Origin of the sequence: Marinobacter nanhaiticus D15-8W (genome assembly GCF_036511935.1) — a bacterium.
Lineage (GTDB): Bacteria > Pseudomonadota > Gammaproteobacteria > Pseudomonadales > Oleiphilaceae > Marinobacter_A > Marinobacter_A nanhaiticus.
In genome coordinates this window covers 2304630-2766002 of the sequence record NZ_AP028878.1, presented here as the reverse complement: position 1 = coordinate 2766002, position 461373 = coordinate 2304630, and the positions used below count along the sequence as shown (strand labels likewise).

The following is a 461373-nucleotide window of genomic DNA, read 5'->3' as shown; positions in this document are numbered from 1 at the left end:
TGTCGGCGGCGGTGTTGGTCTGGCTTTGGGTGTCGATCCGCGCGGCGCGTGCGCGCAATTACCGCAAGCACGGGATGATTATGGGCAGTCTATTCTGCTTTGCGCTGATCGGGGCTGGGGCATTTACGCTATTGCCAGGCCGGCTCATGCACGGAGTGGTGTTCGGTGGGTGAGGCGAAGGTTGCTGCCAGGCGCGTGCCCGGCAGCGGGGATAGACCCGGACGCGTTACTCGATTTCCTCGTCCTGGCGGGAAAGTGCGGTGCGCACCTTTTGGCTCACGTGGCCCATGTCCACTCGGCCCTGAACCTGGGGTTTGAGTTTGCCCATGACGCTGCCCATATCCTGCATGTCGGTGGCATTGGCGTCTTCGATGGCCTGGCGGATCAGACCGTCGAGTTCGTCTTCTGTGAGGGCGGCGGGCATGAACTCCTGGATCACCACCATTTCGGCCTTTTCCTTATCGGCCAGGTCGTCTCGGCCGGCGTCTTCGTACTGGGCCGCGGCGTCGCGACGCTGCTTGAGCATCTTGTCGAGAACGGCGAGTACTTCATCGTCGCCGAGGTCGCGGCGTTCGTCGATCTCGATCTGCCTCACGGCTGACTGGGCCATACGTAGCGTGCCGAGCCGGAGTTTGTCCTTGCTGCGCATCGCGTCCTTGACGGAATCGCTGATGTGCTCTTTGAGCGATTTATCAGCCATATGCAACCTCCGTGATTGTCGTTGGTCCGTGATTGTCACTGGATAGGTGTCCACCTTTGCAGATCGCTTTGTCCTTGCGCAACCACATCGGTTGGTTTGGGCGGCGGCTCTGCCGGGATGAGGTAGGACGAGGAGTATAACCACAAAGCAATGCGATGCGCAGTTTGGTAACGGTCAAAATTTCTTGGTCTCCTCGAACGATCATCGATAGTTAAGTGAGGTGGACGCCCGCTCATAACCTGGTACGGAGTCTGCTTCTTCCTTGGCAGGTGCCAATTAGCTCGCAGCCCGGTTGGTATCCCCGGAGGGTGGTTTTTTGGATGGCAACGACAAGGAGGAGAGTATGAGACGTTGGGAAGACTGGCTGAATCTCACCATTGGTATCTGGTTGTTTATATCGCCTTGGGCGCTTGGGTACTCGTCAAATGTTGCTGCTGCCTGGAACGCTTTTATCACCGGTGCAGCGTTCGTGCTTTTCTCCTTGGTCGCGCTCGCCAGGCCCGCCCGCTGGCAGGAATTGATCAATAGCGGTATCGCAATATGGGCGCTTCTTTCACCGTGGGTATTGGGTTTTGGCCTGGTGCCCTCGGCCACGGCCAACATTGTTTCAGTCGGGTCCGTGGTTCTTTTTGTCGCCTTCGAAGCCGCTCGGACGGAGCGTCAATACGGCGCCGTCGCGCATTGATTCCAGGGGAGGATGGTGGCGGTACGCCCGCGCCCGACCCGGTCATATTTGCTGATTGACCGGTAACTTTTACGACTCAAGCGTGATGCAGGGCGAGCGTCCTGCGATTGGAGTCGCAATTCAGGGATCCGTGCTCGACCCGTGTACCGGTCATTACTTTTCTGATGGTCAAGGAGCAAGACTATGAAAGCTGTCGTTTTTCACGATATCGGCGACATCCGGCTCGATGATGTGGCTGAGCCTCAACTCAAGGAATCGACGGACGCGATCATTCGCATTACCACCAGCGCTATTTGCGGAACCGATCTTCATTTTGTCCGCGGTACCGTGCCTGGCATGCGCCCAGGAACCATTCTCGGTCACGAGGCCGTAGGCGTGGTCGAAGAGTTGGGCAAGGATGTTCGCAATTTCAATGTCGGTGACCGTGTGGTCGTCCCTTCCACGATTGCGTGCGGTTATTGCAGTTACTGCCGCGCCGGCTATTTCGCCCAGTGTGACAATATCAATCCGCACGGTAAGCAGGGCGGTACCTCTTTTTACGGGGGGCCTGAGCCTACTGGCGCTTTCGATGGTCTGCAGGCAGAGAAGGCGCGGATCCCGTTCGCAGCGGTTAACCTCTTCAAGCTGCCAGATCAGGTTTCGGATGATCAGGCGATCCTGCTCTCCGACATCTTTCCCACGGCCTACTTCGGTGCCGAGCTGGCGGATATCAAGCCCGGGCACAGCGTCGCTGTATTTGGCTGCGGGCCGGTAGGTATGTTTGCCATTATTTCCGCTCAGCTGATGGATGCCGGTCGCGTCTTCGCGATCGATGATCGGCCCGACCGCCTCGACGCCGCAAGGGCGCAGGGAGCGGAAGTCATCAACTTCTCCGAAGAGGACCCGGTGGAGAAGATCCGCGAACTGACCGGCGGTATTGGCGTCGACTGTGCCATTGACGCCGTGGGCGTGGACGCTGAGTGCCCCCACGGACACCACGGACAATCAGCAGACGATTTCAAGGAGGAGCGCGACCAGGTCGCCCCGGAACAGAACCCGGATGGCGAGCTCTGGCAGCCCGGCAGGGCCCCATCACAGTCTCTGAGGTGGGCAACGGAAGCCCTGGCTAAAGCCGGAACGCTTTCGATCATTGGTGTCTATCCGCCCAACGACACGACGTTTCCCATCGGTCTTGCAATGAACCGCAACCTGACCGTGCGCATGGGCAACTGCAACCACCGCAAATACATTCCCAAGCTCATCAAATACGTACAGTCCGGCGCGGTGAACACGACGCAGGTACTCAAACAGGATGAGCCCATGCATGGTGTGTTGGATGCCTATGGCGAGTTCGATACCCGTCAGCCGGGTTGGCTGAAGGTGGCGATCACTCCCTGAACATCGCCGTTGAAAAGATGTACTGCCCGAAGAGTGGGCGTCTCCTTGCCCCGGTACGGTCGTCCCCCTGCCGGGGCTTTTTTACGCCAGAGACAGGGATGCCTCTCTTGGCACAGCGAGCCCTGTATTACCTTCGAGTTCACCCTGCTGGATCAAGCCGAGGAAGACGTTGGCTTTCTTGCGAGCATCGGAAATATAGATCTGGATGAGGACTTGAAGACGCTTAAGGACCGGTTGGAATCAGACATCAATCGTTAAGGAGAAATTCGAGATATTACGGCGAGGAAACGCTGAATGTGACGGCTACCAGCGAGTTTGACGCTCTGGGCATGACGCCAGCCAAAAATTGGTTGCTCCGCTTTAACTGACAGGGGGAAGGTTTTTAGGCTACGGTGGAGAGACACACCCGCAGTACTGGCCTGCAGATCACCTACAGTCGCAGGTTCAGGTCCATTTCGCTGACGGGGGCACCCCATGAAAAACCTGAGTAGTTCTTATAATTACCATCCCTTCCTCATACCACTCCTGAACCGCCTGAACCTCTTTTCCACCGTTACTGAGTCAGACGCCCATCAACTCGACCGGCAGATTCTGGATAGAAGGCAGTTTTCCCGGGGCGAGAGCTTGCTTGAGGTCGGTGAGCATACCGACAACGTTTATGTAGTCGCTGAGGGCTGGGCTACGAATGAGATTATTACTGTGGAAGGCAACACATGCATATTGAGCTTCCTGCTGCCCGGCGACGCGACGCCTGTGAGTAGCTCCTTGGACGCCGCCTCCGACGTAACCGTAAAGTGCCTGACCGACGTTTCAGTCGTCACATTTCGCGCCAATGACTTAAAAAGGCTCCTGGCTAACCATCCGGGCCTTACTCGAGCGTTCTCGATCATGAGAATGGCCAGTGAAAGCATGAACCGCGAATTGCTCGTTAACCTGCTTGCCAAGCCGGCCGATTACAAGGTGGCCCACCTACTTTGTGAGCTCAGTGTAAGGGATGGTCAAGCCCGGGTAGGCAAGGGTATTTCCGACACGTTGCGCCTGACGCAGCTGGAGATCGGTTCAGCACTTGGGCTTAGCGCGGTGCATGTGAATCGCGTAATAAAGCGGTTGCAGCAGAGAGGGTTTCTTGAAGTGAGGCCGCGGTGGATTCACATCACCAACTGGGAAAGACTCGCCCGTGAATTTCAGTTTTCCAGCACCTACATGACCCAGTACGACGCGGGACGGAAAAAAGCACCTTCCCGAGGGGCTGGACGAGTGGTGCCACTTCGCGATCAGCCCTTTGCGTCGGGAAGCCGCTCGGCCAGAGGCTGATGCGCCACCAGGGAAAATATCGGACATTATAACCCCCGTTATATAAACGCTCGGGCGCCCGCCGTAAGCTTGAACATAAGGGGTGTGCGCTCCGCCGCGTATTATGGTGCGCCCACCCTTTAACCTATTAGAGTGGTTTGCCGCTCTGCGCCCCTACAGTCTGACGAGGGCTTTGTCGCCTCAGACGGGCACCTCGGAATGCTCGGCTTCATCCTGGTTCTTGTCGATACCGGAACCCCCTTCAAACTGCGCCATATAGGTCGCGTCGAAGTCGTAAAGTTGGGCCAGGATGTCCCACTTGATATATATCACGCCTGGTCTGACGATCAGGAGATCCTTCTTGCGCATGCGTTGTACGACGCGATTCACGTGAACAGCGCTAAGGCCCAGGGCCGCGGCGATCTCCTGTTGGGTCAGGCGCAGTCTCGGCATAACGCCTTTCAGGGGCGGTGCCTGCCCATCGCGTAGACTGAGTTCACAAAGCAGGTGGGCGAGCTTGGATTCTGCCGGTTTCGCCGTGAGGCTCACGAATTTCTCGCGATTCATGCTTTCTCGCGCCAGCCGCATCAGGCTGAACGCTTGGGTTATGTTGGGGTTGCTGGCCAGGAATGCCTTAAGCGCCGGTGCAGCGACAGTAACAACCGTCACCTCGGTGAGGCACCTGACGGATACGTCCGAAGCGATTCCCAAGCCGGCATTGATCGAAGTGGTATCACCGGGCAGCAGGAAGCCGAGAATGCAGGTGTCCCCGCCTTCCATGACCTTTTCCTCGGCAGCCCAGCCTTCGGCGAGCACGTAAATCTGTCCTGTTTGGGTGCCGGCCTCGATAAGCAAGTCGCCGCGGGAGAAGTGCTTTTCGCTGCCAGAGAGCAGGTCGTTCAGCTGTTGCGCGTCTGATTTGGATAGGTGTACGTAGCGACTGAGTAAACGAAGAAGAGGTCTTACATATACATCTTGTTCTCTGAATAAACTGGCATTCGCCATTAGATCGGGGTCCCGAATTGGAAAGCGTGAGGAGAGAGGCGGGAAAAGCCAATAGTGCTGCGCCGAAGTCGAACATTGTAGCTCATGCTCGATGGCAAAACGTCAGCACGGGTTAAACAATTGCAAATAAACCTCGAATTTTCCTAAATTTTTTAACCGGCGAGAATAAATGTATCTTTTGTGCCGAAATTCGAACGATGGAATGGATGCCGGTCCGAGGTCTGACCGGGCGGAACAGCCACGCAGTGTGGTCTGTGCCAGCACGCGGTGCTGATCTGAAAAAGATGTAGACCTTTTTCCGGATAAGTTATGCAAATGAAAGAGGCCGGAGCACAAGCTCCGGCAATTCTCACATGAGTGAGGTGAGGGGCATGATGGGATATTTTGCTAAAACCCTATCAGGCTGCTTCCAGGGTCCGCTCAATCCAGGCCTTGTGACGACGCTCGTCTTCCAGGCCTTTGTCCAGCAAGGTTTGGACATGCTCCGGAAACGCTTCCTTCGTAGCGCTCTCGTACTTGGAAACCGTTTGCTGTTCATTCATCTTCATGGCGTTGAGAATGGCCTTGTCACCGGCTATGTCGGCAATGACCACCTGGCCCTTGGTCAACATCTTCTTGGCGTCGCCGCTATCCGGTGGTGTGCCGCCCTCGCGACGGATCACTTCGCTCAATTCACGTACGTGCCGCTCGTGATCCTTGACGAACTCTTCGAGCTTGGCGGTATAGCCCGTATCGTCGATACGATCGATCGCTGCGCGGTAGGCGGCGATAGCGTCATAATCCAGCTCAACGATATTTGAAAGTTCCTTGATCACACTGTCGGCATTCAGAACGTCCGTTGCCATAATTCGATCTCCTCTCATTGCGTCTTTTATATGGCCTATATCTCGTTCTTTATTTGAACGAGTAGGTCGTTTTAATGGTGCGCGCTCAGTGGGGTGGTACTCATTATCCCAGGTTATGCTTGGGCTATTTGTGGCAGGGTTACTCGATAAAACCGCGCTAAATCAGCGGTGTCGCGGAGTTATACGATGATTTAATAATAATTTTCTATTTCTGGTGTGGTGGGATAAGTCCTTTTATACCGGGCGCTTATCAAAGAAAACGTTCAGCTTCCGAATGGGCTGGATATAACCTGTGCCAGTTGACGCCGTACCCTGCAGGCCTCACTTTGGAGTTACGCGCACCGTTGTTCTGCTCTCCCAGAATCAAATCGGTTGCGCGCGTCGTCGGGCAATGACGGCGTATGCCCGCCTATTCTTCTTCAGAGAGACCATTCAGCCGTTCCCGGAAGGAATCCGCTACTGTCGTCGGGAGGATGACACATGAACTTTCCTGCATGGAAAAGTACTGCTCCACCTTTCCACATCTTCGGTTGCAGACAAACATTGTCGGCACTGTATGCACACCCATTATTTGTCCCCTCGAGTCTATCATTGCCCCCAAAAAGAGGGGGTGGCGTCCCGGGAGGCGCGACTTGAGCGTTTCCGATTTGTTCGCAACCGTATCGGAAGCCGAGAAGCATTCGGTCCCCTCCAAGGACGATTTACCGGTCCTCTTGCTTGAGCCGCCAGGTGGCAATATCGGTCACCTTCTTATCGAGCTACGAGTGCCTCTCACGCTTACGTACGCTGTCGACCAGGCTTGCAGGTCACTACAGAGTTTCTCGCCGGCAACTGTTCTTGTGGTCTTGGACGAGAACGACTCGGGCGGCCTGACGCTGGTTCGCGATGCCGTAAAGGCGGGATCCCGGGTGATCGTTTCCGGGCCTGCCGGGCCGGATGATCTGGCCCGGAAGGCGGTCGAGTACGGCGCAAGTGAGTTTCTCGCGCGCCCGGTAGCGCGTACGAGGCTCTGGTCGGCCTTGGGGAAAGACCCGAAGGACCTGCCATCGGCGCACGAGGTGAACGCCAGGGGCCATGTTGAGGGCACGGGTGGTCAGAGTAACGCTAACTCGAATGCGCTTGAGGACTTGAAACGGGCCAGCCCGGGTTCCCTTCAGATGAAGGCGCTCCTGGAACAGGTGACTCGGGTAGCGCCCACCATGGCGTCGGTACTGATTACTGGCGAAAGCGGCACAGGGAAGGAAGTGACTGCCCGTGCCATCCACGAACAAAGCCGACGCTACGGACAGGCCTTCATACCGGTCAATTGCGGCGCTATTCCTCCGCAGCTGATCGAGAGCGAGCTATTTGGCCACGAGCGCGGCAGCTTTACCGGGGCCGTAAAAGATCGCAAAGGGCTATTCGAGCGCGCGGACGGTGGCACCCTTTTCCTCGACGAAATTACGGAGATGCCGGTTGAGTTGCAGGTCAAGCTGTTGCGGGTGCTCGAGACCTATCGTTTTTGTCGGGTAGGCAGCGAACGGGAGCTTACTACCGATGTTCGCGTGGTGGCGGCGACAAACCGCGACCCGGACAGGGAAGTGGCGGAGGGGCGCCTGCGCGCCGATCTTCTATATCGACTTCGGGTCTTTCCGATCGAGTTGCCGCCACTGCGGGAGAGGAAGAAGGATATCCGAACCCTGGCACAGTATTTCCTGCAGGAGCTCAACCGGATTGAGGGTTGTCCGCCAAAACGGTTCACGAATGAGGCATTGGCCGCCCTGGAAAAATACCGTTGGCCCGGAAACCTGCGCGAACTGAAGAACGTAGTCCGGCGCATGCATATCATGGCCACCGGTGACATCATCGATGCAGACCAGCTGCCCGACGGTTCGTTTGGGAACCATGAGCCGGTCCATCGCCAAGGCGATCAGCTCATCATGGATCTGGGGTGCTCGATTGAAGAACTGGAGCGCGTCGCCATTATCGAGACCCTGGCCCATTGCGATGGTCACAAAGAACGTGCGGCTCGCGTTCTGGGCATCAGTGACAAAACGTTATACAACCGTTTGAAGCAATACGACAGGCTTGGTTTTATGTCGAGGAAGTGCGGTCCTTAAGTGCAGGGTGCGAAGATACCGAAATCCGTGACGAACGGAGGAAAGCTGCTCAACAGGCGGGCGCCAGAGCCAGGGCGGCCGTAGCTGATTCTTCGCCGCACCTTTGAAAACACCCCGGCCTTCCGGGGTGTTTTCGTTTCAGGCTTTGTATTAAAGTTAAGAAATGTCCCAACATATGAAATTGAACTGTCCCGCTTCAGTGCTTAGTCTGCGTGGGCGTTTGAAATCACAGCGCGTCAAATACAGCGTAAGCCTGAGAAGTTCTGTAGCACTACGGACATCTGTCTACCCGATAATTCCGACGACTGCAGTATTGATGGCTCAAAGGAGCGGCAAAAAAATGGCCACTGAACAAGAGAGCTGGAGCGTCGATTTGCCAGGGCAGTCCGCCCTGCATACGTCTGGCTTCTCACTCCGGTTCAACGGAGATCCCCACAGCTCGAATTTCGAGTGCATTCCCCAGAAAACCTCAGCTGCATTGCCCGCGGCTAAGATCGTTGCCCTGATCCGCGAAGGTTGCGAAGCCTATCGCAACTGCTTTTCAAAAAGCGCCTGAGTAGCTGTCGCCTGGATAAGCGTTATTGCCTGGGCTACTTTTTGCCGTGTGCCGCTAGACTAGGTACGTTGCCTAGACCGGCGGCAGGTTGCAGGCTCCCTCCGTGTCCAACCGCATGATGCGGTCGCCTACGCCAATACCTCGTTGCCGGAAGAAGCCCTGGGGCATTTCCAGGGCCAGTTGATATTCAACGCCGGCGGGGTAGCGCGGGCATTGTGTGGCGTCTTCTGAGGCGCAGGGCTGCATCTCGCGGATAGCGCGAATTTCACCATCCCGCCCCGTATACGCAATATCCAGCGGGATAAGGGTGCGGTACATCCAGAAGTTTGCCTCGGGCGGGCGTGTCTCCTGGTAGACGAACAGCATGCCTTCATTCTCGCCGATGGATTCGCGGCCCATCAGTCCGTTCCGACGTTGCGACGAGGTCACGGCTTTTTCCGCAACAATCGGGAAGGTTTCGCTGACGGTTTTCGCGCACAGGTCGACGGTGTCGAGCCGTACCCTGTTCTCACCGGTGGCGTGACACGCGGATAGCGCGAGGAGTGCGCCGGTTAGCACCAGTCTAGAGGGGGAAACGCGAGACATCGAGGAACATGCCATGGGATCAGCTCCGCAGCCGGTAGCCAGTCTTGAATATATAGCCGACCGTTAGAACGCAGGCCAGCAGGAACAGGAAGATCATGCCGGCACTGACCACCACGTTGACGTCGGAAATGCCGTAGAACGCCCAGCGGAATCCGCTGATCAGGTAGACCACCGGATTGAACAGGGTAATGGTCTGCCAGATGGGCGGCAGCATGTCGATCGAATAGAAGGTACCGCCCAGGAACACCAGCGGTGTGACGATCATTAGCGGCACGATCTGCAGCTTCTCGAAGGAATCCGCCCAGATACCGATAATGAAGCCCAACAGGCTGAAGGTCACTGAGGTCAGGACCAGGAAGAAGAGCATCCAGAACGGGTGGTCGATGCTGTAGTCCACGAAGAGACGGGCAGTGACCAGGATGATGATGCCGAGGATGACCGACTTGGTGGCCGCCGCCCCCACATAGCCCAGGACCGCTTCCACATAGGACACCGGCGCCGACAACACCTCGTAGATGGTGCCGGAGAACTTGGGCATATAGATTCCGAACGAGGCGTTGGAGATGCTTTGCATCAGCAGCGACAGCATCACCAGGCCGGGAATGATAAACGCACCGTAGGACACGCCGTCGATATCGCCCATGCGCGAGCCGATGGCGGAGCCAAAGACCACGAAGTAGAGCGACGTGGAAATCACCGGCGACGCGATGCTCTGCATGAGGGTGCGCCACATCCGGGCCATTTCGAATTTGTAGATCGCGCGGATTCCGTGGATGTTCATTATTTCGCCCTCACCAGGTTAACGAAGATGTCTTCCAGGGAGCTTTCCCGGGTGCGCAGGTCCTTGAAGTCGATGCCCTGTTCCGATAGCCGGCGCAGTAACGTGGCAATCCCGGTATGCTCACGCTGGGCGTCGAAGGAATAGATCAGCTCGCTGCCGTCCTCGGAGAGTTCGAGGTCGAGGTCCGCCAGGCCTTCGGGCAGGGCATCCAACGGATTCTGCAGGTGCAGCCGCAGTTCCTTCTTGCCCAGCTTGCGCATCAGGGCATGCTTCTCTTCCACCAGGATCAATTCCCCCCCACTGATGACACCGATGCGATCGGCCATTTCCTCGGCCTCCTCGATGTAGTGGGTCGTGAGGATAATGGTGACGCCGCTCTCGCGCAGCTTGCGGACCATTTCCCACATGTCCCGGCGCAGTTCCACGTCGACGCCGGCGGTGGGTTCGTCGAGGAACAGGATCTGCGGCTCGTGGGAAAGCGCCTTGGCAATCATGACCCGCCGCTTCATGCCGCCGGAGAGCGCCATAATCATCGAGTCCTTCTTCTCCCACAGGGAGAGATCGCGCAGGACCTTCTCGATGTGGGCCGGCTTTGGCGGCTTGCCAAACAGGCCGCGGCTGAAGCTGACGGTGTTCCACACAGTCTCGAAGGCATCGGTGTTCAGCTCCTGGGGAACCAGGCCGATCTTCGAGCGGGCGGCGCGATATTCGGTCACGATGTTGTGACCATCCGCCAGCACGGTGCCGTCGGTGAGGTTGACGATGCCGCAGATGATGCTGATCAGCGTTGTCTTGCCGGCGCCGTTGGGGCCGAGCAGGGCAAAGATCTCGCCCCGATGGATCTCGAGGTTGATGTCCTTGAGGGCGCGGTGGCCTGAGGCGTAGGTCTTGTTGAGATTCCTGACAGAGATATCCGGATGCACGTGCGCTCCTGTCTGACAGAGGGTGGGCCAGACGCGCTGGCCCGCGGTTGGGTTAAGGAAAGCTGAAATTCGCGAATGATCCAGTTTGGTGCGAACGTCACGAGGCTTCCCAAAAGCAGGCGGGCATTTTATACGATTCTGGCGCCCGGCGGGACGTTTTCGGGAATTTCTTTTCTAATTCATAAGGATAACTGTTGAGGCAAGTCATGCCCGGAATCCCGGAGCCAAGCAGGAACGGGCAAGCTAAGGGTATGTCCATATATGTACATAGTTGCGCCAAATGTACAATTTAGTACGTAGGGTGTAGCCTGTTCCAGTGGCTACGCGGTGAAGGGTTTGCTGACCAGAGAACCCACGATTCGGAGGACGCCAGATGACTCAATCCAATGCAACGACGCCAGCGGACCTCAACAACGAGGAGCGCCGGGGGCAGGTCGCGCTCAAGGCGTTCTTCAATATTACGGCGGAGTGGGGGTGCTCCCAGGCGGATCGCCAGAAACTGCTGGGGGACATTGCCCGGTCCACCCTGAACAATTACGCAAAGCTGCCCGCCCAGCGACTGAACCGCGACTTGATGGAGCGCATTAGCTACATCATGGGTATCTACAAGGCTTTGCAGATTCTCTATCCAACGCGAGAATTGGCCGCCCGCTGGGTCCATGCACCGAACAGTGCATTGCCGTTCAACGGTGTAACCGCGCTGGAGTTCATGAAGCGAGGCAGTATCCTGCACCTGGCTGAAACCCGCCGTTACCTGGACGCCCAGCGGGGCTGGTAAATGTCGGATTATCCTGAACCGCAGGCCGTCGTACCGGAATGGGAGGCGCACCGGATCGTGCCCTCCCATTTTCCGCCCATCAACGTGTTCGAGTCGGTGCTCTCCCAGGAGGAGTTCGAGCTGGCGGCGGAAATCGAAGGGTTGACCAACGACCGCCTGCGGGACCTGACCGGCGATATCGAGCGGGTGCCTTTTGAAGACCGTGTCTTCGGCGCCGGCTCCACACCGCTAATGGCGGCTTTTACCCACCTGGGGTCGTCCAGCCGGTTCACCAGCGGTGAGTACGGTATCTATTACGCTGCCAGCACCCTCGAGACCGCCATTCGCGAGACGGTATTCCATCGGGAGCGTTTCCTGCGGGCGACGCAGGATCCGCCCATGGAGCTCACCATGCGCTGCTACATCAGCAAGGTAATGCTTCCGGTGGACGATCTGCGCCCGACAGAGTACGAGGCGTTGCACGACCCGAATCCTGATAACTATCCCCATAGCCAACGCTACGCCGCCCAGCGGCGTGAAGCGGGCAGTCACGGGCTGCTGTATCGCAGCGTGCGCCACCCTAAAGGCGAATGTGTCGCCGCGTTCCGGCCCCGCACGATGGCGCTGCCCTGGCAGGGACCTCATCTACGCTATGTCTGGAATGGCGAAGCGATCACGGACACCTTCCGTATTACCCGTCATCGTTCACTGTAGATCTCGTTTACTTGAAGTGACCTGGCGCGGCGAGGTTGCGGGGTGTTCGGGAGGCGGGTACGACGAACCCGGCAGAATCTCGTTAAATCGTCTAAATTCCAGGCGGAATGGCGTTTTTTGGTGCGAATTCGCCAAAAACCCGTCTCCCTTTTGCGTTAAATTGTGACTGGAAACCGGGTTCTGGCCCGGCATTTTGCTAAAGTCCGCTCAGTCGACCCCAAATCGATCACCCTGAACACAACGGTCCAAGAATAACAACGCCAGACATCCGCAATCGGAGCTTCACCATGCGCGAACGCCGCCGCAGAGAACGACTGCCTTTCATCCAGATGGACGCCCGGGTCAAGGTCAGGAAAGGCCTCTTCTCCAAAAAATGGCTTGAAGTGCAGGTCATGGATTTCTCCAGGCTGGGCATGGCCATCGTCAGCGATGAGGAGTTCAAGGAAGGGGACAAACTCCAGTTCAGCCTTCGGTTGAATACCGAAGTCGGCGACATCACGGTGGAGCAGGCGGAGGCGCTGGTACGTAATTCTCGCGTTGCTGACGATGGCACCATCTACGGTTTGGAGTTTGAGGAAAGCCAGAAAGCAAGCGTCGGCGATTCCCTCGGTCGTATCGAAAACGTGCTGACACGCTTCAAGGCGGTCACTGACCGCATTCGTTAGCCTGTTTTCCTGATATCGCAGAAGTCCCGAAGCATGCTTCAGGCCTGACCCTCGTAGTGTCCAAGTACTCTGGGCGTAGGGGCGTTCGTCCTCAGCGACAGTAGTCTTTGTCCGCTAATTGCCGGACAATGCGGCCCTGGCCGTGAGGCCTGTTCTGGTTGTGCGTTTTGCTTGTGATAGGGGAAGAACTGCTTGCTTCGGGGTTTGCTTGTCGTAGTCTGCATCGCCGGCCTGGTGGCTGCCATCATCTTCGGGCCGCGCTACCTGGCATCGGAAGATGCATGGGTTACCGCATCTCATGAGGCCAATGCCCCGGTCTGCGACCTTGATGCGGGAACATGCCGCTGGGGCGAAGGGGCAAATACCTGGTCGCTGGACCTGGAGCGCACCGGGCCCGCGCCTACTGATGCCCTGCAACTGGTGTTATCAGTGCCCGCCGGAGCTGCGAAAGGGCAGCGCATGGTCGCCATACTGGAAGGTCAATCCATGTATATGGGGCAGTACCCGGTTGCGTTGCAACAGGGTTCGCCGGACGGCAATCGTCTTCGTCTCCATGCGGAATTCCAGGCCCCGCTGTGTACTGTCGATCCGGATATGACCTGGAAGCTGACCCTGAAGCGCGGTACGGAAGCATTGGACATGCCAATGGTTCCGACTTTCCAGACCCGCCACCCGGACGACCGTTAGTCGCTTCCGGCAGTGGCGAGATCAGGCCTTATTCGCGAGGAACGTGACTTCCATCACCGCTCCGGGGATCGCGCTTATCACTGTCATCAAACCGTCGTGATAAACTGCGGCCCAAATTTGCGTCATGGATGATTGTATGGACTACGCCGACGGTGTCCATCAGGTACTGCTGCGTAAGATCAGCAAGGCAGAGCAGGACCTGATGCAGCTCAAACTGGATTATTGCCGTTTTATATTCGGCCTTACCCACCGGAGTCTGGTTAACGCCAAGGGTCAGGTTTGGCAGGTTCAGTCTGTCGACGTCGACAGCATGGTCCGTGAGGAAAATGGCGGATTTTCTCGCCCCGGCTTGATGGGGGTCCCGCAAGGTTCTATGCCTGATGCTCGGCCGGTGCCTCTCGGTAACGATTGGATGGTCGTTGCCGAAAACAGCTTCCAGCCCGGCGGCTAGGAAAGCGGCTCGACTCGCGGGATGGTCGGTGAGTGCGCTGAATCAGATAAGCGCATTGGCTGTCAGCGATGCGTAGAGGGAGTGCTCATCCGGCACGAAGCGATGGGCACACCAATACTCTGCCCCTTCCAATCCATTCCGATAACAGTGCAGGGCGCTGCTACTTGCGGTCAGCGTTGCGAGCATCTGGTGTACTGATACTTCTCCCAAATCAAGCGCATGCTGGATTACCTTTATCGCCGCGTCCGCAATCTTTTCCCGATCGTGTCCATCGCTGAACGTCAGTCCGCATGTGGCACCGTAGAAATACGCCGCGGCCATTACCTTTAAGGGCTTGCTGGCATACTTCAGGTCCAGCCCCTGACGGCGTGTGTCCGTCATCTGCACGCTGGTGAGGATATGTAGCTGGGTGACGAGATCTGCAGTATGGGCAGTGCGGCGCGCGTGCCTCGTGGCTACGCGCTGGTAGGCGTCACGAGTGGCTGTGGCTGCGGTGAGCGAGGCATGGCTGGAACCGGATTCGCCGGCCGGGTGGGTCGTTGTCAGTAAGGGTGTTTCCTGAAACCTTGAAAGCGTGATGATGCGAAATGCCAGTATGCCCAGCAGAAGTGCCAAGCCTATTTCGACCGCGCCCACGATTAGTCCTGTCATAGTGTCCCTGGCCCCGATCCCGTGTTTTACACATCACCGATTAGGCAGCGAAATGTTACGCCAAGAGTGGGGGTGAGTTCGTGAAGAAGCGCAAATCCTGGGGAAAAGGCGGCGCAGGCGATGGGGTGCTGCTGGGGCGTTCGTGTGTCGAGGGTGTTAATGGCCTTCGCAGGTGTGATGGACTTTGAGCTTCAGCCCGGCACGCACACGGCGTGAGATCATATCGACCAGGATGTTCAGCAGGGCCGTGACCAAAATCAGCACGATCGCGCGGTCGAACTGGATGTTCTGGATTGCGCTGTCCACATAAAAGCCCAGGGTGTAGATTCCCAAAATGCCAAGTATCGCCGTTTCGCGCATGATGATTTCCCAGCGATAGAACAGGAATGCGAGGAACGGGCTGTATAGGCGGGGCACCAGTTCGTAGGTGTAGCGGTTGATACCGTGGGGCGCGTCCGGCCGCAACGCAATCTCGTTACTGCGGCGGCCGATCAGGTGGCCGATGATGCCGCCGTTGTGCAGCGCCAGGGCGACGACGGCCGGCAGCATGGATGGTCCCCAGAGTTGCAGGAGAATGTAGGCGAGCATGTATTCCGGCGTGGAGCGGCCAATCACGAGCAGGACATGGCCGAAAGTGCGCCGCACCGGACCGCCGAAGTGCTGCGAGATCAATGGAAAGGCCAGCAGCGTCACTATTCCGGTCAGCACCAGGGCGATCTGGGTCAGCACCAGCGTATTCCAGATGCCGGGAAGCGCCTCGTTCAGTGCCAGGTCCGAAAACCATGTCCAGAGTCCCGCCAGGCCTTCATCGTCGCGAATCGGCGAGGGCACGATATCCTCGGTAAAGAACCGCACCACGTTGCCCCAGACGATAGGCAAGCCGTCGCCCAGGAAGAAAGGCGCCGCCACCACATAGAAGGGAATCAACTTGGGGCGAGCCCAGAGCCGTAGCGTCGCGATCAGCACGTAGAACATCAGCAACAGGGCGCCCACTTCGGAGTAGAACCCCTGGGCGAAGGATGACTCCAGGTAGTAGCCCAACGTCGGCAGTCCCACGAAGCCAAGCACCGCGCTCGAGCGCAGGCCGCACTCGAGCCGGTAGGACGTGTAGGTGATCAGGTGTGGCAGGGCATCCGGTATGCGTGCGTAGAGGAACGCGGATAGCGTGTTTAAGCCGGTCGGCAATACCCGCTCCGGCGTGGGGTCCACCTCATCGAGAATTTCCGAATAGACCTTGGCGAAGATGCCTGCGTAGGGGATGGCGATCGCCAGCACGCCGGTCAAAGGATGGAAGCCGAAGAACTGCAGGAAGATAAGCGCCCAGAACAGCTCATGGATCGCGCGGATAAAGGCACAGAAGACGCGGACGATGCGCCAGCGGAAAGCCAGTGCCAACAGGAAGCCGGCAGCACTCCCAAGCGCCACACCGGTGAACGCGAAGGCCAGGGTGCGCAGCAGGGCGGTGCCAATACCTTCGAGGGAGAAGAAATCCGGTGTCACGATGCCAAGGAACAGGTTGGCCAGGTCTTCCCACGGATTGATCGTGGTCACTGCCAGGTCTGCTGCAAACAGGCACAGGAGGGCGATGCCGACAAAGCAGAGCGTAATGCGGATCGAGGGAGACAGGAACATACCGTCGACCAACGCCCTCAATACAGTGGCAGGATGTCGGCGGGAGAGAGCCGACGGGTGGCGTCGTCCAGGGCGATCTGGCCGTCCCGGATGCCGACGATACGGTCGCAGTAACGTAAAGCCAGGTCGATATCGTGCAGGGCGATAACGCTGGTAGCGTAGGCCTCAGAGATCAGTCCCATGACGACATGGGCCAACGGTCCATCAAGCGCGGAGACAGGTTCGTCGGCTAGCAGGATAGCGGCCTTCTGGTACAACGCACGGGCGACGGCGGTGCGTTGCTTCTGGCCGCCCGAGAGGGCTTCCACCGGTTTTCTTAACTTGTCGACGATGCCGAGACGTTCCAGTAAGGGGCTGATTTCCTCCAGCTCGCGCCGACGTGGCCATACCAGATTGAGGATGTTGTACCACCGTGGATTGGCGGAAAGCCGTCCCATATAGACGTTATGGAAGACGGACAGGGACTGGACCAGCCCCTGTTCCTGGGGCACCAGCGCTGCCCGGTCCCGCACCTGCTCGTAGAGCAGGTTCAGCAGGGTGGATTTACCCGCCCCGCTGCGCCCGACCAGGGCAATATGCTCTCCCGGCCGGATATCCAGGGAAATGGGACCGAGGACCTGCTGGCCACCGTAAGCGGCCGTGAGGTTGCGCAGGTGCACTGCATCCATCAGTCGATGATTCCGATCTTTTCAGCCGTATTCCGGATCGACTCGTAATCCTCGTTGCTGGCGGGGATAAACGCGGACCGGGGGAATTTATTCAGCAGTTCGGGATCGTCCATGTTGACCAGCGCCTGCTGGACCTTCTCCTTGAAGCCATCACCGAAACGTTCGTTGACGTCACCGCGGATGGTCCACTGGTAGTCCTGGTAGGGGGGCGTCTCCCAGATTACGCTGACGGCGTCGGTGTCGACTGTGCCTTCTTCGATTTCGCTTTCCCAGACAGCGTAATTCACTGCGCCGACTTCATAGGTGCCCGCTTCAACCAGGCGGATCGTGCGGGAATGATTGCCGCTGAAACCGACGCGGCTGAACACCTCTTCCGGCGCCGCGTCGAAGGTTTCACGGATGTAGTACTCGGGCATCAGGCGACCCGAAGTCGAGCCTTTTGAGCCAAAGGTGAAGGTCTTGCCCTCGATGGCTTCCGGAAGTTCCTCGGACGGTTCGATACCGGTGCTCTTGTGGGCAATAAAGTACGTGACGAACTGGGTGTCTTCCTCGCCCTGGGCGATGGCTTCGGAGCCGGGGACCAGCGCGCGGGCCTGGACGCCGGACAATCCGCCGAACCAGGCAAGCTGGACCTGGTTGTTGCGGAACGCGGAAACCGCAGCCGCGTAACTCTTCACCGGGATATAGCGCACGTCCACCTCGAGCTGTTCGGACAGATAATCCGCCACGCTCTGGAAACGTTCACGCAACTTGGTTTCGTCCGCATCCGGAATCGCTGTAAATACGAAGGTCTCCGCCATGACCGGCGAGACCAGCGCCAGCGAGAGCAACAGCGCGCGTTTGAATGGTTTCAGCATGTTCTTGGGCTCCTTGTTAGGCGTATCGCCGATAGTCCCTCGGCGTTATTTTTTCGTCGCGAAATCATAATCGCTCCTGGCCCACTCATGAAGGGGCGCTCCGGGTATTCAATAACATACGAAGGAAACCAGCGGATGGGAGCAACCGGAGATCGGGCGGAGGTAGAGACGTTTGGCGGGTACCCGGTGTGGCCGCCCCGAAAGACGGCCACATCAGGCTGATCAGGACAGCAGCTTCTTTGCTTCGTCCGACCAGGAGTCGAAACCTTTCATGTTGGAGAAGTCTTTCATCTTCTCCTTTTCCTCGGCGGTCGGGTCGGCGATCTGTTTGATGGAAGTGATGCCCATCGCCTTCAACTTGGTGGCTGTCGCCGGGCCAAGGCCTTTGATCTTGGTCAGGTCGCTCTCGTTGACGGTTTTGGGCTTGGCAGTTGCCGATGTTGTCTTGGCTGCAGGCGCTTTGGATGCTGAAGTTGCAGCCGAGCCTGTAGTCGTCGTAGAGGTAGACGCCTTGGCGGCTGAAGCCGGCTTACTCGTGGACGATTTAGCAGCTGAAGATGACTTGGCAGTCGATTTCTTGGCAGCCGGCTTTTTGGTCGGTGACTTTTTCGGAGCGGCCTTCTTGGCAGAGGTCTTGGCTGAATCGGCAGATTTGGCGGCCTTGTTCGCAGCCGACTTGGCTTTTGGCGGCGCGGCCTTGGAGGCGGCAGAACTCGCTTTCTGGGCCGTCTGCTTGGTCTCTTTCTCGACCTCCTTGCCGGCAAATCCCACACGCTCAAGGATGGCGTGCTGCAGGTCGTGGAACTCCTTCATCCGACGGTCCAGCTCGTCGTTGAAGCGCTTGAGTTCGCGCTCACGCAGCTTTTCCACCTCGTCAAGCAGCTTGCGGATCGGCTCCTGGACCTGACTCTGCAGGGAATCAAACTGCTTGAACGCATCGTTGATGAGCTTTTCGAGCTGGGTGGAGGTCTTTTCGAATTCCTTGTTGACCTTCTTGACCAGCTTATCGACACCTGCTTTTTCTTTCTTTGCCATGTCCATTCCCCGTTTCTTTGGTTAATACATAAATCCGATTAATTCGCAAAGTCCCGGAAATTGAGAAGGGGGGTGCAAACTGTAAAATCCCTTTTCCGTGTTCCGGCTGTTCCTTGATTGTGCTCCGTATCGCGCCACGTCAATGTGCTACAACCATCCTGGCGCCAGGGTCTGTTCAGTGTTCAGGCCATTTGTGTTGCTCTCGGACCGGGATGGCCGCGACGAGACCGCAAACTCTGCTTGCGGTTTAGCACTTCCTGGATACGGGTAAGCTTGCCTTCCAGATCCGCAGAGGGCGGCCCTGAAAAATCAATGGAATAGAAGAAATTGCTACAGTGTTTCTTTACCTCTACCACCAGCCCTTGCAGTCCTTCTGCCTGGATGTTTTCGAAGGGCATTTTCATGATGAGGTCGAACAGGAGCGTGTCGCCAGGCTCGAAGACCTTGTCGGTCTTGAGGATACAACCGTACTGATCCAGCCCGAAAACGCGGGATTCAACGGTCTCCTTCCTGAACAAACCGCGCTTGAGACGGAAGCGGGCCGTCAGGTCGGGTAGGGGCTGTGTGACTGAGAAATCCAATCGGTCCATGGGCAAAAACCGTATCAACGGCAAGCTTGTAATACACGTGGGACAGATCCGCTCTGCTTTCGATCAATGTCTGCTGTCGGTATCCGACAGCTATCTACAAAAACCGGGTGCAAAAACCGGACTGAAGCCAATAATTTTGGCGATATTGCTCAAACTGTAGACAGATTAAGGAAATATCGCAACGTGATCAGTTCTGTACATTAAACTTTTCGACACTTTGTTCAAGTTTAACCCGTGTCGGATAAGGCCAGAAGCAGCCGCATAGTAACCATTCGTGACTTTTTGTGCCACAGGGCCCGCGCTTTGTTGCGGGCCCTTGTGACGCTTCACTTATTTCTGTGAATTCATCTTCACGGCATACATGTCGGTGCGGCGATCCTTGAGGTTGGTCACCGAGCCCTCGTCGCGGACCAGTGTGAGCTTCGACAGGTCCATGTCCGAGAACATGATCATCTCCGTGTTCGGCGTCGTTTCCGCCATTACCGCGTCATGCGGGAAGGCAAAGTCCGAGGGCGAGAATACGGATGACTGGGCGTACTGGACGTCCAGGTTCTCCACTTTCGGCAGGTTGCCCACACTACCGGTGATCACCACGTAGCATTCGTTCTCGATGGCCCGGGCCTGGGCACAGTGCCGCACCCGCAGGTAACCGTTCTTGGTGTCTGTCCAGAAGGGGACGCAAATGATGTCTACGCCCTGGCTGGCGGCAATCCGGCCCAGCTCCGGGAACTCGATGTCGTAACAGATCAAGATGGCGACCCGGCCGGCGTCGGTCTCGAATACCTCGAAATGGTTGCCGCCTTCGATGACCCAGTCGCGCCGCTCGTGCGGGGTGATATGGATCTTCCGCTGCTCATCTACCCGGCCGTCCCGGTGGCAGAGGTAGGACACGTTGTAGAGCCGGTCGTTGTCCAGCAACGGCATGGAACCGGTGACGATATTGATGTTGTAACTCACCGCCATTTCCGACATCTGGTCCCGGAACTGCTTGGTGAAGCCCGCCAGGAAACGGATGGCCCGAGTCTGGTCCAACTGGTCGGTAAGGCCCATCAGCGGCGCGTTGAAAAACTCCGGGAACAGGGCGAAATCGCTCTTGTAGTCGGACAGGGCATCCACGAAGTACTCCACCTGCTTGAGCACTTCCTCGACAGAAGTGAATTCCCGCATTTGCCACTGCACGGCACCCATGCGCACGTTGGTCTTGCGTGTTTTCAGCACCGGTGCGGGCGGCGTGTAGAGGATGTTATTCCACTCGAGGAGTGTGGCGTATCCCATTGATTTCTGGTCTTCCGGAAGATACTTGTGCATCAGTCGGGTGACCTGGAAATCGTTGGATAGCTGGAACGTCAGGATCGGATCGTAGATCTCCTTGCGATCTACCCGTTCGATGTATTCCGCCGGTGTGAACTGGTCGGAGAACTTGTGGTAGTTGGGGATACGCCCGCCCGCAAGGATTGCCCGATAGTTGCGGGTACGGCACAGCTCCTTGCGTGCTTCGTATAACCGCCGGCCAAGGCGGTAACCGCGGTAGTCCGGGTGGATGAAGACGTCCAGCCCGTACATGGCGTCGCCGACCGCGTCGTGGCGAACGCGCTCGTTCTTGAGGATCAGGTCGTCGTAGGTGTGCGGGTTGCTGAAACGCTCGTAGTTCACCAGTACGGTAAGCGCCACAGCGATGAGTTCGCCGCTGTCCTCGATACAGATCTGCCCATCAGGAAACTTCTGGACCAGTTCCTTGATCGTCTCTTCTGGCCACGCCCCGCCGATATCATCGTAGATCCGATCCATCAGCTGCTTAAGCTGCGGATAGTCCTCTTCGGTCAGGTTGCGGAGATTGAGATGCAGTTCTTCATGAGCCATTCAGCGTCTCCCGAGGCCGGAAAAATCAAGGGTGATAAGCGGTAAGGATAACAGATGGAAACGGAGGTCGATTAAATCAACCCCAAGCCGGTAGATATCCGTTCTTGGGTAACGTTAACTACTCTCGGACTTGCGCGCTATAACGAGCAGGCGTTGGACCATGGGGCTCCACGATCGTTCCATTTGCGTGAGCAGCAAACTGGAGCGCGTCAAAGTCTGTTCGCAAACCGGGTTCAGTTGGGTACTGGAGGTGCCTTGTCGCCCAGCTGGATCCGTACTTTCATATGCTGCAGGACATCTTCGCTGATGCCTTTTTCGCCGCCGGGGAGCCAGGGGTTGCCCAACTGGAACACCCGGCGGTTGGAAAGTTGTAGCTCTTCCAGCGGTCGGGTGAAGTAGTGGGCCAGGTATTTCAGGAAACTGCCGTCCACGATTGCCCGTTCCAGGCCCAGCTGGATACGCATGGCCAGGGCCATGTCACTGCGGCCCACGAAGAAATAGGACGGCATGGGATAGGTGAACAGCAGGTCCGGCTCGATCACCAGGCCATCGTCCTGCCGTAGGTCCAGATCGTAGACCACTTCGCTGACGCCCCGGGCAAAACACTCGAAACGCCCGCCCGCGAGCATGTCGAACAGGCTCTCGTATCGGGTGTGGGTCACTACCTTAAGGCCGTTGGCCTCGAGGATCTGGGTGTCGGGCCAGTGGCGGCCCTGACCGAAGCGGATATTCCCCGCGCGTAAGTCGGCTAGGCGAGTAATTCCCTCGAACCTTGATAGCATTTGTGGTGTCGTCACGCAGACGCGGTAACCGAGCAGGCCGCCATCAATGGGAATGGTGACCGCCAGCAGGTTGTTTTCCCGTTCAGGCGTGGTTGCGACATTGGCAACCTGGACGGCGTGCCCGTTGTCGTTGCTCAGTTCGCGGAGCGCCCGGCCCTGGTTCATCTCCTGGCTGCGAGTGATGAGGTAGGGGCCGTACTCGGGTGTCTTGCGTAAGGCGAGATCGAGCAGGGCGCGTATGGCCGGGCTATCGTAATTGCGGTACCAGAGGGTAACTTGCTGTGCAGACTCGATGTCTGCTGCTTGACCGTCTTCCCGCGCCACAACCGCGAACGTCGGCGTACTGGTCATGGCCAGGCCGGTTATCAATGTACTGCCAGTGGCCAATGTACTAAAGAGAAGGAAAAGAAAGCTATGGCTCCAGCGACTTGGGATATGTCGACATCCGGAGACTAATCCTGATCGCAACAACACGGCGTATCCTATGCTGTACTGCAAGGAATCCCGCGAACCGCCCCTAGGTTGAGCGCCCCACGCCCTAATTCTTCTCTCCAGTGTAGCGGCTGATTTTGCGTTTACGCTCGCGTAAGCATTAAATCGTGAAAAATGTTGTAACCGACTGTCGGATCTGTAAATCTCGCCCCAAAGTGATTGATGAGGGAACGAGTGCCATGGCCATAAAAGATCGACTGATAGGCGTGACCAGCGACTGGCTCTCGAGCCTGGATCCGGATGCGGGGCTTGAAAAACCCTGGAATTGGCTGCAGCGCCAGGGCGGCTATCGGATGGTCAACCGACTCGTTGGGCAGGCCATTCCGTTCGCGCCCCGCAACCGGTTCCGGGTGGAGGATGTCAGACCGGGCTACGTGCGGGCCCGGATATCCATCAAGGGCAACCGTAACCATTTCGGCAGCCTGTACGCCGGCGCCTACTTCCTCGTGGCGGAAATCCCCGGCGGGGTGCTGACCCTGTTCGATATGGGGCCGCGCTACATCCCGATCCTCAAGGAGATGTCGCTCCAGTTCCTGCAGCCATCGGATTCCGATGTCACGATCGAATTGCAGCTTTCCGAAGAAACCCGCAGGACCATCAAAATGGATGCGGACACCACCGGCCGTGCGGCGTTTACGCTGGAAGGGGAGTTGAAGGACACGGACGGCAACATCGTCGCGCGCTCGACGGCGCATTATCGGGTGAAGAAACAGGGGTTTGAGGCAGAAAATGCGAATGTAGGTCGGGTTAGCAACGCGTAACCCGACATGGAGTTTAAGATGTTCCCGCAACCTCTCGTAATACAACGAGTTTGTCGGGTTACGCGTTGCTTTTACGCCCTTGGGTGAACCCGACCTACGTTTCCGAAGCTTCCCCAGGAGCCTTGAAAGCTTCACTCCATCGACGCAATAACCTCAAGAAACGCCTGCCCATACTTCTCAAGCTTGGCCGCGCCAATGCCATTGACCTCGCCCATCTCGTCCAGGCTTTTCGGCCGGCGTTCGAGCATTTCCAGGAGCGTGGTGTCGTGAAAGATCACGTACGGCGGCACGCCCTGTTCGTCCGCCAATTCCTTACGCTTGGCCCGTAGCGTATCCCACGCGGCCTGGTCCTCGATGACGATCGCACGTTTGGCCGAACCGCCGCCGGACTTGGTTTTGCGTTTGGTTTCGGGATCGCGCCGCAGCCAGACGGTTTCCTCTCCCTTCAGCAACGGTCGGCAAATCTCCGTGAGGCTCAGCGCGCCGTAGCCTTCGGCATCGGCCTGTAAATAGCCACCAGCCACGAGCTGGCGGAAGACGCTCTTCCACTGCTGGGTGGAGAGCTCCTGGCCAATGCCATAGGTGCTGACCTTGTCATGGCCCTGGCTCAGGACGCGTTCGTTCTCGGAGCCGCGCAAGACATCGATCAGGTAAGTGACGCCAAAGCGCTGGCCCGTGCGGAAAACGCAGGAGAGGGCTTTCTGGACGGCTACGGTACCGTCCCAGGTTTGCGGCGGCTCGATGCACGTGTCGCAGTTGCCGCAGGGTTGTTCCAGGTCGTCGCCGAAATAGCGAAGCAGCGCTTTGCGGCGGCAGGACGTTACTTCGCAAAGGCCGAGCATGGCATCCAGTTTCTGGCGTTCAACCCGTTTGAAGTGTTCGCTACCCGGCGACGATTCCAGCATCTGACGAAGCTTGATGACGTCCTGCAGGCCGTAAACCATCCAGGCGTTGGAGGGGGCACCATCACGTCCCGCGCGGCCCGTTTCCTGATAGTAGGCCTCGATGCTCTTGGGCAAGTCCAAGTGGGCGACGAAACGGACGTCAGGCTTGTCGATACCCATGCCGAAGGCGATGGTGGCCACGATGATGACGCCGTCTTCCCGCAGGAAGCGCTCCTGGTTTGCGGCTCGGGTTTCTGCCGGTAAACCGGCGTGGTAGGGCAGTGCGACGTAACCCTGTTTCGCCAGCATGTCCGCGGTGGCTTCGACCTTGTTACGTGACATGCAATAGACGATACCGGAGTCGCCTTGATGTTCCTCTTTAATAAAGGCCAACAACTGCTTGTTCGCGTTGTCTTTCTGCGTGATCCGATACTGGATATTAGGGCGGTCGAAGCTACTGATGAAGTGCCGCGCCTGCTGCAGGTGCAGGCGTTCGGCGATCTCCTTGCGTGTACGTTCGTCGGCGGTGGCGGTCAGGGCAATCCGGGGGGCCTGCGGGAACTCCCGCTCCAGCATGTCCAGCCCCAGGTAGTCTTCCCGAAAATCATGCCCCCATTGGGAAACGCAGTGGGCTTCGTCAATCGCGAAGAGGGAAATGGGCGCCTCTTGCAACAGCTGCTGCATACGTGGCTGCAGCAGTCGTTCAGGCGCGCAGTACAGTAAATCCAGTTCGCCGCGGACCAGGGCGTTCTCGATATCTCGCGCTTCCTCCGGCCACAGCGTCGAATTGAGGAAGGCTGCCCGCACACCCAGTTGGTTCAGGGCGGCCACCTGGTCCTGCATCAGTGCGATCAGCGGTGAGATGACCACGCCAACCCCGGGCCGTACGATCGCTGGCACTTGATAGCACAGTGATTTGCCCCCGCCGGTGGGCATGAGTACCAGGGCGTCGTTGCCGCTCACCAGGGCATCCACCACCTCGCCCTGTAACGGGCGGAAGTCTTCAAAACCGAATACCTGGTGCAGCACTTCCTGTGCGCGGGCTTTGAGACTGGAGAAATCAGAGGCAGGGGGTGTGGCCGTGAGGGTCATAAACCGAACCGGGAAGAGGGTGAATTCAGCGGGCAAGTCTACCAGAGACCGGGAAAGCGCTGAACAGAGTCCGGTCTCCCTCAGACTGCAAACCGACCACACCACCAACCCGTTCTTGCGTAGGCTTTTGCTTACAATTAGCGCAGGTGGTTCACCGAGGCTTCACGCAGGTAGAATGTCGCATCGTCGGCGGGCACGCTACAATCGAACGCTTGAGCGGTATACTGCGCGCCATTGGATCGGCGCTTCGATCGCCGTTCGACCACAAAACGTGCAGCGATAATAAGTACCGTCATAATAAGTACAGTCATAATAAGGACACCATGCAGGATTTTGATTCAATTCGGCCCTACCGGGACAGCGAAACCCGCGAAGTGCTGGACAGGTTGGGGAGTGATCAGGAGTTCCTTGGACTGATCGGTCGTTTCAAGGCCCCGACACTGACACGGCTGACCCCCGGCCTTACGCGGTTCTGGATTAGACGCTGGCTGCAGAAGGAGTTTGGTGACGCCGAGACGATCGATGCGTTGCAGGCCAGGCTCTATCATTTCGTGGACCAGCTGGTTCACAGCACAACCACGCGGGTGACCCATTCGGGGCTCGAACAGCTGGACCGCAACACCGCCTACCTGTTTATCTCCAACCACCGGGACATCGTGTTCGACCCCATGGTGGTGAACTACCAGTTGGTCACCAACGGTTTCCGCACCACACGGATTGCGATCGGCGACAACCTGCTGCAGAACCGTTTGTTCGCCGAATTGATGCGACTGAACAAGAGTTTCGTGGTTAAGCGCAATATGTCCAGCCCGCGGGAAATGCGTGATACCTACCAGACTCTGTCGGCCTTTATCCATCACTCTATCGAAGATAACCAAAGCATCTGGATCGCCCAACGGGAAGGGCGGGCCAAGGATGGGCTGGATATCACCGACCCGGCCATCATCAAGATGTTCCATATGAGCCAGAAAAAGACCGGCCGCAGTTTCGCCGAGTCCATGAATGGTCTCAATATCGTGCCGGTGTCCATTGCCTACGAATACGATCCCTGCGACGTACCCAAGGCCCGGGAGCTGGAAGCACGGGCGCGTACCGGCAGTTACCAGAAGCATGCCGATGAGGACACCAGTCAGATCATGCAAGGACTGACCGGCTATAAGGGCCACGTGCATGTGCATTTTGGCGCGCCAATTACCGATTCGCCGGACACGGCGAAAGAGCTGGCCGAGCGGATCGACGCGGATATGCATCGACACTACCACCTGCATGCGTCCAACCTGATTGCCCATGACATGAGCCAGGTGCACCAGCTCAGCCATCACACCGAACCGCAGGTGCCGGAGACCATCGAGACCGCCGAGGCCTACACGCCCGCGGATATGGAAGCGGCCCAGGCCGAACTGGAGCGACGGCTGTCCCACACCAGCGATGCCTTGCGTCCCTTCCTGTTGGCGATGTACGCCAATCCGGTATCCAGTATGCTGAAGGCCTCCATGTCCACACCCGGGAACAGGCCTTAACCTCGCGGGAGCGCGCCGATGAACCACCTGGCCCATCTGTTCTTCGCCCAGCCGACGGTGCAGTCCCGGGTGGGCAACCTGCTGGGTGACTTCGCCCGTGGCGTGAAGGCGGATGAGCTGCCCGAGGCCATCCGGCGGGGACTGGAGAACCACTGGGCGGTGGATAGCTACACGGACCAGCATCCTGAAGTCCGGGCTTCCAAGGCGCTGTTCTCATCGCGACGCAGGCGATTCGCCGGCATTGCACTTGATGTGCTCTATGATCATTTCCTGATCATCCATTGGGCTGATTTCGCCGACCGGCGCCGCAACGCGTTCGTTGGCGAAGTCTACACCGACCTCGAACAGGGCCAGGAATTGATGCCGCCGCAGATGGCTCGGGTGGTGGAGCGCATGATCCGCCACGACTGGTTTACCGCCTACGGTGATCTGCAACAGATTGGTTTCGCCCTCGATCGCGTGGCAGAGCGAATCCGGTTTCTTAACAATTTCGATGGTGCGGTGGAGGAAATCGAGGCCCACTATGGTGAACTGGAAGCTCATTTCCTGCGTTTCTTTCCGGACCTGATCACCCATATCCAGGACCGGGCGATCGAAACGCCGATGAACGGGCCGTCAGGTGAGTCCTGGCCTTGGATTCGTTACAATCCCGGGCAACGATGAGGGCTGATGTCCTGAAGGCCGGCCCGGCGTATTTTTCCCGGCATTAGTTTCACACGTCTTCCCAGGCGACCATTTCCATTTTATAGATTCCGACGAGGTGCGCGTGACCACACTGAGCTATATCGAACTCGAAACCCGTTCCGATCCGGACTCTGCGGTTATCTGGCTGCACGGCCTTGGCGCCAGTGGCCACGATTTCGAGCCGGTGGTCCCCGAGTTGCGGCTGCCGAAGGACGCCGGTGTACGCTTTATTTTTCCCCATGCGCCGACCCTGCCGGTCACCATCAATGGCGGTATGCACATGCCCGCTTGGTACGATATCAAGGCGATGGACATCGACCGTACCGTGGATGAGGAGCAGTTGCTGAAGTCAGCCGAGGCCATTGGCGAGCTGATCGAGCAGGAGATCGAGCGGGGCATCGACAGTAAGCGCATCATCGTGGCCGGTTTCTCCCAGGGCGGGGCGGTTGCCTACCAGGTGGGTCTGGCTTATCCCAAGCCGCTGGCTGGTATCCTGGGTCTTTCCACTTACTTCGCCACCTTCAAGTCCATTAAACCCTCCGATGCCAATCGCGAGATCCCCATCCGTATCTATCACGGTACACACGACCCGATGGTGCCTGAGAGCCTGGGGCGCCAGAGTTACCTGAACCTGGAGGAGATGGGCTACAACGTCCGTTACGGGACCTATCCGATGGATCACAGCGTGTGCCTGGAAGAGATCCTGGATATCGGCAAGTTCATCACCGAGCACCTGAAACTCGCCTGACCAAGGGGAGTTAAGTGTCATGACGCCCCGAGGGATGATCGTCCGTGTCGCGCTGATCGCCGTGTTTATTATCACGGTATCGGCGCTGGCGAAGGGCGTGCTATTCGGCACCGCCCTCGCGCCCGACGCATCCGGTCGTCAGCCTGTCGAGCACAACAAGGATGAGGGCGACGGACAGCCTTGAGCGATGAGCAGCGATAGATTCCGGATTAAGTACGCCAGAACGCAGGCGAGAACAGGATAATCACGCTCAGCAATTCAAGCCGACCCAGGATCATTCCTACACTCAAAATCCATTTGGCTTCGTCCGGCAGGAGCGCAAAGTTTCCTGCCGGGCCGATCACCGTGCCCAGCCCGGGGCCAACGTTGGTCAACGCCGTGATGGAACCTGTCAGGCTGGTGATAAGGTCCACTCCCAGCAACGAAAGCAGCAACGTCATTACCGCCATGGTCACCAGGAACACGAAAACGTAGGAGATCATCGAGGCGATGATTTCGTCGCTGACCGGACGCCCGTTGAAATTGCGGGTCAGGACCGCGCGAGGGTGGAGCAGGCGCCTGAACTGCTCCCTGAGCACCATGAACGAAAGCTGGAAACGGAAGATCTTCATCCCGCCACTGGTCGACCCCGAACAGCCGCCGACGAACGTCAGGAAGAAGAAGGCGACGCTGGTGAAAGGACCCCAGAGCAGGTAATCCTCCGAGGCGTAGCCGGTCGTGGTGACGATGGAGGTAACATTGAACAGGGCCGCGACGAAGAGCTCGAAGGGATGCTCTTCGTGATTGAGCAGCCGGTATATGGTCATGATCAGCGCGGAAAGGATCAACACGCTGATGAACGCCCGCACCTGCTGGTCGCGAATCAGCACCCCATGCTGTCCGTGGAGCTCCCGCACGAACAGGAAGAATGGCATTGCGCCTAGGGCCATGAACAGGGAGGACAATAGCAGGATGGACAGACTGTTGAACTGCCCCATGGAGCTGTCGGATGTGGAGTAGCCGCCCGTGGAAATCGTCGTAAAGGCGTGGTTTATGGCATTGAACAGATCCATGCCGGCCAGCCAGTAGCAGGCAATGCACGCCAGCGTGAAGCTGCAGTAGACCAGTAGCAGCCCGCGGCTCAGGCTTTTCATGCGGGGCAGGGCCTTTTCCGTCCATTCCGACGATTCGGTGGCGAACAGCCGCATCCCGCCGATCCCGAGGAAAGGCAGGACCGCCACGAACATCCCGATTATCCCGATGCCGCCAATCCACTGGATAATCGAGCGCCACAGGAGGATATCCGGCGCCATGGTATCCAGCCCCGTCAGCACGGTGGAGCCGGTCGTGGTGATACCGGAGAAGCTCTCGAAGATGGCGTCCGTCATCGACAGGTTGAGGTTGCTCAAGTAGAGCGGCAGGGCACAAAGCAGGGAGATGATCACCCAGCTGCTGACGGTCAGCAGGAACATGTATCGTGGTTGCAGCCGGTGGGAATTGTTCCGGGTCAGCCAAAGACCGAGCACACCGACGAGAAAGACGCCGATCGCGGTACTGCTGAAATCGGAGGCATTGGGCGCCCCGGGCAGGAAAATCGGCGGCAGCGTCAGGAACGTACTGAGCAGCACCAGCATGATGCTCACGATAAAAGTGACGGGCGCGAGATTTTTCATTCAGGACAACATAGATTCCGGGAATGGCCCACCTGGGCCAGGGTCGCGCTAGCCATAGACGCGTAGCCAGAGACGCAACAGAGAGTACTCGCGTCCCACAAAAAACGCGACCCTTCCAGTCGCGTTAACACTATTTCGGTCAAGCTTGGCCATTCCTGGCGACACTTGGCTTCGAGTCTGGCTGAACATGTTCATAGCGACCGTTGTTGCGTCTCCTCGAGCATGAGTCGGGCTTCAGCGGGTTGAACCGTGAAATCCAGCGAATCATCAACCCTTGCGGACCCGATGGTCATCGTCACCGGCTCGGGCTGTGCAGCGATGTACTTCACCATTGCCTCGTCGATACCTGCGACCCCCAACTCCGAGTAGGTGCACCCATAATCCGTGCAGGTCATGTCGGATCGGCGCCAGACAAGCGGAAGTTCGGCCGTTTCGCCTTCATAGTTGAAAGTCACCTGATCCCAGCGTTTCCAGTTGTCCTTGTTCACTGCGAGGTGCAGTTCATACAGCTTCAGGCCGCTCTGTTTGTCGACTGTGGACTGGAAGAAGTAGTCCGTAGGGGCGGGGAAGCCCATATACGGCTCGTCATAGAGTTCGGACGATATGCGAATGTGATCGTCCAGATCGTCGTCGGCGCCCTTGACCGTAATACCGTTGACGTTGGCGCAACCGGCGATGATGGCGGCAACGCCAGCAACGAGCGAGAATCCGTATAAGCGTTCCATGGTCAGTTCCCTCCCGAGTCTCCAGCAATGATCGAATTATACGCGTAATACCCCTGAGTGGACGCGCGTTATCCAGGGGGCGGTATACCGCTGTCAGGAAGTGGTAGACCATCTATTTCAGGACGGTCGTGCACCAGATCCGACTGAATGGCTACCACATCAGGCGCGTGAAGATTGCCAGCAAATTCCAAGGATATCCAGTTCGCAAGCTAATAATAATCAGGTGCTAACGACTTCCTTGCAGATCACTCGCAGGCAACCGGGCTTGCAAACGACATCGAGGGGGGTTTCGCCAACAATCTCGCCGTCAGCAGTGACTGTTTTCGTCTTACGCGTCTGGATTTTGCACCAGGGACTTTTGAGTTGAACGACGGTACTGGCCCTCTGGGGAGACTTACCTCGTATGCGGACGATCAGGAAGGCCGCAAACAATCGGATTATCGACTTGGGTCGCACCGCGATGATATCGAGCTGGCCATCATTGGCAGACGCTTCCGGGATGGTGTTGCCACCTCCAAAGAAGGCGCCGGTGGCAACGGCTATGGTTAACCATCGGCCGGCGACTGCACCGCTCTCACATTGGATGGCGGCGCGGAAACCACGTTGTCCGACGACTTTTCGCATCAACATTGCGGCGTAGGCGAAACGGCCAAATCGGCGCTTCACCTCGCTGGACGACTCGCGGACCGGCCAGGTGCCCAAGCCCACGTGAGCGACATTGAGGAAAACCTGGTCACCGAATTGGGCGACGTCCAGCCATTCGGTGGTGCCCGAGGCGATCAATTGGCAGAGCGCTTCGGGATCTTCGGGGAGCCCCAGGTTGCGGGCGAAGTCATTGGCCGTGCCGGAAGGCAGGATACCCAGCGTGGCGCCGGTCCGGAGGCACAAACGGGCTGCGCTGTTGACCGAGCCGTCCCCGCCGGCGGCCAGTACCCGGTCATTCCGGGTCACTTCGTCCATCCACGCTTGATCTCCAAGATCGCAGACACGGAAGTCCGTTACGCCGGCTTTCTCGAGGTGGTTTGTCCAGAAATCCCGATCCCTACTGTTATCGCCGGCCTTGGGGTTCGCCATCAACCAGGTTGTCATTCTGACCTGTCCTTGTCGTGCACATTGAACGAACGGGCTTGGGTGACTCCGCTCTGCTGACGATCTAAAAACTGATCTCTAGAACCGACTTATAAAATACAGCAGTACGCCGTTCCAGCGTCCTGAAAGAGATGTAATGCACTGAAAACCGCGAGAAAGGGTCTACGTGCCGGCTGTTTGGCTTTGGAAGCGCTGCCAAACGGCGTCGACCTCGCCGAGTGCATTGCGCTTGGCGTCGTCGTCGAGCCAACTGCCTTCGAAGCTGTTCCGGGCCAGGCGGTAGACCTGTTCAGCCGTAATCGGCAGGTTGTCGATTATTGCGCGAAAGTTGTCGTTGACGTAACCACCAAAATAGGCGGGATCGTCGGAGTTGACGGTCACGTGAAGGCCTTTGTCGAGCATCCTAAGCAGGGGATGCTTCTTCATGTCGTCCACCACGCAAAGGCGGTAGTTGGAGAGTGGGCAAACGGTCAGCGTCAGGCCTCTCTCAGCAATCATTGCGGTGAGATCGGCGTCTTCCAGGGCACGATTGCCATGATCGATGCGGTCGATCTGGAGACCGTCGATCGCTTGCCAGACGTATTCCGGGGGGCCTTCCTCACCGGCGTGGGCCGTTACGCGCAGACCCAGTTCGCGACAGCGCCTGAAGATGCGCTCGAACTTCTCGGGCGGGTGGCCTTTTTCCGATGAATCCAGTCCAACGCCGTCGATCCTTTCGAGATAGGGCAGCGCCAGTTCGAGTGTTTCGAACGCGCTCTCTTCGCTGAGATGTCGCAGGAACGAAAGGATTAGGCGGAAACTGATGCCCAGCTTGTTCTGCCCATCGCACAGCGCCCGGTATATACCGTTGAACTGTACCTCGAAAGGAATATTGCGTTCAACGTGAGCCTGTGGGTCGAAGAACACTTCGGTATGGGTGACGTTGTCGCGCTTGCAGTGTTCGAGATAGGCCCAGGTAAGGTCGTAGAAGTCCTGTTCGGTCAGCAGCACCGACATGCCGGCATAGTAGAGATCCAGAAATTCCTGCAGGTTGGCGAACTGGTACGCCTGACGTAGCTCCGCCTCATCCTGGTAAGGCAAGGTCACGTTGTTACGGCGGGCGAGGGCGAACATGAGCTCCGGTTCGAGACTGCCTTCCAGGTGCATGTGAAGTTCGGCCTTGGGCAACTGTTCGGCGAGCGTCTGGATGGGCGAGGTCATACTGCATCCTTGAACTGTAATGGTCGGAAAACTTTATCACATGGGCTCGTTACGGTCGCGCTGCGCCCTGGACTGTTATGTCTACAAATGCGCCATGGAAATTTTTTTACTGCGTCGTAATCCGCGTCTAATCTTTTTTGACAGCACCGAGGGACGTAGTGGTGCCAGCGCGGCAGGACAGCCCCGCTGCCTGCCAAACCAAAAAGAAACTCCGAGGATTGGAGACAAAAAATGAGAACGGCAATAACGAAAACGGCCCTGGGATTGGGGTCGCTCGTCTTCGCACTTTCAGCTCAAGCCAATTCCGACAAGTCCACCAGCGAACTGCTGAACGAGTTCTGGAGTCCTGATCGAGTTGGTTTCTTCGAATGCCGCATCGGTATTCTCAACAGCACGCCTTTCGGTCTGCCGCGGTGTATGCAGGCGGAGAATATAGGCTACCACCTGGAGATGTTCTACAGCATCGCAGAGGCCAACGACGGTAACCGAGCCGCTGGTCTGCCCGGTTACGACGCCTCGGTGGATTACGTGCAGTCGACCCTGGAAAGCGCTGGGTATGACGTTACCATCCAGCCATTTCCGTTCACCGCTTTCTATCCGGTAGCGGAAGGTATGTTGGCTGCGACGGAGCCGGCGGCCGAGTCCTACGTGTGGGAGGAAGACTTCCAGTATCTCTCCCAGACCGAGCCGGGGGATGTCACAGCGCCGGTGGTGCCTGTCGATCTGGATCTGGGCCCCGACAACATGTCCACAAGCGGTTGCGAAGCAGAAGACTTTGCGGGCTTTCCCGCCGGTTCCATCGCGCTTGTTCAACGGGGCGCCTGCAACTTTGGCGTTAAGGCCGAGAACGCGGCTGCGGCCGGCGCCGTTGGGGTCATTATCTTCAACCAGGGCAACACCGAAGATCGCACCGGATTGCTCGATGCGACCCTGGGCGAAGCCTATTCGGGCGGTGTACCCGTTTTCTTTGCAACCTACGATAACGGGGTAGCCTGGTCCCAGAGGGAAGGGCTGGTGTTGAATATGGTGTCGAACGTGGTCCGCGAACAGACCCAGACCTACAACGTATTGGCGGAAACCCGTAAGGGTGACCCGGATAACGTCGTTATGGTCGGCGCGCACCTGGATTCCGTTTTTTCAGGCGCTGGCATTAACGACAACGGCTCGGGTAGCGCGGCTATACTCGAGTTGGCGTTGCAAATGAAACGGGCCCATCCGAAGAACCAGGTGCGTTTCGCCTGGTGGGGCGCCGAAGAAGCGGGGCTGGTTGGGTCCACCTACTATGTGAACAACCTGTCTGAGGAAGAGAAGGCGAAGATCAAGGTCTATCTGAACTACGATATGGTCGCTTCACCAAACTTTGCTTATTTCATCTACGATGGCGATGGCTCCGACTTCGGGCTCGAAGGGCCTCCAGGATCTGCAGCAACAGAGCGGCTGTTCGAGAAATACTTCGAACTGCGTGACATTCCGTCTGAAGGCACTGAGATCAGCTTCCGTTCCGACTATGCGCAGTTCTTCACCGACGGCATTGCCTTCGGCGGGCTGTTCACCGGTGCAGAAGTCCTCAAAACGCCGGAGCAGGCAGAGAAGTATGGTGGCGAAGCCGGCGTCGCATTCGACCCCTGTTACCACGCCGAGTGTGACGACATCACCAACTACGACGCGGAGGCACTGGAAATAAACGCCGATGCGATGGCGTTCGTAACCAGCTGGCTGTCACTATCCACCCGGGTTATCGATGAAGAGATCGAAGCTGCCGAGGAAGAACCCGAAACCGGCACCATGATGCTCAATGCCCAGTCAGTGCAGCAATACGACATTACCCATTGGGGTAAGCATTGGATCAAGTAGTGGTTGATTGAGCAATGCCATGGCATTGCTGATGTAGAAGAGGGCTGCCTGCGGGGCAGCCCTTTTTATGGAAATGACGACTATTCAAAATAAGATTGCTCGGATATCGATTTTCGCTTTCGACGGTATTTCGTCGATCACAATATATCCGATCGAGCCGTTTTCCTCTTGTTGATCGCATGTATTCTTCGTTCTATCTCTCCCATATCCACGATCAACTCACCCTGGTTCAAGTGCCAACCCCTCAATAATTAGCATGTGTAGCAAAATAGCCGCAGGTTGCAGAACTGTAATGTTCTGCCGGGTCATACGTCTATTGCCTCTATGAAGGGCTTGTAGGCCATTACAGATTGTTGGATTGACGCGAGTCCACCTTGAATTAACTGCGATTACAAATGCTAGGGTCCACGTCGGCAAATTGAAATTCTAATAAACAACGTGCTCTTTTATTGAAGAGCACGCTCGGCAGAAAGAGCATTCAGTAAAAATTAGCAGTAAATATCAAGGATTGAGTAATGACGAAGTTAACCTATGGCCTCGCTTTTTCGCTCCCCCTGTTGCTCATTGGCTGCGGTGGTGGTGGAGGCGGCAGCAGTAGTAGCAGTGATGGTGGGAATGATGGCACCAGCACTGCAGCCTGCCGATCGATTGACGAACTTCCTGGAAATGCCAAAGCAACCGGGCGCTATGAAGGCTCGTTGACAATGAAAGGTGTCGAGTACACCAATGCCTACGCGTTCATAGGGCCGGATGGCAAATTCAGGTTAATTGCAGGCAGTGGGACGCCGGGGCAGGTCAGCTATATCTCTGGCCAGTTTGAGAACGGAGATAGCACCCTGGCAGATCCGGATGCTACCGCATACTTCGCAAACGATGGCGATGCCACGCAAGAGCCCGTTGATATTGCAGGCACTTTCGATTCGAAGAGCGAAATCAGCCTGACCAGCGATGACGCTCTCGCGGTTCAAGCCAATATGGACTACGTGGAGCCGCCTTCCGGCCACTGCATGGAAAGTGGCGGCTTTTCCGATACGTATACCGATAGCGCAACCAATACCGAAGAACCCACCTCGTTGACTTTCGGTACCGACAATACCGTGACGGGTCAGACGATCTACAACTGTCGGGTCAGCGGCAACGTGGACAGCTACACCGTAGAAGGCGGGTTGTTCTTTGCCAACCTCGAACTGTCGAATTGCGAACAGGCGGGTTTCGATGGGAATTACCAGGCTATTGGTGGTTTCGTGTTCGATCAGACCGGCACAAGCCGTCTGGTGAACATGATCATCGAAAATGACGAGTTCGCCCTATACAGCCAGCTGGAGCGATGAGCAAAAGCGGATCAGACGGTTGCCGGGCTCAGCATAGGCTGGGCCCGGCGATTCTCGACTCTCCCGTAGACGGTCTCTCCGATATACCGTCTCACCGGCACTGCCATACGAAAACCTATTGCGTGACCGAGAACGTGCCAGAGCCCAGCACCGTTCCGCTGTCTGTCACCGCCTCAACCCGCCATTCGCCTAACATCGCCTGGTTGATGTACTTGCCACTCGAAGCGCGCATTCGGTCCAGAAAGGCATCGATGTTCACGCGGGCGACCCGTTCGCCGTTCAGGTACCAGTCGTGGTAGACGGTTTGACCTTTCAGGCCCTGCAGTTCGTTGAAGAAATATACCCTGATAACTTCCCTGGAACCCAGATTGATAACCGCGGGCAGGGCGGACGTCGGTTCCCTGTCGCGCACTTCCCAAGTGAGTTGGACCCGCTGCAGATGGCCTGAGGCGATGTCGAGCTGCGCCATGCCGTTCTCGCCGGCTTCGGGGCCGACGTCGGCCGTCGTTGAGGTTGGCTCAGGGTCATCCGTGGGTGCGGGCCGATCAGCGGGATCGTCTATCACCGACTCAGGTGGGAGGGACGTGGTTTCAGGTGCAGATTCGGGTTCGGTCTCGGCGACCGGGCCGGTGTCTACCTGAGCCGCTGCGGCGGCTGTGTCTCCGTCGTCGGGCAGAGTTGATTGTCCGGAATCGACCTCACTTGCATCTACCGGGCTACTATCTGCTTGCCCGGTACCTGTTTGATCGTTAGCGGCTAATCCGTTTGAGCCCTCAGCAGGCGAGGAATCAGACAGCTGGGGTGCGTCTGCCGCAAAGGGAGATGCGTGTTCAGCAGGTTCGCCGATTCCCGTCGACTCCGTCGGCGTGGTTTCGGCTCCCGGAGCCGGTTCAGTGGCGCTGCGCTGTACCGTTCCGCTGACCGAGGTGCCCATCCCAGGATCTTCCGCTTCAGGGCTCACCGGATCATTCGAGTCTCCCACCGAGGTTCCCGGCGAAGCCGAGAAGAACCAATACACCAGGAAAGCGATCAGCAGCAGGCTTACGACGGCGCCCAGGATTCGACCCCAATGGTAGACCACCGTTTCTTCCACACGGGGCTCTCGTCGGGTACCGGCGCGCATTTTAAGGTTATGAGAGGATTTGTCGGATCTATTCATTGGAAGTCGTCCGTGAAACATGCGGATGTAATGGCGGTATGGTAGAGCGGAGCAAGGGGAAGGTATAGATCGCAGACTGCGATGGTCCCTATGAAAGGTGTATTAACGTTAAGTTGTAATAAGTAGGAGAGGGTGGAGCTACTGTTGCAACGACATTTCGGATTAGCGGATGCTTAGACTAAAATCATATGCTTAGCGCTCACTTAGTTGATTGTGTGCTTTGCATCCTATGTTAATTAGATATGCATGTTTTGTATGTGAACATGAAACTTCCGTAGCCAAGTGATCCTGCATCAAACCCAGGAGGGGTTTAGGCAGCTTGACCGCAAACGACAATGTTTGTCAGTAGCTCGTATAGCAAGGACAGTAATAATGGAAACGGAAATTTCGACCGCAATCCGCGGCCAGATATCAGAGGCAGAGGTTATCTGCTCTGAACTGAGCGTGACGGTAGGAGAGTACCATCAGGCCATCGAGGCTCTCTGGACGCACGCTATGGCCGAAACCGGCGAACGCCGACCGGCCTCCCTGGTGCTCTTGGGCGCCTATGATCCCCCAAACTGGGCGATTACTTTCAGCGATCTCGCATCGCTTGATTATAAACTCCTCAAGGCTGCATTGGTTGTGTTGCGGGGCCGTCTGGTGCTCGGCATCGAGCCCCACACCATGATGAGAAATGGTTCCAACCGTCTGCGCCAACTCATGGAAGAGGTGTTCTCATGCTACACGCAAGCCACTCAGTAAAACCGGGAAGTGTTCTTTTCAAGCAAATCCTCTCAGTCGTCTGGCTATTGCTGGTCTGGCTGGGAGCCCAGGCCGCGCTCAACGAGCTCTCCGGCACAGTTATGGAGACGGGCGTCGATTCAGGGGTACAGGTTGAGCTCGACCGCAGCCTGTCTTATTTCCAGAAACCCTGTGAATCCTGCGAGGGCCTGGTTGCCGAACAACGCGTACCTTCGGACGCGTTTCTTAGCCGCAGTCTATAGCGGCCAGGAGCGGACAAGGGGGCATTCACCCCTTTGTCTCGCTCGTATCTTTCCTTTCTCATCTTCAAAACATTCCCGCCGATTTTGTAGACCCAAATCAACGGTTTTCTATTGAGTTCAGGCGTGCCTCGATTTACCTTGTGGCGCCGCATCAATCCGAATCGGCGGACAGGGCGATATCACGCTGTGAAGTTAGCTCAGCCAATCGTCGCGTCAGCGCGTTGCTAATCGATTCATAGGCAGTGCTGCCCAAAGTGAGGCGCAACGCAGGCTTCTCACGGTCGGCGGCCGCTATCATGGCCTCCACGGTCCGGGCCGCATCACCTTTGATATCGAAGCTCCCGCTGTCGACGGCGCGTCGAACCTCCCCAGCTGGGGTGTTCTCGTATACCTCCATCAATGGGGGGCGTACCAGATTAGCGGCAAAGTTCGTCCCCGTCGGGCCGGGCTCGGCAATGATAAAGTCAATCCCGAACGGGGCGACCTCCTGCGCCACGGATTCGACGAAGCCCTCGATTCCCCATTTCGTACTGTGGTAGAGGCTGAAGTTGGGGTAGGCGATCTGCCCGCCCTCCGACGAAACCTGCACGATACGCCCGCCGCCTTGCTCTCGCAGGTAGGGAAGTACCGCACGGATCAACTGTATCGAACCGATCAGGTTGGTGGTGATCTGATGTTTGATCTGGTCATCCGTCACTTCTTCGCCCGCGCCAAAGAGCCCATAACCCGCGTTGCTGACCACAACATCAATAGAACCCATGCTAGAGAAGAGATGTTGAACCGTTGCTCTGGTGGACGCCGTGTCGGTCACGTCAAGGTGCTCAATGATCAGCGTCTCCGGATATTGCGCCTGCAACTCCGCCATTTTGTTCGTCCGGCGAGCCGTGGCTGCAACGCGGTCACCACGCGCCAACAGTTGCTCCGCCATGAGCCGGCCGAGGCCGGATGATGCGCCGGTAATGAGCCATGTCTTAGTCATCATTTCACTCCTGTATCGTGTATTTACGACTAAGTATGGGTATCCTCGCCTGGTGAGTGAATACCAATAAAATAGGATGCATAGGTGAGGATTATTCAACAATGGCAAGACCGTCCTTGGCTGACTTGAACGCTTTTACTGCTATCTGTACCTACCGTAGCTTCCGCAAGGCGGCCGACGAGCTCGGTGTTTCCAGATCGGCTTTGAGTCACACTATTCGCGGGCTGGAGCAGTCTTTAGGCGTACGATTGCTTAACCGGACGACGCGCAGTGTCGCCCCCACGGATGCGGGCGCGCATTTGCTTGAACGGTTGAACCCCGTACTTCGCGATCTTGACGCCGCGCTGGACGCGTTGACGGATGTGGGAGTGACCCCCTCGGGTCTGCTGCGTATCAATGCCAACTTTGCTGCGGCACGATGGCTGTTGGCTTATGTCGTACCGACCTTTCGATCACAGTACCCGGACGTCGAGCTTGACCTTGTATCGGAGGGCCAGCTCGTCGACATCGTTGACCATGAATTCGATGCCGGCGTTCGTCTGTTGGAGGCTGTGCCTCAAGACATGATAGCCGTGCCGTTCGGTGGCGATGTTCGCTTCGTGCCTGTTGCTTCGCCAAGCTATTTATCGGTTTGGGGGCGGCCACAAGTTCCGGATGACCTGATGAAACATCAATGTATTCGCCACCGCATGCCCAGTGGCAAACGCTACCGGTGGGAATTCTCGCGGGCTGGACAATCCCTTGCTCTCGATGTGCCGGGTATGCTGACGCTCGACGATTCGCTGCTGATGGTCGATGCGGCAACTGAAGGACTGGGTATTGCTTTTGTGGCCGAACCCTTTGCCCAGTCTGCTGTCGCCGACGGCTGCCTTGTACGGATACTCGAAGACTGGTGCCCACGTGAATCACAGCTGGCGCTGTATTATCCGGGGCATCGACATATTCCGGCAGCGCTCCAGGTATTTATTGAGGTGCTGCGTTCCGCCGAGGCTAATCGGCGAGATGCCGCAGAGCGTCTAACGCCGCAATGATGCGGATGTTTGAGGCTCTCTAAGGCAGTTAAGGCAATTAGAATTGCCAAGCATTGAACAACTCGGCTAATTTGGCTTCACTGTTTGGCTGGGGTAAACACCCGTTATGGACCGAATCGATTCGATGGCGCTCTTCGTACGTATTGTCGAGAGCCGCAGCTTTACCCGAGCAGCTAATGAACTCGGTCTTCCAAGGGCTACCGCTACGCTCGGCATCCAGCAGTTGGAGAATCGTTTGGGCACCCGGCTCCTGGAGCGCACCACGCGTCAGGTTCGGCCTACAGTGGAAGGCCAGGCGTTTTATGAACGTTGCACCAATCTACTCGCTGAGCTTGAGGAAGCTGAGGCCATACTGAGCCCAGTCGCCGGCAACCCGCGGGGTGTTCTCCGCGTGGAGCTACATGGAACCCATGCCAGCCATATCGTGATGCCGCGTATCGATGAATTCCGGGCGTTATATCCCAGGCTTGAACTGGTCGTGACCACTGGTGACCGTCGCGTGGATCTGGTCGGCGAGGGCATCGACTGTGCCGTTCGGGGTGGGGTGCCGGGTGACTCTACACTGGTTTCTCGACGGCTCGCCATGCTACCCCAAGTCATCTGCGCGAGCCCTGGTTACGTCACGCGTATGGGGCTTCCGGATGAGCCCGGCGCATTGCGTAACCATCAAGCCGTTCGTTTCATGTCTGGTTACAGCGCTGCGGATACAAAGCTGGACTTGGTGATCGATGGCGAGCTCGTTTCGTTCGAAACCAAGGGCTGGCTGACTCTTAACGATGCCGAAAACTATGTGGTCGGCGGCTTGCGCGGTTGCGGGCTGATCCAACTTCCGCGCTTTCACGTCGAGGCTGCTTTGGAGCGGGGAGAGCTCGTTGAGGTATTGGCGGGTTGGGAAAAACCCCATCTACCCATCCATGTGGTCTATCCCCACCGTAAGCAACTATCGCCTCGGGTCCGGGTCTTTGTGGACTGGCTGGTCTCGATTTACGAGGAGCGGTTTGGCGGCGGCTGATCCTTAACGGGCCATGTCGGAAATCAAAGGCTGTTGCCCACCTTCCGTTGGCGTTAGATTAAACGTTGCCTGCGATGGAATCGTTCATCAGCCGACCAATTGCCGCCACCGCGGGCGAACATATACAACGACAGCACCCCAAGAACGGCCGGGTATTCGATACCCCGATCTATCCAGGGCCAGGTCGGTCCGAGGGCAAAGCAGATACCCACCATCTCAACCAGAAATAGAAGTGCGACGGCACGAGTCGCCATGCCTGCGGCCAACATGACGGCGCCGATGGTTTCCAGCAGCATCACCCCGATCGCCAATTGCGGTGCGAAGGGAAGTCCCATCACGTTCTCGATCAGGTTAATCGAACCAGCCATCGGGTCGGTCATGGAGCCGTGCGATGTGCCTAGAGCCTTGGGCAGCCCGTGAGTGAGCAGGACAGCGCCTGTGGTTATTCGCAACAGGGCATAGGCAATGGGTTCATAAGCGGAGTAAATGCACGTTGGCTGGGTTAGGGTGGTGCTTGTTCGTGAAGTACCAGTTTCCATACATAGTCCTCGATACACGGCGCTGCAAACCGGTCGGTTGCATACCAACTTAATCAAACAGGTCGCCCGGCCATGGGTGGGGACCCGTCCGGGGCCGGGGCTGGTCTTGGAGCTCTGGTTTCAGATGGGTTTAGCCGGTAGCCCCATCTTCTCGAGGGTTAAGGTTTCGTCGGCGCGCCCCCAGCCACCGTCGGCGACGTCTTCAATCAGGACCATGGTGTAAGGACGGACCTCTTCGCCAAAGTACTCGACGAACATCTCAGTTGTCCGGTGAATAATCTCTTCCTTGCGTGCGTGGTCGAGAATGCCTTCTGGAAATTTGTAGTTTGCAAATGGCATGGTTGTCTCCTGGTGTGTTTGCTTGCATTGAATGCGGATCCGCCTGTCGACCGGTTCTATCGGTCGTGCTCAAACAAAGCCGCCGTTAACGCGGATGATCTGTGCATTGACCCAAGCGCCGTCGGTACCGGCGAGGAATGAAACCGCCGAGGCAATATCCTGTGGCTGGCCAAGTCTTTCCATGGGAGCCTGCTTGGCGATCTGCTCGATGAGCTCGTCGGATTTACCGTCAAGGAACATTTCAGTGGCAACGGGGCCGGGTGCCACCGCGTTGACGGTAATATCGCGCCCGCGCAATTCATTGGCGAGGACACGTACAAGCCCCTCAACGCCAGCTTTGCTGGCGATATAAGGGCCATAAGCGGGAAACGATTTGCCTAGCACGCTGCTTGAAAACGCGATGATCCGGCCTCCCGCGTCGAGGTGCTCTGCGGCTTGTGCGAGTACCAGGTAGGTGCCCCGTAGATTCGTGGCGATCACCTGGTCGAACGCCTCCAGGTTCTCAGTGCTGATCTTGGCCATTGGGAGCGTGCCGGCGCTGTTCACCACCACGTCGATACGCCCGAATGTCTCTTTCGCGGTTGAGAATAACCGGCTCACATCATCCTGCTTACTGACATCACCCTGTACGGCAATGGCGCGGCCCCCGTTTGATTCGATTGCTGCGACAGCGTCCCTGGCTTTGGCTTCGTTACCGGCATAGTTGACCACTACGGCGAAACCGTCCGATGCCAGCCGCTCTGCCGTCGCTCGGCCAATACCGCGTGAAGAACCGGTTACGATGGCCACTTTCTGCGATTCGCTAGTCATAGTGTTCCTCCGATTGGAGTGAGGTATGGGTCTTGAAAATTGATTCTGATCGTTTGGCTTTGTCGGATAAATGCGCCTTCACTGACATCTCTATTCAGAAATAGATAACAATAGCCACGGTTCTGGCCGTTAATAGGTTGGAGCAGGGGAGTTATTTGTAGGCAGGTAATGCTAGAAAGGCAGAAGAACGTGAGGGAACACGAACGAAGGGGAGTAATCCTAGGCGTCCCGATGAGGAGCCATTCACCTGGCTGCCGAAGACTACTTTGGCTGGGTTACCCACTTTGCAAGTATCGACAGCCGTGCCTCAAGCGCGCAAACGCGACAACAACTGGGGTGGACACCAACCGGGCCAGAGTTGCTCGCGGATATTGCCAATGCCGGGTATTTCAACGGTCGCTAGTCGATCAACCATCCATGGCCTTGATGAAATCGATAAAGGCCCGTAGGGGTGCCGGCACCAAACGGTGCCCCGGGTAGTAGAGATAAGGGCCCGAAAAACGCTGCCACCAGGGTTCGAGAATCGGCTCAAGCGCGCCGCTGTCGATATGCGGTTGCAACCACTGCTCAAACAGATGAATAACACCGAGGCCTGCTATCGCTGCATGTACCGAGAGTTCGACGGCGCTCCCGATGCTCACGGTTAGCGGTCCCTTGGGTTCTATCTCAACTTTTTCGTTGCCCCGTTCATACTCCCAGGGATAAGAAGTACCGGAACTGAAACGTCCGGTCAGGCAAGGGAATTCGAGCAGTTCGCGGGGATGCTCCGGCCGGCCGAGTCGATCCAGCAACGCCGGTGCTGCCGCAGTTGCAGAGCGCTGGGTCGGCGGTCCGATAGGGACGGCGATCATGTCCTGTTCCAGCCGCTCATCGTAACGGATGCCTGCGTCACAACCCGCGGCGATAATATCGACCACATTGCTCTCCGCTACAATCTCGAGCCGGATGCCCGGATAAGCGGCCAGGAAAGCGGGAACAATCGTCGGCAACACCAGCTTCGCGGCACTGACGGGAACATTCAGTTTTAGCGTGCCGCTGGGTTTGTCCCGAAACCGGTTCAGGGAATCCAGCGCCGTTTCGATTTCATTCATGGCCGGACCGAGGCGGGACAACAGCATGGCGCCGGCTTCAGTCGGTACAACGCTGCGTGTCGAGCGGTTAAAGAGTCGAACCCCTAAGGATGATTCCATACGCCTAACCGCGTCGCTCAGGCGAGAGGGACTGCTGCCCGTCACCCTGGCTGCCTGCCGGAAACCGCCGGCTTTTGCCACGGCGACGACCACGCCCAGATCACTCAAGTCGGTTTTCATTGTTCGGAGTTCCGTACAGCCCGTGCTGATTTCACCCGATTGTCGCACACGCTGGTGCTTCTTAGACTTTTAATAAGTTCATCAGCAGGAGAGTTCTAATGGGTTTAACTAACAGCGAAACGTTCAAACTGGGTGATCGCACGGTCAAACGGCTAGGGTATGGGGCTATGCAGTTAGCGGGACCTGGTGTGTTTGGTCCACCGGAAGATCCCGAAGTGGCTAAAACCGTACTAAAAGAAGTCATCGCCAGCGGTGTTAATCATATTGATACGTCCGATTTCTATGGGCCGCACATCACCAATCAGCTCATCCGGGAAGCGCTTCATCCTTATACAGAAGATCTGACCATCGTCACCAAGGTCGGCGCGAGGCGGGATGCCGAAGGGCAGTGGTTGCCGGCTTTTTCGCGAGAAGAGTTGATCCAGGCCGTGCATGACAACCTGAACCATCTCGGGGTGGATGTCCTGGACGTGGTCAACCTGCGAGCCATGTTCTCTGCGCATGGTCCGACCGAGGGCTCGTTGGCTGAGCCATTCGCTGTACTGGCAGAGCTTCAGCAGCAGGGCTTGATCCGCCACCTCGGCCTCAGCAACGTAACCGCCAAGCAGGTTGAGGAAGCGCGCCGGATTGCGCCGATCATATGCGTACAGAACCTCTACAACCTGGCCCGTCGGGAAGACGACGACCTCATCGACGCGCTTGCAAGGGAAAGCATTGCGTACGTGCCATTTTTCCCACTTGGCGGGTTTTCGCCCCTTCAGTCGTCCATTCTCGACGGTGTTGCGGAGCGCCTGAACGCCAAGCCGATGCAGGTAGCGCTGGCTTGGCTTCTTCGCCGCTCACCAAACATCCTGCTGATACCGGGGACATCATCGGTGGCTCATTTGCGGGAGAATCTGGCGAGCGCGGAACTTACGTTGCCGGACTCTGCGGTGGATGAGCTGGAACGGGTGGCGTCTTAAATCGTTTAATGAGCATGGAAACGCAGGTAATTCGGGCTGTGCGGTGCGCAGCCCAGGTTTCCGGCTAGCAGGGGGAAGTATCGCTCTTTATTGCCGTCAATAGAAACGAAGCTGTTGACGCTCATGCTGATCGTCGTAACAGAGCCGTTGGGCTAAAACTAGCGCGGCGCGTTATGGCTGTCTTCGAGACTGAGGGATGTCGTTTACTGATGCGGGGGCGTTGTTAGGTCGGATGGTTGGCGCGAATCTTACAGGGCGTCCAAAAAACTGTGTCGTCTCCCATACTGAATTTAACATAATATACATTATGCGCACTTTGACGTGTGGTTTGGGGCAGATACGGTTTGATGCTGAGGGTCCCCTAATAACGACGGCCATAGGCCGGCAACGCCGATCGGTCTTGGGGTGTCCCTAGCTAGGCAGAGGTTCTGCACGTGAGTGCGACGCCGAGAAGGCGGATCTCTCAGGCCTCAAGAGACAACCACCAGCGACGATCTAGTCGGTTCAGGCGAACGATCGGGAAAAGATCTCCAGGTAACGGATCAGGGTTCGGAAGCCCCTCAATGATACTGAGGTGGTCAATCGGTCTGCCGGCGAAGGCGTAGTTGTGAGTGACCTGCCCCCAAATAAAGAAACGATCGCTGGAAGTGACCTTTCCCATCCCTATCAGTCATCAAATTCACAGCGAGTTCTCAACCAGGCTCCTCTCGGTGCAGCTCTCTCGGCCTCCCAATCAGGTTGCAAATCCTTAAGCTCTAGTAAGCTATTATCCCTATCAAATAGATGGCCGATACCCACTACACGATACTGAGAGGCATCGTCGTCGTGTTCCTCTCCGCATAGAAAACACCAATCGCCATCGGGTCTACTGACCAAATTTATAGGGCGTGTATTATCGAAAACGTGAATGCACACGTATGCTTTTCTATTGGGGTCGACATTCATTAGTTTACACAAGATCGTTAATCTTCACTGGAAAAGGAGAAAACACGAATGTTAACCATCTTCAATTTTAGAAAGGCGGAGAAACTCGCTGAGGTGGTCAGAAATTTTTTCAATTTTATCGAGAGGGTAAGAGTCGCCTCCACCAGCAAAATCGTGAGGCACTCTCACTAGCGGAGGATCTTCATTAAAATCGCCGCGTAGATCTAAAAAATATGGGTCTCCAGTCCCCTCAGCACACATACCAATGGGTAGCAATCCAAGTTTCAAAACAAGTCTTCCAGGGTACGCCTTCAAAGCTTCGTCAACTGTCTGTTCTGGCGTCATCCAGATAAACTCCACCCCCATCCCTGATTGATCGTCGTCATCATCGAGAGCAAGGTTGGCACCAATGAATGGCCCTCTCTTCAGCAAAGACATGTACCAGTCAACGGCGACGACATTCTGTATTTGGGTAAGTGTCCGCATGTCATCCGATGACATCGCTCGGCCATTGAGATCCTTATTAACTGAATGTATGACGTCGTGGAGTCGCATCATTTCCTATCGCTTTGGCAGAAGCGATGATTTTCTTCTGCTCGCGGTAATCGGAACGCGTTCGTGATCGAACGATTAGCGCGGACGGCAGTGGCCTAATTGCCAAACACTGCGCCCGCTTAACATCACGCTACAGGATCACGTTTCAAAGAACACAAGTGAGGATCTTTCTCCTCCAATAAGTCTTCAAAACTCTCCCAGCCATTAGCATCAATGTAATTCGCTTCGCTTTCAAAAATGGGTAGTATCCAAACCATTACCGTAGATGGAGATGACTCTTCGTAGGTACAAAACTCGTCGTCGAAGAATACTGGCATTGTACAATAAACAGCATCAAACCCTAGCCTATCAGCTAATTCATCAGTTAAAGGGAGCACTTCACCACGAAGAGCAGCCTTGCCCCGAGCGATAATTGCTTCACAAACAGACATCAAACAGGAAACGATCAGGTTAGGTATTTCCATCGAATACACAGAAAGAACAAGTTCCTGCCTAACCTTCTTAGTTTCATTTATTTTAAGTGCCTCTCCACTCATCCCTAACGTAATAAATGTTGACACTGTTTCGCATGGACAATCTAAGAAAGAAACAACCTGTAGACCAAGGTCAGACTCATTGTCTTTCCAACCCTGTCGAATTGCCCCAAGATGCTTTTCTGCATGTTCGATGATTCTCATAGAAAGTGTTCTTACTAGTTCGTCCCCGTTAAAATATCACGTTGTAATGGGACTCATCAAAAGCTGGCTACTAAATATGTTGAGATTGTTAATTAAAAGCAGCCCAAAGTTTCCTTTGCAATTAATACCGCCAATATGTAATGCCACTCTTATTAATCGAACTCAGAATCTATGGCACATGAACAGATTGCACCTCATAGACGTAACTATGTGGGTCTTCAAATACGCGTACGACTAAAGCTAAATCGCTAGCCCCTTCTTCAATCGTATACAAGTCAACGAGGACATCCCAATACCCATCCATCCACTGACATACAGAAGTATCCCAAGACTCATCAGGCAGGTTCGTTAACGTCGCGCCATAGCGGACGATGTTGTTCTTGATCTGTTTAGCATCCTCTTCAGAAACTGAAGGTACACCAACCAAGTTTCGCGCGATCCTATAATCCCCGTCTTTGAATGCCTCCACGATCGCTGAAAGAGTACTTCTCCATACGGTTGGTATTGATGTTTGGTTATTTTGGTCTTTTGAAACAGGAATAGTCTTACTCACATCCCACCCCCTGAATGAAGATCTTTATGACAGTTACGGCAAACCTCTGCATGATTTTCAGGCACAGTTCTCCCTCCATCTGCGTGGCGTTCAATATGGTGGCCAGCCGAATTAGAGGCATCAATATCAGTTCCACATCCATTTGCACATTTGTTGCCTTGTTCTGCTCTTTTTGCTTCACGCTCGGACGGCGTGAAAAGCCGCTTCGGATCTCGCTCTGATTTAGGCACAGAGCCTGCGCCAGTTGGCGGTTTAGGTAAGTTTCCGCTTTTCGCAACCGCCCGACCAATATCATCAGCGGCCGTATACCCCCCACCAGGCGCAATCGCGCCAAGGGCAAATAGCCCTCCTGCGGCCCACTTTTCGCCAGCTGTGCGGCAGGGATCGGTGATCGTGGAGACCGTATCGTAAGCATCGTATATCGAAAGCCCAACCTCAACAGCGCCATAAAGGACAGGTATCGCGAACCAGACAATCTGCCCACTCGGGTCCACACCGTGCACGGGGTTGTTCTGTGCGTAGATGTAAAGGTTGGTATTGCCGGGGAACGTGCCCAGTGGGTCTTCACTGATGAAGCGGCGGGAAACAGAATCATAGTAACGGGCCCGGTTGTAGTACAGCCCGTCACCCTCGTACTCCCGACCGGCATAACGGAACGAATTATTGAACTCCGCTTCCGGCGAGCTCAAGTGCTGGCCAAAGGGTGAATAGCGGTATTCACCGAGAGTACTACTTCCCGAGGAGATACCGATTACCGACCCGATATGGTTGGCGTGCAGGTAGTTAGTAGAGGAGTTTCCGGTGATCGCAAATGGTTCATCGACGGCGGGACCAAAGGTGACGCGCTCGACGACGTTGCCGCTACTATTCAGCGCCGCAATTCGGTCCGATCCGTCGTAGACGTAATCGGTTCTGGTACCGTTCTCGGTTACCGCCCAGCGACGACCGAGCGGGCCGTAAAGGTAGGTCGTCGACTGCGCCGCTGTCGCAGCATCGCTTGTTTCGTAGACGTCGACCTTCGATAGTTGATCCCAGGCATTCCACTGATAGGTTGTCGTCGCACTGGAGGCCTTATCAGTTTTTGCGGTGAGGTTGCCCTGTTGATCATATTCATAGAGGAAGTCGGCATCTTCCAGCAGGCGATTGGCGGCATCGTAGACTTGTACGCCACCGATAAGGTTGCCAGCATTATCGTACTCATAGTTGTAGCTTGCCAGAGCGCTGGACGCTGAACTCAGCTGGCCGTCCGGGTCGTATCCATAGCTCCACGAGACGTCCTTGCCTGAGTAATTACTCATCAGCCCGCGCGTGTTGTAACTGTACTGCAGGTCGTTCTGATAGGGACCGGAATGGCTGATGCTGGTGGGCTGGCCAGAGATGTTGTAGCTATAGGAAACACTCTGGCCGTTCGGCATCGACAGAGAGGTACGTCGAGACAGCGCGTCATAGCCGAAGTCATATTGCCCCTCGGGCGCGACCATGGTGGTTAGAAGGCCACGCGAATCACGCTCGTAGTTACGGGTTTCGCCCAACGCCGAAACCGACACCACTTCATTTTCTGCGTTGTAGGTGTAGGTGACGACCTTTCCGTTGACCTGCTCAGTAACCAGTCGTCCGGCGTCATCGTAGCTTCGCTTGACCACGCCCACGTTGTTTGAAGCCTCGGTCAGCAGGCCTCGCGCGTTGTAATCGTAGGTGGTCGTCTCTCCGTTGCGAGACAAGGAGCGCAACTGCTTGACGTTATCGTAGGTGAACGTCACGACCGAGCCGTCAGGTTCGGTAACGGTTTTAAGCAGGTTGTCGGTACGGTAGGTGTAGTTGCGCTGGCGCCCGTCGCTCAGTGTCTCGGAAACGAGTCGGCCATATTCATCGTAGGTATAACTTGTGGTCTGTCCCTTGCCGTCCGTCAACGCCACTAAGTCGCCGGCGCCGTTGCGCTGGTAGGTTAAGGTACGCCCAGAAGGTTCAATCGTTTTGAGCGTGCGCCCCAATGCATCTCTTTCGATAACGTAAGCCGCACCAGTATTGTCGCTCACGCTGACGATGTGCCCAGCTGTGTTGTAGCTGATCTGTCCGGTTTTACCGTCAGGTTGCGTTACCGAGATTGGTAATCCCGAAGCGTCCGTCTCAAACGTCGTCTGTTGGCCTAACGCATTGCGTACTGACTGAATGAAGCCTCGCTCACTCCATGTAAATTGGGTAGTGGCTTCGGAAGGGTCTGTTAGAGAGGCTATGTTTCCATTGTCGTCGTAACTGGCATTTGTAATACGCCCCGTGGGCGACGTCGCTGTTGTCGGATAAAGCTGATCCGAGCCATAGGACCATTGCTCGGTGTTGCCAAGCGGATCCGTGAACGATAACCGCCGCCCTTGTTCATCATAGGTGGACAGCCACTCATTACCGGCTTGGTCGATATAATTGACCATATTGCCATCATCGTCGTAGACGTACTGCTCACTGGTATTATCGGCGGCAGTGACCTTGGTAATGACCGCGTCCTCATCGTAGACAAAGGTCCAGGTAGCGCCGACGCTATCGGTTTTGACTACGGTTTTCTGGCTAACGTTGTAGCTATAGGAGTAGGTATTCTCGCCCGACGTATAGCTGGCCACACGGGTGCCGTTGTAGGCCACGTCGGTAACCACGACACCGTCAGGATCGGTGATTCGGGTGAGTTGGTGGTAGGTCTGTGCGTCAGCAGGTGGGCTGTAGGGCTGGTAGGCATAGTCCCAGGAACCCCCCGTTGGATCCTGAACTTGGACCAGATTTCCATCGGTATCGTAAAAATACTGCCATTGGCGACTGGCGCTATCGGTAATAGAGCCGACGAATCCCTGCGGGTTATAGTCGAAGTCGAGGTAGGCGCCAGACGATGCAGCCATGCGGACCAGGCGGCCGGTATCATCGTATTCGTAGCTGATCGACTCGCCCGAGGGCGCGGCATCTTCCAGAAGTTGGCCGCTGGCATTGTAGATTCGATAGCTGCCGGACTGTGCGGATAGCTTGATCTCCCCGCCCGACAGAAGCTCTACCTGGTCATCACGACCGGTCGGTGCTTCGACTTGACCGTTCTCTCCGAGAGTATATGAGTAGCGCTTGCCATTGGGTTCACGAAGCAAGTAGGTGGTGGCCGACAAGGTGCCGCCCTCGCTACCTTTTTCCCAATCAACGGTCTTGATGGCAACGGAATCGCAATTGGAGCTCCAGCCATTCCCGAACATCCCAACCTTCGGATCGTTCGAATTGTAGGTACGGGAGATCGAGAGGCCTGGGCGGCCGGGTATTTGAATATCCTGTTCAGTCCAGACGAAATGTCCGGTGGGGATGTAGACTGGCGACCCCGTGCTTTTGCAGGGATCGCACTCCGGACCTTCACAGGGACCGGGGTCATTGGGGTCGTTCCAGTCGAAGGTGTCGTGTCCCTGATCCCACGGGAAGTGATAGGCCAAGGCCGGCGTAGTCACCGCCAGGGTTGTGAAGAGCACCATGAGCGCGGCGAATACACCGTACAACGTGGAGGCGCCCTTCGTTTTCTTGAAGTGTTTTTGAACGTCCATGTCTTACCTCATCGCCGCGGACAGCGAGTCGAATTCCCGCTGCAGGTCATCGTAAATTACGTTCCAGGAGGGATGGTTCTCGAGCCACTGTTCTATTTCTTCAGCATGGCGGCTGCCGTACGCCGCATGCTGGCTCGGCGTGACCCCGTGTTCGGCAAAGAGCGCAATGATCTCTTCACGGGTCGCCTCATCGATCTTCATCAGCTCGCTCTGGGTGAGCGAGGCATTGAGACCATCGTGCCGGGCTTTCATACCTTCCAGCGTGATCAGACGGGCCTGCTGGTCGAGATAGACAAATTCCTCATGCGACCCGAGACTTCCCGCATGTGCAGGCATCACTATCGAAACCGACAGTACGAGCAGTAACACGAACCTATACACTAAATTCGACATGGGGAGCTCTCCTTAGTAGTAGACCCGCTGGAGGGTGAACACTTCCATGGTTCGCGAACCACGCTCGTCGAGACCAAGAATGCCGATCCGATAGGTGCCCGGTGCGACATAGGTGCCCGCCGCGTCTTTGCCATCCCAGGGCACGGTGTTGGCCCCTTGGGCCAGGCCGGTGAACACGTTGCGAGTGACGAAGGCCCCGGTGTCGGCATCGTAGATCGTCATCTCCGCGGAACCGGCACGGCTCAGTTCGAAACTGATGGCGGAGGGCCCGTCCGTCTCGCCACTAATCCGGGTCGGATCGAAAATAGAGGGGGCGGCGGAGACGTTGCTGGCATGCACGCCACTCTTGACGAAGACGGCATTATCCGGAAGCGAGAAGGCAAAGATGCCGAACAGGAAACTGTCGTTCCCGGGCGGATGGATCAGTTCCCCGTCATTGTTCTCTCCGTGCCACGTGATGGTATGGCTGCCGCGGCCGAGAGGCTTGCGCTGGTAGAAGGTGACCAGGCGCGTGTTTACGTTGAAGCGACCGACAAACGCGGTGACCTCTGAGGCTTCACTCAACGTGAAGGTGATATCCAGCGGATCCCCATCGAAGGGAGAAAAGCGGCTGGGCAAGCGGTTGCGAGGCGGGTTGTATTCACGGCCGCCCGTGGACAGGCCGATGTCATACCGTTTCTCGACACCATCGACGCGGTAGAGCAAGACGGCACGGTACTCCCCTTCCGATACGAACGCCCCACTGGCGTCGCGTCCATCCCAGGTATCGGTGTACTCCCCGGCTGGACGCACTTGCCAGGGCACGAGCGTGCTTACCAGGCGGCCTGCCGGGTCTTCCATCACCACGCTGACTTCCGTGTCACCCCCGAGTGAGGTATTGACTTGGACGCTCTCGGCCAATTGCGTGTCGATCGTGTCGCGGGACAAGGACAAGGAGAACGATGGTGTCGCCGTGACCTTCACGAAATCCTCACTGGAGCCCCCGTCTTCAGCGGTCACCCGAATGCGGGAATAGAACGTGCCGGGCGACTGAATGGTATGGGAGACCGTGGCGCTGTCAGCTGAGGAGTAATCATCGGTCCCGTCACCATCGAAATCCCACGCCCATTCCGTAATCGGCAATCCATCCGGGTCTGTTGCCGATGCGCTGTATTGGATCGCTAACGGTGCCTTGCCGGATGATGGCGTGGCCGAGCCCGATACCGTTGGCGCGCCTTCGACCACGCGCACGGAGATGGACGGTATCGCCAGTTCGGTAGCCGCACCCAAGGTATCGGTGACCCGGATCCGGGGCTGGAACTGACCTTCTCCTGAATAGGTGAACTCGGAACTGCCTGTCGGTGTCGAGGCATCGTAGACCCCGTCACCATCGTAGTCCCACTCGTAGGTGTCGATGCCGTCGTCATCTGACGCCGTAGCTGAAAAACTGACCAGTAAAGGCGGCGCGCCGTTCGAAGGTTGCGCTTCCGCAGAGACCACCGGCGGTGCGTTATCGACCTCGATGGTGACCACGGCATCAACTGTCTCACCGGCACTGTCCGTCACCTGCAGTCTGACCGGATAGGAGCCTGGCGCATTGAAGGTGTAGGTTTGATCACGGCCGATCGGCTCACTGCGATCGAAGACGCCGTCGTTGTTAAAGTCCCACCGGTAGATCTCAATGGCGGTATTCGTTTCGATTTCCGGTGAGAAGGACACCGTCAGCGGCGCACTGCCGCTCATCGGGTCTGCGTCGATCGCGGCCGAGAGCCCAACATCCGGCTGCACTTCATAGCTCAACGTCTGCGTCGTGATATTACCCAGGGTGTCACCAAGCGTGAACTCAATGGTTTGCTCGCCCTCGGCCCACTCCCCCTCAGGACGCAGTTCAATCAGCCCTGAGGCCGCATCGTAATTGGCAACCACCGTTGGTATGGGGGCGCCCTGAACACTGAGGCTATTCCAGTCTATGTCCGAATGGAGGTCATCTAGCCCAAGTAGCAGCGTGGCGAGCGGATCCTTGATCGGCGTCCCAGGGGCCGGGGCCACACGGGCCACCGTTGGCCCTTGTGTATCGATGAGAAAGGACAGCTCCGCGCTGCCCCGGTTACCGGCTTTGTCGGCAATCGACACGATAAAGTTCTGGGGACCGTCAGCCCAGGCGTCGCCGGGATGGATCTCGACGCGGCCCTTGATCGGGATAATCCACGGAAACCATTGGCTTAAGCCGTCGGGTTCGAACTGGACATTCGTATAAGGCTGGCCATTCAACGACACCTGTATGGAGTTGCGATCAAGACGACTGGTGCGGAAACCAAAGCGCCACGGGTCGTAAACGCTGAACTCGACCGAGACCGATGAATCGCTCAGCGCGGATCCCTGCTCAGGTGTCGCACTTTCGAAAACCGGCGCGATATCGTCGCCAAAGACCCACCACCAATCGCCGTCAGTGGCCTGGGCCGAGCCTGACCACGCGACCACTCCTGCGGCCACGACAGCCGGCGCCCAGTTCGCCGTACGATTCGTCTTATTTCTTGTTCGCTGTTTCCCTACCCAACGCATAGTCGATCCCTCTACAGAAACACGACAAAGGTGCTATGAAGAACGTCTGCCCTACTCTTTAACCAGGAACTTGACAGTGCCTACACCGACTTGTCCCCATAGCCCCGAGATGTTTACGGTCATAGTGTGAAGACCAGGTTCTGCATTCCCGGCCCAGCGCCAGCTCAACGGCGTGTAACCCGTTTCTTCTTCTGAAACAAATTGGTAATCGAGAAAGAAGGCGACTTCATACAGGCTTTGCTGCATCACCCATTTGTCCCCTTGCGCCATGTCCACGCGAAACGTGATTGGCCCGCGAACGACGGGGACCCCGTTTTCCATTTCCTCGGTGTCAAACTTGAAAAGGGTTTGTGGGTTGCGCAACAGACTGATGGGGAGTTGTGACTCTCGCGCAATCCGAACGCCGTCGCGTTCCAGCCGGACGTCGCTGAAATCGGCCGTAGGTAGCGCCCAATCCTGTTGTTCGCGGTAGGCCCGGTAGGATGTTTGGTGATTGCCGTAGGTCTGAATCGCGTAATCCGGCAAGGCAAAGGCCCGTACCATCAAGGCGAGCTTTGGATGATTTAACAGGCTCTGCTCAGCCCCATCCACCCCGTCCCAGTTCTGTCGATGCCGACCGGCAGTTCGCGGCTCCCAGTTGGCCAGCGAGCGCACCAGAGCGCCACCCTTAATACCCACGCGCACCAAGACCCGCGCGGCTTCCGGTACTTGGTAGCTGATGGAGCCGTCCGGGTCGAGTTGAACGTTGCCGATTTCGACCGGGTAACCCCCGCTGGTCGCTCTGGGATCGACCGTCACCAACCCACCGTCACAGACGCATTGCAGGACGGGAATATATGCCTCGTTCGGCACGATAGCGCCCGACGCATCTTTGCCGTCCCACACCACCTTATAGCTTCCCGCCGAATCGGTTTCCGTCTCTAGCGTCCTGATCGCGTCTCCATCGCCGGTGTAGAGCGTGATCCGGACACTTCCGGCTACGTCCATCGAAAAGGGAATGGGCATCGAGTCGCCTTTCGACGGATTGAAGGCCTCGGTGCCGTTGGGTAGCAGCTCGACGGCAGCCGCGGCGCCAAGTGGCACCACGACCAGTGCTAAAAATAGTGTGAACCTCACAGCCTGGGTCCATCTCATAGGCTCACCTTCAAATCTTTGAGATCATCAAACGAAAACGGAAGCGCTACAGGTGCGGCCTGGTCATTTCCATTCTCCAAGCGCATGAGCGACGCGCCCTTCTGGGAGTGACGAATAAACAGGACATCACCGTTGCTTAACAGGTTGGGCTGACTGTCGAAGTCAGGCCCGTTGGTGACCGCTCGCACGTCGCCGGTCGGAGTCACCAACCAGATGTCGTAGGTACCGTTTTTGTTGGAGGAGAAGACGACCTTACCTTTAGGCCCTACTGTGGGCTGGCGAGAGGTGCTGTTCAGGAGCGTGACTTGTTGTGCTGTACCGGATACCAGATCACGGCGCCAAATTTCCTGGATCACATGACCACAGGCCACCGTGCAACTCACATGGCTGAAGTAGATCGAAGCCTCGGGCACCAGCGCGAACACGGGCTCGAAATGCGCGGAGCGTTGTTGATGGACCGGTCGGTAGTCGCCCTCAAGGCTGACAACGCCGATTTCGGTGTTGACGCTGGCCCCGTCAATCAGCCGCACCACAAGGAGGTTGCCCTCGTCGTCGTATGACGGGTGGGTAAGCGACAGCGTCTGTCCATCGGTTAGTTTCTGGCGATTACCGTTCGCGACCTGGACCTGCTCCAACGCGCCATCGACGTTGATGAAGGCGATTTTCTCGCCCTTCTGATCGATCGCCGGAGTTCGGGGCTCCCCCTTGATGTCCAATGCCTGCCAATCAACGAAATCGGTGCTGTGGTAAAGCACCCATTGGCCATCCACCAATGCCGTAAGGACTACCCGCTGGTCCGCTGCGCTGGCACCGGTGGCAAGGCAGAGCGAGCACCCGGCTAAAAGGAGGTAGCAGACGCGGCGTGTGAGGGACAACTTAACCATCCCCTAACACTCCAGCCTTGCGAGTAATCGCAAGTTTGCGGCGCAATCCATAGAACAGATTGTTCGCCGCCAGGAACGCCACACTGACCAGAATGAAGTAGTACACGTAGAGCATGATGCCGAGGCGGGTTTCAGTGCCGATGTTCACGCCATGCAGGAAGATCAGGCCGAAGGCTACAAACCACAGACGATGCAACCAGGTAGTTACCGCATTCCGGTACTTCGTCCGCATGATCCCGGCAACGATGGCGATGGCTAGAACGATGAGTGCAATGGCGCCTAGAGACACATAGAAGTTGTAAAAGCCCGCGTCGAACTGGGGGATCAAGACGCCGAAAGCGAGGTGGCCGCTGCGTAAGGTGACCGCCAGAAAGAACAGCAGCACGTGAATGAAGATCAATGCCAGAAGCGTGGTACCCACTAACCGGTGCGCGCGCAACGACAGGCGAAAGAAGCCGGAGATGTTGGGTGTGGTCTTGGTCAGCGCCGCGACGCACTGAAACCAGAACAGACTCAAGGCAACGAGCGCAATACCTTTGGAGATGACATACAGCCCCTGCCCTGGCGGTGCCTCTTCCACGAAGTAAAAGACCGGGTTGCCGGTGGTGTACAACCACAAACCCAGGGGGACCAGGAACATCAGTGCCGTGATCAGATACGCCGTTTTTCTGCGTTCCATCGCGTTTACCTCATCAAACAATTGCGGTCTGAGACGCAATCCTTCAGCTGGCGATCTGCCTCGTCTGAAGACAGCGCGTGGGTTCCGGCTACCGGCAGGCCTGAACTGACCCAGCCTTTTAGTCCGTAGGGATTCATAATCACGGAGTTCTGTGCTCCGGCACGGGCCAGTAGTTTGGCCATTTCGTAGCCTCGAAAATCCTTCACGCAGTAGCTGACCACGTAGTCCGCAGGACCAATCCTGCCGACCGTCGATTCATCGAGATCACGAATGGGAATGTTGAGAGCGCCCGGAATGTGCTGTTCGTGAAACTCGCTGGGTTCCCGAACGTCGACAAATACCACGCGCTTGCCTTGCTCGATAGCGGCGAGGACCGCCTCCAGCCCGACTTCACCGACATCCTTGCTGGTCGACTGCTGGGCGACCGTGCGTGGCTGGTCGGTAGATTGGACCTCACAGTCGCTGACCAGGGCCTCCAACGGGAAGGCTTCACCCTTCGGATGCGCGTCTAGCGCCGATGCCACACTGTCGAAGAACTTTAGGTAGCACTCGGGGGGTACATTCGTGCGACCGTTTTCTTCTTGCAGGCGGCGAAAACCATGCTCGACCAGGTCTGTTTGAATTGATGTGTCGGTTTGCCAGAACGCGACTTCCATCTCATAGATGATGTCCTCCATGCGACGGACGATCGGATCATCAAGATTGAAATGGCGTGCGACGCCCTGGAAAGCTGAGACTTCGCTGGTGCGCTGAAAGTCGGTATCGGCAGTTGGATCATCGAAAGGAACAGCGCCGGCCGAGAATTCGGCATCGGGGTCGATCACCTCAAGCTGGGCATCAGTATCAACGAAGCGGGAGAACAACCAAGCCGTCGCCCACTTGTCAGGACCAAGACCGTATTTGGTCGCATAGGTGTCGGCGGCGGAAACAGTTCCAACCGGCAAGGTGGTTGCGGCAAGGCATAGGAAGGCAACAACACCTCCCCGAATCGCGTCCTGCGTCATGTAGGGTCGTCCCTGAGACTTAATTTTCGTTAATAAACTAGTTTCAAAAACGACCGATGTCAACTCAGCATGTCGCTTTTTTACGCATTATCACAAAAAAATAATTATATTTGGAGTCAATGGCTTACAAATTTTTGAGACGGAAAGAGAACAGGACAGAGTCTGGCGAGGTTACTTTTTGCTAATAAAGTCATTCGGAAAGAGAACTCGCCGAACTGCTGGAGGGAGTTAGCAGCGTAAGGGTATGGAGAAGGAGAACTCGAGCAGGTGCCGATTGGCTCGTCTTTGGCGCGACAATAACATCAAACTCGTTGGCGGCAGGTCAATTCCAAGAACGTTTTGGCCAATGCCCTACCCCTCAACCTTGAATGACTTTACTGTCTCCATTCGACAACTGGATTCTTCCAGCGTGTCTGTGTTGTCGAGAACGCAATTTAAGAAAGAGATCAGTGGATGTGCATGACCGTTACAGGCGGGTTCATTAAGTCACTAAAGTGCAATTAGTGCGTACAGCTTGCTGTGACCAACTACCAAAAGTCCATAAGCTACAAAGTAACTTTCATAGCCACCTAAATTCGCAAATGTGACGCCTATTCAATCAGATAATTTATTTTTTTATAATAGCGTATTCAAAGAAATCTTCTTACTAGCATGATATCAAAATATTTGAATATTAACCTTTTAATCTGTATGTCTAGCCCTCATGAGTTAGATGTAGCATGTGCTACATCTAACTTTTAGTTAAGGGGTATCTATGAATTTTGGAAATGTTGTTAGTTATATCGGAAAAGTCACGCCCGGTGGAATTGGATTTGTGCTCCCGATAATCGGCGGTATTATGAGCATATGCTACTTACTCAGCTCTACTATTTTGGCGTTAGATATAGTAAGCGCTGAGATAGAAGAAGTGCGCCGGTGCGAAAACTTTGTCAGTATAGCCGCTGAAGCTTTGCGAACTGGCGATACCACTGCCCTTACGGATGATGCAAGGAAGGGTAATTGCCAGGGTTCAAAGTACGTATCGTCTGCCAAGAAGATAATCGTGGACGCTGAGTCAGTTCTAAACGCTTTATCAGCGCCGGACCCGACGGCAATACAAAAAATTTACGATTCCAGCCAAAGGTTTATCGAAGAAACTACTCCTCCGGTGAGAGAAGAATAGGCTCAAGTCGTTGTAATTCTGAGCTTGGTATTACACTTTTCCTTGGCTACGGTTAACGGTACCGGGCAAAGCGAAAAATGATGCCGAACTTCGAGACCGGGACGTTGTGTTACTGTGATCATGAAATAACGGATCTACTCAAAGTCAGAATGTCAGTGAATGTCGATGGCGAGTTCTACTGTGAGCTGCCATCGGCACTGTCGAAGTTTTCCAAGCCCGGAAATGATCGGGTGCCCTGCTTGCCTCTGGCTTAACCATTTTCAGCTTAGTAAGCTTTATGACTGGCCCTGATACTTATTCTGTAGTACTTAAGCGATACAATAGGGCCATCTGTTCAGGGAGAATGAAATGGCCACTTCCGTCCAGAATGGGACCTGAGTACTCGAACCAGTAAACTGTGAGTCATCATTGTTCGCTTACCTGAGGCCGCCCGGCCCGTTGAGTCTGTATAATTCAAAGCCCCTCACCCTACAGACCGATACTACCTCACCCTGTTCAATAAAATTGTTGTTCTAGACACTAATCATAGGCTAGGGATTGTCCACTGCATCGGGGAAAGTCCACAATCCCCCACCTAACTAGTTAACATAGGCGGCCACTTCTGCGCCTTCATTATTAACACTGCTATAAGGGCCCCTATTGTAAACATCCCTGTTTTAGTTGCACCGCTGATTAGAGTTTTCCGTCTGTTGGTGTCTCGCCAGATATTCCCATGGCGTCAGGTCTTCCAGTGAATCGTGGGGACGTTCGTCGTTGTATTCGGCCATCCACGACTCGGTTCGCTGCCGGACTTCGGTGAGATTCCGGAAGACATACATATTCAGGATCTCGTCCCGGTAAGTGCGGTTGAAGCGTTCCACGTAGGAGTTCTGGGTCGGCTTACCGGGCTTGATAAATTCCAACCCGATACCGTGCTTTTCTGCCCAGTCTGCCAAGGCGATGGAGATGAACTCCGGGCCGTTATCCATGCGTAGTCTGGCCGGGTAACCTCGCCAGGCGATGATGCGTTCCAGGACCCGGATGACCCTCGGGGCTGGCAGGTTCAGGTCAATCTCGATGGCAAGGACCTCCCGGTTGAAGTCATCCACCACATTGAACGTTCGGGACCGGCGACCACAGAACAGGCTGTCGCTCATGAAATCCATGGACCAGCAATGATTCGCTGTGCTGGGGACGGCCAGCGGTTCAGGATTTCGGGTTGGCAGCCGCTTTTTACCCCGTCGTCGCTTGTTCAGGTTGAGCGCGCGGTACAGTCGATAGACCCGCTTGTGATTCCAGGCATGCCCCCATCGACGCAGCACCTTGAACAGCTTGCTGAAGCCGTAGGCAGGATAGCGTTCAGTGGCGCTCTGAAGCGCTGCAATCACCGGCTCATCACGGGCGGTATCGGGCTGGTACCGATACACAGAGTCACTGATGCCAGCGATTCGGCAGGCTCTGCGAACGCTGATGCCGTGAGCCTGCTTGAGGTAATCCACCAGTTCTCGTCGAACGGCTGGCTTTACAGCTTTTTTTCGATCACATCCTTCAACAGTTTGTGATCCAGGCTCAACTCGGCGTACATCTGCTTGAGCCGGCGGTTTTCCTCTTCAAGCTCTTTGAGGCGCTTCACGTCAGACGCTTCCATGCCACCGTACTTCGATTTCCAGTTGTAGTAGGTCGCGTCGGAGATGCCGTACTCCCGACAGACTTCCTTGACCAGGCGACCGCCCTCGACCTCCTTCAGGATCTTGACGATCTGGGACTCGCTGTACCGTGATTTCTTCATGCTGCTCTCCGTTTGCCTCATTGTAGGCCGGAGAACTCTAATTACGCATGCACCGATTTTAGGGGATGTTTACACCATATACTCAAGTCATTCTCCAATTACGTGTAACGTCCGGCACATGCGCCGGTTTGGAGCCGCGAAGCGGCGGAAAAGCGGTCGCCGTGATGCCGCTTGTTATGGCTTATAGTTGAACGGGCGCGAAAACAGATGCACCCAAGTGCATATCCACTCTACTACTGAAACTCGCTGGTATTCGCTGACCAACCCGTACAATTCGGAGGCAACAGCCCTTGGCACATCTTGAACGGGGCACATGTCTACGTCATCACTCGGGGTGTACAGGACAAAATTGTAGTTTTTGTACCTAAATTCGCACTGATAGTCGTCCGTCAACAACCACGACTTCTTTGACAAGATATCGATATTCGCCCGCTTACGCAGGAAAGCCAGTATTGAGGTCGGCGAGTACTTATAGCCCTCGCCAATAGAGAGCTGAAGTCTGCCTTCGTGCTCGTAGACAGTGAAGTTGCTCAACGATGCTTACCTAATAGCCATAACGCGAAGCTAAGCGGCGGCCCGTCAGGGACGTCCGGTGGACGGCCGTCAGGCCGGGAACGTACTTAAGCGATTGGTTATGAGCTTTACGGGATTGGCACATGCTTGATCCAGTAGGGCGCAAGATAACCAAGCACGCCACCCAATAAAGCCCCGAGACCTGCTGCTTGCGGCCCCGCTCCGGATACCAACCCCAGTATTGCTCCTGCCAAGGCCCCAAACAGCAACTCATAAGCCCAGGCATGCTTGAATGCTTTCGGCTCAATCGTCGGTGCAGCAACTAAGCCAACGAATACCCCAGCCGAACCAACCAAGGCCAGTCTTTGCCAATCCCCAAAATAGAAAACGAGAGAGACGGCCGAGAAGGCTACTCCGAAAAACAGGACGGAAAAGGCAACTACTCGTAATTTGGGCATAACCACGCTTTTCCCTCATAACGCCAGCCAGCATGCGCGGCTACGGAATGGAGGCGAAGCCGCAATGTAGTAGCCGTCGCGTGCCTGGCCTTGTTATAAATCAGTGACTTTGGTGCTCATGAGAGCAGTGTTTTCAGAGAACCCAAACTGCTCGTATAGCCCTTGTGCATCTCGAGTTTGCAACACCAACTGGGTTCCTTTGATGGCCGGATGCTCTAGCAAACATTCCATAATCCACTTACCCAGGCCGGCGCCGCGAAATTCGGGCTCAACCACAATATCCGCCACCCAGGTGAACGTAGTGCTATCGGTGACGGCTCGCCCAAACCCAATCTGTTTAGAGCCATGGTAGAGACTGAAACAGATAGAACCAGCAACCATACGATCAACTATTTCTCTGGGACGGCGATCACCCCAATAGGTTGCGGCGAGCAATCGGTGGACAACCGCCAGTTGTACCTTGGATCTATCGTCAGTGATTAGGTACTCGTCCTTGCGCCATTCCATCAATGGCTACTCCCTGATTTATAACATTTGTATATGAGTCCCCAAGACCGATATCCCAGCGACCGATATCTCCGTTCCCAATTTCAATCAAAACTAGCCCGCAACGCCCGGCACGTCAACGCTAGCGACACAATTGAACAGAACGTCACAGACGGCAAAACGGTCGTCACGACCGATATCCCCGTTTTTTCGGTAGTACGCCAACCCGTTGATACAGATAAGAAATGAAGCTATTTATGCAGGCCTCCCAAAAATCACGGTCGCAACGACCGTTTTTCAAGCCAGCTCGAAGCTCAAGGGGTCAGGCGTTGAATTGCTAAGTGCCACGGCCGCTAGTCCACCATCTTTCCTTATCTTTTTATTCAACTGGTGCTCTGACAATTATCATTTCAATACCTGAACATCCCTTTTTGTTTTCTGATCGTCTTCACCAGCAGCTAAAAGAAGAGAAGGCTTTCTATGCCACGGACGTGTACTCTGGCAAGCTTCTTTGGCATCCACGGCTGTAGAGGTTTTTTATGGCGCGTTTTGAGCAGATCGGCACTGCGAGCATCCCTGGCAAGGCTACTCAGCTACGTTTGTTAAGGCGCAATGACGAGTTCTCTATCCGCATTGCTGGTAGCTCCGGTGAACTGATGAACAGCCGCCTGCACGGATCCGAGGATGCCCTGGCCACCCTGGCTTGCGAGCGCCTGGCCGACCACGCGGCTCCGCGAGTACTGATTGGCGGATTGGGTATGGGCTTTACCCTGGCGGCGGCCCTCTCCTCACTGGGGGCTGATGCGGAGGTCGTCGTGGCCGAGTTGGTGCCGGAGGTTGAAGCCTGGAATCGCGGGCCTTTGGGTGAGGCTGCGGGTTATCCATTGCGTGATCCGAGAGCAAAGATTCATATCGGTGACGTGGCTGAACTGATCCGCTCATCGCAGCAAAGCTGGGATGCGATTCTGCTGGATGTAGATAATGGGCCAGAGGGCCTGACCCGTAAGGAAAACGACTGGCTCTATACCAGCGCCGGCATTGCGGCGGCCCAGGCGGCCATGACGCCAGAGGGTGTGTTGGCCTACTGGTCTGCGGGCCAGGACCCGGCCTTTACCGAGCGACTCAGGCGGGCTGGGCTGTCGGTGGATCCGGTCACGGTCAGGGCCCACCGGCCGGGCAAGGGCGCCCGCCATGTTATCTGGCTGGCCTGGTAGCGCGGCGAACGGACTAGTCTTCGTCGTCCTGCTGACGTTCCCGGCGTTCCTGCTCTTCCTCTTTGGCCGCGTCGATGACGTCCATGATCTCGTCCACGTTGGCAGCGGTTTCGTCGTCCTGGAACATCCCCGTTAGCGGGCTGTCAGGATGCAGTTTACCGGATTCGTACAGGTCCCAGATCTCGCCGGCGTAATTGGTGTTCATCAGTTCCGGGGCAAAGCGGCCAAAATACCGACGCATGTTGTTCACGTCTCGCTGGAACATGCGCTCAGCGTTGTTGTTGCCGGCCGCATCAACCGCCTGCGGCAGGTCGATAATCACCGGCCCCTGAGGATCCACCAATACGTTGAACTCGGACAGGTCACCGTGGACCAGCCCGGCGCACAGCATGCTAACCACCTCCCCGATAATACGGCTGTGGTAATCGACCGCCTGTTCCTGACTGAGCGTGACATCATCGAGGCGAGGCGCTGCTTCCCCGGTTTCATCGGCGACCAGTTCCATTAGTAAGACACCATCCACGAACCCGAACGGCTCAGGCACGCGGACGCCGGCGGACGCCAGTCGATACAGTGCATCCACCTCGGCATTGAGCCAGGCATCTTCCTGTTCCTTCTGGCCGTACCGGGTTTTCTTGCCCATGGCCCTGGCACGCCGTGTGTTGCGGACCTTTCGGCCTTCCTGGTATTCCACGGCCTGCTTGAAGCTGCGTTTCTGCGCCTCTTTGAAGACCTTGGCGCACCGCGTCGTGTCACCGCAGCGCACGACATAGACCTGCGCTTCCTTACCACTCATCAACTGGTACAGGACGTCGTCCACCAGGCCGTCGTCGACCAGTGGTTGTAACCGTTTTGGAACTTTCATAATGCCTTATGGGTAACTATGGTTGGCTTGGCAGGGCTTGCCTCAAATCTCGTGGACGCTTGCTCAAGCTATGTTGGTTGCCGATGATCGGTCGGCAGTATAGAACTCTGTGGGGAAAATGGGCAGTTTCAGGTCGGTTGGAGATGTAATCCCGCCGTTGTTTACCGCTCTGTTGGGTAGAGTCAGGCTTCCTCGGCTGCCTGGATGGGGCGGTAGTGATTACCTGACCCTTTTAGTTCTTCTTTTCGTTGCTCAGGTTAATAAACTATTGATGTTTGGCCACCACTCCAATCACGGGCGATATCCGAACGAACGAAGCAAGCAATCGGATTCTCTGGCCCTTCAACGCTCTCAAATCAGTGACGTGTGGCCCGTCAGTTTGCGATCTGGAGCCTGCGATGCCAAACGAGCGCCCATGGCCGAACCTGACTTTATTCGTAAGCGTAGGCATATTCCCAAAGGTACGTCGTTGTAACGTTGGCGTTGCCCTGCCCCGACTCCAATTCCGCAGTGACGGATGAAGGGACCGTAGACGCTGCGACAGCCCCTAATCCTAAGGCGATCAGGTGTCGTCGGCTCATGAGTAGATCCTCATGTTCAGGCGGATCCATGAAGCCGCTCGTGTCAGTATGTTTTTCGTGTTCCATAGCGGTAACTCCAGCATCGTGAGCGCTGTTTCAGCGCGGATTCCTTTCTCGCTTAAGACTAAGTCGAGCGCAGATAGAACGTTAAATAGGATCTCGTGACTTCAAGAGTTCCGGATCAGGCACAATCGACTTGCTTGCTACATTTGCCAGCATCTGATGCGCCATATGAAAGCCGAAATCCTGTGCCAGTGCTTTTTTCCAATGTCGCGACAGGATGTTGTGGGTGGCCCACCGGGTATAGCGCGGGCGCAACATCATGAATCGCGCGAGCTCCCAGGCTTTCTCGAGCAGCTCCTCGCGTGGGAATATGTCGTTGACGATTCCGAACTCAACAGCCTTCGGTGCCGGAATCGACTTCGCACCATAAATATAATAAGCGGACCGCTTCTGCCCCATTAAAGCCTGCAAGGCCATCGCTTGGCCATCCCCGGGAGGGCTGCCCAGCCAAAAATGTGGATCCATAAAATCGGCATCGGGCGCCGCCAGTGTGACGTCGCATAGAATGCCGAATTCGGTGTGCACTCCGGGGCCGTTCACGGCAGCGATGGTTGGGATATCAATCCCGTAGATAAAGTTCTCGATATGCTTCCATCCGTCCATCAGTCTCCGGAACGTATGTTCGGGATCGAGATCGGATGCGGGTTTGGGGTTCAGCCCTTTCGGGTCACCGATCATCCACTTGTCCCCCGTCCCTGTGATGATCAGCACGTGGTTGTCAGGATCATTCCCGACGTCTTGCCAGACCCTCGACCATGCACTGTGAGCGGCGTGGGTATGCCGATATGGACCGTCGTTGGTATGGAGACGCAGTTCGATGATGCCGTCCTGACGCCTCATTTTGAAGAAGTCCTCATACTGCTTGGAATACTCTTCGAATGGCCTAGTGGGGACGTAGCCTGCCCATTCTTTAGCGGGGTCCCATGTCATGAACGCAACCTCCAAAAATCTGGTTTCATTGTATGTTAATGGCACCCCCAAACCGGCTCGCCAACTATATCGACTGCACTCCGCCAGTATCATTGGTCCCGACTCGATCTATGGCGGCTATCCTGAGCCACACCTTTAAGATTCATTATCGTATCTTAGTTAAACGAGCTGGCAGCGCTAAGTCAAGATACGAATGTGAATCTTATATTAAGTAGGTGGCCGTTAGGTAAGCGATGCCACGCCCCGCAATAGGATACGCAAACGTATCTTGACCGCTTATAGGTCTCCAATTTAGGATACTTAAACGTATCTTATATTGGAGATCTTGGTATGCCCTGCCCAAACACACTGCGCTGCTGCCCCTCCTTGGGCCCTAAAGGACCTCTACTTTTGGTTGTACTGCTGCTTTGGAAACTGCCTGCCGTGGCGAAGGAAGAAGATCACGTGGCTGTAGGTATTGGATCGGCAGCCCTTCCCCGCTTTCAGGGTTCTGAAGACTATCGTGCGGAGCCTGTTCCTTTGGTGGACATTAAACAATGGCGGTTCTTTGCGAAGACCGGAGACGGTATTGGCCTGAATCTGTATGAGGGGCGTCGGGTTACAGTTGGCGCAAGCGTGTCATGGATGCAGGGCTATGACGAAGACGATGTGCCCGAGGGTATCGGCGAACTGGATTCTGAGCTGGGCGGTCGAGTGTTCATTTCAACGGAGCTATACGGAATAACTGCAACGGTGTCCGGTACGCAGGCGCTGTCCGAAGAAGAGCGGGGTCTCATCGCCACGGCGCGCATCGCCTATCCCTATCAGCTTACCGAAAGATTCCTGATCGTCTCCAGCATTGCCGCAAACTGGGGGGACGAACAATACATGAACAGCTATTTCGGTGTCGATGGCACGCGCGCCGCAAACTCTGGACTACCGCTATATGAACCCTCAGCGGGGTTCAAGGATGTCTCGCTCCGCTTGGCGTTTCGGTATGAACTCAGTGCTGACTGGGGAGTCGGCGGTGCAATTGAGGGCAGCCAGCTTATGAACACTGCATACGATAGCCCTTTTGTTGAGACCAAAACGCAAGCGCGGGCTTTGGTAGGCGTGACTTATAGGTTCTAGTGATCCGTAACACCGCACAAAAAGGTTGATGCTCAATGATCGCCGTGTACCGATCGCGGCGCCTGTATAACTAGACAAGTATCGATCTGTCGAGAGGCCGCAGGATGTACTTAAAACCTACTGGTATGGAGAGCCGTGGGCAGCCCTCAGTGAGCACAGCCTACAAGTGGTATGTTGTCGCAATACTCATGCTCTGCCAATTGTTGGCATCGATTGACGCTCGCTTACCTTATATCCTGGTAGAGGCGCTCAAGGAGGATCTCGCTCTCAGCGATATGCAGATCGGCTTGATTACTGGTCCCGCATTTTCCTTAACTTACGCCATTTGCGCGATCCCCATTGCAAGACTATCCGATAGGAGGAGTCGCATTGGAATCATCGGCGTTGCGATCACGGTGTGGAGCGGCTTCACCGCATTCGCAGGTTTCGCCGGTAGTTTTGCGAGCTTTGCTCTCACACGTGTAGGTGTGGCAATTGGCGAATCGGCGCTTACACCTGCAGCTCACTCACTCATCGCTCACTATATTCCACGGCGGTCACACGCTAAGGGCATCGCCGTTTATTCCTTTGGGGTAGCTGCGGGGGCACTGGTTGCTTTTGCGGCGGGTGGCTACATCGGCGACCGTTTTGGCTGGCGTATGGCTTTCGTCGTTATCGGCGGCTTGGGCTTGTTTCTTTCGATCCTGCTGATCGCAACCGTACGGGAACCTGCACGTGTATTGACGGCCCGGGCACGTACGAGCGTTCGTCGAGGCGTACTTGGTTTACTTCGGTGTCCCGTCATTCGGCATGTCACTGTGGGAGGGGCCCTTGTAGGGTTCAGTTCAGGGGCAATCAACGCATGGGCTCCAGCCTATATCATGCGTACTTTTAATCTGTCCGCCACCGACGCCGGTCTGAGCTACGGCATTATTGCCGGGCTACTCGCCATGATAGGAACACTCGCGGGTGGTTTCGTCGGCAGTTGGCTCTCAAAACGCCACTCTGGATACGCGCTGCACATGCTGTCAGGCGTGCTGGGCCTTGCCATGGCGGCGCAGGTTATTTCCCTGCTGGTTAGCTCTTATTTCCTGTTCCTGTCGCTCCTCGCCATCGCGGTGTTGCTAAGCTGCTTCTATATCGGCCCGACATTCGCCACCGTCCACGCCAGAGTGGGGCCGGAAACGTACAGTTTTGCGTCTGCCGTAACCCTGTTCTGCGTTAACGGATTGGGTATCTCGATGGGCGCGTTCGTCGTCGGTCTTCTGAGCGATGTGCTGCAGAGCCGAGGCGTGGTCGAGAGCCTGAAGTGGGCGCTGGTCATGGTGTCTGCGGTTAAGGCTTGGTCGGCACTGCATTATTGGCGGGCGGGAGAAGAAATGTTTCGGCTTGGAAAAGGCAGCCAGCAAGATAGCTCCCGATGAATGTCCCGGGCCGGCACTGCCTTTTAAATTCAGCGTTTCGTCAACGATTTTTTAGCAGGCGCCCCCGTCGAGAATGCGTTTGTGCGAAAACCGGTTAAGCGAAATCAGATGCGAACCAGAGGCAGAAATATTTCATCAACCCACGATGTACGTAACTCCTTGGAAGGAGCTGACAGATTCATAATGGCGTGATGGCGAAAAAGGTCGCTCAACAGTGTCTTAATGGAAGGTGTCAATTTTTGCGAGTCAATTTCGCCACGTCCCACTGCCCTATGCAGTATGGCAGCCAGCTCATTTGTCTCGCCATCTATCAACACTTCACGAAGTTCTCGTGGCGGAGAGGATGAATCCTGAAAGTATTCGCTGGCGAGTAGAGAAAAGACAACCGCAATGACCGCAGTACGTTCGCTGACGCGCTCGAGAAACGCCAATAACTCTGATCTCACTTCCCCACGGTCAGCGACTTCCAGAGGGTACCGGGCCAATTGCTGACGAATGGCGGCAATGGTCAGCGAGAACCTGCTATCCCAACGCCGTGCGAGGACCGAACGGCTCGTGCCGGCTCTTGAGGCAACCGCTTCCATCGTCAACTTGGCGTAACCGTGCTCGACCAGTTCATTCCAGGCTTCGTCAAGGAGTGCACGCTCCAATTCTGCGCCCCGGCGTCTTGTTTTTATCGCGTTTACCGCCTTCATCGCTATCTCCGCGCGTAGTCTGTCTCAAACCCGAACTGACGAGTATAAGTCAATAGGATTCATCTGTGCATCTTAGCTTCATTGACCTGTCCCATATTAGGTCCAGTCAGGGCTGGAAAATCCGGCTTCATGACCCCGGTACGAGAGGTTTAGTCCTTCTCATGGTAGGGCACCGTTTGCACGATCAGAACGTGCTGACAAAGATGGCGCAACCCGGTGTCCGTGGACTGTTCACGACGAACAGCTAAGATGTGACGTCCCACCAAGTTCAAAGTACTCCGGTGGCTTCAGCCTGTAGTATTTCTCTTCCACCTTTTTCGATTGCTCGGCGTATGGCTGCGTCATGACATCCTGCAATTCATGCAGCAATGCATAATCTCCTGCTGCCGCTTGCTGATACGCAGGCACGACAAACCACTCCCTGAGACTGTACTTGGGATTGGCCTGCTTCATTTGGCTGGAAAGCGCTTCCCGTGACCCAGACCGAATGTGCGATTTCCATTTGATGAGCCAGTCGGACCATCGCTTCTCGAAGCTTTCTGGGTCAGCTGCACAGGCCCGGCTCTTGTAGAAGCTCTTTTTAAGCGGCTCGATGTCATCTGGTACCGAGGAGAGCTCCCGGAAGAACAGGATGTAATCGACGGGTGTCTGCGTCATCAGCGTTACCAGTTCGCTGAACAAGGCCCCGTCAAATGCCTCCAGTCCCAGTTTGGCAGCCCACATCTTCTCCATCTGCTCGTGCATGACCTTAGGGAAATCACCCTGAATCTGGTCAAGCTGTTGCAGCGCATCTGGATCCCCCGTCAACAGTGGCCGAACCGCGGAACAGAATGAATAGAAGTTACGTTCCGCCGCCATGGGCTGGTTGAGGAATGAAAAGTGTTGGCCGCCGCCGGTCCAGGGCTGATAGTACGGATCAAACACTTCGCAGAATCCAAACGGTCCATAGTCGAGGGTGAAGCCACCAGCGGCACAGTTGTCGCTGTTGAAGTTGCCCTGGCAGTAACCAACACGGATCCAGTTGGCCACGAGCGAGGTCAGCCGGCTGCGAAACGCACGCGCAAGGTAAACGACTTGATCGGCGAGGGCCAGAGAGGGATCAATCGTCTCGCTATACTCGCGATGGATCAGGTGCAATACGATCTTCTCGAGCTCCTCCAGTGCCCGCGGATTTTCCTGCTTGCGGGCGCGGCGACCGAAGAGTTCGAGCTGCCCTACCCGGATGAACGACGGGGCCACGCGCGTGGAGATGGCAACGGGCTCCGATACCATGACATCCGGATCGGTTGAACGGGAGCCCGGCGAATACCAGGGGCGGTTCACCGTCTCTGTTTTTGATACATAGAGGCTCAGGGATCGTGAGGTGGGCACGCCGAGCGCGTGCATGTGCTCCTGTGCCAGGAACTCCCGCACACTGGAGCGCAAAACCGCCCGGCCATCGGCGCCGCGGCAATAGGGTGTGCGCCCTCCCCCTTTAAGCTGCATTTCCCACCGCTTGCCGTTGATCAAGGCCTCAAGCACGGAAATGGCCCGGCCGTCGCCGTAGCCGTTGCCGGTCTGGAACGGGCATTGCTGGACGAATTCGGTGCCATAAATGGAAAGCGCGTAGCCGGTGGCCCATCCAACCGGTCTCAGCGGATCAGGAACGTGGGACAAGTCGCCTGAGAACATGCGCACGAAGTCGTCCGACTGCGCCAGGCTGTCCTCGAAGCCCAGTTCCCGAAAAAGACTTTGGCTATGGGCGACGTAACTGGGCTCTTCGATTGGCGTAGGCCGGATAGGCACATAGTGGCCCGAAAAGACCTGCCGTGGCGCGTAGTCGATGCCGCCTGCCATTGCTTCAGGATCGCGGTTAAGCGTGTCCATGAACGAATAGTCGGCCATCGGCGCGAGATCGTCGAGGCTCGCCACGAAGGGAGGCGTCGCGCTGGTTAGTCGCTTCGGCATAGAGACTCCTCATGCATGTGCTGACTCCACTTGAGCCACTGAAGCTCGAAATTCGTTGTGGCGACGTACGGTCAACGTGGAGTGTGCTGTTACCCGTCAATACCTTACTGGATCACGCTCTCCAGAGCGAAGGCGCTTATTTAACGCCACGTCACGGGGAACCTTTTCCGGTATTCCGCCGGCGTCAGCCCCCATATTGAACGTCCCTGAGTCGAAGCGCCCTAACCTGCTTTAGCATCTCGGCTTGTCTAGCTTTGGCCTCTCGTTTTCTTGCTTCTAGGGCTGGACGAGGAATTTAGTTGTTTGGTGGAAACCGGGGACGGATTAGCATCTATAATTCTCTTTACTTTCGTTTTTCAAAGTATTGAAAATGCTAGATAACGTGCTTTCGAGAACGGATCTATACCGTCCATCAGGATCGCCGGAAGCTGTAGTCACCAACTTCAGTCAACCTACATCCTGTCTTGGGGGCACATCCTCAGCGCTAAGGAAGTTGACGACATGCGCCAGAAATGCGCCCGGGACTTCCATGTGTATCGAATGAGCCGCATCGTCGAGCACCTTAATACTGACGTGCGGGATCACCTGAAAAACGTTGCTGCTTTCCTCTGAGGGAAACAGGAGGTCCTGCTTTCCGCAAATGACCATCGTCTCCTGAGTAATGTTTGGCAGTTGGTCCAGGCAATTAAAAGCTGCGATGGCATCGACCTGTTGTTCGAAGGCGGTTACGCCTTGGGGATATGGGTACTCGACCGCGAATCGAATGGCTTCAGTTACGGTTTCTTTGTTTTCGAAGAAACGATCACTGAATATCGAATAAAAAATGTTACGGAACCAGGTAGCCGCATCCATTCCTGTTTTCAGGTCAGCGACCCAATCCTGAAACAGGCTGTTATTCCTATCGGAGTTTAACGCCGACGTTCCGGCAAGGATCAGTTTCGATACGCGTGCGGGATAGCGAATAGTACAATCCAGCGCTACGAAGCCACCCATTGAATGCCCAAGCAGGCTCGCATCAGGCAATTCCAGATAATCGAGAAGCGCCATGCAGTCGTTCGCCATGTGCTGGATGCTCGTCCCACCATCCTGGGGGGTGGTGCGACCCACACCTCGGTTGTCCAGAACGATAACGAGGTAATGCTGGGATAGCTCGTCTATTACCGGCCCCCAACTCTGGGAGTCGCTAGCAAGGCCAGCGATCAGCATTAACGGAGCGCCTTTTCCATGACATTCGTAGTAGAGGTTAACGTCATTCACGTTGGCGTATGGCATGCCGGAATAGCCTCGTATTCGTTATCAATCCAAACAGGAGCATCATTATTTAGCAGGGCTTTGGGGCCGTCCAGAGCCCCAAATACTCGCTGCCGATCGACTCAGCTTTTATCCCCGATCATGAGAGTGCGCTATCCGGACCGGGGCCAGGCAAAAGGTGTTAGATCTGCGCTATACCGCCGTCGGCAAAGAGCTCGATGCCGTTAACAAAGCTGCTCTCGTCTGAAGCAAGGAACGACGCTACCTTGGCGATTTCACTCGGCTGCCCTACCCGCCCGAGGGGAACGAGATCTGCGAAGCTATCCAGCAAGCCCTGTGAGTGCTCGGTCGGAACCAGGCCGGTGAGTCCCGGAGTCTCCACAGGCCCTGGACTCAGCGTGTTGACCCGAATTCGACGCGTTTTCAGGTCGAGTATCCAGTTGCGCGCAAAGTTGCGTACCGCTGCCTTACTCGCGCTGTATACACTGAAGTTCTCTGTTCCCGAGCTGCCGGTCGTGGACCCTGTAAGGATGACTGAGCTGCCATCGCGCAAGAGAGGCAAAGCTTTCTGAACGGTGAACAACGTTCCCTTCACATTGACACTGAAAATCCGATCAAAATGTTCTTCGGTAATTTCGCCCATGGGAAGGAAGTCCCCAAGGCCGGCATTTGCAAAAACAATATCCAGATGCCCAGCTTTCTCCGCGATTTCAGTCAAAATCCGGTCCAGATCATCCATGTTTGATATGTCGCCGCGAATACCGATCGCACCTGAACCTGCCATGGCCACGGCTTCATCGAGTTCGGCCTGGCGGCGGCCGGTCACGAACACGGTTGCGCCTTGTGAGACGAATTCCTGGACTGATGCGCGGCCTATGCCTGTCGTGCCTCCAGTGACTAGCGCGACTTTACCTTCAAGTCTCTTACTCATGATGAATCTCCTTGTCCAAATATGGCCGTAAGCGGAACATCAATTGGATCTTGCGTTCTGGAGAGCCGCTAATGCCGTCGCAACGCGCTGTTCATCTCCATACCTTCTGCCCGCTTTGAACCAGGGTCGTTTGTGGGCTAACAACGACCACTATACGTCGCCCCTTTTGGACGAATTAGTCATGAATCCGTAGTATCAGTTTCAACCAAATGTCGGAGATCACATCGTGGAGCCGTGGGGAAATCTGGTTTCATTCGTTAGAGCCGCCGAGGCCCTGAACTTCTCGGAGGCGGCAAGACGGCTGGGTGTGTCATCGTCCGCGGTGAGCAAAAACGTTGCGCAATTGGAGCGTAATCTCGGAACCCGCCTGTTCCATCGAAGTACCCGGCGCCTGACGTTAACGGAGGTCGGCGAACGCTTTTATGCGGAAGTGGTTGAGCATCTGGACAGCATCGAAGCAGCGATTGCCCGAGTGGATGAGTTTCGCCAGGTCCCGGCCGGCCGTTTGCGGGTCAGCTTGTCCCCTTCGATGGGGATAGACAACGTTCTTCCGCTGTTATCAGAGTTCAACACGCTTTATCCGGCAGTGGTTCCCGATTGGCACTTTGAAAATCGACGGGTGGACTTGATTGCAGAAGGGTTCGACGCGGCGATCAGTGGCGCGGTGGAACTCATGCCGGGAGTGGTGGCGCGGGAGTTGTGCAAATTACATCTGGTAGCGGTGGCCTCGCCGACTTTCGTCAAGAATAACCCCGTCCCGAAGGAGCCAGGTGAACTCGAGGCGCTGGATGGAATCGTTGTCAGATCGACCCAAAGCGGCCGGCCGCGTAAGTGGACTATGCGCTGCACGGACGGTTCAAGCTACGATGTGAGTCTCAAACCGTCGTTCATTATGAATGATCCGGAAGCTATCTGCCGTTGCGCGGCGATGGGACTGGGCGTCACGCTGGCACCGCTGGATCGCGCCTACCCTTACCTCCAAAGGGGCGAGTTGGTGCGCCTGCTACCGGACTGGTATGTCGATCTGGGTTCCGTCGTCGTCTACTACTCGGGACAGAAACTCTTGCCGGCAAAGACGCGTGTCTTTATCGACTTTCTCGTTGACCATTTCGAAAAAAATCTGGCGCCGAATTTTCGAGCTGTTTAGGCGATACCAGACAACCTACCCCCTGAACCAAACCCCGAAACGCAGGGGATTTCTGCAAGTACACCAACGTGGCGCCCCTCCGCACGACGCATTCGGTCCAGTGGAAAATCGAGGGAGCGCCTCGAAAAGAACTTTCAGGAGATTCGCGCGTCAGCCTTCGCTTGCCAAAGTCTTCAACGCCTCCATCGCCTCATCGATTCGATCGCTCGGCACGAACATATGGTCGTGATAAAAGCCGGCAACGACATTGGTGGTAATCCCGCGTTCGGCGAGGACACTTGTAACAACGGAAGTCAGCCCCAGCGCGTCAAGACTGGAGTGCCCTTTGAGCGTGATGCGGCGGAAGACCCGGTAATAGTCCAGGCCTTCGGCTTCGGCCTGTTCCAGCGGAATAACGAGAGTAAGTCCTTCCAGTTCGGCCAGGCTGACGATGGGTTTTAGGTGTTCCAGTTCGCCGTACTTTGCTTTAGCCACCGTGCAGTAAACATAAGAATTCGGATCAAGTGTTGGCGAGAGCTGCTTGATCAAATCCTGGAGAAACTGTGTTCGCTTCATCTTTGCGTATCCTTGGCCGAATGCGGCGGGCGCCCACGAGGGAATTCATAATAACCTTCAATAGGATAGACAGTCGCGGATGATGTCACAACGAACAAATGATTGTTCGGCCAGCCGCGCCAGCTAGGCCGCTTAGACGGCTTACCCTCCTCTCCAACTTAAAGGGTCCACGCGTGAACGATGTGCTGCTTTGCGCGATCTTGTTCTTGACGGGTATCTCCTGTTTATGCACGATTATCGGGATATATTCTTGTTGATGCACGGTTGGGGTACACATGGTCGCCAATGACATACCTATGGAACGACGGGATCAAATCGCCGAGCGGTTGGCGAACGGACACTCGGTGATCGCGAGTGCCCTGGCGCTGGAATTCAACGTTTCCGAAGATGCGATACGCCGTGATTTGCGCGCGCTGGCGGCTGAGGGCCTCTGTCGGCGGGTCTATGGTGGCGCCTTGCCGTTGACGTCCGACTCGCCGCCCATGTCAGTGCGAATGAGTGAAGGCCAGGAACAAAAGGCTCACTTGGCCAAAACGGGGGTAAGGAGCATCCAGCCTGGAGAGTTCGTCTTTCTCGATAATGGCAGCACCAATCTCGCACTAGCTAAGTTATTACCCGAAGACCACGAGTTAAAGGTGGCTACTAATTCTCTGGTGATTGCTGCCGAGTTGCTGCAGAGACCAGATATCGAATTGATCGTTCTGGGTGGGTCGGCGTCCCACCAACTCGGTGGCTGCGTGGATGGCAACGCATTGCTCGCCCTCGTACAACTGAATATCGACCGCGCCTTTATCGGCGCCTGCGCCCTTTCAAGGTCACATGGCATTGGCGCCTTCAACTCCGCTGACGCTATGTTCAAGCGCCAGTTGCTAGCCAGAAGCCAGCACAAAATCGTGCTGGCAACGAATGAAAAAGTGACCCTGCGTGCGCCTCACAAGATTGGTGAGTTAAACGAACTCACGGAACTGATCGTTGAACACGACCTGCCCGACAGAGACTTCCAACAGTTGAAGAGCATGTGTCCTTCGGTCGTCAGGGCTGATCGCGGCCATTAAGTTTCTTGAGGAATTTGGAGTATACCCGGTGGAATCCAGTAACCTGCACGCACCTCGGCTAGCGACTCGGCTTGCCTTTCTTACTGCCGGATTCGGTATTTCCTGCTGGGCACCGCTGGTTCCGATCGTCAAGCTGCAACTTGAATTGGACGAAGGGGTTATCGGCCTCCTATTACTCTGTCTGGGCGTTGGGTCGATATTCGCCATGGTATCCACCGGCGTGTTTTCTTCGCGTTACGGCAGTAAGCCGATCATCATTGCCGGCGGTCTGGGACTCACCTTAATACTCCCTTTGTTGATGCTCTCCACGACACCGCAAGCCCTGGGCGTTGCCCTGTTTGGCTTTGGCGCATCGTTGGGGGCGCTGGATGTTGCAATGAACGTTCATGCCGTCGAAGTCGAAAAGGCCGCCGACAAGCCTTTGATGTCAGGCTTTCATGGATTATTCAGTGTGGGAGGATTTCTTGGCGCCGGGTTGATGACCGCCCTTCTGTCAGTCGGCGTCAGCGCAAAGGTGAGTACATTTATCTGTGCGGTACTGATGCTGCCGGCTGTTCTAATCGCCTGGCCACGCCTTTTGTCGTCCCATCCTGATGACGAGGCGCCGATGTTCGCCTTCCCGAAGGGTGTTGTGCTGATCCTGGCTATGCTGGGCGGGATCATGTTTCTTGTCGAGGGCGCAGTACTCGACTGGAGCGCCCTATTGATCACGAGCACCGGCAAGGTCGACGAACCCCAGGGTGGTCTTGGTTACATGCTATTTGCCATCACCATGACCTTGGGCCGGTTTACGGGAGACGCCATCGCGATGAGAATCGGCGATCGAGCGTTGATGTTCTGGGGTGGGATCACCGCATTGGTCGGATTTGCCGTACTCCTTGCGATACCCGTGCCGTTCATCGCACTCTGCGGCTTCTTGTTGATCGGTTTGGGAGCCTCGAATATCGTGCCCGTCCTGTTCCGTCGTGGGGGTACGCAGAAGGACATGCCCCCTGCTCTGGCAGTCGCCGCGATAGGGAGCCTGGGGTATGCTGGTATACTCCTGGGTCCCGCGGCTGTGGGCTTTTTCGCGAAGGTGTTTAGTTTACCTTTCGCGTTCTGGATGCTGACAGGATTACTCTGTCTCATCCCTCTTTTCGCAAGAAAAGCGACGCGTTGAGCTTAAAGAAGCATCGGTTCGGGTAAGCGGAATTTTTTCGATGTCCTATCAATCATCAGGTTCTCGGCTCAAAACTGAGTTTTGAAATTGTGAGATCGGGCAGGAGTGATCGTTACGATGGCCCCTGCCCCGACCTTTACGCTTTGCTATAGCCCAGCTTTCTGGCATCTCCGGAAAGACCCATATAGAGACTCACGCACATGAGTATCAGGATAACGGCGAACGGCAAACCTGCGGTCACGGCGCCGGCCTGGAGTGCCTGTAACGCCTGAGCACCTCCACCAAACAGCAAGGTAGCCGCAATCACGCCTTCCATAGTGGCCCAGAACACACGCTGGGCAACCGGCACATCCTCTTTGCCTCCGGCGGTGATTCCGTCAATCACCAGTGAACCTGAATCGGAGGACGTTACAAAGAACACCAGGACCAGGACGATGGCAAGGAAGGATAGCAACGCGGTAAAGGATATCGCCTCCATCATCTGGAACATGGCGAGCGGTACTTCAGTCAGTCCGCCACTTAAGGCGCCCACCCCAGCCTGGATCTGATCAAGCGCATTACCGCCAAAAGCGGTCACCCAGATGCCACAGACAAGGGTCGGGATGATCAGCACGGCGAGCATGAATTCCCTCACCGTACGGCCTTTGGAGACGCGGGCGATAAACATACCGACGAAAGGCGACCAGGATATCCATCAGGCCCAATAGAAAACCGTCCAACCGTGAAACCAGGTCTCGTCATCGCGTCCCACCCAGTTGCTGAGGGCCACGATATTCTGACCATAGGAACTAAACAGGTTGATCAGGTTTGAGAAGAAACCACTGACAGAGCCAAGGGCGATGACCGCAAGCAGCAGGATAAATGCGATCACCATATTGATGTTGCTCAGTAACTTGACGCCGCCCTCAAGCCCGCGAACGACAGAGAAAATCGCGATGGCCGTAATAAAGGCAATCAACCCGATCTGGGTACCCATCCCATTTTCGACAAGACCAAGGTAAGCCAGACCGCTCGCGGCCTGCTGTGCGCCCAGGCCCAGCGATGTGGCGAGGCCGAATATCGTTGCCAAAACTGCCACGATGTCTATGGCGTCCCCGATTCGGCCCCAGGTGCGATTGCCAAGTATCGGATAGAAAGCCGACCGGATCGTGAGGGGCAGGCCTTTGTTGTAGGCAAAGAAAGCAAGGGACAACCCAACAATGCCATACATGGCCCAGGGGTGGAGGCCCCAGTGGAACATTGTGGCGCCAAGGGCCAGCGACTTGCCGGCTTCCGTGTTGGCAGCCACATTGAGCGGCGTGCCATACCAGTCGGTAAAATAGGCCACTGGCTCGGCGACGCTCCAGAACATCAGACCGATACCCATACCGGCGGCAAACAGCATGGCGAACCAGGATAGCGTGGAAAATTCAGGCTTTGCATCGATACCGCCAATGCGAACCTTTCCCGCTGGCAGGAAAATCAACGCCAGACAGAAAACCACGAACAGATTCCCGCCGGCCATAAACAGCCAGTCAAAGTGATCGATAACCCAGCCTCGTGCTCCAAGCAACAAGCCATTGGCCGCTTCAGGGGTATACAGGGTGGCTGCAACGAAAAGAATGATGAGCGTGGCGCTGACGCCGAATACCGGGTTGTGGATATCGAACCCGGCGATTTTGACGTTATCTTGTCCGATCTTGTAGTCGATGCTGTCGTACGAACTGGCAACGTCGACCGCTGGTTTCACGCGTTCGGTCATGGGGCTCTCCAGAGTAATCAATGATTATCGGATTCCGTTGGGGTGCCGGAAGCCATATCGAATGAGCCCGGGATGCCGCGTGTAACTGATTGGAATTATCGTGTCTCAGCTGATTCGATGTGTTCCGGGTAACATTGATGGTATGGAATTGAGGGCTGGCGCTGATCTCTAGCTGCGACATGTAAATTAGGTTGCGTGTCTTAAAACGGCAACTTCATACAAGCCGTGGCGGCGGTTAACCCTATCGTGTAACTACCGCACGACGCCTTCAGAAACCAGTAACGCCATGATCGCCGCAGCTTTCTCGCTGTCGGTTCCCTCGCGAATAATCGTTCCGCCCTGCCCCTGAGGCTTTGCCGTCGCCGCCTTGAATCGATCGGCCGCAGACGTGGCTTTCGCAATCGGTAGGCGCTTCGGTCTTGGTCTTGCGGGAGAGCACTGCCATTGCAGTCGCGCGTCGTCCGTTGGTGCGGGTACGGTCAGGTCGACCAGTTGGCCGCGATTGGCCGGGCCGAACGCGTATTGGCGCGCATCCGGTGCTGCGTTGTCGACCGTGGCTACAAAAGGCAGAGGCACGCGCAGTAGGCGGCGCTGCCCGCGAGGAAGCGCCTGCAGCACATCTGCTTTACCGTTTTCGACCTTGTAGATATCGGCAATACGCGGGACCAGGGGCCAACCGAGACGTTCCGCCAGAAGATAGGGGGTCATGCCTGACCCTTCCCCCCGTTCAGCATGGACTCCGGTCAGCAGAATGTCCGGCATTGTCTCGGCCGGCGCGGTCTGTAGGTGATCGCCAAGTACGGGAACGGCATCCGCGTCTTCATCGGCAACCAGCCGGGTGATGCGTCCCAGGCCCATACCCAGGTATTGGCGCAGGCCTTCCTCATGACAATTGCCGACATGAATGGCCTCAAAATTGTCGCCGCTCATCTTAAGACCAAGTTCTACAGCACGCGCATCCTGGCTGGCGCGTCGGGCGCGACCGGATTTAGGGTGTTGTCCGACGGACACTAGGGCAGCAACCTTGAGATTGGTATCAGGCCACATGACGTGCTTCCTCGTCGGTTTGTACGGTTGGCGATGTTGCGCCTGAAGATGCTGATTGCCGATGCGCCCTGGTCAATTGCAGCAGTGCTTCGAGAATGGTGTAGCTGTCGCCGATAACGCTGAGGTCGGCCCGTCTAACCATGTCACAGCCCTCGTCGACATTTATGGCGACCACCTTATTGCATTGGCCAATCCCCTGGAGATGCTGAATGGCGCCGGAAATACCCACGGCTATGTATACCTGCGCCGAAACCCAGGTGCCCGAGGCGCCGACCTGCCGGTAACGGGGCATATGGCCCGCATCCACCGCGACCCGGCTGGCACCTTCGGTGGCGCCGAGAGCGGAGGCGACTTCATGGAATTGCGCCCAGTCACGTATGCCGTTACCCGCGGACAGAATGAACTCTGCCTCGTCCAGGGCGATTGTGGCTGGATCGACCTCGACTTGCCCAAGATCTTCGATAGATACCGAAACCTCCGAAATCGAGGCCAATTCGATATGCGTGGCCTCATGCCGTGTTTCATCGACAGGCCGTGCGCATTCCTCGGCCAGCAACAGCACCCGCCCGGTCGGACGAAGCCAGTCTGTCAACTGGTTGCCGCCACGGCATAGGGTCTGCTCCCTATCCACTTTCCAGGCATGGACGGCGGGACGTTCGCCGAGTCTTGCGGCGAGTCGGGCACCAAGATCCGCGCCCCCGTGAACTGAATCGGGGAACAACCAGTAACGTGGCGCCAGCTCCAACTCGATGGCCTCGAGTACCGCCATCCTGATTTCCGGACAGTAGCCGTCGAAGGCAATACCTCCAAGCTCGTTCAGGTGAATGACCCTGTCAGCGCCTGCCGTGTCAAAGCCGGTCTCACGGGACTCGCCCAATACGACAGCGACGACCGCGCCCTGCCCCTCATTGTCCCGGGCCAGTTGTTGCGCCTGGCCCAGCACATCCCTGTCATGACTGGTAAGTCGCCCGCCCACGAGATCCAGGACGGCGGCAATATAGAATTCAGGCTCAAGCACCTGATGGAGGGGAAGCGTAACCTCTGCTGGCCGGGATGGGCCTCTGGCGCCTATAGTGTTGCCTGATAGTGCAGGCGTCGAACGGCTGCTACGGTCAATGCGTTTGATCCCTTGGGGGCCGATAAAACCCACACCGTGGGGATTTTTGCGCAGGAGGCCTGTCGGTCCACGCACGGGTCCGGTTTCCGCCGCTACCAGCTCGTCATGCTGCACGTGCAGACGATTTCTCAAGATCCACTCGTTGCGCGGATTACGCCGGGGGACGTCATTCATCAGCACACCTCCTCTACCTCGGCGCGGACTACCCGGGCGCTGGGTTCGAGCACCTCGTCTACCAGGGCTTCCGCAACCAGTTCGGCGACATCGTGAATAGCCGGTCGCGGTTCAACCACACCTTCGAGCATGGCGGTGCACTGTTGGCAGGCGACGGCAATGGTATCCGCCTCTACCTCCCGGGCATCGTTCACTCGCATATCCGCGATGCGGTGTTCTCCAGGAACATCCGTTATGGGTGCTCCACCTCCCCCGCCACAGCAACGGGAGCGATAACCCGAGCGTTCCATTTCGCTGACTGTGATTCCCAGGGCTGCAAGCAATGCGCGAGGAGCCTCGTACTCGCCGTTATAGCGACCGAGATAGCAAGGATCATGATAGGTAACGGTCCCGCGCTTGATCCGGTCCAGCTTGATACGCCCCTGCGCGACGAGTTCATTGATAAACGTGCTGTGGTGCGCGACATCGTAGTGACCGCCGAAATCGCCGTACTCGTTCTTGAGAACGTGGAAGGCATGGGGATCGGTGGTCACGATCCGGCGGAACCGGTATCTGCCCAGCGTGGCGATATTGTGTTTGGCAAGCATCTGGAAGGTCGCGTCGTCGCCGAGGCGTCGGGCAACATCGCCGGAATCGCATTCCTCGTTGCCAAGAACCGCGAAATCGACGTCGGCGGCTTTGAGGATCTTGACGAACGCCCTTAGAATGCGTTGGCTACGCATATCGAAACAGCCGTCGCTGACCCAGAACAGCACCTCAGCCTCCTGCCTGTCGGCCATTAAGGGCAACGCCAGATCTGCGGCCCAGTTCATGCGACTGCCAGGCTCATAGCCCCCGGGATTGTCGGTGGCGATCAGGTTGTCCAGTACCTCAGCGCCTTTATTCGGCGTTTTCCCGCGCTCAAGCGTCAGGTGGCGACGCATATCGACGATCGCGTCGACGTGTTCGATCATCATTGGACATTCTTCGACACAGGCCCGACAGGTCGTGCAGGACCATAGGGTATCGGCGTTGACAAGTCCGTCCACGATAGGCTGGTGGGGACTGCCCTGCGCGTTACCGACGTCGATACCTGGGTAGGGGCTACCGGCATAGTTGGCGTCGCTTCCGGCGGTCAGGCCAACGACCATGTCCTGGATCAGCTTCTTCGGGTTCAGGGGCTGGCCCGCCGCAAAGGCCGGGCATACGGCTTCACAGCGACCGCATTGGACACAGGCATCGAAGCCGAGCAGTTGGTTCCATTTGAAGTCCGCCGGTTTGGCCACCCCCAACGGGCCATCGAGATCGACGGGTTTCAGGCCGGTCGATCGCCCGCCGCCAAAGCGCTCCGGGCGCCGATGGAAAGCAAGGTGCAAAGCACCGGCGAAGGCGTGCTTCATCGGCCCGCCCCACCCCATGCCGAAAAGCAGCTCTGACAAGCCGAGGATGACCCCCACCAGCAATACACTGACGATAACCCCGTGTTCCAGGTTTTCGGGGAGGACGTCGGACGCCAATAGCGTAAGTAGAAAGAACGAGCCGGAAAACGCGAGGAGATTTTTCGGCAAACGCATCCACGGGCCCTTTGACAGTCGCGCCGGCGGATGACGACGGCGACGGTATACAAACAGGGCTCCAACGAACATGGTGAGTGTCGATGCCAGAAGCGGAATCGTGATCCACCGACTTTCGAGTCCGAATACATAGACCGGAATGATGAGCAGCATGGACAACACGAAGCCGCCTGCCGTCGCGACGTGTGTATTGGACATCGGTTTGTCACGCGCTACCACGTGGTGCAGATCCACCAGGTACCGCCGCGGCATGGCCAGTAGTCCCGCTATCAGGTTGACTGGTTCGGGACGACCCGCGCGCCAGAGGCGAATACGACGGATGGCACCAATGGCAAAAAGACCAAGGGCGATCGTTATCAGCGCTGGAAGCAGCCAATCAGGGAGCATCATGTACCTCACTGGTAGAAGCTAGAGGTCCTTGCACAAGCGCAACGCATCGTAGATCGCTGCGTGGGTATTCCGCTGGGAGACGCAATCGCCGAGTCGCCACAGGATCATGCCGCTACCCGCTTCATCGAGAGCGGGCTGGGCCTTGCAGGCATACAGCGCCTCGGTGTCGATCTGCCCTTTGTTGATCGAACCCGGTTTCAACGCGTAGTACAGGGCCTCGTTGGGCCGTGTTCCATTCTCGATGACGACCTGGTCCACCACCCGCTCTTCCCTGTTGCCGGTGTACTCGTTTTCCAGGACGGCGATCTTCTTGTCGCCCTCGGCGTAAACCTTTTCCAGCACCAGGTCCGAGGTCATGATCACTTCCCGCTCGTATAAGCTGCGGTAGTAGGTCGGGAACGTCGTTCCACCGATACCGACACCGGGCTTGATATCATCGGTGACGAGCTCGACCTGGGCCCCTTTTGCCGCCAGATAATCCGCTACGGACATGCCCGAAAACTCGCAGATCGTGTCATAGACAAGGACGTTCTTTCCAGGCTCGACCCGACCGCTGAGAATGTCCCAGGACGAAACGACCAGATTGTCCTCGAAGCCCCACTCAGGATTCTGTTCAATGAAGGGCGTGCCCCCGGTCGCCAGGATGCAGAGGTCGGGCTGGAAATCGCGGATCACAGAGGCGTCGGCTTCAAGATTGAACTTGAGGTCGACCCCGAGTCGCTCCAGTTCCAATGCGTACCATCGGGTGATCCCGGCGATCTGGTCACGTTGCGGCGCCTTGGCGGCAAGCGTGATCTGGCCGCCAAGTTCACCGGCCTTTTCAATCAGCGTCACATCATGGCCGCGCTCAGCAGCAACGCGCGCAGCTTCCATCCCGCCGGGACCACCGCCAACGACCACGACCTTGCGAACAGGACCGTCGGTTTTCTCGATAATATGAGGCAACCCAAGGTGTTCCCTGGAGGTGGCGGCATTCTGGATACAGAGCACGTCCAGCCCCTGGTATTGCCGGTCGATACAGTAGTTCGCACCGACGCACTGACGGATCTGATCGACCTGGTTCATTTTGATCTTCGCGATCAGGTGCGGGTCGGCGATATGGGCCCGGGTCATGCCGACAAAGTCCACGTAGCCCGCCTCCAGGATGCGCTGGGCCTGATTGGGATCCTTGATGTTCTGTGCATGGATAACGGGGACGTCGACCACCTCCTTGATACCTGCGGCCAGATGCAGGAAGGGCTCAGGCGGAAATGACATGTTGGGAATGACGTTTGCCAGGGTGTTATGGGTGTCGCAGCCGGAGCCCACAACGCCAAAGAAGTCCAGCAAGCCGGTATCGTTGTAATACCGGGCGATCTGCTTCATGTCCTCATGGTTCAGACCATCGGGATGGAACTCATCACCGCAGATACGAAGACCCACGGCAAACTCACGACCCACTTCGGCGCGTACGGCTTTCAACACCTCGATACCGAAGCGCATTCTGTTTTCGAAGCTGCCGCCCCACTCGTCCGTACGCCTGTTGACACGTGGTGACCAGAATTGGTCGATCATGTGCTGATGAACAGCGGACAACTCGACGCCGTCCAGCCCACCCTCCCTGGCGCGCCGGGCCGCCTGGGCAAAGTCGCCGATGATGCGCCAGATGTCCTCTTCCTCGATGGTTTTACAGGTGGCCCGGTGCACGGGCTCCCGGATGCCTGACGGTGACATCAGGTTGGGCCAGTTTTCGCCATCCCACCGAGAGCGGCGTCCCATGTGGGTAATCTGTATCATGATCTTGCCGCCATGCTTGTGCACGGCATCCGCCAGATTCTGGAAGTGCGGAATGATACGGTCCGTCGACAGGTTGACCGAGCTCCACCAGCTTTGTGGGCTGTCGATGGAAACGACACTCGAGCCCCCGCAGATACAGAGGCCGCAACCGCCCTTGGCCTTTTCTTCGTAATACTTGACGTAACGATCGGTCGTCATCCCGCCATCGGTGGCATAGACCTCGGCATGCGCGGTACTGACGATACGATTACGGATGGTCAGCTGGTTGATCTGTAAAGGTCGAAAAAGTGCTTCAAACTGGGACATCGTGTCGCTCCTGCCTGCCAACCGGACGTTGCATCGACATTCGAATGCGTTATTGCTGTGATGCCGTGAGCGTCCCCAACGGCTTTACGTCGAAGAGGCCATGGTTCACGCCTTCCTCCGCAGCGCTTTGTGTCAGCTCGGCCTGCGTACGGATGTCATAACCGAGGGCGCTGGCGATCTGGTCCATCGCACCGGCGAACCAGCCGGTGAACATGTAATCGACTTTGCGCCCTACCTTTCCGTAGTGATAGACGAAAGCCGAATGATCCAGGCGGACCCTGGCAAGACCGCGTGGGACGTCCAGATATTCAACGGTGAACAAGCCCCACCCTCGTTGCGACAGGCGTTTCATGTAATGGTCGAATACATCGCTGCCGCTGAGGCCGTGTAATGTTGCTTCCTTCTCGCACCAGTGCCAGGCCGATTTGTAGCCGGCCTTATAGAGAATCACGGCGTAACGATCTGGGCCGATTTCCTCTTCGATGGCCTGGTGGTTGTTGATGAAGAAATGCCGGGGGACATAGAGCATGGGCAAGGCGTCTGTGGTCCAGATACCGGTCTCGCTGTCGACTTCGATAGGCAGTTCCGGGGCGTGTGTCGTCATGGCTAATCTCCCCATACATCGCCGAGGACGCGCAGCCAGTTTTCACCCATGATCTTGCGCGTCAGTTCTACCGAGAATCCGTTGCGTAGGAGCGCTGCGGTCAGGTTGGGAAATTCGCCGACCGTGCGGATGCCTTCGGGGTTAACGATCTTCCCGAACTGTGTGAGCTCACGGGCGTAGCCCTTGTCGTGGGTGAGCCAGTCGAAGAACGCCTTGTCCTGCCCCTGGGTAAAGTCAGTGCCTATACCCACCTGGTCTTCACCGACGATTTCCACGATGTAGGCGATCGCCTCAACGTAGTCGTCGATGGTTGCGTCTGGCCCCTTCTTCAGGAACGGCGTGAACATGGTGACGCCGACAAATCCGCCACGCTCGGCAATGAACTTGAGCTCGTGATCGGACTTGTTGCGAGGATGCTCCTTAAGACCTGAAGGTAGGCAATGGGAATAGCAGACCGGTTTGCGGGACTCGAGGATCACTTCCTCGGAGGTCTTGCTGCCCACGTGTGAAAGGTCACACATGATGCCAACGCGATTCATTTCGGCAACGACTTCGCGCCCGAATCCCGATAGCCCGCCGTCCCGTTCGTAGCACCCGGTACCGATGAGATTCTGGGTGTTGTAGCACATCTGGACGACGCCAACGCCGAGGTCCTTGAAGATCTGGATGTAGCCGAGCTGGTCCTCAAAGGCGTGGGCATTCTGGAAGCCCATGATGATGCCTGTCTTGCCCTGCTCTTTGGCTTTGCGAATGTCTTCAGTGGTCCGGACCTTGATGACCAGGTCGCTGTTCTCTTCGATGAGCTCGTTGACCTGGACGATGTTGTCGACCGTCGCCTGGAAATCCTCCCAGACAGAAACCGTGCAATTGGCCGCGGTGAGCCCGCCCCGGTGCATGTCTTCAAAGAGCTCGCGCCCCCACCTGGCGATGATGAGGCCATCGATAATGATTGAGTTCTGGTGCAATTCGGCTTCGTTCATGCGACACCCCGGTCGTTATCTGGATCTAGGTGAAGTGTATCCATGGGGTGTGACTTCAAATTCACTGGAAGCGACAGCGGGAGCACCAAAATCGGCAGCCGCTAAACCAGCCAGTCCGTTTTGGCAGTAGAGGTAGCCCAACGGGATAACGGTATAAAGTCGCCTGACCGAGCAGCAAACCGGCTTTGAGTCATCCACAAAAAAGGTTCATCGCGGATTAGCGGGAATCTTTATAACGGAAAGCATTCCGGGAATGGGCAGCCCGCCGGGCTGCTCCGAAGCTGAAGCGTCGGCTACATTTTTCAGATAACTCGGGCATGTAGCAGATGCTTCAGCTTCTGAGGCGCCGAAGGTGCCCATGGTCTTACGACTCGTGCGGGGGACTCCCGGCCTCCCCGTCGCGCTAATCCGGGATAAACCACAAAAAAGCCCGTGATCGACGGCGACTCACGGGCCTGGAAAGCGGGAGCTGTATGCGCGTCCGGCGATCAACCTGAAGCGGCGAGCTCCTGGATGGTCGATTGCTGATCGAACATGAAGTTGACCGATCCGTAGGAGGGTTCGGCCCGGGCAATCTGCAATGCCACGTTCGACGATGTAGGCAACGCCACAAGGGTACTGTCGCTGTGTGATTCCATTCGCTTGAATGACCAGACGGCTGTGCGTTCCTCCTTCGGTGAAATGCCGACGTACTTGCGATAGCACCGGCTGAAATGAGGTGCGGATACGAAACCACACATCGAGGCCACTTCGATAATCGAACAGGTGGTTTGCTTGAGGAGCTGCCGAGCCCGGTCCAGTCTGAGCTTCAGGTAATAACGGGATGGCGTGCAGTTGAGATGTTTAAGAAACAGCCGTTCCAGTTGGCGACGGGAAATACCGACGAAGCTCGCCAGTTCCTCAAGCTCTATGGGTTCCTCAAGGTTCGCCTCCATGAGCTCGGTGACTTCGGCGAGCTTGGGCTGGGAAGTGACAAGCAAACGGCGCAGCGGGGTGCGTTGTAACTCATTGTCCGGACGTACGCGATCGCAGACGAACATGTCACAAACGGCGTTGGTCAGGGCCTTGCCATGTTGGCGGGTGATCATGCTGAGCATCATGTCCATGGGAACGCTACCGCCGGTGCACGTCATGCGATCACGATCCAGGGTATAGAGGTGGTTGCTGCATTTCACCCGGGGAAATCGCTCCTGCAGCGACGCCAGGCACTCCCAGTGAACGCTGCATTGGTAACCGTCCAGCAACCCTCCGCTGGCCAGGACATAAGCACCCGTGCAAATGGCGCCCAGCAGGACCTTCCTGTGTGCCTGTGTCTGGAGCCAATGCACCTCTTTGGCGCCAAAACTCCGTGTGATGTCGACACCGCCGACGACGATAACGATATCAAATGATCCCTTGTCGTCGATCGATCCATCCGGCGAAATCGCAATGCCATCGCTGGCCTTGACCGCCTCGCCATCACGGGACAGGAGCTGCCAGGTATAAAGCTCGGAACTGGTAAGCTGGTTGGCCATCCGCAGCGGATCGATGGCCGATGCCAGGGCAACCAGGGTGAAATTGTTAATTAGCAGGAAACCAACCCGATAAGGTTCTGTACCAACCGCTCTTTCTCGAGAAACAGTACTCTCTCTCATGGACTTACCTCTCTCTGGTTTTCAGTCCTTTATAATCAGCGGAGGCTGAACTCTAGTCGGATCGAATCTGGCAACAGCTTACGTCACGTCGCTCCGAACGAGTCTGGCACCGCCCTCCGGGCCATTCCTGGTAGTACGAGAGTGTGCATTCTGAAACAGTGAGGTTGCGGTCTCGGGTGCAGAAACCACTGGTCAGCCTCAGCAAATTCCGTTCCATTGAATCGGGGCCTCGCCTGGAATAATCCGCTGCTATTCGAAGCAAGGGGGCGCCGAACTCATGCAATAGGTGTTGAAGAGACATATTAAGGCCGGTTACGGACAAGCCTATGTTCAGAAAACGTCGTATCTGCCCCAACTTCGAGTCCAAATACGACACCGATGAAAAAATAATAGGCATAACCCAAGAGTTACGCCTCATTTCGGCATACCTGCAGTTGGACGGCTTTCGCCCTGGAGACGAAGGTCGCTCAACCTTCGATGGTGATGTTGGACAGCGGGGTGCTGCAACAGGACAGTATGTACCCTTCCACAAGGTCATCCTCTGTAATGCCGCCATTGTGCTGGATGTCGACTTCACCGGATGTCTTGAGCACTTTGCAGGTACCGCATATTCCCACCCCACAGGCTTTGGGGATGTTCAGGCCCAAACGGCTGGCGGCAGCATGGACGGTTTCGCCGGGAAGGACCTGGATACTCTTGCCTGACGCCGCGAAGTCGACGGTGTACGTGTCAGCATCCTTGACTTCCTCCGCCTGCTTCTCGGCCAGCTCGGCCTGCTCCAGGACATCCTGGGTCACCGTAGCCGGTGTCGCCCCGAACGATTCCTCGTGATAGTTCGACAGATCGAACCCGTTTTCGATAAGGACGTTCCTTATCGCACGCATATAGGGTGTCGGGCCGCAACAGAAGATGCGGCGAGTCAGATAATCCGGAGCAATCATCTTCAGTTTGGCCTCGTCCAGGTAACCCCGGTAGCCGTTCCAGGCCTGCCCTATGTCGGTGCGCTCGCATATAACGCTGAGATTGAAGTTGGGGATGCGTGAGCACATGTGTTCCAGCTCGCGCTGGAAGATGACATCTCTGGGCGTGCGGGCGCTGTGTATGAACGTGATATCGATTTCGGCATTGGTATCGAAGTGCCATCGTGCCATGGACATCATCGGGGTGATGCCGACCCCGCCGGAGAGCAGCAGTACTTTCTCAGAGGTGTGGTCGATACAGTTGAAGTTGCCAACCGGTCCGTGCACCGCGAGCTCGTCCTGAACTTTCAGATTGTCATGCAACCAGTTAGATACATGTCCTCCGGGCACCCGTTTTACGGTAATCGAGAAACTGTAAGGCACAGACGGTGAGCTGGAGATCGTGTAAGAGCGCATGATCTTTTCGCCATCGATTTCAAGCTCAAGTGTTACGAATTGACCTGGCTTGAAGAAAAACATGATGGACTGTTCGGCGTTGAAGCAGAACGTCTTCACGTCCCAGGTTTCCTCGATCACACGCACGCAGCGGACCAGGTGCCGCCCGTTGGCCCAAACCCTCGTATTGAGCGCGCTGAAATGGCTTGGAGGTTCGACGGCTTCGGTGACACTGGTCATAGATTTGATCTCCATCGTGGATATGTCGACACCGGTGGAACTACGCCAGTCCATTCTGGTTAAAACCAGGCATCACGAGTTAACCATTTACGACAAAGTCTTGATCAACTTCTCCAATTACAGTGCTGTCCTGCCTCCTCGCCCTACCGCCAAGTCGAATTAATCACCACGAGTGTCGCTAACGGACAAACGATTTTCCTGCGCCCTGCGGAGAATGGCATTCAGCGAACCTGTGCCACCGGCGGAAAGAATGCACGCCGAATTCACCTCTTCAAAGGATATGCTCAAATGACCGAGTTCGACCTGCTCAATCTGAAATACAACCACATCGAGGACGCTCGACTGGACATGAGCCGCATCCTTGCCGAGCGTGCTCGTCAGTTTTCGCTGCCGCAATCGTTATATAACGACCCGTTCCTGTTCCGGATCGATATGGAAGAGGTGTTCATGAAGGAATGGTTGTTCGTGGGTATGGCGTGTGAGATTCCTTCGCCGGGGGCTTACATGACCGTGGACATTGGCCAGAACCCGGTACTGGTGGTGCGGGACAGGGACGGCGGAATTCGAGCTTTTCATAATGTATGCCGCCATCGGGGATCGAGGGTGTGTACTGGGAAGAGAGGCAAGGTTGCCAACCTCACCTGCCCCTACCACCAATGGACCTACGACCTGAAAGGCGACTTGATCTACGCCGGAACAGAGATGGGCGAGGGTTTCGATAAATCCGATTTTGGCCTGAAGCCTGCGCATTGCAAAACGGCAGGTGGCTTCATTTATGTTTGCCTTGCCGAGCACGAGCCTCCTGAAATCGACCAATACCTGGCCGCGCTCGAGGCTTATATGGAGCCCTATGACATGGAAAATGCGAAGGTCGCAGCCGAATCGACGCTTGAAGAGAATGCCAACTGGAAACTGGTCATCGAGAACAACCGTGAGTGCTATCACTGTTCGGGGTCTCATCCCGAGCTCCTGCGCACGCTGTTGGAATGGGACGACACGACAGATCCTCGTGCGACGCCGGAGTTCAAGGCGCAGTACGAGCGGCAGGCTGCCGAATGGGACCGTGAGGGGATTCCGCACAAGCATGTCGAGTTTGGGCTGAGAAATCGCATTGTGCGTATGCCGCTAAAAGATGGAACGGCCGTCATGACCATGGACGGCAAGCCTGCCTGCAAAAAACGGATGGGGCGAATCCAGAACCCTAATCTGGGATCGATGCGGCTGCTGCACTTGCCGAACTCGTGGAACCACATGCAGAGCGACCATATGATCGTCTTCCAGGTTCAGCCGGTATCGGCTCAAAAAACGCTGGTAACGACGAAATGGCTGGTCCACAAGGATGCGGTCGAGGGTGAGGATTACGATCCCGCGCAGTTGAGTTACGTTTGGGATCAAACCAACAAGCAGGATCGGGAGCTGGCAGAACAAAACCAGCGTGGCATCAATTCGTTGGCTTACCAGCCAGGGCCTTATTCCGAAACCTACGAGTTTGGCATTATCAATTTCCTGGACTGGTATGCCGATACGGTCCTCAAAAATCTCACGCATGACCGTTTGTAAGTCTAAGCCTGGAAGCGAGCCCCCTACTCCGGGGCTCGCAGTTCCGTTTACTGAGGTCTTCCTCAGGCAGCCACGGAGGCATGCGGATCGATGACGAATTTCTTGGCCGCGCCACCGTCAAAGTCGGCATACCCCTGCGGCGCCTGATCGAGACTGATCATCTGCACGTTGACCGCCCGCGCAATCTCCACCCGTCCAAACAGGATCGCCTGCATGAGCTGGCGATGGTATTTCATCACCGGACACTGACCGGTATGGAACGAATGTGACTTGGCCCAGCCAAGACCAAAGCGCATGCTCAACGACCCCTTCTGGGCAGCAGCCTCGGCGGCTCCCGGATCCTCGGTGACATAGAGCCCGGGAATGCCAATCTCACCGCCCGCCCGCGTGACCTGCATGGCAGCGTTGAGTACGGTCGCCGGCTGTTCATTGTGGTGGTCGTGCCCGCAAGCATGGGCTTCGAAACCCACGCAGTCGACGAAACAATCGACTTCCGGTTCTCCGAGGATCGATTCCAGCAGTTCAGGGAGCGGCGCATCCTGCTTCAGGTCAACCGTTTCACATCCAAAACTGCGGGCCTGGTCGAGCCGCTCGTCGATCATGTCACCGACAATCACGCAAGCCGCACCGAGCAAACGTGCGCTTGCCGCCGCCGCAAGGCCCACAGGGCCGGCGCCGGCCACGTAGACAGTGGATCCCGGCCCGACACCCGCCGTCACACAGCCATGGAAGCCGGTTGGGAAGATATCCGAGAGCAACGTCAGATCCTTGATCTTCTCCATCGCCTGGTCCGGGTCAGGGAACTTGAGCAGGTTGAAGTCGGCATAGGGCACCATGACGTACTCCGCCTGGCCACCCACCCAGCCGCCCATATCGACGTAGCCATAGGCGGCCCCTGGCCGGGCCGGATTGACGTTCAGGCAGATACCGGTCTTGCCCTCCTTGCAGTTGCGGCAGCGACCGCAGGCGATATTAAAGGGAACGGAAACGATATCCCCTTCACGCAGGAACTCCACGTCGCGACCGCATTCGATGATCTGACCGGTAATTTCATGGCCAAGGACCAGTCCTTGTGGCGCCGTTGTGCGGCCACGGACCATATGCTGGTCGGAGCCGCAGATGTTCGTCGTCAGGACTCGCAGTATGACACCATGGTCGCAACGGCGGTTGCCCAGGGCCAGTTCGGGAAAGGCGATTGATTCAACGGACACGTGACCGGGGCCTTGGTAGACCACGCCACGGTTGGATGCATTGTTGGTCATTGTGTCTTCCTTCATTGTGGACTGTTGTGGTGGAAGATTGCCTCTCCTACTCTAGCCCCCTGATAACCTGCCACATGCCTGAATACGACAGCTTTGTTCGCGTAGAAGACACGGATGATTACGCTGTCACTTCTTTGCCGGCATGAACCTGCCGGCCGGTTCCATTGACCAACGCATCGATCGTTTCCACCTCACCAGCCGCTGTCGCAAATCAATACCTCCGTGTCGTGCCAGAGCAGATTGTTCCTTCGGCTTGGGTCTACTATCCCACCAATCGCATCCATACCTGATCCGTCAGGTCGGCTTACCAGACACAGGAACCAGCAACCATGTTCGATACGACAGAAACCCTGGCTTCATACGACGACGCACTCTGGGCGGCAATGCAGGACGAAGCGGCCCGCCAGGAAGATCATCTTGAACTCATTGCCTCTGAAAACTATGCGAGTCCACTGGTTATGCAGGCGCAAGGCTCCTGCCTGACCAACAAGTATGCGGAGGGTTATCCGGCCAAGCGTTACTACGGCGGATGTGAGCACGTCGACCGGGTCGAGCAACTAGCCATCGACCGGGCTAAAGCGCTGTTCGGTGCCGACTACGCCAATGTCCAGCCGCACTCCGGGTCACAGGCCAACGCGGCTGTCTACATGGCGCTCCTGAACGCGGGCGACACAGTGCTAGGTATGAGCCTGGCGCATGGAGGTCACCTGACGCACGGTGCCCATGTGAGCTTTTCCGGCAAGCTATATAACGCCATCCAGTATGGACTCGACGAATCCACCGGCGAAATCGACTACGCACAGGTCGAAGCCCTGGCTCGGGAGCATAGGCCGAAGATGATTGTTGCGGGTTTTTCGGCGTATTCCCGCGTTGTCGACTGGGCAAAATTCCGGGAGATTGCCGACCAGGTCGGCGCCTACCTGATGGTCGACATGGCCCACGTTGCAGGTCTGGTCGCTGCAGGTGTCTACCCCGACCCGCTACCGCATGCCCACGTGGTCACCACGACCACGCACAAGACGCTTCGGGGCCCGAGGGGTGGTCTTATCCTCTCCCGGGGCCAGCCTGAACTCGACAAGAAACTGAACGCCGCGGTCTTCCCCGCGGGTCAGGGCGGTCCGCTGATGCATGTCATTGCAGCCAAGGCGGTGGCCTTCAAGGAAGCTGCCGAGCCGCAATTTCACGCCTACCAGCAACAGGTGGTGACGAATGCCCGCGCAATGGCTGACGTTTTTATCGCCCGGGGTTATGACGTGGTGTCTGGCGGCACCGACAATCACCTGTTCCTGTTGAGTCTTGTGAAGCAGGGGCTTACTGGCAAGGCCGCCGATGCTGCCCTCGGCGAGGCTCACATAACCGTTAACAAGAATGCAGTGCCCAACGATCCGGAGTCGCCCTTTGTCACGTCCGGCTTACGTATCGGTTCTCCGGTTGTAACCACTCGCGGTTTGGGTGAATCTGAATGTCAGGTGCTGGCCGGTTGGATCGCCGACGTATTGGATGCCCTACAGGCTGGAGACCCCAGTGCGACCATTGCAGGGGTCCGCGAGAAGGTGAGCCAGCTTTGCCGGGATTTCCCCGCCTACGGTTGATCCAACAATTCGGCCGCGTTCGATGCTAGAGGGGATGCGCTATGGCTATCAGTCTTTTCGATATGTTGAAGGTCGGTATCGGTCCGTCGAGCTCCCATACGGTGGGGCCGATGACAGCGGCCAGGCGTTTTGCTCGCGGCGTTCAAAAAACGGGGCGTTTGCACGAGGTCGTTCGTGTGGATATCCAGCTTTTCGGTTCCGTGGGCGCAACCGGTAAGGGCCATGGCACGGGACCTGCGGTTCTGCTCGGCCTCGAGGGGCAACGACCGGACCGTATCGATCCGGCGATTCTCATGCCCCGAATGGAAAAAATATGTAACCAGGGGACGCTTAACCTGAACGGTGAACATGCTATTCGGTTTAGCGAAAAAGACGACCTAACGTATCACCGTCAGCAAAGCTTGCCCTACCACCCTAACGGTATGCGCTTTACGGCATTTGACGCCGACGGACGCGTTCTACGCGAACGCACCTATTACTCTGTGGGTGGTGGTTTTGTCGTCGACGAAAAAGCCGCAGGTGCCGATCGGATTGTAGAGGACAAAACGCCACTGCCCTATCCGTTCAAGACCGGCGAGGAGTTGCTGAGGCAGTGCGATACCCATGCCCTCTCAATCGCAGAGGTTATGCTCGCCAATGAACAAGCCTGGCGTTCGGTGGATGAGATCCGCGACGGCATCCTTCATATCTGGGAGGTCATGCAGGAATGTGTGCGTAACGGCATCAGCAACGAAGGTATCCTTCCGGGCGGTCTCAAGGTCAAGCGACGCGCGGCATCGCTTCATGCACTGCTGATCGCCGCAGACCGCAAAGATCTCATATCGCCCTCACTGAGTGCCATGGACTGGGTCAACCTGTACGCCCTGGCCGTCAATGAGGAAAACGCAGCCGGCGGCCGCATGGTTACCGCACCGACCAACGGCGCGGCAGGCATTATCCCGGCAGTACTCCATTACTACTGGAACTGGTGCCCGGATGCCAATGAGGAAGGGGTTATACGTTTTCTCCTGACCGCAGCGGCTATCGGCATCCTGTTCAAGGAAAATGCGTCGATCTCCGGCGCCGAGGTGGGATGCCAGGGCGAAGTCGGATCGGCGTGCGCCATGGCCGCAGCGGGTCTTGCCGCTGCCACCGGTGGCACGCCCCGCCAGGTCGAGAATGCTGCGGAAATTGGAATGGAGCACCACCTGGGGCTGACCTGCGACCCCATCGGCGGGCTGGTACAGGTGCCCTGCATCGAGCGCAACGCCGTCGGCGCGGTCAAGGCGATAAATGCCGCCGTTATGGCCCTGCGCGGAAACGGCGAGCATTTTGTCTCTCTCGACAAAGTTATCCGGACCATGCGCGATACCGGGCGCGATATGCTCGACAAATACAAGGAGACGTCCCGGGGTGGGCTCGCCGTCAACGTCATTGAATGTTGATTGCCTTGGCGCTTCATGGCCACCCCATGACATGAATTTCCCCCATCCTGTCGCAAATCCTTCCCAGGGTGTCGCGGTCAAGCAGATAGGCCAGCCGACACACACATACTATCAATGCATGTCGGCGTCATGACGAGGGTTCACCTGGACTGAGGCGCTGATCTTTACATCCGCGCCGGCCCATTCCCATGGCCACCAGAAGGAGCCCGTCATGCAGAAATACTCCGGATTTGGACTGCTCAAACACGCCCTGACTTACCACGAGAACTGGCAACGTGTCTGGCGCAACCCGAAGCCCAAACGCAAGTATGACGTCATCATCGTGGGTGGTGGTGGCCATGGCCTGGCAACGGCCTATTACCTGGCCAAGGAACATGGCATCACGAACGTGGCCGTGGTGGAAAAAGGTTACCTGGGCGGTGGCAATACCGCACGTAACACCACCATCGTCCGTTCGAATTACCTGTGGGACGAAGCGGCGCTACTCTACGAACACGCCATGAAGCTATGGGAAGGGCTTGCCCAGGAACTGAACTACAACCTGATGTTCTCGCAACGGGGCGTGTTGAACCTGGGCCATACGCTACAGGACATGCGGGACATCCATCGCCGGGTTAACGCTAATCGATTGAACGGTATCGACAGCGTTGCCCTGGACACCCAAGGCGTGCAGGAAATCGTGCCGATCATGGACTGTAACGCGAACCGGCGTTACCCGGTATTGGGTGCGTCCTGGCAGCCTCGCGCCGGTGTTGCCCGGCATGACGCCGTCGCCTGGGGCTTCGCCCGCGCCGCCGACGCCATGGGTGTGGACCTGATTCAGCAGTGCGAAGTAACCGACATTCTTACCGAGGACGGCGCAGCCGTTGGCGTGGAAACGAAACAGCATGGTGTCCTCCGTGGCGACCGTATCGGCTGCGTTGTGGCCGGCAACTCCGGCGTGCTGGCCAAAATGGCAGGCTTCGAGCTGCCGGTGGAGTCACATCCCCTGCAGGCACTGGTCTCCGAACCGATTCGACCGATACTGGACACGGTGGTCATGTCGAACCACGTCCACGGCTACATTTCCCAGTCCGATAAGGGTGACCTCGTCATCGGTGCGGGTATCGACGGCTACAACGGCTACGGCCAGCGCGGCTCCTACCCGACGATCGAGCACACGCTCCAGGCGATCGTGGAAATGTTCCCGATTTTCAGCCGGGTGCGAATGAATCGCCAATGGGGCGGCATCGTCGATACCTGCCCGGATGCATGTCCAATCATTTCCGATACACCGGTCGAGAACCTCTTCTTCAACTGTGGATGGGGTACCGGCGGGTTCAAGGCAACGCCCGGCTCGGGGCACGTCTTTGCCGCCACCCTTGCCAAAGGCCAGGCCCATGAACTGGCCAGGCCCTTCTCCATGTTCCGCTTCCATAACGGGGCGCTGATCGACGAACACGGCGCTGCTGGCGTCGCCCACTAACGGAGGACATGCCATGTTCTATATCTACTGTCCCTATTGCGGCGAGCACCGGGAAGAAGAGGAATTCCATGCCAAGGGTCAGGCCCATCTGGCACGCCCGGCCGACCCGGACGCAACCAGTGACAAGGAATGGGGGAATTTCCTCTATTTCCGTTCGAATCCGCGCGGCCTGCATCACGAACTCTGGATCCACGCCATCGGATGTCGCCGGTTCTTCAATATCGCACGAGACACCCAGAGCTACGAGATCCTGGAAACATACCGGATCGGCGAAAAGCCCAGCGTGACCCTAACCAACGATACACAGCAGGCCTGAGGGGCGAACCATGAACCAACCCAACCGTATCGAGCGTGGTGGCAGAATCGATCGCAACCGGCCGCTAACGTTTACGTTCAACGGCCAGACCTACCAGGGATTCGCGGGCGATACGCTGGCCTCGGCGCTGCTGGCCAATGGCGTTGATATCGTCGGGCGCAGCTTCAAGTACAGCCGACCACGAGGCGTCGTTGCTGCAGGCGCCGAGGAGCCGAATGCGATCTTCCAGGTCGGCGCAACAGAGGCCACACAGACACCGAATGTCCGGGCAACCCAGCAGGAACTGTTCGAAGGCCTGGTCAGCGAACCCACCAGTGGTTGGCCGAATCTGAACTTCGACTTCCTTGGCGTCATCGGCGCCCTGTTCGGACGCATGCTGCCCCCCGGGTTTTACTATAAGACCTTCATGTTCCCGCAGGCCGCATGGGAAACCTACGAGAAATATATCCGCAAAGCCGCCGGTCTTGGTCGCTCACCACGGCTCCCGGATGTGGATACGTACGATCACCTTAACCACCACGCGGACGTCCTCATCGTTGGCGCGGGGCCTGCCGGGTTAGCGGCTGCCCTGTCTGCTGGTCGTTCCGGCGCCCGGGTGATTCTAGCCGATGAACAGCCCGAAATGGGCGGTTCGTTGCTGGATAGCAGTGAATCCATCGACGGCAGACCGGCAGCCGATTGGGTTAAGACGGCGCTTGATGAACTGGCGGGTAACGCCAACGTACTGCTGCTGCCCCGCTCGACCGTCAATGGGTACCACGACCATAATTTCCTGACGATCCACGAACGCCGCACCGATCACCTTGGCGACAGGGCCCCGGCCAACCAGTCACGCCAGCGCATGCATCGGGTCAGGGCTAAGTGGGTCGTGCTTGCAACCGGGGCCCATGAGCGCCCGCTGGTGTTCGGCAACAATGACCTGCCGGGCTGTATGCTGGCGTCAGCAGTATCGACCTATATCAAGCGCTATGCGGTCGTTCCCGGCCATCGGCTCGTATTGATGACGACCAACGATAATGCTTACCAGACCGCGTTTGACTGGCAGGATGCCGGTCGCGAAGTCGTGGCTATCGTGGATTCACGGCAGGGTGTGGGCGGCACCCGACAGGATGAAGCCCGCCGTCGGGGTATTAAATTACATACCGGCCACGCCGTCATTGAAGCGCGGGGTCGCAAACGGGTCCAGGGGGCCGTCCTGTGCGGACTTAGCGCTGATGGCAGTCAGGTTGCCGGAAGCGACCAGCTATTGGCTTGCGATACCCTGGCGACCTCCGGTGGCTGGAGTCCGGTGGTTCACTTGTCATGCCACACCGGTAGTCGTCCCGTCTGGGACGATGACGTTATCGGTTTCGTACCTGGCAGTACGGTACAGAAGCAGCTCGTAGCGGGAGCGGTGACCGGGCGGTTCCGATTGGATAAATGCCTCGAAAATGGCGCAGAAGTCGGCGCTCTGGCGGCAACCCGCGCAGGCTATCCCACGGAACCTCTTCCGGTGCCGTCCACCGAAATCGCAGCGGAACTGCGCCCGATGGCCCTGTTTTGCGTCCCCCACCATAAACCGAACAGCCGGGCTCCCAAGCAGTTTGTAGACTTCCAGACCGACGTCACTGCGGCGGCCATTGAGTTGGCGACGCGAGAGGGGTTTGAATCCATCGAACACGTCAAACGTTATACCGCGATGGGTTTTGGTACGGACCAGGGCAAGCTCGGCAACATCAATGGAATGGCTGTCGCGGCCAAGTCGCTGAATCAAACCATTGCCCAGACGGGCACAACCATCTTCCGGCCCAACTACACGCCAGTCACTTTTGGCGCTATCGTCGGCCGCCACTGCAATGATCTGTTCGATCCCATGCGGTATACCGCAATGCACGCGTGGCATGTCAGTCACGGCGCGCTGTTCGAAGACGTGGGTCAATGGAAGCGTCCTTGGTATTACCCCAGGCCGGGCGAAACGATGCAGCAGGCACTGGACCGTGAATGCCTGGCTACTCGCAACAGCGTGGGCATTCTCGACGCATCCACCCTTGGCAAGATCGATATCCAGGGCAAAGACGCCCGCGAGTTCCTGGGCCGGATCTATACCAATGCCTGGGCCAAGCTGGCACCCGGTAAATGCCGCTATGGGTTGATGTGCAAAGAGGACGGCATGGTGTTCGATGATGGCGTCACGTCCTGCCTGGGCGAGAACCATTTCCTGATGACAACCACAACCGGCGGAGCTGCCGGCGTTCTGGAATGGCTGGAACTCTATCACCAGACAGAGTGGCCTGAGCTGGAAGTCTACATGAACAGCGTGACCGACCACTGGGCCACGATGACTATCGCGGGGCCGAACGCACGCAAACTCCTGTCTGAACTCACTGATGACATCGATCTCGACAAGGACAACTTCAGGTTCATGGACTGGCGCCAGGGTACCGTGGCGGGTGTGCCCGCCCGGGTGTTCCGCATTTCCTTCACAGGCGAACTCTCATACGAAATCAATGTACAGGCGAATTATGGCCTGCACGTCTGGGAAGCCTTGTTTGAGCATGGCGCCAAATACGAGCTCACACCCTACGGTACCGAGACCATGCACATCCTGCGCGCGGAAAAGGGTTTCATCATTGCCGGCCAGGATACCGATGGCTCTGTGCATCCCTATGACCTCGGCATGAGCTGGGCCGTCAAGGAGGACAAGCCCTTCAGCTTCATTGGCAAGCGTGGCATGAAGCGGGAGGATTGCGTGCGCCCCGATCGCAAGCAACTGGTTGGCCTGAAAACCCGTAACCCTGCCATCGTACTGCCGGAAGGCGCCCAGGCCGTCAACGATCCGAACCAGCCCAAGCCAATGCGCATGCTGGGACATGTCACCTCGAGCTATTACAGCGCCAACCTGAAACGTTCCATCGCCATGGGATTGATCCGCAATGGCCACAATCGGGATGGCGATATCGTTTACTACCCCCTCGATAATGGCGAAGTCGTCGAAGCGGAAATCTGCAGCACGATCTTCCTGGACCCGAAAGGAGAGCGTCAAAATGTCTGATCTCAACCATGCCGCGATCACCGAGGCCACAAAGCCGGGTGTCGCCCTGATGGACCAACGACCTGCTGCCGACGTGCCTGCCCGGAGTCCGCTTTGCGAGATGCGTCCTTCCAGGCCGGAGGACACAGCAACGCGGGCTGGCGTCTTCATGTGGGAAGACGCCCTGAAAACCCACCTGATCCTGCGTGGTAATGGAGAATCAGAGGAATTTCGTAAAGGCGTCAAGGCCGCAACGGGGTTCGAGCTGCCCGGTCCGCTGCAAAGCAGCCAAAACGATGACTGGTCATTGAGCTGGATTACGCCGGACGAGTGGCTACTCATAGGACCCGGTGACCAGGCTTTCCTTATGGAGCACCAGTTGCGTACTCAGCTTCATGGGCATTATGCCGTAATCAATGTGGGCGGGGGCCAGACTGTCGTCCGGTTGTCGGGAGCCGAGGCCAGGTCGGTCATCATGAAGAGTTGCCCCTATGACGTTCACGACCGTAATTTCCCGGTCGGCAAAGTCGTAACGACCGTGCTGGCCAAATCACAGGCGACATTGCGTCGTCTCGGCGATGACGACTGGGCATTCATCGTAAGACGCAGTTTCGCCGACTACATCTGGCGATGGCTGGCCGACGCTGCCGGTGAATATGGCCTTTCTATCGGCGAGCCGCCATTGCCGGAAAGGACAAACGTCGGCGATAGGTCTGACGTTGGCACTGTGGCGGGCTGAATCCCGCCTACTGACGAAGCAACAGTTAAAGAAGACCTGACTCCGGGAAAGACAGCGCAATGGCTATCAACGAAGACCTATGGATATTCACCGCCCAATGTCCGAGCCGCCTGGGTACGGTCGACGTGGTCACCCGCGCCCTGGCGGAAACGGAAAACTATGTTGTCGCGATGAATTCCTACGACGATCGTGCGACGAAAAGTTTCAGCATCCGCGTTGAACTGCGTCCATTGAAGGGGGAGGACTCCCTCGAGCGATTCCGTTCGATATTCGGGGATCGGGCTGCCCCGTTTGACATGCAGTGGGAGCTCACATCGCCCGATCATCGCCCGAGGGTGGCTATCCTCGTGTCCAAATTTGATCACTGCCTCAACGACCTGCTCTACCGTTTCCGCAAGGGCGAACTGGCGATGGACATACCGCTTATCGTGTCAAATCACCCTGACCTGAAGCCCCTGGCGGACTGGCACGGTATCCCCTATTTCCACCTGCCCATTACGGCGGAGACCAAACCCCAACAGGAAACCGAACTCTGGCGACTGATACGGGAATACCGCTGTGAGTTGGTCGTGCTTGCGCGCTATATGCAGGTCCTGTCGCCGGAGCTGGCTGCTCGGCTGGACGGCCGCGCCATCAATATCCACCATTCACTGCTGCCGGGTTTCAAAGGCGCAAAGCCGTATCATCAGGCCTGGGAAAAGGGAGTTAAGCTGGTTGGCGCAACCGCCCACTACGTCAACGACGACCTCGACGAGGGGCCCATCATTACCCAGGGTGTACAACCGGTCGATCATGGCCACTACCCTGAGGACCTGGTGGCCAAAGGTCAGGATATAGAGAGCCAGACCCTGGCCCGGGCAGTGCGTTATCACATCGAGAAACGGGTATTTTTACACGGCAACCGGACAGTGGTGTTTCCTGATTGAGTCAGAAAAGGTAAGTGCAAGCCGGCATTACCAGAGCCGGGGTTTCGGGCGTTCAGTCTTGAATAGCACCGGACTTCAGCGCATCAAGGACGACCCGAAAGGCCGCCGTTTGCTGTCTATTGGGATAGTAGAGATGGTAACCCTCGAAGGGCTCGGACCATTCCCGCAGGACTTCAACCAGCTCACCACGGTCCAGGTAGTCCTGAACCAGGCCATTGGGCAGTTGGGCCAAGCCCACCCCTTCGATGGCCCCCTGCAGAATCTGCAATACGCTATTCATGATCAACGGGCCGTCAACGCGAACCCTGAATTCATGTTCCCCGCTTCCGAACTCCCAGGGATAGAGTCCACCTTGGGTCGGGAGGCGGAGGTTAATACAGCGGTGACCGGTCAATTCCGCTGGCGTCCGGGGCGCGGCGTGCCGGGCGAGGTAATCCGCCGAGGCGACGGTTACCAGGCGCATTCGTGGCGCGATGGGCATTGCGATCATATCATTGGCAATGACACCACCCACTCGCACCCCTGCGTCAAACCGTTCGGCAACGATGTCCGTCAGGCCATAGTCGGTGGTCAGTTCAATCGTAATTTCCGGATAGGTATCCAGTAACGGTTTGAGTTTGGGCCACAGTATAAAGCGCACGGCAAACTCATCGGCCGTTATCCTTACCGTTCCTGCCGGATGTTCCCGGTAATCGGCAACCGCCGATAGATGCTCATCGATCTGGTCCAGCAACGGCGCTATGGATCGCCAAAGCTTCTCCCCTGCTTCTGTCCGAGTCACACTGCGTGTCGTACGCGTCAATAAACGGACGCCCAGGCGTTCTTCCAGGCTCCGGACGGTCTGACTTACAGCGGACGGGGAAACTCCGAGATGAGCCGCCGCCCTGGTGAAATTGCCTTCGCGCCCAACGGCCACGAAAACCGCCAGGTCGTCCAGGTGGTGATTTACCATTATGAAGCTCCGCTTCAAGCTGAATTTATAATTCAACACTTAATCTATTCAATCGATGTTTGCTACTTTTTGTTTAGCGGTAACTTTCCCCATGACGGATCACATGTGTGACCGTCCAATTAACGGAGGCCTTTTCCATGAGTGAGTCCGATAAGTCATCCGAAGATATGCAAATCCAGCGCGCCGGTTCTACAGAGGCTATCGAGGGACCCGCTGAAACCTTTACCGGCAATGTCCGTATCGACACCATGTTCAGTGCACCCGAGCCTTCGCGCGTAGGCCTCGCCGTCGTCAACTTTGAACCCGGGGCACGCACCCATTGGCATAGTCATCCGTTGGGACAGATTCTACTGGTTACAGATGGCGTAGGCTGGACGCAGTGCGAAGGTGGTCCGAAGACGGAGATTCGTCCGGGTGACCTGATCTGGTGCAACTGTGGACGCCGTCACTGGCATGGCGCTACGGACAAGACGGCGATGCAGCACGTGGCTATCCAGGAAGCGCAGGACGGCAAACCTGTCGATTGGTTCGAAGCGGTAACCGATGATGTCTACCTCGCAGGCCCGGTCAAGAAAGATTAAGCCTTCAGTCAGACCTGCCAGGCAATCTTCCAGGATTGCCTGTTTCCAGTACCCTACATGGTTCCCGCGCGTTCTTTCTGACGACGCCCCGTCAGATCAAACGTTTCAACCAAACGATGGCCGTACTGCTTTAAGTGGCTTCTTGGTCGGCAACTTTACCCTAGTTTCATTAACAAATAGATAGAGAGGGTTCGGTGCCCATTCTCAGCTGTTACTTTATAACACCTATGCGAGGCCAGAAGACGTGCCCACTTGTACAAAAGGTCTTTTGGCTTCCGTCTTGAGAATTGGATCGAATCTGGCCTAGGTGTTCGTGTCGCCGCCCGGGATGCCCGCTCTCAGATAGCCTGTCTATATACTTACACCCTGCCGTTAAGAGGACAGGGCGAATCGCGCCCCATGCTTTTCCCACTCGGATTCGGGCACGATCACGATCTTCCCCAAGTATCCGCTGCCCCGAGTGACAAAATAGCGCTCCGCCTCGTGCAGATCGGACAGTTTGAACGCCGCGTGAAGGATGGGTTTGAGTTGGCCGCCCCGGATCCAGTCCATCAATTGTTCGGCTTCCTCGCGGGTACCGTGGGATACGCCGAATATCTGTACCTGATACAGGTAGATCCGCGTCCACATGATCTCCGATACATTGTCCGCACTGGCGCCGGCAATACTCAGCCGCGGATAGTCCTTGCGCGATTTCATGTCGAAGATCATCGCGTCGATGAACTGGTTGGTCATCTCGCCGCCGGCCAGATCCATCACCGCATCGAATGGCGCGCCGCCGGTGACGTCCTTCACCCGTTCCTCGAACTGGCCCATATCGGAACGGTCCAACACAGCCTCGGCGCCAAGCGCTTTGAGAGACTCGGCCTTACTTGGCGTGCTTAGCGCATAGGGTGTCGCGCCGACGATGCGGCAGAGCTGGATCAGGGCCGTTCCGACACCACCGCTGGCGCCGGTCACCAGGACACGCTCACCGGCTTTGACTCGCGCGGAGGTCATCATGTGGTAGGCCGTTTGGTAGGAGCACATCCCCATCGCCGCCAATTCGGCATCTGCCAGCTCCGGGTTGGGTATGTGGTGGAATTGATCGGAAGGCACCGCAATGTATTCGGCAAATCCGCCATCGGCACCGTGCCCGTAGTAGTCCGGCGTTAGGTTGATATCGCGCCGTTTATCCGGATAGATGTTGAAATCCAGCAGGCCCCGCTCGCCGATCCGTTTCTCATCGACGCCTTCGCCCACAGCGGCCACCTGCCCTGCGACATCGGCGCCCTGGATGCGAGGAAATGTCAGGGTGGGTTCTCCGCCCATGGCAAAGGAGGTGACGTCGCCCTTATCTTTCGTGGGATAGAGGCCTTCACGCGCCTTTCGGTCCGTATTGTTCTTGGCGGTCGCCGTTACCTTGACCAAAACCTCGCCGGGACCAGGTTTGGGCGTGGGCACATCCTCCCGATATACCAGCTTGTCCACGTCGCCATGGCCGGTCAGCACCATTGCTTTCATCGTTTCCGGGATTGCGGATTGGCTCATGTTGCACACCTCTAATCATTGGGATGAATGGCATAGGGTTGCGATGACAAACCGCCGACATCACGCTATTCCCAGACCATATCAAACCCACAAGCTACTCGCCTATGACCAGGTCCGGGAGGTCTGTACATATGCACCGAACCTACCAGAGCGAAATCAAAACCATGAGTCCAAAAAATAGCCCTACGATTCTGAGGATTGCCGCATCGTCCGCATTGCTTGCCGAGCGACGTGCAAGCCTTTTTAACAAGTGTCTCTTTGTCGCCTTGTAGAAACGCCTGGGGGTGTAAATATTCTTCTTGTAGTTACGCCGGTAATACTCGAGTAAAAAGGCAGGCATCGTTTCTCTATCGAATCGCCGCCAGAGTTTCAGCATCCCAAGCAGGTCTTTCTTTCGCATCCAGCGTTGCAGGTATCCGGGGAGACGTTCCAGCGAGAACGCTGATCCAAAGTCGATGATGACCGGATTGCCATTCCGTGTGACCAGTATATTGCCCGAATTACCCAGATCGAGGTGGGCTGTGCCCTGCTGGTGCAAGTCGAGGACAGCGGAATATAGCTTGGGAAAGAAGTCCTTCGGGATGGTGTCGCTTTTGCTCACAGCTTTAATCGAACGTCCGTCGATATACTGGTAAGAAATGAGATTCCCCTCGCGTCGGTCCCGTCCCACGTCCATTGGCGTGAATGGCAGCCCTTCAACCCGCTTCAACATCCTGTATTCACGGTTAGCGAGGGCGAGGAAGTAGTATCTGATGGGAAACCCTGGCGAGGGATACGCTTTGAGTATTTTTTTCTCGCCCTGCGGATCTGTGCCTACAGAGATCTTCGCCTTGTACCAGTGTGACGACCGTTGATGATTCGGAGGCAACGGCGCTTTGCAATTGAGATGGTCCCAGGAAGAGCACTCTGTAGAATTCATTCCCCAACTCCCTTTTGCGTCATTCTCGGAATGTCCGAGAAAACCATGTCGTTGGGTGATTATTTATGGTGATGTAGCGCAGGAATAATTCTGTTTCGACATTCTTATCATCACTTCTGGTGATGTATCAGGCGCTGGGCAAGACCTATTTATCGTGGTCGCACTTTGATGAATCGTTGACCGTGGCCCGATCCCCGGACGGTCGGGCATATCAACTGGCGCGCCAGCCAGGATGTCAGGTACCATCCCGACAGCGCTGCACGCCCCTACAACAAGCATAATCTGCGCAAATCAAAGCGTTTTACGCACGTTCTTTCATGCCAGGCCGTCGTTATGGTCAGTTGGTGTTCCAATCAACCCGTCAAGTCAACGCCATGAAGCAAAACAGCCAACCCGTTCTTCGCGATATCGTGCTCATCGGCGGCGGCCACAGCCATGTGGGCGTACTGCGACGTTTTGCCATGAAGCCGGTTCCAGGCGTTCGGCTTACATTGATTAGTCCCGATGCCCATACGCCCTACTCGGGCATGTTGCCTGGCTATGTGGCGGGGCATTACAGCTACGACGACATACACATCGACCTGCGGCGATTGGCGGAGTTTGCTGGCGCGCGATTTATCCATGATGAAGTGGCCGGCCTGGATCGCGACGGGCAGCAGGTTCTGTGTAAATCCCGCCCAGCCGTGGCGTACGACTACCTGTCGATAAACATCGGGGCGACGCCGCAGGTCTCGCAGGTGCCCGGCGCTGCGGAGATGACCACGCCGGTCAAACCGATCAGCCTGTTCAATGAACGATGGGTGTCGTTGCTGGACCGTATCGAGCGGGATCATGGAGACTTGCGCATAGTGGTAGTGGGCGGCGGCGCAGGAGGCGTTGAGCTGCTTCTGGCCATGCAGTATCGGCTCAAGCGAGATTTGGAGGCCATGGGGCTGGATGCACACGGTCTGGAATATCACCTGTTTACCGCCGGAAATCAGATACTCCCCACGCACGCGCCCAGCGTACAACGTCGGTTTGAGCGGGTCTTACGGGAACGCGGCGTGCAGGTGCATCAGCAGAGTCGGATTACGGCCGTTGAGGATCACGCCCTGGTCTGTGCCGACGGCCAGCGCTACCCCGCCGACGAAATTCTTTGGGTGACCAGCGCAGGAGGCGCTCCTTGGCTTGCCGAAACAGGGCTCGATCTTGATAAGGATGGCTTTATCGAGGTTGGGGATACCCTGCAGTCCCTCAGCGACGAGCGGGTCTTTGCCGCCGGGGATATTGCGACGATGATCAATCACCCCCGGGAAAAAGCCGGTGTGATGGCTGTGCGGCAGGGCCCGCCGCTGGCAACAAACCTGAGGCGGATTGTTACTGGCAAGTCGCCGAGGCCTTTCCGCCCACAAAAGCATTGGCTGGCACTGATCAGTACCGGCGACCGCCACGCCGTCGCTTCGCGGGGAGGCCTCGGTTTCGAGGGCAATTGGGTATGGCGCTGGAAAGACTGGATCGACCGACGCTTCATGAGCAAGTTCAACGACCTGCCAGCCATGGACGCGGAATCCGGAAAGACAGGGCAACCTGAAGTCGCGCTCCAGGGCGAGGAAGCTGCCCAGGCGCTTTCGGCAATCGCCATGCGATGTGGAGGCTGCGGCGCCAAGGTGGGCGCCTCTGTGCTAAGCCGGGCGATCGGACGCCTTACCACAGTCCAACGGGACGATGTGCTGGTCGGCCTGCATGATCCTGACGATGCGGCGGTCATGCGCATTCCACCTGACAAGGCCCTGGTGCACAGCGTGGATTTCTTCCGTGCCTTTATCGACGATCCTTACCTGTTTGGGCGTATTGCCGCCGTTCATAGCCTCAGCGATCTGTTCGCCATGGGTGCTGAAGCGCAGACCGCGACGGCGGTGGCTACGGTTCCCCCGGGATTGGAATCAAAGGTCGAAGATACCGTCTTCCAGATGATGTCCGGTGCTGTCGAGGCCCTGAACGAAGCCGGTTGCGCGCTGGTCGGCGGTCATACCGGAGAAGGCCAGGAACTGGCGCTTGGTTTTGCCGTCAACGGGCTGATCGATCCGGATACGGTATTGAAGAAAGGCGGGATGCAGCCGGGTAACGTGCTGATCCTGACCAAGCCATTGGGCACGGGCACCCTCTTCGCAGCCCATGCCCAGCTCAAGGCCGATGGCCGTTGGATTGATACTGCCCTTATCTCGATGGCCCAGTCCAACCAGAAAGCCGCCGAATGCCTACGTGCGCACGGTGCGACGGCTTGCACCGACATCACCGGGTTCGGCTTGGTTGGCCACCTGGTGGAAATGACCCGTCCGTCAGGTGTGGATGCCCGGATCGAGCTGGATCGTCTGCCCTTGCTGCCTGGCGCCGAGGAAACGGTTGCAGCCGGCATCCTCAGCTCGCTACAACCTGCAAATGTCCGTTTGCGTCGTGCAATCAACAATCAGGAAGACGCCATAAAGCATTCACGTTACCCGCTGGCCTTCGATCCCCAGACCTCGGGTGGCTTGCTGGCCAGTGTGCCCGCTGAGCGTGCCGACGATGCGGTGGCCGCACTGGTTGCCCTTGGTTATCGTCACACAACGATTGTTGGTGAGATCTTGCCGGAGGGTGACGCCATCGGACCGATTAGCCTGGTTTGAGACAGCGTTCGATGGCCCGCTGGAGGGAGGCTCGTTCGGCTGCCGGGGTTAACAAGGCAGCTCTTGTACGACAGTGACCACGTAGTTGGTTCCAAAAGTTGGCGTCGTCCTCCAATCGCTGCATCAGTACCTGAAGCGCGACGGAGTCACCGACCGGGAAATATCCGGCGTAGTCCTCGCCCAGTAAGCCGATATTGCCTGGTATCCTCGAGGCGAGGATGGGCAAACCCGCCACACAGGCTTCGGACACTACGTTTGCACCTCCTTCGGAAACTGAGCTGATCACCAGGGCGCTGCTGCGGGCCATGAGCGCCCATATGTCCTCACGTTCCAGATTTCCCAGCCAGCTATAGCGGGGGTTTTGCGTTTCTTCCTCTTTGGCCCGCCGGGCCCAGTCGTCGAAATAGGCCTTCCCTGCATGGGCGATGCGCACGCGCGACGCTTCCGGTAACCCGCGAGCCGCCAGTGGCGCTCGAAAAGGGTCCTTCTCTTCACGGAGGTGGGCTATCTGGCAGATTTCAAAGCCGTCGGATTTACTGGTTTCCGCATGCCCTGGCGCTACCGCCGACTGGAGCACAACCTCAACCTTTCCAGAGAACGCTGGGTCAATATCGCCAGTTACACGCTCGTGCAGGCCGATCAGCACATCGGCAAGCTGCATGGAATGGTTTGTCACTTCCGGATCGGAATGCTGGTAGCGGTAGATGTCGGTGCCGGTGAGCGCTACGATCAGCGGCGCTTTGGGATGGCGCATTCGGTAGCGCTGGATGGCCTCGGCGGACTTCCACGCATGCAAGGCGATCATCAGGTCGGCCGCTTCGTCGCCATATCGGTCGGCGATGACTATCTCATACCCCAGGGAGCGCAAGAGTTCCGCCCAGCGCTCGGCCGTTGCGTGGTTTCCGCCACCGATTTGCTGGGTGCCTGGTGGGGTTATCAAACGGATTAGCATGGGGGTGCGCTGTCTATTTGCCGTATGGTTTTATTTGCGGAGGCTGCGGTTGTGCCGGTGGCTACCGAGAGCTCGAAAGGTTTGGGCACCTGCGGCGCCTCAGAAGCTGAAGCTTCTGTTACATACTCGAGTTGACTGGGAAATGTAGCCGACGCTTCAGCTTCGGAGCAGCCCACAGGGCTGCCTGTTAAAAGGCGACTCGAGAACGAATTCGGACCCTCGCTTGCCGTCACCCTCATACAGCGCCGTCCGCCTCAGCCCGCTTCCAGACCGATGCCTCAGCCAACGTATGCTGAAACTTGCGGCTCGTTTCGCGGATCACAAACGGTAGGTCGCGTGTGGACGGCTGGAGCGAAAATTGGGGCTCAAGGTGTTGGCGCAGACCATCGATGACCCGGACGGACCTTCCGTCCTGCTCGAAGCCACCGATCCAGTTTGACCTTGGCGTGTACTCCGTTAGCAACGTGTACGGCGACGTGATTAACAGTACACCACCGGGACGGACTAGATCGGGCATTTGCGCGAGAAAAGCGGCAGGATCATTCAGCCGGTCGATGAGATTGCCTGCAAACACCAGATCGAACGATCCAAGATTGGGGTCGACCTGACTGGCATCCCCCTGAGTGAATCGCACCCTATCTTTGGTTTCGGCCAGACCCAGCGCATCAAGATCCGCGTGGCGTTCGATCTTTAGCTCCCCCTCATCAGGTACCTGATAACCGAGAGCACCCTGCTCCACGAGTCTCGACGCGGTCTCGATAAACCGGTGGGACAAATCGATCCCTGTGACCTCGGCAAAACAGCGCGCCAGTTCGAAGCTGCTTCGGCCGACCGCGCATCCCAGGTCCAGTGCCTTCACGCATGGGCTATTACCGAGTGCCGCAATACCCAGTTCAGCGCAGGCGCGCGGATAATTCGGCACGCCGAAATGCTCGGGACCGTAATGGAAATCCAGGTACTGTGCGAGTAATTCGTCGGTCTCGTACGGATTCATGCATTCTCCGGACTATCGATGGCACAGGTACGGAAGCCGACGAACACATCATGCCTTTGTGGCAGATAGGCCTGCCGATACGTGCCGCGGATCAGTATGGAGGACGTGGCACAGGACCCGCCCCGCGTGGTCTTGTGGTTGCCGAACTGCAGCGTAGACATGAAGGGATAAACGTCCACTGCAAACCCGTCGTAAGGCAGGAACTGGTCGCTGGTCCACTCCCAGAGCGTGCCTACCATCTGGCGGCAGCCAAAGGGGCTCTCGCCTTCCGGTAACGCTGTTACAGGCTGGCTGGCCAGGCCGGTGCCATTCATATCCACCCGCGACGGCTCCATTTCGTTACCCGAGGGGAAGCGGCGGAACGGCGCATCCGGGCGGTTACCCAGCGCGGCCACTTCCCACTCGATTTCCGTGGGCAGGCGCCGGCCGGCCCAGCGACAGTAGGCTTCCGCTTCCCAATAGCTCACATGCTTCACGGGAAAATCCGCGCGCAGCGGGCGCCACCGATCGAAATGACGCTCCTCCCATCCCTCGACTCCGCGCCGCCAGTAGTAGGGATGTGCCGGCTTGCCATAGCGCGGTGATTCGGCGGTACCGAATGCCAGGTCCATTTCGGTGTCGAGCCATTTGCGCCCGCCCTGGCTCCAGAACTCGCGTCGTTCGTAGCCGCCGTCCTCGACAAAGGCCTGGAAGTCCCCGTTGCTGACCAGGGTGCGCGATATGCTGAAGCCAGGAACCTCCGCGGCAAAGCCGGGCTTCTCGTTATCGAAGGCGAAATCCTGGCGGGCATAGTCTGGGGACTGCCCCGGCATGCCGATCCGGTAGCGTCCAGCGGGAATTACGGCATCGCCGTGAACGTCCGGATCTGCGGCCGGAATATCGTCCGGAGTCGTCCTCGCACTGGGGGGCGGCGGATAGCCCTCGGTCTGACGGCACCAGATCATCGACTCGACGTGCATGTTCTGGTGGAAGATGGCGTACTTGGTCAGGTAATGCGCCTGGTCCGTCAGCGGCGCCTCCTGGATGCGCTCGCGCATGGCCCGGTAGATCGTGTCGAAGTAATGCAGGGTGTCCGCCTTGGCGGGAAAGAGCTCCGGGTTCCAGCGGTCCTCGTGATCCAGGTGGAACGAATCCCAGATCTCGTCCATCGACGGGTCATACGATTCCTTGCCGTCGAGAGGCTTGCGCACGAAGGTTTCGTAGAAAAACGCGCAGTGACCCGCTTCCCAGAGTGGCGGGTTGACGCCTGGATGATAGGGAACCTGCAACCGGTCGTTCCCCAAGGATTCAATTAGCGCCAGGGTGCGGTTCCGGGTCTGGTCCAACGCCTGAAGCAAACTTGCTCGGTCGTCCATGTTGCCCCCGTCGGTTGGCTTCGTTATGGAAAAATTGCACTTGATTGTACGCTTTCCGGCTTTTGAAACCGATCGCCTATTCGCTATTGCGGTAATCGAATATACGGGCCGCCAGCGAATCTGATCAGAAACCGGGGTGAAACGGGATCCAGTTCACGTTACTTAATTGTTGGCCGCTTCTAACAAGGCTTTTGTCACCCTGTACCTTGGCGAAGGTTCGGCTCGTGGACAAAGGTAAAGGTGTCGTTAATGGAAACGCCTGTCTGGCCATTTCAGGACGACGCTTGATCCCTTACAAAACGGAGCCCGAACAATGACAAGTACATATGGACGCCGAACCTACCGATTCAACGCCTCAAGTATTCAGCGAGGCCTGGCTGCGCTGCTATGTGCGACCGCACTGGGCGGGTGTAGCGATCTCGGCTACCTGCTGAGCAACGAGAAGGTCACCGACGCCGATAACGACCAGGTGGTGTTCGTCGGTGACTCGATCTTCGCCCTGTCCGGCGAAATCCAGGACCAGCTGGAGGCCAAGGCCGGCGAAACCTTCCGCCGTTATACGGTTTCCGGTGCAGAGCTTAGTGGCAGCCTGATTACGCCCTCTGTGCCTGACCAGTTCCGCGAAGCCGTAGCGGACAATCCAGACATCGACACGATGGTCGGTGATGGCGGCGGCAACGACATCCTGATCCCCGCCATTGCGCTGGATCCCAACAACTGCAAGACGCCATGGTACCGCTTTGGCCAACTCAGTCAGGACTGCAAGGACATGATCGACGATATCTACGTCGAGGGCGTCGATTTCCTTAATGAGGTGGCTCAGGCGGGCGCCAAGAACGGTATCCTGGTGGGTTACTACCACACCAAGAACGGGCTGTTCCGGCTCGATAGCATGGAGGAAGCCGTGGATTACGGTAACCAGACCCTGGCCAGGGCCTGTCGGAACTCAATCCTGGACTGCGCGTTCGTGGATCCGCGCCCGGTGATCACTGACCGCGATATCATCTTCGACGGCATCCATCCCGCCGAGAGTGGCTCGAAGAAGATCGCCGACCTGATCTGGCCGGAACTGCAGCCGTTGCTATAACTGGAGACTGGATCCCGGCAGCCGGAATTATTCTGGCTGTCGGAACCTCGAAGGAAGCCTCTATGAAACTCAAGTTTTCCCTTCCCGCCTTAGCTGCGGTTACGCTGGTCAGTCTCGCTGCCTATTCCTGGTTTGGCGACACCGATCAGGACGTTGGTCCCGTTACCGAAGATCGATCAACGACTGGACAATCCGCGCGTATCCAGCCGACTTCTACGCCTCCCGAGACATCAGCAAAGCCAAACCTGGCCATGCAGCTTGCCGTCCAATACCTGGAACGCTACGGGGAAACCATTGAGCATCCTGCCACCCAGGCCCGCCTATTCAATGAACGGCACGAGCTTCTTGAGATGCATCCTGATAACGGCGCGGAACTGTTTACCAGGGCGATCCAGCTCGCCTTCCCCGATCTAAAGGTAAAGATCCTGGCTCTGATGACCGATCTCGAACGCTACCAGGCTTGGCTCGAGGACAACGAGCTGCGACTGCAAGGCCTTCGCGTAATGGAGCGCCAGGCAGCCCTCTGGCAGCAGCGGGAAGCGATTTTCGGGGACCTTGCCAACCAGATCTGGGCCGATGAGCGGAACGCACTGGAACAGAAATCTGAAGATTTCGCCCACTCCCTTTCCCGACTCAACCAGGCCGACGAGCTGCAACTGCAGGAGCTGGCTTTCCAACTCCAGACCACCGTCGATGAGCTCTACGGAAACGATCTCACTGCGCAAATGGCCGGATCCGGCGCGCTCGGGCACACGCTCTTCAGCATGGATAGCGTCCAGTCACAGCTCAAGGCCCTGCCGGCGGACGAGCGTCAGGAAAAGATCAATGACCTACGGCGGCAACTAGGCTATTCCGACGCTGTAGTCGAAAAACTCGCGGAAGAAGACCAGGCAAGGCAGGAAAAGTGGACCAAAGGCAAAGCGTATATGGCAGAGCGCGAGGCAATCTCGCAGCGCTTGTCTGGTCAGGAGCTGGAAAGTGCCCTGCAGGCCCTGCGCCAGGAACATTTTGGTGTGACCGCGCCAACCATCGCTCGTGAGGAGGAAGAGGGGTTCTTCCGCTTTGAGCGTCGCCGCCGCTACGGGGTAAATTGATCGCAACGGAATCGACACGGGGGAGGACGTCCCGGTTCCTTTCTCGTATCCTTATCGCCACGCTGGACGGGATCAATAAACAGGCCAAGCGGACATACCAGCACCATCCTCGGCAGGCAGCAGTGAACCCTCCTCGACGACCCTGTATCCAATGCCAGTCCCCGGATTCATCAGTACTTCTCCGCCAGGCAGTATGCGTTTGGAATCTCGCTCCAAATGGGTTTACGTTTACGTAAACTTAATCTAATCTAGTTCAAAAAAGGAAGCCGCTATGGTCAAAAAAGAAACGTACAGCATTAGCGAACTCGCCAAGGAGTTCGATGTAACGACGCGGAGTATCCGGTTTTACGAGGACCAGGAGTTACTTAAGCCCTCTCGCAACGGGCAAACGCGAATCTTCAGCTCCAAGGATCGGGTCCGGCTCAAGCTCATCCTGCGGGGTAAGCGCATGGGATTTTCCCTGGCCGAGACAAAGGAGCTTTTCGATCTTTGGGACGAGACCCTCAGCGGCAACGAAAAGCAGTTACTACTGATGCTTGAAACCCTGAGCCGCAAGCGCGCAATGCTTGAGCAGCAGAAGGAGGATATCGCGCAGGCCGAGATGGAGATGGATGTCGCCGAAACACGCTGCCGCGAAGCGCTGGCTGACCTGCAAAAAAGAAAGAAAGCGCAGCAAGCGCCGGCGAAAAAGGAAAAGGCGGCAGCCAACGATCAGCCCTAGTACAGCTATGACACGACGTGTGACGACAAGGATCCGACATGAACCAGAACAAGAATGTGGTTGCCCTTGATCTCCCGATTCCTGAAATCGCGGACATGCCGGAGGACACCCAGAAATACTTCGCGATCTGCCAGGAAAAACTGGGGATGATCCCGAACGTACTCACCGCCTACAGCCAGAACCTGAAGCAGTTGGAGGGGTTCACCCACCTCTACAACGAGCTGATGCTGGGCGAAGGCGAGCTCAGTAAGCTGGAGCGGGAAATGGTTGCGGTGGTGGTTTCCTCAGAGAACAAGTGTTTCTACTGCCTGGTGGCCCATGGCGCGGCGGTGCGGGTGCTCAGTGACGATCCTGTGCTGGGCGAGCATATGGTAATGAATTACCGCAGCGCCAAACTGGATAAGCGTCAGCGGGCGATGCTGGATTTCGCGTCGCACCTCACGCGCTCGCCGGCGACGGTAACCGAGGACGATATCCAGGTCCTGCGCGATGCGGGTCTTAGCGACCGTGGCATCTGGGACCTGAGTAACCTGATCGGTTTCTACAACATGTCCAATCGCGTCGCGATCGCCAGTGATATGCGACCCAACCCCGAGTACCACAGCCAAAGCCGCTAGCAGGCCCCCGCCCTGCTCGCCCCCGACTACAACAACCCGTTCTAACGACAAAAGCCGAGCCTGACTACAACAAATACGGAGGCAGAGGTAATGAACATCACCCTTCCAAGTTACACCAGCGGAACCTCAGAGACCCCGCTGCTGGGCATGACCATCGGCGCCATGCTCGACCGCACCGCCGCAACATTCCCCGATACCGAGGCCCTGGTCTGTCTGCATCAGGACATTCGCTGGACCTATCGTGAATTCGTCGACAAGGTCAACGAGGCCGCCCGCGGCTTCCTGGCGATCGGCGTCAAGCAGGGCGACAGGGTCGGCATCTGGTCCCCCAACCGCTATGAGTGGACCGTCACCCAGTTTGCCACCGCCAAGGTGGGTGCCATACTGGTCAACATCAATCCGGCTTATGGCATGCACGAGTTGGAGTTCGCCATGAACCTCGCCGGTGTCAGCGTGCTGGTCACGGCGGACAGCTTCAAGGCATCGGATTACCGCAAGACCCTGTACGAGCTGGCGCCGGAACTGAAAGCCGCCAAGCCCGGCGAGCTGAAGGCGGCTCGCCTCCCGGAATTGCGCGCTGTTATCAACCTGGATGCCGACAAACATGACGGTATGTGGACCTGGAACGAGTTCGTACAGTCCGGCAGCAAGGTTAGCCAGGACGAACTGGACAAGGTCCAGGCCCAGCTTCAGTTCGATGACCCGATCAACATCCAGTTCACCTCCGGCACCACCGGCAATCCCAAGGGCGCCACCCTCACCCACCACAACATCCTGAACAACGGGTATTTCGTTGCCGAGAGCCAGCGTTTTACCGAGAAGGATCGCCTGGTGATTCCGGTGCCTCTGTATCACTGCTTCGGCATGGTCATGGCCAATTTGGGCTGTATTACCCATGGCTCGACCATGATTTATCCGGATGAGGGCTTCGAGCCGACATCCGTGTTGCAGGCGGTCCACCAGGAAAAGGCAACGGCGCTCTACGGTGTGCCCACCATGTTTATCGCCGAACTGGCGGTTCCGGAATTCGAATCCTACGACCTGTCTAGCCTGCGCACGGGCATCATGGCCGGCTCCATCTGCCCCGCGGAGGTAATGAAGAAGGTCAACAACAAGATGAATATGAAAGAGGTCCAGATCGCCTACGGTATGACCGAGACGAGTCCGGTATCCACCCAGACCAGTTCCCTTGACCCCTTTGAGAAACAGGTCACCACCGTCGGGCGCACCCAGCCACATCTGGAAACGAAAATTGTCGATCCGGCGACGGGCAACGTCGTTCCCCGTGGTGAAATCGGTGAGCTCTGCACCCGTGGCTACAGCGTTATGCTGCGGTACTGGAACAACGAGGAAAAGACCCGGGAAGCCATCGACGACGCCGGCTGGATGCATACCGGTGACCTCGCCACCATGGACGAAGACGGCTTTATCCAGATCGTCGGCCGGATCAAGGACATGGTCATCCGCGGCGGTGAGAACATCTACCCGAAAGAGATCGAAGAGTTCCTCTACACCCATCCGTCGATCGAAGAGGTCCAGGTGACCGGCATTCCCGACGAGAAATACGGCGAAGAGCTGATTGCCTGGGTGAAATTAAGGCCGGACGCTGATCCGTTGGATGCCGACGACCTGATCGCCTTCTGCAAGGGCCAGATCGCCCACTTCAAGATTCCCAAGAACTACAAGTTCGTGGATAGCTTCCCGATGACGGTCACCGGGAAGATCCAGAAGTTCAGGATGCGGGAAATTTCGATTGAGGAGCTGCAGGGGGAAAAGTAGGTTTCAGCGCAGGGATGCGCGAGTTAACTTTCGTGGTATGGCACGCCGAAGGGAGCAAAGATAGCACCTTCGGCGCCTCAGAAGCTGAAGCTTCTGCTACATGCTCGAGTTGACTGGCCGTGTAGCCGACGCTTAGAGGGTATTGCAAAGGATTGCGGCTTGAAGCCTCTCTCCCCTGGCGGGGTGTAGGCGGAAGTGTGCAAACCGGCAACATAGGTAACACCTCAAGCCGGGAACATGGGTTACACAAGTTACGGTATGGGCAAGGAGGACGCGCCCATGCCCTGGAAAGAGACTTGTGTAATGGATCTGAAGATGCAGTTGATCGCGGCCTGGCTGCAGGGCGGGCACGGTGTAAGCGATCTGGCCCGCGGCTACGGCATTAGCCGCAAGACGGCTTACAAGTGGATCAGGCGCTACCAGGAGGAAGGTGCCGGTGGGCTGCAGGAGCGCTCCCGAGCGCCGCACTATTGCCCACATGCAGTGACGGAGGACGTGGCTGAACAGATTGTGGCGATCAAGAAAGTCCATCCCAGCTTTGGCCCCAAGAAGGTTCTGGACCGCTTGCGTGAGCTAGAACCGGCGATGGCATTGCCGGCAGACAGCACGGCCGGTGAGATACTCAAAGCGGCGGGTCTGGTCAAGAAACGGCGCTACAAGCGGCCGTACCCGGCCGACCCGCAACCGTTTGAACTGGGTGATCGCAATAATGCGCTGTGGAGTGTGGACTACAAGGGGCAGTACCGGACGGCCGGCGGGCGCTGGTGTTATCCGCTCACGGTAACCGACAATGCCAGCCGTTATGTCTTGGGCTGTCATGGCGTGAGCGCAACAGACTACGTCCAGGCGAAGCCGATTATGGAATGGGTTTTCCATGAGTACGGTCTGCCGGAGGGGATCTTGTCCGACAACGGGGCGCCCTTCGCCAGTCGCTCAGCAGGAGGTCTGACGCGACTGTCGAAATGGTGGGTCGAGCTGGGCATTGGGGTGCATCGTAGCAAGCCGGGAACGCCCACACAGAATGCCCGTCACGAGCGCATGCACGGTTCACTGAATCGAGCAGTGGGTGGACGGATGCGCGGGACAAGCTTGATGCAGCAACAGACCACGCTGCAGGCATTCCGTGAGGAGTTTAACGAACAACGCAGCCATGAGGCGCTGGGCAGGCAAACACCGGCCAGCGTGTATCAGCCCTCAAGGCGTCGGTACTCGCCCGTGCTGCGCCCGATTGAATATAACGTGGACCAGGCGGTTCGCAACGTTCGTCACAACGGCGAAATCAAGTGGCAGGGCCATCTGATCTACATCAGCGGGCTGTTAGCCAGACATCGCGTAGGCCTGCAAGAGGTGGAGAATGACCGGGTCGAGGTGCGATACAGCACCCATCTGCTCGGTCATATTAACCTCAAAACCGCGCGATTGGAGCCCGCATGCGAGTGGCATGCGGGGGAATAGGTGTAACCCATGTTGCCGGTTCAAAGTGTTACCTATGTTCCGGTTGCACAAAGTAGCGGAGCAGCGCTTCGCCCGCCGGAACGCCCAGAGCCTCTGGCGAGGGGCCGGGGCGCGGAGCGGAGGTTTGGAGAGAGGGGGGCGAGGCGAAAGCCTCGCTCGAAGTCGGCTCTGGCAACGATGAGCGCCTGACGGCGCTACCCCCTCTCCCCGGCCCTCTCCCGCGAGGGGAGAGGGAGTTTATGCCGGTACTTTTGAGATACGGCTACTTTTGCAACACTCTCTTCAGCTTCGGAGCAGCCTGAAAGGCTGCCCCAGTTAACGCCTAACTACCAGCAATGCACTCGCCAGCGAATCTAACGCAGGTTCTTATTCACGAACTTGTTGATCTCACCCACGATACCACTGCGGAACGCCAGTACGGTGAGGATAAAGATCCCGCCCAGGATCGGGTCCACCCAGTCCCGCAGCGGTCCCTGCGACAGCTGATACTCGATGTTCACCACAAAAGTGGCGCCCACCACTGGCCCCAGTAGCGTCCCCACCCCACCAAGCAGAGTCATCAGGATCACTTCCCCGGACATATGCCAGTGGGCATCGTTCAGCGAAGCCAGCTGGAACACCACGGATTTCAGCGAACCCGCCAATCCCGCCAGAGCTGCGGAGATGACGAAGGCCAACACCTTGTACTGATTAACGTTGTAGCCGAGGGAGATAGCGCGGGGCTCGTTCTGCTTGATCGACTTCAATATCTGTCCGAACGGACTGGTGACGACGCGCTGCACCAGCAGATAGCAGCCCAGGAACACGGCCAACACGAAGTAGTACATCGTCAGGTTGTTCTCGAGGTTGATCAATCCGAGCAGGTGCCCTCTGGGAATGCCGTGCATGCCATCCTCGCCACCGGTGAACTCCGCCTGGACCAGGAAGAAGAAGACCAGTTGCGCCAGCGCCAGCGTCACCATGGCGAAGTAGATCCCGTGGCGACGGGTCGACAGCACGGCGAAGCCCAGGCCCAGCACCGTGGCGACCGCGGTTCCGGCCAGGATGCCCAGCTCGGTGGTCAGGCCGGAATAGTTGCTTAGCAGGTAGCCCGTGGTGTAGCTGCCGGCGGCCAGGAACGCGGCGTGGCCGAAGGACAACAAACCAGTGAAGCCGAACAGCAGGTTGAAAGCCACGGCAAACAGCGCAAAGCACAGGATCTTCATCAGGAAGACCGGGTAGATCGCGAAAGGCGCCGCCATGAGAAGCAGGACCAGCACGCCGTTGAGCATCATCTTCTTGCGGTCATCGGCCTTCTGCTGTTCCAGGATGGCTTTGTGGATAGTGGCCGGATCGAATGACTGGCTCATGATTACGCCTCCTTACCAAACAGACCCGAAGGCCGGAACATGATGACCAGCACCATGACCAGGAAGATCACCGCGGTCGAAGCCGGTGGATAAAAGGTCTTGGTCAGCCCTTCGATCACACCCATCAGAATTCCGGTGATAATCGCACCGCCGATGGAACCCAGGCCACCAATCACAACCACCGCGAACACCGTAATCAGGATATGCGAGCCCATCACGGGGGTAACCGAGTAGATCGGCGCTGCCAGGACCCCGGCGAATGCGGCAAGCATCACGCCAAACCCGTAGGTCAGGCTCACCAGCAGCGGCACATTGATACCGAAGCCCTGCATGAGCTGGGCGTCTTCGGCGCCGGCGCGCAGGTAGGCGCCCAGTTTGGTCTTCTCGATCATGAACCAGGTCCCGAGACAAACCACCAGGGCAACCACGATGACCCAGGCCCGGTAGTACGGCAGGAACATAAAACCGAGGTTGACGCCGCCCTTGAACAGTTCCGGTATGGCATAGCGCAGTCCCGACACGCCATAGATGTTCGTCAACACGCCCTGAAGCAGCAGCGCCACACCGAAGGTCAGCAGCAGGCTATAGATATGATCCTGACCTGCGATACGACGCAGCAGGAAATACTCGATGATGACCCCAAGGGCCCCCACAAGCAGGGGCGCGACAAAGAGCGCTACCCAATAGTTGACGCCCAGGTTGTCGAACAGAATCACGGTGGCCATCGCACCGAGCATATACATCGCCCCGTGGGCGAAGTTGATAATCTTGAGCAGGCCGAAAATAACGGCCAATCCCAGGCTCAGCAACGCGTAGAACGCGCCGTTGATAACCCCGATCAGCAGCTGACCGGACAGCACCGCAAGGGGGACACCGAAAATCATGGACATGTTGCGAACTCCAAAAAGCAGTGCGGACGGCGGACGTGCCTCCGTCGGCGTAGAGGCAGGAGACTTTCCGGGCTCACAGTCAGGGAAGCCTCCTGGATTACGCGCTTACTTGCTGCTGACCAGCGGGCACTTGCTCTCCGAAAGCGGACGGTAGGCTTCGTCGCCGGGGATGGTGCGCACGATCTTGTAGAGATCCCACTCGTTCTCGGACTCGTCCGGTGTCTTCACTTCCGCCAGGTACATGTCATGCACCATGCGACCGTCTTCGCGGATCTTGCCGTTGGTGGCGAACATATCGTTGATGGGCGTTTCCATCATCTGCTTGCGGACGGTCTGGGCGTCGTCGGAGTCAGTCGCTTCGACGGCCTCGAGATATTGCAGGGTGCTGGAGTAGATGCCGGCATGGACCATGGTTGGACGGACGCCGGTTTGCTCCATGAAGCGGTCGGACCAGGCGCGGGTCTCATCGTTCATGTCCCAATACCAGCCGGTGGTCAGTTGGATGCCCTGTGCCGCTTCTACGCCCAATGCGTGAACGTCGGTCAGAAACAGCAGCAGCGCCGCCAGGGTCTGGCCGGATTGGGTAACGCCGAATTCGCTTGCCGTGTTGATAGCGTTGGTGGTATCCGCACCGGCGTTGGCGAGCGCTACAACGTCAGCACCTGAAGCCTGCGCCTGCAGTATGAACGAGGAGAAATCCGGGGTCGGGAACGGGTGGCGGAGTGTGCCGATCACTTCCCCCCCGTTTTCCTCGACAACGCGGGTCACATCGCCCTCGAGCGCATGGCCGAATGCGTAGTCCGCCGTCAGGATAAACCAGCTCTTTCCGCCCTCCTTGACCACTGCATTGGCAGTCCCGTTGGCCAGCGGATAGGTGTCGTAGACGTAGTGGATATGGTTCGGCGTGCAGTGCTCGTTGGTGATGCTTGACGCCGCAGACCCGGAAACGATGCCCAGCTTGTCGTTTTCCTCAAGGATATCGCTGACTGCGATGGAGACCGACGAGGCCACCAGCCCGGCGACCAGGTCCACATTTTCATTCTCGATCCAGCGGCGCACGGTGCTTGAGGCAACGTCCGCACTGTTGCGGTCATCGGCACTCACCACCTCGATCTTGGCGCCCTTCACCTTGCCGCCGAAGTCGGCGATCGCCATTTCCATCGCCTTGAGGCCGTTGGGGCCTGCGAGGTCACGGTAGGTGCCGGACATATCCGCCAGGTAACCGATCTTGACGGTATCGTTGGAAATTGCGGCTTGGGCGCCACCTACCATCACGGCTGAGGCAACGGCTGAGGTCAGAAGCTTCTTCATCATTGTCATTGTTGTTTCTCCGCTACTGTGTTGCGCTGGTTCGGGTTTATCGTTGTTTGTATTGCGCCCTATCTTATTTAGGGGTCTTGCCCTGTCGCCTTTCGAGGCTCTTCTTAGTGCTGTAGGTCAGACGCCCAGATAGCTATCCAGGACCGACTGCTTGGCGCTCAGCTCGTCGGCACTGACTTCTTCCACGATCTGCCCATGCTCGACCACGTAATGGCGGTCGGCCAGAGGGGCAGCGAAGTGAAAATTCTGTTCCACCAGGACGATGGTCAGCCCTTTCTCCTTGAGCTTGACCAGGACCTCGCCGAGTTTCTCGACGATGACCGGCGCCAGGCCTTCGGTGATTTCATCCAGCAACAGCATATTGGCGCCGGTGCGCAGGATACGGGCCATGGCCAGCATCTGTTGCTCGCCGCCGGAGAGCTTGCCGCCCTGACTGAAACGGCGCTCGTAGAGGTTGGGAAACATGGAGAAGATCTCTTCCAGGCTCATGCCGCCGCTTCGCACTACCGGTGGCAGGGTGAGATTCTCCTGGACGCTGAGGCCTGAAAAAATGCCCCGATGTTCGGGGCAATAGCCTACGCCCAACCTTGCAATATGATGCGGTGCGCGCGTCATGGTCTCTTCGCCGTTGATCACGATAGAGCCCGTGCGGCGTCCGACCATGTTCATGATCGACTTGAGCGTGGTACTGCGCCCGGCGCCGTTGCGGCCCAGCAACGTAACCAGTTCGCCTCGCTTCACGACCAGGTCGATGCTATGGAGGATGTGGGACTCACCGTAGAACGCATGCAGCCCGGATACCCGCAGCTGTTCGTAGTCGCGATCCTGTTCATGACTCATTGGGCCGCCTCCGTCTTGTTTGGCGCTGAGGCGGCGCCCCGTTCACCGCTGCCATCCCGGCCCATATACACTTCGCGTACTTGGGGATCGGCCGAAACGGTGTCGTAATCGCCCTCCGTCAGAACAGCGCCCTGAGCCAGTACGGTAATGCGATCGCATAATTTGCTGACCACGCTCAGGTTATGCTCGACCATGAGAACCGTCCGGCCCTGCGCCGCCTTACGGACCAGTTCAACGACCCGGTCCACATCTTCCGCGCCCATGCCCTGGGTGGGCTCGTCCAGCAGTAGGAGTTGCGGTTCCATGGCCAGCGTGGTGGCCAGCTCCAAAGCGCGTTTGCGGCCGTAGGCGAGTTCGACGGTGGTGGTGTTGGCGTACTCGGCGAGACCGACGGCGTCCAGCAGTTCCAGGCAGCGTTCGTTGAGCCGGTTCAGGGACGCACCGGATTTCCAGAAGCTGAAGGAGGTGCCCTCGAAGCTCTGTAGGGCGATACGGATGTTCTCCAACGCGGTCATGTGCGGGAATACCGCCGAAATCTGGAACGAACGCACGACCCCTTTACGGGCTATGGCTGCAGATTTCATGGCGGTGATGTCCTGCCCCTTGAACAGGATATGGCCGCGGGTAGGCGTGAGGAACTTGGTAAGCAGGTTGAAGACGGTAGTCTTGCCTGCGCCATTGGGTCCGATCAGGGCGTGGATATGGCCTTTCTGAATCTTCAGATTCACGTCGTCGACGGCCACGAATCCCTTGAACTCCTTGACAAGGTTGCGGGTCTCAAGAACGCACGGTTCACTCATGAGCCAGTTTACCTTTGTTATTGTTGTAAGCTTGAACTAAATCCGATGTTAAAGTTACGTATACGTAAACGTCAACAAAGAACTTGGTTTTTAACCGAGGAGTCGCTTAGCAAAAAGTCGCAAACGAATTCGACCAGCGGCTCTGGTTGTTCCAGGTGTGGCGAGTGGCCCGTGCCGGGCATGAAAAGCGCTCGGGCGGACGGCCCGATACCCGCGACGATATCCGTTACCTGTTCCGGCACCCCGTATTCGTCTGCGTCGCCTTGAATGATCATAGACGGGCATTGAATCCGCGCCAGCCAGTGACTGAAGTCCATGGAGGCGTTGAAGTCTTCGTCCAGCCAGACGGTATGCCAGGCGCTGAAAAGATCGTCGGTTCGGGAGCCGTGATAGCGTTGTAGCTTTTCCCGAAGATTGGTCTCCTCGTACCGCACTTTCATGGCCTGGATGCCTTCCGTCGTCAGGTAGTCGGCATAGGTATGCGCCGCCATTGTGATGAGCCCCTTCACTCGATCGCCGAGAACGCCGGCAGCAATCAGTGCAATGGATCCACCATCGCTGTGGCCAATCAGGATTACTTCGTCCAGGTCTAGCGCGTCCAGCAGCCGCGGCAGAACGACAGCACCTTCCCTTTCCTGGTAGTCGTAGGGGCGGGGCAACGGCTCATCGGACGAGTCGCCGTAACCCAACCGGTTGTAGATCAGGGCGTCGAAGCCGGTCGCCTCGGACAGGCGCTGGGGAAACCGGCGCCAAAGATCGATGTTGCCGAGGGATTCGTGCAGGAATACCAACGTCGGTCCGTTGGACCTCGGGTATTGGATGCGGCGAGCTTCCACCGTCATCCCCTCGCCCAGCGATACCCTCAAGTCTTGCGTTTGCATGGCGCTACCTTTCCGGCGGGATCGAGTACGTCATCGTGGAATGGGCAACGGGTTCCTCGCCGCCCTCGGAGTAGACAAACACCTCCCCCACCCCCATTGTGCGGCCCACTTTCAGCATCGTAGCCCTCGCCCAAATCGGTTGATGGGCGGCGGGTTTGCGCAGGAAATTGATGTTGAGGTTGGTGGTAACGGCCAGTGGAACCAGACCGATCCGGCTCAGCAGTGCGGCGTATAGCGTGACATCGGCCAGCCCCATCATTGCGGGGCCGGAAACGGTTCCACCCGGCCGCAGGTGTTGTTCATCCACCTCCAGCTTCATTTCCGCCCAGCCGTCCCCAAGTTTTTGCAGGGCGCCATAGGCCGCGCCCTGGGGGAACTGCTCTTCAAGAAACGCCTGCAGCTCTTCGAACGTGACCCTCATGCCTCTTCTTCATCCTTGGCACGATTACGCAGGACGAAGCGCTGGATCTTGCCGCTCGGTGTCTTTGGCAGTTCATCAACGAACTCGATTTCCCGGGGAAAAGCGTGGGTCGACAGCCGTCGGCGCACGAGCTCCTGCAGCTCGTCCTTCAGGGCCTGCTCGTCCGCGGGTTCCTGATCGCTCTTGATGACCACGTAGGCCTTGATGATCGACCCCCGCTTTTCGTCGGGCTTGCCCACCACGCCGGATTCGGCGACCGCCGCATGTTCCAGGAGGGTGCTTTCAACGTCCGCAGGTCCAACGCGATAACCGGCAGTGGTAATGATGTCGTCGTCGCGCCCGCTGAACGAGAAACAACCGTCGCCGTGGTTGATCACCATGTCGCCGGTCAGGTAATAGCCGTTCACGAACGGGTCCTTCTCGCCCCAGGTATAACCATCGAAGTGGAACAGGGGCGAGGCCGCGACATCTACTGCTAACTGCCCTACTTCGCCTTGCTCAACAACCTTGTTGTTGCCGTCCAGCGCGACAACCTTGTGGCCCGGCGAGGCATAGCCCATCGAGCCCGCCCGGACCGGGTGCTTAAGCCCATGGAAGTTGCAACAGGTCATGCCGGTTTCGGTTTGCCCGTAATGATCTTTTACCGGACAGAAATGGCGTCTCTGGATCCAGTTCACCACTTCTGGATTCAACGGTTCACCGGCGCTGCTGGCGACCCGCAGCCCCAGGTTCTCGCCCTCGGGGAGCACGTGGTCGTTAGCCTTGAGCATCCGGTAAGCCGTCGGTGCCGCCGCCAGGTTGGTGATCTTGTACTTGCGGATCATGTCGTAGGTGGTTTCCGGTGTGAAACCGCCCGGATTGAAGTGGGTCGCGTGCCCCATCAATAGCGGCCCAACCACCGCATAGTAGAGACCGTAAGCCCAGCCCGGATCGGCCACGTTCCAGAACCGATCCTCATCCCGCAGGTCGATGGCGTACTTCATATAGATGTAGAACGCGAGCAGTGCGCGAGCGGGTACGGCGACACCCTTGGATTTACCGACGGTACCGGAGGTGAACATCTGCAGGAATGGATCGTCGCCGTTGATCATGACCGGTTCGAATGCGCTGGACTGCGCAGCGAGGATCTCTTCGAAGTCAGGCACGTCCGCCTCGACAGCTGCAGCATTCACGCAGGCAACCGGCGGGCATTGCTTAACGTCGTTCAGCTTGGGGAAGTTCTCCGGGTCGGTGACCACCAGCTTGGTGTCAGCCCGCTCGAACCGGTATTCGATGGCACCGGATCCAAACGCGGTGAACAGCGGCTGGTAGACGGCACCGGCACGCAGGGTTCCGGCGATAACGATCAGCAGTTCCGGGGTGCGGGGTAGCAGCGCAGCGACTCGATCACCCTTTTCAATGCCCTGGGACTTCAAGTAATTCGCGAATCGTCCGGAGGCCTCTTTGAGTTGGGAAAACGTCAGTACGCCCTCACCACCCCCGGCTTTTTCATAGTAGAGAGCTACTTTGCCAGGATCGGTCGCCCACTTGTCGCAGATCTCGTGGCACACATTGAGGCCGCTGCCCAGCCTTCCATCCAGGATCTCAGTCTCCAGAGCGGCGGCATCGAAATTGTTGTACACGGTGGCGTATTCGGGAAGGCTCATATTGGCTCCTATTGTTGTTTTATCTTTCCAGCGTTGTGCGGTCCCCAGAGCGGTTCAATGACCAACGCGGTCAGTTCAGGGTCTCAAGATGTATCACAAGCTCCACCTTACGTTAAGGTAAACTTTAGACGAAAAAAGAATAAAATCCAGACGGGCTCAAAGTAGAAGGTACGGTGAGGAATGGCATTGCACCAGAAAGGTTACCGGAAGCTTTTGCTCGCCGGGCCTCCAGTCGAACGGGACGACGCGTTGCGTCCCTGGGAGTCACGAACCCATTGTTAGATAGCGGGGCCGTATCTGGTACGGGTGCGAAATACAGTCAAACCAGTGTCGACAGCCGTGTTATCGATCGGTCAGCAGATCCATGAACAGGTCCCGCGCCCGGTTGGCCCGGCCATGGGTCCGTGTGATCGCGACAACTTCCAGCGCATAGTGTTTACTCTCCGCCACCAATGCCCGCAATTCCCCGGCCTCAACGTGCCGCTCCACATAGCTGTCCGGCATGAATCCGATATAGGCGCCGGACAGGATCATGGCCAGGCGGGCCTCGTAGAAGTAGGAAATCGCCGCCTTGTTCATGTCGGACAGTTGGGAGCCCACTTCCGGGCTGGTGTGGATACCGGCGTGAACCACCTTGCTGGTCAATACCTGGGCCAGCAAGGTGGTCGACGGTTTCGCGTCGAATAGCGGATGGGCGCGACCACAATATAAATGGCACGGGTCGAGATAGAGCGTACGGTAGTCCAGCCCGGACAACTGCCGGTGGCAGGGAATGAAGCCGATATCCGCTTCGTCGTTGAGGATCATGCGCTCGATATCGTTGAGGGCTTTTACATCGAGCAGCACGTTCACATCCGGCGCGGCTTCGGTGAACCGGGCGATGGTATCCGACAGTTTTAGCTTTGGGTCCATACAGATGGCATCGCTGGCGATAATCCTTAGCTCGCCGGTCAGCGTGACGTGCAGCGCATTGACCCCCGAGCGAAAGCTTTCCAGTGCCGAAAACAGCCCCTTCATCAGCTCGTAGACCTCGATACCTTCCTCGGTGAGCGAGAATCCGCCCCGCCCGCGCCGGCACAGCTTGAGGTCCAGCCGTTCCTCGAGGTTGGCAATATGGATACTGATGGTGGAACGACCAATACTCAGCTCGCTCTCCGCTGCCGAGAAACCGCCGCATTCCACGACCGCTTCGAAAACCTTCAGCAGGCGGATCTCATAGTCACCGACCTGGCCGAGTTTGACCTTCAGGTCTTTTTTCATCGCCTTGTTGCCCTCACTGCAAAACCATCGGTTAATGTTTTACCACGCTCAACGTATAGATAGAAACTTTCTGATTTATCAGACAGTGGACGCTGATTACCATCCTTTCCAAGTCACAAATTAGCTGGTGGCCCCACGGACACCAGTTCAGGCGGGAGAGGATGTTATGACGCTGAAACTGAACAACTCCGATTTGTTCCGGGCGCAGGCCTATGTGAATGGGCAATGGATCGATGCTGGAAAAGGCCACAGCTTCCCGGTCTTCAATCCGGCGACCGGCGAAAGAGTCGTCGACGTACCGGACCTCGGTGCCAATGAGACCACTGCGGCTATCGATGCGGCGGACGCAGCCCTCAAACCCTGGCAGGCGTTGACCTCAAAGCAACGAGCGAATCTCCTGCGCCGCTGGTTCGACCTGATCGTCGAGCACCAGGATGATCTGGCGCGCATTATGACCACGGAACAGGGCAAGCCGCTCGCTGAAGCCCGTGGCGAAGTCGTCTACGGCGCGTCCTTCGTCGAGTGGTTCGCCGAGGAAGCCAAACGGATCTACGGGGACGTGATTCCGGCCCACGGCAGCGACAAGCGGTTGGTTACCATCAAACAGCCGATAGGCGTCGTCGCCGCCATTACCCCCTGGAACTTCCCGATCGCCATGATCACTCGCAAGGTGGCCCCCGCCCTGGCGGCGGGTTGTACCGTCGTGATCAAGCCCGGCGAGGATGCGCCATTGAGCGCACTGGCCCTGGCCGAACTGAGCAGGCAGGCGGGTATTCCCAATGGTGTGATCAATGTGGTGACGACCCTGCAGTCGCCTGAAGTGGGCCGCGTGCTTTGCGAAGATTCGCGGGTACGGAAGCTGTCTTTTACAGGGTCCACCCCCGTGGGCAAGCTCCTGATGCGCCAATGCGCGGACACGGTCAAGAAAGTCTCATTGGAGCTGGGCGGCAATGCGCCTTTTATCGTTTTCGATGATGCGGACGTGGACGCGGCGGTGGCCGGCCTGATGGCCTCGAAGTTCCGTAATGCCGGCCAGACCTGTGTCTGTACCAATCGCATCCTTGTCCAGGACGGCATCCACGATACCTTCGTCGAAAAACTCAACGCCGCAGTGCGCGATTTGAAGGTTGGCGATGGCTTCGGCGAAGGCGTCACGATCGGTCCTTTGATCAATGACAAGGCGGTCACCAAGGTCCGTAATCTGGTTGAGGACGCCCTGTCCCACGGCGCACGGATCGACCAGCAGGACGAAGCTATTCCGGATTACCCCAACTTCTATCCACCGACGGTCCTCACCGGTGTGACGCCCGCTATGCGCATCGCCCAGGACGAAATCTTCGGGCCGGTAGCCACCGTATTCCGTTTTACCGAAGAGTCCGAGGCGGTGGCGCTCGCCAATGACACGCCGTTCGGTCTGGCTGCCTATTTCTACAGCCGGGATATCGGCCGCGTCTGGCGGGTGGCGGAAGCGCTCGAGTACGGCATGGTCGGCATCAACGAAGGGCTGATTTCCACGGAAGTCGCCCCGTTCGGCGGTATCAAGGAATCCGGCATCGGCCGCGAAGGCTCCCGCTACGGCATCGATGACTTCGTCGAGATCAAATACCTGTGCATGGGCGGTATTCGCTGAGTCCGCTTGCTTCCTGCCATTCACGAATAGTCGTTTGAGAACAATCATCCAAGGAGACAACCATGTCGAATCAAACCCTGCACGAACGCCGTGCCAAGGCCATGGCCCAGGGTCAGGGTGCCCTGCACCCGGTCTACGTCGATAAGGCGCGCAACGCTGAAATCTGGGATGTCGAAGGCAACCGCTACATCGATTTCGGCGCCGGCATCGCGGTGAATAACACTGGGCACAATCATCCCAGGATCCAGGCCGCCGTACAGGCGCAGGTAGAGCGATTCAGTCACACCTGCCTGATGGTCACGCCCTATGATTCGGCGGTGGAACTGGCCGAGAAGCTCAACGCCGCCGCGCCGGGCGATACCCCGAAGAAGAGCATCTTCGTTACCACCGGCGCCGAAGCGGTGGAGAACTGTGTGAAGATTGCTCGCTCCTACACCGGACGTTCGGGGCTGATTGCCTTCAAGGGCGGCTTTCATGGACGCACAAACATGACCATGGGCCTCACCGGCAAGGTCAAACCCTACAAAGCGGGTTTCGGACCCTTCCCCGGCGAGATCTACCACGCGCCCTATCCGAACGCCTATCACGGGGTGTCGGTGGCCGATTCACTGGCGGCACTCGATGACCTGTTCACCTGCGATATCGAGCCGGATCGCGTCGCGGCCATCATCATCGAGCCAGTCCAGGGCGAAGGCGGATTCTATGCCGCGCCGCCGGCCTTCATGCAGGCGCTACGGGCCTTGTGTGACCAGCACGGGATCCTGCTGATCGCCGACGAAATCCAGACCGGGTTCGCCCGCACCGGCCGCCTATTCGCAACTGAATACTCGGGCGTCGAACCGGACCTGATGACGATGGCCAAGGGTATCGCCGGTGGCTTCCCGATTTCCGCTGTGGTGGGCAAGGCAGACATCATGGACCAGCCGGGCCCCGGTGCCCTGGGCGGCACTTATGGTGGATCGCCGATTGGCTGCGCCGCTGCGTTGGCGGTGCTGGAGGTTATCGAGGAAGAGAACCTCTGCGAGCGCGCACTACAGATCGGCGAACGCATGGTGGGGCGTTTGGAACGGTTGCAAAGCCGATTCCCCCAGCGTATCGGCGAAATCCGCAACCTTGGCGCGATGATCGCGATGGAACTCGTGGTCGACGGCGAGGCCAGCAAGCCGGACGCGGAATTGACCAAAGCCCTGATCGGGGAAGCGAGCCGCCATGGTCTGATCCTGCTGTCCTGCGGCATTCGCGGTAATGTCATCCGCTTCCTTCCGGCGTTGACCATCAGCGACACGCTCATCGATGAAGGCATGGATCGTCTTGACGAGGCTTTTGCCGCCTTGAGCTGACCTCTCCGGCCAGCGCTCCGGCGCCGGCCTTTTTCCCCTCACTTATTATCTCGCACCCTTCCTCCAACCTGCCCTGAGCACCGCTTCGGGGCGGGCTTCCGGAGCTCTGCACCGTTCCGGTCCACCTGCAATGATTGATCTCCCAAAATATACCCCGAGGGGTATATCACGGGGTCGTCACTTCTCCGTAACGTTGTGGTCATGCCAATACCAAACCGGTAGCGACTAAGAAGCCGGTCAAGATTCAACGATGTTTCGGGAGCAACACCGTGCCAACAACGTCCCATACCCATTCCTATTACGCGGCATCGGCAAATGACAAAACCGCCCGCCCGACCCTCCAGGAGCATGTGACCGCGGATATCTGCATCATCGGCGCCGGTTTTACCGGCATGTCCACCGCCCTGCATATGGCCGAGAAGGGTTACAAGGTGGTTGTCCTCGAGGGCAGCCGCATCGGCTTTGGCGCCTCAGGCCGCAATGGTGGGCAGATCGTCAACAGCTATAGCCGCGATATCGACTTCATCGAGCGGCACTACGGCGAGAAAGTCGGCGCCGAGATGGGCCAGATGGCATTCGAAGGCGGCCGCATCATCCGACGCTTTGTCCAGCAGTACGGCATCCAGTGCGACCTGAAGGATGGCGGCCTGTTCGCGGCCTGCAACAGCAAACAGTTCGACGAGCTGGTGGGCAAGCAGAAACTCTGGGAATCCCACGGCCACAAGCAGCTGGAACTGCTCGACAGGCAGGCGATCCAGCAATACGTGGGCTCCGAGCGCTACACCGGTGGTCTGCTCGACCACAGCGGTGGCCATTTCCATCCACTGAACCTGGTGCTGGGCGAAGCGGCAGCTGTCGAGTCCCTGGGCGGCGTCATCTACGAGAACTCGCCGGCGCTGCGCATTCGCGAAGGTGACAAGGCGGTGGTACACACCGAGGAAGGCTGCGTGGAGGCGGATTATGTGCTGGTCGCCGGCAATGCCTATCTCAATGGCCTGCTGCCGAAGCTCGAATCCAAGGCCATGCCCTGCGGTACCCAGGTCATCACCACCGAGCCACTGCTGGAGGAGGTCCAGCGCCGGCTGCTGCCCAAGGACAACTGCGTCGAGGACTGTAACTACCTCCTCGACTATTTCCGCCTCTCCGGCGACGGCCGGCTGATCTACGGCGGCGGCGTGACCTACGGCGCCCGCGAGCCGGAAAAGGTGGAATCCCTGATCGTGCCAAAGATGCTCAAGACATTCCCGGAATTGAAAGGCGTCAAGATCGATTACGCCTGGACCGGCAACTTCCTGTTGACGCTAATGCGCCTGCCTCAGTTCGGCCGCATCGGCAGCAACGTCTATTACGCGCAAGGTTATAGCGGCCACGGCATCACCTGCACCCACCTGGCGGGGAAAGTGATCAGTGACGCTATCCAGGGCCAGGCAGAGCGATTCGATATCTTTTCGAACCTGCCTCAGTACCCGTTCCCCGGCGGCCGGATGTTCCGCATTCCACTCACCGCTATGGGGGCCTGGTACTACAACCTGCGTGATCAGCTCGGTATCTGATTTCACCCGCTTCCAACAATAACGGCGTCGCGTGCTTGCGGCCCGGCGAAATCAGAATGCCCCGTATGCCGCGGTGACGGCTCTCGCCGCGGTTCCATAACAAATCAAGAAACGGGTAAATATGATGACAGATGACACGATGCGAACAGATAGCGGGGCCACGACAGTGGGTCGTGGCCTGAAAGATGACCCCGGTCGGGGCACGTCGTTATCGATCCTGGGCTACGGAGCAATACTGGCGTGCTTCGCCTACATGTCGACCTGGCAGGGGGAGGATGGAGCCTACGGTGTATTGAGTTTGTTGCCGTCCCTCCTGATTGTCATTATCGCCATAAAGACCAAACGCCCCCTCGAATCCATTTTTGCCGGTATCATCGCCGGTTCCCTCTTGATCGACCCGACCAACCTTTTCAGCAGCCTCGGCGAACTGTCCATGAACGTGGTCCAGAACGAGACCATCGCCTGGATCGTGCTGGTCTGCGGCATGATGGGCGGACTGATCAACATGCTTGAGCGTGGCGGCAGCGTGCTGAGTTTCGGCCAGATGCTCGCCAACCGTATCAAGACCAAGCGCGGCACCATGTTGACCACGTCTTTTCTTGGTCTTGCGGTGTTTATCGATGATTACCTAAATTCGCTCGCCGTATCGGCGTCGATGAAGAACCTCACCGACCGCTTCAAGATATCCCGGGAGAAGCTGGCGTTCCTGGTCGATTCAACAGCCGCACCGGTGTGTATCCTGGTGCCGATTTCGACCTGGGCGGTGTACTTCGGGGCGTTACTCGAAGAGAACGGCGCCGTGCCCGATGGTCAGGGCATGTCCCTGTATATCGAATCGATCCCCTACATGGCTTATGGCTGGGCGGCAATCGTGGTGGTGTTCCTGGTAGCTTTTGGTCTACTGAAAGACTTTGGCCCGATGAAGAAGGCCGAGGAGCGCGCGCGTAACGGTCAGCCGGTCCCGGACGGCGTCGAGGATGTGGGGTTCGACACATCGAATGTTCGCCGCACCTCTATCCCGGTGGGCCTGATGAACTTCCTGCTGCCGATGGCCGTGCTGATCATCGCCAGTATCTACTATGAAATCGATCTATTATTGGGTGCCTTGGTGGCATCGATTTTCACCATGGTTCTCTATTTCGCGCAGCGACTGATGACCTTTGGCGAGCTGACCGATTCCATGCTCGATGGGTTCAAGGTGATGCTCCATCCGATCGCGGTGGTCTGCGCCGGTTTCATGGTGAAAGCGATCAACGATGAGCTGGGTATGACCACGTACATCATCGATACCATCAGCCCTTACCTCTCGCCGGAACTCCTGCCTGCGTTGGTGTTCGCTACGATGGCTGCCGTGGTGTTCTCCACCGGCTCCAGTTGGGGCGTGTTTGTCGTGTCCCTGCCCATTGTTATACCGATGGCCCAGGCAATGGATATGTCCATGCCGCTCACCGTCGGCGCCCTGCTCTCGGCTTCGGCATTCGGTAGCCACGCCTGTTTCTTCAGCGACTCGACGGTACTGACTTCCACCGGTTCCGGCTGTACGCCGATGCAGCATGCGTTGACGCAGATACCCTATGCCATGATTGGTGCGACGCTGGCGTTCGTGTCGTTTATTGTTATGGGGTATGCGATTGCCTAGGGCGTTTTGAATTGGAGAAGCCGGGCCGGGTTCGTACCTTGCTCGGCTTTTTTCTGTGCACTCGGGGTGGAATTACGGGAGGGATCAGGCACCTGACGGTGCCTCAGAAGCTGAAGCTTCTGCTACACACTCGAGTTATCTGCTTTAAATGTAGCCGACGCTTTAGCTTCGGAGGGCCCGCCAGGGCCCCTGGGTTCGGACCTTAAAGCGAGCGGGAACTAACGAAAGCTGCCGCTCAACCTTCTGCAAAAGAAAACGGGCCATCCAATGCGCTATCTGCAGCGAGTCGGCAGGGGGCTGACGCCTCATCCAGCCCCGCCGAGGCATGGTCTGAAGGGATTTAATCGGGCACCTACGGCGCCTCAGAAGCTGAAGCTTCTGCTACACACTCGAGTTATCTGCTTTAAATGTAGCCGACGCTTTAGCTTCGGAGGGCCCGCCAGGGCCCTTGGGTTCGGACCTTAAAGCGAGCGGGAACTAACGAAAGTTACCGCCCAGCCTTCTGCAAAAGGGTACTGGCCATACAATGCGCCACCTATAGCAAATCGGCAGGGGGCTGCCGCCTCATCCAGCCCCGCCGAGGCATGGTCTGAAGGGATTGAATCGGGCACCTACGGCGCCTCAGAAGCTGAAGCTTCTGCTACACACTTGAGTTATCTACTTAAATGTAGCCGACGCTTCAGCTTCGGAGGGCCCGCCAGGGCCCTTGGGTTCGGACCTTAACACGGGCGGGAACTAACGAGAGCTACCGCTCAACCTTCTGCAAAAGAAAATTGGCCATCCAATGCGCCACCTGCAGCGAATCGGTGTGCGCCGAAGCCTTACCCAGTCCAGCCAAGGCGTCATCCGTCACGTTTGCAGGAATAGGATCGTCCCGGCGCGCTTGGAGCAGCTCGGTTTCGAACGCCAGATTGAATTCCGGGTGCGCTTGGAGTGTAAGGATACGGTTGTCGTACTGCAGCGCCGCGAAGGGACAGAATGCCGAGTATGCAAGAACCTCCGCCTGCTTCGGCTTGGTCAGCACCTGATCCTGATGCACGGCGTTCAAGGTGAATTTGCCGCCGAGAGATGACAGCTCCGGGATATCCTTTTCCAGCTTGTAGGTATGCAGACCCACACCCCAACCCTCGAGATATTTATCGACGTCCGCGCCGAACGCTTCGGCAACGATCTGGTGGCCAAAACATATACCGACGATGGGCCGACCCAGGTCGTAGATTTCAAGGATCAGGTCTTTGAGCCGGGCCATCCAGGGCGTCTGTTCATAGACATTGGACTTGGAGCCGGTGACGATCCAGGCATCGCAGGCGTGCGCGGATTCAGGGAAAACATCATCGCGGACATCATAAACGTCGTAGTCAAAGTCGTATCCGGCCCGACCGAACAGCGCCACGAACATGTCCGCGTAGGACCCGTGGGTCTCTATCAGCTTATCCGGGGTGATACCGGTGGCGAGAATGCCTATCTTCAGACTCATCAGTTGCTCCTGACACGCGACCGCGCCGCGCGTATTGCGGGAAGGATTTCAGGCATGGATCCTGGAACGACTTAAATCAGAGCAAGCCCAGATAAGCCTCATACTCGATGTCGGAGATCCGCTCACTCAGACGACGGCGCTCCTGGCGTTTGGCTTCCGCGTAAACACGGACGAATTCCTCGCCGAGATACGCGCGCAGGATCTCGCTCTCCTCGAAGCGATCGGTCGCTTCCTGCCATTCGCAAGGCAGCGGGAATTCGGGGTTCTCCTCAGCGTAAGCGTCGCCTTCCACCGCGGCCGGCGGCTGGAGTTTGTGTTCCATGCCATACAGTGCGCCGACCAGGACGGTGGCGAGGACCAGGTATGGATTGGCATCAGCACCAGCTACCCGGTGTTCGATGCGCCGGGCCACGTTCGGGCTTTCCGGCACCCGCAGTGCGACGGTGCGATTCTCGTAACCCCAACTGGCAAACGTCGGCGCGTAGGCGCCGGGCATAAAGCGGCGATAAGAGTTCAAGTGGGGTGCAAAGGTCAGCATGCTTTCGGGCATCAGTTGCATCAGGCCCGCAACCGCATGACGCAGGAGGTCGCTGCCCTCTTCCGTGCCGTTGTCGAAAACGTTGTTGCCGTCTTTATCGATCAGGCTGAAATGCACATGGAAGCCGTTGCCGCTCTCTTCCGCATAAGGCTTGGCCATAAATGTGGCCGCATAGCCGTGGCGGCGTGATACGCCCCGAACCAGGCGCTTGAACAGGATGGCCTGGTCCGCAGCGTTCAACGGGTCGGCGACATGATTGAGGTTCACCTCAAACTGCCCCGGTCCCATCTCTGCGATAATGGTATCGGCGCCGATGCCCTGTGTTTCGCAAGCCGCGCGAACGTCGGCGAAGAAGGCATCGAAACCGTCCATCTCCTCCACCGCGAAGCCTTCCGTGTTCGCCAGGCGGCGGCCCTTGCCATCGGCCAGCGCCGGCGGTATGGGACGCTGGGTGCTTTCCGATTCCGCATCCATGAGATAGAACTCAAGCTCGGTTGCCATGACCGGCGTCAGGCCCCGCTCGGAAAACTGGTCCACGATGCGTTTGAGGACCTGGCGTGGGTCGGCCTCGAACGGTGTGCCATCCGGATTGAACATCATCGCCAGCATCTGATCCCGCGGCGATTCGGACCAGGGCACCGGTATGGGCTCCTCTGCAACGGGCATGCAGATCCCGTCGCTGTCGCCGGTTTCGAAGACAAGGCCATTCTCCAGTACGTCTGCACCCCAGAAATCGAAGCCCACCACCGAGCGTGGCATCTTGAGCCCTTCCTTCCTGGCCTTCTTCAGGCCACTGGCAGGGAGGCGCTTGCCGCGAAGGTTACCGTTAAGGTCCGTGATAAAGAGATCCAGGTCGCGGCTCTTGTCCTGTTTGTTGTTAATCGTCATACGCATCACTCTTGAATGCTTTTTACTGAAGTCAGGGGTCCAAGATATCCCATCCGGATAGACGTGTATCTATAACCCGGGGGGTATGTTTGCCCCGCCATCACGCCCTTCCCGAAGATCGGTTTTCGTCAAACGCAACCCTATACCCTCGGGGGTATATCGCCCTAAACACGACATTTTCTATGGTACCGGTGGTCGCCCATCCATTTCGCTGCGCAGTCAGTGTAATTGCAGCCACTCTTCCGCCGGGAGCCGTTATGTCACATACAACAACAATGCCAAATGCCGAAGCACAACTGGCCATGCGAGACGCCGATGCTCGGCACCACCTGCACCCGTTCACCGACACCCAGGCGCTGAACAGCAAAGGCGTTCGGACGATCAGCCACGCCCAGGGCATATACGTGTGGGATAGCGAAGGCAATCAGTTGATCGACGGTATGGCGGGTCTTTGGTGCGTAAACCTGGGGTATGGCCGCAAAGAACTGATCGATGCAGCGCACCAGCAGATGCAGGTGCTCCCCTACTACAATACGTTCTTCCAAAGCACCCACGCGCCGGTTACGGCCCTGGCGCAGGCCATCGCGGAGATTACGCCGGGCGATCTCAACCGGGTTTTCTTCGCCAATTCCGGCTCAGAGGCGATCGATACCGTCATCCGCATGGTGCGCCATTACTGGACTCTCAAGGGCAAGCCCTATCGCAAGCTGCTGATTGCACGTGAGAATGCCTATCACGGCAGCACCCTCGCCGGCGCCAGCCTGGGCGGCATGGCGCATATGCAAAGCCAGTGCGGACCGTTGCTGCCGGGTATTCACCACATTCGTCAGCCCTACTGGTACGGCGATCCGAACGGGATTTCGGAGGATGAATTCGGGTTGCAGCGCGCCCGGGAACTGGAAGAGAAGATCCTGGAAGTCGGGCCCGACAACGTTGCCGCGTTTATCGGCGAGCCGATCCAGGGTGCCGGTGGGGTGATTGTACCGCCGCGTACCTACTGGCCGGAAATCCAGCGTATTTGCCGCAAGTACGACGTACTCCTGATGGCGGACGAGGTCATCTGCGGCTTTGGCCGCACGGGACAATGGTTTGGCAGCCAGACGTATGGTTTCCAGCCGGATATCATGTCCATGGCGAAGGGCCTGTCGTCCGGCTATCTGCCGATCTCGGCCGTCGCCGTGGGGGATCGTATCGCAGATACCCTGATCGCCGCCGGCGGGGAATTCACCCACGGCTTCACCTACTCCGGACACCCGGTGGCGGCGGCCGTGGCGCTGGAGAACATCCGCATATTGCGGGACGAACGCATTATAGACGCGGTGGCCAAGGACATCGGGCCCTACTTCCAGAATCGTCTCCGGGAAGTGCTCGGCGAACACCCGTTGTGCGGGCACATCGAGGGTATCGGACTGATTGCCGGCCTGGCCCTGGTGAAAGACCGCCAGAGCCGCATCTTCTTCGATAAAGATATCGGCACCCTGTGCCGGGATGAATGCACCGCAAGCGGGCTCGTGGCACGGGCCTGTGGCAACCGGATCGTACTCTCCCCGCCGCTGGTCATTAGCCGCGCAGAGGTGGACGAGTTGGTGAATCGCCTGCGCGAGGCCCTGGATCGAACTTATGCTCGGGTTGCGGGAATGACTGGGGCATAATCTTTGCCCGGGGGACCGGACTGGCTCCGGCCCCCGCGGCTGGATTAGCGTTGAATATCGAAAAGAAGAAAACACCAGAAAAGGTTGTGCAATGCGAGATCGCGTCAATCAGATACAGACCAACGAAAGTTGGCAGAAAAACCTTGCGGTCCTTATAGAGCACCAGCGTTTGCGTAGCTTTCCCGCGATGCTGGAGGCGTTCCTGTCGACCTTGTGCTTCTTCGATACGATCCTGCTGCTGACCTACAAGAAGGCGCTGAGGCCAATTCTGGTCCATCCTTCCGATCCGGAGGAGCAAAGCGATACCCTGCGCCAGTACCTGAAACACGCGTACGTGCTCGACCCGCTGTTCCACGCGATCAAGAACGGTACGCCTCCGGGTATTGTGCGACTGGCCGAGATCATGCCGGATTCGTTCAAGAGCACCGAGTATTACCAGACCTGCTACCAGAACTTCGGCCTGGTGGACGAAATCAACCTGCTGATCCGGCTGGATGAAAAGGTGACCTGCGCCATCACGCTCGGCCGCAAGGCCTCCCTGGATAGCATCTCCCGCACCGAGCTGAATGCGCTGCAGGAGTTCTATCCGGTGATCAGCGCGCTTGTCCGCCAGTTCTGGCAAGCCCAGGCCGGGGAGTTCCTCCAGTACGGCCGTTCTGACGGACCGATGAAGCGTGCCCTGCGGACCTTTGCCAGCGGTGTACTCACCCAGCGCGAGCGGGAAATTACCGAACTGATCCTTCGCGGCTTCTCTTCCCAGGCGATCGCCGACCACCTGAAGATCAGCGTCGGCACTGTGAAAGTGCATCGCAAGAACATCCACACCCGGCTGAACACCTCCACCCAGGCGGAAATCTTTACCCAGTTCATCAACCACCTGAACCAGTTGGAGGAGCCCCAGTAAAGTGCTCAGAGACTGATCCAGACGGTTTTCAGGTCGGTGTATTTCTCCAGCGAATGCAGGGATTTGTCGCGGCCGTAGCCGGAGGCTTTCATTCCACCGAACGGCATGGTGCTGTCGCCGCCGCCCCAACCGTTGACCCACACCATGCCGCTCTGGATCTTGCGGCTAACCCGATGCGCCCGGGACAGGTTAGCCGTCCACACTGAGGCCCCAAGGCCGTAACGGTTGTCGTTGGCCAGGCGAATCGCCTCAGCCTCGTCACTGAATTCACCCACCGCCAACACCGGGCCGAAGATTTCCTCCTGGACGAAGCGCATATGGTTCTGCGCATCGCCGATGATGGTGGGTTCGACGAAGTAGCCTTTCCCCGGCGTCGAGACTGGCACGCCGCCGGTCAGTACCCGGGCGCCCTCATCGATCGCTGACTGGATATAGCCCGCCACCGTTTCAAGCTGGGTTTTGTCGACAAGGGCACCCATACGGGTTTCGGGATCGAGCGGATTCCGGGGGCGATAGACTTTCGCAGCCTCAATCAGAGCTTCGGTGAAACGTTCACGAATGGAGGACTGCACGTAGAGCCGGGAACAGGCGATACACACTTCACCCTGGTTGGAGAAGATCGCCGCCGCGGCGGTTGATGCGGCCTTCTCGATGTCCTCGCAATCCTCGAACACCAGCATGGGCGATTTGCCGCCCGCCTCGATCCAGACCCGCTTCAGGTTGGACTGGCCGGCGTATTCCATCAGCAGGCCGCCAACACGGCTGGAACCGGTGAAGGCGAGCACGTTGACGTCGTTATGCAACGCCAGCGCCTTGCCCGCAGTGTGGCCAAAGCCGGGCAGCACGTTGAACACGCCGTCGGGAATGCCCGCTTCTTTCGCCAGTTCCGCCAAGCGCAGCACGCTCAACGCGCTCTTCTCGGAAGGCTTGAGGATAACCGAGTTACCCGCCGCCAGAGCCGGCGCGATTTTCCAGGAGGCCATCATCAGCGGGTAGTTCCAGGGCGTGATGGCCGCCACGACACCAGCGGGCTCGTGACTGATCAAACCCAGGGTGTCGTTACCGGTGGGTGCGATTTCACCGTAGAGCTTGTCGATCGACTCGGCGGTCCAGCGCAGACAGTCGATGGAATCAGGCACATCCACGCTGATCATCTCGCTGATCGGCTTGCCCATATCCAGACTGTCCAGTACGGCCAGCTCATCGCCATGCTTTTCAACCAGATCGGCGAAGCGCAACAGAATACGCTTGCGGTCACCCGGAGCCAGATCGGACCAGACGCCGGAATCAAAGGCCTTGCGGGCAGCGGTGACCGCCAGATCCACATCAGCCGTGTCGCAGCTGGCAATATCAGCCAGTTTCGTTTCCGCCGCGGGGTTGATGGAGGGGAAGGTTTCGCCGGATACCGCATCCCGGAACTCGCCGGCGATAAAGGCCTGTCCGCGCAAGGTGACCGATTCGCTAAGGGCTTTCCATTCCGCGCTGGTTCTCATCGTCTTCTCCCGACTGTGATCGACGTTCTATAGAAAGAGTATGCAATTAAGCGTAACTGCCCGGACCCGCGGCGCTCTATATACCCGAGTAGGTAGAGTGCTGACTGCCTCACCCAATTTGCGCGGTTTAAAGCCAGTTCTTCTTCTTGAAGTAAAGATAAGGAGCGATCCCAGCCATGATCATCAGACCGATGGCCATCGGATAGCCCAATAGCCAGTCCAACTCCGGCATGAATTCGAAGTTCATACCATAGATGCTGGCTACCAGCGTCGGCGGCAGGAAAACCACGGCAGCGATCGAGAAGATCTTGATGATCTGGTTCTGTTCGATGTTGATGAACCCCTGGGTGGAGTCCATCAGGAAGTTGATCTTGTCGAAGAGGAACGTGGTGTGGGACATCAAGGTTTCCACATCCCGCATGATTTCCCGCAGGGTATCGGCGTGTTCCGGGTCCCGGCGAAGGTGGCGCAACAGGAACGAAATATCGCGCTGGGAATCCATCAGGCAGAGGCGGATCTTGCCGTTACTGTCCTCGAGGCGCGCCAGCTGCTCGATGGCTTCGTTGAGTTCCGCCTCTTCATCCTCCAGTACCAGATAACTGACTTCCTCCAATTGGCGATGCAGGTCCTCAAGGGTATCCGCGTGGTTTTCCAGCTTCTGCTCGAACAGAGTTACCAAGAGTTCCGCCGGTGAGCGAGCTTCGATCTGCCCGCGCCGGGCGCGCATGCGCATCAAACGGAAGTCGGCGACTTCGCCCTCACGGATGGTGATCAACCGCTTTTTCTGAAGGATGCAGGCCACGGAAATCGTGGCATGCCGCCCCTCACTCTGCGTCACGAACAGTGAATGAACGTGTATGCCAGCCTGGTCGACGAAGCAACGGGCTGACGCCTCGATTTCCTCGACTTCCTCGAACTCCGGCACATCGCCGTGGAGCAGCTTTTGTAAAAGCGAACGCTCTTGCTCGTCGGGTTCGTGAGCATCGATCCAATCCGCAGACGCCAGGTTGTCTGCAAGTCGATCCGGTGTGGTGTCGATTTCCTTGATAACACCGTTGTCGATGCCAAAAAGCCTGAGCATAGGTGACCTCACTGTCCTGGAATTGATGTCGCTCCAGGGCATTGTAGGCAACTTAACGGGGGTTCATCAGCTTACCGCTGGTTTAGACAGGATCACTCTACCCGGCGGTCCCTCGCTGGGGACCGGGATTGAGGGGCGGCAACGCGTGCTTAGCCTTGGTTTTTCTGCCCGCCGCTGACCGGGCACGGGCAACCGAACGATCGAGGGATTTCCATAACGTCCCGGTGTTCGCCGTGTCTTTTCCGCCATATCTTGCTTGGCCGAGACTTATGAGTGCAGATCGGATGTTCGGGTCATGGCGCGGATCGTGGCCAGCCTGTTTTGCGCTCCATATATCCAATGCCGGGTAGAGCCGCGCAAAATCCCGTCGGGCGATAGTTTGTTTGAGTTGGCGATAGGCATGAGCTTCGGACGTAAGGCGGCGTTGTCGGACGACGTGCCAGCGTTGGCGAACGCCCCCACCCCATCGCCGTACGCCCCAGAAAACGAACAGGATACCTATCAACGCCAGCACCGCTATGCCCAGAAACCAACGCCAATCTACGCCCTTTAACGGCGGCGCCAGGGGCGCGTCTATCTCGAAAGCAAAGCCCTCGACCGACGCCGTTTCCACCTGGCTGCTCGCTATGTTGTACCAGTCGAGTGAAATCGCCGGGACTTCAAACTGACCACCCACCTGGGCCAAAAGCGTGACACTCTCCGTGCGCGTACCAGCCATGACGCCACGGGCGGACGTTTCAGATACAACGGGTTCATCGGGGTAAATAGCAACGCCGGAAAATGACAGTTCAGGCAGCAGCTTTGGCAGGAACATCGGCGAGGTTCCCGAAACCTTGGCCGTGACTGACCAGGTCAGGCTGTCGCCAGGTTTCATCGGGCCTTCGCCGCCATCGTGGCTTTGCTCCAGCGTGAGCGCCCCGGCGGCGAAGAACGGATCCAGCGATTCGGCGCCGGGCGGGACCACACCGCGAAAACGCAACGGGTCTGTCGTGAGATCGATCTGCCGCCTATCCCCGCTCTCCGTATCGGCATAGGTCACCTGAACGGTCTGCGGAGGTATCTCAAACTCGCCGGGGACCATCGGGTAGAGCCTGTAATGCCGGGTAACACCCGCCCAGGTCTCGCCGCCAACCCGAGCACTGGTCGGGCCTGTCGACCGTTCGGGTAGTCGTACCATTACATTGGGCGCCTCGAATCCGGGCCACTCTGGGGGAGACGGCAAGTAGGTGGGGACCAGGACCGTGAGGCGCAAGCTAAGGGGCGTTCCCGGGATGGCCTCCGTTTGCTCGAATTCCGTTTTCAGTACAGGCGTCTCCTGGCCCAATGCCGGAGAAGCCAGCAGCATCAATAGCAGTGGCCAGAGTCCGTTCATGGCGCCTCCTGGTCACGGGCTTCGATCATAAAGCGTTGGCGCAGGAAATCTCCGGTGCGGGTGTCGACCGTGTTCATCCACTGCTCGGTGCTGAGCAGCGGCCCATCGCCCTGCTCCTGCGGCACCTCCATCTGGGTTTCCGCGCCCCGGTTGGATTCGTTGTCGAACACCACTTCATCCGCACCCAATTGTTCCTCTCCCGTGTCCGACTGTTCCCGGGTGCGCTCGATGTAATCGACAATCTCCCGGGCCACATCGAGGTTTGACTGGGCGTTGGGATAGTTCGGGTCCCGCTGCAGGGTGGTCTCGAATGACCGAACGGCATCCCGGTAACCCCGGGACTTGATGTGGGCCATCCCCTGGATAAAGGCGGCCTGGGCGGTTTCGATTCGGTCCAGGGTCGTAACGGCTTCCTCATACTGCCCGTTGCGATAGAGTGCGTAGCCGCGCCAGAGAGGGTCAATGAAATGCTCGGCGGCCGCCGAAAAATCCCGGTCGTGGAATGCGAGCTGACCTTGCTGGTCCGGGGTCAGGAACCAGTCGATCCAGCCGTCGGCGCGAGCTGGCTCAGCCGGTACAACCAGCGTCGCCATTACTGCCAGACCACTCCAGCGCATGGTCCAGCCCCGCCGAAACCACAGCAGCATCAACAGGGCAGCCGGCCAGGCTAGCCAATGGCCACGATCCAGCCAGGGTTGGTCGACGTTTTCGAGCAACGCCTGGCGATAGGCGGAGTTCAATGCCCTTTCGATGCGGTCCAGATCCTCGTCGTCCGGCGTTACCGTCACTACTGGCACCGACAATAAGTCGAGCCCCCGGTCCGGGCTTTCGCTCGGACGTGTCGTAAGGACTGCAATGGAGGGTGCGGAAGGCTCGTTGAACGATTCAGCATCGGCGCCCGCCAATTCGTCCAAAATAAAGAGAATACCGCCCGGCTCGGTTTCCCGTTCGAGGAGGTCCATCGCCAATTGCAACCCTGTCTCGGCCGCCTCGCCCTCCTTCGGCATGACGTCAGGTTCCAGGCCTTCAAGATAAGGCACCATGACTGCAGGATCTTCCGTCATCGGCACGACACGGTGAGCAGTGCCGGCGTAGGCGACCAGGGCGGTTCGTGCCCCTGTTCGTCGGTCCAGCAGGTCCCGGATTTTTTGCTTGCCGCGCTCCAGTCGGGACGGTGCAACATCGGTCTGCTGCATCGACGGGGTGACTTTCAGGACCACGACCACCGGCGCGGACTGTGCCACGAAAGGGTCCGGTTGCCGCGACCAGGTGGGACCGGCAGCGCCAAAAACGGCTAGAACCAGGCTCAACGCGACGCCATCGATCGCCTGCCAACGTCGCTCGCCGCTCGAGCCCACCGTCAACGCTTCGCGAAGATGCGGGGCAATCGTTTCGTCGACCGTTACCCGCGAGCGATGGATCCGGCGTGTACGCCACCACAGGAAGATGATTAGCGGCAGTAGCAACAGCCACCACGGACGGATGAAATGAAACGCGCTGAACAGGAGGCTCCAATCGATCATGTGAGCGCTCCTTGCCGAACGCTCCACTGCAACCATCCCAAGGTCAACAGACCAATCAATGCTGCGGCAAGCAACGGAAAATAAGCCAGTGACTGCCTTGGTCGGTATGACAGGGACTCCACGACGCGCGGTGCCAACTGGTCGATGCGCTGATAGACATGCTCCAGAGCGGTTTCATCTTCGGCGAAGAAATAAGCGCCCTGGGTGTTTTTGGCGATGGTTTCGAGGGTTTGCAGATCGACTTTCTCCTCACCTTTTGCTTGAGGATCGCCAACGCCGATGGTGTAGATTTCGACACCCTGATCCTGGGCGATCGCTGCTGCGTTTACCGGGCTCATCCGGCTTGCGGTATCGCTACCGTCGGATAGGAGAATAAGAAGCCGCTGCTCAATGTCGCTAGCCTCGAAGGTGCGAATTGCGAGACCGATGGCGTCGCCCAGCGCTGTGTGGGGTCCGGCCATGCCCACTTCGGTACGCTGCAGCAGTTCAGTGACCGTATTCAGATCCTCCGTCAGTGGTGCCTGCACGTAGGCTTTCGAGCCGAAGACGATCAGTGCCATACGGTCGCCGTCGCGCCGGGCGACGAAGTCTTCGACCACGTCGCGCACCGCCGCAAATCGTTGCTCAGGCTGCCCGTCAGGGTTCTGGAAATCCCGGGTGTCCATCGAACCGGAAATGTCGATCGCCAGCACGACGTCACGGGCGGAGCGGCTCATTTCCACCGGCGCGCCCACCCGCTCCGGCTGCGCCAATGCGAGAATCAGCAAACACCAGCCCAGGATCGCAGCGATCATCTGCAGACGACGTCGAACCCGCACGATGGCGCCGGGCCCCGTTTGGGCGCCGGCCGCTTCAACCACGCGCCTGAAGAAAGGAAAACGCAGTGCCGGCACCCGCTCCCGGTAGGGCGGCACGAGCCACCAGATCAGTATTGGCAGGGGCAACAGGACCAAGGCCCAGGGGGCGCCGAGGGAGATCATCGGTCTTTACCCGTTGGCGGTGCATGGTGGTGGCGAATCCACTCCGCCGCCAATGAACGGAGGTTGGCGTTGGTCTCGCGTTCGTTATCTGGTGCGTAGGGTGCGCGAACCAGGTCCCCGCCACTTTTCGAGGCGAACCGCCCTTTCCCGCCAGTCTGGTCGAGAAATCGAAGCCACGCCGTGCCGGTCAGTCCCGCCACCTCTCGCCGCGGCCAGGCCGCCAATGCGGTACGGCGCAATATCGGGGCAATCAGGGCAGGATCGTCTCCACAGCGCTTCAGCGCGGCCAAGGCTTCCCGGCGATAGGCGTTGGCACGCCAACGACGAATCGAGCGCCAAGCTACCCAGGTCAGCACAACCAGGACGATAAGCCCTAGCCAGAGCCAGCCCTGGGTTTGCGGCCACATCGAGACGGCCGGCGGTTCCGAGGGCTCGGCCAACCGCTCCATCAAGCTGATCAGATCGGGCGCAGCGGCGCCGGGCTCCTGCGCATTCATCGCGGTACTAGCCCGGTCAGGCGACGCACCTGAGGTGGCGTTTCCTCGCCGGCACTGATGGGTAGGATCGGGACGCCAAAACGGCGCTGCCAATCCAACACCTGTGCCAGACGGCCTTCCGCCATTTCGGTCAGTCGTCGGTAAATGGTGCGGTCACCGGTATCGATATCGGCCTGTAATTCACCGTTGGATACCACCAGCCGTAGTCCTTCGGGTAACTGCTTGGCAAACGGGTCGGTAACCAGAACCAGGATGAGATCGTTATGCCGCGCGATTCCGGCGATCAGACGCTCAGTCTGGTCGTCTACCACGTCGAAATCGCTCAACACGATGACGAGATGGTTCCAGGTGGCAATACGCAGCACCGATTGCAGGACCCTTGTCAACGATACGGGCGTCACCGGGGGTGCGTCTGCCCGCAGTAATTGGTTGGCATCGGTGAGCGCCTGGAGAAAACGGTCCAGTGAGGCGCGCCGGCGTTGGGGTCGTATTTCGGCCAGTTGTTCGTCCCCGAAAACGATCCCGCCAACCCGGTCCCCCTGATCGAGGATGCGAAACGCGGCCAAGGACGCAATTTCCGCTGCGGTCACCGACTTCATATTGAGCCGCGAGCCGAAGAACATCGACATACGCTGGTCGACGACGATCAGCGCCGGACGGTCACGCTCCTCGTTCATCACCCGGACGTGGGGTTCGCCGGTACGTGCGGTCACCTTCCAGTCGATGCTGCGGATATCGTCGCCCGGCAGGTAGTGACGCAGGCTGTCGAAATCGAGCCCGCGGCCACGCAGCTTCGAGGCGTGGCGGCCGTTCAGCACCGAGCGCGCTGGCTGCCTGGGCAGGAACGTGAGCCTGCGAGCTTCGAACTCCAGGGCCCGCAATTGACTCAACGAGACGTGAACATGGGGTGACTCATTCGTTGGAACACGTTTCGGCGTCAGGGTTCCGGTACGAATGCGGGCGGCTCGGTCACGCATGGAGAGGCCCTCCTCAAGGCAGGGCAACCTGGCGAAGCAGTTCGTCCACCACCTGGTCCGGTGTCACGCCCTCGCCCTGCGCCTCGTAGCTTAGGGTCAAGCGATGTCGCAACACATCTGGCGCAATGGTGCGCACGTCCTCCGGATCGACGTAATTACGCCCCTGCATCCAGGCGTGCACCCGACCGCAGCGGTCCAGCGCGAGACTTGCACGGGGGCTGGCACCGATGTCGATCCAGCGTGGCAGGTCCTCACCAAACTCCCCGGGTATCCGTGTGGCGTTCACGATATCGGCCATATACCGAACCATGGCGTCGGACACGTGAATGGCCGCAATCTCCCGGCGCGCGGCGAACACAGCCTCCTGCGGAATGGGTGCCGGTTTTTCCGCAGATAAACCGGTCTTCAGCGACTCGGCCTTTGCCTGCTCTTCACCGCGTACCAGCAGGATGACCTCCACCTCATCCTCCACCGGTGGATAGGTGATGTGAACATGCATCAGGAAACGGTCCATTTGCGCTTCCGGCAGCGGATAGGTGCCTTCCTGCTCGACCGGATTCTGGGTCGCCATGACAATAAACAGCGGCTCCATCCGGTGGGTCTTGCCGGCAATCGTCACTTGCCGTTCCTCCATCGCCTCGAGCAAGGCAGCCTGGACCTTGGCGGGTGCCCGGTTGATCTCGTCCGCCAGGACGACGTTGGCGAATATCGGACCCGGCTCGAAACGGAACTCTCCGCCCGCTTCCGTGCGGAAGTAGATCTCGGTACCGGTGACATCGGCGGGCAGCAGATCCGGCGTGAACTGGATGCGGCTGAAGGCACATTCCAGATTGCGAGCCAGCGCTTTGATAGCTCGGGTCTTGGCCAGCCCCGGCATCCCTTCCACCAACAGGTTGCCATCCGCGAGAAGCCCGATAAGCAGCCTTTCAATCACTGCGGTCTGGCCGATAATCGCCTGGCCCATTCGCTCCTGGAGAGCGGCAATCTGGCCGCGGGCGTCCGAACGTTCGATTAGGGATTCCTTGGCCATACCCGCTCCCAATCCCGGGCCATATCGATGAGCAACCAATCCCGTTCACCCGCCTCATCCAGCCCGCGTTCGAGACGGCCGACATGACTTTCCCGATCGTAGGCCCATTCCCGCTCGGCGTCGGTATGGTGCACGATGACAGCCATCCGCGGGCCTTCACCGGCGGTCGTCCACTCCAGCATCTGGAAGTCGCCATCGGAATTGCCGCCGGCAAAAATCGGGCGCTTGCCAATGTGTGCATCAATGGCAACGGGCTTGCCTTCCTTGTCGTCGATAAATGCAATGCCGGGGTCTTTCATGACCACCGGCTCACCGTCGACGACTTCGTAATGACTCTTTCCGGTGGTACCGACCACCTGATTCGCGGGAATGTTGTATGCATCCTCGGAAAAGGCCCGGATGAAATGAACGCCACCGCCCGAGACGATGTAGGTGGTAAAACCTTCATCCCGGAGATAGCGCAGCAGCTCCAGCATGGGCTGATAGATCATTTCGGTGTACAACATGCCCGTCTCCGGGTGGGTGGCCGTGGTCAGCCAATCACCGGCCTCTGCCTGGAATGCGTCGACAGGAAGGTTCGAATGGGTTGTAGCGATTATTTCCAGCAGACCCTTTTCGCCCGATTGAGCAACGGCGCCCATATCGCCCTCGGCGGCGGCTTTGAGAACATCGGATGACAATACGGATGGGTCATCCTTTGCCATGGCCTTGAGACGATCCATGGCGAACATAAACTGGAAATAGACCGGTTTTTCGGCCCAGAGGGTTCCGTCATTGTCGAAGACCGCAACCCGGTCTTCCTGAGGCACAAAGGTATCCGCCTCCGAATCGGTCACCGATTCGACAAACTCGATGATCGACGCCTTGGTTTCGGTCTCGTTCCAGGAAGGCAGTGGATCGGCCTTCGCCGCGACCGCGCCGAAAAGTAAAGCAAACAGAGCCAGGTACCTGGAGACCTGGCCTCCAGCTGTCATATTGGAGCTCATAGCGTTTTCCCCACGCTGTATTCTGAATCTTGCGGGGCGCCCGAGTCGGACGCCCCGGTCCCGCATTACTGGCGCGGCGCGGGTTGAATGTTCTCGATATCCTCCAGGCGCTTCATCAGATCTTCGTTTCTGAGGGTGTTGTAGCCCAATCCGGCCGCATTGAGGGACGATCCCATCTGGTAGGGGTAATCAGCGAGTGTGGCAAAAAATTCCTTGAGTCTTTGCTGTACGGGCACAAACGTCCACATCGTGTTTTCAGCGTACCAGCGTAGATACATTTCAGACTCCATCCACGCCTTTTCGTAGGGATCGGCCCGCAGGTGAATCACTTTGGGCCAGGCCGGTATTTCACGCACAGCGCTGGAAATATCGCCCTTGAGGACCGCGAAATGTATCTTCCAGTCCTCGACCCGCACGGCGTTCATATTCCCGCCCTGGTCGAAGTAGAAAATCTCGCGTCTGGGACTCTTTTCCTCTTCGCCGGAAAGGAACGGGAGCATGTTGTAGCCGTCCAGGTGAACTCGCCACTCCTTGCCATTCATGGTGGTCCCTTCTTTGAGGTCCTCAACAATGTTCTCGTTACCAACGGCCGCCGCAAAAGTAGGGAACCAGTCTTCCTGGCTGATAATCTCGTTGATCTTCTGACCGGGCTCGATGACGCCAGGCCATTTGACCAGTAGCGGGACTCGGAAGCCGCCTTCCCAGGTCGTACCTTTCTCCCCATGGAAAGGCGTGGTGCCACCATCTGGCCAGGTCACTGTTTCCGCACCGTTGTCCGTCGAGTAGATCACCACGGTGTTGTCGGCGATGCCCAGCTCATCCAGTTTTTCCAGTAGCTGGCCCACTTGCTTGTCATGCTCCACCATGCCGTCTGGATAGAGGCCGACGCCGGTTACCCCTTCCGATTCCTCTTTGAGGTGGGTCCACACGTGCATACGGGTCGCGTTGTACCAGACGAAAAAGGGTTTACCCTGCTGGTTCGCGCGGTCGATGAAATCCAGCGCAGCCGCCATGAATTCCTCATCGACGGTTTCCATGCGTTTGCGGGTCAACGGGCCGGTATCTTCAATTTCCCCGTCGGCGGACGCCTTGAGTACACCGCGCGGTCCAAACTTCTCGCGGAACTCGGGATTCTTCGGGTAGTAGTAACTCTCGGGCTCTTCTTCGGCGTTCAGGTGGTAAAGATTGCCGAAGAATTCGTCAAAGCCGTGATTGGTTGGCAGGTGGTTATCCTGGTCACCCAGGTGATTCTTGCCAAATTGGCCGGTGGTGTAACCATGGTCCTTCAGCATATCGGCGATGGTCGGCGCCCAGTCGGGAATACCATGGGGTGAGCCGGGCATGCCGATGGTCAACAGACCGGTCCGGAACGGGTGCTGGCCGAGGATGAAGGACGCGCGTCCGGCGGTGCAGGACTGTTGGGCGTAGGCATCGGTGAACATGGCGCCTTCCTGCGCCAGGCTATCTATGTTTGGCGTTTGGTAGCCCATGATGCCGTGGTTATAGGCGCTGACATTGTGAACGCCGATGTCGTCGCCCCAGATGACCAGGAAGTTGGGCTTCTGTCCGTTTTCCTGCCCACTTTGATTGTTCTGGCTGGCTTGGTTGGTTTGGCTGTTTTGACTACCGTCCGTCTGCTGAGCGGATGTGGGGGCCGCCAGGATGCATAGGCTCAGAATAGCCGTAAGCCGCAGACTGATGCCGCGTATCGTGTATCGCATGATGCCCTCCTCGGGTTGAGCGCTCGTCCTGAACAACAAGCCAGCAACTGCGATACCGCTCTGTGGCACTATCTAATCAGGTGTGTTTTACCTGTCGGTTGGGTGGTTAAATTACTTTAGTCGATAATCATCCGATGTATACCTTGAAGCGGTTCATTGTTCGCAAATAATTCATACTGTGTGAGCACCCTCCTGACTCAAACCAATTCAACAAAGAACTTGGTGATTGCACTCAATTGCCTGCTTAAGGGCTGACCCTGCCGTCATTTCACACCCGGCCTTTGACAAATCGCTAATAACCCCTGACTCCCACGCCATGTAGGATGTCCTACTACACTTGGATATAGCTCAACCAAATACAGCGTCCGCTTTACCCGGGAACAATTACGCATGCCTTACGCTCGAATCATCGGTACCGGTTCTTACTTGCCCGAAAAAGCTCTTACCAACAAAGACATGGAAAAGATGGTGGATACCACCGACCAGTGGATTCGTGAGCGCACGGGTATCGAGCGTCGACATATTGCTGCCGAAGGCGAAACCACGGTCGACCTGGCGGAGCAGGCCAGTCTGAAGGCGATCGAGGCTGCAGGTATCGATGTTCAGGACATTGACCTCATCGTCTTCGCCACGTCCACGCCAGACAAGATCTTTCCCAGTTGTGCCTGCATCCTCCAGGCGCGCTTGGGAATCCAGGGCTGCCCGGCGTTCGACATCCAGGCGGTCTGCAGTGGTTTCGTCTATGCCTTGTCCACAGCAGACAAGTTCATCAAGACGGGCGCCAGCAAGAAAGCCCTGGTGATCGGTTCTGAAGTCTTCTCGCGCATCGTCAACTGGGAAGACCGCGGTACTTGTGTCCTCTTCGGTGACGGCGCCGGCGCTGTGGTGCTGGAAGCCAACGAAGAAACCGGCATTCTCTCCACCCATATCCACGCCGACGGCCAGTACGAAGACCTGCTGCATGTGCCCTGTGGTATTTCCGACGATTTCGAGCGGGTAAAGGCCGGCCAGGCGTTTATCGAGATGAAGGGTAACGAGGTGTTCAAGGTCGCCGTGAACACCCTTGGCAAGATCGTCGACGAAACCCTTGAATACAACCAGATGCAGAAGTCGGATATCGACTGGCTGGTGCCCCACCAGGCCAACCTGCGAATTATTGCGGCGACGGCCAAGAAGCTGAACATGTCCATGGATCAGGTGGTGGTAACCGTCAACGAGCACGGCAATACATCTGCAGCCTCGATTCCCCTGGCCCTGGATGTGGCTGTCCGTGACGGACGGATCAAGCGGAATGAAGTGTTGCTGCTGGAAGCGTTTGGCGGTGGCTTTACCTGGGGTTCGGCATTGCTGCGTTATTGATGACGGACCTCAAGCTTCGGGTCTAGCCTAGGCAGCCCTTCGGACTGCTCCGAAGCTGAAGCGTCGGCTACATTTTTCGTCTAACTCGAGTATGTAGCAGATGCTTCAGCTTCTGAGGCGCCGAAGGTGCCCATTTTTCTGAACACTCGCCTCAGCGGCAATCCATTAATGAAGAACGTACTCCCGCCCCTCAACTCCTCATCAATATCTAAATCGCCTCCCGACTAAACGCCCCATCCACCAGCCGCAACAACGCCAGCGGATTCGCATTCTTAAGTGCATCCGGCAACGCCACATCCGGCATATTCTGGTAACACACCGGCCTCAGGTACCGCTCGATAGCAAGACTACCAACCGAGGTACCTCGCGCGTCGGTTGTCGCCGGGTACGGGCCGCCATGAACCATCGCGTCATTCACTTCCACGCCAGTGGGGTAGCCGTTGAATAGCAGGCGGCCGACTTTCTGTTCGAGTACGGCCAACAGTTCGTGGCGGTCACTGAGCTCGCTGTCGTCGCCGGAAAAGACCGTGGCCGTCAGTTGACCATTGAGGCTCCGTGCGGCGGTCAGCAGTTCATCGGCGCTATCCACTTCGACAACGACGGTTACCGGGCCAAACACCTCTTCGAGTAGCGGCGATTCGCCATTCTCACCCTGTGACAATAAAAGTTGCTTATCAGCGGTGAACAGGCGGGCCGCCGCCTGGTTGTCACCGCCCTGCCCGACGGCAACTTCCTTGGCACCGTCGAGGCCTTTGAGTCGTTCGATGCCGCGGGCGTAGTTCTCAAGTATGCCGGCATTAAGCATGGTTTGGGGTTGTTGCTCGGTAATCGCTGCCCCCAGCTTCTCGATAAACTGGCGCGACGCAGCCGAGCGCTCCAGAATTACCAGGCCCGGATTGGTGCAGAATTGGCCACAGCCCAGGGCTACTGAACCGGCCAGGCCCTTGGCAATGTCTTCGCTTTGCTGCTCTATGGCACTGCGCAGCATGAACATGGGGTTGATACTCGACATCTCGGCGAACACCGGGATCGGCTCCGGACGCGCTGCAGCCAGATCAAACAACGCGCGACCGCCTCTCTGTGAGCCGGTAAAGCCGACGGCCTTGATGGCAGGTTCCTGAACGAGCTGGGCCCCTACCTTGTCGCCGTAGATCATATTGAACACGCCCGCGGGCATACCGCTTTTCTCGACGGCGCGTTCGATAGCGCTGGCCACGCATTCGGAGGTCACCATGTGACCCGGATGCGCCTTGACCACTACCGAGCAGCCCGCTGCCAGCGCCGATGCAGTATCCCCTCCGGCAACCGAGAAGGCGAATGGGAAATTGCTGGCCCCGAAGACGGCGACCGGTCCCAGTGCGACCTTCATCTGGCGAATATCGGGTTTGGGCGGCTGCTTCTCCGGATCGCCACGGTCGACGCGCGGTCCGAGGAAGTCCCCGCGGCGGACAACGTTGGCAAACATTCGCAATTGATTGCTGGTGCGCGACCGCTCACCTTTCAGCCGCGCCTCCGGCAATGCGCTTTCCCGCTGGACTTCGGCGATCACGTCATCGCCCAGGCCATCGATTTCATCGGCAATGGCGTCCAGGAAGCCTGCGCGCGTGTTCGGATCGGTCTCCCGGTATTCGGCGAAGGCCTTGGCGGCCGCGCTGGCAGCGGCCGCGACCTCGTCAGCCGTCGCTTCCATGAAGCCGACCGGATAGGTTTCACCGGTGGTGGCGTCCAGACTTTTCAGGGTGACCTGGCCGGTGGCGACCCTTTGGCCGCCGATATACTGTTGACCGAGTATCTGGGGCATTGCGTCCTCCTGTACGTTGTCCTGTTAACTGTCCTATGGGTGAACAAGAATGCTCGGGCGTTTATAGATCAGTGACTGAGACGAGCGCTTGATCGGCTTTCTCCAGTGGGTTCCGAAGCACGGGCCCGAAGATTTCCGCTTCTATCTCAAAGATATCCCCTACCCGGGTCGTAATTTCATCCGCGCAACTGAGGGTTGCCGTGCCTAAGAAATGGACGTGGATATCACCGGGGCGCCGGAACTGGGCGTACTTGAAATGGTGAGCCTCGAGGTTGGCGATACTGTGGCACATATTGGCTTCGCCGGAGAGGAACGGCTTTTCCCACAATACCTGGCCATCCCGACGAATACGGGATATCCCGCGGATATCATCCGGCAAGTCGCCCAGCCGCAGTGCCGGCCCAAAGGAGCAGGCACGCAGCTTGGAGTGGGCCAGGTACAGGTAATTCTGCCGCTCGGTGACGTGATCGGAGAATTCGTTGCCAAGCACGAAGCCCAGGCGCCGGGGCTGCCCCTGGTTGTCGATGATGTAGACACCAGCGATTTCAGGCTCTTCCCCGCCATCCAGCGCAAAATCGGGGGACTCCAGGGCTTCGCCCGGGGCCACGACGATGCTGCCATCGCCCTTGTAGAACCATTCGGGCTGCACACCCGGCGCACCACCGGCCGGTTTGCCGCCGTCCAGTCCCAGCCGGAACATGCGCATGGAGTCGGTCAGCGAATCGGTATCTTCCAGTTGTCGGTGCATCTTGTCCCGCCCCTCGGCACTGCCGAGATGGGTCAGGCCGGTGCCGGTAATCAAGAGGTGGGCCGGGTCTGGATGATCGATGGGGGTCAGGAGTTCATCGCCATTGGCCAGCTCCTCGATATCGACTTGCCGGCTGCCCGGCCACTCGTTGACCATCGCCTGCAAACCGATGTTCCTGTCGAGGGCTTTCAGTGCCAGACCGTAGACGCCACCGACACCGTCCAGTACACGCCCGGTGGCTTCCCCATCGGCGACCGCAATAACCTGCTTGCCGCCCTCGGCGTCTAAGCATTGATAAAGTTGCATGAGCCCTGCTCCTGATTTTGCTTTGTTTTCAGTGGGAGTGGGATGGCACCTTGGCGCCACGCAGACCGACCAGGAAATCGAAATCACATCCCTCGTCGGCCTGCAGTACGTGCTCGATGTAGAGCTTGAGGTAACCACCATCGCTGGCGAGGACTCTCGATGCCGCCGTGGCGTCCTGTGCCTTCAACCGGCTGGCCAGTTCCTCGTCGCTGATATCCAGATGTAACCGGCCGGATTCACAATCCAGTTCTATCCAGTCGCCATCGCGTACCGCCCCCAAGGGCCCGCCGGCAGCCGCTTCAGGCGCCACATGCAGGACCACCGTGCCATAGGCGGTACCGCTCATCCGGGCATCGGAGATGCGCACCATGTCGGTGACGCCCTGCTCCAGCAATTTTGCAGGCAGGCCCATGTTGCCGACTTCCGCCATACCCGGATAACCCTTGGGACCGCAGTTACGCATCACCAGCACGCTGCTCGCGTCCACGTCCAGTTCCGGGTCGTTGATACGCGCCTTGTAGTGGTCGAAGTTATCGAACACCACAGCACGGCCCCGGTGTTTCATCAGTTTTGCGGTCGCGGCAGAGGGTTTCAGGACCGCACCTCGGGGCGCCAGGTTGCCACGCAGCACACAGATTCCGCCGTCCTTGCACAGTGGATTGTCAAAGGTGCGAATGACTTCATCGTTGTAGATCGGCGCCTCGGCGACGTTCTCCCAGAGACTGCGGCCGTTCACGGTCAGCGCATCCGGATATGGCAGACGATTCGCCTCGCCGAGTCGGCGCAGCACCGCGGGCAACCCGCCGGCGTAATAGAACTCTTCCATCAGGAAGCGGCCAGATGGTTGCAGGTCGACGATGGTTGGCGTGCCGCGACCAATGTTGGTCCAGTCGTCGAGTTCCAGGTCCACACCGATACGTCCCGCTATCGCCTTGAGGTGGACGACCGCGTTGGTCGACCCGCCGATGGCGGCATTGACGCGGATGGCGTTCTCGAAGGCCTCACGGGTGAGAATCTTCGAGAGCTTGAGATCCTCTTTCACCATGTCCACGATGCGGTTACCGGAGAGCTGCGCCAGCACATAGCGGCGAGAGTCGACGGCGGGAATCGCTGCATTGTGGGGCAACGAAGTTCCCAGGGCCTCGGCAATGCTCGCCATGGTCGAAGCCGTACCCATGGTGTTGCAGGTGCCTGCGGAGCGGGACATGCCCGCTTCTGCCGCCATGAAGTCATGGAGGGATATCTTGCCGGCCTTCACCTGCTCGGAAAGCTGCCAGACGGCGGTGCCGGACCCGATATCCTTGCCCTTGTGCTTACCGTTCAGCATCGGCCCGCCGCTGACTACGATGGTGGGCAGGTCGCAGCTCGCCGCTCCCATCAGCAGCGCTGGTGTGGTCTTGTCACAGCCGACAAGCAAGACGACGCCGTCCACCGGATTGCCGCGCAGGGACTCTTCCACGTCCATGCTCGCGAGGTTGCGCGTGAGCATTGCAGTCGGTCGGAGATTGGATTCGCCGTTCGAAAACACCGGGAATTCCACCGGGAAGCCGCCGGCCTCGAGAATGCCCTGGCGCACCTTGTCCGCAATACGGCGGAAGTGGGCGTTGCACGGGGTCAACTCGGACCAGGTGTTGCAGATACCGATAACGGGGCGACCATCGAAAAGATGCTCGGGAAATCCCTGGTTCTTCATCCAGCTCCGATACATGAAGCCGTTCTTGTCGGCCGTGCCGAACCACGCTGCCGAGCGCAGCGGGCGTTTCTTGTCAGACTGATCATGGTCAGACATCGAATAGTGCTCCCAAATGCGAATTCGAGACTTGTTGGACAAACGATGATGGATGCCGGGCTGTCAGGCCCGGGTTCGACGGGACTGCTTCCAGCGGTCGAAGAGCACCGCGAGCAGCAGGATCGCCCCACGCACCAGGTACTGGTAGAACGTCGGCACATTGAGCAGCCCCATGGCGTTCTGCACGCAGCCCATGATCAGCACGCCCACCAGCACCCCGGTAATTGACGCCACGCCACCGGAGAGCGACACGCCGCCCAGCACACAGGCAGAGATGACCGCCAGTTCAAGGCCCAGGGAGGTATTCGGATCGCCCAACCCCATACGGGAGGTCAGCAGCACGCCGGCGATACCCGCAACGATGCCCTGGAGGGCGAACACGGTGACCTTGAGGCGGCGCACGTTAACCCCCGCGAGGTTGGCGGCCTCGGCGTTGCCGCCGGTGGCAAGTACGTTGCGGCCGAAGGCGGTGACGTTGAGCAGGATGCCGAAGATGATGAAACAGAAGATCATGGTCCAGACAGGCACCGTAAGCCCAAGGAAAGAGGCACTGCCGAGGTCGAAGAAGGCGGGTACGGTAATCATCACCGCATCACCGCCCGAGGTGATGTAGGCCAGCCCGCGCACGAACTCCATCGCCGCAAGCGTCGCAATCAGTGAGTTCACACCGAACCGGGCAACAACGAATCCATTGAAGGCCCCGACTGCCGCCCCCGCCGCGATGCCGGCGGCAACACCGATAAAGACGCTTCCCGAACTCGAGGTGATGACGGCAGCCACGACACCGGTGAAGGCGACGATGGAGGCCACCGAGAGATCCACCTCGCCCAAGGCCAGTACCAACATCATGGTGGTGGCGATGGTACCGATCAGGGTCACCGACAGCAGCAGGCCGACGATGTTACGGCCAGTGAGGAAATCAGGCACGGCCACGGACAGGCCGATAAACAACAGGATAAAGATTGCGATGAGACCCGAGGTATCCATCAGCGTGCGAATGGCCTTGGGCAGGCCGACGCGCCCTTTCCCCGGCGCAAACTCCGCTGAGGACTGAGCCTGGGCCAGTTTTTCGGTAGCCATGATTGTTCTCTCTCTTATCAAGCGTTCAGGCTGGCAGCGCCAGGCCCAACAGACGTTCGGGTGTGGCCTGGTCACGCGGTACGATGTCGACCATCTCGCCGTCGCGCATCACGCCGATGCGGTCGCAGATCGAGCTGACCTCGGCAAGGTCGCTGGATATCACGACGACACTCTTGCCCTGCTCCGCCAGGTCGTAGAGCAGTGAATAGATGTCCCGCCGGGCGCCGACATCGATACCCCGGGTTGGCTCGTCCATGACGAACACGTCGATGTCTTCCGACAGCCAGCGCGCCAGGATCGCCTTCTGCTGGTTACCGCCGGAGAGCGTGCCGATGCGAGTCTCAGGACCCGGAGTCTTGATTCGCAGGCGGCGAATGTAGTCTTGCGCGTTGTCCTTCTCCCGCGTGGCATTGCGGAACACTTTCCAGCGTGAGAAAAAGCGCCTGCAGCTGATATTGATATTGTCTGCAACACTAGCGATGGCGAAGATCCCCTGTGACTTTCGATCTTCGGGGCACATGGCGATACCGGCGTAGATAGCTTCCCGCGGGCTGGCGAACTGACAGGCTTCGCCCTTGAAGTGCACCGCGCCCTCTTCGGCACTGACGGCGCCGCATACCAGCCGCAGCAGTTCGCTGCGGCCAGCGCCGACCAGGCCAAACAGGCCGAAGACCTCCCCCTGGCGCACCTCGAAACTGGCGGGTACCCGTACGCCAGGACCCTTGAGATCCTTGACTTCGAGCACCGCACCCCCGTGCTCGCGGCTGCGGTAGCCGTAGACATCTGCGATCTCGCGGCCGACCATCTCGCTGACCAACAGGTCATGGTCGATATGCTCAAGGGTGGGATGAGTACTGATGTGCTTGCCGTCCCGGAACACGGTGATGGCGTCGCACATCTCGAACACCTCATCCATCCGGTGGGTGACGTAAAGCACGACCTTGCCCTCGTCACGCAGACGCTGGACGATACGCTTCAGGTTACGGATTTCCTGCACCGACAGGCTGCTGGTCGGCTCGTCGAACGCGATGATCCGGGCATTGCGCAGCAGTGCACGGCCGATCTCGATCATCTGCTGCTGGCCGATGGACAGGTCCCTGACCTTAGTGGCGGGATCGATGCCCTGCTCCCCGAGATCCCGGAGCACGCTGATGGCGCTCTCACGCATGGTGCGACGATCGATAAAGCCGTTCTTCTGCGGCAACTGGCCAAGCAACAGGTTCTCCGCCACCGAGAGGTTCGGCGACAGGGTCAGCTCCTGGTAGATGATGGCGATCCCCTGGGCGAGCGCTTCGCGCTCATTGGCGAACACGTGGCGTTCACCATTGATCCAGAGTGCGCCGGCGGTCACCTTGTTGACGCCACTCAGGACCTTCAACAGCGTGGATTTGCCGGCACCGTTCTCACCCATGAGGGCATGGACCTCTCCGGCATGGGCCTCGAATGAGACGTTGTCCAGGGCTCGCACGCCGGGAAATTCCACGGAGATGCCGTCAAACCGCAGGTATGACTCAGACATGGTTGGGCTCCGATAATGGCTGGACAGGGTGGTTAGGCGCCGGAAAGGCGCCGTCCCGGATTTAGAGGTCGAGCTCTTCCCGGACCTGTTGCCAGTTATCGCGCGTCATGAGGGTACCGGCGGTCTCGGTGTTCGCCGGTGGCTTATCACCGCCGGTGATCCAGGTATAGAGATTCTCGGCGCTGTCACGGCCGTGCATGGTCGAGCTTACGGCCACGGTGCCGAAGAACCCGGTAGGATTCTCCCGGGAAAATTCCGCGAAGGCGGCGCCGGAGCCGTTGATGCCGACGCCGATGACGTCTTCAGGTGCCAACCCATACTGTTCGCTGGCACGGACACCACCCAATACGCTTTCCTCGTTCAGCGCGTAGATAACCCAATGCTTGAAGTTCCCGCGCTTGGATAGCACCGGCGATGCTGCTGCGAAGGCACTGCTGGTGTCAGTATTCTGCTGCGGCGCGTCGAAAATATTGGCTTTATTGAATCCCGCATCGAGCAGCGCATCGGTGGCGCCGTCGGTGCGCTCCTTGGCTGTTGGCAGTTCGTAGTTGGTAATGCGCAGGGCAGCGACATCTTCCATGTTCCAGCCGCGGGCTTCGATTTCCTTGGCGATGGCATTGCCCACCTGCTGGCCGATCTTGTACCCGGACATACCCAGGTGTGGCACGTCCTGCATGGGCTCGCCATCGGAATTCAGGAAGCGATCATCCACGGTGACGACCTTCATGTCGTATTGCTCGGCACGGCGCTTGATTACTGGCCCAAGACGAACATCCGGCGGGCATATGACAAAACCCTGGGCGCCCTGCGAGTGGAGGTTATCGATAGCCGAAAGAACTTCCTGGCCATCGACACCGGAAAGTTTGACGACCTCGAAACCGTTCTTTTCACCCAGTTCCGTGGCTGCCTGCTGTTCATTGATGAACCAGGCCTGTTCGGGTTTCTTGACGATAAAGCCGATGGTGACGTCGTCCTGTGCGGCTTGGACGGCCGTGATCGGCAGGCATGCGAGGCTGGCGCTGAGTGCCAGTGCTTTGAGCGTACGAAGGCGTAACATCACTGTCTCCTGTGTGCCTCTGGGGCACGGTTGTTTTTGTTTCCACAGGTATGCGTCCTTAAGACCACTCCACCTTATGTTGCGGGTCGATATACTACAAATCCCAATTTTGGCTACTACCGATATGCATTTTGTTATCGATCAATCCAGACGGACCGCATGAATCTTGGATACAAACAAAAGAACGGCAGCGTCGGCGCATCTGGCCAGGATGTGAAGAATAGCTGGGTCGCTATGGAGAGACCGGAAAGGACGCGCCAGCCCCGAAGAGCCGGCGCGGCATTACCTTAACTAGCGGGTGGAAAAAGTGTAGACCGTCCGGGTTTGGTAGGTTTCGCCCGGCTGCAGGATCGTAGACGGGAAATCCTCCTGGTTGGGCGAATCCGGATAGTGTTGGGTTTCCAGGGCAAACCCGGAGCGGTGTCCATAGGCGTTGCCCGATTTACCGGTCAGGGTGCCATCCAGGAAGTTACCGGCATAGAACTGGATGCCGGGCTCGGTCGTCGACACTTCCATGATCCGGCCACTGTCGGGTTCGGTCACCCTGGCCGCCAATACCAGCTCATCACGGCTCCCCGATTTTCGGTTGAGCACGAAATTGTGGTCGTAGCCCTGGCCAAACGCCAACTGCTGGTTTTCATTCTCGATGCGTTTGCCGATCGCCGTCGGTTCGGTGAAATCGAACGGCGTGCCTTCGACCGGGCGAATCTCGCCGGTGGGAATCAGCGTCTTGTCGACGGGCGTGAAGGCGTCGGCATTGATCATCAGCTGGTGGTCGAGGATCTTGCCGCTGCCCTCGCCTTCCAGGTTGAAATAGCTGTGCTGGGTCAGGTTCACCGGGGTAGCTTTGGTGGTCGTGGCCTCGTAGTCGATGGCCAATGCGTTGTCGTCAGTGAGCGTATAGACCACTTTTACATCGAGCTTGCCGGGATAACCTTCTTCGCCGTCAGCGCTGGTATAGGTCAGTATCAGACCGGCGCCCTCATCGTTCTCGAACGGCTCCGCTTTCCAAAGCACCCGGTTAAAACCCTTGTCGCCCCCATGAAGGTGGTTAGGACCGTTGTTGGTGGCAAGTTCGTAGGTTTTCCCGCCGAGCTCGAATGAGCCGCCGGCAATCCGGTTGCCGTAGCGTCCGATCAGGGCACCAAAATACGGGTTTGATTTCATGTACGCGTCGGAGAGATAACCGTCCAGCGAATCGAAACCCAACACGATGTCGTCGAACTGGCCCTGGGCATCCGGTGTACGCAGCGACGTGATGATCCCCCCATAGGTGGTCACCTCCATCTCGACACCGTTGGCGTTGACGATTCGGTATAGCTCAGCCTCGCGTCCATCCGGCAAGGTGCCGAAGGTGGAACGTTCCACGGACTCCAGGTCTTTCATCGTGTCTTTGTCGTCCTCGTCAGCTTGGATGGTACCGGCAGCAAAGAGGCCAAGGCTAACGGCTATAGCCGCCGATAGGAATGACGTTTTCCATTTCATGTTGTTTGCTCCTGCACTGGGGTTGTTGTTGTTTGCAGATTCGCCGTTCAACGCGGGTAGTGCGGAAAACAGCGAAGTTACGAAGGCCTGGCACGCAGGCGTCCAAAATCACGTTAGACTAGGCAGCGATAACCGACTAATACTGTTTTTACTGTTAATCGATATCTATTTCGTTATCAAAATACGTCAACAGAAAGGACGGCACGCCATGGCGAGACTCAACAACGACTGGTTCCTGCGAGCCCGCCTCAAGATGCGGCATCTCCAACTGTTTCTCGCCATCAACGAGCACCGCAACCTGCACCGTGCCGCAGAAAGTCTGTCGATGAACCAGCCCGCCGCATCAAAGCTGCTAAACGACCTGGAAGAGCAGCTGGATGTGGTGCTGTTCGACCGCCATCCCCGAGGCATGACCCCCAACTGGTACGGCGAGATCATGGTGCGCCATGCCCGCAGCATCCTGTCGCAGCTCAACCATACCGGCGAGGAAATCAATGCCATGCGCCAGGGCAATGCGGGCGTGGTTGCCGTCGGTGCCGTGATGGCCCCAGCGGTTACGATCCTCACGAGTGCGGTGGAGCGGGTTCACCGGGACCTTCCCGGCCTGAAGGTCAGGATCGATGTGGATGTCAGCAAGCGATTGGTGCCTCGTTTGATAGAGGGCGAGTTCGATTTCGTGATCAGTCGGATTCCGGAAGGATTCACCGCCGAGCGGTTTGTTTTCGAGGAGATTGGCGAGGAGGATATCTGCATCGTCTGCCGGGAAGATCACCCGGCGATGGGCGATGCGCCGGTTCAACTTGGCGACCTCACCGCCTTCCCCTGGTCACTGCAACCGCCCGGCGCCCTGCTTCGGCAAAGGGTCGACAACCTCTTCCTACACCACGGTGTGCAACCACCGAAATATATCGTCGACACGCCGGATTTCTTGGTCTCCCTGGCCCTGGTGGACAAATCCGATACCCTCACTGTAACGACCCGGCAGGTGGCGGAGATGGTTTGCGCACCCCAACGATTCAGTGTCCTCCCCTTTGGCGAACCTATCCGGGTCCAGCCATACGGCCTCGTTAGTCTGCGCGACAAGTACCTGTCGCCCGGTGCGGTTCAGCTCCTGAATACGCTTCGGCAAATTATCAGCGAGCCCACGGAGGAGCCCTGATCAGGCGCACAGATCACAGTTATTTCGACCAAAAGTAGTCTTTACCTATACCGTCTTCTCGCACTGTCTTCGATGGTCTATTTAACGCTAGCCGTCTCTTGTCACCCTGACAGAAACCTTTTGCCAACTTTCGTAGCGCTCCAATAAGCTTTCGCCTAGGCTTAAATATGTCAATTGTAGTTGCGTATTTCACTTGAGGCTTTCAAGGTATGAGTTAAGGTTCATGAGTTATAAGGGGTCAGGGATATGAGACTGCCGGATTTTATCCGTTCGAACATGGAAGAGATTCTTAGGGCCTGGGAAAAGAATGCTGCTGGGATTCTCCCGGCCCGGAACTACTCCCGTGAGGAATTGCGCGACCACATTCGCCATGTACTCGCTGGCATATGTGCAGAAATGGATAAGGACGCGGGTCTGCGCCATCCCGCCGATGGCGTCAAATCCACAGGCTCCTATACTCAAAGCCATGCGCGTTACCATGGTGCCGAACGGCATGATTTGGGTGCAGGCATAGTTCAGGTGACCAGGGAATTCAGGGCACTACGTACGACAGTCATTAAGTTCTGGCGGCAATCGGATGCTTTCGGGGCGACACCGACGGATTTCGACGAAATCGCCGGGTTCTACAAAGCAGTCGATAAAGCATTGATCGACTCGGCGGAACAATACGCCTCTAGAAAAGAGAAACAGGGCAGATTGTTCGAAACGATGCTGTCTTCACTCCCCGACCCTTGTTACGTACTGAGTCTGGAAGGCGAGTTCCTCTACGCTAACCGGGCAATCGCAAGCTTGTGCGGGCTGACCAGGACCGATCTTATTGGCCGGAAATTCGAAGAATTCGATTTACCGGAAAGTTATAACAGTATAGACCACGTGGGACGTGTGGTTGAGAGTAAGCACGAGGTTCGAGGCGAGGTCGAGATCGACGTCGGAGCAAACCAGGTACGACACTTCGAGTATGTATATGCCCCCGTATTGGATGCTGAGGATAACGTGGAGGCCGTCTCAGGCGTTGCACACGATGTCACCGAGCATAGACAGTCCGAAGCCGAAGTTTGGCACCACGCCAACTATGACTACTTGACAGGTGTGCCCAATCGGCGACTTTTTCTGGACAGACTTGATCAGCACGCAAACCATTCGAAACGCACGAACGAGCCCTTCGCCGTCATGTTTATTGATCTTGATCGATTCAAGGAAGTGAACGACCAACTCGGTCACGACGCCGGCGATATCCTTCTTCGAAACGTGGCACAGCGAATAGAGGCGAACATTAGGGAAAGCGATACTGTTGCGCGTCACGGAGGCGACGAATTCACGGTACTCTTGTTAGACGGCGGACGGACGTGGGACGTCAAAGCGCTAGCGTCCAATATTCTGCGCGATCTTTCCGAGCCCTTTACGCTAAACGATGACACCGTAGCGATTTCAGCGAGCATTGGTATAACGCTTTTCCCAGAAGACGCCAACACGGTCAAGCAACTACTCAATAATGCTGATCAGGCGATGTATCTGGCCAAAAGCTCGGGGCGCAACCAGATCTGTTTCTATCGAGACCTTCTCGTGCACTCAATGACTTCACGGCTGGAACTGTTAAGCGATTTGCGAGAAGCCCGGCAGAAAAACCAGTTTACGCTTCACTATCAACCGATCGTCGATTTAGGCACTGGCCGCGTGACCAAGGCCGAGGCGCTGTTGCGCTGGGAACATCCAAAACGCGGCCTCCTCGCTCCCGAACAATTTCTCGAGTTGGTCGAAGAAGCAGGCCTGATGCACGAGCTTGAACAGTGGATTTTTTCCGAAGTCGCTTCAACTGCCTCCCCCTGGGGAAATCTATCAAGTGAACCTCTGGAGGTGGCAATTAATGTGTCCGCTAAAGAGTTCGTGCGCAATACTCTCGATATGCCTTGGGAGGCTCACCTTGGTTTGTTTGCCGATTCGAACATGACAGTTGCGGTGGAACTGACCGAGGATGTTTTCCTTGGAGAAATGGATCGTCTTAATGATCGATTTGCCCGTCTTCAGCAGACCGGTGTCCAATTGGCTCTCGACGATTTCGGGACAGGTTATTCTTCTTTAGCATCGCTGAAGAAGTTTAACGTTAACTATCTAAAAATAGATCAGTCGTTTATCAAGGATAATGGTGGTGACATCAGTCACAAAGCGATCGCAGAGTCCATTATCGTCATGGCCCACAAGCTCGGGCTCAAGGTTATCGCCGAAGGGGTCGAGACCCTGGAGCAGCATAACTGGCTTAGAGACGCGGGCTGCGATCTTGCACAGGGTTATTTGTTTTCGCCCCCCGTACCCGCCTCATCCATGGAGTTGTTGCTCAAACGGCCCGAAGGCCTGCCTCCCACTGAAAGCTCTTTTAACTGAAAGTTCGGCAAACCGCTCCAGTGCCACTCTTATCCTCACCGTCGCCCTTATCCTTCAAAATCTTCCTGGCCATCATTCCGACGGCTCGAGATCATTCCAATAGAAAGGATCGACGCTACGACGCTCACTCAGCAGAAAGGCATCCGCCACATGCTGCAGGGGCGTTGCGTCCACCTCGCTACCGACGGACTCGACGAGCTCAGCAAAACGCTGGTAGAGGCCGGGATATTCCCGCTCTTCGGCCTCATGCTGGAGTTCGCCATCGACAAACATCTGGCTGCCACCCTTGGACAGGGTCAGGCGTCCTTCATCCGTCGTCACGTGAATATCCCAGAGTTGTGGACCGGTCTGACGGGAGTCGAATACCGCGCTGACTGGATAACCGTCTGTGCTCTCAAAATAAAGGTCTGCGGCAATCGGGGTTTGCCGGTTGGCCGGCACTTCCAGGACGCCTTTACGAAGAAAAAAAGGCTGGCCCAGGATGGCCGTTGCAATTGAAAGGCCGTTGATACCTGGATCAAAAACGCCCATGCCGCCAGGTTCCCAGATCCAGTCCTGCCCGGGATGCCATACGCGCACATCTTCCTTCCACTGGATGTCCACGCTGCGAACCTTGCGCTTGTCCAACCATGTCCGGGCCGGCTCAACCGCCGGGGCGAACCGCGAGTGCCAGGCCGCGAACAGCGTCTTACCTCCCTTCTCCGCTTGACGTTGGAGCGCGGCGACCTCATTCAACGTGGTGCCGGGCGGCTTTTCCAGCATTACATGCTTACCTCGGGCCAAAGCCTTCGCCGCCAGGACATAGCGGACGGAAGGCGGCACGCAAAGTGTCACCGCATCGATATCCGGAACGGCGTCGAGCATCGCGTCCAGCGTGTCATACCGATCGACGCCCTCCGGCCCGGCGCCATCAGGACTGGCAACGGCGGCCAGCTGGTAAGCCGGGCTATCGAAGAGGGCTGGGTAGTGTTGGTCCCGGGCGATCTTGCCGAAACCGACGATGGCTATCTTGATAACGGGCATATTCGTTGACTCGGAGATGTTCCCTGACTTGGACATAGCTTTGTTATTCCAACGAGCGAGAAAGAACAAAGAAACCCAACCATAACGATCAAACGTCTTGCAATCTAATAGCCATTTGGAGTACTTGCGATATGCATACTGGTATCGATACCTATACCCGATGTGTCGCTTCAGTATTACAAAAGCCGAAGGTTATTTGCGTATTGGTGGAGGAGCTTTCACAGTTAAGGTTGAGTCCGGCGACTTAAACGAGGCCAAGGATATGAGGCTGAAAGAATTTATACGTTCCCAAATGGAGGAGATTCTCCGCGCCTGGGAAAAAAACGCGGCAGCTATTCTTCCGGACCTGGATTTCACACAGCAAGAGCTGCGCAACCACATCCGCCACGTGCTGCTCGGTATCGCCTCCGCCATGGAGCGCCCGCAAACCAGGGAACAGCAGGTCGAGAGATCGCGAGGCCTCGCGCCACGTCCAGACGCTGAGACGTCCGCCGAAATTCACGGGGCTGAAAGGCAGGGTCTTGGCGCGCACGTCGTACAGGTCACCTCAGAGTATCGAGCGTTAAGATCGACCATTATTCATCTGTGGCGGGACGTTGATCCCTCCGCGAAGGAAGAATGGGCCGTCGCCGATATCGTGAGTTTCGATGAAGCCATAGACGAAGCCCTCGCGGAATCCGTTGAGCGGTATGCCTCGGAAAAGGAAAAGCAGTCACGGCTATTCGAGACAATGCTTGCCTCACTGCCAGACCCTTCTTACGTCCTAAGCACCGGTGGCCGGTTTCTCTACGCCAATACTGCCATGGCACAGCTTTGTGGACTGCCCCGACATCAGCTTTTGGGTAGGAACTTCAAAGAGTTCGACTTGCCGTCGCACTATAATAGTGAGGAACCGCTTGAGCGGGTTATCACATCGAAAAAGCAAGTCAGAGGCGAAGTGGAGATACATGGCCGAGGGCGTCGTACTAAATACTTCGAATATGTATACGCCCCGGTGTTTGACACGCAGGGCAACGTGGAAGCCGTATCAGGCATCGCTCACGATGTAACCGCACGAAAAACGTCAGAGGCGGAGATCTGGCGCAGCGCCAACTATGATCAGTTAACCAGCATACCCAATCGGCGTCTCTTTTTGGATCGCCTTCATCAGCACGCAAGCCACTCTGAACGTACGAGCGAAACATTCGCACTGCTGTTTATAGACCTGGACCGTTTCAAGGAGGTGAATGACGAGCTCGGCCACGATGCCGGCGATCTGCTATTGCAGCTTGTCGCCGGGCGAATTGAGACCCATATCCGCCAGAGCGACACTGTAGCGCGGCTCGGGGGCGATGAGTTTACCGTGTTGCTACTGAACGCGGGTCGTATTGAAGATATCGAGTACATCGCGGGTAATATCCTGCGAGACCTGGCCAAGCCATTCCATCTCAACAAGGACGTAGTCACGATTTCCGGCAGCATCGGGATTACCCTTTTTCCTAACGACGCGCAGACGATCAAGCAGCTCCTGAATAACGCCGATCGCGCCATGTACCTGGCCAAGAGCGCCGGCCGCAACCAGATCTGTTTCTATCAGGACATCATGGCCCATGCCATGACCGCGCGGCAGGAGCTGATCAGCGACCTAAGGTCGGCACCGGACAAGGGCGAACTACGTATTCACTACCAGCCGATTATCGAGCTCGACTCCGGCCGCATCGCTAAGGCGGAAGCGCTGCTGCGCTGGTCCCACCCGACGCGCGGGCTGCTTGGCCCGGCCGAATTTCTGGGTCTCGCCGAAGAAGCCGGTCTTATGGAAACGATTGAACAATGGGTTTTCTCGCAAGTCGCCGCCGATGCCCATCACTGGGGCACCCTTTCACCTGAACCGTTTCAAGTGACGATCAACACCTCGCCCATACAGTTCATGCATAACGGTCACGCCAGGCCCTGGGAACCGCATCTGGGCCTGTTTGCCAAATCCAGCACCCAAGTCGCCGTTGAGCTCACGGAAAATATTTTCCTGCAGGACTGCCGCGGGCTTGATGAGCGCTTTTCGACACTCCACAAAGCTGGCATTCAACTGGCGTTGGATGACTTTGGTACCGGCTACTCGTCCCTCGCCTACCTCAAGCGGTTTAACATCAACTACCTGAAGATCGACCAATCCTTTGTTAAGGACGATGGCACGGATTTCAGTAACAAAGCGATTGCGGAGACGATTATCGTCATGGCCCACAAGCTTGGGCTGCAAGTCGTGGCTGAAGGGGTGGAAACCGAGGAGCAGCGGGACTGGTTAAGGGAAGTCGGATGCGACTTTGCCCAGGGCTTCTTTTTCGCCCACCCGGTGCCGGCAGTGTCCATGGAATTGCTGATCAAGAGTGGACGTAGCTTTCATTGAACCGGAGCATGCGTATTGAACGGGAGCATGCGCTGAGCGGGATGGCGGGACTTTAGCGACAAACCGACAGTAAATTGCCGTCGTCATTCGCTTCACTATCCCGGTCGACAAACTAGGGGTATCCTTCGCCGTGGCTTGTATTAGCTGGCGGAAATAACCTTATCCGACACGCTTGTTCCAAACATTTTTCCTGGCAGATCTATCGCTTTCCATGTCCTTTTCACTTCGTTTTTCCCCCAAGGTACGCCATCTTCTTGTCCTTGTTGTCGTCTGTGTCCTGACGCTCCTGTTCTTCTGGCGTTCCGAGTCCTCAAGCGCCGTATCCATTCCGGTGGAGACTTTCCCTGACAAGCGAGTGGCCGGGAATCATGCCTCGGCCGACGAAGAAGGCCCTGTTCAGCTCCCCGTTACCGCCGAGCCTGGCGTGTCCGAAGCCGGGGAAGAGAATGCGTTTGCCGAGGCCATCGAACCTCAACCGACCTCGGTGGATTACCAGATCCAGTCCGGCGATACCCTGAGTGAGATCTTCGAGAAGCAGGCGATCCCTGCCAGGACCTTGCATCAGTTGCTGGAGGCAGATGCGGAATTCCTGGCCCTCGAAACCCTGCAGCCAGGCACGTCTCTCCGCTTCAGTTTCGACAGCAACAAACAACTCCAAAGCCTTGAACTGGAACTGGATCCGGCCCGGACGGTGACCTACTCCCGTTTGGAAGGAGGCGATTTCGAGCACGAACTGGTGACCAAGCCGCTGCACTGGCATACGGCGCTGGTGGCTGGGGATATCCAGGGCAGTTTTTACGCCTCCGGCCTGGAAGCCGGGCTCAACAAGGGCCAAGTGGCACAGGTCAGCCAGTTGCTAAAGAACAAGCTCAATTTCCGGAGAGACTTGCGGGCCGGCGATACCTTTTCGGTCGTGGTAGGCGAAGAAATGACGGCCACCGAAGCCACCGGCAACACCCGGATCGAGGCGATCGTCATGCACCGTGGTTCCAAGAACTATTACGCCTTTCTGTACTCGGACGGCAATTACTACGATGAGAGCGGCGAGAGCGTCACACCGGCCTTCCTGCGCTATCCGACCAAACGCCATTATCGGGTCAGTTCGCCGTTCAACCCCCGCCGCCTGCATCCGGTTACAGGACGGCGGTCACCCCATAACGGCGTGGATCTGGCAACGCCCTCGGGCACGCCGATTATGAGCACAGGGGACGGTATCGTCTCCCGTATCGGTAACCATCCCTACGCCGGCAAGTATGTGGAAGTCGAGCACAGCGGCGCCTTCAAGACCCGTTACCTGCATCTGAGCAAGATCCTGGTCAAGCGAGGCCAGGCGGTGAAGCGTGGGGAAAAGATCGCGTTGTCCGGTGCTACGGGCCGGGTCACCGGGCCTCACCTGCATTTCGAATTCCACGTCAAGCGCCATCCGGTGAATCCGCTCACGGCCAAGATTCCAACCTCGGCCCAAGTGCCGGAAGACGGTCTGGTCGCCTTCAAGCGGCAGATCCGCCGCCAGATGGCTCAGCTCAAACAGCCGGAGCAGGCGCCCACACAGTTGGCCCGCCGTTCCGAGGCCGATGCGCGCGGCCGGCGGGAAGACTGGACAAAGCTGTGCAAGCGTCCTGGGCAGTGTCGGTATAACACGTCATCGAAGCAATAATCGGCCGCAACAGCAACGCGCTGCTATACCGCGGTATTGCTAATGCTCATGTTGCCGATATCCGTTGCCGTCAGATCGGGTGGTTCGATAGCTTGGTGTAGAGTGTGTCCTTGAGGTGGGCACGCTCCTTCTTCATCTCCATGAAGTGCGTGTCGTCGGTGGGGACTTCGCGGTACTCGAGTCCTCGAATGGACTTGTCCAACTTGTCGTAGTGGTCAGAGAGCTCCTTGAACTGCACATCTGAGCCGCGTAACTCACGAATCAGGTCCTTGTACTCAGGAAAATCTTTATCCAACGCGTGATCACTGATCGACATAATCCCCTCCTATTCTCGTGGGCTTGACCATACGGTCGGCGACGCGGCGATCCCGGCCACCACCAGTCAAGCATAGCATTCATGGCCGACACCAATGCCGGGTACTAACACATGTTAATCTGACCTCCTCTGACTAGCTGTATTCCCTGGATAATTGAAAACCTGCCATAATCCGTCAGGATGAGAGCCTGGCCTGTTGGTTTCTCGGCATAAGGCAACCCGATGTCCTGGATCGACTTCCTGCTGCCCTATGATTTCTCGCCCGTTACCGTAATCGGCTTTACGGCCGTGCTGGTCATGTATCTGACCGGCGTCAGACGGTTGCCGGCTGGTCGAAGGCCTGGACCGTTACGCGTCGGCACGTTCCTACTGGGACTGGGGATGAGCTATGCGGTCATGCAAACCCGCTTCGACTACTACGCGCAGTACATGTTCTTCGTTCACCGCGGGCAACACCTGGTCCTGCACCATCTCGGTCCGTTCCTGATCGCGTTGTCCAACCCCCTACCCGTCATCGGCTACTGGCGCCACCGGATTCCGGAAGGCGTCCGGCGCCGCTTCAAACCACTAGGTTCCTTCTACCGCTTCCTGCAACACCCGCTGGTTGCATCGGTCCTCTTCGTCGGCCTGATCTATCTCTGGTTGTGGCCGTCGATCCACTTCGACGCCATGCTTAACCGTGACCTTTACTGGATCATGAACTGGAGCATGCTACTGGATGGCTTGCTGTTCTGGTGGCTGATGCTTGATCCGCGCTCCCCCGCTCGATCTTCGGCCCTGGGTTATGGCAAGCGCATCCTGGTGCTTGCCCTAGTCGCACTGCCTCAACTGGTGCTGGGCGCCTGGATCGTGTTCGCCCATGGTTCCGTCTATGACGTTTACGAAGTCTGTGGCCGCGCCTGGCCGATTGCCCCGGAGACCGACCAGTTGCTCGGCGGTCTGCTCACCTGGATCCCGCCAGCGATGATGAGCATCCTGGGTATATTGCTCATGCTTCGACGGTTGATGAACGATGGACGCAGTGATGCCAAACACCTTGACAATTCACCTTCAGAAGGTGCCCCAATATCATGATTTATAATATTTCGTCGATAACGGTGCGCTGCTTGTTCCTGGTAATGATGACCACTTTGGTGGCGGGCTGTTCCCATGAACCAGCCCCCTGGAACGGCAGGGATATCGAGGGCGTCATGCCCGACCTCGCCTTCGACCTTGAGGGCACCGGTGGCCGGCGCGTTCATGCCTCCGATACCGAGGGACAGGTGCGGTTGCTGTTCTTTGGCTTCACCTCATGCCCGGATGTGTGCCCGGCGACCCTGGCGTACCTGCAGCAGGTGTTCGAGGCGATGCCGGAAGGCCGGCGCGACGAGGTCACCGCTCTTTTCGTCAGCGTCGATCCCAAGCGCGATAACCCGGAGCGGCTGGAGAAGTAAGTCAGCTTCTTCAGCGACCGCATTGTCGGCCTGACCGGTTCCGAAGATACGCTGCGGGACCTGGCCAAACGCTACCGGACCACCTTCGGCTACGGCGAGCCGGACGCCGACGGCAATTACGAGGTCTCCCACAGCAGTGCGATCTACGTGTTCGATAAAAAGGGGCGCATCCGCCTTCTCTTGCGCCCGGACCTGCCGAAGGAAAAAGTGGCTGAAGACCTTACGAGGCTGGCCAGGGAGTCATCAGCGTAAACGATCAGGGGTCACTAAGCCTGCATCGCCCACCCATCCACGTCCATGGCGGCTTGCCTCAGGGCTTCCGAGCGTGTCGGATGCGGATGGCTGGTGAGCGCAATATCTTCTGCAGTCGCCGCAAACTCGATTGCTACCGCATATTCGGCAATCATGTCGCCTACATTCGGTCCAATCATGTGTACACCCAGGATGGTCTCGCTTCGGGCATCCGCGAGCACTTTCACGAATCCTTCGCCTTCATGGTTGATCTTTGCCCGGCTGTTGGCAGAGAACGGGAACTTGCCCACCTTGTACTCCCTTTCCTCGGATTGGAGCTGTTCCTCGGTCTTGCCCACGGTGGCCACTTCCGGGCGGGTGTAGATTACGCTGGGAATGGCGTTGTAATTGACTTCGCCAGATTTCCCCGCAATCAGCTCGATACATGCTACCGCCTCGTCTTCCGCCTTGTGGGCGAGCATCGGGCCCGACGTGACATCGCCAATAACCCAGATTCCGTCTACCGGACTGCGGTGCTTTGTGTTGCTCAGCATGCCGCGGTTATCGGTTTGCAGACCCACCGTTTCAAGACCAAGGCCCTCGGTGTAGGGTCGGCGGCCGATCGCCACCAGCACGTAGTCGGCTTCGAGCGTCTGTTTCTCGCCCCCGGCTGCGGGCTCGAGTCGCAGTTGGACGCTGTCGCCGTCGCTTCGTGCCTCGGTCACCTTGGTGGCCAGCTTGAACTTGATACCCTGCTTGCTCAGGCTGCGCTGGAAGGTTTTGGCGGTTTCGGTATCCATACCGGGGCAGATGCGGTCGAGATATTCTACTACCGTGACCTCACTGCCCAGGCGGCGCCAGACCGAGCCCAGTTCCAGACCGATTACGCCGGCGCCAATGACAACCAGCCGTTTGGGAACCTCCGATATCGACAAGGCGCCGGTGGAATCCAGGATACGGTTTCCGTCAAAAGGCACCCCAGGCAACGGTGTGGGTTCGGAGCCTGTCGCGATAACGATGTCTTTCGCGGAGAAGGTCTCGTTGGTGCCGTCTGCCGCGGTGATGTCGACCTTCCCCTCTCCCGCCAGTCTCCCCCAACCCTTTATCCAATCCACCTTATTCTTGCGGAACAGGAACTCGATGCCTTTGGTGAGGGCGTCCACGCTTTCGGTTTTTTGCTTCATCATCTGTTCGAGGTTCAGTTTTGGTTTAACCTCGATGCCAAGCGTTGCGAACTCCTTACCCACTGCCGCTTCAAAGTACTCGGAGGCATGCAGCAATGCCTTGGAGGGCATGCAACCGACGTTGAGACAGGTACCGCCGAGGGTCTCCCGACCTTCGATGCAGCCCACTTTCAAGCCAAGTTGCCCGGCCCGTATGGCCGCGTTATATCCGCCAGGACCGCCGCCGATCACCAGTACGTCGTAGTTTTTCATACGCCAATGCCCTCCTGCACGCTGCAGCATCACTTTATATGTTGGTCATAATGTAACGTGGAGTTGATGGGACAGAGTTCCAATAAGTACAAACGCAAATCCGGGGCGCGGCGATCACATATACGTGCTCAGGCCGGATTATCGACATCGGTCATGACTGGGCCGTTGGCATGTAGAGCCTGCCAGATTCTCGGACTCGTCCCCGTCACTCGGTTGAAGACCCGGGTGAGATGGGACTGGTCACAGAAGCCGCATTCAAGGGCGATCTGCGCCAGGGAGTGGCGATGGCGAAGTAATTTTTGCTGGGCCAGCGCAACCCGTTTTCTGGCGACATAGACCATCGGAGTCTCGTGAAAGGTCTGGCGGAAGGCGTGGGAAAAGTGGCTGAGGCTCAAGCCAACAACGTTCGCCAGGTCTCTGGACTGGATCCGGCCGTCGAGGTGCTGGCGGATGTGCTCGTCGATTCGCCTGATCTGCCAAGCTGCCATACCGCCGCAGGACTTCCGCTGCGCCGCTCCCTCGTCCAGAATTTCCAAGGCCTGTACCAGCAACCGTTGGGCCTGCCATAGATCCGACGGAAGCATCGCCGCGGCGTCGTTGAGTAGCTGGGGAACCTGGGTAATGGTTAGAGTGGTCGAATATATCGAAGGGACGTGCATCGGCGAGCTCCAGCATCCGGTCCAGACCTGCGGATCGTACTTGCCAGCCTCGATCCATGGAGGTCTATCTTCGACTCAACGCTATCGATCCGATACCTCACCAAGGGCCGATTCCTCCCCCCTCAAAAGGGTGGTCGATCGACGAACGCTATCCCACCAGGGATGAATCGATGATGCCCCGTTTCAGGCCTATGGCCACGGCGTGGGTCCGGTTGTTGGCTCCGAGTTTGGCGATAACGCTTTTTACATGCCCTTTTACCGTGTCCTCAGTAATCGCAAGCCGCTTTGCAATGACCTTATTGGCGTGACCGAGGGATATCAGCTGCAACACTTCGACTTCCCGCAAGCTCAGGTTTTCTACGCCGAGGTGCTCGGCAAGTTCGGCCGCGATTTCGGGCGGGAACCAGCGCTTGCCCGCAGCCAATGCGCGAATGGCATCGACCAGCTCCCGTCGCAGGGAGCTCTTGAGAAGATAGCCCACGGCACCCGCCTGGATCGCATGTAGGGCGCGCACGTCGCCCCGGTAGGTGGTGAGTACGGCAATCCGGGCTGACGGCGCACCCTGGTGAATCGCTCGAATGGCGTCGATGCCATTCATTTCCGGCATTTGCAAATCCATCAGGATCACGTCGGGCTGGTGCTGCAGGAAACCCTCCACAGCTTCGCGACCATTGTTCGCCTCTCCAACCAGGGCAATGTCGGCCTGGCTTTCAATGACCGCCGCAATGCCCTCCCGGATCAGTGGGTGGTCGTCAGCCACCATGACCTTGATTATCGAACCGGATGACGCCACAGCTTCCTCCTGCCATAGATGATGGGCCTGAGCCAGCGGGGTATCTGCCGCACGTCCGACCGGTAGGCCCGATCACCGGGAACCTGAAGACGCACCTCGGTTCCCTTGTCCTTCTCGCTCGCAATCTTGATTGAACCGCCAATCCAGTCCGCACGCTCCTGCATGCCTCGCAGGCCCCAGTGGCCAGCAGGATCCTCCTTGCCATCCCGCAGCTCCAGACCAGCGCCGTTGTCACGGACCTTGAGCTGGAATGCGGCCGTGCCGAAGGTCACAATCACCCTGATTTCACTCGCTTGGGCATGTTTACTGGCATTAATAATCGCTTCCCGGGCTATCCAGTAAATTTCGTCGTGGACAATGGGGTTCAGCGGCATCGCCGTCCCCTTGAGCACAAGCTTCAGCGGACTGGCATCCCCCGGAACCAGGCTTTGCGCCACGTCCGTTAACCTTCCCATGAGATCCTTGTTCGATCCATCGCGCAGGTTCCGCACCCGGTCCCGTCCCTCGGCAAGCGCCTCGTCTGCCCGGTCGAGCGCCCGCTCCATCTGGATGCGCAACGGCGCCGTACGATCCAGCTTTTCGGCAATGGCCTGGAACTGCAGCACCAGCCCCTGGAATCCCTGCAGCAACGTGTCGTGAAGCTCACGAGCTATTCGCTCGCGTTCGCGGTGACGTTCTTCCAGACGGGCGCGAAGGTTCGATTCGAGGTAGCGCAGACGAAGGATGTAGAGACTCCACAGCAACCCGGCCCCAATCATCACATAGAACATCTTGAAAAGCGGGCTGTTGTAGATCACCGGCGGAATACGGAAGGCCAATGAAGCCGGTTGTACGCTGGGGAGGCCCTGGCCAGTGATGGCCTCCACTTCGAAACGGTAACTCCCCGGGCCCAATCCGGTGTAGATAGCCCGCCGCTGACCGCCGACGTCCTGCCAGCGATTGTCGTAGCCCGTCAGGCGATAGCGATAACGTAGGGCTTCGGGCGCGGCGAAATGCAAGCCGGCGTAGTCTATAACAAGGTGGCCGGGTCTGGGAGGCAACACACTTTCACCTTGCCCGATTACCAATGGTTCAGTATCGACGGCCACCCGCTTTATGGCGACGGTAGGCAGGGTCTGGCTGTCGTGAAGATTGGCGGGATCAAGCCACATGACACCACTGGCAGACGCGAACCAGAGCCTGCCATCGGCACTGCTGATGGCCGTGGGCAGTGGATGGATGCGGAAAGGGTCGTCCGGCAGCCGGTCGATACGTTCGAACGATCGCAGACGCACCTTGTACCCGTTCTCTGCCAGTGCTCGCTGGAGCTCTGTCGCGGGGACCATGATCACAGCGGCAGCGGAGTGCAACCAGAGGTCGCCGTTTGCAACTTCGATCACCGCATGAATGCCACGGAGCAAGGACGGGGTTTCACTTTCGATCGGGATAAAACCTTCTCCAGACAGCAACCCCAAGCCCTCGTTACCGCCCAACCATACCCCTCTCTCGCTATGAAACAGCGCCGTCACATGGCCGACTTTGAGCCCGTCCTTGCCGTCCCAGATCCGGATCGATTCGCCCTCTCGCCTGACCAGCAGGTTGTCGCGGTAACCGAACCAGGCCCTGCCCTGTTCGTCCGTCGCGGCAACAACCGGCATTTGCTGGAGAGACGCGTCGGAAACTGGTGGCGGCTGGGTCCACGCGCCCTCTTTCCAGGTAAAGAGACCTGATCGGTTGATCGACACCCAAAGGGTCCCCGAGCGATCCATCGTCAGTGCCCGGACCGCGGCCTCGGCCGGGTCTTCGACCGGGAGGTAAGTCACGTGGAGCAGTTCCTCACCACGAGATCGCCAAATGCCGCCGGGGCCGCCCATCCACACGGTCCCCGCTTGATCCGTAGCTGCCGCCGTTACCGGTAGCGCGGGTGCGGCGGTCCTGGCCTGACCATTCAAAAGCCGCGTGACCGGCTGGTTGCTCGACCCGGCCCAAATCGCACCATCTGGTGTGGCAGCAAGCGCTACGTTGTAGGCGCCGCTCGATATGCAAGCGGGCACGGCTGAAGCATACTTGAAGCGGTCTAGGCCGGTACTGGTCCCTGCCCAGACAATGCCTTCCCGATCCTCGAAAAGCAGGCCAACCACATCGGACGAAAGCCCATCTTCCTGACGAAGGCGATCCTCCGGCTCGGTCGAGAGCTCAGTCCCGGGCGTGCTTACCCTGACTAGCCCACCCCCGTGCGTTCCGATCCAAAGCATGCCGTCGCTATCGAAAAGAAGGCCTGAGGGGGCGACATCGAGGGAAATTTCGGCTGGAGTCTTACCCGTGGCAACCTGCCGGACCGCGCCAGGGTACATTTGCGAGATCCAGATAGCCCCGTCGGGAGACTGAACGATGTCGGTAACCCATCCGATCGACTCGCCGGTATCGATGAACCTGTGTTCGCCCTTGGGCAGATAGAACAGACGATCGTCGCTGGCGGCCCAGGTCGTGCCATCGCGATCGACGAATACCGAGCGGGCGCTCTCTTCCGGAAAGTTCCAGCCCGTATCTACGATTTCCCACCGTTGACCATTAAAGCGGGCAAGACCGGCATTAGCGGCCGCCCATACGGCACCGTCGTGATCAACCGCAAGGGCGTAAACCGCGCCTTCCGGAAGATCCTGACCTGGCGGATAATCGACCAGCTGCCCGTCCCGAAGGACGCTGACGCCACCGAACCGTTTCCCGATCCACAGAGAGCCATCTGGCGAGGCCAGCAATTGGGAAACGGTCGCGACGGCGTCTCCGTCACTGGAAACGAAACGTTCGAATTCCACGCCGTCGAACCGGTACAGCGAATAATTGGCTCCGAGCCAAAGGTAGCCATCACTGGTCTGGGCAATAGCACCAATCTGCCCCGGGCCCTGCTCGCGGACAGTCCACTTGGTATGATTGAACTGCTCCAAAGAAAGCTTTGCATCCAGGGCGAGGCAGGCCGTCCAGGGAAGAAGCATAATGACAAGAACGAGAGCGCGAGCATTCATCAAACCGTTACCGTCGGAAGAGACCCTGGAAACCGGACGTGATCAAGATGCGGTGGTATGAGTATAGCGCCGCAGCATTCACCGCCGCTCGCAAAAAGATACCTGATAAAGCCCCAGAGCCCCGTATTGCACTAAAGCCCGGCACGCTGCTTCTCGATCCACTCGATGGCGCAGTCGGCCACCTCTTCCCAGCCCTCCTCGGCAATCAACCAATGGGTCCGATTGGGAAAGCTGACATAGCTCGTGTCGGCGACGGAGCGCCGGTAGCGTTTGTAAGTCGCCTTAACCATCGATGCCTGTATGGTGCGATCCGCCTCGCCTGCCATGAGTAGCAGGGGCGCCCGACGATCATTGGCGTAGTTGACCCGGGTACCCAGGCCCAGCGCAGCCTGGAAGAAGATGCGCCCCGGTGCCGGAACAATATATCGTCCGTACGCGTCGTTGGCTTCCTGCGGCGGCAGGGATTGAGCGAAATTCCGCATGAACTGAGGCTGGGTCATGGTCAGGACCCGGTTCCAGCCGTTCCAGGTGGTCAACAGCGGTAGTGCCGCCATCAACGCTGTCAGCCCCGGAGGAACGCCGCGCGGGGGAACGGCATCAATGGCGATACCCAACGCACCCAGTCCCCGATCAAGCAGCAATTGGACAAATAACCCGCCAAACGAATGCCCCACCAGGATGGGCGGATCCTCGTAAGCTGTGACCAGCTGCGCATAGTGGTCAACGATGCGTTTAACATCGAGCGTTGCCAGTGACCGTGCCGGATGCTGGCGTAACTCAGTTACCGGACATTCCATGTAGATCCATGGCGGCGCACTGCAAACGAAACCGCAGGCCCGGAAACGCCCCATAAAAGGCTGCCACGCGTCCGGGGTAAGCCAGGCACCATGAATGAAAAGGACGTGTCGGTTCATCACGATGTTTCTGCTAGCAACTTCGACAGGCGGAGAACAAGGGCCTGGCACGAGCCAGGCCCTAACCTCTCAGGCCTGCGCAAACGCCAGCAGGTCGGCATTCAGGTCATCCTTATGGGTATCCGCCAGTGCGTGGTCACCGCTCGGGTACACTTTCAGCTCCGCCTGCGGGAGCAGTTCCACCGAGAGCTTGGCCGATCCCTCGAACGGAACGATCTGGTCGTCATCTCCATGGATAATCAGCACGGGAATGTCGATCTTGCGTAGGTCCTCGGTGAAATCCGTCTCGGAAAACGCCTTGATACAGTCGTACTGGTTCTTCAGGCCACCCATCATGCCCTGCAGCCAGAACGAGTCACGCATCCCCTGGCTGACCTGGGCGCCCTCGCGATTCGCGCCAAAGAACGGCGTGGTGATGTCCTGAAAGAACTGGGAACGGTCCGTTGCCACGCCCTTTCTGATCTCGTCGAAAGCCGATATCGGTAGCCCGACGGGGTTGTTCTCGCTCTTGAGCATAATCGGCGGCACCGCGCCTACCAGCACAGCCTTGGCAACCCGGGACGTGCCGTGGCGCCCCAGGTAGCGGGTTACCTCGCCGCCACCGGTGGAATGGCCAACCAACATTGCGTCCTTGATATCAAGGTGATCCAGGAGTTCCGCCAGGTCGTCGGCATAGGTATCCATTTCGTTGCCGTGCCAGGGCTGGCTGGAACGTCCGTGCCCGCGTCGATCGTGGGCGATCGCGCGGAAGCCGTTCTCCGCCAGGAACATCATCTGACTTTCCCAGGCATCGGCGGTCAGTGGCCACCCGTGACTGAACACCACCGGTTGTCCACTACCCCAATCCTTGTAGTAGATCTCGGTACCGTCGCTGGTCGTAAAGATACTGGCTTGTTTGTCGCTCATATCCATTCCCTCTTGGTGATCATCTGTGAATTTGCCCTTGAACCTCACAGTCAAGGGAACAACTCCTTTGAACGCTATGACGTGAACCCGGCACGTCGACGAAGGAACCTAGAAAATTAAGAACCCACAAACCTAAGAGCCTAAAAACTGAAGCATGAACAACCCAATGCGCCCCAAAAGCCCCGTAGATCGGTCGCGGGCACAGTCGACTTGCGGGCCCGGTCGTGCTGGTGGCCGTGGACGCCACAGCTCCCTGCGCATAGGTGCAACGATGCTGGCGCCGCATCGGACGCCGTAGGTTTCCAGTGCCCGGGCACCATCGCCACGGGCGACCAGTCAGGCAGTACCGGAATCGAGGGAGGCCCAAGGGCGCTGAATTCCTCTGCGCCGTACACCACCTTCCCGCCGACGATGGTCAACACCGACTCGATGGTCTTGATCGCCTCTTCCTCTACCGTCATCAGGTCCGCCGACAACACCGTGAAATCAGCCAATTGACCGGATTTGATCTGCCCTTTCTTGCCTTGTTCCGACGAAAACCAGGCGCTGCCACGGGTGAAGAGTTCCAGCGCGGTCTGCCTTGGTAGCCCTTCCTGATAGAGCTGAAGGCCGCCAACGGTGCGTCCACTGATCAGCCAGTAAAGCGAGGTCCAGGGGTTGTAGCTGGACACGCGGGTCGCATCCGTACCCGCGCCAACGGGAATGTCCTCACCCAGCATGCGAGCGATGGGCGGGGTCTGCTCTGCGGCCTCATTGCCGTAGCGATCGACAAAGTATTCGCCCCGGAAGGCCATACGATCCTGGATCGCGATACCGCCGCCCAGTGCTTTCACCCGCTCGATGCTGCGCGGGCTGATGGTTTCGGCATGGTCGAAGAACCAGGGCAAGCCATCGAACGGCACGTCGGCGTTGACCTTCTCGAATACATCCAGCATCCGGGAGATCGACTCGTCGTAGGTCGCATGCAACCGGAACGGCCAGCGCTGCTCTACCAGGTGGCGGACGACCGGTTCCAGCTCGTCTTCCATGCCCGCGGGCAAATCCGGGCGAGGCTCCAGGAAGTCTTCGAAGTCCGCCGCAGAAAACACCAGCATTTCGCCAGCGCCGTTGTGCCGGAAGAAATCGTTACCCTGCTGGTACTCCACAATCTCCGACCAGTGCTGGAAATCCTGCAACTCTGCCTTGGGCTTCTGCGTGAAAAGGTTGTACGCGATACGCACGGTCAAGTCGCCGGCATCCGCCAGTTGCTGGATCACCTGGTAATCCTCCGGGTAGTTCTGGAAACCACCGCCGGCATCGATCGCGCTGGTGACACCCAACCGGTTCAGTTCGCGCATGAACTGGCGCGTCGAGTTCACCTGGTACTCCAAAGGCAGGGCCGGCCCCTTGGCCAGGGTCGAGTAGAGAATCATCGCGTTCGGTCGGGCAATCAGCATGCCTGTCGGATTGCCCTGCCCGTCCCGCTGGATCTCGCCGCCCGGCGGATTCGGGGTGTCCTTACCGTAGCCCACGACTTTCAACGCGGCTCGATTGAGCAACGCACGATCGTATAGATGTAGAACAAATACCGGAGTGTCTGGCGCAGCGGCATTGAGTTCGTCCAACGTCGGCATGCGTCTTTCGGCAAACTGAAACTCGCTCCACCCGCCCACGACCCTGACCCATTGCGGTGTGGGTGTCCGGTCCGCCTGCTGTTTAAGTAGGCGCATGGCGTCCGCTAGCGAGGGAACGCCTTCCCACCGGAGTTCGAGGTTATAGTTCAGGCCGCCGCGAATGAGGTGCAGGTGGGAGTCGTTCAGCCCGGGTATACAGGCACGGCCGTTAAGATTGATGACCCGCGTGGTGTCGGCACGTAGCTTCATGACCTGTTCATCACTGCCTACTGCCTGGATAAAGCCATCGTTGACCACAACCGCACTGGCACTCGGCTGCTCCGGGTCCACTGTATGCAGCTTGCCGTTATAGAGGATCAGGTCCGGATTCATGATATGTATCTCCTTTGACAGGGGTAAAAGGCGCTATCCCACGGGGATCCAGTCCGCACCGAGAAATCCCAGGGTCATCGCTACGACGAGCAGTGCACCTACAATCTTCGGTGGTGCCGGCAGGGGTAAATCGAACCATCGGCAGCCCAGCCCGATGAGGAAGCCGAGTAACAATCCAATCGCGCCGCTAGCCATGGTGCTGCTCCTCGGTATGTCCTGTGGGGCCTCCGCAGAGATGCCGGGTCGTCGCCTTGCGGTGCGCGGCAAAACGGTCGGCGGTCACGTAACCGAGGGTCATGGCCAGTACGAGTAAGCCACCTATCAGCACGGGGGGAGCGGGTAGCGGAACGCCCGCCTTACGACAGGTAATCCCGATGACCAGCGCGAGCAGCAGCCCAAGGGCAATTTTCATAGGAGCTCTCCTGCACTTGAGGGCGGATCGGTCGATTCCGGCGAATTCTGGTGGTGCTCCGGCGCGAGATGGTGCCTTACCCGCGGGGGCTCCGGTTCGATGTGAAAAGCGCGCACCCGCTCCTGGACCAGGCGATCGCTTTCGGACACCCGCTCGTGATGGCGTAGGTGTTCAACCCAGGATTCCTCCAGGAAGTACTCGGTGAAATGGCCGGGCACGGCGACATCCTCGAAGAGTCCCCAGGCATAGGCGCCATTGCGCTGACGTACCTGCCGAAGGTCGTTCATAGCGGCTGCAAAGGCCTCGGTATCCTTTGGTGCCACGCGATACTCGATGGTCACCATGACCGGCCCGCGATCGTATTCGACGTCGCTGCTGACCAGCGGTTGAGGCCAGTGCGCCGAGGGCGAGAGATCCAGTTCCGCGCCTTGGTGTAGCCGGAATGGGCGCGCCATCAAGGCAGCGATGATCGAACCTGCCGCCGCCAGGAGCAGTGTTATCGGAATTCCGACGGTTTCCGCCAGTTGGCCCCAGGCCAGGCTCCCCAGCGTCATCGAACCGAAGAATACGGTGATAAAGATCGACAACCCCCGGGCCCTCACCCAATCCGGCAGTGCAGTCTGTGCCGAAACATTGAGGCTCGAGAGGACAGTGATCCAGCAAGCACCGGCCAGGAAGCTTGCGATGATCGATGCCTGGGGCCAGGGGCTTGCCGCGAACACGACCAGCACCAGGGCGGTTCCCAACGTACCCAGCGAAACCAATGCGTCGGGACGCAGTTTTCTCCTGATGCGCGGCAGTACCAGCGCACCGGCCACAGCGCCAAGGCCGATGACCCCGAGCATCAGGCCATAAAGTGACGCACTACCCTGTAATTCCTGACGGACGATCAGCGGGAGCAACGCCCAGTAGGCGCTTGCAAAGATAAAGAAGGCCACGGCCCGGACAAGCGTGCTCTTAAGCGGGCCGCTGGCGCGGGCGAAACGCAGGCCGGCGCGGGTGGCGCTCCAGAAACGCTCAAGAGGTAACTGTTGAGCGGGCTTCGCCGGCGGGGACCACCACAGCAAGACCCCGATCACCACGACGAAGCTCACTGCGTTGAGCAGGTACGGCCAGGCGATGCCCAGCACCGGGATAATCACGCCGGCCAGCGCGGGGCCTATAGCGCGACTGATGTTGATGCCAACGCTGTTCAGTACGACAGCCGACTGAAGTTTGGCTTTGGGCACGAGCTGCGGCACGATCGCCTGCCAGGCTGGCGCGATAAAGGCGGCACAGGCGCCGGAGAGAAAGGTGAAGGCAAGCAATGTCCATGCATTCACCCCACCCGTCATCACCAGCGCGCCGAGAACCGCGGCACTGACACCCTGTATGGCCATTACGGCGACCAGCAGCAGCCGCCGATCCAGAATATCGGCCAGCGCTCCGGCCCCCAGGGCGAACAGGAAGATGGGTGCGGTGGTGGCAGCCTGCACCAGCGCTACCATCGACGGTGACGGCGATAACGACGTCATCAGCCAGCCGGATGCCACGTCGTGCATCCAGGTGCCGACGTTGGAGATCACCGTCGCGGTCCAGAGCAAGGTGAACGCCAGGTGCGCAAATGGCGCCCAGGCGCTGGGCGGACTTTCATCCCCTGCCAACGTACCGTTCATGGCCGAGATACCTTTTCAGTTTCTGAAAGGCAATCAGGCGGAGCAGAAGCTCCGCCCCACTATTCAAGACACCGATTCCAGCGACTCGGATTCGGCCGGAACCGGCGCCAGACGTTCGCCATGTTCAACCCTTTCGGCCGCCTTGTGGACCATGGTGTAGGCGTAGTCCACGCCCATACCGTAGGCCCCGGAATGCTCGCGCACGATGTCCATCACGGCGTCGTAAGTGTCTCGGTGGGCCCAGTCACGCTGCCACTCCAGCAGTACCTGTTGCCAGGTCATTGGGATGATGCCGACCTGCGCCATACGCTGCATCGCGTAGTCATGGGCGGCCAGCGAGGTGCCGCCGGAGGCGTCGGCGACCATATAGATTTCGTAGTCGCCCTCGAGCATGGCAGACAAAGCAAAGGTGTTGTTGCAGACCTCGGTCCAGAGACCGGAGACGACAACCTTTTTCTTGCCATTGCGGGCCAGCGCATCGCGCACTTTCTGGTCGTCCCAGGAGTTCATCGAGGTACGTTCAAGAATTGGCTGTTCCGGGAACACGGCAAGCAATTCCGGGAAGGTGTGACCGGAGAAGCTCTCGGTTTCCACGGTCGTGATGGTCGTTGGTATACCGAAAACCTTGGCGGCTTTGGCCAAGCCCACCACGTGGTTCTTGAGGACCTGTCGGTCGATCGACTGGACGCCGAAAGCCATCTGCGGTTGCTGGTCAATGAAGATAAGCTGACAGTTTTGCGGGGTCAGGACTTCTAGCTTGGTGGACATGGGACGTTCCTCTGCTTGACGGGTTGATGGCGCCTCGCAGGCGCTGGAAGCTCCAACGTCCGGCGGTCGATCGACTCAACCGGACCACCGGCGTTAGCGGTATGGCATCAACAATAAGCAAAGGGAGTGGCGAGGGATTGAACAGGAATGCGGTTAATGGGACAACCGTGCGGCTTTTTTCCGCGAATTTTCCCCGGCCACATCAGCATGCTCTCTCCGGTTGAACAGGTATTTTTCGACTTCGACGACCATGAAAACCGCGGCGGCTGCAGCGACCACCAGCAGCCAGTCCACTGGATACAGTTCACGCGTACCAAACAGCCCCTGGAAGCTGGGCAGATACGTGAAAAACGCCTGCAAACCAAGAAGAACGGCGATCCCCCACCAGAGTACCGGGTTAGAACCAAGTTTATTGCGGCTGAGGGCCGGCCGGGCAAGTACGCGTGTGTTCAGGAGATAGACAATTTCGCAGAAGACCAAGGTGTTCACGGCGATAGTCCGGGCCAGCTCCAGGCTATGACCGTTTCCCCGATACCAGAGATACAGACCAAAGCTGGCTGTGACCATCAGGCAGGCAACGAAGGCTACCCGCCAGATCAGAAAGCCGGATATCAGTGGTTGCTTCGGCGGATTTGGCCGGCGCTGCATCACATCGCTTTCCGCGGGTTCGAAGGCCAGCGTCAGCGCCAGGGTCACGGCAGTGACCATGTTGATCCAGAGGATCTGGACCGGCGTGATGGGCATCAGGACACCCATTACCACAGCCGCCAGGATGCTCAAGGCTTCGCCGCCACTGGTGGGAAGAATGAACAGAATCGCTTTTTTCAGGTTGTCGTAGACGACCCGACCTTCCTCGACCGCATGCACGATCGATGCGAAGTTGTCGTCCGCTAAAACCATGCGGGCGGCCTGTTTTGCGGCATCGGTGCCTTTTCGCCCCATGGCGATCCCGACATCCGCCCGCTTCAGCGCCGGCGCGTCATTGACGCCATCGCCGGTCATGGCGACCACTTCGCCCTCGGCCTGCAACGCCTCCACCAGACGCAGTTTGTGTTCGGGACTGGTGCGGGCAAACACATCGTGTTTATTGATCAGTTGCCGTAGACGCTCAACGCTGGCGCCGTCGACCTGCCCGCCCGTGGCAGCTCCAGTGCCTACGCCGATGTTCATGGACCGGCCGATAGCCGCAGCGGTAGCCGCGTGGTCACCGGTAATCATCTTCACGCGAATGCCCGCCGCCTGCGCCCGAGCCACCGCGTCGACGGCCTCTGGTCGAGGCGGATCGACCATACCGACCAGACCCAGCAAGGTCAGGCCATGCGCGACGTCGTCAAAATTCAGTTCGGTCTTGATGCCGTCGAGTCTCAGACATGCCAGTGCCAGCACGCGCTTACCGTCTCTCGCCAGTTCGTCCGCCGCGGTTTGCCAATAAACGTGGTCCAGGGGCTGGGATGCTTCGCAGGGGCCTTCATAGGCGCACATCTCCAGCAACTGCTCGGGAGCACCCTTGATGTATATCGTATGGCTGCCCTGATGATCGTGATGCAGTGTCGCCATAAAACGATGTTCCGATTCAAAGGGGATGGCGTCCAGGCGCGGCTGGTTGCGGATGCCAGTCTCGTGTATCAGACCGCATTTACCCGCGAAGGTCAGCAATGCACCTTCCGTCGGGTCTCCGGTGATGCGCCACTCGCCGCCTTCACGGTGCAGCAAGGCGTCATTACACAGGAGCCCGGCGGTTGCCAGTGCCAGGACAGCCGGTTGCGCCTCTATCCGCGCCGGCGAACCGCCGTCGAGCAGGTCGCCCTCAGGCTCGTACCCCACCCCGGACACCGTGAAGTGCGCTGATCGTGTGACCACATCGGTGACCGTCATCTCGTTGCGTGTCAGCGTCCCAGTCTTGTCGGTGCATATGACCGTTACCGAGCCCAGCGTTTCCACCGCTGGCAACTGGCGGATAATGGCCTTGCGTCTGGCCATGCGCTGGACGCCGATCGCCAGGGTAATCGTCAATATGGCAGGCAAGCCCTCGGGAATCGCCGCCACCGCCAGCCCGACAGCCGTCATCAGCGTTTCAGGGAGCGAATAGTGACGCCAGAACCATGCGACCAGGAACGTTATTACCGACAGGAGAACGGTCGCCAGGGCCAGTCGACGGGCAAAACGATCCACCTTTCGCAGGAGCGGAGTGGTCAGGGTTTCGACTTGTTCCAGCAGGCCGCTTATTCTCCCGACTTCGGTCGCGGTTCCGGTGGCAACGACCACGCCTGCTGCCGTGCCCGAGGTAACCAGCGTACCGGTGAAGGCCATGCTGAACCGTTCAGCCAGATCTGCAGGGCCGTTTACTGGATCAGGTGTTTTCGTTACAGGCGAGGACTCGCCTGTCAGGATGGCTTCATCGATGTGCAATTCGTGGGTATTGATCAGGCGGAGATCAGCCGGGACCCGATCACCCGATTGGAGCAACACCAGGTCGCCGGGCACCAGATCCTCTGCCGACAACTGTCTTGTTTGTCCATCCCGCCTGACTACCGCCTCATGGGACAGCAACTGCCTGATAGCCGCCAGGGCTTTTTCCGCCCGCCCCTCCTGTATGATGCCGATGAGCGCATTGACGATAACAACGCCCAGAATAACGGCGGTATCGACCCACTGCTGCAGCATTGCGGTGATGAGCGCCGAGGCCAGCAGGACGTATATCAATGCGTTGGCAAACTGCTTCAGCAGCCGGTGCAGCAAGCGTGGATGTTCCCCGGCCTCGAGCCGGTTACGACCGTATTCCGCCAGGCGGCGACTTGCCTCCTGATGGCTCAACCCCTGGTCGCTCGAGCCCAACTTCGCCATCGCTGCGTCGGCCGATTGGCTATGCCAGCGCACATTGAGATCCATACCCACACCCTCGATTCCCGTTCACCTGATTATCGGCAACTATGGCCGTAGCGGGTTGCTTCAGATCAAGGCGCCGCTGCTTGTCATCTGTTCTTAAAACAGACACTTGCCTTCCAATTGATCTGGGTCACAACCATCTGCCGCCAAGTCCTCAGAATAAGTTTCGTGCGGGTCTGTGGGAGGACGGTCATGGAACAGACATCTCAAAAGTTGAAACTTGGCGCGCTGATCGCGCTGGTTGTTGGATCGATGATTGGTGGCGGGATCTTCTCGCTACCCCAGAATATGGCTGCAAGTGCCGGGGCTGGAGCCGTGCTGATCGGCTGGCTGATCACAGCGATCGGCATGCTCACCCTGGCTTTCGTTTTCCAGTCGCTTGCAAACCGCAAACCTGACCTCGATACCGGGGTCTATGCGTACGCCAAGGCAGGGTTTGGCGACTACATGGGTTTCTCGTCCGCCTGGGGATACTGGATCAGCGCCTGGATCGGCAATGTCAGTTACTTCGTATTGCTGTTCAGTACACTGGGGATCTTCTTTCCGGTCTTTGGCGAAGGCAATACGTTCGTTGCCATCCTGTGTGCGTCGGCTGTGCTCTGGGGCATTCACTTTCTGGTGCTACAGGGTATCCGGGAGGCGGCATTCATCAACCTGGTGACGACTATCGCCAAGGTGATACCGCTTATCCTGTTCATCGTCATCACCCTGTTTGCCTTTCAGTCCGGGATCTTCGTGGAAGACTTCTGGGGGTTTGGTAACCCTGACCTGGGCAGCGTGCTGGATCAGGTGCGCAACATGATGCTCGTTACCGTCTGGGTGTTTATCGGCATCGAAGGCGCCAACGTGTACTCGGCCCGGGCCGCCAGACGCAGCGACGTCGGACGGGCGACCGTTGTCGGCTTTCTCGGGGTGCTGCTCCTGTTGGTTCTCGTCAACGTCCTGTCCATGGGGGTTATGAGCCAGGCAGAGCTTGCCAACCTGCAGAATCCGTCAATGGCCGGGGTCCTCGAGCATGTGGTGGGCCGTTGGGGTGCAGTGTTGATCAGCGTCGGTCTGGTGATTTCTCTCGCCGGCGGCCTGCTGGCCTGGACCCTGCTGTGTGCGGAGATCCTGGTCGCAGGCGCCAGCGACGGCACCATGCCGAAATTCCTCAGTAAGCAGAACAGCAAGCACGCGCCAATCAATGCCCTTTGGCTATCCAACGGACTGATCCAATTATTCCTGATCTTCACCTTCTTCAACGAGGCCACGTACCTCAACCTGCTGTACCTGGCAACGTCGATGATACTGATCCCCTACTTCTGGTCTGCCGCCTATGCGGTGATCCTCAGTTGGCGCGGCGAGACCTACGAGAACCAGCCCCAGGCTCGTCGCAAGGATCTCGTGATCGCCTTGATCGCGCTGATCTATGCCGCCTGGCTGGTCTACGCCGGGGGTATCCAGTACTTGCTGCTTTCTGCGCTGCTGTATGCGCCAGGGGCCATTTTCTTCGCCATGGCCAAGCGCGAGCGCAAGGAAAAGGTATTCAAACCCGCGGAGAAAATTATTTTTGCCGGCGTCCTGATCGTAGCCGTAATCGGCGCCATCGGCATGTACAAGGGCGTGTTGACGCTCTGAGCGAGGATTGACGATGACCAAGACCCATCAGTTCGGCGTTCATTCGGAAATTGGAAAGCTGCGAAAGGTGCTGGTGTGTTCGCCAGGACTTGCGCAGCAACGTCTCACGCCAACCAACTGCGACGATCTGTTATTCGATGATGTGATCTGGGTAAACCAGGCCAAGCGCGACCACTTCGATTTTGTTACCAAGATGCGTGAGCGCGGTGTCGAGGTACTGGAACTCCACAACCTGCTGACCGAGACCGTCAGCGATCCCGAGGCGCTGAAATGGATCCTCGACCGCAAGGTAACGGTCAGCCAGACCGGTATTTCCCTGTGCGACGAAGTCCGCAGCTGGTTCGAATCGCTGCCACCGCGACAGCTGGCGGAGTACCTGATCGGCGGTGTCTCTGCGGACGACCTCGGCGACGCGCATGGTAGCGAGGCGTTGAAGATGTTTCGGGAATATCTCGGGCACTCCAGTTTCGTACTTCCGCCCTTGCCAAACAGCCTGTTTACCCGTGACACCAGTTGCTGGATATACGGCGGAGTGAGCCTGAATCCCATGTTCTGGCCCGCCCGGCGTCAGGAAACCTTGCTTACGGCCGCCGTTTACCGCTTTCACCCCGCGTTCGCCAACGCGCAGTTCGACGTCTGGTTTGGCGATGTGGACCAGGATCATGGCCTCGCGACGCTGGAAGGCGGCGATGTGATGCCGATCGGGAACGGCGTGGTCTTGATCGGTATGGGCGAGCGCACCTCCCGTCAGGCGATCGGCCAGATCACCCAGAACCTGTTTCGCGCCGGGGCCGCCGACCGTGTGATTGTCGCGGGTTTGCCCAAATCCAGGTCGTCGATGCACCTGGATACGGTTTTCAGCTTCTGTGATCGCGACCTGGTAACCATCTACCCGGAAGTGGTGAAAAGTATCGTTCCGTTCAGCCTTCGCCCCGACGAATCCAGGCCGGGCGGAATCGACCTGCGGCGCGAAGATGCAGGATTACTGGATGTCGTCGCCGAAGCCATGGGTCTGAGGTCCTTGCGAGTGGTTGAAACCGGCGGCGACAGCTATGAGGCGGAGCGCGAGCAATGGGACGACGGCAACAACGTCATCGCGGTGGAACCCGGGGTCGTCATCGCTTACGACCGCAACACCTACACCAATACCGTCCTGCGCAAGGCTGGCGTTGAAGTGATCACCATCGATGCCAGCGAACTGGGCCGCGGCCGCGGTGGCGGCCATTGCATGACCTGCCCGCTGCTGCGTGACCCGCTCGAAAGCTGATTCGATAACCTGGGAGCTACTATGACCACCGACCTCCACAACCGCAGCCTGCTCAGCCTCATCCATCACACACCCGAAGAACTGGTGTACCTCCTGGATCTGTCCAGCGAACTTAAACAGGCCAAATACAATCGCGCCGAACAGCAGTATCTCAAGGGCAGGAATATTGCCCTGATCTTCGAAAAGACATCGACCCGCACCCGATGCGCTTTTGAAGTGGCCGCCTACGACCAGGGAGCCCACGTCACCTATATCGACCCCACGTCATCCCAGATTGGTCATAAGGAAACCATGAAGGATACCGCAAGGGTCCTGGGCAGGATGTACGACGCTATCGAGTATCGAGGCTTCAGCCAGTCCGTCGTCGAAGACCTGAACCGTTATGCCGGGGTTCCCGTTTTCAATGGTCTGACGGATGAATATCACCCCACGCAGATGATTGCCGATGTACTGACCATGCGCGAGCATGCGGGCAAACCGCTTTCTGAGATCCGCTTTGCCTACCTGGGCGATGCCCGCAACAACATGGGCAACTCCCTGCTACTGATCGGCGCCAAACTCGGCATGGATGTACGTATCGGCGCGCCCAAGGAACTCTGGCCTGCCCGGAATCGTATAGAAGCCTGCCGTAGCATCGCCCAGGAGACTGGTGCCCGGCTGACCCTGACTGAAGACCCCAGCGAAGCCGTCCACAAAGCGGACTTTATCCACACCGACGTATGGGTCTCCATGGGAGAGCCGATCGAAACCTGGGCCGAGCGTATTCGCATGCTGATCCCTTACCAGGTGAACACGAGCCTGCTCAAGGCCTCCGGCAACCCCGGCGTGAAGTTCATGCATTGCCTGCCCGCATTCCACAACGCAGAGACCCGCGTTGGGAAACAGGTAGCAGAACAGTATCCAGAGCTCGCCGGCGGTATCGAAGTAACGAACGAGGTATTCGAATCCGAGGCCTGCATTGCGTTCGACCAGGCGGAAAACCGCATGCACACCATAAAGGCCGTCCTTGTTTCGACCCTCGGCAGCCCGGAACCAGGCTCGGAGCAATAGCAACATGCGTATAGTCATCGCTTTGGGCGGCAATGCACTCTTGCGCAGGGGCGAACCCCTTAGTGCCGAAAACCAGCGAAGCAATGTGCGAGTCGCTGCCGCACAGATTGCTCTCGTATATCCCGGTAACGAATTGGTTATTGCGCACGGCAACGGCCCCCAAGTGGGGCTGCTTGCCTTGCAGACAGCGGCCGACAGCAAAAACCAACCCTATCCCCTGGATGTTCTTGGCGCTGAAACCGAAGGGATGATTGGGTACATGATCGAACAGGAACTGGGCAACCTGCTGCCCTCGGACGTTCCATTTGCGACGCTGCTAACACAGGTCGAAGTGGATCATCGAGACCCTGCGTTCCGTCACCCGACCAAGCCCATTGGTCCTGTCTACAGTCGCCCCACTGCGGAGCGGCTGGCAAAAAAATACGGCTGGCAAATTGCCTCGGACGGCGAGAAATATCGACGGGTGGTGGCCAGCCCCAGGCCTAAGCGCATCTTCGAGTTACGCCCCATCGAATGGCTGCTGGATAAAGGCACCATCGTCGTCTGCGCCGGTGGTGGCGGCATTCCGACCGCCTACGATGAGCACCATATCCTGCGTGGCGTGGAAGCGGTGATTGACAAGGATCTTTGCTCAAGCCTTCTCGCCACGTCTCTGAAAAGCGACTTGCTTGTGATTGCCACGGACGTCGATGCTGTGTATTGCGACTGGGGCACACCACGAGAACGCGCCATAGCGGCCGCCCACCCAGAAGCCCTGGAAAAGCTGTCGTTTGCTGCCGGTTCCATGGGCCCCAAGGTTCAGGCCGCCTGCGAATTCGCCCGTAAAACCGGCAACCGGGCCGTTATTGGCGCTCTGGGCGATATAGAGTCGATTGTCAGCGGCAAGGCAGGCACCCAAGTCAGTACAAACTATAAAGGAGTACAGTACCGGCGCCCCACCCTTTAAAACAGACTTAGTGCACCTCAAGCGCCTCGTGCTGTTTGCGGGCGTCATCGATCGTCCGGTTCATGACGTCGGCCACCTCGCCACTCGCGCCCAGTGCCTTAAGCGTCTCCACATAGTGCCGTTGCAGCTCATCTTCCTCTTCACGGAGGGAAATCATGATCGCCTGTTCGTTATGACCACCGACGCCGAAATGGTCGTTTGGGGAGGGCCCATCACCGGAAGCCGGTACACCGCCCAGAGCTCGCACCATCTCGCTAATCATCTCGATATGACCGTGGTGCATGCTCCGCAATTGTTCAGCCATACCCTTGAGGTCTGGCCCAGCTGCGTGCTTGTATGCCCAATCACAATGCCGGATTAACCGGTAGTTCATCTCGATCACGCGATTGAGTCCGTCAATCATGTGCTGATTACTCATTGCCTTGGTGAAGTCCACCATGGTTCGGCTCCTTATTTCGAAACGTGACCAATGGTTTCTTCCTTACTTCTTTTTCACTGCATCACTCAATACTGTTTAAAGCGCTTCCACATTGGAGACAAGCAATCTCCGCACCTAGTTCAATTCATAGGCCCAGGTGTGGATAGATAGCGCACATGGACGTTGATTTGCATAAAACAAGGCAGGACCGAGCAATAAAAGGAGGGACCGCCATGCAAGTGCGCTACAAGATGCAGAAAGTGGATCGTTTCCTGTTGACGACGGACACGGTAGAGCATGCCGCTTCGCTTTTCCGGCGTAACTCTCCCCCTGTCGTACCGGTCATCGATTCATGGTGTATCCGCGGTTTGGTTACTGCCGAGGACATGGCGGAACAGACAGATCCCGCGATTGAGACCAGGGCGTTCTCTGTAAGAGGCATCATGCAGAGCGATGTGTCCTGCTGTCGTGCGAGCGATGACTGGCAGGCTATTTGCCGCAAGTATGCGGGGCATGTCACGGGCTATCTGTTGGTTCTGGACGACGCCGGTCACCCGGTCGGAACGGTCACTGGACAGGAGTTGATGAAGGGCGAGAAGGAAGGTCCCGCCGCATGGGGGCTGGAAAATGAACTGGACGAGGCTGTCGACGAAACCTTCCCCGCCAGCGATCCGATTTCACCCGCCGGCGGGAAGCTTTGAGTCCAAGTTACCCAGACTGTTCGGTTACCTGCAACCGTATGCCTGCGGTAAATCTTGCAACGATACTGTAAATCTGACCGGACATCCTAGGAGGTGCATTGAACGTTTGAGTGGCCGACACTCAGGAACCGACGGCCTCGACAGCATCTATTCGTTCTCCGAGCACTTCGGCTGCAATCCGGAAGGATTCGAGCCGGGCCTGATGATCGAAGATCTGGCCGGTGACGATCACCTCATCCACTTCCGTACGCTCGATAAAGCGATCGACCCAGGTCGCTACAGTGGCTTTCGACCCCACGGCACTCTCAGCCAGGGCATGCGCCACCTGCTGACGCTCCAGCACCGAACCTACCTGCTCGGGATCATCCATCGGCGGCTTGAGCGGTCCAGGCGTGCCTCGCCGCAACGCCACGAATTGCTGTTCGACGGAGGTCATCAACCGGCGGCCTTCCTCATCGGTGTCGCCAGCGAAAACGTTGATTCCCGCTGCCGCGTAGGGCGCATCCAGAAACTGGGAGGGTTCGAAGCGCTCCCGATAGACGCGTAAGGCATCCCCCAGCATGTCCGGCGCGAAATGCGACGCGAAGGCAAAAGGCAGGCCCAACGCAGCCGCAAGTTGCGCACTGTAAAGGCTCGACCCGAGGAGCCATACCGGTACCCGCAAACCCGTACCCGGTACCGCCCTTACCCGTTGACCTGGGCGTTCAGGCTCGAAATAGTGCAGCAGCTCCTGCACATCCTGGGGGAACTGGTTAGCGGCGTTCACCTGATCTCGCCGCAAAGCCATCATCGTGGCGCCATCGGTTCCGGGGGCACGTCCCAACCCCAGATCGACACGATCGGGATAGAGGGACGCCAGCGTACCGAACTGCTCGGCGATAACCAGCGGTGAATGGTTGGGCAGCATGACGCCTCCGGCCGCGACGCGGATACTGCGGGTACCTTCCGCAACGAAACCGAGGGCTACGGCAGTGGCAGCGCTGGCGATGCCGGTCATATTGTGGTGCTCGGCCATCCAGAAACGCGTATATCCCCATTGCTCAGCGTGTCGGGCAAGGTCCCGTGAATTCAGCAGCGCTTGGCGGGCGTCGCTGTTCTGGGTGATGGGAGAAAGATCAAGCAGGGAAAATGCGCGCACATTGACTCCTTCGTCGTCGGACGGATCGAGGATCATCTCTTCAGAAAGGCTGAAGAAAAATTGAAAGTAAATCGCAATGAAGGCAATACAAGGAGGCTTGCCGTTCCTGGCCTTACCCTAACGGTACCCAAGCACTTGCGGTAGCCGATTCCTGCATTAGTCTTTGCGGAACCGGTTACCGATGGCTCGGGTGGCGAGCGAACCGCGGTTCTTCAAGAGCCCAGGAGCTGGCTGAAAATGCTGGTTAAAATAATCAAACCCGCTACCCAGCCGATGACGGCAGGCCAGAAGTTCGTCATTGGCGGGCGCTTGCCCTGGGACGACGACTGGGCACCGTTTCCTGCCGACGCGTTGGACCCACGGTGATTGGGATCATCGAACGGGTCGTTCGAGCGCGAGGGCTCGGCTTGCATCGAGTCTTCGAGCTCCTGCCAACCCAGCCATTGGGCAAGGAACGCGACGACAGGCTCCGGCAGCTCCCCAGCATCCAACCGCGGTTTGAGACGCGGATAGAGTTCGTCACTGATCGCTTCGCGAACGTGGTCCTGGTCCGCAGGTGGTTCGGTCAGAATCGCCCGCCAGACATGGGGATCGCTGCGACGGTATGAGTCATTGAGCATCGCCTCCACCTGGATGACGACTTCGCGGACCACCTGCCGATCCCGGGCGTTCAGCGCAGGGCTTGAGGCCTGATTGGGTTCAGGCTCGGCCGGTTGCGCGTCCTCAGGGCGACGATCCTGGGGTTCCACCGCCGAAACATCGAACCCGGCCTGGCGCAAGGCCTCGTCGCGCGCATCCTCAAGATCCTGGAGCGAGTCCCCGGACGCGAACTTACGCTGGGATTCATACGCCTGCCGGATCTGGTCAGGATTGTTGGTGGGTGTAATACCAAGGACTTCCCAGCACGTCATAAATGAAAACTCCGGAAAAATTGGCGAATTGCCGAGAGACAGCTGACGCCACCTCAACTATCATGAACGCTATGTAACATGCATGTACGACATGCTTTGCGAAGGCGTTGTGAAACAGTCAGACCAGTGTGCCCTCCCACTGTTCCCGTGTTTTGACAACGGCTTTCGAGGGCCTTTGGCCCACCAATAATAATTCGTGCCGCACCAGAGCAGCACACTTGCGCTTGGCTACAGAACGACCTTACTAATGACGACTATTCCCTCGTTTTTCAAGTATGGGGCTCTATCGATCCTCCTTACAGGGCTTCCCCTTCAGGTACACGCTCAGGATAACACGCCTTTCTCTTCCATCCCTGGCGATCAAGGCCTGCTCGACGACGCCGAATTTTCTTCCAATCTGGAGGGCGACTATGATTTCGTGCTCGAAGAGCCCATGCCCGAGGTGCTCACCACCACCAAGCTGCGGCAGCCGAAATCCCGGGTGCCGGGAACGACCACCATTATCCAGGGCGAGCTGATCCGACAACTCGGTATTCGCAGCCTGGTGGAGGTATTCCGTCTGGTGCCGGGCATGACAGTCGCCCGAGTAGGTAGCAACAAGCCGGTAACCAGCTACCACGGTACCGTAGCCTACGACCAGCGGCGCCTGCAGGTGCAGATCGACGGTCGTACCGCCTACCAGCCCAACCTCGCAGGCGTGGAATGGCAGGCGATGCCGGTGGGCCTCGAGAATATCGAGCGCATCGAGATCAGTCGTGGGCCGAACGCGGCGGCGTATGGTATCAATGCGTTCCTGGGCACCATAAACATCATTACCAAATCCCCTGCGGTAACGGATGGTGTCAATCTACGCACAAGTTTCGGAACCGGTGGCTATAAAACGGCATACGGTTCGGTAGGTAACGTGTCCGATAGCTACCAGTGGCGCCTGGCCTATAAGCGCCGCCAGGACGATGGCTTCGACAGTCAGATCGAAAACGACGAGGAAATACCTTTCCACGATGGCTACGCCTTCAATCTGGTAACCTACGATGCCATCAAACCACTTCGCGGAGGCGACAACGTTGAGATCCGCCTCGGTTATATCGAAGGCGTCGACGAAGAAGATCGCTTCAAGACCGGTGATTTTCAAACCCAGCCCGATATTGATGTCGACGACTACTATATCCAGGCTCGCTGGAATATTGTGGACTCCGAACAGCACTTCCTGCATATCCAGACCAGCTTTCAGGACTACCACCACGACCAGGACTGGCGCTGGTGTCCGGAAGATTTCGACTACTGCTTTACGACTAACCAGGATATCGAGGAATCCAGACTCGAGTTTGAACTGCAGGACACGTATATCTTCTCCCAGGACATTCGGCTCGTCTCCGGAATGGGTTACCGGGAAGATCGTGTGGAGTCGGACACCTACTTCAATGGCAAAGAGAGCAATTACCAGTTCCGCGCCTTCGGAAACCTTGAATACACGCCGATCCACTGGCTGACGTTCAACTTTGGCGGCAACTGGGAGACGACGACGAACATCGACAAGAATTTTTTCTCGCCGCGTGTGGCGGCAAATATCCAGCTTGCCGAAAACCATACCTTACGCTTCGTCTACTCCGAAGCCGTACGGATCCCCAGCACCTTCGAGCAGAATGCGGATTGGGGCTACCGGATGCACAACGTTCAGCCGGCAGACCAGTATGGGACGCTGGAAGGTCAACGCTTCCTCGAAGGCGTGGCGACCTACGAAAACCGGGACCCATTCGACGAGGAGCGGATTATTTCACGCGAGATCAGCTATTTCGGTCAGAAGCGCCTGGGCATGGGGCTACTCTCGCTTGAGGTGAAGTACTTCCACGACCACATTCGCGATGTGGTTAGCGGTCTGTTGAGCCCCGAAGATTGGAACCTGGACAACAACGTCGCGCTCGATCAACAGGGTTTCGAAGTCGAAACCTCTGTCGAATTCCGCGACACCCAGCTACGCGCAACCTACGCTTATATGGACCAGGACGGCGAATACCGGGGTGACGCGCAGACGCCACCGCTGACCTTTGATGAAAAACAGAAGTTCATCGACCTCGAAAGCCGGTTGACTGTCGAGCATTCAGGCAGTGTGGCCTGGATACAAAGCTATCCTTTGGATCTAACGTCAGCGACGGCCTTCTACTGGGCGGATAGCCTGAAACGAAACCAGTTCCAGAGGCTGGACTTCCGCCTGGCAAAAGCTTTCCACCAGCCGAGATTCAGTTACGATCTGGCGTTTATCATGCAGCATTACCTGGATGATGAACCGCCGCAGAGTGAAGACAACATCATCGATGACCGCAATCAATTCTACGTTGAGGCCGGCCTCCGATTCTGAATGATGGTAAGCAATTCGTAATAGTGCAGGAATGACAACCACGGCAGGTATGGTGCTGGATTCAGGGATGACCGCTACAGCTTCGACAATGGTTTTTTGGGACTCGGGGACATCAGCGAGGTTCGAATCGTCTGGTCTATGCGCCCCGTGCCTCAAGCTCTCGTCGATAACGTCCGTTTTCCCGGTACGCAGAGCAGTCAACCCGGTAGGCGTGGCATGTCAGAATTGACGCATTGGGTCTCAAAGGCGAAGGATGTTTCCCGTACCATCCCACTCCAGGTGATGTTCTTCGCCATTCTTGTTGCCTGCCTTGTACCCTCAATGGCCCTCAGCCAACAGAATGGGGCCGCTTTCCCGCCGACACCGCAGGGGCAGCCTGATATCCTACTCGCGGGCTCTGACAATCGTTCCTTCAACCTGGCGTTCCGTGACCGCTTAAGCGCTGCGTTCTCCCGCAGTATCCGGATAGGCCCCTACACGCCAGATGCCAGCCGTCGTCTGCCGGACACCCTGGTTGTCGCGTTGGGATCGGCGGCCGTCAACGAGGTGATGCAACAAGAGCCCCGCCCCCCGCTGCTCGCGCTGATGGTCAGCAACCATCAGGTCGAACAGTATGCCGGGTTGGGAGGTGCACCCTTTTCGGCGCTCTTCCATAACCCACCGCTCAAACGTCAGGCTCTACTCGGCCAGCAGGTCCTCCCCCATGCCGCCACTGTATCGGTGTTGGCCCGGCCGGGCGAAGAGCATTCTTATCATGAACTGGCTGATGAGCTCGATGCCTACGGTCTCGAACTCCGGGTGTTTACAGTCAAGAGCTCGGCAAACCTGGTCGCCACGCTTAACCGCGCGCTGAGTTTCGGTGATTTCCTGCTCGGTACGCCCGATCCAGAAATCTACAACCGCCAGACCATCAAGCATATCCTGCTTACAACCTATCGCCATAACCGCATATTGATCGGTCCTGAACGTGCTTTTGTCCAGGCCGGCGCACTGGCGTCCACCTTTACGCCGACCGAAATCATCATCGAAAACGCCGCAAGCATCATAGAGCAGTATCTGAAACAGGGAGACCTGCCCCAAACAGGCTATCCCGAGCAGTTTTCAGTGGCCTTCAACCAACAGGTCGCAAGATCGCTGAATATTCCCCTTCCAGATAGGGATGTCATTGTCGAGAACCTGCGAGCGTTGGACGCGCAAAAAACAGGAGTGGGAAATGATTAGGCGAAAACGCCCGCTAAATCGGCAACTGCTGTTACTGGGGACTGTGCCCGCAATCCTCATGTTTTTTGTGTTGCTTGTGTTCTTCACCTCCGTCCGGCTGGATGATGTGAGACGCGACCTGTTCCGATCGACCCAGGTGGTCGCCGACAACCTGGCACCTGCGGTGGAGTATGCGGTCGTTTCCGGCAATCGCGAGGCGCTGCAGCAGATTCTCGATCGCACCCTCAAGCGTAGCGAAGTGGCGTGGATCCGTGTGCGCGATGTTACCGACGAGTCAGTAGGTATGGCGTCCCGTAACAACGTATCGCCGGAAAGCGACAATTTTTTCGTGTTCCACGCGGAAATCCTGCAACAACCGCTGGCCCTGGAAAACGATAACCAGTTGGATTGGTTCGAACCAGGGTTGTCCAGTTACTCCGGCGCCCTGCGCATTGGCTCGGTAGAGGTTGCCGTATCGAGTTCGCGGCTGACCGCGCAACGCCAGGAAATTATATTCACCTCCTTTGCGGTGGCTGTTTCGGTATTGATCGTCACGCTTTTGATCATTAACCAAATAGCCCACCGGATCTCGCGCCCGATCCAGAACCTCACTGCCAACGTCAAGAAGCTGATTGATGGCCGCTACGAGGCGCCGGAAAAGTCGTCCCATGTCGCCGAGGAAATCAGCGAACTGGAGCACAACCTCGGCGCACTTGCCTCCCATCTTTCCCAGTTACGTGCGTCCCGCGAGCGGACACTCGAGGCCTCCGAGCAAGCGCGGGAACGGGCCGAGTCGGCCAGCCGTGCGAAGTCCGAGTTCCTTGCCATGATGAGCCACGAGCTGCGTACCCCACTTAACGGCGTGCTGGGAATGCTCGAGTTGGTCGCCGACGAACCCATGTCCGAGCGCCAGAAGGACTACATGCAGACGGCAAGGCGGGCCACAGAGGACCTGCTGACAGTGATCAGCGATATCCTTGACTATTCGCGGGTCGAACGCGGGACCCTGGTGCTCGAACATCGAAGCTTTGGCTTACGCCAGTTGATCGAGAACTGTATCGCCACGCATCGCCATGAATGCGAGGTGAAAGGCCTGGAGCTGGAAGCACGCTTTTCCCAGAACTGGCCCCGCGAAGGCCGGGTTCGGGGCGATGCCGGTCGGCTGCGCCAGGTACTCGCCGGCCTGCTCGATAATGCCATCAAGTTCACCGAGGAAGGCCATATCAGTGTCCGTTGCGAATGGCTGGAGGTGGAAGGTGAATCCATCTACCTCAGCTGCGAGGTCCGCGACTCCGGTTCCGGCATTCCCGCCGAATACATTTCGGGAATCTTCAACAGCTTTGAACAGGTGGACAGCTCATCCTCCCGGCGCTACGGCGGAACAGGCATGGGCTTGGCCCTGGTACAGCGGCTGATCGAATTGATGGGGGGGCATATCCGGGTAGATACAGATCTGGGCACCGGCTCCGCCTTCTACTTTGAGCTTCCATTCAGTGCAGCAGAAAGCGAAGGCAGTTCGGTCCCTCTGGCAACAGACGCCCCTTCCCAAGGCCTCGGGTCTGGCGAGACACTGAATCCGGCGCCCCGGACGGATTTACAGGAGACACCTCTGGCACTTGTGGTCGAGGATAATGAGGTTAACCAGCGCGTTGCATGCGCCCTACTCCGTCGATTCGGTTTCAAGACCATTAGCGCCGAAAATGGCGAGGTCGCCGTGAACCTGGTAACCGAGGGCCGCCACACCTATAACCTGATCCTGATGGACTGCCAGATGCCGGTGATGGACGGCTACGAGGCCGTCCGCTGCATCCGCGCCTGGGAATCGGCCCAGGAGAGGGAGCCATTGCCGATCATCGCATTAACCGCCGATGCGCTGCCCGGGACCGATCATGCCTGTCGCTCAGCGGGCATGAACGACTACCTGGCCAAGCCGGTACGCAAGGATAAATTAAGGAACGTCATCAATCGGTGGATGCCAATGCCGGACACCGGTATGGACGCTGAGTAGGAACGAAAACCCGGCCCGGTTTAACCGACGGTCCGTTCGGGTTCGCGCATGGTGACGAACTCTTCCGCCGAGGTGGGATGAATGCCCACCGTACTATCGAACACCGCCTTCGTGGCACCAGCCTTGATGGCAACAGCCAGCCCCTGCAGTATCTCACCCGCGTCCGGGCCCACCATGTGGGCAGCCACCACCTTGTCGCTGGCATCGTCAACGATGAGCTTCATCAGGCAACGCTCCTCACGGCCTGAAAGCGTGTGTTTCATCGGTTTGAACTCGGACCTGTAGATGCGCAGACGACCGTACTCGGCAAGGGCGACGGTTTCCGTTGGCCCCACGGTGCCGATATTCGGCTGACAGAATACAGCGGTTGGGATCGCAGCATAGTCCATGACTCCCTCGCCGTCACCGAATAGCCTCCGTGACAACACCATGGCCTGCCCCAGCGCTACCGGCGTGAGCTGCGGTGTTCCAATGACGTCCCCCAGCGCGGTGATCGATGGTACCGCCGTCTGGAAATGATCGTCGACTTCGATGTGCCCTGATGGGGTCATTTCAACACCAAGCGCGTCGAGGCCCAGGCCGTCCACCAGCGCCCGACGCCCCGTCGCTGCCATGACCAGCCCTGCTTCCAGGACCGAGCCGTCGCTAAGCTCCAGGTTGTACTGGGAACCTTCCGGTTTGATCGCCTGGATAGTCGTGCCAAAGCGTAGATCGATACCTTTCTTGCGCAACTCGCCGGCGACGAATTCGCGAATGTCATCATCGAAACCACGCAGGAAGAGATCTCCCCGGTAGACCAGGGTGGTTTTCACACCGAGTCCAGCCAGGATGCCCGCGAACTCCACGCCAATGTAGCCTCCGCCCCAGACGACAGCCTCATTGGGCAATTGCGGCAGGTAGAACATGTCGTTGGATGTGACGAGATGCTCCTTGCCGGGAATATCCGGTATGACTGGCCAACTCCCTGTGGCGACAGTGATGTGGCCTGTCGAAATCTTCCGGTCCCCAACCACGACGGTATGCGGATCGTCGATATGGGCCGTACCCTCTATAATGGTGACGCCGGTGTTCTCCAGCAGCCGCTGATAGATCCCGTTGAGCCGGTGAATCTCTGTGTTCTTGTTGGCCACCAGGGTGGGCCAGTCGAACTTTACCTGGTCGCGGGGGACACTCCAGCCGTAGCCCGCGCCGTCTTCGATGTCTTCACCGATGTGGGAACCGTAGACAAAGAGTTTCTTCGGCACGCAACCCACGTTGACGCAAGTACCCCCCAGGTAGCGTGATTCAACGACAGCGACCCGTGCGCCCCTCTGGGCGGACATCCGCGCCAGGCGTACCCCACCGGAACCGGCGCCTATAACGACCAGGTCAAATTCGAACTTATCCGACACATTCACTCCTTGATACTGCTTGTCACCACTTGGGGCTGATTTTCAGGTTCAGCGCTCTTTTTCCGGACCCACGACTGTTTACCCGGTTCAGGACTGTTTATCTCGGTTCAGGACTGCTTACCCGGTTCAAGACTGATTTACTCGTTCACGATTTCCTATCGAGGCTCGAGACCGATTACCCGGGTGCAGGGCTGCCCTGGACTCAGGATGCGCTGTCCAGACTGAAATTACTTCGTCGCTGCTTCGAGCGGCGTAGAAACATCGCGATAGAGGATGTATTCCCGCAACTCCCCCATTTCAACTTCACCGAGATTACGGAAGCCGAGGGATTCGTAGAATTGCAGGTAACGGCTGTTGCCCGTATCCAGGACCAGACCCTGGCCGCGAGGGTTATCTTCGCACAGCCGCTCCACGGCTTCGAGGAGGATCCGACCGTAGCCCCGGTTCTGGTACTTGGGGTGGACACCCATCAGCGGCAACTGGTGCGTGCCCTGCTCGGGCAACCGGGCGCGGATCTGTTCGTGATAGTCGATATAGCGGCGGGTGGCGGAGAAACCGGCGGTCAGCATCATGCGGATACGCCAGGAAAACTGTTGCGCCAGGTTCAGTCGTAGTTCGGGGTCGCCCAGGAAGGCGACCGCCACCAGGGTATCGCCGAGCATCAGGCCGATCGCGTCCTGATCCAACTCGAAGTAGAGGCTGATGAGCTCCCGTACCGTAGCCCGCACGCGCTGGTCGTACCCCGCTCGCTGGTGCTCAAAGAGATAATGGAAAGTGGGCTCGTGCCGGTAGGCTTTATAGAGGATCGACTTAGCTTCGTTGAGAGCGCTGCTATCCAGGCGAACAACAACCGGTTCAGCGTTCGCAGTATCGTTTTCGACATTGCCAGAGATCATGATTCACCTCGGATCTGTTGCCTGACGCACAAAGCCAGACAGTCGCGCCGTCTGGTCCATATCCGGTACAAGCCGCCTTCCACAAGTATGCCAAAGCGATTGGTCAAGGAGCCTCGGGGACGAGAGCGTGCGGTTCAGTCCCTGAAGCCCTTTAAATCTCTAACTTAGACCCCGAACGCTCGGGGCCATCTATCAGGCTGTTGATCACCCTGCTCACGGCCATTTGAAGCTAGTTCATTGCGGTTTGGCGGCCACGCTTTTCGAAAGAAGTTGATCCTAAAAAAGGCAGCCTTACGGGCTGCACCGAAGCTGAAGCGTCGGCTACATTACCCCGCGAACTCGAGCCTGTAGCAGACGCTTTAGCTTCTGAGGCACCGAAGGTGCCCTAACGTTTGCGCCTTCCGCCGCGCCTCCCGTTCAGGCTAATCCGCAAAGAGTCTTAAATCTCAAGGGATAGCCTCACACTCACGATCCCAGGGTCGTCCTCGCGATCAATCGACGCCTGGTCGACGACTATACCGTATTGCTGGGTGAGGTTTTCCAGCCAGCGGGCCACCTGGTTGAAGGCCGCGTCTTCGATCCAGACCCGCATACCACTCTCACCACTCGGCTCGAAACGCTGCAGGGACAGGCCTGCCTCGCTGGCGCTACTGGTCACCGTCGCCATCAGCGAGCGCGTGTCCGTAATCTGCGAAGCCACCCCGGCGTTCTCGCTTGAAGCTGCCAGGTTACGAATTTCGCCTTCGTTCTGCTGCATCCAGGCCAAGAGGTCGGCTGCGGACTGGCGCTCATCCAGGGCATCGGCATTGAAACCGGTTGCCGGCCGCCAGATCAGGAAATACAGCAGGAACAGGACTATTGCGACCGCCATCACCTGTAACGCAAGCTGGTCCCGTCTGGGCAGGTGATCGTACTGGGTGATGAGCTTCTGGACCGATGGATTCTTACGAAGCTGCTGCATCATGAGCCGGCACCTCCGCTCACCGTCAACCTTGCCCGGGCGCCACTGGCGTCATTGACCACAGAGCCGATCCGCGCTTCCAGGCCGCGATCGCCGATCGCACTCCGTAACGAGCTTAGCCGATCGTAGCTGTCCGCACGCAGTTCCACCACAAGTTCTCCACGTTGACGACTGTAGTTGACCGAATCGAACTGGACATTCTGCCCGCCGCCTAGACGGTCGTACTCCGCTCCTGCCTGGCTCAGTAGCGACAGGAAATCCGCCTGCGGCCCCTGCTGCCGCGCCAGCCGGAGTTGGCCTTCGAGCACCCGACGAACGTTCTGCGGCGTTGCCTGCCGATCGTTGGGAAAAACGCCTCGATAGATGGACATGGCCTGTTGTTCCAGTTGCCGGGCCTCCTGCAAATGATAGTAGCCCAGCCCAACTTCGACACCCACCTGCAGCAGGAACCAGATACCGGCAATGACCGCGGCCGGCCGCCATAAACGCCAAAGGCCGCCACTGCGATCCACTGCCTCGAACTGGCCCTGACACAGGTTGATCGGCGAACACAGCAGGTTGTGGTGGGAATGCGCCAGCAGCTCGAGCGGCGTCATCTCCAGCGCCTCCTTGGTGATCTTTAGGCGCTCCTGTTGTTGAAGCTCGCTAACGACGCCAGCATAGGTTTCGAAGTCGGCTTCGCTGCCATAGAGGGCGACGCTGATTTCCGCGACCACTTCGTTTTCATCCGGCGACGCCAGCGTATGCGAGAAGATGCCGAGGTTCGCGGTGTCCATGCGGAACCATTCGCCGCGAGATCCAGCGACGAGCGTGTCTTCCCCAAGCAGGCAGATGCACCAGCGACACTCATTGACCGGTAACAATGCAGCGTCGGGATACAGAGAGTCCAGATCCGCCCCCTGGACCGCATCGAACAGCTCATGCCAGATGGCCGTGCGCTGACGGTCGATCGCGGCAACCCGGAACCCCTGCTCGGAGCGTTCACCCAGCGCCAGGTGAACCGAGTCGATGTCCTGGGCGATCTGCTCCTCCACCGCAAACGGCAGCGCCTGACGCACGTAGCGCGCCTGCTTGGCCGGAATCTCGGCAAAGCAGAAAAGCGCCTCGTCGCCGGGCACCAGTCCAACCAGCCGCACATGGTCGAGATCGTTCTGCGTCAGGGTCTGTTCGACAACCTCCCGGTCGTCGCCCTGCCCGCCAGCCTGGAACACGCCGCTGGCGTCGATCAGCGTCCAGTTGAAGCGCTGACCCTCGATATCGCCGTGCAGTGCGCCGAAAGGCGGCACCGGCTGCATGTAGAGTCGATAGGACATGAATCTGGTTTCCTTGTTGTTCTGCCACGGTCACTCAGAGGGTTGACCGTCTCCAGAGAGCGTAAAGCGTTCCTTGGTGATCAGGTTCGTCTGGCTTTCGTCACGGCGCACGGTGAACATTTTCCCTTGGGGATCGCGATAGATGGTCGTGACCAGGCGATAGACCCGGTCATCAAAGGTGATCCGGGACGCGATATCGAAGAAATCGCTGCGCACCGCAAGACCGCTGGCATCCAGGCCCAGGCCCGCAAAAACAGGATGGGCCAGGAAGTCCTGTACCGTTTCGAACCGCTCCTCTTCCCGCTGCTCGATAATCGTTTCCACCTGCTGTGTCGTCAGGTTCTGATGCAGGGCCTGGAGCACCGGGGCTGGCGCCATATTAACATTGATTCCGGTACCGGATACGGGCAACGCGGTCACATAGGGCGCAAGTTTTTGGTACGACTCCTCGGTCATGCCATTAATAAGACGCAACTCTGAGATGCTGACGAAAGGCTGATTGGCCGCGCGATAAGGTGGATCGAGTCCGAGATACTCCCCGTCCTCTGCGCCATAGGCAGACACTGTCTGGTCGTTGGCGTCTACCCAGTCAATCAATGCCTCCGCGCGGATATCCGTAATATCCAGTGTCAGCATCAGGCGCTCCAGGCGATTGCGGGTGAGTTCGTTGACCGCACCGGAGGCATCCAGCAGGTTATTGAGGTTGAGCTTTCCGCTGAGGTCGTTGATCTGGACCTCAACGGTTCCCGATTCCTCGTAGGGAATCAGGGCTGAATACTGGGCCCAGGGCTCGTCCGGGCTGTCGACGAAGGTACTGTCTTCCTGGTCTTCTTCGAAATCCCGATACAGGATCTGCTGGGCAAATGCCTCGGCACCAAACGCGATCGCTTTACCCTGACTCTGGGACAGGTAGTGCGTTGCCTTGTATATACGCAGGGATTGCAGTTGCATCATGCCCGCCACCATGGTCACCACCAGGGCCATACCCAGTAAGACCATGATCAGCGCGACGCCTTCCTGATGGCGAGGCGTTTCGGGCCTCGGCCGCCTCATTGAGGCGTCTCCGAGCCCACGCCCGGGTCTTGGCCCGGGTCCGGTGTCTGCTGGTCATCAGAAGATGCCTGGTCGTCTTCATCCTCTTCGGCATCTCCCTCCCCGCCTTGCTGTGAGATGAAGCCCTGGGCGGACTCAGGATCGAAATCAGGCAGCGCGAACAGGCGCCGAACCTCGCCGAACTGCTCGTGCTCGATAACGACCTCTACGCCTTTTGGCAAAGGGACTGCCACCAGGGCACCCGGAGAATTCGACGTTTCCTGCACGCCCTCGGCCGTTGGCCACTCGTCCTGCCAATTGTTGTTCTCGTCCATGAAGCGGACCTGAACATCGGTCACACGGCTTAGCAGCAGTTGGTCTCGCCCCTCAGCATCCTGAGCCAGGTCCAATGTACCCCAGTAGCGACGATGCAGTTCATCCCCCGTGAATTCGTACGTGGACCGTTGCAGGTCACTGCGCCGACTCCCCAGTGGATTACGCCAGCCCTGGTGGGTCAGCGACACCACTATGCCCTCTTCCCGACTGGTCAATGCATAGCGCGGATCACCATAGATATCGCGTATCGGGCGGTTGACCACCTGATTGAAGTCTCGCTCGATGACCACCATCGCCCGCTGCAACTGGGCAAACTCCTCCGCTACCGCGTCGACCCGGTCACGGGCGCGAATGACTCCGTTGATCATCTGCCAGACGCCAATACCGACCAGCGCTGTAATGCCAACGGCGATCAGGACTTCCAACAGGGTGAACCCGCCCTGGCGGGAGGTATGAAATCGCGGGCGTCTGGCGAGATCAGTAATCACCAAGGAACCCCGTCATCTGAGCCAACGGTACCGGTTCATTGTCATCGACCAGCGAGGCCACGCTCACCTCAACCCGTCGGATACGAGGATCTTCGGTTGCGCTGACTACGGTTTCCAATTGCCAATTGCGATTGGCGTATTCCAGTTCGTCGGTTTCCTCGGAAATCTCTGGCAGGTTCTCGAGCAAGCGCATCTCGGTGACTTCGTTCTCAGCTATCCAGGTAGCCAGGGTGCGGTCACGTATACGCTCGTAGGTACCGATATAATTGCTCGCCACTTCGGACGCAGCGGTCGCAATGACGCCGAAGACCAGCACCGCAACCAGTACCTCGATCAGCGTGAAGCCCCGGAATCGTCGGGGAGCCATTGGGCGGACTACGGCAGACATCACAACTCGTCCTCGTCACCCGGGGTACGCCAGTCCAATCCATTGAGGCCGTCGGATTCGATGCTGTACACCAGGTCGCTGTTATCACCCGCAGTCATTTGCATTTCGAAGGGAGTAATCTCACCGGACGAGAAAAAGACCAGATCGGGCCGAGGAGCGTCTTCATCGTCCTCTACACCCGGTAGCGTCGGTAAGTTATCTTCTGTTTGGTAGGTCAGTGCCATCCATTCAGGCACTTCACGTGCACTAAAAAGCCGTTCTTCCTGCGGTTCCCACACACGCTCGAGGCTGTTGAACGCGAGGAAACGGTAGGATTCATCGTCGATCACCAGCCCCATTTCCTGGTTGTTGAGCACCGCCTGCTCCGAGGCCGTCTGCATCAACAGGAAAAGTTCGCGGGCGGCGTTCTCCAGTTCGCGCTGCTGGGCGCCGCCGCCCATATTCACCACGGCAATGACGGCCATTAGGCCCACCACGACCATGACCACCATAATCTCGATCAATGTAAACCCGCGAGAACGGCGCATAATCGTGAGTACCACCTGACTGATCGTCGATATCCGGGCCGGTAGCCGGTTTATTGGTTCGGGTCGTCCCAAACGCTGATATCAGCGGCGTCCTCGTCACCACCTTCGCGGCCATCGGCGCCGTAGGAATAGAGGTCGTAGGGGCCGTTTACGCCCGGGCTGATATACTGGTAATCATTGTCCCACGGGTCCTGCGGCACCGACTTCAGGTAGCCGTCGGGGTTCCAGTTGCGCGGTTCCGGGCTGCCACTGGGCTTGCTGACCAGTGCCTGGAGTCCCTGCTGGGTCGATGGGTAGTGGCCGTTGTCCAGGCGATAGAGATCGAGTGCGTTGGCAATATTGCTCATCTGGGTCTGCGCCACGGTGACCCGCGCCTGGTCGCTACGGCCCAGGATATTGGGCGCCACGATGGCGACCAGCAGACCGAGAATTACCATGACCACCATGATCTCAATCAGGGTGAAACCGCCACTCTTCTTCATTTGCTTCATTGTCATCCGTCTCTTTGAATCGTCGGTTTATTTTGGTCAGTCCCTGGCAGCGGCTCTGCAGCCACTTAGCCGACCAGATTACTCATATTTAGAATCGGCAGCATGATCGCCAGCACGATGATCAGTACCACCCCACCCATCACCAGCAGCATCAACGGCTCGAACAGCCCCACCAGCGTCTGGATCTTGGCCTGCAGCGTATTCTCCTGCATGTTGGCCGTCCGCTCCAGCATGTGGTCGAGCTCTCCACTGGTTTCGCCGCTGGCGATCATGTGCAGCATCATCGGCGGGAAATAGCCGGTATTGTCGAGCGACTTGTGCAGGCTGCTGCCCTCGGACACCGCTTGGGCCGCATCCTTCAGGCGCAGCCTCAGGTAGTCGTTGGACAGGACCTCCCCGGCGATGCGCATGGCCTCGACCAGGGGTACGCCGCTGGTGGTGAGGATCGACAGCGTACTGGCGTAACGTGCCGTATTCACTCCACGGGACATCCCGGAGATACCCGGCATGTGCAGCAGAGACCGGTGAAAACGCAGTCGGTTCGATTCTTTTCGTAACGCCATGCGAAAAATGATTGCAGCCACGACCAGGATTGCTGCCAGGTATATCCCGTAGTCCGCCAGGAAGTCCGAGACCGCCAGCATGCCGCGTGTCAGTGCCGGAAGTGTCTGGCCCTGCTTGACGAAGACCTCGATGATGTCAGGTACCACATAGGTCAGCAGGAACACTACGATGGCGATAGCGACCACCGTCAGGATGATGGGGTAGATCGCCGCAAGCTGGATCTTTTGCCGGGCTTCCTGCCGGGCCTCGGTGTAATCCGCCAAGCGGTTGAGTACCAGGTCGAGGTGACCGGCGTGCTCACCGGCGGCGACGGTCGAACGATAGAGTCGTGGAAAGGCGCGCGGGAATTCCCCGAGACTGTCGGCCAGGGAATATCCCTCCATGACCTTCGAGCGGATCGCGATCATCATGCTCTTGATCCGCTGTTTCTCCGACTGCTGGGCGGCTGCGCCGAGCGCTTGTTCAACCGGTATGCCAGATTGGATCAATGTAGCAATCTGGCGGGTAACCAGCGCCAGGTCGGAAACACTGAGACCACCGCCACGGCGACTCAGGGGATTGCTTCGGGCTTCCTTGTCGCGTGCGGTTTCCACCGACAACGGCGTCAGCCGGCGTTCCCGCAGTTGCTGTCTGACCGCGCGTGGACTATCGGCTTCCAGCACGCCGTGCTTCTGTTTTCCCCGTACATCCAGGGCCTTGTAGTTATAAGCGGGCATTCCTTAACCCCGGTGCGTCACACGAAGGACTTCTTCCACTGTCGTGGCGCCATTCAATACCTTGGCCACCCCGTCGGCATGGATACTCGGGCCATGACGACGGGCTTCATGCTCGAGTTCCAGTTCGCCGGCCTGCTTGTGAATCAACTGACTGAGGTTCTCGTCGACCTTGACCACTTCGTAGATCCCCATCCGTCCGCGATAGCCCAGCTGGTTGCATTCGTTGCAACCCTTTGCCCGGTAGATTTGTGGCGGGTCATTTGGATCGAGCTGGAGGAACTCGCAATGCTCTTGCGAAGGCGTATAGGCTTCCTTGCAGTGCGAGCACAACACACGCACCAGACGCTGGGCCACGATGCCCACCAGACTGGACGAGATCAGGAACGGCTCGATACCCATATCCATCAGACGCGCGATGGCGCCGACGGCGGTGTTGGTATGCAGCGTGGACAGCACCAGGTGACCGGTCAAACTGGCCTGCACCGCAATCTCGGCGGTTTCCAGGTCACGGATCTCCCCGATCATCACCACATCCGGGTCCTGACGCAGGATGGCCCGCAGGCCGCGGGCGAAGGTCATGTCCACCTTGGGGTTGACCTGGGTCTGACCGATGCCGGAGAGGTTGTATTCGATGGGGTCCTCGACCGTAAGGATGTTACGGCTGCGGTCGTTGATCTCCTGGAGAGCACCGTAAAGCGTCGTGGACTTACCGGAACCGGTCGGCCCGGTGACCAGGATGATGCCGTAAGGCCGGTGGATCAGCTTGCGAAGGATAGCGAAGTCGCGATCCGCCATACCCAGTGATTCGAGCCTCAAACGACCGGCCTGCTTGTCCAGCAGACGCAGCACGATGCGCTCGCCGTTGGATGACGGCATGGTCGAAACCCGCAAGTCGACCTCTCGGCCGGCCACACGCAGGGAGATGCGGCCATCCTGCGGGACCCGCTTCTCGGCAATGTCCAGTCGGGACATAACCTTGATCCGCGAGACCAGCAGCGGCGCCAGCGCGCGCTTCGGCTGGACCACTTCCCGCAGGATGCCATCGACCCGGAACCGCACCACCAGGCGCTTCTCATAGGTCTCGATGTGGACGTCCGAGGCGTTGGTATTGACGGCTTCGGTCAGGATAGCGTTGATCAGGCGGATAATCGGCGCGTCGTCTTCCTGTTCGAGCAAGTCTTCGGTCTCGGGAACCGAATCCGCCAGGCTCGCCAGATCCATATCCTCGCCGATACCCTCGACCATCTGCATGGCCTCGGCGGAATCGCTCTGGTAGGCCGCGTTCAACGCATCGTCGAAATCTTCCGGCGCGATCGCCTCGAACCGGGCGCGGCCCCCACTGATGCGGTTGGCCTCGGCCAACGCATTGGGAGACGCTCCCGGGCGCACCAATACCTTAGCCTCGCCGGTATCCGCGCGAGTCAGGATGACGCCGTGCCGCTTGGCGAAGGTAAACGGCAAACGGCCAACCGGAGCATCCTGCACCCGCATGTCGAGGTCGTTTTCCACGCTGATCCTCATCTGTTCCTGTCATTAACGAAGGCAAAGGCTACCATACGTATGAAGGGAGTTTGGTGCCTTTGTGGAGTTATCGGGAAAATTGCGATATCCGTCAAGTGCGCGACGCGCGTAATCGTTTATTTTTGCGCAGCTTTTGGCGGGACTGGAATCGCTCGGGCATGCAAGCCGTTGCCTTTTCCCCTTTAATCAGGATTGTGTTTTTTTGTTGCCGAGGCCGGTATTTCCGTCGCCTCGACTACAAGAGTATTTACCGCCGCTTTGTCTAAACTGTTACAGTGCGATTCGCTGGCGGGTTCGATTATAGGCTCAACGCGGGGAACTGAACGACAACAGTCGTCCCCGGGTCAGAGAAAGGACGGGTAAAACGCGGCGCCGGAACACTGAACCTGCTGACAAAGTACTTTAAAAGGCGCTCAATAAACACTGAAAATACTCGTAAAAAGAGTTTCCATACCTTTCTCAAGGATGCACCCGAAGCGTACCTGTACGGAGATCAGTCCAGCTAATGAATGGTATTTTTACCCGACTCCCATTGATTGCGGCCCTGGTGCTCGCTTTGGCCATGCTGGCATCGCTGGGTTGGCAGGGGTGGCAGTTTTACCAGGCCGAGCAGGCCCGCTCGAGCGAAGCGTCCCAGCGCCAGGTGGCGCGGCAACCGGCTTCGGTAAGACAGCAGTCGGATATCGATCTTCCCGGAATCGATCTTTTCGGCCAGCCCGGGGCCCAGGTCCAGGCTGCGCCGCAGTCGACAGAAAACCTGCCGGAAACCAATCTGAGACTCTTTTTGCGGGGCGTCATGGCCGGCGATGAAGAGAATGCCATTGCCAGCGCATTGATCGAAGGCTCCGACAGCCGGACCGAAGCCTACGCTATCGGCGACGAGCTTCCCGGCAACGCCACACTGCGCTCTGTCTACGCTAACCGCGTGATCATCGAGCGCAGCGGCAAGCTTGAAAACCTGTACTTCCCTGAAACCTCCGACAGCAGCGGCATCGATCTGACGGGAGGCGATAATGAACATGACGTCAGCCAGCCGATGCCGGCTCCTTCAAACGCCCGCGCTACGCGGCCTGCACCCTCCACTTCTCCGGTGTCCGGAGATCGTCGGGAAGAGATCCGGCGCCGGCTTGAAGAACTCAGGGAGCGGTTGCGCCAGAACAGTAACTGAGGCGAGGAATGACCCCGACGCGGATCAGGCAGGGTTTGAAAGTCGTCGGCCTGGCCCTGTCACTGACAGCGACAGCGGTCATTGGCATTGAGCTGAGTTCGCGTCTGCTCGACTATATTGGCCAGGAATATGGCCAGGACGCCCGCAGCCGGCTGGAACGCTGGGAGGATCTTCAGGATCTTGCAAGCAAAGCCCCGGTAGAACGCCAACTGCGTCTGGTGAACTCCTTTTTCAATCAGGTTCGATTCGTCAACGACATCGAACATTGGGACACCGAAGACTACTGGGCGACCCCGGTGGAACTGCTCGCCACCAACGGCGGTGACTGTGAAGACTTTTCCATCGCCAAGTACCTTACCCTCCGGGCGCTCGACGTGCCGGACGACCAGCTCCGCATTACTTACGTCAAAGCCATCGAGCTGAACCAGGCTCATATGGTCCTCGCCTGGTACCCCACGCCCGATGCCGACCCGCTGATTCTCGATAACCTGATCAATGAAATCCGACCGGCATCGAAACGGACAGACCTGGAGCCGGTCTACAGCTTCAACGGCAAAGGCCTTTGGCTGCAACGACTTGGCGACGAAGCCCAGCGTATCGGTAATGCCGACAAGCTAGAGCGCTGGACCGACTTGAATAACCGGCTGATCGACTCCCTACGTTAGCCTTCTTCGAGGCCCGTGAGCGGCTATTTAAACTCAATTTTTGCCGACTAATCGTTGACATCATTTTTCATCGTGTATTAGCTTTACGTTAACGTTAACGTGAGCAGTCAGAGAATGAGCAACCTGAACGTCAAGCGGACCTATTCGATCAGCGACCTGGCCCGCGAATTCGATATCACGACACGGACCATTCGCTTCTACGAGGAAGCCGGCATGCTCCAGCCCGAAAGAGATGGCCAGGTTCGGGTCTACACGGGCGAGGATCGCGTGAAGCTGAAGCTGATCCTGCGGGGTAAACGCCTTGGATTCAGTCTGGCGGAATCCAGGGAGCTCATCGAGATGTATGACCCGTCTTCAGATAATACCCATCAGCTCAAGGCGTTACAGCGAAAAATTAATGAACGACGTGAAGGGTTGAAGCAGCAGCTTGCAGACATCGAAATCATGCAGAACGAACTCGATGCGGCGGAGGAGCGATGTCAGGTTGCCCTGAAAGCCCTGGAGCCTTAGGTTCCGTCTTTCACCGGCAAGACCCAGAAACCCCGTGTACGGGAAATCAGCATCGACGAACTGAATCAGGGGGGCTGAACCGGTCCGGCATTGCCAGCCGACAGCCCGCCTTGAACCGACAACAACGACAACGAAGGGCCGTAACCGAGGTTATGGGCCAGGAGCCGAAACGATTATGAAAAGTCAGTACACCTCTCTGAACTTCGGGCTGGGCGAAACCATCGATATGCTTCGCGACCAGGTCAATCAATTCGCGACCGACCGCATTGCGCCGCGAGCAGCGGATGTGGATCGCGACAACCTGTTCCCCAATGACCTCTGGCCGCAGCTTGGCGAGATGGGGTTGCTGGGTATGACGGTAAGCGAGGAATACGGCGGCAGCGGCATGGGCTACCTGGCGCACACCGTTGCCATGGAGGAAATCAGTCGGGCCTCGGCCAGCATTGGCCTGAGCTACGGCGCCCATTCCAACCTCTGCGTCAACCAGATCTTCCGCAATGGTAACGATGAGCAGAAGGCCAAGTATCTGCCCAAGCTGGTCAGCGGCGAGCATATCGGCGCCTTGGCAATGAGCGAACCCAACGCCGGTTCCGATGTGGTCAGCATGAAGCTACGTGCCGAAAAGAAAGGCGACCGGTATATCCTCAACGGCAACAAAATGTGGATTACCAACGGACCCGACGCCAATACATACGTCATCTATGCCAAGACCGACACCAGCAAAGGCGCCCACGGCATCACCGCGTTTATTGTCGAGCGGGATTCCAAGGGTTTCTCCCAGGGTCAGAAGCTGGACAAGCTAGGCATGCGCGGCTCCAACACCTGCGAGCTGATCTTCGAGGACGTCGAAGTGCCAGAGGAAAACATCCTCGGCCAGGAAAACGGAGGGGCTCGCGTTCTCATGTCCGGCCTGGATTACGAGCGTGTCGTCCTGGCCGGTGGCCCCGTTGGCATCATGCAGGCGTGTCTGGACAATGTCGTGCCTTACGTCCACGAGCGCAAACAGTTCGACCAGCCCATCGGCGAATTCCAACTGATCCAGGGCAAGCTGGCCGATATGTACACCGAACTGGCCGCCTGCCGCGCCTATCTTTACAACGTGGCACAGGCCTGCGACCGGGGCGAGACCACCCGCAAGGATGCGGCCGGCGTCATCCTCTACACGTCAGAGCGGGCGACCAAGATGGCGCTGGAAGCCATCCAGATCCTCGGTGGCAACGGCTATATCAACGAATTCCCCACAGGCCGTCTGCTGCGGGACGCCAAACTCTACGAGATCGGTGCAGGCACCCAGGAAATCCGCCGCATGCTGATCGGTCGCGAACTGTTCAACGAATCACGGTAAGTCGATATGGCTATCCTTCACTCCAAGGTCCAGACCCAGTCCCCCGAATTCGCCGAGCGGTTTGAGGCCATGACCGCCCTCTGTGCGGATCGCAAGGAGCGCTTCGACGCCATCGCCCAGGGCGGCGGCGAGCATGCCCAGAAACGCCACAAGGATCGGGGCAAACTGCTGCCGCGAGAGCGCATCCATCGCTTGCTGGATCCGGGCTCGCCGTTCCTGGAAGTCGGTGCCTTTGCCGCGGACGACGTCTATGGCGAAGACGTCCCGGCAGCCGGTGTCATTGCCGGGATCGGACAGGTCCACGGCATCGAATGCATGATTGTGGCGAACGACTCCACGGTCAAAGGCGGCACCTATTACCCGCTAACGGTCAAGAAGCATATCCGCGCCCAGACCATCGCCGAGGAAAACCACCTACCCTGCATCTATCTGGTGGATTCGGGCGGTGCCAACCTGCCGCGCCAGGACGAGGTTTTCCCGGATCAGGAAGACTTCGGTCATATTTTCTACCGCCAGGCCAACATGTCCGCCAAGGGCATCGCTCAGATTGCCGTGGTCATGGGCCTCTGCACCGCCGGTGGCGCTTACGTGCCGGCTATGGCTGATGAGAGCATCATGGTGCGTGAGCAAAGCTCAATCTTCCTTGCAGGCCCCCCGCTGGTAAAGGCAGCCACCGGGGAAAGCGTCAGTGCGGAAGAACTTGGCGGCGCCGATGTGCATTGCGGTATCTCCGGTGTGGCAGACCACTATGCCAATACGGAAGCCGAAGCTCTCGAACGGGCACGGCAGTGCATCGCCAACCTGAATTACAAACGCCCGGATGCCGTACGCCGAAAGGAACCGGTGGAGCCCCTCTACCCGACTGACGAACTCTACGGCGTCGTCCCGAGTGACCTGAAGACGCCCTACGACGTACACGAGGTCATCGCCCGGCTGGTGGACGGTTCCGAATTCGATGAATTCAAGGCGCGCTACGGTTCGACACTGGTTTGCGGTTTTGCCCACCTCTATGGCATGCCGGTGGGAATCGTCGCCAACAACGGCATTCTGTTCTCGGAGTCGGCCCAGAAAGGTGCCCACTTTGTAGAGCTGTGCTGTCAACGCGGCATTCCACTGATCTTCCTGCAAAACATTACCGGCTTCATGGTGGGTAAGCAGGCCGAGCACGATGGTATCGCCAAGCACGGCGCCAAGCTGGTCACTGCGGTAGCCTGCGCCCGTGTCCCCAAGCTCACGGTGATCATCGGCGGCAGCTTTGGCGCCGGTAACTACGGCATGTGCGGTCGGGCCTACAAACCCCGCTTCCTCTGGATGTGGCCCAACGCGCGCATCGCCGTTATGGGCGGCGAACAGGCCGCCGGCGTACTCGCCGACGTCAAGCGGGCCGGCAAGGAAAGGCGTGGGGAAAGCTGGAGTGACGATGAAGAGCAGGCGTTCAAGCAGCCGATTATCGATCAGTTCGAACACCAGTCCAATCCCTACTACGCCAGCGCCCGACTCTGGGACGACGGCGTGATCGACCCGGCGGATACCCGTCGCGTACTTGGACTCAGCCTGTCGGCCGCACTCAATGCGCCACCAGAGGAAACCCGCTTCGGCCTGTTCCGGATGTAGCCTTTGCCGAGCGCTGTTTCCTTAGCCGTTGCCGCTAGCTGGTTCCAATAAACAGGAGATCACCATGACTGAATCCGCCGTACGGAGCGAAACCGACGGTCGCGGGGTTACCCGGATCACCTTGAACCGTCCGGACAAGAGTAATGCCTTCAACGACGCGGTAATGCGCGAGCTCACCGACGCTATTAATGCCGCTAGCCAGGACAACGACTGCCGTGTCGTCATTCTGCAGGGCGAAGGCAAGCACTTCTCTGCCGGCGCCGACCTCAACTACATGAAGGGCGCTGCCGAGTTGTCCCATGAAGCTAATGTTGCCGATGCCATGGCGCTCGCTGGGCTGATGCAAGCGCTCGACCAGTTGCCCAAGCCAACAATCGCCCGGGTCCAGGGCGCGGCCTTTGGCGGAGCGCTGGGACTGATCTGTGCCTGCGACGTCGCCGTCGCAGCTGACAATGCGCGATTCTGCCTGAGCGAAGCGCGCCTGGGACTGGCGCCAGCGGCGATCAGCCCCTACGTCGTCCGCGCCCTTGGCCCCCGCCAGGCTCGGCGCTATTTCCTCACTACCGAAGAAATCCCGGCGGCGAAGGCGGTTGAACTGGGGCTGGTGCACGAAGTGACGGCGCTCGAAGAGCTGGACGGCATCGTCGACGCACTGGTCGATCGTCTGCTCAAGAACGGCCCGGTGGCGCTGAACGCCTGCAAGGCACTGGTCGCCCGAACGCAGGAGGATGGCCCCAACCAGGGGTTGATCCGCTACACCGCCGAACTGATTGCGGACCTTCGTACCGGTCCGGAAGGTCAGGAAGGGCTGAACGCCTTCCTGGAAAAACGTAAACCCGGCTGGATCCAGGAGTAATCCGATGACCCAACACGCCATCCAGACCCTCCTGGTCGCAAACCGCGGCGAGATCGCCCTGCGTATCATGCGCACCGCCCAGCAGATGGGCATCCGTTGTATTGCGGTTTACTCTGACGCCGACCGCCTGGCTCCGTTCGTTAAACAGGCAGACGTTGCCGTTCACATAGGTCCGGCTGCGGCGGCGGAAAGCTATCTCAAGGTTGATCGCATACTGAAAGCTGCCCGGGATAACGGCGCCGACGCCATCCATCCAGGCTACGGCTTCCTGTCTGAGAATACGGCCCTCGCCGAGCAATGCGAGGCCGAAGGCATTCGCTTCATCGGACCGCCCGCATCAGCCATTGCTGCCATGGGTTCGAAAAGCGCAGCCAAAGCGCTGATCGCCGAGGCCGGAGTGCCGCTGGTGCCGGGCTATCACGGAGATGACCAGAGCCTGGAACGTTTTCGCGAAGAAGCCGAGAAAACCGGCTTCCCGATGCTGATCAAGGCCAGCGCCGGCGGAGGCGGTAAGGGGATGCGCGTCGTGCGCTCGGATAACGAACTTGAAGACGCCATTGCTGCAGCGCAGCGCGAAGCCAGCTCCAGTTTTGGCGATCCGCACCTGCTCATGGAGCGTTACCTGGAAAATCCGCGCCACGTTGAAGTCCAGGTCATGTTCGACAGCCACGGCAAGGGCCGCTACCTGTTCGACCGGGACTGCTCGGTCCAACGCCGTCACCAGAAGATCATTGAGGAAGCACCCGCGCCTGGCCTGCCACCAGCGGTGCGTAAGGCCATGGGCGAAGCCGCCGTGCGCTGTGGCGAGGCCATCGGCTATGTCGGTGCCGGGACGGTGGAATTTCTCTACGAGCCAGGCGGTTATTTCTACTTTATGGAGATGAACACCCGGCTGCAGGTCGAACACCCGGTCACCGAACTGATCACCGGCCTGGACCTGGTCGAATGGCAGATTCGCGTCGCCAACGGCGAGCATCTCCCCTGGGCTCAGGACGATCTGGAGTTCAACGGTCACGCGATGGAAGCACGGGTCTATGCCGAGGATCCGGACAACGACTTCCTGCCGGTGACCGGTCGTCTCCACTATCTGCACGAGCCGAGCGACCTGCCCCACGTCCGGGTCGATTCCGGGGTGGCCGAGGGTCTTGAGGTAACGCCTTGGTACGATCCCATGCTCGCCAAGGTCATCACCTGGGGCGAAGACCGTACGACAGCCCGCACCCGGTTGATTGAGGCCCTGGACCATTACGAAGTCCTGGGCGTCACATTGAACAATGCATTCGTGTCGCGCGTGCTGCGCCATCCGGATTTTGCGGCTGCGGACCTGACGACTCACTTTATCGAGAAACACCAGGATGCGTTGTCCAAACCGGATTTCGATGAGTCCGAACAGCTCGCCCTGAGCTGGCTTGCCTGGCAACAGGCTACCCTGCGGCCCCAGGCGTCCGGTCCGTGGTCGCTGGCCGACAGTTTCCGGCTCGGCGGCCCGCGCCAACAGCGTTGCGAGATCCGTATCGGCGATACGGGTTCCACCCTCATGTATGAGCTAACCAATGATCGCGAGGCTCATTTAATCCTCGCCCCCGGGACGCCGCCCTTACGCCTTTCGTGGCAGTCGGCCAGAAACGATCAGGCGCTTAACGTCCAGATCGGCGGACGCCGGGTTCGGTTGTCCTGGGCCAGCCATGGGGAGAAACTGGGGGTATTCGCTGACAGCAACCATTGGCTTGCCCTGGTCAATCATCCAGAGGAGCAGTTGGATGACGCCGAGAGCGATGGCCACTTGACCGCGCCCATGCACGGCCGGGTTATCGCCCTGAACTGTGCTGAGGGTGATCGTGTCGAAGCCGGTAAGGCGCTGGTTGTGATGGAAGCCATGAAGATGGAGCACAGCCTCAAGGCGCCTGCTGCCGGACGCATCGTCGCGGTCCATTGCGAGAACGGCGCCAGTGTATCGGCCGGCCAGGTGCTGGTGGATTTCGAAGCGGAGGACAACGCATGACTCGGGAAAAGGTAACGCTGGTCGAAGTCGGCCTACGGGACGGCCTGCAGAACGAATCCACGCCGGTTTCCGCCGACAATCGCGTCCGCTGGTTCGACGCGCTTGCAGACGCAGGAATGAAACGCATTGAGGCCGGCAGTTTCGTGTCGCCCAGATGGGTGCCGCAAATGGCCAACACCGATGAGGTCATGGCGCAGATCCAGCGTCGCCCCGACGTCTCCGCAGAAGTGCTGGTACCGAACACCAAAGGTCTCGAGGGCGCCCTCGCCTGCGACGCCGACGTGATCGCCGTATTCACCGCCGCCTCGGAGACCTTCAACCGCAAGAATATCAATTGCTCCATCGCCGAGAGCATCGAACGCTTCCAGCCGGTAGTGGCCGGTGCGCGGGCGGCGGGCAAGCGAGTGCGGGCTTACGTGTCCTGCGTGGTCGGCTGTCCATATGAAGGCCGGATCGCACCGGGTCAGGTGGCGGATGTCGTGAAGCAATTGCTCGAACTGGGCGCAGATGAGGTCTCCCTGGGCGATACAATCGGCGTTGCGCGCCCCAGGGAAGTCCATGCCCTACTGGATGCCACCTTACCCTTATTGCCGATCGAGAACCTAGCCCTGCACTGCCACGATACCCGGGGACAGGCTATCGCCAACATCTACGCCGCCCTTGATCGAGGCGTACGGACCTTCGATAGTGCCGTTGCCGGTTTGGGAGGTTGTCCTTATGCCAAGGGTGCTACGGGAAATGTTGCCACCGAAGATGTGCTTTACTTGCTGCAGGGTGAAGGCTTCGAGACGGGTGTGGATCTCGATGCGCTGGCTCGGGTTGGTCACGAGATTTGTGAGGTGTTGGGGCGTTCCAACCCGTCGCGTACGGGGAAGGCTTTGGCTGCTGAGTGCCAGGTGTAGGTATCTCGAAAGCGAGAAAGCCTCCCATGATGGAGTGGTTGGCGGGCACCTTCGGCGCCTCAGAAGCTGAAGCTTCTGCTACATGCTCGAGTTGACTGGAAAGTGTAGCCGACGCTTCAGCTTCGGAGCAGCCCACAGGGCTGCCTGTATCCTGAAGATCCCCTCGAATCACGGCCGACTAATAAAAATGTAAATCAAGACCGTACACAGCCGACAATAAACGGGAATGAAACGATGACAAAAACGCCACTATGGCAGCCCACTCCGGATCGTATCGCCCAGACACGTATGACCCAGTTCGAAGGGCGCTTGCGCCAGCAGTACCCGGACATGGCGCCGGGCTACGAAGGGCTTCACACCTGGAGTGTCGCGAACGCAGCGACATTCTGGCGTGAACTGGCCGATGAGTATGGCGTTCTGGCGGATTGGAGCGGCCCGGATATCGAGACCGGCGCCGACGTGGTGGGACAGCGGTTCTTCCCGGAAACCCGTATCAACTTCGCCGAGAACCTGTTGGCGCGGGGCAATCCGGATGCAGTCGCTATCATCGAACACCGTGAGGATGGACGCCGCCGAATCGTTACCTTTGCGGACCTACGCCATAAATCCCAAGCCCTGGCCGGCTATCTCAAAACCCAGGGCGTAGAAGCAGGTGACCGTGTTGCCGGTTTCGTTCCAAACGGGATTGAAGCGGTTGTGGGCATGCTGGCCGCCAGCCAGTTGGGCGCGGTCTGGTCGTCCTGCTCACCGGACTTTGGCCTTAACGGCGTCATCGATCGGTTCGGCCAGATCGAACCCAAAGTTCTGATTGCAATAAGCGGCTACACCTATAACGGTAAGGTGATCGATACCCGGCAGCGGGTTGCGGACATTGTCGAAAAACTCCCGGCCCTGAAGCGCCTGATCCGGATCGACAATCACAGCGAGTGCCCCTGGTCGCCGGAGGTGTCCGGCATCGACTGGGACGATGCGCTGCAAACGACCCCGGAGACGCACTACACTCGACTGCCCTTCAATTCGCCGCTGTATATCCTGTACTCGTCCGGCACCACAGGCGTCCCCAAGTGCATCGTGCACGGCATCGGCGGCACGCTGATGCAGCACATCAAGGAGTTGGCCCTGCATACGGACCTGAGGGCCGGCGACCGCATGTTCTATTACACCACCTGCGGCTGGATGATGTGGAACTGGCTGGTCAGCAGTTTGGGCCTCGGCGCCACGCTTGTGCTCTTCGATGGCTCGCCTTTCTCACCGGAACCGTCGGTGCTCTGGGACATCGCGGAGAAGGAACAGGTCCGAATCTTCGGTGCCAGTGCCAAGTACTACGCAGCCTGCGAAAAGGCCGGCCTGAAACCTGCCCAGAGCCACAATCTCGAACACCTGGATGCCCTGCTCTCCACCGGCAGCCCGCTCTCCCATGAAAGCTTCGACTACCTGTACCGGGACGTTAAGCCCGACGTCTGCGTGTCCAGTATTTCCGGCGGCACCGATATCGTCGCCTGCTTTGCGCTGGGCAATCCGAACCTGCCGGTGTACCGGGGCGAACTGCAGTGCGTCAGTTTGGCCATGGACGTCGCCTTCGTGGACGACGATGGCAATCCTCTCGATGAGGGCAAGGGCGAGCTGATCTGCCGCAACGCCTTCCCGTCCATGCCGGTCGGGTTCTGGAACGATCCGGATAACGAACGTTTCCGGGATGCCTACTTTAGCCGCTTCCCCTGCGTGTGGGCCCATGGCGACTACGGCGAACTCAGCATTCACCCGAAAACGGAGACCACGCCCGAGCAAAGGGGTGTGCTGATCCACGGCCGCTCAGACGCCACGCTCAATCCGGGCGGTGTGCGAATCGGTACCGCCGAGATATACCGCCAGGTGGAAAAGGTGGACGCTGTTCTGGAGTCACTCGCCATCGGTCAGCAATGGGAAGACGATGTACGCGTCGTCCTCTTTGTTCGCCTTCGGGAAGGCGTGACCCTGGATGACGAGCTGGCCCAGACGATTCGCCAGACCGTTCGCAGCAACACGACACCACGCCATGTGCCTGCGCGAATTATCCAGGTCCCGGATATTCCCCGCACCATCAGCGGCAAGATCGTCGAACTGGCCGTGCGTAACGTGGTGCACGGTGAACCGGTGAAGAACCAGGACGCCTTGGCCAACCCCGAGGCACTGAAACATTTCGAGAATATTCCAGAGTTGCAGCAGTAGAGACGTCCATGACCCGAGCCACCGGCTTTACCCTGAAAGACCTGAACGACCTGTCGGAAAGTCCGCTGCTGACTTTGCTCGACCACATTTGCGAAGGCAGCGTGATTGTCGATGACCACGCCCACATCCTCTGGATCAGCGACAAGTACCGCGAAGTACTCGGTATCGATCCGTTACGGGCGGTCAAGGGTATGCCGGTGGAGGAGCTCATCCCCAACAGCATGATGCGCCAGGTGGTCAGTAGCGGCCAGCCTATCCTGCTGGACCTGCTGCGGGTCAGGGAGACTTGGATGGTGGTCACCCGCATCCCCATTCGCGACCAGGAAGACCAGGTTATTGGCGGCATCGGGTTCGTGTTCTATAAGGACATGGACTACCTGAAGGCGTTTGTCGAGAAGTACGGCCGGCTCCGCGGCGTACCCAGCACTGCCGAAAAACAGCTCGCCAGCATGCGCGACACCAAGTACACCTTCGCCGACTTCATTGGCCAGAGCGAGCCCGTGGAGCAGCTCCTGCAACGAGCGCGCAGAGCAGCTGAACTGGACACCACAGTACTCCTGCTGGGTGAAACGGGCACCGGCAAGGAAGTGCTGGCCCACGCCATCCACCACGCCTCCGTCCGTGCCGAGCGCCCATTCGTGGGCATCAATATGGCTGCGGTGCCCGATAACCTGATGGAAGCGGAATTCTTCGGCGTTGCGCCTGGCGCGTACACCGGCGCCGACCGCAAAGGCCGCAAGGGTAAGATCCAACTGGCCAACAAGGGTACTCTGTTCCTGGACGAAGTGGGGGATCTGCCCCAAAGCCTCCAGAGCAAACTGCTCCGGGTATTGCAGGAGCAGGAGTTCGAGCCACTGGGCTCAAACGAAGTGATCCGGGTGGACGTGCGGGTCATCGCTGCCACCAGCAAGGACCTCAAGGCCATGGTGGATGTCGGGGAGTTCCGTGCCGACCTCTACTACCGGCTCAACGTCCTGCCGATTGTCGTGCCGCCGCTGCGGGAACGCGCGGTGGACATCGAGCTACTGGCAGGGACAATGATCGAACGTATTGCCCACAACCTCGGGATGGCCCCGAAATGGCTCAGCGAAAGTGCCCTGGCCTACCTACGTGATTACGATTGGCCCGGCAACGTGCGGGAACTGCAGAACACGTTGGAGCGAACGTTTATCTTCGCCCAGGGCTCGACTCTCCAGGCCGAGGACTTCCTACCATCGACTGAACGGCTTCCCGAGCAGCGGGAGGACACCGTAATCGAACCGCTCCAGAGTACCATCGCCCGTGCCGAACGGGATGGCATTCGCAAGGCCCTGGAAACAACCAACAATAATCGCTCCCAGGCTGCAAGGGCACTGGGTATTTCCCGCGCCAGTCTTTACGAGAAAATGGCCCGATACGGGTTATAGACTGTAAGGCCAATCAGAATCGAGAAGCGCATTGTCCGGATTCACGGACAGTGTCTGTTTTTCATGACACCGATTAAACACGCCAGCTCACCTTATCCGCGCATTCTTCGATATAAAGTGTCCGGGGTTCCGGACATTTTTCTAGTCATGATCCGCAAAAATTACGTATACCTCTGTTTTTGTTGAATATTCATTAACTGGCACAGGGTTTGTACTTATATAAGCGCAGATCTGATCCCTGCGTACACAACAACAATAGAGGTATAGATAATGACAACGACGAGCAAAACCCTCGCCTTCCTGTCTGCCTGCGGCCTGGCCGCGGCGGTTGCATCAGTACCGGCCATAGCTCAGGACAAGGTTCGCTGGAAAATGCAGGCTGCGTACGGCAGTAACCTCCCTGCCCTGGGCGATACCATTCCCGGCGTACTCGAAGACCTGAGTGAGGCGACCGACAATCGCGTCATCATCAAGCATTTCGAACCCAACAAACTGGTCCCGACCCTGAATATCACCGACGCGGTTCGTACCGGCAAGCTCGAAGCCGGCTACACCTGGATTGGCTACGACCAGGGCAAGATCCCGTCGTCAGTGCTGTTCTCCGCCGTACCGTTCGGCATGGAGCCCTGGGAGTACATGGCATGGTGGTATGACGGCGAAGGTCAGGAACTGGCCGAGTCCATCTACCACAAGAACAACGTCCACCCGGTGCTCTGTGGTCTGACCGGCCCCGAAACCGGTGGCTGGTTCAACAAGGAAATCACCAACCTGGAAGACATCAACGGCCTAAAGATCCGCTATGCCGGTATTGGTGGCCGGATCCTCCAGGAATTGGGCGCGTCAGTGACCGTGCTGCCCGGCGGTGAGATCTTCCAGGCCCTTGAGAAAGGTGCCATCGACGCGTCTGAGTTCTCCCTCCCAACAGTCGACAAGCAGCTCGGCTTCTATGAAGTGGCCAAATACAACTACTTCCCCGGTTGGCATCAGCCCTTCGCCGCATTCCACCTGATCGTCAATAAGGACAAGTGGGATTCCATCAGCGACGCGGACAAGACCCTGATCAACCTGACCTGTCAGGCCGGCGTCACCCGCAACCTGGCACGCAGCGAGGCATTCCAGGGCGAGGCTATCGAGTTCCTCGAGGAACAGGGCGCCCAGACCCGCAAGCTGCCTGAACCTATTCTCCGTGAACTCGAAGAGGTCACCGACAAGGTGCTGCAGAGCGAAGCCGATAAGGACGAAGACTTCGCCCGCGTGCTGAAGAGCCAGCAAGCCTTTCAGGACCAGTACGAGCGTTGGCAGGACCTGGGCTACTTGCCCCGGGACTTCTAAGCCTCAACCAGCGTACCCGCACGAGGTTCGGATTTGCCCATCGGGCGCTTCCGGGTCTCGCGCACTGATTGCTGGCTCCTCGAGCCAGCTGTCTGCCTGCATTTCCGGAGATTAGCATGACCGTTTCCACTGATACGGACCGACTCGAACTCGAGCCGGCGCCGCAGGGGCTTTCGGGCGAATACCTGCCCCACACTTCCCTATCCCGGGCTCTCGATAGCGTGATCCAGGGTTTTGGCCGTCTAAGTGCATGGCTCTGGCCCATCCTGATGATGATCATCATCGTCAATGTAGTGAGCCGCTATGTGTTTGCCCAAGGCTTCATCGAGCTCGAAGAACTGCAGTGGCACATCTATTCGGCGGGGTTTCTGTTCGCCCTGTCCTACGCCCTGCTCTGGGACAGCCATGTCCGCGTGGACCTGATCCGTGAACGAATCAGCTACCGGGCCCAGGCATGGATCGAACTCTTTGGCCTACTCTTCATCCTCGCACCTTTCATTGGGTTGCTGCTGTACTTCGCGGTGCCCTACGTGATCGATTCCTGGACCATGAATGAAGCCTCCAGCGCACCCGGCGGGCTGAGCCAGCGCTGGATCGTCAAGAGCACCCTGCCCATCGGTCTCGGGTTGTTGCTGATCGCGGCGTTCTCGCGTCTGGTCCGGTTGCTGGCTTTCCTGTTCGGAGCGGAGGCGCAACATGGACATCAATGAGCTCCTGGCCGTCGGCATGTTCGTAGCCTTTATCCTGCTGATCTTTACCGGCTTTCCCATTGCGTGGGTGTTGGGCGGCGTTGCAGTGGCCTTTACCGGGCTGGCGATGCTCTCGGACATGTATCTGGATACCTTTATCGCTATCGACTGGAGCTACTTCTCCCTGTCGATCGAGCGGATCTGGGGCACCATGAGCAGTTGGGTCCTGGTTGCCATACCCATGTTCGTCTTTATGGGGCAGATGCTGGACCGCTCCGGTATGGCCGAGAAACTGATGCTCAACGTATCGCGCCTGTTTGGACGCCTGAACGGCGGAACGGCCATCGCCGTGGTCATTATCGGCCTGCTGCTCGCCGCCTCCACAGGCATCGTAGGGGCCTCTGTAGCACTGCTGACGCTGCTGGCGGTGCCTGTCATGCTCAAGCGCCAGTACCAGCCAGAGCTCGCCGTAGGCACTGTGTGTGCCGTGGGGACGCTCGGCATACTCATGCCGCCGTCGATCATGCTCGTCATGATGGCTGACCAGCTCGCAATGTCGGTCGGCGACCTGTTTATGGGCGCGGTGTTCCCCAGCGCCATACTCGGTGTGGTTTTCGTGCTCTATATCGTTTTCCGTGGCTGGATTCATCCGGACGTAGCGCCGGCAGGCGACGATGCCGAGTCCATCACCCTCGGCATCATCTTCGACGCAGTGAAATCCATCCTGCCCCCGGCACTGCTCATTCTCGCGGTGCTGGGCAGTATCTTCGCCGGTATTGCAACACCAACTGAAGCCTCAGGCGTGGGCGCGTTTGGTGCCACGCTCCTGGCCCTGATCAACAAACGTCTGAACCTGCAAGTGCTGCGCGAAGTCTGCCGGGAAACCAGCCAGACGACTGCGTTTATCTTTGCGCTGCTGATCGGTGCGACGGCATTTTCATTGGTCCTGCGCGGCCTGGGTGGCGATGCGATGATCGAGGAAGCCCTGGCGAGCCTACCGTTCGGTCCGGCCGGCGTGGTGATCTGTATCCTGCTGCTGACGTTCCTGCTGGGCTTCGTGCTCGACTGGATCGAGATCACGCTGATTATCCTGCCGCTGGTCGCCCCGGTTATCGTCAGTATGGGCTACGACCTGGTGTGGTTTACGGTGCTGTTTGCGGTATGTCTGCAGACCTCCTTCCTGACACCACCCGTTGGCTTCGCGCTGTTCTACTGCAAGGGCGTCGCCCCACCCTCCGTGGGTGTGAAAACGCTTTACCGCGGCGTCATGCCCTTCATCGCGCTGCAAGTAACGGTGCTGGCCATCATCTTCATCTGGCCAACCCTGGTGACCTGGCTCCCGGAACAGGCCTACAGCGGACAATAGGAGAACAATAACAATGACACATCCCAAACTTCTCACCGCTGAAGAAGCCGCCGCCAAGGTACCCAGCGGCGCCACAATGGCGACCGGCGGTTTCGTCGGCATCGGCTTTCCCGAGGCGTTGGCGCGGGCACTTGAGGAGCGCTTCGTCGCAGCGAATGAGCCACGCGACCTCACTCTCGTCTATGCCGCCGGCCAGGGTGATGGCAAGGAACGCGGCCTCAATCACCTGGCCCATGAAGGCCTGGTGAAACGTGTGATTGGCGGCCACTGGGGTTTGGTTCCCAAACTCGGCGCCCTCGCCTGCGAAAACCGGATCGAGGCCTATAACCTGCCACAGGGGGTTATCGCACAGCTCTATCGCGATATCGCCGCAGGAAAGCCCGGAATGCTCACCCATGTGGGTCTACACTCGTTCGTCGATCCCCGTCACGGCGGCGGCCGCATCAATGAAAAGACCCAGGAAGAATTGGTAGAGCTGATGAGCGTTCGCGGCCGGGAATACCTGTTCTACCCGACTTTTCCGATCCAGGTGGCCTTCTTGCGCGGCACCACGGCCGATGCCCGGGGCAATATCACCATGGAACGGGAGGCCCTGCCGCTCGAAAGCCTGGCGATCGCCCAGGCGGTGCACAATTCCGGCGGGCAGGTATTCGTTCAGGTCGAGCGGCTTACAGAACGCCATCAGCTCCATGCCGAGCGCGTTCATATTCCGGGCATCCTGGTGGATCACATCATCCTTGCGGATCCATCGGAGCACCTGCAGACCTTCGCGGAGCCATACAACCCGGCTTACACGGGTGAAATTCGTCTCCCTGCGCTTATGGGCGGAGAACCGCTATCCATCAGGAAGCTGATCGGTCGTCGCGCTGCGGAGCACCTGAAGCCGGATTCGGTGGTTAACCTTGGCATCGGCATGCCTGAACTGGTAGCCGAGGTGGCAGCGGATAAGGGCCTGCTAGACAAAATCACGCTGACGATCGAGCCTGGTGCCATTGGCGGGCGCCCGGCCGGTGGGCTCAGCTTCGGTGCGGCGGCTAATGCCGAGGCCATTATCGATCAACCAGCCCAGTTCGATTTCTACGACGGAGGCGGGCTGGATCAGGCCTATCTCGGTATGGCCCAGGTCGACAGTGCAGGCAACGTGAACGTTAGCCGATTCGGGACGCGGCTCTCCGGCGCAGGTGGTTTTATCAACATTAGCCAGAACGCACGTGAGGTGTTCTTCATGGGGACGTTCGAAGCTGGGCCGCAGGACATTCTGATCGAAGATGCGGGTCTGCACATCAATCAGGGTGGAAAGGGACGCAAGTTCGTTAGAGAGGTGGAGCATATGACCTTCAATGGTCGCTATGCATTGGAGCGCGGCCAACGGGTGTTCTACATCACCGAACGCTGCGTGTTCCAGCTTACCGTGAACGGACTCGAGCTGATCGAGATCGCGCCAGGCCTGGATCTGGATCGGGATATCCTGGCCTACATGGATTTTCGGCCAGCGATTTCAAGTCGGCTTCACGTGACGGATCGGTCACTTTATCAATCCGTTGCTGTTGAGTGACGGGGCTTCGGAATAGATTCCGGGACAATAAAAAGGTCCATCGCACCTTAGCGGGAATCCGTATAACGGAAAGCATTCAGGGAATGGGCAGCCCGCCGGGCTGCTCCGAAGCTGAAGCGTCGGCTACATTTTCCAAATAACTCGAGCATGTAGCAGATGCTTCAGCTTCTGAGGCGCCGAAGGTGCCCATGGTCATACGACTCGTGCGGAGGCCTCCCGGCCTCCCCGTCACGCTAACCCGCGATGAACCATAAAAAAGGGCGCATCAGCGCCCTTTTTTAGTCGAATCAGCTCTTTAGAGAACTTTCTTCAACTCTTCTTCAAGCTGCGGTACCGCTTCGAACAGGTCCGCAACGAGGCCGTAGTCAGCCACCTGGAAGATCGGCGCTTCCTCGTCCTTGTTGATCGCAACGATCACCTTGGAGTCGGACATACCTGCCAGGTGCTGGATCGCACCGGAAATACCGACGGCGATGTACAGCTGCGGCGCGACGATCTTACCGGTCTGACCGACCTGCATGTCGTTGGGTACGAAGCCGGCATCAACCGCGGCACGGGACGCACCAACAGCGGCGCCCAGCACATCAGCGACTTTTTCCAGCATCTGGAAGTTTTCGCCGTTCTGCATGCCACGACCACCAGAGACAACGATGCCGGCACTGCCCAGATCCGGACGGTCGGACTCGGCCAACTGCTCGCTGACGAAAGAAGATACGCCCGCATCGTGCGCGCCATCTACAGACTCGACAGACGCAGAACCGCCCTCGCCGGCAACCGGGTCGAACGCGGTCGGACGCACGGTGACAACCTTGATGCTGTCGCTGCTCTTGACGGTCGCCAAGGCGTTACCGGCGTAGATCGGACGCACGAAGGTGTCTTCGGACTCGACGCTCATGATGTCGGACACCTGGGCGACATCCAGTAGTGCGGCAACGCGCGGCATGAAATCCTTACCAGTGGTTCCGGCAGCAGCAAAAATGTGGCCGTAGTTCTTACCCACTTCGGAGACCAGCAGCGAGAGGTTCTCCGCCAGGAAGTGACCATAAGCAGCATTGTCGGCAACCAGGACCTTGTTCACGCCCTCGATCTTGCTAGCCGCTTCACCCACGGCGCTACAGTTCTCGCCGGCAACCAGAACGTCGATGTCACCACCCACAGCCTTGGCCGCGGCCACGACGTTCAGGGTGGCCGACTTCAGGCTGCTGTTGTCATGTTCAGCAATGACTAGGATGCTCATTTAGATCACCTTCGCTTCGTTCTTCAGTTTATCGACCAGTTCTGCCACGTCAGCAACCTTGATGCCGCCCTTACGGGCCGCCGGTGCTTCAACTTTCAGGGTGGACAGACGAGGAGCCACATCAACACCCAGATCCGTCGGGCTCATGCTGTCGAGCGGCTTCTTCTTGGCCTTCATGATGTTGGGCAGCGAAGCGTAACGCGGTTCGTTCAGACGCAGATCCGTGGTAACGACGGCCGGCAGGTTGAGGGAAACCGTGACCAGGCCACCATCGACCTCACGGGTCACGTTGACCTTCTCGCCTTCAACCGCCACTTCAGAAGCGAAGGTGCCCTGACCCATGCCGGTCAGCGCAGCCAGCATCTGGCCAGTCTGGTTGTTGTCGGTGTCGATGGACTGCTTGCCGAGGATTACCAGCTTGGGCTCTTCTTTCTCGACAACCGCCTTCAGCAGCTTGGCGGCTTCCAGGGACTGGACTTCCTCGTCGGTCTCGACGTGGATACCGCGGTCGGCACCGAGGGCCAATGCGGTACGGATCTGTTCCTGAGCGGCCTTGGGACCGATGGAGACCACAACGATTTCAGTGGCAACCCCTTTCTCTTTCAGGCGAACCGCTTCTTCAACCGCGATTTCACAGAAGGGGTTCATTGCCATCTTGACGTTGGCAAGATCGACGCCGGTGTTGTCCGGCTTGACGCGAACCTTTACGTTGTAGTCGATTACTCGTTTAACAGCGACCAGAACCTTCATAGATTCCTCGTTCTTCTACGATGGGTTTAATGACTCGCAATCAACAGAGCTCGGATCCTGTGGGACCGCCAGAGCACTATGATTCCTGTCGCATCGATTCGTCCACAGACTCATCGTACGGTTTCGTCGAGGTCCTGCTTACCCGGCTTTTCCAGCTCTCTGCGTCAGACCTCAAGCCAACAGCGCCTGCGTCTCTCTCACGCCAAGCACGTTGAACTGTTGGAGCAGTATCGAAGATGCCCCTTACTTAAAAGCGCCATAATACTGACCACAAAGCCCAGGAGGGTCAATAGCTGCACAGACATTACACAGCCGTCGCCAGCAGTATTACAATGGCGCCCGTTGCCCGTTAAAAGCCCCTTCGGATTATCGGGCCGAAGCCACACAATGCCACCAGGCAGGGCCATTTTCAAACAAACGTTTGTTTGACTTTTAGAATATTGTATCCTTTGGCCCCGTGACACAAGACGTTCAGCGGCGAAATGGTCGTTTATCCGACGCGATTTCGGTATTATAACCATTCGCAGAGTGATTAATCGATACCGCTGTGCGAACCAGCTGGTTCACTTTGGTCATCTTGCTGCCCGCTGCCACGCTGAAAAATTCGCACGGACAACAGCCGTATCGAAGCGCTCGCTCTGAAACGCTTGTACTGAGAGACTGTCGCACTGAAAAATTAGAGAGAACAGGATTCTTCTTCGCCGCCTCATAGATGCGCGTCGAATCCCAATATCCACAACGAAGTTTGAGGAGACCAACGTGGAACGCGAATCGATGGAATTTGATGTTCTGATCGTCGGCGCAGGCCCTGCGGGGTTGTCCGCGGCCTGCCGTATCATGCAGATGGCGCAGGAATCCGGCGAAGAACTCACTGTCTGTGTCGTCGAGAAAGGCTCCGAGGTCGGCGCCCACATCATGGCCGGCACCGTGTTCGAGCCCACCGCCCTGAACGAACTCTTCCCGGACTGGAAAGAAAAGGGCGCCCCGCTGAATACTCCGGTTACCCGCGACGACATCTTCGTATTGCGCGGGCAGGATTCAGCCACCAAGGTGCCGAACGCCTTTGTCCCGCGCAACATGCACAACCACGGTAACTATATTATCAGCCTCGGCAATCTGTGCCGCTGGCTCGCCGAACAGGCCGAGGGTCTGGGCGTGGAAGTCTACCCCGGCTTTGCCGCCTCCGAGTCCATCGTAGAAGATGGCCAGGTCAAGGGCATCATTACCGGTGACATGGGCGTGGCCCGCGACGGTAGCGAAAAAGAAGGCTATATGCCGGGCATGGAGCTGCGTGCCAAATACACCCTGTTCACCGAAGGCTGCCGTGGCCATCTGGGCAAACGCCTGATCAACGACTTCAAGCTGGACGAAGGCAAGGATCCGCAGCACTACGGTATCGGTATCAAGGAGCTGTGGGATATCGATCCGGCCAAACACGAACCGGGTCTGGTCGTCCATACCACCGGCTGGCCGCTGAACGAGTCCGGCACCACCGGCGGTTCCTTCCTGTATCACCTGGAAAACGGCCAGGTTTACGTGGGTCTGATTTCGGACCTGTCCTACAGCAACCCGCACATGAGTCCGTTCCAGGAGTTCCAGCGCCTGAAACTGCACCCGGAAATCCGCAAGCACCTGGAAGGCGGCAAGCGCGTCTCCTATGGCGCCCGTGCGATTACCAAGGGGGGCTTCAACTCCCTGCCCAAGATGAGCTTCCCGGGCGGTCTATTGCTGGGTTGCGATGCCGGTACGCTGAACAGCTCCAAGATCAAGGGCTCACATACAGCCATGAAGTCGGGCCTGCTGGGTGCCGAAGCGGTGTTCGAAGCGCTTAAGGAAGGCAAGTCCGGTGAGGAAATCACGAGCTTCCAGGACCGCTTCAAAAACAGCTGGCTCTATAAAGAGTTGTACGACGAGCGCAACTTCGGCCCGACCATGCACAAGTACGGCAATATCGTCGGTGGCGGCATTGCCTTCTTCGAGCAGAATATCCTGCGTCGCAGCCTACCGATGACTTTCCACGACACCACGCCGGACTACGCGACGCTCAAATCCGCCGATCAGGCCAAGAAGATCGACTATCCGAAGCCGGATAACACGCTGACCTTCGACCGTCTGTCTTCGGTCTTCATTTCCAACACCAACCACGAGGAAGATCAGCCGGTTCACCTGAAGCTCACCGACCCCAATATCCCGATTGAGCATAACCTGCCGAAGTACGACGAACCGGCCCAGCGTTATTGCCCTGCAGGCGTGTACGAGGTGGTGGAAAAGGATGACGGCAGCGGCAAGCGGTTCCAGATCAACGCCCAGAACTGCGTCCACTGCAAGACCTGCGACATCAAGGACCCCGCCCAGAATATCACCTGGGTAACGCCGGAAGGCGGTGGCGGCCCCAACTATCCGAACATGTAAATCGGATCGTTTTGAAGGCGACTCTGCGGAGTCGCCTTTTTTATAGTTCATCGCACTTTAGCGGGAATCCGCGTAACGCAAAGCCTTCCGGGAATGGGCAGCCCGGCGGGCTGCTCTGAAGCGTGAGACTACATTTTCCAGATAACTCGACCATGTAGCAGATGCTTCAGCTTCTGAGGCGCCGAAGGCACCCATGGTCTTACGACTCGTGCGGGGGCTCCGGGCTCCCCGTCACGCTAATCCGCGATGAAACTTTTTATGCCTGCTGAAAATTCCAATAGAGCTGCAGATCAATCAGCCAGACATAAAAAAAGCGGCTGAATTAGCCGCTTTTCGAAGTCGATCCGAGAATCAGTGCACGTGACCGTGCTCAACCTCTTCCTCGGTCGGCTCCCGCGTTTCGATGACTTCCACATCGAAGTGCAGTGTCTCGCCGGCCAACGGGTGGTTGGCATCGATGGTTACGGTCTCTTCTTCGACCTCAACCACACGGACAACTTGCGGGCCGCCTGGAGTCTGGGCCTGGAACTGCATGCCCGGCTCGATGGTGTCTACACCTTCGAAGGCAGTGCGCGGTACCGGCTGTATCAGTTCTTCGTTCACTTCGCCGTAGCCTTCGGACGGTTCCACGGTAACCTTGACCTGTTCACCCGCGTCTTTCTCGTTGAGGGCGGACTCGAGGCCACCGATGATGTTCTGTGCGCCTTCGAGGTAAGTCAACGGATCACGACCTTCCACGCGGGAAGAGTCGAGCTGCTCACCCTGATCGTTGGTGAGCGTATAGTGAATAGTAACAACACGAGGTTGGGCCATGAGTTCTCCTTGCGTGCCGCAAATTTTAAGTGTGTGTCAGGCAATCGAAAGTAATCTTGAACAGGCGGACTGCACAGAGGGACTAACGACCACCCACCCTCGTTAGAGAGCCAAGCTCGTCAACGAGCTTGTTAACAATTGACATCCGAACAGCGTAACAAAGGTCTGTTGCCATTCGCTACCAGAGGTTGAGATTCGCAGCCGGTTTTTCAACCCTCCCGCCCCAATTCGTAGAAATTTCCATCGCTCCATACCCCCAATAGGCTTTCGTCACCGGGTTTTGGAGTCACGTACTCGGCGAGGTCATAGTAGGCGGCTGTAACCAGGCGGGCGTCGAGACCATGCATGACCGAAACTAGCGGACGCGGTTCATCGGACTCAGGATAGGTTTCCACACGCAACGGATGCTGCTTCCCCACAAGAAGCGTTTCGCCGGTGTTCAGCGTGAGCAGTAGCTGTTGCGATTGGCCCTCGCCCTGCACTTCCAAGCTATGGGCGACGAGCGGAGCATCCTCAACAGTCAGGCGCCATTTTTCCACCGGCGTGACCAGGTAGTATTCGCCATCCGCTTCCCGGCGAAGAATGGTCGAGAACAATCGCATCATGGCCTCCCTGGCCAGGGGGTTTCCCTTGAACAGCCAGGTTCCGTCCCGCTGGATATGGATGTCGATGTCACCGGAAAACTCCGGGTCCCATTTCTCGATCGGCGGCCGCCCGTCGAAGGCACTGCGTGCCGCTTTTAACTGCTCTTCAATACGTTGGGTCTCGTCATTCGCCATGCACTGCTCCTCGTGCCTGTTGTCCTGCCAATGGTGTGCGCCACAGGCCAGATACCTCACAGATGAATATTCCTGGGGACGCCGTCGAGCCAAAGGATGTGATAGTGTCTGCGAAGTATTCTATATGGGAGCCCTCGGGCGCACTTTCAATGCCCTGCTCCAAGGATGTCACGATCAGGTGTATTTAAAATCATGGACTTGGATGCCGAATTTAAACTGGATGAAGATCTTTGCTATCTCAACCACGCGGCGGTAGCGCCCTGGCCCGCGCGCAGCGCTGAGGCCGTCGAACGCTTCGCCCGGCAAAACGCGCATCGGGGTGCCGCCCACTACCCACGCTGGATGGCTGTGGAAAAGCAGCTTCGACAGAATCTCGCCCACCTAATTAACGCGCCATCGTTGAGCGATATCGCACTGGTCAAGAGCACCTCTGAAGCCCTGTCTTTCGTCGCTTACGGTCTGGACTGGCAGGCGGGCGACGAGATTGTCATTTCCGACCAGGAATTCCCCTCCAACCGTATCGTGTGGGAGTCGCTGGCCGACCAGGGTGTTCGGGTCCGGGTCGTCAGCCTGGATACGGAGGACTGTGAGGCGGCGCTGATCGACGCGTTCAACCCGAGTACCCGCATGCTTGCCATTAGCTCCGTGCAATACGGTACGGGGCTGCGCCTGGACCTGGAGCGGCTGGGTCGCGCCTGCAGGGAGGCGGATGTGCTGTTCTGCGTGGATTCAATCCAGAGTCTCGGTGCCTTTCCCCTGGACGTACAGCGGGCACATATCGACTTTACTATGGCAGACGGTCACAAGTGGCTGCTCGGGCCCGAAGGGCTTGGCGTCTTCTACGTCCGACCGAATCTGCGCGACCAGCTCAAGCTGACGGAATTCGGCTGGCACATGATCGAGAAGCGCGGCGACTTCTCCCAGGAAGGCTGGCAGGTTGCGGAAGATGCAACCCGGTTCGAATGTGGCAGCCCCAACTCTATGGGCGCACACGCACTTGAAGCCAGCACTGCCCTGTTACTCGAAATCGGCATGGACAAGGTGGCATCGCTGGTGCTCGACCGCACCGAGACACTCGAGGAGGAACTGCAAAAAATCCGGGGAATTGAAATTCTTTCTTCACGTGAAGCGCACCGTCAGTCCGGCATCCTGACCTTTCGGGTCGAGGGGTATGACTCACAAGTGCTATACCAGGACCTGATGGCGCGTAACGTTATTTGCGCCAGCCGGGGCGGCGGCGTAAGGTTCTCGCCTCACTGCTACACATCCGACGCCGTCATTGAACGAGCTGTCGAGCGTGTGGCCGAGTGTTTACGGTAGGGTCAGGATAGACCCGATATCTGATTCTGATAATGTGCCTACGATGGAGCGGCCTCAGGCCAGGAACTGGGCCTTGAGGTCGCCGCAGCCAGGACCAATAATCGGTAGGTCCAGCACCAATGCCTGACTGGTCATAAAAGGGATGCCCCGGCGATGCCCATCCACAAAAAGCGTGGACAGCGCACCCACTAGCGGCATGTGGGAGACGATCATCAGGGTTTCGGGCAACGCCTCCTGCTCCGCTAAAAGGGCATCCAGGCATTCGCCGGGATCGTCGTCGGGCGTCAGGAAGGGACGTTCGAGTATGGGGACGTTGAGGACTTCGGAAACGATCGACGCGGTCTGCTCGGCGCGAACCAGCGTGCTGCACCAGATCACGTCCGGACGCCAGCGCGACGAGGCAATTTGGCTGGCCACCCGCGCACTGCCCATCCGACCTGACTCGGTGAGTTCGCGGGCCTGATCCAGGCTATGCCAGCCTGCTTCTCCATGGCGCATGATAATCAGGTACACCGAGCCCTCCTTTCCTCCAGGCCTTCTTGAATGTTCGCCTTTCTTGCGTGATCAGCCGGTTAAGAGGATGTCGTTCGTGGCAGGATGAACTCCACGTCCGAATTCTGCACGGCCATCATCAAGCCATTGATAACGTCTCGAATCGCGGCGCCGCCGTAGAGAATCTTGTACATGCCTCCGACCAACGGCATCGGAACGCCCATGTCCTCCGCCTTCTCCTTAACCAGCAGCAACGTGCGGATACCTTCTGCCACCTGGCCCAACTCGGCCGCGGCCTCATCCAGCCCCTGCCCCTTACCGACAGCATAGCCGATGCGGAAGTTCCGGCTTTTGGACGAGCTGCAGGTCACGATCAGGTCCCCCACGCCAGCCAGCCCCATAAAGGTCATGGGATTGGCACCCAGGCTGACGGCAAAACGACTCATCTCCGCCAGGCTGCGGGTAATCAGCATGGCCTTTGCGTTTTCGCCGAGATCCAGTGCCGAGGCAAGACCGGCCACGATAGCGTAGATATTCTTCAGCGCCCCGGCCAGTTCAACGCCATAGACATCGACATTGGCATAGACACGGAAATATTCGCAGCCCAACAGCGACTGAACCACGTTACGAACGTCCGGGTCCTTGGCGGCAATCACGGTCGCCGTAAGATCACGGTTGGCGATTTCCTGAGCCAGGTTGGGCCCGCTCAACACACCGATCTTCGACCTGGGAATCTCTTCCTGAAGGATCTCGCTCATCAGGCGAAAGCCGTCCTTCTCGATACCCTTGGTCAGGCTGATCACGGCCTGTCCGGCTTCGAAAGCACCAGCGTGTTCACGGATAACGGTGCGGAAGGCTTTACTGGGAATAGCCACGAAAACCGCCACGGCACCAGCGACGGCGGCCTCGAGATCGGTTGTCGGCAGAATGTCGCCCGACAACGAGACATCCGGCATGTAACGGCTGTTGATCCCGGTCTCGCGAATTTCCTTCACCTGGTGCTCATCGCGCATCCAGAAATGTACGCGGTGGCCATTCTCTGCCAACACCTTCGTCATCGCCGTACCGAAGCTGCCGCCGCCCAATACGGCTACGTCCATGGTCTCCTCGGACGAATGCTGACGGGCTGATGAAGTTTGTTCAGACATGAAAATTCCGTGATGGTTATAGGGCCAGGTATATGAAGATGGATACTGTCGGCGCACTTTCCCTGACGTTAATGTCGGCTGCGCCAAGAGTCAGGACACGCACCCAAACGGCTGCATGGATCCAGGATTGCAGGATCGGAAACTGCCGAATCCGTAATTAAGATGGGCCGGTCAGGATTCTTCACACTCCAGTGCCCGTACCAGATTCTTGAACTCCTCCCGATTCCGACTGTTCATGCCCATAAGGATCCTGTGAGCATCGAGCACCTTATCCCGAACCTGCTGTTCGCTGGCGCGCAGCACCGGAATCTCCTCCAGCTCTTCAATACGCGAAGCGGGCTCGCGCACGATGATGAAGATCTTGTCGAAGCCCATGGAGGTGATGATGCGAGTTACATCGGGATTGGTGGAAATCAGTGTGGGGAGGAAGTGGGAACGTTTCTCCGCCGCCATGGCAATCTTGGCCAGGAGACCGAGGGTGGTGCTGTCGATGATATCGGTCTCGGTCAGGTCGATGACCACCGTACGGAATTCCGGATTACTGGTGATGGACTCGACAAGGCTATCCAGCGTCGAACACAAGTTCAGTCGGATCTCACCGATGAACTTGAGGACGTAAATACCCTGTTGTTCAGCTTGCAATATCTTGTAGCTAGACATGTCAGTTCGCTGCTACCCGGTTGTCTGCCTCACGGTCGTCAGCCACTGGTTCTTCAGCCACTGTTCCTTCAACTACGTCCGTCACTGTCACGATAGCAATATCGTCCGGTAATTCTGTGATTTCATCGAGATTGAGGGCATCGCTGAGCGATGCGATAGTGTGACGACCTCCTGAAACGAGTTCAAGTAGTCGCTGCTCCTTTTCATCAAGGTTTTTCGCCCTGATGACTTCAAGGATCCCGTCTGAAAACAGAATCAGCCGGAAAGGGCCATCCAGCGGCGTTTCGTAGAGATCCCACTGGGGATTTTCGAATAGACCGACCGGCAAGCCATTTCCTTCCAGAAAACGACAGTTGCCTTTTCCGTCAGCCAGTATCGGCATCGGGAAATGGGCGCCCACGGCATACGTCAGTTTGCGTGCCTGTTTGTCTATGATACCCGCAAACACCGTGAGGTGCTTACCCAGACCGGTATCCAGCAGTTCCGAGTTGATACGTTCCAGGAATCGGTCCGGGTGAAGGATGTCATCACTGGAGCCTCTCTTTATATTACGTTGGAGGCGATTGGTCAGATTTTTCAAGAGCACGGTTACAAAAGCAGAGCTGGCGCCGTGTCCGGACACGTCGGCGATATAGACCAGCGTGCGGTCATCGTCGAGCTTGAAATAGTCTAGAAAATCACCACTTAGATACAGTGATGGTTTGATTAAATGCTCAATGGAAAGCCATGACGATTCGTAGTGGCGATCCGGTAGCATCTTGAGCTGCACCTTCCGACCCGCGTTCTGGTCGGCCCGCAGCTCGGCGATACCCGCCCGGAGATCGCGGTTCGCATCTTCCAGTTCCTGCCGGTAGACCTGGTTGAGCCGCGACACACGCACACGGTCGAAAAGCTTTGCGAGCACATCGTCGAGTGCTTCAGTATCCCGATAGGGCTTGATGACGAAATCAGCGGCGCCAGAGCGCAGCGCCAGGACCACTTCTTCTGCCGACGTTGCCGCGCGGGAGGCAACAACAGGCACGAAAGCGTCTTCCAGGTCGAGTTGGTGGACAAGCTTGTGAATGGCTTCGGGCGGTACATCGGCGAAGATGGCGTCAGGGAGTGTATCTTCGAACAGGGCGGCGGCAGTCTCCAGATCGGCATGAATGCTGACATAGAAGCCCCGGGATTCCAGTAGGCGTTCGAGTTCCTTAGCGGCCCCGGCGTCCGGATCGATGATCAGAATGCGCTCAGTGCGCGATCCCATTGGATACTACCTCCGACAACACTCGCGAATCCTCAGGTCTGCCGACCCTAACCCCGGCGATGGGGTCGATCAAGGACTCCCAACGACGACAACGTACCGCCCTTTCCGCTATTCTGGCATGGCGGTGCGATATAACAAGCAACGCTTTGCAAAAGTCCTGGCGTTTTAGGTAACCCCGGGAATCCGGTTGAAACACGATAAACCCGATGAAACATCTCAGTCGGCTGAGTCAGGTTAAGTCGATTGATCCGGAAGCCGGTTAAAACACGGGCTACAGCCACAGGAGGCCATTGCAGTAATGCGTAATGCCATTGACGACCTGCTTGGAGCCTATGACAAGCTGATCATGGATCCGGTTCACGGCGGCATTCCCCTCTATCGCCATGAGATCCAGGTGATCGATCACCCGCTGTTCCAGCGCCTGCGCAACATCTGCCAGAACGACATCCTAAGCCTCGTATTCCCCGGTGCAACCCATTCCCGCTTCCTGCACAGCATTGGCGTGATGCACGTGGGCAGCCGCATGTTCCGCTCGATGATCAATGCCTACCTGCGGGAGCGGCAATTGAGCAGCCAGGTATCGCTGACCATGACGCAACTGGATGCTATCGACTACCTGGCGAAGATCATCCGGCTGGCCTGCCTGCTGCACGACTCGGGACACTCCAGCTTTTCACATCAGTTCACCCAGGCTCGACGCATCAAGGAGCTGATGGCCCGCCCAAACCGCTTCGAAGACCTTTGGGTAGACGTGGATATACGGGGTATATATGCCGAACCGCCGGAGGAACTGGAGCACGAACACTATTCGGTCCGTGTGGCCTATGACGTACTGAACAGCGTCGACCTGGCCAGTGCCGGGCTCCACCGGGACGACGTGCTTGGCATCATGGAAACGACCGACGTTACGCCGTCGGGAACCTTCTGCGAGCATGCCGAGACCTTCTGGTCCTTCATTGCAGGACCGGACGCCAACGCAGGTGCACTACAGGACACGTCGACACCACGGCTGGTGATGGACCTGCTGTCGTCAATCGTATCCGGCGAGATCGATGCGGATCGTGCGGACTACATGCTACGGGATGGTTTCCACTCGTCGGTCACCATCGGTGGCTTCAACCTGGATCACCTGCTCAGCAACCTGCGTTTCGGTTGGACCGTAGAGGAACCCTGGCTTGGCTTGGCCATCACCCATAAGGGCCTGGGAGCACTGGAAGACTTCGTCTATAGCCGGCACCAGATGTACCGCAAGGTATACGCGCATAAGACCGCGCTCGGCTTTGACTGGCTGTTGCGTGAAGCGATCAACGAGGTGCTCGATGATACCGAAACCTTCGAGTGGGTCGATCTCTGCCTGAGCCGGATGGATCATTTTGCCGAATTGACCGATAACTTCTTCTGGGAGGCATTCCGCCGCAAGGCCCGCCGGGAGCCGAAAAGCTATTCGAAGTGCATCGTCGACCGCGTCAAGCTAGAGCACCTGGACACCCTGGAAAACCTCGACGCCTCTGGCCAACAGGTTCACTGCCAGCAGTTGGCCGCCAGCCTCGGCACCGACAGCTCGGAGGTGGTCACCTGCACGATGCGTGCCCGCTTCTCCAACATCCAGGACAACTTCAACGGTATCAAGGTCCTGGTTCGCGAACCGGTATCGGGTAAACGCCACCTGCGGCGTATTACCGATGTCAGCGCGTTCTTCACCAAGTTCGGCGATGGCACCATTACCCATTTTTACCGCCGTCCGAAAATACTGCGGTCCCGTTGAACCGAGTATTCAGCGAATGGCGCCGCGTTGCCGTAGCTCGTCCAACAGGCTCCCGGCGCTTTCGAATGCCCCTTCCACGCGTCCACCCTGTAGCCAGTCCCCGCAAAGCCCCACCCGTAATACCGGGTACCAGCGGTGCCCTGGAGCCTTCTGGTCGCTCGCAGTCTTCGCGTAGAGCCAGCGATGGATGCGGCTTTCCTCTGCCCGGACTGGGGCATCGATCACCTCAGCGAAGCCGTTGAGCATCTGTTCACGGACCCAGTCTGCTGAGGCATGCTGATGCATTTCCGACCAGTCAGCCCTGGCATGGAGTACCCACCAATCGCCTTCGACTCCACCGTCCGCTTTGCTCGCCCGCCCAGGTTTGCTTGAATTGTTGGCCGCCCATTGCAGGATCGGATGCTCCGCACTCAACCCATCACCGTCGAACGGTACCGGCTCGGAAAACCGGGCGGCCACGGTCCAGCATGCCTGCAGAGGATAGTCATGGAATACCGGGTCCTGTAGGGAAATATCCAGCCCCGAGTCGATCATTAAATCCCGGGCCTGCGCGGGCGGCGTCGTAACGATAACCGCGTCGAAATGCCCTTCCACCTGTTCATCGGCATCGAATACCAACCACTTCTGGTTTTCGTCCCGCGCGAGATGACTGATGCGGGTTTCAAAGCGGATATCCAGGCCGGCAGACAGAGCCCGGGAAATGGCGGTCATTCGCGGTACCCCAACGTAGCGCGTGCTGGCGCGAAAAGCTGTCCAGCGCTTATCAGGCGTTTGGTAACGCAGCTTTCCGTCCCACTGAGCGTAGCAATCCTTGCCAGCGTAGGTGTCGAGGAACTCGCGAAAATCGTCGGAACGAATCGTGAAATACTGCGCGCCGATATCGATTGCGCCATCACCCACTCGCTTGGCCGCCAATCGCCCGCCAGGGCCTCGGCTCTTCTCGAAGAGGACAACGCTCACCCCGGCGTCTTTCAGGCGTGTCGCAGCAGTCAATCCACTCATCCCTGAACCGATAATCGCGACTGAACGTATGAGATTGGCAGACTCGCTTGTGTTAGCCATTTTGATTTTGTGCATCCAAATATTTGGTTTTAAACGTATAGTTTCTGTCGTTTCGGTTTATGTCGAGAGTGCTTTCATCGACAGGGAGTCCCATCGCGAAGAGCCGCCCACACGTGAAGCCAGGGATCGAGGCTTACGTTGGATTAACCGCGCTGACAGCGCTAATTGGCCGTCTGGCAGGCCACCTGTTTACCCGTGTAAAGGCGTCGACTTCAATGACTCGAGTTCAACATTGTCTTTATAGCATTCAGAGGTGGTTCGACTCTGAAGCCCATTCAGATCACCTGGACCGTGGCTCGCGGCGCTTCAACGCGGTCAGGGTGCTCCCTTTCCTAGCACTTCATGCGTTGTGTCTGCTGGCCTTCTACACCGGCGTCAGCCTGTTCGCCGTGGGCTTTGCTGCTGCCTTTTTCCTTCTACGCATGTTTGCAATCACCGCCTTCTATCACCGCTATTTTTCACACAAGACATTCAAGACGAGCCGCGGGTGGCAATTCGTCTTTGCACTTCTCGGCGCAAGCGCGGCCCAACGCGGTCCGCTCTGGTGGGCGGCCCACCACCGGCATCACCATCAGCATTCGGATGCACCGGAAGACCTGCATTCACCGCAGCATGGCGGCTTCTGGTGGTCCCACATCGGCTGGTTCACCTGCGATGCCGGGTTTGTCATGGACGAGCGCCGGGTGCGGGACTGGCTCAAGTATCCGGAACTGCGGTTCATTAATCGCTTCGATGCGCTGGTGCCGGCCGCTTGCCTGGCCCTGATCTACGGCATAGGTGAAGTACTTGCGGTCTGGGCGCCCGGCCTGCGCACCAACGGCCTGCAGCTGGTCGTCTGGGGTTTCTTTATTTCAACGGTGCTGCTGTTTCACGCTACCGTGTCCATCAATTCTCTCGCCCACGTTTGGGGACGGCGCCGTTTCGAGACGCCGGACGATAGCCGCAACAATTTCTGGCTCGCGCTGATAACCCTGGGTGAAGGCTGGCACAACAACCATCATCGCTGGCCCCTCAGTGCCCGCCAGGGTTTTCGTTGGTACGAGATCGACGTGACTTACTACTTGCTGTGGAGCATGGAAAAACTCGGCATCATCCACGATCTCAACCGTTTACCGGAAAAAATCCGGGATGAAACCGTCAAGCTGGATCGCGAACACGCCAGGAGGCTGTCATGAGTTCAACCTTTTCCCCGTGTCTGGACCGGTTTAAGGCCCTGTTCAACGAAATGTCGGCTCATCAACTGGGTGAGCTGGATGATGTCTACGCACAGGACGTGATATTTACCGATCCGTTCGTTTCGGTCCACGGCCTCAACGAACTCGGCAGGTACTTCACCAGCGCCTATGCCAACGTTATCAGTTGCAGCTTCGACTTCGACGAAGCGGTCCGCGGCGAGCAAGGCGTGTGCCTGCCCTGGACCATGACGCTACAGCACAAGCGCATCCGTCGCGGACAGCCCGTCCAGGTGGAAGGCATCAGCCGATTGCGCATCGTCGACGACAAGGTCGTCCTGCATCGCGACTACTTCGATGCGGGGCAGTTACTCTACGAAAATGTGCCGGTGCTCGGTACCGCCGTGCGCTGGCTAAGGAAATACGCAGCATGAGTGAACGGCATCACGTGCTCGATGTTCCCGCGACCATCTGGCTGACCGGCGCCACGTCGGGCATCGGCAACCATCTGGCAGAAGCCCTGCTCAGGGACGGGCATCATCTCATCGCCAGCGGGCGACGAAGGGAACCCCTGGAACAGTTGGCGTCCCGCTTCCCTCATCAGGTGACCGTTGCCCCGGCTGATACGACCGATGCCCACGACCTCACGAGGCTGAAGGAAACCTTCGAGGCCCAGGCCCCGGTACAGATGGCGATTCTCAACGCCGGCACTTGTGAATACCTGGACGTCAGGCATTTCAGTGCCGAGATTGTCGAGAAGAACATGACCACCAATTTCACCGGCTCCGTGCGTAGTGTGGAAGCGGTATTGCCCGCATTGCGCGAAGCCCGCCAGCAGGACTTGCCGGCGCATCTGGTGATCGTCAGCTCGTCTGCCTGGTGGTTTCCATTCGGACGCGCAGAGGGCTACGGTGCCTCCAAGGCAGCGCTGACCTATTTTGCCCAGTCCCTGCGCGCGGACCTCGCGCTGGAGGGCATCAAGGTCACGGTGGTCTCGCCAGGCTTCGTGAAGACCCCGCTCACCGAGAGGAACGACTTCCCCATGCCCTTCCTGATCCAACCGAACGATGCGGCGGATCGTATTCTCAAGGGGCTGAAAAAAGGTGCTACGGAAATCGACTTCCCCAAACGTTTCACGCTGACACTGAAACTGCTCGGCGCCCTGCCACAGCGACTGGTCGATGCCATGGCCGCCCGCATGACTCGCAAATCCCGGGAAGATAACCCATGAACCAACGACAACGCATCGCTGTTATTGGCAGCGGGGTGGCTGGCCTGACCAGCGCCTGGCTCCTCGCTGACCAACATGATGTCACTGTCTTCGAAGCCGAAGATTACGCCGGTGGCCATACCAATACGCGACCGGTCACGCTCGACGGAAGGGAATGGCCGGTCAACACGGGCTTTATCGTATTCAACGACTGGACCTACCCAAATTTCATCAAGCTGATGGATCGCCTGGGCGTCGAGTCGGAAGAAAGCTCCATGAGTTTCAGTGTGGCCGACGACCGATCAGGACTCGAATACAACGGTACCAGTCTCGATACCCTGTTTGCCCAGCGCCGCAATGTCGTGAATGTCCCCTTCATCCGCATGATCACGGAAATCCTGCGTTTTAACCGTCAAACCCGGGCCGACCTGCACGCCGACCGTATTTCCGACAGCGAAACGCTCGGGGACTATCTCAGCCGTAATGGCTATTCCCGCTATTTTCGCGACTTCTACATCGTGCCCATGGGGGCTGCCATCTGGTCGGCACCGGAGATCATGCTGGAACAGTTTCCGGTGCGCTTCTTCCTCCAGTTCTTCAACAATCACGGCATGCTTTCCGTTGACGATCGTCCAACCTGGCGCGTACTGACGGGAGGCTCGGTCAGCTATGTGAGGCGTATGATGGATAAGCTGGGCGGTAGCGTCCGGATCAATTCGCCGGTATCCGGCGTCAGACGATACGGGGACCGGGTTGACGTGGAATCCGGCGGGCAAATGGAGAGTTTCGACCAGGTCGTCATCGCCTGTCATAGCGACCAGGCGCTGGCCATGTTGAGAGATCCAACCGACGCCGAGCGCGACATCCTCGGCGCCATCGGGTACCAGGAGAACGACGTCGTCCTGCATACGGACAGCCGCTTACTGCCGAACAACCGAAAGGCCTGGGCGGCGTGGAACTACTTTATTCCGGAACATAGCACTGAGCCGGTTTCGGTCACCTATAACATGAACATCCTGCAGAATTTCCATGAGGCCCCGGAAACCTTCTGCGTCACACTGAATCGCAGCCAGGCCATCGATCCCCGGAAGATCATCGAGCGTTATCGTTACGCCCACCCGGTATTTACCCTCGATGCGGTGCATGCGCAGCAGCGGTATGGCGAGATCGGCAATAATAACCGGACCCACTACTGCGGCGCCTATTGGTTCAACGGGTTTCACGAAGACGGCGTGCGCAGCGCACTGCGGGTGACCGAAGCGTTCGGCGTAGGACTGTAAGGATGGATACCCGCCCCCTCAATAGCCAGTGGCTCAGCGGCCGGATCCGCCACCGCCGCTTGCGCCCGGTTCATCATGTTTTCCAGTACAACACCGGTATGTTGGCACTGGATCTGGACGAGTGGCACCGCGTGGGCGCTTTAAGCCGCTGGATGTCGGTCGAGCGGCGTAACTGGATATCCCTGCGACGGGCGGACTATTTTCGGCCCGAAGAGCCGGATCTCAAGACGGCGGTCCAGGACCAGGTCCAGCACGCAACCGGTTGGCGTCCCGACGGACGCATTGAGCTGATTACCCATCCACGGTACTTGGGGTACGTATTCAATCCCGTCAGCTTCTATTGCTGCTACGCCGCTGGGGAATCCTCCATGGAAGGCGCCGTGCCGAAAGTCATCGCGGCGCAGATCACCAATACCCCCTGGCGGGAGCGCCACATCTACGTGTTGGAAAGCGCCCCGGTGCAGCAAGGCAAGGCTGGATGGACTAGCCAGCGATTCGTATTCAGCAAGCGATTCCATGTCTCGCCCTATAACCCGATGGATCAGGAATACCAGTGGCTGTTCAGCTTCCGCGGACCTGAGTTGCGTATCCATATGAACGTAAACCGGGAAGGACAGAAGGTTTTCGATGCAACGCTTGAAGTCCAACGTACCCCTCTCGCTCGTAAAACAGTGCATAGCCACATCCGGCGCTTTCCGCTGGAAACGCTCAAGGTCACCGGTGGTATCTATTGGCACGCCCTGAAGCTAAAACTCAAGGGCGCCGTATTTCAGAACCACCCCGACAAACTCGATCACGAAGACCCGGCCTACCGCCGGGGCCGTGAAGACCAGGGTCAGCGGGTCGATACCGCAGTACCCGGCACTGGAAAGGTAAGCTCATGGAGAACCTGAATACTGCCCGTTCCTCCTCGCGCGCATCACCCCTCAGCGACTGGGCACGAGCGATCGTCTGTAAACAGCTGGAACTACTCGAAGCCGGTCGGTTGCGTGTCGTCGAGCATGGCCAGGCAGAGCGCACCTTCGGCGATGGCGATACGCGGTTCGACCTTGCGGAACTGCACATCCACGATGCTTCCGCCTGGCGTGACCTTCTCACCGGAGGCAGTATCGGTGCAGCTGAGGCCTATGTAGCTGGTGACTGGAGCACGCCGGACCTGACGGCCCTGCTGCGGTTCTTCACTCGGAACGTGGACCGGATGAACGCCTTCGAGGACCGTTTCAGTTGGGTAACCAAACCCGCTTTGAAAGGTCTGCACTGGCTCAACCGCAACAGCCGCACCGGCTCACGCAAGAACATCGAGGCCCATTACGACCTGGGAAATGCACTGTTCGAACTGTTCCTCGATCCCACCCTGATGTATTCCTCGGCCATCTATGCTGACGAGAACACCAGTCTCGACGAAGCGGCGGTGTTCAAGCTCGATCGCATCTGCCGCAAGCTCGAACTCCAACCCGGAGACCGTGTGATCGAAATCGGCACCGGCTGGGGCGGGTTCGCGATTCATGCCGCCAGGCACTATGGCTGCCACGTCACTACCACGACCATTTCCCGCGAGCAGTTCGATCTGGCAAGACAGCGTATCGAAGACGCAGGCCTGCAAGACCGCATCACCCTGCTTTTCGATGACTACCGTGACCTGACGGGACAGTACGACAAACTGGTCTCCATCGAAATGATCGAGGCGGTAGGCCCGCAGTATCTCGACAGCTATTTCCAGCAGATCAGTACCCTGCTCAAACCCGACGGCATGGCGTTGATCCAGGCCATCAACATGCCGGAGCAGCGTTACCAGCGCGCCCTGCACAATGTGGATTTCATCCAGCGATTCATCTTCCCGGGCAGCTTCATCCCCTCCTTTGGCGCCATGTTCGAATCGGTCCGGCAGCAAAGCAACCTAGTTATGACGCACGCCGAGGACTTCGGTTTCCACTACGCCCGCACGCTGAAGGATTGGCGAGAGCGCTTTATGGCAGCGCGTCAGGAAATCCGAAAGCTGGGCTATGACGAATCGTTCATTCGTCTTTGGGATTTCTATTTCTGTTATTGCGAGGCCGGCTTCTCCGAGCGTGCGATTGGCGTATCGCAGATCATGTTTGCCAAACCGGGCAACAAGCAAAATCCCATGCTGTAGCCATGATCCAACACGCGCTTGCACGTAACGTCACCAATTTCATCCTTTTCCAGGTTGGATGGCTGACATGCGTGATCTTTCCCGGGTATACGGCGGTGGCTGTCGCTGGGGGTATCGTCGTCATTCACCTTGTCCTGGTCAGCCAGCGACCGGGCCGGGAAATCCAGTTCATCCTTCTCGGTACGCTGCTGGGTTCCCTGCTGGATGGGCTTTGGTTCAAGCTGGGAGTTCTGATCGAACCGGGCGCGGGGCCACATTGGACGCCCGCATGGCTGGTGGGTTTGTGGGCGGTTTTTATGACGACGCTGGCTCACTCCCTGGCCTGGATGGGCAGGACCGTTTGGCTGCCCTTCGTGCTGGCCCCTGTTGCAGGTCCCTTCGCCTACTGGAGCGCGACACGCATCGGCCCGATCGTATTCCCGGACCTGCTGGTCAGTCTGATTGCCCTCGCCGTAGGCTGGGCCCTTCTGTTTCCCTTACTGATGCAGATGAAGCACCATTATTTCAGGGAGATCACACCGGTATGAGGCGGATTACTGCGATTCCTTCCCTGCCTGCCCTTCTGATCCTGCCATTACCGCTGATGGCGGAGACCTACCGTTTTTCAGCAACAGCCGAAACTTTCGAGGGCAAGCCGCTATACCAGGAACAACACAGTATCGGGGGCGAATGCGTAGACGGTAGATTTCGTGCCCGATCACACGCGGTCGACTACGTTGCGCTGGACAGCGAACTCGGTACGGAAGGTGAGGCATTCGCCAGCAAGTCGCTGGATTACGAGTATGGCCGCCAGCGTCCGTCCGTCGATTTCAGGCAACCGCTGTTCGACGAGCGGATGCAAATCACCAACGTCGACGACACCGAAGCCAGGATCGTCTGGAACACCCCCGGAGGTGATACGCAAAACGATACGGTGCCGCTGTCCCCGGACGTCGTGATCGACTCCGGTTTCGTCCACTTTATCCGGGACCACTGGTCGACACTCACCGACGGGCGCCAGGTCGACTTCCGCTTCCTCGCGCCCACCCGGGGCGAAGCCTACCGCTTTGTGGCCGAACCCACCGACAACCAGGAGATCGATGCCTACCTTGTGGTTTCGATGCTGCCCTCGCAGATGTTCCTGCGCTGGGTCGTCGATCCCATCCTGGTGGGTTTCGATGAGCGTGGCCGGATTACCGATTACAGGGGCCTCGGGAATATCCGCAAGGACGAAGATCGAAACTACACCGTGCATTTGCGTTACGACACCAGCGAGCCACCCTGCCCGCTATTACCTCGCTAAGAGTCACACTGAGACTTTCCTCACAGGGCGGGCACGCGGCCCCGGCCCTGAGGGATCGCTGTGTGTATCCGGCGCGGTCCCTCCTTTGCCTGAAGGGTGGCTGTGGTAGACTCTTTGGGAAATTTTGGAACCGTTTCAGCACCTTTCTGGCTTATGTCTTAACTGGCAAACGTTTCAACTGACTCACGTTCCAAACCACGTCCTTTCCGACACAAACAAGGATACCTGGCCACCCATGATCGTCGTCTCTTTCAACGTCAACAGCATCCGTACGCGCCTGCACCAGCTCAGGGCTGTGGTCGATACCTACAATCCCGACTTCATCGGCCTGCAGGAAACCAAAGTTACCGATGAGGAATTCCCGGAAGAGGAAATCCGGGCCATGGGCTACGACGTCCATTTCCATGGGCAGAAAACCCATTACGGCGTCGCCCTGCTCTCGCGCCAGACGCCCGAGGAGGTCCAGAAAGGCTACCCTTGGGATGACGGTGTCTCCCAACGGCGCCTGATCATGGGTAAGTTCAAGGTCGGCGATAGGACGCTCACCATCATCAACGGCTACTTCCCCCAGGGTGAAAACCGCGACCACCCGATCAAGTTCCCGGCCAAGCAGAAGTTTTATGCGGACTTGAACCGTTACCTCGACGACATCGCCAAGCCGGACGATCCGGTTATTGTAATGGGAGATATGAATATCTCGCCCCGGGACCTGGATATTGGCATTGGCGCCGATAACGCCAAGCGCTGGCTACGCACCGGAAAATGCAGCTTCCTGCCGGAAGAGCGCGAGTGGATGAGCACCCTGGAGAGCTGGGGACTGACCGATGTATTCCGCAAACTGAATCCGGATGAAGACAACACCTTCAGCTGGTTCGATTACCGCAGCAAAGGCTTTGAGCGGGATCCGCGTCGGGGACTGCGCATCGATCTCATCATGGCGAGCAACGGCTTGCTGCCCAAGGCCAAATCTGCAGGCGTGTCCTACGACATCCGCGGCATGGAGCGGCCTTCGGATCATTGTCCGGTGTGGGCCGAATTCGAATTGTAGTTGAGCCTGGCTCGCTCATCGCAGCAGTCCAATGGAAAGGCGCGCAAGAGCATAAAGGACGCCCATGAAGGTCAAGACCCGCGACAGGATCCTGGATACCAGCCTCACGCTGTTCAATGTGGTGGGCGAGCCCAATGTGACAACCTTGTTGATTTCCGACGAACTGGATATCAGCCCGGGCAACCTGTACTACCACTTCAAGAGCAAGGGCGACATCGTCTGCGAGCTTTTCGGCCACTATGAAGACGAGATGCTGGACTTGCTCGCCGTGCCGAAGGATGTCGACGTCAGTCTGGAACAGATCGGCATCTTCCTTCATCTCACGTTCGAGGCCATCGCGCGCTACCGGTTTCTCTACCAGGACCTCGTCAACGTGCTGTCGCGCTATGACAACCTCCAGCGGCGCTTTCGCAATATCCTCAAACTTAAACGCAAAGCGTTCGCCACCGTCTGCAATAGCCTGCGAAACCAGGGTTTAATGGGCATCAGCGATCACGAACTGGATGGACTCTGCGAGCAACTGAACCTGACGATCAGCTACTGGGTCAGCTTCGAGCTACTCTCTCACCTGGATGACAAGGACAATGTGGACCTCGGGCGAGGGGTGTTCCAGATGATCAACCTGATAACACCCTACCTGGTGGAGGACGCCAGGACGCAGGCGAGTCTTATGGCTGAAGCGTATCTTTGAGTCTGGGCTGGACCTATCGCGGGCGGAGCGCTGGCTATCTATAGGGTATCCATACCAATGCCGGTATTGACATCCAGGCAGCCACGTTGAGTCCTAACGTCAAAGGCCGCAGCGGCTAACCGGGATTAGCCCTGTTTCTTACCGCTACCTGCCTTCTGTGCAGCCTTCTTCTGCTCCTTGCGGACCGTAGCAAGTTCGGACTCCAAGGCAGCAATCCGCGATTCCAGAGCCTCTATCTCTTCCCGCCGGTGAATGCCGAGGCGTCGCAAGGCGCCCGATACGCGCTCGTCGAACAGACCTTCCAGGCGATCCCAGGTACCGGTGGCCCGTTCCTTCACCTCCTCGACCCGGCCTTCGACGTTGCGTACATGGCGTTCGACGACGCCCCGCGTCTTGCTCTCGAGTTCCTCACCCTCATGGACGAGCCGGTCGAAAAACTTGCCGGCGTCCTCCTCTGCCTTGGTATAGGCACCGAGGCCTGCCAGCCAGATTTGCCGAGCCGAATCCTTGATCTTGCCAGCAAGCTGGACATCGCGATCCTGGTCGTTCTGGTTGTCACTGCTCATAGGTCGTACTCCATGTGCCGATAGCCGGGCTGTGTTCCGCCATTGTATTACAGACGCCGCTCCGAATCAGTCACGGGCAGCCTTCCGAAAGCGAGACTACCCAGCGTTTATTTCCACCCGTTGCCGGCATATTCCCATCTCGGCGTCTGTCATAAGAGGCACTAAACAATCACTTAAATCGGTCGGTTCCGCAACGATATAAGAGCTATTTATTTAGAAGAAAATAGTTTCAACTGCGGCGGCTAAAAACTTGAGATGTCCAAAATATGATCAATACTGAGGGTTACCGGTATCCCTGCTGATGCCGGTTTGTCTGGAAGTCTTTCATGGATACTACTCGCACGCCTCTGCCCGGCCTCCCGTGCCGGGCTTTTTTTATTATCGCTTTATAGCCTTTCTCCCGTTTATTTATTTTACGACTTGCACTTTTATTTTTTCATTATATATTTTATTTAATTGTTGATAGGATGCTACGGCTCTGCCGCAACAAGAACAACAAAACGGAGAAACCCAATGACGATCGAAACAGCGCCCATCAACGTGCACGCCATGCGCAATGCCGCTGCACAGGCCAGCCATTTCCTGCGCAGTATGGCCAACGCGGACCGGTTGATGTTGCTCTGCCAGTTGAGCCAGGGCGAACTGGGCGTCAGTGATCTGGAAGAGCTGACGGGAATACGGCAGCCATCCCTGTCCCAGCAGCTGGGGATCCTGCGGCGCGAAGGCCTGATCGTTCCACGCAAGATGGGGAAGAAAGTCTTCTACAGCATCGGCGAACCCAAGGTTCTGGTGATGATACAACAGCTCTATGAACTCTTCTGCAACGAAGGACGGGGATCATGATCACTGTAGACTGGACCGCATTTACGCCTTTCAGCGCAGCCGTGGGAGGGGTATTGATCGGGCTTGCGGCCGGTGCGTTTATCCTTCTTAACGGCCGCGTTGCCGGAATCAGCGGCATACTCGGCGGCCTGCTGAAACCGGGCCGAGGCGACATAGCCTGGCGAGGCGCCTTCCTGGCGGGAATGATCGGCGCACCGGCGCTCTGGATAATCTTTAGCGCACTACCGGACATCGAGGTCAGCGCCTCGACGCCCGTTCTTGTCGCGGCAGGACTCCTGGTCGGTTATGGGACTCGCCTGGGCTCGGGTTGTACCAGCGGTCATGGCGTCTGCGGCCTGTCCCGCCTGTCGCCCAGATCCCTTGTAGCCACCCTGCTGTTTATGGGCGCCGGCTTCGCCACCGTATATGTTGCCCGCCATGTGCTTGGAGGTATGTGATGAGCTACCCGTTCAGTGCCTTCGCAACCGGACTGGTTTTCGGCATCGGCCTTCTGGTCTCCGGAATGGCCAACCCCGAAAAGGTGCTGGGATTCCTGGACCTCGCCGGCCCCTGGGACCCCTCGCTGGCTTTCGTCATGGTCGGCGCCATCCTGGTGGGACTGGTCGCGTTCACGATAGCCCGCCGCCGGGTCACAAGCTTTCTCGGGCAACCCATTCGCCTGCCGACAGCCACACAAGTGGACCGGAAACTGGTGGTCGGTGCGCTACTGTTCGGCGTGGGCTGGGGCCTGGCGGGATTCTGTCCGGGCCCGGCCCTGGTTGCGCTGGGCGCAGGTAAAGCCGAAGCCGCCATATTCGTCGTCGCGATGGTCGTCGGAATGGCGTTCCATGATCTTTTCCAGGGACGGATAGCAAAGGCAGTTTCGCCTGCCGCCGGGCAGGATATGAGATGAGTCGATCTCGCCCGGTGTTCAGGTTTACCCGCATCCAGATCGGGCTTTAAATGTTAAGCTATTGAAAATCAGAGGTTATATTCGGTGCCCGTGCCCCTCCCTGGGCTCAGGTCCTCTTCAAGGAGACGCTTTATGGAACTGCACAAGCTCGACAACGACCTTACCGTCGCGCCACAGATTACCGTCGATGATGTTGCCGAGGCGGCCAAGGCGGGGTTCAGGACCCTGGTATCGAACCGTCCGGATCATGAAGGGGAAGATCAGCCGTCAACGGATGACATTGCCGAGGCTGCGCGCCAGCACGGGATGGAATGGATTTACCTGCCGGTGCAGTCCGGCAATATCACCGACGAGGACGTACAGGCTTTCACGCCTGTCCTGCAGGATGCACCCAAACCGATCCTCGCGTTCTGCCGCACCGGCACGCGCTGCTCTACGCTTTGGGCGCTCTCCAAGGCACGCAAGGACAATATCGATAAGCTGCTACAGACCGCCCGGGCTGAAGGCTATGACCTCAGCAAGCACCGTGAGCGTATGCTGGGCCTTGCCAGTCAGATCCGCGACTGACCGTCCGGATCTATGTCGAACCGCCTACAGCGCCTGTTTCCGCCACTCGTCTGGTTGCGTGGCTATCAGCGCCATACCCTGGCGCAGGATATCCTCGCTGGCTGCATCATGACTGTCCTGGTCATCCCCCAGTCCCTGGCTTACGCCCTGCTCGCCGGGCTACCGCCGGAAACCGGACTCTATGCCAGCATACTCCCCTTACTCGGCTATACGCTCTTCGCCAGCAGCCGTACCTTGGCTATAGGCCCGGTGGCACTTATCGCCCTGATGAGCGCCACAGCCGTCGGGCATATCGTCGAACAGGGGCTTGCCGGTTACGGTGCAGCCTCCCTCGGGCTCGCCTTGATCTCCGGTATCATGCTGTTCGGAATGGGTGCCGCCCGGCTGGGCTTTATCGCCAACTTCATCAGTCATCCCGTTATTTCCGGATTTATTACCGGGTCGGCGCTGGTCATTATTGTCAGCCAGTTGGGTTCTTTGCTGGGGGTCGAAACTCACGGCGGCAACGTACTGGCACTGCTGGATTCCCTGATCTCCGGTTTCAGCGATTTCAGCGCCACCACGGCCCTGATCGGTGCCGGCGTGATTGTCTTCCTCGTCGTGTCGCGGCGCTTCGCGAAGCCCTTGCTGGAGACTTTCAAGTTTCCCAAACCCGTTGCGTCTTCGCTGGCCAGGCTGGCACCGATGGTGGCGGTGATTGCCACCAGTGCTCTGGTAGCCGGTTTTCAGCTTGGCGCGAACGGTGTAGCGGTCATTGGCGATCTGCCGCAGGGTTTACCCCCGCTGGCGATGCCCGAGCTCAACCTGGCGTTGGTCGAAGCGTTGTTGGTGCCGGCGTTCCTGATCAGCCTGGTGATCTTCGTGGAATCCACCTCGATCGCCCACCGCATGGCAGCGCGCCGTGGCGAGCGTCTCGACCCGAACCAGGAACTGATGGGGCTGGGAGCCGCCAATGTCACCTCGGCGTTTGCCGGCGGCCTGGCCGTTGCCGGTGGATTCTCGCGTTCGGTGGTGAACGACGAGGCCGGCGCCCAGACCCAGATGGCCAGTCTCTTCACCGCACTTGGCATTGGCATCGTTACGGTCTTCTTCTCCAGCCTGTTTCATTTCCTGCCGGAGGCGACTCTGGCTGCAACCATTATCGTCGCGGTCACCACCCTGGTGGACATCCGGGGGTTGCGGGAGACCTGGCGCTACTCCCGACAGGACGGCATGGCCCTGGTGGCGACCCTACTGGTTACCCTGTTGATCGGCATTACCGAGGGCATCCTTGTGGGGGTGGGCCTATCGCTGGTGCTCTACCTCTACCGGACCAGCCGCCCCCATATCGCTATCGTGGGTCGCATTCCCGGCACCGAACACTTCCGCAACGAGAAACGCTACACCGTGGAAACCGACGCACGGGTGATCATTATGCGCGTGGATGAAGCCATCTACTTCGCCAATGCCCAGTATCTCGAGGATCGCATAAGCGAGGTTTTGCGCCAGCGTCCCGGAGCGACGGACCTGATCCTGATGTGTACCGGGGTCAATACCATCGATGCCTCCGCCCTGGACATCCTGGACACCATCAATACCCGCCTCCAGTCCGCGGGATTGCGGTTCCACTTGGCCGAAGTAAAAGGACCGGTAATGGATCGGCTCCAGTCCACCCGGTTTATGGCGAACCTCTCTGGACGGGTATTCCTGAGCACGTTCGAAGGGTGGCAGACCCTCACCGCTCATCCTTCGGATCCTGGCGCCAAAACCAACTCATAGCCCAAGCTTAAACACATCAGGCAATTTATTATTTTTAGCTATAGACGTTCAGCATTGACTCGTCGCCCAAAAAAACTAATCCTTCCCGCCCAGACAAGCGTAAAGCTCGAGCTACCGCCGACACCTCTTTATCGAAGGACACGTTGAAGATGCATTATCAGGGTCCATCCGGATTCCACCACCAGCAACCTGACAGAACCGGCGTCCTTATCACCAATCTGGGAACACCTGACGCGCCAACAACCAAGGCGCTGCGCCGATATCTTAGGGAATTCCTGTCCGACCCCCGGGTAGTGGAGTTTCCCCGTATGCTTTGGTGGCTGATCCTCAATGGCGTGATCCTGCGCATACGCCCTTCCCGATCGGCGGCAGCCTACCGCAAGGTCTGGAAGCCCGAGGGCTCCCCGCTCCTCCTTCATACCGCCGATCAGTGCGAAAAACTCAGGGAACGTCTCCAGGCACGTTATGGGGACAAAGTCGTGGTGGCCTTTGCCATGCGTTATGGTTCCCCTTCGATAAATTCCGTATTGGAGGATCTCCAACGGGCCGGGGTTCGTAAGCTGGTGGTTCTGCCGCTCTATCCCCAATATTCCGGTTCCACATCGGGCTCCACCTTCGATGCAATAGCCGCAGACTTCACCCGTCGCCGTTGGCTGCCGGATTTCCGTTTTATCAGCCACTACCCGGACTACCCGTCTTATATCGAAGCCATGGCCAAACACATCGAGGCCTTCCGGAAGGAACATGGTGCAGGCGAAAAGCTGATTCTCTCCTACCACGGGGTGCCCAAGAAATACCTCCTCAGGGGCGATCCCTACCATTGCGAATGCTTTAAGACATCGCGCCTGCTGGCCGCGCGGCTGGGCCTCAACGAGGATCAGTACATGACAACGTTCCAGTCCCGCTTCGGCCGGGAGGAATGGCTGCAGCCCTATACCGACGAGACGCTCAAGGCCCTGCCGTCAGAAGGCACCAAATCGATCGACGTCTTTTGTCCGGGTTTCTCGGCGGACTGCCTGGAAACCATCGAAGAAATCAACGAGGAGAATCGAGATTACTTCATGGAAGCCGGCGGCGAGCAATTCCAGTACATCTCCGCACTCAATGCCGAAGAGCCTCATATCGACGCGCTGGAGCAGTTGATCGAAGAGAACCTTAAAGGCTGGACAGTAGGTCCTACTTCCAGCGAAGCTCTCATGGAAAGGGATCGCCGTGCGAAAGCAATGGGCGCCGAACGTTAGACCGGTGGTCGCCCTCATGTCGTGTTGCACGAATCACACGGTCACCCACTATGAAAAATTACTGCCAAAGGCTGGTAATACCCCGCGTATAACCTCTAAGTTATAGGTTGCGGGTTGTTGAATCCCAACGTGAGGCCCGTCGCCTCCAACCCGCGCATTCGGGGCCCGGTCGCAAGACCTGTCCGTCGTCCATTTCGTGACTGTCTGGCCAACCAGGAGAACGCCAATGAACAACGCTGAACTGCAAGCCCTCAAAGAAAAGTATGTTGCTTCCGGGGCTGCGAGCCCGAACAATCAATTCGCAGACCGCGCAGAGAATGCGGAAGTGTGGGATGCGGACGGTAAGCGCATGATCGATTTTGCCGGGGGTATCGGCGTGTTGAATGTCGGCCATCGCCATCCCAAGGTGGTTGCCGCGGTGAAAGCGCAGCTCGATAAGGTCATGCATACCTGCCAGACGGTGATGCCCTACGCCCCATACGTCCAACTGGCCGAGAAACTGTGCAAGATCTCCCCGGTGACCGGCGACAGCGCCAAGGCTTGCATGTTCAACGCCGGGGCCGAAGCGCTGGAGAACGCCGTCAAGATTGCACGCTGTGCGACTGGCCGTCACGGGGTAATCTGTTTCGATGGCGGCTACCACGGGCGTACCCTTATGACCCTCGCCATGACTGGTAAGGTCACCGCCTACAAATACGATTTCGGACCGATGCCTGGTGGTGTGTTCCGTGCCCAGTACCCGATTCCGTACCACGGCATCAGCGAAGAGGACAGCCTTGAAAGCCTGAAGATGCTGTTCAAGACCGACATCCCTGCCAAGGATGTTGCCGCCATCGTGATTGAGGCCGTCCAGGGCGAAGGCGGGTTCTATATCGCACCGCCCAGCTTCATGCAGGCACTGCGCAAGCTCTGTGACGAGCACGGTATCGCCCTGATCGTCGACGAGGTGCAGTCCGGCTTTGGCCGCACCGGCAAGATGTTCGCCGTCGAGCATAGCGGCGTGAAACCTGACATTATTACCATGGCCAAGAGCATGGCCGGCGGCATGCCGATCTCAGCGGTGGTGGGCAACGCCAAGATGATGGATGCGTCCGGCCCCACGAGCCTCGGCGGCACCTACAGCGGTAACCCGCTGTCCTGCGCTTCCGCACTGGCCGTGATGGATATCTTCGAGGAAGAAAAGATCCTTGAGAAGAGCGTGGCATTGGGCAAGAAGCTTGAGCAGCGGCTCACCCAATGGCAGGAAACCTTCGAACATGTGGATTTCGTGCGCAACCTGGGCCCCATGGCGGCATTCGAGCTGGTCAAGGATAAGCAGTCTCGTGATCCCGATGCCGACATGGCCGGCGCCCTGGTCAAGAAATGCAAGGAGAAAGGCCTGATCCTCCTGAATTGTGGTCTCTGGGGCAACTCGATCCGGTTCCTGATGCCCATAACCATCCAGGACGACGTGCTTGAGGAAGGTTTGAGTATCGTTGAGGAAAGCCTGAAAGAGCTGTAAAAGGCAGCATCCCCTCTAAAGGCCCGGAGCCTGACTCCGGGCCCGTCCAGCCTACTTCACGCTCCCGAACCTGGTTTCTCGCGCTCGCAGCCTTCCAATTGTTCTAGATCTGGAAACGGGCGATCAGGGCCTGGAGTGATTCGGACTGCTCTCGCAGTTGGACACTCACCGCCGTGGTGTTGCCCACATGTTGCTCGAGCCCCTGGGAGCTTTCGCCCAACGCGTCCGCGCGCCGGCCGACACGGCCAATCTCCTCTCGCTGCACGACAATGGCTTCGTCCACTTCGTTGGTAAAGTGCTTGAGATCATCGAACGTGTCCTTGAGGGCGACGAGGTGGGTCTTCAGGGTGCCAAGTGTTTCCCGGTTGCTGTCGCCCGCCGCACGCGTCTCATCCAGCAAACCGTGGGCACTGTCGACCTGTTCGACCAGTTCGCTTACCCACTGCCGAATCTGGCTGGTGGACTCTCCGGTTCGGCGGGATAGATTGCGCACCTCGTCCGCCACGACCGCAAAACCACGTCCCTGCTCACCCGCGCGGGCCGCCTCGATCGCGGCATTGAGCGCCAGCAGGTTGGTCTGTTCGGCAATATCGGCGATAACGCTGATTACCTGTTCGATCTTTTCGCTGGAGCCCCGCAGCGCTTCGATAGCCGTAGCGACCCGGCCGATCACATCAACGGCATGTTCGGCCGCGTGCTCACTCTCACGCAACTGGTTCTGCACATCGTCGTTGCCAGACACCGCATCGGTCACCTTCTGGCGCGAATCCTGCGCGGAGCGCTCGATTTGAGTAGCACTTTCGGTAATCGCAGACATGGAAGACACCACGTCCTTGATCTGGGAATGGGTGTTTGCCGATGAGCGATGCACCGCGTCGGCCTGCTCGTCAAGGGAGGCGGAACGTTCCTGCAAGGCCAGGGCTGCACCTGTGACGTCGCCGACGAACGTCTTGAATTTGTCGATCAGACCGTTGATGGCCAACGCAACGGAGGTGACTTCGTCCTGGCCTGAAATCGGGAGCGGCGTGGACAGGTCCGAAGCCGATTCCATCTTGCGAAGGCGGCTGGCGATGGCCTGCAGGCGCGTGGTTACGGTTTTGCGTAACCACCAGGTCAACAACAGAATGACGACAAGCACGACCACTGCGCCAACCACCAAATAACGTTGCTGCTGATCGAGAAAGGCCAGAAGGGCTTCGGAGCCGCTATCGGTTTGCAAACGCCCGGCAGCGCGCTGCTCGTCGATAATTGCCAGCATCGGATCGATGGCGGGATAAAGCTGGAAATCGACCACCTTGCCGACGGAGTAATAACTTTGCTCGTTGATACCCTCGCGCATTTGCGTCAGTAGTTCCAGCACCGCCGCATGCTCTGCCTCGTGGGATTCAGCCCAGGCTTTCATGCGGGGATTGTCGATTGCACGCTGCCATTGCACGTTGATGGCTTTGGAGGTCTCCTCGAAGGCCGCGTTGATCTCTTCCCAAAGCAGCAGTTGAGCCTTGATCTTATAGGCCAGGTCCTTGAGCTGGCGATGGCTCCGATCGAGATCGGTCAACAGCCAGACGTCGGCCATTTCTTCACGCACGAGTCGGTCCGTTGCCTTTTCTGCCTCATGCACGACCGACATGGACAACCATGCCAATCCGGCCAAGGCTAAAAGACAGAACCCGGAGAAAATCACAAGGCGCAGACGGACAGTCAGCTGCATAACGTGAACTACCTCTCATTAAGTTCAACGTGAGCCTATGCGCCCAATATGTCAGTTTTATTGCAGTCAGGCGGCAAGTCTTTGACCTGCCATGTAATAACTGAATTTTTACTGGATTTGACAAAACAGAGCCGTCGAAAGAATCAGGCTCTTTATTCCCGGGGGGCGGCTGTTATCCTGAAGTGTGGGCACGGGAAACTGAGGTGGTGCTGAAGTCTCAAACGCTGTGGCCGACCGTCAAAAAAATACCAACCTGTAATCGCGATTGGAAAACCGTTTATTCACTGGAATGGGATGTCCATGCAACTGGAAGACCTTCGCCTCTTTACCAACACCATCGACTCCGGAAGTTTTACGGCCGCTGCTGAGCGACTTGGCCTGTCCAAGCAGTACGTCAGCCGGCGTATGACCATGCTCGAGGACGAGTTGGGCGTACGCCTGCTCGACCGCACGACCCGACAGACGAACCCGACCGATATCGGGATGACCCTCTACGCTCGCGCGATTCGGATACTTGACGACGTCGACGAAACCAAGGAACTGGTCAGCAGCCAAAGCTACACTGCCCGGGGTACCCTGCGCATCAGTGCACCCATGACTTTCGGCACAATGTATCTGGGCGAAATCTTGCCCACATTCCTGGAACAACATCCGCTGGTCCATTTAGAGCTCGATCTGAATGATCGTCCGGTGGATATCGTTGGCGAGGGATATGATATGGCCATTCGCAGCGGGCAATTGGCCGACTCCACCCTGGTTGCACGTCGGCTGATGGACGTCGATATGGTTGCCTGTGCCAGCCCCGATTACCTGAATGAGCATCCTGCACCGGCAGCACCCCACCAACTCAAGGAATACGACTGCCTGCTGTATGGCCACGGCAGCAGTATGGACTGGGTCTTCGATGAAAACGACAGCCCCCTGCAAATCACTGTAAAAGGGCCCCTGCGCGCCAATAATGGTGAAGTGCTGCGGGACCTGGCGATTGCCGGCCGTGGTATCGCCTACCTGCCCGACTTCATCGTCAGCGGTGCCGTTAGTTCAGGACAGTTGATGCCTATACTGCGTCAATATTCCCCGTCCGCCTCCGCCGTCTATGCGGTCTATCCCAAACACCGACAATCCTCAAGGCTGGTGCAATTGTTTGTGGAGTTCCTTATCGATCACTTTGCCGCCCGCGCAAGATCGACCACGATCGACGTTTAGCCCGCCCCCTCCGAGGCCGTCGTCGCGTTCGCTCCGACGTTCCTCCGCAAGCTTCGCCTGCTACGGTCGAACCCGCGAGGGGTCTTCTACCCTCCCGATCAGCCAATAAAAAACCCGACACTACGGTCGGGTTTCTTGCATTCATGCTTCGACGACACTTTACGGGACGCTTCCCGATCGGGATTATTCGGCGCTTTGCGCCTCACCCATTCGGGGCCGTCGTCGCATTCGCTCCGACGTTCCTCCGCAGGCTTTGCCTGCTCCGGTCGAACCCGCGAGGGGTCTTCTACCCTCCCGATCAGCCAATAAAAAACCCGACACTACGGTCGGGTTTCTTGCATTCATGCTTCGACGACACTTTACGGGACGCTTCCCGATCGGGATTATTCGGCGCTTTGCGCCTCACCCCTTCGGGGCCGTCGTCGCATTCGCTCCGACGTTCCTCCGCAGGCTTTGCCTGCTCCGGTCGAACCCGCGAGGGGTCTTCTACCCTCCCGATCAGCCAATAAAAAACCCGACACTACGGTCGGGTTTTGTATTGGCGGAGAGGGAGGGATTCGAACCCTCGATACGCTATTAACGTATACACACTTTCCAGGCGTGCGCCTTCAGCCACTCGGCCACCTCTCCAATAAACTGTTCCAGATGGGCTCTGCCGATCTGAGGGCGCAAACTCTAATGGTTTTGCTCGGGTTTGGCAACTCTGATTCGTTATTTTCGTGTAAAAACAACGGAGAGTGCAGTTTTTGATCAAACTACTTCTTCTTCGCCCGATAGATAATCCCCGGCTGGCACTGCACCATCTCGTAGAGATCCGGTAACCCATTCAAGGATTCCGACGCCCCCAGGATCAAGTACCCGCCGGGGTTCAGCGTGGAGTGGATGCGCGTGAGGATATCTTTCTTAAGGTCGGCGGAGAAATAGATCAGTACGTTGCGGCAGAACACCAAGTCGAACTTCCCAAGCACGTAGCGCTCAAGCAGGTTCAGCTCCTTGAATTCGACCATGTTCTTGATCGCAGGCTTGATCTGCCAGCCACCGGAGGGCAGCGCGGAGAAGAAGTTCTTCTGGCGCTCCGGTGAGAGGCCTCGCCCGATCGCCAGCATTTCGTATTCACCTTTCCGGGCAACGTCCAGCACGCTGCGGGAGATGTCCGTCGCGACGATGCGGGCATCGCCGCGCAACTTGCCCGGTTTCTGGCGTCGAAATTCATCAATGGCCATACCAATGGAATACGGCTCCTGCCCCGTAGAGCATGCCGCAGACCAGATACGCAACTGCTGCATACCTTTGAACTCCGCCAGTTCAGGCAGGAGACGGTCTGTGAGAATACGGAACGGATGCGTGTCCCGAAACCATAACGTTTCATTGGTGGTCATCGCATCGATAACCACTTCACGCAGCGGGTTTCGTCCTGGCCTCTGCAGGTTCCTCACCAAGTCACCCAGAGAATCGTGGCCGTTCTCTTCAAGAATCTTGCGCAGTCGGCTTTTAACCAGGTATTGCTTGTTTTCGCCCAGCAAAATGCCACACGCATCCTGCAGGAATGTCTTGAACGCTTCGTATTCCTGGGGAGTTATTTCAGATTTCATGTGCTCTCAGCAGTTATGGCATTAGCCTGAATTGCGTGCAACGGAATGGCTTAAAGCTTATCCATCACTTCCATGACGCGTTCGGCAAGTTCGTCAGGGCTGAACTTCGCCATGAAGTCGTCAGCACCAACCTTTTGAACCATCGCACGATTGAATACGCCGCTGAGGGAAGTGTGGAGCATGATATACACGGATTTTAACTGGGAATTTTCCTTACAACGGGTGACGAGAGTGTACCCGTCCATCTCAGGCATCTCGACATCCGAAATCATAAGCGAGATATGATCGGACAAGTCAGAGCCGTCCGCTGTCAACTCTTTGACATATTCCAAGGCCTGCTTGCCATCGTTCTTGGTAACGACACCAAGCCCGATAGCCGTAAGACAGCGTTCTACCTGCCGTCTCGCGACAGAGGAATCGTCGACCACGAGCACCGGCCGGTTGTCAGACCTATCAGTCTCAGAACTCCTGGAAAGCAATTCCTCGCCGACGTCCTCTTTTAGCGGCGATACTTCAGCAAGCACCTTCTCGACATCGATAATTTCGATTAGCTGCTCATCGATCCTGGCAACGGCTGTGAGATAGACCTCTCTCCCAGCCCCTTTTGGCGGCGGTGAGACGTCTTCCCAGTTGAGGTTAACGATGCGTTCGACGCCTGCCACAAGAAAGCCCTGGGTACGACGATTGTACTCTGAAATCACGACAAAGCTTTCAGATAGCTTGTCCTCGGGAATACCCGGCATGCCGATGGCCAAGCCCAGATCTATCACCGGGATCGTTTCGCCCCGGATATGAGCGACCCCGCGAACGACAGAGCGACTTTTCGGAATAGACGACAGCTTCGGGCATTGAAGAACTTCTTTCACTTTGAAGACATTGATGCCGTAAATCTGACGTCCCTTTAAGCGAAAGAGCAGAAGTTCGAGACGATTCTGCCCGACCAGCTGCGTTCTCTGGTTAACGCTGTCTAATACACCTGCCATAACGATCTACCTATTAATAGAACTTTCGGGTTACCGATCTGGTCGATCCTTGGAGCCAAATTACGGCACGTTTATTGCGAAAGCTTTCCTGAAACGCCATTGAATCTTTAACTGACGACGTAAACTCGTCAACAGAAATATGTCAGGAATTGACTTAATTTTACCTTGCCCGTTGATCGATAAGCATAGGACATATACAGAGAAATGCGCATCATCATTTTGTCGCTACTGACCGCACTGGCATTCAGTCCATCGCTGCAGGCCGTCGAAAAAACGACGCCGGCCGACCTGAAGACGGCGGCGCGTACCTTCCTGAAAGACTTTGCCGAGCAGCAGAAGGATGAAGGCTACGCCGTGACATACAGCCTGGGCAACATCGATTCGCGTCTCAACCTGGCACCCTGCCCGGACGACCCATCGGTCAGGTTTTCCAGCGATCCGCTGTCGACAACCCAGCCTACCCTGGAAGTCTCCTGTTCCGGCCAGCGGCCCTGGCGCATGTTCCTGTCGGCGACGGTGGAGATCCGAGGCGAAGGGCTCGTTGCGGCGCGCCCCCTCAGCCGGGGCGACAGGGTTACGGAGAGCATGATCGACACCCAGCCGATCGTCGTCAATTCAGTGCGTCGTAGCGCGGTCACCCGTCGCGATGCCCTGATCGGCATGGAGCTTCGCCGTTCCGTCAACGCAGGCACCGTCTTCACACCGGATATCGTGATCCAGCCGGATGCCGTCGCACGGGGCGACCATGTTATTATCGTTGCACGTAGTGGTCCCATTGCGGTGGAATCGAGAGGCAAGGCCCTGGCTAACGGTCGGATCGGCGAGCAGGTCCTGGTCCAGAACTTGCGTTCCGAACGCACACTGAGAGCAATGATCACTGCTCCGGGGCGCGTCGAAGTGCCCATGTAAGCTCAGGGAGCGGCTGATTGACTCTTGGGCGCCAAAAGGAAAGGGATTGCCGCAAGGCGGCAGGAACGCGCCGCAAATTCTTTTTAAAAATCCCTAAAGTTCTATGCAGCCCGGCCGATACAAATTGAAACCGGATTGCAATGGCGCCGTTGAAAGGCGCCTTGGCAACTCATCAGCATGCGCAGGTAACGATTATGTCAGTTGACTTCAATGGAATTGGCCCCGGCCAGGTCAACACCAAAACCAGCTCTACCACAACGGACAAGGCGGCTCAGAAGAGCCCGGCCACGCCTACCGAGCAGGCCCGTACCCAGGGGGCTCGCCCGGACAACGTCAGCTTGAGCAGCCAGGCACGTGACCTCAAGAAACTCGAAGAACGCCTGGACAGCTATCCGGAAGTCGACGACAACCGGATTGAACAGATTAAATCCGCGCTGGCAGACGGTAGCTACAAGATTGACGCAGAGAAACTGGCCCAGAAAATGCTTGATATGGATAAAAGCATTTTTGGGTGAGTAAAGCATGGCTGCCATTGATGAGTTGAAATCACTGCTGCAACAGGATATCCAGCAACTGGAGCAATTAGGCGGGTTGCTGGCCTCCGAAAAGAAACATCTCAAGTCTTCGAATATGGATGGCCTACAGGTTGTCACACAAGAGAAGAACCGCATCCTGAGCGACATCCGCGAGCGCGCCAAACGCAAGATCCATGCGCTGGTGAACATGGGCTTCAATCCGCGTCAGGGCCAGCCTTCCACCTTTATCCGGGCAGCCGGCTTGGCCGACCTTACCCAACTCTGGATCGATGCTGAGAATCGCCTCAAGGCCTGCCAGCGTATGAACCAGGTCAATGGCCGTATCGTCGGCAATCTTCAGCAGCGTCTGGGTCGACTGACGGAAATCTTCCGTGGTTGCTCGGAACAGGCGAAGCTTTACGGAGCCCAAGGTCAGTCAACGGCCGTAAGCCACAAGACCGTGCTGGCCAGCGCCTGACGGAAAGTCCGCTTCAAGAGTACAAATTACGCTATCAAACAAGAGCCGGGGCTGGACCACACACTCAGTCCCGGTTTTTTCTGGATAAAGGCCTTTAGCACTAACGATTACAGGTAGCGTTAACGGGCATAGATCGTCATGTGAGAAGCAGGATCGAATCGAATATCGTGCAGGCTGACATTACCCATCGATGGCCCAGTAGATCCTGATACACGGATATCGTTCATTTCGATTAACTCGATCCGCTCTGGCAAAGCGAGCCTGAGACCACCATCCGCCAGCAACTCCAGACGGGGCCTATCCGCCCGGTAATGCACTCCGGAAATAGTCAGGTCCGAGTCCAGGAAGTTCAGGATCGGCACGAAGGTATTGGCCACCAGTTTCAGGCCCTCGACCGCATTCGCGCTTTCCTCAAGTCCGGCCTCGGCATCCGCCGGCATTTGCCCCACATGTTCGATGCGTGCCAGCAGCGAATCGGTAGCCTGGCCGGAGACATTACTCATCTCGTCTTCCGACAAGGGCGCAAAACCGAGACTCTCGGAATAGGTTTGTCCGGACTGGCTTGCAGCAGCCGCAGACCCAGGGGACGAGGAGGCCAGCGTTACCACAGGCTGCAGCGGCAGCGTCACCATTGCCATGAACGCTGCGGCATGGCGGTAGCGCTTCTGATGCTTCAGGACACGACTCAGCTCACGCTCGGTGATCCAGCCTGAGGCAATCAGCACTTCACCCAGCAATGCACCGGACGCTCGCTGCTGTTGCAGGGCGTTGTCCAGCTCGTACTCCGAAATATAACCCCGATTGATAAGCAGCCGCCCGAGACGCGACTTCTCCTGATGACCTTGAGTTGTTCTCACTCCTTTCCTCCGTGGCTGTTGCCTCACCCAGCAAAAGCATGGATCGAACCGACCAGGCTGTACAGAAACCGATCGATCTCTTGCGTTACACCGGGTTATAAAACGCAATACCTTGTTGTGTTTATTCTGGATACTGTCGTAATGCTTCAGGACTGGGCTTACTTGCCATGTTCATGTCGCAAACGGTGACACCCTGAAACAGACCGGCTGCCCCACTCCTTCGCCGGGCCAGGCCGGGAATCTGCTAGACTCACTATCCCTTTGATCAAAGCATGAGGATGCCCCCCGTGACGAGCCCGGTGCTAAAAAACAAGGTTAAATCTTCCTGTTCTGTGAACTTTTGCCGTGCCTTGCTAGTGAGCACGCTGGCGCTGACCGGTAGCGCCTGTGCGGAAACCCCAGCCAAGCAGCCCCAGGCGAACGGCGATTTCCCCACCGTCAGAATCGAGACGACCGAAGGCAACATGACGGTGAGACTGCGTCCGGATGTGGCGCCAAAGACAGTGGAAAACTTCCTGGAGTACGTCCGCAGCGACTTTTACGAGGGCACCGTCTTCCACCGAGTTATCCCCGGCTTCATGATTCAGGGCGGTGGCTACACCGCCAACCTGAGCGGCAAGCCCACGCGTACGCCGATTGAGAATGAAGCCAAGCGAACCTTCGGCAACGTGCGCGGTTCGATCGCCATGGCCCGCCGGAACGATCCGGACTCAGCCACATCCCAATTCTTTATCAACCTGGTCGACAATGAGTTTCTCGACGAAGGTGTCCGTGGCCCCGGGTATACGGTATTCGGTACGGTTACCGAGGGCATGGGCGTTGCGGACGCTATCGCCAATATTCCGACCACGCGAAAAGGTGGTATGGCCGATGTACCGGCCAAGGCTGTGGTGATCCAGTCGATCGAAATCATGGAAAACGGGGACGTTAAGCAGCCCTGATGAGCATCACCCCCATACCAGACCAAACCCTCGGGCCTGCCATCGAGACTGCAGAGATCGACTGGCAGGACGGACAGCCGGTATCCCGCGCATTCGGCGATGTCTACTTCAGTCGGGAAAACGGCCTGGAAGAAACCCGCTACGTTTTTCTGGGCCATAACCGTATCGAGCAGCGTTTCGCAGCACTGGAAGAAGGCGCCAGCTTCGTGGTCGCGGAAACCGGCTTCGGTACCGGGCTGAACTTCCTGGCGACCTGGCGGGCCTGGGAACACCATGCGCCACCGGATGCCCGCCTTCACTTCGTGTCCGTCGAACGCTATCCATTGACGCCGGCTGACCTGGAGCAGGCGCTTACCCTGTGGCCCGAGCTGGCACCGCTGGCCGAAGCGCTCATCGCACAATATCCGGCCCTGGTAACCGGGACTCATCGATTGGTATTCGATAGCGGCCGGGTAAGGCTGACGCTCTACTTCGGCGAGGCTCGGGATGCGTGGTCGAACCTGCGTTTTTCTGCCGACGCCTGGTATCTGGATGGCTTCGCGCCCGCGTTGAACCCGGATCTTTGGCTCGAGCAACTGATTGGCCAGATCGCTACCCGCAGTCGCCCTGGCGCGACGGTCGCAACCTTTACTGCCGTCGGCGCAGTTAGACGTGCGCTGCTCGCGGCAGGCTTTTCCATGCGTAAAGTGCCCGGGTTTGGCCGTAAGCGAGAGATGCTGGCCGGCGAGTTCAATGCCCCCGCCTCGGTGGTACCCCGCCAGAACCATTCTCCAGTCACTATCGTGGGGGCCGGTATTGCTGCGGCGCTGACAGCACGAAACCTCGCCGAACGCGGGCGTGACGTGCATATCTTCAGTGCCGGGGATGAACCTGCAGATGGCGCCTCCGGGAATGCCCAGGCGGCACTGTACGTAAAACTTGGGGTCGACTACGGCCCGGAAACCCAATTGGCCCTGCATGCCCTGCTCCATGCCCAGCGGACCTACCAACGCTATGATCCGGACAATACCCGTTTCTGGCACCGGACAGGGTTGCTGCAACTGGCCGGAAGCGAACGGGAAGCCGACCGCCAACGCCGATTCCTGGAACGCAACCGTTACCCCGGCAACGTCCTCCAGTCTGTAAACGTGACGGACGCACAGAGGCTTAGCGGCAGTCCGGTGCAATCCGGCGGCCTATGGTTCCCTGACAGCGGCTGGCTCGAACCGCCGCATCTGTGCCAATGGCTCCTGGAGCATCCCCGTATCCAGTGCCACTACGGACATAAAGTCGAGCAGGTAAGACATGATGGCCGGCAGTGGCAGCTAGCGTTTACCAATAGCGAGGCCCAGAGTTCCAACATTGTTATTCTGACCGGCGGGCACCAGGTCGCCAACCTCCTGCCCGACGGTCAGAATTATCGCTTCCGTGCCATCCGGGGGCAGGTTTCACAGTTGCCGGCGGAGGCCATTACCGGAACCGACGCCGTCATTTGTGGCGACAGCTACCTGAACCCGATCCATGGGGAGTATGCGGTGACGGGTGCAACCTTCGATCTGGATACGACCAATCCGGAACTCCTTACCAGCTCCCACCAGGAGAACATCGATCGACTATCGACATGGCTACCCGGTATTTGGTCCCAGGTACCTCCTCCTGCCGCAGAGGCGCTTCCAGGCAGGGTCAGCTTCCGCTGCACGACTCACGACTATCAGCCGGTCGCGGGCGCGGCTGGAGCCACCGACGAACCGCGAGGACTTTACGTGTTGACGGGACTTGGCAGCAAAGGCTTTGCCCTTGCGCCCCTATTGGCGGAATGGTTGGCTGACGTGATTTGTGGTGAGCCGGAAAGCCTTGAGCCGGTCATCTCGGATCGCCTTTCACTAGCTCGCTGCAGGCGCTCGACTGACGATAGATAATCTGTCGCCCCAGGAATTGGGTTCCAGCAAAATCAATCGGTTGCGCATTGTTACGATAAATTGATTCACTTTCTCAGCCACTCGCCGATAAGGTAATCAAGATTGGAGATTCCCAGGTTCCCGCAAACGGTGATTATTCACATCGGTGGTATACCAGAAGCCAGTGGAATTTCCATAACCTTTTGAGCGAAGGATGGCAGATGCCCATATTTGTCAGCGAGCCTGGTCGCCCCCAGCAAACACGACTTCCGGAGATATTCCGCGGACGCCAGATTGGTGTTGTCGATGAGCTGAACGAAGGGCAGTCCGCCCATGAGAGCCGCAACGAGCCGATCGATCCTAACGCCGAGCGGCACAATCGTGCTGTGGTCAGGCGAGCCATCAATGAATATGGTGAGCAGGCACAGGTAGATCCGGACGATACCGCGGCCTACCTGCCAGTCTCACGTGTAGCTTCGGCGGCCATTTACTCCCTGCCGGCATCCGCCACCTTTGATGAAGCGCTCAAGGAAATGGCCCGGCACAATATCCACCATATGGTGATAACTGCGGATAACACCGTTGCTGGCCTGGTGGACCAACGCTGGATCCTCGCATGGCTGCACCAACACGACGAAGATGAACGCCTGGTCCGTTTCTCGTCAGTTGAACTCCCTGCCTTCCTTACCGCCACGCCGGAAACCGATGCCCACCAACTGGCCCGGTTGATGTTAGCCCACCAGCTTAACGCAGCGCTGGTCATCGGAACCGGGGAACGCCCCAATGCCATCGTGACCAAGACCGACTTCCTGCGGCTGTATGCCGAAAGCAGCGTACAGGAAGGCGACGTCTAACAGGGCTTTTAGCCGTTAACAGACAGCTTTACGGCTCAGGGCCCAGACTGAGGCGCACTATTGAGCCACCGCCCATCCCCGTTGAACAGCAGAATCTCGTAAACGCGCCCCCCGGAGACCTCTCGCGAAACAAGGGCCGTGATCTCGGCATCCTCAAAACTTACAAGCGCGTCGAGACGAGCCCCAGCGCCGATATCCGGATATTGGGTACGCCACACTTCTTCCAGCAGGCCGACAGTGTGCTCGATAATTTCCTCCGGATCGTCTTCGTCCTCTTCTTCGAGAACTTCCGTCTTGCGCTCGATCCTTGCCAGGAACAACCCGCCGGCCGGACTATCCTCCTGGAACACGCCACTGGTCCGACCGCCCAGGATGGCATCGCCGTCAAAGCGGGCCAATCCGGTAAAGGATTCATCGCTGGCGTCACTGATATCATTCAGCGAAATCGCGGCATCGAACGCGCCACTCAGGTTATAGGTGAGCAGATAGCCCAGCGTGGTGGCCGCCTGGGGCTGGGCATCGAGCCGTGTAACGTATTCTTCCTCATCGATACCACGGTCGTAGCCAAACAGCCCATCACCCAGCATCCAGACGAACGAATTATCCACCAGCGCCGAATTGATCGTGTCATTCTTTTCGGTACCCAACTGGCTCACCTCGGGCGGAACCTCGATGGAGCCGGAATAGTTCGTCAGGAAAAGGTCGCGTCCGCCAAGCGCGGTATCCGTGCCGATTTGCCCCGTTGTCGTACCGATCGCATAGGCTGTGGATGTACTTACCCCGAGCCCTTGCACCGTTTCGTCCGCACCGGAACCGTTCTGTGCCGTCCAGGCGATTTCAGGTTTCTCGACGCCCTCATCGGTAATGGTATCGATCCGCTGGATATAGGGGTCGATACCGCCTCCTCGGGTTTCTTCAGGCCAGGCACCGGTCGTAGTTCCGGTCAGGAAAACGCTACCATTGGTATTCAGAGCCACCTTCACGGGGATGTCGTCTCCAGACGTGCCAAACTGGCCGTGCCAGATTTCCTTGTATTCGACATCATCCGCATCCCGCCGGAAATAGTAGATTGCGGTGTCGGTCGCGCCGGCGTGGCTATTGCCGGGAATAGCTCGATTCGTCTGGAAAGCCACCGCGAACTCACGCCGTGTCCGTGTTTCGTTGGCCACCGTATTGGTCCGCTCTTCGTAGGCAATAATGGGCCTCGCGTCGATGGTGCCGTTCGTTGGGATAGTGAAATCCTGCTCCGGCGTCGACTCCCCAAAGCGATTGAATATTTCGATATGCACGTAGCGTCGCGCCCCATCTGTGAACGAGCTAACGACGAATATCCGGCCGTTGTCACCCACCGCAACGTCATTGGGCTGCAAACCCAGGGTCGAGTCGCCGACCATGAGGGGCGCGGTCATTTCGTTGATCCAGAGCTTCAGGTTGTCACCCTCGCCGGCATAGCGCGGCCGTCCGTCGTGATAACCCTTGTCGACGGTAATCGTCAGGTACTCATCGTTGTTATCGGGCCCATTCTGGGCCGGATCTTCTTCAGCGGGCGGCGAGGCCGAATCGTCGACCGCTCTGACCTGGAAGTTGACTGTGTTGATGCCCGCCGGGAATACCAGTTCGTCACCGGCAGTGAATGCATCGGGATTGTCCTGATCGACCACAAGGAATTCATAGTCATCGGCTTCCGCGCCACCTTCACTATCCTCGTCGTTGGTCAGCCGCGCATAGTAGATCTCGTCGGCAGGCGCGTCGCCACGGTCGAGCACCGCCTTGAAGGCCTGGGCTTCCCCCTCGTTGATGGCTGAAACCGACTGGTCTTTCGCTGATCGGAAACTCACGGTCGGCGCGTTGTCGGCGATCGTGATGCCCTGCACCACTTCATCATCGCTATCGCCAAGCGATACGAGCCCCTGACGCACTTCGGTAAGCGCGATCTCGAGGAATTCGGTTGGCTCGGCAAATCGGTCGTCGACCACTTCGAGACGGATGAAACACTCCGTAACACCGCGATCGAGCGTGATCACCCCGGAGGTTTCACCCGTCACTTCGATGTAGTCCGGCTGCGGTAGCCGCTGGGATGCTCCGCTACCATTCCCGTTGCCCGCCAGTACGATATCGCTGCCTAATTGCGCACGCGTACGGTTCAGAGCGGAGAACTCACAGGCTTTATTCGGCGGTGTGGCGCTGTCATCACAGTCAGCCGGGTCATAGTCGGAGCGCAGCTCAAAGGCGATCTTCGAGGTCTGGACGGAGGGCTGGTCGAGCAATACCTTGACCAGTACCGGATAGGTTTCGAGTGTAGCGGTGTTGTTCGCGCTCTCCAGCGAGCCGTCGCCAGCATAGGAATTGAAGGTAATGGTATGCCGGCCCGTTCCTTCCATATTGGGCATGGCGCAGAGCTCCCCCTCCCCGGCGCCGGCCACGTCCTCGCTACGCCGGCCCTCGGTAAACGTCTCGGAACTCAGGCTCAATTTGTTGGTTTTCACCTGAATATCGAACGGTTGCACACCGACGCGTGAACCATCAGTCGTGGTCAGGTTGATGTCGTCGTTGTCGACCAGGTCCGCTTCGCCGCGGTTGCCCCCGGTGACGCCCGGCACACCGCGCATGATGATGCCCTGGCGTGCCTTGTTGGATGTATCCTCCAGCCCAAGCCATGGCGGTGCATTGGTCAGCGAGTAGTCGAGAATACCGTCTCCTCCATAGGCGCCGAAGTTGTAGTAGTACTCAACCCCCAGATAGGCCGTTCCAGGCGGCGTGCCGATGATGGTCGGCTGCTCCGGGGATTTTTCGCTCTTGCAACCGGTAATCGCCAACACCGCAACGAGGGCTAAGCCGAGGCGCAGCTCGACCAGGACTTCGGCGATATGGGTCAGGAACGGGAGCACAGAGGCGGATCGCAGGATCGATTCGGCACGCATTCAGAAATCCATTTACCGGAATTGTTGTTGTAATACACCGGCCTGCACACGTCCCAGCAATTAGGGCGTTCGTTTACAGGCGGTTACATATCAATGCCATGGTAATGAATTTCCAGGGGAGGCTATCTGCACGAGTTCTCAGAATCAGTGGGTGTATCGGACCGCCGACGCTAATTGTCGGCGACCCAGTCAACGGATGGGATAGCTCAGGTACCCGGATTATCGAGGAACGCGATAAAGTCGTCCTCGGTCATCACCGGTACACCGAGGGATTCTGCCTTCGTCAGCTTGGAGCCGGCGGCCTCACCGGCTACAACGTAGCTCGTCTTGCCCGAAACGCTACCGGATACCTTGGCGCCAAGGGCTTCGAGCTTTTCCTTGGCCTCGTCCCGTGTCATCTGGGAGAGTGTTCCAGTCAGCACAAACGTCTTACCGGCCAGCGGCGACGCACCTTCGGCACGCTCGTCCTTCTTCCAGTGCACGCCGGCCTCTTTCAGCGCCTCGATGATTTCCTGATTATGTGGCTGATCAAAGAACAGGTGAACGTGACCGGCAACCACCGGGCCGACATCCGGTACCGTCTGCAGCGCGTCCTCATCGGCGTCCATCAGCGGTTGGAGATCGCCGAAATGCGCGGCCAGTCCTTTGGCCGTCGCCTCGCCGACTTCTCGAATGCCCAACGCATAGATGAAACGCCAGAGTTCCGGCTCACGGGATCCGGCAATAGCATCGACAAGATTGCTCGCGGACTTCTCCCCCATCCGCTCCAGGGTCTTGAGGTCGTCTACGGTTAGCTTGTAGAGGTCGGCAACATTCTTGACCATGCCACGGTCGAACAGGATATCGATCCATTTCTCGCCCAGCCCCTCGATGTCCATGGCCCTCCGCGATCCGTAGTGCTTTATGGCTTCGCGTTGCTGGGCACCGCAGTAAAGACCGCCGCTACACCGTGCAACCACTTCACCCTCAAGCTGTACGACTTCGGAATCGCACACCGGGCAACGCTCCGGGCGTTTGACCTCCTGCGCGTCCTTGGGACGTTTCTCGGGCAAAACTTTTACGACTTGGGGAATGACGTCACCAGCGCGGCGAATGATGACCGTGTCACCCACATGTAGATCCAGCCGCTCGATCTCGTCCATATTGTGCAGGCTGGCATTGCTGACTGTGACGCCGCCAACAAATACCGGTTTGAGTCGCGCTACCGGCGTAACCGCACCCGTTCTTCCGACCTGGAAGCCGACGGCTTCAACGACTGTCATTTCCTCCTGGGCCGGAAATTTCTGGGCAATGGCCCAGCGCGGCGCGCGGGAGACAAAACCCAGTTCCCGCTGGAGCGCGAGTTCATTGACCTTGAAGACGATACCGTCAATCTCGTACGGCAGATCGTTGCGCAGTTCCAGGAGGTCTTCATAGGCCTTCAGGCATTCCTCGACGCCGGTCGCCTTGCGCATTTCCGGATTGATCCGGAACCCCCAGTCTTTGAGCTTCTGGATACAATCCCAGTGCTTATCGGGCAAATCGCTCTCGTTCTCGACGGCTACGCTGTAGGTGCACAACTCAAGCGGGCGGCGGGCAGTCACCCTCGCGTCCTTCTGGCGAAGGCTACCGGCGGCGGCATTACGCGGATTAACGAAGGTTTTCTCCCCGCGATCGGTAAGGTCCTGGTTCAGCTTCTCGAACCCCGCCTTCGGCATATAGACCTCGCCACGCACCTCGACCATGGCAGGCCAGCCTTTGCCGCGCAGGCGCAAGGGTACCGAATAAATCGTGCGGATGTTGGCGGTAATATCCTCGCCGGTATAGCCATCCCCACGCGTGGCGGCCCTAACCAGCAGGCCATCCTCGTAATGCAGGCTGACGGCCAGACCGTCGAGTTTAGGTTCGGCTACGTATTCCACCGTATCCTCTCGTTTGAGGCGATCACGCACACGACGGTCGAAGTCGGTCAACTCCTCGGCACTGAAGGCATTGTCCAAGGACAGCATGGGCACCCGATGGGTCACGGACTCGAAGGTGTTCGAAGGCATGGCACCCACCCGCTGGGTGGGCGAATCCGGCGTCACCAGATTCGGGTGCTTGGTTTCGAGATCCTGCAATTCGCGCATCAGGCGGTCGTATTCGGCATCCGGCACGGCCGGCTCGTCGAGTACGTAATAGCGATAATTGTGATCGTCGATCTCGGAACGTAACTGCTCAATACGTTGAGCCACTGAATCTGCCATGGTCTCTGCCTGTCCGGTACGAAAAATGCCCGGAGGACCGGGCATTGTTGGATATATAGCGGTGTTACTAGCCGTGCCGTCTCGATCTATGCGTCGTTAGCCTACGCGCTGTGACCGACGCTTACGCTCGAATTCACGGATACGTTGACGACAATGCTCGATGGTTTGCGGCGTCATCACGCTGCGGCGCTCGTCCTTCAGTTCGCCACCCAGGTTATGCACCACGCACTGCGCCGTTTCCAACATGAATTCGAAGGCCTTGAGCGAATCAGACGGCCCCGGCAAGCTCATGAAGAAACTGATACCCGGCGTCTTCATATCTGCCATGTCCTGGGCGCGGAACGTCCCCGGCTCGACGGCATTTGCGACACTGAACTGGACCGGCGTGCGGGTGTCGTCGCTTTCGTGGCGGTGATAGATGTCCATATCACCGAATTCCAGCCCGCAGGCCTCAAACAACTTCTTGAGCGCCATGCCGTCAAAGGCGTGTTCCTTGCGAGCCAAAACGTTGATTACGATCACTTCCTGGGCATCCGGCCGGTTAGCGCCGGCTTTGGGACGATCACTGTCCACGGCCTTCGGCGCCCGTTCGCTACCACGCTTGGCGGTATCCTGTTCCACGGCGCTGTTCCGGGGGGTCACCGGCTCTTCAGCTACAGGCGGCTCCTCAACGACCGGTTCTTCCGGCTGCGTTTCGGCCTCATCGGAAAGGACAGGCGGCGCATCTTGCGGTTCGGCATACCGTTCTTCCGGTACCTGGACGTCATCCAGGGAGCGCTCGTCTGCCGCCCGTGCCTCGCCAACCCAGTCGTCGTGGATGACATGATCATCGTAACCCTCGTCCACGGCACTCATGTGCTCGACGGGCTCATCGAATTCGTGGGCCGCGAGATCGTCGGCTTCCGACGACGCCCAGCGAGCCTCTTCAGCTTCTTTTGCGGCCTGCTTCTCTTTTGCAGAAACGATGGGACGCGTCGGTTTTTGGGGCGGCAAGCCGAAGCGGGTCTTACCGGCGGACTTGAGGTATCCACGGTCCTGAAGCGTGTCGGCCGTCACTGGCCGGGAGCCGCCATTTGGCAGTTCGGGGTTGTATTCGCCCTCCCCCGGTTCGTCATCGATGGGCGATGACTCGATGTTGTCGGCGCCCATGCCGGACGAGATGGCCTGCGCCTCTTTCCGGGAACGGTGCATCCGACGAACACCGTCGATGACAATACCCAGAATGATCAGGGCTCCAATGGCAATCAACCATTCACGCAGCGACATAGAAAAGCTGTCCTGTTAATTCTTTTAATCCGTGAGTTCCCGTTTGAACAGGGCATGGAGCGCGGGACCCCGACCGGTCAGACATCCCCTTCAACCGCCCCGCGAGCGCCTGTAGACGCCGATTGGGATACTCTAAGCAATGACCGTCAGGAATACAACGCGATGCCGGACCACATGGCGGTATTGTCATTGAATACGGCATAAAATTGACGGTGCGCGGCATCCAGCTATCAACGGACAGGCATTCAATCAAGCCTCCGCCAGTGCCGCAGCCTCTTCCACATCCACGGACACCAGTCTCGAACAGCCCGGTTCGTGCATGGTGACGCCCATCAACTGGTCGGCCATCTCCATAGCGATCTTGTTGTGAGTAATGTAGATAAACTGCACCTGGGATGCCATTTCCTTCACCATGTTGGCATATCGGCCCACGTTGGCATCGTCGAGCGGCGCATCGACCTCGTCCAGCATACAGAAAGGGGCCGGATTGAGCTGGAAGATGGAAAATACCAGCGCAATTGCAGTCAATGCCTTCTCGCCGCCGGATAGCAGGTGAATGGTGCTGTTCTTCTTGCCCGGCGGCCGCGCCATGATGGCGACACCGGTTTCCAGCAGGTCTTCACCGGTCAGCTCCAGATAGGCACTGCCGCCACCAAACACTTTGGGGAAAAGGGCCTGGAGACCGCCGTTGACCTTGTCGAAGGTTTCCTTGAAGCGCTGACGGGTTTCCCGGTCGATCTTGCGAATGGCCGTTTCCAGGGTTTCCAGCGCCTCGATCAGGTCCTGGTGCTGGGTATCCAGATAGGTCTTGCGTTCGCTCTGGACCTGATATTCATCAATGGCCGCCAGGTTGATCGCGCCCAAACGCTGGATACGGCCGGCAATTTTTTCCAGCTCCTCGGACCATGCCTGATCGGTTGCATCGTCAGGCAACGTCTCGAGAATCTCCGCCAGCTTGACGTCCAGTTCCTGGAGCTGCTCCAGATGGTTCTGGGAGCGGATTTCCAGGGCCTGCGATTCCATCTTCACTTTTTCAAGGCTGGCGCGAATGTCCTGAACCTGATGCTCGATGCGACTGCGGTTCTGCTCGAGTTCACGCACCTTGCTGTCGATTTCCTCAAGTGAATCCCGCGCGGCACCAAGCTTCTCTTCCTCCGCCAATCGTCGGTCCAACAGACCCTCAAGCTGCAGGGCCAGATCCTCGATCGGCTCTTCGGCGGTCTCGCGGTTTTCGCGCAGCACCATGATCCGCTCTTCCAGCCGCTCCTTCTGCAGTTGCATGCGATCCAGGGTCTGTTTCAGGCCGCTGTGCTGGCTCTGCAGGGATTGGATTTGCAGTTCCACCTGATGGGCATGATCCCGGTCGTGCCGGGCCTGGTGGCGCATCTGATCGAGTTTTTCACGAACCGAATCCCGACGGCTAAGCAACGACTCTTTCTCGTTGGCATGATCCTCGGTGGCATTAAGCGCCTCCTGCCAGACGGAACGGATTTCCTCCAGCTTCTCCTGCCCTTCCTCAAGCTGTTCGCGCACATCAGCTGTATCGTCGTCGATGCGTGAGAGACGGGATTCGATCTGTTCGGCGCGGGCCTCCAGGCCACTCATACGCGATCCGATATCACTCAGCTGCCGGTCTACATCGGAAAGCCGCTGCTGGGCGTCATCCCGCTGCATCTCCGCCGCCTGGGTACGTTCCTTGAGATCCGTCAGCCGCTCGTTGGCCTGTTCCCAGCGTTCTGTCAGCTCAGCGACTTCAGCCGTCAGGGCATCCACCTTTTCCTGGCGGGCGATCACGCCGACTTGCCCTTCCGCAGATTCGGGCGTCTTCAGCCAGCGGCGCCCCAGCCATACACCGTCCGGTGTAAGGATGCTCTCATGCGGAGCCAGTCCTTCACGCCGGGCCAGTGCATCCTCCAGTGAATCCGCAGTGTGGATCGACTCGAGGAAGCCATGTAGGCCGCCGGATTGGCGTACCTCGCTGGAAAGACGGCCTGGCGTTGCATTCTGTTCAGCGCCTTCCGGCATCACCAGGGAAAGGCCTCGAGGCGCACTGCCCAGCATACCTGCCAGCGAATCCACGGCGTCGACACAGACGCTCTGGGTGAAGCTACCCAAGACCTGCTCTACGGCAAAGGCCCAGCTACCGGACGCCTTGACCTGTTGGGCATAGCGCGGACGGTCAGCCAGCTGCTGTTCCTGCAACCACGCCTGCAACGTATCGTCGTTGCTACCCAACTGTTCTGCCAGCAGTGATTCCTGTGAGGTCAGATTGGCTCGGGCGGTCTGCAGCTGCTCGCGTAACTCACTGCTTTCTGTTTCTGCGTCGATCTGCTGATCGCGGGCCGTCTGCAGTTCAAGGTTAGCGGACTCGATCTGCTCCTCGGCTTCCTCCCGCTGCATGCTTAGCATTTCCCGCTGCTCGCGCAGATCGTTCAGTTCCTCACGGTTGATCTGGCCTTCGAGCACCTGGCGTTCATCGGTCAGGCGGTGAAGTCGGGTTTTCAGACTTTCGATGGAATCTTCGGTCGCACGAATACGGGACTGGGCCAATTCGGCCCGTTGCCGGGCTTCGGCAGACCGGCTACTGAAGCCTTCCCATTCATGCTGCCAGTCCCCCATGGCCTGCTCGGCATCCTGCAGGGCTTCGGCCGAGCCTTCAGAGCGTGCAGCCAGTTCTTCCCGTTCCGGCTCGAGCACCGCCAATTCCTCGGCGACGCTGTTCATCTTTTCCTCGTCGACGCCCAATTCTTCCGCCAGTTCCCGCTGGTTCGCCAGCGCCTGGTCCAGTTCGGCGGCCATCTGACGGGAGCGCTCGCGTTGATGCTCCAGACTCTGTTCGATACGGGCTATGTCGGCGCCGGCCTCGTAGTAACGGGCCTGGGCCTTGTTGAAATGCTCGGTGCGGTCCTGGTGATCTTCGCGAAGCCCTTCAAGGCGTGTCTCCAGGCTGACCCGCTCGGTCAGTAGCCGCTCCAGCTCCAACTCGGTGTCGCGGGTACGTTCGCGGGTTTTCTGCAGCTCCTTATCGAGGGACTGCCAGCGGAGGACTGTCAGCTCCGCCTTCTTTTGCCGCTCCTCGTGCTTGAGCGTTTTATACCGCTCAGCTGCCTGAGCCTGGCGTTGGAGGTGCTGCAACTGGCGTTCCAACTCGTCCCGCAGGTCGGTGAGGCGTTCAAGGTTCTCGTTGGTACGGCGGATGCGGTTCTCGGTTTCCCGGCGGCGTTCCTTGTATTTGGAGATGCCCGCCGCTTCCTCGATGTAGATTCGCAGCTCTTCGGGCTTCGCCTCGATCAGGCGGGAAATCATGCCCTGCTCGATAATCGCATAGCTGCGGGGGCCGAGGCCGGTACCGAGGAAAAGGTCCGTGATGTCCCGGCGACGGCACTTGGAACCGTTAAGGAAATATTCGGACTGGCCTTCGCGGGAGACCCGCCGCTTGACGGAGATTTCGCTGAACTGGGCGTATTCGCCGGGCGCAGAGCCATCGGCGTTATCGAAGACCAGTTCGATCGATGCTTGACCGACGGGCTTGCGCGCACTTGAGCCATTGAAGATGACGTCGGTCATGGACTCGCCCCGCAGGTACTTGGCGGAGCTTTCGCCCATAACCCACCGTACGGCGTCGATAATATTGGATTTGCCGCAACCGTTGGGACCAACGACTGCCGTCATGTTTGAGGGAAAGGGCACCGTCGTCGGATCGACGAAGGATTTAAAACCGGCAAGCTTGATTGATTTAAGACGCATGACTGCCCGTTATCCCGATCTGCCAATCTTTGCTGCTTATCCGTGGCGGGCAGCGCTTTCTTCTGTTTGCAGGGTCCTGAGAACCAATCCCCGCTGATGTTCGCCAAAATCCCGGATCGCCCGGGTCAGCCCATCCGCATCACGATCGACGGCTGCCTGGGCGAGTTTGGCAAAGAATCGACGGGTTCCCGCCAATTCACCCCGGAAATTATCCATGGCGAGGTAGTAGGTACGGCTGATTGCCGGTTTGAAGTTTTCCAGGGTTTCTTCAAGAAACGGATTGTCCACGATTCGATGGGCCAGGCGCATCACCTCGAACCCCGCCTCGATGATTTCTGCCTTGGGCTCGCTACTGGCGTCGATCTTCGTATCGAGCGCCCTCATCTGGTTCACCAGCGGCACGAGGTCCGCACCTTCGGTTGTCTCGATCAGGCGCCGAGCCAGCATACCCAACAGTTCGATGTAGATATCGTAGAGGCTGTTGACCAATGCCGGCGTGAGTTGGGAAACGACCGCTCCCTTGCGCGGGAATATTTCGATCAAATGACGCCGTTCCAGAATCAGCAGTGCCTCACGCACCGAGCCACGGCTCACATCCAGTTCACCGGCAATGCGCAGTTCCTGGATCCGGTCCCCGGGCGATAGCTGGCCGACGACGATACGCTGCCCGAGATGTTGGGCAATCTGTTCGGAGAGGCTTTCGGGCGCTTGGAACCGCATGGCTTACTTCATGGCTGTAAAATTAACGCCGGAGTGTAACACAACCTAAAGCCGCCTCGAACAAGTCCGCGACAAGTACACAATCGCTAGAGACTTACACAGTCACTGCCAATACTGAAGGAGGCTGATTCTACTGCACCTCTGCACGCCACGGCCGATCGTCGGTAAAAGCGGTATCGGCAAACGGCTCGATTTCACGCACCGGCCGAATTTCCACGGAGCCCAGTCGGGCGGGCGGGATTTTTCTGGCCAATTGCAGCGCCTCGTTCAGGTCCCGGGCGTCGAGCATGTAGAAACCGGCCAACTGTTCCTTGGTTTCGGCAAAAGGGCCGTCCGTCGTCGTCGCCTTGCCATCCCGGACCCGTATCGTGGTCGCGGACTCAACCGGCTGCAACGCCTGACCCGCGAGGAAGTGGCCCGAGTTCTGTAGGCCCTCGACACACGCCAGACATTCCCGGTTCAATGAGCCCCACTCCTCACTCGACATCGCCTTGATAATGTTCTCGTCATAGTAAACCAGAGCCAGATATTTCATGGGATCAACCTCGTGCCTTGTTGGTGTTATTGGCTAGTCGAACGAAACGCTGCCGAATCGACAGGGCCGGGAGATGACTGTCGAAAATGCATCCCTATTTAAGTTGGGCCGCCATCTCTTCCGCCCGGGCCTGCAGAAAGCGCCGTTCCGGCTCTTGTTCCGCCAGATTGAGCGCACGCTCATACGCTGCCAAAGCTTCCTCCGGGCGGCCGAGACGGCGAAGGAAATCGGCCCGTGCCGCGTGCGCGAGATGGTAGTTTCGGAGATGACGGTCCTCAATCAGCGCATCGACGCGCTCTAGCCCGACCTGGGGGCCGTCGCGCATAGCAATGGCAACAGCATAGTTAAGTTCGATCACCGGCGTATGAACCTGTTGCATCAGCGCTTCGTAGAGTCCGGCAATCTGCACCCAGTCCGTTGCCTCGGCGCTTGGGGCCTCATCGTGAACGGCGGCAATAGCTGCCTGCAGGGTATAAGGCCCGAAGGCACGTGTAGCCAGCGCACGGGTAACCAGGTCTGCGCCTTCCGCGATCTGTGCCCGGTTCCACAGCGCGCGGTCCTGTTTCTCCAGCGGAACCAGGTCGCCATCCTCATTCGTACGCGAAATGCGTCGCGCGTCGTGCAGGAGCATGAGCGCCAGCAGACCCACCACTTCCGGCTGGGGTAAAAGTTCCATTAGCAGTCGGCCCAGCCTGATGGCTTCGTCCGCCAATTGGTGACGGGTAACGGCTTCCCCGGTGGAAGCGGAGTAACCTTCGTTGAAGACCAGATAGATAACCTTCAGGACCTCGTCCAGACGTTCCTGCAATTGGTAGGGGCCTGGCACTTCGTAGGGAATGCCGGCGTCGCGAATCTTGTTCTTGGCCCGCACGATGCGTTGTGCCAGCGTGGATGGCGTAGTGAGGTAGGCCTTCGCAATCTCTTCGGTCGTCAGCCCGCAGACTTCGCGCAAAGTCATAGCCACCTGAGCTTCGGGCGCCAGACTCGGATGGCAGCAAGTGAAGATCAGACGGAGCTGATCGTCCTCAAGCATTTCATCATCGATCTCTTCATTCTTTTGCGCGGTTTCCAGGCTGATCTGGCGGGATACGTCTTCAAAGCGGGCTCTACGGCGAATCTGGTCAATGGCACGGAAACGGCCGGTCGATACCAGCCAGGCCGAAGGATTGTTGGGGATACCCTCGCGGGGCCACTGCTCAACGGCGCAGGCAAACGCATCGTGCAAGGCTTCCTCCGCCAGCTCGAAATCTCCAAGCAAGCGAATCAGGGTAGCCAGAACCCGGCGGGAATCCCGGGCGTAGATTGCCTCGATCCTGTCGCGCATCCCGCGCTCCTTGGTGTCACGGTTTTGCCTGGTGACTGCTGGTCAGACGGCTAGATGCGTCTGGCCCGGAACGAACGTCCTTTCATCTTGCCTGAAGAAAGCTTTTCAAGCGCCTGTTTTGCATGATCCCGGGTGACGGCAACAAACGCACTGTTATCCATTACGCTGATTTTTCCGACAGCCTTTCCCGGAATACCGTCTTTGCCAGTAAGCGCACCCAAAATATCGCCGGGCCTTACCTTCTGTTTTTTACCACCATCGATCTGCAAGGTCACCATCGGCGGCTTGTAGGTAGTCTGGTTGCGTTGGTTTCCCGCGGGCAGATTCGCTTCCTTGATGGGCTTCCCGGTCTTTTCGGCCAACGCCTCTATCTTGTGTTTTTCCTTCTCGGAGAAAAAGGTGAAGGCCAGTCCTGTGTTTCCGGCACGACCGGTACGGCCGACCCTGTGGACGTGGACGTCCAGGTCACGGGCCACATGGAAGTTGAATACGGCATCCATGTCGTCTATATCCAGACCGCGTGCGGCCACGTCCGTTGCAACCAGTACCGTAGCGCTCTTGTTGGCAAAGCGCACGAGTACCAGATCCCGCGCTTTCTGTTCGAGGTCCCCGTGCAATGCCAAAGCGGTGAAGCCCATACTGCGCAAGGCGTCGGCCACCGTTTCTGTCTCTCGCTTGGTATTGCAGAACACAATGGCCGAGTCAGGCCTATGCTTCATCAACAACAGGCGCAATCCATCGATGCGCTCTTCGTCGCTCTTAACCGGGTAGAAAAACTGCTGGATCGACTGATGGGCGTGGCCGGCTTCGACCTCGATACGCTCAGGCGCGTTCATGACGTGTTCGGCGATGGCTGCAATCTGCTCGGGATAGGTGGCGCTGAACAGCAGCGTCTGGCGGGACACGGGCAGTTGCGCGACGATAGCATCCAGCTCGTCCTGGAAGCCCATATCCAGCATACGATCCGCTTCATCGAGCACCAGCAAGGAAACGTCGTCCACTTGGAGCGTCCCTTTGCGCAGGTGATCCACCACCCGGCCCGGCGTACCGACGATGATATGGGCGCCATGTTCGAGGGACCCGATTTGCGGCCCGATCGGCTGGCCGCCGCACAAGGATAGAATCTTGATGTTATGGATCGCCCGCGCCAGCTTACGCAGCTCCCGGGCCACCTGGTCTGCCAGCTCTCGGGTGGGACAAAGCACCAGCGACTGCACCCGAAAGCGTTCAACCTCCAGTTTCTGCAGCAGTCCCAAACCAAACGCGGCTGTCTTTCCCGACCCCGTGCGGGCCTGAGCGATCACATCCTGCCCTTTCAGTATCAGCGGTAGACTTGCCGCCTGGATGGGCGTCATCGCCTCATAACCGAGGGATGACAGGTTGCCCAGCAAGTCGGGACGTAGGGGTAGCTGAGCGAAATCGGACATGGAAAAATACCTGCGGACACGAGCGCCTGCCGGCGCGTTGAATGAGCGCGTCATTCTATATCATAGGAGGCCGCAGGGCTTCAGCACTAATCCCTACCAGTGGATGGGACTCTTACGCAGGTTCTTTACGTAACGTTTATTGAGGGTGCGCAGGATCGGCGCAAACAGGAAAAATACGCTGCCTATAATGAAGAACCAGGTGGCCGTGGTCTGCCAGGATTCCCACAGGAACAGGATACTGCCGACAAGGAACAGGATCGCCGAGATATAGTCGTTGGCAATGTGCAGCCATTCATACTTTTCGTGAATGCGCTTTTCCGCTTCGATCAAATCGCGATCAACAACCTTCACGGATTCGTTCATGGTCCGGTGCTCCTTTTGGGAATGGTCCCCAACCATGTCGCCTGAACCGATAGGACTCAATAACATTGTTTGGCCTGGATCAATCGAAGGGGCCCGCAGAACGCGGGCCCCGGCGGGCTAGTGACTGATCATCCACGGCCGCATGGATGGAAACATCTTCTTGCCATCAGCCGTGTAGAAGAGCCTGGATTTTCTTGTGTGGTGGTGATCGCAGCATCCCTTCCTTGCTGCATGGGCGCGCCGGTCATCCTCATCCGCGCGGCGATCCGGCGTGGAATAGATGGGTTCGTGCTGGCTGCGTTCGTTTCGTTCCCGGGCCGCGTGGGAGCCATCCCGCTCCAGGCCACGAAGCTGTGGCGGAAGGACAATCACGCGGGCGGACAGCGTACCGCAGGTAGGACATGCCGCCGGCTCCGCGGCTTCCTCCAGGCGTGCCAGTTGATAGAAGTGGCCGTGTGCGCGGCATTTGTAGTCGTAGACCGGCATGACTTACTCCTTATCCGGCGACAGGGGTACGTCCATGCCGCCAGAGACCTTTTTCTGCGGCCCATCGGCAGACGGATTGATGTCGAAATCGAAGATACCGGTGGGCAACCACAACGTCGCACAGGCATTGGGGACATCCACTACGCCGCTGATATGGCCCTCGACCGGGGCGCAACCCAGCAACGCGTAACCCTGCGCGCGGGTGTAACCAAATTTGGTCAGGTATTCGATAGCGTTGAGACAGGCCTGGCGATAGGCAATATGCACGTCCAGATAGTGTTGCTTGCCCTGTTCGTCGACCGAGATACCTTCGAAGATCACGTAATCGTCGTACTTGGGTTTGATCGGGCTGGGTTTGAATATCGGGTTCTTGATGCCGTACTTGGCCATCCCGTCCTTGACCACGTTCACTCGCAGATGGATCCACCCAGCCATTTCAATGGCGCCGCAGAACGTAATCTCGCCGTCCCCCTGGCTGAAGTGCAGGTCGCCCACCGAAAGCCCCCCGCCTTTGACATAGACCGGGAAGTAGACCTTGGAGCCACGGGACAGGTCCTTGATGTCACAGTTGCCCCCATGTTCCCGTGGCGGCACGGTGCGTGCTGCTTCAGCGCCAGCCGCTTTGGCGTCATCCGCCTTCATCTGCCCCATATGGGCAGTTTCACCAAAAGGCAGGTTTGCCAGTCCCGGTACGCGCCCGGGATCGGTATCGAACAGCTCTTTTTCGCGCTTGTTCCATTCCGCGAGCATCTCTTTCGACGGCAGGCAGCCGATCAGACCGGGGTGAATCATGCCGGCAAACTCGACGTTGGGAATGTGGCGGGATTTGGTAAACATACCGTTGAAGTCCCAGATGGATTTCTGGGCCTCAGGAAAATGCTCAGTCAGGAAACCGCCGCCGTTCTTCTTGGAGAAGAAGCCGTTGAAGCCCCACTGGCTCTCCTCAAAGGCCCCAATATCGAGGATGTCGACTTCTAACAGATCGCCAGGCTCTGCACCCTCCACGCCAACCGGACCGGACAGGAAATGGACCTGGGTCAAGTCCACATCGCGAACGTCGTCGGCGCTATCGTCGTTCTTGATCTGGCCACCGGTCCAGTCGTAGCACTCGACGATGAAATCGTCACCCGGCTTGACCGTCGCCACCATGGGGATGTCGGGATGCCATCGATTATGGATCTTGTCGTTCTCGTATGCTGATTTGCTCAAATCGATTTTGATAATGGTTTCGGCCATAGCGGGACGCTCCTAGAATCGCGACTGGATCTTGTGGTTGATGGCAAGGCCGGGCCTGCCTGGTCGAAACCACTATCTGCCATCCACGACGGCGCCACTATTCGCAAAATGCCCCCGGTACCTACGTCAATCGACGTATTGACAGCGGCCCCTGAGCTGGGCGAGACGTCATTAGAGGCGTAAAAAAGGTTCATCGTTGATTGGCGTGGCGGGAGAACAGAAGTGGTTAGATCATGGGCACCTGCGGTGCCTCAGAAGCTGAAGCATCTGCTACACGCTCGAGTTACCTGGGAAATGTAGCCGACGCTTCAGCTTCGGAGCAGCCCGCCGGGCAGCCCATTCCCGCAATGGCTTCCAGTTACACAGATTCTCGCTAAAGTGCCACGAGCATAAAAAAAGCCGCCCAATCAGGAAGGCGGCTTACGGGAGAAAGCAAGGCGGTCTGAAAACAGTGGTCATCCGCCCTCGCCCGAAAACTGATGCGGTTCAACACATACGGCGCCGCCCCTTAAGTACCCGCGAAAAGCAGCAGCCTCTTCATGGGTCATCAGGGCCCGCGCAAGCGGTGGTTCGAGCAGGCTGCGCATGCCCCTGATGATATCCCTCGCCCCAAATCGCGGGTCGTAGTTGCCACAGAGGTAGTGTCGTAGCGAATCTGCAAGCGTCAGCGTGGCGCCTCGCCTGGACAATCGCTGGTTGAGTCGCGCCAGCTCGATGCTGAGCAGGTCGTCGAGGCGATCAATGCCAAGTCGATTGTAGATATGGACGCCGTCAATCCGGTTAAGGAATTCCGGGTCGAACGCGCGATGCAACGCCCGGTCCATAACGGCGGCTTCCGCCCGGGGCGCCAAACCGAACCAGTGGCGCCAACCCCTGCGAAACCGTTCGCGGTAACGTGCGGCCTCCTGCGCTCCGACATTGCTGGTCATGAAGATCAGCGTATTGCGGAAATCGACTTCCCGGTTGCCGGACGGGAAAACCAGCCGCCCCGTATCGAGTACGTTGAGCAGCGTACGTACCACCTCCGGACTGGCCTTTTCGACCTCATCGAACAGGACGATGCCAGGCTTGCTGAAACTCCCCTGCACGGCGTCGATATCGAACAGGCTGTAGCCCTCCTTGCTACCGACATAACCCGGTGGCGCGCCTGTCAGGGCAGCAGCGTAATGCTCCTGGGCCAGCGTGTTCATATCGATACGGCAGAGGCCGTCCCGTTTGCCGCGAATGGCTTCCGCCAGCAGACGTACCGACTCGGTCTTACCCACGCCCGTGGGCCCCATCAACAGGTGAACCGCAAGCGGTCGGTCATCGGGGCCGATATCCGCCTTTACCCGTAGAAGCATCGCCTCCAACGCCTGGAGTGACTCGTCCTGGCCAACGATGCGCTCCCGGATCCGGCCCATCACCACGTGAGGTTCGAACACGAACCGGGATGCGCGCCGCGGCCGTGCCCGATAGGCCGAACGCGCCGCAGCTGTCTGGTTTTCCTCGATACGCTCGTTGATGAACGGCACATCGACGCTCCTTTGCTCGTGGAATCAGCGAACTCACTAAACGCACCATCCAGGGCACTAACCGGCCGCGCCCTTCTCCTTGCCTTCGTGCGGCAATTCGCCTACAGGGCACTGCGCGACGCCGACCGTCGATCGGGTCATGGCTTCAACATTCTCCTGCGCCTTCTGCGCATCCATGACCCAGGTGCGATAGAACTCGAACGGACAGTCCGCCACACCCTTGTCCCCATCGCCTGACGCGTGGACACCGGTGTAGCCTCTATGCAGCAACTTGAACAGGTGATTCTGTGACTGGTCGTTCGCTCGCGCATCGCGGATCTGGCTGATCGAGAGCTGGGCATATTGCACGCCCATATCTTCCTCTCCGCATTCCCCCAGCGTCCTGCCATCGAAGCCGATGATCGCCGAGTGGCCGAAGTAGGAATAGACCCCGTCAAAACCGGACGCGTTGGCGACCGCCACATAGCAGTTGTTGGCCCAGGCCATACTCTTGGCCATCATGACCTGCTGCTCCTTGGCAGGGTACATATAGCCCTGGCAGCGTACGATCAGCTCCGCGCCTTTCATGGCGCAGTCGCGCCAGATTTCCGGGTAGTTGCCGTCGTCGCAGATGATAAGACTTATCTTCATGCCCTTGGGCCCTTCGGTCACATAGGTGGTATCACCGGGATACCACCCCTCGATCGGGCACCAGGGGATGCATTTACGGTACTTCTGTACGATCTCGCCTTCGTTGTTGATCAATACCAGCGTGTTGTAGGGCGCCTTGCTCGGGTGCTCCTCGTGCCGCTCCCCCGTGAGTGAGAAGACACCCCAGGTGTTGGCTTCCCGGCAGGCGGCGGCAAAGATCGCGGTTTCATCACCGGGTATGGTCGCCGCCGTCTCCATCATTTCGTCCGGGTCATACATGATGCCCATGGTGCTGTATTCCGGAAACACCACCAGGTCCATTCCCGGCAGCCCCACTTTCATCCCCTTTATCATCTCCGCAATCCTGCGGGCATTGTCGAGCACGTCGTCGCGGGTGTGCAGGCGCGGCATCTTATAGTTGACTACCGCAACCCCTACCGTGTCGTCGTTGCTGGAAATATCACCGTGTCGCATGATTTGACTCCTTCAGGTTGTCACTGGAATAGCTGCTTACACCGCGAGATAGGCGGCAATCTTGTCCTGATCCGCGCCCTGCCCCTGCTCTTCGTGAACGATGTCGCCCTTCTCGATCACGAGAATCCGGTCGGCAATATCCATCACGAAACTCAGCACCTGCTCCGAAACCACAATGGATAGCCCGCGCTCATCCCGGATGCGTTTCAGTGTCCGTGCCATCTCCTGGATGATTGAGGGCTGGATACCCTCGGTCGGCTCATCCAGCAAGAGCACCTTGGGGCGCGTAGCCAGGGCCCGGGCGATAGCCAGTTGTTGCTGTTGTCCACCTGAGAGGTTGCCTCCGCGGCGGCCCTGCATTTCCTTGAGTACCGGGAAAAGCTGGTAAAGGTCGTCCGGAACGCTCTTTTCGCCCACGGCGGCCAAACCGGTTTCGATGTTCTCCTTGACCGTTAACGTGGGAAAGACCATGCGACCCTGTGGAACAAAACCCAGACCGGCCCGCACCCTTTGATAGCTTTTCAGGGGCGATAGGTTGGTTCCGTTAAGGTTGATTTCCCCCGCCTGGCTCGGGGTCATCCCCACCAGCGAGCGCATGAGCGTGGTCTTGCCCATACCATTGCGGCCGACGACGGCGACGATTTCGTTCTCGTTAACGTCGAGGTTCAGCTGTTTGATGATGGTGCTCTGACCGTAGGCCACGGCGTGATTTCTGACACTCAGCATGATCAATGCCCCAGATAGACTTCGATGACTTTGGGATCTTTCTTGACGTGCTCGATAGAGCCCTCCGATAGCACCTTGCCCTGGTGCATTACCGTGACCCGATCCGCGATGTCTCCCACGAACTGCATGTCGTGCTCGATAACCAGCACCGTGTGGTCCTTCGTAATAACCCGCAGCAGTTCCGCCGTTTTCTTGCGCTCCGCCACGGACATCCCGGCCACCGGCTCATCCAGCATCAAGAGGTCTGGCTTCTGGATCAGCAGCATGCCGATTTCCAGCCACTGTTTCTGGCCGTGACTCAGCAATGCGGCAGGCTCGCCCAGCAGATCCTTGAGGAAGATGGTTTCCGCAACCTCCTCAATGGCCCGCATGACGGCGGCATCACGCTTAAAGGCCAGCGCCCCCATTACGCTGTGCCCCTGGGGATAGGACACCTCCAGATTCTCGAATACGGTCAGGTCCTCAAAGACCGAGGGATTCTGGAATTTCCGGCCAACCCCCGCATGGACAATCTGGTGCTCCTTCAGCTTGGTCAGTTCCTTATCCTTGAAACGAATCGAGCCCGAAGTGGCGCGCGTCTTGCCACAGATCAGATCCAGCACGGTCGTCTTGCCCGCACCGTTGGGTCCGATGATGACCCTGATCTCCTTCGGGTCCAGGTAAAACGACAGGTCATCCACCGCCTTGAACCCGTCGAAGGACACGGTCAGCCCTTCCACGGCCAGCAGGAAATCATTGCTCTTTGTCGCGTTCATCAGGACTTCTCCGCGCTGTACTGGTCCATCATCGAATCGAACTCCGGCTCGTCCCCGGCTTTGGATTGGCGAGAGACCGGCTGTGTGGGTGCGGATTTGGGTTTGCGCCGGAACAGACGGTCTTCCAACGGCATGACATAGCTTTGGTAAAGCCCGGCCAGACCGTTCGGAAACGCGAGAACGACACCAATGAACAGCGCGCCCATGGCGAAGGGCCAGAGTTCAGGGAAGGATTCGGAGAAGCCGCTCTTCGCCGCGTTAACCAACAGTGCGCCATACACGGCGCCCAGTAGCGAAAGACGGCCACCGAGGGCGCAGAAAATAACCATCTCGATGGACGCGACGATGCCGATGAACGACGGTGACATGAAGCCTACGATCAGCGTAAACATCGCCCCGCCAATACCGGCAAAAGCCGCGGCCAGACAGAACACGAAGATCTTGAAAGCGGCAACGTCATAACCGGAGAAGCGTACCCGCATTTCCTGGGCGTTCATCGCAACAAGGATTCGCCCCAGCTTGCGATTCTGAACCAGGCGCGCGATGAAAAGGCAGGCGAACAGTAGCGCAACGCACACGAAATACAGGGTGGTCTTGGCTTCATCTGTCCGAATATTCCAGCCCAGTAGCGTCTGCAGGTCGGTTATACCGTTGACCCCTCCCGTGTAGCCCTGCTGGCCAATGATCAGGATGGTCAGGATAGCGGCGATAGCCTGGGTGATAATCGCGAAGTACACGCCGCCGACCCGGCGCGTGAACATTGCAAAGCCGATGATGAAGGCCAGTAACACCGGCACGCCGATAATGGCTATCAGGGTGAAGCTGAAGCTATGGAACGGTTCCCAGAACCAGGGCAATGCGGTCAACTGGTTCCAATCCATGAAATCCGGAATGCCCGGGGTGGACTGGATGGCCGTGGCCTCTGGCGTGGACGCCTCCAGCTTGAGGAACATGGCCATGCAATAGCCGCCAAGTCCGAAGAAGACGCCCTGGCCAAGGCTGAGAATACCGGCCTTGCCCCAGCACATCACCAGACCGACAGCGACAAAGGCATACGTCAGGTACTTGCCGGCCATGTTCAGCCGGAAAGGATCCAGTACCAGCGGAAGGATGACCACCAGCAGCAGGGCCAGCGCTACGTAGTACAATCCCTCGCGCGTGGCGAACCATTTCAATGGGGAGGATGTTTTCATGACGGTCTCCTAGCGACGCACCTTGAGGGCCATCAGTCCTTCCGGACGCAGCATGAGAATGCCCACGACCACCAATAGCGTGAGAACCTTCGCCATCGACCCGCTGAGGAAGAACTCCATGGTCGATTGGGCCTGAGAGATGGAGAACGCGGATACGATGGTGCCGATGAGGCTCTGGGCACCGCCGAAGACGACAACGAGGAAGGTATCGACAATGTAGGCCTGGCCCGAAGAGGGTCCGGTCGAGCCAATCATGGTGAAGGCGCTGCCGGCGATGCCCGCGATACCGCACCCCAACGCAAAGGTGGCCCTGTCCACGGCCGCGCTATTGATGCCTACCGCTTCGGCCATGGGGCGGTTCTGGACCACGGCACGCACCTTCCGCCCCCAGCCGGACCGGAACATCAGCAGATACACCGCCAAGGCGATGGACAGCGCGATGATCATCACGAAGAGTCCGTTGATAGGGAGCTCCACCAGGTCCGTGACCTGGAACGCGCCCATCATCCACTCAGGCAGATCCACGCCCACCTCGCGAGCGCCAAAAATGGACCGGTAGGCCTGCTGCAGGATGAGGCTCAAACCCCAGGTCGCGAGTAACGTGTCCAGCGGCCGCCGATACAGGTGCCGCACCATGGCCCACTCGACAAACGCCCCTAGAGCCGCGCAGAAGACAAAGGCGAGAATCATCGCCACGAAAAAGTAACCACCGAACAAACTCGGCAGGTAGGTTTGGAAAAGATTTGAAGTCAGGTAGGTGGTGTAGGCACCGAGGATCATGAACTCCCCGTGGGCCATATTGATCACGCCCATCTGACCGAAGATGATCGCCAGTCCCAATGCCATCAGTACGAAGACCGAGAACAGGGACAGGCCGGCAAATCCCTGCATGGCAAATATCGACATCAACTCGCTGGTGGTGTAGCCGTCAAACATGACCCTTTCTCCCCGTCATTGAACACAGCGCTGCAATACCATGGTTGCCCGGCGCCCTGGGGACGCCGGACACCGGTGTTACTGATAGCCTTCCGGGAAAGGATCGGGCTCCATTAACTCCTTGGTCTCGTACACCACCTTGTACTGGCCATTGGTTTGGGCCAGGCCAATACGCGTTTTGGACCACAGGTGGTGGTTCTTGTGGACGCGTACATAACCTTCGGGCGCTTTTTTAAACTCGATTTCCGGGGAGGCCTCACGAATCTTGTCGATGTCGAAGGAACCGGCTTTCTCGACAGCCGCCTTCCACAGCCATGGCCCCAGATAGGCTGCCTGGGTGACATCGCCGATGACCATGTCGTCGCCGTAGGCGTCCTTGAAGGCCTTGACGAACTCTTCGTTGTTCGTGTTATCCAGGCTCTGGAAGTACTTCATGGAGGCGTAGATGCCTTCCACGTTCTCGCCACCGATACCACGGATCTCGTCTTCGGTGACGGAGATGGTGAGCAGGAGTGGTTCTTCCTCAGTGAAGTCGACGCCCGCAGCCTTCATCTGCTTATAGAAGGCAACGTTCGAACCGCCTACGACCGATGCGAAGATGACATCCGGCTTCTTGAGCTTGATCTTGTTGATCACGGAGTTGAACTGGGTGTGGCCCAATGGGTAGTACTCCTCACCCACCACTTTGAGGCCCTTCTTTTCGATGTGCTTGCGGGCAATCTTGTTGGAGGTGCGAGGCCAGATATAGTCGGACCCGAGCAGATAGAAGCTCTTGGCGCCTTTCTCCTTAACCGCCCAGTCGATGCCCGCCAGGATCTGCTGGGTTGCTTCCTGTCCGGTATAGATCACGTTTGGAGACTGCTCGAGCCCCTCGTAGAACGTCGGGTAGTAGAGCATGCCGTTGTATTGTTCGATCACCGGCAGTACCGCTTTACGCGAGGCCGAGGTCCAGCAACCGAAAATGGCGGCGACATCATCCTGACGCAGCAGTTTTCGTGCCTTTTCCGCGAAGGTGGGCCAATCACTGGCCCCGTCCTCCTGGACATACTCGATCTTGCGGCCCAGCACGCCGCCCTGGGCGTTGATCTGATCGATAGCCAGTTTTTCGGCCTGTACCGACCCTATCTCACTGATCGCCATGGTTCCGGTGATCGAGTGAAGAATGCCCACTTTGACTGTGTCGTCAGTCACGGCCAGGCCCGTGGTATTGACCTCATCGGTTCCTGGCGCCGCCCCAGCCGACGCCGCCAACAGCACCGACGCCGCACACGCCACCGCCTTCAGGCTTCGGCGAATGCCGCCGCCTTTCGCCCCGCTTCGCGGAGTCCCTGTTATCTGTGTCGTACCCATGGTCTTTCCTCGCATTGTTTGAAAGCCGGTACCGCGCTCCCAGCAAGAGCACAGCGCCCACGACAGCCATTCTGTCCAGCGCCTCCATGAGTGCCCATTCGACAAATACCCCAGCGCACTACGTCATTTGACGCATTCCGGGTGAATCGCCAACAGGCTAAAAACGCATGTGTATCCCTGATTAACAGATCCAGCTTCGGCGCAGTGTCCATGGCACGATAATTGTTCGGTTTGTCCGCAAAGCGGCCGGGCAGGCGTCCTGAGTTCCAGATCGGGCTCCAAGTGCCTCCTTTTGGCGCAGTAACGGACTGGAGGACGCTGGAAGATGCGGAAATGGGTCTTTGAGGGGAAGGACCGGCTGGCCCTGAAAAATTGGGAGGAGTCGGAGACCGATCAAAACACGGGCCAGGTTATGACGGCCAGACAGCACATATTCCGTGTCAGGCGGAGTTACAACCAATGGGTCGCTAACCAGACCCTTGAGGACTACGCGCTTCGTTTCACCGCAAAGACAGCCCGGCGCTGGACCGCGGCGCGGGTCAGCAACACGGCTCTGGGAGCCATATCCTTCCTTGCCATGGAAGCGATTGGCGGGGCGATCACACTCCACTATGGCTTTGATAACGCCTTTGCCGCTATCTGCGTCGTCAGCCTCGTCATCTTCCTCACCGCCATTCCGATCAGCTATTACGCCGCTCGCTACGGCGTCGATATTGATCTGCTGACCCGGGGCGCAGGATTCGGCTATATCGGCTCGACCATCACGTCGCTCATCTACGCCTCGTTCACGTTTATCTTTTTTGCCGTGGAAGCGGCCATTATGGCGATGGCGCTGGAGCTATTGTTCGGTATCCCCCTTGTACTCGGTTACCTGATTTGCGCCGTCGCGATCATTCCATTGGTCACGCACGGCATCACTGCGATCAGCGGCTTCCAGTTATGGACCCAGCCACTTTGGGTGGTCCTTCAGTTATTGCCATTCGCGTTCGTGATCTATGCGGACGTGTCCTCGGTCACCGACTGGACCAGCTTCACCGGCGTTCATGACACAGGCTCCGCCGGCCTGAGCCTGGTTCTTTTCGGGGCGGCCGCCGCCGTGGTGTTTTCCCTCATCGCCCAGATTGGCGAACAAGTAGATTTCCTGCGTTTTATTCCGGAACCGAAAAAAGGTGACGAGGTTCGTTGGTGGGCAGCTGTCATGGCAGGCGGGCCCGGCTGGATCGTGATTGGCAGTTTAAAGATTCTGGCCGGCTCGTTCCTCGCCGTACTTGCCCTTAGCCATGGCGTTCCGCCAGCCGAAGCGGCAGATCCCACACAGATGTATGTTGTCGCTTTCAATTACATGACCAACTCGCCACAGACGTCACTGGCTATGGCAGGCATCTTCGTCATTCTGTGCCAGGTCAAAATCAATGTGACCAACGCCTACGCAGGCTCCATCGCCTGGTCCAACTTCTTCAGTCGACTCACCCACAGCCATCCGGGGCGTGTGGTCTGGTTGATGTTCAATGTCGCGATCGCTTTGCTGGTCATGGAACTCGGCGTCTATCGGGCACTGGAGGAGACCCTGGGTTTCTACGGTATCGTAGCCATTGCGTGGGTTGGCGCCCTGGTCGCGGATCTGGTGATCAACAAGCCGCTGGGTTTGAGCCCGAAACACATTGAGTTCAAACGGGCCCATCTTTACGACATCAACCCCGTCGGCGTCGGTTCGATGCTGCTCGCCTCCACTGTCGGCATCACCTGCCATACCGGCACACTGGGGGATGTGGCCCAGGCCCTGTCGCACTTTATCGCGTTGGGCGTCGCACTCGTCACAGCACCCCTGATTGCCTGGAAAACCAATGGCCGTTTCTATCTGGCGCGCCCACCGGTCCACCTGGATACACACGAGGGACTTGTCAGTTGCTGTATCTGTGAACACCGTTTCGAGCCGGAGGACATGACCCACTGCCCGGCCTACGACGGCAACATCTGTTCGCTGTGCTGTTCCCTGGATGCGCGCTGCGGAGATTTCTGCAAGCCGGGGGGCGGCTATGGTGAACAGCTTCGAACCTTCTTCGGCTATTTCCTGCCCGACGCCCTGATTCCCCGCCTGACCTCAAGGATTGGCCATTTTCTTATTCTGCTGGTTGCCATTAACGGTGTATCCGGGGTTCTGCTCTCGCTCATCTATTTCAAGACGCCGGTGGATTCAGCCGCCACCGCCCTACTGCTATCCGCTACCCTTTGGAAGGTATTCTTTATCCTGATTATCGTAACCGGCGTAGTGTGCTGGCTGTTCGTATTGGCTCACGAGAGTCGTGTGGTGGCCGAAGAGGAATCCCAGCGCCAGACACGCCTGCTGATGGAGGAAATCGTCGCCCACGAGAAAACCGACAAAGCCCTCCAGGAAGCCAAGGAGCACGCCGAAGCAGCCAATGAAGCGAAAAGTCGGTACCTAACAGGCATCAGCCACGAGCTACGCTCTCCACTCAATGCCATCCTCGGCTACGCCCAACTCCTGGAAAACGACACCGCGATTCCCGAAAACCGAAAGGGGGCCCTGGACGTCATTCGGCGATCCGGCGAGTACCTCGCCGATCTGATCGAAGGCTTGCTCGATATTTCAAAGATTGAAGCCGGGCGTCTCGACCTGCATCGCGATCAGGTCCGCATCTCCATGCTGATGGATCAACTGGTACACATGTTCCGGCTACAGGCGCAGGAAAAAGGCCTTCGGTTCATTTATGAAGGCCCCAAGCACTTACCCGAGTTCGTCAGCACTGACGAGAAACGTCTACGACAGATCCTCATCAACCTGCTTTCGAACGCCATCAAGTACACCGACCATGGCGAGGTCCGGTTCAGCCTTCGCTATCGCAGTCAGGTCGCCGAATTCACGGTCAGCGATACCGGAGAAGGCATCGCGCGGGAGAACATCGAGCGTATCTTCAGACCCTTCGAGCGCGTTCGCACTGCAGGGATAAATCGTTCAGGGACCGGTCTCGGATTGACGATTACCCGTCTGCTCACTGAAATCATGGGTGGCGATATTGCCGTCGAAAGCACCTTGGGTCAGGGCAGCGTATTCAAGGTGAGCCTGATGCTCTCGAGCGTGGCGCGACCGAACCCCGAATCAATCACCGTCCCTACCCGGACCATCTTTGGCTACGAGGGGCCGACGCGCCGTATCGCCGTCATCGACGACGAATCGTCACACCGACAGCTGATCCGAGCGATGTTATCGCCCCTGGGCTTCGAGATCGTCGATATCGACAACTCACTTTCAGCAATGCAGACCGTCGAACGCGAGCAGCCGGATCTGGTATTGCTCGATATATCCATGCCTGGATTCACCGGATGGGAGATCCTCGACCAGCTCCGTGGCGCCAAACTGGATATGCCGGTTGTCATGGTATCCGCAGATGCCAGCGAAGGACGCCACCGGGTCCAATCGCCACCGCTCTACGACGGCTATGTGGTCAAGCCCGTCAGGCTCAGCCTGCTGTTGGACCGGATGGGAGAACTGCTCAAGCTGACCTGGCGTTACGAGCCCAAGCCGATACAACGACCTGAAGGAAAGGCGTCTGATAAGAGTCTCTACACACTGCCCGAGGAAACACACCTTAAAAAACTCGTCAGCCTGGCGACCATCGGCCACCGAAAGGGTCTACTGGAAGCCCTACATGGCCTCAGGGTTCACGGCAACGCCGAAGAGGCCTTGCTCAATCAACTCACCCGGCTGACGGAGAACTTCCAGTTCGAGGAAATCATTTCCCTGCTACAGGTAACCGGCGATGAATGCTGCTAACGAAAAACGCACTGTGGTCCTGGTCGTGGACGATGCTGTCGACAGCATCCGCATGATCAACGACGTGCTCGAGGACGCAGGCATGACTGTGCTGGTGGCCCTCGAAGGCTCCCAGGCGCTGACCATTACCCAGAATATCTCGCCGGATATCATCCTGCTCGATGCAATCATGCCCAATATGGACGGTTTTGAGACCTGCAGGCGATTAAAGGAACGCTCGGAACTCGCGGATGTCCCCATCGTGTTCATGACGGGGCTGACCGACACCGAGCATGTGGTCATGGGACTGAATTCCGGCGGCGTGGACTACGTAACCAAGCCCATCAATGCCGTTGAGTTGATCGCTCGCATGAACGTGCATCTGGCCAATGCGCGCATGGCACGCAGTGCGCGATCCGCTTTAGACCACGCGGGCCAGTACCTGTTCGCGGTCGATACTGACGGAAACCAATTGTGGGCCACGCCTCAGGTACAGCAACTGCAAAAGCAGGCCGGCGCCCTTCACCCCGAAACGTCCAGCCGCATCAGTCACGCCCTCCAACAGTGGTTCACACATAACCCTGAAAGCGGCCACAGTCTCGCCCTGGATTTTCTGACCGAGCCGCTCAGCGCCGAGTTTCTTGCCCTTGTAGACGGAACCGAATACCTACTTCGACTGAATACCGTTCAACAGGACCAGCATGCCACCGAGGCCCTGAGACGGCGTTTCGGTCTGACGACGCGGGAAGCGGACGTCTTATTGTGGATTGCAAACGGCAAGACCAACCGGGAAATCGGCCAAATCCTTGACATGAGTCCTCGCACGGTTAATAAACACCTTGAACAAGTCTTCAGGAAACAGGGCGTGGAAAATCGTACCTCCGCCGCTGCTGCGGCGATCAAGTGCCTTGGTCGTCTTTAACCACCCCATTTCTCGGCAAGGCCTCCCTGGCCCAAATCCGCCTGCTGTGAGAGACTAGATTCGTTTGAGCAAGTCCTGAAGCGTTCAGTTTAACCAGCGCCACAACATACGCTGGCCGGGCTGGGCCCGAAGTGCCAGTCGGGGGCGTCTATGCTCGACAAAGGGAGGAAACTCGATGGAACCGGATGGCATTCTCAGCCTGCTGAGCTCGCAGCCACTGGTGGTGGTTGGCGGCTTGCTCTGCCTGTTGGCCCTGATCTCATTTTTCCTCGTGAACCGCAAAATCCAACAGGCCCTGAACGATGTCGACCATATCGATCATCGCCTCAACACACTTTGGCATGAACTGGACACCCTGCGACTCGATCCCGCACCCGCCACCGCCAATACAGATCAGCCCTTGAAGAGCGCTACCCAGCCCGCCCCCTCTCCAGAAAAATACGCAGCTGAGCGCGAAGTCTACGAAACGCTCTGGCCGTTGATCTGGTCGCTGCACGATAAGGTTGGCACCTTCCTGCGTGCCGTCGATCACCGGGAAAGCCACAGCGAGAGTCGGCTCGCGGCACGTCATGCCGCGCTGGAGGTCCGGAGTCAGGTCAACCGGCTACGCCCCTTCTTCGACGAAAATATCGATCGGCTCATCACGCAACTACTGGATGTGGAAATCAAGGCCCACCTTACGGCGTGCCAGTACCTGGACCGCAACCAGTCACAGACCGCGGTCGGCGCAGAAGGTATCGAAACGCAGCCGGACACGCTACGCCACAAGTGGAAATTACTGTACGACAGCGAAGCGACCGAGCTGGTCAACCAACTGGTCGATGCCATCCGTCGTCGGACCTTACCGCCAGGCGCTCCCGGCCTTTAATGCCTGCTTAACAAGTCGATACGCGTTGTTCAGCGCCTTCTGGCTGCCCGTAGCGCCGCAGCATACGCCTCATTCCCCCAACGGTTCATCGCTTCAGTATCGTCGAAAACATCTTCCGGGGACTGGTAATACGACATGGTTACCGGTTTGCCCTGCCGTCCCTCCTGCGTCTTGCCGAAACGACGTCAACATATTGCCGCCTGCGGCAACGGCTTGCCTGAAAGCTTTTAGATTAACCTATATCTAGCTGTTTTGTAGACAGATTCTGATTTAGGCATGGTTGGTGCTTAAGAGGCTTCAGAACCGATTAGAGTATTGTTTATGCCGTCTACTCCATCCTATCTGACCTCCAACTCACGACAACGCGAACAGGCGCTGGCCGACCTTGAGCGCCTGAGCCGTGCCTGGCAAAGCGACAACGGGGACGTATTCGCGCGGCTGTGCCGACGCTTGCTGACATCGCTGGAGCTCAACCAGGTTATTGCCATCTTCGCGGAAGAGCTGGGGACTGTCGTTCATTTCGATCGACTGACCTACGGGCACTCGATCAGCGACTCGCCTATCGACTTGGCCGTTGGCCACGGCGGTAACCACCGCTGTGAATACCGCCTCAACCTGGCCGGCGAGAATCTGGGCATGCTCCGAATTTTCCGCCGCATGCGCTTTGCGGAGCAGGAGTTGACGGTTATCGAACAAATGCTGGGGAGCGCGATTCATGCCATTCGCAACGCCTGTCATTATGAGACCGTCCGCCGCGCGGCGTTGACGGACGTGGTCACTGGCATTCCCAACAAGCGGGCTTTCGATGACACGCTCAAGCGCGAGGCCTGCCTGGCGAACCGTCACGGCGAGCGTTGCGCGCTCATCCTGTGTGACCTGGACCATTTCAAGAAAATCAACGATACCTACGGCCACCTTACGGGTGACCAGGTGCTGCGTGCCGCTGCCCTGGCCATTCAGGATGCGACCCGCAGCAGCGACGCGGTTTTCCGGATTGGGGGTGAGGAGTTCGGCATTCTGCTTCCCCGCATTGGCGAAGCGGAATGCACGCTCGTCGCAGACCGGATCCGCGCCGCGATTTCTGCGATCAGTCTTGAATTGAATGATGCACTGGTGAAGGTATCCGCCAGCGCCGGTGTGAGTGCCCATGTCCAAGGGGAATCCGCCGATGCCTGGTTCCGCCGGACAGACGAAGCGCTCTACCGCGCCAAGCACGACGGACGAAACTGCACCCGCACCGCCCGGCCGGGCCTGCCGGCGGACGTAACATCTATCGAGAGCGCCAAACGCTAACGCAAGCCCTACTTAGAGCGGGGAGGCTTGCTGCCCCGCTTGGGATTGTGCGGCTTGGGACTGCGCGGATCGGTATTGCGCGGCCCCCGTTTCGACTTGCCCCCTTTCCCATCGCCAGTCTCCTGAGGGCGGGTGGTAATTGCCCCCTTTCGCAACCCGCCGGCCCCACGGGGCGGCCGCTTGCGTTGCTGGCGTTTCTGGGCCATCGCCTCACCGGGCGTCTTGGCCGGTAACGCCAGAGGCTCCAGCCCAACCTTCTGGCTCAGGGCATCGACGCTCTTCTGGTCCATTTCTTCCCAGCGCCCCATGCTCAGCCGGCTCGGCAGGAAAGCCGGGCCAAAACGTACTCGCTTTAACCTGCTGACCTTAACGCCCTGGGATTCCCATAGACGCCGGACTTCCCGGTTGCGGCCTTCGAACAAAGTAACGTGGAACCAGCGATTGATACCCGAACCACCGGCGGGGGAAATATCCGAGAAGTGGGCCATGCCGTCGTCGAGCAAAACGCCGTCAAGCATACGCTTGAGCATATCGTCCTCGACTTCGCCGAATACCCGAACGGCATATTCCCGGTCCACTTCGTAGGACGGATGCATCAACCGGTTGGCCAGTTCGCCGTCGGTGGTAAACAGCATCAGACCGGTGGTATTGATGTCGAGTCGGCCGATGGCAATCCAGCGCTGGTCTTTCAGGCGCGGCAAGCGGTCGAATACGGTGGGACGCCCTTCAGGATCATTGCGTGTAGTAACCTCGCCTTCCGGTTTGTTATACATCAGCACACGGCGAACCGGAGCCTGGGCGGCCTCGATGCTGACCGGCTTACCATCCAGGAGAATGGCATCGCCAACCGTGACCTTCTGGCCGGGCACTGCCACTTCCTTGTTGACCGTGATCCGGCCCTGCTCGATCCAGGCTTCCACCTCACGACGCGAGCCGACGCCCGCACGGGACAGGACCTTCTGCAAACGCTCGGGCGGCAAAGCCTTTCGAGTTGGCTGGTGTTTCGATGGCAACGGCCGCTCGGAGCGGGCCGGTCGCGAGTCGCGCTTATGCGCCATGGCGTTGTTCCTTTGCCTTTCTGGCCTGTCGCGGAACCGGCTTAATGCAGGGTTCCGGGGATGGATTCGTCGTGGTCTTCGTCGGCCGAAGAGGCGGCATCCTCCGCCTCCGGAGCCGGCGTGTCAAACTGGATTTCCGCCTGGATCTTCTGCTCTATCTCGCGACCGATTTCCTCAAGGTCACGGATCTCGGATAATGGCGGCAACTGCTCCAGCGTGGTCATATTGAAGTAATCGAGAAACTGTCGTGTCGTCGCGTACATCGCCGGACGACCCGGAACGTCCTTATGGCCCACGATACGCACCCATTCACGCTCCATGAGAGTACGAACGATGTTGCTGCTGACCGTGACACCGCGAATGTCTTCAATCTCGCCCCGGGTTATCGGTTGGCGATAGGCGATCAACGCCAGCGTCTCCAGCAGGGCCCGTGAATACCGCTGTGGCTTTTCCTCGAACAACCGGCCCACCCAGGTGGCGTAATCCTCGCGTATCTGGAAGCGATAGCCGCTGGAAACCTTGCGTAATTCGTAGCTGCGATCCGCACAAGCCTGCTCCAACTGGCTCAATGCGTGCTCGACCACCTGCCGAGCCGGGCGCTCTTCCTCGGTGAAGAGTTCGCGAATCTGGTCCAGGTTCAGTGGTTTGCCGGCTGCCAGCAGGGCTGCCTCGATAATATTCTGGATGTGGCGGATGCTCTCTTCGCTCATGATCGTTCAATCGGTCTAGTTCACGGCCCGGGCACGGACATGGATCGGGCCCAGGACTTCCGCCTGGACCACCTCAATCAATTGCTCCTTAACCAGTTCCAGCGTCGCCAGGAACGTAACGACTACCCCGAGCCGGCCCTCTTCTACAGTAAACAGGCTCTCAAAAGTAATGAACCTTTCGTCGCTCAGGCAGGAAAGGATATGGGACATACGCTCCCGCGTGGAGAGCTTCTCCCGTTCGACATGGTGGCTGGTGAAGAGGTCTGCGCGATGCAAAACATCACGCAGGGCCAGCAGCATGTCTTTAAGGTCCACGTCGGGGTGCACCTGGCTACCCGGTAACTTGGGCAACGCTGCGGAAGAACCAAAGGTGTCGCGTTCCATACGCGGCACCGCATCCAGGTCTTCAGCTGCCTTTTTGAAGCGTTCGTATTGCTGGAGGCGGCGGATCAGCTCGGCCCGGGGGTCGACTTCGTCCTCCTCTTCGCTCTCCTGCCGCGGCAGCAGCATGCGCGACTTGATCTCCGCCAGAGTAGCCGCCATCACCAAGTACTCCGCCGCCAACTCGAACCTCATGGCCTCGACGGCGTTGATGTACTCCATGTACTGGCGGGTGATCTCGCTGACATCGATGTCGAGGATGTCCATGTTCTGGCGACGGATCAGATACAGCAGGAGATCCAGCGGTCCCTCGAACGCCTCAAGGAATACGGCCAGGGCATCCGGAGGTATGTAGAGGTCCTGCGGCAGCTCCTTGAACGGCTTACCAGAGACCTTCGCAACAGCGCGCGCTTCCTCGGCCGTTTCTCCAGCAGACGCTTCGGCAATCTGCTCGCCTTGTGCTTCATCGCGGCCCGAAACCGGCTGCTCGCCGGAACCCGATTGCTGAACGCCCTGCTCTTCGGTCATCTCGTCTCCCGGATGGCCTCGCTCTAACGGTAAGCCAGCCCCATCGCCTGCCGCACCTCATCGAGGGTTTCACGGGCCGCATCCCGCGCCTGCTCACAGCCTTCCTCGATGATGGAGCGGACGAGCTCCGGGTTACCTTCGTATTCACGAGCCCGTTCGTGCAGCGGACGCTGCTCCTCGACAATGGCGTCGATTACCGGTTTCTTGCAATCCAGGCACCCGATACCGGCGCTTCGGCATCCCTGTTGCACCCACTCCTGGGTCTCGTTATCGGAATAAACCTTATGCAGGCCCCACACCGGACATTTCTCAGGCTCTCCCGGATCGGTACGGCGTACTCGCGCGGGATCGGTTTGCATGACCTTGATTTTTTGGGCCACCGCATCCGGCTCTTCGCGTAGCCCGATGGTGTTGTGATAGGACTTGGACATTTTCTGCCCGTCCAGCCCCGGCATCTTGGAGTCCGGAGTCAGCAACGGCTGGGGTTCCGGCAGGATGACTTTGCCGCCGCCTTCGATATAGCCATAGAGACGCTCGCTGTCACCCATGGAAATATTCTGCTGTTCCTTGAGTAGCGCCCGGGCACGGTCGAGAGCTTCGACGTCCCCTTCTTCCTGGTACTTTCGCTTCAGCGAACGGTAAAGTTTGGCGTTCTTCTTGCCCATCTTCGTGATGGCAGCTTCCGCCTGCTCCTCGAAACCCGGCTCACGACCATAGATGTGGTTGAAGCGACGGGCTACTTCGCGGGTAATTTCCACGTGAGACACCTGATCGGCGCCTACGGGTACGCGACCAGCTCGATACATCAGGATATCTGCGCTCTGCAGCAAGGGATAACCCAGGAATCCGTAGGTTGCGAGGTCTTTTTCACGCAGTTTCTCTTGCTGGTCCTTATAGGTGGGGACCCGCTCGAGCCAACCCAGCGGCGTGATCATGGAAAGCAGCAGATGCAATTCAGCGTGTTCGGGCACCTTTGACTGGATAAAGATGGTCGCCGAGCCCGGGTTTACCCCAGCCGCCAACCAGTCGATGACCATTTCCCAAACGCTTTCCTCGATACCCCGTGTATCGTCGTAATTGGTAGTGAGTGCGTGCCAGTCGGCAACGAAGAAGAAACACTCGAATTCATGCTGGAGTTTGACCCAGTTTTTTAGCACGCCGTGATAGTGACCCAGGTGCAGCTTACCGGTAGGACGCATTCCAGACAGCACGCGCTGCTGGGGATCTACAGAACTCAAAGCATGAACTCCTTAATGAATATTTTATCGTGCTTGAGCCACTGGCTCAGGATACGGCGAAATACGCCATTTCAGCCCGGGATTATAGACTGATGAGCCGGTCAGGTTAACGCGAAAACACTTTATCGCCTAGGAAAGGCACGAATAAACCCGCCAGAACGAAAAAACCCCTGCTCTCCCTCAGGGAAAACAGGGGTTCGGGTTCCCGGCGGGAGTAATTACCAGCCAGTCACCTCTTTCAGCGCCTGGCCAATTTCCGCCAGGCTGCGAACGGTCTTCACGCCTGCAGCTTCCAGGGCCGCAAACTTGTCGTCCGCAGTACCCTTACCGCCGGCAATGATGGCGCCAGCGTGGCCCATGCGTTTGCCAGGGGGCGCCGTGACACCGGCGATGTAGGACACTACCGGTTTGGTGACATTGTCCTTGATGAACGCTGCGGCTTCTTCCTCGGCAGTACCGCCAATCTCACCGATCATGACGATTGCTTCGGTCTCGGGATCTTCCTGCAACAGTTTCAGGATATCGATGAAGTTGGAACCCGGGATCGGGTCACCACCGATACCAATACAGGTAGACTGACCAAAGCCAAAGTCAGTAGTCTGCTTCACCGCTTCGTAAGTCAGGGTGCCGGAGCGGGAAACGATACCCACACGGCCTTTCTTGTGGATGTGGCCCGGCATAATGCCGATCTTGCACTCATCCGGGGTAATCACGCCCGGGCAGTTCGGTCCAATCATGCGAACGCCCTTGCGATCGACATACTCTTTCGCGTAGAGCATATCGATGGTCGGGATGCCTTCGGTGATACAGACGATCAGCTCAATACCGGCGTCCGCCGCTTCGATGATGGCATCCTTACAGAAGGGTGCGGGCACGTAGATAACGGTTGCAGTCGCGCCAGTCGCTTCGACCGCTTCACGCACAGTATTGAATACCGGAAGGTCGAGGTGCTTGGTGCCGCCCTTACCCGGGCTAACGCCACCCACCATCTGGGTGCCGTAGGCGATGGCCTGCTCAGAGTGGAAGGTACCCTGGGCACCGGTGAAACCCTGGCAGATCACTTTGGTGTCTTTGTTGATCAGGACGCTCATTACTTACCTCCCGCGGCTTTAACGACTTGCTGTGCAGCGTCAGTCAGACTGGTGGCCGCGATAATGTTCAGGCCGCTGTCTGCCAGCACTTTGGAACCCAGTTCGGCATTATTGCCTTCCAGGCGCACCACGACAGGCACTTTAACGCCAACTTCCTTAACGGCACCGATGATGCCTTCAGCGATCATGTCGCAACGGACGATACCGCCGAAGATGTTCACCAGGACCGCCTTCACGGCGCTGTCTGACAGGATGATCTTGAATGCTTCGGTGACGCGCTCTTTGGTCGCACCGCCGCCCACGTCGAGGAAGTTGGCCGGCTGGCCGCCGTTGAGCTTGACGATATCCATGGTCCCCATCGCCAGGCCAGCACCGTTGACCATGCAGCCGATGTTGCCTTCGAGAGCCACGTAGTTCAGTTCCCACTTGGCAGCGTCTGCTTCACGCTGGTCTTCCTGGGAAGGGTCGTGCATTTCGCGGATCTTCGGCTGGCGGTACAGGGCATTGCCATCAACATTGATCTTCGCATCCAGGCAATGCAGGTTGCCCTGTTCGGTGATGACCAACGGGTTGATTTCCAGCAGCGCCAGGTCCTTGTCTTCGAACAGCTTGGCAAGTCCCAGGAAGATCTTGGTGAACTGCTTGATCTGGTCGCCTTTCAGCCCCAGTTTGAACGCAAGTTCACGTGCCTGGTATGGCTGTGCACCTACCAGCGGATCGATTTCCGCCTTGAGGATCTTTTCCGGCGTTTCCTCGGCAACTTTCTCGATCTCAACGCCGCCTTCCGTCGACGCCATGAATACGATACGACGGGTACCACGGTCGACAACCGCGCCCAGGTAGAGCTCCTGGTCGATATCCGTCAGATCCTCAACCAGGATCTTGCTGACCGGCTGGCCCTTCTCGTCGGTCTGGTAGGTCACAAGGTTGCGGCCCAGCCAATACTCCGCGAATTCACGGATCTCGTCTTTACTGCTGACGAGCTTGACGCCACCGGCCTTACCACGGCCACCGGCATGAACCTGTGCCTTGACGACCCAGCGGTCGCCGCCGATTTCAGCAGCTGCAGCAACTGCGTCCTGCGGGGTGTCGCAGGCTACGCCCTTGGAAACCGGCAGGCCGTATTCAGCGAATAGCTGCTTGCCCTGATATTCGTGCAAATTCATAGCGTTGTCCCACTCTTATATAGAGGATAACCATTCTGGAGCAATCGAGGTCGCCTGCTGGCAACTGCGACGACTCCCCTGGGAATGTGAACCCGCATACAGCGAATTCTGGACGGGCGCATCGGTAACACCAGGATACACCCGATCGGATCAAGCGGGCCTCGCTTCACCGCATCACCATCTGCGCGATGTGCGAAGCTCTCATGGATAGACCACCCGCACCGACCGGGAGAAGGTCCTGTTGCCCCTAGGCGCCACGTTGCGCCCTCTCCGTCTGCGCGAGATGAGCCGGATCCCCTCCGGCCACCCGTTCTTATTTTTTCTTGCGCTTGTTGGCGACGTGGATCGCGCCGCTGCCTGCTGCAAGAGCTGCTTCGTGGACCGACTCGGAAAGGGTCGGATGTGCGAAGCAGGTCAGCGCCAGATCTTCGGCACTGGAACCGAATTCCATGGCAATCACGCCCTGGGCGACAATTTCAGACGCTTGGGGTCCGGTGACATGGAAACCGAGAATACGGTCGGTCTTTTCATCAGCAATGATCTTGACCAGACCCATGGCTGAATTGGCTGCCATTGCACGGCCGTTGGCCGCAAACGGGAAAGTACCTACCTTATAGGCTTCGCCTTCAGCCTTGAGCTGCTCTTCGGTCTTGCCAACCCAGGCGACTTCCGGGTGGGTATAGATCACGTTCGGGATCGCGTCGTAGTTCACCTGCGGCTTGTGACCGGCGATACGCTCCAAGACCATGATGCCTTCCTCGGACGCCTTGTGGGCAAGCATCGGGCCACGTACCACGTCACCGATCGCCCATACGCCCGGCGCGTCGGTCTGGCAATTGTCATCGACGAAGATGAAACCGCGCTCATCCAGGTTAACGCCACTGTCCGCAGCCAGGAGGTTGTCAGTGTTCGGACGACGGCCGACACAAACAATAAGCTTGTCGAACTTCTGCTCCTGCTCGCCCTTGGCGTCTTCGTAGGTCACGTTCACCAGGTTACGCTTGACGGAGGTACCGGTTACACGCGCCTTCAGCTTGATGTCCAGACCCTGTTTCTTGAATTGCTTGAGTGCTTCCTTGGCACACTGCTGGTCAACCGCTGGCAGGAAGGTGTCGAGCGCTTCCAGCATGGTCACTTCCGCACCCAGACGTGCCCAGACACTACCGAGCTCAAGACCGATGATGCCGGCGCCGATTACGCCCAGGCGCTTGGGCACCTTGTCGAACTCGAGGGCACCCTCCGAATCGACGATGTAGCCTTCAGTCAGAGGCGCTGGCGGAATCTCGATCGGGTTGGAGCCGGTGGCGATAATCACATTGTCGGCTTCGTAGGTCTTGGTCTTGCCGTCATTATCGGTGACCTCTACCTGACGATTGGCGAGCACGCGGCCACGTCCGTGGATCGGGGTGACGCCGTTGGCCTTGAACAGCTGGGCGATCCCGCCGGTCAACTGCTTAACAATGTTTTCCTTACGCTCCATCATCTTGCCGATGTTGATGGAGGCGTCTTTCACCTCGATGCCCTGCTCGGCAAAGTGATGGTTGGCTTCTTCGTATTTGTGGGAAATTTCCAGAAGGGCCTTGGACGGAATACAACCCACATTCAGACAGGTACCGCCAAGCACCTGCTGCTTACCGTCCTTGGAGGTCCAGTTTTCAACACACGCAACCTTCAAGCCCAGTTGAGCACCCTTGATGGCTGCTACGTAGCCGCCCGGGCCCGCACCGATGACGATGACGTCGTACTTATCAGACATGTTTTATCCTGTTTCTCTAATGTGTTGTTTGACCGGTAATGCGTTGATTAACCGGTTCAGACATCCAGCAGGATGCGTGTCGGGTCTTCAATCATTTCCTTGATCGCGACGAGGAACTGAACAGCTTCCTTGCCATCGATCATGCGGTGGTCGTATGACAGCGCCAGATACATCATCGGCAGGATCTCGACCTGGCCGTTGACGGCCATGGGACGTTCCTGGATCTTGTGCATGCCCAGGATCGCGGTCTGCGGCGGGTTAAGGATCGGCGTGGAGATCAGCGAGCCGAAAATACCGCCATTGGTAATCGTGAAGGTGCCACCGGTCATTTCTTCAATGCCCAGCTTACCGTTCTTGGCCTTGGTACCATACTCGACGATCTTCTTCTCGATGTCGGCCAGGCCCAGACCATCGACGTCACGCACCACGGGGACGACCAGTCCACGATCGGTCGATACGGCGACACCGATATCCTGGTAACCGTGGTACACCATGTCGTTGCCGTCGATAGAGGCGTTGACCGCCGGGAAACGCTTAAGCGCTTCGGTAGCGGCCTTGGCAAAGAAGGACATGAAGCCCAACTTGATACCGTGACGCTTCTCGAAGCTATCCTTGTACTGCTTGCGCAGCTCCATGACCGGCTTCATGTTGACTTCGTTGAAGGTCGTCAGCATGGCAGCGTTTTGTTGAGCGCTGACCAGGCGTTTGGCAATACTCGCACGCAGGCGCGTCATCGGTACGCGTTTCTCGGCACGTTCGCCAGCACTGATGTCCGCGGTCGGCACTTCAGATGTAGCTGGTGCAGAGGAGACTGAAGGGGCTTCGTCTGCCTTCTTGCCACCGGACTCGATATGCTTCTGGACGTCTTCCTTGGTCACACGGCCGTCTTTGCCGGTACCCTGAACGGCGTTTGGATCGACGTCGTTCTCATCAGCCAGCTTGCGCGCCGCCGGGCTCAGGATCGCCTCGCCACCGGAGCTCTTTTCATTGCTTGCCTCAGATTTGGACTCGCTACCTGCTGGCCCGCCCTTCTGCTCTTCCTGGGAGTCTTCAGAAGAGGTCTTGGCAGAACCACCCGATGCGGCGGCGCCTTCCTTGAACTTACCGACGACTTCACCACTTTCGACGGTGTCGCCCTCATCCTTGATGATCTCCTCAATCACCCCGTCAGCAGGAGCAACGACTTCAAGGACGACCTTGTCGGTTTCGATATCGACAATCAGTTCGTCACGCTCACAGGCCTCGCCCGGCTTTTTGTGCCAGGTCGCGACAGTACCTTCGGCGACGGATTCTGGAAATATTGGAGCTTTAATTTCAGTTGACATCTCGGATCCTTAAATTCGGTAAGTCGTCAGACATCGAACGCGTCGTTGACCAGTTTCTTCTGCTCTTCAATGTGTACCGACAAATGCCCGCACGCAGGCGCAGCGGAGGGGGCACGGCCGGCATACTGCAGATACAGCTTGGGATTGTGGCGATGGAGTGCCTGGCGCATGTGGTGCTGGCTTGAGTACCAGGCGCCCTGGTTCATCGGCTCTTCCTGACACCAAACCGCATGAGTCAGTTTGGGGTAAGGCTTGAGCACCTCGTCCAGATCATCAGCCGGGAACGGATACAGCTGTTCCAGGCGAACGATAACCACATCGTCCCGTTCGTCGGCTTTCTTTTTCTCAAGCAGATCGAAATAGACCTTGCCGCTACAGAGAATCAGGCGACGGGCTTTCTTGGGATCGGTTGGCTCCTTCTCCGGCAATACCGTCTGGAAGGTGCCATTGGTCAAGTCGTCCAGTCCGGAAGTCGCTTCCTTATGACGCAGCAGGCTCTTCGGTGTAATCGCAACCAGCGGTTTACGCAGTGGCCGCTTCACCTGACGACGCAGCATGTGGAAAACCTGGGCGGGTGTCGTGGGCACGCAAACCTGGATGTTGTGCTCTGCACACATTTGCAGGAAGCGTTCCAGGCGAGCCGAACTATGCTCCGGCCCCTGCCCTTCATAGCCGTGTGGCAGCAACAGAGTCAGTCCACACAGACGCCCCCATTTATGCTCACCACTGGTCAGGAACTGATCGATAACCACCTGGGCACCGTTGGCGAAGTCACCGAACTGGGCCTCCCAGACAATCAACGCATCCGGTGTGGTAGTTGAATAGCCGTATTCGAACGCCATGACCGCTTCTTCCGAAAGCAGTGAATCATAGATTTCGAAAAGTGGCTGCTTTTCGGAGATATCCTGGAGCGGGATATAGGTGGCTCCATCCTTCTGGTTGTGCAGCACTGCGTGACGGTGGGAGAACGTACCGCGCCCCACGTCCTGGCCCGTGATCCGGATCGGATGGCCTTCGTTGATCAACGTCGCGTACGCCATTACCTCGCCGTAGCCCCAGTTAATCGGCAGCGCCCCCTGGGTCATCTTGTTACGATCGTCGACGATTTTGGACACCTGGCGCTGAACGGCAAAGCCTTCGGGTAGTTGCCCCATCTTCTTGCCCAGGCGCTGAAGCGTTTTTAGCGCAACGCTGGTCTTGCACTTGGCGGTCCACTCATGACCGAGATATGGTTGCCAGTCAACGTAGAGTGCCTTGTTGGGCTCCTTAACCAGCGCCTTGACCACATGGTCACCCTTATCGAGCGCATCGCGATATTCCAGTTCCATGGCCTTGGCTTCGTCTTCGCCGATGACGCCGGCCTCGAGTAACTGTTGAGCATACAGATCGCGTACTGTCTTAAGCTTGCGGATCTTCTCGTACATTACCGGCTGCGTCGATGAAGGCTCGTCTGCCTCGTTATGACCACGGCGACGGTAGCAGACCAGGTCGATAACCACGTCGCGCTTGAATTCGTTACGGTAGTCCATGGCCATCTGGGTGGCGAACATAACGGCTTCAGGATCGTCACCGTTCACATGCAGGATCGGCGCCTGGACCATTTTAGCGACATCCGTGCAGTACTCTGTGGAACGCGCGTCTTCCTGCTTGCTAGTAGTAAAACCAACCTGGTTGTTGATGACGATATGGATCGTACCACCCACGCCATAGCCCCGGGTCTGGGACATCTGGAAGGTTTCCATCACTACGCCCTGGCCGGCGAAGGCTGCGTCACCATGCATGATGATCGGTACAACCTGGCTGCCATCCTTGTCTTCACGACGGGTCTGGCGCGCGCGAACGGAGCCCTCGACCACCGGTGAGACGATTTCCAGGTGAGACGGGTTGAACGCCAGTGCCAGATGCACTTCTCCACCTTCGGTCATCACGTTGGAAGAGAAGCCCTGGTGGTATTTCACGTCGCCGGAGCCAGCATCAGCCAGCTTCTTGCCTTCGAATTCGTCGAACAGCTCCCGGGGGTTTTTGCCCAGGGTGTTGACCAGAACGTTCAGGCGACCGCGGTGCGCCATGCCGATAACGATTTCCTTCGCGCCGTAGCTGCCGGCACGCTGGATCAATTCGTCGACGCATGGGATCAGGCTCTCACCACCTTCAAGACCAAAACGTTTCACACCCGGGTAACGTGAACCCAGGTATTTTTCCAGGCCTTCGGCTGCGGTGAGACGCTCGAGGATATGGCGGCGGGTCTTGGCTTCGTATTCAGGGCGCGAACGGACCGGCTCCATACGTTGCTGGAACCAGCGCTTGATGCGGGTATCAACGACGTGCATATATTCCGCGCCGATGCTGCTGCAATAGGTCTGCTTCAGACCTTCGACGATATCGCGCAGCTTCATGGTCTCGGCGCCAAAGCTGAGGGAACCGGTCTGGAATTCGAGATCCAGGTCCGCTTCGCTCAACTCGTGGAAACCAACATTCAGGTCTTCGACTTCCGGACGATTCCAGACGCCCAACGGATCCAGGCTGGCACGCTGGTGGCCACGAAACCGGTAGGCGTTGATGAGCTGGAGAACACGGATCTGCTTGCGATCCGCATCGGAAGTCGCTGATGCAGGGACACCGCCGACAGCCAGACGACGCTGGTTACGGGAAATATGCTCAAACTGTTCGCGGATTGCGGTGTGGGATACGTCCCTGCCCGAGGAACCGTCAACACGGGGCAGTTTGTCGAAATAATTCCGCCATTCCTCAGGAATAGCGTTGGGGTCGGTCAGGTAGGTTTCGAAAAGCTCTTCAACATAGGCCAGATTCCCCCCCTGCAGGTGGGATGTCTGCCATAACTGCTCCATGATGCTTTCATGCATTTTGAATAGCTCACCTCAGGCTGGAGCGGGGAGCAATCGGGATGGCAGGGCTAAACGACAGTCACCCAATAGATCAACCGATGACTGCTGCCACCACAGAGATCGCACGGATGTTTTCCGTTCCCCGGTGGTTATACTCAGCAAAGCCGTGGCATGAACTTTTTGAGCTCACGACACGGCTTCCTTAGTTTGCCTTCCCTACCCCTCTTTGGGTATTAGCCAATGGTTTAAGCACTTAATAGTCTTGACCAATTGACCAAGGAAGGCTGGATTCATCAGAACAGTATAGCTTTTGTGCCAGTCTTTGCTGATCAGGTGGCCCGCTGCAACAACAGGTTCCGAATATGGCCGATCGCCTTGGTGGGATTCAAGCCTTTCGGGCAAACGCTTACACAGTTCATGATGCCGCGGCAGCGGAAAACGCTAAATGGATCATCAAGATTGGATAGACGCTCGGCCTGGGCCTGATCCCGGCTATCAGCCAGGAAACGATAGGCCTGCAGCAATCCGGCGGGACCGACGAACTTGTCGGGATTCCACCAGAAAGACGGACAGGAAGTGGAGCAGCATGCACAGAGAATACACTCGTACAGGCCATCCAGCTTTTCCCGGTCTTCCGGAGACTGCAGGCGCTCGATCGCAGGGTCCGGATCATAGTTGATCAGGTAAGGCTGCACTTTTTCATACTGCTGATAGAACAGACTCATATCGACGACCAGGTCCCGAATTACGGGAAGGCCCGGCAGCGGACGAATGACGAGCTTGTCCTTTTTGACAACCTCAGAAAGCGGCGTAATACAGCCAAGGCCGTTTTTACCGTTCATGTTAAGGCCATCAGATCCACAAACACCTTCACGGCAGGAGCGACGATAAGCCAGGGACGGGTCCTTCTCCTTGAGAAGAGCCAGCACGTCCAGCACCATCAGATCCTTACCTTCAGGAATATCCAGATCAATATCCTGCATGTAAGGTGCATTGTCAGTTTCGGGATTGTACCGATATACGCTTACCAACATTTCTGCGTCACCCCCTTAGTACGTCCGAATCTTCGGTTCGAACTTATCCACTGTCTTCGGCGCAAAGTTGACATCACGCTTGCCCACCCGCTTTTCCAGGGGGAAGTACAGTGAGTGCTTCAGCCAGTTCTCATCATCACGTTCGGTGAAATCGTTCCGCGCATGGGCGCCGCGACTTTCCTTGCGCTCGATGGCTGATACCGCAGTGGCATAAGCGACTTCGTACAGGTTATCCAGCTCCAGGGCCTCGACACGCGCCGTGTTGAACGCATTGCTGCGATCTTCAAGCTTGGTCTTGCGGACACGCTCGCCGATCTGATCCAGCTTTTCCAGCCCCTTCTCCATGCTCTCGCCATCCCGGAACACACCGAAATAAAGCTGCATGGTGTTCTGCAGGTCCTTGCGAACCTCGGCAACGCTCTCACCCTCGGTAGTGGTGTTGAGGCGTTCTAGGCGTGCCATCGCCCGCTTGATATCTTCCTCGGAGGCCTCCATCGCTTCGGCGCCTTCGCGGAGCTGCTTTTCGATATGCAGACCCGCCGCACGACCAAAGACAACCAGGTCAAGCAACGAGTTTCCACCCAGTCGGTTAGCCCCGTGAACGGAAACACACGCCGCTTCGCCGCAGGCAAACAGCCCATCGATGAACACGTCTTTGCCGCTTTCATCCTGGGTGATGGCCTGGCCGCCGACGTTGGTCGGGATACCGCCCATCATGTAGTGACAGGTGGGAACGACCGGGATCGGTTCCTTGACCGGATCGACGTGCGCGAAGGTACGAGATAGTTCGCAGATGCCCGGCAGACGCAGGTTCAGCGTCTCTTCGCCAAGGTGATCCAGCTTGAGCAGCACGTGATCCTTGTCCGGACCAACGCCACGGCCTTCCAGGATCTCGATGACCATGGAGCGTGCAACGACGTCACGGCCGGCCAGATCCTTCGCGTTAGGCGCGTAGCGCTCCATGAAACGCTCGCCCTCGGAGTTGATCAGATAACCACCCTCACCCCGACAACCTTCGGTCACCAGCGTACCGGCACCGTGGATACCGGTGGGATGGAATTGCCACATTTCCATATCCTGCACCGGGAAACCAGCGCGCAGCGCCATACCAATGCCATCACCGGTATTGATAAGCGCATTCGTGGTAGAAGCATAAATGCGACCGGCACCACCTGTCGCCAGAACGGTGGCCTTAGCCTTGATGTAGGCAACTTCGCCAGTCTCGATTTCGATGGCGATTACGCCAACGACCTGGTTCTTGGTGTTCTTGACCAGATCAACGGCATACCACTCGTTGAGGAAGGTCGTCCCGCCTTTCAGGTTCGCCTGGTAAAGCGTGTGCAGCAGAGCGTGACCGGTACGGTCGGCCGCGGCACAGGTCCGGGCAGCCTGACCACCCTTACCATAGTCCTTGGACTGACCACCGAAGGGACGCTGGTAGATACGACCGCTTTCGGTACGTGAGAACGGCAGCCCCATGTGCTCCAGCTCGAACACCGCCTGAGGGCCTACCGAGCACATATACTCAATGGCGTCCTGGTCACCGATGTAGTCGGAACCCTTAACGGTGTCATACATATGCCAACGCCAGTCGTCATTGGGGTCGGCGCTCGCGATCGCACAGGTGATACCGCCCTGAGCGGACACAGTATGCGAACGAGTCGGGAATACCTTGGTGATACAGGCCGTGTTGACGCCGGACTCAGTGAGCTGGAGCGCAGCGCGCATACCGGAGCCGCCACCGCCGATGACGATTGCGTCGTAGGAAATGGTCTTGATGTTAGACATGGATTAAAGCCCCCAGAGAATCTGTATGCCCCAAACGGTATATACGAACATCACCGCACCACAGAACGCCTGCACGAGGAAGCGCGGCGCCGTAGCCTTGATGTAGTCCGTCGTAACAGTCCAGAGACCAACCCACGCATGAGCACCGATAGACAGGAGCGCCATCAGGCTGAAAATGCGGAACCAGGATTGGTTGAACAGACCCGCCCAGCTGGCGTAGTCAACATCTGAAAACAGGATAAAGCCCAAAAGGAACAGCGTGTAGAGAGCGAGCACATAGGCTGTGACACGCTGGATCATCCAGTCGAAGACACCGCTGCGACCAAGGTTGGTTACGCTTCTTACCATACCCAAACCCCCGCGAGAACGATCAGAATAACAGAGATGACAACGGTAGCCTTGGCTGCCAGCCGGCCGGAGTGCAGCTCTTCGCCATAGCCCATGTCCATGATCAGGTGCTTGATACCTGCGACAAGATGATAAAGCAGGGCTGAAAGGATGCCCCATACAATCAGCTTCGCCAGGAAGCTGTCCAGCAGGTTGCTTACCGCATTGAAGCCACTCTCTCCGGAAAGAGACAGCTGCAGGCCGTAAAGAAGGAAAGCAATACCCACAAAGATAATGATTCCACTGATACGGTGCAGGATCGAGGTGATCGCCGGCAATGGGAAATGGAACTTGCTGAGATCGAGATTTACTGGTCGTTTGCTATTCACAGCTCTCTCACACTCTCTTATTGCCCGGCCATGAAATGCCAAGCCGGACGGATGGTTGGTGTAGTTAGGTGTTCTTCTGTAGATCAGAACGTGGAGGGAGGACACGGTGCTGACGAAACGTCGTCATTGGCGCTCCAGCCTGATATGTCCCCGATTCCGGGCTAGGGATTATAAGGAGTGGCCTTTTGAATTACAAACCGGCAATCGACGGAAACCCTACGGCGAGCGGGGAGTTAGCGCCAATCAACCTCATAGCTTCGCTTAATACTTAGGAAACTAAAAACCTGTTTTAGACCAAGGTCTAACCCCAGAAACCGCCTCCGAAACGTCAACGTCAAACCCGGAAATCCCCCTTTTCGCCACTATACATGACTTGTAATTCCTGCTTCATCCATTGACAAAAAAAGCCAACTCCCTATATTTTGCCGCCACGCTACAAAACTGTGTGCACGCCCAATGCAGGGCGGAAATCACGTGAATCACAGTTTGGCGGAATAACAAGCAACACGCCTGGCTGCCTCCCGGAGCCGCGGAATGCCTCCCACTGGCATTCCGACCGTGACCTTACGGGGCGATATTGCAATAATATGCGTTTTCAAGAGAGTAACCGGCGGCAGGCTGAGATCCCTTATGCCCTGCCGTAACAACGCGTGCGGGCGTTCCGGGGCCCTTTCTAACGCTGGAAATGCTGACTATAGGAGAGCACCATGACCGACAAGAAAGCTACGCTTTCGGTGGGTGATAAGTCTATTGAGCTGCCCGTATATGCCGGCACGGAAGGTCCAGACGTAATCGACGTCAGAAACCTCGTTCAGGAAGGCGTCTTTACCTACGACCCAGGCTTCGTTTCCACGGCAGCCTGCGAATCCAAGATCACCTACATAGACGGCGCCAATGGTGTTCTTTTACACCGCGGCTATCCCATTGAACAACTGGCAGACAATTCCGATTACCTTGAGGTCTGCTATCTGCTCCTCAACGGCGAACTCCCCACGCCAGAGCAAGACGCCCGCTTCCGCGATACCGTCAAGCACCACACCATGATTCATGATCAGATGCGCAATTTCTTCCACGGCTTCCGTCGTGACGCGCACCCGATGGCAATCATGTGTGGCGTCGTGGGCGCGCTGTCCGCGTTTTACCACGACCAGATGGACGTCACTAACGAGGAACAACGGGAGATCACCGCGCACCGCCTGGTTGCCAAGATGCCGACCATCGCGGCATGGTGTTACAAATACGCCAACGGCCAGCCGTTTATCTACCCGCGCAATGACCTGAACTATGCGGAAAACTTCCTGCAGATGATGTTCGGTAACCCGTGCGAGGAATACAAGGTCAACCCGATCCTGGCCAAAGCCATGGACAAGATCTTTATCCTCCACGCCGACCACGAGCAGAACGCCTCTACCTCCACAGTACGCCTGGCCGGCTCCACCGGCGCCAACCCCTACGCCTGCATCGCCTCCGGCATTGCAGCGCTGTGGGGACCGGCACACGGCGGCGCGAACGAGGCCGTGCTCGACATGCTGGCCGAGATCGGCGATGAAGCGAACATCGAGAAGTTTGTCGCCAAGGCAAAGGACAAGGACGACCCGTTCCGCCTTATGGGCTTCGGTCACCGGGTTTACAAGAATTTCGACCCGCGTGCCAAAGTCATGCGCGAAACCTGTCACGAGGTGCTGTCCGAGCTGGGCCTGGAAAACGATCCTCTGCTGCGCATTGCCCAGCGTCTGGAGCAGATCGCGCTGGAAGACGAATACTTCGTCGAGCGCAAGCTCTACCCCAACGTCGACTTCTACTCCGGCATCATCCTCAAGGCCATTGGAATCCCGACTTCCATGTTCACGGTCATCTTCGCGATGTCCCGTACCATTGGCTGGTTCTCCCACTGGAACGAGATGGTCAGCGGCAACTACCGCATCGGCCGTCCGCGCCAGCTTTACACGGGTTCCAGCAAGCGCGACTATCCTTCGAAGTAAGCACTTTGTCCGGATAACGTCAGAAAGGGCTGCACGATGTGCGGCCCTTTTTCGTTCATGGTCCCTACAATTTCAGAGAATCGCCCCGGTATACGACCGGTAACGTCAATACCCGAGAACCGATTTTCCGGCGTCGAAACTCAGCAACAACAGGAGCAAGCCACTCATGTCAGTGAATGTGACGTTTATTGGTCTGGGAGTCATGGGCTATCCCATGGCAGGCCACCTGGCTCGTGCAGGCCACAAAGTGACAGTGTTCAATCGTACGGTATCGAAAGCGCGGGACTGGACACAGGAATACGACGGCAAGGCTTGCGACACTATTGCAGAGGCTGTCGCCGAGGCCGATTTCGTCATGACCTGTGTCGGCGCCGACCCGGATCTGAGAGCTGTCTACCTCAACGAAAACGGTATTATCGCCAATGCGCCGACCCACGCTATCCTGATCGATCACACCACCGTTTCGGCTGAAGTGACCGACGTTGTGGCCAAGGCCGCGCATGACCGGGGTCAAGACTTCATGGACGCGCCGGTGTCAGGCGGCCAGCAAGGCGCCGAAAACGGCAAGTTGACCATCATGTGTGGCGCTTCCCAAGAGGCGTTCGACCGTGCAAAACCGCTGCTCGACTGTTACGGCAAGGCAGTGACGCGCATGGGCGAAGCCGGCAAGGGCCAGCTCACCAAGATGGTCAACCAGATTGCTATTGCTGGTCTCGTGCAAGGGCTCTCAGAATGCCTCTACTTCGCGGAACAGTCCGGACTTGACCAGGAGCAAGTGATCGATGTCATCTCCCAGGGTGCAGCCCAATCGTGGCAGATGGAAAACCGCTCGCCGACTATGATCGAGGGCAAGTACGACCACGGCTTCGCTGTGAACTGGATGCGGAAAGATCTGGATATCTGCCTCACGGAAGCCCGGCACCGAGGCATCACCTTGCCGGTAACGGCGCTGGTAGATCAGTTCTATGCTGACGTCCAGGCCATGGGCGGCGGTCGCTGGGACACCTCAAGTCTTTTGGCGAGGCTGCGTAAGCTGGGAAACCTCGAGTAGGATGCAGCCAATAGCGTTACCAATATAAAGAAAGGGCCACTCAGGGCCCTTTCTTTATCGCTTTTTGGCATCGCAAGGTCAGCACCTGAGTTCAGGCGTTCTTGTCCTTCACTTGCCACTTTCCGTCCTTGTAGAAGGCACTCCAACCCGTCGCCTTGCCATCCTTCTCACTCATTACGTACTGTTCCTTGGTCTTGCGGCTATAGCGAATCACCGTCGGGTTACCTTCGGGATCCTGCTCAGGCGCATCCATCAGGAAGCTGTACTTGGAATCGATTTCCTTACGGTGAGGCTTTATCTCCTTAACCAGCGGCGCACGGGTCTCACGATTCTTGGGAAACTTGCTTGCCGCAAGGAACAAACCGGAGGCGCCATCGCGCAGGACGTAGGTGTCGTCCACCTTCTCGCATTGGAGCTCTGGCATCGGCACTGGATCCATCTTGGGAGGCGCCGGCTCGCCGTTACGCAGCAGCTTGCGGGTGTTCTTGCACTCGGTGTTGGTGCACCCAAAATATTTGCCGAAACGTCCGGTCTTAAGCTGCATCTCGGAGCCGCACTTGTCGCACTCCAAGGTCGGCCCGTCATAACCCTTGATACGGAACGTGCCTTCTTCCACCTCATAGCCCGAGCAGTCCGGGTTATTACCGCAGACATGTAGCTTGCGGTTTTCGTCGATCAGGTAGCTGTCCATGGCCGTACCGCATTTCGGGCAACGGCGCTTCTTGCGCAGCAAGCGGCTCTCACCCTCACCTTCAACGTCATCGTCCGCACTGACCACTTCGTCACCTGAGACCAGGTTGATCGTGGTCTTGCAGCGTTCCTTGGGAGGCAGGCTGTAGCCGGAGCAGCCCAGGAAAACACCGGTGCTGGCGACCCGAATCTGCATCGGCCGGGAACAGGTCGGGCACGGAATATCGGTTTCCGTCGGCGTATTGCCCCGCATCCCGCCATGATCGGAATCCGAACCGGCTTCTTCGAGTTGCTGTCGGAAGCGTTCGTAGAAACCGTTAAGTACACGCTTCCAGTCGATATCCCCGGCGGCAATATCGTCCAGCTCTTCCTCGAGACGTGCCGTGAAGTCGTAATCCATGAGGTTGGAGAAGGACTCTGACAGGCGATCGGTAACGATATCCCCCATCTTCTCGGCGTAGAAACGGCGATTCTGGAGCCGGACATAACCGCGATCCTGGATTGTCGAGATAATCGAGGCGTAGGTTGAAGGCCGGCCGATTCCTCGCTTCTCGAGTTCTTTTACCAGGCTTGCTTCGGTGTAACGCGGTGATGGCTTGGTGAAATGCTGGGTCGGGTCGAGCTTCGCCAGGTCCAGCACTTCGTCGACCTTGATATCCGGCAGCGCCACATCCTCATCCTTCTTGGATGACTGGGGCGCCGCCTTCAGGAAGCCGTCGAAACGGATAATGCGGCCGCGGGTACGCAGTTCATAGCCGCTTGCCTCAACGACGATGGAGGTACTCGTGAATTCGGCGTCCGCCATCTGGCAGGCAATGAACTGACGCCAGATCAGGTCGTAGAGGCGCTCAGCATCCTTCTCCAGGCCGCTAATATCCGACGGGCGTCTTTTTACATCTGTCGGGCGAATGGCCTCATGAGCCTCCTGAGCGCCCTCCTTGCTGCCGTAGACCCGTGGCTTCTCCGGCAGGTACTTGCTGCCGAACTGATTTTCGATGTAGTCACGAACGCCGGTGACCGCCTCCTGACTCAGATTGGTGGAGTCGGTACGCATGTAGGTGATAAAACCTGCCTCGTAGAGGCGCTGGGCCAACATCATGGTTTTCTTGACGCTGAAACCCATACGATTGCTGGCCGCCTGCTGAAGCGTAGAGGTAATGAAAGGCGCACTGGGACGCGAGCGGGTCGGCTTGTCCTCACGCTTGGCGACACGGAAATCGGACGCCTTGAGCTTATCGACATGCCCCTTGGTCTCAGATTCGCTAGTCGGTCGGAACGCTTTGTCACCATCACGGGTGACTTCGAAGCGAACCGGCGATTTATCCCCCTTCGGCGAGAGGTCCGCATGCACCTGCCAATATTCCTCGGGTACAAAAGTGCGGATCTCGCGTTCGCGCTCGACGATCAGCCTTACCGCGACTGATTGTACCCGCCCCGCTGACAGGCCCCGCGCCAACTTGCTCCAAAGCAGGGGAGAGACCATGTAGCCCACGACACGGTCGAGGAACCGACGCGCCTGTTGGGCGTTGACCCGATCACGATCGAGCTGACCAGGCTCCTTGAAGGCTTCCTGAATCGCACGTTTGGTGATCTCGTTGAACACGACCCTGCGGTATTTATCGGGTTCGCCGCCTATGGTTTCCTGCAAGTGCCAGGCAATCGCCTCCCCTTCGCGGTCCAAATCCGTCGCGAGATAGACATGATCGGCGGATTTGGCCAGTCGTTTCAGTTCGTTGACCACTTTCTCCTTGCCGGGAAGCACCTCGTAGCGTGCGTTCCAGTCATTTTCCGGATCCACACCCATACGGGCGACGAGCTGGTCCCGCGCTTTGCGCTTCTTGTACTCGGCCTTTTCCTCGGGATTCATCTTCCGAGTCTGGGCCGCCTGCTTCGCACGCTCTTTCGGATCGGTCTGGGAGCCACTGCCACTGACCGGCAAATCGCGGATATGCCCGACACTGGACTTCACCACATAGTCGGAGCCCAGGTACTTGTTGATGGTTTTCGCTTTTGCCGGAGACTCGACAATGACGAGATTCTTACCCATAACGGAATCAGTTTCCTCGCATGCTCCCCATCCAATACTCAGGGAGCGTCAAAATCAGGTTTAGAGAGACACTGAGCAGATGTCAAAACCGATGGTTTCGGCCCGGCAGCTCTTCAGTGAATCCCAATATTGGCTAAAAATCAGTCTGCTAGCAGATTTACGCACTCGCAGCTTTATAGGTGCTCTGTTTTACAGGGTCAAGGTGAACAGCACAACCCATCATTGGGCCGACCTTTTGATAGTCAATGGTCAACCTGAACCCGCCCGCAAAAAAAAGCCCGGCAATCGCCGGGCTTTTGTCAGTCAGGTCGTCGAGATCACACCCGCTCCCAGACTGTTGCGATGCCCTGCCCCAGGCCGATACACATGGTAGAAACACCCAGCGTACCGCCCTTAGCCTGCATCACGTTCAGCAGGGTTGTGGAGATGCGCGCACCGGAACAGCCCAGCGGATGCCCCAGGGCGATCGCGCCACCGTTCAGGTTCACTTTCTCGTCCATCACGTTCAGCAGTTTCAGGTCCTTAAGGACCGGTAGCGACTGCCCCGCGAAGGCTTCGTTGAGTTCCCAGAAGTCGATATCCTCTACGTTCAGGCCTGCACGCTTGAGCGCCTTCTTGGTGGCCGGTACCGGACCGTAACCCATGATCGCGGGATCACAGCCGGCAACCGCCATACTGCGGATACGGGCGATCGGTTTCAGACCCAGCGCTTCGGCACGCTCTGCGGACATCAGTACCATCGCCGCGGCACCGTCGGTCAGCTGGGAAGACGTACCTGCCGTGACCGTGCCGTTCTTTGGATCGAAGGCCGGACGCAGCTGGCCCAGGGACTCAGCCGTGGTCTCCGGCCGAATCGTCTCATCTTCCTCGATCAGCTTCACGAAACCATTCTCGTCGTGACCCTGGATGGGCACGATCTCGTTCTTGAAGCGACCTTCAACCGTGGCTTCGTGGGCCAGGCGGTGAGAGCGGGCACCGAACTCGTCCTGCTGCTCGCGGGTGATGCCGTGCATCTTGGCCAGCATTTCCGCGGTCAGGCCCATCATGTTGGACGCCTTGGCGGAATACTTGGAGGCTGCCGGGTTGTGGTCGAAGCCGGACGTCATCGGCACGTGACCCATGTGCTCAACACCGCCGACCATGAAGACCTCGCCGTTGTTGGTCATGATGGCCTGGGCCGCAGTATGGATCGCCGTCATGGCGGAGCCACACAGGCGATTGACGGTCTGCGCCGCGGACTCGTGCGGCAAGCGGGTCATCAGTGAAATCTGACGCGCCACGTTGAAGCCCTGCTCCTGGGTCTGGTTAACACAGCCCCAGATCACATCTTCGACTTCTTTCGGGTTCAGGTTCGGATTACGCTCGAAAATGGCTTCGATCAGCGCAGCCGACAGGTTCTCCGCACGTACATTGCGGAAACATCCGTTCTTGGCACGACCCATCGGAGTCCGCACGCAATCGACGACGACAACGTCTCTCGGATTCAAGCTCATAGATCTTTCTCCGTTCGGAAATCTCGTTCAGGGTTAGCCGAAGAACTTTTCGCCATTCTTGGCCATTTCACGCAGCTTCTCGGTCGGGTGGTACAAAGGACCCAGATCTGCATACTTGTCTGCAAGTTCAACGAACTTGTCGACGCCTATATCATCGATATAGCGCAGTGCACCACCACGGAACGGCGGGAAACCGATACCGTAGATCAGGCCCATGTCTGCGTCGGCAGGTGCTTCGACAATGTTGTCTTCCAGGCAGCGAACCGTTTCGAGGCATAGGGGAATCATCATACGAGCGATGATCTCGTCTTCCTCGAACTCCTTCTTGCCCTGAACGACCGGCTCGATCAGCTTGTAGGTTTCCTCGTCGACAACCTTCTTGGGCTTGCCCTTCTTGTCGGTTTCGTACTTGTAGAAACCCTTGTCGTTCTTCTGGCCGTAGCGGTCATTCTCGAACATTACATCGATAGCGGACTTGTTCTCGTCCTTCATGCGGTCCGGGAAGCCTTCAGCCATCACCTCATTGGCGTGCTTGGCGGTGTCCATGCCGACGACGTCGAGCAGGTACGCAGGGCCCATCGGCCAGCCGAACTTTTCCATAACCTTGTCGATCTTCTGGAAATCGGCACCATCACGCACCAGACGGGCGAAGCCGCCGAAGTACGGGAACAGGACACGGTTGACGAGGAAGCCCGGGCAGTCGTTAACGACGATGGGCGTCTTACCCATAGCCTTGGCGTAGGCAACGGTGGTCGCCACAGCCTTGTCACTGGTCTTCTCGCCGCGGATAACTTCAACGAGCGGCATCATGTGCACCGGGTTGAAGAAGTGCATACCGCAGAAGTTTTCCGGACGCTTGAGATTCTTGGCGAGCGTGTTGATGGAGATCGTCGAGGTGTTGGAAGTCAGGATTGTGTCTTCGCGGACCATCTCTTCGGTCTCTCGCAGAACAGCATCCTTCACCTTCGGATTCTCGACAACAGCTTCAACAACCAGGTCTACGCTCTTGAAATCACCGTAATTTAGGGTCGGAGTAATGCTGTTAAGTACATCAGCCATCTGGTCGGCATTCATCTTCCCCTTATCGACCCGCTTGGCCAGAAGCTTCTTGGCTTCCTTGAGACCCAGGGCGATACCGTCCTGGTTGATGTCCTTCATGAGGATCGGTGTGCCTTTCAGCGCGGACTGGTATGCCACGCCGCCACCCATAATACCGGCGCCCAGCACGGCCGCCAGTTTCACGTCGTTGGCTTCCTTTTCCCACTGCTTGGCTTTCTTCTTAAGCTCCTGATCGTTCAGGAACAAGCCAACCAGGCAGGCTGCCACGTTAGTCTTGGCCATCTTGGCGAAGCCTTTGGCTTCCACTTCGATCGCCTTGTCGCGGGTCAGGCTGGCATGCTTCTGCATGACCTTGATGGCCTCAACCGGCGCCGGGTAGTTCCTGCCGGCCTTACCGGCAACGAAAGCCTTGGAGATCTCGAACGCCATCATGCTTTCCATGGCATTCAGCTTGATCTTGCCCTGCTTCTCTTCGCGGCGGGCCATGTAGTCCAGCTTGCCATCGTTACACTGGTTGATCAGGTCAACGGCAGCATCCAGCAGCTTGGAACCTTCCAGCACCGCATCCACAGCGCCTTCTTTGAGCGCTTTGTCGGCACGGTTCTCGGTGCCGCCGGAGATCCACTCGATGGCGTAGTCGACACCGATAAGACGTGACAGACGCACGGTGCCGCCAAAGCCCGGGAAGATACCCAGCTTGACTTCCGGCAGACCCACCTTGGCCTTGCTGTCCATGACACGATAATCGGTGGCCAGGCACATCTCGAAACCACCACCCAGAGCCATACCATTGATGGCAGTCACGGTCGGGAACGGCAGGTCTTCGATGGTGTTGAAGACTTCATTGGCCTTGAGGTTATTGGCCACCAGGTCCTCTTCCGAACCGGCAAACAGTTCGGTGAACTCGGTGATATCGGCACCGACAATAAAGCTATCCTTGGCGCTGGTAACCACCAGACCCTTGATATCCTTGGATGCTTTCAGCTTGTCGGCGGCGGCACCCAGCTCTTCGATCGTCAGGCGATTGAACTTGTTGACTGACTCGCCCTGCAAGTCGAAGTTGAGCTGAGCGATCCCGCCTTCGATCTCTTTAACCGTGATGGCTTTACCTTCGTAAATCATCAACTGATCTCCAGTCTGTGTTTGGAACTGCACCAACGACCCGGTCCGTGGCGGCGGGCCATTCATGCAGAGAGATTTCGGTCACTGCCCGATCATTCGATTCAAAAATTCATACAGTCGTTTGAATCGAGTGCCGCACACGATGAGAAAAAACCGTTCATTTGTCAATTTGTTTCTCTTGGCGCAGGGCGTGGCTGCGGGCCATTCCATGCGGTGCCATCTCGACCCAAAGTTGATAAACACTTTAAAACAATATGTTGCAGCCTACTCCTGAAGCAGGACTGCAGCGACAGCTCATAATCACCCCGTTTGACGGCTCTTAACGCGCGAATACACAGTGTAAAAGGCTGTCAAAACCGCTTGATTGGCCGACCGAGTTAATTTAGCCTCAGATTCAAACAAGCGTCCATCAGCCTGCAGCACGCCCCATGCCCAGGCACGATTGGCCTTCGTCGCCCACGCATATGCCTGGCAAACGCCAGACCTCGCGAAAGTCGCTGGGATAGCATAAACGGTTTACGACAAACGCTGGCACAACAACAAGACAACATGCCTCCTGTATTGTCGCAGCAGATAAAAACAACGTACCCGACAGATACAATAAGAACGGAGATTTCGCCGATGATTCACTCCGGCCGCTGGACCCGCGCGTCATTGATGGCGCTATTCGCCTGTGCACTCATGCTCTCACCGCTAATATCCCGCGCGGCCGAGAACCCCTTACTCTCCAGCCTCTACGATTTCAGGATCAGCAATTTCGAGGCTCTGAATGCCTACTACCAATTCAGCGTCAACGGCTCGACCGAGACCCTGAACGACATCGTCGCCTCCATCAATGCCTCGAACGCAGAAATGAACAGCATCAGCGAGAAGGCTTCAGGTCTGCTGAACGATGATCAGGTCGCACGGCTGAACCAGGACTTCGACAAGTTCAAGGACCTGATGCGCCAGAATATCAACGATGTGCGTCAGAACGGTTACCCAGACCTGCGACTGGTATCAGACATGGCGAACCAGGCAGTTACCCTGAGCAGGACTTCAGCCGAAATGTACGACATCGTCCGCACCAGTGAATCGGTAACCACGGATAAACGGGTCGAAGCGGCCCGTGCTGCCGCCGTACTGATGGCACAGATGATGAGCAAATACTCGGCGCGCTCGACCTCCTCCGTATCACAGACCTTCCAGGGGGCTGACACGGAAGAGCCGTTGGACGAACAGGCCAAGCAATTCGATGCGCTGATGTCGGAGGTTACGGCAGGCCATCCAAGCGGTGAATTGCACCAGACCCTGAGCAGCGTTGCCTCGAAGTGGGGCTTCATCCGCAGCTCCTACGTCAACTACAACGAAAACAATGTCTCGTTCGTCATCGACCGTTACTCGAAGGGTATCCTCGAGGAACTGAACCAGGCGATCGAGCTCATGATCGGCAACGACCGCGCTGCGGCAACCGCCAACGCTTCGGCCGGTTAGACCCAGCGATCCTGGGTCGACTGCATGAGCGTCGACCCCTTAACGTCATGCCAGGTTCTTGGCGATCGCCATTGGCTTATCCATGTCGCTAATGGGCGCCGATTCATCCCAGACGAAGCCGATACCCCGGCTATCCGCCAGCCACCCGCGAAACGCACCGGAGAGCGGTGGTAACTGCTCAGCCCCAGGCACCGCCGGATTTACTGCGCCTGATTCAAGTATCCGGGGCTCAATCAGCGCGTTGCGGTCCGCCCCACTCTGCTCACCCCAGGGCTTCCAGTAGAGATAAAGCTCTTCTTCCTCGACCCCATCCCCCTCCAGCCTGAAGCGATCCTTCAGCTCCCCCCTCAAGGTCTGCACTTTGAACCCCTCCTCCCGGATCGCATGGTTACGTAGACGCATGCGACGACGTTCGTCCGGCGAAGGCTTGAGCCAGAATATAGAGCCGACAATGAACGCCAGGGCGAGGAAGATAACCAGGGCTGGAACCATCGTAGATTTTCCTGTCCGAAAATATGAGAGGGGAGCAGTGTGTCAAAAATTGACGCACGTCAGTGTTTGATCGCCCGAATTGGCCTAAATTCATGACTCACCTATATTTATAGGTGATTTGCCATTACAGGTGATTATCTACATATTGGTATGAGCTCGCGAGTTGTCAGTCATCTGTTGAGCACTGGAGGGTAACCCAATGTCGATATACAAGACGGTATTAGCTGCCATCGACCTGACCGAGGAAGCAGACCAGGTCATAAAAAGAGCTCAGGAGCTATGCAAGGTTCATCAGGCAGAATTGATCCTCCTGCATGTCGTGGAGCCGGTAGGCTACGCGTACGGTGGCGATATTCCCATGGATCTGACGGAGTTACAGGAGCAACTCGACAAGTCAGCCCGCGAACAGTTGGCAGGCTTCGGCACGGACTACAGCATCCCTGAGAAAAACCTGATGGTTACCGTGGGGCGCCCGGAGGCGGAAATTCATCGGGTATGTGAAGAGCGTGCCGTCGATCTTGCCGTTGTTGGTAGTCACGGACGTCACGGAATCCAGCTACTGCTGGGCTCAACAGCAAATGGCGTATTACATGGCGCCAAGTGTGACGTGCTCGCCGTCCGCATCAATACCTGATCATAGCTTTAAAGGCGGAAAGTCTCGCCAGTCAGAATCCAGAACAGCACTAAGGGCGGAGCATCAGGCTCCGCCGTTAACACCTTCTTCCGCCAGTCGCGTTTCGAGTTTCCGCAACTGTGTTTCCAGCGAAAAGGTCACGCTGGACGCCATCGAAAAGAAGTTCAGCAACGCCTTGAGATTGCTATCCCCTTTGCAGACCGTATGTATCCGCTGCCATAGGGCCTGGTTGACCAACTGAAGCCTTTGGTTACGCCCTACCAGCCCCTCGAGTTCCCAGTCCGGCTTACCGTCGTGGCGCTTGGCAAAGTACTGTTGTAGCAGGTACAGCGAGACGCTACGCATGATGAATTCTTCAGAACTGGCAAAAGGCATGTGGTGGATGGCCATGGGCCGCAACTCACCCAGAATCGGACAACGACTGGTCGCCATGATCAGACCCAGCAGTGAGCGCAGGGCCTCCTCGAGAGTCGTTTCCTTTTCATAGCGACGCCGTTCGTCATCGACCATAACGGTCACTTTCTGGTAGGCGTTCTCGTCCTGGAATTCCTCTACCACCGGCAGTATATCGACTGCCGCCGGGCAATAGGCCGTATCCGTTTTCTTCAATGGACAGTTACTGCATTGGCAATGTGAGAGGCGGGTCCAGTCGGGCTTTTCCGTCTGCGGATCGTCCGGCCGGGAATCCAAGCTGACACGGAAGATTCGGGAATCACCGCTGGCCAGGGCAAACGTATAGGTGACACTCATTCAGACGACCTTTCACTGCAAGTACTGGAAGACCGGACATCGGGGGAAAACCACCGTCCACCAAGACCTCCAAGTGTATAGGAATGCCACATCCAGAAGCGTGATATTTGGTGAGATTTTGCAATTAAAGCGAGACGATACGACGTTCCGGATCCGTTGGCCGGCACTCAGCCGGCCATCTCCTCCAACTCCATCCAGCGCTCGATCCTGGCTTCCAGGTTCTTTTCGGTTTCCGCGAGGTCTTCAAGCACACGGGAAACTTCTTCATGGGGACGACTATAGAAAGCTGGATCGGATACCTGGGCTTGCAGGGCTTCCACATCAGCTTCAAGTGAAGCAATCTGATCCGGGAGCTGTTCGAGCTCCAGCTTGAGCTTATAGCTCAGCTTACGGCTTGCCGCGGGCGCAGGCTTCCCTGAAGTCTTGCGTGATTTTTCCTCTTTCTTTTCCTTACGAACTGCAGGTTCGGCGGGCGCCTCTGCCGGGAACTGCCCGCCCTGGCGACGCCAGTCGCTGTAACCGCCGACATGGGCGGCCACCTTGCCGGAACCGTCGAGGAAAAGCGTATCGGTCACCACATTATCCAGAAACTCCCGATCATGGCTGATGACGATTACCGTGCCAGAGAATTCCACCAGTTGGGACTCCAGTAGCTCCAGGGTTTCCACGTCCAGATCGTTGGTCGGTTCGTCCAATACCAGGATGTTGGCCGGCTTACTGAACAGCTTGGCCAGCATCAGTCGTGCCCGCTCACCACCAGAGAACACGCTAACCGGAGAGCGCGCCCGCTCCGGGGAAAACAGGAAGTCCTGCAAGTATCCCAGTACGTGCTTCTGCTGACCATTGACGTCGATAAACTCCCGACCTTCCGCCATGTTGTCCAGCGCGTTCAGGTTGTCATCGAGTTCGCCGCGCAACTGATCGAAGTAGGCAACTGAGCGATTGGTGCCCAGGCGTATCTGGCCGGAAGTCGGCTCCAACTCGCCCAGCAACAATCTCACCAGCGTCGTCTTCCCCGTACCGTTTTCGCCGATCAGGCCGATCTTGTCGCCTCGCATCACCGTCAGGTTTAGGTCCTGAATGATCGGTTTATCATTACCATAACCAAAGCTGGCGTGCTTCGCTTCGACCACCAGCTTGCCCGAGCGTGCGGCGTCCTCAATAGCGAAACTGGCGTTGCCGCTACGTTCGCGCCGCTGCCTGCGCTCCTCGCGCATCGATTTCAAAGCTCGCACACGTCCCATGTTGCGGGTCCGGCGCGCCTTGATGCCTTGGCGAATCCAGGCTTCCTCCTGTTTGAGCCGTCGGTCGAACTCGGCGTTCTGGCGCTCTTCCTCCTCCAGCGCCTTTTCCTTAAGCTCCAGGTAGCGCTCATAGGTCGCCGCGAAGCTCACCAATTGCCCCCGATCCAATTCCACGACGCGTGTCGCCAGGCGTCGGATAAAGGCCCGGTCGTGACTCACGAAAAGCAGCGCTCCGGGGAATTGGCGCAGGGTGTCCTCAAGCCAGGCAATGGCGGGAACGTCCAGGTGGTTGGTTGGCTCATCCAGAAGCAGCAGGTCCGGCTCACAAACCAGCGCCTTGGCCAGCAGCACCCGACGCTGCCAGCCGCCGGAAAGTGTATCCAGGGTGCGGTCCGGATCGATCCGGAACTGCGCCAGGATGGCGTTAACCTTCTGGTCGAGACGCCACCCATCCAGGGCTTCCAGCTTGTCCTGCACCTTCATGAGTCTATCCAGACTGGCCTCGTCGGCCTTTTGCGAGAGGACGTGAAACTCCGCCAGCAACTTGCCCGTCTCCGGGAAAGCCTCGGAAACAACCTCGTAGGCCGTGCGCCTCTCGTCGGAAGGCAGCATTTGCGGAAGAACGGATAATACTGCTCCATCGTCCAGGCGAACGGTACCGCCATCCGGCACCGTTTCACCCGTCAGGATCTTGAGTAGGGTCGACTTGCCTTCGCCATTACGGCCTAGCAGGCAGACCCGCTCGCCACGCTCGATGATCAACCCGGCATTATCCAGAAGCGGATGTAAACCAAAAGCAAGCGATATGCTTTCCAGAGACAGCAATGGCATTAGTTAACGACCCTCAAGATTGGCCCTCAAGATAATCAACGTCAAAACGATCTCCTACCCGGATCTCCCCCAATGCATCGTGCACAGCGTTCACACCGAAGACCACACCGCTGTCGGTCCGGCGGAAGCGACCCAGTTCACGCAGCGGCTGGAGATCTTCCGAACGCACGCCCTGGTCCGGGTGGACAGTGGTCATCACGCAGCGGGTGCAGGGCTTGACCAGACGCAGGCGCAAGTCGCCCTGGGACAGGGTCGCCCAGCGGTCCTCCTCGAATGCCTCACCACCAGAGACAACAATGTTGGGACGAAACCGACGCATATCCACTGGCTGACCAATACGCTCAGACAGGGCATCAAGCGAAGCGACATGGGTGACGAGGAAGGGAAAACCATCGGCGAAGCTGACCCGGCGCTCGTCCATGACGTACTTGTTGTCCACGGGCCGTAGCGTGGACTCTGGCATATAGACCAGGCTCACCGGCATGCCGAGCCATTCGCTCAGTTTCTCTGAGGGCCCCGGCGCAGCAATGCGGGCCTCGACCCAATCCCGCCAGATAAGCACCCGGCGGCTTTCATCGCCGGCGAAAACAGGTTCTGGCTCGCTGCCCGGGATGCGTATTTCGAGTCCTGACGAGCTCAGAGCCGCACCCACCTGCGCCAGTCGCGCCTGCTCGCGCTGAGTGACGAAGCGCCCCTCCTCATCGATGATCATCCAACGGCGATCACCCGCAGGTCCAAAGGCATCCAGCGTCATCGCGTCGAGAGCGACACCGTGAAGCGATTTGACCGGATAGTAGTAGAGTTGCTCGACTTTCAACTGCGCCATCTATGATCCCCTCCCCGCAAAGAACGAAGGATACCAGCGGCGCCGGCCAAGTGTCAGGGAGAATCAAACGGTTATTTGCGGAGAAAACCACGCACGTCAGGTGAGAAACGAAAAAGCCCGGCACTGAGGCCGGGCTTTTTCTGGAATCTGGAGCGGGAAACGAGATTCGAACTCGCGACCCCAACCTTGGCAAGGTTGTGCTCTACCAACTGAGCTATTCCCGCTTGTTTACGAGGGGCTCCCCTCTCAACGGCTGCGTATTCTACGCATTCGACGGCGTCCGTCAACTACTAACGCCAACTTTTTCTCCCTAACGGTGGGCTGACCACCTAAAATAGTCCCGACGTTCCCAACTCCGTGGGCGCCGCTCGCTCCTGAACTTCCAAGGCAAGAGCTATTCCAGGGTGCCGCTGGATTCAAGCTCACGGTAATCGCTCTCCACGGCCGAGCGCACATCGAGCAGCAGACTCAACACTCGCTCAAGCGTCTCCCTGAAGAACTGCGGACTGAACTTGTCGCGAAACAGCAGGCCGTCATAACCCATTCCCGAAACCACGCTGATCAGCAATGCCGCGTCCCGGCGGGGATTGGCGGTTCCCAGACGTACCAGCATCTGCTCCACCCCGTTTAGCCAGGCGCGCCTATACTCTCGTGCCAGGCCCTCCAGGCTGGGCTCGCGCATGGCCTCTGCCAGAAAGACCTGTTCGGTGAGGATCGTCGATTGATAATTGCGTAGTTGCTCGCCGAAATAGCCAGCAATGTAGTCTGCCAAATTCCCGGCAATATCTGATCGGCCGGCGTCGGAATGTAGCTTGCCTTGAGCAAGAGCGACATCTATCAGGGCATTTAGGTGCCCGTAGAAGTCCTCAAGATCCTCGTTGGCTTTCTCCGCGAACAGCATGAAGGCATCACGAATCAGCTCCTCGATGTCCCTGAAGTAGTAAGTGGTGGATGCCAGTGGTACGCCGGCCGCGCGAGCCACGGGGCGATGCTTGATGCCTCTTACACCCTCCCTGGCCGCTATATCCAGCGCCGCTTCGAGTATTCTGCGTCGGCGATGCTCGCTCTTGGCACGCGAGGCCTTCCTGCCACGATACTGGATGGAATCCTGTAATGCGCCGCCGACGGCAGATGGAGCAAAGTGCTTCTTCTCCGCCATATATTTTTGTCCGTCTTGCTTCTTCGTCAGGCCTTTATTGGGAACGGATCGCCCTCCTCGATATCACGGGTGCGATTCTTGTTTTGCGTTCGCCCGCCTTGATTGGATCGAGGCATATTCATTGTGACGAAAAACCCGACAGGAAAGAGTGATGCCGATCAACTTCGAATGGCCTGTCGTTACTGGCCGAAACGATCCCCGCCCTCGGCAATATACGTCAACTCTTCAGGCGTCGAATGGCGCCCCAGAACCTTGTTACGATGCGGAAACCGCCCAAAACGGGCGACGATATCCCTATGCGCTACCGAGGACATGTAAAAGCTCTGCAGTACATCCTTCAGCCGCCCATTGGCACTGGCCACCAACTGCTCGTACAGGCCGACCCCTTTCTCCTGGTCCTTGAGTCGCTCTGAATGCTGTAATGGCATGATAAAGAAGGCGCGCTGGATCAGCGGTAAACATACATCGTCGCCTCGCTCGAGACCTTCCAGGCAGCGAAGGCGCGCAGCGCGGTCGTTATCGAAGGCCATGGCACGGCCACGATGGATGTTGCGGGTGAACTGGTCCAGCAACAGTATTTCCGTCAGCGCCCCACCAGGCTCTTCACGCCAGTTTTCCAAGCCGTCTTCCGAGGCGACGAGCACCATCGACAGAAAACGCCGCCGTATTTCCCAGTCAAATGTCCGGCTGGGCTGGAACCAGCGCTCCCGATGGAACTTATCCGGCAAACCTTCTTCATCCAGGTCGCCAAACCAGAAATGCAAAATCTCCTGCCACGCGAACATCCGCTACCCTCTCGAAATCCTTCCGTTTACTTATCGAAGCCGAAACCAAATAAACACCATCGGTAGCATTGCTCCAATCCGGCATACTATACGTAAGGTTCGAACGGAGGACGTAAGATTCAACCAAGGTGGTTTCCGCTTAGACCCGCTTTCATGCCACTACGACTATTCTACGTCGCTACCGCAGCTGATGACTTAACAACGAGGAGCATTCAATCGATGCACAGTCACCGCGTACTCTTACTCGCCCACGGGAGCAGCGACCCGAGGTGGTGCGAAACCTTCGAGAAATTGGCCAGCCCCAGTCTTGCCGCCATTCCTGACGCAGCGATAGCCTACATGGAGCTGAGCGAACCCTCCCTCGATGCCGAAGTAGCCCGGGCTGCCAGCGAAGGCGTGCACAAGGTCACGGTGCTGCCCCTCTTCCTGGCAGCCGGTCGCCACCTGCGTCAGGATGTGCCCGCCATGCTGGATAAGCTCTCCGAGGAGCATGGCCTGAGTATCGAACTCGCCACCCCGATTGGCGAGCATCCGTTGCTGGGCGATGCCATCCGGCATATCGTTGAAGAACGCCTCGGTGCGTAATCGATGGAGCGTGGGCAACGGCTCGCAGCTCGGCAACGACTACAGTAAAAGCCCTCAACCAAGACGAGGAGACGTCAATGTCTCAGCATATCCTGGTTACCGGAGGAACCGGCTTTATCGGCCAACGGCTATGCCCGGAGCTTATCGCCAAGGGCTATACGCTCACCGTCCTGAGCCGACAAGGCGAAGCTGACGTAAAGGCACGTTGCGGGCGGGTCGACGTCATTGGCCAACTCCAGCAAATCCCCCAGATTCCACGAATTGACGCCGTGATCAACCTTGCCGGGGAAGGCATTGCCGAAGCGCGCTGGACCGATAAGCGCAAACAGGAACTCAGGGACAGCCGTATCGCGCTGACGCGGGAAATGATCGACCAGATCATGACCCGTGACCAGAAACCGAACGTTTTCGTATCCGGCTCGGCGGTGGGCTATTACGGTAGCCATGGCGGTGAACCGCTCGATGAAGACGCCCCTGCTAAAGACGAGTTCACCCATCACCTTTGCGCCGATTGGGAAGCAGAGGCCTTGCGCGCCGGCCAGTGGAACGCGCGGATTGCTCTCTCGAGAACCGGTGTCGTGCTTGGCCCGGATGGTGGCGTGCTGGGGCGCATGCTACTGCCTTTCAAGCTGGGCCTGGGCGGGCGGCTCGGTGATGGCCAGCAGTACATGCCCTGGATACATCGCGAAGACGTCGTGCGCGCCCTGATCTGGATGCTGGAATCGGAAGACGCGTCGGGCGCCTACAATGTAGTCAGCCCACACCCGGTGCGGAATATAGACTTCACTCACGCGCTCGGCCGCGTACTCAGACGCCCTACACTGTTCCCGGTGCCGGCATTCGCCCTCAAGACCGCACTGGGCGAGATGTCCACACTCCTGCTCGACGGCCAGCGCGCCATGCCGGAGAAACTACAGCAAGCGGGCTTCGAGTTCAGTTATCCCGAACTTCAACACGCCCTGCGCGCTTGCGTTTAGCGCCAAGGCCTCCGCTAGGGTCGATCTTTGCGCAGTTGCTCACGGATCAGTCGCCCGGCCACTGATAGCCTGTACATCCGTACCGAATACGTACACACGCCGGGACGCCATGCTAAAAAAGGTTGCCTTTCTCTTATCGACATTTCTGGTCATATCGGTGCCGGCGGTCAGCCCTGCCGAATCATCCCCGTTGAAAACGGGAACAAAGCAGAGCTTCGAGACTTGCGGGTTGATCACCAGCGAATATGTCACTGTGCTGCAATTACTTAAACAGGGCTTCACTGAAAAACAACTACTGGCCAGTTTGCCGGGTCTGACCGATAGCGGTGCCGAACGCGTTGAAGCGCTTGTCGATGCGGTCAACAAAAAAGGGTTGACCGAAACCTTCTCCGCGGTGAACTCCGAGTACGCACGTTGTAGCCAGGGTGTCTACGATCTTCGCGGCGCGCCGGATCCCGTCAGCCGTGAAGGCCACTTCTATTTTTGTGCAGGCGAGAACAAACTGCGTTATGAGATCCTGATGGCCGCTTCACTCCAGGCCCCCGAAGACGAGGTATTGACTCAGGTTCCCAGGCAGCGCCAGAGGATCGTCCAGGCGATTTTCGATCTGTATCGCGACGATGGGTTACCTGCCGCATTCGACGCGATTGGCGACGAACTGAAGTACTGCCTGAATGGCGAAAGCTGATTTTCCTGCTCTTTTCAGGAAAAAGTTTCAGAAAAGGGTTTGACAGGCCCGGGTGCCTTACTTAATATACGCGCCACCTCGACGAGGTCAGCGTCTAACGCGCAGCGTCCCCTTCGTCTAGTGGCCTAGGACTCCGCCCTTTCACGGCGGCAACAGGGGTTCGAACCCCCTAGGGGACGCCACTTCTTTTCCTCCGTCTATACTCATCCGGATCCGAGCACTACAGCTTGGTCAACATACGATCCGGTGAGATATATTCCAGATCCTGAGCAACCGCAACTCCTTCGCAGGTCAGTTTACCCTGGGCGACATTCAGCCCCGGCAGGAAGCCCTCATCACTTTGCAAGGCCCGCCGCACCCCCTCATCCGCCAGCTTCACCACATACGGCAGGGTCGCATTGGTCAACGCGAGCGTGGATGTCCTTGCCACAGCCCCCGGCATATTGGCCACACAGTAGTGCACGACACCGTCGACCACATAGGTCGGATCATCGTGGGTCGTCGCTCGCGATGTCTCGGCACAACCGCCCTGGTCGATCGCGACATCGACCAACGCCGATCCTTCCGGCATGACCTGCAACAACTCACGGTTGATCAACTTCGGGGCTGATGCGCCGGGGATCAGGACGGCGCCGACCACAAGATCAGCTTCTTCCAATACCCGCTCCAGGGTGTCCCGGGTTGAATACAGGGTGGTGATCTGACCGCGATAGTGCTGGTCGAGCTCCCGCAACACCGGCACCGAACGGTCGAGTACGGTGACTCGCGCTCCCAAGCCCACCGCGAGTTGCGCGGCATTTCGCCCAACGACACCGCCGCCGATCACGACGACGTTACCGGGATGGACACCCGGCACGCCGGAAAGCAGGACGCCCCGACCACCGCAAACCTTTTCCAGCGCCTGGGCCCCGGCCTGGATAGCCAGGCGGCCTGCCACTTCCGACATGGGCGCCAGTAGCGGCAATTGGCCGTGGCGGTCGGTTACTGTCTCGTACGCGATGCAGGTGGCGCCGGAGTCGAGCAAATCCCGTGTCTGGTCGGGGTCCGGTGCCAGGTGGAGAAAGGTAAACAGGGTATGGTGAGGCTGGAGTTGGCTGCGCTCTTGGGCCAGAGGCTCCTTGACCTTAACCAGGAGTTCTGCCCCTTCGAACACGGCTTTCGCGTCAGGCACGATATTAGCCCCTGCACGAGTGTATAGCTCGTCCGCGAAGCCCGCGCCCTCTCCAGCACTGGTCTCAACCAGCACTTCATGCCCATGTTCAGTGAGTTCACGCGCGCCCGCAGGCGTCAGTCCGACACGATACTCATGGTTCTTGATTTCCTTGAGTACACCGACCGTCGTCATTACAACCTCCTGTCTGGGCTCGAACTACGTCTATCGACGTTTTGCCGGGCCGATCTGAATTCAGCTCATTCCAGTATAGTGTCCTTCCAGAAACTTGGTTCCGGCTGAACTGATTTTCCTGCTCCCCACATGGACAAGAACCTGGCCCCTCCCGAGAACTTGCCTGATTCTCCGCCGCAACGATGCCGTCAGGTTTTGCAAAATCGTACTTTTATTTGCGCCACCGCAAGGGCAATGTCCAAACTCTGCTGCTATAGTGCGTAAAAGGCTGAAATAAAACCCAGTTTTCGGTTAAACAATAACCAGCCCGCCAGGCAGGACCCGTCTTCGCTGTTGGAGATGGACGTTCGTGTATAGACTGTTTATATAGACTGTTCGTCTATAAACCGAAAATACAGCCTGAGCGTTACACCAGACACCAGACCCTTTCTGTCACAGGCTCTATGAAATCGACAGCATGTCTAAATTGTCGACGCGATTAAGTCAGTTTAAGGCCAGTTCGCCCCTGTCGTTTCGGCTACTGGCTTACATACTGCTGTTCAGCTCATTGTTCACGCTATTTGCATCCGCCATCCAGGTCTACACCGATTTCCGGAAGGACATCACACTGGTTGACGAACGCATGTCCGTGATCGAGACCAGCTATGCCAGCAGTCTCTCCCGCAGTCTTTGGGCACTGGATCAGAAACTGCTGCAAGTGCAGATGGAAGGCATCCTAAGCCTGCCCGACATCGTTCATCTGCGCCTCAAGATATTTCCTGATTCCGAGGTGGTCATGGGGGAAGTTCCCCGGGACACCTCCACCATGACCCGAACGTTCATCCTCAATCACGAGGGCGATGAACTCTACAAGCTGGGCGAACTGACCATCACCGCGAGCCTGGCCGATATCTACCAGGACCTCCGGCGCAAGGTGCTGGTGATTATCACCACCCAGTTCTTCAAGACGTTCTTTATCTCCGTGCTGATCATTTGGATATTCCAGTATTTCGTAACCCGGCACCTGTCCGCGATGGCCAGCTATGCTCGCCAATTCTCTTTGCGTAACCTGCAGGAACCCTTGGAACTGGATCGTCCGGACACCGACGTGAATCGGCGGGACGAATTGTCCCAGGTGGTCGACGCCTTTAACCAGATGCGCGAACGCCTGAACGATGATATCCGCCGCCAGGAAGAAGACGCATCTGAAATTCGCAAGCTGTCGATGGCCATCGAACAAAGTCCATCATCCGTCCTGATCTGTGACAGGCACTGGCATATCGAGTTTGCCAATCACAAGTTCTCCCAGCTTACCGGGTTTCCGCTCAAGGAAATCCGCGGTAAGCATCCCGGCATGTTAACGAGCGATACGTTCTCACACCGGGAAAACCAGCAGCTCTGGCAGAACATCAGGCTTCAGGTACAGCGCGTGGGCGTATGGCAGGGCGAAATCAACAGCGCCCGGCGCAGCGGCGAGCGCTTCTGGGAACAGGTCATCGTTACCCCCATCAAGGACGAGAAAGGCAATCCGACTCACTTCCTGATCCTCGGCGAAGATATCAGCATCCGCAAACGCTACGAGCAGCAGCTCCTGCGCCAGGCCAACTACGACATCCTGACCGGCCTGCCCAACCGCATGCTCGCGCTGGACCGACTCAAGCTCGCCCTGGCCCAGGCACGCCGGGAAGAGACGCTTGTTGGCGTGATGTTCCTGGACCTGGACAACTTCAAGCACATCAACGACACCATGGGTCACGAAGCCGGCGACAACCTGCTGATCGAGGCTTCCCGACGCATTTCCAGCTGTCTGCGCGGCACCAGTACCGTGGCGCGCCTGGGAGGCGACGAATTTCTGGTGATCCTGCCCGGTTTACGCGAACCCATTTCCACCGAGCAGGTGGCGGACCGTATCCTGCAAACCTTCGCACCGCCCTTCCATTTAAACGGGCAGGAAGTCTTCGTCAGTACCAGTATCGGTATCGCCATCTACCCAACTGATTCGGACAATAGCGGCAATCTCCTGCAGCATGCCGATGCCGCGATGTACCAGGCGAAGAACAAGGGCAAGAGCGCTTACGAGCGGTTCGCACCCGAGATGAAGGAAGTGTCCCACGAGCGCCTGCAGATCGAATCCAGGCTGCGCCGCGCGCTTGAGCTCGACGAGTTCGAACTCTACTTCCAGCCCATCGTCGAGACCGCTTCCGGCCGCCTTATCGGCGCCGAAGCCCTGATTCGCTGGAATAGTCCGACCATGGGGCTGGTAATGCCGGACAAGTTCATTCCCCTTGCAGAAGAAACCGGCCTGATCATTCCCATCGGCGAGTGGGTCATCCAGCAAGCCTGTGCCGCCGCCAGCCAATGGCAGGAAAGCACGGGCTTGAACCTGAGCATCGCTGTCAATGTCTCGCCCCGACAGTTCCGGGATCCCGGTTTTGTCAATGTGGTGCAGCGGGCAGTGAACGAGCAGCATCTCGACCCCACGCTGCTAGAACTCGAAATCACTGAGCGGCTAATCCTCGACAACACCATAGAGACCGCCGATATCCTGCGACGGCTGGATACCATGGGCGTACGCCTCTCGGTCGATGACTTCGGGACCGGCTATTCAGCCCTGAGTTATCTGAAGAGCTATCCGTTCGACACCCTCAAGGTGGATAAGTCCTTCGTTCGTGACGTCATCATCGAGGAAGGAGACGCGGCGCTGGTCAAGGCCATTATCAATATGGCCCACAGCCTCGGATTGCAGGTTATCGCCGAGGGTGTCGAGGAGGAGGCCCAGACCCACTTCCTCAAGGCCCAGGGCTGTGACTATGCCCAGGGCTACTTCTACAGCAGGCCGGCATCCGGTGCCGATTTTGTAGAGTGGATCCGCACCAACCACAGGGCTCACGTCTGAGGTGCGAACTGACTATAAATACCTCCGAAATAAGGTCCACCCATAGAGGAGCCTACAACCTATCTACTGGTTGAGGTCCTGACGCATCGGTAGATTCACAAGCACATACCATTAAGGAAAGGAAAAGGATGTCAGATACGCTTCTTGTGGTGAATTGCGGCAGTTCATCACTGAAACTGGCAGTATTCTCCAGAGATATGCAGCGGCAAGCCCAGATACTCGCGGAACGCTTGGGCACTTCGGACTCGTCCGCAAGCATCGAGCGCAAGGGGCAGCGGCAAACCCTGCAGTTGCCGGACAACTCAGACCACCAGCAGGCCCTGACCGCAGTCATAGAGCACTTGGAACAGGAAGCAATCCTCGAGGGGGCGCCTCTTGTCATCGGCCATAGGGTCGTTCACGGGGGGGAAACCTTCCGCGAAGCTACCCGGATCGACCAACACGTTGCGGATGCTATCCATCGCTGCGGGGAACTGGCCCCGCTGCACAACCCTGTTAACCTCAATGGCATCAGGGCCATGCAGTCGCTATACCCGGACACCCCGCAAATCGCTGTATTCGATACCGCCTTCCATCAGACGCTACCCGACCATGCCTACCTCTACGCCTTGCCTCGGCGTTGCTACCAGGATTGGGGGGTGCGTCGCTATGGATTCCACGGCACCAGCCATGCGTATATCTTGAGGGAACTGGCGAAGAAGCTGGACAAACCCCGCTCAAACGTCTCCCTCATTTCCGCTCACCTGGGGAATGGCTGCAGCGTTGCCGCTATCGAGAACGGGCAAAGCCGTGATACCAGCATGGGGCTTACCCCGCTGGAAGGCTTGGTGATGGGTACACGCAGCGGCGACGTAGACCCTGGTCTATTCGACTTCCTGCAGCGCAAGGGCCTATCCCAAGACAGTATTTCCCGCATGCTGAACCAGGAAAGCGGGCTGCTCGGTCTTTCCGGCAAGACCAACGACATGCGTTCCCTCGTACAGGCGGCGGACTCCGGTAACCGGGCCGCTCAAGAAGCCATTGATGTGTTCTGCTTTCGCCTTGCCCGTTACATCGGCGCCATGATGGCGTCGCTCAGCCACCTTGATGGCCTGGTCTTTACCGGAGGAATCGGCGAGAACAGCCCTCGGGTCAGGGCCAAAACCGTCCGCCATCTCCGCCTGTTGGGTTTCGAAGTAGATGATGCCAAAAATGAAAATCATGGGCAGGACAACAATGGCAGCATCAATGCAGCGGGGCACGGAATCTACGTTATTCCCACCGACGAGGAAGGTATGATCGCGCGGGAAGCACTAGAAGCCATTGATAGGTCATCAGACTAAGGATTGATCATGGCAAAGAACCTGTTCATCGCACCAACAGCACTCGAGTCCGGACTGACCTCAGTATGCCTTGGGCTTTTCCGGGCTTTGGACCACGTGGGTGTCCGGGTCGGTTTCTACAAACCGGTCGCTCAGTTGGCCCATAGACAGGACGACGAAGACCGTTCAGTCGCCTTCGTTCGGGCTCGCACAGATCTCGACCCGCCCTCCCCAATCAGCCTTAAGCATGCCCAGAATCAAATGAACCGCGGCAATTCCGAGATGCTGATGGAAGACATCGTCGGGAACTACCAGAAAGCTGCAAAGAACGTCGACGTCGTGATCGTTGAGGGCCTGGTGCCCGATCGCAGCGAGGCTTATACGGCGCGCTTGAATGTGGAAATCGCCCGCAACCTCGATGCCGAGGTCATCCTGGTCAGTGCACCAGGCAATTGCGACGCCAAGGAACTCGACGAAGCCCTGGATTTCTCCGCCCGGTTGTTCGCGGACCCGGATGATCCCGATGTTATTGGTGTCATCCTCAACAAGGTCGGCCAGCCCGAACGTCCCGGCCTGTTCCTGCCCGATCGCGATCCGGCACGCACTGATCTCCCGGACTATGCGAACGAGTGCGAAGTATTCACCAGGAAACGCCTGCATCTCATCGGTCTGGTACCCTGGCAGTCGGACATGCTTGCGCCTCGGGTCGCCGATATCGCAGAGGCTCTCGACGCTGAAGTCCTGCACGAAGGCCAGATGGACCAGCGCCGGGTACAGCGAGTGACGGTCTGCGCGCATACGATCCCCAATATGGTCGAGACACTGCGCCCTGGCACCCTGGTCGTCACCCCGGGAGATCGGGAGGACATCGTAGTGGCAACCGCCCTTGCGGCCATGAATGGCGTTCCGCTCGCCGGTGTCGTTCTCACCGGCAATATCACACCCGACCCTCGCACTATCGAGGCCTGTCGTGGCGCTCTAAGGACCGGTCTACCCGTATTGCAGGTCGGCACCAACACCCTCGAAACCGCCTACCACCTGTCCCGTATTCCGGGCGAAGTGCCCGTTGACGACGCCGACAGGATTGAAAAGGTGATGGAAGCGGTCGCAAGCACCATCGATACCGAGTGGCTGCAGGAACACCTGCGTATCGAGCGCGAGCGCCGCCTGTCGCCACCAGCCTTTCGCTATATGTTGTCGGAACGCGCCCGCAAGGCTCAGATGAGGGTTGTGCTGCCGGAGGGCAACGAACCCAGGACCATCCAGGCTGCTGCCATCTGCCAGGAGCGAAGACTGGCCCAATGCGTGCTGATTGGCAAGAAGGATGAAATCGAGACCGCGGCCCGCTCCCAGGGCATCACCCTGCCCGAGGACCTGGAAATCGTCGATCCGGACGAGGTGCGTGACAACTACATCAGCCCCATGGTGGAACTGCGCAAACATAAGGGTCTAGCGCGCGACATGGCTGAAGCCCAGCTAGAGGACAATGTTGTCCTTGCGACGATGATGGTCGCCCAGGGCGAAGTGGACGGGCTCGTATCTGGCGCGGTGCATACCACTGCCAACACCGTGCGGCCCGCCCTGCAGCTGATCAAGACCCATGAATCCGCCAAAGTCGTATCCTCGGTCTTCTTCATGTGTTTGCCGGAGCAGGTCCTGGTGTACGGCGATTGCGCTATCAACCCGGACCCGAATGCCGAAGAGCTTGCCGATATTGCGATCCAAAGCGCGGAATCGGCGCAAACGTTCGGCATCGAGCCGAGGGTTGCCATGATCAGCTATAGCACTGGAAAATCCGGCTCAGGAGCAGATGTCGAAAAAGTCCGCGAGGCGACGCGCATCGCAAAGGAAAGATGTCCGGATCTGATCATCGATGGTCCGCTTCAATATGACGCCGCAGCCAATGAAAGCGTAGCCAAGAGCAAAGCACCGGACAGCCCGGTTGCAGGTAAGGCGACCGTCTTTATATTCCCGGACCTGAACACCGGTAACACCACTTACAAGGCGGTTCAGCGCAGCGCCAACGTGGTGAGTATCGGGCCCATGCTGCAAGGTTTGAGGAAGCCGGTGAACGACCTCTCACGAGGCGCACTCGTCGAGGATATCGTGTTCACCATTGCATTGACCGCCGTACAGGCCCGACAAGTCGAAGATATGGAACAAGGAGGCAGCCAGGCGCAGGATGCCTCTGACGCCTAAGGTCGTAAGGGCAGCCCCATGGCTGCCCCAAAGCCGAGGGGCACTGAGAGTGCCCCGAACTATTGTCCTAACCCTAAGTTCGAATTAAATCGTCGAACCACTGGAATCAGCGCGACTTCTTAAGCTTCTCCTTCTTCTTCGTCTTTCGCACATGCTGCATCATACGGCGCTTCTTCGCCTGCTGACGCGGCGTCAGACGATTCACCTTTCCGGCATAAGGGTTCTCGCCAGACCGGAACTCGAAGCGGATAGGTGCTCCGTGGACGTCCAGCACTCGCCGGAAGGTGTTTTCGAGGTAGCGTTTGTAAGCTCCGGGCAAGGCATTGGTCTGGTTGCCATGCACCACAATGAGAGGCGGATTAGAGCCCCCCTGGTGGGCATAGCGCAGCTTTATACGGCGACCGTTCACCAGCGGCGGCTGGTGCTGGGTCAGCGCATCCTCGAGGATTGCCGTCAGGCGGTTGGTTGGCCACTTGGCCATCGCCGATTCGTAGCACACCTTCACCGAGTCATACATCACCCCGACGCCCGAGCCATGCAGCGCAGAAATAAAATGCTTGTCTGCGTAGTCGATAAACTCGAGCCGGCGTGCGAGCTGCTCCTTGACCCGGCCCCGCTGCTCACCGTCCATGCCGTCCCATTTATTCACGGCAATGACAAGCGAGCGACCCGCATCCAGGACGAAGCCGATAAGGTGTAGATCCTGATCCACCAACCCTTCTCGCGCGTCAATCACCAGGATCACCACATGGGCGTCCTCAATGGCCTGGAGGGTTTTGATGATTGAGAACTTTTCCACGGTCTCCTTGACGCTCTTGCGGCGTCTGACACCAGCGGTATCGATCAGCGTGTACTGCTCGCCGAGTCGTTCGTAGGGAATGTAGATACTGTCGCGAGTGGTTCCTGGCATATCGTAGACCACCACACGCTCTTCACCGAGCATGCGATTCACCAGGGTGGACTTGCCGACATTAGGGCGGCCAACGATGCCGATCCGGATGCCAGGATAGCGCTCGGCAATATCCTCCTCGACCTCTTCCGCTGCAGGCAGCAGGTGTTCGAGCATCGAACGGATTCCGCGGTTGTGGGACGCGGCGATCAGGTAGACCGATTCAAACCCCAATTGATAGAAGTCTGCGGCAGCCATATCCGGATCTTGCCCGTCGGTCTTGTTGACCACCAGGTGCGCCGGCTTGCCCGAACGGCGTAGTTGGTTGGCAATGAGTTCGTCACCGGATGTCAGACCGGCTCGACCGTCGACGAGGAAGAGTACGATGTCCGCCTCTTCCACCGCCATCAGGGACTGGCGTGCCATTTCTGCATCGATGCCCTGCTCTTCACCGCTCAGGCCGCCGGTATCGATCACGATAAAACGCTGGCCCTCAAAATTGCCCTCACCGTACTTACGGTCCCGGGTAAGGCCCGCGAAGTCAGCGACCAGGGCATCCCTGGATCGGGTCATCTGGTTGAACAGGGTCGACTTGCCGACATTGGGCCGTCCAACCAGAGCAATTACAGGCGTCATAGAGCGTTCGTCATCAGGAGTATTGGGCGCGGATGCGTCGGATTCACGATCCTTCGCATCCGCTATGGATTACTCGGCTTCCTGGAGGCGATAGGCATCCAATTCGCCACCGTTGCCATAAATATAGATCAGACCGTCGTTCAGCATCATGGGTACCCGAAGTCCTTCCTCGTCGATCTGCTTCTGACCCTGTAAGGAGCCATCAAGCTGGGACAGGATATGGACATAGCCTTCGAAATCGCCGGTCAGCAGATACCCTTCCACCGGCAACAGCCCCGTGGTCTGGCGCCATTGGAGGCTATCCTGTGCCCACAGTTCCTGGCGATTGAACAGGTTGTAGGCGGTAATGACGCCGTTAGAGCCCGAGATATAGACATTGCCATAGTCCAGCGCGGGCGCCTGGAAACTGCTGGCCGGGCGCCGCCAGATCTCCTGACCGCTCCTCAGGTCGACCGCAGCGACATGCCCCTGGTAACCTGTCACGTAAACCACGCCGTCACGGACCACGGGACTGGCATCCACGTCAACCAGGCGCTCCAGCTCTGTTCGGCCCGCTGGTTCGCCCACAGCATACTGCCAGAGCGGCTGGCCCGTCTCCGACAGCAGCGCAACGACCTGGCCACTGGCAAATGCCACCAAAGTGACTTCCGGCCCAACCCACGGCGTGGCGTTACCACGGAAACTCAACACCGGGATCACGCCATCGTATTGCCAACGCTTCTCGCCAGTCTTCACATCGAAGGCCATAGCCTTGCCATCGATGGTCTGGATGACGACCACTGAGCCGTTAGACTGGGGCGGCGCCAGAATTTCACTGGGCAGCTCAACGGCCCAACGATCGCCCTCGCCATCCCGTGTCAACGCCAGCAAGGCACCATCGCGGGTTCCCAGGTATAGGTTTTCACTGTCTGCGCCGACACCGGCAATGACCTGGCGATCGAGATCTCTTTCCCAGTTGTACTCGCCAGTCTCAGGGTTAAGGGACGCCAGTTCGCCATCCGCAGATACGGCGAACAACTCGCCCCCGGACAGGGCCGGCTGCAGGAACAGCAGTTGCTCGTCATGGCCGTCGCCGATGGAGGTATCCCATACTTCCTCCAGCCAGACCGTACTTTCGATTTCCGGAAGCGGATTGGGCTGTTCGAAGGTGTCGTTGGAACTACATCCGGCAAGTAGACCCGCCAGACCAGCTCCCAGAACAACATATCGAATATGGCGTGCGCCCAGGGGCATCAAGCATCCTCCCCAATTGCCATATCGGCCATCTTCAACTCTAGGATTGGATTCGGTGCCGGACCCGATGCCTCACGGGCCGCGAGGTAGGCCTCACGCGCGCCTTCCATGTCGCCCTGCGCCCGCAGGATATCGCCTTCCAGCTCGGAATAAAGCGCCTTGAATTCGCCTGGATCTTCGACCGAACGCAGGGTTTCCAACGCGGCATCAGATTCTTCTGCCGCAAACTGTGCCTGCGCCAGGCGCTGATTGATGACGGTCTTGAGCGCACCTTCCGGCGCACGGGCCAGTGCCCACTTGTAGCTGTCCACGGCAGCCTGCGGATCGCCCTTCTCGGAAAATTGGTGAGAGGCCAGTATCAACGTACCGTAGACTGCGTAAGGGCTGTCCTCGTGCTCGTCCTGCAGCTGGTTAGCGACGAAGCCGATCGTTTTTTCCTGCTCCTCGTTCTCGGGCTGGTTAACCGCAGTAAGCAGCTGTTGATACTTGGAAGCCGCGAGGCTCAGCTCTTCGGCCTGGTGGTTCTGCCAGGCCTGCCAACCGAAGACGATGGCCAGGGCTGCACCGATGCCGATCAGCAATGCGCCGCCATTCTTCTTCCACCAGTCCTTGATCGCTGCAACTTGTTCTTCTTCGGTACGCAGTTCCACGTTATGTCTCCCGTAAAAATCGATAAACGGTTAGTTCCGGACCAATCAATCAGCCCAGCAATTCAGCCACGGTCGCGGCGAGATCAGCCTGGTCGACCGACCGTTGCTCGCCTTCGCTACGCAGGGGTTTGACGCTCACCGTCCTGGACGCCACTTCATCCTCACCGATAAGCAGTCCAAAGCGCGCACCACTGCGATCGGCCTTTTTCATCTGGCTCTTGAAGCTACCCCCACCGCAATGGGTCATGATAATGCGCTCAGGCATGGCATCACGCAGCATCTCGGAAACCCGCAAGGCGTCGGCTTCTCCGGCCTCCCCCATCCCCATGACATAGAGATCCGCATCGCTGTTGACGGTTTGCGGAACGACACCGAGCGTGTCCAGCATCAACACCAGGCGCTCAATACCCATGGCAAAGCCCACTGCCGGTGTCGATTTACCGCCAAGCTGTTCCACCAGGCCATCATAACGACCGCCGGCACAGACTGTACCCTGGGCTCCAAGGCTTTCAGTGACCCACTCGAATACGGTCTTTCCGTAATAGTCGAGACCACGGACCAGGCGGGAATTGATGGTGTACGGAACATCCGCCAGGTCCAACCGCTGCTGCAAACCGACGAAATGGGCCCGGGAATCCTCATCCAGGAATTCTGCAAGATCCGGTGCGTCCTTTAGAATCGCCTGCGTTTCAGGAACCTTGGAATCGAGAATGCGCAGCGGATTGGTTTCGAGCCGACGCTTGCTATCTTCGTCCAGCTGATCTCGGAATCCGGAGAGGTAGTCGACCAAAGCCGCTCGGAAGGCCTTGCGGGACTCAGACGTGCCGATGGAGTTGATTTCCAGGCGAACATGCTCTCCCAACCCCAGTTCTTTCCAGAGTCGGGCCGTCATGATCAGGAGTTCAGCATCGATATCCGGGCCATTCATCCCGAAGCATTCGACACCGATCTGGTGGAATTGGCGGTAGCGTCCCTTCTGCGGTCGCTCGTGCCGGAACATCGGACCGGCATACCAGAGCTTTCGGGTCTGGTTAAAGAGCAGCCCATGCTCCTCACCTGCGCGGACGCAGCCGGCTGTGCCCTCCGGGCGCAGCGTGAGGCTATCGCCGTTGCGATCGTCGAAGGTGTACATTTCCTTCTCGACGATGTCGGTCACCTCGCCGATGGAACGCTTGAACAGCTCGGTCTGCTCGACGATAGGCATGCGGATCTCTTGGTAGCCGTAGCCTCGGAGTACGCGCCCTACCGTCCGCTCCAGATGCTGCCAGATCGGTGATTGATCCGGCAGGATGTCATTCATCCCTCGAATTGCTTTGATTTTTGCCAAGGTTCTTTCCAATCGAATACTTGAGGTTAAAACAGCGGGAACTTGGCCGGGCCAGACAAGCCTGGCCGGAAGTGAGCATGAATCAGGTCAGCCCGAACCCGTCTTGGTTAATCGTGTGTCCGGGCAATAACGGCAGCCTCGCGCTCTTTGCGACGTTCCACTTCTTCCCGGATGAGGCGTTCCAGACTGTCCACCAAATTCTCGTTGTCGAGCTTCTGGTTGGGCTTCCCATCGAGATAGAGCAGGTTGCGCGGGCTACCGCCGGTCAGGCCGAGATCGGCTTCCTTGGCCTCACCGGGGCCGTTGACCACACAGCCGATGATGGCCACATCCAGGGAGGTATTCACATCCTCGAGACGGGCTTCCAGGTCGTTCATGGTCTGGATCACATCAAAATTCTGGCGTGAGCAGCTTGGGCAGGCTACGAAATTGATACCTCGAGCGCGCAGGCGCAGGCTCTTGAGAATGTCGTAGCCAACCTTGATTTCCTGCACGGGGTCGGCTGCCAGCGAAACACGGATGGTGTCCCCAATGCCGTCCATCAGCAGCATACCGAGGCCAATCGACGACTTCACCGTGCCAGACCGGAAGCCCCCCGCTTCGGTAATGCCCAGATGCAGGGGCTGTTCGATTTGCGAGGCTATCTGGCGATAGGCGGCGACCGTCATGAACACCTCGGAGGCCTTCAGACTGACCTTGAAGTCCTGAAAGTCGTGGCGATCGAGGATGTCGATATGACGCATCGCCGACTCGACCAGTGCTTCGGGCGTGGGCTCGCCGTATTTCTTCTGCAGGTCCTTTTCCAGCGAGCCAGCATTGACGCCGATCCGGATAGGGATGTTGCGGTCCTTTGCCGCATCGATCACCGCCCGCACGCGATCTTCCCGGCCTATATTCCCGGGGTTGATGCGCAAACAGTCAACGCCGTATTCGGCCACCTTGAGTGCGATCTTGTAGTCGAAATGGATATCCGCTACCAAAGGTACCGAAACGCGCTGACGGATCTTCGAAAAGGCTTCCGCCGCATCCATTGTCGGTACCGACACACGTACGATATCGGCGCCTGCCTGCTGCAGGGCCTCAATCTGTGCCACTGTTGCATTCACATCGCAAGTTTCGGTGTTAGTCATGCTTTGCACCGCAATCGGCGCGTCGCCACCTACAGGCACCGAGCCAACGTGAATCTTGCGGGATTTACGTCTCTTGATCGGAGATTCGTGTTTCATAGCGTCCTGGAACCGTATTCTGGATCAGTTTCCCAATGTCAGGGCGACCCGATTATTGGGCGCGGGATAGCGCGACAGGTCGACAACCTCACCATTAAAATTCAACGTCGCCGCGTCCGCGGCGCCAAGCACAACCCGGAATGGCCCCTGCCCTTCATATCTCAGGTTATCACCGGCACGTTTCAGCGAGGCGATCACCGTCTGCCCCGCTCCATTTTCCACCGAAACCCAGCAATCGCCGGTAAAATTGGCGGAAAGGACATCCGCGTCAGCCGTGGCGTCGGGTTCTTCCGGGGGAGTGGTTACCTCGTCGGCAGTTTCGGTCTCGGATGCTGTGTCTTGGGCTTCAGCAATATCGGCGCCTTGCGCCTGCTCATTCTGTTCATCCTGCACCGGTGACGTCACCAGCGGTTCTTCCTGCGGTGTCGCAGCCTCGGATGGCTCCGCCTCGGTCGACGGCGTTTCCGGTTGCGCCGGCACTGCGGCACTCTCTTCGAATTGACCTTCCGATCGAGCTTCCGGCTGGGAGACAGCTTCGGGCTCAGGCGACATCGTGGCGCTGTCCGTCGCTGAGACGTCTTCTTCCGGACTGACGGGCGCCTCAGCACCGCTCGTAACGCCAGCCACGTCCTCGTCCGGGCCCTGGGCCGGCTCCTCGTCGGCACCAGACTCCATTGATGACGAATCGTCGGTAGCCGGCCCTTCGCTCTGTTCGTCGACGGTTTCAGGCGGATTACCGCCTACCCAATCTCCGATGGGAAGCATGTTACTGTCCAGCAGGCGAATACCCACACCAACGACTGCAACCAAAAGGAGAGAGAGCATAACCCACCGGGCGACCCTGCGTTTTCTCTGCTTGCGCCGTTCTATATTCTCGAGCGGGTTCTCATGCCGTTCTTCTTCGGCCTGCTGGCGCATGGGTTCAAGTTCCCAGTCCAGCGCCTCGATAACCTCCGCTGGATTCAGACCAACCTGCTCGGCGTAGGTTCTGACATAGCCCTTCAGAAAGAGCTCGCTGCCAATCTTCTCGTATTGACCTTCTTCAATCGCCTGGATAACGGACGGGCGCAGGTGCTGGGCATCCGCCACCTGGGCAACGGACATACCCTTGGCCTCGCGCGCCTTCCGCAGCTGATTCCCGACTTCTCCGTTCAGCGCTGGCGCTTCCGGTGGTCTCTGGGCATCATCATTATTCATTCGAAATCAGTGCTCTGTACTGTTTGAGTTGTTCTGATTCTGGATATTGGTTGCGGAGAAGTAAAGCCAGGCTGGCTTCCCGATGCTGATCACCATAGTAATGAGCGAGTTTGAGGCCCGTCAGCAAACTGTCCGGCGAATGGGTCAACTTCGAATCCCGCTGGATCATGCCCGCCAAACGGCTATAGTAACGCTGCGCATCGTCATAGTTTCCCTGCTCTATCAGGGATGTGGACAACGCTAGCAGGTAGTTGGCATTATTCCGGGTAAGTTCGACGGCGCGACGGTAGCTTTTGACAGCCGCATCATGCTGGCCCAACTGGTCCTGCGTGCGACCCAGATTGTAGAAGATCGCCCCGCGGTCTTCGAAATCGGTATCTTTCGACGCCCGGCTGAACTGCTCTCGAGCGTCTCCATAGCGTCCCTGACCATACAGGAAGGCCCCGTAGAAGAGCCGACCTCTTGTGTAGCCGCCATCGCTGTCGATCGCCTTACGAAATGACTGCTCGGCCAGCTCTTCCTCACCTTCCTGCTGATAGATCAACCCCATTGCCGAAAGCGCCCCTGGGCTGTCCGGGTCGATCTGCAGCGCACGTTGTAAATGGTCGCGGGCGCGGTCGTAATTACCCTGGCTTATATAGGCTGTCCCGAGCCGAACGTAGTTCTTGACCGCCTTCTGTTGGTCAGCCTCCCGAGCGAACGGACTATTGGTCGTGGTGACACAACCGGCCAGCGAGAGTAAGCCGAAAAGCAAAAGCAATCTGGCGACCAGAACAGTACTACTTGACGATTTCACGCTTTACGGATCCTTTCTTCGCAACAGAGACTCATGAACTACAAGGACGCCATTATGGTGCGACGTTATGCACCTGAATATACCGCGCGCTACGACGGGTGCGGTCTTCGAACTGACCAACGAGCTGACCGCAAGCCGCATCTATATCATCCCCCCGTGTCGTTCGCACAGTGGTGACATAACCTGCCTCATTCAATATCGACTGGAAGCGACGGGTCGCCATGGCCTTGGGCCGACGGAAATCGCTTTCAGGGAATGGATTAAACGGAATGAGGTTGATCTTGCACGGCAGATCTTTGAGCAGCGCCGCCAACTGATGGGCGTGTTCCAGCTTGTCGTTGACGCCCGCAATGACCGTATATTCAATGGTCACCTTACGTTTGTCGGGAAGGCGTGATTGATAGCGGCGAGTTGCCGCCAACAACTCGGCGATCGGATACTTCTTGTTGAGCGGAACCAACTCGTTACGCAGCGGATCGTTGGGCGCATGCAGCGAAATCGCGAGAGAAACGTCGGATACCTCGCCCAGACGGTCGAGGGCCGGCACCACACCTGATGTACTCAGCGTCACCCGACGTTTGGAAATACCATAAGCCAGGTCTTCCATCATCAGGTCCATGGCATCGACCACGTTGTCGAAGTTGAGGAGCGGCTCCCCCATGCCCATCATGACAACGTTGGTGATCGGCCGATCGGCAACATTGTCAAACGGCATGAACGCTCTGCGCGCCACCCAGACCTGACCGATTATTTCGGCGGCGGACAGGTTGCGATTGAAGCCCCGTTTGCCAGTAGAACAGAAGGTGCAATCCAGGCTGCAACCGATCTGCGACGATACGCACAGGGTACCGCGCTGACCGTCCGGGATCAGGACAGTCTCGACGCTATTGCCGCTATCCATCCGCATGATCCACTTACGGGTACCATCCTTCGACGTCTCATCATAAATAACATCGGGACCGCGAACTTCAGCAACTTGTTTAAGTTTGTCGCGTAACGCCTTGCTGACGTTAGTCATTTGATCGAAGTCATCCACTCCGTGCTGATGGATCCATTGCAGGATCTGCTTAGCCCGAAATTTCTTTTCGCCCATGGATTCGAAAAAAGCCTCCAGCTTGGCCTTGGGCAGACCCAGAAGGTTGGTTTTTTCGTTTGGCGATGTCATGGCAATAACCTCGATCAGATAACCCGTCGGGACGGGGAGTCAACCTCCCCGCCCCTGGCAAGATCAGCCGCGCGGGCAGATCTCGTTGTCGTTGAAGAAGTACGCGATTTCGCGCTCGGCCGACTCGGCGGAATCGGAGCCGTGAACCGCGTTCGCATCGATGGATGAAGCAAAGTCTGCACGAATGGTGCCTGCTTCGGCTTCTTTCGGGTTGGTGGCACCCATCAGGTCACGGTTCTTCTTGATGGCCCCTTCGCCTTCAAGTACCTGTACCACAACCGGGCCGGATGTCATGAACGCGACTAGGTCCGCGAAGAAGGGACGCTCCTTGTGCTCTGCGTAGAAACCTTCGGCCTGCTCCTGAGTCAGGTGCATCATCTTTGCAGCAACGATGCTCAAACCACCTTTCTCGAAGCGGGAATAGATCTCGCCAATGACGTTCTTGGCTACGGCGTCCGGCTTGACGATAGAGAGCGTGCGCTCGATAGACATGCTAAATCTCCAGTTGGTTAAGGAAATCCTGTTGGCTAAAAAACCAAGGTAGAAAAACTAGACGGCGATTATACGCGGGAAGCCGGCCACTGCCTACCTGACCCCGGAACGGGACCGATTCAGCTCCCGAAGGCGCTCCAGCACAGTGGCGATCTCGGACGCGGCGAAGTCCACTTCCTCTTCGGTGGTAAACCGGCCGAAGGAGAAACGCAGCGCACTGTGAGCCAGTTCGTCGCTGACGCCCAACGCCCTGAGCACATAAGAGGGTTCCAGAGAGGCCGATGCGCAGGCCGAGCCGGAAGATACCGCCAATTCACGCAGCCCCAGCATCAACGACTCGCCGTCCACGCCTTCAAAGCTCAAATTGACAATACCAGGTGCGGTGAGTTCCGCATGACCATTGAGGAACACACCGTCGATGGCGAGGACCGCGCCCAGAAAGCGTTCACGTAACCCAAACAGACGTTCGCGCTCTTCCTCGATTTCTTCGCCAGCGATCCGGAACGCCTCGCCCATACCGACAATCTGATGGGTGGCGAGGGTACCGGAACGCATACCACGCTCATGTCCACCTCCGTGGATCTGCGCATCAATTCGTACACTGGGATCTCGACGCACATAGAGCGCTCCAATACCCTTGGGACCATAAACCTTGTGCGCCGAGAGCGAAAGCAGATCCACCTGCACCCGAGACAGGTCGATGGGTAGCTTGCCGGCCGCCTGGGCCGCGTCTACGTGAAACAGGACACCCTTCTCACGCAACAACCCGCCTATTGCGGGGACGTCGGTGATGACACCCAGCTCATTGTTCACCCACATCAGACTGACAAGACAGGTATCTTCCTCAAGGGCAGATGCTACCTGCTCTACGGTAATCTGTCCGTGAACGTCCGGCGCAAGGTAGGTCACCCGCATGCCTTGGGTTTCGAGCCAGGCGCAGGTGTCGAGCACGGCCTTGTGCTCGATTTCAGATGTAATGACGTGCCCCCCGGGAAACCGTGAGACCACGCCCTTGATTGCCAGGTTGTCCGACTCGGTCGCGCCGGACGTCCAGACGATCTCCCGCGGGTCGCAGCCGATCAGGTCGGCCACCTGGCGCCGAGCACCCTCGACCGCCGCTTCTGCCTGCCAGCCATAACCGTGAGATCGCGAGGCCGGATTGCCGAAAACGCCGTCCAATGTCAGGTGCTCGACCAGGCGAGTTGCGACACGCGGGTCGACGGGCGTTGTTGCGGCATAATCGAGATAGACTGGTTTTTTCATAGTGTTTAGACGCTGTCGTATTAATAAACTCGGGTATCAAGGTCAGGTCAGCATTTAGGATCAGGCGAGGTTGTTGGAGCGATAACCGGCCCGGCGGGTGAGGCCCGCATGAAATCCGATCAGACGGGATCGCCGTGCAGTAGGCGCCGGGTGTTGATCGCTTCGGCCTGGCGGTGGTTCTGCCGGTGGGCGACAACCTGGATTTCCCGCTTCTGCATCAGGTCGGCCAAGCTGATTTCACTCAGGAATGCATGGATCTGGTCACTGAGATCGGACCAGAGATGGTGAGTCAGGCACTTTTCACCATTCTGGCAGTCGCCTTTGTTCTGACAGCGGGTCGTATCGAGCGACTCGTTAACAGCATCGACGACCTCCGAAATAAAGACCGAGTCGTGAGGACGCCCCAACTGATACCCCCCACCGGGGCCGCGGACACTGACAACCAGCTTGTGTCGTCGGAGCTTGGCAAATAGCTGCTCCAGGTAAGATAGGGAAATGTCCTGGCGCTGCGAAATATCGGCCAGGCTCACCGGCCCGTCTCCGGCATGCAGCGCAAGGTCGAGCATCGCAGTCACTGCGTAGCGACCCTTGGTGGTCAGTCTCATGGATCACTGCCTCGAGCGGTCGGAAGATTCACTACATCAGTCTGAAAGTATGAATTGCCCGACTATTTCAGTCAAGTATTACACTTTCGACAAAAAATAGAGTCGAAGCAATAGGTTAACAGTGAAATCGCATCAGTCCTTGTCGTCACGAACGCAATCGAAATCCTCTTCGTCAATATGGGGCATGGCGCCATTGCGGTACTCCTTATCCACCCGTTTCAGCGCCTTGCACATATTATCGATGCGATCGTCCACGACTTGCATGTGGTCGAGCAGGCTACGCACAGAGCGCGCGATCGGATCCGGCATTTCTTCGGTTACACCGTAAGCGTCGAAACCCATGCGCTTTTCCATCTTGCGGCGTTTCTCGCCCTCTGCCGAGTCGTCACGCTTGATAACACGCCCCGGGATACCAACCACCGTTGCATCTTCGGGTACGGCCTTGGTCACAACAGAATTGGAGCCGATCTTGGCTCGGGCACCGACTTCGAAAGGCCCAAGAATCTTCGCGCCGGCGCCTACAACCACGCCGTCGCCGAGTGTCGGGTGCCGCTTGCCCTTGTTCCAACTGGTTCCACCCAGTGTCACCCCCTGATAGAGAGTGACGTCATTTCCAATGACCGTCGTCTCACCGATCACAACACCCATGCCATGGTCAATGAAGAAGCGGCGACCGATAACAGCGCCTGGATGGATTTCGATCCCGGTCAGCCAGCGCGCGACAGTCGAGATCGTGCGGGCAAGCCATTTGAAGCCGCGACACCAGAGACTGTGGGCCAGACGATAAAACAGGAGGGCATGAAGGCCGGGATAGTTGGTCAGCACCTCGAACGTGTTTCGGGCAGCCGGATCCCTGTGAAATACACTCGCGATATCTTCACGCAAACGGTCAAACATAGACTATTCCTGTTCCTGCTGTGGTTCGGGACGGCCCTTACCTGCCCCGGCACTCTTCTGCACGGCTGTGAGAATGCCCCGCAGAATATTGATCTCCATCTGGTCCAGATGTGCCCGCTGGAACAGCCGGCGCAACCGGGTCATCAATTGTCTCGGGTTTTCCCTACGATGAAAATCGATATCCACCAATACCTGCTCAAGGTGGCCAAAGAAACCTTCGACATCGTTTACCGAAGCCTGCGGAATATCCCAACCCACGTCACCGGGGCGCAGCATCGGCTCCAACGATGTCTCCTCCCCCGCCACATCGAGTGCGCGTAGATGATTCATCCGCAACTCATAACAGATCACCTGGACGGCCATCGCCAGGTTGAGCGAACTGTAATCCGGGTTAGAAGGTATATGGATATGGTAGTGGCAACGCTGCAGTTCTTCATTGCTGAGGCCGTGGTTCTCACGACCGAAAACCAGCGCCACCTCACCTGCACCAGCCTGCCCTGCGGCGCGATCGGCGCAGTCAGCGGGCGATATCACCGGCCAGGGCACCTTACGGCCGCGGGCGCTGGTACCCATGACCAGCGCACAATCCGCAATCGCCTCGTCCAGGGTATCGACGACCACGGCTCGATCCAGCACATCCGATGCACCTGACGAACGGGCGTAGGAGGCCTCGTCCGGAAAAGACGCCGGATTCACCAACCACAGGTTCCCAAGCCCCATATTCTTCATCGCCCGGGCTACCGCACCGATATTCCCCGAGTGGGAAGTTTCGACCAGGACAATGCGGATATGGGCGTGGGGATCAGGAGCAGTCATGGTGGTTTTCCAGTGCCTCGCAGACTTCGGAATTACGGAGGCGGGCAATGATACCAGAAACCGCCGCGACATCGCGCGCCTACAAGGTATTACCGGGGTAATCCCCTATGCCGGGAAATCAAAAAACGTACAAGCCAGGGAACCGATTTGCTATGATACGCGCCTTTTGAACAGCCAGGTGACAGAGAGCTCCATGCAACCAGCAATCAAGATGGCCCTGCGTATCGCGCGCCAGGGTTCCGAGTACCTCAAGGCCCACTTCGAACGCCAGGATCCTGCCGCCGCGGACGATGCCGGCGCCCGCAATCAACTGGAACGCGCCGAAGCCTCTGTCTATGCCAACTTCTCGGAGCAGTTGCAGAAAGCCTACAAGGACCACTACATCGCACCGGCGGGCGATATCGATGCGGCCGGCCATGAACACAGCTGGCACATCTTCCCGCTGATCGGCGCCGACAACTTCCTGCGAAGCATTCCCGATTTCGTGCTGGCGCTGGTGCAAAAGAAACAGAATCGTGCTGAACACCTGCTGCTGGTCAACCCGATTACCGGAGAAGAGTACTCCGCCAGCAGGGGCCATGGTGCAGCGCTCAACAGTCGCCGCATCCGCATGAATGGCGCCCAGCAGATCGGCAAAGCGACGATTACCACCAACGTCCTGGAATTCACCCGGGAGACCGAAGATCCGCTGGTATGGGGCGAGCTTGTCAGCACCCTGGCACGCGAATCAGCCCAAACCCGAACCTGCGGCTGCGTCCTCCTCGACATGGCCAGGGCCAGCGCTGGCCACCTGGATAGTGTCGTCCTTTTCCGACCGACTGCAATCGAACAGTCCCTGGGCCTGCTCCTTACCCATGAATCCGGTGGACTGTCCGGGGATTTCTCCGGCAACCCGTCCAGCCAGACCAGCCGGCAACTGGTCATTGCCAACCCCAAGCTGTTCAAGGATGTACTGAAAACCCTGCACCCCTTCCGCGGGCACCTACCCCGGTAATCGTCCACTTCCCCGTGCCGGGTTACTCTTCTTCAGTACGGGACAACGGACACGAAAAAGGCCGCAAAGCGGCCTTTTTTAATGCGCGGATAACCAGCCTTGAAAGCGAACTACTTAAACCTCAAGGCCAGCCTGCAACCACTGACATCTACATACGGTTCAGCCATTCCGGCGGCCGCTCATCCTCTTCCTGCCCCGCGGCCCCTTCCTTCGGCGGAACGATCAGATCGTCACGGGTCACGCCCAGCAGGATCAGCAGGTTGGCAGAGACGTAAATAGACGAATAGGTACCCACGATGATACCGATCAGCAGGGCTACCGCGAAATTGTGAATCGCCTCCCCGCCCAGAAAATACAGCGACAACAGCACCACCAGCGTCGTACCCGAGGTGTTCAATGTCCGGCTCAGGGTCTCGGTGATGGAATGGTTGACCACTTCTTCGGTGGTCCCTGTACGTAGCTTGCGGAAGTTCTCCCGAATGCGGTCAGAGACGATAATCGTATCGTTCAGCGAGTAGCCGATAACCGCCAGCAATGCCGCCAGCACACTCAGGTCGAACGTCCACTGGAACAGAGAAAAAATACCAAGGACGACAAGAACGTCGTGCGCCAGAGGCAGCACCGAGGCCACACCGAACTTGAACTGGAAACGCATACCGACGTAGATCAGCACGACGAACAGCGCAAGCAGAAGTCCAAGACCGCTGTCTTCCTTGAGCTGGTCGCCAACCTGGGAGCCCACGAATTCAGCGCGCACCATTTCCAGATTGTCGCCCGTGGCGCGAAGATCGTCTGTCATGCGAGTCGCCAGTTCGTCATCGAAATCCTGGCGCAGGCGAACGAGAACCGACGTCTCCTCACCAAAATTCTGCACGACGAACTCTTCGTACCCTGCCTCTTCCAGCGTCTGGCGAACCTCATCCAGCGAAGGCGCCTGCTCATATGAAAACTCGACGGACGTTCCACCGGTAAAGTCCAACCCGAGATTCAATCCGTTCACAGCCAGGATCACGATCGAGAGAGCGACGGATGCCAGGGATATCACCGACGCAATGCGCCGGATGCCCATAAAGTTAATGGTTTTTTCGGTCAGTTTAGCCATTGGCAAGCTTCCCCCCGCCGATCGCGAGTTTTTCGACCTTGCGACCGCCGTATATCATATTGATGATGGCCCGGCTAACCAGCAACGCCGTAAACATGGACGTCAGGATGCCGATGCAGAGCGTGACAGCGAACCCCTTCACCGGTCCGGAACCCATCGCGAACAGGATAATCGCCACCAGCAAGGTGGTAATGTTGGCATCGAATATCGATACAAAGGCGCGGGAGAAGCCGGCATTGATAGCGCTCTGCGGCGGCACGCCCAACCTCAACTCTTCCTTTATTCGCTCGAATATGAGCACGTTGGCATCCACCGCCATCCCGACGGTCAGTACGATACCGGCGATGCCCGGCAAGGTCAGCGTAGCCGACAGGATCGACATACACGCCACCAGCAACATCAGGTTGATCGTCAACGCGATGTTCGCCACGAGACCAAAGAACCGGTAATAGGCCAGCATGTAGAGCAGAACCAGGGCGAAACCGACGGTCACCGACATTACGCCCGCATCGATGTTCTTCTGCCCCAGGCTCGGCCCGATCGTGCGCTCCTGGACAAAGTACATCGGCGCGGCGAGCGAGCCCGCCCTGAGCAGCAGCGCCAGTTCGGCAGCTTCCGCGGTGGAATCCAGTCCGGTGATACGGAAGGAGCTGCCTAACGTCGACTGGATGGTCGCGAGACTGATAATGCTGCGATCGACCTTGCGCTCTTCGACTTCCTGCATTTCACCGTCGACACGCTTCTCCACGGTCTCGGTGCGGTATTCGATAAACAGTACGGCCATGCGGCGCTTGATCGCATCACGCGTGGCGCGGGTCATCATATCGCCACCGGTGCTGTCCATGGTGATGTTGACCTGGGGCTGGCCGTTCTCGTCGAACGCCTGTTGGGCGTTGGCCACGTTTTCACCGGTAACGATGATTTCCTGCTCCAGGCGGGCCGTACGATCTCGATTGTCTCGGAACGGATAAACCTCGGTAGCGCTGGTCGGCGCGTCCTGACGCGCTTCCAGACGGAACTCCAGGTTTGCCGTTGCCCCCAGGACCCGCTTGGCCTGGGCAGTGTCCTGAACACCGGGCAGTTCAACGACGATACGGTCGCGCCCCTGCCGCTGCACCAACGGCTCGGCAACACCCAACTCGTTGACCCGGTTACGGATAGTCGTCAGGTTCTGCTGCAGCGCATAGTCTTCGATCTGTGCAATTTCCTGCTCCGAAAGCGTCAACACCAGCTGGGGCTGTCCATCTTCGCCTTCAGTCTCGTCGAGCAGGAACTGATTGTACTGGCCGCGGATCAGATCAAAGGCCTCATCCCGGGAGGATTCGTCGCGGAACGTAAGCTCAACGGTATTCCCCTCGCCCACATCGCCACCACGATAACGGATGCGCTCTTCCCGGAGCTCACGCTTCATCTCGCTGGCAAAGACTTCCAGGCGTTTCTGCACCGCGCTTTCCATATCCACTTCCAGCAGGAAGTGCACACCACCGCGCAAATCCAGACCCAATTTCATCGGACCGGCGCCGATACTGCGCAGCCATTCCGGCGTGGTCGGCGCCATATTGAGGGCAACGAGATACTCGCGGCCGAGCGCTTCCTGAACGATCGGGCGAGCCTTGAGCTGCGCCTCCGCACTGGTCACGCGAATCAGCGCGTCAGGCGGGTTCAGGGACGCATCCTTGACGGTAATGTCCTGCGCCTGCAGTGCGTCCACCGCGCGACTCAGCGTGGTTTCGTCAACAACAGTGCTACTGCGGGCACCGGTGATCTGGATGGCGTAGTCGTCGGGGTACAGATTGGGTAATGCGTAGATGAATCCGATCACGACCGCGACCAGAATCACGATATTTTTCCAGAGCGGGAATTTATTGAGCATGGAAGCCTTGTCTGCTGGACGGAGCCAGCCCTGTGTCATTCTTTGATACCTGCCGCAGCCGGGACATTGTCGACCGCGCCGTTATCAGGCCCGGGGGGCACCGGGGCCCAATGTAACGAGGGGCACGTGCGTGCCCCTCGGGAAGGTTCAGATGTCTTTCAGGGTGCCTTTCGGCAGCGCGGTGGCCACGGCGACCTTCTGGACTTTGACTTCGACGTTATCAGCCACCTCGATGACGATAAAATCGTCGGTCACCTTAGTGATGCGACCCGCAATACCGCCGGAGGTCACGACTTCATCGCCCTTGTTCAGACCAGCCATCAGGTTCTTGTGTTCCTTGGCACGCTTGGACTGCGGACGCCAGATCAGGAGGTAGAAAATCAGGATGAAGCCGGCAAAGAAGATAATCTGGCCGATAACGCCCATGCCCTGGCCTGCAGCAGGATCCTGCGCAAACGCCATCGCCGGGAGTGCTGCGAGGCCGACAACAAGCGCATTAAGCAAAGCTTTCATTCGTGTACTCCGTTATTGATTGAAATCGTTTGCCCGCCGATTTTCGGCAGGCTCGCCCATCAGGCTTCAGACCCGGCGCTCATGGCCGGCACAGGCTGTCCCCGACGTGCGTAGAACTGTTCGATAAAGTCCGACAATGTACCTGCTTCAATGGCCCCACGCAATCCAGCCATCAGGTTCTGATAATACCTCAGGTTATGGATGGTATTGAGCTGGGAACCGAGCATTTCACCGCACCGGTCCAGATGGTGCAGGTAACCCCGGGAAAAGTGCTGGCAGGTATAGCAGTCGCACTGTTCATCCAGCGGACCGGTATCGTTGCGATGCTTGGCGTTGCGGATCTTCACCACGCCTTCCGACGTGAACAGATGGCCATTACGGGCATTACGAGTCGGCATGACGCAGTCGAACATATCAACACCCCGGCGAACAGCCTCGACGATGTCTTCGGGCTTGCCAACCCCCATCAGGTAACGCGGCCGGTCAGCCGGCATGCGCGGGGGGAGATGATCGAGGATTCGGATCATATCTTCCTTGGGTTCGCCGACGGAAAGCCCGCCAATGGCATAACCGTCGAAGCCGATATCCACCAGCCCCTCAAGCGAACGGTCACGCAGGTGGGGATACATTCCGCCCTGAACGATGCCGAACAACGCCGAAGGGCTATCGCCATGGGCGTCCTTACTACGCTTTGCCCAGCGCAGCGACATTTCCATCGAATCCTTCGCCTGTCTCTCTGTAGCGGGGTAAGGCGTACACTCGTCGAAAATCATGACGATGTCGGAACCCAGATCGCGCTGGACCTGCATCGAGATCTCCGGCGACAACTCCACCGGAGAGCCATCGACCGGAGAGCGAAAGTTCACGCCCTGCTCGGTAATCTTTCGCATCTCCCCAAGACTGAAGACCTGGAAGCCACCTGAATCGGTCAGGATCGGTCCCTGCCATTGGGTAAAGTCATGCAGGTCACCGTGCTCCTTAATGACGCCTGTTCCAGGGCGCAGCATGAGATGGAAGGTGTTGCCGAGAATGATCTGTGCCCCGATCTCTTCGATGTCCCGGGGCAGCATTCCCTTGACCGTGCCGTAGGTGCCGACGGGCATGAAGGCGGGCGTCTGGACCTCGCCACGCGGAAACGTGAGTGTGCCCCGGCGGGCCTTGCCGTCGGCGGCTGTGGTCTTGAAGGACATGAAACAACGGTCGGTCATCGTTCTGACTCCTGCTGGGCTCGCTCAGCCTGTTCCGAAGCCCGCTGGCCGGTCACGAACATGGCGTCGCCATAACTGAAAAAACGGTAGCGCTCATCGACGGCCTCCCGGTAGGCCTTCATAACCGCCTCGTAACCGGCAAAGGCGCTGACCAACATGATGAGCGTGGATTCCGGGAGATGGAAATTGGTCACGAGCGCATCGATGCACTGGAAACGGTAACCGGGGTAGATAAAAATATCGGTTTCGCCCTGGTAAGGCTTGAGCTCCCCGTCCCGAGAGGCAGATTCCAGCGAGCGTACTGACGTGGTACCCACGGCCACGACGCGGCCACCACGCTCCCGGGTACGCCTGATCGCATCGACAGTGACGTGCGGCACCTCGGCGACTTCGCTGTGCATCTGGTGATCTTCGATCGAATCAACCCGTACCGGCTGGAACGTGCCGGCACCCACATGAAGTGTCACGAACGCCTGTTCAATACCCCGCTCAGCCAGTTCCGACAGTATAGATTCATCGAAATGCAGACCTGCGGTAGGCGCGGCCACCGCGCCGGGATCGCGGGCATAGACCGTTTGATAGCGTTCACGGTCGGCTGATTCGTCCGGTCGGTCCACGTAAGGCGGCAACGGCATGTGCCCTACCGCTTCCAGCAGGTCGAGAACGGAGTCAGCCCCTTTTTCCAGCGCCAACCGGAATAGCGCACCCTGGCGCTCGACCATACGGAAAGCGCCATCGCCCTCGACGTGGATCAACTGGCCAGCCTTTGGTGATTTGGACGAACGGATGTGCGCAAGCAGCTCGCGTTGGTCGAGGACGCGTTCAACAAGGATTTCCAGCTTGCCGCCGGTTTCCTTCTGTCCAAAGACTCGCGCCGGGATCACCCGGGTATTATTGAATACCAGCAGGTCGCCCGGTTCGAGCAGGCCGAGGATGTCACGAAAATGGCCATGGTTGATCGCACCCGTAGGGCCGGCCAGGTGAAGCATTCGACTGGCAGTACGGTCTTCGAGGGGGTAGCGCGCGATCAGTTCGTCCGGAAGGTCGTAATGGAAATCAGAGACTTTCATGGCGGCTCGACCCGATCTTGGCCGTTCTTGGCTCCGTTCGTGGAAAAGGACCTATCTCAAGGGCCTGTCACGAGAGAACGGGCCAAAGGCTGTTATTCAGGTCCCGGAGAATGCGCTAAACACACTGGAATATAATGGTGCCGGGGGTGGGACTTGAACCCACACGCAGTTGCCTGCACGAGATTTTGAGTCTCGCGTGTCTACCAATTTCACCACCCCGGCAATCGGAGAGTGTGGCGATTATACTGAGGCGATTTGTGAGGTCAACTAGCGCCCCGCAAAAAGCGGGACGCTAACGGAAAAATCGATCAAAGACGATCGAACAGCGACAGCTGCGATACCCGCGCAAAAGACTGCTGCGACGCTTCCAGCACAAAGCTCTGGAAACTCAGGCGGCTGATGGCCTCGGCATAATCCACATCGCGCAGTTCAGAGCGGATCTGCTCGGTGTAGACCGAGGAATCCGTGAGGAATTCACGCGTAGAATCCACTGCATTCAATCGACCGCCGATCTGGGTCTGGGTGGTCAGGATGCTCTCCTGCGCGTTGTCCAGATTGGCTAGGGAATCAGCGATCAGCTCATCGAAGGTCTGCTGGCCACTGGCGTAGCGGGTGGAAGCGGCGCTGTCCGGCTGGAGGGTACCGCCTGCAATGTCGATGTCCTGGAACTTGGCGCCGTCCGTCGTCAGGTCGCCGGCCCAACCCGAGGCGTCCATCTCGAGATCGCCGTTCACGGATTCGATCGCTATCGATCCCGGTAGGTTGGCGGTGTCGACGCGGACGCCCGCCAGCGCTTCGTCAGTGCTGGCATTAATGGCATCCGCCAGGTCCGACAGCGTATCACCTGCATCGAACGTGAAGGACACGCCGTTAACAGTCAGGGTATCGCCAGCCTGCGGTGCGAAGTTGTTGACCGTTGCCACCGCCGGTGTCTTCGGCTGGTTTTCCAGGCCGTAGATCAGCTTTTCGATGGTACCGAACATCGACTGCTTATCGGCGGTCTTGATCATGAATTTGTCGCCGTCAGCCGCACCGGTGATTTCGAACTGGATACCGGCAACCTGGATGCTCTCCCCGCTCACGTATGCGTTGTTGGTGGGCGTCAGGTCCGCACCCGTCGACCGGTTGGTCACGGTATAGGTTCCTGCAGTGGCGTCCACCTCGATGATCAGGTCATCCGGATACACGCCATTGAAGACCTCCTGGTCGAGCATCATGCCGGAACTGATCGTGGCCGGCGGATTGGAGGTATTCCCGGAACTGGCTTCGGCGAAAAATGTCGGGTTGTTAGAGGCGACATCAACGAACAGCCCCTTGCCATTGTCACTGATCGCGACGCTTACGCCCACATCGATTTCCAGCTTGCGCTGGCCTTCGTCCCCTTGGTAAACCCAATCACCGGAAACGTTCTTGGTAAAGGCTTCCGTGCTGCCCTTGAAGCCGCTGAAGATATATTCGCCTGAGGCGTCACGGGTGTTGGCCAATCCGCCGAGCTGCTCCAGGCGTTCACGCAGCTCCGAAGCGACAGAGCGCCGGTCAGAGTCGGACAACGCGCCATTCCCCGCCTGTACCGTCAATTCGCGCACGCGCTGGATAACGTCGGTTATGTCCGCCAGCGTGCTCTCCTCCTGCTGGAGGCGGTTCTGCGCCAGATCGATGCCACGCTGGAACTGATCGATCTGTGCCTTCTCCTGGTCAAGCTTGAGAATACGGGCAGCGGCCACCGGATCGTCGGACGGATTGATCACCCGCTTGCCCGTGGAGACTTGCTGTTGGGTCTTTTGTAGTTGCGTGTTCAGGTCCTGCAGCCGGTTCACGCCACCACTAAAGATTTGCTGTGAGGAAATACGCATGGTAACTCCCGCCTAAGGACGCATTAGTTAAAGGTACCCAGCAACGTGTCGAAGAGGTCCTGAGCCACGCTCATCACCTTGGCTGACGCGTTGTAGGCTGCCTGATACTGGATCAGACGGCCGGCTTCTTCATCCAGGTTCACACCCGATACCGATTCCCACTGGTTGGTGGACTGCTCCAGAAGTGCCTGGCCGGCATCCCGATCCAACTGGCTCTGACGGGTTGTTACACCGACGGTTTCCACCAGCCCGGCGTAGGCTTCGCTGAAGCTTTGGTTGCCGCCATTCATCGTGTTGACCGTACCCAGTCCACCGAGCAACGTGGCATTCCGGTTGTCGGATACACCGTCGCTGTTGTAGCTGATCATAAAGACGTCGTTGGCCTCGGGATTACCGCTGATCTCGAACTGGAAACCGCGATAATTCGGGTCGGAGGGGTCTTCGGAGAACAGCTTGTTGGAAACCCCCGGCTGGAACGTGCCGGTGACCGGCGGCGTCAGTGCGACCGGGTTGGTCGGGTCAGACGCATCGAGGATTTCGTAGGCGCTACCCGACGTAAAGCGCACCATCAGCGGCGGAGACAGTTGTCCGCGCTGGCTGAACTCATCCAGCGGCACGTTGGTCAGCGGGTTTCGGGTGCTGAGCATGGTGCCCTGGGAAATACTGCCGTTACCGGTGTTGCCCATATCGGCTTCGGCCTGGATTGGCGTCGCAAACGCGAGGTCTTCCTCGCGATTGATCTGCAGATCCATATTGGCCGCGGCGTTACGGGTCGGGCGCACCAGGAAACTGTCGCCATCCTGGAATGAACCGGACTCGATATGCACGTTGAAGCCCGGCATCTCGATTTCTGCCGGGAGCGGATCGGGTAACTGCCCCTGACGCACGATCTCACCGGTTTCAGCGTCGATCAGATCGAAATTCTCGCCATTGGCGCCGGTAAAGCGCAGATTATAAGACCTGGCCTGGAGATCGGTCGTATTGGTGATCTCCACGGAAATTACGCCATCGTTAGGAGGAACATTGTTTTCGTTCCCCGTCACACGATCCAATTGCGCCGCACGGGTATTGATATCCGTAAAGAACAGACCACCCAGGTCGCCCTCCAGGTCCATCCCGATACTGTGCTGCTTGTTGACCTTGTCGGACACAGCCAAAGCAATCCGCCCAAGCTGGTCGAAGGCCGGTTCCAGCACCTTGTTCTGGAACGTGCGCAGACCGCCCAGGGCGCCTCCGATAATTTGGTCGGTGACGCCGCTGATACGGTTGCCGGTCTTCAGCTTGAAGTCCAGCTTGGTCGGATCGGCAGCGGACGTTTCCGTCAGCAATTGGGACGCCTGGCCACCAACGACCAATGCCTGCCCGCCACTGAGACTGACGTTGACCTGGTTACCATCCACTTCGGTTACCTTGACCTGGATCAGCTTGGATAGCTCGCGAATCTTCTCGTCGCGCTTATCCATAAGGTCGTTGGGCATATTACCCTGGGCAATCCCGGGGCTCTCGGAGATTGCCAGGTTCAACTCGGCAATACTCGATAATAGAGAATTGACGTCAGACGTCGCAGCCTGCATTTGGCCGGTTACCGACTGGCGTTGCTGGATAAACTCGGAGTGCAGCGACTGGAACCGGTTGACCAGGCCTTTAGCCTCACTCAGAACCATTTGGCGCTGCGGCAAGGCCGCGGGATCTTCCGCCGCACTCTGGATACTGCTGAAGAAGTTGTTCAGGGCATTGTTAAGGCCAGTCGACTCCCCGCCCAAAAGGTTATCCAGTCGGGTCAGTTCGGTATTGAGTGTATCCTGCTCGCTGAACAACGAGGTGTCGGAACGCAGTTGGTTAACGACGAACTGGTCCGTTATGCGCCGAATCTCGCTGACGCTAACGCCAGAGCCAATGGTGCCCGCGCCGGTAGTGATCCCGGTCTGGCTTTCAAAGACCGTTTGCTGACGGCTATAGCCTGGCGTATTGGCATTGGTGATATTGTTGCCCGTCGTATTCAGGGCCGACTGGTGACCCAGAATGCCGGTCAGGCCAATGTTAATCAGACCAGCCATTTCCTCTACTCCTCACCACCCTGGTTCAGGGACAGGGACTGCCCCGTGATCGCCTCGAAGGAATCACTGTTAAGAATGCGACGGATCTTGGCGCCGTACGCCGGATCAGTCGCATAACCCGCGGCCTGCAGGCCGTCGGCAAATGCCTCCGGATCATCGGCAACCGCCAGCACATCCCGATAGCGCGGATTGCGCTCCAGGAAGCCGATATAGTCCTCAAAACTGGCCTGGTAATCCGGATAGGCCCGGAACGCGGCACGTTCGTTCATCTTGATGCCTTCACGATACTCGGAGGTCAGGATGTCGACAGAGCCGCCCTGCCAGCGACTGTCCGCCTTGATACCGAACAGGTTGAAACTGTGTTCGCCATTGCCGCCCTTGATCATGTGCTTGCCCCAACCCGTCTCGAGCGCAGCCTGGGCCACCATGACCCGAGGGTCTATGCCGGAATCGCCAGCGACGGCTTCAGCCATCGGTAGCAGGGTCTCTACGAAGTGCTCCGGTGACTCGAAGCTCTCCGGCAGTTCTTCGGTAGCGGTTTCATCCGCAACCGGTTCTTTCACGGCAACGTCTTCGGAAATGGCCTTAACTTCGTTCACCTGGGCCGGCAGTCTGGGCGACAACGGAGGCAGGCTTCGCTCGTAATCGGTAATACTCGCCCTATGGCCGGCTGCCCTCTCCCCCTCGTTGTCCATACCGGGAATCTGACGGGCAAGCTGCCGTGCCAGGACGTCTGAAAGCCCCAAACCCTGGTTCTGGCTCATCGACAGGGTAAGCTGGTTGTCGAACATCTCCTGGTAGAACTTCGACTGACTGCTGTTCAGGTAATTGCCCTCGGCAAATACATCGTTCACAGAACGCATGGACTTCAGCATCTGCGACATGAACAGACTCTCGAACTGCTTGGCCACCTGCTCCAGCGCCGCCCTTTTATCGGTGCGAGCCTGGGTCTTCAGCGCATTCAGGCCGCTGAATTCGGTATAGAACTGGGCAGTATCGACGCGAGAGTCCTGCATCACATCACCTAGATAACGATTAACTCGGCGCGCAGTGCGCCGGCTTGCTTGAGGGCTTCGAGTACGGCCATCACGTCACCTGGGGCTGCGCCCACCTGGTTTACCGCCTGGACGATCTCGTTCAGCGTTACCGCGGGACCAAACTTGAACATCCGTGCCGGCTCCTGGGTGGTGGTAATCGTGCTGTCCGGTGTGACCACGGTGTCGCCGCCCGCGAACGGATTCGGCTGGGTGACCTGCGGATTTTCCTCGATGGTGACCGTCAGGTTGCCGTGGGTAACCGCCGCAGGGCTCACCTGGACGTTCTGGCCCACCACGATGGTACCGGTACGGCTATTGATCACGACTTTCGCCGCCTCTTGCGCGGGATCCACTTCCATGTTTTCCAACACGGACAGGAAGCTCACCCGCTGGGACGGATCCCGTGGCGCCTTGACGGAGATGGAGGTCGCGTCGTGAGCGTATGCCATCTCCGGCCCCAGGGTGTTGTTGATGGTTTCGACGACACGCCGTGCCGTCGTGAAATCCGGGCGCAGCAGATCGAAGGTAATGGTGTCGCCGCGACTGAACGGGGAAATCACTTCGCGCTCCACAGAGGCACCGTTGGGGATACGCCCCACACTCGGTACGTTCACGGAAATCCGCGATCCGTCCTGGCCGGAGGCACCAAAGCCGCCGACCACCAGGCTGCCCTGGGCCATCGCATACACCTGGCCGTCTGCACCCTTGAGCGGCGTCATCAAAAGGCTACCGCCGCGCAAGCTGTCGGCATTGCCGATGGAAGACACCGTAATGTCAATGTCCTGTCCGCGCTTGGCAAAGGGCGGCAGGTTCGCATGTACGGTGACGGCTGCGACGTTATCCAGCTTGGGACTGACGCCCGGCGGCAAGGTAATGCCGAACTGATTCATCAGGTTCCTGAAGGTTTGGTCGGTAAATGGCGCCGAATCGCCGGTGCCGTCGAGACCGACCACCAGGCCATAACCCACCAACTGGTTTGAACGTACGCCCTGTACCCGCGCCATATCCTTCAGGCGGTCAGCGAGAACTGGCTGCACCAGCACCGCAAAGACAATGAACGCAATGAACGCGCGGACCGGTTTCATAGCGGGAACCACTCACTGTTGAAGAAGCGTGACAGCCAGCCCTGTCGGGTAGCCTGGTCAAAATCGCCGGTGCCGCCGTAAGCGATACGGGCATCGGCAATGCGGTTGGAGGAAATCGTATTGTCCGGGCTGATATCCTGGGGCCGCACCAGGCCTGTCAGGCGAATAAATTCGTCGCCGTTGGTCAACGACAGCCACTTCTCGCCCCGGATCCGCAAAATACCGTTCGGGTACACTTCAGTGACCGTAACCGTGATGCTGCCGTTCAGACTGTTGCTCTGATCCGCCTTCGCATCCCCCTGAAAATCCCGCTCGAGATTGGCATTGGTGGCGAGATTCAGTTTGTTCAGCCCGAGTATCGACCCATCGTTGAAGCTGAGCTCGTTATCCTTCTTGATACTGCTCTTGGCGTCCTTGGACGCCTGTGTCTGCTCTTCCAGCGATACCAACAGGATGTCGCCAACGTTGAGCGCAACGGTATCGCCATAGAAATTGAAGTTCCGGGAGGTCTGATAGATCGCGCCGGACGACGCATCACGTTGCATCATGGCCTGGGCCTTAACCGGCGCATAGGCCGGATCGTCAGGCATCGCGCGCGGACGGCTGACAGCCTGGCACCCCTCCAACAGGGCCAGCGAAACAATCAGGAGCGGTGAGAATCGGAATTTCATGTTTAACCTCCCTTACCCATTACCCGGCCTTAGCCGACATTCTGGGACAGGAACTGGAGCATCTGGTCGGTGGTGGAAACCACCTTGGAGTTCATTTCGTAGGCGCGCTGGGTGGTAATCATATTCACCAACTCTTCAACCACCTCGACGTTGGATGACTCGGTCATCCCCTGCTCGATCGTGCCAAGGCCGCCGATACCCGGTTCACCTTCCTGGGGGGCACCGCTGGAGTTGGTCTCACGGAACAGGTTATTACCCACCGCCATCAGGCCCTGTGGATTCACGAAGTTGACCAGCGTGACATTGCCCAACTGCACGGGAGCTGCCTGATTCTCGACCACGGCAGATACCGTGCCATCCGTACCCACGGTGATACTGGTCGTGTTTTCCGGAACGTTGATGTTCGGTTCGAGCGGATAGCCGTTGGCATTGACGACATCGCCGTCGGCATTGAGCTGGAACTGACCATCGCGGGTATAGGCGATTTCGCCGTCCGGCAGCAGCACCTGGAAGAAGCCACGACCATTGACCGCCATATCCAGCGGCTGCTCGGTCACCTGCAGGTTACCCTGGGTAAACTGTTTTGCGGTGCCGACGACACGCACACCCGTACCCAACTGGAGGCCGGATGGCAGTTCCGAGTTCTCGGTCGACATGCCGCCGGGTTGGCGATTGATCTGGTACAGCAGGTCCTGGAAGACCGCGCGGTCACGCTTGAAGCCTGTCGTGTTAACGTTCGCCAGGTTGTTGGAGATGGTGGACATATTGGTGTCCTGCGCACTCAAACCTGTCTTGCTGACCCAAAGAGCTGGATGCATTGTTTGTCTCCTGCGTGGAATCGATCCTCGAAACGGCGAAAACTTGCCGCTTTTCGGTCATCCTCTCCGGCTAAATCCGGCTATTAACCAAGGTTTTGCAACAGCCGTGCCGTCGCGTCTGAATTACTTTTTGCGGTCTGCATGACCTTCACCTGCATCTCATACTGACGAGCAAGTTCAAGGTTGGAGATCATCTCCTCCACCGCATTGACGTTGGACGCCTCGAGAAAACCCGATTCCACACGAACGTTGACATCGAGCGGCTCGGCGCCATCGATGGCCTGATCCGGCTTGCGACGGATGAATCCGTCGGTCCCTTTCATCAGGGCATCCTGTGGCGGATTGACGAGTTTCAGGCGGTCCACCTGGACCAGCTGATCGGGCGGACCCCCAACCGGGACGATTGATACGGTGCCGTCCTGCCCAATGACCAGGCCGTCATAGGGGGGCAGCGCCACAGGCCCACCATTGCCCAGGACCGGCTCACCCGTTGCCGTGCGCATGAGGCCGTTGACGTCGACACTCAGGCTGCCCGAGCGCGTAAACACCTCCTCGCCTGTCTCGGCCTGCACCGTCAGCCAGCCCTCGCCGCCAATAGCGACGTCCAGGCCACGACCGGTCTCCATCAATGCGCCGGCAGAAAGGTCGGTACCCGGGCGCTCGGTCATGGCATAGGCACGGGTCGGGAAGTGCTCGCCGTATACCGGCATACTCCGGGCCTGGGCAAAGTCCCGCTTGAACCCGGTGGTGTTGACGTTCGCCAGGTTATTGGCATGGGCCTGCTGTGCCAGCATGGTCTGCTTGGCACCGGACATACCGATAAAGATGGATTTATCCATGGGAAAACTCCTGCCGGATTTTTGACTCTTGATAGAGTCATTGCAGGAGTCGTGCCAGAAAGTGAAGAATCCGCAGCAGCTTTGGCCTCAGGGGCTCACGGCTGCTGCGGAAAGGAGGTTTAGCGGAGGTTGATAATCGTCTGGGTGACGGAATCCGAAGTCTCGATGGTCTTGGCGTTGGCCTGGTAGTTGCGCTGGGCAATGATGAGGTTCACCAGTTCCGCCGAAAGATCGACATTGGACTCTTCCACGGAGCTGGCCTTGATCGCGCCGAGCGTACCGCTATCCGGCGAGCCGATAATGGGCTGACCGGATTCAAAGGTCTCTACCCAAGTGGTTTCGCCCACCGGCGACAAACCTTCGGCGTTGCGGAATGTTGCGAGGGCAACCTGCCCGAGGGTCTGGGACTGACCGTTGGAGTAGCGGGCAAACAGCACCCCTTCGTTGGATACGTCCAGGCCACTCAGGCGACCGGTGGTGTAGCCGTTCTGGGACTGGTCGTTGACCGCAAACTCACTGCCGTACTGGGTCGTCTCGTTCAGCTCGATCACAAAATTGGAGCTGATAGGGGGATCCGGAATCGGCGTGGTTCCACCATTCGCCACCAGGCGCGGGCCATCGGCGCCGTTCGGATCGCCGTTTGCATCCCGAGGCGTCCAGTTGGAAATCAGGATTTCACCTTCGGGATCACCGTTGACGCTTTGCAGCTCACCTTCTTCGTTGAACAACAGGTCGAATTGCGCCATGGTCGGCTCGCCGCTGGCATTGGGGGGGTCACCCACGTTCTGGCCATCGATCTGGACATACATCGACCAGACACTCCCCTGGTTCACGCCGGTTGGCGGCTCCTTGACGAAATACTGGGTCATCACATGAGGATTGCCCAGACTGTCGTAGATCGTGGTCGACGTGGCGTGGTTGTAGGTACGCTGGTCCGTCGGATCGAACGTGTTGCTGGTGAACGCCGTTGGCGTTACGCCGTCGAGTATGGTGGTTGTGGATGGCGCCATCGGGGTCGCGGCCAGCTGGACATCGCGATCCAGCGTAATGCTTACCTGCCCGACCTGTGTGGACGGGTTGGTGCTGTCGTTGGATAACGCGCCACCGCTACTGAACGCCATGGCGCCGCCATCGCTATTCACGTCTTCATAGCTCATGCGCAGGGTATCGCCGCGACTGGAGATCAGGCGCAGCTCGCCAGTGGATGTGATCGTGGCGTTGATGCTGCTCAGGGAAGAGCCATTGATGTCGTCTGCCAGTTGCTGCAGGCGTTCGGCATTGGATAGCGGGTTACCGCTGGCATCGGTGTCCTGGAGGGTGAAATCGACGCCTTCCAGGGTAAAGATGTCGTCCGCCTGGATTGAGGTGCCATCCAGCAACACTTCGGTTCTGGCAGAGGCGCTCACGCCTTCTTCCTGGCTCAGCGTGTTGGCAATTTGCCGTGCGGAGCTGTCGGCCGCGACTGCAACGTCGCGTGTCGTGCCGTCCGGATAGGTCAACGTCAGCGTCTGTTCACCCGTGGAAGCGCCTGGCGCGTAGCTACGCGTCGAAATACGCGTGCCGCTTTCGGCGAGGACCGCTTCGCGGGAATCCAGATTCAGTTCGGAAGCAATGTTGGTGGTCCGCCGCGGCGCAAGGTTGTCGCTGTCGATAAACAGATCGCCCCGCACACCCGACAGGTTACCTTCCTCGTCTGCCTGGAAACCCTGAACCCGCATCCCCTGGTTGTTCACCACAAAACCATCTTTGTCGATACCGAACTGACCGGCGCGGGAATATCGCACCTCGCCATTGTTGTTCAGGATAAAGAAACCATCGCCATTTATGGCCAGGTCCAGGTTATTGTCGGTAAAACTGATATTACCCTGGCCGAATTTCTGCGCCACTTCCTGAACACGCACGCCATCGCCGATCGGGTTATTGCCGGCGGACATGAAGCCACTGGCATAGAGATCGCCAAACTGAACGCGGCTTCCCTTGAAACCGACCGTGCTGGCATTGGCAATGTTGTTGCCGGTGACATCCAGATCCACGGACGCGGCGCGTAGACCGCTAAGACCGATGTTGAACGCCATACTTCACCTCACCTTTAATTCTGTTAGTTAATCTGCCGCACGTCTGACAGGGCAACCGATCCCATACCTGCCAGATTAAGGGTTACACCGCCGCTGGTGCCCAATGAGACGCTGTCCACATTGGCGCTGACCATCGTGCTGAGCTGTTCGGTTCCGCCGGTATAACTGGCATTCGCCTTGATCAGATAGGTGCCCTCCGGCATATCGTTGCCGCTGGCATCCTTTCCGTCCCAGCTGAAGGCTTTCTGGCCGGACTGGGCGGAACCCAGGTCAAGCTGACGCACCAACTCGCCGGAGGAGTTCATGATGTCCACGCGCAGGCTTGATGTGGTGGCCGGTACCTCAATGGCGCCGGTTACTTCACCCGAGACCCCTAGTATGCCGGTCTGGGACGGAACCATGACGGTCCGGCCCACCATGGCGGAGGCCTGCAGCGCCTGGGTGGAACGGAACTGACCCACCACGTCCTGGACACTGCCGGACAGGCCCTGCATTTCTTCCAGCGAACTGAACTGCGCCAATTGGGCGATGAAGTCGCCGTTGTCCTGGGGTTCGAGTGGGTTCTGGTTTTTCATCTGCGCCAGCATCAGCTCCATGAACTCGTTCTTGCCGAGTTCGCTGGAGGCTGAATTCTGCTCGCTCTGTATCTGGTACTGACTCAGTACATCAGAGGCGGACGTGCCGGTAATCGCGCTCATGGTTTACTCCTTACTGAGTCGGCTTAAGACTGGCCCAGGGTGAGGATGCGCTGCATCATCGACTTGGCCGTGTTCATGACATCCACATTCATCTCGAAACTGCGTGAGGAGGACATCATGTCCGCCATTTCCTCGACGACATTGACGTTGGGGTAATACACGTAACCGTCCTCATTCGCGGCCGGGTGATTGGGCTCATAACGCATCTGCAGTTGGGCATCGCTTTCAATGACCCCTTCCACCTGTACACCGGCGGAGGCGGCACTCCCCGGTCCCCAGCCAGAACCAAATCCGTCCTGGTTCATCATGTCCTGCTGGATGGCGGCGAATACCGGCTTGCGCGCACGGTAGGTTTCATCGGTGCTTGAACTGGCGGTTTCCGCATTGGCAATGTTGGACGCTGTGGTATTCAGTCGCAGGGACTGGGCGGTCATGCCCGAGCCTGCGATATCAAAAATGTTGCCGAGTGACATGTTGCTTATCCTCTACCTGCGAAACCGTTATTCACCGGTGATAGCCTTGGACAGGCCGGTAAACTTGCTGTTGAGAAACTGGAAGCTGGCCTGGAAGTCCATGGCGTTGCGCATGAAGCGGGCCTGCTCCTGCTGGGCGTCGACAGTATTGCCATCCAGCGAAGGCTGATGCGGATTGCGGTACATCAGCGCCGCGCGTTCGGACATGGCCGCAGCGGTATCGATATGCTGATCGTCGGTCCGGGTCATGGCCAGTCCCTGGGACTGCGCCTCGGCAGCACCGAGGGCTGCGCGGAAATCGATGTCCCGCGCCTTGAACCCCGGGGTATCCGCGTTGGCCAGGTTATTGGCCAGCACTTCAGCCCGCTGAATCCTAAGATTCACTGCCTGCTCGTGCACGCCCAGGGCATTGTTGAAATTGATGGCCATACCGTCTCTCCGCGGAGTTGCCGAAATCGTCTACTTGCGAGAGCTAAAGCAACAGTGATGCCAGGTTGAAAAAAACCCGCTGATTAAAGGGCTGGAGCGGACGGAAGCGTATGGCGGGCGGGATGGAGATGGATGGAAAGCGGTAAAAGCGGCAAGGGCTTTCCCCTGCCGCGTTGCAGGGGCAAAGCGGCTCAGGCGGACGGCCAATGTGCCACGAAATCCTTCGGCTCCGCCGGACTGATGGTCGGTTTATTGACGGTGGGTGTGCCCACATAAAGGAAGCCGGTGATCGATTCGTTGTCTTCCAGCCCAAGCCCTTCCCTGACTGCCGGGTGATAGGCGACCGGCCCGGTTCGCCACATTGCTGAGAAACCACGGGCTTCAAGCGCCAGCATCAGGAAGGCCATTCCACACCCTGTGGATAGCGTTTCTTCGATGGCCGGCACTTTCGGGTGATCCTGATGGCGAGCAATTCCGATGATAATCATCGGCGCCCGATGGGGCATCTTCCGCAGCTTTTCCGCCTTGGGCGCCAACGGATCGGACGAATCCGCAGCACGTTCAAACACTCTGCCCAACGCGTCTAGCCCCTCACCTTCGATTACCAGGTATCGCCATGGACGAAGTAACGCATGATCGGGGGCCCTCGCCGCACAGGCAAAAGCCTCCTCAAGTACCGCGGCGTCCGGGGCCGGTTCAGCGAGCTTGGGCTCGGACGAGCGGTTAAGAATCGATTTAATAATCTCACTCATGTCGTATCCCGGTGTTGTTATGACGATATACAGGCTGATCGCCGCAGATCGCGCTACAATTGAGCCAGTTCGGTATTACTGCTAACCTTGACGGGTATCCGTATAATTGCCTATGCCACATTCAGGGCTGAGCGCATGTGCAATTACTCGGAGAAGCAATCCGTGCCTATGTACCCTTTTCCAAACCATCTGGGTAACAAACCCTTATCCAGGGTATGGCCCGAGCAGACGGTACGGGTTTAGGTTAGTCGATGCCCTGCACACTATAACAACAAGTTGCCGGCGGAAAGTCATGACCCAAGACACCCGTGAATTCAACAGCTTTGCCGACTTTTATCCGTATTACCTGAAGGAGCATAGCAACCCGACCTGCCGTCGCCTGCACTACGCAGGCAGCATACTGGTCATAGCGATACTGCTCTACGCTATCGTCACCACACAATGGGCTTTCCTACTCCTGCTGCCCGTGGTGGGCTACGGTTTTGCCTGGCTGGGGCATTTCCTGTTCGAGAAGAACCGTCCAGCTACGTTCAAATACCCGCTGTACAGCCTCATGGGCGACTGGGTCATGCTTAAGGACATGCTGACGGGGCGAATCCGGTTTTAGAATGATGAACGCACCACTGGTCAGTGGCAAAACACTCTCGCTGGACTCCCAGAGTAAACCGGTCGTCATTCCGCCGATGCCCGATTACAACGGGCGCGTGCTGGCCTATGTCGGCGCGGCAGCGATCATCTTCACCGGGCTCAAAACCCATACCTTTGCTGAGTGGCTGATCTGGCTGATCCCCGGGGCGCTGCTCTGGCCTCACACAGTCCATGTCCTAACCCGCCGAACCTTTTTCAGGCATTCCGCACGCATCCGTCACAAGATGCTGCTGCTCGATTGCGCGATTGGTGGCGCCTTCGTAGGTACGATCGGCCTTATCGCCATGCCTTCGCTCTCGGTAATGATGATGTTGATGTTCAGTTGCATGCTGGTTGGCGGCATGCGGCAATGGCTGTTCGGCATTCTCTGGCTGACGATCGGTGCCTCTGTCGGCGTTGCCCTCAATGGCATAGCACCTTCACTCCAGGCCCCCTTGCCGCTGAGCGTGGTCGCGCTATTGTCGACGGGGCTTTACATCTGTATCACGGCGCTCTATGCCCACCAGCAGGCCCGTGCGCTGATGACCGCAAAGTCCCAGATCCAATACCAGCGCGAACAGTCCATCGCCCTTTCCCACAAACTGTCCAAGTACTTGTCTCCGCAGGTATGGCAGTCGATCTTTACCGGCGAACGGGATGTGCGGCTCGAGACCCAGCGGAAGAAACTTTCTATCTTTTTCTCGGATATCAAGGGGTTTACCCAACTGTCCGAGGAAATGGAACCCGAGGCCCTGACCGAGCTGCTCAATCACTACTTCAACGAAATGTCCCAGGTTGCCCTCAAGTACGGCGGTACCATCGATAAGTTCGTTGGCGACTCGATCATGATCTTCTTCGGCGACCCCACCAGCCGCGGCCCACGGGAAGATGCGCTGGCTTGCGTGTCGATGGCGATCGACATGCGCAAGCACATGAAGATCATGCGCCAGAAATGGCGCAGCCAGGGTATCAAGACGCCGCTGGAAATCCGCATGGGCATCAGTGCCGGCTACACGACCGTCGGCAATTTCGGGGCAGAGAACCGGATGGATTACACCATCATCGGCAAGGAAGTGAACTTGGCCAGCCGCCTGGAATCGCTGGCCGACCCCGGCGAGATCCTGATTTCCTACGAAACCTTCTCGCTGATCAAGGACAAGATCATGTGCCGGGATAAGGGTGAGATTACGGTGAAAGGATTCGGGCGTCCGGTACCCATCTATGAAGTGGTCGACTTCCGCCGCGACCTGGGTACCGAACGCAGCTTCCTGGAGCACGAACACGCCGGTTTTGCCATGTACCTGGATTCGGACAAGATCCGTGGCAACGAACGTTCGGACATCCTCCAGGCGCTGGAAGAGGCGGCCGACCGGCTGCGCCAGGACGACGACTAGGCTCGCCCCGTCGTCTGCTTCATTGCCTCAACAGACGCGGCATCGGCGGTTCATGGAGATCGGTGCTGCGCCAGGGATTGATGTCCAACCCACCACGGCGGGTATAGTGGGCGCTAACGGTTAACGACTCCGGCTGACAATAAGTCATCAGGTCAGTGAATACCGTTTCCACGCAGTGTTCGTGAAAATCCTGTTTCTGCCGGAACCCCACCACATAATGCAGCAACGCTGCGCGATCAATTTTCTTGCCGGTGTAGCGGATCAATAGACTGCCCCAATCCGGCTGACCGGTCACCGGGCAGTTACTCTTGAGCAGATGAGAACACAGGGCTTCGCTCACCTGCTCCTCGCCCGTGTGCAGACGATCAGGACACGGCGTATAGCTTTCCACCTCTATAGGCTCGTCGTCGATGAGCTCGAAGTCATCGGGGCGCGAAACGATAGTCGCCGGCTCATCGACCGAATAAAGCTCCACAGAAACGACTGATCCAGACGCGCTCGAAAGGTCGTGTTCGATGCGCTCGCGGACCTGGTCCGCATCGGAAAATACTTCTTGGTTGAACGAGTTCAGATACAGCTTGAGCGACTTGGACTCAACGATAGACGGCGACGCGGCCGGCACACGAATCACACCCCAGGCCACCGCCGGTACGCCGTTGGGCCGCAGCCAGGACAACTCCCAGGCCTGCCAGAGATCGGCACCAAACCACGGCCAACGGCCATCATCCAGACCGATGCGCCGGCGGTTGTCCTGGCGCGGTACCGGGAAGAGCAGTTCCGGTGCGTAGCGTTCGGGGTATTCGCTACTCTTGCCCAGTGGGGCGTCGTGCAATGCCATAAACGTGTCCTGTCAGCGGCCAGTGCCGTCAGTGGCGAATGCCCTTGCCTCGGGCCAGCATTCGCAGGGAAAGAACGATCAGCAGGGTAATGAAGACCATGATCATGGTCAGCGATATGCCCACGTGAACGTCAGAGAAACCCAATATCCCATAGCGGAACGCATTTACCATGTACAGGATCGGGTTGATCATCGATACGCCCTGCCAGAAATCCGGCAATAACTGTATCGAATAGAATACCCCGCCGAGATACGTCAGCGGCGTGAGCACAAAGGTTGGGACGATGGAGATGTCGTCGAATTTCGTGGCCAGCATGGCGTTGATGAAACCACCGAGGGAAAACAGCATCGATGTCAGCGCGACGGTCAACACGGTCACCAGCGGATGGTGCAGCGACAAATCGGTGAAGCCAAGGGATAGCAAGGTCACGATCAGACCAACCCCCAACCCGCGAACCATGCCGCCCGCAACATAGCCGGCCAGGATGACATAGTTGGGTACCGGCGAAACCAGCAGCTCCTCGATGCTGCGCTGGAACTTCATGCTGAAGAACGACGACACCACGTTCGCGTAGGAACTGGTGATTACCGACATCATGATCAGCCCCGGCACGATGAAGGACATATAGTCGTAGCCTTCCATCTGCCCGATCCGAGAGCCGATCAGATTGCCAAAAATTATAAAGTAAAGCGTCATCGTCACCGCCGGCGGCAACAGCGTCTGCGGCCAGATCCGCGTGAAGCGCCGGATTTCCCGTACCACGATGGTCATGAACGCCGTCAGCTTGGCCTGGGGACTCATGACAGACCTCCTTCTTCAGCGTCCTCGTTATTTTCCTGAACCATTCTGAGGAACAGCTCTTCCAGCCTGTTGGCCTTGGTGCGCATACTTACGACACGCACCCCCTTCAGATCTAGCTGACTGAAAACACCGTTCAGGTCCTGCCCCTGGCGAACATCCACCTCGAGCTGACCATCACCATTGAGTCGGGTTTCAAAATCAGGCAACAGCGGCACCTCGTCCAACGGCTCGGCGGTATCCAGCAAGAAGGTCTCCAGGCTGAGCTGCTTGAGTAGATCCCGCTTGCTGGTGCTCTGGACGATCCGGCCATGATCGATAATGGCAATATTCCGACACAGGGCTTCAGCCTCCTCCAGGTAGTGTGTGGTGAGGATGATGGTCGTGCCCTGTCGGTTCATCTCTTCCAGGAATTCCCACATGGATCGACGCAGTTCGATGTCCACGCCGGCAGTGGGTTCATCCAGGATCAGCAGGCGCGGTTCGTGAACCAGGGCCCGGGCGATCATCAGGCGGCGTTTCATACCGCCGGAGAGCATGCGGGCCGGCGATTCGCGCTTGTCCCAAAGCCCCAGCTTGCGCAGGTAACGCTCGGCGGACGCCTTTGCCTGGCGCGGGGGGATGCCGTAGTAACCTGCCTGTGTAACGACGATATCGAACACCTTTTCGAACTGGTTGAAGTTCATTTCCTGGGGCACGACACCGAGGTTCATCTTGGCCGCCGACAGATGCGTATCGATGTCATTACCGAACACCGATACCTTGCCTCCCGTCTTGTTCACCAGGGAGCAAACAATACCCAGCGTGGTGGACTTGCCGGCGCCGTTGGGCCCCAGCAAGGCGAAGAAGTCCCCTTCCTTTACGGTGAGATCGATACCCTTGAGTGCTTCAAAACCGGAATCGTAAACCTTGCGCAGGTTCTCGATCCTGAGTGCATCCGTCATCGGCGATGGCCTGTATCCATGAAAATATTGAGAGAGCAGAACGAGTCTGGCAATTCGGCGTGATCCGCATTATCAGGTGTCCCTTCTATAGTGGCGGACCCGCCAAATTCAACCCTTTACGTCCCGAAGGTCATTCGGATCACGGTCGGCCCATGACTTTGGCAAACTGCGACAGGCGTCCAACACGGGCTCTGCTCCCGTCCCTATAATCAGAGCCAAACAACGAAAGACTGCGGCAAGCCCTGACCGCGGCGAACCATGGAAAGAACGACAAGACTATGCGACTCAAGCCCCTTGTGTTGATCTCCTCCCTGGCCCTATTGCAAGGCTGCGGTGGCGATAGCGGCGGTGGCGACGATACTTCGACCGGCCAGCTTACCCTGTCGGGCGTCGAGGGTCTCGCCTACCAGACGCAAAGCCAGACCGGGGAAACGGATGCCAACGGTCATTTCAAGTACTATCCTGGTGAAACCGTCAGCTTTTCAGTCGGAGATCTGCCGATTGCCTCGGACGTACCGGCAGACGACATCATCACGCCGTTGCAATTTCTCGCAGAGACCCGTGAGGCTCTGCGCAATGCCATCCCCGACGACCAAGGCCTCCTCAGTCACAGACCAGTCGAGCGACAGGTCATCGATAACCCGACCCTGGTCAATATCACCCGCTTCCTGCTGGCACTCGACGACAACCAGTCCATTGCCGATGACGACAACGTCGTCATTACCGACCGCGTGGTAAGTCAACTGAACGAGCAACTCAAAGCGCTGGCCACCCCGATCGACTTTGCCCAACCTGTCAGCACATTCGCCGTGGCGGATATTGGTGAGGCAGACGATGACAGTGACGATCAGTACTCTCCTGTCAACCAGTTACTGCGCGACATCTGTTTCCAACCGGAAGGTGACGAACTGTGCGAGGACCCGCCAACCCAGGCAGAAATCGATGCAGCGCCGGAACTGGCCGAGGACGAAGTACGGGACCCCGACATCGAGTACAAGATCGACCTGGAGAACGAACGGGAGCGCATACTCAACGCCATCCGGGAGGTCAACGATATTGATCTCGACGACGTTGAGGAATACCTGCTGCGCGAACTCGATCGTATCACCACGGATCGGGCCAACGACTATTACCTGAGCAGCGTAACCGCAAACCTACCGGCGACGGACACCCGCATCAAGGACGTCATCCTGAAAAAAGTCGGTGGAAAGCCAGATCTGCTAAAGATCGAAGCAAAAAGCACCAACCCTTCAGCGGTGGTGGTCCACAGCTATAACGCACAGACGCACTCGGTGGAGTATTTCGTTGCTGGGGAGGCCGGGGAAGAAAGTAACCTGATCATCAACTTCCGCCCCGCGGACGACTACCGCTGGTTACGCAAGCCTTTGCGGGTAGTGATCGAATAGATATCGGGCAGCGGTTCCGGCGTGTAACGCGGAAAACGAAGAGGAAGTGGTGGCCACCCGCATGGTGTCGTAGCTACCCCATCAGGTGGCGAAGACTCCAGCGCGAGTTGGCACCCGTGACCTCGAAGTGACGCGGATCCAAGCCCTCGGCTCCAAACGGCAAGCAATGGCTGACCGACAAGACCTGCTCCGGCTCGCGCCCTTCGTTGAATTCTGACAGGTTTACGATGCGGGCTGCCTTTAATGGCTTCTGCTCCATATCAGTCATGACCATGACCTGGGGCCAGAGACGACGTCCCCGGGAATTGGATATCACGGCGCCTCGCTGGCCATTGCTGAGCTGGACGAGCGTGCCGGTGGGATAGATGCCAATGGATTGGATGAAGTGCTCGACGAGGTCTTCCTGGAACTCGATATTGCGAAGTTCGAACAGATGAGCCACTGCCTGGGCGGGGGTCATGGGTGTATGTTCGCCCCGCGGCTCGACCAGGGTTTCGTAGTAATCCACCAGCCCGGCTATTTTCGCCAGCAACGGGATGCGATCACCCCGCACTCGCCCGGGGAAACCTGAACCATTGTGCCGTTCACGGTGATACTGGACGACATTGATGACCGCACGGGGCATACCTGCCTGCTGCAGACGCTGAACCCCCTTCTCGACATAGGTTCGAAACTCGGCATAGTCGTCGACATCGAGCATCGTGTCCTTACGTACTAGTTGCACAGGAAGGTCGAGCTTGCCGATGTGGCAAAGTAATGCGCCGAGGGCCAGGTTGTTCAGGGCATCGACCTCCAACCCCATATGGCGGCCGCAAACCAATGCCCAGACAGCAGCATTCAGCGAATGCCGATAACTGTGATCATCGTGCTGGCGTAGCCGGGCAACCCAAAGCATGGCATCCGGATTCCGGACCACACTGCCGGCCATCCCTCTGGCGACTCGCGACAGAACACGGAAATCGGGCTGCGCCCCGCCCCGGACCTCACGCTCAACCAGCTTGAGAGCCTTATCCACGTCCTTTAGCAGGCGAGTGCTCTGGCGGGCCTCTTTCTTGAGCGTCGAGGCGATCGGATAATCTTGGCGATTACGCACCTGTATGGGCGGTAACTGCACGATATCCTGATCGATGCGTTTGGCGCTACGGCGGGCAAAGATGGGCGCACCGGACGTTTCAAACTCCGAGGTATCACGGGTTTCCGCCACATCCACCATCACCCACTTGCAGAATGACGTGAGCGAGCGGATATCGTCTTGGCTGCGGACATAGAAGCCCTGGATTGGGAACGGGGTCTGGTGCCACGGACGATCCAGATCGGACACGAACGCGCCAACCGTCAAATCATGAACCGCTACCTTTCTCTGGCGGACACCCACGACGTACCTCGAGCCCAGCAAATTGATCGACGCTTCCATTCTGATCATCCCAATCCAAGACACAATTACGATTTTGTACTCGCCTGCAACCGAGACATAACAGTTCGTTACAGACCATATCCGCGTGCAACAAAACGTAGCATCGAGAATGGCTTATCACTGAAGGCGTGACGTCCGTCACAATCCATGCGCAGGCTCTAGTCCTTGGCGCAGATGCCATTGTCGAATTCCGGCGGGCGGGAGGAAAGACTGTCTCGTGGTGCACGTCGGACGCTGATGCTGTAGGGCACCACTGAGGTCCGGAGATAATCGCGGTTAACGGCCTCTCCCCCGACCAATACCTCGGTATCATTCGGCTTGCAGGCCACAAGGAGCCGCACCTGGCGATCGAGTTCCAGCACCCGATCGGCATTGGCGATGCGCATACACTGAACGCCGGCACCGGCAGGCTCTCCGCTGGCAGCCTCCAGGTCCTGTTCCGGATCGCCGCAAGCAACGATCCCCTCTCCACAGGCGTCGGCATGGGGTGTCCGGTGTGAGGCGTCCTTTAAAACCCAGGTTCGTGTACTGCACTGGGTTTCCAGACGGATCGGCGTGGCCTGGTCCGAGGCTAGCCACCAATCGGGGTAGTCGGCTGTCGTCCAGGTCACGCGGAACTGACGCGCCTCCCCTGCGGAGTTAGCGGCACTGAAAACACCATAGTGGTTCTGGTAAGAGGCACAGCCCCCGAGAAATGCGCTTATCAACAGGGAGACTGTAGTCAGCGGCAGGCAATTCCGTTTCATCGTTCGTCCATGCGGCGGATATGGCAGTGTGCAACTATGCCATATCCGGATACACCGTTATGACGAGCTTTTCACAGCTCGAAGCTCAGGTCGATGAGCCTTGAAGATTGCAGGCGTCCTGAAATCGAATGTATCCGATACGGAAAGGTTTCAGAGATTGATGAACTGGAGCCCGAACCCGTCAACCGTCATTCGTACCACTTCCATTTCCAGAACGGGAGCCGGTACCGGCAAACCCTGGACCTGGACTTCGACACGGTCGCCGATCGCGGGCAATTCATCCTCTTCGGCAACGACGAAAATGCCACCGTCCGAGATGTCACGGGTATTGTAGATTCGCCGCCCGAGCGAGGGGTGGGTAACACTGACCTGCGCATTCAACGCAGTACGGATATGGGCTCGTCGATCAATTGACATTGTTGGGCTCAACTACAGCATTGACAACAGACAACACTTGGCGGCCCGGAGCAGGCTCGCCAATTCCTTGTTTGCTGGTGAGCATAGCACTAAACGCAACAGGTTCGCCTGTGATTATTTGCAACGAGGTATTTGATTTATTCAACTATAATAATGAGAATACGTTCGTTTTATAACAGCAATCACAGTTAATCGGCACGCATCGCATTCCCGGTGAAGCCGTTGACAGTGAATAATCAGAATAATCTCTCATAGCTTTACTAGGAGCACCCGATCGATGCTAAAGCACACGATGACCGTTGGTTTGACCACACTCCTCCTTTCCGCCCCAATGAGCGCCAGCGCAGCGGATGAAGTCAACATCTATTCCTACCGTCAGCCCTATCTGCTCGAGCCGCTACTCGAAGCATTCACAACGAAAACCGGAATCGAAACCAACGTCGTCTTTGCGAAATCAGGACTGGCCGAGAGGCTTGAACGCGAGGGCCGTAACAGCCCAGCAGATGTCGTCATGACCGTCGATATCTCGCGACTGAATGAACTGGTCGAGCGCGGCCTCACCGCGCCCCTGGAAACCGATGTTCTGTCAGAGGATATTCCCGAACAGTACCGTCATCCCGAAGGCAAATGGTACGGCCTTACCACCCGTGCCCGTCTGATCTTTGCCTCCAAAGAGCGGGTCGAACGGGGTGAAATCACGACCTACGAGCAACTGGCGGACGACAAATGGGAAGGCCGCATCTGCACCCGAAGCGGTAAGCACCCGTACAACATAGCGCTTATTTCGTCGATGATCGCCCACCACGGTGAGGCGGAGACCGAAGAGTGGCTGCAAGGGGTCAAGGACAACCTGGCACGCAAGCCCCAGGGCGGCGATCGTGACCAGATCAAGGCCGTAGCGGAGGGGGTCTGCGACCTGGCTATCGGCAATAGCTACTACTACGGCAACATGCTGCAGGACGAGAACCAGCGGCCGGCGGCCGAAGCCGTCAACGTTGTTTTCCCGAACGCCGATGGCCGCGGCGCCCACGTCAATATTAGCGGCATGGCCCTCACCAACAGCGCGCCCAACCGCGACAACGCCATCAAGTTCATGGAATTCCTGACCACGCCGGAAGCCCAGCGTATCTACGCCAAGGTCAACTTCGAATATCCGGTCAATCCTGCGGTGCAGCCGTCGGAGCTGGTTGCGAGTTGGGGTGACCTGAATGCGGACGAGCTGTCCCTGCAGACGATCGCAGAAAACCGGGAAGCCGCCGTCAAGATGGTCGACCGGGTCAATTACGATAACTGATCCGCGCGCTGGATTGCCGAACCCGGAAGGTCTGGTAGACTCCGCGCCTTTCGGGCAAGGCAACACATTCTTATGAACCAGGCGGCAAACGGCCTACTTATCGGGGCACAGAGTGAGCTCCACCAGACAAAGATGCGTTCCGGCACGTCCAAACGCTGGGTCCTTTCGGCCGCGTTTACAACCGCGCTGGTTGCACTCCCCGTGTTTGCGGTCCTCTACCTGGCCCTCTTTCCGGAAGAGAATGTCTGGCCCCACCTGATCGACACAACCCTGCCGATCTACCTGTCGAACACCTTCAAGCTCATGCTTGGCGTATCGATGATCACCTTGGTGATCGGCATTGCCACGGCCTGGCTGGTCACCATGTGCCAATTTCCGGGCCGGCGCTTCTTCGAATGGGCCTTGCTATTACCTTTCGCGGTACCGGCCTATGTTATCGCCTATGTTTACACCGACCTGTTGGATTACGCCGGCCCGGTGCAGGTATTCCTGCGAGACCTCTTTGGCTGGCGAAACGCCGCCGACTACTGGTTTCCGTCTATCCGCAGCGTGACCGGCGCTACCCTGATGATCGGCCTGGTGCTCTATCCCTACATCTACCTCCTGGCCCGCGCCGCGTTCCTGGAGCAATCCCCGTCCCTGTTTGCCGTCAGCCGCAGTCTGGGACAGTCAGCTTTCGGCACCTTTTTCAGGGTAGTCTTGCCGATCGCCCGGCCTGCCATTGCGGTGGGGCTTTCATTGGTACTGATGGAAACCCTCAACGATTTTGGCACCGTCGATTTCTTCGCAGTCAATACGCTGACGGCAGGTCTGTTCGATACCTGGATGAACCTTGGCAACCTCGGGGGCGCGGCCCAAATCGCTACGGTAATGCTCAGCTTCGTGCTGATCCTGGTCACGCTCGAACGTTACTCGAGGAGACGCCAACAGCAGTATGCTGCGAGGGACCTGCGTCATCCCCTGCACCGTTTCCGGATCTCCCGGCCGCGGCAAGTACTGTGCATTGCTGTCTGCGCCATTCCCCTGGTACTCGGCTTCGTGATCCCGGCATTAGTCTTGGGGTACTACGCCATCGAGTACTTCGCGGAGAGCTGGACCGCGACCTTCGTTGAAAATGCGTTGAACAGCCTTTTCCTTTCGGGCGCGGCGGCAGTGATGACACTCGCTATCGGCTTGCTGTTGGCCTACAGCCGACGCCTCCACGATACCCGCGGCATGCGGGTCCTGATGCGCTTGTCCAGCCTGGGTTACGCCATGCCCGGCGCCGTCCTCGCCGTCGGCGTCATCGTTCCCTTTGCCGCCTTCGACAACTGGCTTGATTTACGCATGGAGCGCTGGTTTGGCTGGAATTCGGGGTTGCTGTTGAGCGGAACGGCCTTCGCTATCGTGTTTGCCTACACCGTGCGATTCCTGGCTGTATCGGCGGGCAGCCTGGAAAGTGCCCTGCAGAAGATCACCCCCAGCATGGACATGGCTTCGCGCTCCATGGGTGTGCCCGCAGGGAAGACACTCGTGCGGGTCCATTTGCCAATGCTCCGCGGGACGCTACTTACCGCAGCATTGGTGGTGTTCGTGGATTGCATGAAGGAATTGCCGGCCACGCTCATCCTGCGGCCCTTCAATTTCGAAACCCTGGCGACTTACGTCTACCAGTTCGCGTCCGATGAGATGTTGCGCCAGAGCGGCCTACCGGCCTTGGTAATCGTCGTTGCGGGTATTGTACCGGTCATTGTGATGAGCCGGTCGATCGCCCAGTCCAGGGAGTTCCACTGAGCCGGCCATCCACAAAAGCCTGGTTTCACTATCGCGCTCAGGTGTCAGGGCCGTCTTCGCCCTTGATCACGACGAAGCGGCCGCTGAAAGTGGCGGCGGGAAAGGCCGAACCACCCTCATCTACGAATACCGTCGACTCCAGACAGACACGTCCCTTGCCCCTGCGCTCGACGCTTCGCGCAAAACGCTGCATATCCTCTTCCGAGGGCAAGGTACAGCGGGCGTGGAAGTTGTTGCTGACCGGCAGACCATAATCCATGGTGCCCGATTGAATGATTACCCGCCCCATGAGTCCACGCGCCTCAAGCCAGAGCTCAAGCAGCGACCACGCAGCCGTCACGGCAACGGCGTAGAGGCTGCCACCAAAGCCGGTTCCCTGGTGATTGTGGTTCGATGCAAGGGGCGCGCGGGCGATGATACTGTCGCCGGTATAGTCGGAGAAGGTTACGCCCAGGGCGCGGGTCAGGGGGATTTCTTCGTTGATGCGCTCTTTCAACCGGGCAAGCTGGGCCATAGGGATCGTCCTCCTTTACAGTCAGTCTAAGCTGCATGAGAACCTCACCCAATTCGACCAAAGGCTGGCCAGGGAATTCCATTGTCCTTAAATGCAAGGAAGGCCTCCGGGGAGGCCTTTTGCTAACGATCGATGGCCCATACTCCCGCAGGCTGCAACCCACCGGAGCTCGTCAAAGTTACTGCCAGATCACCGGCTGCTTCTGGGCATACCAGCTATCGGTGTTCGCCTTGTACGCGTCCTCGACCATGTTGCGTTTGAGCTTCATCGTCGGGGTCAGGAAATCGTTCTCGATCGTCCACTCATCCTTGACCACAGCGATAAACTTCAACTGCTCATGGGGGTCCACTGCATTGTTCACATCGCTGAGCAGCGAAGCGAAACTGGTTTCGAGCTCCTTGCGGAAAGCGCTATCGGCAGTCTTTCGCTGGGCGTCCTCGGACAGCATAACCAGGCAATGGGGCTGAGGATAGTTGGCGCCGGATACACAGACCATCTCGATATCGGGGTGACTCATCAGGCGATTCTCGATCGGCGCTGGTGCGACGTACTTACCCTTGCTGGTCTTGAAGATTTCCTTGATACGGCCGGTTAGCTTCAGGCGCCCCAGGTCATCGATCTCACCCTTGTCACCGGTACGGAGATAACCGTCTTCCGTGAATGTTTCGCGGGTCTTCTCCTCGTCCAGGTAGTACCCCATCATGGTAGCCGGGCTCTTGACCAGCACTTCGCCCTCCTCGCTGATCTTCACATCCACCCCCGGAAGCGCTTCGCCCACGTAGCCGGTGCGCGCCCTGCCGGGCTTGGTCATATGGGAATAGGCAAAGTTCTCGGACATCCCATAGCCTTCCAGCAATTCAAGTCCCAGCCCCCGATACCACTCGAGAATATCGTGGGACAGCGGCGCCGAGCCGCTACCGGCAAACTTGACGTGTTGCAGCCCCAGGTTGGTCAGGATCTTTTTCTTGATGACGCGATTAAGTAGCGGGATACGCAGTAGCCTCTCCAGCTTTTGCTGTGGCAGTTTCTCGAACACGCCGTGCTGGAACTTGGTCCAGATCCGGGGCACCGCGAGGAAAAGCGTGGGCTGGGCCCGCTTGAGATCCTCTACGAAGGTATCCAGGGACTCGGCAAAATAGAGCTGGAAGCCGCGGTACATCGAGCCCAGTTCGACCACGAAACGCTCGAATACGTGAGACAGCGGCAGGTAGGACAGCATCCGCTCGTTGGCGGAAACCTCCAGCGCTTCAGTGCCGCCGACGGAGGCGTAGCCAAGGTTGGCAAAACTCAGCATGACACCCTTGGGCCGGCCGGTGCTGCCCGAAGTGTAGACGATGGTAGCCAACTCGTCCGGATCCCGGGCCACGTTCTCTTTCAGCGGTGGATACTTGGCAACAATCTCATCCCAGGTCTTGAAGTCATTCTTTGGACTCAGCGGATAAGAGATGCAGTGGACCGATTCCGGCACGCCGGACTTCATGGAGTCCCAATCATCCAATTTGCCGACAAACAGGACCTCACACCGGCTGTGATCGAGTACGTAGCGCACCGTATCCGCGTTCAGCGTGGGATACAGCGGTACGGAGATATGGCCGGCCATCCAGATCGCCCAATCCGACATGATCCACTGGGCACAGTTTTTCGAGAGGATGCCTATGCGGCTCCTTTCCGGCAGGTTGAGGGATTTCAGGTAAGCCGCCATCCGACGGGCCTCGCCAGCGGCACGCCGCCATGTGTATTCCACAACGGTGCCGCCGCCCATCGGCTGCGTCATGTAGATATCTTCCGCCTTGGCGGTTTCCCAGTGGTAGATCATGTCGAGTGGAAGTTTGTTCTTGGTATCCATGAACTTTCCTTGCCTGCTTATTGGTGTTGTTGTTTCATCTGTTGCGAAGGCTGGACGGTGGCACCGTTGCCGCAGTGAGGATTACCCGTCCTGTCTTACTTTTTGAGCCCTTTGCCTCGTTCCGCCGAAGCGTGTAGTCCACGCAATTTCAGCACACCTCAATCCGTCAGAATGTGACAGGTATTCAACTAAATCACGATAGACACAAATCCCTGGCTTCACAAATGGAATACCTTGGACCGTTTGGGACAGATGTACCGAGGGGGATGCAAACGGCGCCTGGTTTAGGGCACGATAGGAGCCGAATCGACAACAAATAGAAGCGGATGATGAGTTTCGATCGCAAACCCACCATGTACGTCTGCGTTAGTTGCGGCAAAGGCCTGATGGATCCGGTCTCGCGTCTGGACGAACCTGACGCCGCGGACCGTTATCAGTGCAGTTACTGCGGACAGAAAGCCACTATCCCACCATTGATGATTAGCCTTACCCAGATCGGCTCCTGCATTGCCGGCCTCGGTTTTACGCTCTATTTATTGTTCCAGCATCTGAACGCCGCCCTGAAAGCATTCCAACTCGATACCCACGCAACCCTGATGCCGGACCTCCTGCTCACCGGTCTCGCCCTTATGTTCATAACCGCATTTGGTTATACGGTGTCCAAAGCCGTCCAGAATCTCAGGACCCAGTTGCGCTACCGTCACGTTCGCTCGTCCTCCTGACCCGGCTAACCGGCTTACCTGTAAAGCTGCGGCTTCCCACTAGGGAGCGAAATCAGACTTCTGTGGTAGAATCCGCAGCTTTTCGGCCACGCGGTCGACCTAGCTCAAAGATTGCGTACAACAATGTCGTGACTGCCCTGCCAGATCCGGGGCCTCAAATATGTCCAGCGGACGATAAGAAACCTTTCCCAACAGACCGGGAGTACAAGCGCATGACCAGCTCAACCCTGAAAATCGCTTTTTCGGCTTTTCTGTTCCTGCTTGCCTGCGCCGTGCAGGCCGACCCCAAAGTCGTCGCCGTCACGCAGATCGTGGAACACCCTGCCCTGGATGCGGTTTACCAAGGCGTCAAGGACCAGCTCAAGGAAGAAGGTTACGAAGAAGGCTCTGACGTAACCTATATGCACGAAAGCGCCCAGGCCAACACGGCTACGGCATCCCAGATCGCCCGCAAGTTCGTCGGTGAGCAGCCTGACGTTATCGTGGCCATCGCAACCCCATCTGCCCAGACCGTTGCCGCAGCCGCGCGCAATATTCCCGTTGTTTTCTCCGCCGTCACCGACCCAGTAGGCGCGCGCCTGGTTTCCAATATGGAAAAGCCTGGCAAGAACATCACCGGGATCACAGATATGCTGCCGCTGGACGAGCACCTGGATATGGTCCTGCGTGTAACCCCCGATGCCAAGCGAATTGGCACCGTCTATAACCCGGGCGAAGCCAATGCAGTCGCCCTGGTCAACCAGCTCGAAGAGCGCCTGCAGGCTCGGGGGCTGACCCTGGTCAAGGCTGCAGCTACCAAGACCTCCGAAGTTCTTGGCGCGGCCCGCTCACTGGTCGGTAAAGCAGATGCCATCTACCTCACCACCGACAACACCGTCATTTCCGCTGCAGAAGCGGTAATCTCCGTAGGCGAAAGAGCCGACATCCCCGTCTTCGCTGCTGACACGGCCACGGTTTCCCGAGGGGCCGTCGCCGCTATCGGATTCGACTACTACGACGTCGGCCGTCAGACCGGCAAGGTCGTGAGCCGCATCCTGTCCGGCGAGAATCCCGGAGAGATCCCGATCACCGGCGTCGAGGCCCTGTCCCTGCATGTGAATCCCGCTGCGGCTGAGCGCATGGGCATCCAGCTGTCGCCGGCAATCATCGAAGAAGCCGAAGAAGTCGTCGAGAACTGATACACACCGTAAGAGACGTTTATGTTGAGCGAAATCGCCCTCTACGGGGCCTTTGAAACCGGCCTGATCTACGGCCTGGTTGCCTTTGGGATTTACCTGTCTTTCCGGGTGCTCCATTTCCCCGACCTGACAGTGGACGGCAGCTTCCCCCTGGGCGCTGCCGTGGCCGCGGTACTGATCATTGGCGGTTACAATCCCTGGCTGGCTACCGGAGTGGCGATTCTTGCAGGCATGGCGGCGGGCGCAGTGACCGCCATCCTGAATGTAAGACTCAACATCCTTAACCTGCTGGCCTCCATTCTGACAATGATCGCGCTCTATTCGGTCAACCTGCGCATCATGGACAAACCCAACATCGCTCTGCTGACCGAGGACACGGTACTCACCCCCTGGTACGACCTGGGTCTGGAGTTCCACGAGGTTCCGGTCCTGCTGTTCTTCATCGTGGCCATGGTCGTGCTATTTCTGCTCTGGCGCTTCATGCAGTCCGAAACTGGGCTGGCAATGCGAGCAACCGGAGCCAACCCCCGTATGGCTCGCGCTCAAGGCATTGCGACCGGCTGGATGATCATCCTTGGCATTGCCCTGTCCAATGGACTCGTGGCATTGGCAGGCGCACTGTTTGCACAGAGCCAGGGCGCGGCCGACGTGACCATGGGTGTGGGCGTCATCGTCGTGGGCCTGGCTTCCCTGATTGGGGGTGAGGCCGTAATGGCGCCGCGTAACGTACTACGCGCCCTGCTGGCCTGTGTCATCGGTGCCATCCTCTACCGCATCGCCATAGCCCTGGCCCTGAACGCAGACTTTATCGGTCTGAAGACCCAGGACCTCAACCTGATCACGGCCGTGTTAGTCACCCTGGCCATCGTGCTGCCCAACGCCCGGCACTCCATCAAGAACTTTCTCTCCCGGAGCCGCGCATGATTAGTGCTACCGACCTCAAACTGACCTTCGGCAAGGGTACGCCGCTGGAGAATCCTGCATTGCGCGGGCTCAGCCTGACGGTAAGCCAGGGCGAGTTCGTTACCGTGATTGGTAGCAACGGTGCGGGCAAATCTACTTTACTCAACGCCCTGTCCGGTGAAGTGATCGTCGATAGTGGGCGGATTGAGGTGGACGGCGAAGAGGTTACCCGCCTACCCACCCACAAACGTGCGGGAAGGGTCGCCCGGGTATTCCAGGATCCGCTAGCGGGAACCTGTGAGGATCTGACGATCGAGGAAAACATGTCGCTCGCCATCCGCCGTGGAATGGGCCGGGGTCTCGGAACGGCGGTTAAAGCCCGTTACCGCGAGCGTTTTCGTGAGGGACTTGCCAGCCTCAACCTCGGGCTGGAGGATCGGCTGACCGACAAGATGGGACTCCTGTCCGGCGGCCAGCGTCAAGCAGTTAGCCTGTTGATGGCCAGCCTCAATCCCTCTAGCATCCTGCTTCTCGATGAGCACACGGCAGCGCTGGATCCACGCACGGCTGCGTTCGTCCTGGACCTGACCCGCCGTATCATCGAAGACCAGAAGAAGACGGCCCTGATGGTCACTCATAGCATGAAGCAGGCGCTGGAAGTCGGCAGTCGCACGGTGATGCTGCACCAGGGTCAGGTGGTCTTCGATATTGCCGGCAAGGACCGTGACGGCCTGAAAGTCGCGGACCTGCTCCAGCTTTTCGAAAAGCAGCGCGGACTGGAAGTCAGCGACGACAGCCTATTGTTGGGCTAGGGTCCTGCAGCCCTGACCTTGAGCCTTCAAAGAAAAAGCCATGGCGATGCGCCATGGCTTTTTCTTTTTTTAGCTTGCCCGGTGTGCCCGGGGCTTTAGTTCGCAGTGCGATCAGTGGCCGTAGATCCGCATCGCCGTGTCGCTGACAACCAGGTTATCCATTGCAACGGAACCGATTGAGGTGCCGCCGACAAGAACGCCACCGATGGTGACATCCGACCGAAATGCCTGCAGGTCGATCGCCAGTGCTTCTCGCCCATCTGCGCGACTGCCACGGTACATGTCGAACTCGACATGGGCGAACAGGCGCAGCGGCTGGGGTGCATCAGTATCGTACTCGTCTCCGGTCAGGCGCAGGTCGCGGATACCCAGCGCGATGAACGGCGCGTCGAACTCCAGGTCATCGATAGCGATATCCGTCTTGAAGTTCAGGACATCGGTTGCCGTGTCGACCCGAAGCGTGGCGGAACCGATCAGGGCATCCATATGGAAGTTATCGAGGATGGTGGTGCTATCGGATGTACCCCGTAGCGCCCACTCCCCAGTACTGACCCTGAAGTCGACGGCCCCAAAGGTTTGCGGCAGGATATTGATCACGGCATCACCGTCGGCAAGCACATCGATATTGATGCGAATGTTGTCCAGCAACTCGCTAGGCGGCTGACTGGTGATGTTGGTGCCGATTTCAGCAAACAGGTTGGTTCGGTTCGTACCGCCCACTTCGATATCACTGATGGCCAGAGTGCCTTCATCGATATAGCGGAATTCGTCAATGTTTACCTTGGTCTCCAGCTCGATGGAAACACCGGCCTGGCCAGTGACATCTCCCATTTGGCTGTCGTCGAGCGCTTGAATTTCCGCCAAGGCGCTGACTGGCGTTAAAGCCAGGCACAGGGCCAGCGGTTTGAGTTTCAGGCCTTTCATTGTTGTTAGTCCCTTATTGCTCTTATTGGATATGAAGCGATACAGCCTGAACAGCCCGTGCGTGCTGCTAGATCCCCTCCATAGTTCCACTTTAGCGACACGTCATATCATTAGACGCGCATGGCGTCACAAATCCGCTTTCAATGCGTCCAAATATTGACCACCACAAACACAATATGTAGTAGTCGAAAGATGGCAAAAGGAACGCGCCAATCCCCTGAATGCAAGTGAATCTGCATTGATTTTTATCGACCAACCAAACCCCAGCGATAGTTTTCACCATCTTCACAGACCACAATATCCTGTTATACTTCCCGCAAAATGACCGGATATATTGGGTTTGCCTCAGCAAACCCCGCCAACACGATAAAGGCGCTTACAGCGCCATACCGGCCTCGCTCCCAGGGCGTCTACCCCTCCGGCGGGAACCTGTCCTGAATCCGGACATGCGAAGGCACGGATACCAGATATAGTATTTTGTTTTTGTCCAGGGCTCCCAAGCACCTGGACTGGGGTCAGGCACTATGAGGTCTGAAACGAAGAATCATCGGAGCATTGAGGGCGGCATGAACGCGAAAGTACAGGAACTGATGACAACCATTCCCATGCAGGATGCGTCGCTGGACATCTGGAACAGCAAGTACCAGTTAAAGACCAAGAGCGGTGATCCTGTCGATGCCGCTATTGAAGACACCTACGCACGGGTCGCCCGCTCCCTGGCTGATGTCGAAACCAATAAGACCAAGCGCGAAAAGCATTTCAAGGAATTCGTCTGGGCCCTTAAAAACGGCGCCATCCCGGCTGGCCGTATCATCTCCAATGCCGGTGCGGAAGCCCACAAGCCGGCCACGTCCACGATTAACTGCACAGTTTCCGGCAGCATCAACGACTCCATGAACGATATCCTGGAGAAGAACCACGAAGCTGGCCTGACATTGAAGGCCGGCTGCGGTATCGGCTACGAGTTCTCCACCCTGCGCCCGAAAGGGGCCTACGTCGCCGGGGCCGGCGCCACCACCTCCGGTCCCCTTTCCTTCATGGATATCTTCGACCGCATGTGTTTCACCGTGTCCTCTGCCGGTGGCCGCCGCGGCGCACAAATGGCAACTTTCGACGTTCACCATCCGGACGTTATCGACTTTATCCAGGCCAAGCGTGAAGACGGTCGTCTGCGCCAGTTCAACCTGTCGCTGCTGATCACCGAGGATTTCATCGAAGCGGTAAAAAATGGTGAGGATTGGCACCTGTCCTTCCCGGTGACCGAGAAAGAGGCTGAAGCCGAAGAGCTGGACCTGAACGACGCCAACCAATTCGTCTACCGTGACTTCCCCGTGCAGGACGGCTATGTCTGCAACGACGAAGGCAAGGTCGCCTGCCGCATCTACAAGACCGTCAAGGCCCAGTTCATCTGGGACAGCATCATGACGTCCACCTACGATTACGCAGAACCGGGCTTCATCCTGATCGACAAGGTCAACCAGATGAACAACAACTGGTTCTGCGAGGATATCCGCGCGACCAACCCTTGTGGCGAGCAACCACTGCCCCCGTACGGCAGTTGTCTGCTGGGCTCGGTCAACCTGACCAAGTTCGTAGACTACCCATTTACCGAACAGGCCAGCTTCAACTACGAGAAATACCGCAAGGTCGTCGGCATCTTCACCCGCATGCTCGACAATGTCGTTGAGATCAATGGCCTGCCTTTGGAAGAACAGCGTCACGAAATCACGTACAAACGTCGCCATGGTATGGGGATCCTCGGCCTGGGTTCGACACTGGCGATGCTGCGCATGCCTTACGGTTCTGAGGAGTCCGTGTCCTTCACAGAAGATGTCGTTCGCGAAATGGCGGTCGAAGGCTGGCGCCAGTCGCTGGAACTGGCAGACGAGAAAGGCCCTGCGCCGATCATGAACGATGAGTTCGAAGTGACTGGCAAGATGCTCGCCAAGTGCCCGCAACTGGCCAAAGACGGCATCAAGGAAGGCGACAAGATTCCGGGCCGCGTCCTGCACGCCAAGTACAGCGCCTACATGCAGCGTATTGCCGAGGTCGAGCCGGAGCTGGTGGCCAAGCTGGCAGAAAAAGGCGGTCGCTTCACGCACCACACGTCCATCGCGCCGACCGGCACCATCAGCCTGTCCCTGGCCAACAATGCCAGCAACGGTATCGAGCCGAGCTTCTCGCATCACTATGCACGCAACGTGATCCGCGAAGGACGCAAGACCAAGGAGAAGGTGGATGTCTTCTCCTACGAGCTGTTGGCCTATCGTCACCTGATCAACGCCAAGGCGATGCCTTTCTCCGATGATCCGGAAGCGAAACTGCCGAGCTACTTCACCACGTCGGATGATGTGACACCGACACAGCACGTGGATATTCAGGGCGCCGCGCAGAAATGGGTCGACTCATCGATTTCCAAGACTGCCAACGTGCCCACTGATTTCCCATACCAGGACTTCAAGGACATCTACATGTACGCCTACGAGAAGGGGCTCAAGGGCTGCACCACCTTCCGCTTCAACCCGGAAGCCTTCCAGGGCGTCCTCGTCAAGCAGAAGGACCTGGAAAGCACGGTGTACGAATTTACCCTGGATGACGGATCCAAAGTCAGCCTCAAGGGTCACGAGGAGGTCGAGTACGACGGCGAGATCCATACCGCCGCAAACCTTTTCGACGCCCTGAAAGAAGGCACTTACGGTAAGTATTGATTTCTACTTGCGGAAAGACGGATCCGTCACCACAGCACAGGACATAGAACGATGACTGTAAAGATCGATAAGAAGATCGTCGGCTACCGGGTCACCAAAGCCGACGATTCCGCCAACCAGTCGGTTGAGTCTGCGGAAAACCAGGCGCCCCAGCCCATTGAGATGAACGAGCACATCGAGCGGCCGGACTTCCTGCTGGGCACCACCTACAAGATCAAGCCGCCGGTAGCCGAGCATGCGATGTATATCACCATCAACGATATCCTGCTCAACGAGGACACGGATCACGAGAGCAGACAACCGTATGAAGTCTTCATCAATTCCAAGTCGATGGAGCACTTCCAATGGGTTATCGCTCTCACCCGCGTTATCTCGGCGGTGTTCCGCAAAGGCGGCGATGTCACATTCCTGGTGGAAGAGCTGCGTTCGGTGTATGACCCGAACGGCGGTTACTTCAAGAAGGGCGGCGTATTCATGCCGTCACTGGTTGCCGAAATCGGCGCTGTGATCGAGAAGCACATGAAGGCCATCGGCCTGATCGAAAGCGAAGAGCTGGGTGACGTGGCCAAGCGTGTGCTGGCGGAGAAACGGGCCGAGTTCGAGTCTCGCGAATCCGCCAATAGCGACGGCGGCGGCAGTGATTATCCGGCCAACGCGACGCTTTGCAGCAAGTGCAATACCAAAGCGGTGATCGTCATGGATGGTTGCGCGACCTGCCTGTCCTGCGGCGACAGCAAGTGCGGCTGACCGGGTAACTCACAGACGCTAAAAATCCACCCGGACTTCGCGGTCCCGGTGGATTTTTTGTTCTTGGGGTTGTGAAGGGAATGAATATAGGGCGTAACTGAAATGTAGGGCGTACAGCGCGTCTTCAGAAACCGAATTCGCTGCGCAATTCGACAGGAAAGATTCGAGGCTCAACCTCCAGAGCCACACCAAACCGACCCTTCACATCATCCCGGATGCGTGCGGCCAGACTGAGCAGTTCCCTGCCTTCACCGTCACCATGGTGAACAAGCACCAAGGCCTGACGATTATGCACACCGACGTGAGACTCCCGGTAGCCTTTCCAGCCACAGAAATCGATCAGCCAGCCCGCCGCCAGTTTGGCACTGTCAGCGCTTTCATAGGCCACCAGCTCGGGGAAGCGCTCTTTCAACGTACGATACTGGCCAAGGGCCACTACAGGATTCTTGAAAAAACTTCCTGCATTGGGCAGGAAATCCGGGTCCGGCAGCTTACGGCAACGAACCTGCATAACGGCGCGTGCCACGTCTTCTGGGGTCAGCGTGCCCACATCCGCGTTTTCTTCGAAGAACTCCTGCAGGTCCCGATAGCCCAGATTGAGCGGTGTTTTCCGGGAAAGACGTAAGCGCACCCGCAGCACGACATAGCGGTCGGGATGACGCTTGAACAGGCTATCGCGATAACCGAATTCGCATTCGTCCGCAGACAACGTGCGGGTGTCTCCGGCCTCGCGATCCCAGACCTGGACGTCAACCACCGTATGGGAAAGTTCGACGCCATAGGCACCGATATTCTGGATAGGCGCCGCTCCAACGGTACCCGGAATGAGTGCGAGGTTCTCAATCCCACGGTAACCAGCACGGACGGCATACATGACAGTGGCATGCCAATTCTCGCCGGCGCCTAATTCCAGCGTTGCAGATTCGGCGGATACGTCGCTCCAGCAGCGACCGGAAAACGCAACCTTGATGACAAGGCCGGGGAAGTCGTCGGCAACAATGACGTTACTCCCGCCCCCCAGAATCAATGTCGGTAGGGAGCGGTGATCAGCCCAGTCCAGCGCTTCGCACAGCTCCTCGATGTTCTTCACCCGGCACAGCCAGGCAGCCTTTGCCGGCAAACGCAGCGTATTACACGTCTGCAGGGAAACGTCAGCCTCCCGTTCGACAACGCCGGAATTCAAAGCCGGTTCTCCCGGATATCCTTAATCAGTCCATCGCAAGCGTCTTCGATCAGGTCCAGTACCAACTCGAACCCATCGCCGTCGCCGTAGTACGGATCCGGCACCTCATCCTCCTGATGATGGATCGCGTACCGAAGGAAGAGCTCAGGTCGCGTCGTGGCGTTATCGGAGGTGAGATTGGCAACGATCTGCTGATTATCGCGGTCCATGGTCAAAACATAATCGAATTGCTCTATGTCGCTGGCCTGGATCTGCCGCGCCCGCAGCGACGAAAGATCATAACCGCGACGAAGGCCCGCCTCCATTGCGCGTGGATCAGGCTGCTTGCCAATGTGCCAGCTTCCGGTCCCGCAGGAATCGACCACGACCCGACCGGCCAGGCCCTGTTCTTCGAGGCGTTTCTGAAAGACTGCGTGGGCCGTGGGCGACCGGCAGATATTACCCATACACACGAACAGCACCTTGACCGGATCACGCATCGACTTCAACCTCCTCCAGTCCACTGGCAAATATCCGCCTCACGTGCTCCAGGTCTTCCGGCGTGTCCACGCCATTGGGCGGCCGTTCGACGGCGATATCCACGTGGATTCGCGCGCCGTTTTCCAGTGCACGGAGCTGTTCGAGGGACTCGGTCTTTTCCAGCGGAGAAGCGTTCCATGCGACGAAATCGTGCAGCAGGTCGACCCGATAACCGTAGACCCCGATATGGCGCAGGTAACCCACATCCGCTGGTAGCGTGCGCTCGGACGTTGGAGTGGTTTCGGTCCACTCGGAGCGCGCCCAGGGAATGGGAGCCCGACTGAAATAAAGGGCGAAGTTGTCGCTGGCGCGCACTACCTTCACGACGTTGGGATTGAATACATATTCCGGTCGCTGGATCTCCTCACACAAGGTAGCGATCTTCGCCTCGGGGTACGCTTCCAGGTTCCGAGCGACCTGATTGATCAGCACTGAGGGGATCAACGGCTCGTCGCCCTGCACATTGACGATGCGGTCGTCTGGCGCGAAACCGCATGTGCGCGCCACCTCTTCCAGCCGGTCGGTGCCGGAGGCATGATCCGCGGCGGTAATAACCACTTCCGCACCGAATCCTCGGGCAACGTCGGCAATGCGCTCATCATCCGTAGCAATGATAACGCGGCTCGCTTCGCTCTCGCAGGCTCGGTCGTATACGTGTTCGATCATGGTCTGCCCGCCGATTTCCAGCAGTGGCTTGCCGGGCAGGCGGGTGGATGCATAACGGGCTGGAATGACTACGGTAAATGACATGGGGCTATCCTAGACGTCGTTTATCCGGTCTGAATGTCGTTTCCGGGCTTAGGGCTGCTATCGAGACGTAGATAGCAGCCGGTGAGACTCAGCGCTTCTCGAGACGCTCATCCGTGGTCAGCGTCCTGGCCTCGTTTGAAAGCATCACCGGGATACCTTCCTTGATGGGGAACGCCATGCCATCCGCTCGGCAGATCAGCTCGTCCCTGGCATCGTTGATGACAAGCTCTCCCTTGCATACGGGACAGGCCAGCATGGCCAACAGCTTCTTATCCATTGGGTTTGGTTCCTCATTGATCGGGTTTGGTAGCTGGCGACGGCAGTTCAAGCTCCGCTAGACGGCGATCCAGCAGTATCCAGAAAGCATCAGGCAAGGCGGCACGAACTTCAAGTGACCAACAGTCCGCATCGGCCAGATCTACGCACTTCACTGCGTCCTTGGCCGTCATGACAAGCGCCTGCCCTACCGGGTGAGCCAGATCCTCACGGCGGAATTCATGATGGTCCCGAAGCGGACGCTCCTCGACGTTCGCACCCAGCATTCTCAACGTATCGAAGAACCGGGCCGGGTTGCCGATGCCGGCGACTCCTATCACGGTCCGACCTTTCAACCAATCCATTTCCCGCGTTTCGCCGGTAGCCATATTGGTCAACCGTTGCGGCTCGAACTGCATCGTCATGACGTTGGGGTGGCTCAACGGTTGCACAGGTACGCCGTTGAAGACCAGAGCATCTACCTCTGCAAGACGATCAGGCGCTTCCCGCAGCGGCCCCACCGGTATGGGTGCACCATTCCCCACCCCCCGGGCACCGTCGAACACGGCGATTTCCAGGTCCCGGCCCAGCGCATAGTGCTGCAGGCCGTCATCGCAAACGAGAACGTCCGCCAGCTTTTCATCGTACGCCCATTGCGCGGCCCGAGCACGTTTGGGGTCCACCACAACCGGCACGCTGCCCTGACGCGCCAGCATCAGCGGCTCGTCTCCGCTGAGAGCGGCTGGCGTCTCCGGGTTGACCAGCAAAGGGTAACGTTCAGATTTGCCGCCGTAGCCACGACTGACGATGGCCGGCCGCCACCCCTGCCGCCTCAGGTGATCGACAATTGCCAGCGTGAGAGGTGATTTGCCTGTACCACCCGCTGTGATATTTCCGACGACAATGATGGGAATCGGGGGGCGACTGGTTTGCCGTCTGCCCTCCCGATAGGCCTCGCGCCGGCGTTGGCTGATCCAGCGGTAGAGCCAGGCCAACGGCCATAGCAGCCAGAGCGGCCGGCCCTCCCCGTACCAGAGGCGCTCGACCATGCTGTTCAACCGGCCTCGCTGAAATTGGTCTGGTGCAGCTTCGCGTAAACGCCGCCCTGCCCCAGCAATTCCTCGTGACGTCCCGCTTCGACAATCTCGCCGCCATCCATGACCAGGATGCGATCCGCCTTCTCGATGGTCGACAGGCGATGCGCAATTACCAGAGTGGTACGCCCCTTCATGACCAGGTCCAGCGCTTGCTGGATGTGACGCTCGGATTCCGTATCCAGTGCGGAGGTCGCCTCATCGAGGATCAGGATCGGCGCATCTTTAAGCAGGGCCCGGGCTATAGCCAAGCGCTGACGCTGGCCGCCGGACAGCATCACGCCGTTGTCACCGATCAGTGTGTCCATACCCTCAGGCATCCGGTCGATGAACTCCAATGCATGGGCTTTCGCGGCAGCTTCGCGGATTTCGTCGAGGGTATGTTCCCGTAGCGAGCCGTATGCGATATTGGCTGCGATGGTGTCGTTGAACAGCACGACGTTCTGGGTTACCAGTGCAATCTGGTCACGCAGTGCGCGGAGGGTGTAGTCGCGGATCGGCACGTCGTCGATCAGGATGTTGCCGGCCGTATATTCATAGAAACGCGGCAGCAGGCTAACCATGGTCGACTTGCCGCTACCGGAGCGACCGACCAGCGCAACACTTTGACCCTGGGGGATATCCAGATCGATATCCTTCAGGACATCGTCAAGCTGGTCACGGTAGCGAAAAGAGACTTTGCGGAAGCTGATATTTCCTTTCACGCGCCCCGGAGAGTGGGTGCCGGTATCGTCTTCAGGGGTCTCATCGATCGTTTCGAATACATCGTGGGCCGCAGCGACACCACGCTGGATCTTGGCATGGACAGAGGTCACCTGGCGAATAGGCTTGGCCATGGTGGTGGCGGCCGTTATGAAAGCCACCAGTTCACCGGTACTCATCCCGCCGCGGATTTCGGGCGCCAGCATTAGCCAGACCAAGGCAGCAATGGAAAACGCCACGAGAATCTGGATGATCGGCACGCTGATCGCCTGGGTGGAGGCCATCTTGAGGCTTTGAGTCAGGTTACGCTGGCTTACGTCATGGAACCGCTCACGCTCGTACCCCTCACCACCGAAAATCCGAACCACTCGATAGCCGCTAATGGATTCCGAAGCCACGTGGGTGATGTCTCCCATCGAACTCTGGATCCGGCGACTCAACTTACGAAAGCGTTTGCTGGCAAAGCTGACGACAAACCCGATGACCGGCCCTACCGCTACGAAAATGAGGGTCAGCTTCCAGTTCGTGTAGAGCATGAAGCCGAGCAGACCAATGATCGTCAGACCTTCCCTCAGGCTGATAGTCACGGCGTTGGTCGTTGCATCAGCGACCTGTTCAACATTGAACGTAAGCTTGGACACCAGGTGTCCGGCGGAGTGATCATCGAAGAAGCGCGACGGAAGACGCAGCAGGCGATCGAAAACCTGGGTGCGCAGCGCATTGACGACCTGACGCCCCACGTAGTTGATGAAATACTGGCCCATGAACGTCCCCACGCCCCTTAGCGCGAAGACTCCGACGATCAAACCGGTCAGTAGCAGTCGGTTCTGTTCAGTGGGATTCTCGATAGCCTGGATGACATATTCCATCGCCGCGGCCATGCCCGTTGAAGCCCCGGCATAGATGATGTTACCCACTACAGCGAGGGAAAAGGCGAGCCAGAAAGGCTTGACGTAGGCTAACAGGCGTTTATAGGTCTGCCAGTTGGATGCGGAGTCCGCACTCATAATTGGGTCCTGGTCGGTCGTACGTCTTTACCGGCGCCTCGCACGTCGGAGGCGCCGGCGCTCACTCACCTTCCGATGTGCGCTGGGTGGTAATGCTGAGTTTGACGAAACCAAGCTTGCCCGCGACATCCATGGCGCGCACCACATACTCGTGGGGCGTCTGGGCATCCGCCGTGATGATGAATGGCAACTGGGCGTTGCCTCCGGACACTTCCTGCACCGCCTTGCGCAACGTCTCTTTCTGGTTGTTGACCAGCGGACGGTCGTTGACCGCGTACTGCCCTTCGGCATTGATCACCACATCGACCTGCTCGGCCTGGGCTTCGGCCACCTCGCCGTCGGCTTCGGGCAGATCCACCTTGAGGTGGCTTTCCCGGGTAAACGTGGTCGACACCATGAAAAAGATCAACAACAGAAAGACGACGTCGATCAGCGGCGTCAGGTCGACACTGACGTCCTGACTTCTCTGACGCTTGAACTTCACGGTGCTCAGGCTCCCTCTACATCGATTTCACGGTCGCCGTGGACCACTTCGACCAGCTTGATGGCCTCCTGCTCCATGTTTACGACCAGTTCGTCGACGCGACGGATAAAGTAGCGGTGGCAGATCAGGGCGGGGATCGCCACGCTCAGTCCGGCCGCCGTCGTCATCAGCGCTTCGGAAATACCACCCGCCAGGTTGCCGGCATCGCCTACGCCGGCCAGCTGGATTTCAGCAAACACCTTGATCATACCGATGACCGTGCCTAACAGACCCAGCAGCGGCGTAATGGTGGCTACCGTTCCCAGCGGGTTCAGGAAACGCTCCAGCTCGTGAATGACCTGACTGGCTTCCTGCTCGATGCTCTCTTTCATAATCTCGCGGCCGTGCTTGGCATTCATCAGGCCGCCGGCAAGCACGCGTCCCATGGGAGATGATGACTGAAGGGCCTTGAGTTTCCGGGCATTGAGCTCCTTTTTCTTGATCCAGCGCCATAACTCGTTGATCGTACTCTGCGGAGCGACGCGCGACGCTCGCAGACTCCAGAAACGTTCGAGAATGATGGCAAGGGCGAGAATGGAACACGCAATAATGGGCACCATAATGATGCCGCCCGCCTGAAGAAGCTCTAACACGCTTTATCTCCCTGATGTTTAACAGCCGCGCTACTTTAGCACAGGCGGCGCCCGCCGCCACACCCTCTGCCTCGCCTGCGGACACCTACCCGGGCGGTGGCGTTATCCAGAAGGGAGCATCGGCCCGTGTCGGGCTTACGCGCACCCCCTCACCCAACAGTTCGACATGAACGGCGCCTGACGTTGCCGTATTGTAGAGCGCCGCGCCGGCCACCCTGTACCGCGACTGCACAACGTCAGCCGGGTGCCCATAGGGATGCCGATAGCCCGCCGAGAAAATGACGACATCAGGCGCCAGGGCCGTGACCCAGTTCTCGCTGGATGACGTCTTGCTACCGTGATGGGGCGCCACCAGGATACGGTACACATCCTGTTCCAGCCGATGATCGGCCAGCCAGAGCCTTTCCTCATCCCCGGTAATATCACCGGGAAGTACGATTTCCACGTCGCCCTTGAAAATGCGCAATACGCACGAACGACTGTTGCCCGCGCCAGCACCGGGCGCCTGCCAGAGCTCCATACGGATAGCGCCCGCGCTATCCAACGTGCCTGCCCGGCAGGGGTCAAACCCAATCCCTTGAGCCCGGACCGCTGGGAGGCGTGTGGGCTCGCCGGTGACGAGTTGCCCCACTTTCATGTGGTCGAGCAGCGATCCCAGACCACTGGCGTGATCGGCATCGCCATGGCTGATTAGCAATGTATTGATGAACTCGACCCCCAACCCGCGCAGGTTGGGTCGAAGAACAGAATCCACGGCGGAGTAGCCTGACGGCGACCCAGGTCCGGTATCATAGACGAGCACTTGGTCGCCTTCGCGATAGAGCACTGACAAACCTTGGCCGACATCCCATACCCATAGCTCCGGGTGTGAAACTGTCGCATTACCGGACTTCAGACCCCACTGCCCGACGAGCACAGCTATCGATACGGAGGCCAGCGCCCATCGCGTCATACGACCGACCGGAAACAAACAGGCAATCACCGCGGCAGCGAGCACCGCAGCCTCTGCCATACCCATTCGAAAACCCTCGGGAGAAACCCTGGCAAACCACGCTAGCCCCTGCAGGAAACCGCTCAGTACGGCATCCAGGATTGGTGCCACGATGTGCAGCAACGGATCAGAAATCAGGCCAAGGGGCGTCAAAACGAAGAGCAACGGCAACAAAAGGAATGACATCAAGGGAATGGCAAGGAGGTTGACCATCCAACCCATTGCCGCGGCTGGCAACCCAAGCCCCATAAGCACCGGTAGCAGCCCGGCGGTTGCCGCAGCCTGTGCCTGGAGCAGGGTCTTAACCGGTCCGGGTGCATCGAGCCGGCCGGAAAACAGCAGTATCAAACAGGCTACGGCCCCGAAAGACAGCCAGAAACCGCCATCCAGAGGAGCGAATGGGTCGAGGGCCAGTACGCAGCCCAAGGCCACGAGCCAAGCCGTCCAATAGCCTGACAATCGACTCCTGAGATAGACCGCGGCAGCGACGGCAGCCATGACAAGCGCTCGCTGGGTAGGCACGGTAAAACCGGCCAGCAGTGCATAACACAAACAGGCTGAGAGACTGACCACAACGACACCCCGCCGACGCCCCCGAGACATCAGGACGCCGCGGGGCACCCTGGCGAGAAGCCGGGAGGCCAACCAACCGGAGAAGAGGCCCACCAACCCGATATGCAATCCGGAAATGGCGATCAGGTGGGACGTTCCTGTGGCCCGGAACACCGCCCAATCGTCCGCGTCCAGGTACCGGCGTTCTCCCAGCAGCAGCGCTTCCATCATCGGATAGGCGTCGAGCTTTCCGTATGCCTTACCCAGGCTTCGTGCGACTTGCTCCCGCCACTGGTGGAAATAGCAATGCAGGCCGCATTCGACGTCAGGCGCGGCTTGCCATTCCTGTACGCTGCCGGTAGCACCAAAACCGTGACGGAATAGCCAGGTTTCGTAACGAAAACCCTGAGGATTGATGCTGCCATGAGGGGGTTTGAGTCGAACCCTCATATGCAGACGGAGCGGCAGATCAAGCTTCTTGTCCGCGCCGTAGAGCGCCAAACGCAGCCTGGTTGGTAAACCCTGGGACGGCGTCGGCATAGTATGACGCTGTGACGTAACCGAGCTTTTCGTATCCAACCAACGTGTGATGCAGAAATCGAAGCGAAGACTGTCGTATGCTCCGGGAGACACCAGACTGCAACGGTAACCGGCCACCGCCCGGACAGACGAATCCGACGTCGCTGGCAGTTGGACCAGCAATCTTTCGCTGGCTGACCAACTAGCCCATAGAAGACCGCCTAACAGGCAACACAGCGCGAAGGCAGGATAGCGGAACCGTTGATTTAGAAGGGGAACCGAGCCAATCCCGATGAGGATAATCCACAACAGGGGCAACGGTAGTATTCGGCCGACACAATAAAGTAAGATGACGCCGCCCGCGAATGCTGCAATCCCTGCGCGCACGCAATTCTCCCGGGCAATCCTTGCCCTTTAGTCCATAATTACCGCACGTCGGCTCTGGCCGCGAAACGTGCTAAACAGTATCCACAGGCAACCGGACGTCATGCCGAAACGGTTTATCAAGCGGTACATGCCGACACCGGAGAAGATCAGGGCCATGAAGTCCCTGCACTTCCTGGGCGATGTATTGCATGAACCCAACCTCTGGCATATCAACCGTCATGCCGTGTGTCGCGCATTCCTGATCGGCGTCTTTTTCTGTTTTATCCCGATGCCATTCCAGATGGTTGCCGCCGGGTTCTTTGCGATCTGGTTCAACGCCAACCTACCGCTCTCGATCGCATTGGTGTGGATCAGCAACCCTCTGACCATGCCGCCGATGTTCTACTTCAACTACAAGGTCGGCGCCTGGCTTCTGGGCCGCCCGGTACTGAACTTCGAGTTTCACCTGTCGTGGCAATGGCTAAGCGAACGCCTACTCGATATCGGCGTACCGCTCTACGTCGGTTCCGTGGTACTGGGTGTGGTCTGCGCCTGCATAAGCTATTTGGTTATCCAGTTCCTTTGGCGCCGTAAGGTCCGCTCGGATTGGGGAAAGCGCCGGGGACTGCGCGAAGGCTCCAGACCACTGGGCAGGCCCACCAAGTAGCTGGCCCTACTAGCCAAACACGAGCAATCAGCTAGCTTCGACAAGCCGCCCCTCTTCTAACCGCAATACCCGTCCCAATCGCTGTGCCATCCCCATGTCATGGGTGACCACCACGAACGAGATACCAAGCTGGTCGCGAAGGGATTCAATCAAGGCCTGCACTTCCCGACCCGTATGCTCATCCAGGTTGCCAGTGGGCTCATCCATCAATACGCATTGCGGTGCGTTAACCAGGGCCCGAGCGATCGCAACCCGTTGACGTTCGCCGCCCGATAACTCGCCAGGTTTGTGAGAAAGCCGCTCGCCCAGACGCACCTTGCCGAGGATATCTTTCGCTTTTTGCCGAGCCGATCTCATCGACTCCCCCGCGAGCGCACACGGCATCATCACGTTTTCAAGCGCCGTAAACTCGGGCAGCAAATGGTGGAATTGGTATACGAAACCCAGTTGCCGGTTACGAAAACCCGCCCGCCCTTTCTCGCGTAAAGCGTGGATGTCCACGCCACAAATGGAAATGTGACCCGACGTCGGTTTGTCGAGCCCGCCAAGCAGGTTCAGCAACGTCGTCTTGCCTGCACCACTGCTGCCGACGATCGCGACGGTTTCGCCGGCCGCGACCTCGAGGGAAATATCCGAGAAGATCGTCAGCTCCGTAGGACCCTGCCGATAGGTGCGCGTAATCTCACGGCAATCGATAACCAGGGCCTGCTCGCCCTGGGTTTGGGCAGCATTACTCATAGCGCAGGGCCTCCGCCGGATCGACACGGGATGCCCGCCATGCCGGATAGATGGTTGCAAGCAGGGCCATGGCTAGCCCCGACCCACTGATAATGAACACGTCTTCCCATTGGAGCTGGGATGGCAGGTAGCTGATGAAATAGACGTCAGGGCTCAGGAACTTCATACCCAGTACATTCTCGATCCAGCCAATAATGGCGCTGATGTTCTCCGCACCCAGGATGCCCAGGATGGTGCCCACCAGGACCCCAACCACACCAATGACCGCGCCCTGGACGATAAAGATTCGCATAATGCGACCCGGTGTGGCGCCCATGGTGCGCAGGATGGCAATATCCGCCGTCTTGTCGGTGACAACCATGACGAGCGTCGAAACAACGTTGAAGGCGGCAACCGCGATGATGAACATCAACAGCAGGCCGATCATGGTCTTCTCCATGCGTATCGCCTGGAACAGATTGCCGTGGGTGCGCGTCCAGTCCGAGACGTAATAGCGCCCCCCAAGGCTTCGCGCCACGTTCTCGGCAACGCGGGGCGCCTTGAACAGGTCGTCCATCAGCAGGCGAACGCCTTCCGCCTTGCCATTGGTACGCATTAGCTTGGAGGCATCGTCCATATGGATCAGGGTATAGCTGCCATCCAGTTCGGCGCCCACACTAAAAATACCTTTGACGGTAAAGCGCTTGAGTCGCGGCAGCACGCCCGCCGGGGTAATCGACGCCTCCGGCAGGACCACCGTCACTTTGTCGCCAATCTGTAAACGCAGGTTCGCCGCCAGCAAACGTCCGACGATGATACCGAACTCCCCCGGACGCAGATCGTCCAGCGAGCCCTGCTCCATGTGGTTTTCGATGATCGACACCTGGCGTTCTTCCTCCGGGATGATCCCATTGAGCAGAACGCCGTGGACATTCCCCGAGCCTGTAACCATCCCCTGTCCGCGGATAAAGGGTGCCGCTGCAATGACTTCCGGGTTTTCCGTTGCCAGCCGGTCGATACGCTGCCAGTCGTCCACTGTGCTCTGCCCCTGAATGGTTGCATGGGGCACCATACCCAGGATGCGCTGTTGCAGCTCCCGGTCGAAACCGTTCATGACCGACAATACGATGATCAGCAGCGCAACGCCGAGCATCAGACCGATAATGGACGTCAGGGAAATAAATGAAATGAAGTGATTGCGCCGCTTGGCTGCCGTGTAACGCAGCCCAATGGAAAAAGATAAAGGCTTGAACATGAATGAGGGCCTACCGCTTCCCCGAAGTCGATGATGCACCGACCCCGCAGGGAGCCGATCTGCTGTTAAACTTGCTTAAATGCACAGGCGCCCTGCGCTACGTATTCTCTTAGAGAGGTTTCCTGCCAAAGGTTTCCCAACAAGGGTTTCCTAAATCCAGGTGTCCAGGAGTTTTGCAATGATTCCGAACCCCAACGAAGACCGACGTGACTTTTTCAGGATTCACGACAGGATCGGTCTTGAAATCAGGTCCGTTGCCGATGAACACGCGAGCCCTCCTGACGATCCCTTTGGTGACGGGCACCTGGCGCCCCTTCACGACGAACTACGGCGTATCGATCAGGACGTGCGCAGCCAACTGGCCAGCCTGGCCGAACGAGACCGGCTACTGGCCAATCTGATGAAGTCCTTCAACACCAAGGTCGACACGCTGGCGCGCATTATGGCCTTTGAGCAAAATCCGTTGCAACCGGACCGCTGGATCGAGGCAACGCTCGGCGAAGGCGGCGTCGCCTTCCCCAACAACGATCCGCAGTTCGTCGCAGGCAAGCGCCTGGCTGTACGCCTCACCCTGCCCCCGGAACTCTACAGGCCCCAAGGCACGGTCGAGATCGTGTCCGTTAGCCATGACGACCAGGGCCGGCGTTGGCTGCATACCGAATTCCGCGCTCTGGAGGATGCCGACCGTCAACAGATCGCCCGCCACGTTATGCGCTCGCAGATCCGGCAGCGCCAGCGGGAGTCTGCAGACAATTCCCCAACCCCATCTACTTGACCCTTCACTCCAACATTCGACGCCGGTTCACCAACCGTTACCTGGGCAATATTCCCTTGGAACATAACCTGTAGTAGTGTTTTATCGATAATAAATTTACGTAACCAAAACAACGCTTAGCAGACATTGCCAGGGACGGGCTCCGGGAATCCAAATCGCATGGATCATGCGCTCCTACCGCAAACCGAGTCTGCCAGGTCGGCTGTGCTTAAGATTAATGACCTTTGAAGGTGTACCGAGTCATGAAAATCCAGAACGCATGCAGTAGCCGTTTTAGTCGCACATCCCTGTTTCGCCGTATGGGGTGCGCCCTGTTGATGGGCGGATTGATGATGACTGGTGCATTCCAGGCCCATGCCGAACAGCTCAAGACCCCCGTAATGCAGCAAGGCGCAGACCGGGCAACCGTCCAGATGCCGCGTCATGGCCAGACCCAGGAACAGGTTCGCGCCAGTTTCGGGCAACCACAAGGCGTGAAAGGGCCAGTGGGCAACCCTCCCATTACGCAATGGTTTTATGAAGAGTTTGTCGTCTATTTCGAGTACGACCACGTAATTCATGCAGTGATGAAGCCTGAATCGAGATAATCCTCACGGCGAACAGGAACTTCGCAGGCTGGGCTGGGGTCTCAGCCCCCAACATTCTGGTGGCACCCCGGCCGCAAGCGGGTAGAATAGCGCCCTTTTAAACGCAGCCCGCTGCTCATACCACGCCGGGACGGGGTTGGGCTTGCCCAACGTTGCCGTCCTGGCTAGTCCGGGCCTCCGGCCTGCCAAATGGATACAGGTGAGTACGTTTTGAGCATGTCCCGCCGAATGCCCGCTGAATGGGCGCCACAAAGCGCCGTAATGTTGACCTGGCCGCACGCCGGAACCGATTGGCTGGATACTCTCGACCAGGTCGAACCCGTGTTCGAGGCCATAGCTAAAGCTGTCCTGCGTTTCCAGCACCTGATCCTCAGCTGCGAGGACGGTGCCAAGACGACCGCCCTTACCGACTCACTCAACCAGTGGGCGGCGGCGCAGGCATACCCAGGGCGCGTGCTCAGCGTGACAGCTCCTGCCAACGATACCTGGGCCAGGGATCATGGCCCTATTGCCATCGACGACGAAGGCCAATGCCAACTGCTGGATTTCCGCTTCAACGCCTGGGGCGACAAATTCCCCTGGGACAAGGACGATGTCCTTAACCGCCGTCTCAGCGAAGGTGGCTTGTTCGGCAATACGCCGCTGGTGCCGGTGGACTTCGTGCTGGAAGGTGGCTCCATCGAATCGGATGGCCAGGGCACATTGCTGACCACCAGCGAGTGCCTGCTCGCCACCAGCCGTAATCCCGGACTGGACCGCACACAAATCGAGGGCAGACTGAGGGAATCCCTCGGTGCCGAACGCGTACTCTGGCTCAATCACGGCTACCTTGCCGGCGATGACACCGACAGCCACATCGATACGCTGGCCCGTTTCTGCGCGCCCAACCATATCTGCTACGTACGTTGCGACGACGAACATGACGAACACTATGCCGCGTTGCGGGCAATGGAAGCGGAACTCCAGCAGTTCCGCGATGCCGGCGAGCAGCCCTATCGCCTGACGCCACTGCCCTGGCCGAACGCCTGCTATGGAGACGAGGGCGAGCGACTACCCGCGACCTACGCAAATTTCCTGATCGTTAACGGCGCCGTCCTGCTACCGACTTACGACGTACCCCAGGACAAAGAGGCCATCCGCGTCATGGGTGCGATTTTCCCGGATCGAGACATCATTCCCATCGACTGCCGCCCATTGATCCATCAGCATGGCAGCCTGCACTGCGTCACCATGCAACTGCCCGAGGGAGTCGTTAAGCCATGAGCCAGAAACGCGAACTCAAGGTCGCGGCGATCCAGCAAACCTGTAGCAATGACAAGGCCACGAGCCTGGCAACTTCCGAGCGTTTAGTCCGGGAAGCAGCCAGCAATGGTGCTCAGCTGGTAGTCCTGCAGGAACTGCACGCCACCCTTTATTTCTGCCAGAACGAAGACACCGCAGTATTCGAATTGGCCGAACCGATTCCGGGACCGACGTCTGATCGCCTGGGCGCCCTTGCCGCAGAACTGGGCATCGTACTCGTCGGTTCAATCTTTGAGCGCCGGATGAACGGTGTGTACCACAACACGGCAGTGGTCTTCGAGACGGACGGAAGCCTCGCCGGCCTCTATCGCAAAATGCATATTCCCGACGATCCGGGGTTCTACGAAAAATTCTATTTCACGCCGGGCGACGCCATCTTCAACGATGGCCGTAACGGCTTTACGCCCATACGCACCTCTGTCGGCAGCCTGGGTGTACTGGTCTGCTGGGACCAATGGTATCCCGAAGCCGCTCGCCTGATGGCCCTGGCAGGCGCGGAAATATTGATCTACCCCACCGCGATCGGCTGGGACGTGACCGACGAGGCCGACGAGCAGTCGCGTCAGCTTGAAGCGTGGGTCACCGTGCAGAGAGGCCACGCTGTGGCAAACAACCTGCCAGTCATAGCCCCCAACCGCGTTGGTATCGAGCCCCACCCGGAGGGCCTCGGCGACGGCATCCGCTTTTGGGGCAACAGTTTCGTTTGCGGTCCCCAGGGTGAATTCCTGGCTCGCGCCAACGAAACCGACGAGTGCGTCCTCTACGCCACGATAGATCGCGAGCGTAGTGAGAATATTCGGCGCATCTGGCCGCATTTCCGTGATCGGCGCATTGACGCCTACGGCGATATCTTGAAACGGGTACGGGACTGATAGCCCCATGAAAAAACTCGTTGATGCCACCGTTGACCGCCTGAACGCCATTCTCCTGGGTAAAGACCGTCAGGTACGCCTGGCCGTCTGCTGCCTGCTGGCCCGGGGCCACCTGCTGATCGAGGATATACCGGGCATGGGCAAGACTACCCTCTCCCACGCCATCGCCCGCGTCATGGATCTGAGCTATACCCGCATCCAGTTTACCAATGACCTGCTTCCGGCGGATGTCCTCGGTTTTTCCATGTACGACAAGGAAGCGGGTAGCCTCGTATTCCATCAAGGACCAATCTTCTCCCAGGTTGTGCTGGCCGATGAGATCAACCGTGCCTCGCCACGAACCCAGAGCGCGTTGCTTGAGGCCATGGAGGAACGCCAGGTTTCCATCGAAGGCGAAACCCGTCCGTTACCTGCGCCCTTTTTCGTGATCGCGACCCAGAACCCATTGGAACAGGGTGGGACCTACCCCTTGCCGGAATCCCAACTCGACCGATTCCTGATGCGTATCGAACTCGGCTACCCCGATCCCAGGGCTGAGCGTGAGCTACTGGAAGGCACCGATCGTCGGAGCCTCATTTCCGCACTCCAGCCACTGGTCACCGGTGACCACCTGCACACGCTGCAGCAAGGTGTGGAACGCATCTCGACCAGCCCCGCGTTACTCGACTATGTTCAACGCATCCTTCAGCAGAGCCGGCGGATGCCCGGTGTCCTGTATGGCCTTTCCCCCCGCGCCGGGTTGGGCTTGATTCGGGCGGCAAAAGCCTGGGCCCTTATGGATGGCCGACATCATGTGTTGCCGGACGACATCCAGGCTGTACTACCAGCAGTGGCTCGTCACCGACTGGAACAGGGCGAGTCCAGCCAAAGCCTTCAGCGGGTCAAGCTGCTGCTGGAACAGGTGCCAGTGCTGGCCTGAAAGGCGCCGCTTGAAATCCCCTTATTTGCCGTCATATCCGCTTAGCGGAAAGCAAATCGATCGACAGCGACGCCTTCGTCCGGCGCAGACACTTTAAGCCGGAGGCAGTACATAGTTCGGTGCAATAAAAGATATTGCGCCAAACAATTCGGGCCGACTGCGGGATCGTGGTATGCTCGCCCCCATTTACAAAACGGGTGGCGTTTATCGAGGATTGCCTGGTCTCCTGAGGGCGATGGGATTTCTCGAAAGTTGTCCTAGGGATGTCCCGCCGCCCGTCAGGCACATTTCAAGAGAGAACACATCATGAGCGAAGTCAACCACTCCCGACTGATCATTCTGGGTTCCGGACCTGCCGGCTACACCGCTGCTGTCTATGCCGCCCGCGCCAACCTGAACCCAACCCTGATTACCGGTATCGAAGTCGGCGGCCAGCTCACGACTACAACTGACGTGGACAACTGGCCGGGTGACAATGACGGTGTGCAGGGCCCCGAGCTGATGCAGCGCATGCTCAAGCATGCGGAGCGTTTCGAGACTTCGGTCGTTTACGACACCATCAATGAAGCCGACCTGAACCAACGTCCATTCCGCCTCAAGGGCGACAGCGGCGAGTACACCTGTGACGCACTGATCATTGCCACCGGCGCTTCCGCCATGTACCTCGGCCTGGATTCCGAAGAGAAGTTCAAGGGACAGGGTGTGTCTGCCTGCGCCACCTGCGACGGTTTCTTCTACCGCAAGCAGAAGGTTGCGGTTATCGGTGGCGGCAATACAGCGGTTGAAGAAGCGCTGTACCTCTCCAATATTGCCGACGAGGTTACCTTGGTTCACCGCCGTGACAAACTACGCGCCGAAAAGATCCTCCAGGACAAACTGTTCGAGAAAGAGAAGAACGGCAACGTAAAGATCATCTGGGATCACACCCTGGACGAGGTGCTTGGCGACGCCACTGGCGTTACCGGCATCCGCATCAAGAGCACCACGTCTGACGAGACCCGCGACCTTGAACTGGCGGGCGTATTCATCGCCATCGGCCACAAACCGAATACCGATCTGTTCGAGGGCCAACTGGATATGGATAACGGCTATATCCGCATTCGCTCCGGCCTCGAGGGAATGGCTACGCAATCCAGCGTTCCCGGGGTATTCGCCGCGGGCGACGTGGCGGATCACGTCTACCGCCAAGCCGTCACCTCTGCCGGTTTCGGCTGCATGGCTGCTCTGGACGCTGAGAAATTCCTGGACCAGCTGACTGATTGATTGACGCGCCACCGCATCGTCCCGGGCCGAATGGTCCGGGGCCCAGCCTGATTTCACTCGTGTGAACTTCCTGCTGCATGCTAGGCTTTGCATGGATAACAACCGCCGGCGCGCCAAGGAGTATCCGACCTAACAATGACCTCTTTGCCCTGGCTTGATCCCGACGAACTCTGGTTTCCCTCGCCCAATGAGGCACTGGAGGAGCCGGACGGCTTGCTCGCAATCGGCGGAGACCTATCTCCGGAACGCCTCGAACTCGCTTACCGTAGCGGCATCTTTCCGTGGTTCAGCGAGGAACAACCGATTCTCTGGTGGTCGCCCAATCCCCGCTGCGTACTCTTTCCTGACGAGATCCACATATCCAGGCGACTAAGGCGAACTCTGAATCAGGGACGCTACCGGATCACTATCGACCAGGATTTTGCCGGCGTCATCCGGGGCTGCGCCGAGGTCCGCGAGGAAGGCACCTGGATTACCAATGAAATGGAAAAGGCTTACCGGAGGCTACATCGACTTGGCCTCGCCCACTCCTTCGAAGCCTGGAACGCCAACGGCGAACTCGCTGCCGGCCTCTATGGCGTCGGTATCGGTCGCTGCTTCTTCGGCGAGTCCATGTTCACGCGGGAGGATAACGCATCCAAGGTCGTCTTTGCCCATGTCGCCCGGCAGCTACGGAGCTGGGGCTATTCGATGATGGACTGCCAGGTGGAAAACGGCCACTTGATCAGCCTCGGGGCGCGGTGTATCCCGCGCTCCAGATTTTTAACTATACTGGGGGAAAACATCGGCAAACAGCCCGGCCACCGTTTGTGGGCATTGGATAATCCTTGGCCCCAAAGCGGTGATGAGTGAGAGGTGTCCCTGATGAGCAGCCTCAAGACGCTGGTTTTCTTCGCCACGCCGCCGCATGACTGCAGCTATCTTCCCGACCGTGAAGCCACCACGATGTTCGTCGACCCCCGTGCCCACGTCGACAAGCGGCTGTACAGTCAGTTGACGGCACTGGGCTTCCGCCGCAGTGGTTCCCACTACTATCGGCCACATTGCGAAACCTGCAATGCATGCATCCCCGTGAGGCTGGATGCAGAGCAATTCGAACCGAACCGCTCCCAACGCCGCGTCTGGAAGCGCAACGAAGACCTCAGGTTCCGGCTGTCTCCTGCCCGCTTCCAGGAAAACTACTATCAGCTCTACGCGCGCTATATCGAGCAGCGACATTTTGATGGGGATATGTATCCACCTTCGCGGGAACAGTTCACTTCGTTCCTGGTGGAAGGCGCCAACCAGAGCGAATTCCTGGAAATGTGGCAGGGTGAACGCCTGATCGGCCTGGCCGTGGTCGACGCACTGGACGACGGCCTCTCCGCGATCTATACGCTGTTCGATCCGGACGAGGACGACCGCAGCCTGGGTACACTCGCCATCCTCTGGCAGATCGAGGAAGTTCGTCGCCGGAGCCTCTCCTTCCTCTACCTGGGCTATTGGATTCGCGAGTGCCGGAAGATGAACTACAAAGCCCGCTTCAAACCGCTGGAGGCATTGGTCGGCGGTCACTGGCAACAGTTGATCGCCAGCGCCTAGCCATTAAACAGGCCTTACTCCCGACAATCCTCGGAATAAGTGTGGTGTCGGCTTTTGCTATACGCTCAGGATTCAGGCAGAATTGCGCTCATTTATAAGACAGCGATTAACAGAATGGCGTGTGTTGGCTTGATTTTTACCCGCATCGACCCGATGTAGTAGGTCTACAGCCAATACGACAGACATACGTTTGAAAATTGTGAGGTTTCTACTGAATGGCAAAATCTGATGTCATTGAAATGGAAGGCGTCATTGTCGACACTCTTCCAAACACGATGTTTCGCGTCGAGCTGGCCAACGGCCACGTTGTGACTGCACATATCTCCGGCAAGATGCGGAAGAACTATATTCGCATCCTGACTGGCGACAAGGTCAAGGTCGAGCTGACTCCCTATGACCTGAGCAAAGGCCGTATCGTTTACCGCGCCCGCTAATCGCTCCACACCGCCCCACCTGTTCTGCATTTCGATTGTACTGCAACGTAACGCACCAACGGGTTTGGAGAGCAAGCAAGCGACTGGAACGATCTTAAGAAAAGCCCCAATTTGTTGGGGCTTTTCTATTTCAGGCTCCAAGTCATCCCGATCCATCACAACCCTCAGTGAAAGAAGGCCTATCGGAGGCCATAAAAAACCCGCTCCAACGGAGCGGGTTTGCTGACACCTGGAATCCGGCAGGATCAGACGGCTTCGGCCGGCTCGTTCTCGTACTCGAAGACCAGTTCGTCGCCCTCGAGATGAACATGCACCTCGCCACCGCTCTCGGCCAGTGCGCCGAAGAGGATCTGCTCCGCCAACGGCCGCTTGATCTTGTCCTGGATCAGGCGGGACATCGGACGGGCCCCCATGGTGACATCGTAGCCCTTTTCCGCCAGCCACCGCTTGGCGTCGTCGTCCACATGCAGAACGACACGTTTCTCGTCCAACTGGGCCTGAAGCTCCGTAAGGAACTTGTCCACCACATGGGTGATGGTATCCCGGTTGAGGTCCTCGAACTGGATAATGCCATCCAGGCGGTTGCGGAACTCAGGCGTGAAGGTCTTGGTGATGACTTCCATGCCGTCCGTGCTGTGGTCCTGCTCGCTGAAGCCGATCGAGCGGCGGCTCATGGACTCGGCGCCGGCGTTGGTGGTCATCACCAGGATCACGTGGCGGAAGTCCGCCTTGCGACCGTTGTTGTCGGTCAACGTGCCGTGGTCCATGACCTGCAGCAGAAGGTTGAATACTTCCGGATGCGCCTTCTCGATCTCGTCCAGCAGTAACACACAGTGCGGCTGCTTGTTTACCGCTTCCGTCAGCAGGCCGCCCTGATCAAAACCAACATAGCCCGGAGGCGCACCGATCAGGCGGGATACCGTATGACGCTCCATGTACTCGGACATGTCGAAGCGCACCAATTCGATACCCAACACTTTCGCCAACTGACGCGTCACCTCGGTCTTGCCCACACCGGTCGGACCGGCGAACAGGAAGGCACCTTCCGGTTTCTCAGGTGCTTTCAGACCGGCACGGGCCAACTTGATCGCCGTGGACAGGGATTCGATCGCCCGGTCCTGCCCGAAGACCACCATCTTGAGATCCCGCTCGAGGTTACGCAGCAGGTCCTTATCGCTAGTGGATACGCTCTTCGGCGGAATCCGCGCGATGGTTGCCACCACATCCTCGATCGACGACACGCCAATGACCTTACGTCGCTTGTTGCTTGGCAGTAGCCGCTGGCGGGCACCGGCTTCATCGATCACGTCGATCGCCTTGTCCGGCAGATGCCGGTCGGTGATGTAGCGATCCGCCAACTCCGCGGCGACACGCAAGGCCTTATCGGTATACTTCAGATCATGATGCTTCTCGAAGTGAGACTTGAGACCGCGCAGGATCTGGTAGGTATCCTCGACACTGGGCTCGTTGACATCAATCTTCTGGAAGCGTCGTGCCAAGGCGCTGTCCTTCTCGAAAATACCGCGGAACTCGGAGAACGTCGTGGACCCGATACAACGGATCTCGCCCGAGCTCAGCAGCGGCTTGAGCAGATTGGATGCATCCATCACACCGCCGGATGCTGATCCTGCCCCGATGATCGTATGGATTTCGTCGATAAAGAGAATCGCGTGTTCCACTTTCTTGAGCTCGGCGAGCAGTCCCTTGAAGCGCTTTTCGAAATCACCGCGATATTTGGTACCGGCCAGGAGCGCGCCGAGGTCCAGCGAATAGACGATGGCATCGGAAATCACATCCGGCACTTGACCGTCGACGATACGCTTGGCGAGGCCCTCAGCGATCGCAGTCTTGCCGACGCCAGCCTCACCCACAAGCAGAGGGTTGTTCTTGCGGCGGCGCACCAGGATCTGGACCACACGCTCCACTTCATGTTCGCGCCCGATCAACGGGTCGATCCGGCCTTGACGCGCCTGCTCGTTCAAATTCGTTGCATAGCTTTCCAGCGGCTTGGATGATGCGCCGTCCTCACCCATCTCTTCCTGGGTATGATCTGCGCCGCCACCTTCCTGCTCGTCACTTCCCTGCACCCGAGAAATTCCGTGCGAGACGTAGTTGACGACATCGATGCGGGCGATGTTCTGTTTTTTCAGAACATAGACGGCCTGACTTTCCTGTTCGCTGAAGATGGCCACGAGCACGTTTGCACCAGTCACTTCCTTCTTGCCGGAAGACTGAACGTGGAATACGGCCCGTTGTAGGACGCGCTGGAATCCCAGGGTGGGCTGGGTCTCACGCTCGCTGTCATTGTGTGGAATTAGGGGTGTGGTTGAGTCCACGAACTCCAGGAGTTCCTCCTGAAGCCGCTGAAGATCTGCGCCACATGCCTTGAGGACACCCACCGCGGAGTCATTGTCCAGCAGAGCCAGTAACAGGTGCTCGACTGTCATGAACTCATGACGCTTGTCCCGGGCATTCTTGAACGCAGTGTTCAGCGTAATTTCCAGATCTTTGCTTAGCATGGGCCACCCCAAAGGTCTAATCAGTCCGCACGTTCGATCTCGCAAAGCAGTGGGTGCTCGCACTCAGACGAGTACTGGTTCACCTGTGCTGCCTTGGTTTCCGCGATGTCTCGGGTGTATACCCCACATACGGCTTTTCCCTGCGTATGGACGAGCAGCATCACCTGCGTCGCCTTCTCTTCATTCATGCCGAAGAATTTCATCAGGACATCAACGACAAAGTCCATCGGCGTGTAATCGTCGTTGAGGAGAATCACGCGGAAGCGTGCGGGACGCTTGAGCGCAGGTTTCTCCGGAGAGACGACCAGACCGTCTTCGCGGTCCGGGTCCTGTTCATCCTCCTTCTGATTCAATATTAGTAGAGAATTCTCGATGTTCCGCATGGTTCATTACCGGATTTTAGATACTGGGAAGCGAGGCAAGTTCCGCTCCCTAACTGAAGGTGGTTCCCCAGGAGCCAGTTTTCAAGATTAATCTGTCTAGGGTGATGATAAAAAGCATTGCGGGGCTATGGAGCCTCCAGCTTACAATCTTTTTGACGCGTGGCCAGCTTTTGCCTGATAAACAGCTTTGCGAATAGCTACCTGTTTCTCGAAGGGCAACCAGCATCTTGGTATGCCCAGGCCCTGCCTGTTACGACTCGATTGTAAACCGCGCTGAAAGCCAGTGACCACCTGGACATCATCCAGGGCGCGCCTGTATCTCGATCAATTTCATATTAACGCCTCTCCGGGGCGCTCAACCAGCATTTTGGTATTGACTCTGTAGCAATACTGGTCAACAGTAGATTCAGCATTGTAAAATTGTGTAAACCCGAACCGAGGACTCGGTTCGGCCGGTTTTAGCGGTCAGATGGCCGAATACCGGTAGTTCGCAACTTAATGAAAAACAACAATAAGACGAGCAGGAAAACAAGGGAGTGAATCATGCCTCAAGGCAAAGTGAAGTGGTTCAATAACGCCAAGGGTTACGGCTTTATTATAGAGGATGGCGGTAGCGAAGACCTCTTCGCTCATTTCTCGGCCGTACAAATGGATGGCTATAAGACGCTTAAAGCCGGTCAAACGGTTAGTTTTGACAAGAAACCGAGTGACAAAGGGACGCATGCGATAAATATCGTTCCTCTGGATCGACTTGAAAAACGTGAGCCCAGCCATTCCCAGCAAGCTGCCAATTCCGAGCATTCCAGCTCAGAGTCGGAAGATGCGAAGGAATCGGAGACCGACAGCAATCACTTGCGGTCCGCTCACGCCTGACCAGTGACATTGATGGTGGCCTTGCCAGCCCTGGCTGGCAAAGGTCGTTGAAAGGTGAATTGCAGCTCGGGTCTTTCATAGAGACTCGAAGCGATGTCGTGCTGTTGAAATTCACGGTTTCGAACATGCCGTTCCCCGCTTTCTGAACACCAACCCTCGCCCCACCAGCAATAATTTCAATAATGAATCTCCATGAAAGGCCAATCCTGTTCCTACATAGGCATAGGCCTTTTATTCCCATTTAGTCGACGCACGACAACCCAATGTGCACACTACGCGGGATATTTTCTGGTATCCCATGAGCTGCCTCCGTGATATTGGGATAATTTTCCTCGCTTGCCATGATCGTGCAGGATATAGGAGGGGGTCAGTGGTGGAACGCCTTGCCGCCCCAACCCATATGTTGGCTGGACAAGCATTACTACATGCTCACGGACGGTTTGCGCCGTATAAGGTAGTTTTAGCTTGGTACACCATTCACTTTACTGCGTCACTCCATGGCCAACCTGATTCTGCTAAACAAGCCCTTTAACGTTCTGTGCCAGTTCACTGATAAGGACGGCCGCCCCACGCTTGCCGACTTCGTCGACATTGGTGACGTGTATCCTGCCGGTCGACTGGATTACGATTCCGAAGGCCTGGTGTTGTTGACAGACGATGGCGCCCTGCAACATCGCATTGCCTCACCCAGATTAAAGATGGCCAAGACCTACTGGGTCCAGGTGGAGGGCGAAATTACCCACGAAGCGCTGGAACATCTGAAGATCGGCGTAGATCTGAAGGATGGCCCCACGCAACCGGCCAGGGCTTTACGCATCGAGGAGCCGGCAATATGGCCGCGCAAGCCGCCAGTGCGTTATCGTGCCAGCGTACCGACCAGTTGGATCGAGCTCACGCTAACGGAAGGCCGCAACCGGCAAGTCAGGCGTATGACTGCCGCAGTCGGTTTCCCCACATTGCGATTGATAAGGATAGCCATAGGTGACTGGCGCATTGACGGCCTGCGCCCGGGACAGAGCCGGAAGCAGGAAGTCCATTTACCACAAGCGCCGCGCGACACCTCCAACCACTCAAACGGACGACGATCGAAGGGCGTCTGGAAGACCAAGAAAAGGAATCGCTGAATGACCTGGAAACCCCACGCTACCGTCGCCGTCATTGCAGAGAAGGACGGACGCTTCCTGATGGTGGAAGAACGCAGTCGCGGCCGGATCGTCTTCAACCAGCCCGCCGGACATGTAGAGGAGCACGAAGGCATCCTGGATGCAGCACGCCGGGAAGCATTGGAAGAAACCGGCTGGGAAGTCGAACCCCGCCATTTCCTGGGGCTCTATACCTACGTCGCACCAGCCAACGATGCGACTTACTACCGCTTCTGTTTCGTCGCGGATGTCCTGAAGCAGGCAACCGAAGAGCTGGATGACGACATCATTGCTGCGCACTGGCTGACCTACGACGAGTTGCGGGAGCGCCAGGAGAAGCTGCGCAGCCCGCTGGTCCTGAAATGCATCGAGGACTACCTGGCCGGACGCCGCTTTCCACTTTCGGTTATCGTTGATCCCGCCGGCTAACCCCCATAGCGCTAGCCGCAACTACGGATCACGTGCGATAGCTAAAGCTGTTAGAATGCGCACCAATCATTCTGTTTTTACGGCTATCGAACACGTCTGAATCGTCATGACTCAACACACGCCCCAAGACAATCGCAATACCCGGGTCATCGTCGGCATGTCCGGCGGTGTGGACTCCTCCGTAGCAGCCCTGCTACTCAAAGAGAAGGGCTACGCCGTTGAAGGCCTGTTCATGAAGAACTGGGACGAGGACGACGGCACCGAATACTGCACCGCTATGACCGATCTTGCCGATGCCCAGATGGTGGCCGACAAAATCGGCATCCCCTTGCATACTGCAAGCTTCGCGGCAGAATACTGGGATCGTGTGTTCGAGCACTTCCTGTCGGAATACCGAGCCGGCCGTACGCCCAATCCGGACATCCTGTGCAATAAGGAAGTAAAGTTCCGCGCTTTTCTGGATTATGCCGTCACTCTGGGCGCCGACTACATCGCGACGGGCCACTACGCGCGCAGAGACATTGGCGAGGACGGCGTCGCCCGGCTGATCAAGGGGCTTGACCCCAATAAGGATCAGAGCTATTTCCTGCACGCCGTTTCCGGCGAGCGTATTGCGCGCACCCTGTTCCCGGTGGGCGAAATCGAGAAACCGGAAGTCCGTCGCGTCGCGGAGGCTGCGGGCCTGGTCACCCACGACAAGAAGGACTCCACGGGAATCTGCTTCATTGGCGAACGCAAATTCCGGGATTTTCTCAAACAGTACATTCCCGCCCAACCCGGCAACATCGAAACCCCGACCGGTGACGTGATCGGCCGGCACCAGGGCTTGATGTATCACACCATAGGCCAGCGCCAGGGTTTGGGTATTGGCGGCCTCAGCAACTACAACGACGATCCCTGGTATGTCGCGGAAAAGGATCTGGATCGCAACGTCCTGATCGCCGTCCAGGGCAAACAGCATCCCCTGTTATTCGCCCGAGGGCTGGTCAGTGGTCCGGTTGATTGGGTGGCCGCGCGGCCCCCGGCAACGGAATTCCGCTGCCACGCCAAGACCCGTTATCGCCAACCCGACCAGGCCTGCCGGGTTCGAGTTGAAGGTACCGGTTGCCGCGTGATCTTCGACGAGGCCCAGCGCGCGGTGACACCCGGTCAATCCGTCGTATTCTATGACGGTGACGTCTGCCTGGGTGGCGGCGTCATCGAGACAACCTGGCGCGACGACAAGGACGAACCCGAGGTTTCCCAGGCCAAGTCTGCCTGAGCAACTCGCCCGTCAAATAAACCCACAGGATAAGAACGGCGAAGGCCGCAACAGAAAGCGAGGTAGCGTTGAGTCGATCCCTAGAAGAGCAGACCCTGGCCCTGGCCGGCGTTTTCCAGTCCGCGGCCCTGGTACAACAGATCGCCCATCGCGGGCAGTGCGCGCCGTCCACTTTCGAAACCTGTATCCGTTCGCTGTTCATCTCGAACCCTCCGAACACCTTGAGTGTGTACGGCGAACTGAGCGATCTCCGGGAAGGCCTGGCCGTCCTGAGCAGCCTGCTACAGAAACAGGAGGGTCAGCAGGATATCGAGATCCTGCGTTACGCACTCAACCTCGTGCACCTCGAATCCCGCCTGCGCAAACACAAGGACATGTTGCGCATTATCGGCAGCCGTATCGACCAGGCCCGCCACACCGCGGATCATTTCGGCTATAACCACATGAACCTGGTCAACAACCTGGCCTCGGTCTACACCGATACGATCAGCACCTTCCGGCTCCGTATCCAGGTGACCGGAGATCCCACCCAACTTCGGGTCGAAGAGAACGCCGCACGCATTCGCGCACTGCTACTGGCTGGCATTCGTTCAGCCGTGCTCTGGCGCCAGATCGGTGGGCGGCGCTGGCACCTGGTGTTCTACCGCAAACGCGTGGTGGAGATGGCTCGACGCCTATCCGAGCAGGCCAACCAGTCGGTCTTCCACTAAGGAACTTGGCCAATCGGCGTGATCAGAGCCCTCCTAATTCGACTCCCCGAACATACCCAGCGTGGTGTATCATAGGCGCCATTTTCAACAGCAGCGCTAGATCAGTTTCGGTGGGCTCCTTCGCGAGCTCCCGCCGTGATGATTATTGGCTGCGGTAACTGCACGATCTTTCGAGAGGTTTCCGATGGAATTGACGTCCCTGACCGCCATCTCGCCGGTTGACGGCCGGTACGGCGAAAAAGTCCGCGTTTTTCGCGAAATCTTTAGCGAGTATGGCCTGATCAGGAACCGCGTCACAGTGGAGATCCGCTGGCTACAACAACTTGCCGCCCATCCGGGTATAACAGAAGTACCCGAGTTGTCCGATGAAGCCAACACGGTACTCGACAAATTGGTCGCGGAGTTCAGCCTCAACGACGCTGAGCGTATCAAGTCCATCGAGCGCACCACGAACCACGACGTGAAGGCGGTGGAGTACTTCATCAAGGAGAAGATCGCCGATACGCCGGAACTCCACGCTATTACCGAGTTCGTACACTTTGCCTGCACCTCCGAGGATATCAACAACCTCTCCCATGGCCTGATGCTGCGAGAGGGACTTGACCTGGGCCTTGCGCCGGGCATGCAGAAGATCATCGACCGGCTCGCCGAACTGGCCCGCGAGCATGCCGAACAGCCCATGCTGTCGCGCACCCACGGTCAAACCGCATCTCCCACGACCGTGGGCAAGGAATTCGCCAACGTGGTCCATCGCCTGCGGCGCCAGCTCGAACAGGTGAAACGCGTGGAGATCCTGGGCAAGATCAATGGTGCGGTGGGGAACTACAATGCCCACCTGTCCGCCTACCCCGGCGTTGACTGGGCGGCCAACGCCGCCGCCTTCGTGACCTCCCTGGGGCTCACCTGGAACCCATACACCACCCAGATCGAACCCCACGACTATATTGCCGAGCTTTATGATGCAGTGGCCCGCTTCAATACCATCCTGATCGACCTGGACCGGGACATCTGGGGCTATATTTCCCTGGGTTACTTCAAGCAGAAGACCGTTGCCGGCGAAGTGGGTTCTTCCACCATGCCGCACAAGGTCAATCCGATCGATTTCGAGAATTCCGAGGGAAACCTGGGCATCGCCAATGCACTGCTCAGCCACCTCTCTGCCAAGCTGCCGATTTCCCGCTGGCAGAGAGACCTCACTGACTCGACCGTACTGCGCAACCTGGGCGTCGGCTTCGCCCACAGCCTGATTGCGTACGAGGCAACGCTAAAAGGCCTGGGTAAGCTGGAAGTCAATCCTACGCGTCTGGATGCCGACCTGGACCAGGCATGGGAAGTACTGGCCGAGCCCATCCAGACAGTGATGCGCCGCTACAATATCGAAAAGCCTTACGAGAAACTCAAGGAGCTTACGCGCGGCAAGGCCATGACGCCGGAACTGATCCAGGACTTCGTTCGTAACCTGGACATCCCGCAGGCAGCCAAGGATGAGCTGCTAACCCTGACCCCTGCCAACTACATCGGCAATGCCATCCACCAGGCGAAGGCCGTCTGATATGCAGATTCCAGGCGGCCTCGATGCAGCCGTTTTCCTCCGCGATTATTGGCAGAAAAAGCCCCTGTTGGTTCGTCAGGCCTTTCCCGATCTGGTTTCGCCGGTCAGTCCGGACGAATTGGGCGGGCTGGCCTGCGAATCTGCAGTGGAATCCCGGATCGTCATCGAGAACGACCATGGCCGCCCCTGGCAGCTGGAGAACGGTCCGTTCGAGCCGGAACGCTTTGAAAACCTGCCCCCGACACACTGGACGCTATTGATTCAGGGCCTGGACCATTGGGTACCGGAACTGAGCCCCCTGCTCGATCGCTTCCGCTTCGTTCCCAATTGGCGGCTTGACGACATCATGGCCAGCTACGCGCCGGAAGGCGGCAGCGTTGGCCCCCATTACGACCAGTATGATGTCTTCCTAATCCAGGCTCAGGGTCGCCGTGAGTGGCAATTCGGTGGCGAGTGCAACGAAGATTCCCCGCGAGTCGAGGGCACGCCACTGCGTATCCTGAAAGAATGGGAAGGTGAAGAAACCCGGGTTCTCGAACCCGGCGATATGCTCTATCTGCCCCCAGGCATCGGTCATCACGGCGTCGCCCTGGACGATTGCATTACCCTGTCCGTCGGCTTCCGTGCGCCCAGCCACGACGACATCCTGACGGGCTTCAGCGACTTCCTCTGCAACCAGCCGGGTGCCGAGCGTCTGCTACGCGATCCCGAACTGCAACTGCAGGACAACCCGGGCCTGATCAGCGATGCTTCGGTGGATGGCGTCGCCAGAATCGTCGAGGAGGCTCTGGGGCAACGCGACCTGCTAGCGCTCTGGCTCGGGCAATACACCACGGCCCCAAAGAGCAACGACATCGTCGCGGCACCTGAAGATCCGATCGATGCCGGGCAACTGGTCGAAGCCCTTGAGGCGGGCGAGGTACTGCGCTGGAACGAGGGATCGCGTTTTGCCTATCGGCCCGTTGGTGACCAGGTCGCCCTCTTCGTTGACGGCGAACGCTTTATGCTTGGTGGCGATGCCCAGGCCATTGCGCCCGTGCTGTGTTCAGGGTCGGAACCCAATCAGGTCGAGTTGCGCCGGCTAGCCGAGGACCCGGCCCTCGCAGGACTGTTGGTCACCCTGTTCAACCATGGCAGTCTCTACATTGATTGGAGCTGAAGAGCCCCTTATCGAGTGAGCCTGGAGAAGAACGCGTGGAACGGAACATCGAATGGAACTGAAGATCCGCAAATACAGTTGGCAGTTGGCACCCCCCAGTATCCGTGATATTCGTCAGCGTGTCTTTATCAACGAGCAAGGTGTGCCGCCAGAACTGGAGTGGGATGACACCGACGAGATCTCCGACCACTTCGTCGCCGTGCTGCCCGACAATACGCCCGTTGCAGTTGCCCGTCTGGTGCCTTCCATTACCGATATCGGTCGCATTGGCCGTATGGCCGTGCTAAGCGAATATCGGGGTAAGGGTTACGGTGACCTGATTCTGCGCCACCTCGTGGCGGAAGCAGCACCCCATTATGACGAGCTCTGGCTAAGCGCCCAGGAATACGCCATCCCCTTTTACGAGCAAGCCGGGTTTCATGTATGTTCGCCCCCCTATGACGACGCTGGCATTCCCCACGTCGACATGCGTTGCCTGGCGGCCACTCAGATCCTGGCCCGTGATGTTCACCAACTCGTCGCCCCGACGGTCGCCGGCCGGGATGACTCCAGCTGGCACTTCGAAACTGAGAAGGACTGCCTGGATTTGCTGGATACCGTTGCCGGGCAAGCCAACCAGCGCATCTGGCTCTACGACCGCCTGCTCGATCACGACCTCTACGATCGCAAACGGCTGCGGGACATCTTTTCCGACATGGCCCGCCGGCACCGGGTGTGCGAGATCCGTATTCTGATACACGACGATAAGCCACTGGTCCAGCGGCGACATCAACTGGTCGAACTCATGCGCCGCCTCCCGAGCAAGATCGAGCTACGATTGGTCAATGGCGACTACCCTGCCGCGGAACAGCCCTTCCTGCTGGCTGATCGCCAGGCCCTGGCCTATCGCCACCGTTTCGACAATATCGAGGGCTGGGCAAAGTTTTCCGATCCCGGTCGGGTCAAACTACAGGCGGAGACCTTCCAGCGTATGTGGGATACTGCTCGACCCTCTCTGGAATTACGGGAACTACCGCTCTGACTGGATAGCTGGTCCGCGTTCCTGGCTTTCGAAGGGCTTGCCGAATTCGGCGAACTCGGTGTCTACTTCCGCCGCCACATCCATAATCAGACGACGCAACCATTGATGGTCGGGATTGTGCTGGAGCAACGGGCTCCAGGCCATTTTCAGCTCGAACGGCGGAATCCTGAACGGCGGCACCTTGACCACCAGGTTGGGATTATCCTTTTGCAACCATGCGGCACGGCTGGGCAGGGTTGCAATCAGGTCGTGCTGCTCGGCCAGCAGCATGGCCACCTGGTAGTGACGGGTAAACACCGAAATCCGGCGCTTACGACCCATCAGCGACAAGGCCTCATCCACCCACCCCAGCCGCTGGACGTCCTTGGGGTTTACCCCAACACCGACGCCGAAACCGGTCTTGCTGACCCAGATGTGGCTGGCATCGAGATAGGTATCCAGAGTAAAGGGCTCCCTCAGGATCGGGTTACGGGCGTTCATCAGGCAGGCGAAATATTCGGTCCACAGGGTTTTCTGGTGGAAAGACTGGGGCAGCTTGTCAAAACGGTTGATCGCCATATCCAGGCGGCCCTGCTCCACATCAAGAAAGCTCACGTCACTGGGCGTCAGTACGTCCAGAGTCACATGCGGTGCCTCCTGGCGAATCCGACGCAAGACCCTGGGCATCAGGCAGGATTCAGCGTAGTCGCTGGCCATGATACGAAAAACACGATGACTCTCGGCGGCTGCGAACTCGGACTTAGCCTGCACGGCGCGCTCGATATCCGCCAGGACGTTGCGCACCAGGGGTTTAAGCTCCAGCGCACGTTCGGTTGCGGTCATACCCTCGCTGGTGCGGACCAGCAACGGGTCACCGAACAGGTCCCGTAGGCGGCGCAGGCCATTGCTCATGGCGGGTTGGGTGATGCCCAGGTGATTGGCAGCCTTGGTCACGTTCTTCTCGCGCAGGAGTACATCCAGATACACCAGCAGATTGAGGTCAACGCGCGAAATATCCATTAGAAGGTCCCGTTTACGCCATAGAAAACTGCAGACTACCATTCACCACAAAAATGGAAAATACGGTATACATAAATAAAAACCATCGCACCGTTAGGACTTCTGTCGCAGGTGACGTCAAATCTTGCTAATTGATTACTTTACACACACAACTTAACCCTTTGATTGATAGTAATGCGCTATACTCGGTCCACCATGGACCGCCCCAGCGGTCCCCGAGCATTGGGTATTGAGAGACGGCCGTCAGAAACATGGATACCACCACAATCGTCATCTTTTTTGCTGTCATCGTCCTGCTGTCGATCGCCGCTATTGTAATCAGCCAGGCTCGGGAAAAGGCAAAGATCGAACGCGCGAGGCGCGCCAAGGCCCTGGAAGACAGTTACCGCGCCAGCCGCCGGTTGCTGGAAGAGCTCCCGCCGCAATACCTTACGAAAGACCTCAAGTCGATCCTGCTGATGCGGGGCGAGGAAGTGTGCCGCGATGCCGAGTCACTCAAAGGTGACTTGCCAGTCGGCAAGTGGCGTGACGAACTGAAAACCCGGCGCCAGCAGATGGACGACAACGCCGACGAACGCTCCCCACAGCGCATCGATTCACCGGCTCGCGCTGCAGAGGTCAAGGGCCAGCTTCAGTTGCTGTTCAAGATGATCGAAGGGATGCAGAAACGTGGCCGGCTTGACAGTAAACTGGCGCGTCACAACCTGAAACTGGTGCTGTTCCTGATTCACAAAACCCAGGCAGACCTGCACGTTTCCCAGGCCCGCGAACATACGCGCCAAAAGCAGTTCCGCAAGGCCATCCACGCCTATCACCTGGCGTCGACCGAGTTGGGCAAGGCCAAGGATAATCCGATGGCGCTGAAAGCCATCAAAAGTTTCAGGGTCCGTATCAAGGAGCTCGAGGACCTGGCCAACGGAGCAGCGCCGAAAACCCAGGACGAAGAGAAGCATCGCCTGAACAAGGAATGGGATTCCTTCCTGCATGACGAAGAATGGAAAAAGAAAGCGGATTACGACGACTAGGTTCACCGGATGGCGCAATGCGTTCGGAGCAGAGTACTTTTTCCAGGATGGAACGCTGTTTTCGATACAGAGTAATAGCGTCGAGACAAGGATCGTTTAAATCGTGAGTATGCCCTTTACCAAGCGCCTGTCTTTCCGACTGACCCGTAACACGGTCCTGCTGGCCATGCTGTTGGGCATCCTGCTCAACATGGTCCAGGTCACCCTGGATTACTTCAACGCCCGCCATACGATGGACGAGGAAATCAGGGCGCTGATGGATATCAGTTACAGCCCGGCCTCGCAGATTGCCTACAACATCGATACGCGCCTGGCCAAGGAACTGCTGGACGGGCTACTTCGTCATCCGGCCATCGTCGATGCCAGGATCGTGGATCCCGACGGGCGCGTTCTTGCGGCTTCAACCCGGGAGTCCAGTGATTCCACCTATCGCATGCTAAGCGATTTCCTGTTCGGTCCCAACCGCGAATATTCGGAAAACCTCCGGGTACCCCAGCTTGATGAAATTCCCCTGGGTCGGCTCGAAGTCAGGATCGATACGCACCACTACGGCACCGCATTCCTGAGCCGTGCCGCCTATACCCTGGTTAGCGGCTTCATCAAAAGCCTGGTGCTCAGCATCATTCTGTTGTTCATCTTCTACTTTGTTCTGACCAAGCCGCTGTTGCGGGTAATCCAGGCCCTGCGAGAAGTTGAACCCAAGGCACCGGAAAAGGTCCGCCTCCCCGTTCCACCGAACCACGAGAATGATGAAATCGGCCAGATGGTCGGCATCATCAACCAGCACCTGGATACTATCGACAGCAGCCTCGACCAGGTGCGGTTGGCCGAGAGCAAGATGAAACACTACTCGTCCAAGCTCGAGCGCGAGGTCGAGGATCGGACCCGTGAGATCTCCGAGAAAAATGAAGCGCTGCAGCGCGGCAACCGGGCCCTGATCAAGGCCAAGGAAGACGCGGTGCACCGGGCCCGCAGCCGGGCCAACTTCCTGGCCAGCATGAGCCACGAGATACGTACGCCGCTCAACGGTGTCCTCGGCATGCTCAGTCTTGCGCTCGAGGGCGAGCTTGAACCGAGTCAGCGTAACCGGTTGGAAATCGCCTACAACGCTGGGCAAAGCCTGTTGAGTCTGCTCAACGACATCCTGGATATCTCCAAGGTGGAAGCAGGCAAACTCAACCTTGAAGCCATCGAATTCAGCCTCCGGGATGTTATCGAGGAATGTGCCACCCTGCTCAGCCAGCAGGCTCGCAGCAAACAAATCGACCTGGTGATCGACCTCGATCCTGCCCTACCGGAAACTTACCAGGGCGACCCGACACGGGTGCGACAGATCGTCAATAATCTGCTGGGTAACGGCATCAAGTTCACCGAGACCGGAGAAGTTCGCATACGCGCTCGAAGCCGGAACGGCGAGACCCGGATTGACGTGATCGATACCGGTATCGGCATGGGAGAGGAAACTCTTCGCCGAATCTTCTCGCCGTTCTCCCAGGGTAAAGCGGATACCACCCGGCGCTACGGCGGTACCGGCCTGGGCCTGACCTTGTGTCGGCAACTGGTTGAACGCATGCACGGCCAGATCACGGTGGAATCACGCGAGAATAAAGGTACCCACTTCACGGTCCTACTCCCACTACCTGTACGATCACCTGCCCGCGATGTCGAATTCAATGCACCCGCTTTGCAGCGTCAGGGTGTCGCGTTGGATATTTCTCACGCCAACCCCCATCGCCTCCCGCTGGAACGCCAACTCCAGGCCTGGAATATCCCGGTATTGGCTCCCGATGGGGATTCACCCGCAGCCTACCTGTGCGATACCGCTGCCTGGACCCGTGGCGCGCTGAGCGACCGGCGCCTATCCTGTCCGCTCGTTTTGCTGGGCGAGCCGCAGCAGTCGATTCGAGCCCTATCGGGGAAGGACCTCCGCGTGGTGTCCCTGCCCCTGCGGCGCAATCAGCTGGAAGAGGTCCTCCGAGTTGCTACTGGAGGCTCAGCCAAGCCGAATATCAAAAAGGACGAAATCGCTCCGCGACCGAGCGAAGGCCTCAATATCCTGCTTGTCGAAGACAATCGGGTGAACCAGATCGTCGCCAGCAGTATGTTGCGTAAATTGGGTTACCGGGTCGATCTGGCTGAAAATGGCGAACGGGCGATCGCTGCGCTGAATCATAGCAATTACGATGTCGTGCTGATGGATTGTCAGATGCCCGTACTCGACGGTTACGAGGCCACGGAAAGGATTCGACGCAATCCGGGCTGGCGCGAGATGCCGATTATAGCGGTCACGGCGAACGTTATGCAGGGCGATAAGGACGACTGCCTCGCCGCCGGCATGAACGATTACATCACCAAGCCCTACAACAAGCAGGAACTGCAGAAGGTTATCGAACGCTGGGCCGGCAATAATGCGACCAGCTCGCAAGCGTCCAACTGACGGGTGGGCGCCCGGAGGGCTTGGCCTGACCGGTGACGTACGGTTACTTTTCCGGCAACTGGTCCAGTAACCTTTGCAAAGACTGCCGCAAGGTGCGGGCGTCCTCCAAGCCGAGGCCGCTGCGGCACAGCAAGTTACCGGGGATGTCCAGTGCCCTGTCCCGCAGTTCACGCCCCTCGCCGGTCAGCGTCAACGTTACCACCCGTTCGTCATCCGTGTGGCGGCTACGGCAGATCAGTCCACGCGCTTCCAGACGCTTGAGCAGTGGCGTTAGCGTTCCCGAATCCAGACGCAGACGACGACCCAGCCAGGAGACACTGATCAGCTCCGTCGAAGTATCCTCGTACCCGGGCCGGTCTGCCTCCCACAGGACCAGCATGACCAAGTACTGCGGATAGGTAAGCCCAAGCTCTTCGAGAAGCGGCCGATAGAGCGTAGTCATCGCGCGATTGGCGGCGTACAGGGCAAAGCATACCTGGTTGTCCAGCGCCAACGGATTGTCGTTCTTTGCAGTCATAATCAAAGTAGATAGTGGCAGCCGAAGCTAGCGATCATCCTGGAAAATGCGCTACGGGCCAAGTGATTAAAGTAACTGTTCGATATCCTTGCGGATAGCTTCCGGTTTCGCAGTCGGAGGATACCGTTTGACCACCTTGCCATTCTGGTCAACCAGGAATTTGGTGAAGTTCCACTTGATCTTCTCCGAGCCCATCAATCCCTTGGCTTCGCTCTTGAGGAAACGGTACAGCGGATGGGTATTGGGCCCGTTGACTTCGATCTTGGCGAACATGGGGAAGTCTACACCGTAGTTGAGACTGCAAAACTGGCTGATTTCATCGTTGTCGCCTGGATCCTGGCTCATGAACTGGTTACAGGGGAAACCCAGCACGAAACCTTTGCCGCCCAGCTCCTGGTGCAGTTTCTGCAATCCCTCGAACTGAGGTGTGAAACCACACTTGCTGGCCGTATTGACGATCAACAGGACCTTGCCCTGGTATTCATCAAGGGTACGACTCTGGCCCTTGATATCCTGAACTTCAATGTCGTATAGCGCCTGGGAAGACATAACCTACTCCTGCTCAAGTCTGTGCGGGCTTGTACCGGGCACGCTCAAAGCCATACCTGCCTTGCCTCCGATTTTTCGATATTAAATTGTGCACAATTAAAACCGCTGCACAAGCAACCTCGTCTCAATTGACCCGCGATGACTAGTCGACCGTCATCGAGAGAATACGGCTGATATGCGCCAGGGGTCGCCCGGACTGAGCCTGCCATTCAAGGAAGACATCGTTCACCCTCTGCTTGTCGGCTTTGCGGGTCGGCTTCTCGTCGATGGCATCGCTGGTAACCAGGGCGGCGATCACATCGTCGGTTAGCAGGAAGGTGTCGCGCCCTGTCAGACGCAGGAAGCGCGCCCCCGATTGACCGCCCATCCGTTGGAAACGTTTACCGAGCCAAGCCCACAGACCAAACAGGTCGCCATCGTCCCAGTCCGCGATAACCTTGCCGAAACCGCCTTCGGCCCGGCTGATCCGGTACATTTCGCCTGCGTTGAAAGGAATCGTCCGAAGTTTGCCCCAATGGCGGATCAATTCCGGGTTCTGCATCGCCTGCTCCAGTTGTTCCTCGGAAAGCAGCATCAGCTTTTCCGGCTCGAAGCTCCAGAAGTAATCCTCAAACCTGGGCCAGCGATCATTGCTCACGCTGTGCTTCATCCCCGCCTGGAAGATACGCCGGGTCATGCTCGACAAAAACTCCCGATCCGGCATGGCGGCAATCTCTTCCTTTTTACGCACGTTCGGCATGCGACTTTCCAGGCCCTTTGGCCCGCCTACCCTGGCCGCGGCCCGGTCTTCGATCACCTGGAATGCAAGCATGGGCCTCCCCCTTCAACATTTTTTCGGCATTGTGCCACTTTTCATCACAATTCAGCAGGTTTCTTCCCTTTCTCCCCAATGTGGGGTTTGGCTAGAATAGCCGCTCTGACACTCAGTATTGGGAACCGCGCCATCATGCAGAATTTTAAGAAGTCGTCGAAGCTGGATAACGTGTGTTACGAGATTCGCGGTCCGGTTTTGCGTGAGGCGCGTCGCCTTGAAGAGGAAGGCCACCGGGTGCTGAAGCTCAACATCGGCAACCCGGCGGCCTTCGAACTCGATGTGCCTGAGGAAATCCAGCAGGACGTTATCTATAACATGCATTCGGCCCAGGGCTACGTAGAGTCCAAGGGGCTGTTCTCTGCCCGCAAGGCTGTGATGCATTATTGCCAACAACGGGGCATCGATAAGGTCGATATCGACGACATCTACCTGGGTAACGGTGTCAGCGAAATGATTGTGATGTCCATGCAAGCGCTGCTGAACACCGGCGACGAGGTCCTTGTGCCAGCCCCGGACTACCCGCTGTGGACCGCAGCCATCACCCTATCCAGCGGCAAGCCAGTCCACTATCACTGCGACGAAGCCCAGGATTGGTTCCCTGACATCGACGATATCAAGAGCAAGCTGACCTCCCGTACCCGCGCCATCGTGCTGATCAATCCCAATAACCCGACCGGCGCGGTGTATCCCCGTGAGTTACTGGAGCAGGTAATCGAGCTGGCCCGCCAGCACAACCTGATCGTCCTGTCGGACGAGATTTACGACAAGATCCTGTATGACGGTGTCGAGCACATCTCAACCGCCTCCCTGGCAGACGACGTACTGTTTTTCACATACAACGGCTTGTCCAAGAATTACCGGGCCGCGGGCTACCGCTCCGGCTGGATGATCATCAGCGGTGCCAAGCACAAGGCCCGCGACCTGATCGAAGGTATCGAAATGCTGGCGTCGATGCGCCTGTGCTCGAACGTACCCGCACAGCTCGCAATCCAGACGGCATTGGGCGGTTACCAATCGATCGAGGATTTGGTGGCGCCGGGTGGGCGGCTCTATGATCAACGCGAAACCGCCTGGGAACTGCTCAACGACATTCCTGGTGTAAGCTGCGTCAAGCCCATGGGTGCACTCTATATGTTCCCCAAGCTCGACCCCAAGCGGTATCCCATCCACAACGACGAGAAGATGGTGCTGGACCTCTTGCTACAGGAGAGGATCCTGCTGGTCCAGGGTTCGGCTTTCAATATCGAGGACAGGCAGCACCTGCGTGTGGTCTTCCTCCCACGGGTCGATGCCCTGGAGGATGCCATCAAGCGCCTGGCCCATTTCCTGTCGGCTTATCAGCAGTAGCTGTCAGGGCTGGGCCTTCACATGACGTAAGCCCGCAAGCAGAGTGCGAATACTGAGCAAGAAGAATTAGGCGAAGGATCATGGCTGATATTCACATCGAAGAGTTCTTCCGGGATACCGCCATCATCCTGGTTCAGCTCTATAACGCATTTCCGCGCAAGGTCAGCCTTTACGTGGAGGACATCTCCGGACCGGATTCGCCTGACGAATTCGGCTTGCACAGTCGTCGCCACCGCGCCTGTTTCGGGACTATGCTCTGGCTGGCCGACGAAGGCCATATCCGTTACGAAGACACGATCAGTCAGGATGCGGTCGACCAGGTCGTGCTGACACAGCCCGCTTTCACTCGGCTTAACGCAGCTGTAAAGACAGATACCCTGCCCGCTTCCCTGGCGGGCACCTACCCCGAAGATACCGAAGGACTGCCACCGGCGGTTCAGGCTGACCTCTCAACCAACATCCACCTACTGCGCGTCGCGCTGAAGAACGGCAATTCTTCGCTGATCGCCGATACGGTGCAAGCTGTACTTTTTCCGCAGAGCTAAGCCATTCCGGCAAGACGGAACGCCGTGACGAGGCCGAGTTTTTACCCGCCACCACCCCGAATTTTAACTGCATACCTGAACTTTCGTTCGCAGAAGCGGTCGACATCCAGCGTTGGTTAATTCGACGTAACCCTATTGAAGGTCGCATGGGCGACCCCGATATTGGTGGGCGTAAGCATTTGGATAATGGGAAAAAGCCATGAGAATCCTGCTCTTCCTGGCCACTAACCTGGCCGTTATCGTTGTCGCGAGTATCACCCTGCAACTGCTGGGGGTAGACAGCTACCTGAACCAACAAGGCATTGCCTATGGCAACCTGTTGATCTTTGCGGCTGTGTTCGGCTTTGCCGGTTCGATCATTTCACTCCTGATCTCCAAGAAGATGGCGATCTGGAGCACCCGCGCGAAGATCATCGAAAGCCCACGCACCCCTGCCGAGCGCTGGCTGGTAGAGACTGTAGGTGAATTGGCGCAGCAGGCAGGGATAAAAATGCCCGATGTCGCCATATTCCCGGCTGCCCAGTCCAACGCCTTTGCTACGGGCTGGAACAAGAACGACGCGCTAGTCGCGGTGAGCGAAGGTCTGCTCAGTCGGTTTAACAAGGAAGAGATACGTGCGGTTCTCGGTCATGAGATTGGTCATGTGGCCAACGGCGATATGGTGACCCTGGCGCTGATCCAGGGTGTGGTCAACACCTTCGTCATTTTCGCGGCCCGGGTAATCGGGTCGGTGGTCGATCGGGTGGTGTTCCGTAATGAGGGAGGCCACGGCATCGGTTTCTTCGTTGTGAGTATCGTCGCCGAAATCGTGCTGGGCATCCTGGCGAGCACGATCGTCTTCTGGTTCTCGCGTCGGCGCGAGTTCAGGGCTGACCAGGCGGGGGCACAGCTGGCCGGCCGTAGCGCCATGATCAGCGCCCTCAACCGGTTACGCCAGGAAAGCCAGATGCCGGATCAGATGCCGGATTCCCTACAGGCATTCGGCATCAACCGGGGCGTCCGTCACGGGCTCGCATCCCTGTTTATGACGCATCCGCCGCTGGAAGCGCGTATCGAGGCCCTGCAGCGGGCGTAAGATGAACACGATCTGAGCCAGGTTTAACTTCCGGTGGGGCGACGCGCTCGCCCCACTTTCGTACAATGTTCACTCGTTCCGATATCGGGAATACTTGTCTTGCCTATTCGCGGAAACGGATGTCATCGTGATCACAAATCGTGAAGCGTTACGATTCTTGTGAAGAGAGCCGGCGATGACTGTCATCATCGCGACACAATATGTCTGTACGCTTTCATCAGAACATTGAAGAGAGGCCGCTATCGTGAAGCAGGAAAACCATGAGACAGAAAGCTGGATGAACGGCGCCGCTATCGTTCTCTCCGACGGTCGGGAAGTACCGATCACCGACACCATGGTTCGCCAGTCGCTGGAAGAACTGGCAGAAGAATGCGAAGCAGAGGGAAAGGACTATAAACACGCTGCTTCTGCTGGCTGAGCAGCTTCTTATCCGCAATCTGGAAGCAAATGCCCTCTAGAGCTTCAGTTTGAATTCCAGTGCCTTGAAGACCTGCTGGAGTTCCTTTGCCCCGCCCTTGAGCTGTATCTTGGTGCTGGAGAATTCGCGCCGCACCGGATAATCCCGACGCATGGCGTCAAACGCTGCCGCCCGCTCGCCTTCGGGTAATTCCAAGACCCAGCGACGGAACCGCGAGTCATCCCGACGAACGTCATAGCACGCACGAATGGCCAGCTGGGCCGCGTCGCGGGCATTCGCAGACGAAGTAAACGAGAGTTTGCTCAGGGCGGGATCCGCCATGAACTGGCCGCTCTTCTTACGCACCGGCAGACCAAGGAAGTGGCAGAGCGACTGGTAGATCATCTCCGTTCCGCCAACCTTGCCCTCAAGGCTATAACCAGCAATGTGGGGTGTCATCAGCCAGACACGACTCGCCAGCTCTGCACTGACCTGGGGCTCGCCCTCCCACACGTCCAACACTACCTGCGGGGCATCCGCATCAGCAAGGCGGCTACTGAGCGCTTCGCAATCCACGACGCCACCTCGGCTGGTATTGATCAGCAACTGGGATGGATTAAGTCTGCGCAACCGCTCGGCATTCATCAGGTGGCGTGTCGGGTGATTCCCATATCGGGTCAACGGCGTGTGCAGGGTAACGACATCACAGCCGAGCGCATCTTCCAGGGAGTCGAATCCCTCGTCTGGCTCTTCAGCTTCCCGAGGCGGATCGTTGACCTTGATGTCGAACCCGAGTTTGTCCAGACGCGTCGCCAGGCGACGGCCAACGTTACCGGCACCGACAATGCCCACGGACAGGTCGGTCCAGCCCTCCATTGCGCGCTTTTCGGCATATACCGACAACACGCTGAGGACGTAATCCACCACGCTGGCCGCATTGCAGCCGGGCGCACAGGCAAACGCTATTCCCTGGGATTCGAGCCAGGCCACGTCGACATGATCCGTGCCGATCGTTGCCGTACCCACGAACTTCACACGACTATCTTCGAGCAACTGCCGGTCAACCCGGGTAACAGACCGCACCAGCAGGACATCCGCATCCCGGACGTCGGCTGACGTCATGGTGCGTCCGGATACCCGGCGGATAGTGCCGATTTCCTCGAAGAATTGGTCGAGTAAGGGAATATTCTCGTCTGCGACAATCAGCATGGTCGATCCAACCTCAACTCCGACGTTGTGGGCGACGGCCGGATGGCGGCCGGCGACCGCCGCGCTTGCGCTCGATAGCCGGTTTCTCCAGCGGCACCATCAATGCTTCGTCGGGCAATGTGCATGACAGCTTTTGACCAATATAGGACTCGATCGCCGGTAAGGAAAACGCATCGTCCTCGCTGGCGAAGCTGATGGATACGCCGTGCTGCCCTGCCCGGCCAGTACGTCCGATCCGGTGGACGTAATCCTCAGCGTTTTCCGGAAGGTTGTAGTTGAAGACGTGGGTTACGCCGCTAACGTGGATGCCGCGCCCAGCCACATCGGTGGCCACCAGTGCCTTGATGCTACCGTTCTTGAACTTGTCCAGGGTCCGCAAACGCTTGTTCTGTGCAATTTCACCGGACAGCAGGGCCGTGCTGACGCCCTGGCGACGCAGGTCCTCTTCAAGGTCACGACACTGGTCGCGGCGATTGGCAAAGATAATGGCCTTGTCCACCTCAGGGCGCTGGATGTAATTGACCAACACCCTGAGTTTCTCGTCCTCACCGACCATATAAACGGTCTGCTCGACCCGCTCGGCGGTCTTCTGCTCGGGCTCGATCTCGACGAACTCGGCACTGCGGGTCCACATGGAGGCCAGGTTCAGTACGTCCTGGTTAAAGGTGGCGCTGAACAACAGGGTCTGGCGCTCGTCCTTGGGCGTGCACTTACGGATGATGCGTTTAACATCGGGGATAAAACCCATATCCAGCATGCGATCGGCTTCATCAATGATCAACAGGTCGAGCTGGTCGAGGAACACGTCCTGGGAACCAAGAAAATCGATCAGCCGGCCCGGAGTGGCCACCAGAATGTCCACCACCTCATTGCGCAATTGATCACGCTGTTTGTCGTAGTTCATTCCACCCAGAACCGTGACCACGTTGTGGCCAGTGTGGGCGCAAAGCTGCTCTGCATCCTTGGCGATCTGCAGGGCCAGTTCCCGGGTCGGCGCCAGCGCGAGCACGCGCGGCTCGGAGGCATAACGTTCCTCGAACGGGATCGGCGACTGCAACATACGCTGGATCGCGGTGATCAGGAATGCAGCGGTCTTGCCGGTACCGGTCTGCGCCTGGCCGATCAGGTCATGCCCTTCCAATGTCAGCGGCAGTGTTTCCGCCTGGATCGGCGTGCAGAATTCAAAACCGATGCCTTGGATCGCCTTCTGCAGCTTGCCGTCCAGGTTGAACTCGGTAAATCGGGTTTTACCTTCTTCTACAGGTAATTCAGTTGTACTCAACGGGTCCTCCCCATGATGTCAGGTCCACAGGCCCCGGCGACCTCTCTTTTTCTCTCGGCCGCAGTCCCGCCTGCTGTTCTGGTCATCGTTCATATACCCGGCGCCGTAGTGCTCCGGGTCTAGCTTGTCTCATGCCCGGAAAAGGTCCGGACCAAAAACGGGATGCCGATCGTAGAAAGCCAGCAGCGTATCAAGGAAAAGATGCGCTCGCTGCGGCATGCCGTGGTGAAGAAAATCGCGCGCCTGCCCGGCGACATTGGCGCGGAAACCCGCCTCGTCACTGGCACCGCTCCCGGAAAGGTTGTCCACGCTGATATGGAACGGCGAACCGGCGGCGGCCGAAAAGAGCCATTCGAGCGCCTGGGGCTTCACCTCGACCTTCTCGAAATCAGCCTGCTCGCGGTCACTTCGCCCGTCAGGACAATACCAGTAACCGTAATCGCGGAGCTGACGGCGTTTTTCACCGGCAATACACCAGTGACTGACCTCATGCAAGGCGCTGGCAAAGTACCCGTGGGCAAAGATCACCCTGTGGACGTCGGTCGCGTCCCGGGCCGGGATGTATTCGGGCTCGTCGTCTCCCCGCACAAGGATGGTTTGCCACCGGTCGCGGAAGAGATCGTTGAACAGCATTATGAGATCATCTGGGTGGTGTTTCATGCATGCGCTATTGTGCGTCTTTCGTTCAACTATTGCCAGCATCCTGCATTATCGCGCGCATTGACCAAGAATAGGTGGTCCAACGCGGACTCAGGACGGTCACTCCGCAGACCGGAACTTTCTGATACCATCCTGTCTAATGCGAGCATTTGCCTGAGCCCGATTCGGCCCTGGCACACCTTTTTGTCAGAACAGCTTTGTCAGAACAGCTCGTCAAACCAGCTCATCGACCCAGAAAAGCACAACCGCATGATCCAGTACTTGATGCAGTCAGCAGGTTACCAGACCGGGTTAGTTGTTGCGGCCACCCTTCGTTCTGTTACCCGACGCTCTTTCACCCAAGCGCTATGCCTTTCTCTACTGAGCTGCATCGCGCTGCTCCTGACCTCCACCGGGGCTCTCGCCTTCGACCTGAAATCGGTAACGGGTAATAAAGGCATGGGTGAGTTCCTCCCCGTTGACGAGGCCCTGCCTTTTTCGTCCGGCCTCACCGACGACGGTATACAGCTGGTGTGGGATATCGCCCCGGAGCACTACCTTTATAGGGATCGCATCACCGTTACCGCGGCGGAACCCGGCGTCACGGTTGGCAAGCCAACGTTCACCGAACCTGGCCACCTGAAGGACGACCCCTACTTCGGCGAGGTCACCGTATTTACCGAACCAGTGCAGGCCCGATTTGACGTCTCTCTGCCCGAGGGAATGACCGAAGCCAACCTTCAGGTGCGCTACCAGGGGTGCGCGGAGGCCGGCCTCTGCTACCCACCGCAAACCCGTGACGTACTTTACGTCGGGTCAGCCCAGGCCGCGGGATCGATCGGCGGCAACTCTGGTAGCGCTGGCACGGCCGCCACCCCAGCGTCCATGAATACGGAAAGCGCAACCGGTATCGCCGCCGTTCTCGCCAGCCAGTCGACGCTGGTCATTGTGGGTCTATTCTTATTGCTGGGATTGGGACTGACTTTTACGCCCTGCGTGCTGCCGATGATTCCTATTATTTCGGCACTGGTCTCCAACAGAACGACATCGACTACGGGACAAGCTCTTCTGCTCGCTTCCAGTTATGTGCTGGGAATGGCCCTGACATATGCCGCGGCTGGCGTACTGACCGGTTTGTTGGGTGCAAGCTTTAACCTGCAGGCGCAACTGCAGTCGCCCGCGGTGCTGCTGGTCTTCGCGGCGCTTTTCGTACTCTTTGCCTTGTCAATGTTCGGCCTGTTCGATATCCGCCTGCCCCAGGGCATCGCCAACCGACTGAACCAGGCGAGCTCCCAACTGACCGGCGGGCGCGTCGTCAGCGTATTCGGCATCGGTGCATTGTCGGCCTTGATTGTTTCGCCCTGCGTCTCCGCCCCCCTGGCCGGCAGTCTGCTCTATATCAGCACCACTCAGGACGCCGTCCTGGGTGGTACGGCGCTGCTGGCACTCGGACTCGGTATGGGCATTCCACTGATCCTGGTGGCCGTCGGTGGTCGTCGGTTCCTGCCGTCCACGGGCGCCTGGATGAACACAGTCAAGACGATTTACGGCGTAATGATGATGGCGGTTGCCATCTGGCTGGTCGAGCGCCTGGTGCCCGGCTGGGTTAGCCTGGTGCTGTGGGGCCTACTCGCTGCCGTGACCGGCGTTCAACTGGGCGCCTTCGAGGCAGCCCGGGCGGGCTGGCAACGAACATGGAAAGGCTTTGGTCTCGTACTCTTCAGCTACGCCCTCCTGCTGATTGGCGGGGCGCTCGCCGGCGCCAATGATCCACTTCGCCCCCTGGCTCCCTTCACCGCCAAGAGCCCCGTCATTGCCAATAACCAGAGTCCTGCCGGTGAACATACGGTATTTCGTCGCGTTAGCTCGCCGGCGAACCTCAAGCAGGCCATGGCTTCCGCTGCCCAGGCCAACCAACCGGTCATGCTGGATTTCTATGCTGACTGGTGCATCAGCTGCAAGGTCATGGAGCGCAATGTATTCAGCGACGGCCAGGTACGCTCGGCCATGGCGCCCCTCATGCTGCTGCAGATCGATGTTACCGAGAATACCCCGGCGCAGCAGGCCCTGCTGGATGAGCTCGGCCTGTTCGGGCCGCCCGCCATCCTGTTCTTCGACCGTAGCGGTGAGGAAATTGCCCAATCCCGCGTGATGGGCGAGATGGATCGCACTGAATTCCTGGCCCACCTGAAAGGCACCCTGGCCCGGTCGAACATTCTGTGACACCGCTACAGCGCGGCGCCGCCTGCGTGTTGGCTGGCGAAATGCTACTGGCCGTGATGGGGGCCATCATCAAGCACCTCGCCCCGGAATTGCCGAATGCCGTCCTCGTCTTCCTGCGCAACCTGATGGGACTGGCCATTATCTTTCCGCTGATGATTTACCGGGAAGGATTCGTCGGGCTAAAGACCCAGCATTTGCGTTTCCACCTGATGCGCGCGTTCATCGGCGTCAGCGCGATGTACTGCTACTTCTTCAGCCTGGAAAAACTGGTGCTCACCGAAGCTGTGTTGCTCAAACTCACGGCTCCCTTCTTTATCCCTCTCATTGCGTTGGTCTGGCTCGGCGAAAGTACTTCACGCGTGATCTGGCTCACGATTGCCGCAGGTTTTGTCGGTGTGTTGGTCATCCTGAATCCTGCAGCCGCCAATGCGGAGGACTACCTGTTCGTCGCCGCCGGACTCGCGGGTGCCCTGTTGGGTGCAACGGCCAAAGTTACGATCCGACGGATGGGTGTGACCGAACCCAGTGGCCGCATCGTTTTCTATTTTGGCCTGTTTGGATCCCTGGTCACCGCGCCGGCGGCCATAGCCACCTGGGTCACACCGTCCGTGTCGACCTGGCTCTGGCTGGCGTTGCTTGCGATCTGCGCGACCTTGGCACAAATGCTGATCACGACCGCCTACCGCATTGCCCCCGCGGGACAAATCGGCCAGTTCACCTATTCATCGGTCATCTTTGCAGCGTTTCTGGGATGGGTATTCTTCATGGAGCCGGTCACCGGCTCACAGTTTATTGGCTGTGTCCTGATTGTCGGCGCAGGCCTGATCAACCTGCGCCAACGCAAAGTGCCCGTTTAAGCCCGGTCAAACCGGGTTAGTCATTCACCGCGGCGAATGTAGTAGACGAAGCTTTCCGCGCTGTGGTCTTCGCGGAGCAGAGTATGTTTCAGGAACTGACAGAAGCGCGGCACGTCCCGGGTTGTCGAGGGATCAGTGGCAACCACTTTGAGAATGCCATCCACCGGCACCTCAGCCATACGATTGTGCAGCATCATTACCGGCTCGGGACAAACGAGCCCTGTGGCATCGAGTTCCAGGTCATAGGTCAGGTCTACCACGGCTTGCCTCCCGTCGCGTCCAGTTTATATAGGGAACCTCTGGTCCAGTCTGGTGATTCTGCGGGCCCTGAGGGCTAACTGACTCAATCAGAAGCTCCTGACTACGCGTAATGTTGGATCAGGTGCTAGATTGAATTATAAGAACAATGAGTGGCGGAGGCCATGATGATCCGGGTATTGATCGAACGCCATATAGCGGCCACCCTCGAGTCCACCTATGAACAGGCGTCGCGCACCCTCCTTCAACGCGCCGTGAGCGCGCCGGGCTTCATTTCCGGCGAAACCCTGGTGGACGCCAAGGATATGAATCACCGCCTCACGCTGTGCAACTGGCGTTCTGTCGCCGACTGGGACTATTGGTACCATTCGGAAGAGCGCAACGAGATGATGAACGAGCTCAAACCAATGCTGGACCAGGACGAGAAAGTCACCATCCTGGAACAGTGCTGACGGTAAAGCTCTGATCAGTTCATCCTTTCGATAAAGCAGGTGATCTCTTCACGGTCGTGATAAAGGTGCCGGGCACGCAGCCGGACGTGGATGCCGGCCTCGTCCAGCGCCTCCAGCATGCGCTCGCGACAGGTCAGCCATTCATCGTAACGTTTCTTCATCGGCAGTTTGAGGTTGAACACTGTAAATCGACACAGGCGCTGACTGAGCCAGCCCACCACCATGTCCGTCGTGCGGCGGGGCTTGTCGACGATATCGCAGACCATCCAGTCCACCGCACGATGCGGTCGCCAGAGATAACCATCAGCGCGAACATGCTCGACATGGCCGGAGGCCATGAGTTCTTCATCGATGGGGCCGTTATCGACTGCAGTAACCAGCATGCCCTGCCGCACCAGTTGCCAGGTCCAGCCACCCGGGGCAGCACCCAGGTCGACGGCTTTCTTGGCGCCACCCAGGTAGTCCAGCCACTGCGCTTCCGGAATAAATACCTTCCAGGCTTCCTCAAGCTTGAGTGCCGAGCGGCTCGGCGCTGACGCCGGCAGTCGCAGGCGCGGTATCCCGCTAAGGTAAGGCGAACGGTTGTCACGATGACTCAGCCCAATAACGACACGTTCGAATGAGGGCAGGAAAATCTCGAGGCGCCACGGATTGGCGTCGTCATCGACCAGAAAACCAGTCTCTCGCAACGCGCGCGATAAGGGTGACGCCCACTTGCGCGAGAAGTTGTTCAGGTCGCGGTCACTGGAATCTTCAGGCACCCGCACTTCCACCCGTGCCGCCTGGGGAATGCCGGGGTTTTCCCGCAGTAGCTCCAGTACGGCAAGTACCCGGTCATCGGCAGGTAAGGCGCCTTCATCGAGCACCTGGAACCAGTCTCGGGTAAACACCAGCTTTTCCAGCAATACCTTCGCCATCAGCTCGCCGGCGTCGGCGCCATCGGCCAGTATGAATGACACGCGCCCCTGGCCGCTTTCAGGCTGGAAGTAGCCGTAATGCCCGGCTTCAGCGGCGGCGTCCGTCAACTCGCGGCCAGCCTCGGTTTCGAAGCCTGCCCGACAAAACAGAAAAATCTGACTCATATCTCAACTGTACGAATAATTTTCATGGTTTAACACGTGCCCGATAGCGCCTTGGTTATACTTCGCCGCATGTTGCATTCGAACAAGTTATTTCGGGCCGACGCCGTCCGATCGGTCGTGTGGACCCTGCTGCTACTGGTGGGATTTCTTTCGGTTTCGAATGCCTTTGCCCAGGCTGAAACCTGCCCCGAGCTCATGATCAATGATCCACAGGCCCGAGCCGATATCTATCACCATCTTTGCTTCTTTACGGAGCGCGGTACGTCACCGAAAGACGCGTCTATTTCAAGCGTGGAAGCGCCCGAAGACCTCGTTGAGAATGCCCAATGGGAGCTTGGCGACGGCCGGGAACTGGCCTTTGCCCAGACCGATGCCAGCTATTGGCTTCGATTGGACGTACACAACTCAGGTCCAAAGGCGGGCTATTGGTTCCTGACCCTGGACTATGCCCCGCTAGACAATGTCACCGTTTGGGTTGGCACGACGGGCAACTATCGCCGGATCGAAACCGGAGATCGACGGCCGTTTGCCACTCGGCAGGTAGACTACCGCTATTACCTGGTGCCCGTCATGCTCGAATCCGGTGAATCGAGCAGAATTTTCCTGCACATCAGTAGCAGCGGCGCCATTAATCTTCCGCTCAGTCTTGAGGAACCGACGCGTCTCGTCGCCGCCACCAACCAACTGACCCTGACCCATGGCCTGTTTTACGGCGGGCTCATGATGTTTGCACTCTTCAACCTGCTGCTGTTTTTCAGTACCGGCACAGCCTATTACTTTTACAATGCGTTCTACATGCTGGCGACGGGGCTCTTCCTGTTTTCCATGGGCGGCTTCTCGTTCCAGTATCTCTTCCCAGGCGCACCCTGGCTGGCCAACATGGCTATCCCCCTGTCTGAAGGGTTAAGCATACTTGCCTTCACGCTTTTTGGGCGTTCGTTCCTGGATATCGATGCTAACCAGCCCAGACTTTCGGGTTTGCTCAAGGCCCTTGCTGCCTTGAGCGTGCTTATTACTGCCCTGTGTTTCGTACTCCCCTACGCGGTGATCATCAAGGTCGCCACACTCTATGGGCTTGCCTGCATCGTGACACTGTTCTGCATCGGCATCCAACGTTGGCGACAGGGTTACTCACCGGCCAAGTGGTATGTGCTTGCCTGGTCCACCATGGCCATCGGTACTTGTATCTATGCCCTCGCCGCCTTCGGTTATCTGTCGGATTTCCTGGCCCGGGAAATCCTGATGCAGATTGCCGTCGGGGCGCAGATCCTGCTACTCAACTACGCCATGGTCCAGCGTTGGCGCCTGCTCAACGAGAAGCTGTTAGCCATGGAAACGGCGGCCAAGCACGAACTGGAAGTGCGGGTGAGCGAACGTACCGCACAATTACAGGAAACCATGCGTCAACTGGAGAGTGCCAACCGACGGCTTGAACAGATCAGCACCCAAGATGCCCTCACCGACCTGAACAACCGCCGCTACCTGGACGAGTCGCTGCCCAAGGCATGCGCCGAAGGGCGGCGAACGCGGCAACCCATCGCGCTGATCCTGCTGGACGCCGACCGCTTCAAGAGCATCAATGATACGTTCGGCCATCCTTTCGGCGACGAGTGCCTCAAGCACATTGCCGCCACGCTGGTGCATCACATCCAGCGCCCTAGCGACGTAGTCGTCCGCTACGGCGGGGAGGAGTTTGCGGTGGTGCTGCCGAAAACGGATGGCGTAGGCGCCCTTAAGGTGACAGAACGTATCCTGGATGACATGAGAAGCAAGCCTATAGTCGCGCCGGACGGCACGTCAGTGCACCTTACGCTAAGTGCGGGTATCGCCGTCTACCACAACGACGAATCACCCGACGGCTTCGTGCGTCGTGCGGACAAGGCGCTCTACGCGGCCAAGCAAGCCGGCCGCGACCGGGTCATACTCGGCCAGGCACCCGCGCGCTAGCAGAGATCGTGCGAAACGAGCGCAGCCGCATCGCTACGACTTTCTATCGCGCCAATCCCTAGCCAACGGCTACAGACTTCATCCAGTCTGCAGTGCTACGCGCCGCCTGCTCAATCAGGTTGTGCTGATCCAGCCCCGAAGCCTTTCTGGGCTTGAAGTCATGCTCGCCGTCCTCCAGCCAATTAAGCGCCACCGGGAATTTTCCATCAAAGTGGGCTAGCACTTCACTCTGCTTCCCAAACGGATCCCGCGTGCCCTGCTGGATCATCACCGGTACAGAAAAGTCGGTAAAGTGGTCCGTTCTCCAGCGATCCGGCTTGCCCGGTGGATGAAACGGGTAACCGAAGCAGACGCAACCCTCAATCGAGGAGTCTGAAGCCGCGACCAGGCTGGCCATGCGGCCGCCCATCGATTTTCCTCCGATAAACAGGTGTTCCGCATCGATGTACTGTTCGATTTTCTGGCGGAATTCATCCAACAGCTTGTCAGCCTTCGGCGGCAGGCGTCGCTTACCGTCTTCTCTCCGGCGTTGCATGTACTCAAATTCAAACCGGACCACCTTCACATCATGCTTGGCGAGACTCTCGGCAAGCATTGCCATGAAAGGAGAATCCATCGGCGCGCCGGCACCATGAGCGAGCAAGAGCACATGTTCGCCGTTACCGTTAATGAGTTCTCCGGGCATGCTCTACCTCCAAAGTCAAACAATTTGAGAACGTGGAAACAGCGAATACTCAACTTAACGGTCTATCAATTGCAATTGTCCCCGGGCGGCAATGGTATCCGGGCGCTGAAAAGGCAATGTACAAGATCTATCACTAACCTTTGTAAGCGATCATAAACGCGAATAACTATCATTTAAAATAGTGCAGAAATGACCGCTTGGTTCGACACGCCCAAAAGCCCCAAATCCCTGTTATGCCGCCGATTCCGGCGATATTTTCCTTGACCTGAGTCATTGCAAATAGATATCCATTTCTCCATACTTGCGGCCACTATTTTTCCCACTTGTAATACTCTGGTAAGGCTATGAGCACAGTAAATCCAAACCTGACATACAACTACAAGGTGGTGCGTCAGTTCGCCATCATGACTGTAGTTTGGGGAATCATCGGAATGGCGCTCGGTGTGCTGATCGCCGCACAACTTCGCTTCCCGTTCCTCAATCTCGACCTGCCGTGGACCCATTTCGGCCGCTTACGCCCACTTCACACTAACGCCGTCATTTATGGCTTTGGTGGCTGTGCGTTGTTTGCAACTTCGTATTACGCGGTTCAAAGAACCTGTCAGGCGAGGCTATTCTCTGATGGCTTGGCCAGTTTCACCTTCTGGGGGTGGCAGGCAATACTTGTATCAGCGGTAATTACGCTCCCAATGGGGTTCACTTCCTCCAAGGAATACGCTGAGCTCGAGTGGCCGATCGATATTCTTATTACCCTTGTCTGGGTGGTCTACGGGATGGTGTTTTTTGGAACCATCATGAAGCGCAAGACCAAACACATCTATGTAGCAAACTGGTTCTTCGGCGCATTCATTATTACGGTTGCCGTGCTTCATATCGGCAACAACCTGGCCTTGCCGGTGACGGCATTCAAGTCCTACTCCATCTACAGCGGTGTAACCGATGCAATGATGCAGTGGTGGTGGGGCCATAACGCGGTCGGATTCTTCCTGACCGCCGGCTTCCTGGGCATGATGTACTACTTCGTACCCAAGCAGGCGGGCCGTCCCGTATACTCCTACCGCCTGTCTATCGTTCACTTCTGGGCCCTGATCGCAACCTACGTTTGGGCCGGCGGCCACCACCTGCATTACAGTGCCCTACCGGACTGGGCCCAGACTGCAGGCATGATCATGTCCCTGATCCTGCTGGCGCCAAGCTGGGGCGGTATGATCAACGGTATGATGACCCTTTCCGGCGCCTGGCATAAGCTGCGCACGGATCCGATCCTGCGTTTCCTGGTGGTTTCCCTCTCGTTCTATGGCATGTCGACTTTCGAAGGCCCCATGATGGCCATCAAGACCGTCAATGCCCTGTCACATAATACCGACTGGACAATCGGTCACGTTCACTCTGGCGCTCTCGGTTGGGTGGCAATGATCAGTATCGGCTCGGTTTACCATCTGATTCCCCGCCTGTGGGGGCTGCAGAGCATGTACAGCATTGGCCTCATCAACCTGCACTTCTGGCTAGCTACCATTGGCACAGTACTTTATATCGTCGCCATGTGGGTCAACGGCATCATGCAAGGGCTGATGTGGCGAGCGGTCAATGCTGACGGCACGCTGACCTACAGCTTCGTTGAAGCGCTGGAGGCCTCCAAGCCAGGCTACCTGGTCCGCCTGATCGGCGGTGCGATCTTCCTGTCTGGCATGCTCGTCATGGCTTACAACGTGCGCATGACTATTCGGCAGAAGGACGCTGTTGCCCTCGACAACAGTGCAGCCCAGACGGCCTGATCGGGAGAGAGAACAAAATGAAACATGAAGTAGTCGAGAAAAATATCGGGCTAATGGCCCTGCTGATCGTGCTTGTGATTAGCGGTGGTTTCCTGGTTGAGATCGTGCCGTTGTTTTTCCTTAAGGAAGTCAATGAGCCCATCGCCGGCCTCGAACCCCTCACCCCGCTGGAGATGGAAGGTCGTGACATCTATATTCGAGAAGGCTGTCATGTCTGTCATACGCAGATGATCCGACCATTCCGTGCCGAAACTGAGCGCTATGGCCACTATTCCGTAGCCGGTGAGTTCGTTTATGACCACCCATTCCTCTGGGGCTCCAAACGGACAGGTCCGGACCTTGCGCGGGTCGGCGGTCGCTACTCAGACGCCTGGCAACGGGTTCATCTGTACAACCCGCGTGATGTGGTCCCGGAATCGACCATGCCATCCTTCCCATGGCTGTTCGAGCGCAAAGTGGACGCCGACGGCATTACCGGAAAGCTAGAGGCCTACCAAACGCTGGGTGTCCCCTACACGGATGAACAAATCGCATCCGCACCAGACGAAATTCGCGGCAAGTATGAAATTGAGGCCTTGGTCGCCTACTTGCAGCAGCTTGGCACGGTGCTTTCAACCAAACGGTGATAGCGATGGATATTAATGATGTGCGCGGGATTCACACCCTGCTCGTTTTGATCGCGTTTATCGGCATTTGTTGGTGGGCCTATAGCGCTCACCGCAAGAAATCCAACGACGAAGCGGCTCACCTGCCCTTCGATGATGACGAGATCGACCAGCGCACTCAGCAGAAAGATAAGACGGAGAACAAAGAATGAGTACGTTTTGGAGCATCTGGATCAGCGTGATCGTGCTCGCCACGGTATTTGGGTGCTGGTGGCTATTGTGGGCGACCCGGAAGAGTCAGCCGACCGACAAGGAAACGGATCGTACAACCGGCCATTCTTTCGATGGTATCGAGGAATATGACAACCCGCTGCCGAAGTGGTGGTTCCACTTATTCAGCGCTACCTGCGTATTCTCGCTAGGGTATCTGGTCCTTTATCCCGGGCTGGGGAATTACGACGGTCTGCTGAACTGGACCCAGGAAAACCAGTGGGAGAAGGAAATGCAGCAGGCGGACGCCAAGTATGGAGAGCTTTACGCACAGTACGGTGATGTACCCATTCCCGAGCTGGCGCAAAACGAGGATGCTCGTAAGATGGGCCAGCGGTTGTTCGCCAATAACTGTGCCGTCTGTCACGGGTCAGCCGCGCGCGGCGCGATCGGTTTTCCTAACCTGACCGACGATGCCTGGATTTGGGGCGGCGAACCCGAGCGTATTGTGGAGACCCTCCATCAGGGCCGCAAGAACGCAATGCCGGCCAAAGGCCTGATGCCGAATATGAGTAACGACCAGGTCGAAGCCGTCGTCAATTACGTCCTGAGCTTCAGCGGTCGCGAGAGGGATGCTGAACTCGCCGAGCAAGGTGCGGCAATCTTTTCCCAAGGTTGCGCAGGTTGTCATGGTCCGGACGCTACGGGAAATCCGGTGATTGGCGCACCCAACCTTACCGACGATGCCTGGCTCTACGGCAGCACGTATGAATGGATCAAGGAGACCGTTACCTACGGTCGTCAGAACGAGATGCCTGCACAGGAAGGTCGCCTGAGCGACGACCAGATTCATATCCTTGCAGCCTATGTATACGGTTTATCGCACCGAGACGACGACTAACCGTTCCAGGGGAGGCGCCTCCCCTGGAAACACTGTCTTTTGAACCCTGGGCAGTCCACGCTGTCCAGGCTTGAAAAGATAGCTAGAGGGTCAATAGACCCCTGATGAGAGGTACCGATGAGCAGTCAAATTCCGGTCAAGCAGATTGACCCCGCGACTGACGCCTCCTCCAATAAGAAGAATTCCGAGACCGTCGAGCTTTACGCCAGCCGCAAGAAAATCTACGTCAAATCCGTACAGGGCCTTTTCCAGCGCATACGCTTCTTCAGCCTATGGGCGCTGATGGGCATGTATTTCCTGTTCTGCTGGATCCAGGTTGGGGGCGAGCCGCTGATCCTGTTTGATCTACCGGCCCGGGAGTTTCACCTGTTTGGGACCACTTTCTATCCCAAGGATTTCATACTGCTTTCCGGCATGCTGATCATCGCCGCTTTCGGCCTGTTCTTCATCACCACCCTGTTTGGGCGGGTTTGGTGCGGTTACACCTGCCCTCAGACCGTTTGGACCTTTATCTTCATGTGGGTGGAAGAGAAGGTGGAAGGCACTCGCAACAAGCGCATGAAGCTCGACAAATCCCCCAATAGCCGCGAAAAAGTTGTCAAGAAATCTATCAAACACGCCATCTGGCTCGGCATTGCCTTCGCGACCGGTCTGACGTTCGTCGGCTACTTCTATCCTGTGCGAGAGCTGGCTATCGACCTGTTCACGCTCCAGGCCAACGGCTGGGCCTATTTCTGGGTGGGCTTCTTCACGGTCGCCACCTACTCCAACGCGGGCTGGCTACGCGAGCAGGTGTGCCTGTATATGTGCCCGTATGCACGTTTCCAATCGGTGATGTTCGATGAGGACACCCGCGTCGTGTCCTACGACTTTAACCGGGGCGAGCCGCGAGGCGGTCGGAAGAAGAGTGCCAGCAAGGAGGAACTGGGGCTGGGCGACTGTATCGATTGCGGCCAGTGTGTCCAGGTCTGCCCGACCGGCATCGATATCCGTGATGGCCTGCAGTACGAGTGTATCAACTGCGCCCTGTGTATTGATGCCTGCGATGAGATCATGGACAAGATGAATTACCCGCGCGGGCTGATCCGCTACACCACGGAGCACGCGCTGGAAGGCAAGCCATCGAAACTCTTGAGACCACGCACCTTTGGCTACGGCGCTGCGCTCATGCTGATGATCGGTGCACTGGTGTTTACGCTGGTCAGCCGGGTGCCCATCGAGCTTGAGGCACTGCGGGACCGCGGTGCCCTCTTCCAGATGAACGGCCGCGGTATGATCGAGAATTCCTACACACTCAAGATCCAGAACATGACTGAAGTGCCGCAAACCTATAATCTGAGCGTTTCCGGTCTTGAGTCTGCACGCATCCTGAGTGATACCCGCTTCCAGCTTGGCTCAGGTGAGAACCTGTCGCTGCCTACGGTTGTTGAGGTAAACCCTGAGTCCATTACCGACTCCAACAACGATATAATTTTCACCATTATGGCCGAAGATAACGGGGATCTCAGGGCAGAGACCGAAAGCCGATTCATTGGCCCGCGTCGATAAACCCGCATCCTGAACGAGGCATTCCAGCTATGTCCCCAACTCAGCCCCCGACCACGCCCGAAGGCGCTACCGACAATCCGGGGCCCTGGTACAAACAGTTCTGGCCCTGGTTCGTGCTGGCCATTCCGGCAATTACCATCGTCTGGTGCATTTTCATGATCACCGTGGCCGTGAGTTCCCAGGGCGCCATGGTCAACGACGATTACTACAAGGAAGGCCTGGCCATCAATATGGAACTGGCCCGGGATCGTCTCGCAGCGGACAGGGGGCTAGCGGGCGCGGTCCAGTTCGAAGACAACCAGATCCGCATGGAGCTGGACGAAGCCGGAAAACCAGTGAACTTCGATTTTCTGATCCTCGATATGGCACACCCGACCCTGGAACAGCAGGATCGGCGACTCCAACTGCAGCGCGTGGGTGACGGCATCTACGAAGCCAGCTTGCCGCGCCCGTTGGAAGGCCGCTGGTATCTCGAACTTCGGGGTCCGACCAACGACTGGCGTCTTAAAGGCGAAGCAGCACTGCCCGCCTCCATGCCGTTGAAGCTGGCGCCGGCGCCTCAGGGATAAGTCTTGGCTGCCGAACCCTGCTTCCACTGCGGCGAGCCGGTAATCGGCGAGCGTCGTGTGACCCTTGACGTTGATGGCACTACGCAGTCATTTTGCTGCCAGGGCTGTCGCGCCGTGTGTCAGTTGATCCTGGACGAAAATCTCGATGGCTTCTATCAACACCGGACCGCAAAACCGGCAACGCCCAGGACCATCGACGAACGGGAACGGGAACAGCTCCGGCTTTACGATCATCCCCTGGTGCAGGAAACCTTCGTCGCAGAACTGGAGGCGACGGAAAACACCCCGATCCTGAAAGAAGCGCAGCTGCTGGTCGATGGTATTACCTGCGCGGCCTGCATCTGGTTGCTGGAGCATCATCTCGCCCAGAAGGAAGGCGTCGAACAGTTTTCCGTCAACCACTCGACTCGACGGGCACGGTTGATCTGGAATCCCGGAAAAACACGGTTGAGTCAATTGCTCCTGGCTATCCAGGAACTGGGCTACGCTGCCCGGCCATTCGAACCGGACCAAGCCGAAGCCGCCCTACAAAGGGAACGACGGACCGCTTTGATCCGGCTGTGCCTGGCCGGCGTCGGGACGATGCAGAGCATGATGCTGGCCGTCCCCCTTTATTTTGGACTAATCAGCGGCGTTACCGACGAGTTCATACAGTTCTTTCGTTGGGTCAGCCTGATTGTGGCGACACCCGTGGTGTTCTACAGCGCCCGGCCGTTCTTTGCCAATGCTTTTCGCGACCTCCATAGCCGACACTTTACGATGGATGTGCCGGTCGCACTCGCAATCGGGCTCGCCTATGCGGCGAGCGCCTGGGTTACCGTTACTGGCGGCGAGGAGGTCTATTTCGAGTCGGTGTGCATGTTCACCTTCTTCCTCTCGCTCGGGCGCTATATCGAAATGCAGGCGCGCTACAGGGCTGGGCTCACGGGTGCCGCCATGAGCAGCATGACGCCCGCTATCGCCACACGGCGACAGTCGGATCGATTGGAGGTTGTTCCGGTACATCAGTTACAGGCGGGCGATATCGTCGAGGTCAAACCCGGCGAAGTCATCCCTGTGGATGGCGTCATCGATAGCGGTGAGTCAACCCTTAACGAAGCGGCCCTGACGGGCGAATACCTGCCGGAGCAGCGAGGGCCCGGAGCTGCGGCTCACGCAGGCTCGATCAATGGCGAAAGCCCACTATCCATCAGGGTCGAACGCACGGGCAGCCGAACACGCCTGTCCAGCATCCTGCGCATCCTGGATCGAGTCCAGGCTGAAAAGCCGCCTGTTGGCCGGATGGCTGACCGGGTTGCCGGCGTCTTCGTCAGCCGCATCCTGCTTATCGCGCCCCTGGTCTGGATCGGCTGGTGGCTGGCAGGATCGGATCGCGCTTTCGACATTGCCTTATCGGTACTGGTGGTCACCTGCCCCTGCGCCTTATCACTGGCAACGCCGACGGCCATTACCAGCGCCACCATGAAGCTGCGTCGCATAGGCTTTCTACCGACTCGCGGCCACACGCTGGAATCACTCAACAAGATCGATACGGTTGTATTCGACAAGACCGGCACCCTAACCGAAGGCCGGCTCTCGCTCGTAGGTACGGAAATCTACGGTGACATCAGTGAAGATGTCTGCCTGGCGCTCGCGGGTGGCCTGGAACAGTATTCGGAGCACCCGATAAGCCAGGTCTTCAGAAGTAAAGCCAGCCACCAGTACCCGGTCAGCGGCGTCACGAATCATCTCGCCGGGGGTCTGACAGGTATTTACCGGGGAGAAAAACTGGTCATCGGTCACGCTGATTTCATTCGAGAACAGACCAGCTTGGCCGACCTCTCCCGATCCGACGCCGGATTGGCCGTGTTTCTTGCCACCGATTCCCGTTTACTTGCGCGCTTCTGCCTGGATGACGCCCCGCGCCCCGACGCACTTGAAACCGTACGCGGCCTGCAAGCCCTAGGAATGCACACCGTGCTCCTCAGTGGCGATCGATCCGGTCATGTGCAACGTATCGGGGAACTGCTGGGTATCGACGATATCCGCGGCCAGGCCACACCGGAAGACAAGCTCGCTTACCTGCGAGAACTGGAACATCGGGGCCGGCATGTCATGATGGTGGGCGACGGACTCAACGATTTACCGGTGATGGCTGGCGCAGAGGTGTCGGTTGCCCTCGGCAGTGCCGCCGACCTGACACAGCTCAGGGCCGATGCCATACTCCTGAACGGCCAGTTGAGCCGTCTCATGGTGGCTCTCGATACGGGCCAGAAGGCACGCCGGGTTATCCGACAGAATATGGGCTGGGCCCTGCTCTATAACCTTTGTGCCCTGCCGCTTGCCGCCGCCGGCCTGGTGCCTCCGTGGGCGGCAGCGCTGGGCATGTCATTGAGCTCGCTAGTGGTTGTTCTGAATGCCATGCGACTGGGCAAGGCGAAGGAAGCCGGCAGCTATCTTTTACAACCGATCGGGTTGGAGCCCATGCCGCGCCCTGATACGGTGAGCTGAAACGTACATTGTCGAGGTTCGGGTTTGGAAATCGTCTATCTCCTTGTTCCCATTACGCTGATCCTGGTTGCCGTCGGCGTTGCCGTGTTCTCATGGGCGGTGAAAAGCGGCCAGTATGACGATCTCGAAGGGCCCGCCCACCGAATCCTTTACGATGACGACCAGGATATGATCCCGGACGACGCCAAGACTGAGCGCCAGAAATCCGAAGAACTCAAAAAGGAAGATCGCTCCACGCGTCCGACGGACGAAAAGAAAGCAGGATCGACCGGCAACGATGGGAAATGAGTTGCTGCTGAGCTATCCCAGTGCGTTCATGATCGGCTTGCTGGGTAGCGCCCATTGCTTGGGTATGTGTGGCGGGATCAGTGCCTCGCTTTCCATGGCGGTCCCCATCGGTCGCGCCTTCCGGTTGCGTCAGTCGCTACTTATTCTCGGCTTCAACATCGGCCGTATCGTCAGCTACGTCCTTTTGGCAACGTTGCTGGCGCTACTCAGCACCCAAGCGGTGGACCTCTGGGCACAATTGGGCCCCGTTCTGAGGACGATCGCGGGGCTACTGCTGATTTTTATGGGACTGTCCATGGGTCAGTGGTGGCAAGGGATTCATTACGTAGAGAAGATCGGTGCGCCGGTCTGGCATCGAATCTCGCCGTTGACCCGCCGTTTTACCCCCGTCCGCCACCCCACACAGGCCCTTGGCCTTGGCCTTCTCTGGGGCTGGCTACCCTGCGGATTGATCTATAGCACGTTGGGATGGGCTGCCCTACAACCCACTGTCGGCACCGCGGCACTCACCATGTTCTTTTTTGGACTAGGCACGCTGCCATCGATGCTGACAACAGGGTTTGCGGCTTCAAGCCTTCAGAAACT

Annotated in this window: 403 protein-coding genes, 4 tRNA genes and 3 pseudogenes (2 of these 410 running past the window's edge); 172 read left to right on the top strand and 238 right to left on the bottom strand. The window is 58.0% G+C overall.

What is annotated here, in order from left to right:
* Positions 1–173: the end of a DUF2306 domain-containing protein gene (locus RE428_RS12340; protein ID WP_004582324.1), read on the top strand. It extends 226 nt beyond the left edge of the window; only the last 173 of its 399 coding nucleotides appear in the window; the start codon falls outside the window, past its left edge; it ends in the stop codon at positions 171–173.
* Between the two features lie 53 nt (positions 174–226).
* Here the strand turns inward: RE428_RS12340 and RE428_RS12335 are convergent, their stop codons facing one another.
* Positions 227–700 (bottom strand): GatB/YqeY domain-containing protein, encoded by a 474-nt coding sequence (locus RE428_RS12335; RefSeq protein ID WP_004582323.1) that lies wholly within the window; start codon positions 698–700, stop codon positions 227–229.
* 316 nt (positions 701–1016) lie between these two features.
* Between RE428_RS12335 and RE428_RS12330 the strand changes: the two genes are divergently transcribed.
* From RE428_RS12330 to RE428_RS12320, 3 genes are all read left to right on the top strand, one after another.
* Entirely contained in the window at positions 1017–1385 is a 369-nt protein-coding gene (locus RE428_RS12330; protein WP_154660768.1) for an SPW repeat protein, read from the top strand.
* Positions 1386–1568: 183 nt separating this feature from the next.
* Entirely contained in the window at positions 1569–2762 is a 1194-nt protein-coding gene (locus RE428_RS12325; RefSeq protein ID WP_004582321.1) for a zinc-dependent alcohol dehydrogenase, read from the top strand.
* 474 nt (positions 2763–3236) lie between these two features.
* A complete protein-coding gene (locus RE428_RS12320) occupies positions 3237–4076 on the top strand; it encodes a Crp/Fnr family transcriptional regulator (protein ID WP_004582319.1) in 840 nt (279 codons plus the stop codon).
* Positions 4077–4256: 180 nt separating this feature from the next.
* On the opposite strand, the gene RE428_RS12315 is transcribed toward RE428_RS12320, so the two are convergent.
* Together RE428_RS12315 and RE428_RS12310 are read right to left on the bottom strand one after the other, a co-directional pair.
* Positions 4257–5060, bottom strand: coding sequence for a Crp/Fnr family transcriptional regulator (locus tag RE428_RS12315; protein WP_004582318.1), 804 nt, complete (start codon positions 5058–5060; stop codon positions 4257–4259).
* Positions 5061–5458: 398 nt separating this feature from the next.
* The gene (locus tag RE428_RS12310) at positions 5459–5905 is read right to left on the bottom strand and encodes a DUF892 family protein (RefSeq protein WP_004582317.1); all 447 of its coding nucleotides are present in this window, start codon (positions 5903–5905) and stop codon (positions 5459–5461) included.
* 632 nt (positions 5906–6537) lie between these two features.
* Between RE428_RS12310 and RE428_RS12305 the strand changes: the two genes are divergently transcribed.
* Together RE428_RS12305 and RE428_RS12300 are read left to right on the top strand one after the other, a co-directional pair.
* A complete protein-coding gene (locus tag RE428_RS12305) occupies positions 6538–8004 on the top strand; it encodes a sigma-54-dependent transcriptional regulator (protein ID WP_004582316.1) in 1467 nt (488 codons plus the stop codon).
* Between the two features lie 340 nt (positions 8005–8344).
* A complete protein-coding gene (locus RE428_RS12300) occupies positions 8345–8560 on the top strand; it encodes a hypothetical protein (RefSeq protein WP_004582315.1) in 216 nt (71 codons plus the stop codon).
* 72 nt (positions 8561–8632) lie between these two features.
* Here RE428_RS12300 and RE428_RS12295 read toward each other — a convergent pair whose 3' ends face one another.
* The 3 genes from RE428_RS12295 to RE428_RS12285 are packed head-to-tail and all read right to left on the bottom strand — an operon-like array spanning position 8633 to position 10849.
* Positions 8633–9160, bottom strand: coding sequence for a DUF192 domain-containing protein (locus RE428_RS12295; RefSeq protein ID WP_085988672.1), 528 nt, complete (start codon positions 9158–9160; stop codon positions 8633–8635).
* Between the two features lie 4 nt (positions 9161–9164).
* Complete coding sequence (locus tag RE428_RS12290) at positions 9165–9926, bottom strand: ABC transporter permease (protein WP_004582313.1); 762 nt, start codon at positions 9924–9926, stop codon at positions 9165–9167.
* Positions 9926–10849 (bottom strand): ABC transporter ATP-binding protein, encoded by a 924-nt coding sequence (locus RE428_RS12285; protein ID WP_004582312.1) that lies wholly within the window; start codon positions 10847–10849, stop codon positions 9926–9928. The genes RE428_RS12290 and RE428_RS12285 overlap by 1 nt, the downstream gene beginning before the upstream one ends.
* 373 nt (positions 10850–11222) lie before the next feature.
* Here RE428_RS12285 and RE428_RS12280 point away from each other — a divergent pair, with 373 nt between their 5' ends.
* The 5 genes from RE428_RS12280 (at position 11223) to RE428_RS12260 (ending at position 14123) form a co-directional block, all read left to right on the top strand.
* Entirely contained in the window at positions 11223–11627 is a 405-nt protein-coding gene (locus RE428_RS12280; RefSeq protein ID WP_004582311.1) for an MbcA/ParS/Xre antitoxin family protein, read from the top strand.
* Positions 11628–12320 carry an RES family NAD+ phosphorylase gene (locus tag RE428_RS12275; RefSeq protein WP_004582310.1) on the top strand — a complete coding sequence of 231 codons (693 nt, stop codon included), beginning with the start codon at positions 11628–11630 and terminating at the stop codon, positions 12318–12320.
* Positions 12321–12607: 287 nt separating this feature from the next.
* The gene (locus tag RE428_RS12270) at positions 12608–12985 is read left to right on the top strand and encodes a PilZ domain-containing protein (protein ID WP_004582309.1); all 378 of its coding nucleotides are present in this window, start codon (positions 12608–12610) and stop codon (positions 12983–12985) included.
* Between the two features lie 192 nt (positions 12986–13177).
* Complete coding sequence (locus RE428_RS12265) at positions 13178–13672, top strand: hypothetical protein (protein ID WP_004582308.1); 495 nt, start codon at positions 13178–13180, stop codon at positions 13670–13672.
* Between the two features lie 136 nt (positions 13673–13808).
* Positions 13809–14123 (top strand): hypothetical protein, encoded by a 315-nt coding sequence (locus RE428_RS12260; RefSeq protein WP_004582307.1) that lies wholly within the window; start codon positions 13809–13811, stop codon positions 14121–14123.
* A 42-nt stretch (positions 14124–14165) separates the two neighbouring features.
* On the opposite strand, the gene RE428_RS12255 is transcribed toward RE428_RS12260, so the two are convergent.
* The 8 genes from RE428_RS12255 to RE428_RS12220 form a co-directional block, all read right to left on the bottom strand.
* Positions 14166–14774, bottom strand: coding sequence for a hypothetical protein (locus RE428_RS12255; RefSeq protein WP_004582306.1), 609 nt, complete (start codon positions 14772–14774; stop codon positions 14166–14168).
* A gap of 156 nt (positions 14775–14930) precedes the next feature.
* A complete protein-coding gene (locus RE428_RS12250) occupies positions 14931–16406 on the bottom strand; it encodes a PhnE/PtxC family ABC transporter permease (RefSeq protein ID WP_004582305.1) in 1476 nt (491 codons plus the stop codon).
* 17 nt (positions 16407–16423) lie between these two features.
* Positions 16424–17074, bottom strand: a complete 651-nt coding sequence (locus tag RE428_RS12245; RefSeq protein WP_004582304.1) for a phosphonate ABC transporter ATP-binding protein — start codon at positions 17072–17074, stop codon at positions 16424–16426.
* A complete protein-coding gene (locus RE428_RS12240; RefSeq protein ID WP_004582303.1) occupies positions 17074–17931 on the bottom strand; it encodes a putative selenate ABC transporter substrate-binding protein in 858 nt (285 codons plus the stop codon). The genes RE428_RS12245 and RE428_RS12240 overlap by 1 nt, the downstream gene beginning before the upstream one ends.
* A gap of 222 nt (positions 17932–18153) precedes the next feature.
* The gene (locus RE428_RS12235) at positions 18154–18966 is read right to left on the bottom strand and encodes a helix-hairpin-helix domain-containing protein (protein ID WP_040883511.1); all 813 of its coding nucleotides are present in this window, start codon (positions 18964–18966) and stop codon (positions 18154–18156) included.
* 182 nt (positions 18967–19148) lie between these two features.
* The gene (locus RE428_RS12230) at positions 19149–19556 is read right to left on the bottom strand and encodes a hypothetical protein (RefSeq protein ID WP_004582301.1); all 408 of its coding nucleotides are present in this window, start codon (positions 19554–19556) and stop codon (positions 19149–19151) included.
* Positions 19557–19886: 330 nt separating this feature from the next.
* On the bottom strand, positions 19887–21416 hold the full coding sequence (locus tag RE428_RS12225; RefSeq protein WP_004582300.1) for a bifunctional GNAT family N-acetyltransferase/carbon-nitrogen hydrolase family protein: 1530 nt from the start codon (positions 21414–21416) through the stop codon (positions 19887–19889).
* Positions 21417–21649: 233 nt separating this feature from the next.
* The gene (locus tag RE428_RS12220; RefSeq protein ID WP_004582299.1) at positions 21650–22549 is read right to left on the bottom strand and encodes a type 2 periplasmic-binding domain-containing protein; all 900 of its coding nucleotides are present in this window, start codon (positions 22547–22549) and stop codon (positions 21650–21652) included.
* 320 nt (positions 22550–22869) lie between these two features.
* Here RE428_RS12220 and RE428_RS12215 point away from each other — a divergent pair, with 320 nt between their 5' ends.
* On the top strand, positions 22870–23451 hold the full coding sequence (locus tag RE428_RS12215) for a DUF4442 domain-containing protein (RefSeq protein WP_004582298.1): 582 nt from the start codon (positions 22870–22872) through the stop codon (positions 23449–23451).
* A gap of 131 nt (positions 23452–23582) precedes the next feature.
* Here RE428_RS12215 and recQ read toward each other — a convergent pair whose 3' ends face one another.
* Both recQ and RE428_RS12205 read right to left on the bottom strand, forming a co-directional pair.
* The gene (gene recQ, locus RE428_RS12210; protein ID WP_004582297.1) at positions 23583–25427 is read right to left on the bottom strand and encodes a DNA helicase RecQ; all 1845 of its coding nucleotides are present in this window, start codon (positions 25425–25427) and stop codon (positions 23583–23585) included.
* Between the two features lie 137 nt (positions 25428–25564).
* Positions 25565–25738, bottom strand: a complete 174-nt coding sequence (locus tag RE428_RS12205) for a hypothetical protein (protein ID WP_154660767.1) — start codon at positions 25736–25738, stop codon at positions 25565–25567.
* Between the two features lie 12 nt (positions 25739–25750).
* Here RE428_RS12205 and RE428_RS12200 point away from each other — a divergent pair, with 12 nt between their 5' ends.
* The 4 genes from RE428_RS12200 (at position 25751) to RE428_RS12185 (ending at position 28563) form a co-directional block, all read left to right on the top strand.
* Positions 25751–26947 carry a lysophospholipid acyltransferase family protein gene (locus RE428_RS12200; RefSeq protein ID WP_004582296.1) on the top strand — a complete coding sequence of 399 codons (1197 nt, stop codon included), beginning with the start codon at positions 25751–25753 and terminating at the stop codon, positions 26945–26947.
* A gap of 18 nt (positions 26948–26965) precedes the next feature.
* The gene (locus RE428_RS12195; RefSeq protein WP_004582295.1) at positions 26966–27610 is read left to right on the top strand and encodes an acyl carrier protein phosphodiesterase; all 645 of its coding nucleotides are present in this window, start codon (positions 26966–26968) and stop codon (positions 27608–27610) included.
* A gap of 97 nt (positions 27611–27707) precedes the next feature.
* Positions 27708–28379 (top strand): alpha/beta hydrolase, encoded by a 672-nt coding sequence (locus RE428_RS12190; protein WP_004582294.1) that lies wholly within the window; start codon positions 27708–27710, stop codon positions 28377–28379.
* 19 nt (positions 28380–28398) lie between these two features.
* Positions 28399–28563: a hypothetical protein gene (locus tag RE428_RS12185; RefSeq protein ID WP_154660766.1), complete on the top strand. Its 165-nt coding sequence runs from the start codon at positions 28399–28401 to the stop codon at positions 28561–28563.
* A 25-nt stretch (positions 28564–28588) separates the two neighbouring features.
* Here the strand turns inward: RE428_RS12185 and RE428_RS12180 are convergent, their stop codons facing one another.
* The 4 genes from RE428_RS12180 to RE428_RS12165 form a co-directional block, all read right to left on the bottom strand.
* Complete coding sequence (locus RE428_RS12180) at positions 28589–30031, bottom strand: TrkH family potassium uptake protein (protein WP_004582293.1); 1443 nt, start codon at positions 30029–30031, stop codon at positions 28589–28591.
* A gap of 191 nt (positions 30032–30222) precedes the next feature.
* Positions 30223–30756 (bottom strand): hypothetical protein, encoded by a 534-nt coding sequence (locus RE428_RS12175; protein ID WP_004582292.1) that lies wholly within the window; start codon positions 30754–30756, stop codon positions 30223–30225.
* A 219-nt stretch (positions 30757–30975) separates the two neighbouring features.
* Positions 30976–31845: a diacylglycerol/lipid kinase family protein gene (locus RE428_RS12170; RefSeq protein ID WP_004582291.1), complete on the bottom strand. Its 870-nt coding sequence runs from the start codon at positions 31843–31845 to the stop codon at positions 30976–30978.
* 162 nt (positions 31846–32007) lie between these two features.
* Positions 32008–33045: an adenosine deaminase gene (locus tag RE428_RS12165; protein ID WP_004582290.1), complete on the bottom strand. Its 1038-nt coding sequence runs from the start codon at positions 33043–33045 to the stop codon at positions 32008–32010.
* 231 nt (positions 33046–33276) lie between these two features.
* Between RE428_RS12165 and RE428_RS12160 the strand changes: the two genes are divergently transcribed.
* Positions 33277–34899: a M28 family metallopeptidase gene (locus RE428_RS12160; RefSeq protein ID WP_004582289.1), complete on the top strand. Its 1623-nt coding sequence runs from the start codon at positions 33277–33279 to the stop codon at positions 34897–34899.
* A 515-nt stretch (positions 34900–35414) separates the two neighbouring features.
* Positions 35415–36230 (top strand): hypothetical protein, encoded by an 816-nt coding sequence (locus tag RE428_RS12155; RefSeq protein WP_004582288.1) that lies wholly within the window; start codon positions 35415–35417, stop codon positions 36228–36230.
* Between the two features lie 115 nt (positions 36231–36345).
* Here the strand turns inward: RE428_RS12155 and RE428_RS12150 are convergent, their stop codons facing one another.
* On the bottom strand, positions 36346–37389 hold the full coding sequence (locus tag RE428_RS12150) for a DUF2914 domain-containing protein (protein ID WP_169334077.1): 1044 nt from the start codon (positions 37387–37389) through the stop codon (positions 36346–36348).
* A 372-nt stretch (positions 37390–37761) separates the two neighbouring features.
* Here RE428_RS12150 and RE428_RS12145 point away from each other — a divergent pair, with 372 nt between their 5' ends.
* The gene (locus tag RE428_RS12145; RefSeq protein ID WP_004582286.1) at positions 37762–38133 is read left to right on the top strand and encodes a DUF7673 family protein; all 372 of its coding nucleotides are present in this window, start codon (positions 37762–37764) and stop codon (positions 38131–38133) included.
* Positions 38109–38375, top strand: a complete 267-nt coding sequence (locus tag RE428_RS12140; protein WP_004582285.1) for a hypothetical protein — start codon at positions 38109–38111, stop codon at positions 38373–38375. Before RE428_RS12145 ends, RE428_RS12140 begins: the two co-directional genes overlap by 25 nt.
* Before the next feature lie 151 nt (positions 38376–38526).
* Here RE428_RS12140 and RE428_RS12135 read toward each other — a convergent pair whose 3' ends face one another.
* Positions 38527–39357, bottom strand: a complete 831-nt coding sequence (locus RE428_RS12135) for an SDR family oxidoreductase (RefSeq protein ID WP_205624618.1) — start codon at positions 39355–39357, stop codon at positions 38527–38529.
* A 113-nt stretch (positions 39358–39470) separates the two neighbouring features.
* On the opposite strand from RE428_RS12135, the gene RE428_RS12130 reads away from it, so the two are divergent.
* Together RE428_RS12130 and RE428_RS12125 are read left to right on the top strand one after the other, a co-directional pair.
* The gene (locus RE428_RS12130; RefSeq protein ID WP_338381140.1) at positions 39471–40385 is read left to right on the top strand and encodes a LysR family transcriptional regulator; all 915 of its coding nucleotides are present in this window, start codon (positions 39471–39473) and stop codon (positions 40383–40385) included.
* 106 nt (positions 40386–40491) lie between these two features.
* A complete protein-coding gene (locus RE428_RS12125) occupies positions 40492–41397 on the top strand; it encodes a LysR family transcriptional regulator (RefSeq protein ID WP_004582282.1) in 906 nt (301 codons plus the stop codon).
* Between the two features lie 53 nt (positions 41398–41450).
* Here the strand turns inward: RE428_RS12125 and RE428_RS12120 are convergent, their stop codons facing one another.
* The 4 genes from RE428_RS12120 to RE428_RS12105 all read right to left on the bottom strand — a co-directional run bounded on the left by RE428_RS12120 (position 41451) and on the right by RE428_RS12105 (position 44395).
* Complete coding sequence (locus tag RE428_RS12120; RefSeq protein ID WP_081614618.1) at positions 41451–41936, bottom strand: DoxX family protein; 486 nt, start codon at positions 41934–41936, stop codon at positions 41451–41453.
* A gap of 120 nt (positions 41937–42056) precedes the next feature.
* A complete protein-coding gene (locus RE428_RS12115; RefSeq protein WP_004582280.1) occupies positions 42057–42275 on the bottom strand; it encodes a tautomerase family protein in 219 nt (72 codons plus the stop codon).
* 69 nt (positions 42276–42344) lie between these two features.
* Positions 42345–43085, bottom strand: coding sequence for an SDR family oxidoreductase (locus RE428_RS12110; RefSeq protein WP_004582279.1), 741 nt, complete (start codon positions 43083–43085; stop codon positions 42345–42347).
* Positions 43086–43492: 407 nt separating this feature from the next.
* Positions 43493–44395, bottom strand: a complete 903-nt coding sequence (locus tag RE428_RS12105) for a LysR family transcriptional regulator (RefSeq protein WP_004582278.1) — start codon at positions 44393–44395, stop codon at positions 43493–43495.
* A gap of 98 nt (positions 44396–44493) precedes the next feature.
* On the opposite strand from RE428_RS12105, the gene RE428_RS12100 reads away from it, so the two are divergent.
* Positions 44494–45357: an aldo/keto reductase family oxidoreductase gene (locus tag RE428_RS12100; protein WP_004582277.1), complete on the top strand. Its 864-nt coding sequence runs from the start codon at positions 44494–44496 to the stop codon at positions 45355–45357.
* A gap of 996 nt (positions 45358–46353) precedes the next feature.
* Here RE428_RS12100 and RE428_RS12095 read toward each other — a convergent pair.
* The 10 genes from RE428_RS12095 to RE428_RS12050 form a co-directional block, all read right to left on the bottom strand.
* Positions 46354–46719, bottom strand: coding sequence for a hypothetical protein (locus RE428_RS12095; protein ID WP_154660765.1), 366 nt, complete (start codon positions 46717–46719; stop codon positions 46354–46356).
* 242 nt (positions 46720–46961) lie between these two features.
* Positions 46962–47513, bottom strand: a complete 552-nt coding sequence (locus RE428_RS12090; RefSeq protein ID WP_004582275.1) for a suppressor of fused domain protein — start codon at positions 47511–47513, stop codon at positions 46962–46964.
* Positions 47514–47682: 169 nt separating this feature from the next.
* A complete protein-coding gene (locus RE428_RS12085; RefSeq protein ID WP_154660764.1) occupies positions 47683–48066 on the bottom strand; it encodes a DUF7668 domain-containing protein in 384 nt (127 codons plus the stop codon).
* The gene (locus tag RE428_RS12080) at positions 48063–51623 is read right to left on the bottom strand and encodes an RHS repeat-associated core domain-containing protein (RefSeq protein WP_004582273.1); all 3561 of its coding nucleotides are present in this window, start codon (positions 51621–51623) and stop codon (positions 48063–48065) included. The genes RE428_RS12085 and RE428_RS12080 overlap by 4 nt, the downstream gene beginning before the upstream one ends.
* A 3-nt stretch (positions 51624–51626) precedes the next feature.
* Positions 51627–52016 (bottom strand): HAD domain-containing protein, encoded by a 390-nt coding sequence (locus RE428_RS12075; RefSeq protein WP_004582272.1) that lies wholly within the window; start codon positions 52014–52016, stop codon positions 51627–51629.
* Positions 52017–52028: 12 nt separating this feature from the next.
* A complete protein-coding gene (locus RE428_RS12070) occupies positions 52029–54488 on the bottom strand; it encodes a PKD domain-containing protein (RefSeq protein WP_169334076.1) in 2460 nt (819 codons plus the stop codon).
* Between the two features lie 120 nt (positions 54489–54608).
* Positions 54609–55691, bottom strand: a complete 1083-nt coding sequence (locus RE428_RS12065) for a FlgD immunoglobulin-like domain containing protein (RefSeq protein ID WP_004582270.1) — start codon at positions 55689–55691, stop codon at positions 54609–54611.
* A complete protein-coding gene (locus tag RE428_RS12060) occupies positions 55688–56575 on the bottom strand; it encodes a TolB family protein (protein WP_004582269.1) in 888 nt (295 codons plus the stop codon). The genes RE428_RS12065 and RE428_RS12060 overlap by 4 nt, the downstream gene beginning before the upstream one ends.
* Positions 56568–57254, bottom strand: coding sequence for a hypothetical protein (locus RE428_RS12055; protein ID WP_004582268.1), 687 nt, complete (start codon positions 57252–57254; stop codon positions 56568–56570). Before RE428_RS12055 ends, RE428_RS12060 begins: the two co-directional genes overlap by 8 nt.
* Before the next feature lie 5 nt (positions 57255–57259).
* Positions 57260–58258, bottom strand: coding sequence for a chromate resistance protein ChrB domain-containing protein (locus tag RE428_RS12050; protein WP_004582267.1), 999 nt, complete (start codon positions 58256–58258; stop codon positions 57260–57262).
* 754 nt (positions 58259–59012) lie between these two features.
* Here RE428_RS12050 and RE428_RS12045 point away from each other — a divergent pair.
* Positions 59013–59420 (top strand): hypothetical protein, encoded by a 408-nt coding sequence (locus RE428_RS12045; protein ID WP_004582266.1) that lies wholly within the window; start codon positions 59013–59015, stop codon positions 59418–59420.
* Positions 59421–60076: 656 nt separating this feature from the next.
* Here the strand turns inward: RE428_RS12045 and RE428_RS12040 are convergent.
* The 3 genes from RE428_RS12040 to RE428_RS12030 form a co-directional block, all read right to left on the bottom strand.
* Positions 60077–61188 (bottom strand): IS3 family transposase gene (locus tag RE428_RS12040; RefSeq protein WP_085988670.1). Its coding sequence is split into 2 segments (ribosomal slippage): positions 60077–60927 and positions 60927–61188, totalling 1113 coding nucleotides; the frame shifts between segments, so codons are not numbered across the junction.
* A 641-nt stretch (positions 61189–61829) separates the two neighbouring features.
* A complete protein-coding gene (locus RE428_RS12035; protein ID WP_004582262.1) occupies positions 61830–62159 on the bottom strand; it encodes a hypothetical protein in 330 nt (109 codons plus the stop codon).
* 93 nt (positions 62160–62252) lie between these two features.
* Entirely contained in the window at positions 62253–62666 is a 414-nt protein-coding gene (locus RE428_RS12030) for a GNAT family N-acetyltransferase (protein WP_004582261.1), read from the bottom strand.
* A 518-nt stretch (positions 62667–63184) separates the two neighbouring features.
* On the opposite strand from RE428_RS12030, the gene RE428_RS12025 reads away from it, so the two are divergent.
* Complete coding sequence (locus RE428_RS12025) at positions 63185–63859, top strand: polyamine aminopropyltransferase (RefSeq protein WP_004582260.1); 675 nt, start codon at positions 63185–63187, stop codon at positions 63857–63859.
* Positions 63860–63872: 13 nt separating this feature from the next.
* Here RE428_RS12025 and RE428_RS12020 read toward each other — a convergent pair whose 3' ends face one another.
* Positions 63873–64724, bottom strand: coding sequence for a PA4780 family RIO1-like protein kinase (locus RE428_RS12020; protein WP_004582259.1), 852 nt, complete (start codon positions 64722–64724; stop codon positions 63873–63875).
* Between the two features lie 728 nt (positions 64725–65452).
* Positions 65453–66298 carry an enoyl-CoA hydratase/isomerase family protein gene (locus RE428_RS12015; RefSeq protein WP_040883494.1) on the bottom strand — a complete coding sequence of 282 codons (846 nt, stop codon included), beginning with the start codon at positions 66296–66298 and terminating at the stop codon, positions 65453–65455.
* Positions 66299–66688: 390 nt separating this feature from the next.
* Here RE428_RS12015 and RE428_RS12010 point away from each other — a divergent pair, with 390 nt between their 5' ends.
* Both RE428_RS12010 and RE428_RS12005 read left to right on the top strand, forming a co-directional pair.
* Positions 66689–67408, top strand: a complete 720-nt coding sequence (locus tag RE428_RS12010; protein WP_004582256.1) for a MipA/OmpV family protein — start codon at positions 66689–66691, stop codon at positions 67406–67408.
* Between the two features lie 149 nt (positions 67409–67557).
* Complete coding sequence (locus RE428_RS12005) at positions 67558–68811, top strand: MFS transporter (protein WP_169334075.1); 1254 nt, start codon at positions 67558–67560, stop codon at positions 68809–68811.
* Between the two features lie 104 nt (positions 68812–68915).
* On the opposite strand, the gene RE428_RS12000 is transcribed toward RE428_RS12005, so the two are convergent.
* The 4 genes from RE428_RS12000 to RE428_RS11985 all read right to left on the bottom strand — a co-directional run bounded on the left by RE428_RS12000 (position 68916) and on the right by RE428_RS11985 (position 73635).
* Positions 68916–69506, bottom strand: coding sequence for a TetR/AcrR family transcriptional regulator (locus tag RE428_RS12000; protein WP_004582254.1), 591 nt, complete (start codon positions 69504–69506; stop codon positions 68916–68918).
* Between the two features lie 231 nt (positions 69507–69737).
* The gene (locus RE428_RS11995) at positions 69738–71453 is read right to left on the bottom strand and encodes a protein adenylyltransferase SelO (RefSeq protein WP_004582253.1); all 1716 of its coding nucleotides are present in this window, start codon (positions 71451–71453) and stop codon (positions 69738–69740) included.
* Between the two features lie 447 nt (positions 71454–71900).
* Positions 71901–72725: an alpha/beta fold hydrolase gene (locus RE428_RS11990; protein WP_040882678.1), complete on the bottom strand. Its 825-nt coding sequence runs from the start codon at positions 72723–72725 to the stop codon at positions 71901–71903.
* Between the two features lie 160 nt (positions 72726–72885).
* Positions 72886–73635: an SDR family NAD(P)-dependent oxidoreductase gene (locus tag RE428_RS11985; RefSeq protein ID WP_004582251.1), complete on the bottom strand. Its 750-nt coding sequence runs from the start codon at positions 73633–73635 to the stop codon at positions 72886–72888.
* A 226-nt stretch (positions 73636–73861) separates the two neighbouring features.
* On the opposite strand from RE428_RS11985, the gene RE428_RS11980 reads away from it, so the two are divergent.
* Positions 73862–74782 carry a LysR family transcriptional regulator gene (locus RE428_RS11980; RefSeq protein ID WP_004582250.1) on the top strand — a complete coding sequence of 307 codons (921 nt, stop codon included), beginning with the start codon at positions 73862–73864 and terminating at the stop codon, positions 74780–74782.
* A gap of 150 nt (positions 74783–74932) precedes the next feature.
* Here the strand turns inward: RE428_RS11980 and RE428_RS11975 are convergent, their stop codons facing one another.
* Positions 74933–75337, bottom strand: a complete 405-nt coding sequence (locus tag RE428_RS11975; protein ID WP_004582249.1) for an ACT domain-containing protein — start codon at positions 75335–75337, stop codon at positions 74933–74935.
* 275 nt (positions 75338–75612) lie between these two features.
* Between RE428_RS11975 and RE428_RS11970 the strand changes: the two genes are divergently transcribed.
* Together RE428_RS11970 and RE428_RS11965 are read left to right on the top strand one after the other, a co-directional pair.
* The gene (locus tag RE428_RS11970) at positions 75613–76392 is read left to right on the top strand and encodes a DeoR/GlpR family DNA-binding transcription regulator (RefSeq protein WP_004582248.1); all 780 of its coding nucleotides are present in this window, start codon (positions 75613–75615) and stop codon (positions 76390–76392) included.
* 28 nt (positions 76393–76420) lie between these two features.
* Positions 76421–77551 carry an MFS transporter gene (locus RE428_RS11965; RefSeq protein WP_004582247.1) on the top strand — a complete coding sequence of 377 codons (1131 nt, stop codon included), beginning with the start codon at positions 76421–76423 and terminating at the stop codon, positions 77549–77551.
* Between the two features lie 136 nt (positions 77552–77687).
* On the opposite strand, the pseudogene RE428_RS11960 reads toward RE428_RS11965, so the two are convergent.
* The 9 genes and pseudogenes from RE428_RS11960 to RE428_RS11920 form a co-directional block, all read right to left on the bottom strand.
* Positions 77688–79292 (bottom strand): annotated as a pseudogene (locus RE428_RS11960) (BCCT family transporter).
* 252 nt (positions 79293–79544) lie between these two features.
* Positions 79545–80339, bottom strand: coding sequence for an electron transfer flavoprotein subunit beta (gene etfB, locus RE428_RS11955; RefSeq protein ID WP_004582246.1), 795 nt, complete (start codon positions 80337–80339; stop codon positions 79545–79547).
* Entirely contained in the window at positions 80329–81630 is a 1302-nt protein-coding gene (gene etfA, locus RE428_RS11950) for an electron transfer flavoprotein subunit alpha (RefSeq protein ID WP_004582245.1), read from the bottom strand. The genes etfB and etfA overlap by 11 nt, the downstream gene beginning before the upstream one ends.
* Positions 81630–83570: a (Fe-S)-binding protein gene (locus RE428_RS11945; RefSeq protein ID WP_004582244.1), complete on the bottom strand. Its 1941-nt coding sequence runs from the start codon at positions 83568–83570 to the stop codon at positions 81630–81632. Before RE428_RS11945 ends, etfA begins: the two co-directional genes overlap by 1 nt.
* A 21-nt stretch (positions 83571–83591) precedes the next feature.
* Positions 83592–85655, bottom strand: coding sequence for a dimethylglycine demethylation protein DgcA (dgcA, locus tag RE428_RS11940; RefSeq protein WP_004582243.1), 2064 nt, complete (start codon positions 85653–85655; stop codon positions 83592–83594).
* Positions 85656–85704: 49 nt separating this feature from the next.
* Positions 85705–86259 carry a DUF5943 domain-containing protein gene (locus RE428_RS11935; protein ID WP_004582242.1) on the bottom strand — a complete coding sequence of 185 codons (555 nt, stop codon included), beginning with the start codon at positions 86257–86259 and terminating at the stop codon, positions 85705–85707.
* Positions 86260–86261: 2 nt separating this feature from the next.
* The gene (locus tag RE428_RS11930; protein WP_004582241.1) at positions 86262–87239 is read right to left on the bottom strand and encodes a dipeptidase; all 978 of its coding nucleotides are present in this window, start codon (positions 87237–87239) and stop codon (positions 86262–86264) included.
* A gap of 488 nt (positions 87240–87727) precedes the next feature.
* Positions 87728–88873, bottom strand: coding sequence for a choline metabolism transcriptional regulator GbdR (gene gbdR, locus RE428_RS11925; RefSeq protein ID WP_004582240.1), 1146 nt, complete (start codon positions 88871–88873; stop codon positions 87728–87730).
* A 467-nt stretch (positions 88874–89340) separates the two neighbouring features.
* Entirely contained in the window at positions 89341–90468 is a 1128-nt protein-coding gene (locus tag RE428_RS11920) for an FAD-binding oxidoreductase (RefSeq protein WP_040882677.1), read from the bottom strand.
* Positions 90469–90756: 288 nt separating this feature from the next.
* Here RE428_RS11920 and RE428_RS11915 point away from each other — a divergent pair, with 288 nt between their 5' ends.
* A complete protein-coding gene (locus RE428_RS11915; RefSeq protein WP_004582238.1) occupies positions 90757–92028 on the top strand; it encodes an aromatic ring-hydroxylating oxygenase subunit alpha in 1272 nt (423 codons plus the stop codon).
* 62 nt (positions 92029–92090) lie between these two features.
* Here RE428_RS11915 and fdhA read toward each other — a convergent pair whose 3' ends face one another.
* Positions 92091–93290: a formaldehyde dehydrogenase, glutathione-independent gene (gene fdhA / locus RE428_RS11910; RefSeq protein ID WP_004582237.1), complete on the bottom strand. Its 1200-nt coding sequence runs from the start codon at positions 93288–93290 to the stop codon at positions 92091–92093.
* A 329-nt stretch (positions 93291–93619) separates the two neighbouring features.
* On the opposite strand from fdhA, the gene glyA reads away from it, so the two are divergent.
* The 7 genes from glyA (at position 93620) to purU (ending at position 102762) form a co-directional block, all read left to right on the top strand.
* Positions 93620–94882, top strand: coding sequence for a serine hydroxymethyltransferase (glyA, locus tag RE428_RS11905; RefSeq protein WP_004582236.1), 1263 nt, complete (start codon positions 93620–93622; stop codon positions 94880–94882).
* A 41-nt stretch (positions 94883–94923) separates the two neighbouring features.
* The gene (locus RE428_RS11900; RefSeq protein ID WP_004582235.1) at positions 94924–96306 is read left to right on the top strand and encodes an L-serine ammonia-lyase; all 1383 of its coding nucleotides are present in this window, start codon (positions 94924–94926) and stop codon (positions 96304–96306) included.
* Positions 96307–96517: 211 nt separating this feature from the next.
* A complete protein-coding gene (locus RE428_RS11895) occupies positions 96518–97771 on the top strand; it encodes a sarcosine oxidase subunit beta family protein (RefSeq protein WP_004582234.1) in 1254 nt (417 codons plus the stop codon).
* Between the two features lie 13 nt (positions 97772–97784).
* Positions 97785–98087, top strand: coding sequence for a sarcosine oxidase subunit delta (locus RE428_RS11890; RefSeq protein WP_004582233.1), 303 nt, complete (start codon positions 97785–97787; stop codon positions 98085–98087).
* Between the two features lie 10 nt (positions 98088–98097).
* On the top strand, positions 98098–101118 hold the full coding sequence (locus RE428_RS11885; RefSeq protein ID WP_004582232.1) for a sarcosine oxidase subunit alpha: 3021 nt from the start codon (positions 98098–98100) through the stop codon (positions 101116–101118).
* Positions 101111–101836 (top strand): sarcosine oxidase subunit gamma, encoded by a 726-nt coding sequence (locus RE428_RS11880; RefSeq protein ID WP_004582231.1) that lies wholly within the window; start codon positions 101111–101113, stop codon positions 101834–101836. The genes RE428_RS11885 and RE428_RS11880 overlap by 8 nt, the downstream gene beginning before the upstream one ends.
* Before the next feature lie 59 nt (positions 101837–101895).
* Positions 101896–102762, top strand: coding sequence for a formyltetrahydrofolate deformylase (gene purU, locus RE428_RS11875; RefSeq protein WP_004582230.1), 867 nt, complete (start codon positions 101896–101898; stop codon positions 102760–102762).
* Positions 102763–102814: 52 nt separating this feature from the next.
* On the opposite strand, the gene RE428_RS11870 is transcribed toward purU, so the two are convergent.
* The gene (locus tag RE428_RS11870) at positions 102815–103714 is read right to left on the bottom strand and encodes a LysR family transcriptional regulator (RefSeq protein ID WP_004582229.1); all 900 of its coding nucleotides are present in this window, start codon (positions 103712–103714) and stop codon (positions 102815–102817) included.
* Between the two features lie 137 nt (positions 103715–103851).
* On the opposite strand from RE428_RS11870, the gene RE428_RS11865 reads away from it, so the two are divergent.
* Positions 103852–104295 carry a (R)-mandelonitrile lyase gene (locus tag RE428_RS11865; protein ID WP_004582228.1) on the top strand — a complete coding sequence of 148 codons (444 nt, stop codon included), beginning with the start codon at positions 103852–103854 and terminating at the stop codon, positions 104293–104295.
* 372 nt (positions 104296–104667) lie between these two features.
* Here the strand turns inward: RE428_RS11865 and RE428_RS11860 are convergent, their stop codons facing one another.
* Positions 104668–105825 carry a zinc-binding dehydrogenase gene (locus tag RE428_RS11860; RefSeq protein ID WP_004582227.1) on the bottom strand — a complete coding sequence of 386 codons (1158 nt, stop codon included), beginning with the start codon at positions 105823–105825 and terminating at the stop codon, positions 104668–104670.
* Positions 105826–105967: 142 nt separating this feature from the next.
* Positions 105968–106744, bottom strand: coding sequence for a BUD32 family EKC/KEOPS complex subunit (locus RE428_RS11855; protein WP_004582226.1), 777 nt, complete (start codon positions 106742–106744; stop codon positions 105968–105970).
* A 374-nt stretch (positions 106745–107118) separates the two neighbouring features.
* Here RE428_RS11855 and selD point away from each other — a divergent pair, with 374 nt between their 5' ends.
* Positions 107119–109389, top strand: a complete 2271-nt coding sequence (selD, locus tag RE428_RS11850) for a selenide, water dikinase SelD (protein WP_040883487.1) — start codon at positions 107119–107121, stop codon at positions 109387–109389.
* Here selD and senB read toward each other — a convergent pair.
* The 3 genes from senB to senA all read right to left on the bottom strand — a co-directional run bounded on the left by senB (position 109376) and on the right by senA (position 112690).
* Positions 109376–110341 carry a selenoneine biosynthesis selenosugar synthase SenB gene (gene senB / locus RE428_RS11845; protein WP_004582224.1) on the bottom strand — a complete coding sequence of 322 codons (966 nt, stop codon included), beginning with the start codon at positions 110339–110341 and terminating at the stop codon, positions 109376–109378. The genes selD and senB overlap by 14 nt on opposite strands.
* A gap of 235 nt (positions 110342–110576) precedes the next feature.
* Complete coding sequence (locus RE428_RS11840) at positions 110577–111335, bottom strand: putative 4-mercaptohistidine N1-methyltransferase (protein ID WP_004582223.1); 759 nt, start codon at positions 111333–111335, stop codon at positions 110577–110579.
* The gene (gene senA, locus RE428_RS11835; protein ID WP_004582222.1) at positions 111332–112690 is read right to left on the bottom strand and encodes a selenoneine synthase SenA; all 1359 of its coding nucleotides are present in this window, start codon (positions 112688–112690) and stop codon (positions 111332–111334) included. Before senA ends, RE428_RS11840 begins: the two co-directional genes overlap by 4 nt.
* 313 nt (positions 112691–113003) lie before the next feature.
* Here senA and RE428_RS11830 point away from each other — a divergent pair, with 313 nt between their 5' ends.
* The 6 genes from RE428_RS11830 to RE428_RS11805 all read left to right on the top strand — a co-directional run bounded on the left by RE428_RS11830 (position 113004) and on the right by RE428_RS11805 (position 119443).
* On the top strand, positions 113004–113777 hold the full coding sequence (locus tag RE428_RS11830; protein ID WP_004582221.1) for an SGNH/GDSL hydrolase family protein: 774 nt from the start codon (positions 113004–113006) through the stop codon (positions 113775–113777).
* Between the two features lie 62 nt (positions 113778–113839).
* Positions 113840–114871, top strand: a complete 1032-nt coding sequence (locus RE428_RS11825) for a hypothetical protein (protein ID WP_004582220.1) — start codon at positions 113840–113842, stop codon at positions 114869–114871.
* A 271-nt stretch (positions 114872–115142) separates the two neighbouring features.
* Positions 115143–115592 (top strand): MerR family transcriptional regulator, encoded by a 450-nt coding sequence (locus tag RE428_RS11820; RefSeq protein ID WP_004582219.1) that lies wholly within the window; start codon positions 115143–115145, stop codon positions 115590–115592.
* 38 nt (positions 115593–115630) lie between these two features.
* A complete protein-coding gene (locus RE428_RS11815; protein ID WP_004582218.1) occupies positions 115631–116209 on the top strand; it encodes a peroxidase-related enzyme in 579 nt (192 codons plus the stop codon).
* Positions 116210–116299: 90 nt separating this feature from the next.
* A complete protein-coding gene (locus RE428_RS11810; RefSeq protein ID WP_004582217.1) occupies positions 116300–117988 on the top strand; it encodes an AMP-binding protein in 1689 nt (562 codons plus the stop codon).
* Between the two features lie 237 nt (positions 117989–118225).
* Positions 118226–119443: an integrase core domain-containing protein gene (locus tag RE428_RS11805; protein WP_227500176.1), complete on the top strand. Its 1218-nt coding sequence runs from the start codon at positions 118226–118228 to the stop codon at positions 119441–119443.
* Between the two features lie 353 nt (positions 119444–119796).
* Here RE428_RS11805 and RE428_RS11800 read toward each other — a convergent pair whose 3' ends face one another.
* The 9 genes from RE428_RS11800 to RE428_RS11760 form a co-directional block, all read right to left on the bottom strand.
* Positions 119797–120792, bottom strand: a complete 996-nt coding sequence (locus tag RE428_RS11800; RefSeq protein WP_004582216.1) for a branched-chain amino acid ABC transporter permease — start codon at positions 120790–120792, stop codon at positions 119797–119799.
* Positions 120793–120794: 2 nt separating this feature from the next.
* Complete coding sequence (locus RE428_RS11795) at positions 120795–121682, bottom strand: branched-chain amino acid ABC transporter permease (protein ID WP_004582215.1); 888 nt, start codon at positions 121680–121682, stop codon at positions 120795–120797.
* A 105-nt stretch (positions 121683–121787) separates the two neighbouring features.
* Positions 121788–123002 carry an ABC transporter substrate-binding protein gene (locus RE428_RS11790; protein WP_004582214.1) on the bottom strand — a complete coding sequence of 405 codons (1215 nt, stop codon included), beginning with the start codon at positions 123000–123002 and terminating at the stop codon, positions 121788–121790.
* A 117-nt stretch (positions 123003–123119) separates the two neighbouring features.
* Positions 123120–123842 (bottom strand): ABC transporter ATP-binding protein, encoded by a 723-nt coding sequence (locus tag RE428_RS11785; protein WP_004582213.1) that lies wholly within the window; start codon positions 123840–123842, stop codon positions 123120–123122.
* A complete protein-coding gene (locus tag RE428_RS11780; protein ID WP_004582212.1) occupies positions 123839–124642 on the bottom strand; it encodes an ABC transporter ATP-binding protein in 804 nt (267 codons plus the stop codon). The genes RE428_RS11785 and RE428_RS11780 overlap by 4 nt, the downstream gene beginning before the upstream one ends.
* A 71-nt stretch (positions 124643–124713) precedes the next feature.
* The gene (locus RE428_RS11775) at positions 124714–125523 is read right to left on the bottom strand and encodes an alpha/beta fold hydrolase (RefSeq protein ID WP_004582211.1); all 810 of its coding nucleotides are present in this window, start codon (positions 125521–125523) and stop codon (positions 124714–124716) included.
* Between the two features lie 4 nt (positions 125524–125527).
* Positions 125528–125944, bottom strand: a complete 417-nt coding sequence (locus tag RE428_RS11770) for a PaaI family thioesterase (RefSeq protein WP_004582210.1) — start codon at positions 125942–125944, stop codon at positions 125528–125530.
* On the bottom strand, positions 125941–127590 hold the full coding sequence (locus tag RE428_RS11765; RefSeq protein ID WP_004582209.1) for an AMP-binding protein: 1650 nt from the start codon (positions 127588–127590) through the stop codon (positions 125941–125943). The genes RE428_RS11770 and RE428_RS11765 overlap by 4 nt, the downstream gene beginning before the upstream one ends.
* Before the next feature lie 342 nt (positions 127591–127932).
* Positions 127933–128850 (bottom strand): LysR family transcriptional regulator, encoded by a 918-nt coding sequence (locus RE428_RS11760; protein ID WP_004582208.1) that lies wholly within the window; start codon positions 128848–128850, stop codon positions 127933–127935.
* A gap of 166 nt (positions 128851–129016) precedes the next feature.
* Here RE428_RS11760 and RE428_RS11755 point away from each other — a divergent pair, with 166 nt between their 5' ends.
* The 4 genes from RE428_RS11755 (at position 129017) to RE428_RS11740 (ending at position 135012) form a co-directional block, all read left to right on the top strand.
* On the top strand, positions 129017–130480 hold the full coding sequence (locus RE428_RS11755) for an NAD-dependent succinate-semialdehyde dehydrogenase (protein WP_004582207.1): 1464 nt from the start codon (positions 129017–129019) through the stop codon (positions 130478–130480).
* A gap of 62 nt (positions 130481–130542) precedes the next feature.
* Positions 130543–131820: a 4-aminobutyrate--2-oxoglutarate transaminase gene (gene gabT / locus RE428_RS11750; protein ID WP_004582206.1), complete on the top strand. Its 1278-nt coding sequence runs from the start codon at positions 130543–130545 to the stop codon at positions 131818–131820.
* Between the two features lie 269 nt (positions 131821–132089).
* Positions 132090–133373, top strand: a complete 1284-nt coding sequence (locus RE428_RS11745) for an NAD(P)/FAD-dependent oxidoreductase (RefSeq protein ID WP_004582205.1) — start codon at positions 132090–132092, stop codon at positions 133371–133373.
* A gap of 121 nt (positions 133374–133494) precedes the next feature.
* A complete protein-coding gene (locus RE428_RS11740) occupies positions 133495–135012 on the top strand; it encodes a Na+/H+ antiporter NhaC family protein (RefSeq protein ID WP_004582204.1) in 1518 nt (505 codons plus the stop codon).
* A 745-nt stretch (positions 135013–135757) separates the two neighbouring features.
* Here RE428_RS11740 and RE428_RS11735 read toward each other — a convergent pair.
* Both RE428_RS11735 and RE428_RS11730 read right to left on the bottom strand, forming a co-directional pair.
* Entirely contained in the window at positions 135758–136489 is a 732-nt protein-coding gene (locus RE428_RS11735; protein WP_004582203.1) for a glutamine amidotransferase-related protein, read from the bottom strand.
* A 76-nt stretch (positions 136490–136565) separates the two neighbouring features.
* Complete coding sequence (locus RE428_RS11730; RefSeq protein WP_004582202.1) at positions 136566–137915, bottom strand: glutamine synthetase family protein; 1350 nt, start codon at positions 137913–137915, stop codon at positions 136566–136568.
* Between the two features lie 257 nt (positions 137916–138172).
* Between RE428_RS11730 and RE428_RS11725 the strand changes: the two genes are divergently transcribed.
* A complete protein-coding gene (locus tag RE428_RS11725; RefSeq protein ID WP_004582201.1) occupies positions 138173–139567 on the top strand; it encodes an aspartate aminotransferase family protein in 1395 nt (464 codons plus the stop codon).
* 91 nt (positions 139568–139658) lie between these two features.
* Positions 139659–140471: a helix-turn-helix domain-containing protein gene (locus tag RE428_RS11720; RefSeq protein ID WP_004582200.1), complete on the top strand. Its 813-nt coding sequence runs from the start codon at positions 139659–139661 to the stop codon at positions 140469–140471.
* A 5-nt stretch (positions 140472–140476) separates the two neighbouring features.
* On the opposite strand, the gene RE428_RS11715 is transcribed toward RE428_RS11720, so the two are convergent.
* The 10 genes from RE428_RS11715 to RE428_RS11670 form a co-directional block, all read right to left on the bottom strand.
* Entirely contained in the window at positions 140477–141964 is a 1488-nt protein-coding gene (locus RE428_RS11715; RefSeq protein WP_004582199.1) for an aldehyde dehydrogenase, read from the bottom strand.
* Between the two features lie 127 nt (positions 141965–142091).
* Positions 142092–143045: a magnesium/cobalt transporter CorA gene (gene corA / locus RE428_RS11710; RefSeq protein ID WP_004582198.1), complete on the bottom strand. Its 954-nt coding sequence runs from the start codon at positions 143043–143045 to the stop codon at positions 142092–142094.
* Positions 143046–143142: 97 nt separating this feature from the next.
* Positions 143143–144417: a BatD family protein gene (locus tag RE428_RS11705; protein ID WP_004582197.1), complete on the bottom strand. Its 1275-nt coding sequence runs from the start codon at positions 144415–144417 to the stop codon at positions 143143–143145.
* Positions 144414–145940 carry a VWA domain-containing protein gene (locus tag RE428_RS11700; RefSeq protein WP_004582196.1) on the bottom strand — a complete coding sequence of 509 codons (1527 nt, stop codon included), beginning with the start codon at positions 145938–145940 and terminating at the stop codon, positions 144414–144416. The genes RE428_RS11705 and RE428_RS11700 overlap by 4 nt, the downstream gene beginning before the upstream one ends.
* Positions 145937–146920, bottom strand: a complete 984-nt coding sequence (locus RE428_RS11695; RefSeq protein WP_004582195.1) for a VWA domain-containing protein — start codon at positions 146918–146920, stop codon at positions 145937–145939. The genes RE428_RS11700 and RE428_RS11695 overlap by 4 nt, the downstream gene beginning before the upstream one ends.
* Positions 146917–147417 (bottom strand): DUF4381 domain-containing protein, encoded by a 501-nt coding sequence (locus tag RE428_RS11690; protein ID WP_004582194.1) that lies wholly within the window; start codon positions 147415–147417, stop codon positions 146917–146919. Before RE428_RS11690 ends, RE428_RS11695 begins: the two co-directional genes overlap by 4 nt.
* Positions 147414–148394 (bottom strand): DUF58 domain-containing protein, encoded by a 981-nt coding sequence (locus tag RE428_RS11685; protein WP_004582193.1) that lies wholly within the window; start codon positions 148392–148394, stop codon positions 147414–147416. The genes RE428_RS11690 and RE428_RS11685 overlap by 4 nt, the downstream gene beginning before the upstream one ends.
* Before the next feature lie 13 nt (positions 148395–148407).
* Complete coding sequence (locus tag RE428_RS11680; protein WP_004582192.1) at positions 148408–149424, bottom strand: AAA family ATPase; 1017 nt, start codon at positions 149422–149424, stop codon at positions 148408–148410.
* Complete coding sequence (locus RE428_RS11675; protein WP_004582191.1) at positions 149406–150410, bottom strand: HAD family hydrolase; 1005 nt, start codon at positions 150408–150410, stop codon at positions 149406–149408. The genes RE428_RS11680 and RE428_RS11675 overlap by 19 nt, the downstream gene beginning before the upstream one ends.
* A gap of 65 nt (positions 150411–150475) precedes the next feature.
* Positions 150476–152131 carry an arylsulfatase gene (locus tag RE428_RS11670; protein WP_004582190.1) on the bottom strand — a complete coding sequence of 552 codons (1656 nt, stop codon included), beginning with the start codon at positions 152129–152131 and terminating at the stop codon, positions 150476–150478.
* Between the two features lie 390 nt (positions 152132–152521).
* Between RE428_RS11670 and RE428_RS11665 the strand changes: the two genes are divergently transcribed.
* Positions 152522–153490, top strand: coding sequence for a beta-ketoacyl-ACP synthase III (locus RE428_RS11665; protein ID WP_004582189.1), 969 nt, complete (start codon positions 152522–152524; stop codon positions 153488–153490).
* Between the two features lie 208 nt (positions 153491–153698).
* Here RE428_RS11665 and RE428_RS11660 read toward each other — a convergent pair whose 3' ends face one another.
* The 7 genes from RE428_RS11660 to RE428_RS11630 all read right to left on the bottom strand — a co-directional run bounded on the left by RE428_RS11660 (position 153699) and on the right by RE428_RS11630 (position 163275).
* A complete protein-coding gene (locus tag RE428_RS11660; protein WP_004582188.1) occupies positions 153699–155291 on the bottom strand; it encodes an aldehyde dehydrogenase (NADP(+)) in 1593 nt (530 codons plus the stop codon).
* 61 nt (positions 155292–155352) lie between these two features.
* The gene (gene araD1, locus RE428_RS11655; protein WP_004582187.1) at positions 155353–156345 is read right to left on the bottom strand and encodes an AraD1 family protein; all 993 of its coding nucleotides are present in this window, start codon (positions 156343–156345) and stop codon (positions 155353–155355) included.
* A 28-nt stretch (positions 156346–156373) separates the two neighbouring features.
* Positions 156374–158134, bottom strand: a complete 1761-nt coding sequence (locus RE428_RS11650; protein WP_004582186.1) for an IlvD/Edd family dehydratase — start codon at positions 158132–158134, stop codon at positions 156374–156376.
* A gap of 63 nt (positions 158135–158197) precedes the next feature.
* Positions 158198–159214: an L-arabinose ABC transporter permease AraH gene (araH, locus tag RE428_RS11645; protein WP_004582185.1), complete on the bottom strand. Its 1017-nt coding sequence runs from the start codon at positions 159212–159214 to the stop codon at positions 158198–158200.
* A gap of 25 nt (positions 159215–159239) precedes the next feature.
* Positions 159240–160733 carry an L-arabinose ABC transporter ATP-binding protein AraG gene (gene araG, locus RE428_RS11640; RefSeq protein ID WP_004582184.1) on the bottom strand — a complete coding sequence of 498 codons (1494 nt, stop codon included), beginning with the start codon at positions 160731–160733 and terminating at the stop codon, positions 159240–159242.
* 61 nt (positions 160734–160794) lie between these two features.
* Positions 160795–161790, bottom strand: a complete 996-nt coding sequence (locus tag RE428_RS11635) for an arabinose ABC transporter substrate-binding protein (RefSeq protein WP_004582183.1) — start codon at positions 161788–161790, stop codon at positions 160795–160797.
* Positions 161791–162081: 291 nt separating this feature from the next.
* The gene (locus RE428_RS11630) at positions 162082–163275 is read right to left on the bottom strand and encodes an aldose epimerase family protein (RefSeq protein WP_004582182.1); all 1194 of its coding nucleotides are present in this window, start codon (positions 163273–163275) and stop codon (positions 162082–162084) included.
* Positions 163276–163483: 208 nt separating this feature from the next.
* Here RE428_RS11630 and RE428_RS11625 point away from each other — a divergent pair, with 208 nt between their 5' ends.
* Both RE428_RS11625 and RE428_RS11620 read left to right on the top strand, forming a co-directional pair.
* Entirely contained in the window at positions 163484–164434 is a 951-nt protein-coding gene (locus RE428_RS11625) for a LysR family transcriptional regulator (RefSeq protein WP_040883481.1), read from the top strand.
* Between the two features lie 246 nt (positions 164435–164680).
* Positions 164681–166813, top strand: coding sequence for a putative bifunctional diguanylate cyclase/phosphodiesterase (locus RE428_RS11620; protein WP_004582180.1), 2133 nt, complete (start codon positions 164681–164683; stop codon positions 166811–166813).
* Between the two features lie 72 nt (positions 166814–166885).
* Here the strand turns inward: RE428_RS11620 and RE428_RS11615 are convergent, their stop codons facing one another.
* Complete coding sequence (locus RE428_RS11615) at positions 166886–167872, bottom strand: Gfo/Idh/MocA family protein (RefSeq protein WP_227500242.1); 987 nt, start codon at positions 167870–167872, stop codon at positions 166886–166888.
* 226 nt (positions 167873–168098) lie between these two features.
* Between RE428_RS11615 and RE428_RS11610 the strand changes: the two genes are divergently transcribed.
* Together RE428_RS11610 and RE428_RS11605 are read left to right on the top strand one after the other, a co-directional pair.
* Positions 168099–170216: a putative bifunctional diguanylate cyclase/phosphodiesterase gene (locus RE428_RS11610; protein ID WP_004582178.1), complete on the top strand. Its 2118-nt coding sequence runs from the start codon at positions 168099–168101 to the stop codon at positions 170214–170216.
* A 211-nt stretch (positions 170217–170427) separates the two neighbouring features.
* Positions 170428–171873 (top strand): peptidoglycan DD-metalloendopeptidase family protein, encoded by a 1446-nt coding sequence (locus RE428_RS11605; protein WP_115840340.1) that lies wholly within the window; start codon positions 170428–170430, stop codon positions 171871–171873.
* 70 nt (positions 171874–171943) lie between these two features.
* Here RE428_RS11605 and RE428_RS11600 read toward each other — a convergent pair whose 3' ends face one another.
* Positions 171944–172189, bottom strand: coding sequence for an HP1242/YdcH family protein (locus RE428_RS11600; protein ID WP_004582176.1), 246 nt, complete (start codon positions 172187–172189; stop codon positions 171944–171946).
* Between the two features lie 222 nt (positions 172190–172411).
* Between RE428_RS11600 and RE428_RS11595 the strand changes: the two genes are divergently transcribed.
* The gene (locus tag RE428_RS11595; protein ID WP_004582175.1) at positions 172412–173263 is read left to right on the top strand and encodes a cytochrome c oxidase assembly protein; all 852 of its coding nucleotides are present in this window, start codon (positions 172412–172414) and stop codon (positions 173261–173263) included.
* Positions 173260–173874, top strand: a pseudogene (locus RE428_RS11590) (SCO family protein). The gene RE428_RS11595 and the pseudogene RE428_RS11590 overlap by 4 nt, the downstream one beginning before the upstream one ends.
* 14 nt (positions 173875–173888) lie before the next feature.
* Here RE428_RS11590 and lpdA (RE428_RS11585) read toward each other — a convergent pair.
* The 12 genes from lpdA (RE428_RS11585) to RE428_RS11530 all read right to left on the bottom strand — a co-directional run bounded on the left by lpdA (RE428_RS11585) (position 173889) and on the right by RE428_RS11530 (position 189272).
* On the bottom strand, positions 173889–175289 hold the full coding sequence (gene lpdA, locus RE428_RS11585; RefSeq protein WP_004582173.1) for a dihydrolipoyl dehydrogenase: 1401 nt from the start codon (positions 175287–175289) through the stop codon (positions 173889–173891).
* Positions 175290–175417: 128 nt separating this feature from the next.
* On the bottom strand, positions 175418–175948 hold the full coding sequence (locus RE428_RS11580; RefSeq protein WP_004582172.1) for a helix-turn-helix domain-containing protein: 531 nt from the start codon (positions 175946–175948) through the stop codon (positions 175418–175420).
* 148 nt (positions 175949–176096) lie between these two features.
* A complete protein-coding gene (locus RE428_RS11575) occupies positions 176097–176741 on the bottom strand; it encodes a response regulator (protein ID WP_004582171.1) in 645 nt (214 codons plus the stop codon).
* Positions 176720–179743 (bottom strand): sensor histidine kinase, encoded by a 3024-nt coding sequence (locus tag RE428_RS11570; RefSeq protein ID WP_004582170.1) that lies wholly within the window; start codon positions 179741–179743, stop codon positions 176720–176722. Before RE428_RS11570 ends, RE428_RS11575 begins: the two co-directional genes overlap by 22 nt.
* 131 nt (positions 179744–179874) lie before the next feature.
* Positions 179875–180657, bottom strand: a complete 783-nt coding sequence (locus RE428_RS11565; RefSeq protein ID WP_004582169.1) for an alpha/beta hydrolase — start codon at positions 180655–180657, stop codon at positions 179875–179877.
* A gap of 69 nt (positions 180658–180726) precedes the next feature.
* Positions 180727–181563 (bottom strand): alpha/beta fold hydrolase, encoded by an 837-nt coding sequence (locus RE428_RS11560; protein WP_040883475.1) that lies wholly within the window; start codon positions 181561–181563, stop codon positions 180727–180729.
* A 140-nt stretch (positions 181564–181703) separates the two neighbouring features.
* On the bottom strand, positions 181704–183548 hold the full coding sequence (locus RE428_RS11555) for an amidohydrolase (protein ID WP_004582167.1): 1845 nt from the start codon (positions 183546–183548) through the stop codon (positions 181704–181706).
* A gap of 33 nt (positions 183549–183581) precedes the next feature.
* Positions 183582–183743: a DUF1427 family protein gene (locus RE428_RS11550; RefSeq protein ID WP_004582166.1), complete on the bottom strand. Its 162-nt coding sequence runs from the start codon at positions 183741–183743 to the stop codon at positions 183582–183584.
* On the bottom strand, positions 183736–183960 hold the full coding sequence (locus RE428_RS11545) for a DUF1427 family protein (protein ID WP_004582165.1): 225 nt from the start codon (positions 183958–183960) through the stop codon (positions 183736–183738). The genes RE428_RS11550 and RE428_RS11545 overlap by 8 nt, the downstream gene beginning before the upstream one ends.
* Complete coding sequence (locus RE428_RS11540; RefSeq protein ID WP_004582164.1) at positions 183957–185615, bottom strand: MFS transporter; 1659 nt, start codon at positions 185613–185615, stop codon at positions 183957–183959. The genes RE428_RS11545 and RE428_RS11540 overlap by 4 nt, the downstream gene beginning before the upstream one ends.
* A gap of 63 nt (positions 185616–185678) precedes the next feature.
* Positions 185679–186383, bottom strand: a complete 705-nt coding sequence (locus RE428_RS11535) for a hydrolase (RefSeq protein ID WP_004582163.1) — start codon at positions 186381–186383, stop codon at positions 185679–185681.
* Positions 186384–186536: 153 nt separating this feature from the next.
* Positions 186537–189272: a cation-transporting P-type ATPase gene (locus tag RE428_RS11530; RefSeq protein ID WP_004582162.1), complete on the bottom strand. Its 2736-nt coding sequence runs from the start codon at positions 189270–189272 to the stop codon at positions 186537–186539.
* A gap of 189 nt (positions 189273–189461) precedes the next feature.
* On the opposite strand from RE428_RS11530, the gene arcD reads away from it, so the two are divergent.
* The 4 genes from arcD to arcC are packed head-to-tail and all read left to right on the top strand — an operon-like array spanning position 189462 to position 194152.
* Positions 189462–190889, top strand: a complete 1428-nt coding sequence (arcD, locus tag RE428_RS11525) for an arginine-ornithine antiporter (protein ID WP_004582161.1) — start codon at positions 189462–189464, stop codon at positions 190887–190889.
* 13 nt (positions 190890–190902) lie between these two features.
* Positions 190903–192156 (top strand): arginine deiminase, encoded by a 1254-nt coding sequence (arcA, locus tag RE428_RS11520; RefSeq protein ID WP_004582160.1) that lies wholly within the window; start codon positions 190903–190905, stop codon positions 192154–192156.
* A gap of 21 nt (positions 192157–192177) precedes the next feature.
* Positions 192178–193206 carry an ornithine carbamoyltransferase gene (locus tag RE428_RS11515; RefSeq protein WP_004582159.1) on the top strand — a complete coding sequence of 343 codons (1029 nt, stop codon included), beginning with the start codon at positions 192178–192180 and terminating at the stop codon, positions 193204–193206.
* A gap of 4 nt (positions 193207–193210) precedes the next feature.
* Positions 193211–194152, top strand: coding sequence for a carbamate kinase (arcC, locus tag RE428_RS11510; RefSeq protein ID WP_004582158.1), 942 nt, complete (start codon positions 193211–193213; stop codon positions 194150–194152).
* A 7-nt stretch (positions 194153–194159) separates the two neighbouring features.
* Here the strand turns inward: arcC and RE428_RS11505 are convergent, their stop codons facing one another.
* Positions 194160–194591 (bottom strand): ferritin family protein, encoded by a 432-nt coding sequence (locus RE428_RS11505; RefSeq protein ID WP_004582157.1) that lies wholly within the window; start codon positions 194589–194591, stop codon positions 194160–194162.
* 212 nt (positions 194592–194803) lie between these two features.
* On the opposite strand from RE428_RS11505, the gene RE428_RS11500 reads away from it, so the two are divergent.
* The gene (locus RE428_RS11500; protein ID WP_004582156.1) at positions 194804–195271 is read left to right on the top strand and encodes a CBS domain-containing protein; all 468 of its coding nucleotides are present in this window, start codon (positions 194804–194806) and stop codon (positions 195269–195271) included.
* Between the two features lie 121 nt (positions 195272–195392).
* Here RE428_RS11500 and RE428_RS11495 read toward each other — a convergent pair whose 3' ends face one another.
* Together RE428_RS11495 and RE428_RS11490 are read right to left on the bottom strand one after the other, a co-directional pair.
* Entirely contained in the window at positions 195393–196445 is a 1053-nt protein-coding gene (locus RE428_RS11495; protein ID WP_004582155.1) for an LLM class flavin-dependent oxidoreductase, read from the bottom strand.
* A 176-nt stretch (positions 196446–196621) separates the two neighbouring features.
* Positions 196622–197320 carry a hypothetical protein gene (locus RE428_RS11490; RefSeq protein WP_004582154.1) on the bottom strand — a complete coding sequence of 233 codons (699 nt, stop codon included), beginning with the start codon at positions 197318–197320 and terminating at the stop codon, positions 196622–196624.
* Positions 197321–197567: 247 nt separating this feature from the next.
* On the opposite strand from RE428_RS11490, the gene RE428_RS11485 reads away from it, so the two are divergent.
* The 3 genes from RE428_RS11485 (at position 197568) to RE428_RS11475 (ending at position 202884) form a co-directional block, all read left to right on the top strand.
* Positions 197568–199676, top strand: a complete 2109-nt coding sequence (locus tag RE428_RS11485; protein ID WP_004582153.1) for a TonB-dependent receptor plug domain-containing protein — start codon at positions 197568–197570, stop codon at positions 199674–199676.
* Between the two features lie 216 nt (positions 199677–199892).
* The gene (locus RE428_RS11480; RefSeq protein WP_004582152.1) at positions 199893–200897 is read left to right on the top strand and encodes an ABC transporter substrate-binding protein; all 1005 of its coding nucleotides are present in this window, start codon (positions 199893–199895) and stop codon (positions 200895–200897) included.
* The gene (locus tag RE428_RS11475) at positions 200890–202884 is read left to right on the top strand and encodes an ATP-binding protein (protein ID WP_004582151.1); all 1995 of its coding nucleotides are present in this window, start codon (positions 200890–200892) and stop codon (positions 202882–202884) included. Before RE428_RS11480 ends, RE428_RS11475 begins: the two co-directional genes overlap by 8 nt.
* Before the next feature lie 20 nt (positions 202885–202904).
* Here RE428_RS11475 and gorA read toward each other — a convergent pair whose 3' ends face one another.
* The 11 genes from gorA to gspE form a co-directional block, all read right to left on the bottom strand.
* On the bottom strand, positions 202905–204275 hold the full coding sequence (gorA, locus tag RE428_RS11470; RefSeq protein WP_004582150.1) for a glutathione-disulfide reductase: 1371 nt from the start codon (positions 204273–204275) through the stop codon (positions 202905–202907).
* 227 nt (positions 204276–204502) lie between these two features.
* Positions 204503–205171 (bottom strand): GNAT family N-acetyltransferase, encoded by a 669-nt coding sequence (locus RE428_RS11465; RefSeq protein ID WP_004582149.1) that lies wholly within the window; start codon positions 205169–205171, stop codon positions 204503–204505.
* Positions 205172–205610: 439 nt separating this feature from the next.
* Positions 205611–206135, bottom strand: a complete 525-nt coding sequence (gene gspM, locus RE428_RS11460; RefSeq protein WP_004582148.1) for a type II secretion system protein GspM — start codon at positions 206133–206135, stop codon at positions 205611–205613.
* Entirely contained in the window at positions 206132–207445 is a 1314-nt protein-coding gene (gspL, locus tag RE428_RS11455) for a type II secretion system protein GspL (RefSeq protein ID WP_004582147.1), read from the bottom strand. The genes gspM and gspL overlap by 4 nt, the downstream gene beginning before the upstream one ends.
* Before the next feature lie 30 nt (positions 207446–207475).
* Complete coding sequence (gene gspK, locus RE428_RS11450) at positions 207476–208498, bottom strand: type II secretion system minor pseudopilin GspK (protein WP_004582146.1); 1023 nt, start codon at positions 208496–208498, stop codon at positions 207476–207478.
* On the bottom strand, positions 208495–209301 hold the full coding sequence (gene gspJ, locus RE428_RS11445; protein WP_004582145.1) for a type II secretion system minor pseudopilin GspJ: 807 nt from the start codon (positions 209299–209301) through the stop codon (positions 208495–208497). The genes gspK and gspJ overlap by 4 nt, the downstream gene beginning before the upstream one ends.
* Positions 209291–209689 (bottom strand): type II secretion system minor pseudopilin GspI, encoded by a 399-nt coding sequence (gspI, locus tag RE428_RS11440; protein ID WP_004582144.1) that lies wholly within the window; start codon positions 209687–209689, stop codon positions 209291–209293. The genes gspJ and gspI overlap by 11 nt, the downstream gene beginning before the upstream one ends.
* The gene (gene gspH / locus RE428_RS11435; RefSeq protein ID WP_004582143.1) at positions 209689–210216 is read right to left on the bottom strand and encodes a type II secretion system minor pseudopilin GspH; all 528 of its coding nucleotides are present in this window, start codon (positions 210214–210216) and stop codon (positions 209689–209691) included. Before gspH ends, gspI begins: the two co-directional genes overlap by 1 nt.
* Positions 210217–210266: 50 nt before the next feature.
* Complete coding sequence (gspG, locus tag RE428_RS11430) at positions 210267–210707, bottom strand: type II secretion system major pseudopilin GspG (RefSeq protein ID WP_004582142.1); 441 nt, start codon at positions 210705–210707, stop codon at positions 210267–210269.
* A 65-nt stretch (positions 210708–210772) separates the two neighbouring features.
* Positions 210773–211987 carry a type II secretion system inner membrane protein GspF gene (gene gspF / locus RE428_RS11425; RefSeq protein WP_004582141.1) on the bottom strand — a complete coding sequence of 405 codons (1215 nt, stop codon included), beginning with the start codon at positions 211985–211987 and terminating at the stop codon, positions 210773–210775.
* A gap of 3 nt (positions 211988–211990) precedes the next feature.
* The gene (gene gspE, locus RE428_RS11420; protein WP_004582140.1) at positions 211991–213508 is read right to left on the bottom strand and encodes a type II secretion system ATPase GspE; all 1518 of its coding nucleotides are present in this window, start codon (positions 213506–213508) and stop codon (positions 211991–211993) included.
* Between the two features lie 505 nt (positions 213509–214013).
* Here gspE and RE428_RS11415 point away from each other — a divergent pair.
* The 14 genes from RE428_RS11415 (at position 214014) to RE428_RS11350 (ending at position 231126) form a co-directional block, all read left to right on the top strand.
* The gene (locus RE428_RS11415) at positions 214014–214676 is read left to right on the top strand and encodes a type II secretion system protein N (protein ID WP_004582139.1); all 663 of its coding nucleotides are present in this window, start codon (positions 214014–214016) and stop codon (positions 214674–214676) included.
* A gap of 8 nt (positions 214677–214684) precedes the next feature.
* Entirely contained in the window at positions 214685–215341 is a 657-nt protein-coding gene (locus RE428_RS11410) for a transglutaminase-like cysteine peptidase (protein ID WP_004582138.1), read from the top strand.
* A 114-nt stretch (positions 215342–215455) separates the two neighbouring features.
* On the top strand, positions 215456–215851 hold the full coding sequence (locus RE428_RS11405) for a MerR family transcriptional regulator (protein WP_004582137.1): 396 nt from the start codon (positions 215456–215458) through the stop codon (positions 215849–215851).
* Positions 215852–216026: 175 nt separating this feature from the next.
* Complete coding sequence (locus RE428_RS11400) at positions 216027–217196, top strand: isovaleryl-CoA dehydrogenase (RefSeq protein ID WP_004582136.1); 1170 nt, start codon at positions 216027–216029, stop codon at positions 217194–217196.
* Positions 217197–217202: 6 nt separating this feature from the next.
* Entirely contained in the window at positions 217203–218810 is a 1608-nt protein-coding gene (locus tag RE428_RS11395; RefSeq protein WP_004582135.1) for a carboxyl transferase domain-containing protein, read from the top strand.
* A 64-nt stretch (positions 218811–218874) separates the two neighbouring features.
* Positions 218875–219666 carry an enoyl-CoA hydratase/isomerase family protein gene (locus RE428_RS11390; RefSeq protein WP_004582134.1) on the top strand — a complete coding sequence of 264 codons (792 nt, stop codon included), beginning with the start codon at positions 218875–218877 and terminating at the stop codon, positions 219664–219666.
* A gap of 4 nt (positions 219667–219670) precedes the next feature.
* On the top strand, positions 219671–221668 hold the full coding sequence (locus RE428_RS11385; RefSeq protein WP_004582133.1) for an acetyl/propionyl/methylcrotonyl-CoA carboxylase subunit alpha: 1998 nt from the start codon (positions 219671–219673) through the stop codon (positions 221666–221668).
* Complete coding sequence (locus RE428_RS11380) at positions 221665–222570, top strand: hydroxymethylglutaryl-CoA lyase (RefSeq protein ID WP_004582132.1); 906 nt, start codon at positions 221665–221667, stop codon at positions 222568–222570. Before RE428_RS11385 ends, RE428_RS11380 begins: the two co-directional genes overlap by 4 nt.
* 234 nt (positions 222571–222804) lie before the next feature.
* Complete coding sequence (locus RE428_RS11375) at positions 222805–224778, top strand: acetoacetate--CoA ligase (protein ID WP_004582131.1); 1974 nt, start codon at positions 222805–222807, stop codon at positions 224776–224778.
* 8 nt (positions 224779–224786) lie between these two features.
* Complete coding sequence (locus RE428_RS11370) at positions 224787–226184, top strand: sigma-54 interaction domain-containing protein (RefSeq protein WP_004582130.1); 1398 nt, start codon at positions 224787–224789, stop codon at positions 226182–226184.
* A 270-nt stretch (positions 226185–226454) separates the two neighbouring features.
* On the top strand, positions 226455–227516 hold the full coding sequence (locus RE428_RS11365) for a TRAP transporter substrate-binding protein (RefSeq protein WP_004582129.1): 1062 nt from the start codon (positions 226455–226457) through the stop codon (positions 227514–227516).
* Positions 227517–227632: 116 nt separating this feature from the next.
* On the top strand, positions 227633–228226 hold the full coding sequence (locus RE428_RS11360) for a TRAP transporter small permease subunit (protein ID WP_004582128.1): 594 nt from the start codon (positions 227633–227635) through the stop codon (positions 228224–228226).
* On the top strand, positions 228213–229571 hold the full coding sequence (locus tag RE428_RS11355) for a TRAP transporter large permease (protein ID WP_004582127.1): 1359 nt from the start codon (positions 228213–228215) through the stop codon (positions 229569–229571). The genes RE428_RS11360 and RE428_RS11355 overlap by 14 nt, the downstream gene beginning before the upstream one ends.
* A gap of 13 nt (positions 229572–229584) precedes the next feature.
* A complete protein-coding gene (locus tag RE428_RS11350) occupies positions 229585–231126 on the top strand; it encodes an acyl CoA:acetate/3-ketoacid CoA transferase (protein ID WP_004582126.1) in 1542 nt (513 codons plus the stop codon).
* A gap of 295 nt (positions 231127–231421) precedes the next feature.
* Here the strand turns inward: RE428_RS11350 and RE428_RS11345 are convergent, their stop codons facing one another.
* Together RE428_RS11345 and RE428_RS11340 are read right to left on the bottom strand one after the other, a co-directional pair.
* Positions 231422–232363: an electron transfer flavoprotein subunit alpha/FixB family protein gene (locus RE428_RS11345; protein ID WP_004582125.1), complete on the bottom strand. Its 942-nt coding sequence runs from the start codon at positions 232361–232363 to the stop codon at positions 231422–231424.
* On the bottom strand, positions 232364–233113 hold the full coding sequence (locus RE428_RS11340) for an electron transfer flavoprotein subunit beta/FixA family protein (RefSeq protein ID WP_004582124.1): 750 nt from the start codon (positions 233111–233113) through the stop codon (positions 232364–232366).
* Positions 233114–233872: 759 nt separating this feature from the next.
* On the opposite strand from RE428_RS11340, the gene RE428_RS11335 reads away from it, so the two are divergent.
* Positions 233873–235525, top strand: coding sequence for an electron transfer flavoprotein-ubiquinone oxidoreductase (locus RE428_RS11335; RefSeq protein WP_004582123.1), 1653 nt, complete (start codon positions 233873–233875; stop codon positions 235523–235525).
* 351 nt (positions 235526–235876) lie between these two features.
* On the opposite strand, the gene RE428_RS11330 is transcribed toward RE428_RS11335, so the two are convergent.
* Together RE428_RS11330 and RE428_RS11325 are read right to left on the bottom strand one after the other, a co-directional pair.
* Positions 235877–236338 carry an FKBP-type peptidyl-prolyl cis-trans isomerase gene (locus RE428_RS11330; RefSeq protein ID WP_004582122.1) on the bottom strand — a complete coding sequence of 154 codons (462 nt, stop codon included), beginning with the start codon at positions 236336–236338 and terminating at the stop codon, positions 235877–235879.
* A gap of 209 nt (positions 236339–236547) precedes the next feature.
* Positions 236548–237117 carry a DUF1285 domain-containing protein gene (locus RE428_RS11325; RefSeq protein ID WP_004582121.1) on the bottom strand — a complete coding sequence of 190 codons (570 nt, stop codon included), beginning with the start codon at positions 237115–237117 and terminating at the stop codon, positions 236548–236550.
* Positions 237118–237309: 192 nt separating this feature from the next.
* On the opposite strand from RE428_RS11325, the gene RE428_RS11320 reads away from it, so the two are divergent.
* The gene (locus RE428_RS11320; protein WP_004582120.1) at positions 237310–238437 is read left to right on the top strand and encodes an aminotransferase class V-fold PLP-dependent enzyme; all 1128 of its coding nucleotides are present in this window, start codon (positions 237310–237312) and stop codon (positions 238435–238437) included.
* 54 nt (positions 238438–238491) lie between these two features.
* Here the strand turns inward: RE428_RS11320 and RE428_RS11315 are convergent, their stop codons facing one another.
* The 4 genes from RE428_RS11315 to RE428_RS11300 all read right to left on the bottom strand — a co-directional run bounded on the left by RE428_RS11315 (position 238492) and on the right by RE428_RS11300 (position 241983).
* Positions 238492–238950 carry a SixA phosphatase family protein gene (locus RE428_RS11315; RefSeq protein WP_004582119.1) on the bottom strand — a complete coding sequence of 153 codons (459 nt, stop codon included), beginning with the start codon at positions 238948–238950 and terminating at the stop codon, positions 238492–238494.
* A gap of 59 nt (positions 238951–239009) precedes the next feature.
* Positions 239010–240077, bottom strand: a complete 1068-nt coding sequence (locus tag RE428_RS11310; RefSeq protein ID WP_040882666.1) for an NAD(P)H-dependent glycerol-3-phosphate dehydrogenase — start codon at positions 240075–240077, stop codon at positions 239010–239012.
* 171 nt (positions 240078–240248) lie between these two features.
* Positions 240249–240737, bottom strand: coding sequence for an STAS domain-containing protein (locus tag RE428_RS11305; RefSeq protein WP_004582117.1), 489 nt, complete (start codon positions 240735–240737; stop codon positions 240249–240251).
* A 1-nt stretch (position 240738) separates the two neighbouring features.
* Positions 240739–241983 (bottom strand): PP2C family protein-serine/threonine phosphatase, encoded by a 1245-nt coding sequence (locus RE428_RS11300; protein WP_004582116.1) that lies wholly within the window; start codon positions 241981–241983, stop codon positions 240739–240741.
* A 298-nt stretch (positions 241984–242281) separates the two neighbouring features.
* Between RE428_RS11300 and RE428_RS11295 the strand changes: the two genes are divergently transcribed.
* Entirely contained in the window at positions 242282–243748 is a 1467-nt protein-coding gene (locus RE428_RS11295) for an HD domain-containing protein (RefSeq protein ID WP_004582115.1), read from the top strand.
* 9 nt (positions 243749–243757) lie between these two features.
* Here the strand turns inward: RE428_RS11295 and RE428_RS11290 are convergent, their stop codons facing one another.
* On the bottom strand, positions 243758–244810 hold the full coding sequence (locus tag RE428_RS11290) for an NAD(P)/FAD-dependent oxidoreductase (RefSeq protein ID WP_040883464.1): 1053 nt from the start codon (positions 244808–244810) through the stop codon (positions 243758–243760).
* A 215-nt stretch (positions 244811–245025) separates the two neighbouring features.
* Between RE428_RS11290 and RE428_RS11285 the strand changes: the two genes are divergently transcribed.
* The 10 genes from RE428_RS11285 to RE428_RS11240 all read left to right on the top strand — a co-directional run bounded on the left by RE428_RS11285 (position 245026) and on the right by RE428_RS11240 (position 253627).
* Positions 245026–245985, top strand: coding sequence for an acyl-CoA desaturase (locus RE428_RS11285; RefSeq protein WP_040882664.1), 960 nt, complete (start codon positions 245026–245028; stop codon positions 245983–245985).
* The gene (locus tag RE428_RS11280) at positions 245982–246416 is read left to right on the top strand and encodes a nuclear transport factor 2 family protein (RefSeq protein ID WP_004582112.1); all 435 of its coding nucleotides are present in this window, start codon (positions 245982–245984) and stop codon (positions 246414–246416) included. Before RE428_RS11285 ends, RE428_RS11280 begins: the two co-directional genes overlap by 4 nt.
* Positions 246413–247213: an SDR family NAD(P)-dependent oxidoreductase gene (locus RE428_RS11275; RefSeq protein WP_004582111.1), complete on the top strand. Its 801-nt coding sequence runs from the start codon at positions 246413–246415 to the stop codon at positions 247211–247213. The genes RE428_RS11280 and RE428_RS11275 overlap by 4 nt, the downstream gene beginning before the upstream one ends.
* Positions 247210–248472 (top strand): NAD(P)/FAD-dependent oxidoreductase, encoded by a 1263-nt coding sequence (locus RE428_RS11270; protein WP_004582110.1) that lies wholly within the window; start codon positions 247210–247212, stop codon positions 248470–248472. Before RE428_RS11275 ends, RE428_RS11270 begins: the two co-directional genes overlap by 4 nt.
* A gap of 2 nt (positions 248473–248474) precedes the next feature.
* Complete coding sequence (locus RE428_RS11265; RefSeq protein WP_004582109.1) at positions 248475–249365, top strand: DUF1365 domain-containing protein; 891 nt, start codon at positions 248475–248477, stop codon at positions 249363–249365.
* A complete protein-coding gene (locus RE428_RS11260) occupies positions 249353–250606 on the top strand; it encodes an SAM-dependent methyltransferase (RefSeq protein ID WP_004582108.1) in 1254 nt (417 codons plus the stop codon). The genes RE428_RS11265 and RE428_RS11260 overlap by 13 nt, the downstream gene beginning before the upstream one ends.
* A gap of 2 nt (positions 250607–250608) precedes the next feature.
* Positions 250609–251133, top strand: a complete 525-nt coding sequence (locus RE428_RS11255) for a DUF2878 domain-containing protein (protein WP_004582107.1) — start codon at positions 250609–250611, stop codon at positions 251131–251133.
* The gene (locus RE428_RS11250) at positions 251130–251888 is read left to right on the top strand and encodes a hypothetical protein (protein ID WP_004582106.1); all 759 of its coding nucleotides are present in this window, start codon (positions 251130–251132) and stop codon (positions 251886–251888) included. The genes RE428_RS11255 and RE428_RS11250 overlap by 4 nt, the downstream gene beginning before the upstream one ends.
* A gap of 235 nt (positions 251889–252123) precedes the next feature.
* Complete coding sequence (xthA, locus tag RE428_RS11245) at positions 252124–252936, top strand: exodeoxyribonuclease III (protein ID WP_004582105.1); 813 nt, start codon at positions 252124–252126, stop codon at positions 252934–252936.
* A gap of 64 nt (positions 252937–253000) precedes the next feature.
* Positions 253001–253627, top strand: coding sequence for a TetR/AcrR family transcriptional regulator (locus RE428_RS11240; RefSeq protein ID WP_004582104.1), 627 nt, complete (start codon positions 253001–253003; stop codon positions 253625–253627).
* 125 nt (positions 253628–253752) lie between these two features.
* Here the strand turns inward: RE428_RS11240 and RE428_RS11235 are convergent, their stop codons facing one another.
* Positions 253753–254193: a phasin family protein gene (locus RE428_RS11235; RefSeq protein WP_004582103.1), complete on the bottom strand. Its 441-nt coding sequence runs from the start codon at positions 254191–254193 to the stop codon at positions 253753–253755.
* 513 nt (positions 254194–254706) lie between these two features.
* Here RE428_RS11235 and RE428_RS11230 point away from each other — a divergent pair.
* From RE428_RS11230 to gabT (RE428_RS11200), 7 genes are all read left to right on the top strand, one after another.
* On the top strand, positions 254707–255036 hold the full coding sequence (locus RE428_RS11230; RefSeq protein ID WP_004582102.1) for an ArsR/SmtB family transcription factor: 330 nt from the start codon (positions 254707–254709) through the stop codon (positions 255034–255036).
* Positions 255033–255473, top strand: coding sequence for a YeeE/YedE family protein (locus RE428_RS11225; RefSeq protein WP_004582101.1), 441 nt, complete (start codon positions 255033–255035; stop codon positions 255471–255473). The genes RE428_RS11230 and RE428_RS11225 overlap by 4 nt, the downstream gene beginning before the upstream one ends.
* Positions 255473–255928, top strand: coding sequence for a YeeE/YedE family protein (locus tag RE428_RS11220; RefSeq protein WP_004582100.1), 456 nt, complete (start codon positions 255473–255475; stop codon positions 255926–255928). Before RE428_RS11225 ends, RE428_RS11220 begins: the two co-directional genes overlap by 1 nt.
* A gap of 132 nt (positions 255929–256060) precedes the next feature.
* Complete coding sequence (locus RE428_RS11215) at positions 256061–256495, top strand: protein tyrosine phosphatase family protein (protein WP_004582099.1); 435 nt, start codon at positions 256061–256063, stop codon at positions 256493–256495.
* A 12-nt stretch (positions 256496–256507) separates the two neighbouring features.
* Complete coding sequence (locus RE428_RS11210) at positions 256508–258253, top strand: SulP family inorganic anion transporter (RefSeq protein ID WP_004582098.1); 1746 nt, start codon at positions 256508–256510, stop codon at positions 258251–258253.
* 149 nt (positions 258254–258402) lie between these two features.
* Positions 258403–259494: a ferrochelatase gene (gene hemH / locus RE428_RS11205; RefSeq protein ID WP_040882661.1), complete on the top strand. Its 1092-nt coding sequence runs from the start codon at positions 258403–258405 to the stop codon at positions 259492–259494.
* Between the two features lie 226 nt (positions 259495–259720).
* Positions 259721–260995, top strand: coding sequence for a 4-aminobutyrate--2-oxoglutarate transaminase (gene gabT, locus RE428_RS11200; RefSeq protein ID WP_004582096.1), 1275 nt, complete (start codon positions 259721–259723; stop codon positions 260993–260995).
* A gap of 103 nt (positions 260996–261098) precedes the next feature.
* Here gabT (RE428_RS11200) and RE428_RS11195 read toward each other — a convergent pair whose 3' ends face one another.
* The gene (locus RE428_RS11195) at positions 261099–262703 is read right to left on the bottom strand and encodes a methyl-accepting chemotaxis protein (protein WP_004582095.1); all 1605 of its coding nucleotides are present in this window, start codon (positions 262701–262703) and stop codon (positions 261099–261101) included.
* 300 nt (positions 262704–263003) lie between these two features.
* Here RE428_RS11195 and RE428_RS11190 point away from each other — a divergent pair, with 300 nt between their 5' ends.
* The gene (locus tag RE428_RS11190; protein WP_004582094.1) at positions 263004–263909 is read left to right on the top strand and encodes a LysR family transcriptional regulator; all 906 of its coding nucleotides are present in this window, start codon (positions 263004–263006) and stop codon (positions 263907–263909) included.
* A 539-nt stretch (positions 263910–264448) separates the two neighbouring features.
* On the opposite strand, the gene RE428_RS11185 is transcribed toward RE428_RS11190, so the two are convergent.
* From RE428_RS11185 to RE428_RS11175, 3 genes are all read right to left on the bottom strand, one after another.
* Positions 264449–264539, bottom strand: a tRNA-Ser gene (locus RE428_RS11185).
* A 125-nt stretch (positions 264540–264664) separates the two neighbouring features.
* Entirely contained in the window at positions 264665–265501 is an 837-nt protein-coding gene (locus tag RE428_RS11180) for a CheR family methyltransferase (RefSeq protein ID WP_004582093.1), read from the bottom strand.
* A gap of 50 nt (positions 265502–265551) precedes the next feature.
* Entirely contained in the window at positions 265552–266484 is a 933-nt protein-coding gene (locus RE428_RS11175; protein ID WP_004582092.1) for a chemotaxis protein CheV, read from the bottom strand.
* Positions 266485–266688: 204 nt separating this feature from the next.
* On the opposite strand from RE428_RS11175, the gene flgA reads away from it, so the two are divergent.
* The 3 genes from flgA (at position 266689) to RE428_RS11160 (ending at position 268386) form a co-directional block, all read left to right on the top strand.
* Positions 266689–267393 carry a flagellar basal body P-ring formation chaperone FlgA gene (gene flgA, locus RE428_RS11170; RefSeq protein ID WP_004582091.1) on the top strand — a complete coding sequence of 235 codons (705 nt, stop codon included), beginning with the start codon at positions 266689–266691 and terminating at the stop codon, positions 267391–267393.
* A gap of 194 nt (positions 267394–267587) precedes the next feature.
* Positions 267588–267908, top strand: coding sequence for a flagellar biosynthesis anti-sigma factor FlgM (flgM, locus tag RE428_RS11165; RefSeq protein ID WP_040883461.1), 321 nt, complete (start codon positions 267588–267590; stop codon positions 267906–267908).
* Positions 267909–267915: 7 nt separating this feature from the next.
* Positions 267916–268386, top strand: coding sequence for a flagella synthesis protein FlgN (locus tag RE428_RS11160; protein ID WP_004582089.1), 471 nt, complete (start codon positions 267916–267918; stop codon positions 268384–268386).
* 119 nt (positions 268387–268505) lie between these two features.
* Here the strand turns inward: RE428_RS11160 and RE428_RS11155 are convergent, their stop codons facing one another.
* A complete protein-coding gene (locus tag RE428_RS11155; protein ID WP_004582088.1) occupies positions 268506–269243 on the bottom strand; it encodes a cyclic di-GMP-binding domain-containing protein, MshE-related in 738 nt (245 codons plus the stop codon).
* Positions 269244–269575: 332 nt separating this feature from the next.
* Between RE428_RS11155 and RE428_RS11150 the strand changes: the two genes are divergently transcribed.
* From RE428_RS11150 to RE428_RS11140, 3 genes are all read left to right on the top strand, one after another.
* Positions 269576–270184: a peptidylprolyl isomerase gene (locus tag RE428_RS11150; protein ID WP_004582087.1), complete on the top strand. Its 609-nt coding sequence runs from the start codon at positions 269576–269578 to the stop codon at positions 270182–270184.
* Entirely contained in the window at positions 270184–272082 is a 1899-nt protein-coding gene (gene mnmC, locus RE428_RS11145) for a bifunctional tRNA (5-methylaminomethyl-2-thiouridine)(34)-methyltransferase MnmC2/FAD-dependent 5-carboxymethylaminomethyl-2-thiouridine(34) oxidoreductase MnmC1 (RefSeq protein WP_004582086.1), read from the top strand. Before RE428_RS11150 ends, mnmC begins: the two co-directional genes overlap by 1 nt.
* 200 nt (positions 272083–272282) lie before the next feature.
* Complete coding sequence (locus tag RE428_RS11140) at positions 272283–272915, top strand: CBS domain-containing protein (protein WP_004582085.1); 633 nt, start codon at positions 272283–272285, stop codon at positions 272913–272915.
* Between the two features lie 35 nt (positions 272916–272950).
* Here the strand turns inward: RE428_RS11140 and RE428_RS11135 are convergent, their stop codons facing one another.
* From RE428_RS11135 to urtA, 18 genes are all read right to left on the bottom strand, one after another.
* A complete protein-coding gene (locus RE428_RS11135; RefSeq protein ID WP_004582084.1) occupies positions 272951–275836 on the bottom strand; it encodes a hypothetical protein in 2886 nt (961 codons plus the stop codon).
* Between the two features lie 206 nt (positions 275837–276042).
* Positions 276043–278061, bottom strand: coding sequence for an NAD-dependent DNA ligase LigA (ligA, locus tag RE428_RS11130; protein ID WP_004582083.1), 2019 nt, complete (start codon positions 278059–278061; stop codon positions 276043–276045).
* A 96-nt stretch (positions 278062–278157) separates the two neighbouring features.
* Positions 278158–279210, bottom strand: a complete 1053-nt coding sequence (zipA, locus tag RE428_RS11125; RefSeq protein WP_406564737.1) for a cell division protein ZipA — start codon at positions 279208–279210, stop codon at positions 278158–278160.
* A 366-nt stretch (positions 279211–279576) separates the two neighbouring features.
* On the bottom strand, positions 279577–283074 hold the full coding sequence (gene smc / locus RE428_RS11120; RefSeq protein WP_004582081.1) for a chromosome segregation protein SMC: 3498 nt from the start codon (positions 283072–283074) through the stop codon (positions 279577–279579).
* A 36-nt stretch (positions 283075–283110) separates the two neighbouring features.
* Positions 283111–283794: a GntR family transcriptional regulator gene (locus RE428_RS11115; protein ID WP_004582080.1), complete on the bottom strand. Its 684-nt coding sequence runs from the start codon at positions 283792–283794 to the stop codon at positions 283111–283113.
* Positions 283795–283924: 130 nt separating this feature from the next.
* On the bottom strand, positions 283925–284329 hold the full coding sequence (locus RE428_RS11110; protein WP_004582079.1) for a YciI family protein: 405 nt from the start codon (positions 284327–284329) through the stop codon (positions 283925–283927).
* Positions 284330–284423: 94 nt separating this feature from the next.
* Positions 284424–285653 (bottom strand): RNA polymerase sigma factor, encoded by a 1230-nt coding sequence (locus tag RE428_RS11105; RefSeq protein ID WP_004582078.1) that lies wholly within the window; start codon positions 285651–285653, stop codon positions 284424–284426.
* A gap of 50 nt (positions 285654–285703) precedes the next feature.
* The gene (gene dbpA / locus RE428_RS11100) at positions 285704–287080 is read right to left on the bottom strand and encodes an ATP-dependent RNA helicase DbpA (RefSeq protein ID WP_004582077.1); all 1377 of its coding nucleotides are present in this window, start codon (positions 287078–287080) and stop codon (positions 285704–285706) included.
* A 93-nt stretch (positions 287081–287173) separates the two neighbouring features.
* Positions 287174–287443 carry a YrhK family protein gene (locus RE428_RS11095; RefSeq protein WP_004582076.1) on the bottom strand — a complete coding sequence of 90 codons (270 nt, stop codon included), beginning with the start codon at positions 287441–287443 and terminating at the stop codon, positions 287174–287176.
* A 117-nt stretch (positions 287444–287560) separates the two neighbouring features.
* A complete protein-coding gene (locus RE428_RS11090) occupies positions 287561–287929 on the bottom strand; it encodes a zinc ribbon domain-containing protein (protein ID WP_004582075.1) in 369 nt (122 codons plus the stop codon).
* 3 nt (positions 287930–287932) lie between these two features.
* Positions 287933–289165, bottom strand: a complete 1233-nt coding sequence (gene fmdA / locus RE428_RS11085) for a formamidase (RefSeq protein WP_004582074.1) — start codon at positions 289163–289165, stop codon at positions 287933–287935.
* A gap of 455 nt (positions 289166–289620) precedes the next feature.
* The gene (locus RE428_RS11080) at positions 289621–290679 is read right to left on the bottom strand and encodes an AAA family ATPase (RefSeq protein WP_004582073.1); all 1059 of its coding nucleotides are present in this window, start codon (positions 290677–290679) and stop codon (positions 289621–289623) included.
* Between the two features lie 57 nt (positions 290680–290736).
* Positions 290737–291783 carry an aliphatic amidase gene (locus RE428_RS11075; protein WP_004582072.1) on the bottom strand — a complete coding sequence of 349 codons (1047 nt, stop codon included), beginning with the start codon at positions 291781–291783 and terminating at the stop codon, positions 290737–290739.
* Between the two features lie 36 nt (positions 291784–291819).
* Entirely contained in the window at positions 291820–292509 is a 690-nt protein-coding gene (urtE, locus tag RE428_RS11070; RefSeq protein ID WP_004582071.1) for an urea ABC transporter ATP-binding subunit UrtE, read from the bottom strand.
* A gap of 2 nt (positions 292510–292511) precedes the next feature.
* Positions 292512–293264 carry an urea ABC transporter ATP-binding protein UrtD gene (gene urtD / locus RE428_RS11065; RefSeq protein WP_004582070.1) on the bottom strand — a complete coding sequence of 251 codons (753 nt, stop codon included), beginning with the start codon at positions 293262–293264 and terminating at the stop codon, positions 292512–292514.
* Positions 293264–294457 (bottom strand): urea ABC transporter permease subunit UrtC, encoded by a 1194-nt coding sequence (gene urtC, locus RE428_RS11060; RefSeq protein ID WP_004582069.1) that lies wholly within the window; start codon positions 294455–294457, stop codon positions 293264–293266. The genes urtD and urtC overlap by 1 nt, the downstream gene beginning before the upstream one ends.
* A 9-nt stretch (positions 294458–294466) precedes the next feature.
* A complete protein-coding gene (urtB, locus tag RE428_RS11055; protein ID WP_004582068.1) occupies positions 294467–295393 on the bottom strand; it encodes an urea ABC transporter permease subunit UrtB in 927 nt (308 codons plus the stop codon).
* A 78-nt stretch (positions 295394–295471) separates the two neighbouring features.
* Positions 295472–296743, bottom strand: coding sequence for an urea ABC transporter substrate-binding protein (gene urtA, locus RE428_RS11050; RefSeq protein ID WP_004582067.1), 1272 nt, complete (start codon positions 296741–296743; stop codon positions 295472–295474).
* Positions 296744–297155: 412 nt separating this feature from the next.
* Here urtA and RE428_RS11045 point away from each other — a divergent pair, with 412 nt between their 5' ends.
* The 4 genes from RE428_RS11045 (at position 297156) to RE428_RS11030 (ending at position 303598) form a co-directional block, all read left to right on the top strand.
* Positions 297156–300536, top strand: coding sequence for an ATP-binding protein (locus tag RE428_RS11045; protein WP_040883455.1), 3381 nt, complete (start codon positions 297156–297158; stop codon positions 300534–300536).
* Positions 300523–301437, top strand: coding sequence for a response regulator transcription factor (locus tag RE428_RS11040; RefSeq protein WP_004582065.1), 915 nt, complete (start codon positions 300523–300525; stop codon positions 301435–301437). The genes RE428_RS11045 and RE428_RS11040 overlap by 14 nt, the downstream gene beginning before the upstream one ends.
* A 175-nt stretch (positions 301438–301612) precedes the next feature.
* Positions 301613–302305: a hypothetical protein gene (locus RE428_RS11035; protein ID WP_004582064.1), complete on the top strand. Its 693-nt coding sequence runs from the start codon at positions 301613–301615 to the stop codon at positions 302303–302305.
* A 321-nt stretch (positions 302306–302626) separates the two neighbouring features.
* The gene (locus RE428_RS11030) at positions 302627–303598 is read left to right on the top strand and encodes a GGDEF domain-containing protein (protein WP_004582063.1); all 972 of its coding nucleotides are present in this window, start codon (positions 302627–302629) and stop codon (positions 303596–303598) included.
* A gap of 8 nt (positions 303599–303606) precedes the next feature.
* Here RE428_RS11030 and rluB read toward each other — a convergent pair whose 3' ends face one another.
* The 13 genes from rluB to sdhC form a co-directional block, all read right to left on the bottom strand.
* Positions 303607–304656 (bottom strand): 23S rRNA pseudouridine(2605) synthase RluB, encoded by a 1050-nt coding sequence (rluB, locus tag RE428_RS11025; RefSeq protein WP_004582062.1) that lies wholly within the window; start codon positions 304654–304656, stop codon positions 303607–303609.
* Positions 304657–304697: 41 nt separating this feature from the next.
* Positions 304698–305366 carry an SMC-Scp complex subunit ScpB gene (gene scpB / locus RE428_RS11020; protein ID WP_004582061.1) on the bottom strand — a complete coding sequence of 223 codons (669 nt, stop codon included), beginning with the start codon at positions 305364–305366 and terminating at the stop codon, positions 304698–304700.
* Positions 305367–305381: 15 nt separating this feature from the next.
* Positions 305382–306275 carry a segregation and condensation protein A gene (locus tag RE428_RS11015; protein ID WP_004582060.1) on the bottom strand — a complete coding sequence of 298 codons (894 nt, stop codon included), beginning with the start codon at positions 306273–306275 and terminating at the stop codon, positions 305382–305384.
* A 23-nt stretch (positions 306276–306298) separates the two neighbouring features.
* Positions 306299–307513: a tryptophan--tRNA ligase gene (locus RE428_RS11010; protein WP_004582059.1), complete on the bottom strand. Its 1215-nt coding sequence runs from the start codon at positions 307511–307513 to the stop codon at positions 306299–306301.
* A gap of 218 nt (positions 307514–307731) precedes the next feature.
* Positions 307732–308604 carry a succinate--CoA ligase subunit alpha gene (gene sucD / locus RE428_RS11005; protein WP_004582058.1) on the bottom strand — a complete coding sequence of 291 codons (873 nt, stop codon included), beginning with the start codon at positions 308602–308604 and terminating at the stop codon, positions 307732–307734.
* Positions 308604–309770, bottom strand: a complete 1167-nt coding sequence (gene sucC, locus RE428_RS11000; protein ID WP_004582057.1) for an ADP-forming succinate--CoA ligase subunit beta — start codon at positions 309768–309770, stop codon at positions 308604–308606. The genes sucD and sucC overlap by 1 nt, the downstream gene beginning before the upstream one ends.
* Positions 309771–310083: 313 nt before the next feature.
* Complete coding sequence (lpdA, locus tag RE428_RS10995) at positions 310084–311526, bottom strand: dihydrolipoyl dehydrogenase (RefSeq protein WP_004582056.1); 1443 nt, start codon at positions 311524–311526, stop codon at positions 310084–310086.
* Between the two features lie 56 nt (positions 311527–311582).
* On the bottom strand, positions 311583–312851 hold the full coding sequence (gene odhB / locus RE428_RS10990) for a 2-oxoglutarate dehydrogenase complex dihydrolipoyllysine-residue succinyltransferase (protein ID WP_004582055.1): 1269 nt from the start codon (positions 312849–312851) through the stop codon (positions 311583–311585).
* Positions 312852–312877: 26 nt separating this feature from the next.
* Positions 312878–315715, bottom strand: coding sequence for a 2-oxoglutarate dehydrogenase E1 component (locus RE428_RS10985; RefSeq protein WP_004582054.1), 2838 nt, complete (start codon positions 315713–315715; stop codon positions 312878–312880).
* 311 nt (positions 315716–316026) lie between these two features.
* Positions 316027–316731, bottom strand: coding sequence for a succinate dehydrogenase iron-sulfur subunit (locus RE428_RS10980; protein WP_004582053.1), 705 nt, complete (start codon positions 316729–316731; stop codon positions 316027–316029).
* 15 nt (positions 316732–316746) lie between these two features.
* The gene (sdhA, locus tag RE428_RS10975) at positions 316747–318519 is read right to left on the bottom strand and encodes a succinate dehydrogenase flavoprotein subunit (protein ID WP_004582052.1); all 1773 of its coding nucleotides are present in this window, start codon (positions 318517–318519) and stop codon (positions 316747–316749) included.
* A 3-nt stretch (positions 318520–318522) separates the two neighbouring features.
* Entirely contained in the window at positions 318523–318867 is a 345-nt protein-coding gene (gene sdhD, locus RE428_RS10970) for a succinate dehydrogenase, hydrophobic membrane anchor protein (RefSeq protein WP_004582051.1), read from the bottom strand.
* Complete coding sequence (gene sdhC, locus RE428_RS10965; RefSeq protein WP_004582050.1) at positions 318861–319235, bottom strand: succinate dehydrogenase, cytochrome b556 subunit; 375 nt, start codon at positions 319233–319235, stop codon at positions 318861–318863. The genes sdhD and sdhC overlap by 7 nt, the downstream gene beginning before the upstream one ends.
* A 707-nt stretch (positions 319236–319942) precedes the next feature.
* Between sdhC and gltA the strand changes: the two genes are divergently transcribed.
* On the top strand, positions 319943–321217 hold the full coding sequence (gene gltA / locus RE428_RS10960) for a citrate synthase (RefSeq protein ID WP_004582049.1): 1275 nt from the start codon (positions 319943–319945) through the stop codon (positions 321215–321217).
* Between the two features lie 160 nt (positions 321218–321377).
* A pseudogene (locus RE428_RS10955) lies at positions 321378–322268 on the top strand (NAD(P)-dependent oxidoreductase); the annotation flags it as partial.
* Between the two features lie 91 nt (positions 322269–322359).
* Here RE428_RS10955 and topA read toward each other — a convergent pair.
* From topA to fadB, 3 genes are all read right to left on the bottom strand, one after another.
* Positions 322360–325005, bottom strand: a complete 2646-nt coding sequence (gene topA, locus RE428_RS10950) for a type I DNA topoisomerase (RefSeq protein ID WP_004582047.1) — start codon at positions 325003–325005, stop codon at positions 322360–322362.
* Positions 325006–325322: 317 nt separating this feature from the next.
* A complete protein-coding gene (gene fadA, locus RE428_RS10945; RefSeq protein ID WP_004582046.1) occupies positions 325323–326498 on the bottom strand; it encodes an acetyl-CoA C-acyltransferase FadA in 1176 nt (391 codons plus the stop codon).
* 33 nt (positions 326499–326531) lie between these two features.
* A complete protein-coding gene (gene fadB, locus RE428_RS10940) occupies positions 326532–328679 on the bottom strand; it encodes a fatty acid oxidation complex subunit alpha FadB (RefSeq protein ID WP_004582045.1) in 2148 nt (715 codons plus the stop codon).
* Between the two features lie 621 nt (positions 328680–329300).
* Between fadB and RE428_RS10935 the strand changes: the two genes are divergently transcribed.
* A complete protein-coding gene (locus RE428_RS10935) occupies positions 329301–330152 on the top strand; it encodes a hypothetical protein (protein WP_004582044.1) in 852 nt (283 codons plus the stop codon).
* Positions 330153–330197: 45 nt separating this feature from the next.
* Here RE428_RS10935 and RE428_RS10930 read toward each other — a convergent pair whose 3' ends face one another.
* Positions 330198–330644, bottom strand: coding sequence for a hypothetical protein (locus RE428_RS10930; protein WP_004582043.1), 447 nt, complete (start codon positions 330642–330644; stop codon positions 330198–330200).
* A 199-nt stretch (positions 330645–330843) separates the two neighbouring features.
* On the opposite strand from RE428_RS10930, the gene RE428_RS10925 reads away from it, so the two are divergent.
* On the top strand, positions 330844–331278 hold the full coding sequence (locus RE428_RS10925) for a universal stress protein (RefSeq protein ID WP_004582042.1): 435 nt from the start codon (positions 330844–330846) through the stop codon (positions 331276–331278).
* A gap of 63 nt (positions 331279–331341) precedes the next feature.
* On the opposite strand, the gene RE428_RS10920 is transcribed toward RE428_RS10925, so the two are convergent.
* The 6 genes from RE428_RS10920 to RE428_RS10895 form a co-directional block, all read right to left on the bottom strand.
* Positions 331342–332028: a DUF6901 family protein gene (locus tag RE428_RS10920; RefSeq protein ID WP_004582041.1), complete on the bottom strand. Its 687-nt coding sequence runs from the start codon at positions 332026–332028 to the stop codon at positions 331342–331344.
* A gap of 167 nt (positions 332029–332195) precedes the next feature.
* Positions 332196–334103, bottom strand: coding sequence for an ATP-binding cassette domain-containing protein (locus RE428_RS10915; protein WP_004582040.1), 1908 nt, complete (start codon positions 334101–334103; stop codon positions 332196–332198).
* 13 nt (positions 334104–334116) lie between these two features.
* Positions 334117–334929: an MOSC domain-containing protein gene (locus RE428_RS10910; RefSeq protein WP_004582039.1), complete on the bottom strand. Its 813-nt coding sequence runs from the start codon at positions 334927–334929 to the stop codon at positions 334117–334119.
* 148 nt (positions 334930–335077) lie between these two features.
* Positions 335078–335153: transfer RNA gene (locus RE428_RS10905), tRNA-Gly, on the bottom strand.
* Between the two features lie 170 nt (positions 335154–335323).
* A complete protein-coding gene (locus RE428_RS10900; RefSeq protein ID WP_004582038.1) occupies positions 335324–336088 on the bottom strand; it encodes a TetR/AcrR family transcriptional regulator in 765 nt (254 codons plus the stop codon).
* Between the two features lie 179 nt (positions 336089–336267).
* Positions 336268–336873 carry a DUF924 family protein gene (locus tag RE428_RS10895; protein WP_004582037.1) on the bottom strand — a complete coding sequence of 202 codons (606 nt, stop codon included), beginning with the start codon at positions 336871–336873 and terminating at the stop codon, positions 336268–336270.
* Positions 336874–337026: 153 nt separating this feature from the next.
* Between RE428_RS10895 and RE428_RS10890 the strand changes: the two genes are divergently transcribed.
* The 4 genes from RE428_RS10890 (at position 337027) to RE428_RS10875 (ending at position 339305) form a co-directional block, all read left to right on the top strand.
* Entirely contained in the window at positions 337027–337458 is a 432-nt protein-coding gene (locus RE428_RS10890; RefSeq protein ID WP_338381169.1) for a sirohydrochlorin chelatase, read from the top strand.
* Positions 337459–337535: 77 nt separating this feature from the next.
* Complete coding sequence (locus RE428_RS10885; protein ID WP_004582035.1) at positions 337536–338435, top strand: TIGR01777 family oxidoreductase; 900 nt, start codon at positions 337536–337538, stop codon at positions 338433–338435.
* Positions 338436–338625: 190 nt separating this feature from the next.
* A complete protein-coding gene (locus RE428_RS10880; protein WP_154660763.1) occupies positions 338626–339123 on the top strand; it encodes a hypothetical protein in 498 nt (165 codons plus the stop codon).
* Positions 339124–339229: 106 nt separating this feature from the next.
* A tRNA-Glu gene (locus tag RE428_RS10875) sits at positions 339230–339305 on the top strand.
* A 38-nt stretch (positions 339306–339343) separates the two neighbouring features.
* On the opposite strand, the gene ald is transcribed toward RE428_RS10875, so the two are convergent.
* The gene (gene ald, locus RE428_RS10870; RefSeq protein WP_004582033.1) at positions 339344–340468 is read right to left on the bottom strand and encodes an alanine dehydrogenase; all 1125 of its coding nucleotides are present in this window, start codon (positions 340466–340468) and stop codon (positions 339344–339346) included.
* 457 nt (positions 340469–340925) lie between these two features.
* Here ald and RE428_RS10865 point away from each other — a divergent pair, with 457 nt between their 5' ends.
* The 3 genes from RE428_RS10865 to pta all read left to right on the top strand — a co-directional run bounded on the left by RE428_RS10865 (position 340926) and on the right by pta (position 346843).
* Positions 340926–343343 (top strand): bifunctional diguanylate cyclase/phosphodiesterase, encoded by a 2418-nt coding sequence (locus RE428_RS10865; protein WP_004582032.1) that lies wholly within the window; start codon positions 340926–340928, stop codon positions 343341–343343.
* 128 nt (positions 343344–343471) lie between these two features.
* On the top strand, positions 343472–344665 hold the full coding sequence (locus RE428_RS10860) for an acetate/propionate family kinase (RefSeq protein ID WP_004582031.1): 1194 nt from the start codon (positions 343472–343474) through the stop codon (positions 344663–344665).
* A gap of 9 nt (positions 344666–344674) precedes the next feature.
* On the top strand, positions 344675–346843 hold the full coding sequence (gene pta / locus RE428_RS10855; protein WP_004582030.1) for a phosphate acetyltransferase: 2169 nt from the start codon (positions 344675–344677) through the stop codon (positions 346841–346843).
* Positions 346844–346949: 106 nt separating this feature from the next.
* On the opposite strand, the gene der is transcribed toward pta, so the two are convergent.
* The 13 genes from der to trmJ all read right to left on the bottom strand — a co-directional run bounded on the left by der (position 346950) and on the right by trmJ (position 360035).
* The gene (gene der / locus RE428_RS10850; RefSeq protein WP_004582029.1) at positions 346950–348368 is read right to left on the bottom strand and encodes a ribosome biogenesis GTPase Der; all 1419 of its coding nucleotides are present in this window, start codon (positions 348366–348368) and stop codon (positions 346950–346952) included.
* Between the two features lie 69 nt (positions 348369–348437).
* Complete coding sequence (bamB, locus tag RE428_RS10845) at positions 348438–349601, bottom strand: outer membrane protein assembly factor BamB (RefSeq protein WP_004582028.1); 1164 nt, start codon at positions 349599–349601, stop codon at positions 348438–348440.
* Positions 349601–350251: a YfgM family protein gene (locus RE428_RS10840; RefSeq protein WP_004582027.1), complete on the bottom strand. Its 651-nt coding sequence runs from the start codon at positions 350249–350251 to the stop codon at positions 349601–349603. The genes bamB and RE428_RS10840 overlap by 1 nt, the downstream gene beginning before the upstream one ends.
* A gap of 49 nt (positions 350252–350300) precedes the next feature.
* Positions 350301–351551 (bottom strand): histidine--tRNA ligase, encoded by a 1251-nt coding sequence (hisS, locus tag RE428_RS10835; protein WP_004582026.1) that lies wholly within the window; start codon positions 351549–351551, stop codon positions 350301–350303.
* A gap of 134 nt (positions 351552–351685) precedes the next feature.
* Entirely contained in the window at positions 351686–352804 is a 1119-nt protein-coding gene (gene ispG / locus RE428_RS10830; protein ID WP_004582025.1) for a flavodoxin-dependent (E)-4-hydroxy-3-methylbut-2-enyl-diphosphate synthase, read from the bottom strand.
* Positions 352805–352828: 24 nt separating this feature from the next.
* Positions 352829–354001, bottom strand: a complete 1173-nt coding sequence (locus tag RE428_RS10825) for a RodZ domain-containing protein (RefSeq protein WP_004582024.1) — start codon at positions 353999–354001, stop codon at positions 352829–352831.
* The gene (gene pilW, locus RE428_RS10820) at positions 353994–354797 is read right to left on the bottom strand and encodes a type IV pilus biogenesis/stability protein PilW (protein ID WP_004582023.1); all 804 of its coding nucleotides are present in this window, start codon (positions 354795–354797) and stop codon (positions 353994–353996) included. The genes RE428_RS10825 and pilW overlap by 8 nt, the downstream gene beginning before the upstream one ends.
* Before the next feature lie 52 nt (positions 354798–354849).
* A complete protein-coding gene (gene rlmN / locus RE428_RS10815) occupies positions 354850–355962 on the bottom strand; it encodes a dual-specificity RNA methyltransferase RlmN (protein ID WP_004582022.1) in 1113 nt (370 codons plus the stop codon).
* Between the two features lie 63 nt (positions 355963–356025).
* The gene (ndk, locus tag RE428_RS10810; protein ID WP_004582021.1) at positions 356026–356454 is read right to left on the bottom strand and encodes a nucleoside-diphosphate kinase; all 429 of its coding nucleotides are present in this window, start codon (positions 356452–356454) and stop codon (positions 356026–356028) included.
* Between the two features lie 93 nt (positions 356455–356547).
* Entirely contained in the window at positions 356548–357717 is a 1170-nt protein-coding gene (locus RE428_RS10805; protein ID WP_004582020.1) for an IscS subfamily cysteine desulfurase, read from the bottom strand.
* 119 nt (positions 357718–357836) lie between these two features.
* Positions 357837–358322 (bottom strand): Fe-S cluster assembly transcriptional regulator IscR, encoded by a 486-nt coding sequence (gene iscR / locus RE428_RS10800; RefSeq protein WP_004582019.1) that lies wholly within the window; start codon positions 358320–358322, stop codon positions 357837–357839.
* Positions 358323–358454: 132 nt separating this feature from the next.
* Positions 358455–359219 (bottom strand): serine O-acetyltransferase, encoded by a 765-nt coding sequence (gene cysE, locus RE428_RS10795; RefSeq protein ID WP_004582018.1) that lies wholly within the window; start codon positions 359217–359219, stop codon positions 358455–358457.
* A gap of 3 nt (positions 359220–359222) precedes the next feature.
* Complete coding sequence (gene trmJ, locus RE428_RS10790; protein ID WP_004582017.1) at positions 359223–360035, bottom strand: tRNA (cytosine(32)/uridine(32)-2'-O)-methyltransferase TrmJ; 813 nt, start codon at positions 360033–360035, stop codon at positions 359223–359225.
* Positions 360036–360228: 193 nt separating this feature from the next.
* On the opposite strand from trmJ, the gene RE428_RS10785 reads away from it, so the two are divergent.
* Complete coding sequence (locus RE428_RS10785) at positions 360229–361029, top strand: inositol monophosphatase family protein (RefSeq protein WP_040883440.1); 801 nt, start codon at positions 360229–360231, stop codon at positions 361027–361029.
* Positions 361030–361177: 148 nt separating this feature from the next.
* On the opposite strand, the gene secF is transcribed toward RE428_RS10785, so the two are convergent.
* The 18 genes from secF to RE428_RS10695 form a co-directional block, all read right to left on the bottom strand.
* Positions 361178–362131: a protein translocase subunit SecF gene (gene secF, locus RE428_RS10780; RefSeq protein ID WP_004582015.1), complete on the bottom strand. Its 954-nt coding sequence runs from the start codon at positions 362129–362131 to the stop codon at positions 361178–361180.
* On the bottom strand, positions 362124–364004 hold the full coding sequence (gene secD, locus RE428_RS10775; RefSeq protein WP_040883438.1) for a protein translocase subunit SecD: 1881 nt from the start codon (positions 364002–364004) through the stop codon (positions 362124–362126). Before secD ends, secF begins: the two co-directional genes overlap by 8 nt.
* Before the next feature lie 147 nt (positions 364005–364151).
* Positions 364152–364517: a preprotein translocase subunit YajC gene (yajC, locus tag RE428_RS10770; protein WP_004582013.1), complete on the bottom strand. Its 366-nt coding sequence runs from the start codon at positions 364515–364517 to the stop codon at positions 364152–364154.
* A gap of 59 nt (positions 364518–364576) precedes the next feature.
* Entirely contained in the window at positions 364577–365707 is a 1131-nt protein-coding gene (gene tgt / locus RE428_RS10765; protein ID WP_004582012.1) for a tRNA guanosine(34) transglycosylase Tgt, read from the bottom strand.
* 14 nt (positions 365708–365721) lie between these two features.
* On the bottom strand, positions 365722–366795 hold the full coding sequence (queA, locus tag RE428_RS10760; protein ID WP_004582011.1) for a tRNA preQ1(34) S-adenosylmethionine ribosyltransferase-isomerase QueA: 1074 nt from the start codon (positions 366793–366795) through the stop codon (positions 365722–365724).
* Positions 366796–366930: 135 nt separating this feature from the next.
* A tRNA-Leu gene (locus RE428_RS10755) sits at positions 366931–367017 on the bottom strand.
* 86 nt (positions 367018–367103) lie between these two features.
* Positions 367104–368648: a flagellar hook-associated protein FlgL gene (flgL, locus tag RE428_RS10750; RefSeq protein ID WP_004582010.1), complete on the bottom strand. Its 1545-nt coding sequence runs from the start codon at positions 368646–368648 to the stop codon at positions 367104–367106.
* A 23-nt stretch (positions 368649–368671) separates the two neighbouring features.
* Positions 368672–370705 carry a flagellar hook-associated protein FlgK gene (gene flgK, locus RE428_RS10745; protein ID WP_004582009.1) on the bottom strand — a complete coding sequence of 678 codons (2034 nt, stop codon included), beginning with the start codon at positions 370703–370705 and terminating at the stop codon, positions 368672–368674.
* A gap of 5 nt (positions 370706–370710) precedes the next feature.
* On the bottom strand, positions 370711–371721 hold the full coding sequence (gene flgJ, locus RE428_RS10740; RefSeq protein WP_004582008.1) for a flagellar assembly peptidoglycan hydrolase FlgJ: 1011 nt from the start codon (positions 371719–371721) through the stop codon (positions 370711–370713).
* Between the two features lie 8 nt (positions 371722–371729).
* Entirely contained in the window at positions 371730–372827 is a 1098-nt protein-coding gene (locus tag RE428_RS10735) for a flagellar basal body P-ring protein FlgI (protein WP_004582007.1), read from the bottom strand.
* Entirely contained in the window at positions 372824–373498 is a 675-nt protein-coding gene (flgH, locus tag RE428_RS10730) for a flagellar basal body L-ring protein FlgH (protein ID WP_004582006.1), read from the bottom strand. Before flgH ends, RE428_RS10735 begins: the two co-directional genes overlap by 4 nt.
* Positions 373499–373527: 29 nt before the next feature.
* A complete protein-coding gene (flgG, locus tag RE428_RS10725) occupies positions 373528–374316 on the bottom strand; it encodes a flagellar basal-body rod protein FlgG (RefSeq protein WP_004582005.1) in 789 nt (262 codons plus the stop codon).
* An 83-nt stretch (positions 374317–374399) separates the two neighbouring features.
* Entirely contained in the window at positions 374400–375155 is a 756-nt protein-coding gene (locus tag RE428_RS10720) for a flagellar basal body rod protein FlgF (RefSeq protein WP_004582004.1), read from the bottom strand.
* A 119-nt stretch (positions 375156–375274) separates the two neighbouring features.
* Positions 375275–377230 (bottom strand): flagellar hook protein FlgE, encoded by a 1956-nt coding sequence (locus RE428_RS10715; RefSeq protein ID WP_004582003.1) that lies wholly within the window; start codon positions 377228–377230, stop codon positions 375275–375277.
* A gap of 23 nt (positions 377231–377253) precedes the next feature.
* Positions 377254–377928: a flagellar hook assembly protein FlgD gene (locus tag RE428_RS10710; protein WP_004582002.1), complete on the bottom strand. Its 675-nt coding sequence runs from the start codon at positions 377926–377928 to the stop codon at positions 377254–377256.
* A 23-nt stretch (positions 377929–377951) separates the two neighbouring features.
* On the bottom strand, positions 377952–378401 hold the full coding sequence (flgC, locus tag RE428_RS10705) for a flagellar basal body rod protein FlgC (RefSeq protein ID WP_004582001.1): 450 nt from the start codon (positions 378399–378401) through the stop codon (positions 377952–377954).
* Positions 378402–378428: 27 nt separating this feature from the next.
* Positions 378429–378830, bottom strand: coding sequence for a flagellar basal body rod protein FlgB (gene flgB, locus RE428_RS10700; protein WP_004582000.1), 402 nt, complete (start codon positions 378828–378830; stop codon positions 378429–378431).
* 191 nt (positions 378831–379021) lie between these two features.
* Complete coding sequence (locus RE428_RS10695; RefSeq protein ID WP_004581999.1) at positions 379022–379582, bottom strand: nitroreductase family protein; 561 nt, start codon at positions 379580–379582, stop codon at positions 379022–379024.
* A gap of 292 nt (positions 379583–379874) precedes the next feature.
* Here RE428_RS10695 and RE428_RS10690 point away from each other — a divergent pair, with 292 nt between their 5' ends.
* Together RE428_RS10690 and RE428_RS10685 are read left to right on the top strand one after the other, a co-directional pair.
* Positions 379875–380189, top strand: a complete 315-nt coding sequence (locus RE428_RS10690) for an Mpo1-like protein (protein WP_004581998.1) — start codon at positions 379875–379877, stop codon at positions 380187–380189.
* A gap of 1 nt (position 380190) precedes the next feature.
* Positions 380191–381603: an adenylate/guanylate cyclase domain-containing protein gene (locus tag RE428_RS10685; protein ID WP_040882654.1), complete on the top strand. Its 1413-nt coding sequence runs from the start codon at positions 380191–380193 to the stop codon at positions 381601–381603.
* 19 nt (positions 381604–381622) lie between these two features.
* Here the strand turns inward: RE428_RS10685 and queF are convergent, their stop codons facing one another.
* From queF to RE428_RS10670, 3 genes are read right to left on the bottom strand one after another with little or no spacing between them, the layout of a single operon-like run.
* A complete protein-coding gene (gene queF, locus RE428_RS10680; RefSeq protein WP_004581996.1) occupies positions 381623–382441 on the bottom strand; it encodes an NADPH-dependent 7-cyano-7-deazaguanine reductase QueF in 819 nt (272 codons plus the stop codon).
* A 28-nt stretch (positions 382442–382469) separates the two neighbouring features.
* Positions 382470–383243 (bottom strand): ABC transporter permease, encoded by a 774-nt coding sequence (locus RE428_RS10675; RefSeq protein WP_004581995.1) that lies wholly within the window; start codon positions 383241–383243, stop codon positions 382470–382472.
* A complete protein-coding gene (locus tag RE428_RS10670; protein ID WP_004581994.1) occupies positions 383240–384184 on the bottom strand; it encodes an ABC transporter ATP-binding protein in 945 nt (314 codons plus the stop codon). Before RE428_RS10670 ends, RE428_RS10675 begins: the two co-directional genes overlap by 4 nt.
* Before the next feature lie 278 nt (positions 384185–384462).
* Between RE428_RS10670 and RE428_RS10665 the strand changes: the two genes are divergently transcribed.
* Positions 384463–385590 carry a hypothetical protein gene (locus tag RE428_RS10665; protein ID WP_004581993.1) on the top strand — a complete coding sequence of 376 codons (1128 nt, stop codon included), beginning with the start codon at positions 384463–384465 and terminating at the stop codon, positions 385588–385590.
* Positions 385591–385663: 73 nt separating this feature from the next.
* On the opposite strand, the gene RE428_RS10660 is transcribed toward RE428_RS10665, so the two are convergent.
* The 3 genes from RE428_RS10660 to RE428_RS10650 form a co-directional block, all read right to left on the bottom strand.
* Positions 385664–387004: an HD-GYP domain-containing protein gene (locus tag RE428_RS10660; protein WP_004581992.1), complete on the bottom strand. Its 1341-nt coding sequence runs from the start codon at positions 387002–387004 to the stop codon at positions 385664–385666.
* Positions 387005–387162: 158 nt separating this feature from the next.
* The gene (locus RE428_RS10655; protein WP_004581991.1) at positions 387163–387750 is read right to left on the bottom strand and encodes a hypothetical protein; all 588 of its coding nucleotides are present in this window, start codon (positions 387748–387750) and stop codon (positions 387163–387165) included.
* Positions 387751–387900: 150 nt separating this feature from the next.
* Complete coding sequence (locus tag RE428_RS10650; RefSeq protein ID WP_004581990.1) at positions 387901–388167, bottom strand: PilZ domain-containing protein; 267 nt, start codon at positions 388165–388167, stop codon at positions 387901–387903.
* Between the two features lie 277 nt (positions 388168–388444).
* Here RE428_RS10650 and RE428_RS10645 point away from each other — a divergent pair, with 277 nt between their 5' ends.
* Entirely contained in the window at positions 388445–389461 is a 1017-nt protein-coding gene (locus tag RE428_RS10645; protein WP_004581989.1) for a Fe(3+) ABC transporter substrate-binding protein, read from the top strand.
* A gap of 72 nt (positions 389462–389533) precedes the next feature.
* Complete coding sequence (locus RE428_RS10640; RefSeq protein ID WP_004581988.1) at positions 389534–391234, top strand: ABC transporter permease; 1701 nt, start codon at positions 389534–389536, stop codon at positions 391232–391234.
* A gap of 37 nt (positions 391235–391271) precedes the next feature.
* Here RE428_RS10640 and RE428_RS10635 read toward each other — a convergent pair whose 3' ends face one another.
* The gene (locus RE428_RS10635) at positions 391272–391748 is read right to left on the bottom strand and encodes a YiiD C-terminal domain-containing protein (protein ID WP_004581987.1); all 477 of its coding nucleotides are present in this window, start codon (positions 391746–391748) and stop codon (positions 391272–391274) included.
* A gap of 178 nt (positions 391749–391926) precedes the next feature.
* Positions 391927–393594, bottom strand: coding sequence for an AMP-binding protein (locus tag RE428_RS10630; protein ID WP_004581986.1), 1668 nt, complete (start codon positions 393592–393594; stop codon positions 391927–391929).
* 329 nt (positions 393595–393923) lie between these two features.
* Between RE428_RS10630 and RE428_RS10625 the strand changes: the two genes are divergently transcribed.
* From RE428_RS10625 to RE428_RS10610, 4 genes are all read left to right on the top strand, one after another.
* Entirely contained in the window at positions 393924–394316 is a 393-nt protein-coding gene (locus RE428_RS10625; RefSeq protein ID WP_004581985.1) for a hypothetical protein, read from the top strand.
* A 212-nt stretch (positions 394317–394528) separates the two neighbouring features.
* Complete coding sequence (locus tag RE428_RS10620) at positions 394529–395494, top strand: ABC transporter substrate-binding protein (RefSeq protein WP_004581984.1); 966 nt, start codon at positions 394529–394531, stop codon at positions 395492–395494.
* Positions 395495–395515: 21 nt separating this feature from the next.
* Complete coding sequence (locus RE428_RS10615) at positions 395516–396418, top strand: ABC transporter permease (protein ID WP_004581983.1); 903 nt, start codon at positions 395516–395518, stop codon at positions 396416–396418.
* Entirely contained in the window at positions 396415–397209 is a 795-nt protein-coding gene (locus RE428_RS10610) for an ABC transporter ATP-binding protein (protein WP_004581982.1), read from the top strand. Before RE428_RS10615 ends, RE428_RS10610 begins: the two co-directional genes overlap by 4 nt.
* Positions 397210–397320: 111 nt before the next feature.
* Here RE428_RS10610 and RE428_RS10605 read toward each other — a convergent pair whose 3' ends face one another.
* On the bottom strand, positions 397321–398133 hold the full coding sequence (locus RE428_RS10605) for a DUF6160 family protein (protein ID WP_004581981.1): 813 nt from the start codon (positions 398131–398133) through the stop codon (positions 397321–397323).
* A gap of 566 nt (positions 398134–398699) precedes the next feature.
* On the opposite strand from RE428_RS10605, the gene RE428_RS10600 reads away from it, so the two are divergent.
* Together RE428_RS10600 and RE428_RS10595 are read left to right on the top strand one after the other, a co-directional pair.
* Entirely contained in the window at positions 398700–400841 is a 2142-nt protein-coding gene (locus RE428_RS10600) for an adenosylcobalamin-dependent ribonucleoside-diphosphate reductase (RefSeq protein WP_004581980.1), read from the top strand.
* 51 nt (positions 400842–400892) lie between these two features.
* Positions 400893–401588, top strand: coding sequence for a TSCPD domain-containing protein (locus tag RE428_RS10595; protein WP_004581979.1), 696 nt, complete (start codon positions 400893–400895; stop codon positions 401586–401588).
* 124 nt (positions 401589–401712) lie between these two features.
* On the opposite strand, the gene murB is transcribed toward RE428_RS10595, so the two are convergent.
* From murB to RE428_RS10550, 9 genes are all read right to left on the bottom strand, one after another.
* The gene (murB, locus tag RE428_RS10590) at positions 401713–402771 is read right to left on the bottom strand and encodes a UDP-N-acetylmuramate dehydrogenase (protein ID WP_004581978.1); all 1059 of its coding nucleotides are present in this window, start codon (positions 402769–402771) and stop codon (positions 401713–401715) included.
* On the bottom strand, positions 402768–403250 hold the full coding sequence (locus tag RE428_RS10585; RefSeq protein ID WP_004581977.1) for a low molecular weight protein-tyrosine-phosphatase: 483 nt from the start codon (positions 403248–403250) through the stop codon (positions 402768–402770). Before RE428_RS10585 ends, murB begins: the two co-directional genes overlap by 4 nt.
* Entirely contained in the window at positions 403243–404040 is a 798-nt protein-coding gene (gene kdsB / locus RE428_RS10580) for a 3-deoxy-manno-octulosonate cytidylyltransferase (RefSeq protein ID WP_004581976.1), read from the bottom strand. Before kdsB ends, RE428_RS10585 begins: the two co-directional genes overlap by 8 nt.
* Before the next feature lie 88 nt (positions 404041–404128).
* A complete protein-coding gene (locus tag RE428_RS10575; RefSeq protein ID WP_004581975.1) occupies positions 404129–404317 on the bottom strand; it encodes a Trm112 family protein in 189 nt (62 codons plus the stop codon).
* A 13-nt stretch (positions 404318–404330) separates the two neighbouring features.
* Positions 404331–405344, bottom strand: a complete 1014-nt coding sequence (gene lpxK / locus RE428_RS10570; protein WP_004581974.1) for a tetraacyldisaccharide 4'-kinase — start codon at positions 405342–405344, stop codon at positions 404331–404333.
* Between the two features lie 5 nt (positions 405345–405349).
* Positions 405350–407098, bottom strand: coding sequence for a lipid A export permease/ATP-binding protein MsbA (msbA, locus tag RE428_RS10565; RefSeq protein WP_004581973.1), 1749 nt, complete (start codon positions 407096–407098; stop codon positions 405350–405352).
* A gap of 61 nt (positions 407099–407159) precedes the next feature.
* Positions 407160–407582: an ExbD/TolR family protein gene (locus RE428_RS10560; protein ID WP_004581972.1), complete on the bottom strand. Its 423-nt coding sequence runs from the start codon at positions 407580–407582 to the stop codon at positions 407160–407162.
* Positions 407583–407587: 5 nt separating this feature from the next.
* Complete coding sequence (locus RE428_RS10555; RefSeq protein ID WP_004581971.1) at positions 407588–408214, bottom strand: MotA/TolQ/ExbB proton channel family protein; 627 nt, start codon at positions 408212–408214, stop codon at positions 407588–407590.
* A gap of 85 nt (positions 408215–408299) precedes the next feature.
* Positions 408300–410663: a DNA internalization-related competence protein ComEC/Rec2 gene (locus tag RE428_RS10550; RefSeq protein WP_227500240.1), complete on the bottom strand. Its 2364-nt coding sequence runs from the start codon at positions 410661–410663 to the stop codon at positions 408300–408302.
* 100 nt (positions 410664–410763) lie between these two features.
* Between RE428_RS10550 and RE428_RS10545 the strand changes: the two genes are divergently transcribed.
* Complete coding sequence (locus RE428_RS10545; protein WP_040882648.1) at positions 410764–411309, top strand: DUF2062 domain-containing protein; 546 nt, start codon at positions 410764–410766, stop codon at positions 411307–411309.
* Between the two features lie 27 nt (positions 411310–411336).
* On the opposite strand, the gene RE428_RS10540 is transcribed toward RE428_RS10545, so the two are convergent.
* On the bottom strand, positions 411337–412047 hold the full coding sequence (locus tag RE428_RS10540) for an ABC transporter ATP-binding protein (protein ID WP_004581968.1): 711 nt from the start codon (positions 412045–412047) through the stop codon (positions 411337–411339).
* Positions 412040–413281, bottom strand: a complete 1242-nt coding sequence (locus RE428_RS10535) for a lipoprotein-releasing ABC transporter permease subunit (RefSeq protein WP_004581967.1) — start codon at positions 413279–413281, stop codon at positions 412040–412042. Before RE428_RS10535 ends, RE428_RS10540 begins: the two co-directional genes overlap by 8 nt.
* A 178-nt stretch (positions 413282–413459) precedes the next feature.
* Between RE428_RS10535 and RE428_RS10530 the strand changes: the two genes are divergently transcribed.
* The 9 genes from RE428_RS10530 to infA all read left to right on the top strand — a co-directional run bounded on the left by RE428_RS10530 (position 413460) and on the right by infA (position 421014).
* Positions 413460–414056: a PilZ domain-containing protein gene (locus RE428_RS10530; RefSeq protein WP_004581966.1), complete on the top strand. Its 597-nt coding sequence runs from the start codon at positions 413460–413462 to the stop codon at positions 414054–414056.
* 242 nt (positions 414057–414298) lie between these two features.
* Positions 414299–414643 (top strand): hypothetical protein, encoded by a 345-nt coding sequence (locus RE428_RS10525; protein ID WP_004581965.1) that lies wholly within the window; start codon positions 414299–414301, stop codon positions 414641–414643.
* A 216-nt stretch (positions 414644–414859) separates the two neighbouring features.
* Entirely contained in the window at positions 414860–415906 is a 1047-nt protein-coding gene (locus tag RE428_RS10520; protein WP_227500289.1) for an agmatine deiminase family protein, read from the top strand.
* Positions 415903–416817: a carbon-nitrogen hydrolase gene (locus RE428_RS10515; protein ID WP_004581963.1), complete on the top strand. Its 915-nt coding sequence runs from the start codon at positions 415903–415905 to the stop codon at positions 416815–416817. The genes RE428_RS10520 and RE428_RS10515 overlap by 4 nt, the downstream gene beginning before the upstream one ends.
* Positions 416818–416824: 7 nt before the next feature.
* On the top strand, positions 416825–417736 hold the full coding sequence (locus RE428_RS10510) for an AAA family ATPase (protein WP_004581962.1): 912 nt from the start codon (positions 416825–416827) through the stop codon (positions 417734–417736).
* 306 nt (positions 417737–418042) lie between these two features.
* A complete protein-coding gene (gene trxB, locus RE428_RS10505) occupies positions 418043–418999 on the top strand; it encodes a thioredoxin-disulfide reductase (RefSeq protein WP_004581961.1) in 957 nt (318 codons plus the stop codon).
* A 135-nt stretch (positions 419000–419134) separates the two neighbouring features.
* Positions 419135–419851, top strand: a complete 717-nt coding sequence (gene aat / locus RE428_RS10500; protein ID WP_004581960.1) for a leucyl/phenylalanyl-tRNA--protein transferase — start codon at positions 419135–419137, stop codon at positions 419849–419851.
* A gap of 12 nt (positions 419852–419863) precedes the next feature.
* Positions 419864–420580, top strand: a complete 717-nt coding sequence (locus RE428_RS10495) for an arginyltransferase (protein WP_004581959.1) — start codon at positions 419864–419866, stop codon at positions 420578–420580.
* Positions 420581–420795: 215 nt separating this feature from the next.
* Entirely contained in the window at positions 420796–421014 is a 219-nt protein-coding gene (infA, locus tag RE428_RS10490) for a translation initiation factor IF-1 (protein WP_004581958.1), read from the top strand.
* Positions 421015–421259: 245 nt separating this feature from the next.
* Here the strand turns inward: infA and clpA are convergent, their stop codons facing one another.
* Together clpA and clpS are read right to left on the bottom strand one after the other, a co-directional pair.
* The gene (gene clpA, locus RE428_RS10485; RefSeq protein ID WP_004581957.1) at positions 421260–423533 is read right to left on the bottom strand and encodes an ATP-dependent Clp protease ATP-binding subunit ClpA; all 2274 of its coding nucleotides are present in this window, start codon (positions 423531–423533) and stop codon (positions 421260–421262) included.
* A gap of 20 nt (positions 423534–423553) precedes the next feature.
* Entirely contained in the window at positions 423554–423916 is a 363-nt protein-coding gene (gene clpS / locus RE428_RS10480) for an ATP-dependent Clp protease adapter ClpS (RefSeq protein ID WP_004581956.1), read from the bottom strand.
* 543 nt (positions 423917–424459) lie between these two features.
* Here clpS and cspD point away from each other — a divergent pair.
* The 8 genes from cspD (at position 424460) to RE428_RS10440 (ending at position 432063) form a co-directional block, all read left to right on the top strand.
* Complete coding sequence (cspD, locus tag RE428_RS10475) at positions 424460–424789, top strand: cold shock domain-containing protein CspD (protein WP_004581955.1); 330 nt, start codon at positions 424460–424462, stop codon at positions 424787–424789.
* Between the two features lie 497 nt (positions 424790–425286).
* A complete protein-coding gene (locus tag RE428_RS10470; protein ID WP_004581954.1) occupies positions 425287–425913 on the top strand; it encodes a pseudouridine synthase in 627 nt (208 codons plus the stop codon).
* A complete protein-coding gene (locus tag RE428_RS10465; protein WP_004581953.1) occupies positions 425914–426360 on the top strand; it encodes an NUDIX hydrolase in 447 nt (148 codons plus the stop codon). It begins immediately after the preceding gene.
* A 106-nt stretch (positions 426361–426466) separates the two neighbouring features.
* A complete protein-coding gene (mnmA, locus tag RE428_RS10460; RefSeq protein ID WP_004581952.1) occupies positions 426467–427621 on the top strand; it encodes a tRNA 2-thiouridine(34) synthase MnmA in 1155 nt (384 codons plus the stop codon).
* 68 nt (positions 427622–427689) lie between these two features.
* Positions 427690–428331, top strand: coding sequence for a high frequency lysogenization protein HflD (gene hflD, locus RE428_RS10455; protein ID WP_004581951.1), 642 nt, complete (start codon positions 427690–427692; stop codon positions 428329–428331).
* A gap of 184 nt (positions 428332–428515) precedes the next feature.
* Positions 428516–429883, top strand: a complete 1368-nt coding sequence (gene purB, locus RE428_RS10450) for an adenylosuccinate lyase (RefSeq protein ID WP_004581950.1) — start codon at positions 428516–428518, stop codon at positions 429881–429883.
* Between the two features lies 1 nt (position 429884).
* On the top strand, positions 429885–431042 hold the full coding sequence (locus RE428_RS10445; protein ID WP_004581949.1) for a cupin domain-containing protein: 1158 nt from the start codon (positions 429885–429887) through the stop codon (positions 431040–431042).
* 52 nt (positions 431043–431094) lie between these two features.
* Positions 431095–432063 carry a GNAT family N-acetyltransferase gene (locus tag RE428_RS10440; protein ID WP_004581948.1) on the top strand — a complete coding sequence of 323 codons (969 nt, stop codon included), beginning with the start codon at positions 431095–431097 and terminating at the stop codon, positions 432061–432063.
* On the opposite strand, the gene RE428_RS10435 is transcribed toward RE428_RS10440, so the two are convergent.
* Positions 432052–433062, bottom strand: a complete 1011-nt coding sequence (locus RE428_RS10435) for a LysR family transcriptional regulator (protein ID WP_004581947.1) — start codon at positions 433060–433062, stop codon at positions 432052–432054. The two genes, RE428_RS10440 and RE428_RS10435, sit on opposite strands and share 12 nt — an antisense overlap.
* A gap of 251 nt (positions 433063–433313) precedes the next feature.
* On the opposite strand from RE428_RS10435, the gene RE428_RS10430 reads away from it, so the two are divergent.
* A complete protein-coding gene (locus tag RE428_RS10430; RefSeq protein WP_004581946.1) occupies positions 433314–434087 on the top strand; it encodes a hypothetical protein in 774 nt (257 codons plus the stop codon).
* Positions 434088–434196: 109 nt separating this feature from the next.
* The gene (locus RE428_RS10425; RefSeq protein WP_004581945.1) at positions 434197–436524 is read left to right on the top strand and encodes a hybrid sensor histidine kinase/response regulator; all 2328 of its coding nucleotides are present in this window, start codon (positions 434197–434199) and stop codon (positions 436522–436524) included.
* A 43-nt stretch (positions 436525–436567) separates the two neighbouring features.
* Here the strand turns inward: RE428_RS10425 and RE428_RS10420 are convergent, their stop codons facing one another.
* From RE428_RS10420 to RE428_RS10410, 3 genes are all read right to left on the bottom strand, one after another.
* Positions 436568–437041, bottom strand: coding sequence for a MarR family winged helix-turn-helix transcriptional regulator (locus RE428_RS10420; RefSeq protein ID WP_040883427.1), 474 nt, complete (start codon positions 437039–437041; stop codon positions 436568–436570).
* Between the two features lie 66 nt (positions 437042–437107).
* On the bottom strand, positions 437108–437590 hold the full coding sequence (locus RE428_RS10415; RefSeq protein ID WP_004581943.1) for a glutathione peroxidase: 483 nt from the start codon (positions 437588–437590) through the stop codon (positions 437108–437110).
* A gap of 142 nt (positions 437591–437732) precedes the next feature.
* Entirely contained in the window at positions 437733–438401 is a 669-nt protein-coding gene (locus tag RE428_RS10410; protein WP_004581942.1) for a DNA-3-methyladenine glycosylase I, read from the bottom strand.
* Between the two features lie 135 nt (positions 438402–438536).
* Here RE428_RS10410 and RE428_RS10405 point away from each other — a divergent pair, with 135 nt between their 5' ends.
* The 4 genes from RE428_RS10405 (at position 438537) to RE428_RS10390 (ending at position 441789) form a co-directional block, all read left to right on the top strand.
* A complete protein-coding gene (locus RE428_RS10405) occupies positions 438537–439751 on the top strand; it encodes a pyridoxal phosphate-dependent aminotransferase (RefSeq protein ID WP_004581941.1) in 1215 nt (404 codons plus the stop codon).
* An 80-nt stretch (positions 439752–439831) separates the two neighbouring features.
* Positions 439832–440296 (top strand): hypothetical protein, encoded by a 465-nt coding sequence (locus tag RE428_RS10400; protein WP_004581940.1) that lies wholly within the window; start codon positions 439832–439834, stop codon positions 440294–440296.
* Between the two features lie 199 nt (positions 440297–440495).
* Entirely contained in the window at positions 440496–441371 is an 876-nt protein-coding gene (gene htpX, locus RE428_RS10395) for a protease HtpX (protein ID WP_004581939.1), read from the top strand.
* Between the two features lie 244 nt (positions 441372–441615).
* Positions 441616–441789 (top strand): PA1571 family protein, encoded by a 174-nt coding sequence (locus RE428_RS10390; RefSeq protein ID WP_154660762.1) that lies wholly within the window; start codon positions 441616–441618, stop codon positions 441787–441789.
* 36 nt (positions 441790–441825) lie between these two features.
* Here the strand turns inward: RE428_RS10390 and pdxB are convergent, their stop codons facing one another.
* From pdxB to RE428_RS10375, 3 genes are all read right to left on the bottom strand, one after another.
* Complete coding sequence (pdxB, locus tag RE428_RS10385) at positions 441826–442977, bottom strand: 4-phosphoerythronate dehydrogenase PdxB (RefSeq protein WP_004581938.1); 1152 nt, start codon at positions 442975–442977, stop codon at positions 441826–441828.
* Between the two features lie 13 nt (positions 442978–442990).
* Positions 442991–444259, bottom strand: coding sequence for a DEAD/DEAH box helicase (locus tag RE428_RS10380; RefSeq protein WP_004581937.1), 1269 nt, complete (start codon positions 444257–444259; stop codon positions 442991–442993).
* A 129-nt stretch (positions 444260–444388) separates the two neighbouring features.
* Positions 444389–444892, bottom strand: a complete 504-nt coding sequence (locus RE428_RS10375) for an elongation factor P hydroxylase (RefSeq protein ID WP_004581936.1) — start codon at positions 444890–444892, stop codon at positions 444389–444391.
* A gap of 276 nt (positions 444893–445168) precedes the next feature.
* Here RE428_RS10375 and dsbD point away from each other — a divergent pair, with 276 nt between their 5' ends.
* Positions 445169–447121 (top strand): protein-disulfide reductase DsbD, encoded by a 1953-nt coding sequence (gene dsbD, locus RE428_RS10370; protein WP_004581935.1) that lies wholly within the window; start codon positions 445169–445171, stop codon positions 447119–447121.
* Entirely contained in the window at positions 447118–447978 is an 861-nt protein-coding gene (locus RE428_RS10365) for a DMT family transporter (protein WP_004581934.1), read from the top strand. Before dsbD ends, RE428_RS10365 begins: the two co-directional genes overlap by 4 nt.
* A gap of 20 nt (positions 447979–447998) precedes the next feature.
* Here RE428_RS10365 and tusA read toward each other — a convergent pair whose 3' ends face one another.
* On the bottom strand, positions 447999–448238 hold the full coding sequence (tusA, locus tag RE428_RS10360; RefSeq protein WP_004581933.1) for a sulfurtransferase TusA: 240 nt from the start codon (positions 448236–448238) through the stop codon (positions 447999–448001).
* A 165-nt stretch (positions 448239–448403) separates the two neighbouring features.
* Between tusA and RE428_RS10355 the strand changes: the two genes are divergently transcribed.
* Entirely contained in the window at positions 448404–448688 is a 285-nt protein-coding gene (locus RE428_RS10355; RefSeq protein WP_040883424.1) for an antibiotic biosynthesis monooxygenase family protein, read from the top strand.
* Between the two features lie 14 nt (positions 448689–448702).
* On the opposite strand, the gene rlmM is transcribed toward RE428_RS10355, so the two are convergent.
* Entirely contained in the window at positions 448703–449770 is a 1068-nt protein-coding gene (gene rlmM / locus RE428_RS10350; protein ID WP_004581931.1) for a 23S rRNA (cytidine(2498)-2'-O)-methyltransferase RlmM, read from the bottom strand.
* A 69-nt stretch (positions 449771–449839) separates the two neighbouring features.
* Here rlmM and RE428_RS10345 point away from each other — a divergent pair, with 69 nt between their 5' ends.
* A complete protein-coding gene (locus tag RE428_RS10345; protein WP_051079798.1) occupies positions 449840–451717 on the top strand; it encodes a sensor domain-containing diguanylate cyclase in 1878 nt (625 codons plus the stop codon).
* Between the two features lie 58 nt (positions 451718–451775).
* On the opposite strand, the gene RE428_RS10340 is transcribed toward RE428_RS10345, so the two are convergent.
* Complete coding sequence (locus tag RE428_RS10340) at positions 451776–452402, bottom strand: alpha/beta family hydrolase (RefSeq protein ID WP_004581929.1); 627 nt, start codon at positions 452400–452402, stop codon at positions 451776–451778.
* A gap of 344 nt (positions 452403–452746) precedes the next feature.
* On the opposite strand from RE428_RS10340, the gene ccoN reads away from it, so the two are divergent.
* The 9 genes from ccoN to RE428_RS10295 form a co-directional block, all read left to right on the top strand.
* Positions 452747–454177, top strand: a complete 1431-nt coding sequence (ccoN, locus tag RE428_RS10335; protein ID WP_004581928.1) for a cytochrome-c oxidase, cbb3-type subunit I — start codon at positions 452747–452749, stop codon at positions 454175–454177.
* A 17-nt stretch (positions 454178–454194) separates the two neighbouring features.
* Complete coding sequence (gene ccoO, locus RE428_RS10330) at positions 454195–454803, top strand: cytochrome-c oxidase, cbb3-type subunit II (protein WP_004581927.1); 609 nt, start codon at positions 454195–454197, stop codon at positions 454801–454803.
* A gap of 5 nt (positions 454804–454808) precedes the next feature.
* On the top strand, positions 454809–454994 hold the full coding sequence (locus RE428_RS10325; RefSeq protein ID WP_004581926.1) for a CcoQ/FixQ family Cbb3-type cytochrome c oxidase assembly chaperone: 186 nt from the start codon (positions 454809–454811) through the stop codon (positions 454992–454994).
* Positions 454991–455893, top strand: a complete 903-nt coding sequence (gene ccoP, locus RE428_RS10320) for a cytochrome-c oxidase, cbb3-type subunit III (RefSeq protein ID WP_004581925.1) — start codon at positions 454991–454993, stop codon at positions 455891–455893. The genes RE428_RS10325 and ccoP overlap by 4 nt, the downstream gene beginning before the upstream one ends.
* Positions 455894–456010: 117 nt before the next feature.
* Positions 456011–457441: a cytochrome c oxidase accessory protein CcoG gene (ccoG, locus tag RE428_RS10315; protein ID WP_004581924.1), complete on the top strand. Its 1431-nt coding sequence runs from the start codon at positions 456011–456013 to the stop codon at positions 457439–457441.
* 29 nt (positions 457442–457470) lie between these two features.
* Positions 457471–458010, top strand: coding sequence for a FixH family protein (locus RE428_RS10310; protein WP_004581923.1), 540 nt, complete (start codon positions 457471–457473; stop codon positions 458008–458010).
* Positions 458011–458013: 3 nt separating this feature from the next.
* Entirely contained in the window at positions 458014–460500 is a 2487-nt protein-coding gene (locus RE428_RS10305; RefSeq protein WP_004581922.1) for a heavy metal translocating P-type ATPase, read from the top strand.
* A gap of 24 nt (positions 460501–460524) precedes the next feature.
* Positions 460525–460788 (top strand): cbb3-type cytochrome oxidase assembly protein CcoS, encoded by a 264-nt coding sequence (gene ccoS / locus RE428_RS10300; protein WP_004581921.1) that lies wholly within the window; start codon positions 460525–460527, stop codon positions 460786–460788.
* A protein-coding gene (locus tag RE428_RS10295; protein ID WP_004581920.1) for a sulfite exporter TauE/SafE family protein crosses the window boundary here: on the top strand, positions 460778–461373 show its 5' portion. The gene runs 100 nt beyond the window's last position; the window shows 596 of its 696 coding nt (coding positions 1–596); its start codon is at positions 460778–460780; the stop codon falls past the right edge of the window. Before ccoS ends, RE428_RS10295 begins: the two co-directional genes overlap by 11 nt.

Excerpts from the sequence above, each read along its gene's own strand:
- RE428_RS12335 (WP_004582323.1), bottom strand. The coding sequence starts at position 700 with ATGGCTGATAAATCGCTCAAAGAGCACATCAGCGATTCCGTCAAGGAC.
- RE428_RS12325 (WP_004582321.1), top strand. The coding sequence starts at position 1,569 with ATGAAAGCTGTCGTTTTTCACGATATCGGCGACATCCGGCTCGATGAT.
- RE428_RS12320 (WP_004582319.1), top strand. The coding sequence starts at position 3,237 with ATGAAAAACCTGAGTAGTTCTTATAATTACCATCCCTTCCTCATACCA.
- RE428_RS12315 (WP_004582318.1), bottom strand. The coding sequence starts at position 5,060 with ATGGCGAATGCCAGTTTATTCAGAGAACAAGATGTATATGTAAGACCT.
- RE428_RS12310 (WP_004582317.1), bottom strand. The coding sequence starts at position 5,905 with ATGGCAACGGACGTTCTGAATGCCGACAGTGTGATCAAGGAACTTTCA.
- RE428_RS12300 (WP_004582315.1), top strand. The coding sequence starts at position 8,345 with ATGGCCACTGAACAAGAGAGCTGGAGCGTCGATTTGCCAGGGCAGTCC.
- RE428_RS12295 (WP_085988672.1), bottom strand. The coding sequence starts at position 9,160 with ATGGCATGTTCCTCGATGTCTCGCGTTTCCCCCTCTAGACTGGTGCTA.
- RE428_RS12290 (WP_004582313.1), bottom strand. The coding sequence starts at position 9,926 with ATGAACATCCACGGAATCCGCGCGATCTACAAATTCGAAATGGCCCGG.
- RE428_RS12280 (WP_004582311.1), top strand. The coding sequence starts at position 11,223 with ATGACTCAATCCAATGCAACGACGCCAGCGGACCTCAACAACGAGGAG.
- RE428_RS12275 (WP_004582310.1), top strand. The coding sequence starts at position 11,628 with ATGTCGGATTATCCTGAACCGCAGGCCGTCGTACCGGAATGGGAGGCG.
- RE428_RS12270 (WP_004582309.1), top strand. The coding sequence starts at position 12,608 with ATGCGCGAACGCCGCCGCAGAGAACGACTGCCTTTCATCCAGATGGAC.
- RE428_RS12260 (WP_004582307.1), top strand. The coding sequence starts at position 13,809 with ATGGACTACGCCGACGGTGTCCATCAGGTACTGCTGCGTAAGATCAGC.
- RE428_RS12255 (WP_004582306.1), bottom strand. The coding sequence starts at position 14,774 with ATGACAGGACTAATCGTGGGCGCGGTCGAAATAGGCTTGGCACTTCTG.
- RE428_RS12250 (WP_004582305.1), bottom strand. The coding sequence starts at position 16,406 with ATGTTCCTGTCTCCCTCGATCCGCATTACGCTCTGCTTTGTCGGCATC.
- RE428_RS12245 (WP_004582304.1), bottom strand. The coding sequence starts at position 17,074 with ATGGATGCAGTGCACCTGCGCAACCTCACGGCCGCTTACGGTGGCCAG.
- RE428_RS12240 (WP_004582303.1), bottom strand. The coding sequence starts at position 17,931 with ATGCTGAAACCATTCAAACGCGCGCTGTTGCTCTCGCTGGCGCTGGTC.
- RE428_RS12235 (WP_040883511.1), bottom strand. The coding sequence starts at position 18,966 with ATGGCAAAGAAAGAAAAAGCAGGTGTCGATAAGCTGGTCAAGAAGGTC.
- RE428_RS12230 (WP_004582301.1), bottom strand. The coding sequence starts at position 19,556 with ATGGACCGATTGGATTTCTCAGTCACACAGCCCCTACCCGACCTGACG.
- RE428_RS12225 (WP_004582300.1), bottom strand. The coding sequence starts at position 21,416 with ATGGCTCATGAAGAACTGCATCTCAATCTCCGCAACCTGACCGAAGAG.
- RE428_RS12220 (WP_004582299.1), bottom strand. The coding sequence starts at position 22,549 with ATGACCAGTACGCCGACGTTCGCGGTTGTGGCGCGGGAAGACGGTCAA.
- RE428_RS12215 (WP_004582298.1), top strand. The coding sequence starts at position 22,870 with ATGGCCATAAAAGATCGACTGATAGGCGTGACCAGCGACTGGCTCTCG.
- recQ (WP_004582297.1), bottom strand. The coding sequence starts at position 25,427 with ATGACCCTCACGGCCACACCCCCTGCCTCTGATTTCTCCAGTCTCAAA.
- RE428_RS12205 (WP_154660767.1), bottom strand. The coding sequence starts at position 25,738 with ATGACTGTACTTATTATGACGGTACTTATTATCGCTGCACGTTTTGTG.
- RE428_RS12200 (WP_004582296.1), top strand. The coding sequence starts at position 25,751 with ATGCAGGATTTTGATTCAATTCGGCCCTACCGGGACAGCGAAACCCGC.
- RE428_RS12195 (WP_004582295.1), top strand. The coding sequence starts at position 26,966 with ATGAACCACCTGGCCCATCTGTTCTTCGCCCAGCCGACGGTGCAGTCC.
- RE428_RS12185 (WP_154660766.1), top strand. The coding sequence starts at position 28,399 with ATGACGCCCCGAGGGATGATCGTCCGTGTCGCGCTGATCGCCGTGTTT.
- RE428_RS12180 (WP_004582293.1), bottom strand. The coding sequence starts at position 30,031 with ATGAAAAATCTCGCGCCCGTCACTTTTATCGTGAGCATCATGCTGGTG.
- RE428_RS12175 (WP_004582292.1), bottom strand. The coding sequence starts at position 30,756 with ATGGAACGCTTATACGGATTCTCGCTCGTTGCTGGCGTTGCCGCCATC.
- RE428_RS12170 (WP_004582291.1), bottom strand. The coding sequence starts at position 31,845 with ATGACAACCTGGTTGATGGCGAACCCCAAGGCCGGCGATAACAGTAGG.
- RE428_RS12165 (WP_004582290.1), bottom strand. The coding sequence starts at position 33,045 with ATGACCTCGCCCATCCAGACGCTCGCCGAACAGTTGCCCAAGGCCGAA.
- RE428_RS12160 (WP_004582289.1), top strand. The coding sequence starts at position 33,277 with ATGAGAACGGCAATAACGAAAACGGCCCTGGGATTGGGGTCGCTCGTC.
- RE428_RS12155 (WP_004582288.1), top strand. The coding sequence starts at position 35,415 with ATGACGAAGTTAACCTATGGCCTCGCTTTTTCGCTCCCCCTGTTGCTC.
- RE428_RS12150 (WP_169334077.1), bottom strand. The coding sequence starts at position 37,389 with ATGAATAGATCCGACAAATCCTCTCATAACCTTAAAATGCGCGCCGGT.
- RE428_RS12145 (WP_004582286.1), top strand. The coding sequence starts at position 37,762 with ATGGAAACGGAAATTTCGACCGCAATCCGCGGCCAGATATCAGAGGCA.
- RE428_RS12140 (WP_004582285.1), top strand. The coding sequence starts at position 38,109 with ATGCTACACGCAAGCCACTCAGTAAAACCGGGAAGTGTTCTTTTCAAG.
- RE428_RS12135 (WP_205624618.1), bottom strand. The coding sequence starts at position 39,357 with ATGATGACTAAGACATGGCTCATTACCGGCGCATCATCCGGCCTCGGC.
- RE428_RS12125 (WP_004582282.1), top strand. The coding sequence starts at position 40,492 with ATGGACCGAATCGATTCGATGGCGCTCTTCGTACGTATTGTCGAGAGC.
- RE428_RS12120 (WP_081614618.1), bottom strand. The coding sequence starts at position 41,936 with ATGGAAACTGGTACTTCACGAACAAGCACCACCCTAACCCAGCCAACG.
- RE428_RS12115 (WP_004582280.1), bottom strand. The coding sequence starts at position 42,275 with ATGCCATTTGCAAACTACAAATTTCCAGAAGGCATTCTCGACCACGCA.
- RE428_RS12110 (WP_004582279.1), bottom strand. The coding sequence starts at position 43,085 with ATGACTAGCGAATCGCAGAAAGTGGCCATCGTAACCGGTTCTTCACGC.
- RE428_RS12105 (WP_004582278.1), bottom strand. The coding sequence starts at position 44,395 with ATGAAAACCGACTTGAGTGATCTGGGCGTGGTCGTCGCCGTGGCAAAA.
- RE428_RS12100 (WP_004582277.1), top strand. The coding sequence starts at position 44,494 with ATGGGTTTAACTAACAGCGAAACGTTCAAACTGGGTGATCGCACGGTC.
- RE428_RS12095 (WP_154660765.1), bottom strand. The coding sequence starts at position 46,719 with ATGTCTTTGCTGAAGAGAGGGCCATTCATTGGTGCCAACCTTGCTCTC.
- RE428_RS12090 (WP_004582275.1), bottom strand. The coding sequence starts at position 47,513 with ATGAGAATCATCGAACATGCAGAAAAGCATCTTGGGGCAATTCGACAG.
- RE428_RS12080 (WP_004582273.1), bottom strand. The coding sequence starts at position 51,623 with ATGGACGTTCAAAAACACTTCAAGAAAACGAAGGGCGCCTCCACGTTG.
- RE428_RS12075 (WP_004582272.1), bottom strand. The coding sequence starts at position 52,016 with ATGTCGAATTTAGTGTATAGGTTCGTGTTACTGCTCGTACTGTCGGTT.
- RE428_RS12065 (WP_004582270.1), bottom strand. The coding sequence starts at position 55,691 with ATGAGATGGACCCAGGCTGTGAGGTTCACACTATTTTTAGCACTGGTC.
- RE428_RS12060 (WP_004582269.1), bottom strand. The coding sequence starts at position 56,575 with ATGGTTAAGTTGTCCCTCACACGCCGCGTCTGCTACCTCCTTTTAGCC.
- RE428_RS12055 (WP_004582268.1), bottom strand. The coding sequence starts at position 57,254 with ATGGAACGCAGAAAAACGGCGTATCTGATCACGGCACTGATGTTCCTG.
- RE428_RS12050 (WP_004582267.1), bottom strand. The coding sequence starts at position 58,258 with ATGACGCAGGACGCGATTCGGGGAGGTGTTGTTGCCTTCCTATGCCTT.
- RE428_RS12045 (WP_004582266.1), top strand. The coding sequence starts at position 59,013 with ATGAATTTTGGAAATGTTGTTAGTTATATCGGAAAAGTCACGCCCGGT.
- RE428_RS12035 (WP_004582262.1), bottom strand. The coding sequence starts at position 62,159 with ATGCCCAAATTACGAGTAGTTGCCTTTTCCGTCCTGTTTTTCGGAGTA.
- RE428_RS12030 (WP_004582261.1), bottom strand. The coding sequence starts at position 62,666 with ATGGAATGGCGCAAGGACGAGTACCTAATCACTGACGATAGATCCAAG.
- RE428_RS12025 (WP_004582260.1), top strand. The coding sequence starts at position 63,185 with ATGGCGCGTTTTGAGCAGATCGGCACTGCGAGCATCCCTGGCAAGGCT.
- RE428_RS12020 (WP_004582259.1), bottom strand. The coding sequence starts at position 64,724 with ATGAAAGTTCCAAAACGGTTACAACCACTGGTCGACGACGGCCTGGTG.
- RE428_RS12015 (WP_040883494.1), bottom strand. The coding sequence starts at position 66,298 with ATGACATGGGACCCCGCTAAAGAATGGGCAGGCTACGTCCCCACTAGG.
- RE428_RS12000 (WP_004582254.1), bottom strand. The coding sequence starts at position 69,506 with ATGAAGGCGGTAAACGCGATAAAAACAAGACGCCGGGGCGCAGAATTG.
- RE428_RS11995 (WP_004582253.1), bottom strand. The coding sequence starts at position 71,453 with ATGCCGAAGCGACTAACCAGCGCGACGCCTCCCTTCGTGGCGAGCCTC.
- RE428_RS11990 (WP_040882678.1), bottom strand. The coding sequence starts at position 72,725 with ATGCCATACGCCAACGTGAATGACGTTAACCTCTACTACGAATGTCAT.
- RE428_RS11985 (WP_004582251.1), bottom strand. The coding sequence starts at position 73,635 with ATGAGTAAGAGACTTGAAGGTAAAGTCGCGCTAGTCACTGGAGGCACG.
- RE428_RS11975 (WP_004582249.1), bottom strand. The coding sequence starts at position 75,337 with ATGAAGCGAACACAGTTTCTCCAGGATTTGATCAAGCAGCTCTCGCCA.
- RE428_RS11970 (WP_004582248.1), top strand. The coding sequence starts at position 75,613 with ATGGTCGCCAATGACATACCTATGGAACGACGGGATCAAATCGCCGAG.
- etfB (WP_004582246.1), bottom strand. The coding sequence starts at position 80,339 with ATGTGGCCTGATACCAATCTCAAGGTTGCTGCCCTAGTGTCCGTCGGA.
- etfA (WP_004582245.1), bottom strand. The coding sequence starts at position 81,630 with ATGAATGACGTCCCCCGGCGTAATCCGCGCAACGAGTGGATCTTGAGA.
- RE428_RS11945 (WP_004582244.1), bottom strand. The coding sequence starts at position 83,570 with ATGCTCCCTGATTGGCTGCTTCCAGCGCTGATAACGATCGCCCTTGGT.
- dgcA (WP_004582243.1), bottom strand. The coding sequence starts at position 85,655 with ATGTCCCAGTTTGAAGCACTTTTTCGACCTTTACAGATCAACCAGCTG.
- RE428_RS11935 (WP_004582242.1), bottom strand. The coding sequence starts at position 86,259 with ATGACGACACACGCCCCGGAACTGCCTATCGAAGTCGACAGCGAGACC.
- RE428_RS11930 (WP_004582241.1), bottom strand. The coding sequence starts at position 87,239 with ATGAACGAAGCCGAATTGCACCAGAACTCAATCATTATCGATGGCCTC.
- gbdR (WP_004582240.1), bottom strand. The coding sequence starts at position 88,873 with ATGAGAGAGAGTACTGTTTCTCGAGAAAGAGCGGTTGGTACAGAACCT.
- RE428_RS11920 (WP_040882677.1), bottom strand. The coding sequence starts at position 90,468 with ATGACCAGTGTCACCGAAGCCGTCGAACCTCCAAGCCATTTCAGCGCG.
- RE428_RS11915 (WP_004582238.1), top strand. The coding sequence starts at position 90,757 with ATGACCGAGTTCGACCTGCTCAATCTGAAATACAACCACATCGAGGAC.
- fdhA (WP_004582237.1), bottom strand. The coding sequence starts at position 93,290 with ATGACCAACAATGCATCCAACCGTGGCGTGGTCTACCAAGGCCCCGGT.
- glyA (WP_004582236.1), top strand. The coding sequence starts at position 93,620 with ATGTTCGATACGACAGAAACCCTGGCTTCATACGACGACGCACTCTGG.
- RE428_RS11900 (WP_004582235.1), top strand. The coding sequence starts at position 94,924 with ATGGCTATCAGTCTTTTCGATATGTTGAAGGTCGGTATCGGTCCGTCG.
- RE428_RS11895 (WP_004582234.1), top strand. The coding sequence starts at position 96,518 with ATGCAGAAATACTCCGGATTTGGACTGCTCAAACACGCCCTGACTTAC.
- RE428_RS11890 (WP_004582233.1), top strand. The coding sequence starts at position 97,785 with ATGTTCTATATCTACTGTCCCTATTGCGGCGAGCACCGGGAAGAAGAG.
- RE428_RS11885 (WP_004582232.1), top strand. The coding sequence starts at position 98,098 with ATGAACCAACCCAACCGTATCGAGCGTGGTGGCAGAATCGATCGCAAC.
- RE428_RS11880 (WP_004582231.1), top strand. The coding sequence starts at position 101,111 with ATGTCTGATCTCAACCATGCCGCGATCACCGAGGCCACAAAGCCGGGT.
- purU (WP_004582230.1), top strand. The coding sequence starts at position 101,896 with ATGGCTATCAACGAAGACCTATGGATATTCACCGCCCAATGTCCGAGC.
- RE428_RS11870 (WP_004582229.1), bottom strand. The coding sequence starts at position 103,714 with ATGGTAAATCACCACCTGGACGACCTGGCGGTTTTCGTGGCCGTTGGG.
- RE428_RS11865 (WP_004582228.1), top strand. The coding sequence starts at position 103,852 with ATGAGTGAGTCCGATAAGTCATCCGAAGATATGCAAATCCAGCGCGCC.
- RE428_RS11860 (WP_004582227.1), bottom strand. The coding sequence starts at position 105,825 with ATGAGCCAATCCGCAATCCCGGAAACGATGAAAGCAATGGTGCTGACC.
- RE428_RS11855 (WP_004582226.1), bottom strand. The coding sequence starts at position 106,744 with ATGAATTCTACAGAGTGCTCTTCCTGGGACCATCTCAATTGCAAAGCG.
- selD (WP_040883487.1), top strand. The coding sequence starts at position 107,119 with ATGAAGCAAAACAGCCAACCCGTTCTTCGCGATATCGTGCTCATCGGC.
- senB (WP_004582224.1), bottom strand. The coding sequence starts at position 110,341 with ATGCTAATCCGTTTGATAACCCCACCAGGCACCCAGCAAATCGGTGGC.
- RE428_RS11840 (WP_004582223.1), bottom strand. The coding sequence starts at position 111,335 with ATGAATCCGTACGAGACCGACGAATTACTCGCACAGTACCTGGATTTC.
- senA (WP_004582222.1), bottom strand. The coding sequence starts at position 112,690 with ATGGACGACCGAGCAAGTTTGCTTCAGGCGTTGGACCAGACCCGGAAC.
- RE428_RS11830 (WP_004582221.1), top strand. The coding sequence starts at position 113,004 with ATGACAAGTACATATGGACGCCGAACCTACCGATTCAACGCCTCAAGT.
- RE428_RS11825 (WP_004582220.1), top strand. The coding sequence starts at position 113,840 with ATGAAACTCAAGTTTTCCCTTCCCGCCTTAGCTGCGGTTACGCTGGTC.
- RE428_RS11820 (WP_004582219.1), top strand. The coding sequence starts at position 115,143 with ATGGTCAAAAAAGAAACGTACAGCATTAGCGAACTCGCCAAGGAGTTC.
- RE428_RS11815 (WP_004582218.1), top strand. The coding sequence starts at position 115,631 with ATGAACCAGAACAAGAATGTGGTTGCCCTTGATCTCCCGATTCCTGAA.
- RE428_RS11810 (WP_004582217.1), top strand. The coding sequence starts at position 116,300 with ATGAACATCACCCTTCCAAGTTACACCAGCGGAACCTCAGAGACCCCG.
- RE428_RS11805 (WP_227500176.1), top strand. The coding sequence starts at position 118,226 with ATGGGTTACACAAGTTACGGTATGGGCAAGGAGGACGCGCCCATGCCC.
- RE428_RS11800 (WP_004582216.1), bottom strand. The coding sequence starts at position 120,792 with ATGAGCCAGTCATTCGATCCGGCCACTATCCACAAAGCCATCCTGGAA.
- RE428_RS11795 (WP_004582215.1), bottom strand. The coding sequence starts at position 121,682 with ATGTCCATGATTTTCGGTGTCCCCCTTGCGGTGCTGTCCGGTCAGCTG.
- RE428_RS11790 (WP_004582214.1), bottom strand. The coding sequence starts at position 123,002 with ATGACAATGATGAAGAAGCTTCTGACCTCAGCCGTTGCCTCAGCCGTG.
- RE428_RS11785 (WP_004582213.1), bottom strand. The coding sequence starts at position 123,842 with ATGAGTCATGAACAGGATCGCGACTACGAACAGCTGCGGGTATCCGGG.
- RE428_RS11780 (WP_004582212.1), bottom strand. The coding sequence starts at position 124,642 with ATGAGTGAACCGTGCGTTCTTGAGACCCGCAACCTTGTCAAGGAGTTC.
- RE428_RS11775 (WP_004582211.1), bottom strand. The coding sequence starts at position 125,523 with ATGCAAACGCAAGACTTGAGGGTATCGCTGGGCGAGGGGATGACGGTG.
- RE428_RS11770 (WP_004582210.1), bottom strand. The coding sequence starts at position 125,944 with ATGAGGGTCACGTTCGAAGAGCTGCAGGCGTTTCTTGAAGAGCAGTTC.
- RE428_RS11765 (WP_004582209.1), bottom strand. The coding sequence starts at position 127,590 with ATGAGCCTTCCCGAATACGCCACCGTGTACAACAATTTCGATGCCGCC.
- RE428_RS11760 (WP_004582208.1), bottom strand. The coding sequence starts at position 128,850 with ATGAAAAAAGACCTGAAGGTCAAACTCGGCCAGGTCGGTGACTATGAG.
- RE428_RS11755 (WP_004582207.1), top strand. The coding sequence starts at position 129,017 with ATGACGCTGAAACTGAACAACTCCGATTTGTTCCGGGCGCAGGCCTAT.
- gabT (WP_004582206.1), top strand. The coding sequence starts at position 130,543 with ATGTCGAATCAAACCCTGCACGAACGCCGTGCCAAGGCCATGGCCCAG.
- RE428_RS11740 (WP_004582204.1), top strand. The coding sequence starts at position 133,495 with ATGATGACAGATGACACGATGCGAACAGATAGCGGGGCCACGACAGTG.
- RE428_RS11735 (WP_004582203.1), bottom strand. The coding sequence starts at position 136,489 with ATGAGTCTGAAGATAGGCATTCTCGCCACCGGTATCACCCCGGATAAG.
- RE428_RS11730 (WP_004582202.1), bottom strand. The coding sequence starts at position 137,915 with ATGACGATTAACAACAAACAGGACAAGAGCCGCGACCTGGATCTCTTT.
- RE428_RS11725 (WP_004582201.1), top strand. The coding sequence starts at position 138,173 with ATGTCACATACAACAACAATGCCAAATGCCGAAGCACAACTGGCCATG.
- RE428_RS11720 (WP_004582200.1), top strand. The coding sequence starts at position 139,659 with ATGCGAGATCGCGTCAATCAGATACAGACCAACGAAAGTTGGCAGAAA.
- RE428_RS11715 (WP_004582199.1), bottom strand. The coding sequence starts at position 141,964 with ATGAGAACCAGCGCGGAATGGAAAGCCCTTAGCGAATCGGTCACCTTG.
- corA (WP_004582198.1), bottom strand. The coding sequence starts at position 143,045 with ATGCTCAGGCTTTTTGGCATCGACAACGGTGTTATCAAGGAAATCGAC.
- RE428_RS11705 (WP_004582197.1), bottom strand. The coding sequence starts at position 144,417 with ATGAACGGACTCTGGCCACTGCTATTGATGCTGCTGGCTTCTCCGGCA.
- RE428_RS11700 (WP_004582196.1), bottom strand. The coding sequence starts at position 145,940 with ATGATCGATTGGAGCCTCCTGTTCAGCGCGTTTCATTTCATCCGTCCG.
- RE428_RS11695 (WP_004582195.1), bottom strand. The coding sequence starts at position 146,920 with ATGATCTCCCTCGGCGCCCCCTGGGCCTTGGTCCTGTTGCCCCTGCCA.
- RE428_RS11690 (WP_004582194.1), bottom strand. The coding sequence starts at position 147,417 with ATGAATGCGCAGGAGCCCGGCGCCGCTGCGCCCGATCTGATCAGCTTG.
- RE428_RS11685 (WP_004582193.1), bottom strand. The coding sequence starts at position 148,394 with ATGCGTGACCGAGCCGCCCGCATTCGTACCGGAACCCTGACGCCGAAA.
- RE428_RS11680 (WP_004582192.1), bottom strand. The coding sequence starts at position 149,424 with ATGGCCAAGGAATCCCTAATCGAACGTTCGGACGCCCGCGGCCAGATT.
- RE428_RS11675 (WP_004582191.1), bottom strand. The coding sequence starts at position 150,410 with ATGAGCTCCAATATGACAGCTGGAGGCCAGGTCTCCAGGTACCTGGCT.
- RE428_RS11670 (WP_004582190.1), bottom strand. The coding sequence starts at position 152,131 with ATGCGATACACGATACGCGGCATCAGTCTGCGGCTTACGGCTATTCTG.
- RE428_RS11665 (WP_004582189.1), top strand. The coding sequence starts at position 152,522 with ATGCCTTACGCTCGAATCATCGGTACCGGTTCTTACTTGCCCGAAAAA.
- RE428_RS11660 (WP_004582188.1), bottom strand. The coding sequence starts at position 155,291 with ATGCCCCAGATACTCGGTCAACAGTATATCGGCGGCCAAAGGGTCGCC.
- araD1 (WP_004582187.1), bottom strand. The coding sequence starts at position 156,345 with ATGCAACTTTATCAATGCTTAGACGCCGAGGGCGGCAAGCAGGTTATT.
- RE428_RS11650 (WP_004582186.1), bottom strand. The coding sequence starts at position 158,134 with ATGTCTGACCATGATCAGTCTGACAAGAAACGCCCGCTGCGCTCGGCA.
- araH (WP_004582185.1), bottom strand. The coding sequence starts at position 159,214 with ATGGCTACCGAAAAACTGGCCCAGGCTCAGTCCTCAGCGGAGTTTGCG.
- araG (WP_004582184.1), bottom strand. The coding sequence starts at position 160,733 with ATGTCTGAGTCATACCTGCGGTTTGACGGCATCTCCGTGGAATTTCCC.
- RE428_RS11635 (WP_004582183.1), bottom strand. The coding sequence starts at position 161,790 with ATGTTACGCCTTCGTACGCTCAAAGCACTGGCACTCAGCGCCAGCCTC.
- RE428_RS11630 (WP_004582182.1), bottom strand. The coding sequence starts at position 163,275 with ATGAAATGGAAAACGTCATTCCTATCGGCGGCTATAGCCGTTAGCCTT.
- RE428_RS11625 (WP_040883481.1), top strand. The coding sequence starts at position 163,484 with ATGGCGAGACTCAACAACGACTGGTTCCTGCGAGCCCGCCTCAAGATG.
- RE428_RS11620 (WP_004582180.1), top strand. The coding sequence starts at position 164,681 with ATGAGACTGCCGGATTTTATCCGTTCGAACATGGAAGAGATTCTTAGG.
- RE428_RS11615 (WP_227500242.1), bottom strand. The coding sequence starts at position 167,872 with ATGTCCAAGTCAGGGAACATCTCCGAGTCAACGAATATGCCCGTTATC.
- RE428_RS11610 (WP_004582178.1), top strand. The coding sequence starts at position 168,099 with ATGAGGCTGAAAGAATTTATACGTTCCCAAATGGAGGAGATTCTCCGC.
- RE428_RS11605 (WP_115840340.1), top strand. The coding sequence starts at position 170,428 with ATGTCCTTTTCACTTCGTTTTTCCCCCAAGGTACGCCATCTTCTTGTC.
- RE428_RS11600 (WP_004582176.1), bottom strand. The coding sequence starts at position 172,189 with ATGTCGATCAGTGATCACGCGTTGGATAAAGATTTTCCTGAGTACAAG.
- RE428_RS11595 (WP_004582175.1), top strand. The coding sequence starts at position 172,412 with ATGTCCTGGATCGACTTCCTGCTGCCCTATGATTTCTCGCCCGTTACC.
- lpdA (WP_004582173.1), bottom strand. The coding sequence starts at position 175,289 with ATGAAAAACTACGACGTACTGGTGATCGGCGGCGGTCCTGGCGGATAT.
- RE428_RS11580 (WP_004582172.1), bottom strand. The coding sequence starts at position 175,948 with ATGCACGTCCCTTCGATATATTCGACCACTCTAACCATTACCCAGGTT.
- RE428_RS11570 (WP_004582170.1), bottom strand. The coding sequence starts at position 179,743 with ATGAATGCTCGCGCTCTCGTTCTTGTCATTATGCTTCTTCCCTGGACG.
- RE428_RS11565 (WP_004582169.1), bottom strand. The coding sequence starts at position 180,657 with ATGAACCGACACGTCCTTTTCATTCATGGTGCCTGGCTTACCCCGGAC.
- RE428_RS11560 (WP_040883475.1), bottom strand. The coding sequence starts at position 181,563 with ATGAGCGACAAACAAGCCAGTATCTTTACGACCAGCGACGGTACCGAG.
- RE428_RS11555 (WP_004582167.1), bottom strand. The coding sequence starts at position 183,548 with ATGAATCCGGACCTGATCCTCTATAACGGCAAGCTGCATACAGTGGAC.
- RE428_RS11550 (WP_004582166.1), bottom strand. The coding sequence starts at position 183,743 with ATGGCTAGCGGCGCGATTGGATTGTTACTCGGCTTCCTCATCGGGCTG.
- RE428_RS11545 (WP_004582165.1), bottom strand. The coding sequence starts at position 183,960 with ATGAAAATTGCCCTTGGGCTGCTGCTCGCGCTGGTCATCGGGATTACC.
- RE428_RS11540 (WP_004582164.1), bottom strand. The coding sequence starts at position 185,615 with ATGAACGGTACGTTGGCAGGGGATGAAAGTCCGCCCAGCGCCTGGGCG.
- RE428_RS11535 (WP_004582163.1), bottom strand. The coding sequence starts at position 186,383 with ATGTCCACCAAGCTAGAAGTCCTGACCCCGCAAAACTGTCAGCTTATC.
- RE428_RS11530 (WP_004582162.1), bottom strand. The coding sequence starts at position 189,272 with ATGGATCTCAATGTGCGCTGGCATAGCCAATCGGCCGACGCAGCGATG.
- arcD (WP_004582161.1), top strand. The coding sequence starts at position 189,462 with ATGGAACAGACATCTCAAAAGTTGAAACTTGGCGCGCTGATCGCGCTG.
- arcA (WP_004582160.1), top strand. The coding sequence starts at position 190,903 with ATGACCAAGACCCATCAGTTCGGCGTTCATTCGGAAATTGGAAAGCTG.
- RE428_RS11515 (WP_004582159.1), top strand. The coding sequence starts at position 192,178 with ATGACCACCGACCTCCACAACCGCAGCCTGCTCAGCCTCATCCATCAC.
- arcC (WP_004582158.1), top strand. The coding sequence starts at position 193,211 with ATGCGTATAGTCATCGCTTTGGGCGGCAATGCACTCTTGCGCAGGGGC.
- RE428_RS11505 (WP_004582157.1), bottom strand. The coding sequence starts at position 194,591 with ATGGTGGACTTCACCAAGGCAATGAGTAATCAGCACATGATTGACGGA.
- RE428_RS11500 (WP_004582156.1), top strand. The coding sequence starts at position 194,804 with ATGCAAGTGCGCTACAAGATGCAGAAAGTGGATCGTTTCCTGTTGACG.
- RE428_RS11495 (WP_004582155.1), bottom strand. The coding sequence starts at position 196,445 with ATGATCCTCGATCCGTCCGACGACGAAGGAGTCAATGTGCGCGCATTT.
- RE428_RS11490 (WP_004582154.1), bottom strand. The coding sequence starts at position 197,320 with ATGACGTGCTGGGAAGTCCTTGGTATTACACCCACCAACAATCCTGAC.
- RE428_RS11485 (WP_004582153.1), top strand. The coding sequence starts at position 197,568 with ATGACGACTATTCCCTCGTTTTTCAAGTATGGGGCTCTATCGATCCTC.
- RE428_RS11480 (WP_004582152.1), top strand. The coding sequence starts at position 199,893 with ATGTCAGAATTGACGCATTGGGTCTCAAAGGCGAAGGATGTTTCCCGT.
- RE428_RS11475 (WP_004582151.1), top strand. The coding sequence starts at position 200,890 with ATGATTAGGCGAAAACGCCCGCTAAATCGGCAACTGCTGTTACTGGGG.
- RE428_RS11465 (WP_004582149.1), bottom strand. The coding sequence starts at position 205,171 with ATGATCTCTGGCAATGTCGAAAACGATACTGCGAACGCTGAACCGGTT.
- gspM (WP_004582148.1), bottom strand. The coding sequence starts at position 206,135 with ATGATGCAGCAGCTTCGTAAGAATCCATCGGTCCAGAAGCTCATCACC.
- gspL (WP_004582147.1), bottom strand. The coding sequence starts at position 207,445 with ATGTCCTATCGACTCTACATGCAGCCGGTGCCGCCTTTCGGCGCACTG.
- gspK (WP_004582146.1), bottom strand. The coding sequence starts at position 208,498 with ATGAGGCGGCCGAGGCCCGAAACGCCTCGCCATCAGGAAGGCGTCGCG.
- gspI (WP_004582144.1), bottom strand. The coding sequence starts at position 209,689 with ATGTCTGCCGTAGTCCGCCCAATGGCTCCCCGACGATTCCGGGGCTTC.
- gspH (WP_004582143.1), bottom strand. The coding sequence starts at position 210,216 with ATGCGCCGTTCTCGCGGGTTTACATTGATCGAGATTATGGTGGTCATG.
- gspG (WP_004582142.1), bottom strand. The coding sequence starts at position 210,707 with ATGAAGCAAATGAAGAAGAGTGGCGGTTTCACCCTGATTGAGATCATG.
- gspF (WP_004582141.1), bottom strand. The coding sequence starts at position 211,987 with ATGCCCGCTTATAACTACAAGGCCCTGGATGTACGGGGAAAACAGAAG.
- gspE (WP_004582140.1), bottom strand. The coding sequence starts at position 213,508 with ATGAGGATCAGCGTGGAAAACGACCTCGACATGCGGGTGCAGGATGCT.
- RE428_RS11415 (WP_004582139.1), top strand. The coding sequence starts at position 214,014 with ATGAATGGTATTTTTACCCGACTCCCATTGATTGCGGCCCTGGTGCTC.
- RE428_RS11410 (WP_004582138.1), top strand. The coding sequence starts at position 214,685 with ATGACCCCGACGCGGATCAGGCAGGGTTTGAAAGTCGTCGGCCTGGCC.
- RE428_RS11405 (WP_004582137.1), top strand. The coding sequence starts at position 215,456 with ATGAGCAACCTGAACGTCAAGCGGACCTATTCGATCAGCGACCTGGCC.
- RE428_RS11400 (WP_004582136.1), top strand. The coding sequence starts at position 216,027 with ATGAAAAGTCAGTACACCTCTCTGAACTTCGGGCTGGGCGAAACCATC.
- RE428_RS11395 (WP_004582135.1), top strand. The coding sequence starts at position 217,203 with ATGGCTATCCTTCACTCCAAGGTCCAGACCCAGTCCCCCGAATTCGCC.
- RE428_RS11390 (WP_004582134.1), top strand. The coding sequence starts at position 218,875 with ATGACTGAATCCGCCGTACGGAGCGAAACCGACGGTCGCGGGGTTACC.
- RE428_RS11385 (WP_004582133.1), top strand. The coding sequence starts at position 219,671 with ATGACCCAACACGCCATCCAGACCCTCCTGGTCGCAAACCGCGGCGAG.
- RE428_RS11380 (WP_004582132.1), top strand. The coding sequence starts at position 221,665 with ATGACTCGGGAAAAGGTAACGCTGGTCGAAGTCGGCCTACGGGACGGC.
- RE428_RS11375 (WP_004582131.1), top strand. The coding sequence starts at position 222,805 with ATGACAAAAACGCCACTATGGCAGCCCACTCCGGATCGTATCGCCCAG.
- RE428_RS11370 (WP_004582130.1), top strand. The coding sequence starts at position 224,787 with ATGACCCGAGCCACCGGCTTTACCCTGAAAGACCTGAACGACCTGTCG.
- RE428_RS11365 (WP_004582129.1), top strand. The coding sequence starts at position 226,455 with ATGACAACGACGAGCAAAACCCTCGCCTTCCTGTCTGCCTGCGGCCTG.
- RE428_RS11360 (WP_004582128.1), top strand. The coding sequence starts at position 227,633 with ATGACCGTTTCCACTGATACGGACCGACTCGAACTCGAGCCGGCGCCG.
- RE428_RS11355 (WP_004582127.1), top strand. The coding sequence starts at position 228,213 with ATGGACATCAATGAGCTCCTGGCCGTCGGCATGTTCGTAGCCTTTATC.
- RE428_RS11350 (WP_004582126.1), top strand. The coding sequence starts at position 229,585 with ATGACACATCCCAAACTTCTCACCGCTGAAGAAGCCGCCGCCAAGGTA.
- RE428_RS11345 (WP_004582125.1), bottom strand. The coding sequence starts at position 232,363 with ATGAGCATCCTAGTCATTGCTGAACATGACAACAGCAGCCTGAAGTCG.
- RE428_RS11340 (WP_004582124.1), bottom strand. The coding sequence starts at position 233,113 with ATGAAGGTTCTGGTCGCTGTTAAACGAGTAATCGACTACAACGTAAAG.
- RE428_RS11330 (WP_004582122.1), bottom strand. The coding sequence starts at position 236,338 with ATGGCCCAACCTCGTGTTGTTACTATTCACTATACGCTCACCAACGAT.
- RE428_RS11325 (WP_004582121.1), bottom strand. The coding sequence starts at position 237,117 with ATGGCGAATGACGAGACCCAACGTATTGAAGAGCAGTTAAAAGCGGCA.
- RE428_RS11320 (WP_004582120.1), top strand. The coding sequence starts at position 237,310 with ATGGACTTGGATGCCGAATTTAAACTGGATGAAGATCTTTGCTATCTC.
- RE428_RS11310 (WP_040882666.1), bottom strand. The coding sequence starts at position 240,077 with ATGTCTGAACAAACTTCATCAGCCCGTCAGCATTCGTCCGAGGAGACC.
- RE428_RS11305 (WP_004582117.1), bottom strand. The coding sequence starts at position 240,737 with ATGTCTAGCTACAAGATATTGCAAGCTGAACAACAGGGTATTTACGTC.
- RE428_RS11300 (WP_004582116.1), bottom strand. The coding sequence starts at position 241,983 with ATGGGATCGCGCACTGAGCGCATTCTGATCATCGATCCGGACGCCGGG.
- RE428_RS11295 (WP_004582115.1), top strand. The coding sequence starts at position 242,282 with ATGCGTAATGCCATTGACGACCTGCTTGGAGCCTATGACAAGCTGATC.
- RE428_RS11290 (WP_040883464.1), bottom strand. The coding sequence starts at position 244,810 with ATGGCTAACACAAGCGAGTCTGCCAATCTCATACGTTCAGTCGCGATT.
- RE428_RS11285 (WP_040882664.1), top strand. The coding sequence starts at position 245,026 with ATGACTCGAGTTCAACATTGTCTTTATAGCATTCAGAGGTGGTTCGAC.
- RE428_RS11280 (WP_004582112.1), top strand. The coding sequence starts at position 245,982 with ATGAGTTCAACCTTTTCCCCGTGTCTGGACCGGTTTAAGGCCCTGTTC.
- RE428_RS11275 (WP_004582111.1), top strand. The coding sequence starts at position 246,413 with ATGAGTGAACGGCATCACGTGCTCGATGTTCCCGCGACCATCTGGCTG.
- RE428_RS11270 (WP_004582110.1), top strand. The coding sequence starts at position 247,210 with ATGAACCAACGACAACGCATCGCTGTTATTGGCAGCGGGGTGGCTGGC.
- RE428_RS11265 (WP_004582109.1), top strand. The coding sequence starts at position 248,475 with ATGGATACCCGCCCCCTCAATAGCCAGTGGCTCAGCGGCCGGATCCGC.
- RE428_RS11260 (WP_004582108.1), top strand. The coding sequence starts at position 249,353 with ATGGAGAACCTGAATACTGCCCGTTCCTCCTCGCGCGCATCACCCCTC.
- RE428_RS11255 (WP_004582107.1), top strand. The coding sequence starts at position 250,609 with ATGATCCAACACGCGCTTGCACGTAACGTCACCAATTTCATCCTTTTC.
- RE428_RS11250 (WP_004582106.1), top strand. The coding sequence starts at position 251,130 with ATGAGGCGGATTACTGCGATTCCTTCCCTGCCTGCCCTTCTGATCCTG.
- xthA (WP_004582105.1), top strand. The coding sequence starts at position 252,124 with ATGATCGTCGTCTCTTTCAACGTCAACAGCATCCGTACGCGCCTGCAC.
- RE428_RS11240 (WP_004582104.1), top strand. The coding sequence starts at position 253,001 with ATGAAGGTCAAGACCCGCGACAGGATCCTGGATACCAGCCTCACGCTG.
- RE428_RS11235 (WP_004582103.1), bottom strand. The coding sequence starts at position 254,193 with ATGAGCAGTGACAACCAGAACGACCAGGATCGCGATGTCCAGCTTGCT.
- RE428_RS11230 (WP_004582102.1), top strand. The coding sequence starts at position 254,707 with ATGACGATCGAAACAGCGCCCATCAACGTGCACGCCATGCGCAATGCC.
- RE428_RS11225 (WP_004582101.1), top strand. The coding sequence starts at position 255,033 with ATGATCACTGTAGACTGGACCGCATTTACGCCTTTCAGCGCAGCCGTG.
- RE428_RS11220 (WP_004582100.1), top strand. The coding sequence starts at position 255,473 with ATGAGCTACCCGTTCAGTGCCTTCGCAACCGGACTGGTTTTCGGCATC.
- RE428_RS11215 (WP_004582099.1), top strand. The coding sequence starts at position 256,061 with ATGGAACTGCACAAGCTCGACAACGACCTTACCGTCGCGCCACAGATT.
- RE428_RS11210 (WP_004582098.1), top strand. The coding sequence starts at position 256,508 with ATGTCGAACCGCCTACAGCGCCTGTTTCCGCCACTCGTCTGGTTGCGT.
- hemH (WP_040882661.1), top strand. The coding sequence starts at position 258,403 with ATGCATTATCAGGGTCCATCCGGATTCCACCACCAGCAACCTGACAGA.
- gabT (WP_004582096.1), top strand. The coding sequence starts at position 259,721 with ATGAACAACGCTGAACTGCAAGCCCTCAAAGAAAAGTATGTTGCTTCC.
- RE428_RS11195 (WP_004582095.1), bottom strand. The coding sequence starts at position 262,703 with ATGCAGCTGACTGTCCGTCTGCGCCTTGTGATTTTCTCCGGGTTCTGT.
- RE428_RS11190 (WP_004582094.1), top strand. The coding sequence starts at position 263,004 with ATGCAACTGGAAGACCTTCGCCTCTTTACCAACACCATCGACTCCGGA.
- RE428_RS11180 (WP_004582093.1), bottom strand. The coding sequence starts at position 265,501 with ATGAAATCTGAAATAACTCCCCAGGAATACGAAGCGTTCAAGACATTC.
- RE428_RS11175 (WP_004582092.1), bottom strand. The coding sequence starts at position 266,484 with ATGGCAGGTGTATTAGACAGCGTTAACCAGAGAACGCAGCTGGTCGGG.
- flgA (WP_004582091.1), top strand. The coding sequence starts at position 266,689 with ATGCGCATCATCATTTTGTCGCTACTGACCGCACTGGCATTCAGTCCA.
- flgM (WP_040883461.1), top strand. The coding sequence starts at position 267,588 with ATGTCAGTTGACTTCAATGGAATTGGCCCCGGCCAGGTCAACACCAAA.
- RE428_RS11160 (WP_004582089.1), top strand. The coding sequence starts at position 267,916 with ATGGCTGCCATTGATGAGTTGAAATCACTGCTGCAACAGGATATCCAG.
- mnmC (WP_004582086.1), top strand. The coding sequence starts at position 270,184 with ATGAGCATCACCCCCATACCAGACCAAACCCTCGGGCCTGCCATCGAG.
- RE428_RS11140 (WP_004582085.1), top strand. The coding sequence starts at position 272,283 with ATGCCCATATTTGTCAGCGAGCCTGGTCGCCCCCAGCAAACACGACTT.
- RE428_RS11135 (WP_004582084.1), bottom strand. The coding sequence starts at position 275,836 with ATGCGTGCCGAATCGATCCTGCGATCCGCCTCTGTGCTCCCGTTCCTG.
- ligA (WP_004582083.1), bottom strand. The coding sequence starts at position 278,061 with ATGGCAGATTCAGTGGCTCAACGTATTGAGCAGTTACGTTCCGAGATC.
- zipA (WP_406564737.1), bottom strand. The coding sequence starts at position 279,210 with ATGGGCGCCGACAACATCGAGTCATCGCCCATCGATGACGAACCGGGG.
- smc (WP_004582081.1), bottom strand. The coding sequence starts at position 283,074 with ATGCGTCTTAAATCAATCAAGCTTGCCGGTTTTAAATCCTTCGTCGAT.
- RE428_RS11115 (WP_004582080.1), bottom strand. The coding sequence starts at position 283,794 with ATGCGGTTCCAAGCGCCCGAAAGCCTCTCCGAACAGATTGCCCAACAT.
- RE428_RS11110 (WP_004582079.1), bottom strand. The coding sequence starts at position 284,329 with ATGAAATATCTGGCTCTGGTTTACTATGACGAGAACATTATCAAGGCG.
- RE428_RS11105 (WP_004582078.1), bottom strand. The coding sequence starts at position 285,653 with ATGCGCGACAGGATCGAGGCAATCTACGCCCGGGATTCCCGCCGGGTT.
- dbpA (WP_004582077.1), bottom strand. The coding sequence starts at position 287,080 with ATGTCCGATTTCGCTCAGCTACCCCTACGTCCCGACTTGCTGGGCAAC.
- RE428_RS11095 (WP_004582076.1), bottom strand. The coding sequence starts at position 287,443 with ATGAACGAATCCGTGAAGGTTGTTGATCGCGATTTGATCGAAGCGGAA.
- RE428_RS11090 (WP_004582075.1), bottom strand. The coding sequence starts at position 287,929 with ATGCCGGTCTACGACTACAAATGCCGCGCACACGGCCACTTCTATCAA.
- fmdA (WP_004582074.1), bottom strand. The coding sequence starts at position 289,165 with ATGGCCGAAACCATTATCAAAATCGATTTGAGCAAATCAGCATACGAG.
- RE428_RS11075 (WP_004582072.1), bottom strand. The coding sequence starts at position 291,783 with ATGCGACACGGTGATATTTCCAGCAACGACGACACGGTAGGGGTTGCG.
- urtE (WP_004582071.1), bottom strand. The coding sequence starts at position 292,509 with ATGCTGAGTGTCAGAAATCACGCCGTGGCCTACGGTCAGAGCACCATC.
- urtD (WP_004582070.1), bottom strand. The coding sequence starts at position 293,264 with ATGAACGCGACAAAGAGCAATGATTTCCTGCTGGCCGTGGAAGGGCTG.
- urtC (WP_004582069.1), bottom strand. The coding sequence starts at position 294,457 with ATGAAAACATCCTCCCCATTGAAATGGTTCGCCACGCGCGAGGGATTG.
- urtB (WP_004582068.1), bottom strand. The coding sequence starts at position 295,393 with ATGTTTGACGGCTACACCACCAGCGAGTTGATGTCGATATTTGCCATG.
- urtA (WP_004582067.1), bottom strand. The coding sequence starts at position 296,743 with ATGGGTACGACACAGATAACAGGGACTCCGCGAAGCGGGGCGAAAGGC.
- RE428_RS11045 (WP_040883455.1), top strand. The coding sequence starts at position 297,156 with ATGACGGCCAGACAGCACATATTCCGTGTCAGGCGGAGTTACAACCAA.
- RE428_RS11040 (WP_004582065.1), top strand. The coding sequence starts at position 300,523 with ATGAATGCTGCTAACGAAAAACGCACTGTGGTCCTGGTCGTGGACGAT.
- RE428_RS11035 (WP_004582064.1), top strand. The coding sequence starts at position 301,613 with ATGGAACCGGATGGCATTCTCAGCCTGCTGAGCTCGCAGCCACTGGTG.
- RE428_RS11030 (WP_004582063.1), top strand. The coding sequence starts at position 302,627 with ATGCCGTCTACTCCATCCTATCTGACCTCCAACTCACGACAACGCGAA.
- rluB (WP_004582062.1), bottom strand. The coding sequence starts at position 304,656 with ATGGCGCATAAGCGCGACTCGCGACCGGCCCGCTCCGAGCGGCCGTTG.
- scpB (WP_004582061.1), bottom strand. The coding sequence starts at position 305,366 with ATGAGCGAAGAGAGCATCCGCCACATCCAGAATATTATCGAGGCAGCC.
- RE428_RS11015 (WP_004582060.1), bottom strand. The coding sequence starts at position 306,275 with ATGACCGAAGAGCAGGGCGTTCAGCAATCGGGTTCCGGCGAGCAGCCG.
- sucD (WP_004582058.1), bottom strand. The coding sequence starts at position 308,604 with ATGAGCGTCCTGATCAACAAAGACACCAAAGTGATCTGCCAGGGTTTC.
- sucC (WP_004582057.1), bottom strand. The coding sequence starts at position 309,770 with ATGAATTTGCACGAATATCAGGGCAAGCAGCTATTCGCTGAATACGGC.
- lpdA (WP_004582056.1), bottom strand. The coding sequence starts at position 311,526 with ATGTCTGATAAGTACGACGTCATCGTCATCGGTGCGGGCCCGGGCGGC.
- odhB (WP_004582055.1), bottom strand. The coding sequence starts at position 312,851 with ATGTCAACTGAAATTAAAGCTCCAATATTTCCAGAATCCGTCGCCGAA.
- RE428_RS10985 (WP_004582054.1), bottom strand. The coding sequence starts at position 315,715 with ATGCATGAAAGCATCATGGAGCAGTTATGGCAGACATCCCACCTGCAG.
- RE428_RS10980 (WP_004582053.1), bottom strand. The coding sequence starts at position 316,731 with ATGTTGGTAAGCGTATATCGGTACAATCCCGAAACTGACAATGCACCT.
- sdhA (WP_004582052.1), bottom strand. The coding sequence starts at position 318,519 with ATGTCTAACATCAAGACCATTTCCTACGACGCAATCGTCATCGGCGGT.
- sdhD (WP_004582051.1), bottom strand. The coding sequence starts at position 318,867 with ATGGTAAGAAGCGTAACCAACCTTGGTCGCAGCGGTGTCTTCGACTGG.
- gltA (WP_004582049.1), top strand. The coding sequence starts at position 319,943 with ATGACCGACAAGAAAGCTACGCTTTCGGTGGGTGATAAGTCTATTGAG.
- topA (WP_004582047.1), bottom strand. The coding sequence starts at position 325,005 with ATGGGTAAGAATCTCGTCATTGTCGAGTCTCCGGCAAAAGCGAAAACC.
- fadA (WP_004582046.1), bottom strand. The coding sequence starts at position 326,498 with ATGAGCTTGAATCCGAGAGACGTTGTCGTCGTCGATTGCGTGCGGACT.
- fadB (WP_004582045.1), bottom strand. The coding sequence starts at position 328,679 with ATGATTTACGAAGGTAAAGCCATCACGGTTAAAGAGATCGAAGGCGGG.
- RE428_RS10935 (WP_004582044.1), top strand. The coding sequence starts at position 329,301 with ATGATTCACTCCGGCCGCTGGACCCGCGCGTCATTGATGGCGCTATTC.
- RE428_RS10930 (WP_004582043.1), bottom strand. The coding sequence starts at position 330,644 with ATGGTTCCAGCCCTGGTTATCTTCCTCGCCCTGGCGTTCATTGTCGGC.
- RE428_RS10925 (WP_004582042.1), top strand. The coding sequence starts at position 330,844 with ATGTCGATATACAAGACGGTATTAGCTGCCATCGACCTGACCGAGGAA.
- RE428_RS10920 (WP_004582041.1), bottom strand. The coding sequence starts at position 332,028 with ATGAGTGTCACCTATACGTTTGCCCTGGCCAGCGGTGATTCCCGAATC.
- RE428_RS10915 (WP_004582040.1), bottom strand. The coding sequence starts at position 334,103 with ATGCCATTGCTGTCTCTGGAAAGCATATCGCTTGCTTTTGGTTTACAT.
- RE428_RS10910 (WP_004582039.1), bottom strand. The coding sequence starts at position 334,929 with ATGGCGCAGTTGAAAGTCGAGCAACTCTACTACTATCCGGTCAAATCG.
- RE428_RS10900 (WP_004582038.1), bottom strand. The coding sequence starts at position 336,088 with ATGGCGGAGAAGAAGCACTTTGCTCCATCTGCCGTCGGCGGCGCATTA.
- RE428_RS10895 (WP_004582037.1), bottom strand. The coding sequence starts at position 336,873 with ATGTTCGCGTGGCAGGAGATTTTGCATTTCTGGTTTGGCGACCTGGAT.
- RE428_RS10890 (WP_338381169.1), top strand. The coding sequence starts at position 337,027 with ATGCCACTACGACTATTCTACGTCGCTACCGCAGCTGATGACTTAACA.
- RE428_RS10885 (WP_004582035.1), top strand. The coding sequence starts at position 337,536 with ATGTCTCAGCATATCCTGGTTACCGGAGGAACCGGCTTTATCGGCCAA.
- ald (WP_004582033.1), bottom strand. The coding sequence starts at position 340,468 with ATGACGACGGTCGGTGTACTCAAGGAAATCAAGAACCATGAGTATCGT.
- RE428_RS10865 (WP_004582032.1), top strand. The coding sequence starts at position 340,926 with ATGTCTAAATTGTCGACGCGATTAAGTCAGTTTAAGGCCAGTTCGCCC.
- RE428_RS10860 (WP_004582031.1), top strand. The coding sequence starts at position 343,472 with ATGTCAGATACGCTTCTTGTGGTGAATTGCGGCAGTTCATCACTGAAA.
- pta (WP_004582030.1), top strand. The coding sequence starts at position 344,675 with ATGGCAAAGAACCTGTTCATCGCACCAACAGCACTCGAGTCCGGACTG.
- der (WP_004582029.1), bottom strand. The coding sequence starts at position 348,368 with ATGACGCCTGTAATTGCTCTGGTTGGACGGCCCAATGTCGGCAAGTCG.
- bamB (WP_004582028.1), bottom strand. The coding sequence starts at position 349,601 with ATGCCCCTGGGCGCACGCCATATTCGATATGTTGTTCTGGGAGCTGGT.
- hisS (WP_004582026.1), bottom strand. The coding sequence starts at position 351,551 with ATGAATGACATCCTGCCGGATCAATCACCGATCTGGCAGCATCTGGAG.
- ispG (WP_004582025.1), bottom strand. The coding sequence starts at position 352,804 with ATGAAACACGAATCTCCGATCAAGAGACGTAAATCCCGCAAGATTCAC.
- RE428_RS10825 (WP_004582024.1), bottom strand. The coding sequence starts at position 354,001 with ATGAATAATGATGATGCCCAGAGACCACCGGAAGCGCCAGCGCTGAAC.
- rlmN (WP_004582022.1), bottom strand. The coding sequence starts at position 355,962 with ATGACATCGCCAAACGAAAAAACCAACCTTCTGGGTCTGCCCAAGGCC.
- ndk (WP_004582021.1), bottom strand. The coding sequence starts at position 356,454 with ATGTCTATCGAGCGCACGCTCTCTATCGTCAAGCCGGACGCCGTAGCC.
- RE428_RS10805 (WP_004582020.1), bottom strand. The coding sequence starts at position 357,717 with ATGAAAAAACCAGTCTATCTCGATTATGCCGCAACAACGCCCGTCGAC.
- iscR (WP_004582019.1), bottom strand. The coding sequence starts at position 358,322 with ATGAGACTGACCACCAAGGGTCGCTACGCAGTGACTGCGATGCTCGAC.
- cysE (WP_004582018.1), bottom strand. The coding sequence starts at position 359,219 with ATGTTTGACCGTTTGCGTGAAGATATCGCGAGTGTATTTCACAGGGAT.
- trmJ (WP_004582017.1), bottom strand. The coding sequence starts at position 360,035 with ATGACTGCTCCTGATCCCCACGCCCATATCCGCATTGTCCTGGTCGAA.
- RE428_RS10785 (WP_040883440.1), top strand. The coding sequence starts at position 360,229 with ATGCAACCAGCAATCAAGATGGCCCTGCGTATCGCGCGCCAGGGTTCC.
- secF (WP_004582015.1), bottom strand. The coding sequence starts at position 362,131 with ATGGCTAAACTGACCGAAAAAACCATTAACTTTATGGGCATCCGGCGC.
- secD (WP_040883438.1), bottom strand. The coding sequence starts at position 364,004 with ATGCTCAATAAATTCCCGCTCTGGAAAAATATCGTGATTCTGGTCGCG.
- yajC (WP_004582013.1), bottom strand. The coding sequence starts at position 364,517 with ATGAAAGCTTTGCTTAATGCGCTTGTTGTCGGCCTCGCAGCACTCCCG.
- tgt (WP_004582012.1), bottom strand. The coding sequence starts at position 365,707 with ATGTCCTTCAAGACCACAGCCGCCGACGGCAAGGCCCGCCGGGGCACA.
- queA (WP_004582011.1), bottom strand. The coding sequence starts at position 366,795 with ATGAAAGTCTCTGATTTCCATTACGACCTTCCGGACGAACTGATCGCG.
- flgL (WP_004582010.1), bottom strand. The coding sequence starts at position 368,648 with ATGCGTATTTCCTCACAGCAAATCTTTAGTGGTGGCGTGAACCGGCTG.
- flgK (WP_004582009.1), bottom strand. The coding sequence starts at position 370,705 with ATGGCTGGTCTGATTAACATTGGCCTGACCGGCATTCTGGGTCACCAG.
- flgJ (WP_004582008.1), bottom strand. The coding sequence starts at position 371,721 with ATGCAGGACTCTCGCGTCGATACTGCCCAGTTCTATACCGAATTCAGC.
- RE428_RS10735 (WP_004582007.1), bottom strand. The coding sequence starts at position 372,827 with ATGAAACCGGTCCGCGCGTTCATTGCGTTCATTGTCTTTGCGGTGCTG.
- flgH (WP_004582006.1), bottom strand. The coding sequence starts at position 373,498 with ATGAAATTCCGATTCTCACCGCTCCTGATTGTTTCGCTGGCCCTGTTG.
- flgG (WP_004582005.1), bottom strand. The coding sequence starts at position 374,316 with ATGCATCCAGCTCTTTGGGTCAGCAAGACAGGTTTGAGTGCGCAGGAC.
- RE428_RS10720 (WP_004582004.1), bottom strand. The coding sequence starts at position 375,155 with ATGGATAAATCCATCTTTATCGGTATGTCCGGTGCCAAGCAGACCATG.
- RE428_RS10715 (WP_004582003.1), bottom strand. The coding sequence starts at position 377,230 with ATGGCGTTCAACATCGGTCTTAGCGGTCTACGCGCCGCGTCCGTGGAT.
- RE428_RS10710 (WP_004582002.1), bottom strand. The coding sequence starts at position 377,928 with ATGAGCGCGATTACCGGCACGTCCGCCTCTGATGTACTGAGTCAGTAC.
- flgC (WP_004582001.1), bottom strand. The coding sequence starts at position 378,401 with ATGTCACTCGGCAACATTTTTGATATCGCAGGCTCGGGCATGACCGCC.
- flgB (WP_004582000.1), bottom strand. The coding sequence starts at position 378,830 with ATGGCCATCAATTTCAACAATGCCCTGGGCGTGCACGAGCAGGCAGTG.
- RE428_RS10695 (WP_004581999.1), bottom strand. The coding sequence starts at position 379,582 with ATGAGTGAGATTATTAAATCGATTCTTAACCGCTCGTCCGAGCCCAAG.
- RE428_RS10690 (WP_004581998.1), top strand. The coding sequence starts at position 379,875 with ATGACCCAAGACACCCGTGAATTCAACAGCTTTGCCGACTTTTATCCG.
- RE428_RS10685 (WP_040882654.1), top strand. The coding sequence starts at position 380,191 with ATGATGAACGCACCACTGGTCAGTGGCAAAACACTCTCGCTGGACTCC.
- queF (WP_004581996.1), bottom strand. The coding sequence starts at position 382,441 with ATGGCATTGCACGACGCCCCACTGGGCAAGAGTAGCGAATACCCCGAA.
- RE428_RS10675 (WP_004581995.1), bottom strand. The coding sequence starts at position 383,243 with ATGAGTCCCCAGGCCAAGCTGACGGCGTTCATGACCATCGTGGTACGG.
- RE428_RS10670 (WP_004581994.1), bottom strand. The coding sequence starts at position 384,184 with ATGACGGATGCACTCAGGATCGAGAACCTGCGCAAGGTTTACGATTCC.
- RE428_RS10665 (WP_004581993.1), top strand. The coding sequence starts at position 384,463 with ATGCGACTCAAGCCCCTTGTGTTGATCTCCTCCCTGGCCCTATTGCAA.
- RE428_RS10660 (WP_004581992.1), bottom strand. The coding sequence starts at position 387,004 with ATGGAAGCGTCGATCAATTTGCTGGGCTCGAGGTACGTCGTGGGTGTC.
- RE428_RS10655 (WP_004581991.1), bottom strand. The coding sequence starts at position 387,750 with ATGAAACGGAATTGCCTGCCGCTGACTACAGTCTCCCTGTTGATAAGC.
- RE428_RS10650 (WP_004581990.1), bottom strand. The coding sequence starts at position 388,167 with ATGTCAATTGATCGACGAGCCCATATCCGTACTGCGTTGAATGCGCAG.
- RE428_RS10645 (WP_004581989.1), top strand. The coding sequence starts at position 388,445 with ATGCTAAAGCACACGATGACCGTTGGTTTGACCACACTCCTCCTTTCC.
- RE428_RS10640 (WP_004581988.1), top strand. The coding sequence starts at position 389,534 with ATGAACCAGGCGGCAAACGGCCTACTTATCGGGGCACAGAGTGAGCTC.
- RE428_RS10635 (WP_004581987.1), bottom strand. The coding sequence starts at position 391,748 with ATGGCCCAGCTTGCCCGGTTGAAAGAGCGCATCAACGAAGAAATCCCC.
- RE428_RS10630 (WP_004581986.1), bottom strand. The coding sequence starts at position 393,594 with ATGGATACCAAGAACAAACTTCCACTCGACATGATCTACCACTGGGAA.
- RE428_RS10625 (WP_004581985.1), top strand. The coding sequence starts at position 393,924 with ATGAGTTTCGATCGCAAACCCACCATGTACGTCTGCGTTAGTTGCGGC.
- RE428_RS10620 (WP_004581984.1), top strand. The coding sequence starts at position 394,529 with ATGACCAGCTCAACCCTGAAAATCGCTTTTTCGGCTTTTCTGTTCCTG.
- RE428_RS10615 (WP_004581983.1), top strand. The coding sequence starts at position 395,516 with ATGTTGAGCGAAATCGCCCTCTACGGGGCCTTTGAAACCGGCCTGATC.
- RE428_RS10610 (WP_004581982.1), top strand. The coding sequence starts at position 396,415 with ATGATTAGTGCTACCGACCTCAAACTGACCTTCGGCAAGGGTACGCCG.
- RE428_RS10605 (WP_004581981.1), bottom strand. The coding sequence starts at position 398,133 with ATGAAAGGCCTGAAACTCAAACCGCTGGCCCTGTGCCTGGCTTTAACG.
- RE428_RS10600 (WP_004581980.1), top strand. The coding sequence starts at position 398,700 with ATGAACGCGAAAGTACAGGAACTGATGACAACCATTCCCATGCAGGAT.
- RE428_RS10595 (WP_004581979.1), top strand. The coding sequence starts at position 400,893 with ATGACTGTAAAGATCGATAAGAAGATCGTCGGCTACCGGGTCACCAAA.
- RE428_RS10585 (WP_004581977.1), bottom strand. The coding sequence starts at position 403,250 with ATGCGTGATCCGGTCAAGGTGCTGTTCGTGTGTATGGGTAATATCTGC.
- kdsB (WP_004581976.1), bottom strand. The coding sequence starts at position 404,040 with ATGTCATTTACCGTAGTCATTCCAGCCCGTTATGCATCCACCCGCCTG.
- RE428_RS10575 (WP_004581975.1), bottom strand. The coding sequence starts at position 404,317 with ATGGATAAGAAGCTGTTGGCCATGCTGGCCTGTCCCGTATGCAAGGGA.
- lpxK (WP_004581974.1), bottom strand. The coding sequence starts at position 405,344 with ATGGTCGAGCGCCTCTGGTACGGGGAGGGCCGGCCGCTCTGGCTGCTA.
- msbA (WP_004581973.1), bottom strand. The coding sequence starts at position 407,098 with ATGAGTGCGGACTCCGCATCCAACTGGCAGACCTATAAACGCCTGTTA.
- RE428_RS10545 (WP_040882648.1), top strand. The coding sequence starts at position 410,764 with ATGCCGAAACGGTTTATCAAGCGGTACATGCCGACACCGGAGAAGATC.
- RE428_RS10540 (WP_004581968.1), bottom strand. The coding sequence starts at position 412,047 with ATGAGTAATGCTGCCCAAACCCAGGGCGAGCAGGCCCTGGTTATCGAT.
- RE428_RS10535 (WP_004581967.1), bottom strand. The coding sequence starts at position 413,281 with ATGTTCAAGCCTTTATCTTTTTCCATTGGGCTGCGTTACACGGCAGCC.
- RE428_RS10530 (WP_004581966.1), top strand. The coding sequence starts at position 413,460 with ATGATTCCGAACCCCAACGAAGACCGACGTGACTTTTTCAGGATTCAC.
- RE428_RS10525 (WP_004581965.1), top strand. The coding sequence starts at position 414,299 with ATGAAAATCCAGAACGCATGCAGTAGCCGTTTTAGTCGCACATCCCTG.
- RE428_RS10520 (WP_227500289.1), top strand. The coding sequence starts at position 414,860 with ATGTCCCGCCGAATGCCCGCTGAATGGGCGCCACAAAGCGCCGTAATG.
- RE428_RS10515 (WP_004581963.1), top strand. The coding sequence starts at position 415,903 with ATGAGCCAGAAACGCGAACTCAAGGTCGCGGCGATCCAGCAAACCTGT.
- RE428_RS10510 (WP_004581962.1), top strand. The coding sequence starts at position 416,825 with ATGAAAAAACTCGTTGATGCCACCGTTGACCGCCTGAACGCCATTCTC.
- trxB (WP_004581961.1), top strand. The coding sequence starts at position 418,043 with ATGAGCGAAGTCAACCACTCCCGACTGATCATTCTGGGTTCCGGACCT.
- aat (WP_004581960.1), top strand. The coding sequence starts at position 419,135 with ATGACCTCTTTGCCCTGGCTTGATCCCGACGAACTCTGGTTTCCCTCG.
- RE428_RS10495 (WP_004581959.1), top strand. The coding sequence starts at position 419,864 with ATGAGCAGCCTCAAGACGCTGGTTTTCTTCGCCACGCCGCCGCATGAC.
- infA (WP_004581958.1), top strand. The coding sequence starts at position 420,796 with ATGGCAAAATCTGATGTCATTGAAATGGAAGGCGTCATTGTCGACACT.
- clpA (WP_004581957.1), bottom strand. The coding sequence starts at position 423,533 with ATGCTAAGCAAAGATCTGGAAATTACGCTGAACACTGCGTTCAAGAAT.
- clpS (WP_004581956.1), bottom strand. The coding sequence starts at position 423,916 with ATGCGGAACATCGAGAATTCTCTACTAATATTGAATCAGAAGGAGGAT.
- cspD (WP_004581955.1), top strand. The coding sequence starts at position 424,460 with ATGCCTCAAGGCAAAGTGAAGTGGTTCAATAACGCCAAGGGTTACGGC.
- RE428_RS10470 (WP_004581954.1), top strand. The coding sequence starts at position 425,287 with ATGGCCAACCTGATTCTGCTAAACAAGCCCTTTAACGTTCTGTGCCAG.
- RE428_RS10465 (WP_004581953.1), top strand. The coding sequence starts at position 425,914 with ATGACCTGGAAACCCCACGCTACCGTCGCCGTCATTGCAGAGAAGGAC.
- mnmA (WP_004581952.1), top strand. The coding sequence starts at position 426,467 with ATGACTCAACACACGCCCCAAGACAATCGCAATACCCGGGTCATCGTC.
- purB (WP_004581950.1), top strand. The coding sequence starts at position 428,516 with ATGGAATTGACGTCCCTGACCGCCATCTCGCCGGTTGACGGCCGGTAC.
- RE428_RS10445 (WP_004581949.1), top strand. The coding sequence starts at position 429,885 with ATGCAGATTCCAGGCGGCCTCGATGCAGCCGTTTTCCTCCGCGATTAT.
- RE428_RS10440 (WP_004581948.1), top strand. The coding sequence starts at position 431,095 with ATGGAACTGAAGATCCGCAAATACAGTTGGCAGTTGGCACCCCCCAGT.
- RE428_RS10435 (WP_004581947.1), bottom strand. The coding sequence starts at position 433,062 with ATGGATATTTCGCGCGTTGACCTCAATCTGCTGGTGTATCTGGATGTA.
- RE428_RS10430 (WP_004581946.1), top strand. The coding sequence starts at position 433,314 with ATGGATACCACCACAATCGTCATCTTTTTTGCTGTCATCGTCCTGCTG.
- RE428_RS10425 (WP_004581945.1), top strand. The coding sequence starts at position 434,197 with ATGCCCTTTACCAAGCGCCTGTCTTTCCGACTGACCCGTAACACGGTC.
- RE428_RS10420 (WP_040883427.1), bottom strand. The coding sequence starts at position 437,041 with ATGACTGCAAAGAACGACAATCCGTTGGCGCTGGACAACCAGGTATGC.
- RE428_RS10415 (WP_004581943.1), bottom strand. The coding sequence starts at position 437,590 with ATGTCTTCCCAGGCGCTATACGACATTGAAGTTCAGGATATCAAGGGC.
- RE428_RS10410 (WP_004581942.1), bottom strand. The coding sequence starts at position 438,401 with ATGCTTGCATTCCAGGTGATCGAAGACCGGGCCGCGGCCAGGGTAGGC.
- RE428_RS10405 (WP_004581941.1), top strand. The coding sequence starts at position 438,537 with ATGCAGAATTTTAAGAAGTCGTCGAAGCTGGATAACGTGTGTTACGAG.
- RE428_RS10400 (WP_004581940.1), top strand. The coding sequence starts at position 439,832 with ATGGCTGATATTCACATCGAAGAGTTCTTCCGGGATACCGCCATCATC.
- htpX (WP_004581939.1), top strand. The coding sequence starts at position 440,496 with ATGAGAATCCTGCTCTTCCTGGCCACTAACCTGGCCGTTATCGTTGTC.
- pdxB (WP_004581938.1), bottom strand. The coding sequence starts at position 442,977 with ATGCTGATTGTCGCAGACGAGAATATTCCCTTACTCGACCAATTCTTC.
- RE428_RS10375 (WP_004581936.1), bottom strand. The coding sequence starts at position 444,892 with ATGCTGTTCAACGATCTCTTCCGCGACCGGTGGCAAACCATCCTTGTG.
- dsbD (WP_004581935.1), top strand. The coding sequence starts at position 445,169 with ATGATCCAGTACTTGATGCAGTCAGCAGGTTACCAGACCGGGTTAGTT.
- RE428_RS10355 (WP_040883424.1), top strand. The coding sequence starts at position 448,404 with ATGATCCGGGTATTGATCGAACGCCATATAGCGGCCACCCTCGAGTCC.
- rlmM (WP_004581931.1), bottom strand. The coding sequence starts at position 449,770 with ATGAGTCAGATTTTTCTGTTTTGTCGGGCAGGCTTCGAAACCGAGGCT.
- RE428_RS10345 (WP_051079798.1), top strand. The coding sequence starts at position 449,840 with ATGTTGCATTCGAACAAGTTATTTCGGGCCGACGCCGTCCGATCGGTC.
- RE428_RS10340 (WP_004581929.1), bottom strand. The coding sequence starts at position 452,402 with ATGCCCGGAGAACTCATTAACGGTAACGGCGAACATGTGCTCTTGCTC.
- ccoN (WP_004581928.1), top strand. The coding sequence starts at position 452,747 with ATGAGCACAGTAAATCCAAACCTGACATACAACTACAAGGTGGTGCGT.
- ccoO (WP_004581927.1), top strand. The coding sequence starts at position 454,195 with ATGAAACATGAAGTAGTCGAGAAAAATATCGGGCTAATGGCCCTGCTG.
- RE428_RS10325 (WP_004581926.1), top strand. The coding sequence starts at position 454,809 with ATGGATATTAATGATGTGCGCGGGATTCACACCCTGCTCGTTTTGATC.
- ccoP (WP_004581925.1), top strand. The coding sequence starts at position 454,991 with ATGAGTACGTTTTGGAGCATCTGGATCAGCGTGATCGTGCTCGCCACG.
- ccoG (WP_004581924.1), top strand. The coding sequence starts at position 456,011 with ATGAGCAGTCAAATTCCGGTCAAGCAGATTGACCCCGCGACTGACGCC.
- RE428_RS10310 (WP_004581923.1), top strand. The coding sequence starts at position 457,471 with ATGTCCCCAACTCAGCCCCCGACCACGCCCGAAGGCGCTACCGACAAT.